This is a genomic window from Nocardioides campestrisoli (assembly GCF_013624435.2).
Classification (GTDB): domain Bacteria; phylum Actinomycetota; class Actinomycetes; order Propionibacteriales; family Nocardioidaceae; genus Nocardioides; species Nocardioides campestrisoli.
Genome location: NZ_CP061768.1, coordinates 336,163 through 787,737, shown reverse-complemented (window position 1 = coordinate 787,737; position 451,575 = coordinate 336,163). Strand labels below are relative to the sequence as shown.

General features: G+C 72.1%; 437 protein-coding genes and 5 tRNA genes (2 of these 442 cut by a window edge). 160 read left to right on the top strand and 282 right to left on the bottom strand.

Annotated features, from left to right (window positions below):
* Positions 1-676 carry the 5' portion of an ABC transporter substrate-binding protein gene (locus H8838_RS03820; protein ID WP_185995929.1) on the bottom strand. It extends 545 nt beyond the left edge of the window, so only the first 676 of its 1,221 coding nucleotides appear in the window; it begins with the start codon at positions 674-676; the stop codon falls past the left edge of the window.
* A gap of 129 nt (positions 677-805) precedes the next feature.
* Between H8838_RS03820 and H8838_RS03815 the strand changes: the two genes are divergently transcribed.
* Positions 806-1,534, top strand: coding sequence for a TetR/AcrR family transcriptional regulator (locus H8838_RS03815; RefSeq protein WP_185995928.1), 729 nt, complete (start codon positions 806-808; stop codon positions 1,532-1,534).
* Between the two features lie 84 nt (positions 1,535-1,618).
* Here the strand turns inward: H8838_RS03815 and H8838_RS03810 are convergent, their stop codons facing one another.
* On the bottom strand, positions 1,619-2,716 hold the full coding sequence (locus H8838_RS03810; protein ID WP_224766359.1) for a phosphotransferase family protein: 1,098 nt from the start codon (positions 2,714-2,716) through the stop codon (positions 1,619-1,621).
* A 2-nt stretch (positions 2,717-2,718) separates the two neighbouring features.
* Entirely contained in the window at positions 2,719-3,990 is a 1,272-nt protein-coding gene (locus H8838_RS03805; protein WP_185995927.1) for an acyl-CoA dehydrogenase family protein, read from the bottom strand.
* A gap of 142 nt (positions 3,991-4,132) precedes the next feature.
* On the opposite strand from H8838_RS03805, the gene H8838_RS03800 reads away from it, so the two are divergent.
* Positions 4,133-4,915, top strand: coding sequence for an enoyl-CoA hydratase-related protein (locus H8838_RS03800; protein WP_185995926.1), 783 nt, complete (start codon positions 4,133-4,135; stop codon positions 4,913-4,915).
* A gap of 45 nt (positions 4,916-4,960) precedes the next feature.
* On the opposite strand, the gene H8838_RS03795 is transcribed toward H8838_RS03800, so the two are convergent.
* Positions 4,961-5,740, bottom strand: a complete 780-nt coding sequence (locus H8838_RS03795; protein WP_185995925.1) for an SDR family NAD(P)-dependent oxidoreductase — start codon at positions 5,738-5,740, stop codon at positions 4,961-4,963.
* Positions 5,741-5,787: 47 nt separating this feature from the next.
* Between H8838_RS03795 and H8838_RS03790 the strand changes: the two genes are divergently transcribed.
* Entirely contained in the window at positions 5,788-6,285 is a 498-nt protein-coding gene (locus H8838_RS03790; protein WP_185995924.1) for a thioesterase family protein, read from the top strand.
* 15 nt (positions 6,286-6,300) lie between these two features.
* Here the strand turns inward: H8838_RS03790 and H8838_RS03785 are convergent, their stop codons facing one another.
* From H8838_RS03785 to H8838_RS03775, 3 genes are all read right to left on the bottom strand, one after another.
* Entirely contained in the window at positions 6,301-7,626 is a 1,326-nt protein-coding gene (locus H8838_RS03785) for an MFS transporter (protein WP_185995923.1), read from the bottom strand.
* A gap of 2 nt (positions 7,627-7,628) precedes the next feature.
* On the bottom strand, positions 7,629-8,852 hold the full coding sequence (locus H8838_RS03780) for an acyl-CoA dehydrogenase family protein (RefSeq protein WP_185995922.1): 1,224 nt from the start codon (positions 8,850-8,852) through the stop codon (positions 7,629-7,631).
* Positions 8,853-8,981: 129 nt separating this feature from the next.
* Positions 8,982-9,602, bottom strand: coding sequence for a TetR/AcrR family transcriptional regulator (locus H8838_RS03775; RefSeq protein WP_185995921.1), 621 nt, complete (start codon positions 9,600-9,602; stop codon positions 8,982-8,984).
* A 104-nt stretch (positions 9,603-9,706) separates the two neighbouring features.
* Here H8838_RS03775 and H8838_RS03770 point away from each other — a divergent pair, with 104 nt between their 5' ends.
* Positions 9,707-10,657, top strand: coding sequence for an NAD(P)H-dependent flavin oxidoreductase (locus H8838_RS03770; protein ID WP_185995920.1), 951 nt, complete (start codon positions 9,707-9,709; stop codon positions 10,655-10,657).
* A 75-nt stretch (positions 10,658-10,732) separates the two neighbouring features.
* Here the strand turns inward: H8838_RS03770 and H8838_RS03765 are convergent, their stop codons facing one another.
* From H8838_RS03765 to dctP, 5 genes are all read right to left on the bottom strand, one after another.
* Complete coding sequence (locus tag H8838_RS03765; RefSeq protein WP_185995919.1) at positions 10,733-11,713, bottom strand: NADPH:quinone oxidoreductase family protein; 981 nt, start codon at positions 11,711-11,713, stop codon at positions 10,733-10,735.
* 37 nt (positions 11,714-11,750) lie between these two features.
* Positions 11,751-13,313, bottom strand: a complete 1,563-nt coding sequence (locus H8838_RS03760; RefSeq protein WP_185995918.1) for an AMP-binding protein — start codon at positions 13,311-13,313, stop codon at positions 11,751-11,753.
* Between the two features lie 19 nt (positions 13,314-13,332).
* On the bottom strand, positions 13,333-14,706 hold the full coding sequence (locus tag H8838_RS03755) for a TRAP transporter large permease (protein ID WP_185995917.1): 1,374 nt from the start codon (positions 14,704-14,706) through the stop codon (positions 13,333-13,335).
* Positions 14,703-15,230: a TRAP transporter small permease subunit gene (locus H8838_RS03750; RefSeq protein WP_185995916.1), complete on the bottom strand. Its 528-nt coding sequence runs from the start codon at positions 15,228-15,230 to the stop codon at positions 14,703-14,705. Before H8838_RS03750 ends, H8838_RS03755 begins: the two co-directional genes overlap by 4 nt.
* Positions 15,231-15,298: 68 nt before the next feature.
* Positions 15,299-16,384 carry a TRAP transporter substrate-binding protein DctP gene (gene dctP, locus H8838_RS03745; protein ID WP_185995915.1) on the bottom strand — a complete coding sequence of 362 codons (1,086 nt, stop codon included), beginning with the start codon at positions 16,382-16,384 and terminating at the stop codon, positions 15,299-15,301.
* A 231-nt stretch (positions 16,385-16,615) separates the two neighbouring features.
* Here dctP and H8838_RS03740 point away from each other — a divergent pair, with 231 nt between their 5' ends.
* The 8 genes from H8838_RS03740 to H8838_RS03705 all read left to right on the top strand — a co-directional run bounded on the left by H8838_RS03740 (position 16,616) and on the right by H8838_RS03705 (position 25,519).
* A complete protein-coding gene (locus tag H8838_RS03740; RefSeq protein WP_224766358.1) occupies positions 16,616-18,259 on the top strand; it encodes a long-chain-fatty-acid--CoA ligase in 1,644 nt (547 codons plus the stop codon).
* Entirely contained in the window at positions 18,256-19,065 is an 810-nt protein-coding gene (locus H8838_RS03735) for an enoyl-CoA hydratase/isomerase family protein (protein ID WP_185995914.1), read from the top strand. Before H8838_RS03740 ends, H8838_RS03735 begins: the two co-directional genes overlap by 4 nt.
* Positions 19,066-19,156: 91 nt before the next feature.
* A complete protein-coding gene (locus tag H8838_RS03730; protein WP_185995913.1) occupies positions 19,157-20,347 on the top strand; it encodes a thiolase family protein in 1,191 nt (396 codons plus the stop codon).
* Between the two features lie 22 nt (positions 20,348-20,369).
* The gene (locus H8838_RS03725; RefSeq protein WP_185995912.1) at positions 20,370-21,290 is read left to right on the top strand and encodes a crotonase/enoyl-CoA hydratase family protein; all 921 of its coding nucleotides are present in this window, start codon (positions 20,370-20,372) and stop codon (positions 21,288-21,290) included.
* Entirely contained in the window at positions 21,280-22,434 is a 1,155-nt protein-coding gene (locus H8838_RS03720) for an acyl-CoA dehydrogenase family protein (protein WP_185995911.1), read from the top strand. Before H8838_RS03725 ends, H8838_RS03720 begins: the two co-directional genes overlap by 11 nt.
* 8 nt (positions 22,435-22,442) lie before the next feature.
* The gene (locus H8838_RS03715) at positions 22,443-23,477 is read left to right on the top strand and encodes a phosphotransferase family protein (protein WP_185995910.1); all 1,035 of its coding nucleotides are present in this window, start codon (positions 22,443-22,445) and stop codon (positions 23,475-23,477) included.
* A gap of 59 nt (positions 23,478-23,536) precedes the next feature.
* Positions 23,537-24,742: an acyl-CoA dehydrogenase family protein gene (locus H8838_RS03710; RefSeq protein ID WP_185995909.1), complete on the top strand. Its 1,206-nt coding sequence runs from the start codon at positions 23,537-23,539 to the stop codon at positions 24,740-24,742.
* A gap of 12 nt (positions 24,743-24,754) precedes the next feature.
* Complete coding sequence (locus H8838_RS03705) at positions 24,755-25,519, top strand: SDR family NAD(P)-dependent oxidoreductase (RefSeq protein WP_185995908.1); 765 nt, start codon at positions 24,755-24,757, stop codon at positions 25,517-25,519.
* A gap of 20 nt (positions 25,520-25,539) precedes the next feature.
* On the opposite strand, the gene H8838_RS03700 is transcribed toward H8838_RS03705, so the two are convergent.
* The 4 genes from H8838_RS03700 to H8838_RS03685 all read right to left on the bottom strand — a co-directional run bounded on the left by H8838_RS03700 (position 25,540) and on the right by H8838_RS03685 (position 29,083).
* The gene (locus H8838_RS03700; protein WP_185995907.1) at positions 25,540-25,845 is read right to left on the bottom strand and encodes a putative quinol monooxygenase; all 306 of its coding nucleotides are present in this window, start codon (positions 25,843-25,845) and stop codon (positions 25,540-25,542) included.
* Between the two features lie 117 nt (positions 25,846-25,962).
* Positions 25,963-26,739 carry an SDR family oxidoreductase gene (locus H8838_RS03695; RefSeq protein ID WP_185995906.1) on the bottom strand — a complete coding sequence of 259 codons (777 nt, stop codon included), beginning with the start codon at positions 26,737-26,739 and terminating at the stop codon, positions 25,963-25,965.
* A 57-nt stretch (positions 26,740-26,796) separates the two neighbouring features.
* Entirely contained in the window at positions 26,797-28,152 is a 1,356-nt protein-coding gene (locus H8838_RS03690) for an MFS transporter (RefSeq protein ID WP_185995905.1), read from the bottom strand.
* Between the two features lie 61 nt (positions 28,153-28,213).
* Positions 28,214-29,083, bottom strand: a complete 870-nt coding sequence (locus tag H8838_RS03685; protein WP_224766357.1) for a TetR family transcriptional regulator — start codon at positions 29,081-29,083, stop codon at positions 28,214-28,216.
* A 141-nt stretch (positions 29,084-29,224) separates the two neighbouring features.
* On the opposite strand from H8838_RS03685, the gene H8838_RS03680 reads away from it, so the two are divergent.
* Together H8838_RS03680 and H8838_RS03675 are read left to right on the top strand one after the other, a co-directional pair.
* The gene (locus H8838_RS03680; protein ID WP_185995904.1) at positions 29,225-30,481 is read left to right on the top strand and encodes an acyl-CoA dehydrogenase family protein; all 1,257 of its coding nucleotides are present in this window, start codon (positions 29,225-29,227) and stop codon (positions 30,479-30,481) included.
* A gap of 159 nt (positions 30,482-30,640) precedes the next feature.
* The gene (locus H8838_RS03675; protein ID WP_185995903.1) at positions 30,641-31,612 is read left to right on the top strand and encodes an NADPH:quinone oxidoreductase family protein; all 972 of its coding nucleotides are present in this window, start codon (positions 30,641-30,643) and stop codon (positions 31,610-31,612) included.
* Between the two features lie 90 nt (positions 31,613-31,702).
* On the opposite strand, the gene H8838_RS03670 is transcribed toward H8838_RS03675, so the two are convergent.
* Genes H8838_RS03670 through H8838_RS03650 form a run of 5 tightly spaced genes read right to left on the bottom strand, consistent with a single transcriptional unit; the run spans position 31,703 to position 36,514 of the window.
* Complete coding sequence (locus H8838_RS03670) at positions 31,703-32,830, bottom strand: branched-chain amino acid ABC transporter permease (protein ID WP_185995902.1); 1,128 nt, start codon at positions 32,828-32,830, stop codon at positions 31,703-31,705.
* Positions 32,827-33,714: a branched-chain amino acid ABC transporter permease gene (locus H8838_RS03665; protein WP_185995901.1), complete on the bottom strand. Its 888-nt coding sequence runs from the start codon at positions 33,712-33,714 to the stop codon at positions 32,827-32,829. Before H8838_RS03665 ends, H8838_RS03670 begins: the two co-directional genes overlap by 4 nt.
* Before the next feature lie 56 nt (positions 33,715-33,770).
* Positions 33,771-34,481 (bottom strand): ABC transporter ATP-binding protein, encoded by a 711-nt coding sequence (locus H8838_RS03660; protein ID WP_185995900.1) that lies wholly within the window; start codon positions 34,479-34,481, stop codon positions 33,771-33,773.
* Complete coding sequence (locus H8838_RS03655; protein WP_185995899.1) at positions 34,478-35,275, bottom strand: ABC transporter ATP-binding protein; 798 nt, start codon at positions 35,273-35,275, stop codon at positions 34,478-34,480. The genes H8838_RS03660 and H8838_RS03655 overlap by 4 nt, the downstream gene beginning before the upstream one ends.
* Positions 35,276-35,278: 3 nt before the next feature.
* A complete protein-coding gene (locus H8838_RS03650) occupies positions 35,279-36,514 on the bottom strand; it encodes an ABC transporter substrate-binding protein (protein WP_185995898.1) in 1,236 nt (411 codons plus the stop codon).
* Between the two features lie 281 nt (positions 36,515-36,795).
* Here H8838_RS03650 and H8838_RS03645 point away from each other — a divergent pair, with 281 nt between their 5' ends.
* The 3 genes from H8838_RS03645 to H8838_RS03635 are packed head-to-tail and all read left to right on the top strand — an operon-like array spanning position 36,796 to position 39,834.
* Complete coding sequence (locus H8838_RS03645) at positions 36,796-37,827, top strand: phosphotransferase family protein (RefSeq protein WP_185995897.1); 1,032 nt, start codon at positions 36,796-36,798, stop codon at positions 37,825-37,827.
* Positions 37,827-38,201, top strand: coding sequence for a DUF6285 domain-containing protein (locus H8838_RS03640; protein WP_185995896.1), 375 nt, complete (start codon positions 37,827-37,829; stop codon positions 38,199-38,201). Before H8838_RS03645 ends, H8838_RS03640 begins: the two co-directional genes overlap by 1 nt.
* A gap of 28 nt (positions 38,202-38,229) precedes the next feature.
* Positions 38,230-39,834, top strand: coding sequence for a long-chain-fatty-acid--CoA ligase (locus H8838_RS03635; protein ID WP_185995895.1), 1,605 nt, complete (start codon positions 38,230-38,232; stop codon positions 39,832-39,834).
* Positions 39,835-39,950: 116 nt separating this feature from the next.
* Here the strand turns inward: H8838_RS03635 and H8838_RS03630 are convergent, their stop codons facing one another.
* The 19 genes from H8838_RS03630 to H8838_RS03540 form a co-directional block, all read right to left on the bottom strand.
* On the bottom strand, positions 39,951-40,763 hold the full coding sequence (locus H8838_RS03630; protein ID WP_185995894.1) for an enoyl-CoA hydratase-related protein: 813 nt from the start codon (positions 40,761-40,763) through the stop codon (positions 39,951-39,953).
* A gap of 5 nt (positions 40,764-40,768) precedes the next feature.
* Entirely contained in the window at positions 40,769-42,010 is a 1,242-nt protein-coding gene (locus tag H8838_RS03625; RefSeq protein WP_185995893.1) for an acyl-CoA dehydrogenase family protein, read from the bottom strand.
* Between the two features lie 52 nt (positions 42,011-42,062).
* The gene (locus H8838_RS03620; protein WP_191465647.1) at positions 42,063-43,046 is read right to left on the bottom strand and encodes an NAD(P)H-dependent flavin oxidoreductase; all 984 of its coding nucleotides are present in this window, start codon (positions 43,044-43,046) and stop codon (positions 42,063-42,065) included.
* 26 nt (positions 43,047-43,072) lie between these two features.
* Complete coding sequence (locus tag H8838_RS03615; protein ID WP_185996697.1) at positions 43,073-43,864, bottom strand: enoyl-CoA hydratase/isomerase family protein; 792 nt, start codon at positions 43,862-43,864, stop codon at positions 43,073-43,075.
* Positions 43,861-44,988, bottom strand: coding sequence for an acyl-CoA dehydrogenase family protein (locus tag H8838_RS03610; RefSeq protein ID WP_185996696.1), 1,128 nt, complete (start codon positions 44,986-44,988; stop codon positions 43,861-43,863). The genes H8838_RS03615 and H8838_RS03610 overlap by 4 nt, the downstream gene beginning before the upstream one ends.
* A 27-nt stretch (positions 44,989-45,015) precedes the next feature.
* Positions 45,016-45,801, bottom strand: coding sequence for an enoyl-CoA hydratase (locus H8838_RS03605; protein ID WP_185996695.1), 786 nt, complete (start codon positions 45,799-45,801; stop codon positions 45,016-45,018).
* A 181-nt stretch (positions 45,802-45,982) separates the two neighbouring features.
* The gene (locus H8838_RS03600) at positions 45,983-46,750 is read right to left on the bottom strand and encodes an SDR family NAD(P)-dependent oxidoreductase (RefSeq protein ID WP_185996694.1); all 768 of its coding nucleotides are present in this window, start codon (positions 46,748-46,750) and stop codon (positions 45,983-45,985) included.
* Positions 46,751-46,855: 105 nt separating this feature from the next.
* Complete coding sequence (gene npdG, locus H8838_RS03595; protein WP_185996693.1) at positions 46,856-47,539, bottom strand: NADPH-dependent F420 reductase; 684 nt, start codon at positions 47,537-47,539, stop codon at positions 46,856-46,858.
* Positions 47,536-48,423: an LLM class F420-dependent oxidoreductase gene (locus H8838_RS03590; protein WP_185996692.1), complete on the bottom strand. Its 888-nt coding sequence runs from the start codon at positions 48,421-48,423 to the stop codon at positions 47,536-47,538. The genes npdG (H8838_RS03595) and H8838_RS03590 overlap by 4 nt, the downstream gene beginning before the upstream one ends.
* Positions 48,420-49,994: a class I adenylate-forming enzyme family protein gene (locus H8838_RS03585; protein WP_185996691.1), complete on the bottom strand. Its 1,575-nt coding sequence runs from the start codon at positions 49,992-49,994 to the stop codon at positions 48,420-48,422. Before H8838_RS03585 ends, H8838_RS03590 begins: the two co-directional genes overlap by 4 nt.
* Positions 49,991-50,956, bottom strand: a complete 966-nt coding sequence (locus tag H8838_RS03580; RefSeq protein ID WP_185996690.1) for an amidohydrolase family protein — start codon at positions 50,954-50,956, stop codon at positions 49,991-49,993. Before H8838_RS03580 ends, H8838_RS03585 begins: the two co-directional genes overlap by 4 nt.
* Entirely contained in the window at positions 50,953-52,140 is a 1,188-nt protein-coding gene (locus H8838_RS03575; protein WP_185996689.1) for a thiolase family protein, read from the bottom strand. Before H8838_RS03575 ends, H8838_RS03580 begins: the two co-directional genes overlap by 4 nt.
* Positions 52,141-52,189: 49 nt before the next feature.
* Positions 52,190-52,996, bottom strand: coding sequence for an SDR family NAD(P)-dependent oxidoreductase (locus tag H8838_RS03570; protein ID WP_185996688.1), 807 nt, complete (start codon positions 52,994-52,996; stop codon positions 52,190-52,192).
* A gap of 49 nt (positions 52,997-53,045) precedes the next feature.
* A complete protein-coding gene (locus H8838_RS03565; RefSeq protein ID WP_185996687.1) occupies positions 53,046-54,215 on the bottom strand; it encodes an acyl-CoA dehydrogenase family protein in 1,170 nt (389 codons plus the stop codon).
* Positions 54,216-54,366: 151 nt separating this feature from the next.
* Positions 54,367-55,257: an SDR family NAD(P)-dependent oxidoreductase gene (locus H8838_RS03560; RefSeq protein ID WP_185996686.1), complete on the bottom strand. Its 891-nt coding sequence runs from the start codon at positions 55,255-55,257 to the stop codon at positions 54,367-54,369.
* Between the two features lie 94 nt (positions 55,258-55,351).
* Entirely contained in the window at positions 55,352-56,056 is a 705-nt protein-coding gene (locus tag H8838_RS03555; RefSeq protein WP_185996685.1) for an ABC transporter ATP-binding protein, read from the bottom strand.
* Positions 56,001-56,864, bottom strand: a complete 864-nt coding sequence (locus tag H8838_RS03550) for an ABC transporter ATP-binding protein (RefSeq protein ID WP_185996684.1) — start codon at positions 56,862-56,864, stop codon at positions 56,001-56,003. Before H8838_RS03550 ends, H8838_RS03555 begins: the two co-directional genes overlap by 56 nt.
* Positions 56,861-57,781, bottom strand: a complete 921-nt coding sequence (locus H8838_RS03545; RefSeq protein ID WP_185996683.1) for a branched-chain amino acid ABC transporter permease — start codon at positions 57,779-57,781, stop codon at positions 56,861-56,863. The genes H8838_RS03550 and H8838_RS03545 overlap by 4 nt, the downstream gene beginning before the upstream one ends.
* A 34-nt stretch (positions 57,782-57,815) precedes the next feature.
* Positions 57,816-58,709: a branched-chain amino acid ABC transporter permease gene (locus tag H8838_RS03540; protein WP_185996682.1), complete on the bottom strand. Its 894-nt coding sequence runs from the start codon at positions 58,707-58,709 to the stop codon at positions 57,816-57,818.
* A 209-nt stretch (positions 58,710-58,918) separates the two neighbouring features.
* On the opposite strand from H8838_RS03540, the gene H8838_RS03535 reads away from it, so the two are divergent.
* The gene (locus H8838_RS03535) at positions 58,919-60,187 is read left to right on the top strand and encodes an acetyl-CoA hydrolase/transferase family protein (protein WP_185996681.1); all 1,269 of its coding nucleotides are present in this window, start codon (positions 58,919-58,921) and stop codon (positions 60,185-60,187) included.
* A complete protein-coding gene (locus H8838_RS03530) occupies positions 60,184-60,669 on the top strand; it encodes a MaoC family dehydratase (protein ID WP_185996680.1) in 486 nt (161 codons plus the stop codon). The genes H8838_RS03535 and H8838_RS03530 overlap by 4 nt, the downstream gene beginning before the upstream one ends.
* Before the next feature lie 90 nt (positions 60,670-60,759).
* Here the strand turns inward: H8838_RS03530 and H8838_RS03525 are convergent, their stop codons facing one another.
* The 18 genes from H8838_RS03525 to H8838_RS03440 all read right to left on the bottom strand — a co-directional run bounded on the left by H8838_RS03525 (position 60,760) and on the right by H8838_RS03440 (position 81,792).
* On the bottom strand, positions 60,760-62,520 hold the full coding sequence (locus tag H8838_RS03525; RefSeq protein WP_224766356.1) for a flavin-containing monooxygenase: 1,761 nt from the start codon (positions 62,518-62,520) through the stop codon (positions 60,760-60,762).
* Positions 62,521-62,595: 75 nt separating this feature from the next.
* On the bottom strand, positions 62,596-63,750 hold the full coding sequence (locus H8838_RS03520) for a thiolase C-terminal domain-containing protein (RefSeq protein WP_185996679.1): 1,155 nt from the start codon (positions 63,748-63,750) through the stop codon (positions 62,596-62,598).
* Entirely contained in the window at positions 63,747-64,184 is a 438-nt protein-coding gene (locus H8838_RS03515) for a Zn-ribbon domain-containing OB-fold protein (RefSeq protein ID WP_224766355.1), read from the bottom strand. Before H8838_RS03515 ends, H8838_RS03520 begins: the two co-directional genes overlap by 4 nt.
* Positions 64,181-65,782, bottom strand: coding sequence for an AMP-binding protein (locus tag H8838_RS03510; RefSeq protein WP_185996678.1), 1,602 nt, complete (start codon positions 65,780-65,782; stop codon positions 64,181-64,183). The genes H8838_RS03515 and H8838_RS03510 overlap by 4 nt, the downstream gene beginning before the upstream one ends.
* A complete protein-coding gene (locus tag H8838_RS03505; RefSeq protein ID WP_185996677.1) occupies positions 65,779-66,876 on the bottom strand; it encodes an acyl-CoA dehydrogenase family protein in 1,098 nt (365 codons plus the stop codon). Before H8838_RS03505 ends, H8838_RS03510 begins: the two co-directional genes overlap by 4 nt.
* Positions 66,873-68,075 (bottom strand): acyl-CoA dehydrogenase family protein, encoded by a 1,203-nt coding sequence (locus tag H8838_RS03500; protein ID WP_185996676.1) that lies wholly within the window; start codon positions 68,073-68,075, stop codon positions 66,873-66,875. Before H8838_RS03500 ends, H8838_RS03505 begins: the two co-directional genes overlap by 4 nt.
* Entirely contained in the window at positions 68,072-68,971 is a 900-nt protein-coding gene (locus H8838_RS03495; protein ID WP_185996675.1) for an LLM class flavin-dependent oxidoreductase, read from the bottom strand. The genes H8838_RS03500 and H8838_RS03495 overlap by 4 nt, the downstream gene beginning before the upstream one ends.
* A gap of 17 nt (positions 68,972-68,988) precedes the next feature.
* On the bottom strand, positions 68,989-69,828 hold the full coding sequence (locus tag H8838_RS03490; RefSeq protein ID WP_185996674.1) for an LLM class flavin-dependent oxidoreductase: 840 nt from the start codon (positions 69,826-69,828) through the stop codon (positions 68,989-68,991).
* A 3-nt stretch (positions 69,829-69,831) separates the two neighbouring features.
* Positions 69,832-70,998, bottom strand: coding sequence for an ABC transporter substrate-binding protein (locus H8838_RS03485; protein WP_185996673.1), 1,167 nt, complete (start codon positions 70,996-70,998; stop codon positions 69,832-69,834).
* A gap of 104 nt (positions 70,999-71,102) precedes the next feature.
* Complete coding sequence (locus tag H8838_RS03480; RefSeq protein ID WP_185996672.1) at positions 71,103-72,680, bottom strand: class I adenylate-forming enzyme family protein; 1,578 nt, start codon at positions 72,678-72,680, stop codon at positions 71,103-71,105.
* Between the two features lie 93 nt (positions 72,681-72,773).
* Positions 72,774-73,946: an acyl-CoA dehydrogenase family protein gene (locus H8838_RS03475; RefSeq protein ID WP_185996671.1), complete on the bottom strand. Its 1,173-nt coding sequence runs from the start codon at positions 73,944-73,946 to the stop codon at positions 72,774-72,776.
* Positions 73,947-74,093: 147 nt separating this feature from the next.
* Entirely contained in the window at positions 74,094-75,263 is a 1,170-nt protein-coding gene (locus H8838_RS03470) for an ABC transporter substrate-binding protein (RefSeq protein WP_185996670.1), read from the bottom strand.
* Between the two features lie 124 nt (positions 75,264-75,387).
* Complete coding sequence (locus H8838_RS03465; RefSeq protein ID WP_185996669.1) at positions 75,388-76,266, bottom strand: MaoC/PaaZ C-terminal domain-containing protein; 879 nt, start codon at positions 76,264-76,266, stop codon at positions 75,388-75,390.
* A 113-nt stretch (positions 76,267-76,379) separates the two neighbouring features.
* A complete protein-coding gene (locus H8838_RS03460; RefSeq protein WP_185996668.1) occupies positions 76,380-77,294 on the bottom strand; it encodes a hydroxymethylglutaryl-CoA lyase in 915 nt (304 codons plus the stop codon).
* Positions 77,294-78,394 carry an acyl-CoA dehydrogenase family protein gene (locus tag H8838_RS03455; protein ID WP_185996667.1) on the bottom strand — a complete coding sequence of 367 codons (1,101 nt, stop codon included), beginning with the start codon at positions 78,392-78,394 and terminating at the stop codon, positions 77,294-77,296. The genes H8838_RS03460 and H8838_RS03455 overlap by 1 nt, the downstream gene beginning before the upstream one ends.
* Positions 78,395-78,499: 105 nt before the next feature.
* Complete coding sequence (locus H8838_RS03450) at positions 78,500-79,108, bottom strand: TetR/AcrR family transcriptional regulator (protein WP_185996666.1); 609 nt, start codon at positions 79,106-79,108, stop codon at positions 78,500-78,502.
* 69 nt (positions 79,109-79,177) lie between these two features.
* Positions 79,178-80,371, bottom strand: coding sequence for an acetyl-CoA acetyltransferase (locus tag H8838_RS03445; RefSeq protein ID WP_185996665.1), 1,194 nt, complete (start codon positions 80,369-80,371; stop codon positions 79,178-79,180).
* On the bottom strand, positions 80,371-81,792 hold the full coding sequence (locus tag H8838_RS03440; protein WP_185996664.1) for a zinc ribbon domain-containing protein: 1,422 nt from the start codon (positions 81,790-81,792) through the stop codon (positions 80,371-80,373). The genes H8838_RS03445 and H8838_RS03440 overlap by 1 nt, the downstream gene beginning before the upstream one ends.
* 129 nt (positions 81,793-81,921) lie before the next feature.
* Between H8838_RS03440 and H8838_RS03435 the strand changes: the two genes are divergently transcribed.
* Genes H8838_RS03435 through H8838_RS03425 form a run of 3 tightly spaced genes read left to right on the top strand, consistent with a single transcriptional unit; the run spans position 81,922 to position 84,676 of the window.
* Positions 81,922-83,154, top strand: a complete 1,233-nt coding sequence (locus H8838_RS03435; RefSeq protein WP_185996663.1) for an acyl-CoA dehydrogenase family protein — start codon at positions 81,922-81,924, stop codon at positions 83,152-83,154.
* Positions 83,151-84,173, top strand: coding sequence for a TIGR03617 family F420-dependent LLM class oxidoreductase (locus H8838_RS03430; RefSeq protein WP_185996662.1), 1,023 nt, complete (start codon positions 83,151-83,153; stop codon positions 84,171-84,173). Before H8838_RS03435 ends, H8838_RS03430 begins: the two co-directional genes overlap by 4 nt.
* Positions 84,170-84,676 carry a nuclear transport factor 2 family protein gene (locus tag H8838_RS03425; protein WP_185996661.1) on the top strand — a complete coding sequence of 169 codons (507 nt, stop codon included), beginning with the start codon at positions 84,170-84,172 and terminating at the stop codon, positions 84,674-84,676. Before H8838_RS03430 ends, H8838_RS03425 begins: the two co-directional genes overlap by 4 nt.
* A 36-nt stretch (positions 84,677-84,712) precedes the next feature.
* On the opposite strand, the gene npdG (H8838_RS03420) is transcribed toward H8838_RS03425, so the two are convergent.
* Complete coding sequence (gene npdG / locus H8838_RS03420; protein ID WP_191465645.1) at positions 84,713-85,402, bottom strand: NADPH-dependent F420 reductase; 690 nt, start codon at positions 85,400-85,402, stop codon at positions 84,713-84,715.
* A gap of 270 nt (positions 85,403-85,672) precedes the next feature.
* Here npdG (H8838_RS03420) and H8838_RS03415 point away from each other — a divergent pair, with 270 nt between their 5' ends.
* Positions 85,673-87,322, top strand: a complete 1,650-nt coding sequence (locus tag H8838_RS03415; protein WP_185996605.1) for a hypothetical protein — start codon at positions 85,673-85,675, stop codon at positions 87,320-87,322.
* Positions 87,323-87,347: 25 nt separating this feature from the next.
* On the opposite strand, the gene H8838_RS03410 is transcribed toward H8838_RS03415, so the two are convergent.
* From H8838_RS03410 to H8838_RS03365, 10 genes are all read right to left on the bottom strand, one after another.
* A complete protein-coding gene (locus tag H8838_RS03410) occupies positions 87,348-88,010 on the bottom strand; it encodes a nitroreductase (protein WP_185996604.1) in 663 nt (220 codons plus the stop codon).
* 55 nt (positions 88,011-88,065) lie between these two features.
* Positions 88,066-89,073, bottom strand: coding sequence for a TIGR03557 family F420-dependent LLM class oxidoreductase (locus tag H8838_RS03405; RefSeq protein ID WP_224766354.1), 1,008 nt, complete (start codon positions 89,071-89,073; stop codon positions 88,066-88,068).
* 45 nt (positions 89,074-89,118) lie between these two features.
* Positions 89,119-89,982, bottom strand: a complete 864-nt coding sequence (locus H8838_RS03400; RefSeq protein ID WP_185996603.1) for an ABC transporter ATP-binding protein — start codon at positions 89,980-89,982, stop codon at positions 89,119-89,121.
* On the bottom strand, positions 89,979-91,082 hold the full coding sequence (locus H8838_RS03395; protein WP_224766353.1) for a putative F420-0 ABC transporter permease subunit: 1,104 nt from the start codon (positions 91,080-91,082) through the stop codon (positions 89,979-89,981). Before H8838_RS03395 ends, H8838_RS03400 begins: the two co-directional genes overlap by 4 nt.
* Positions 91,079-92,116: a putative F420-0 ABC transporter substrate-binding protein gene (locus tag H8838_RS03390; protein ID WP_185996602.1), complete on the bottom strand. Its 1,038-nt coding sequence runs from the start codon at positions 92,114-92,116 to the stop codon at positions 91,079-91,081. The genes H8838_RS03395 and H8838_RS03390 overlap by 4 nt, the downstream gene beginning before the upstream one ends.
* Positions 92,117-92,326: 210 nt before the next feature.
* Positions 92,327-93,097, bottom strand: coding sequence for an ABC transporter ATP-binding protein (locus H8838_RS03385; RefSeq protein WP_185996601.1), 771 nt, complete (start codon positions 93,095-93,097; stop codon positions 92,327-92,329).
* Complete coding sequence (locus H8838_RS03380; protein ID WP_224766352.1) at positions 93,094-94,143, bottom strand: FecCD family ABC transporter permease; 1,050 nt, start codon at positions 94,141-94,143, stop codon at positions 93,094-93,096. Before H8838_RS03380 ends, H8838_RS03385 begins: the two co-directional genes overlap by 4 nt.
* Positions 94,140-95,126, bottom strand: coding sequence for a FecCD family ABC transporter permease (locus tag H8838_RS03375; RefSeq protein ID WP_181309478.1), 987 nt, complete (start codon positions 95,124-95,126; stop codon positions 94,140-94,142). The genes H8838_RS03380 and H8838_RS03375 overlap by 4 nt, the downstream gene beginning before the upstream one ends.
* A complete protein-coding gene (locus tag H8838_RS03370; protein WP_224766351.1) occupies positions 95,119-95,949 on the bottom strand; it encodes a siderophore-interacting protein in 831 nt (276 codons plus the stop codon). Before H8838_RS03370 ends, H8838_RS03375 begins: the two co-directional genes overlap by 8 nt.
* A complete protein-coding gene (locus H8838_RS03365; protein WP_185996600.1) occupies positions 95,946-96,959 on the bottom strand; it encodes an ABC transporter substrate-binding protein in 1,014 nt (337 codons plus the stop codon). Before H8838_RS03365 ends, H8838_RS03370 begins: the two co-directional genes overlap by 4 nt.
* Before the next feature lie 76 nt (positions 96,960-97,035).
* Between H8838_RS03365 and H8838_RS03360 the strand changes: the two genes are divergently transcribed.
* The 3 genes from H8838_RS03360 to H8838_RS03350 all read left to right on the top strand — a co-directional run bounded on the left by H8838_RS03360 (position 97,036) and on the right by H8838_RS03350 (position 100,677).
* Positions 97,036-97,914, top strand: coding sequence for a helix-turn-helix transcriptional regulator (locus H8838_RS03360; RefSeq protein WP_191465644.1), 879 nt, complete (start codon positions 97,036-97,038; stop codon positions 97,912-97,914).
* On the top strand, positions 97,898-98,725 hold the full coding sequence (locus H8838_RS03355; protein ID WP_224766350.1) for a helical backbone metal receptor: 828 nt from the start codon (positions 97,898-97,900) through the stop codon (positions 98,723-98,725). The genes H8838_RS03360 and H8838_RS03355 overlap by 17 nt, the downstream gene beginning before the upstream one ends.
* Positions 98,726-98,829: 104 nt before the next feature.
* Positions 98,830-100,677, top strand: a complete 1,848-nt coding sequence (locus H8838_RS03350) for a hypothetical protein (RefSeq protein WP_185996598.1) — start codon at positions 98,830-98,832, stop codon at positions 100,675-100,677.
* A gap of 13 nt (positions 100,678-100,690) precedes the next feature.
* Here H8838_RS03350 and H8838_RS03345 read toward each other — a convergent pair whose 3' ends face one another.
* From H8838_RS03345 to H8838_RS03330, 4 genes are read right to left on the bottom strand one after another with little or no spacing between them, the layout of a single operon-like run.
* Positions 100,691-101,377 carry a dihydrofolate reductase family protein gene (locus H8838_RS03345; RefSeq protein WP_224766349.1) on the bottom strand — a complete coding sequence of 229 codons (687 nt, stop codon included), beginning with the start codon at positions 101,375-101,377 and terminating at the stop codon, positions 100,691-100,693.
* A complete protein-coding gene (locus H8838_RS03340) occupies positions 101,359-101,865 on the bottom strand; it encodes a class III extradiol ring-cleavage dioxygenase family protein (protein WP_181309482.1) in 507 nt (168 codons plus the stop codon). Before H8838_RS03340 ends, H8838_RS03345 begins: the two co-directional genes overlap by 19 nt.
* A 34-nt stretch (positions 101,866-101,899) precedes the next feature.
* Positions 101,900-102,760, bottom strand: a complete 861-nt coding sequence (gene folP / locus H8838_RS03335) for a dihydropteroate synthase (protein ID WP_185996597.1) — start codon at positions 102,758-102,760, stop codon at positions 101,900-101,902.
* Complete coding sequence (locus tag H8838_RS03330) at positions 102,760-103,707, bottom strand: glucosyl-3-phosphoglycerate synthase (protein ID WP_185996596.1); 948 nt, start codon at positions 103,705-103,707, stop codon at positions 102,760-102,762. Before H8838_RS03330 ends, folP begins: the two co-directional genes overlap by 1 nt.
* Positions 103,708-103,782: 75 nt before the next feature.
* On the opposite strand from H8838_RS03330, the gene H8838_RS03325 reads away from it, so the two are divergent.
* On the top strand, positions 103,783-103,938 hold the full coding sequence (locus H8838_RS03325; protein WP_185996595.1) for a hypothetical protein: 156 nt from the start codon (positions 103,783-103,785) through the stop codon (positions 103,936-103,938).
* Here H8838_RS03325 and H8838_RS03320 read toward each other — a convergent pair.
* Together H8838_RS03320 and H8838_RS03315 are read right to left on the bottom strand one after the other, a co-directional pair.
* Positions 103,928-104,611 (bottom strand): tyrosine-protein phosphatase, encoded by a 684-nt coding sequence (locus tag H8838_RS03320; protein WP_185996594.1) that lies wholly within the window; start codon positions 104,609-104,611, stop codon positions 103,928-103,930. The two genes, H8838_RS03325 and H8838_RS03320, sit on opposite strands and share 11 nt — an antisense overlap.
* 10 nt (positions 104,612-104,621) lie before the next feature.
* The gene (locus H8838_RS03315) at positions 104,622-105,404 is read right to left on the bottom strand and encodes an enoyl-CoA hydratase-related protein (protein WP_181309487.1); all 783 of its coding nucleotides are present in this window, start codon (positions 105,402-105,404) and stop codon (positions 104,622-104,624) included.
* Between the two features lie 266 nt (positions 105,405-105,670).
* Here H8838_RS03315 and H8838_RS03310 point away from each other — a divergent pair, with 266 nt between their 5' ends.
* The 3 genes from H8838_RS03310 to H8838_RS03300 all read left to right on the top strand — a co-directional run bounded on the left by H8838_RS03310 (position 105,671) and on the right by H8838_RS03300 (position 107,685).
* The gene (locus H8838_RS03310; protein WP_181309488.1) at positions 105,671-106,204 is read left to right on the top strand and encodes a hypothetical protein; all 534 of its coding nucleotides are present in this window, start codon (positions 105,671-105,673) and stop codon (positions 106,202-106,204) included.
* A gap of 125 nt (positions 106,205-106,329) precedes the next feature.
* Positions 106,330-107,079 carry a hypothetical protein gene (locus tag H8838_RS03305; protein WP_181309489.1) on the top strand — a complete coding sequence of 250 codons (750 nt, stop codon included), beginning with the start codon at positions 106,330-106,332 and terminating at the stop codon, positions 107,077-107,079.
* Positions 107,080-107,160: 81 nt separating this feature from the next.
* Positions 107,161-107,685, top strand: a complete 525-nt coding sequence (locus H8838_RS03300; protein ID WP_185996593.1) for a hypothetical protein — start codon at positions 107,161-107,163, stop codon at positions 107,683-107,685.
* Between the two features lie 4 nt (positions 107,686-107,689).
* On the opposite strand, the gene H8838_RS03295 is transcribed toward H8838_RS03300, so the two are convergent.
* The 5 genes from H8838_RS03295 to H8838_RS03275 all read right to left on the bottom strand — a co-directional run bounded on the left by H8838_RS03295 (position 107,690) and on the right by H8838_RS03275 (position 111,650).
* Entirely contained in the window at positions 107,690-108,001 is a 312-nt protein-coding gene (locus H8838_RS03295) for a DUF202 domain-containing protein (protein WP_185996592.1), read from the bottom strand.
* Entirely contained in the window at positions 108,002-108,376 is a 375-nt protein-coding gene (locus tag H8838_RS03290) for a YidH family protein (protein WP_185996591.1), read from the bottom strand. It abuts the gene before it with no gap.
* A 659-nt stretch (positions 108,377-109,035) separates the two neighbouring features.
* Entirely contained in the window at positions 109,036-110,040 is a 1,005-nt protein-coding gene (gene galE / locus H8838_RS03285) for a UDP-glucose 4-epimerase GalE (protein WP_185996590.1), read from the bottom strand.
* A 6-nt stretch (positions 110,041-110,046) separates the two neighbouring features.
* Positions 110,047-110,460, bottom strand: coding sequence for a hypothetical protein (locus tag H8838_RS03280; protein WP_185996589.1), 414 nt, complete (start codon positions 110,458-110,460; stop codon positions 110,047-110,049).
* Complete coding sequence (locus H8838_RS03275; RefSeq protein WP_185996588.1) at positions 110,457-111,650, bottom strand: sensor histidine kinase; 1,194 nt, start codon at positions 111,648-111,650, stop codon at positions 110,457-110,459. Before H8838_RS03275 ends, H8838_RS03280 begins: the two co-directional genes overlap by 4 nt.
* Positions 111,651-111,919: 269 nt before the next feature.
* Between H8838_RS03275 and H8838_RS03270 the strand changes: the two genes are divergently transcribed.
* Complete coding sequence (locus H8838_RS03270; protein WP_185996587.1) at positions 111,920-112,903, top strand: helix-turn-helix transcriptional regulator; 984 nt, start codon at positions 111,920-111,922, stop codon at positions 112,901-112,903.
* Here H8838_RS03270 and H8838_RS03265 read toward each other — a convergent pair.
* From H8838_RS03265 to H8838_RS03255, 3 genes are read right to left on the bottom strand one after another with little or no spacing between them, the layout of a single operon-like run.
* Complete coding sequence (locus tag H8838_RS03265; protein WP_185996586.1) at positions 112,852-113,448, bottom strand: dihydrofolate reductase family protein; 597 nt, start codon at positions 113,446-113,448, stop codon at positions 112,852-112,854. The genes H8838_RS03270 and H8838_RS03265 overlap by 52 nt on opposite strands.
* Positions 113,445-114,371 carry a helix-turn-helix domain-containing protein gene (locus H8838_RS03260; protein ID WP_185996585.1) on the bottom strand — a complete coding sequence of 309 codons (927 nt, stop codon included), beginning with the start codon at positions 114,369-114,371 and terminating at the stop codon, positions 113,445-113,447. The genes H8838_RS03265 and H8838_RS03260 overlap by 4 nt, the downstream gene beginning before the upstream one ends.
* A gap of 58 nt (positions 114,372-114,429) precedes the next feature.
* Complete coding sequence (locus H8838_RS03255; RefSeq protein ID WP_224766348.1) at positions 114,430-115,398, bottom strand: sterol desaturase family protein; 969 nt, start codon at positions 115,396-115,398, stop codon at positions 114,430-114,432.
* Positions 115,399-115,510: 112 nt separating this feature from the next.
* Between H8838_RS03255 and gmd the strand changes: the two genes are divergently transcribed.
* The 3 genes from gmd to H8838_RS03240 all read left to right on the top strand — a co-directional run bounded on the left by gmd (position 115,511) and on the right by H8838_RS03240 (position 119,271).
* Positions 115,511-116,500, top strand: coding sequence for a GDP-mannose 4,6-dehydratase (gene gmd / locus H8838_RS03250; RefSeq protein ID WP_185996583.1), 990 nt, complete (start codon positions 115,511-115,513; stop codon positions 116,498-116,500).
* 8 nt (positions 116,501-116,508) lie between these two features.
* Positions 116,509-117,489: a GDP-mannose 4,6-dehydratase gene (locus H8838_RS03245; RefSeq protein WP_185996582.1), complete on the top strand. Its 981-nt coding sequence runs from the start codon at positions 116,509-116,511 to the stop codon at positions 117,487-117,489.
* A gap of 288 nt (positions 117,490-117,777) precedes the next feature.
* Complete coding sequence (locus H8838_RS03240; RefSeq protein ID WP_191465642.1) at positions 117,778-119,271, top strand: sugar transferase; 1,494 nt, start codon at positions 117,778-117,780, stop codon at positions 119,269-119,271.
* A gap of 4 nt (positions 119,272-119,275) precedes the next feature.
* Here the strand turns inward: H8838_RS03240 and rfbA are convergent, their stop codons facing one another.
* Both rfbA and H8838_RS20170 read right to left on the bottom strand, forming a co-directional pair.
* A complete protein-coding gene (gene rfbA / locus H8838_RS03235; RefSeq protein ID WP_185996580.1) occupies positions 119,276-120,142 on the bottom strand; it encodes a glucose-1-phosphate thymidylyltransferase RfbA in 867 nt (288 codons plus the stop codon).
* Positions 120,143-120,152: 10 nt separating this feature from the next.
* A complete protein-coding gene (locus tag H8838_RS20170) occupies positions 120,153-120,617 on the bottom strand; it encodes an acyltransferase (protein WP_185996579.1) in 465 nt (154 codons plus the stop codon).
* Between the two features lie 132 nt (positions 120,618-120,749).
* On the opposite strand from H8838_RS20170, the gene rfbB reads away from it, so the two are divergent.
* Entirely contained in the window at positions 120,750-121,748 is a 999-nt protein-coding gene (rfbB, locus tag H8838_RS03225) for a dTDP-glucose 4,6-dehydratase (protein WP_185996578.1), read from the top strand.
* A gap of 88 nt (positions 121,749-121,836) precedes the next feature.
* Positions 121,837-123,228 (top strand): sugar nucleotide-binding protein, encoded by a 1,392-nt coding sequence (locus tag H8838_RS03220; RefSeq protein WP_185996577.1) that lies wholly within the window; start codon positions 121,837-121,839, stop codon positions 123,226-123,228.
* Between the two features lie 81 nt (positions 123,229-123,309).
* Here the strand turns inward: H8838_RS03220 and H8838_RS03215 are convergent, their stop codons facing one another.
* The 5 genes from H8838_RS03215 to H8838_RS03195 all read right to left on the bottom strand — a co-directional run bounded on the left by H8838_RS03215 (position 123,310) and on the right by H8838_RS03195 (position 126,200).
* Positions 123,310-123,681, bottom strand: coding sequence for a phosphomannose isomerase type II C-terminal cupin domain (locus tag H8838_RS03215; RefSeq protein ID WP_185996576.1), 372 nt, complete (start codon positions 123,679-123,681; stop codon positions 123,310-123,312).
* A gap of 79 nt (positions 123,682-123,760) precedes the next feature.
* On the bottom strand, positions 123,761-124,045 hold the full coding sequence (locus H8838_RS03210; RefSeq protein ID WP_224766347.1) for a DUF2516 family protein: 285 nt from the start codon (positions 124,043-124,045) through the stop codon (positions 123,761-123,763).
* A 125-nt stretch (positions 124,046-124,170) separates the two neighbouring features.
* A complete protein-coding gene (locus H8838_RS03205; RefSeq protein WP_185996575.1) occupies positions 124,171-124,773 on the bottom strand; it encodes a hypothetical protein in 603 nt (200 codons plus the stop codon).
* Between the two features lie 6 nt (positions 124,774-124,779).
* A complete protein-coding gene (locus tag H8838_RS03200) occupies positions 124,780-125,163 on the bottom strand; it encodes a helix-turn-helix domain-containing protein (RefSeq protein ID WP_224766346.1) in 384 nt (127 codons plus the stop codon).
* Positions 125,164-125,240: 77 nt separating this feature from the next.
* Positions 125,241-126,200 carry an asparaginase gene (locus tag H8838_RS03195; RefSeq protein WP_185996574.1) on the bottom strand — a complete coding sequence of 320 codons (960 nt, stop codon included), beginning with the start codon at positions 126,198-126,200 and terminating at the stop codon, positions 125,241-125,243.
* Between the two features lie 42 nt (positions 126,201-126,242).
* Between H8838_RS03195 and cysC the strand changes: the two genes are divergently transcribed.
* Genes cysC through H8838_RS03180 form a run of 3 tightly spaced genes read left to right on the top strand, consistent with a single transcriptional unit; the run spans position 126,243 to position 130,521 of the window.
* Positions 126,243-128,027, top strand: coding sequence for an adenylyl-sulfate kinase (gene cysC, locus H8838_RS03190; protein ID WP_224766345.1), 1,785 nt, complete (start codon positions 126,243-126,245; stop codon positions 128,025-128,027).
* Positions 128,027-129,055, top strand: a complete 1,029-nt coding sequence (locus tag H8838_RS03185; protein ID WP_185996572.1) for a sulfite exporter TauE/SafE family protein — start codon at positions 128,027-128,029, stop codon at positions 129,053-129,055. The genes cysC and H8838_RS03185 overlap by 1 nt, the downstream gene beginning before the upstream one ends.
* Before the next feature lie 56 nt (positions 129,056-129,111).
* Complete coding sequence (locus H8838_RS03180; RefSeq protein ID WP_185996571.1) at positions 129,112-130,521, top strand: polysaccharide biosynthesis tyrosine autokinase; 1,410 nt, start codon at positions 129,112-129,114, stop codon at positions 130,519-130,521.
* Between the two features lie 255 nt (positions 130,522-130,776).
* Here the strand turns inward: H8838_RS03180 and H8838_RS03175 are convergent, their stop codons facing one another.
* Both H8838_RS03175 and H8838_RS03170 read right to left on the bottom strand, forming a co-directional pair.
* Positions 130,777-132,507: a DUF4012 domain-containing protein gene (locus tag H8838_RS03175; RefSeq protein ID WP_185996570.1), complete on the bottom strand. Its 1,731-nt coding sequence runs from the start codon at positions 132,505-132,507 to the stop codon at positions 130,777-130,779.
* Positions 132,508-132,606: 99 nt separating this feature from the next.
* Positions 132,607-133,008: an Ig-like domain repeat protein gene (locus tag H8838_RS03170; protein WP_185996569.1), complete on the bottom strand. Its 402-nt coding sequence runs from the start codon at positions 133,006-133,008 to the stop codon at positions 132,607-132,609.
* A 220-nt stretch (positions 133,009-133,228) separates the two neighbouring features.
* Here H8838_RS03170 and cysD point away from each other — a divergent pair, with 220 nt between their 5' ends.
* The 7 genes from cysD to H8838_RS03140 all read left to right on the top strand — a co-directional run bounded on the left by cysD (position 133,229) and on the right by H8838_RS03140 (position 141,644).
* On the top strand, positions 133,229-134,143 hold the full coding sequence (gene cysD, locus H8838_RS03165; protein ID WP_185996568.1) for a sulfate adenylyltransferase subunit CysD: 915 nt from the start codon (positions 133,229-133,231) through the stop codon (positions 134,141-134,143).
* Positions 134,143-135,444: a sulfate adenylyltransferase subunit CysN gene (gene cysN / locus H8838_RS03160; RefSeq protein WP_224766344.1), complete on the top strand. Its 1,302-nt coding sequence runs from the start codon at positions 134,143-134,145 to the stop codon at positions 135,442-135,444. The genes cysD and cysN overlap by 1 nt, the downstream gene beginning before the upstream one ends.
* Before the next feature lie 41 nt (positions 135,445-135,485).
* Positions 135,486-136,526, top strand: a complete 1,041-nt coding sequence (locus tag H8838_RS03155; RefSeq protein WP_185996567.1) for a glycosyltransferase family 4 protein — start codon at positions 135,486-135,488, stop codon at positions 136,524-136,526.
* 29 nt (positions 136,527-136,555) lie between these two features.
* Complete coding sequence (locus H8838_RS20325) at positions 136,556-137,056, top strand: acyltransferase (RefSeq protein ID WP_397181601.1); 501 nt, start codon at positions 136,556-136,558, stop codon at positions 137,054-137,056.
* 128 nt (positions 137,057-137,184) lie between these two features.
* Positions 137,185-138,234: a hypothetical protein gene (locus H8838_RS03150; RefSeq protein WP_185996566.1), complete on the top strand. Its 1,050-nt coding sequence runs from the start codon at positions 137,185-137,187 to the stop codon at positions 138,232-138,234.
* Positions 138,235-138,278: 44 nt separating this feature from the next.
* Positions 138,279-139,589 (top strand): hypothetical protein, encoded by a 1,311-nt coding sequence (locus H8838_RS03145; RefSeq protein WP_185996565.1) that lies wholly within the window; start codon positions 138,279-138,281, stop codon positions 139,587-139,589.
* 807 nt (positions 139,590-140,396) lie between these two features.
* The gene (locus H8838_RS03140; RefSeq protein WP_191465627.1) at positions 140,397-141,644 is read left to right on the top strand and encodes an IS256 family transposase; all 1,248 of its coding nucleotides are present in this window, start codon (positions 140,397-140,399) and stop codon (positions 141,642-141,644) included.
* A 198-nt stretch (positions 141,645-141,842) separates the two neighbouring features.
* On the opposite strand, the gene H8838_RS20165 is transcribed toward H8838_RS03140, so the two are convergent.
* The 5 genes from H8838_RS20165 to H8838_RS03120 all read right to left on the bottom strand — a co-directional run bounded on the left by H8838_RS20165 (position 141,843) and on the right by H8838_RS03120 (position 147,041).
* On the bottom strand, positions 141,843-141,968 hold the full coding sequence (locus H8838_RS20165; protein ID WP_263458202.1) for a hypothetical protein: 126 nt from the start codon (positions 141,966-141,968) through the stop codon (positions 141,843-141,845).
* Positions 141,969-142,681: 713 nt separating this feature from the next.
* Positions 142,682-143,803 (bottom strand): glycosyltransferase family 4 protein, encoded by a 1,122-nt coding sequence (locus H8838_RS20320; RefSeq protein ID WP_224766554.1) that lies wholly within the window; start codon positions 143,801-143,803, stop codon positions 142,682-142,684.
* Between the two features lie 128 nt (positions 143,804-143,931).
* Positions 143,932-144,852: an NAD-dependent epimerase/dehydratase family protein gene (locus H8838_RS03130; protein WP_185995186.1), complete on the bottom strand. Its 921-nt coding sequence runs from the start codon at positions 144,850-144,852 to the stop codon at positions 143,932-143,934.
* Positions 144,853-144,859: 7 nt separating this feature from the next.
* Positions 144,860-145,876: a GDP-mannose 4,6-dehydratase gene (locus H8838_RS03125; protein ID WP_185995187.1), complete on the bottom strand. Its 1,017-nt coding sequence runs from the start codon at positions 145,874-145,876 to the stop codon at positions 144,860-144,862.
* Positions 145,863-147,041, bottom strand: a complete 1,179-nt coding sequence (locus H8838_RS03120; protein WP_185995188.1) for a glycosyltransferase — start codon at positions 147,039-147,041, stop codon at positions 145,863-145,865. The genes H8838_RS03125 and H8838_RS03120 overlap by 14 nt, the downstream gene beginning before the upstream one ends.
* 619 nt (positions 147,042-147,660) lie before the next feature.
* Between H8838_RS03120 and H8838_RS03115 the strand changes: the two genes are divergently transcribed.
* Positions 147,661-148,212, top strand: coding sequence for a Dps family protein (locus tag H8838_RS03115; RefSeq protein ID WP_185995189.1), 552 nt, complete (start codon positions 147,661-147,663; stop codon positions 148,210-148,212).
* Positions 148,213-148,293: 81 nt separating this feature from the next.
* Complete coding sequence (locus tag H8838_RS03110; protein WP_224766343.1) at positions 148,294-148,893, top strand: hypothetical protein; 600 nt, start codon at positions 148,294-148,296, stop codon at positions 148,891-148,893.
* A 3-nt stretch (positions 148,894-148,896) separates the two neighbouring features.
* Here H8838_RS03110 and H8838_RS03105 read toward each other — a convergent pair whose 3' ends face one another.
* The 4 genes from H8838_RS03105 to H8838_RS03090 form a co-directional block, all read right to left on the bottom strand.
* Entirely contained in the window at positions 148,897-149,382 is a 486-nt protein-coding gene (locus H8838_RS03105; RefSeq protein ID WP_185995190.1) for a hypothetical protein, read from the bottom strand.
* A gap of 65 nt (positions 149,383-149,447) precedes the next feature.
* Positions 149,448-151,220 (bottom strand): alpha/beta hydrolase, encoded by a 1,773-nt coding sequence (locus tag H8838_RS03100; protein WP_185995191.1) that lies wholly within the window; start codon positions 151,218-151,220, stop codon positions 149,448-149,450.
* Positions 151,217-151,522 (bottom strand): hypothetical protein, encoded by a 306-nt coding sequence (locus H8838_RS03095; protein ID WP_185995192.1) that lies wholly within the window; start codon positions 151,520-151,522, stop codon positions 151,217-151,219. The genes H8838_RS03100 and H8838_RS03095 overlap by 4 nt, the downstream gene beginning before the upstream one ends.
* Positions 151,522-152,139: a hypothetical protein gene (locus H8838_RS03090; protein ID WP_185995193.1), complete on the bottom strand. Its 618-nt coding sequence runs from the start codon at positions 152,137-152,139 to the stop codon at positions 151,522-151,524. Before H8838_RS03090 ends, H8838_RS03095 begins: the two co-directional genes overlap by 1 nt.
* 347 nt (positions 152,140-152,486) lie before the next feature.
* Between H8838_RS03090 and H8838_RS03085 the strand changes: the two genes are divergently transcribed.
* On the top strand, positions 152,487-154,046 hold the full coding sequence (locus H8838_RS03085) for a sulfatase family protein (protein ID WP_185995194.1): 1,560 nt from the start codon (positions 152,487-152,489) through the stop codon (positions 154,044-154,046).
* Between the two features lie 217 nt (positions 154,047-154,263).
* Complete coding sequence (locus tag H8838_RS19915) at positions 154,264-156,405, top strand: fibronectin type III domain-containing protein (protein WP_224766342.1); 2,142 nt, start codon at positions 154,264-154,266, stop codon at positions 156,403-156,405.
* An 83-nt stretch (positions 156,406-156,488) separates the two neighbouring features.
* Here the strand turns inward: H8838_RS19915 and H8838_RS03075 are convergent, their stop codons facing one another.
* From H8838_RS03075 to H8838_RS03065, 3 genes are all read right to left on the bottom strand, one after another.
* Complete coding sequence (locus tag H8838_RS03075; protein ID WP_185995195.1) at positions 156,489-157,343, bottom strand: hypothetical protein; 855 nt, start codon at positions 157,341-157,343, stop codon at positions 156,489-156,491.
* The gene (locus H8838_RS03070; RefSeq protein WP_185995196.1) at positions 157,340-157,747 is read right to left on the bottom strand and encodes a hypothetical protein; all 408 of its coding nucleotides are present in this window, start codon (positions 157,745-157,747) and stop codon (positions 157,340-157,342) included. The genes H8838_RS03075 and H8838_RS03070 overlap by 4 nt, the downstream gene beginning before the upstream one ends.
* 97 nt (positions 157,748-157,844) lie before the next feature.
* Entirely contained in the window at positions 157,845-159,338 is a 1,494-nt protein-coding gene (locus H8838_RS03065) for a glycerophosphodiester phosphodiesterase (protein ID WP_185995197.1), read from the bottom strand.
* Between the two features lie 308 nt (positions 159,339-159,646).
* Between H8838_RS03065 and H8838_RS03060 the strand changes: the two genes are divergently transcribed.
* Positions 159,647-160,936 carry an HNH endonuclease signature motif containing protein gene (locus tag H8838_RS03060; RefSeq protein ID WP_185995198.1) on the top strand — a complete coding sequence of 430 codons (1,290 nt, stop codon included), beginning with the start codon at positions 159,647-159,649 and terminating at the stop codon, positions 160,934-160,936.
* Between the two features lie 32 nt (positions 160,937-160,968).
* On the opposite strand, the gene metX is transcribed toward H8838_RS03060, so the two are convergent.
* The 8 genes from metX to H8838_RS03025 all read right to left on the bottom strand — a co-directional run bounded on the left by metX (position 160,969) and on the right by H8838_RS03025 (position 166,649).
* Positions 160,969-162,081 (bottom strand): homoserine O-acetyltransferase MetX, encoded by a 1,113-nt coding sequence (gene metX / locus H8838_RS03055; protein WP_185995199.1) that lies wholly within the window; start codon positions 162,079-162,081, stop codon positions 160,969-160,971.
* Positions 162,082-162,140: 59 nt separating this feature from the next.
* Positions 162,141-162,263, bottom strand: coding sequence for a hypothetical protein (locus H8838_RS20160; RefSeq protein WP_263458201.1), 123 nt, complete (start codon positions 162,261-162,263; stop codon positions 162,141-162,143).
* 125 nt (positions 162,264-162,388) lie between these two features.
* Positions 162,389-163,675: an O-acetylhomoserine aminocarboxypropyltransferase/cysteine synthase family protein gene (locus H8838_RS03050; protein WP_185995200.1), complete on the bottom strand. Its 1,287-nt coding sequence runs from the start codon at positions 163,673-163,675 to the stop codon at positions 162,389-162,391.
* 103 nt (positions 163,676-163,778) lie between these two features.
* Positions 163,779-164,075 (bottom strand): DUF1416 domain-containing protein, encoded by a 297-nt coding sequence (locus H8838_RS03045; RefSeq protein WP_181309534.1) that lies wholly within the window; start codon positions 164,073-164,075, stop codon positions 163,779-163,781.
* 1 nt (position 164,076) lies between these two features.
* On the bottom strand, positions 164,077-164,925 hold the full coding sequence (locus H8838_RS03040; protein WP_185995201.1) for a sulfurtransferase: 849 nt from the start codon (positions 164,923-164,925) through the stop codon (positions 164,077-164,079).
* Between the two features lie 31 nt (positions 164,926-164,956).
* On the bottom strand, positions 164,957-165,430 hold the full coding sequence (locus H8838_RS03035) for a DUF4395 domain-containing protein (RefSeq protein ID WP_185995202.1): 474 nt from the start codon (positions 165,428-165,430) through the stop codon (positions 164,957-164,959).
* Positions 165,431-165,761: 331 nt separating this feature from the next.
* Entirely contained in the window at positions 165,762-166,265 is a 504-nt protein-coding gene (locus tag H8838_RS03030) for a TlpA family protein disulfide reductase (RefSeq protein ID WP_185995203.1), read from the bottom strand.
* A 69-nt stretch (positions 166,266-166,334) separates the two neighbouring features.
* Positions 166,335-166,649: a MoaD/ThiS family protein gene (locus H8838_RS03025; protein WP_185995204.1), complete on the bottom strand. Its 315-nt coding sequence runs from the start codon at positions 166,647-166,649 to the stop codon at positions 166,335-166,337.
* A gap of 47 nt (positions 166,650-166,696) precedes the next feature.
* On the opposite strand from H8838_RS03025, the gene H8838_RS03020 reads away from it, so the two are divergent.
* On the top strand, positions 166,697-167,425 hold the full coding sequence (locus H8838_RS03020) for a response regulator transcription factor (RefSeq protein ID WP_181309539.1): 729 nt from the start codon (positions 166,697-166,699) through the stop codon (positions 167,423-167,425).
* Between the two features lie 106 nt (positions 167,426-167,531).
* Positions 167,532-168,353, top strand: coding sequence for a mycothiol synthase (gene mshD / locus H8838_RS03015; protein ID WP_185995205.1), 822 nt, complete (start codon positions 167,532-167,534; stop codon positions 168,351-168,353).
* 21 nt (positions 168,354-168,374) lie between these two features.
* On the opposite strand, the gene ygfZ is transcribed toward mshD, so the two are convergent.
* Genes ygfZ through H8838_RS03000 form a run of 3 tightly spaced genes read right to left on the bottom strand, consistent with a single transcriptional unit; the run spans position 168,375 to position 170,283 of the window.
* The gene (gene ygfZ, locus H8838_RS03010) at positions 168,375-169,310 is read right to left on the bottom strand and encodes a CAF17-like 4Fe-4S cluster assembly/insertion protein YgfZ (RefSeq protein WP_224766341.1); all 936 of its coding nucleotides are present in this window, start codon (positions 169,308-169,310) and stop codon (positions 168,375-168,377) included.
* Positions 169,291-169,785 carry a Fur family transcriptional regulator gene (locus tag H8838_RS03005; RefSeq protein WP_185995206.1) on the bottom strand — a complete coding sequence of 165 codons (495 nt, stop codon included), beginning with the start codon at positions 169,783-169,785 and terminating at the stop codon, positions 169,291-169,293. The genes ygfZ and H8838_RS03005 overlap by 20 nt, the downstream gene beginning before the upstream one ends.
* Before the next feature lie 3 nt (positions 169,786-169,788).
* Positions 169,789-170,283: an FABP family protein gene (locus H8838_RS03000; RefSeq protein WP_181309543.1), complete on the bottom strand. Its 495-nt coding sequence runs from the start codon at positions 170,281-170,283 to the stop codon at positions 169,789-169,791.
* Positions 170,284-170,351: 68 nt separating this feature from the next.
* Here H8838_RS03000 and H8838_RS02995 point away from each other — a divergent pair, with 68 nt between their 5' ends.
* Genes H8838_RS02995 through H8838_RS02980 form a run of 4 tightly spaced genes read left to right on the top strand, consistent with a single transcriptional unit; the run spans position 170,352 to position 173,230 of the window.
* On the top strand, positions 170,352-171,719 hold the full coding sequence (locus tag H8838_RS02995; protein WP_185995207.1) for a hypothetical protein: 1,368 nt from the start codon (positions 170,352-170,354) through the stop codon (positions 171,717-171,719).
* 27 nt (positions 171,720-171,746) lie between these two features.
* On the top strand, positions 171,747-172,397 hold the full coding sequence (locus tag H8838_RS02990) for a hypothetical protein (protein ID WP_185995208.1): 651 nt from the start codon (positions 171,747-171,749) through the stop codon (positions 172,395-172,397).
* 10 nt (positions 172,398-172,407) lie between these two features.
* Positions 172,408-172,812, top strand: a complete 405-nt coding sequence (locus H8838_RS02985) for a hypothetical protein (RefSeq protein ID WP_185995209.1) — start codon at positions 172,408-172,410, stop codon at positions 172,810-172,812.
* A 55-nt stretch (positions 172,813-172,867) separates the two neighbouring features.
* Positions 172,868-173,230 (top strand): DsrE family protein, encoded by a 363-nt coding sequence (locus H8838_RS02980; RefSeq protein WP_185995210.1) that lies wholly within the window; start codon positions 172,868-172,870, stop codon positions 173,228-173,230.
* Here H8838_RS02980 and H8838_RS02975 read toward each other — a convergent pair.
* The 3 genes from H8838_RS02975 to H8838_RS02965 form a co-directional block, all read right to left on the bottom strand.
* Positions 173,224-174,135 (bottom strand): glycosyltransferase family 87 protein, encoded by a 912-nt coding sequence (locus tag H8838_RS02975; RefSeq protein ID WP_185995211.1) that lies wholly within the window; start codon positions 174,133-174,135, stop codon positions 173,224-173,226. The two genes, H8838_RS02980 and H8838_RS02975, sit on opposite strands and share 7 nt — an antisense overlap.
* 65 nt (positions 174,136-174,200) lie before the next feature.
* Entirely contained in the window at positions 174,201-175,031 is an 831-nt protein-coding gene (locus H8838_RS02970) for a BKACE family enzyme (protein ID WP_185995212.1), read from the bottom strand.
* 30 nt (positions 175,032-175,061) lie between these two features.
* Positions 175,062-175,496, bottom strand: a complete 435-nt coding sequence (locus H8838_RS02965; protein ID WP_181309550.1) for a universal stress protein — start codon at positions 175,494-175,496, stop codon at positions 175,062-175,064.
* A 122-nt stretch (positions 175,497-175,618) separates the two neighbouring features.
* Between H8838_RS02965 and H8838_RS02960 the strand changes: the two genes are divergently transcribed.
* Positions 175,619-176,845 carry a CoA transferase gene (locus H8838_RS02960; RefSeq protein WP_181309551.1) on the top strand — a complete coding sequence of 409 codons (1,227 nt, stop codon included), beginning with the start codon at positions 175,619-175,621 and terminating at the stop codon, positions 176,843-176,845.
* Between the two features lie 90 nt (positions 176,846-176,935).
* Here H8838_RS02960 and H8838_RS02955 read toward each other — a convergent pair whose 3' ends face one another.
* The 7 genes from H8838_RS02955 to H8838_RS02925 all read right to left on the bottom strand — a co-directional run bounded on the left by H8838_RS02955 (position 176,936) and on the right by H8838_RS02925 (position 187,312).
* Entirely contained in the window at positions 176,936-178,078 is a 1,143-nt protein-coding gene (locus tag H8838_RS02955; RefSeq protein ID WP_185995213.1) for an extracellular solute-binding protein, read from the bottom strand.
* Between the two features lie 115 nt (positions 178,079-178,193).
* Positions 178,194-179,957, bottom strand: a complete 1,764-nt coding sequence (locus tag H8838_RS02950; protein WP_185995214.1) for an ABC transporter permease — start codon at positions 179,955-179,957, stop codon at positions 178,194-178,196.
* Between the two features lies 1 nt (position 179,958).
* On the bottom strand, positions 179,959-181,083 hold the full coding sequence (locus tag H8838_RS02945) for an ABC transporter ATP-binding protein (protein WP_181310156.1): 1,125 nt from the start codon (positions 181,081-181,083) through the stop codon (positions 179,959-179,961).
* A 5-nt stretch (positions 181,084-181,088) separates the two neighbouring features.
* Positions 181,089-183,284: an acetate--CoA ligase family protein gene (locus tag H8838_RS02940; RefSeq protein WP_185995215.1), complete on the bottom strand. Its 2,196-nt coding sequence runs from the start codon at positions 183,282-183,284 to the stop codon at positions 181,089-181,091.
* Positions 183,281-184,696: an MmgE/PrpD family protein gene (locus H8838_RS02935; RefSeq protein ID WP_185995216.1), complete on the bottom strand. Its 1,416-nt coding sequence runs from the start codon at positions 184,694-184,696 to the stop codon at positions 183,281-183,283. The genes H8838_RS02940 and H8838_RS02935 overlap by 4 nt, the downstream gene beginning before the upstream one ends.
* Positions 184,693-185,841: an acyl-CoA dehydrogenase family protein gene (locus tag H8838_RS02930; RefSeq protein WP_181309556.1), complete on the bottom strand. Its 1,149-nt coding sequence runs from the start codon at positions 185,839-185,841 to the stop codon at positions 184,693-184,695. The genes H8838_RS02935 and H8838_RS02930 overlap by 4 nt, the downstream gene beginning before the upstream one ends.
* Before the next feature lie 97 nt (positions 185,842-185,938).
* Positions 185,939-187,312, bottom strand: a complete 1,374-nt coding sequence (locus H8838_RS02925; protein WP_185995217.1) for an MmgE/PrpD family protein — start codon at positions 187,310-187,312, stop codon at positions 185,939-185,941.
* Positions 187,313-187,534: 222 nt separating this feature from the next.
* Here H8838_RS02925 and H8838_RS02920 point away from each other — a divergent pair, with 222 nt between their 5' ends.
* Genes H8838_RS02920 through dtd form a run of 3 tightly spaced genes read left to right on the top strand, consistent with a single transcriptional unit; the run spans position 187,535 to position 189,894 of the window.
* The gene (locus H8838_RS02920) at positions 187,535-188,233 is read left to right on the top strand and encodes a GntR family transcriptional regulator (protein ID WP_181309558.1); all 699 of its coding nucleotides are present in this window, start codon (positions 187,535-187,537) and stop codon (positions 188,231-188,233) included.
* 1 nt (position 188,234) lies between these two features.
* Positions 188,235-189,446 carry an MFS transporter gene (locus H8838_RS02915; protein WP_185995218.1) on the top strand — a complete coding sequence of 404 codons (1,212 nt, stop codon included), beginning with the start codon at positions 188,235-188,237 and terminating at the stop codon, positions 189,444-189,446.
* 22 nt (positions 189,447-189,468) lie between these two features.
* Positions 189,469-189,894, top strand: coding sequence for a D-aminoacyl-tRNA deacylase (gene dtd, locus H8838_RS02910; protein WP_185995219.1), 426 nt, complete (start codon positions 189,469-189,471; stop codon positions 189,892-189,894).
* 6 nt (positions 189,895-189,900) lie between these two features.
* Here the strand turns inward: dtd and H8838_RS02905 are convergent, their stop codons facing one another.
* Complete coding sequence (locus H8838_RS02905; protein ID WP_185995220.1) at positions 189,901-191,130, bottom strand: oxygenase MpaB family protein; 1,230 nt, start codon at positions 191,128-191,130, stop codon at positions 189,901-189,903.
* A 270-nt stretch (positions 191,131-191,400) separates the two neighbouring features.
* On the opposite strand from H8838_RS02905, the gene H8838_RS02900 reads away from it, so the two are divergent.
* From H8838_RS02900 to H8838_RS02890, 3 genes are all read left to right on the top strand, one after another.
* Positions 191,401-193,449, top strand: a complete 2,049-nt coding sequence (locus H8838_RS02900) for an RNA degradosome polyphosphate kinase (protein WP_219923912.1) — start codon at positions 191,401-191,403, stop codon at positions 193,447-193,449.
* An 87-nt stretch (positions 193,450-193,536) separates the two neighbouring features.
* Positions 193,537-194,154 (top strand): DUF47 domain-containing protein, encoded by a 618-nt coding sequence (locus tag H8838_RS02895; RefSeq protein WP_181309563.1) that lies wholly within the window; start codon positions 193,537-193,539, stop codon positions 194,152-194,154.
* Positions 194,155-194,158: 4 nt separating this feature from the next.
* Entirely contained in the window at positions 194,159-195,154 is a 996-nt protein-coding gene (locus H8838_RS02890; protein WP_181309564.1) for an inorganic phosphate transporter, read from the top strand.
* Between the two features lie 83 nt (positions 195,155-195,237).
* Here the strand turns inward: H8838_RS02890 and H8838_RS02885 are convergent, their stop codons facing one another.
* The 12 genes from H8838_RS02885 to H8838_RS02830 all read right to left on the bottom strand — a co-directional run bounded on the left by H8838_RS02885 (position 195,238) and on the right by H8838_RS02830 (position 207,764).
* Positions 195,238-196,005 (bottom strand): CDP-alcohol phosphatidyltransferase family protein, encoded by a 768-nt coding sequence (locus H8838_RS02885; RefSeq protein WP_181309565.1) that lies wholly within the window; start codon positions 196,003-196,005, stop codon positions 195,238-195,240.
* 83 nt (positions 196,006-196,088) lie between these two features.
* A complete protein-coding gene (pstB, locus tag H8838_RS02880; protein ID WP_181309566.1) occupies positions 196,089-196,868 on the bottom strand; it encodes a phosphate ABC transporter ATP-binding protein PstB in 780 nt (259 codons plus the stop codon).
* A gap of 24 nt (positions 196,869-196,892) precedes the next feature.
* Positions 196,893-198,002, bottom strand: coding sequence for a phosphate ABC transporter permease PstA (gene pstA / locus H8838_RS02875; RefSeq protein WP_185995221.1), 1,110 nt, complete (start codon positions 198,000-198,002; stop codon positions 196,893-196,895).
* A gap of 1 nt (position 198,003) precedes the next feature.
* On the bottom strand, positions 198,004-198,933 hold the full coding sequence (pstC, locus tag H8838_RS02870) for a phosphate ABC transporter permease subunit PstC (RefSeq protein WP_181309568.1): 930 nt from the start codon (positions 198,931-198,933) through the stop codon (positions 198,004-198,006).
* 80 nt (positions 198,934-199,013) lie between these two features.
* Positions 199,014-200,111, bottom strand: coding sequence for a phosphate ABC transporter substrate-binding protein PstS (locus H8838_RS02865; protein ID WP_185995222.1), 1,098 nt, complete (start codon positions 200,109-200,111; stop codon positions 199,014-199,016).
* A 168-nt stretch (positions 200,112-200,279) separates the two neighbouring features.
* Positions 200,280-201,164, bottom strand: coding sequence for an NUDIX hydrolase (locus H8838_RS02860; protein WP_181309570.1), 885 nt, complete (start codon positions 201,162-201,164; stop codon positions 200,280-200,282).
* Between the two features lie 99 nt (positions 201,165-201,263).
* Positions 201,264-202,847: an ABC transporter permease gene (locus H8838_RS02855; protein ID WP_185995223.1), complete on the bottom strand. Its 1,584-nt coding sequence runs from the start codon at positions 202,845-202,847 to the stop codon at positions 201,264-201,266.
* Positions 202,844-203,734, bottom strand: coding sequence for an ABC transporter ATP-binding protein (locus H8838_RS02850; protein WP_185995224.1), 891 nt, complete (start codon positions 203,732-203,734; stop codon positions 202,844-202,846). The genes H8838_RS02855 and H8838_RS02850 overlap by 4 nt, the downstream gene beginning before the upstream one ends.
* A 158-nt stretch (positions 203,735-203,892) precedes the next feature.
* Positions 203,893-206,163, bottom strand: coding sequence for a heavy metal translocating P-type ATPase (locus tag H8838_RS02845; RefSeq protein ID WP_185995225.1), 2,271 nt, complete (start codon positions 206,161-206,163; stop codon positions 203,893-203,895).
* Positions 206,153-207,166: a carbohydrate-binding protein gene (locus H8838_RS02840; protein WP_185995226.1), complete on the bottom strand. Its 1,014-nt coding sequence runs from the start codon at positions 207,164-207,166 to the stop codon at positions 206,153-206,155. Before H8838_RS02840 ends, H8838_RS02845 begins: the two co-directional genes overlap by 11 nt.
* 23 nt (positions 207,167-207,189) lie before the next feature.
* The gene (locus H8838_RS02835; RefSeq protein ID WP_181309575.1) at positions 207,190-207,396 is read right to left on the bottom strand and encodes a heavy-metal-associated domain-containing protein; all 207 of its coding nucleotides are present in this window, start codon (positions 207,394-207,396) and stop codon (positions 207,190-207,192) included.
* A 74-nt stretch (positions 207,397-207,470) separates the two neighbouring features.
* On the bottom strand, positions 207,471-207,764 hold the full coding sequence (locus H8838_RS02830) for a metal-sensitive transcriptional regulator (protein ID WP_185995227.1): 294 nt from the start codon (positions 207,762-207,764) through the stop codon (positions 207,471-207,473).
* A gap of 165 nt (positions 207,765-207,929) precedes the next feature.
* On the opposite strand from H8838_RS02830, the gene H8838_RS02825 reads away from it, so the two are divergent.
* A complete protein-coding gene (locus H8838_RS02825; RefSeq protein WP_185995228.1) occupies positions 207,930-210,728 on the top strand; it encodes an amidase in 2,799 nt (932 codons plus the stop codon).
* Positions 210,729-210,833: 105 nt separating this feature from the next.
* Here H8838_RS02825 and H8838_RS02820 read toward each other — a convergent pair whose 3' ends face one another.
* The 3 genes from H8838_RS02820 to H8838_RS02810 all read right to left on the bottom strand — a co-directional run bounded on the left by H8838_RS02820 (position 210,834) and on the right by H8838_RS02810 (position 212,406).
* Entirely contained in the window at positions 210,834-210,995 is a 162-nt protein-coding gene (locus tag H8838_RS02820) for a hypothetical protein (protein ID WP_181309578.1), read from the bottom strand.
* A 275-nt stretch (positions 210,996-211,270) separates the two neighbouring features.
* The gene (locus H8838_RS02815; RefSeq protein ID WP_056905888.1) at positions 211,271-211,474 is read right to left on the bottom strand and encodes a cold-shock protein; all 204 of its coding nucleotides are present in this window, start codon (positions 211,472-211,474) and stop codon (positions 211,271-211,273) included.
* A 341-nt stretch (positions 211,475-211,815) separates the two neighbouring features.
* The gene (locus H8838_RS02810) at positions 211,816-212,406 is read right to left on the bottom strand and encodes a MarR family winged helix-turn-helix transcriptional regulator (RefSeq protein WP_181309579.1); all 591 of its coding nucleotides are present in this window, start codon (positions 212,404-212,406) and stop codon (positions 211,816-211,818) included.
* Between the two features lie 72 nt (positions 212,407-212,478).
* Between H8838_RS02810 and idi the strand changes: the two genes are divergently transcribed.
* The 7 genes from idi to H8838_RS02775 are packed head-to-tail and all read left to right on the top strand — an operon-like array spanning position 212,479 to position 218,415.
* On the top strand, positions 212,479-213,120 hold the full coding sequence (gene idi, locus H8838_RS02805; RefSeq protein WP_185995229.1) for an isopentenyl-diphosphate Delta-isomerase: 642 nt from the start codon (positions 212,479-212,481) through the stop codon (positions 213,118-213,120).
* A complete protein-coding gene (locus H8838_RS02800; protein ID WP_181309581.1) occupies positions 213,117-214,232 on the top strand; it encodes a polyprenyl synthetase family protein in 1,116 nt (371 codons plus the stop codon). Before idi ends, H8838_RS02800 begins: the two co-directional genes overlap by 4 nt.
* Complete coding sequence (locus tag H8838_RS02795; protein ID WP_181309582.1) at positions 214,229-215,149, top strand: phytoene/squalene synthase family protein; 921 nt, start codon at positions 214,229-214,231, stop codon at positions 215,147-215,149. Before H8838_RS02800 ends, H8838_RS02795 begins: the two co-directional genes overlap by 4 nt.
* Complete coding sequence (gene crtI, locus H8838_RS02790) at positions 215,146-216,780, top strand: phytoene desaturase family protein (protein ID WP_185995230.1); 1,635 nt, start codon at positions 215,146-215,148, stop codon at positions 216,778-216,780. Before H8838_RS02795 ends, crtI begins: the two co-directional genes overlap by 4 nt.
* Entirely contained in the window at positions 216,777-217,103 is a 327-nt protein-coding gene (locus H8838_RS02785; protein ID WP_181309584.1) for a lycopene cyclase domain-containing protein, read from the top strand. The genes crtI and H8838_RS02785 overlap by 4 nt, the downstream gene beginning before the upstream one ends.
* The gene (locus H8838_RS02780) at positions 217,100-217,468 is read left to right on the top strand and encodes a lycopene cyclase domain-containing protein (RefSeq protein ID WP_185995231.1); all 369 of its coding nucleotides are present in this window, start codon (positions 217,100-217,102) and stop codon (positions 217,466-217,468) included. The genes H8838_RS02785 and H8838_RS02780 overlap by 4 nt, the downstream gene beginning before the upstream one ends.
* Positions 217,465-218,415 (top strand): prenyltransferase, encoded by a 951-nt coding sequence (locus H8838_RS02775; protein ID WP_224766340.1) that lies wholly within the window; start codon positions 217,465-217,467, stop codon positions 218,413-218,415. The genes H8838_RS02780 and H8838_RS02775 overlap by 4 nt, the downstream gene beginning before the upstream one ends.
* On the opposite strand, the gene H8838_RS02770 is transcribed toward H8838_RS02775, so the two are convergent.
* Entirely contained in the window at positions 218,381-219,142 is a 762-nt protein-coding gene (locus tag H8838_RS02770; protein WP_224766339.1) for a glycosyltransferase, read from the bottom strand. The two genes, H8838_RS02775 and H8838_RS02770, sit on opposite strands and share 35 nt — an antisense overlap.
* The gene (locus tag H8838_RS02765; RefSeq protein ID WP_185995233.1) at positions 219,139-219,744 is read right to left on the bottom strand and encodes a hypothetical protein; all 606 of its coding nucleotides are present in this window, start codon (positions 219,742-219,744) and stop codon (positions 219,139-219,141) included. The genes H8838_RS02770 and H8838_RS02765 overlap by 4 nt, the downstream gene beginning before the upstream one ends.
* Positions 219,745-220,016: 272 nt before the next feature.
* On the opposite strand from H8838_RS02765, the gene H8838_RS02760 reads away from it, so the two are divergent.
* Positions 220,017-220,844 (top strand): resuscitation-promoting factor, encoded by an 828-nt coding sequence (locus H8838_RS02760; RefSeq protein WP_185995234.1) that lies wholly within the window; start codon positions 220,017-220,019, stop codon positions 220,842-220,844.
* A gap of 22 nt (positions 220,845-220,866) precedes the next feature.
* On the opposite strand, the gene H8838_RS02755 is transcribed toward H8838_RS02760, so the two are convergent.
* Together H8838_RS02755 and H8838_RS02750 are read right to left on the bottom strand one after the other, a co-directional pair.
* Positions 220,867-221,211 (bottom strand): cupin domain-containing protein, encoded by a 345-nt coding sequence (locus H8838_RS02755; protein WP_185995235.1) that lies wholly within the window; start codon positions 221,209-221,211, stop codon positions 220,867-220,869.
* 63 nt (positions 221,212-221,274) lie between these two features.
* Entirely contained in the window at positions 221,275-222,669 is a 1,395-nt protein-coding gene (locus H8838_RS02750; protein ID WP_224766338.1) for an FAD/NAD(P)-binding protein, read from the bottom strand.
* A gap of 196 nt (positions 222,670-222,865) precedes the next feature.
* Between H8838_RS02750 and H8838_RS02745 the strand changes: the two genes are divergently transcribed.
* Positions 222,866-223,879 carry a hypothetical protein gene (locus H8838_RS02745; protein ID WP_185995236.1) on the top strand — a complete coding sequence of 338 codons (1,014 nt, stop codon included), beginning with the start codon at positions 222,866-222,868 and terminating at the stop codon, positions 223,877-223,879.
* 236 nt (positions 223,880-224,115) lie between these two features.
* On the opposite strand, the gene H8838_RS02740 is transcribed toward H8838_RS02745, so the two are convergent.
* Positions 224,116-224,820: a hypothetical protein gene (locus H8838_RS02740; RefSeq protein WP_191465641.1), complete on the bottom strand. Its 705-nt coding sequence runs from the start codon at positions 224,818-224,820 to the stop codon at positions 224,116-224,118.
* Between the two features lie 270 nt (positions 224,821-225,090).
* Between H8838_RS02740 and H8838_RS02735 the strand changes: the two genes are divergently transcribed.
* The 11 genes from H8838_RS02735 (at position 225,091) to H8838_RS02685 (ending at position 232,965) form a co-directional block, all read left to right on the top strand.
* Positions 225,091-225,163: transfer RNA gene (locus H8838_RS02735), tRNA-Lys, on the top strand.
* 302 nt (positions 225,164-225,465) lie between these two features.
* On the top strand, positions 225,466-225,996 hold the full coding sequence (locus H8838_RS02730; RefSeq protein WP_185995238.1) for a TasA family protein: 531 nt from the start codon (positions 225,466-225,468) through the stop codon (positions 225,994-225,996).
* Positions 225,997-226,136: 140 nt separating this feature from the next.
* Positions 226,137-226,766, top strand: a complete 630-nt coding sequence (locus H8838_RS02725) for a signal peptidase I (protein WP_224766337.1) — start codon at positions 226,137-226,139, stop codon at positions 226,764-226,766.
* 12 nt (positions 226,767-226,778) lie between these two features.
* The gene (locus H8838_RS02720) at positions 226,779-227,177 is read left to right on the top strand and encodes a hypothetical protein (RefSeq protein ID WP_181309593.1); all 399 of its coding nucleotides are present in this window, start codon (positions 226,779-226,781) and stop codon (positions 227,175-227,177) included.
* Between the two features lie 181 nt (positions 227,178-227,358).
* Positions 227,359-227,889 (top strand): TasA family protein, encoded by a 531-nt coding sequence (locus H8838_RS02715; RefSeq protein WP_185995239.1) that lies wholly within the window; start codon positions 227,359-227,361, stop codon positions 227,887-227,889.
* Between the two features lie 35 nt (positions 227,890-227,924).
* Positions 227,925-228,530, top strand: a complete 606-nt coding sequence (locus H8838_RS02710; protein ID WP_185995240.1) for a signal peptidase I — start codon at positions 227,925-227,927, stop codon at positions 228,528-228,530.
* Positions 228,531-228,681: 151 nt separating this feature from the next.
* The gene (locus H8838_RS02705) at positions 228,682-229,905 is read left to right on the top strand and encodes an Ig-like domain-containing protein (protein ID WP_181309596.1); all 1,224 of its coding nucleotides are present in this window, start codon (positions 228,682-228,684) and stop codon (positions 229,903-229,905) included.
* The gene (locus H8838_RS02700) at positions 229,905-230,303 is read left to right on the top strand and encodes a hypothetical protein (protein ID WP_181309597.1); all 399 of its coding nucleotides are present in this window, start codon (positions 229,905-229,907) and stop codon (positions 230,301-230,303) included. The genes H8838_RS02705 and H8838_RS02700 overlap by 1 nt, the downstream gene beginning before the upstream one ends.
* 2 nt (positions 230,304-230,305) lie before the next feature.
* Positions 230,306-231,007 (top strand): response regulator transcription factor, encoded by a 702-nt coding sequence (locus H8838_RS02695; RefSeq protein ID WP_181309598.1) that lies wholly within the window; start codon positions 230,306-230,308, stop codon positions 231,005-231,007.
* Positions 231,000-232,280, top strand: coding sequence for an ATP-binding protein (locus H8838_RS02690; protein WP_181309599.1), 1,281 nt, complete (start codon positions 231,000-231,002; stop codon positions 232,278-232,280). The genes H8838_RS02695 and H8838_RS02690 overlap by 8 nt, the downstream gene beginning before the upstream one ends.
* 22 nt (positions 232,281-232,302) lie before the next feature.
* Positions 232,303-232,965, top strand: coding sequence for a PaaI family thioesterase (locus tag H8838_RS02685; protein WP_185995241.1), 663 nt, complete (start codon positions 232,303-232,305; stop codon positions 232,963-232,965).
* A 15-nt stretch (positions 232,966-232,980) separates the two neighbouring features.
* Here the strand turns inward: H8838_RS02685 and H8838_RS02680 are convergent, their stop codons facing one another.
* Positions 232,981-234,483, bottom strand: a complete 1,503-nt coding sequence (locus tag H8838_RS02680; RefSeq protein ID WP_185995242.1) for an NAD(P)/FAD-dependent oxidoreductase — start codon at positions 234,481-234,483, stop codon at positions 232,981-232,983.
* 254 nt (positions 234,484-234,737) lie between these two features.
* Between H8838_RS02680 and H8838_RS02675 the strand changes: the two genes are divergently transcribed.
* Positions 234,738-235,676 (top strand): ATP-binding protein, encoded by a 939-nt coding sequence (locus H8838_RS02675; RefSeq protein WP_181309602.1) that lies wholly within the window; start codon positions 234,738-234,740, stop codon positions 235,674-235,676.
* A gap of 45 nt (positions 235,677-235,721) precedes the next feature.
* Here H8838_RS02675 and H8838_RS02670 read toward each other — a convergent pair whose 3' ends face one another.
* The 3 genes from H8838_RS02670 to H8838_RS02660 all read right to left on the bottom strand — a co-directional run bounded on the left by H8838_RS02670 (position 235,722) and on the right by H8838_RS02660 (position 236,380).
* On the bottom strand, positions 235,722-236,069 hold the full coding sequence (locus H8838_RS02670) for a metallopeptidase family protein (protein ID WP_181309603.1): 348 nt from the start codon (positions 236,067-236,069) through the stop codon (positions 235,722-235,724).
* 66 nt (positions 236,070-236,135) lie between these two features.
* Positions 236,136-236,212 (bottom strand) — tRNA-Asp (locus H8838_RS02665).
* Positions 236,213-236,307: 95 nt separating this feature from the next.
* Positions 236,308-236,380 (bottom strand) — tRNA-Glu (locus tag H8838_RS02660).
* Positions 236,381-236,525: 145 nt separating this feature from the next.
* Here H8838_RS02660 and H8838_RS02655 point away from each other — a divergent pair.
* The 3 genes from H8838_RS02655 (at position 236,526) to H8838_RS02645 (ending at position 239,290) form a co-directional block, all read left to right on the top strand.
* A tRNA-Phe gene (locus tag H8838_RS02655) sits at positions 236,526-236,599 on the top strand.
* A 76-nt stretch (positions 236,600-236,675) separates the two neighbouring features.
* The gene (locus H8838_RS02650) at positions 236,676-238,097 is read left to right on the top strand and encodes a hypothetical protein (RefSeq protein WP_224766336.1); all 1,422 of its coding nucleotides are present in this window, start codon (positions 236,676-236,678) and stop codon (positions 238,095-238,097) included.
* Between the two features lie 98 nt (positions 238,098-238,195).
* Entirely contained in the window at positions 238,196-239,290 is a 1,095-nt protein-coding gene (locus H8838_RS02645; protein ID WP_224766335.1) for a Glu/Leu/Phe/Val dehydrogenase dimerization domain-containing protein, read from the top strand.
* Between the two features lie 90 nt (positions 239,291-239,380).
* On the opposite strand, the gene H8838_RS02640 is transcribed toward H8838_RS02645, so the two are convergent.
* The 3 genes from H8838_RS02640 to purF all read right to left on the bottom strand — a co-directional run bounded on the left by H8838_RS02640 (position 239,381) and on the right by purF (position 242,554).
* Positions 239,381-239,572 (bottom strand): DUF3073 domain-containing protein, encoded by a 192-nt coding sequence (locus tag H8838_RS02640; RefSeq protein WP_181309605.1) that lies wholly within the window; start codon positions 239,570-239,572, stop codon positions 239,381-239,383.
* Positions 239,573-239,783: 211 nt separating this feature from the next.
* Positions 239,784-240,899 carry a phosphoribosylformylglycinamidine cyclo-ligase gene (gene purM, locus H8838_RS02635; protein ID WP_185995244.1) on the bottom strand — a complete coding sequence of 372 codons (1,116 nt, stop codon included), beginning with the start codon at positions 240,897-240,899 and terminating at the stop codon, positions 239,784-239,786.
* Positions 240,900-240,964: 65 nt separating this feature from the next.
* Positions 240,965-242,554, bottom strand: a complete 1,590-nt coding sequence (purF, locus tag H8838_RS02630; protein WP_185995245.1) for an amidophosphoribosyltransferase — start codon at positions 242,552-242,554, stop codon at positions 240,965-240,967.
* 232 nt (positions 242,555-242,786) lie between these two features.
* Here purF and H8838_RS02625 point away from each other — a divergent pair, with 232 nt between their 5' ends.
* Positions 242,787-244,589 carry a sensor histidine kinase gene (locus tag H8838_RS02625; RefSeq protein ID WP_181309608.1) on the top strand — a complete coding sequence of 601 codons (1,803 nt, stop codon included), beginning with the start codon at positions 242,787-242,789 and terminating at the stop codon, positions 244,587-244,589.
* Positions 244,590-244,592: 3 nt separating this feature from the next.
* On the opposite strand, the gene H8838_RS02620 is transcribed toward H8838_RS02625, so the two are convergent.
* The 3 genes from H8838_RS02620 to H8838_RS02610 are packed head-to-tail and all read right to left on the bottom strand — an operon-like array spanning position 244,593 to position 247,179.
* Positions 244,593-245,942: a dipeptidase gene (locus H8838_RS02620; RefSeq protein WP_185995246.1), complete on the bottom strand. Its 1,350-nt coding sequence runs from the start codon at positions 245,940-245,942 to the stop codon at positions 244,593-244,595.
* A 10-nt stretch (positions 245,943-245,952) separates the two neighbouring features.
* The gene (locus H8838_RS02615) at positions 245,953-246,819 is read right to left on the bottom strand and encodes a GNAT family N-acetyltransferase (protein ID WP_185995247.1); all 867 of its coding nucleotides are present in this window, start codon (positions 246,817-246,819) and stop codon (positions 245,953-245,955) included.
* Between the two features lie 3 nt (positions 246,820-246,822).
* Positions 246,823-247,179, bottom strand: a complete 357-nt coding sequence (locus tag H8838_RS02610; protein ID WP_185995248.1) for a sterol carrier family protein — start codon at positions 247,177-247,179, stop codon at positions 246,823-246,825.
* A 171-nt stretch (positions 247,180-247,350) separates the two neighbouring features.
* Here H8838_RS02610 and H8838_RS02605 point away from each other — a divergent pair, with 171 nt between their 5' ends.
* Complete coding sequence (locus H8838_RS02605; RefSeq protein WP_181309612.1) at positions 247,351-248,415, top strand: DUF2776 family protein; 1,065 nt, start codon at positions 247,351-247,353, stop codon at positions 248,413-248,415.
* On the opposite strand, the gene H8838_RS02600 is transcribed toward H8838_RS02605, so the two are convergent.
* Together H8838_RS02600 and map are read right to left on the bottom strand one after the other, a co-directional pair.
* A complete protein-coding gene (locus H8838_RS02600) occupies positions 248,412-248,828 on the bottom strand; it encodes an SRPBCC family protein (RefSeq protein WP_185995249.1) in 417 nt (138 codons plus the stop codon). The two genes, H8838_RS02605 and H8838_RS02600, sit on opposite strands and share 4 nt — an antisense overlap.
* 53 nt (positions 248,829-248,881) lie before the next feature.
* Complete coding sequence (gene map / locus H8838_RS02595; protein ID WP_181309614.1) at positions 248,882-249,655, bottom strand: type I methionyl aminopeptidase; 774 nt, start codon at positions 249,653-249,655, stop codon at positions 248,882-248,884.
* Positions 249,656-249,886: 231 nt separating this feature from the next.
* On the opposite strand from map, the gene H8838_RS02590 reads away from it, so the two are divergent.
* The gene (locus H8838_RS02590; protein WP_185995250.1) at positions 249,887-251,224 is read left to right on the top strand and encodes an amidase family protein; all 1,338 of its coding nucleotides are present in this window, start codon (positions 249,887-249,889) and stop codon (positions 251,222-251,224) included.
* Positions 251,225-251,261: 37 nt separating this feature from the next.
* Positions 251,262-252,947 carry a ribonuclease J gene (locus H8838_RS02585; protein WP_181309616.1) on the top strand — a complete coding sequence of 562 codons (1,686 nt, stop codon included), beginning with the start codon at positions 251,262-251,264 and terminating at the stop codon, positions 252,945-252,947.
* 36 nt (positions 252,948-252,983) lie between these two features.
* On the opposite strand, the gene H8838_RS02580 is transcribed toward H8838_RS02585, so the two are convergent.
* A complete protein-coding gene (locus H8838_RS02580; protein ID WP_181309617.1) occupies positions 252,984-253,454 on the bottom strand; it encodes a GNAT family N-acetyltransferase in 471 nt (156 codons plus the stop codon).
* Between the two features lie 120 nt (positions 253,455-253,574).
* Between H8838_RS02580 and H8838_RS02575 the strand changes: the two genes are divergently transcribed.
* Complete coding sequence (locus H8838_RS02575; protein ID WP_224766334.1) at positions 253,575-254,597, top strand: zinc-dependent alcohol dehydrogenase family protein; 1,023 nt, start codon at positions 253,575-253,577, stop codon at positions 254,595-254,597.
* On the opposite strand, the gene H8838_RS02570 is transcribed toward H8838_RS02575, so the two are convergent.
* The 3 genes from H8838_RS02570 to H8838_RS02560 form a co-directional block, all read right to left on the bottom strand.
* The gene (locus H8838_RS02570; RefSeq protein ID WP_185995251.1) at positions 254,587-255,153 is read right to left on the bottom strand and encodes a hypothetical protein; all 567 of its coding nucleotides are present in this window, start codon (positions 255,151-255,153) and stop codon (positions 254,587-254,589) included. The two genes, H8838_RS02575 and H8838_RS02570, sit on opposite strands and share 11 nt — an antisense overlap.
* 58 nt (positions 255,154-255,211) lie before the next feature.
* Positions 255,212-255,619 (bottom strand): hypothetical protein, encoded by a 408-nt coding sequence (locus tag H8838_RS02565; RefSeq protein WP_185995252.1) that lies wholly within the window; start codon positions 255,617-255,619, stop codon positions 255,212-255,214.
* A 73-nt stretch (positions 255,620-255,692) separates the two neighbouring features.
* Positions 255,693-257,150, bottom strand: a complete 1,458-nt coding sequence (locus tag H8838_RS02560) for an aminotransferase-like domain-containing protein (protein WP_185995253.1) — start codon at positions 257,148-257,150, stop codon at positions 255,693-255,695.
* Between the two features lie 61 nt (positions 257,151-257,211).
* Here H8838_RS02560 and H8838_RS02555 point away from each other — a divergent pair, with 61 nt between their 5' ends.
* Positions 257,212-258,138, top strand: a complete 927-nt coding sequence (locus H8838_RS02555) for a DMT family transporter (RefSeq protein ID WP_224766333.1) — start codon at positions 257,212-257,214, stop codon at positions 258,136-258,138.
* A 132-nt stretch (positions 258,139-258,270) separates the two neighbouring features.
* Positions 258,271-259,458 (top strand): HNH endonuclease signature motif containing protein, encoded by a 1,188-nt coding sequence (locus H8838_RS02550; protein WP_185995255.1) that lies wholly within the window; start codon positions 258,271-258,273, stop codon positions 259,456-259,458.
* On the opposite strand, the gene H8838_RS02545 is transcribed toward H8838_RS02550, so the two are convergent.
* Together H8838_RS02545 and H8838_RS02540 are read right to left on the bottom strand one after the other, a co-directional pair.
* Positions 259,455-260,153 (bottom strand): hypothetical protein, encoded by a 699-nt coding sequence (locus tag H8838_RS02545; protein WP_185995256.1) that lies wholly within the window; start codon positions 260,151-260,153, stop codon positions 259,455-259,457. The two genes, H8838_RS02550 and H8838_RS02545, sit on opposite strands and share 4 nt — an antisense overlap.
* A 41-nt stretch (positions 260,154-260,194) precedes the next feature.
* On the bottom strand, positions 260,195-261,148 hold the full coding sequence (locus H8838_RS02540) for a helix-turn-helix transcriptional regulator (protein ID WP_185995257.1): 954 nt from the start codon (positions 261,146-261,148) through the stop codon (positions 260,195-260,197).
* A gap of 62 nt (positions 261,149-261,210) precedes the next feature.
* On the opposite strand from H8838_RS02540, the gene H8838_RS02535 reads away from it, so the two are divergent.
* The 3 genes from H8838_RS02535 to H8838_RS02525 all read left to right on the top strand — a co-directional run bounded on the left by H8838_RS02535 (position 261,211) and on the right by H8838_RS02525 (position 264,711).
* A complete protein-coding gene (locus H8838_RS02535) occupies positions 261,211-262,251 on the top strand; it encodes an ATP-binding cassette domain-containing protein (protein ID WP_185995258.1) in 1,041 nt (346 codons plus the stop codon).
* Positions 262,248-263,057: an ABC transporter permease gene (locus tag H8838_RS02530; protein ID WP_224766332.1), complete on the top strand. Its 810-nt coding sequence runs from the start codon at positions 262,248-262,250 to the stop codon at positions 263,055-263,057. Before H8838_RS02535 ends, H8838_RS02530 begins: the two co-directional genes overlap by 4 nt.
* Positions 263,058-263,127: 70 nt before the next feature.
* Complete coding sequence (locus H8838_RS02525; protein WP_185995259.1) at positions 263,128-264,711, top strand: aspartate:alanine exchanger family transporter; 1,584 nt, start codon at positions 263,128-263,130, stop codon at positions 264,709-264,711.
* A 69-nt stretch (positions 264,712-264,780) separates the two neighbouring features.
* Here the strand turns inward: H8838_RS02525 and H8838_RS02520 are convergent, their stop codons facing one another.
* Genes H8838_RS02520 through H8838_RS02510 form a run of 3 tightly spaced genes read right to left on the bottom strand, consistent with a single transcriptional unit; the run spans position 264,781 to position 268,947 of the window.
* Positions 264,781-265,704 carry a 2-hydroxyacid dehydrogenase gene (locus tag H8838_RS02520; protein WP_185995260.1) on the bottom strand — a complete coding sequence of 308 codons (924 nt, stop codon included), beginning with the start codon at positions 265,702-265,704 and terminating at the stop codon, positions 264,781-264,783.
* Between the two features lie 4 nt (positions 265,705-265,708).
* Complete coding sequence (purL, locus tag H8838_RS02515; protein WP_185995261.1) at positions 265,709-268,000, bottom strand: phosphoribosylformylglycinamidine synthase subunit PurL; 2,292 nt, start codon at positions 267,998-268,000, stop codon at positions 265,709-265,711.
* Positions 268,001-268,029: 29 nt separating this feature from the next.
* A complete protein-coding gene (locus H8838_RS02510; RefSeq protein ID WP_185995262.1) occupies positions 268,030-268,947 on the bottom strand; it encodes a peptidoglycan-binding domain-containing protein in 918 nt (305 codons plus the stop codon).
* A 198-nt stretch (positions 268,948-269,145) separates the two neighbouring features.
* Here H8838_RS02510 and H8838_RS02505 point away from each other — a divergent pair, with 198 nt between their 5' ends.
* Entirely contained in the window at positions 269,146-270,504 is a 1,359-nt protein-coding gene (locus H8838_RS02505; RefSeq protein ID WP_185995263.1) for a glycoside hydrolase domain-containing protein, read from the top strand.
* Positions 270,505-270,617: 113 nt separating this feature from the next.
* On the opposite strand, the gene H8838_RS02500 is transcribed toward H8838_RS02505, so the two are convergent.
* The 8 genes from H8838_RS02500 to H8838_RS02465 form a co-directional block, all read right to left on the bottom strand.
* Positions 270,618-271,061, bottom strand: coding sequence for a DUF3817 domain-containing protein (locus H8838_RS02500; RefSeq protein WP_185995264.1), 444 nt, complete (start codon positions 271,059-271,061; stop codon positions 270,618-270,620).
* The gene (purQ, locus tag H8838_RS02495; RefSeq protein WP_181309633.1) at positions 271,058-271,726 is read right to left on the bottom strand and encodes a phosphoribosylformylglycinamidine synthase subunit PurQ; all 669 of its coding nucleotides are present in this window, start codon (positions 271,724-271,726) and stop codon (positions 271,058-271,060) included. Before purQ ends, H8838_RS02500 begins: the two co-directional genes overlap by 4 nt.
* Positions 271,723-272,004: a phosphoribosylformylglycinamidine synthase subunit PurS gene (gene purS, locus H8838_RS02490; protein ID WP_181309634.1), complete on the bottom strand. Its 282-nt coding sequence runs from the start codon at positions 272,002-272,004 to the stop codon at positions 271,723-271,725. The genes purQ and purS overlap by 4 nt, the downstream gene beginning before the upstream one ends.
* Positions 272,005-272,042: 38 nt before the next feature.
* On the bottom strand, positions 272,043-272,225 hold the full coding sequence (locus H8838_RS02485) for a hypothetical protein (RefSeq protein ID WP_181309635.1): 183 nt from the start codon (positions 272,223-272,225) through the stop codon (positions 272,043-272,045).
* 10 nt (positions 272,226-272,235) lie between these two features.
* Positions 272,236-273,792 carry a long-chain-fatty-acid--CoA ligase gene (locus tag H8838_RS02480; RefSeq protein WP_185995265.1) on the bottom strand — a complete coding sequence of 519 codons (1,557 nt, stop codon included), beginning with the start codon at positions 273,790-273,792 and terminating at the stop codon, positions 272,236-272,238.
* A gap of 84 nt (positions 273,793-273,876) precedes the next feature.
* On the bottom strand, positions 273,877-274,311 hold the full coding sequence (locus H8838_RS02475) for an SRPBCC family protein (protein ID WP_181309637.1): 435 nt from the start codon (positions 274,309-274,311) through the stop codon (positions 273,877-273,879).
* Positions 274,312-274,314: 3 nt separating this feature from the next.
* The gene (locus H8838_RS02470) at positions 274,315-275,259 is read right to left on the bottom strand and encodes a phosphoribosylaminoimidazolesuccinocarboxamide synthase (RefSeq protein ID WP_185995266.1); all 945 of its coding nucleotides are present in this window, start codon (positions 275,257-275,259) and stop codon (positions 274,315-274,317) included.
* 23 nt (positions 275,260-275,282) lie between these two features.
* A complete protein-coding gene (locus tag H8838_RS02465; RefSeq protein WP_185995267.1) occupies positions 275,283-276,713 on the bottom strand; it encodes a hemolysin family protein in 1,431 nt (476 codons plus the stop codon).
* Between the two features lie 41 nt (positions 276,714-276,754).
* On the opposite strand from H8838_RS02465, the gene H8838_RS02460 reads away from it, so the two are divergent.
* Entirely contained in the window at positions 276,755-277,063 is a 309-nt protein-coding gene (locus tag H8838_RS02460; RefSeq protein ID WP_185995268.1) for an antibiotic biosynthesis monooxygenase family protein, read from the top strand.
* Between the two features lie 11 nt (positions 277,064-277,074).
* Here H8838_RS02460 and H8838_RS02455 read toward each other — a convergent pair whose 3' ends face one another.
* The 4 genes from H8838_RS02455 to H8838_RS02440 are packed head-to-tail and all read right to left on the bottom strand — an operon-like array spanning position 277,075 to position 280,185.
* Positions 277,075-277,656: a DUF1707 SHOCT-like domain-containing protein gene (locus H8838_RS02455; RefSeq protein ID WP_185995269.1), complete on the bottom strand. Its 582-nt coding sequence runs from the start codon at positions 277,654-277,656 to the stop codon at positions 277,075-277,077.
* A gap of 37 nt (positions 277,657-277,693) precedes the next feature.
* Positions 277,694-278,302, bottom strand: a complete 609-nt coding sequence (locus H8838_RS02450) for an antibiotic biosynthesis monooxygenase (protein WP_219923866.1) — start codon at positions 278,300-278,302, stop codon at positions 277,694-277,696.
* Positions 278,303-278,345: 43 nt separating this feature from the next.
* Positions 278,346-278,720: a hypothetical protein gene (locus H8838_RS02445; RefSeq protein WP_185995270.1), complete on the bottom strand. Its 375-nt coding sequence runs from the start codon at positions 278,718-278,720 to the stop codon at positions 278,346-278,348.
* Between the two features lie 31 nt (positions 278,721-278,751).
* Positions 278,752-280,185, bottom strand: coding sequence for an FAD-dependent oxidoreductase (locus tag H8838_RS02440; protein WP_185995271.1), 1,434 nt, complete (start codon positions 280,183-280,185; stop codon positions 278,752-278,754).
* A 28-nt stretch (positions 280,186-280,213) separates the two neighbouring features.
* Here H8838_RS02440 and H8838_RS02435 point away from each other — a divergent pair, with 28 nt between their 5' ends.
* From H8838_RS02435 to H8838_RS02420, 4 genes are read left to right on the top strand one after another with little or no spacing between them, the layout of a single operon-like run.
* Positions 280,214-281,404, top strand: a complete 1,191-nt coding sequence (locus tag H8838_RS02435) for a CaiB/BaiF CoA transferase family protein (protein ID WP_185995272.1) — start codon at positions 280,214-280,216, stop codon at positions 281,402-281,404.
* Positions 281,405-281,433: 29 nt separating this feature from the next.
* Positions 281,434-282,309, top strand: a complete 876-nt coding sequence (locus tag H8838_RS02430) for a cyclase family protein (RefSeq protein ID WP_185995273.1) — start codon at positions 281,434-281,436, stop codon at positions 282,307-282,309.
* Positions 282,306-283,793 carry an MmgE/PrpD family protein gene (locus H8838_RS02425; protein WP_185995274.1) on the top strand — a complete coding sequence of 496 codons (1,488 nt, stop codon included), beginning with the start codon at positions 282,306-282,308 and terminating at the stop codon, positions 283,791-283,793. Before H8838_RS02430 ends, H8838_RS02425 begins: the two co-directional genes overlap by 4 nt.
* Entirely contained in the window at positions 283,790-285,262 is a 1,473-nt protein-coding gene (locus H8838_RS02420) for a dihydroorotase (RefSeq protein WP_185995275.1), read from the top strand. The genes H8838_RS02425 and H8838_RS02420 overlap by 4 nt, the downstream gene beginning before the upstream one ends.
* A 3-nt stretch (positions 285,263-285,265) precedes the next feature.
* Here H8838_RS02420 and H8838_RS02415 read toward each other — a convergent pair whose 3' ends face one another.
* Entirely contained in the window at positions 285,266-286,195 is a 930-nt protein-coding gene (locus H8838_RS02415; protein WP_181309649.1) for a hypothetical protein, read from the bottom strand.
* Positions 286,196-286,213: 18 nt separating this feature from the next.
* On the opposite strand from H8838_RS02415, the gene H8838_RS02410 reads away from it, so the two are divergent.
* On the top strand, positions 286,214-287,236 hold the full coding sequence (locus tag H8838_RS02410) for an MDR family NADP-dependent oxidoreductase (protein WP_185995276.1): 1,023 nt from the start codon (positions 286,214-286,216) through the stop codon (positions 287,234-287,236).
* Complete coding sequence (locus H8838_RS02405; RefSeq protein ID WP_185995277.1) at positions 287,233-288,036, top strand: SDR family oxidoreductase; 804 nt, start codon at positions 287,233-287,235, stop codon at positions 288,034-288,036. The genes H8838_RS02410 and H8838_RS02405 overlap by 4 nt, the downstream gene beginning before the upstream one ends.
* Before the next feature lie 85 nt (positions 288,037-288,121).
* Here H8838_RS02405 and H8838_RS02400 read toward each other — a convergent pair whose 3' ends face one another.
* From H8838_RS02400 to H8838_RS02335, 14 genes are all read right to left on the bottom strand, one after another.
* The gene (locus H8838_RS02400; RefSeq protein ID WP_185995278.1) at positions 288,122-289,006 is read right to left on the bottom strand and encodes a hypothetical protein; all 885 of its coding nucleotides are present in this window, start codon (positions 289,004-289,006) and stop codon (positions 288,122-288,124) included.
* Positions 289,007-289,162: 156 nt separating this feature from the next.
* On the bottom strand, positions 289,163-290,029 hold the full coding sequence (locus H8838_RS02395; protein ID WP_181309656.1) for an HpcH/HpaI aldolase/citrate lyase family protein: 867 nt from the start codon (positions 290,027-290,029) through the stop codon (positions 289,163-289,165).
* On the bottom strand, positions 290,019-291,179 hold the full coding sequence (locus H8838_RS02390) for an acyl-CoA dehydrogenase family protein (protein WP_185995279.1): 1,161 nt from the start codon (positions 291,177-291,179) through the stop codon (positions 290,019-290,021). The genes H8838_RS02395 and H8838_RS02390 overlap by 11 nt, the downstream gene beginning before the upstream one ends.
* A 10-nt stretch (positions 291,180-291,189) precedes the next feature.
* Complete coding sequence (locus tag H8838_RS02385) at positions 291,190-291,630, bottom strand: Zn-ribbon domain-containing OB-fold protein (RefSeq protein ID WP_181309659.1); 441 nt, start codon at positions 291,628-291,630, stop codon at positions 291,190-291,192.
* Complete coding sequence (locus H8838_RS02380) at positions 291,627-292,775, bottom strand: acetyl-CoA acetyltransferase (protein ID WP_181309660.1); 1,149 nt, start codon at positions 292,773-292,775, stop codon at positions 291,627-291,629. Before H8838_RS02380 ends, H8838_RS02385 begins: the two co-directional genes overlap by 4 nt.
* Positions 292,772-293,239, bottom strand: a complete 468-nt coding sequence (locus H8838_RS02375; protein WP_185995280.1) for a MaoC/PaaZ C-terminal domain-containing protein — start codon at positions 293,237-293,239, stop codon at positions 292,772-292,774. Before H8838_RS02375 ends, H8838_RS02380 begins: the two co-directional genes overlap by 4 nt.
* Positions 293,236-293,748, bottom strand: coding sequence for an FAS1-like dehydratase domain-containing protein (locus H8838_RS02370; protein WP_181309664.1), 513 nt, complete (start codon positions 293,746-293,748; stop codon positions 293,236-293,238). Before H8838_RS02370 ends, H8838_RS02375 begins: the two co-directional genes overlap by 4 nt.
* Positions 293,745-294,983 (bottom strand): RidA family protein, encoded by a 1,239-nt coding sequence (locus H8838_RS02365; protein WP_181309665.1) that lies wholly within the window; start codon positions 294,981-294,983, stop codon positions 293,745-293,747. The genes H8838_RS02370 and H8838_RS02365 overlap by 4 nt, the downstream gene beginning before the upstream one ends.
* Positions 294,980-296,374, bottom strand: coding sequence for an MmgE/PrpD family protein (locus H8838_RS02360; protein ID WP_185995281.1), 1,395 nt, complete (start codon positions 296,372-296,374; stop codon positions 294,980-294,982). Before H8838_RS02360 ends, H8838_RS02365 begins: the two co-directional genes overlap by 4 nt.
* 2 nt (positions 296,375-296,376) lie before the next feature.
* Complete coding sequence (locus H8838_RS02355) at positions 296,377-297,645, bottom strand: CaiB/BaiF CoA transferase family protein (RefSeq protein ID WP_185995282.1); 1,269 nt, start codon at positions 297,643-297,645, stop codon at positions 296,377-296,379.
* Positions 297,642-298,676, bottom strand: coding sequence for an LLM class flavin-dependent oxidoreductase (locus H8838_RS02350; protein WP_185995283.1), 1,035 nt, complete (start codon positions 298,674-298,676; stop codon positions 297,642-297,644). The genes H8838_RS02355 and H8838_RS02350 overlap by 4 nt, the downstream gene beginning before the upstream one ends.
* A gap of 7 nt (positions 298,677-298,683) precedes the next feature.
* Entirely contained in the window at positions 298,684-299,250 is a 567-nt protein-coding gene (locus tag H8838_RS02345; protein WP_181309672.1) for a MaoC family dehydratase, read from the bottom strand.
* Entirely contained in the window at positions 299,247-299,987 is a 741-nt protein-coding gene (locus tag H8838_RS02340; RefSeq protein ID WP_185995284.1) for an alpha/beta fold hydrolase, read from the bottom strand. Before H8838_RS02340 ends, H8838_RS02345 begins: the two co-directional genes overlap by 4 nt.
* Complete coding sequence (locus tag H8838_RS02335; protein ID WP_181309675.1) at positions 299,984-300,310, bottom strand: antibiotic biosynthesis monooxygenase family protein; 327 nt, start codon at positions 300,308-300,310, stop codon at positions 299,984-299,986. Before H8838_RS02335 ends, H8838_RS02340 begins: the two co-directional genes overlap by 4 nt.
* A 47-nt stretch (positions 300,311-300,357) precedes the next feature.
* Here H8838_RS02335 and H8838_RS02330 point away from each other — a divergent pair, with 47 nt between their 5' ends.
* Together H8838_RS02330 and H8838_RS02325 are read left to right on the top strand one after the other, a co-directional pair.
* On the top strand, positions 300,358-301,182 hold the full coding sequence (locus H8838_RS02330; protein ID WP_181309677.1) for a hypothetical protein: 825 nt from the start codon (positions 300,358-300,360) through the stop codon (positions 301,180-301,182).
* Complete coding sequence (locus H8838_RS02325) at positions 301,179-302,039, top strand: NAD-dependent epimerase/dehydratase family protein (RefSeq protein WP_185995285.1); 861 nt, start codon at positions 301,179-301,181, stop codon at positions 302,037-302,039. The genes H8838_RS02330 and H8838_RS02325 overlap by 4 nt, the downstream gene beginning before the upstream one ends.
* An 83-nt stretch (positions 302,040-302,122) precedes the next feature.
* Here the strand turns inward: H8838_RS02325 and H8838_RS02320 are convergent, their stop codons facing one another.
* The 6 genes from H8838_RS02320 to H8838_RS02295 all read right to left on the bottom strand — a co-directional run bounded on the left by H8838_RS02320 (position 302,123) and on the right by H8838_RS02295 (position 311,335).
* Positions 302,123-303,478, bottom strand: coding sequence for a hypothetical protein (locus H8838_RS02320; protein WP_185995286.1), 1,356 nt, complete (start codon positions 303,476-303,478; stop codon positions 302,123-302,125).
* Positions 303,475-304,122, bottom strand: coding sequence for a neocarzinostatin apoprotein domain-containing protein (locus H8838_RS02315; RefSeq protein ID WP_181309682.1), 648 nt, complete (start codon positions 304,120-304,122; stop codon positions 303,475-303,477). The genes H8838_RS02320 and H8838_RS02315 overlap by 4 nt, the downstream gene beginning before the upstream one ends.
* A 28-nt stretch (positions 304,123-304,150) precedes the next feature.
* On the bottom strand, positions 304,151-307,063 hold the full coding sequence (locus H8838_RS02310) for a branched-chain amino acid ABC transporter permease/ATP-binding protein (protein ID WP_185995287.1): 2,913 nt from the start codon (positions 307,061-307,063) through the stop codon (positions 304,151-304,153).
* A complete protein-coding gene (locus H8838_RS02305; RefSeq protein ID WP_185995288.1) occupies positions 307,060-307,815 on the bottom strand; it encodes an ABC transporter ATP-binding protein in 756 nt (251 codons plus the stop codon). The genes H8838_RS02310 and H8838_RS02305 overlap by 4 nt, the downstream gene beginning before the upstream one ends.
* Positions 307,793-309,160, bottom strand: coding sequence for a type 1 periplasmic-binding domain-containing protein (locus tag H8838_RS02300; protein ID WP_181309687.1), 1,368 nt, complete (start codon positions 309,158-309,160; stop codon positions 307,793-307,795). The genes H8838_RS02305 and H8838_RS02300 overlap by 23 nt, the downstream gene beginning before the upstream one ends.
* A gap of 63 nt (positions 309,161-309,223) precedes the next feature.
* Entirely contained in the window at positions 309,224-311,335 is a 2,112-nt protein-coding gene (locus H8838_RS02295) for a hypothetical protein (protein ID WP_185995289.1), read from the bottom strand.
* A gap of 73 nt (positions 311,336-311,408) precedes the next feature.
* On the opposite strand from H8838_RS02295, the gene H8838_RS02290 reads away from it, so the two are divergent.
* Complete coding sequence (locus H8838_RS02290) at positions 311,409-312,080, top strand: class E sortase (protein ID WP_185995290.1); 672 nt, start codon at positions 311,409-311,411, stop codon at positions 312,078-312,080.
* A gap of 1 nt (position 312,081) precedes the next feature.
* Positions 312,082-312,237, top strand: coding sequence for a hypothetical protein (locus tag H8838_RS02285; RefSeq protein WP_185995291.1), 156 nt, complete (start codon positions 312,082-312,084; stop codon positions 312,235-312,237).
* 40 nt (positions 312,238-312,277) lie between these two features.
* Here H8838_RS02285 and H8838_RS02280 read toward each other — a convergent pair whose 3' ends face one another.
* The 14 genes from H8838_RS02280 to H8838_RS02215 all read right to left on the bottom strand — a co-directional run bounded on the left by H8838_RS02280 (position 312,278) and on the right by H8838_RS02215 (position 327,051).
* Positions 312,278-313,030 (bottom strand): maleate cis-trans isomerase family protein, encoded by a 753-nt coding sequence (locus tag H8838_RS02280; RefSeq protein WP_185995292.1) that lies wholly within the window; start codon positions 313,028-313,030, stop codon positions 312,278-312,280.
* Positions 313,027-313,734, bottom strand: coding sequence for a hypothetical protein (locus H8838_RS02275; RefSeq protein ID WP_185995293.1), 708 nt, complete (start codon positions 313,732-313,734; stop codon positions 313,027-313,029). Before H8838_RS02275 ends, H8838_RS02280 begins: the two co-directional genes overlap by 4 nt.
* Positions 313,734-314,537 carry an SDR family NAD(P)-dependent oxidoreductase gene (locus H8838_RS02270; protein ID WP_185995294.1) on the bottom strand — a complete coding sequence of 268 codons (804 nt, stop codon included), beginning with the start codon at positions 314,535-314,537 and terminating at the stop codon, positions 313,734-313,736. The genes H8838_RS02275 and H8838_RS02270 overlap by 1 nt, the downstream gene beginning before the upstream one ends.
* Complete coding sequence (locus tag H8838_RS02265) at positions 314,534-315,487, bottom strand: hypothetical protein (protein WP_181309698.1); 954 nt, start codon at positions 315,485-315,487, stop codon at positions 314,534-314,536. Before H8838_RS02265 ends, H8838_RS02270 begins: the two co-directional genes overlap by 4 nt.
* Positions 315,484-316,224, bottom strand: coding sequence for a hypothetical protein (locus tag H8838_RS02260; protein ID WP_185995295.1), 741 nt, complete (start codon positions 316,222-316,224; stop codon positions 315,484-315,486). Before H8838_RS02260 ends, H8838_RS02265 begins: the two co-directional genes overlap by 4 nt.
* On the bottom strand, positions 316,221-317,507 hold the full coding sequence (locus H8838_RS02255) for an aromatic ring-hydroxylating dioxygenase subunit alpha (RefSeq protein ID WP_185995296.1): 1,287 nt from the start codon (positions 317,505-317,507) through the stop codon (positions 316,221-316,223). Before H8838_RS02255 ends, H8838_RS02260 begins: the two co-directional genes overlap by 4 nt.
* A gap of 11 nt (positions 317,508-317,518) precedes the next feature.
* Entirely contained in the window at positions 317,519-318,520 is a 1,002-nt protein-coding gene (locus H8838_RS02250; protein ID WP_181309703.1) for an alpha/beta hydrolase family protein, read from the bottom strand.
* Positions 318,521-318,530: 10 nt separating this feature from the next.
* Positions 318,531-319,340, bottom strand: a complete 810-nt coding sequence (locus H8838_RS02245) for an oxidoreductase (protein WP_185995297.1) — start codon at positions 319,338-319,340, stop codon at positions 318,531-318,533.
* A gap of 93 nt (positions 319,341-319,433) precedes the next feature.
* Positions 319,434-320,867, bottom strand: a complete 1,434-nt coding sequence (locus tag H8838_RS02240) for an aldehyde dehydrogenase family protein (RefSeq protein ID WP_185995298.1) — start codon at positions 320,865-320,867, stop codon at positions 319,434-319,436.
* Entirely contained in the window at positions 320,864-322,078 is a 1,215-nt protein-coding gene (locus tag H8838_RS02235) for an FAD-dependent oxidoreductase (protein ID WP_185995299.1), read from the bottom strand. The genes H8838_RS02240 and H8838_RS02235 overlap by 4 nt, the downstream gene beginning before the upstream one ends.
* Positions 322,075-322,992 (bottom strand): isocitrate lyase/PEP mutase family protein, encoded by a 918-nt coding sequence (locus tag H8838_RS02230; RefSeq protein ID WP_185995300.1) that lies wholly within the window; start codon positions 322,990-322,992, stop codon positions 322,075-322,077. Before H8838_RS02230 ends, H8838_RS02235 begins: the two co-directional genes overlap by 4 nt.
* Entirely contained in the window at positions 322,989-324,497 is a 1,509-nt protein-coding gene (locus H8838_RS02225) for an aldehyde dehydrogenase family protein (protein WP_181309711.1), read from the bottom strand. The genes H8838_RS02230 and H8838_RS02225 overlap by 4 nt, the downstream gene beginning before the upstream one ends.
* The gene (locus H8838_RS02220; protein ID WP_181309712.1) at positions 324,494-325,798 is read right to left on the bottom strand and encodes an acyl-CoA dehydrogenase family protein; all 1,305 of its coding nucleotides are present in this window, start codon (positions 325,796-325,798) and stop codon (positions 324,494-324,496) included. Before H8838_RS02220 ends, H8838_RS02225 begins: the two co-directional genes overlap by 4 nt.
* A complete protein-coding gene (locus tag H8838_RS02215; RefSeq protein ID WP_185995301.1) occupies positions 325,795-327,051 on the bottom strand; it encodes a flavin reductase in 1,257 nt (418 codons plus the stop codon). The genes H8838_RS02220 and H8838_RS02215 overlap by 4 nt, the downstream gene beginning before the upstream one ends.
* 182 nt (positions 327,052-327,233) lie before the next feature.
* On the opposite strand from H8838_RS02215, the gene H8838_RS02210 reads away from it, so the two are divergent.
* Entirely contained in the window at positions 327,234-327,941 is a 708-nt protein-coding gene (locus tag H8838_RS02210; protein ID WP_181309715.1) for a GntR family transcriptional regulator, read from the top strand.
* Between the two features lie 18 nt (positions 327,942-327,959).
* Here the strand turns inward: H8838_RS02210 and H8838_RS02205 are convergent, their stop codons facing one another.
* Positions 327,960-329,612, bottom strand: coding sequence for a nitrilase-related carbon-nitrogen hydrolase (locus tag H8838_RS02205; RefSeq protein WP_263458200.1), 1,653 nt, complete (start codon positions 329,610-329,612; stop codon positions 327,960-327,962).
* 87 nt (positions 329,613-329,699) lie between these two features.
* Here H8838_RS02205 and H8838_RS02200 point away from each other — a divergent pair, with 87 nt between their 5' ends.
* Complete coding sequence (locus H8838_RS02200) at positions 329,700-331,091, top strand: MFS transporter (protein WP_185995303.1); 1,392 nt, start codon at positions 329,700-329,702, stop codon at positions 331,089-331,091.
* A gap of 65 nt (positions 331,092-331,156) precedes the next feature.
* On the opposite strand, the gene H8838_RS02195 is transcribed toward H8838_RS02200, so the two are convergent.
* The 3 genes from H8838_RS02195 to H8838_RS02185 are packed head-to-tail and all read right to left on the bottom strand — an operon-like array spanning position 331,157 to position 333,650.
* Positions 331,157-331,750, bottom strand: coding sequence for a hypothetical protein (locus H8838_RS02195; RefSeq protein WP_185995304.1), 594 nt, complete (start codon positions 331,748-331,750; stop codon positions 331,157-331,159).
* Positions 331,747-332,430, bottom strand: a complete 684-nt coding sequence (locus H8838_RS02190) for an isochorismatase family protein (RefSeq protein ID WP_181309723.1) — start codon at positions 332,428-332,430, stop codon at positions 331,747-331,749. Before H8838_RS02190 ends, H8838_RS02195 begins: the two co-directional genes overlap by 4 nt.
* 5 nt (positions 332,431-332,435) lie before the next feature.
* Positions 332,436-333,650 carry a CaiB/BaiF CoA transferase family protein gene (locus H8838_RS02185; protein ID WP_181309724.1) on the bottom strand — a complete coding sequence of 405 codons (1,215 nt, stop codon included), beginning with the start codon at positions 333,648-333,650 and terminating at the stop codon, positions 332,436-332,438.
* Positions 333,651-333,708: 58 nt separating this feature from the next.
* On the opposite strand from H8838_RS02185, the gene H8838_RS02180 reads away from it, so the two are divergent.
* The 4 genes from H8838_RS02180 to H8838_RS02165 are packed head-to-tail and all read left to right on the top strand — an operon-like array spanning position 333,709 to position 338,308.
* Positions 333,709-334,650, top strand: a complete 942-nt coding sequence (locus H8838_RS02180) for a hydroxymethylglutaryl-CoA lyase (RefSeq protein WP_219923868.1) — start codon at positions 333,709-333,711, stop codon at positions 334,648-334,650.
* 24 nt (positions 334,651-334,674) lie between these two features.
* A complete protein-coding gene (locus H8838_RS02175) occupies positions 334,675-336,234 on the top strand; it encodes a class I adenylate-forming enzyme family protein (protein ID WP_185995305.1) in 1,560 nt (519 codons plus the stop codon).
* 48 nt (positions 336,235-336,282) lie between these two features.
* Complete coding sequence (locus tag H8838_RS02170) at positions 336,283-337,590, top strand: DUF4437 domain-containing protein (RefSeq protein WP_181309729.1); 1,308 nt, start codon at positions 336,283-336,285, stop codon at positions 337,588-337,590.
* A gap of 1 nt (position 337,591) precedes the next feature.
* Positions 337,592-338,308: a hypothetical protein gene (locus tag H8838_RS02165; protein ID WP_219923869.1), complete on the top strand. Its 717-nt coding sequence runs from the start codon at positions 337,592-337,594 to the stop codon at positions 338,306-338,308.
* Positions 338,309-338,350: 42 nt separating this feature from the next.
* Here H8838_RS02165 and H8838_RS02160 read toward each other — a convergent pair whose 3' ends face one another.
* The 9 genes from H8838_RS02160 to H8838_RS02120 all read right to left on the bottom strand — a co-directional run bounded on the left by H8838_RS02160 (position 338,351) and on the right by H8838_RS02120 (position 347,570).
* Positions 338,351-339,448, bottom strand: coding sequence for an NAD(P)H-binding protein (locus H8838_RS02160; protein WP_181309731.1), 1,098 nt, complete (start codon positions 339,446-339,448; stop codon positions 338,351-338,353).
* A 38-nt stretch (positions 339,449-339,486) separates the two neighbouring features.
* Positions 339,487-339,804 carry a Dabb family protein gene (locus tag H8838_RS02155; protein WP_181309733.1) on the bottom strand — a complete coding sequence of 106 codons (318 nt, stop codon included), beginning with the start codon at positions 339,802-339,804 and terminating at the stop codon, positions 339,487-339,489.
* Between the two features lie 64 nt (positions 339,805-339,868).
* Positions 339,869-340,642, bottom strand: coding sequence for a maleate cis-trans isomerase family protein (locus H8838_RS02150; RefSeq protein ID WP_181309735.1), 774 nt, complete (start codon positions 340,640-340,642; stop codon positions 339,869-339,871).
* Positions 340,643-340,823: 181 nt separating this feature from the next.
* Positions 340,824-341,921, bottom strand: a complete 1,098-nt coding sequence (locus tag H8838_RS02145; protein ID WP_185995306.1) for a hypothetical protein — start codon at positions 341,919-341,921, stop codon at positions 340,824-340,826.
* Complete coding sequence (locus H8838_RS02140; protein WP_185995307.1) at positions 341,918-342,484, bottom strand: RNA polymerase sigma factor; 567 nt, start codon at positions 342,482-342,484, stop codon at positions 341,918-341,920. Before H8838_RS02140 ends, H8838_RS02145 begins: the two co-directional genes overlap by 4 nt.
* Positions 342,485-342,645: 161 nt before the next feature.
* Positions 342,646-344,076 carry an adenylosuccinate lyase gene (gene purB / locus H8838_RS02135; protein ID WP_185995308.1) on the bottom strand — a complete coding sequence of 477 codons (1,431 nt, stop codon included), beginning with the start codon at positions 344,074-344,076 and terminating at the stop codon, positions 342,646-342,648.
* Positions 344,073-345,374, bottom strand: a complete 1,302-nt coding sequence (gene purD / locus H8838_RS02130; protein WP_397181514.1) for a phosphoribosylamine--glycine ligase — start codon at positions 345,372-345,374, stop codon at positions 344,073-344,075. The genes purB and purD overlap by 4 nt, the downstream gene beginning before the upstream one ends.
* Positions 345,375-345,416: 42 nt before the next feature.
* Entirely contained in the window at positions 345,417-346,235 is an 819-nt protein-coding gene (locus H8838_RS02125) for an SDR family oxidoreductase (protein ID WP_185995310.1), read from the bottom strand.
* A gap of 48 nt (positions 346,236-346,283) precedes the next feature.
* Positions 346,284-347,570, bottom strand: coding sequence for an adenylosuccinate synthase (locus H8838_RS02120; RefSeq protein ID WP_185995311.1), 1,287 nt, complete (start codon positions 347,568-347,570; stop codon positions 346,284-346,286).
* Between the two features lie 168 nt (positions 347,571-347,738).
* On the opposite strand from H8838_RS02120, the gene H8838_RS02115 reads away from it, so the two are divergent.
* Entirely contained in the window at positions 347,739-348,650 is a 912-nt protein-coding gene (locus H8838_RS02115; protein WP_224766331.1) for a diacylglycerol/lipid kinase family protein, read from the top strand.
* Between the two features lie 10 nt (positions 348,651-348,660).
* On the opposite strand, the gene H8838_RS02110 is transcribed toward H8838_RS02115, so the two are convergent.
* Positions 348,661-349,632 (bottom strand): response regulator transcription factor, encoded by a 972-nt coding sequence (locus H8838_RS02110; protein WP_181309747.1) that lies wholly within the window; start codon positions 349,630-349,632, stop codon positions 348,661-348,663.
* 233 nt (positions 349,633-349,865) lie between these two features.
* On the opposite strand from H8838_RS02110, the gene lysS reads away from it, so the two are divergent.
* The 6 genes from lysS (at position 349,866) to H8838_RS02080 (ending at position 357,885) form a co-directional block, all read left to right on the top strand.
* On the top strand, positions 349,866-351,590 hold the full coding sequence (gene lysS / locus H8838_RS02105) for a lysine--tRNA ligase (protein ID WP_224766330.1): 1,725 nt from the start codon (positions 349,866-349,868) through the stop codon (positions 351,588-351,590).
* Positions 351,591-351,789: 199 nt separating this feature from the next.
* Positions 351,790-353,088, top strand: a complete 1,299-nt coding sequence (locus H8838_RS02100) for a hypothetical protein (protein WP_185995313.1) — start codon at positions 351,790-351,792, stop codon at positions 353,086-353,088.
* 49 nt (positions 353,089-353,137) lie between these two features.
* On the top strand, positions 353,138-353,572 hold the full coding sequence (locus tag H8838_RS02095) for a DUF3151 domain-containing protein (RefSeq protein WP_181309751.1): 435 nt from the start codon (positions 353,138-353,140) through the stop codon (positions 353,570-353,572).
* A gap of 122 nt (positions 353,573-353,694) precedes the next feature.
* Positions 353,695-355,026 carry a hypothetical protein gene (locus tag H8838_RS02090; protein WP_185995314.1) on the top strand — a complete coding sequence of 444 codons (1,332 nt, stop codon included), beginning with the start codon at positions 353,695-353,697 and terminating at the stop codon, positions 355,024-355,026.
* A 112-nt stretch (positions 355,027-355,138) separates the two neighbouring features.
* On the top strand, positions 355,139-356,629 hold the full coding sequence (locus tag H8838_RS02085; protein WP_181309753.1) for a DHA2 family efflux MFS transporter permease subunit: 1,491 nt from the start codon (positions 355,139-355,141) through the stop codon (positions 356,627-356,629).
* Between the two features lie 263 nt (positions 356,630-356,892).
* Positions 356,893-357,885: a type IV toxin-antitoxin system AbiEi family antitoxin domain-containing protein gene (locus H8838_RS02080; RefSeq protein WP_185995315.1), complete on the top strand. Its 993-nt coding sequence runs from the start codon at positions 356,893-356,895 to the stop codon at positions 357,883-357,885.
* A 113-nt stretch (positions 357,886-357,998) separates the two neighbouring features.
* Here H8838_RS02080 and fbaA read toward each other — a convergent pair whose 3' ends face one another.
* Positions 357,999-359,033 carry a class II fructose-bisphosphate aldolase gene (gene fbaA, locus H8838_RS02075; protein ID WP_181309755.1) on the bottom strand — a complete coding sequence of 345 codons (1,035 nt, stop codon included), beginning with the start codon at positions 359,031-359,033 and terminating at the stop codon, positions 357,999-358,001.
* Positions 359,034-359,226: 193 nt separating this feature from the next.
* Between fbaA and H8838_RS02070 the strand changes: the two genes are divergently transcribed.
* The gene (locus H8838_RS02070) at positions 359,227-359,634 is read left to right on the top strand and encodes a hypothetical protein (protein WP_185995316.1); all 408 of its coding nucleotides are present in this window, start codon (positions 359,227-359,229) and stop codon (positions 359,632-359,634) included.
* A gap of 8 nt (positions 359,635-359,642) precedes the next feature.
* Here H8838_RS02070 and H8838_RS02065 read toward each other — a convergent pair whose 3' ends face one another.
* Positions 359,643-360,311, bottom strand: a complete 669-nt coding sequence (locus H8838_RS02065; RefSeq protein ID WP_185995317.1) for a YdeI/OmpD-associated family protein — start codon at positions 360,309-360,311, stop codon at positions 359,643-359,645.
* A 53-nt stretch (positions 360,312-360,364) separates the two neighbouring features.
* Positions 360,365-361,009: a TrmH family RNA methyltransferase gene (locus tag H8838_RS02060; protein ID WP_185995587.1), complete on the bottom strand. Its 645-nt coding sequence runs from the start codon at positions 361,007-361,009 to the stop codon at positions 360,365-360,367.
* Positions 361,010-361,181: 172 nt separating this feature from the next.
* Here H8838_RS02060 and H8838_RS02055 point away from each other — a divergent pair, with 172 nt between their 5' ends.
* Positions 361,182-361,931: a DedA family protein gene (locus H8838_RS02055; protein ID WP_224766329.1), complete on the top strand. Its 750-nt coding sequence runs from the start codon at positions 361,182-361,184 to the stop codon at positions 361,929-361,931.
* A gap of 26 nt (positions 361,932-361,957) precedes the next feature.
* Here the strand turns inward: H8838_RS02055 and H8838_RS02050 are convergent, their stop codons facing one another.
* From H8838_RS02050 to pyrE, 3 genes are all read right to left on the bottom strand, one after another.
* Positions 361,958-362,683, bottom strand: coding sequence for a hypothetical protein (locus H8838_RS02050; RefSeq protein WP_185995318.1), 726 nt, complete (start codon positions 362,681-362,683; stop codon positions 361,958-361,960).
* Positions 362,680-363,024, bottom strand: a complete 345-nt coding sequence (locus H8838_RS02045) for a PadR family transcriptional regulator (RefSeq protein ID WP_185995319.1) — start codon at positions 363,022-363,024, stop codon at positions 362,680-362,682. Before H8838_RS02045 ends, H8838_RS02050 begins: the two co-directional genes overlap by 4 nt.
* Before the next feature lie 132 nt (positions 363,025-363,156).
* Entirely contained in the window at positions 363,157-363,687 is a 531-nt protein-coding gene (pyrE, locus tag H8838_RS02040) for an orotate phosphoribosyltransferase (protein WP_181309760.1), read from the bottom strand.
* 40 nt (positions 363,688-363,727) lie between these two features.
* Between pyrE and H8838_RS02035 the strand changes: the two genes are divergently transcribed.
* On the top strand, positions 363,728-364,891 hold the full coding sequence (locus tag H8838_RS02035) for a pyridoxal phosphate-dependent aminotransferase (protein ID WP_185995320.1): 1,164 nt from the start codon (positions 363,728-363,730) through the stop codon (positions 364,889-364,891).
* Positions 364,892-364,901: 10 nt separating this feature from the next.
* On the opposite strand, the gene H8838_RS02030 is transcribed toward H8838_RS02035, so the two are convergent.
* Complete coding sequence (locus tag H8838_RS02030; RefSeq protein WP_185995321.1) at positions 364,902-365,960, bottom strand: hypothetical protein; 1,059 nt, start codon at positions 365,958-365,960, stop codon at positions 364,902-364,904.
* Between the two features lie 50 nt (positions 365,961-366,010).
* Positions 366,011-368,605 (bottom strand): ATP-dependent chaperone ClpB, encoded by a 2,595-nt coding sequence (clpB, locus tag H8838_RS02025; RefSeq protein WP_181309763.1) that lies wholly within the window; start codon positions 368,603-368,605, stop codon positions 366,011-366,013.
* 165 nt (positions 368,606-368,770) lie between these two features.
* Between clpB and H8838_RS02020 the strand changes: the two genes are divergently transcribed.
* Together H8838_RS02020 and H8838_RS02015 are read left to right on the top strand one after the other, a co-directional pair.
* Complete coding sequence (locus H8838_RS02020; protein WP_181309764.1) at positions 368,771-369,313, top strand: response regulator; 543 nt, start codon at positions 368,771-368,773, stop codon at positions 369,311-369,313.
* The gene (locus H8838_RS02015; RefSeq protein ID WP_224766328.1) at positions 369,310-370,116 is read left to right on the top strand and encodes a pentapeptide repeat-containing protein; all 807 of its coding nucleotides are present in this window, start codon (positions 369,310-369,312) and stop codon (positions 370,114-370,116) included. Before H8838_RS02020 ends, H8838_RS02015 begins: the two co-directional genes overlap by 4 nt.
* Here the strand turns inward: H8838_RS02015 and H8838_RS02010 are convergent.
* From H8838_RS02010 to H8838_RS01980, 7 genes are all read right to left on the bottom strand, one after another.
* The gene (locus tag H8838_RS02010; RefSeq protein ID WP_185995322.1) at positions 370,107-370,391 is read right to left on the bottom strand and encodes a hypothetical protein; all 285 of its coding nucleotides are present in this window, start codon (positions 370,389-370,391) and stop codon (positions 370,107-370,109) included. The two genes, H8838_RS02015 and H8838_RS02010, sit on opposite strands and share 10 nt — an antisense overlap.
* Before the next feature lie 21 nt (positions 370,392-370,412).
* Entirely contained in the window at positions 370,413-370,820 is a 408-nt protein-coding gene (locus H8838_RS02005; RefSeq protein WP_181309766.1) for an SdpI family protein, read from the bottom strand.
* 144 nt (positions 370,821-370,964) lie between these two features.
* Complete coding sequence (locus H8838_RS02000; protein WP_181309767.1) at positions 370,965-371,399, bottom strand: heat shock protein transcriptional repressor HspR; 435 nt, start codon at positions 371,397-371,399, stop codon at positions 370,965-370,967.
* 6 nt (positions 371,400-371,405) lie between these two features.
* Positions 371,406-372,587 (bottom strand): molecular chaperone DnaJ, encoded by a 1,182-nt coding sequence (gene dnaJ / locus H8838_RS01995; RefSeq protein ID WP_181310172.1) that lies wholly within the window; start codon positions 372,585-372,587, stop codon positions 371,406-371,408.
* A 59-nt stretch (positions 372,588-372,646) separates the two neighbouring features.
* Positions 372,647-373,327: a nucleotide exchange factor GrpE gene (grpE, locus tag H8838_RS01990; protein ID WP_224766327.1), complete on the bottom strand. Its 681-nt coding sequence runs from the start codon at positions 373,325-373,327 to the stop codon at positions 372,647-372,649.
* On the bottom strand, positions 373,324-375,174 hold the full coding sequence (gene dnaK, locus H8838_RS01985; RefSeq protein ID WP_185995323.1) for a molecular chaperone DnaK: 1,851 nt from the start codon (positions 375,172-375,174) through the stop codon (positions 373,324-373,326). Before dnaK ends, grpE begins: the two co-directional genes overlap by 4 nt.
* A gap of 154 nt (positions 375,175-375,328) precedes the next feature.
* Positions 375,329-377,050: an ABC1 kinase family protein gene (locus H8838_RS01980; protein ID WP_181309769.1), complete on the bottom strand. Its 1,722-nt coding sequence runs from the start codon at positions 377,048-377,050 to the stop codon at positions 375,329-375,331.
* A gap of 92 nt (positions 377,051-377,142) precedes the next feature.
* Here H8838_RS01980 and H8838_RS01975 point away from each other — a divergent pair, with 92 nt between their 5' ends.
* Positions 377,143-377,934: a hypothetical protein gene (locus tag H8838_RS01975; protein WP_185995324.1), complete on the top strand. Its 792-nt coding sequence runs from the start codon at positions 377,143-377,145 to the stop codon at positions 377,932-377,934.
* A gap of 14 nt (positions 377,935-377,948) precedes the next feature.
* Entirely contained in the window at positions 377,949-379,154 is a 1,206-nt protein-coding gene (locus H8838_RS01970) for an MFS transporter (protein WP_181309771.1), read from the top strand.
* Here the strand turns inward: H8838_RS01970 and H8838_RS01965 are convergent.
* The 11 genes from H8838_RS01965 to H8838_RS01915 all read right to left on the bottom strand — a co-directional run bounded on the left by H8838_RS01965 (position 379,135) and on the right by H8838_RS01915 (position 391,840).
* Complete coding sequence (locus tag H8838_RS01965; RefSeq protein ID WP_181309772.1) at positions 379,135-379,734, bottom strand: hypothetical protein; 600 nt, start codon at positions 379,732-379,734, stop codon at positions 379,135-379,137. The two genes, H8838_RS01970 and H8838_RS01965, sit on opposite strands and share 20 nt — an antisense overlap.
* A 73-nt stretch (positions 379,735-379,807) precedes the next feature.
* The gene (locus tag H8838_RS01960; protein ID WP_181309773.1) at positions 379,808-380,713 is read right to left on the bottom strand and encodes a sucrase ferredoxin; all 906 of its coding nucleotides are present in this window, start codon (positions 380,711-380,713) and stop codon (positions 379,808-379,810) included.
* Between the two features lie 34 nt (positions 380,714-380,747).
* A complete protein-coding gene (locus tag H8838_RS01955; RefSeq protein WP_185995325.1) occupies positions 380,748-383,687 on the bottom strand; it encodes a helix-turn-helix transcriptional regulator in 2,940 nt (979 codons plus the stop codon).
* 65 nt (positions 383,688-383,752) lie between these two features.
* On the bottom strand, positions 383,753-383,899 hold the full coding sequence (locus H8838_RS01950; RefSeq protein ID WP_181309775.1) for a hypothetical protein: 147 nt from the start codon (positions 383,897-383,899) through the stop codon (positions 383,753-383,755).
* Between the two features lie 152 nt (positions 383,900-384,051).
* Positions 384,052-385,386 (bottom strand): formimidoylglutamate deiminase, encoded by a 1,335-nt coding sequence (locus tag H8838_RS01945; RefSeq protein WP_185995326.1) that lies wholly within the window; start codon positions 385,384-385,386, stop codon positions 384,052-384,054.
* A gap of 60 nt (positions 385,387-385,446) precedes the next feature.
* Positions 385,447-385,815, bottom strand: coding sequence for a monovalent cation/H(+) antiporter subunit G (gene mnhG, locus H8838_RS01940; protein WP_181309777.1), 369 nt, complete (start codon positions 385,813-385,815; stop codon positions 385,447-385,449).
* Entirely contained in the window at positions 385,812-386,111 is a 300-nt protein-coding gene (locus H8838_RS01935) for a monovalent cation/H+ antiporter complex subunit F (protein WP_185995327.1), read from the bottom strand. Before H8838_RS01935 ends, mnhG begins: the two co-directional genes overlap by 4 nt.
* Positions 386,108-386,689: a Na+/H+ antiporter subunit E gene (locus tag H8838_RS01930; RefSeq protein ID WP_185995328.1), complete on the bottom strand. Its 582-nt coding sequence runs from the start codon at positions 386,687-386,689 to the stop codon at positions 386,108-386,110. The genes H8838_RS01935 and H8838_RS01930 overlap by 4 nt, the downstream gene beginning before the upstream one ends.
* Positions 386,686-388,386, bottom strand: coding sequence for a Na+/H+ antiporter subunit D (locus H8838_RS01925; protein WP_181309780.1), 1,701 nt, complete (start codon positions 388,384-388,386; stop codon positions 386,686-386,688). The genes H8838_RS01930 and H8838_RS01925 overlap by 4 nt, the downstream gene beginning before the upstream one ends.
* Complete coding sequence (locus H8838_RS01920; protein WP_185995329.1) at positions 388,383-388,898, bottom strand: Na(+)/H(+) antiporter subunit C; 516 nt, start codon at positions 388,896-388,898, stop codon at positions 388,383-388,385. Before H8838_RS01920 ends, H8838_RS01925 begins: the two co-directional genes overlap by 4 nt.
* Positions 388,895-391,840, bottom strand: a complete 2,946-nt coding sequence (locus H8838_RS01915; RefSeq protein ID WP_185995330.1) for a Na+/H+ antiporter subunit A — start codon at positions 391,838-391,840, stop codon at positions 388,895-388,897. The genes H8838_RS01920 and H8838_RS01915 overlap by 4 nt, the downstream gene beginning before the upstream one ends.
* A 90-nt stretch (positions 391,841-391,930) precedes the next feature.
* Here H8838_RS01915 and H8838_RS01910 point away from each other — a divergent pair, with 90 nt between their 5' ends.
* Genes H8838_RS01910 through H8838_RS01890 form a run of 5 tightly spaced genes read left to right on the top strand, consistent with a single transcriptional unit; the run spans position 391,931 to position 397,377 of the window.
* On the top strand, positions 391,931-393,259 hold the full coding sequence (locus tag H8838_RS01910; RefSeq protein ID WP_224766326.1) for a M20/M25/M40 family metallo-hydrolase: 1,329 nt from the start codon (positions 391,931-391,933) through the stop codon (positions 393,257-393,259).
* On the top strand, positions 393,259-394,731 hold the full coding sequence (locus H8838_RS01905; RefSeq protein ID WP_185995331.1) for an MFS transporter: 1,473 nt from the start codon (positions 393,259-393,261) through the stop codon (positions 394,729-394,731). The genes H8838_RS01910 and H8838_RS01905 overlap by 1 nt, the downstream gene beginning before the upstream one ends.
* A 24-nt stretch (positions 394,732-394,755) precedes the next feature.
* The gene (locus tag H8838_RS01900) at positions 394,756-395,358 is read left to right on the top strand and encodes a DnaJ family domain-containing protein (RefSeq protein WP_181309784.1); all 603 of its coding nucleotides are present in this window, start codon (positions 394,756-394,758) and stop codon (positions 395,356-395,358) included.
* A gap of 59 nt (positions 395,359-395,417) precedes the next feature.
* Positions 395,418-396,497, top strand: a complete 1,080-nt coding sequence (locus H8838_RS01895; protein ID WP_181309785.1) for an HpcH/HpaI aldolase/citrate lyase family protein — start codon at positions 395,418-395,420, stop codon at positions 396,495-396,497.
* Between the two features lies 1 nt (position 396,498).
* Entirely contained in the window at positions 396,499-397,377 is an 879-nt protein-coding gene (locus H8838_RS01890) for an HpcH/HpaI aldolase/citrate lyase family protein (RefSeq protein WP_181309786.1), read from the top strand.
* Between the two features lie 31 nt (positions 397,378-397,408).
* On the opposite strand, the gene H8838_RS01885 is transcribed toward H8838_RS01890, so the two are convergent.
* The gene (locus H8838_RS01885; RefSeq protein ID WP_185995332.1) at positions 397,409-398,128 is read right to left on the bottom strand and encodes a cupredoxin domain-containing protein; all 720 of its coding nucleotides are present in this window, start codon (positions 398,126-398,128) and stop codon (positions 397,409-397,411) included.
* A 491-nt stretch (positions 398,129-398,619) separates the two neighbouring features.
* On the opposite strand from H8838_RS01885, the gene H8838_RS01880 reads away from it, so the two are divergent.
* Entirely contained in the window at positions 398,620-398,763 is a 144-nt protein-coding gene (locus H8838_RS01880) for a hypothetical protein (protein WP_181309788.1), read from the top strand.
* A gap of 164 nt (positions 398,764-398,927) precedes the next feature.
* Positions 398,928-399,434 carry a hypothetical protein gene (locus H8838_RS01875; protein ID WP_185995333.1) on the top strand — a complete coding sequence of 169 codons (507 nt, stop codon included), beginning with the start codon at positions 398,928-398,930 and terminating at the stop codon, positions 399,432-399,434.
* A 66-nt stretch (positions 399,435-399,500) separates the two neighbouring features.
* Here H8838_RS01875 and H8838_RS01870 read toward each other — a convergent pair whose 3' ends face one another.
* The gene (locus tag H8838_RS01870; protein WP_185995334.1) at positions 399,501-401,294 is read right to left on the bottom strand and encodes a discoidin domain-containing protein; all 1,794 of its coding nucleotides are present in this window, start codon (positions 401,292-401,294) and stop codon (positions 399,501-399,503) included.
* A gap of 174 nt (positions 401,295-401,468) precedes the next feature.
* On the opposite strand from H8838_RS01870, the gene H8838_RS01865 reads away from it, so the two are divergent.
* Together H8838_RS01865 and ligD are read left to right on the top strand one after the other, a co-directional pair.
* Positions 401,469-402,209, top strand: coding sequence for a laminin G domain-containing protein (locus H8838_RS01865; protein ID WP_185995335.1), 741 nt, complete (start codon positions 401,469-401,471; stop codon positions 402,207-402,209).
* A gap of 3 nt (positions 402,210-402,212) precedes the next feature.
* Entirely contained in the window at positions 402,213-403,706 is a 1,494-nt protein-coding gene (ligD, locus tag H8838_RS01860) for a DNA polymerase domain-containing protein (protein ID WP_185995336.1), read from the top strand.
* Here ligD and H8838_RS01855 read toward each other — a convergent pair.
* A complete protein-coding gene (locus H8838_RS01855; RefSeq protein ID WP_185995337.1) occupies positions 403,700-404,242 on the bottom strand; it encodes a hypothetical protein in 543 nt (180 codons plus the stop codon). The genes ligD and H8838_RS01855 overlap by 7 nt on opposite strands.
* A 55-nt stretch (positions 404,243-404,297) precedes the next feature.
* Positions 404,298-404,465 carry a hypothetical protein gene (locus H8838_RS01850; RefSeq protein WP_181309794.1) on the bottom strand — a complete coding sequence of 56 codons (168 nt, stop codon included), beginning with the start codon at positions 404,463-404,465 and terminating at the stop codon, positions 404,298-404,300.
* Positions 404,466-404,642: 177 nt separating this feature from the next.
* Between H8838_RS01850 and H8838_RS01845 the strand changes: the two genes are divergently transcribed.
* The 5 genes from H8838_RS01845 (at position 404,643) to H8838_RS01825 (ending at position 410,177) form a co-directional block, all read left to right on the top strand.
* Positions 404,643-408,068 (top strand): (Fe-S)-binding protein, encoded by a 3,426-nt coding sequence (locus H8838_RS01845; RefSeq protein WP_185995338.1) that lies wholly within the window; start codon positions 404,643-404,645, stop codon positions 408,066-408,068.
* A 127-nt stretch (positions 408,069-408,195) separates the two neighbouring features.
* On the top strand, positions 408,196-408,738 hold the full coding sequence (locus H8838_RS01840; RefSeq protein ID WP_185995339.1) for a toxin-antitoxin system HicB family antitoxin: 543 nt from the start codon (positions 408,196-408,198) through the stop codon (positions 408,736-408,738).
* A gap of 47 nt (positions 408,739-408,785) precedes the next feature.
* Positions 408,786-409,622 carry a DUF4097 family beta strand repeat-containing protein gene (locus tag H8838_RS01835; RefSeq protein WP_185995340.1) on the top strand — a complete coding sequence of 279 codons (837 nt, stop codon included), beginning with the start codon at positions 408,786-408,788 and terminating at the stop codon, positions 409,620-409,622.
* Between the two features lie 19 nt (positions 409,623-409,641).
* Positions 409,642-409,788: a hypothetical protein gene (locus H8838_RS01830; RefSeq protein ID WP_181309798.1), complete on the top strand. Its 147-nt coding sequence runs from the start codon at positions 409,642-409,644 to the stop codon at positions 409,786-409,788.
* Positions 409,788-410,177: a TraR/DksA family transcriptional regulator gene (locus H8838_RS01825; RefSeq protein ID WP_185995341.1), complete on the top strand. Its 390-nt coding sequence runs from the start codon at positions 409,788-409,790 to the stop codon at positions 410,175-410,177. Before H8838_RS01830 ends, H8838_RS01825 begins: the two co-directional genes overlap by 1 nt.
* Here the strand turns inward: H8838_RS01825 and H8838_RS01820 are convergent.
* The 6 genes from H8838_RS01820 to dcd form a co-directional block, all read right to left on the bottom strand.
* Positions 410,137-411,087 (bottom strand): siderophore-interacting protein, encoded by a 951-nt coding sequence (locus tag H8838_RS01820; protein ID WP_181309800.1) that lies wholly within the window; start codon positions 411,085-411,087, stop codon positions 410,137-410,139. The genes H8838_RS01825 and H8838_RS01820 overlap by 41 nt on opposite strands.
* A gap of 25 nt (positions 411,088-411,112) precedes the next feature.
* On the bottom strand, positions 411,113-411,952 hold the full coding sequence (locus tag H8838_RS01815) for an ABC transporter ATP-binding protein (RefSeq protein ID WP_185995342.1): 840 nt from the start codon (positions 411,950-411,952) through the stop codon (positions 411,113-411,115).
* Positions 411,949-413,007, bottom strand: coding sequence for a FecCD family ABC transporter permease (locus tag H8838_RS01810; protein ID WP_224766325.1), 1,059 nt, complete (start codon positions 413,005-413,007; stop codon positions 411,949-411,951). The genes H8838_RS01815 and H8838_RS01810 overlap by 4 nt, the downstream gene beginning before the upstream one ends.
* Positions 413,004-414,041, bottom strand: coding sequence for a FecCD family ABC transporter permease (locus tag H8838_RS01805; protein ID WP_224766324.1), 1,038 nt, complete (start codon positions 414,039-414,041; stop codon positions 413,004-413,006). Before H8838_RS01805 ends, H8838_RS01810 begins: the two co-directional genes overlap by 4 nt.
* Positions 414,038-415,066, bottom strand: coding sequence for an iron-siderophore ABC transporter substrate-binding protein (locus H8838_RS01800; RefSeq protein WP_185995343.1), 1,029 nt, complete (start codon positions 415,064-415,066; stop codon positions 414,038-414,040). Before H8838_RS01800 ends, H8838_RS01805 begins: the two co-directional genes overlap by 4 nt.
* An 81-nt stretch (positions 415,067-415,147) precedes the next feature.
* Positions 415,148-415,723: a dCTP deaminase gene (gene dcd / locus H8838_RS01795; RefSeq protein ID WP_181309802.1), complete on the bottom strand. Its 576-nt coding sequence runs from the start codon at positions 415,721-415,723 to the stop codon at positions 415,148-415,150.
* A 51-nt stretch (positions 415,724-415,774) separates the two neighbouring features.
* On the opposite strand from dcd, the gene H8838_RS01790 reads away from it, so the two are divergent.
* From H8838_RS01790 to H8838_RS01770, 5 genes are all read left to right on the top strand, one after another.
* Positions 415,775-416,548 carry an SGNH/GDSL hydrolase family protein gene (locus tag H8838_RS01790; protein ID WP_185995344.1) on the top strand — a complete coding sequence of 258 codons (774 nt, stop codon included), beginning with the start codon at positions 415,775-415,777 and terminating at the stop codon, positions 416,546-416,548.
* A 41-nt stretch (positions 416,549-416,589) separates the two neighbouring features.
* Positions 416,590-416,662: transfer RNA gene (locus H8838_RS01785), tRNA-Gly, on the top strand.
* Between the two features lie 96 nt (positions 416,663-416,758).
* Entirely contained in the window at positions 416,759-417,745 is a 987-nt protein-coding gene (locus tag H8838_RS01780; RefSeq protein WP_185995345.1) for a cysteine peptidase family C39 domain-containing protein, read from the top strand.
* The gene (locus H8838_RS01775; RefSeq protein WP_181309805.1) at positions 417,745-418,776 is read left to right on the top strand and encodes a hypothetical protein; all 1,032 of its coding nucleotides are present in this window, start codon (positions 417,745-417,747) and stop codon (positions 418,774-418,776) included. The genes H8838_RS01780 and H8838_RS01775 overlap by 1 nt, the downstream gene beginning before the upstream one ends.
* A gap of 9 nt (positions 418,777-418,785) precedes the next feature.
* Positions 418,786-419,421 carry a DUF2461 domain-containing protein gene (locus tag H8838_RS01770; RefSeq protein ID WP_181309806.1) on the top strand — a complete coding sequence of 212 codons (636 nt, stop codon included), beginning with the start codon at positions 418,786-418,788 and terminating at the stop codon, positions 419,419-419,421.
* Between the two features lie 7 nt (positions 419,422-419,428).
* On the opposite strand, the gene H8838_RS01765 is transcribed toward H8838_RS01770, so the two are convergent.
* Both H8838_RS01765 and H8838_RS01760 read right to left on the bottom strand, forming a co-directional pair.
* Entirely contained in the window at positions 419,429-419,887 is a 459-nt protein-coding gene (locus H8838_RS01765) for an RrF2 family transcriptional regulator (RefSeq protein WP_181309807.1), read from the bottom strand.
* 47 nt (positions 419,888-419,934) lie between these two features.
* Positions 419,935-420,849 carry a sulfite exporter TauE/SafE family protein gene (locus H8838_RS01760; protein WP_181309808.1) on the bottom strand — a complete coding sequence of 305 codons (915 nt, stop codon included), beginning with the start codon at positions 420,847-420,849 and terminating at the stop codon, positions 419,935-419,937.
* Between the two features lie 243 nt (positions 420,850-421,092).
* Here H8838_RS01760 and H8838_RS01755 point away from each other — a divergent pair, with 243 nt between their 5' ends.
* Positions 421,093-422,976: an acyl-CoA dehydrogenase gene (locus H8838_RS01755; RefSeq protein ID WP_185995346.1), complete on the top strand. Its 1,884-nt coding sequence runs from the start codon at positions 421,093-421,095 to the stop codon at positions 422,974-422,976.
* An 80-nt stretch (positions 422,977-423,056) separates the two neighbouring features.
* Here H8838_RS01755 and H8838_RS01750 read toward each other — a convergent pair whose 3' ends face one another.
* Positions 423,057-424,790, bottom strand: a complete 1,734-nt coding sequence (locus H8838_RS01750) for an NHL domain-containing thioredoxin family protein (RefSeq protein ID WP_185995347.1) — start codon at positions 424,788-424,790, stop codon at positions 423,057-423,059.
* 60 nt (positions 424,791-424,850) lie between these two features.
* Between H8838_RS01750 and H8838_RS01745 the strand changes: the two genes are divergently transcribed.
* Complete coding sequence (locus H8838_RS01745) at positions 424,851-425,699, top strand: maleylpyruvate isomerase family mycothiol-dependent enzyme (protein WP_185995348.1); 849 nt, start codon at positions 424,851-424,853, stop codon at positions 425,697-425,699.
* Complete coding sequence (locus tag H8838_RS01740) at positions 425,696-426,607, top strand: oxidoreductase (protein ID WP_181309812.1); 912 nt, start codon at positions 425,696-425,698, stop codon at positions 426,605-426,607. Before H8838_RS01745 ends, H8838_RS01740 begins: the two co-directional genes overlap by 4 nt.
* Positions 426,608-426,613: 6 nt before the next feature.
* On the opposite strand, the gene H8838_RS01735 is transcribed toward H8838_RS01740, so the two are convergent.
* The 4 genes from H8838_RS01735 to H8838_RS01720 are packed head-to-tail and all read right to left on the bottom strand — an operon-like array spanning position 426,614 to position 431,349.
* The gene (locus tag H8838_RS01735) at positions 426,614-428,227 is read right to left on the bottom strand and encodes a hypothetical protein (RefSeq protein ID WP_185995349.1); all 1,614 of its coding nucleotides are present in this window, start codon (positions 428,225-428,227) and stop codon (positions 426,614-426,616) included.
* A gap of 2 nt (positions 428,228-428,229) precedes the next feature.
* A complete protein-coding gene (locus H8838_RS01730) occupies positions 428,230-428,850 on the bottom strand; it encodes a class I SAM-dependent methyltransferase (protein WP_219923873.1) in 621 nt (206 codons plus the stop codon).
* Between the two features lie 48 nt (positions 428,851-428,898).
* Positions 428,899-430,152: a fatty acid desaturase family protein gene (locus tag H8838_RS01725; RefSeq protein ID WP_181309814.1), complete on the bottom strand. Its 1,254-nt coding sequence runs from the start codon at positions 430,150-430,152 to the stop codon at positions 428,899-428,901.
* A 39-nt stretch (positions 430,153-430,191) separates the two neighbouring features.
* Entirely contained in the window at positions 430,192-431,349 is a 1,158-nt protein-coding gene (locus H8838_RS01720; protein WP_185995350.1) for a ferredoxin reductase, read from the bottom strand.
* A 113-nt stretch (positions 431,350-431,462) separates the two neighbouring features.
* Between H8838_RS01720 and H8838_RS01715 the strand changes: the two genes are divergently transcribed.
* Complete coding sequence (locus H8838_RS01715) at positions 431,463-432,617, top strand: PucR family transcriptional regulator (RefSeq protein WP_224766323.1); 1,155 nt, start codon at positions 431,463-431,465, stop codon at positions 432,615-432,617.
* Positions 432,618-433,386: 769 nt separating this feature from the next.
* Here the strand turns inward: H8838_RS01715 and H8838_RS01710 are convergent.
* The 6 genes from H8838_RS01710 to H8838_RS01685 all read right to left on the bottom strand — a co-directional run bounded on the left by H8838_RS01710 (position 433,387) and on the right by H8838_RS01685 (position 442,424).
* On the bottom strand, positions 433,387-435,786 hold the full coding sequence (locus tag H8838_RS01710; protein ID WP_185995351.1) for a GNAT family N-acetyltransferase: 2,400 nt from the start codon (positions 435,784-435,786) through the stop codon (positions 433,387-433,389).
* The gene (locus tag H8838_RS01705) at positions 435,783-437,549 is read right to left on the bottom strand and encodes an IucA/IucC family protein (protein WP_224766322.1); all 1,767 of its coding nucleotides are present in this window, start codon (positions 437,547-437,549) and stop codon (positions 435,783-435,785) included. Before H8838_RS01705 ends, H8838_RS01710 begins: the two co-directional genes overlap by 4 nt.
* Positions 437,546-438,076, bottom strand: a complete 531-nt coding sequence (locus H8838_RS01700) for a GNAT family N-acetyltransferase (RefSeq protein ID WP_185995352.1) — start codon at positions 438,074-438,076, stop codon at positions 437,546-437,548. The genes H8838_RS01705 and H8838_RS01700 overlap by 4 nt, the downstream gene beginning before the upstream one ends.
* Positions 438,073-439,371, bottom strand: a complete 1,299-nt coding sequence (locus H8838_RS01695; protein WP_185995353.1) for a lysine N(6)-hydroxylase/L-ornithine N(5)-oxygenase family protein — start codon at positions 439,369-439,371, stop codon at positions 438,073-438,075. The genes H8838_RS01700 and H8838_RS01695 overlap by 4 nt, the downstream gene beginning before the upstream one ends.
* Positions 439,368-440,834, bottom strand: coding sequence for a pyridoxal phosphate-dependent decarboxylase family protein (locus tag H8838_RS01690; RefSeq protein WP_224766321.1), 1,467 nt, complete (start codon positions 440,832-440,834; stop codon positions 439,368-439,370). The genes H8838_RS01695 and H8838_RS01690 overlap by 4 nt, the downstream gene beginning before the upstream one ends.
* Positions 440,835-440,909: 75 nt before the next feature.
* A complete protein-coding gene (locus H8838_RS01685) occupies positions 440,910-442,424 on the bottom strand; it encodes an amidohydrolase (RefSeq protein WP_181309819.1) in 1,515 nt (504 codons plus the stop codon).
* Positions 442,425-442,486: 62 nt separating this feature from the next.
* On the opposite strand from H8838_RS01685, the gene H8838_RS01680 reads away from it, so the two are divergent.
* Genes H8838_RS01680 through H8838_RS01660 form a run of 5 tightly spaced genes read left to right on the top strand, consistent with a single transcriptional unit; the run spans position 442,487 to position 446,334 of the window.
* Entirely contained in the window at positions 442,487-442,957 is a 471-nt protein-coding gene (locus H8838_RS01680; protein ID WP_181309820.1) for a PPOX class F420-dependent oxidoreductase, read from the top strand.
* Positions 442,958-443,596: a hypothetical protein gene (locus tag H8838_RS01675; RefSeq protein ID WP_185995354.1), complete on the top strand. Its 639-nt coding sequence runs from the start codon at positions 442,958-442,960 to the stop codon at positions 443,594-443,596.
* A gap of 5 nt (positions 443,597-443,601) precedes the next feature.
* The gene (locus H8838_RS19910) at positions 443,602-445,008 is read left to right on the top strand and encodes a serine/threonine-protein kinase (protein ID WP_224766320.1); all 1,407 of its coding nucleotides are present in this window, start codon (positions 443,602-443,604) and stop codon (positions 445,006-445,008) included.
* On the top strand, positions 445,005-445,811 hold the full coding sequence (locus H8838_RS01665) for an SDR family NAD(P)-dependent oxidoreductase (protein WP_181309822.1): 807 nt from the start codon (positions 445,005-445,007) through the stop codon (positions 445,809-445,811). The genes H8838_RS19910 and H8838_RS01665 overlap by 4 nt, the downstream gene beginning before the upstream one ends.
* The gene (locus H8838_RS01660; protein WP_185995355.1) at positions 445,801-446,334 is read left to right on the top strand and encodes an RNA polymerase sigma factor; all 534 of its coding nucleotides are present in this window, start codon (positions 445,801-445,803) and stop codon (positions 446,332-446,334) included. Before H8838_RS01665 ends, H8838_RS01660 begins: the two co-directional genes overlap by 11 nt.
* 3 nt (positions 446,335-446,337) lie before the next feature.
* Here the strand turns inward: H8838_RS01660 and H8838_RS01655 are convergent, their stop codons facing one another.
* A complete protein-coding gene (locus tag H8838_RS01655; protein WP_181309824.1) occupies positions 446,338-446,760 on the bottom strand; it encodes an LLM class oxidoreductase in 423 nt (140 codons plus the stop codon).
* Between the two features lie 60 nt (positions 446,761-446,820).
* Entirely contained in the window at positions 446,821-448,158 is a 1,338-nt protein-coding gene (locus H8838_RS01650; RefSeq protein WP_185995628.1) for a hypothetical protein, read from the bottom strand.
* Positions 448,159-448,351: 193 nt separating this feature from the next.
* Here H8838_RS01650 and H8838_RS01645 point away from each other — a divergent pair, with 193 nt between their 5' ends.
* The gene (locus tag H8838_RS01645) at positions 448,352-449,827 is read left to right on the top strand and encodes a carboxyl transferase domain-containing protein (protein WP_224766319.1); all 1,476 of its coding nucleotides are present in this window, start codon (positions 448,352-448,354) and stop codon (positions 449,825-449,827) included.
* An 18-nt stretch (positions 449,828-449,845) separates the two neighbouring features.
* On the opposite strand, the gene H8838_RS01640 is transcribed toward H8838_RS01645, so the two are convergent.
* The 3 genes from H8838_RS01640 to H8838_RS01630 form a co-directional block, all read right to left on the bottom strand.
* A complete protein-coding gene (locus H8838_RS01640; RefSeq protein ID WP_185995357.1) occupies positions 449,846-450,463 on the bottom strand; it encodes an HNH endonuclease in 618 nt (205 codons plus the stop codon).
* Positions 450,417-451,181 (bottom strand): hypothetical protein, encoded by a 765-nt coding sequence (locus tag H8838_RS20315; protein WP_185995358.1) that lies wholly within the window; start codon positions 451,179-451,181, stop codon positions 450,417-450,419. Before H8838_RS20315 ends, H8838_RS01640 begins: the two co-directional genes overlap by 47 nt.
* A gap of 77 nt (positions 451,182-451,258) precedes the next feature.
* A protein-coding gene (locus H8838_RS01630; protein WP_185995359.1) for a hypothetical protein crosses the window boundary here: on the bottom strand, positions 451,259-451,575 show its 3' end. The gene runs 502 nt beyond the window's last position; the window shows 317 of its 819 coding nt (coding positions 503-819); the start codon falls outside the window, past its right edge; the stop codon is at positions 451,259-451,261.

The following is a 451,575-nucleotide window of genomic DNA, read 5'->3' as shown; positions in this document are numbered from 1 at the left end:
TGATGATGGCATTCGCGTCGCTGGCGCCCGGCTGGATGGTCTCCTCCGCGGTCACCTCGTGCCCGTTCTCCTCGGCCCAGGACTTCAGGTGCTCCAGGTTGGACTGACCGAACCCGTCGGCGGAGTAGACGACTCCCACCTTCTGTCCGTCCGCCCACAGCCGCTCACCGAGAACCGCCATGATCTGCTGGTTGGTGAAGTTGGTCATGAAGCCCCAGTTGGGCTGGACGTCGTAGTTGATGATCTCGTCAGCGTTGGGTCCGGGCAGGAGCCACGGGAGCTGGCTCTTCTGCACCACGTCGGCGACCTGCAGCGAGTTGCCCGAGAGCGGCGGACCCATCAGGGCGTGGACGCCCTTCTCGTTGATGAGCCGGCTCACCGCTCGGGCCGTCTCCTCCGGCGAGGCCTGGTCGTCCTCGCTGATCACGTCGAACCGGACGCTGTACTTCTCCTCGAAGTCGTCCGAGAAGGTCTCGAAGGTCTGGTCCATGTACTTGTAGTAAAGAGACGCAGGACCGGTCTTCGGGCCGACGACACCGAGCTTGACGGTGATGACCCCGTCAGCGTCGGCAGTGCCGGAGGCGTCGTCGCTGCTGCCACCTCCGCAGGCGGACAGGACAAGGGCGGCGGCAGCCGCCACGGCGAGCCCCCTCTGAATCCGGCTGACCTTCTTCATGCGTCTCCTCCTCGGGTATGACCACGACCTGTGACTTGTGACCCTAGACACATTAAGGCAGATGCCACAAGAGCTCGTCCTACTGAATGAACTCGTGGACGAGATGCCTTATCTTGATACGGTGAGAACATGAGCGATGCCCACCCACACACCCGGGACCGCGGCTCCGCGGCGCGCACCCGCGCCGCGGAGCGGACACCCGGCGGAGACGCGCGGACCCAGATCTTGCGGGCCGCTGGCAGGCTCTTGGCCGAGAAGGGCCTCGAAGGGGTCTCGTTCCGGGAGATCACCAGGTCCGCCGGTCAGAAGAACACGACTGCCCTGCAGTACCACTTCGGCGATCGGGAGGGCCTGCTGCGCGCACACATGGACCTGCACGTGCCACGGGTCTCGGTTCGTCGTCACGCCCTCCTCGACCACCTGACCGCGCGTGGTGACGTGACCCTGCGGGAGGCTGCTGGGATCTTGGTTACCCCCCTGGTCACCGAGCTCCAGGACGAGTACGGCGCCGACTTTCTTCAGGTGGCCGCCCACCTGGTCAACCGCTCTGAGGCCCTGGTCGACCCGGACGGCGCCCTCGGGGCGCTCGTCTACGATCCGGCGGGCAGCCTGGAGCGCTGGTCCGTCATGGTCGAGCCCCTGATGCCACCGGGGACTGCCGGGCCCCCGCTGCACCGCAGGTTCGCCGCGATGCGGTTCACGCACATCGAGCTCGGGCGCCGGGCGCGGATGGCGGCGGGCCAACCGTCGGAGCTCTTCGCCAGCCAGCTCGTCGACCTGGTCACGTCGATCCTCGGAGCGGGTATCTCCCCCGAGACCTCGCGTCTGCTGGAGGAACGGAACGCCGAGCGGCACTGAGCCGCGCGACAGGTCCCTGCACGGGTGAGTACGTCCTAGGGAGCGTCCGCTCCGTAGAAAGTGGCTCGAGGGCGACTCCTACTCTCATGCCTCAGTGATCTCGCGAGCCCGCCGAAGGAGCTCCAGGCTTCCGCGGTGCAGACGCTCGCCCACCTCGCGCGGGGCCAGCCCCGCACAGGCTCGGGCGTAGGTGCCCTCGAGGACGATCGCGAGCTTGTAGCAGGCCAACGCCTCGTACCAGTCCACCCCGGAGAGATCGCGGGTGGAGTGCCGGGCGTACTCCGCGACCAGCTCGTCCCTGGTCACGGTGCCCGCCAGCGCTCGCACCCCGTCGGGGAGCACCTCGACGTGCTCCACGGACGACGGCTCGCGCGGCCACGTGGCCAGGAGCCACCCCAGGTCGAGCAGTGGGTCACCGATGGTCGTCATCTCCCAGTCGACCACCGCGATCACGGACCCGGTGTCACGGCTGCACAGCACGTTCGCCAGGTGGAAGTCCCCGTGCAGGATGCCGGGGCGCCACCTCTTCGGTCGATGCGCGTCCAGCCAGCGCCCCAGCCCGTCGACCCCCGGCAGGCCCTGGCCGGCGTAACCGTCGAGCCCGCGATAGGAGTCGAGCTCGGCGCGCCAGCGACCCACTTGCCGCTCAAGGAAGCCATCCGGCCTTCCGAGGCTCGCCAGTCCCACCGCCTCATGGTCCACGGCGGCGAGCGCCGCAGCCGCAGCCGCAGTCGAGAAGGCCAGTGACCGTCGCACGTGGGCGGAGCTGGCCGCCCGACCCTCCAGCGCGACGGCCGGATTGAACCCGTCCACTGCGTCCATCACGTAGAAGGCCGCACCACCCAGCACCGCCTCGTCCGGGCAGGCAGCCACCAGCCGTGGATGCGGCACATCAGTGCCGCGCAGCGCGTCGAGCACCTGCATCTCCCGGCGCAGCAGGTCGTTCGTGCGCGAGCGGAGGTGGCGCGGCCCCCGTCGGAGCACGAGGTCCCGCCCCTCGACCCGGAGCAGCGCAAGGATGTTCTGGGTGCCGCCGCCCAGGGTGCCGACCACCTGCACCGGCCCGTCGGTCACGCCCTGCTCGGCCAGCCACCGGCCTACCGCCCCGGCGTCGACCAGTCCCTGGAGCTCAGCCGGACCGCCGTCGCCGGACGGCCGGCCAGGGTCCGAGGCCGCACCCACGCTCACACCTCGTCGAGGTAGAGGGCGCGCGCCAGGCGCTCCTGCTCCGGACGCGAGTAGGACGGGATGTCACCGTCGGCGGGCGTGTAGTCGCGCAGCACCTGGCGGGCAACCACCATCTTGTGCACCTCGGTCGGGCCGTCAGCAAGTCCCACGTGGAACGAGTTGATGACCCACTCCGCGAAGGGCATCTCATGGGAGAGCCCGAGCGAGCCGTGCAGGTGCAGCGCCGTCGAGGCGACGTCGTGGAGCACCTTGGGCATCACGGACTTCACCGCGGAGACGTTCTTGCGCAGCGACTTCCAGTCGCGGCCTTGGTCGGCGAGCCACGCGGTCTCCAGCACCAGCAGCCGGAACTGCCGGATCTGGACCCACATGTCGGCGATCCGCTCCTGGACCATCTGCTTGTCGGCGAGCAGCTCGCCCTTCGTCGTCCGCGACAGCACCCGCTGGCAGGTCAGGTCGAACGCACGTGTGGCCTGAGCGAGGGTCCGCATGGCGTGGTGCATCCGGCCGCCGCCGAGCCGGGTCTGGGCGACCGCGAACGCCTCGCCCCGCGGGCCCAGCATCTGCGAGTCGGCGACGCGCACGTCGGTCAGCCGCAGGTGCGCGTGGGTCGGCTCGGGCTCGCCGTAGAACCCGTAGTTGCGGACGGTCTCGATGCCGGGGGTGTCGCGGTCGATGACGAACATCGAGGCCCGCTTGTAGGGGTTCTCCTGGTCGGGGTCAGTGACCACCATCATGATGAGGAACGCCGCGGTGTCGGCCTCCGAGGCGAACCACTTCTCGCCGTTGATCACCCATTCGTCGCCGTCCTGCACGGCGCCGGTCCGGAAGGCCGTCGGGTCGGCGCCGCCCTGTGGCTCTGTCATCGAGAAGCAGGACACGACCTCGTTGGCCAGCAGCGGCTCGAGGTACTTCTTCTTCTGCTCGGGGGTGCCGTAGTGCGCGAGGATCTCCGAGTTGCCCGTGTCGGGCGCCTGCGCACCGAACACGATCGGCCCGAAGCGCGACATCCCGAACTTCTCGTTCATCAGGGCCAGCTTGAGCTGGCCGTAGCCGGGCCCGCCGAGCTCGGGGCCGAGGTGACAGGCCCACAGCCCTCGTTCCTTGACCTGCCGCTGGAGCGGGCGCACGAGCTCCTCGAACCGCGGGTCGTGGATGTTCCACTGGCTGCCGAGGATGTAGTCCAGCGGCTGAACCTTCTCCCGCACGAACGTCTCGATCCAGTCCAGCTCTGCTTGGAACTCAGGATCCGTCGCGAAGCCCCACATGTGCCCTCCTTGGGTTAAGTCAGATGAATTACTTATCCCATCGAGTGCGCCATTGGCAAACGCGAGTGCCACCTTGTGGACAAGCGCAGCAGCCGAGTTAACGTACGTTCATTCCCTGTCGCCGAACCCCGGGAGCTCGACCATGCCGCACGACGCCTTGGACGCCCTGCACGTGGAACGCCGCCCGGCGGGGGTCCTCCTGATGACCATGAACCGCCCAAACCGGCGCAACGCGGTGGACCAGTCGCTGGCCGACGCGCTCGCCCGGGCCATGTCGCGGCTGGAGCACGAGGAGGGGCTGCGGGTCGGGATCCTGACCGGCGCCGAGGGCACCTTCTCGGCCGGCACGGACCTCGCCCTCGAGGCGAGCCCCAGCACAACCGACGGCGGGGAGTACGGGTTCGTCCGCCGGACCCGCACGCGCCCCCTGGTCGCGGCCGTCGAGGGGTTCGCCCTCGGCGGCGGCATGGAGATGGTGCTGGCCTGCGACCTCGTGGTGGCCGCCGAGGACGCGCAGCTCGGCCTGCCCGAGACCCTGCGCGGGGTCGTGGCCAACTGTGGCGCGCTGTTCCGCGCCCCGGAGCGGCTCGGTCCCCAGGTCGCCACCGAGCTGCTCCTCACGGGCGCCCGCCTCGACGCCCCGAGGGCCCACCAGCTCGGGCTGGTGAACCGCCTCACCCCGTCGGGGGCCGCCCTGGACGGAGCGCTGGCCCTGGCCGAGGAGGTGCTCCGGGCCGGCCCGGTGGCGGTCGGAGTGACCATGCAGGCGCTCTTCCGTTCACGTGCTCGCCGCGAGCAGGACCAGTGGGCGATCACCGAGGACGCCGCCGCGACAGTCTCCGGCTCGGAGGAGCGAGCCGAGGGGATCGCCGCATTCTTCGAGAAGCGCCCCCCGGCGTGGACGGCGGAAGCCGTTCAGGCCTGAGCATCCGACCCCCGCCGACGCGACCACAGTCGGCCTGGGCCCCCCTCAGCGGTGGGTCTGGCCGTCGTCGACGCTGATCACGGCACCGGTCACTGCGTCGGACAGCGGCGACACGAGGTAGAGCAGGGTGCTGTCCAGCTGCTCCGGGCGACCCAGACGCTTGCGCGGGAACGCGCTGGCAATGTCGCCCATCCGCTCGAGCATCCCGTCCATCATCTCGGAGGAGAAGGCCCCCGGAGCGATGGCGTTGACGTTGATCCCGTGGCCCGCCCACTCGACGGCCAGCACCTCGGTCATCCGGTGCACGGCGGCCTTGGTGACGGAGTAGAGCGCGGCCCCCTCGCCACCGTAGTGGATCCCGGTCATCGAGCCGATGTTGACCACCCGTCCGGGGACCCCGGCCTCGATCCACCGCGCCGCGAGGCCGGTGGCCAGGAGCCAGGGGCCGCGCAGGTTGGTCTCGAGCACCTGGTCCACCAGCTCCAGGGGCATCCTGTGCGCGCGCCGGGCGTCCGGGACGCCGGCATTGTTGACCAGGACGTCGGGCAGGCCGACCAGCCCCGTCGCCTCGTCCAGGGCACGCCCGATCGCCTCGACGTCCCGCACGTCGAGCGTCACCGCATGCGCCGTTCCGCCGAGCTCGGCGACGGCGGCGACGACCTCCTCGAGGCGCTCGCGTCTCCTGGCCGCGACGACCACGGTCGCCCCCGAGCGGGCCAGCGCCAGCGCGAACTGGCGACCCAGCCCGGAGCCGGCACCGGTGACGAGCGCGACCCGCCCCTGCAGGGAATTGTCGGTCGGACCGTGCACTGAAGGCTTGCTCATGCGATGATCCTAGCGTTCGTTCGTTTGGACACACTAGGAGTCATTCCGTGGGACAGACCATCGACCTCGCCGACGTCCGCCGGCTCCCCCTCCGCCTCGACGCGGTGGTCACCGAGGACTTCATCGACATCAACGGGCACATGAACATCACGCAGTACCTGCGCCTGGGCGCGGAGGCCGTGGAGCTCGTGCTGCAGGAGGCGGGGATGGACCAGCAGTACCGCGAGGGACGGCAGATGTCCTGCTTCGCGGTGGAGCACCACCTCACCTACCGGGCCGAGATGCACCTGGGCGAGAAGATCGCGGTGCACCCACAGCTGCTGGGCAGCAGCGAGCGCGCGGCGCACGTCATGGTGTACCTCGTCGACGAGACCAACGACCGGCTGGCCAACACCCTCGAGGCCGTCCTGGTCCACGTGGGGATGGACGACCGGCGGTCCCGGCCGTTCCCCGACGACGTCGCCCCCCGGCTCACCCGGCTGGCCGCCGAGATGTCGCCCGTCCTGGAGCCCCCGCTCAGCGGGGCGATGGGCCTGCGCCGCTGAGCGGAGCGGGTGGGCTCAGGCGGCCAGCCGCCGCCGGGTGAGCAGCCCCAGCCCCGCGGGGACGAGGGCCAGCAGCACCAGGCCAGCGGCCCAGCCGAGCTCGGCGCCGAGGCCGGCCACGGCCGCGCCCAGGCTGCCGCCACCGAAGAAGACGAGGGTGGCCAGCCCCAGCGCGACCCCCGAGGTGCCCCGGGAGGCACCGTCGTGCACGACGGCACCCATCGCCGGCTGGCCGAACGAGTAGCCGACGTACGCCAGGCCCAGCGCCAGCAGGTGGCCCCACGGCGAGACCCACAGCGAGGCCAGGGAGACGAGCACCGCCGCGGTGGCGAAGAACGCCGCCACGGTCACCGTGCGCCCGGCGCCGAGGGTGCGCACCACGGGCGCCACCCCGAAGGAGGCCAGCACCCCCAGGACAGCGCCCGGCAGCATCAGGAGGCCTACGCCCACCGGGCCCCAGCCCTCTCCCACCAGCACGGCGGGGACCACGACGAGCAGCCCGAAGTAGGCCACGGTCGCCGAGCTCGCCCCCACGGCGCCGGCCAGGACCTCCGGGCGTTCCAGCACCGCGCGCGGCAGGAATCCCGACGGCCGGCGACGGACCTGCCGCACCACCAACGGCAGCCCCGCGAGGACCAGTGCCAGGCCGCCGACCACCGCGGCGGGGCCCAGCACGGGCGACTGCACGAGCAGGATCGCACCGCCGGCCACCGCGGCGACCAGCACCGCACCGAGGTAGTCGAGGGCCTCGCCCGATCCGCCGCGCGGGATCACCGGCCACAACAGCGCGAGCCCGAGTAGCCCGGCGGCCGGGAAGAGCACGGTGCACTGCCAGCCGACGTGCTCGGTGAGAACGCCGCCAAGCGCCGGCCCGAGGGCGCTGACCCCCACCGACGTCCCGACCAGCACGGCGCTCGCGCGCACCCGCACCGTTGCCGGGTAGAGCACCTGCAGCGCCGCGATGGTGAGGGTGGGCGCCGCGGCCGCGCCGGCACCCTGGAGCAGCCGGGCGACGACCAGGACCCCGTACGTCGGGGCCAGCGCTGCCAGCACCCCACCCGCGGCGAGCAGCACGACGCCGAAGCCGAGCGGGCCCCGGATGCCCCGACTGTCCCCGAGACGCCCGTAGAGGGCTGTGCCGACCGCCACTGTGAGGGTGTAGGCCGCCAGCACCCACACGCCATGCCCCTCGGGGACGTCGTAGTGCGCCACGATCTGCGGCACGGCCACGGCGGCGGCGGCGCTTCCCATGCCGCTGGTTCCCATCAGGGTGCCCAGGAGCGCGGCAACCCCGATCGGGCCGAGCCGCTCGGTCAGCGCCCAGGGGCCACGCGCTCCCATCCCTACGGGCGCAGCAGGGCGTCGCCGACCGGTTCCGTCCGAGCGATCGAGCGCAGGTGGACCTCGTCCGGCCCGTCGAAGATCCGCATGGCCCGGTGCCAGCCGTACATGGCCGCCAACGGCACGTCGTCACTCACGCCCATGCCGCCGTGCACCTGGATCGCCCGGTCGATCACGTCGAGCGCGACCCGCGGGACGGACACCTTGGCCTGCGAGACCAGCGTCGCCGCGGCCTTGTTGCCGTGCGCGTCGATCACCGCGGCGGCGTGCTGGCACAGCAGCCGGGCCTGGGTGATCGCGATCCTGGACTCCGCGATGTCGCGCTGCACCATGCCCTGCTCGGCAAGAGGCTTGCCGAACGCGACGCGCGAGTGGGCACGCCCCACCATCAGCTGCATCGCGCGCTCGGCAGCACCGAGGGCCCGCATGCAGTGATGGATCCGGCCGGGCCCGAGGCGCGCCTGGGCCATGGCGAAGCCGCCCCCCTCCTCGCCCAGGAGGTTGGCCACCGGGACCCGGACGTCCTCGAACAGCACCTCGCAGTGGCCGTGCTGGTCGTGGCGGCCGAAGACCGGCACGTCGCGCACGACCGTCAGTCCCGGGGTGTCCCGCGGGACCAGCAGCATCGACTGCTGACGGTGCCGCGGGGCCTCGAGGTCGGTCTTGCCCATGACGATGAAGACGCGTGCACGCTCGTCTGCGGCGCCGCTGCTCCACCACTTGCGCCCGTTGACGACGTACTCGTCGCCGTCGCGGACGATGCTGGTCTCGATGTTGGTGGCGTCGGAGCTGGCGACGTCCTTCTCGGTCATCGCGAAGACCGAGCGGATGGTCCCCTCCATCAAGGGGTCCAGCCACTCCCGCTTCTGCTCGTCGGTCCCGAAGAGGTGCAGCAGCTCCATGTTGCCGGTGTCCGGGGCCTGCCCGTTGATCGCCTCGGGGGCGAGCTCGAGGCTCCACCCGGTGATCTCGGCCAGCCCGGCGTAGTCGAGGTTGGAGATCCCGGAGACGGCGGGAAGGAAGAGGTTCCACAGACCACGCTCGCGGGCAGACTTCTTGAGCTGCTCCACGACCGGGGGCAGCGAGTGGTCGTCAGGCCCGCCGGCGTGGCGGTGGGCGTGGTACGCCGCCTCCGCGGGGAACACCTCGTCGTTCATGAACTCGATGAGGCGCTCGCGCAGCTCCTGCGCGCGGGGCGAAGGAGTGAGGTCCAGGCCGGCACTCATGCCGGCACCCCCGTCTCGATGAAGGTGATGGGGGTCAAGGACGCCTCCTGGGTGCACGGCGTACCAACGCCTACTGAACGTTTGTTTGGTCAACGATCGCGCGCAGCACCCCGCGTGTCAAGCGCGACCTCAGGCGCGCTCAGTGGGCACGGGCCCCCGGACGGTGGCCAGCGCCAGCTCGGCATACCGGGAGGCCATCTCCTCCGGCGTCAGGGGACCCCCACGCTGGTACCAGGAGGCCACGGAGCGGCCCATGTTGATCACCGCGCGTGCCGCCTCGCGGGGGTACGGCGTGCCGAACTCCCCCAGCTCCACGCCGCGCTCGATGATGTCGCGGAAGAGCCCTTCCTGCTCGTCACGCAGGGCCACGACCAGCTTGCGGCCCGGGGACTCGAGGCTGCGGATCTCGGACGCGCCGATGAGCGCCTCTGCCTGTCGGGTCGTGTGGAAGTTGATCCACGCCCGGACCACCGCGTCGAGCTGGTCCGACGGCGCTGCCCCGGCCCCCATGAGCGCACTCCTGGTGAGGGCGATCACGTCACTGAGCGTTGCCGCCATGATCTCGGAGAGGATCTCCTGCTTGGACGGGTAGTGGTGGTAGATCGACGCGACGGTGACGTCCGCATCGCGTGCGATGTCACGCATCGAGGTGCCGTGGTAGCCCCTCTCGGTGAAGTTGGCGATCGCGGCGCGCAGCACGACCTGCTTGCCCCCGCGGACCCGCGGCTTCGTGGTGCTTCTGCTCGGCATCAGACCTCCTGGGTCGGCGGGCCTCTACGCGGACCTCCGCGCGACGCCTCCCGCCGCACTCCTGCCAGTATAGAGTGGTGAACGCTCGTTCAGTTAGGAGTGACATGACCCAGCGCGTTCCCGCGTCCGTCGCGGACCGGCTCAGGATCCCCGCGATCGCCGCCCCCATGCTCGCGGTCAGCGGACCGGAACTCGTCGCCGCCGCCTGCCGCGCCGGCGTCGTGGGCGCCTTCCCCACCGCCAACGCCCGGTCCGTCACCGAGCTCGACGACTGGTTCGGCCAGCTCGCTGGGGAGCGCGACTCCGACCGCGCCGACGGCGCAGGCGACTGGGCTCCCTGGTGCCCCAACCTGATCATCCGCCAACCCCGTCTGGCCGAGGACGTGGAGGTCCTCGTGCGCCACCGGGTCGAGATGGTCATCACCAGCGTGGGCTCGCCCGCGGCGGTGGTGCCCACCCTGCACGATGCCGGCGCCCTCGTGCTCGCAGACGTCGCGACCCTCCGGCACGCCGAGCGCGCCGTCGAGGCGGGCGTCGACGGTCTCGTCCTGCTCACCGCCGGCGCGGGCGGACAGACCGGCTGGCTCAACCCCTTCGCGTTCGCGCGTGAGGTCCGCCGGTTCTTCGACGGCGTCCTCGTGCTCGCCGGAGGCATCGGTGACGGGATCGCCCTGCGCGCGGCGACGACCCTGGGCTGCGACCTCGGCTACCTGGGCACGCGCTTCATCGCCACCCGGGAGAGCCGTGCGGCGGACGAGTACAAGCAGATGCTGGTCGGCGCCGGGATGGACGACGTGGTGCTGACCAAGGCCTTCACCGGCCTGGCCACCAGCATGCTCCGTCCGTCGATCGAGGCAGCCGGCCTGGAGGTCGACCGCCTCGACGAGCAGGTGACCCAGGAGACGGCGGCCGCCATGTTCGGGTCGGGCGCCGACGGCCCGCGTCGCTGGAGCCAGATCTGGAGCGCCGGGCACTCGGTGTCGTCGGTCGAGGACGTCCCGACGGTCGCCGAGCTGGTGGACCGGCTGGCCAAGGAGTACGCCTCGGCGGGCTGAGCCCGGGTCGCCCCCAGGTCGTCCCCAGGTCGTCACAAGTCATCGCGTGGCCCGGCCGGTCCGGGCCACGCGGGCTCAGGGCACCAGGACGTGCTTGCCCACGGCCTGCCGGGTGCCGAGCAGGCCCAGGACGCGCCCGGCATCCGCCAGCGCCGCTGGCGTCGGCGCGGGCGGGCGGAGCTCGCCGGTCGCGAATCGCTCCAGCACCGTCGTCAGCAGCGCGGCGTTGCCCTGGGGGCCGCCGACCTCGCGGGACCAGTCGCCCCAGTCGACGCCGACGACCGCCCGGTTGCGCAGCAGCACGATGTTGGCCGGCAGCCGCGGGATCTCGCCCGAGGCGAACCCCAGGACGCAGAACCGGCCGTCGGTGGCGAGCGCGCGCAGCGCGCTCTCGGCCGCCTCTCCCCCGACGGGGTCGACGACCACGTCGGCTCCGGCGCCGCCGGTGACCTCCCGGATCCGGTCCTTGAGGTCGTCGTAGCCGATCGCCGTCCACGCACCGGCGCGCAGCGCGGCCTCCTGCTTCTCCGCCGACGACGCCACTGCGACCACCTGGGCCTCCAGAGCCCGGGCGATGTCCACGGCGGCGAGGCCGATCCCGCCGCCCGCCCCGAGGACGACCACGGTCTCCCCGGGGACGATCGTCACCCGGTGCTCGGTGGCGAAGGCCATCGTCAGGTAGCTCTCGATGTTGGCGGCCACCAGCTCGGGTGCCAGGCCCTCGGGGACGGGCGCGACGCCGTCGGCGCGAGCCACGACGTGCGAGGAGTAAGCCCCGCCCAGCCCCTCGGTGACGCCCGCGACGCGACTCCCCAGCAACCCGGGGTCGGCCCCCTCCCCCACCTCCATCACGACGCCGGCGAAGCAGTTGCCCGGCGTGAAGGGCAGGGGCGGCCGCACCTGGTAGCCGCCCCGGACGACGAGCCCGTCGACGAAGCTGACCCCGCAGGCCTCGGTTCCGACCAGCACCTGGCCGGTGCCGGGCCGCGGGGTGGGGTCCTCCACCAGCCTCAGGAGCCCGGGGTCGCCGAGCTCGGTGCACACGATCCGCCGCACGTCGCCTCCTCCCGGCAGTCGCCTCCCGGCGACGGCCTCAGTGCTGCTGGCGCAGCTGCTTCTTGTCGATCTTCCCGACGGCGGTCATGGGCAGCTCAGTGAGCACGTGGACGTGTTTCGGGGCCTGCACCGACCCCTTGAGCTCCTTCACTCGGGCGACCAGGGTCGCCTCGTCGACGGTGGCGCCGGGCTTCAGCACGACAGCGGCGGTCACTGCCTCGCCCCACTTCTCGTCGGGCACGCCGTACACCGCGGCCGTGGCGACGTCCGGGTGGGAGGTGAGAGCGTCCTCGACCTCCCGCGGGAAGACGTTGAAGCCTCCGGTGACGATCATGTCCTTCTTGCGGTCCACGATCGTGAGGAAGCCGCTGTCGTCCAGGGTCCCGATGTCGCCGGTGTGCAGCCACCCCCCGGCCAGCGCCTCCTCGGTCAGCGCGGGCAGGTCGTGGTACCCCTCCATCGCTGCCTGGCCGCGGACGCAGATCTCGCCCGCCTCCCCTCGCGGCACGGGCGTGCCGTCGGAGTCCAGCAGAGCGACGGAGGTGCCGTGCACCGGGAATCCGCACGACGACAGCAGCGCCGGCAGCTCCTCGCGGCCGCGCGTGTGGTCGGCGCGAGAGAGGTAGCTGATCGGGTAGCACTCGCTCTGGCCGTATAGCTGCGCGAAGACGTCGCCCAGGCGCTCGTGGCCCTCCGCGAGCCGGCTCGGCGACATCGCGGAGGCGCCGTACAGGACCAGCTCGAGGGAGGAGAGGTCCGTGCTGTCCAACGCAGGGTCATCGAGCAGCGTGTAGATCATCGTGGGGACGAAGAGCGCCATCGTCAGGCGCTGCTCCTCGATGGCCCGCAGCGCCCCGGACGCGGTGAACCCGTCGAGCAGGTGCACGCTCCCGCCCCGCAGCAGCACGGGCAGGATCTTGGTGCCCGCGACGTGCGTGATCGGCGCGGCCGCCAGGTAGCGCGGGTCCGCAGGCAGCTCGAAGTCGGTGAGGACCGAGCGCGAGTGCCCCAGGACCGAGGCGTGCCGGTAGCGCACGCCCTTGGGCCGGCCCGTCGTCCCGCCGGTGTAGTTGAGCCAGACCAGGTCGTCCGGGTCGGCCACGTCCACTGGGGCGTGGCTGCCCACCTGCTCCCGCGCCGCGTGCAGGTCGCGGCCCACCTCGGCAGACCCGAAGGTGTAGAGGTGCTTCAGGTTCGCCTGCTCGGCCAGGGTCGCGCCCCGCTCGGCGAACTTCGCGGGGTCGACGAAGAGCGCCTCCACGCGGGCGTCGCTCAGCTGGTAGAGGTGGTCGGCCAGCGATCCGATCGGGTGGAGGTACGTGACCACCAGCCCGCTGCACCAGGCCGCCGTGGCGGTGAGCCACGAGTCCACCCGGTTGCCGGACAGGATGCCGATCCGGCTGCCCGGGCCGAGCCCGGCGTCGGCGAGCACCGCCTGGGTCCGGCCGATCGCGTCGAGCGCCTGGCCGTAGCTCAGCGAGCCGCGGTCCTTGCTGTCGCCCTCGCCCCAGGTGAAGGCGGTCTTGGACCCCGCGTGGCGGCGCAGGGACCGGAGGATCACCTCACCCGCGGTGGACTCGCGTCGGTGTGCCAGGACCATCTCGCCAGCTCCTTCCCTGTCAGTTCTGGTCGGACAGCTGTTCGGGCAGCCAGAGGGCAAGGTCCGGGACGACGAAGATCAGCGCCACGACAGCCAGCGAGACGAAGACGAACGGCGTGACCCCGCGGAACACCGACTCCAGGCGCAGGCCCGACGTCATCGAGACCACGAACGTGTTCATCCCCACCGGCGGCGTGACCAGGCCGATCTCGAGCATCATCACGAAGAGCACACCGAACCAGACACCCGAGTAGCCCAGCTCCGTGACCACGGGGTGCACCAGCGGCACCACGATGACCAGAATCGAGAGGGTCTCCAGGAACATGCCCAGCGGCACCATGACGGCGAGGATGCCGACCACGATCACCCAGGGCGGCACGTCGATCCCGACGACGGCCTCGGTGAGCCGCATCGGCACACGAGCCATGACGAGGAAGGTGGAGAGCACTCCGGCGCCGACGACGAGCGCGAAGGCCATCGACGTCACCGAGGCGGCCTCGAGGATCGCCTCCTTGCCGCGCTTCATCATCGTGCCGAGCCCGTCGCCGATGTTCTCGACGACCAGCATGACCAGCGCGATGAAGGCGCCGATGGCTGCGGACTCGATGACGGTGAAGAGACCCGTCAGCATCCCGAGGAGGATGGCGGCGAAGATGGCGGCGATCCACGCGGTGGCGCGGAAGCGCTGGAAGTTGGTGATCTCGACCTCCTCGTCGTCCTCGCCGCCGACGACCTTCCCGCCGGCGGCCGTGAGGGCCTCCTTGAGCGAGACCTTGCCCGGGACGACGTGCTTGTGGGCCCGCAGCGCGATGAATACCGAGTAGGCCAGGGCGGCGACGATGCCGGGGATGACGCCCGCCATCAGCAGGTCGGCAATGGACTCGCGGGCGATGACGCCGTACAGGACGAGCGCGACGCTCGGCGGGATGAGGATGCCGAGGGTGCCCGCGACCGCCACGATGCCGCCGGCGAACGGCGCCTTGTAGCCGTGGCGCATCATCTCGTGCACCGAGATCTTGCCGATGCTGGCGGCGGTGGCGACCGAGGAGCCGGAGACGGCGGCGAACCCTGCGCAGGCGCCCACGGTGGCGATCCCCAGGCCGCCTGGCAGCCGGCGCAGGGCGACGGTGGCGGCACTGTACACGCGAGAAGCGAGCCGCCCGTGCAGCGCGAACATGCCGAGGAGGATGTACATCGGGATGATCGCGAGGCTGTACTTGTGGGTCTCGCCGAAGGGCACGGAGCCCAGGACCGACGAGGCCAGCTCGGCGTCGCGCAGGAGCGCGATGCCGACACCGCCGGCCGCCGCGAGCGCAAAGGAGACAGGCGTCTCGGCGACCAGCAGGAAGAAGAAGATCCCGAAGACGATGAGGGTGATGAGGTCGGCGCTCACAGGTGGGCCTCCGCCGGCAGGTCGGGGTGGACGTCCTGCTCGGAGGGAGCGGTCCAGCGTCGCCACATCCCCAGCAGGCACTCGAGGGTCAGGAAGGTGAAGCCGATCGCGATGACCAGCTTGGTGGGCCATACCGGGAAGTCGACGATGCCCTGGGTGAACTCACCGCGGTCCATGGAGACCAACGCCTGGTCCCACGTCGCGCGCGCGAAGAGCGCGACCACGACGGTCGACACGATGCCTCCGACCAGGCGGACGACGCGGGCCACCGCGTGGGGCATCCTCGAGGTGGCGAGAGTGACCCGGACGTTGGTCTCGGTGCGCTCGGCGTAGCCGAACCCGAGGAAGACGATGACCACCAGCAGCATCGCGGAGAGCTCGTAGGCTCCCTTGAGCGAACCGTTGCCGAGCACCCGGTTCGCCACGTCGGCGATCATCGTCGCCATCATCGCCAGCGTGCACACGGCCGCCAGCATGGCGAGCAGGGCCGAGACCCTTCCCACCCACTCGTCGATCTTCTTCATCCCGCTCCTCCGGAGGTACGGCGCGGGGCCGGCGACGCTCTCGCCCGCCGGCCCCGTGCCAGGCTGTGTCAGGCGCCGGCGCAGATCTCGGCGGTGGTGGGAGCGTCGCCGGACGACGCCTCCTCGATGTTGGCGAGGTACGCGTCGAACATCGCGGTCGCGTCGGTGTACTCGGACGCGGCCATCTCCCAGGCCTGGCGCTGCTCGTCGCCCGCCTCGTCGGCCCACTTCTCGCCCAGGGCCTCGGGGCCGAGGCGGTCCACGGTGGTGCCCGCGTCGGCGAGCGAGCGGCAGTTCTCCTCCATGGTCGGGATGAGGTAGTCGGCCACGTAGCGGCCGGCGATCTCCTCGCTGACCTCGCGGATCGCGTCCTGGTGATCGTCGCTGAGCGACTCGAAGGCGTCGAGGTTCATCGTGTAGGCGTTCATGGCGTAGGAGCCCATGAACTCGCCCAGGTCGTAGACGTGCGGGGCGACCTCGGTGAGCCGGTAGTCGACGATGCTCTCCAGCGGGAAGGCGGCGCCCTCGACCACTCCGCGCTCCAGGGACTCGTAGATCTCGGCCGGGTCGACCGCGACCGGGTTGGCGCCGAGCGCGGCGATACCCGTGCTCATCGCGCCGGAGGCGCGCACCGACATCCCGTCGATGTCCTCCAGCGACCCGACCTCGTCGACCGAGGCCATGACCGGCATGGAGTTGTTGAACGTCCAGAGCATGGTGAGGCCGCGGTCCTCGTACTCCGCGCGGAAGTCGTCGTTCTCCTGGTAGAGCTTGTTGAGCGCGTCGCCGTTGGCCTGCAGGTCGCTGGTCACGAAGGCGTTCGAGCCGATGTTGGCCAGCGTCATGTCCGGGTTGTACGCCGGCACCGCCATGACGACGTCCGCCGTACGGTCCTCGGCGCAGGAGATGCTGTCGGGGGCACCGCACAGCGAGCCGTTGTAGAAGGTCTCGAACGTGACCGCCCCGTCGGTGCGCTCGGTGACCTCCTTCATCCATGCATCGCCGGCCACAGAGGCCGGGTGCTCTTCGGTGAGGAAGCTGGCGAACGTGAGGGTGACCTCGCCGTCCGAGCTGGACGCGCCGCCGCCCCCGCACGCGGTGAGCAGTCCGAGGGAGGTGGCGGCGAGGAGGCCCAGGGCCTTCTTGTGGTGCATGTCTGTCAGTCCTCTCGACTCCCGCTCGGGCGGGATGGGGCGGGGTGTGTCGTGTGACACATAAACGATCGTTCGGTACGCTAAGTGGTGCCGGATCGCCCGTCAAGCACTTCAGTCAGGCGGGAAGACAAGTTCCTCCCAAACTGCTAACCGATCAATCGATCAACAGGAAAACGGCCGCTTCAGCGTCGCTCGCCCACGCCGCCGACCCCGGTCCCGAGGAGACGAACCATGCCCAACCAACCCGCGCTGCCCGGCCTGATGATGGACGTGCAGCTGACCACCCAGCTCCTCCACCGTCGCCTCCTGGACGTGACGGGCGACTGCGAGCTCGTCGCGGTCCAGGACGCCTCCGGCACGGCCAGGACCCAGACGTTCCGCGAGACCGCCCTGCGGGCGGGCCGGCTCGCAGCTGCGCTGGCCAGGCTGGGCGTCCGCGAGGGCGACCGGGTCGGCACGTTCTCCTGGAACACGGCCGAACACGTCGAGGCCTACTGGGGGGTGATGGGCATGGGGGCCGTACTGCACACCATCAACCTGCGGCTGCACTCGGACCAGATCGCCTACACAGTGCAGCACGCCGACGACCGGGTCGTGCTGCTGGACGGCTCGCTCGCCGAGCAGTTCCTGCCGGTGCTGGAGCGCTGCCCCGGCGTCGAGCACGTGGTCGTCATCGGCGACCTCCCGGCCGGCGTCGAGGTGCCCGGGGCGCTGCACTACGAGGAGCTGCTGGCCGACGAGTCGCCGGACTTCCCCTGGCCCGACCTCGACGAGCGCGCCGCAGCCTCCCTCTGCTACACCTCCGGCACGACCGGGGACCCGAAAGGCGTGCTCTACTCGCACCGCTCGATCACGCTGCACGCCATCGCCATGTCGGGGACAGAGGTCTACCGCTTGGGCGCCGACGACCGGGCGCTCTCCCTGGTGCCGCTCTTCCACGCGATGGGCTGGGGCCTCCCCTTCGTCACGGCAGTGGTGGGCGCCGACCTCATCCTCCCCGGCCGGTTCCTGCAGCCGGCCCCGCTGGGCCGGATCATCACCGAGCACCGTGCCACCTGGTCCGCCGGCGTGCCGACGCTGTGGATGGACCTGCTCAGCCACCTCGACTCCCCCGAGGGCCGCGACGTCTCGCTGGAGTCACTGCGCCGGATCCTCTCGGGCGGCACGCAGGTGCCGACCGAGATGATGCGCGACTACCAGCGCCGGTTCGACGTCGAGGTGGTCCAGGGCTGGGGCATGACCGAGATCTTCCCGGGCGCCACCGTGAGCCAGGACCTCCCGGGAATCACTGAGGAGCTCCGCTGGCAGCGGCGAAGCCTCGCCGGACGGATCAGCCCGCTCTACGAGGTCCGGGTGAACGACGCCACGGCGGGGATCCAGCCGCACGACGGCGTCGCCACCGGCGAGATCGAGGTGCGCGGCCCGGCGGTCGCCGGAGGCTACTTCCGCGCTCCCGGGACGACCGAGGAGAAGGTCACCGGCGACGGCTGGCTGCGGACCGGTGACGTCGGCACCGTCGACCCCCAGGGCTGGCTGCGGATCAGCGACCGCGCCAAGGACGCCATCAAGTCCGGCGGCGAGTGGATCTCGTCGGTCGACCTGGAGAACGCCCTGATGGGACACCCCTCAGTCCGTGAGGCGGCCGTGGTCGGACGCCCCGACCCGCGCTGGAGCGAGCGCCCGCACGCCTTCGTCGTGGTCGACGGACCCGTGGACGAGGCCGAGCTCCGCACGTTCCTGGAGAAGCGCGTCGCCAAGTGGTGGATCCCGGACACCTTCGACGTCGTCGACCACATCCCGCGCACCAGCACGGGCAAGTTCAACAAGCTCGACCTGAGGGAGCGCCTGGTCGGGAGCGAGGAGGCAGCACGATGAGCGACAACGAGGTCACCCTGGGCACGCCCGCCGACGGCGTACGGCAGATCACCCTGAACCGACCCGACCGGCTGAACACCATGAACGCCGCACTGGTGGCAGGCCTGCACCGTGCGCTCGACGAGGTGGAGGTGGACCGCGACTGCCGCGTCGTCCTGCTCACGGGCGCGGGCCGCGCCTTCTGCGCCGGCCTCGACCTGGCCGGGTACGGCGATCCCGGGCGCGAGGAGGAGATGGGCGTGCCGCTCGCCACGCTGGACCGTCAGCGCGAGATCGCGCGCCTCACTCAGCGTCTGCACGACCTTCCTCACCCCGTCATCGCCGCGGTCAACGGCGCGGCTGCGGGCGGAGGGCTGGCCCTCGTGCTCGCCAGCGACATCCGGATCGCGACCCCGGAGGCCGTCTTCGCCGTCTCCTTCATCAGGGCCGGCTACTCGGCCTGCGACATCGGGGTCTCCTGGCTGCTGCCGCGGATCGTCGGCGCCGGCCGGGCGCACGAACTGATGCTCACCGGACGCCGTTTCTCGGCCGAGGAGGCCGAGCGGGCCGGGATGCTCGCCGACGTGGTCCCCGCCGAGCGCCTCCTGGCGACCGCGCTGGAGAAGGCCGAGGAGATCAAGCTCAACGCACCCGCGTCGGTCAGCCTGACGAAGCAGGGCATGTGGGCGGCACTGGAGATGCCCACCCTTGCCACCGCGATCGAGTTCGAGAACCGCCAGCAGGTGATCACCGCCCTGACCCAGGACGCCGCGGAGGCGCGGGCCGCCTTCCTCGAGAAGCGACCCCCGAGCTACCAGCACCGCTGAGACCGCCGGGTCGCCTGCCACATCCGGCCCTTGACCACGGGGCTGCGTGGCACATAACCTGACCCGAACGAACGTTTAGTAAGGAACTCACATGACTCGCGCCGTGATCGTCGACATCGTCCGCACCGCCTCCGGGAAGGGCAAGCCAGGCGGCGCGCTCTCCGGCGTGCACCCGGCGGACCTCCTCGCCACCACCATCAAGGCCCTCGTCGAACGCACCGGGGTGGACCCGGGCCTCGTCGAGGACGTCATCGCTGGCTGCGTCGGCCAGGTCGGCGACCAGACCCTCAACATCGCCCGCACCGCCGCCCTGGTCGCCGGGCTGCCGGAGCACGTCCCAGGCGTGACGGTCGACCGCCAGTGCGGCTCCAGCCAGCAGGCCGCCCACTTCGCCGCCCAAGGGGTCATCGCCGGGGCGTACGACGTCGCGATCGCCTGCGGCGTCGAGTCGATGAGCCGGGTGCCGATGTTCTCCAACCTCGCCGGCGGCGACCCGCTCGGCCCGCTCGACGCGCGCTACCCCGAGGGCCTGCCCTCTCAGGGCTACGGCGCTGAGCTCATGGCCGCCCGCTGGGGGCTCGACCGCGGTGCGCTCGACGAGTTCGCGGCGCGCTCGCACCGACTGGCCGCCGAGGCCTCCGCGAGCGGCGCCTTCGACCACGAGATCGTGCCGGTGCAGATCACCGACGCCGACGGCGCCAGCCACGCCCACCTGCAGGACGAGACCGTGCGGGCCGGCACCTCCGTCGATGGCCTCGGTGGCCTTCGCTCGGCGTTCCACGACGACGAGATGGCTGCCAAGTACCCCGAGATCCAGTGGCACATCACCCCGGGCAACTCCTCCCCGCTGACAGACGGCGCCTCCGCGGCGCTGATCATGAGCGAGGAGAAGGCCTCCGCCCTCGGCCTCACCCCGCGGGCGGCCTTCCACACCTTCTCGGTCACCGGCAGCGACCCGGTGCTCATGCTCTCGGGCGTCATCCCTGCCACCGAGAAGGCGCTCAAGCGCTCCGGCCTGCACCTGGCCGACATCGACGCCTTCGAGGTCAACGAGGCGTTCGCCCCCGTCCCCCTGGCGTGGGCCAAGGAGCTCGGCGTGGATCTCGCGAAGGTCAACCCCCGCGGCGGCGCGATCGCGCTCGGCCACCCGCTCGGCGGTTCAGGGACGCGCCTCATGGCGACCCTGGTCAACCACCTCGAGGCCACGGGCGGACGCTACGGCCTGCAGACCATGTGCGAAGGCGGCGGCATGGCCAACGCCACCATCATCGAGCGGCTCTGAGCCGGACGAGGGGATCGAGCTCGTGAGCGTCGTCCAGCTGGAGGTGTCCGAGGGCATCGCCACCATCACCCTGCACCGGCCCGAGGTGCTCAACGCCTTCACCGACGAGATGGAGGCAGGGCTGGTCGAGGCGTTCGACCGCACCGACGCGGACGACGACGTCCGGGCGGTCATCCTGACCGGATCCGGGCGCGCCTTCTGCGCCGGGATGGACGTCAGCGACGGGGCGGACGCGTTCGTCAACTGGCGGACCTCGACCACGGCACCCGAGGGCACCAGCATCGACGTGCCCGGCGAGCCGATGCCGATGCGGCGCGACGGCGGCGGACGGGTGGTGCTGCGGATCTACTCCTCGCTCAAGCCCGTCATCGCCGCGGTCAACGGCCCAGCCACCGGCGTCGGGGCGACCATGCTGCTGCCCTGCGACGTTCGGCTCGCCAGCGAGGACGCCCGCTTCGGCTTCGTCTTCAACCGCCGCGGCGTCGTCCCGGAGTCCTGCTCCTCGTGGTTCCTGCCCCGCCTCGTCGGCATGCAGACCGCGATGGAGTGGGTGCTCACCGGCCGGGTCTTTCCCGCTACCGCGGCCCTCGAGGGCGGACTGGTCCGAAGCCTGCACGCCCCCGACGACCTGCTCGCCGCCGCCCGCGGGCTCGCCCGCGAGATCGCCGACAACACCGCCCCCGTCTCCGCCTCGCTGAGCCGCCAGATGCTGTGGCGGATGCTGGGGGCCGACCACCCGATGACCGCGCACCAGGTCGAGTCCCTGGCCATCAACCTGCGCGGCGTCAGCGCCGACCTCCAGGAGGGGTTCGCGGCGTTCCTGGAGAAGCGCAGCCCCGTGTTCCCCGACCGCGTGGGCACCGAGCTGCCCGACATCTTCCGATCCGTCCCGGCGCCGGAGTTCGACCCGGCCGTCCTGAAGGAGTACCACCGTGAAGCGTGACCTGTACGACGACGACCACGAGGCCTTCCGCCAGTCCGTCAAGGCGTTCGTCGCCCGCGAGGTGACGCCCCACCTCGAGAAGTGGGACGAGCAGCGTCTCATCGACAGGGACACGTGGGTCGCTGCCGGCAAACAGGGCATCCTCGGCCTCACCGCCCCCGAGCACCTCGGCGGTGCCGGCGGCGACTACCGCTACCGGATGGTCGTGCACGAGGAGCTCGGCAAGGTCTTCGCCTCGTCGCTCGCCTCGTCGTTCTCCCTGCAGGACGACATCCTCATCCCCTACGTCGTCGAGCTGGGCAACGAGGAGCAGCAGCAGCGCTGGCTGCCCCCGATGCTCGCCGGCGAGCTCATCATGGCCGTCGCCATGACCGAGCCCGGCACGGGCTCGGACCTCCAGGGCATCCGGACGACGGGCACCAAGGTCGACGGCGGCTGGGTCGTCAACGGCGCGAAGACCTTCATCACCTCCGGCATCCAGTCCGACGTCGTCATCACCGTCTGCCGGACCGATCCCGATGGCGGCCCCCGCGGGTTCACCCTGCTCGCCGTGGAGAAGGAGTTCGAAGGCTTCAGCCGCGGCCGCAAGCTCAACAAGGTCGGGCTGCACGCGCAGGACACCGCCGAGCTCTTCTTCGAGGACGTCTTCGTCCCGGACGCCAACGTCCTCGGCGAGGTCGGCGGCGGGTTCGGGCAGCTGAAGAACATGCTGCCCCTCGAGCGGCTCTCCATCGCCGCCTGGGCTCTGGGGATCACCACCGCCGTGCTCGACGCGACGGTCGAGTACACCAAGGCCCGGACCGCGTTCGGCCAGTCGATCATCGACTTCCAGAACACTCGCTTTCAGCTCGCGGAGATGCGCACCGAGCTCGACGTGACCCGCGCCTTCGTCGACAAGGCGGTGCTCGCCTACAACGCCGGCGAGCTCACCGACGTCGACGCTGCCCAGGCGAAGTGGTGGGCCAGCGAGGTGCAGAACCGGATCGTGGACCGCTGCGTCCAGCTGCACGGCGGCTACGGCTTCATGCTGGAGTACCCGGTGGCCCGCGCCTACCAGGACTCCCGCGTGCAGAAGATCTTCGGCGGCACCAACGAGATCATGAAGCACATCATCGGCCGCAGCATCGCTGCCGGTCGGATCTGAGGGCCACGATGACCGAGACGACGATCACGGCGGACGAGCTGGTCCGCCCGGACCGCCTGGGGCCGGCCCTGGTGGAGACCACCGGGGACGAGCGCTGGGCGCAGGTGAGGGCCCAGCTGATCAGCGGGGGCAAGTCCAACCTGACCTTCATGCTCTCCAGCCCGGCCGGCGAGATGGTGCTGCGGCGCCCCCCGACCGGCGAGCTGCTGCCCAGCGCCCACGACATGCTCCGTGAGGCGCGGATCCAGTCGGCGCTGGCCGACACCCCCGTGCCGACGGCGCGCATCGTGCTCGCCGACCCGGGCGACCTGATCGGGATCCAGTGCTACGTCATGGAGCGGGTCCCCGGCCACATCGTCCGAGACCGGCTGCCCGACGGGTACGCCACCACCGAGGCGGAGCGGCGCGCCCTGGGCCTCGGCTTCATCGACATCCTCGCGGCGATCCACGACGTCGACCCGGAGGCCGTCGGGCTGAGCGACTACGGCCGCGCGTCCGGCTTCATGGAGCGTCAGGTCCGCCGGTGGACCGGGCAGTGGGAGAAGTCTGCGACCCACCCGGTGGCCGAGGTCGACGAGCTCGCCCGCCGCCTTGCGGCGCGGATCCCGGCCCAGGAGCGGTCGACCATCGCCCACGGCGACTACCGCATCGACAACGTCGTGCTCGACGCGGCCGACCCGGGCCGGATCAACGCGGTGCTGGACTGGGAGCTCTCCACCCTCGGCGACCCGCTCGCCGACCTGGGGATGCTCCTGCTCTTCTGGCGCGAGCCCGGCGAGCCCGACGTCTCCTCCCTCACCCCGGGCATCACCCACCTGCCGGGCTTCCCGACCCGGGACGAGCTGTCCCACCGCTACGCCGAGGTGACCGGGGCCGACCTCGGGAACCTGGACGTCTACACGGCGTTCGCCCACTTCAAGTTCGCCGTCATCGCCCAGGGCGTCTCCGTCCGCGCCCGTGCAGGCGCCATGGGCGGCCAGGACTTCGGCAACCTCGACGACGAGGTGCTGGCCGTCGCGTCGGCCGGCCTCGACCTGCTCTGACCCTGCTCCGACGTCGTACCGCCACACACCCAGACCCTGCTACCCCCGAGGACCCGTTCATGGACTTCGCCCTCTCCGCCAAGGCCCAGGAGGCCACCGAGAACATGTGGGACTTCATGCGGTCCCACGTCTTCCCCGCCGAGCCCGTGTGGGCCGCGCACCTGAAGGAGCACGGCCCGCACGCCTTCCCACCGGTGATGGACGAGCTGAAGGCCGAGGCGAAGCGTCGCGGCCTGTGGAATCTCTTCCTGCCGTCGCTCTCCGGCCTCTCCAACCTGGAGTACGCCGCGGTGGCCGAGATCTCCGGCTGGTCCCCCGTGATCGCACCCGAGGCGATCAACTGCCAGGCCCCGGACACCGGGAACATGGAGACCCTCGAGCTGTTCGCCACCCCCGAGCAGCGGGAGCGGTGGCTCGAGCCGCTGCTGGCAGGGCAGATCCGGTCCGCGTTCGCCATGACCGAGCCCGACGTCGCCTCCTCAGACGCCACCAACATCACCACGTCGATCACTCGGGACGGTGACGAGTACGTGATCAACGGGCGCAAGTGGTGGATCACCGGCGCCTCCGACGAGCGCTGCCAGGTCTTCATCGTCATGGGCAAGACCGACCCCGAGGCGGAGGCCCACCTCCAGCAGTCGATGGTCCTGGTCCCCCGGGACACCCCCGGGCTCACCATCGAGCGGGACCTGCCGATCTTCGGCTACAACGACCAGCACGGACACTGCGAGCTGGTCTTCGAGGACGTCCGTGTCCCGGCCACCAGCCTGCTCGGCGAGGAGGGCGACGGCTTCAAGATCGCCCAAGCCCGCCTCGGCCCCGGCCGGATCCACCACGCCATGCGCGCCATCGGCATGGCAGAGCGGGCGCTGGCCCTCATGGTCGAGCGCGCGAAGTCGCGAGAGGCCTTCGGCCACCACCTCGCCGACTACGCCAACGTGCAGGACCTCATCGCCCAGTCGCGCATCGACATCAACATGGTGCGGCTGCACGTCTACAACGCGGCGTGGCTGATCGATCAGCACGGCGCCAAGGGCGCCCGCTCGGAGATCTCGGAGATCAAGGTGTCGGCCCCGGCCATGGCGACGAAGGTCATCGACCGCGCCATCGAGGTCTTCGGCGGCATGGGCGTCTCCGACGACACCGTGCTCGCCTACTTCTACGCCTGGGCCCGGGTGCTGCGGATCGTCGACGGCCCCGATGCCGTCCACCGCCGGACGGTCGCCCGCGTCGAGATGAAGAAGACCCCGCCGCACCGCGGCTGAGAGGACGAACCGATGAACCCCCTGGACCGCTTCCGCCTCGACGAGAAGGTCGTCGTGATCACCGGCGCCAGCTCTGGCCTGGGCGCGGGCTTCGCCCGCGCCTGCGCCGCGGTCGGTGCCACTCTCGTCCTGGCCGCCCGCCGCGAGGACCGGCTCGTAGCACTGGCCGACGAGCTCCGGGCCGGCGGCGCTCGGGTGCTCACCCGACGTACCGACGTGGCCGATCGGGACGACTGCGACGCGCTCGCGAGGGCTGCGGTCGAAGAGTTCGGCCGGATCGACGTCCTGGTCAACAACGCGGGCCTGGGCCACTCCGGCGTCGCCCTGCGCGAGGACCCCGACGTCTACACGCGGGTGGTCGACGTCAACCTGAACGGCGTCTACCTGATGGCACGGGCCTGCGCCGCGCACATGCCCCCCGGCTCCTCGGTGGTCAACATCTCGAGCGTCCACGGGCTGCTCGCCTCGCGCTACCCGCAGGCCGCGTACGCCGCGAGCAAGGCCGGCGTCATCGGTCTCACCCGCGACCTGGCGCAGCAGTGGGCCGGCCGGAAGGGCATCCGCGTCAACGCACTCTGCCCGGGGTACTTCGCCTCCGAGATGACCGGGACCGACGAGGACGTGCTGCAGCAGCTGGTGGCGGACCACTCGGTCCTGGGCCGCTTCGGCCGGCAGGAGGAGCTGGACTCCGCGCTGATCTTCCTGGCCAGCGACGCCTCGACGTACGTCGTCGGGACCACCCTGGTCGTAGACGGCGGGCTCACCACCACGGTGTGAGCACCGCCGTCCGGACCCGGTCAGGCGAGCGGGACCTGCTCGCCGACCGGGTCCAGGACCAAGATCTCGGGCGCACCGGCGAGCACCTCGGCGAGCGTGCCGCCGAGCCGCTTGAACGCCTCGGAACCCGTGTGCTCCTTGAGGGCCTCGGTGCTCTCCCACGCCTCGAGCATCACGTAGTCGGTCTGGCTCCTCCGCTTCTGCTGCAGGTCGTAGCGCGAGCACCGCGGGTTCGCGAGAACGGTGGACCGCGCCTCGGCAACGGCCGCCTCGAGCGTGGCCCCCGAGCCGGGCTTGGTCGACAGGGTCGCGACGACGTTGATCATGAGGTCTCCTTGGGTCGGCCACGCCACCTCGCGGCATGGTCGCCCGATCGTAACCGAGCGCTCGCTCAGGTAGGCCACGTGTGTCACGGCCCGCGTCAGCGACCCGCCACAGCCTGGTCAGGGGACGGGCGAGAAGCCGCCGTCCACGTTGACGGACGCACCGGTCACGTAGGACGCCCGGGGCGAGAGCAGGAACGACGCGACGTCGGCGAACTCCTCGGAGCGGCCGAGGCGGCCCATCGGTATCCGGAGCCGCTGCGCGAGAGCCGCCGTGTAGGCGTCGTACGACTGGTCGGCGCGCTGTGCAGCCCGCACCCACTGGTCGCTGTCGATGTAGCCGATGAGGATCGCGTTGACCCGCACCCCGGCGGGGGCGAGCTCCTGGGCCATCGCCTTGGTCCAGGCAAGCCCGGCGGCGCGCGAGGCCGAGGTGGGGAGGCTGCCGGCGACCGGGGCCTTGGCCGACGCGGCAAGGCTGTTGAGGACCGCTCCCCCGCGTTCCTTCAGGTGCGGCAGTGCGGCGCGGGTGAGCCGCACCATCGCCATCACCTTGAGCTCGTGGTCGGCGAGGATCTCGGCGTCGTCGAGCCCCTCGAAGGCGCCTGCGGCGGCCTGGCCCGCGTTGTTCATCACCCCGTCGAGGTGACCGAAGCGGTCGAGGGTGCGGTCCACCAGGTTGTCGAGGTCGGCGACCTCGCGGACGTCCGCCTGCACACCGATCGACCCGCCGGGCAGCCCCTCCAGGACCGAGAGGGCGGCACCCAGCCGGGTCTTGTCCCGCCCACAGATCGCCACGTCGGCACCTTCGGCGGCGAGCCTGCGGGCGGTCGCCAGGCCCAGCCCGTCGGAACCACCCGTGATCACGTAGGTCCGACCCTTCAGCTCCAGGTCCATCGTTCTCTCTCCTCTTCGCCGGTGGGTCTCCATCCTGTCCCCGTCAGGCCGGCGGGGTCACCCGGGTCCGTCGCCGAGCCCGGCGTCTGCCACGTGGGGCAGGCCGTGACGCCGCACCTCAGGAAGGATGGCGACGATCCCCAGCAGGGGCAGCACAGCCAGCGACAACAGGCTCCCGCCGATGCCCAGCACCTCGCCGAGTCCGGCGACCACCGCGGAGCCGACGCTGCCGCCGACCAGGAAGACGAGAGTCGCCACTCCGAGGGCAGCGCCGCGCACCTCGCTGCCGACGGCGTCCCCGACCGCGGCGATCATGGCGGGCTGGCCCAGCCCGAAGGCGAAGGTGGTCAGCAGGACGGCGCCGCCGACGGCGACGGGCCACATCTGGGAGGTGCCCAGTGCCGACACCAGCAGCGCGCCCGCCGCCACGGACGCTGCGACGACCAGTGTCTGCGGCCCTCCGCGGTGCAGCAGCAGCCACGCGGTGGCCCGCGGCGTGAGCAGCGCGACCACGGTGCTGGGCAGCATCAGGAGACCAACCTCCCAGGCGAGCCAGCCTTCCGCGACCAGGGCGGCCGGGATGCCGACCAGCATGGCGAACCACGAGGCCGGGAGCGCGGAGGCGGCCAGCGCAGAGCGGAGCACCGTGCCGTTGCGGATCACCGAGGCCGGCAGGAACCCGTGCGGGTGGCGCCGGACCCGGCGGGCCACCAGGGGCGTCCCTGCGGCGAGCAGGACCGCCCCCACGGCGGCGACCGTGACCCCGGTCGACGGCGACTGGACGATCATGACGAGGCCGGCGGAGGTCCCCGCGACAAGGACCGCCCCGACGACGTCGAGCCGGGCGCCGGACCCACCGCCCGCGACGGCGCGCCAGATGAACGGCAGCACGAGCAGCCCCAGGACGGGCAGGGCCATGACCGCGCGCCAGCCGACCCGGTCCTGGACCACCCCGCCGAGCAGGGGGCCCGCGCAGCTCACCGCGGCCGCCACGGCCGCGAGTCGTCCGAGCGCGAGGCCGCGCACCTCGCCCTCGAAGCGGGCGCTGAGCACGGTGACGCCGAGGGTGGGGACTGCCGCCGCCCCCGCACCCTGAAGGACCCTCGCGACGAGGAGCAGCTCGAACGACGAGGCGACCGTGGCCCCGAGCGCCCCGAGGCTCATCAGGCCCACGCCCACGAGCAGTGGGATCCGTACACCGACCAGGTCGGAGACCCGGCCGTAGACCGGGGTCGCGACCGCGAGCAGCAGCACGTAGCCGCTGATCGTCCACGCCGCGACGGCGACCGAGGTGCCGAGCTCGGCAGCCACGGCCGGCAGGGCGACGGCCGCGGAGGAGGAGCCCATGCCCGCCAGCCCGAAGAGGAGGCCGAGCAGCAACGAGATCCGTCGGGCGTCCTGGGGGGCGGTCACGCCGGTCGCCGACCGGGCAGGGGCGCACCGCTTTCCCGGCGCGTCGGGCTGCGGATCGCGCTCACGGCCGCGCGCCGACCGTCCCGAGGCTGAACTCGACGTACTGCGCGGCGATCTGCTCCGGGGTGTAGAGCCCGCCGGGCCTGTACCAACGGGCGATGCCCTGGCACATCGTCACGACGGCCCGCGCTGCCCCGCGCGGCTCCGAGGTGGTGAACACCCCCTCCTCCACGCCGAGCTCGACCTCGTCGTCCACCATGTGCTGCTGCTGGCTCCGGATCTCTGCGTGCCGGCGCCGGTCGCGGGTCGGGAGGGCGCGCATCTCGCTCGTGCCGAGGAACGAGAGCTCGGGGCGGTGGGCGTGGAAGAGCGACAGCGCCTCGACGAGGTGGACGAACCGCTCGCGGGTGTCCGCGCCCTCCTCACGGGCAACCCGGCTGCGAGCCAGGAGGTCGTCCATGCCGAGGTCGAAGAGCGCGCTGAGCATCGCCTGCTTGCTCGGGTAGTAGTGGTAGAGCCCGGGGACCGAGAGCCCCGCGCGGCGCGCGATGTCGCGCACCGAGGACCCGTGGAATCCCTTCTCGGTGAAGGACTGGAGGGCGCCCCGCAACGCCACGTCCAGCTGCAACGGCGGGAAGTGCCGCCAGTCGCCCGGTCCCTCGGGAGCGGCGTCGCGCCGCCCGTCCAGCGAGAGGTCGGGGTGGAGCCGGTGCGGGTCGACATCGAGCGCGGCGGCCAGCGACTGCGCACGCTCCGCGCTCAGCGTCGTCTTGCCGGTCTCGAGCTGGCTCAGCGTCGCGGCACTCACGCCCGCCCGCTCCCCCAGCTCACGCAGACTGAGACCGCGCTCCTTGCGCGCGCGGCGCAGGGCAGCGCCTCCACCAGAGGGCAGGGAGACGCCCGGCGATTCGGACTCCGACAACGTGACCACGTTCAGACGATAACCCACCCGGGAGAGCGCCTGCTCGGGAGTTCTGAACAGCGGCGCCGCATGCATTCTGGCCCTGGACACAGCCAACTCGTTCGGCCTAATCTAGCGATCACTCAGTCACCGCTAAACAAGGGACCTCATATGGACTTCGACCTGCCTCCCGCGCTGACGGACTTCCTCGCGGAGCTCGACGCCTTCATCGAAAAGGAGATCAAGCCGCTCGAGGCGAAGCACCCCCAGTACTTCGACCACCGCCGAGAGTGGGCCCGCACCAACTGGGAGGCGGACGGCACGCCCGCACAGGAGTGGGAGGACCTGCTGGCCGAGATGAAGCGCCTGGCCGACCGGGCCGGCCTCTTCCGCTACGCCCTGCCCGAGGAGCTCGGTGGCCGCGGCGCCAGCAACCTCGAGATGGCCGTCGTCCGCGAGCACCTGGCCGCCAAGGGCCTGGGCCTCCACAACGATCTGCAGAACGAGTCCTCGATCGTGGCCAACCTGCCGTTCGCGATGATCGTGCACGAGTTCGGCACCCAGGAGCAGAAGGACGACCTGATCGAGGGGATGATCACCGGCACCCGCGGGGTCGCCTTCGCCCTCACCGAGCCCGACCACGGCAGCGACGCCACCTGGATGGAGACCCGCGCCGTGCGCGACGGTGACCACTGGGTGATCAACGGTCGCAAGAAGTGGAACTCCGGGGTGCACAGCGCCACCCACGACGTGGTCTTCGCCCGCACCAGCGGCAAGGACGGCGACGCCCGCGGCATCACCGCGTTCGTCGTCCCGATGGACACCCCCGGCCTGGAGGTGACCAGCTACGACTGGACTTTCAACATGCCCACCGACCACGCCAACGTCTCGGTGGACGACGTCCGGGTCCCGCACTCCGCCATCCTCGGCAAGGAGGACGAGGGCCTGATGATCGCTCAGCACTTCCTCCACGAGAACCGGATCCGCCAGGCCGCCTCCAGCCTGGGCGCCGCGCAGTACTGCATCGACCGCGCGGTCGAGCGGGCGCGGCAGCGCAAGACCTTCGGCGAGCCGCTGTCGCGCAAGCAGGCCGTCCAGTGGCCGCTCGTCGAGCTGCACACCGAGGCCGAGATGGTCCGCGGCCTCGTCCGCAAGGCCGCCTGGACCTTGGACCGCGCCGGCGACCCCACCGAGGTCAGCGAGTACGTCTCGATGGCCAACTACCGGGCCAACCGCCTCGTCTGCGAGGCCGCGGACCGGGCGATCCAGGTCTTCGGCGGGGAGGGCTACTCGCGCAACCAGCCCTTCGAGCACATCTACCGCCACCACAGGCGCTACCGGATCACCGAGGGCGCCGAGGAGATCCAGATCCGCAAGGTCGCGGGCACCCTCTTCGGTTTCATGGGAAGCCGCAAGAAGAACGCCTGAGGCGACCGGCTGCGTGACGGCCCCCGCCCCCTCACCCCCACGGGTGCGGGGTCGGGGGCCGAGGCGCGTCGGCCAGGAGCACGACGAAGCACGACACGCAGCACGACAAGGCACGAGACTCGGCACGACACAGGGCACGACGAAAGAGACGGAGACGAGATGCGCGCATGGCAGGTGCAGGAGCTGGGAGAGCCCGACGAGGTGATGCGGCTGGTCGCCCTCCCCGACCCGGAGCCCGGTGACGGGCAGGTGCTGGTGAGGGTCGAGGCCGCGGCCCTGAACTTCCCCGACCTGCTGCTGAGCCAGGGGAAGTACCAGGAGCGGCCCGAGCTGCCCTTCACCCCCGGCCTCGAGGCCGCCGGCACCGTCGTGACGGGTCCGCGCGCCGGTGAGCAGGTCGTGGTCGCCCCGCGCCTCCCCCACGGCACGCTCGCCGAGCTGGTGGTCGTCCCCGAGGCCGACGTGCTGCCGGTGCCGCAGGGCATGCCGCTGCCGAAGGCGGCGGCGATGGTCACGACGTACCACACCGGGTGGTCGGGGCTGCACCGCCGAGCGGCGCTCCAGGAGGGCGAGGCTCTGCTGGTCCACGCCGGTGCCGGCGGGGTCGGCAGCGCCGCGATCCAGCTCGGCAAGGCCGCGGGTGCCACGGTGGTCGCGACCGCCGGCGGGCCTGAGAAGGTCGAGGTCTGCCGTCGGCTCGGCGCCGACGTGGTCGTCGACTACCTCACCGAGGACTTCGTCGAGGTGGTCAAGGAGGCCACGGACGGCCGAGGCGCCGACGTCATCTACGACTCGGTGGGTGGCGACGTCTTCGACCGCAGCCGCAAGTGCATCGCCTTCGAGGGGCGGCTGCTGGTGATCGGCTTCGCGAGCGGCCGGATCCCCGAGGTCGGGGTCAACCACCCGCTCATCAAGAACTACAGCATCGTCGGGCTGCACCACGGGCTCTACCGCAAGCACGACCCGTCCTTCGCCCACCGGATCCAGGCGAACCTCGCCCGGCTCTGGCGCGACGGCCTGATCGACCCGCTGATCGGCGCCGAGGTCCGGATGGAGGACGCCGCCTCCGCGCTGGTGCGGCTCGGCGACCGGGGCACGGTGGGCAAGATCGTCGTGCAGGTCCACGCCTGACGCAGACCGCACGGAAGACACCGAGGGGTCGGACCAGGTCGTGGTCCGCCCCCTCGGTGCTTGTCGGCCCTTCTCGGGTGGCGCCGGGCCTCAGCTGCGGACGAGCTCCTCGGGCCCCTCGACGGGCGCCGCGGCGCCGCCGACGGTCGGGGCACTGCGGTCGCTCAGGAGGCTGCGCCTCCCCGGGACCCGGTCGACGACCGGTCGCAGAGCCGCCCGCGCCAGGCCCGCGATGCCGAACGGCATCACGAACATGAAGACGATCAGCGAGAGGCCATAGACCATGCCGGCCGCCGCCTGGTTGACGTCGGCTGTCCACTCCGGCACGTAGGTGATGAAGAAGGCGCCGAAGACCGCCCCGCTGATCGTGCCCAGGCCGCCCACCACGATGAGGGAGATGAAGGCGATCGCCATCACGAGGCCGAAGCTGTCGGGCCCGACGAACTGGACGACGTACACGTAGAGCACGCCGCCGACGCCGGTGTAGGCGGCACTCAGGGCGAAGACCGTGGTCTTGGTGCGCGAACTGCGCACGCCCAGGGTGCGGGCGACCGTCTCGTTGTCGCGTACCGCGACCAGTGAGCGGCCGACCCGTCCGCTGGCGATCCGCGTGGTCAGCAGCCAGGCCACCAGCACGCCGACCAGGCAGAGCAGGTAGACCCACTGGTCGCGCTCGAGGCCGGTCCACTCGGGCGGCTGGGCGGTGTAGAGGTTGATCCCCTCCTGGCCCTTGGTGAAGTCGTCGAGCCGCTTGATGGCGGCCGGCGTCACGATCGCGAGGGCCAGGGTCACCAGCGCCAGCTGCAGACCCTGGAGCCGCAGCGCCGGGAGGCCGAAGAGGTAGCCCAGCACGAAGGTGACGACGACGGCGACCGGAAGGACGGCGAGGTAGTGCCAGCCGTCCTGAATCATCACCGCCGCCACGTAGGCGCCGGTCGCGAAGAAGGCGCTGTGGCCCAGCGAGATCTGACCGTTGAAGCCGGTGAGCAGGTTGAGCCCCATGCCGACGATCGCATAGATCATCACCATGCTGAGGTCGAAGTTGACGTAGGGCTGCGCGTAGAGGGGCACGAGCGCCGCCACGCCTGCCACCAGGCAGAAGGTGGCGGCCCGCAGCCAGACGGGCGCGTCCAGCGGCGCGTGCGGCTCCCGGAGCCGGGTCAGCTGTCGCCGCGCGGCGGCGAGGCCGCCGCCGTGGTTGGTCCGATGCTCCCTCATACCCGTGCCACCGTCCTGCTCCCGAAGAGTCCCTCAGGCTTGAAGAGGAGGACCGCCATGATGATGATGAGGGCGACCGCCTGCTTGAAGTCGTTGCCGATGATGTCGATGTAGGTGCCGGCCATGTTCTCCAGCACGCCGACCAGCAGCCCGCCGATGAGCGCTCCCACGGGGCTGTCGAAGCCGCCGAGCGTCGCGGCCGCGAACGCATAGAGCAGCATCGAGGCCATCATGTTGGGCTGCAGGAAGAGCTGCGGCGCGGCCAGCGCGCCGACCAGGGCGCCGATGGCGCCGGCCAGTCCCCAGCCGAGCATCAGCATCCGGCCGACCGGGATGCCCGAGAGCCGGGCCGACTCCGGGTTGCTCGCAGCGGCCCGCATGTCCAGCCCCAGCCGGGTCTTCTGGAAGAGCCAGTAGAGGATGACGGACATCACCGCGACCGCGGCGATGATCCCGAGCGCCTGCCGCGACATCGCCGAGGCACCGACGTCGACGACGCCCTCGCCGAAGACCGGGGGCACCTGCTTGGTCAGGTAGCCCCAGGTCCAGCCAGCCGCGCTGGTGAGCACGAGCATGAGGCCGAGGGTGACGATGATCAGCGACAGGTGCGCCGCCGCGGTGGTGCCGAAGGGGCGGATCAGGACCCGCTCCACCCCAGCGCCGAAGACGACGGCGACGAGCATCGACAGGCCGATCGCCAGCACCAGGGGTACGCCCCAGGTGTGGGCCTGCCAAGTGAGGAACGCGGCGAACATCGCCATCTCGCCCTGGGCGAAGTTGACGATGCCGGACGCCCGGTAGACCAGGACGACGCTCAGGGCGAGCGAGCCGTACAGCGCGCCGGTGGCGATGCCGTCCAGCAGCTGTTGGAGGAAGAGCTCCACTTCATGACTCCTTCGTGGGGGCGGTCGTCGGGGCGCGGGGCGGCACCCCGACGGCCTCAGTAGCCGAGGTAGGCGCGCCGGATGTCGTCGTTGTCACGGAGCTCCTGGGCGGTGCCGGAGGAGACCAGGCGGCCCGCCTCCAGCAGCATCGCCCTGCTCCCGATCTCGAGCGCGAGGTGTGCGTTCTGCTCGACGATGAGCATCGCCGTCCCCGTCTCGACGTTGATCCGTCCCAGCGAGTCGAAGAGGTCCCGCGTCGTGTTGGGGGCCAGGCCCAGGGAGGGCTCGTCGAGCAGCAGCAGCCGCGGGCCGGGCATCAGGGCCCGCGCCACGGCGAGCATCTGCTGCTCGCCGCCGCTGAGGCTGCCGGCCTGCTGGGAGCTCCGGTCGCCGAGCCGGGGGAAGATCGCGTACCACTTGTCGATCTCCGCCCGCTCGTCCCCGCCCTGGAGCAGGTGGGCGCCGATGCGCAGGTTCTCCTCGACCGTCATGTTGGCGAACGTCCCGCGGCCCTGGGGCACGTGCGAGACCCCGAGGGAGGCGATCTTCTCGCTCGGCAGGCCGAGCAGCTGCTTGCCGTCGAGCGAGACGCGACCGCGGCCCTTGATGATGCCCGAGAGGGCACGCAGCAGGGTGGTCTTGCCGGCACCGTTGGCGCCGAGGACGACCGCCACCTGACCGTGCTCGACGGTGAGGCTGATGTCGCGCAGCACCACCACCGGCCCGTAGCCGGCGTGCAGGCCCTCGACCTCGAGCAACGCGCTCATGCGACACCTCCCAGGTATGCCTCGATGACGGCGGAGTCGGCCCGGACCACGTCTGGCTTGCCGTCGGCGATCTTGCGCCCCAGGTTCAGGACGACGACCTGGTCGGAGACGCTCATGACCATGGCCATGTGGTGTTCGACGAGGAGCACCGAGAGGCCGCGCTCGTCGCACAGCCGCCGGATCGTGCCGGCGAGCTCGAGCACCTCCTCGTGGATCAGGCCGTTGGCCGGCTCGTCGAGCATCAGCAGCTCGGGAGCCGCCATGAGCGCCCGGGCGAGCTCGACCCGCTTGAGGGTGCCGTAGGGCAGCCCCGCCGCGAGCTTGCCGGCGACCTGGGTGAGACCCAGGTCGTCCAGCAGCTCGCGGGCGGTCGCGATCTCCCTGCGCTCCTCCTTGCGGACCGGCGGCAGGCCCAGCGCGCTGGCGGCGAACCCGGACCTGGTCCGGTGGTAGCCACCGGCCAGGACGTTCTCCAGCACCGTCATGGAGCCGAAGAGGCCCAGGTTCTGGAAGGTCCGCGCGATCCCGACCGACGCGATCTGCTCGGTCCGGAGCCCGAGCAGGTCGACGCCGGACAGCGTGATCGACCCGGAGTCCGGCTGGTAGAGCCGGCTGATGCAGTTGAACAGCGTGGTCTTGCCGGCGCCGTTCGGCCCCATCAACCCGCAGATCTCGCCGCGCCGGAGGTCGAAGGAGGGACCGTCCAGCGCCGTCACCCCGCCGAACCGGAGGTGGACGTCGCGGACCGAGAGGAACGGCTCCGACGACCCCACGGAGGTCGTGGACTCAGCCATCGGTCACTCACGCTCCATGACGTCGCCGATGAGCTGCCAGGTCTCGCCGTCGAACTCCATCATCTGCACCTGGGTGGTGAAGTACGGGTAGTCCCCGGAGGTCTTGACCGTGACCTCCGGGAGGAAGAGATCGGGGGCGACGCCCTCGAGGCTCTGCGCGCTCTCGAGCATGTCCTCCCGGGTGCAGCCGTCCATGTTCTCGAGGACCGCGACCATGATCTGGGCCGTGGTGTAGCCGTTGGCGGCCGTGGAGTCGGCGGCCTCGACGTCGGACCCGTGCTTCTCGGCGAACTCCATCCACGCCTTCATGCCCTCGTCGCCCACCCAGCTCGGGTCGGAGACGTCCTTGAGCCAGGTGAACGAGACCGCGTCGTTCGCCCCGGCGCCCGCGGGCTGCATGATGTTCTTGGCGTGGTTGGTGCCGGAGGTGACCAGCGTCAGCGGCTTCCAACCGATCTCGTTGGCCTTCTTCAGCGACTGGGTCATGAAGGTGCCCGTCGCGTAGTTGAGCCAGACGTCAGCCTTCGACGAGGCGAGGTTGACCACCTGCGAGTCGGCCGAGCCGCCGGACTGCTCGTAGGCCTGGGTGCTGACGATCTCGATGTCGGAGTCCTCGAACTCCTCCTCGAAGTTGTCGACCATGCCCTTCCCGAAGCCGTCGTTCTGGTAGAGGATCCCGACCTTGGCGCCGGGAGCGTTCTCCCGCACGTAGTCGGCCATCACCTTGGCCTCGAACTCGTACTGCGGGAGGAAGGCCATCGACCAGTTCTCGTCCTGGTCGAGGAACTCGTCGGTGCCGGTCATCGAGAAGAGGTTGGGGATGCCCTCGCCCTGCATGTAGTCGCTGATCGCGAGGTTGGGGGACGTGCCGAGCACGTTCATCATCGCGAAGACGCCGTCCTCCTCGACGAGGCTCCGCGTGTTGCTGACGGTGCGCGCCGGGTCGTAGGCGTCGTCCATCGCCTTGTACTCGACCTTCCGGGTCTTGCCGTCGCCCATCTTCACGCCGCCGGCGGCGTTGATGTCGTCGAAGTAGGCGTCGCTGGCCCGGGCGATCGCGCCGTAGACGGCGGCCGCGCCCGACATCGGGAGACTCGAGCCGATCTTGATGGTGGAGTCGGTGATGCCGGTGTCGCAGCCACCGGCGCCCGAGGCGCTCGAGTCGTCACGGCCGCCGCACGCGGACGCGGACAGGACCAGGGCGCCACAAACGGCGAGGGCGGAAAGACGGCGCTTCATGATGCCTCCGGGAGAACGTCGGTCCAACACCGCTTGTCGGTGTGGAGCTCACTTCGCGTCGATCAGGTGAAGTTCACTAAATACCGATCGATCGCTCTACAGCGAACACGCTCACTCCCCCACCCGTCAAGGGTTTTGCCGGCAAAAGTGTGAGCCAGTTCACGAAAACATTCAGCATGGGGTTTAGCCTTCCGAGCGCACGCTCGCTCCATTACTGTGACAACCCTGACCCATCGGCGTCGGGAACGCCTGCAGCGCCCCGCCTGACGAGAGTTGCCCCGTTGGACACCACGGCTTCCACCTCCCTGCACGAAGGACCCGCCCTCGACCTCGTCACCCGGCTCGAGGACCGCCTCGACGCCTTGCTCGGCGTCGGTCACCGGGTGACCGGCCTACGCCGCGTCTCCGGCGGGGCGAGCCGGCAGACCTGGGCGCTCACCGTGCGCTCCGCCGACGGCGAGGAGCAGGGCCTCGTGCTCCGCCGCGACCCGCCCACCGAGCCGCGCCCTGAGGAGATGGCCCGCGAGGCGATCGCGTTGCGGGCCGCCCGGCGACACGGCGTCCCCGGCCCCGACCTCGTCGACGCGGGCACCGACACGGACGTGCTGGGTGCCCCCTACCTGCTGATGACTTTCGTGCCGGGCGAGACGATCGCCCGCAAGATCCTGCGCGACGACCGGTACGCCGTCGCCCGCTCGCGTCTTGCGGTCGACCTGGGCCGTGCCGCGGCCGCCATCCACCAGGTCCCCGCCGAGGAGGTCGCCGGGCTCCCGGCGCACGACGTCCTGGAGGAGCTGCGTGCCAGGTACGCCTCCACGGGGGTGCTGCGCCCGGTGGTCGAGCTGGCCTTCCGCTGGCTGGAGGCGCACCGGCCACCGCCCACCCTCGAGCCGGTCCTGGTCCACGGCGACTATCGGCTGGGGAACGTGATCGTCGACGAGCGGGGCCTGGCCGCCGTGCTCGACTGGGAGCTGGTGCACGTCGGAGACCCGATGGAGGATCTCGGCTACCTGTCCATCCGTGCCTGGCGCTTCGGCGGCCCCCGCCCTGTGGCCGGCGTCGGCGGCTTCGACGAGCTCTTCGACGCCTACGAAGAGGCGGGGGGCCTGCGTCCCGAGCCCGAGGTCGTCTTCTGGTGGCAGGTGGCCGGCACGCTCTCGTGGGCCATCGGCTGCCTCGTGCAGGCCAACCGGCACTTCACCGGGGCGAGCCGGTCCGTCGAGCTGGCCGCCATCGGGCGGCGGACGGCGGAGCAGGAGCACGACCTCCTGCGCATGCTGCACCCGCGCACCGCCACAACCAGGAGCCGCTGATGCTGCACACCTTCCCTGACGCCCGCGAGATCGTCACCGCGGTCTGCGAGTTCCTGCGCGACGAGGTGATGCCCTCGACCGAGGGAGCCCTCTCGTTCCACGCGCGGGTCGCCGCCAACCTCCTCGACGTGCTCGGCCGCGAGCTCGAGCAGAGCCCCGAGGGCGAGGCCCGGCTGGCCGAGTGGCTGGGGCGTCTCGACGTCGCCGACGAGCACGAGCTCGCCCTCCGCGTCCGGTCCGGCGAGCTCGGACCCGACGACCCCGACCTGGTCGCCGCCCTCTGGACGACCACCGATGACCGGCTCCTGGTCGCCAACCCCGCCTACCTCGACGACGACGTGGCCGACGACCCGCGCGCCGCCGTCACCCGCTGACCGCCGTACACCTCCGGGAGGAACACCGATGCACACGCAGTCCTCGACCCCCACGCCGCACACCAGGCTCACCTGGGTCGACCAGGTCAGCAAGCACGCCAGGAGCCGCCCCGACCAGGCCGCCCTGCGCTTCCGCGGCGAGTCCACCACCTGGGCGCAGCTCGACGAACGCACCCGCCGGCTCTCGACGGCCCTGCAGGCGCGGGGCGTGGGTGCCGGCGACCGGGTCCTGGTGCTGCTCACCAACCGGCCCGAGTTCGTCGAGTCCCTGGTGGCGATCAACCGACTGGGGGCCATCGCGGTCCCGGTGAACTTCCGCCTGGTCGCCGACGAGGTCGCCTTCCTGTCGGAGAACTCCGGCTCCTGCGCCGTGGTGGTCGAGGAGTCGCTCACCTCGCTGGTCGCCAAGGTCCGGGCGGGCAAGGAGGACTCGCTCCCCTGCCTCGTCGTCGCCGGGGACCCAGCCGGCGCCGGCCGTGGCGCCGAGGCCTACGACGACGTGCTCGCCGCTTCCGAGCCGCTCCCGGGCGACGGCCCGCAGGACCTGTCGGCCTGCGCGCTGATCATGTACACGTCCGGGACGACGGGGCTGCCCAAGGGCGCCATGCTCACCTACGAGAACCTGCTGGGCCAGACCCTCACCCTCGTCCAGGCATTCCGGCTCTTCCGGGAGGACGAGATCGGCGCCGTCACCTCGCCGATGTTCCACATCGCCGCCGTCGGCGCCCTCGTGCCGAACCTGATCCTCGGCTACACCTCGGTGATCACGCCGACCGGCTCGTTCGACGCCGAGGCCTTCCTCGACCTCATTGAGTCCGAGAAGGCCACCAACGCCTTCCTCGTCCCCACCCAGTGGCAGGCGGTGTGCGCCAGCCCGACGCTCAGGGAGCGCACGCTCCACCTGCGCAACCTGGCGTGGGGTGCCGCCCCGGCGACCCCCTCGGTCCTGCGCGCGATGGCGGAGGCGTTCCCCGGCGTGGACAACGTCTGCACCTTCGGCCAGACCGAGATGGCGCCGGTCACCACCGTGCTCACCGGGGAGGACGCGATCCGCAAGATCGGCTCCGTCGGCCGGCCCGTTCCGCTCGTGGACGTGCGCGTCGTCGACCCGATGATGGAGGACGTGAAGCCCGGCGAGATCGGCGAGATCGTCTACCGCGGTCCGCAGACGATGGTCGGCTACTGGCAGAACCCGGAGGCCACGGCGGATGCCTTCCGGGGCGGCTGGTTCCACTCGGGCGACCTGGTCCGGGTCGACGAGGACGGTTTCTACTTCGTCGTCGACCGGCTCAAGGACATGATCATCTCCGGCGGCGAGAATATCTACAGCGCCGAGGTGGAGGCGGTCGTCGCCGACCACCCGAAAGTCAAGGAGGTGGCCCTGGTCGGAGCCCCGCACCCCAAGTGGGGCGAGACCCCGGTGGCGATCGTGGTGCCCCACGACCCGGCCGACCCGCCCGTCGAGGAGGACCTGATCCGCTTCTGCGCCGAGCGCCTCGCCTCGTACAAGAAGCCGACCCAGGTCGTGGTGCTCGCCGAGCTGCCGCGCAACGCGTCGGGCAAGATCACCAAGCCCCCGCTGCGCCAGATGGTCGTCGCGCAGCGGGAGGAGGCCGGCAGCACCGCCGGCTGAGCCACGCACGCAGCAGGGCCCGGGCCGATCGGCCCGGGCCCTGCTGCGTTGTTCGGGATGTGTGGGGTGTGCTTGCGGAGTGCCGACGGGACGGCGTACGCCGTCCAGGCGGTGCGTCAGCGGGCGGAGCGCCCCAGCGACTCCATCCGCCTGGCGACGGCTGCGAGCTGCTCCTCGCCGCCCATGAGCGCACCGATGACGTCCTGCTCCGCGTGCAGGCCTTCCTCGAGCGGCCCGGAGGCGAGACCGACGAGGCGCTTGATCCCCCGGGTGGCGCCGCGACTGTGCCCGGCGACCTCAGCGGCCAGCGCGAGCGCGGCCTCGCGAGGGTCGTCCGCAAGGCGGGTGACGAGCCCGATCCGGTCGGCCTCCTCGGCCCCGAAGGTGCGGCCTGTGAGCGCCAGCTCGAGCGCCACGTCTCGACCTACGAGGCCGGGGAGCACCTGGGTTCCCATCATGTCGGGCACCAGGCCCCACAGGACCTCCGTGACGGAGAACCGGGCGTCGGGGGCGGCGAGCCGCAGGTCAGCGCCGAGGGCCACCTGGAGCCCACCTCCGAAGGCCACGCCGTGGACTGCGGCGATCACGGGCGCGCCCACCAGCGACCACACGTGGACCGCCTGCTGCCCGAGCGCCTCGGCGACCCCCACAGGGGGGCCGTCGTGGGCGAGAAGGTCCGAGGAGTCCTGCTCACTCATCTTCTCGAACTCGGCGAAGTCGAGGCCCGCGCTGAAGGCGCGGCCCTCGCCGCTGAGGACGACGGCGCCCACCTCCTCGGGCGGGGCGGCCGCTAACCGCTGCCCCACGTCGACGAGTGCCCGCATCGTCCCCGGCCCGAGCGCGTTGAGCTTCTCGGGGCGGTTGAGGCGGACGTCCGCCACGCCGTCCCTGACCTCGACGACGACGAGGTCCTTCGACTGGTCGCCCACGGCGGTCAACCCCGGGGGACCTGGCTCCAGGGCCCACGGTCCGCCCGCAGGTCGCCCGGGAGGCCGAGGAGCCGCTCGCCGATGATGTTGCGCAGCACGTCGGAGGTGCCACCCTCGATCGTGTAGGCGCGGCTGCGCAGCCACGCGCGTTGGACGTCGTCGTACGACGAGGTGACCGCCCACCGGATGACGCCGTCGCCGACGTCCTCGTGCTCACGCACCAGGTCGTAGCCGGAGTAGGTGCCGGCCTCGGGGCCCAGCAGATCCATGCAGAAGTCCATGACTGCCTGACCCAGCTCGGCCCAGACCAGCTTGGCCGCTGACCCCTCGGGACCGATCGGGGCGTGGCCGCGTTCTACTCGCTGGCGGTCGCCGGTGAGACGGGCGGCGTCTGCCCGGCGGAACAGCGCGACCAGTCGCTCCTCGAGGGCGGGGGTACGCAGGTCCGGCCGGTCGCGCCACAGTGACAGCGCCGTGCCGATCGGGCCGTCGTTGCGGACGCTCGAGCCGCCGCCGATCGCGTTGCGCTCATTCATCAGCGTGGTCATCGCCACCGACCAGCCCGCGCCGACGTCGCCGAGGCGCTGGGAGTCGGGGATCCGGACGCCCTCGAGGAAGACCTCGTTGAACTCGGCCTCCCCGGTCATCTGCCGCAGCGGGCGAACACTGACTCCGGGCGAGGTCATGTCCACGACGAAGTAGGTGAGTCCCTGGTGCTTCGCGGCCCCGGGGTCGGTCCGGGCGAGCAGCATGGCCCAGCGCGCGACGTGGCCGAGGCTGGTCCACACCTTCTGCCCGTCGACCACCCACTCGTCGCCGTCCTTGACCGCGCGGGTGGCGAGGCCGGCGAGGTCGGAGCCTGCGCCCGGCTCGCTGAAGAGCTGGCACCACAGGTGCTCGCAGGTGAACAGCGGGCGCAGCAGCGCAGTTCGTAGCTCGTCGCTTCCGTGGTGGGCGATCGTCGGGCCGGCCATGCCGTATCCCATCGGGTTGAGCTCGAAGACGTGCGGCACCCCGGCGTCGCCGAAGATCCGGTTGGCGACCTCCTGGAGGCCGGCGTCCACGCCGAGCCCGCCGTGCCCGACCGGGAAGTGCACCCAGGCGAGACCCGCGTCGAAGATCGCCCCGAGGAGCTCACGGATCCCCGTGGTAGCCACGGGATGTTCGGCGAGCACGCGCTCGGCCGTCTCGGCGACGAGCCGGCGGCCCTCCTCGTGGGTCCGCGTGGATTCTGCGAGGGCGCTCATGTGCTCTCCTTGCTTTCGTGTCGAGGGGTCGGGCGTACGTCGGCGTACGGCGTCACGAGCTCGCGTCGGCGAACAGGGGGCGCAGCCGGGCCTCGACCAGCTCGGTCGCCTCCCGGACCATGCCCTCCACCAGCTCGCCAACGGTCGGCACGTCGTGGATGAGGCCCTGCGCCTGCCCTACGCTCCAGATCCCCGCCTCCACGTCACCCTCGGTGAACACGGTGCGCCCGCGCACGCCCGCGACCAGGTCCTGCACGTCCTCGAACTGCCCGCCCTCGGCCAGGATGTCGACGACCTTGCGGGAGACGGAGTTCGAGGCCACCCGAGAGGTGTTGCGCAGCGACCGGAAGATCAGCTCGGTGCCCAGCTCGTCACCGGCGACGATCGCCTGCTTGACCCGGTCGTGGATCGGCGCCTCCTGGGTGCACATGAACCGGGTCCCCATGTTGACCCCGTCCGCACCCAACGCCAGCGCCGCGACCAGACCCTGGGCGTTCGCGATCCCACCGGACGCGACCACCGGGATGTCCAGCACCCGGGTGGCCGCCGGGATCAGCACCAGCCCGGCCACGTCGTCCTCGCCGGGGTGACCCGCGCACTCGAAGCCGTCGATGCTCACCCCGTCGACCCCGACCTTCTGCGCCTTGACCGCATGCCGGACGCTGGTGCACTTGTGCAGCACCTTGACCCCGTGCTGATGGAAGAACGGCATGTGCGGCTCCGGGTTCGAGCCCGCGGTCTCCACGACCGTGATCCCGGCATCGACGATCGCGTGCCGGTACTCGTCGTACGGGATCGGCTTGATCGACGGCAGGATCGTCAGGTTCACCCCGAACGGCTGATCGGTCATCTCCCGGGTCCGCGCGATCTCCCGGGTGAGCGCCTCCGGGGTCGGCTGGGTCAGGGCCGTGAGCATGCCCAGGGCGCCCGCCTCGGCCACAGCGGAGACGAGCTCGGCCGTGCCGACCCACTGCATCCCGCCCTGCACGATCGGGTGCCGGACGCCGAAGGTCTGGGTGAAACGGGTGCTGATCACAGGTGTTTCCTCTCGGTGGGTACGGCTCAGCGGCCGCGGAAGACGGGCTCGCGCTTGGTGCGGAATGCCTCGAACGCCTCCCGCGCGTCGTCCATGACCATGTTCACGGACTGGTTGTGCCCCTCGGCGTCGAGCGCCTGGACCAGGTCCATCTCGAACGAAGCGTTCAGCATGCGCTTGGAGAGCGAGGCGGCGATCGGCGGGTTGGCCTTCAGCCGCGCCACCAGCCCATCGACCACCTCGTCGAGCTCGACCGGGTCCACGACCCGGGTGACCAGGCCGACGCGGCGCGCCTCCTCGGCGGAGATGATGTCGCCGAGCAGGACCATTTCCTTGGCCTTCTGCAGGCCGACCAGCCGGGGCAGGGCCCAGGCCCCGCCGAAGTCCACCGACAGGCCGCGCTTGATGAAGATCTCGGAGAACCGCGCACGGTCGGAGGCGACGACGAGGTCGCACGCCAGCGCAAGGTTCATTCCGGCTCCCACCGCGACGCCGTCGACGCGGGCCACGGTAGGGACCGGGGAGCGGTGAAGCGCGAGGCAGGCCGCGTTGACGACCTGCATGTCGGCAACCGGGTGCGTGTCCCGGCTGTCGCCCGACAGGTCGGCCCCCGCGCAGAAGTCCTCGCCGGCTCCGGTGATCACGACGACACGATCTTCTCCCAGGGTCACCGTCGAAAGGTGCTCGCCCAGCAGCCGCCACGCCTCCATCGTCATCGCATTCTTGCGGCGCGGCTGGTCGAGCACGATCGTGACCACGCCGTCCTTGCGGTGCAGGGTGACCGGCTCGCGCGCCTCCTCCACCTCCGCGGCGCTCATGCCCCCACCTCTGCGCCTTTGGCGAGTACGAGCTCGGCGAGCCGGCGCGAGTGCAGCCGGTCACCGCCCAGCAAGGTGCTGTTGGCCTGGGCAGCCTTGAGGTAGCGGTGGGCGGCGTGCTCCCAGGTGAAGCCGATGCCGCCGTGCACCTGGACCGTGCCGCGGGTGACCTTGCGCGCTGCTTCGGAGGCGGTGGCGAAAGCCAGGCTGCTGGCCAGCGCGGGGTCGTCGGCGCCGTGGACGAGTGCCCACAGCGCGTGGTACGCCGCCGAGCGGGCGTGCTCGACCTCGACGTACATGTCGGCGATCCGGTGCTTCACGGCCTGGAAGGACCCGATCGCCCGGCCGAACTGCATCCGGGTGCTCGCGTGCGCGACCGACAGGTCGAGCATCGCCTGCGCGATGCCGGTCTGCTCGAGCGCCAGCAGTGTCGCGGCAGCATCGACGGCGGCCCGCACGACCTCGGCAACGGGCCGGTCGGCCACCAGGCGCGTCGCGGGGACGCCGTCGAACGCGAGACGGGCCTGGGTGCGCCCGTGGTCCAGCGCGACGACCTCGTCACGGGTCAGTCCGGAGGCGCCGGCGTCGACGAGCAGCAGCATCGGCTCCGCCCCGCCGCCGGTGGCGTGGACCAGCACGAGGTCCGCCCGGCCGCCCTCGAGCACGTAGCCCGAGACGCCGTCGACGTACCAGACCCCGTCCTCCTCGCGTGCCGCGAGCGGCGGCTTCGACGGGTCGAGGATGCCCTGCTCGTCGGCGAGCGCGGCGGTGGCCACGGCCTCGCCGGCCGCGATCCGGGTCAGGGCGTCCCGGGCGTCGGAGTCCTGGCCACAGTGGGCCAGCGCCGTGACGGCGAGCCCGACCGTGGGCACCAGCGGGGTGCGGAGCAGGGTTCGCCCGAGCTCCTCAGCCACGATCCCGGCCTCCAGCAGGGACGCGCCCGCCCCGCCCAGCTCCTCGTCGACGGTGAGCCCCGCGACCGAGAGACCTGCGGCCAGCTGGGTCCAGGTGTCCCGGTCGAAGCCCGCCTGGTCGCCCGTCGACGCGGTCCGCCGACGGCAGAAGTCGGTGACCACGCCACGCAGCGTGCGCTGTTCCTCGCTCCACTCGAACTCGGTGCTCATCTCGTTTCCTTCCGTGGCACGTGGGGGTCAGCGGGCGGTGGTCTGCGAGCGGCCACGGGAGATCACGGCATCGCGCCGCGACCCGTTCCGGGCGAAGCCGTTCTGCAGCCAGGCGGTGGAGGCGGCGGTCTCGGCGGCGAACCCTTCGCCCACCGAGGCGAGCTCGGTGGCCCGGTACGACGCCAGGTAGGCCTGCACCATCGCCGGGTCGTTGGCCGCGATGGTGGAGGCGACCTGCACGGCCGTGTCGACCAGCTCGTCGGCCGGCACGATCTCGGTGAGCAGCCCGCGTCCCAGCGCCTCCTCGGCGAACATGTAGTCGCCAGTGAGGCTCATCCGGCGCGCCACCCCTCGGCCGACCACTTGGGGCAGCAGCACGGAGAGGCCCCAGCCGGGCATCACGCCGACCCGGCTGTGGGTGTCGGCGAAGCACGCGGCCTCGGAGCCGACGAGGAAGTCGCAGGCGAGGGCGACCTCGAGACCGCCGGTCACGGCTGGGCCGTTGACCGCCCCTACCAACGGCTTGGGGAACGGGTCCCACGGCTGGTTGGGCGACCCGTCGTCGTGGCCGCCGGCGAGCTCCAGATTGGCCCCGCTGGTCTCCAGCTCGACGAGGTCGAGCCCGGCACAGAACGCCTTGCCGTTGCCGGTGAGCACCACGGCGCGGACCTCGTCGTCGACCGCGAGCTCCGCCAACGTCGCGCGCAGCGAGGTCACGAGCTCGACGTTCAGGGCGTTGCGCACCTCGGGACGGTTGAGGCGGAGCAGGGCTACCTGGCCGATCCGCTCCTGGAGCAGCACCATGCCGGTCATCGGCGTTCCCTTCATCGTGGGGCTGCGGCCCCGGAACCAGGGTGCCGCGCGAGCGCGCTCCCGACCTCAGTCCGAAGTTCACCTATGCCTACTGAGCGCTCGTTCGAACGATAAGAACGTCCTCTCGCGATGTCAAGGGTTCATGCCTGCGAGCGGCGTGCGGCTCAGGAGGGGACGTGGCTCAGAAGATCGAGTAGCCGCCATCGATCACCAGCTGGCTCCCGGTCTGAAAGCTCGAGGCGTCGCTGGCGAGGTAGACAGCGGCGCCGCCGAACTCCTCGGGGCGACCCCAGCGCCCGAGCGGGACCCGGCTGATCACATGCTTGTCGAAGAGCTCGGAGTCCTGCTGCGGCTGGCTCATCTCGGTGGCGATCCAGCCGGGGAGGATGGTGTTGACGCGGATCCCGTAGCGGGCGAGCTCGACCGCGGCCGCATTGCTGAGCGCCACCACCGCGCCCTTGGAGGCGCCGTAGGAAGAGTTGCGCCCCGCACCCTCGATGGCCGCCAGGCTGGCGATCGTGATGATCGAGCCGCCGGGGCGGCCGGCCTTCGCGCGCTCCACCATCACCTTGGCAGTCTCGCGGATCGTCCACATCACCCCGTCCACGTTGGTGGTAAGGACGCGGCGGTGCTCGTCGTCGGCCACCTCGGTGATCGGCGCGATGGCGCCACCGGTGCCCGCGCTTACCACGACCGTGTCCAGGTCACCCATCCGCTCGACGACAGTCTCGACCCCGCGCCGCACGGCGTCCGGGTCGCCCACGTCGACGGCGTCCACGTGCACCTGGGCACCGTCCCCGAAGGAGTCCCGGGCAGTCTCGAGTCGCGCCGTGTTGCGGCCCCAGAGGGTGACCTCGGCCCCGGCGCCGGCCAAGCCCTGGGCCATGGCGAGTCCGATACCAGACCCTCCCCCGGTGACCAGCGCCTTCTTGCCTTGAAGCGAGAACATCGACCTCACGAGCACCTCCGTGCCTACCGAGTGAACGTTCGGTCACTATCGCAGACGCTCCGGAGCCAGTCCAGTGCCAGGACCTGCCCAGCACCCGCCCGGCCCTCACACGTCGGTGATCCGCACCCCGGCGTGCGCCTTGTACCGCCGGTTCATCGCGATCAGGTTCGCCGTCAACGCCTCCACCTGGTGCGCATTGCGCCGCCGACCCGCGTACACCCCCCGCATCCCGGGCACCGAGTCCGCCAACGCCTGCACCAGGTCGGTCGCCTCCCGCTCATCGCCCAGCACCAGCACGTCGGTGTCGATCGAGGCGACCTCCGGGTCCTCCAACAGCACCGCCGAGACGTTGTGGAACGCACCCACCACCGTGGAGTCGGTCAGGATCGCCGCCGCCTGCTCGGTCGCCGACCCCTCCTCCACCTTCAACGCGAACGGACCCTGCTTGTCGAACCCCAACGGGTTCACGCAGTCGACCACGACCTTGCCGTCCAGGTGCGGCTTCAAGTCACGCAACAGCTCGCCGTGACCGTCCCACGGCACCACCACCAGCACCACGTCACCGGCCGCCGCGGCGTCCGCGTTCGCCGCCCCGGTCACCGCACCACCGGTCGCCTCCGCGAGCTCGGCCGCCGCGGCCTGCGCCTTCTCCGCCGCCCGGCTGCCCAGCACCACCGTCAGCCCGGCCTGCGCGAACCGACGCGCCAGACCACGCCCCTGCGGCCCGGTCCCACCCAGGATCCCGATCGTGCGACCGGACAGGTCCGGCGCCTCGGTGCCGGCGCTCACAACAGGCCCACGATCTCGGCGTAGCGGCGCATGTCGGCCTCGTAGTTCTCGTCCCCGATCCGGGGCGAGACCACGACCTCGTCGAGACCGAGCTCGGCACAGCGGCGGATGTACTCGGCGTCGTCCTCCCAGTCCTTCTCGGTCTTGCCCTTGCTGCGCCGCCCGACCTTGAGCGAGAGCTCGTCCCGGCTCCGGCCGTGGCGCTCGAGCTCGACCTCGAGCTTCTCCAGGAACTGCGCGATGTCGTCGTAGGTGCGGCTGTAGCCGGCCCAGCCGTCGCCGTACTTGGCGATCCGGCGCAGGGCGGAGTCGGAGTTGCCGCCGACGATGATCGGCAGCCGCGCCTGGGCCGGCTTGGGGAAGCAGTAGAGCGGCTCGAACTGGACGAACTCCCCGGAGAACTCCGAGACCTCCTGGTCCGCCCAGAGCTCGCGCATCGCCGCGAGGTACTCGTTCATCCGGGCACCCCGACGCTCGAACGGCACGTCCAGCGCGTCGTACTCCTCCTCGGACCAGCCGACCCCGACGCCGAACTCGAACCGTCCGCCGCTGAGCTGGTCGAGGGAGGCAACCTGGCGCGCGGTGACGATCGGGTTCCGCTGCGGAACGACGAAGACGTAGGTGCCGATCCGGACCCGCTGGGTCGCGGCGGCGATCGCCGCGCCCAGGATCAGCGGGTCGTGCACGCCGAGGGTGCGGTGCACCTCGGCCGCGCCGCCCGACTCGTAGGGGTACTCCGAGCGGTACTCGGGGAAGAAGACCACGTGCTCGGGCATCCACACCGAGCTGTAGCCCAGCTCCTCGATCAGGCGGGCCGCGTCCATGGACCACGTCCCCCCTCGGGGGCCCTGCCCCGAGAACCACTCGCTGATGCCGATCTTCATGACGCGTTCCTCTCTGCCGACCCGACGGCGTCGGTGCCGGCGAGGTTCTCCTTCAGGACGTGCTTCATCACCTTCATGCTGGCGTTGCGCGGCAGCTCGTCCACGAAGTAGACGTGGCCCGGCTTCTTGTAGCCGGCCAGCCGCGCGCGGGCGAACGACTTGAGCTCCTCGTCACCCAGCTCGGAGCCCGCCCGCCGCACGACCGCGGCCGAGACCGCCTCGCCCCAGCGCTCGTCGGGCTCGCCGAAGACCGCGACGTCGACCACGTCGTCGTGCTGGAGCAGGACCCGCTCGACCTCGGCCGGGTAGACGTTCGCCCCGCCCGAGATGATCAGCTCCTGCGAGCGACCGGTGAGGTAGAGGTAGCCCGCCGCGTCGGCGTACCCGAGGTCCCCGGTGTGGTACCACCCGTCTCGCAGCGCCTGCGCCGTCTTCTCCGGGTTGCCGTGGTAGCCGGAGAAGCAGGTGTCCGCCTCGATCAGCAGCTCGCCGACCTCGCCGGGCGGCAGGTCGTTCCCCTGGTCGTCGACCACCCGCACCGAGGCCGTCGGCAGGGGCCGACCGACCGAGGCGAAGATGTCGTCGGCGCCGCCGAGACCGGACCAGTCCGTGCGGTTGGTGATGGTGATCGGACCGATCACCTCGGTCATCCCCCAGGTCTCCACCAGCCGGTCCCCGATCACCGCGACCAGGTCCTGGGCCAGCTCGGGGGGCAGCGGGCCGCCGGAGTGCAGGACGCCCTGCAGGGTGCCCAGCGCCGCCGGGTACGCCGCCAGGGCCTGCAGCAGGCCGGGGATCAGCGGGGTCAGCCCCAGGGTGAAGGTGCTCCGGTTCTCCACCATGTGCGCCCCCCACTCCTGCGGCGTCATGCCGGCGGTGAACGAGACGGTGCCGCCGGTGTAGAAGTGCGGGAAGATCACGCCCCACAGCCCGGAGGCGAAGGACCAGCCGCCGGGGAACGCGCAGTGGCCCTGCAGGGGGAACCGGTAGGCGTAGGGCACCAGCTTGATGCAGTTGGTCACCGCTCGGTGCGAGACCAGCACGCCCTTGGGGAAGCCGGTGGTGCCGGAGGTGTAGGCGATCAGCGCGGTCGACTCCGGGTCGAGGTCGACCGGCGTCGGGGTCGGGTCGGCCGCGGCGGTGGCGGCGGCGTAGTCGAGGGCCCCGGCGGGGACCTTCTCGGAGACCGAGACCCACGCGGCGAGCCCGGGCACCTCGTCCGCGGTCGCCGCGACCGCGTCGACCCCGTCGGTGGTGACCAGCGCCCGCGCACCGGAGTCGGTCAGCACGTGGTCCAGCTCGGGCGCGGTGAGCCGGTCGTTGACGTGGACGGCGGTGTAGCCACCGAGCGCGAGACCGACGTAGACCTCCAGGGACTCCACCCGGATCCCGAGCATGGCGGCCACCTTGTCGCCGGGCACCAGCCCGGCCGAGCGCAGCACGTGCGCGAGCCGCCAGCCCTGGTCGATCACCTCGGCGAAGGTGCGGCTGCGGTCGCCGCGGGTGACCGCGACGTTGTCGGCGAACCGGGCCCCCGCGTGGGCGAAGAGCCGGTCGAGGGTGGCACTCATGCACTTACCTCCAGGTCGAAGAGTCGGACGGCGTTGCCGGTGAGGAAGAGGTCGAGCTCGTCGGCGGAGAGGACCGGCGCCTGGCCCTGCCAGGGCTCGGCCAGGCCGCGGGCGAGCTCCACCCACTGCGCCAGGTGCGCGCCGTCGGGGTCCTCCTTGGGACCGCGGATGATGTCGGAGCCGAAGACCAGCCGGTGCGGCCCGACCTGGTCGCGCATCCGGCGTACTCGGCGGCGGAACTCCGCGTAGTCGTCCAGCGCGACCCGCTGCCACAGCGACAGCTCGAGGTAGGCGTGCTGCCAGCCGGTCGCGCAGTCGAGCGCCTCGGCCCACCAGGCCTCGATCCCGGCGTGCGCGAACGAGGTGCGCAACGTGGGGTGCTGGGCCAGCAGCGCGGCGACCTCGGCGGGACGGCACCGGCGGACCTCCAGCGGGTCCCCGCCCAGCGGCGAGCAGTGGACGACGGCGGTCAGGTCGCGCTCGAGGATCCCCTCGACGAACCAGCGGTGGGCCGGGTCGGTCAGGTCCCAGCCGGCCGCGGGATAGAGCTTGAACCCGCGCAGGTGCGGGTGCTGCACCGCGGCCTCGAAGATCTCCCGGGCGTCAGGGTGACGAGGGTCCAGGGCACCGCAGAACCAGAGCCGGCCCTCGTTCGCCGCGCACACCTCCTCGTACCGCGCGTTGAGCTGCCGCACGGGAAGGTGCTGGCCGCCCGGGGCGCCGACGATGGTCCAGTCGACGACGGGGATCACCCCGGCGCTGACACCGGCGCGGTCGAAGGCGGCCATCGTCAGGGACGCGTCGGGGTCGCTCTGCCCGACGGCGACCCGGGGAAAGACCTCCTCGGGCGTCCGCTCCGGCAGCCGGCGGCCGGCGCCCTGACGGGCCCAGGCCATCCGCAGCCCCTCGGGCAGCCAGGTGGCGTCCCACACGTGCATGTGGGCGTCGACCACTCCGGTCATCGGTGCCGACCCAGGATGTGCACCGAGGAGGCGGCGGTCAGCCAGTCGACGACGCCGCCGCCGATCTGGACCAGCGCGGTGCGCGGGTCCTCGGGCAGCTGGAGGTCGCCAGCCTCCCCACGGAGCTGGGCGACGACGTCGTGCACCTGGGCCAGGCCGCTGGCTCCGAGCGCGTGGCCGCGGCCGACCAGCCCGCCGGAGCGGTTGACCGGCATGGCACCGCCGACGTCGGTCACGCCCTCCATGGCCCACCGCTGCTCCTCGCCCGGGCGGCAGAGGCCGAGGTCGGTCCAGGCCATCAGCTCGTAGGCCACCGACGCGTCGTGCACCTCGGCGAGGTCCATGTCGGCGGGGCCCAGCCCGGCCTGCTCGTAGGCCGCAATGCCGGATGCCTCGACCGCGTTGGGCGCGTCGACCGCGTCCTTCGGCGGCCGGGTCGCCATCCGCGAGGCGAGCACGTTGATCGACCGGGGGTCGGCGACCTTGTCGGGGCGGCTGGTCACGACCACTGCGGCCGCGCCGTCGCTGATCGGCGAGCTCATCAGCACGGTCAGCGGAGCGACCGCCTCGCGCGCCTCGAGCACCTCGCGCCAGGTGGCGCCGAACCGGCGGTGCGCGAACGGGTTGAGCCGGGCCGCCTCCAGCGAGCGGGCGGTCACCCGGGCGAGACCCTCGAGAGTCACGCCGCGGTCGTCGAACAGGGTGGAGGCCAGGCGGGCCTGGCGGTCGACGAAGGGGGTCCGCTTCTCCCCCGCGCCGTCCGCCGTGGCGAACCGCTCCTCCACGTCCATCCCGGCGCCGAACGCGGCGAAGGTCTTGGTCTTGTCGGGGTGGTTGGCCTTCTCCACACCGAGCGCGAGCACCGTCTCGTACATGCCGGAGGCCACCGCCATCCACGCCAGGTGCAGGGCGTTCCCGCCCGAGGCGCAGGCGTTCTCCACGTTGTGGATCGGGATGCCCGCCAGGCCCATCGGGTAGCCCACGATCTCCCCGCGGATGCACTCCTGACCGGTGATCAGGCCCGCGAGGGCGTTGGAGAAGAACATCGCCTCGATGTCCGGCACACCGACGCCGGCGTCGGCGAGCGCGGCCTCGGTGGCGACCCGGCCGAGCTCCTTCATGGAGAGGTCGAGGTGCTTGCCGAAGGCGTGCATCCCGACACCGCTGATCACGACGTCGTTCATGGTGGGGGTCCGTTCCTGCTCGGGGAGGTGGGGTGGGTGGGCCAGTGGGTCAGCCGGCGACGGGCGGCGGGCTGGGCCAGGCGGCGGAGACGCCGCCGTCGACCACCAGGCTCTGCCCGGTGACGTACGACGCGTCGTCGCTGGCGAGGAAAGCCACGGCCGCCGCCGCCTCCTCGGGGGAGCCCTCGCGGCGCATCGGCACCACGGCGCCGCGCCGGGCCGAGCCGTCGTCGCCGAACTCCCGGCGCACCAGCGCGGAGTCGATGTTGCCCAGGACGACGGCGTTGGAGCGGATGCCGCGCTCGGCGTACCGGACGGCCAGGTGCCGCATCACGCCGAGCTGTGCGGCCTTGGTGGCCTCGTACGACATCGAGCGCCGGCTGCTCCACATGCCCGCGGTGGAGCCGACGAAGACGAAGGCTCCTGCGCCCGCCTCGAGCATCGGGGCGAGCGCCGCCTGGGCGGTCAGCCAGTGCGAGCGGACGTTGACGTCGAGGGCGAGGTCCCAGTCCTCGAGCGACTGCACCTTGATCGGCTCCCGCCCGGAGATCCCGACGTTGCAGACCACGGCGTCGAGCCGGCCGGCGTCCGCCATGGCGACGGCCACGGCGGCCCGGCAGGAGTCGGGGTCCGCCGCGTCCACCTGCACGGCCGTGCCGCTGCCGCCGGGCAGGTGCGCGACGGTCTCCTCGGCCCGGCCGAGGTCGAGGTCACCCACCACGACGTGGGCGCCCTCGGCGGAGAGCCGCATCGCCATCGCCCGGCCGTTGCCCATGGGCAGGGCGTCGCCGGGCCGGAGGGGACCGTCGCTGCCCCCGCCCAGCACGTAGGCCACACGTCCGCTGAACCTGTTCACTCGCCGCTCGTTCCTCTCGGTGGGTCTCGTCTGCTCAGTACTCGTCAGCTCAGTAGCTGCGCGGCAGGCCGAGCACGTTCTGGGCCAGGAAGTTCAGCGACATCTCCTGGCTGACCGGGGCCAGGCGCATGACCCGGGCCTCGCGCCAGTAGCGCTCCACGTGGTACTCGTGGGCGTAGCCCACGCCGCCGTGGGTCTGCATCGCCCGGTCGGCGGCGGTGTAGCCGGCGTCGGCGGCGAGGTACTTCGCCGTGTTGGCCTCGGCACCGCAGGACTCACCCGCGTCGTAGCGGGCGGCGGCGATCATCGTCATCTCCCAGGCGGCAGCGACCTGGGCGTAGGAGTCGGCCAGCGGGTGGCTGAGCGCCTGGTTGGCCCCGATCGGCCGGTCGAAGACCTCGCGCACCGAGGCGTAGTCGACCGCGCGGCGCAGCGCCGCGATGCCGATGCCGACCGCCTCCGAGGCGATCAGGATCCGCTCGGGGTTCAGGCCCGAGAGGATGTGCTTGAACCCCTTGCCCTCCTCCCCGACCAACCGCCACGACTCGACGGGCAGGTTGTCGTAGAAGGTCTCGCAGCTGGCGACCGCGTTGCGCCCGACCTTCGGGATCGGCCGGATGTCGACGTGGTCGGGGTCCAGGTCGATGAAGAAGAGGCTGAGCCCCTCGAAGCGCCGGGCCGGGTCCTCGGGGGCCGGGGAGGTACGCGCGAGCATCAGCGCGTGCGAGGACTCCAGCGCCTTGGAGGTCCAGATCTTCTGCCCCGAGATGCGCCAGCCGTCGCCGTCGCGGACGGCCCGGGTCTTGATCTGCGAGGTGTCGGTGCCGGAGTCGGGCTCGGTGACCGCGAACGCCACGTGCAGCTCGCCCTCCGCGGCTCGCGGCAGGAAGGTCTCCTTCAGCCGCTCGTTGCCGAACTTGATCACCGGCTGGAGGCCGAAGATGTTCATGTGCAGCGCGGTGCAGGCGTTCATCGCACCGCCCGACGCGGCCACCTCACGGAGCAGGATCGCCGCCTCGGTGACCCCGCGGCCGCCGCCGCCGAACTCCTCGGGGATGGCCAGGCCGATCCACCCGTCGGCCGCCAGCGCGTTGAAGAAGTCCCAGGGGAACTCGTGCTCGCGGTCGCAGCGGGCCCAGTAGTCGTCGTCGAAGCCGCTGATCCGCTCGCGGATGCTGCGGGCGATCAGCTCGTGCTCGGGGTCACGAAGCTCCCACACCTCAGACCACCTCGCGGTGGTGGCAGAGCGGTTCGTTGCGGGTCATCTCAGGGCCTCCGGTGTCGGCGGTAGGGACATGCCTAATGTAAAGCAAGTGCTTGATTAAATTCAACCAGCTGCTTTACGAGAGTGCGGCTGGTGAGCAGGAGAGTCAGACGGTGCTGCCGGCGAGGAAGTCGCGAAGGATCTCCAGCTCCTCCACGAACCCGGGCACGACCTGCGCCCGGTCGAGGTCGTTGACCTCGTCCCAGCCGTCCCGCAGCACCTCCGGGGTCAGCTCGCGGGAGAAGAGGCCGGGGGTCTGCGCGGTGACGACGCGGGCCACCCGGCCGCCGCCGACGTTGTAGACCTCGCCGTTGCTGGTGCAGTCGTGGGCCGCCAGCCACACCACCAGCGGGGCCACCAGCGCCGGGTCCACGTGCTCGGCCAGGTCGCCGAGCAGGTTCTCGGTCATCCGGGTGCGCGCTCCCGGCTCGATCGCGTTCACGTGGATCCCCTTGCGCGCACCCTCGACCGCCAGCGTGCGGGTGACGCCGATGATCCCGGCCTTGGCGGCGGCGTAGTTGGTCTGGCCGAAGTTGCCGAAGATCCCGGCGGCCGAGGTGGTGTTCACCACCCGGCCGTGGCCCTGCTCCACGAAGGTCGCCCAGGCGGCCTTCGTGGTCCAGATGGTCCCACCCAGGTGCACCTTGAGCACCAGGTCGGTGTCGGCCACGGTGAGCTTGGCCATCGACATGTCCCGCAGCAGCCCGGCGTTGTTGACGAGCACGTCCAACCGGCCGAACTCCTCCGTGGCCTGGGCCACGATCTCCTCACCCGCCTCCAGCGTGCCGACCGGGGTGTGGTTGGCCACCGCGGTGCCGCCCGCCTCGCGGATCTCGGCGACCACGTCGTCGGCCGGCGAGCTCCCGTCCACCGCCATGTCGTTGACCACCACGGCGGCTCCCCGCGCCGCCAGCAGCAGGGCGTGCTCGCGGCCGAGCCCTCGGCCGGCGCCGGTGACGACGGCCACCTGGCCGTCGAGCCTGATCTCGTTGCTCATCTCTCTCCGTTCACAGGGGTCGCTCCAGCGACCCGTCTCGTCGGGGCCGCCCGGACGGCGCCTGGGCGGCATGGGTTGGGCGGGTGGCGGTCGGTCACCCGAAGAGGGCGCTCATCACCTCGGAGCGCTCGCGGACCTGCTCGGGGGTGCCGGTCGCGACGATCTGGCCGCGCTGCATCACGTAGACCCGGTCGCTGACCGCCAGGGCCAGCTCGGCGTTCTGCTCGACCAGCAGGATCGTCGCCCCGGACTCGTGCAGCGTGGTGATCGAGTCGAAGAGGATGTCGACGATCGAGGGGGCCAGGCCCATCGACGGCTCGTCGAGCAGCAGCACGGCCGGCTTGGTCATCAGCGCCCGACCGAAGGCGAGCATCTGCTGCTCGCCGCCGCTCATCAGCGCGGCGTACTGGTCCTTGCGGTCCGCGAGCCGCGGGAACAGGTCGAAGACCCGCTCCAGCTCGGCCTCGAACTCCCGCCGGTCGCTTCGCCGGCTGGCTGCGGCCAGCCGGAGGTTCTCCATCACCGTGAGCGGCGGCGCGACCCGGCGGCCCTCGGCCACCAGCGCCACCCCGCCCCGCACCACCTTGTGGCAGGGCCACCCGGTGATGTCCCGGCCGCCGACCAGCACGCTGCCCGAGGAGGGCTTGTGCAGACCGGCGATCGAGTTGAGCGTCGTCGTCTTGCCCGCGCCGTTGGAGCCGATCAGGGCGACCAGCGACCCCGCACCGACCTCCAGGTCGACGTCACGAACCGCCTGGACCGCGCCGTGCGCGGCGCAGAGTCGCGATACGTGCAGCATCGGATCGCTTGCCAAAATAGGCCTCCTTCACATCGTCCTGCTCCAGGCACCACGTGGGCGCACCCTGCGCGAGGATGGCGCCGGAGCTCATCACCGACACCTCCTCGCAGAACTCCTCGACCAAGCGCATGTTGTGCTCGATCAGGATCAGCGTCAGACCCGAGTCGCGCAGGCTCAGCATCAGCTGGCCCACCGCCTCGGACTCGACGTCGTTCATCCCGGCCGTCGGCTCGTCGAGCAGCAGCACCCGGGGGTTCGTGGCCAGCGCGCGGGCGATCTCAACCCGCCGCTGGTCGCCGTAGGAGAGCGTCTCGGCCAGCGTGCCGTGGTCGGCGGTGACGCCGACCCGCTCCAGCAGCTCCGCGGCCCGGTCGCGGCACTCGCGCCGCTCGCGGCGCTCCGCCGGGCTCAGCAGGAGCGAGCCCAGCAGGGTGCTCGAGCGCTGCCCGTAGGCCCCGGCGACCACCGTCTCCAGGACGGTGAGCCCCGGGAAGAGCCGGATGTTCTGGTAGGTCCGGGCAACGCCCTCGCGGGCGATCCGGTACGGCGCCAGGCTGGTGACGTCCTTGCCGTGCACGGTGATGGACCCCGAGTCGGGCCGGATGAACCCGCTGACCATGTTGAGCACGGTGGTCTTGCCCGCGCCGTTGGGGCCGAGGATCCCGTAGATGCTGGCCTCGGGGACCCGCATGCTCACGTCGGCCACCGCGGCCAGCCCACCGAACGACTTGTCCAGGTGGACGATCTCGACCGCGGCCGGGCGCTCCGGCGCCACCACGACTCCCTGCTCCTGCGGCTGGCTGCTCATCGCACTCCCTCCGGCTCCGCGCCTGCGGGGACCGTCCCCGCCGGGGTGCTGGCACCTGGACCGTCGGCGTCCGCCCCACGGGGGCCACGTCGCAGCAGGCGCAGGCGACGCAGGTCGACCAGGCCGCGCGGGACGTAGATGATGATGACGACGAGAAGGATCCCGGTGACCAGCGAGTCGTACTCGCCCATCGGCTGGCGCAGCAGCTCGGGCAGGATCGTGAAGACCACCGCGCCCACGATCGGTCCGGCCCAGTGGAAGGCGCCGCCGAGGACCACGGCGGCCAGGGTGACGAAGCCGAGGTGGGTGTAGAAGGTGTCCGGCCCGATGTACTGCAGGAAGCTGGCCTGCATCACGCCGGCCACGCCCGCCAGGGCGCCGGAGATGACGAAGCCGACCAGCTGGATCCGGCGCGGGTTGATCGCCAGGGTCTGGGCCACCGCCTCGTCCTCGCGGACCGCGTCGGCGGCCAGCCCGAACCGGGAGCCGGCGAGCCTGGCCACCACCCAGGCCGAGAGGCCCAGGGTGACGGCCAGCCAGACCCAGGTGCCGAGCTCGCCCGGCACCAGGGTGCCGGCCGCGCCGCCGGTGTAGTCGGGGAGGTTGAGGATCAGCACCCGGCCGATGAGCACCATCGCGATGGTGGCCATGGCCAGGTAGTGGCTGTCGAGCCGCAGCACCAGGCCAGCCGTGACGACGCCCAGGGCGGCGCCCACCGCCAGGCCGATCAGCAGCCCGACGACGGGCGAGAAGCCGAAGACGCCGGCCAGGTAGCCCATGGTGAAGGCGCTCACGGCGCCGAAGAAGACCGGTGCCAGGCTGAGCACCCCGGTCCACAGGGACGCGTAGATGCTGAGCGCGAAGATGGCGTTCACCCCGGCGAACTGCAGGGTGGTGATCCAAGCGGTGGTGCTCACAGGTGTGCCTCTCGTTCCTGAGGTCGGGGGGAGCTCATGCCCGGACGAGCTGTCGCTCGCCGAACAGCCCCTGGGGGCGGACGACCAGGACGGCCAGGAGCACGCCGAACGTGATCGCGTCGCGGAAGCCCGAGGAGATGTACTGGGAGCTCAGGACCTCCAGCACGCCGATGGCCACGCCGCACAGCGCCGCGCCCCGGATGTCGCCGTACCCGCCGACCACGACGGCGGCGAAGCCCTTGAGCAGCAGCCCCTCGCCGAGGTTGAAGGAGACGTTGTTGTCGGCCAGCGCGGCGAGCACGCCGGCGAGCCCGGCGATCGCCGCCGCCAGGAAGGCGACCACCAGCAGGGTGGTGCGGGCGTTGACCCCGACGATCGCGGCGGACCGCGCATCGGCGGAGACCGCGCGCACCGCGGAGCCGAACCGGGTCCGGTTGAGCAGGTGGTGCACTCCCCAGACCACGACCACCAGGGCGACGACCGCCATCAGGTGGGCCGGCAGGACCAGCAGGCCGCCGATCTCCAGCGGGGTCGAGGGCACCTCGTCGGCCGGGTAGCTCACCGCGGACGGACCGCTGAAGCCCTCGGCCAGGGTGAGCAGGCAGATCCAGATGCCGATGCTCGCGATGATCGGGGCGTAGTGCCCGGCGTTGCGCTTGCGCAGCGGCCCGAAGGCCACCAGGTCGGCGGTCACGCCGATCAGGCCCGCGAACAGGATGCCGAGCAGGGCGGCCGCCCAGAAGCCCAGGCCGGACTCCGTGATCAGCCAGTACGACGCGAGCACACCCCACGTGGCGAAGGTGCCGTGGGCCACGTTCAGGATGCCCATGCGCGCCAGGATCAGCGCGAAGCCGACGGCGAAGAGGGCGTACACCGCCCCCAGGGCCACGCCGTTGACCAGCTGCTGTGCCAACAGTTCCACAGTCACCTCACAGATCTTCGAGCGATCAATCAAGCGCTCGCTTGATTCTGGAAGTTAGCCGGGTCACAATGGGTCCGTCAAGCCGATCGGGCGAAATCCTGCCGAGAACGTCACCGCCCCAGCCCTCCCCGCGGCGGTGATCCGTCACGCCCTCGTCCGGTCCCGAGAACCATCCCGAGAACCTCCCGAGACACCTGGAGAGACCAGTGCGACCCATGCTGCGGACGCTGCCGATCGAGGCCGCGATGGACCTTCTCCCGCCGGGGGCCCGGATCGTCGCCGCCCCCGGGTGCGGCACGCCCGAGACCCTGCTGACGGCGCTCGCCGACCGTGCCGACCTGCTGGGCTCCCCCACGCTCTACTCCGGCCTCCAGCTGGGCACCTACCCGTTCCTGGCGGCCGCCGCCGAGGGGCACCTGCGGCACGTGACCTGGCACCCCTACGGGCCGGCGCGCAAGGCGCTGGCGCCCGGACAGGTCGAGTACGTGCCGGCCCGCGCCTCCGCGGTGCCCGGCCTGCTGGACACCTGGCGCACCGACGCGGCCTTCGTCCGGGTCTCCCCGCCGGACCGCCACGGCTACTGCTCGCTCGGCCCGTCGGCCAGCTACGTGCGGCACGCCGTACGGCGCGCCTCCGTGGTCCTGGCCGAGGTCGACCCCCTGGTGCCCCGGACGACCGGCGACTCGATGCTGCACGTCAGCCAGCTCGACGCCCTGGTGGACGCCACGACGCCCCCCTGCACCTTCCCCAGCGCCGTGCGCGACGAGCAGAGCGACCGGGTGGCCGCCCACATCCTCCCGCTGCTCCCCGACCGCCCGGTGCTCCAGCTCGGCATCGGCTCGGTGCCCGAGTCCGTGACCGCCGCGCTCGGGGACAGCGGTCTGCGTGGCGTGCGGATCGTCGGGATGGCCAACGACGCCATGGTCGACCTGTTCGACCGCGGCGTGCTCTCGGTGACCGACCTGGACCCGGCCCCGGCCGTGCTCGCCGCCGAGCTGATGGGCACCCGGCTGCTGATGGAGCGGGCGCACGACAACCCGGCCATCGTGCTCCGGGAGAGCACGGTCTCGCACTCGCCCCGCTCGCTCGGCTCGCTGGACCGACTGGTCTCGATCAACGGCGCGGTCGAGGTCGACCTGCTCGGCCAGGTGAACTCCGAGATGGTCGGCCCCCGCCAAATCTCGGGGGTCGGCGGCAGCATGGACTTCGTCGAGTCCGGCTTCGCCTCCGTGGGCGGCCTGACCGTGGTCGCCGTGGCCGCGGCCGGACCGGACGGGCGGCACAGCCGGATCGTCCGGCGCCTGGGCGCCGACGTGGTCACGCTGCCCCGGCACACCGTCGACGTCGTCGTCACCGAGTACGGCGTCGCGGACCTGCGGGGCCTCTCCGAGCCCGAGCGCGCCGAGGCGCTCGTCGAGATCGCCCACCCCGACCACCGGGCCGCGCTCCGCGAGCCCGGACACACCCACAAGGAGATCGCATGACCGTCCACGTCCCCCGCGGCCGCTACTACGAGGAGATGGTGCCCGGAGACGTCTTCAAGCACGAGCCCGGGCGCACCATCGGCGAGTCCGACAACTCGCTGTTCTGCCTGATGGTCCAGAACCAGCAGTCCCTGCACCTGGACGCGGTCCGGTCGGCGGAGTCGGAGTTCGGCCAGCGCCTGGTCAACAGCCTGCTCACGATGAGCATCGTCTGCTCGATCGGCGTGCCGGACCTGACCCAGAAGACGACGATCGCCAACCTCGGCTTCGAGGAGATCGCCTTCCCCGCTCCGGTCTTCATCGGGGACACCCTCTACTGCGAGACCGAGATCATCGCCCGCCGGGAGTCCGCGTCGCGGCCGCGCCAGGGCATCGTCACCCTCGAGCACCGCGGACTGAACCAGGACGGCGTGCTGGTCTGCCGCGCCCGCCGTACCGCCCTGGTCCACATGCTGCCCGAGGGCGAGACCGCGCGGGCCTGAGGCCGGCACTCCGGCACTCCTGCGGGCAGCGACGAGAAAGGGCCCCTGGCCCCGCGTGAGCGGAGGCCAGGGGCCCTTCGTCATGGCCGCTCAGGCGGTCGGCCGCCCGGCGAGGCACGCCTCGGTCACGGTCCTTGCCACCGTCTCGGGCGCCTCGTCGTAGGTGCTGAGCACGAAGCTCGGCAGCCCGGCCTCGAACTCCGCGGTGAGCCGGCGCCGGTAGAGCGGGCCGCCTCCGAGGTAGACCATCGCTCGCGGGGAGTCGTCCCGGTCGAGGTTGATGTTGTGCCCGTTGAACCACGACTTGGTCCGCGACATCAGCATCCGGGAGTTGACCTCCCACACGTGCTCGACCCACTCCTTCTCCGCCTCGGGACGCGCCTCGACCCGGCCGATGCCACGCTCGGAGGTGAAGCGGGCGACGTCGCACATCCAGTTGACGGCGTCCTCGATCCCCCGGGGGAAGTTCGCCGACGCCGATCCCGACTGCGGCCCCACCAGGATGTAGAAGTTGGGGAACCCGACCGTCTGCACGCCGATCGTGGTGGTCGGCCCCTCGGCCCAGTGCTCGCGCAGGCTCCGGCCGTCCACGCCGGTGATGTCGATCCGGTCGAAGGCGCCCGTGACCGCGTCGAAACCGGTGGCGTAGATGACCACGTCGACCTCGAGGTCGCGCGGCCCCTCGGGCCCACCCAGCCGGACGGCGTCCTCGGTGAGCTCGGTGATCGGGGTGGTCATCAGGTCGACGAGCTCGACGTTGTCGCGGTTGAACGCCTCGTAGAAGCCCGACTCGCCGGCCACCCGCTTGGTCCCGAAGCCGTGGTCCTTGGGGATCAGCAGCTCGGCCACCTCGGGGTCCTTGACCCGCTCGCGGATCTTGCCCGCCACGAACTCGGTGAGCTCGGCGTTCGCCTCCTCCTCCATCACGCAGTCACGGAAGTTGCCCAGGTAGAGGCCGCCGCCGGGCGCCCAGTAGAGCTTCTCCCAGTGCGCCAGCCGCTCCTCGCGGGTCAGCTCGGTGCTGCGCCGGCGGTCCGGCCGGTGGATGAAGCCGGCCGGGGTCTGGCTGCACCACTCGAAGATCTCGTCGTAGCGCGACCGGAGCTCCTCCATCTCCTCCTTGTCGATGGGCCCGTTGGCCAGGGGGGTGCACCAGTTGGCGTCGCGCTGCAGCACGTAGAGCTGCTCCACCTTGTCGGCCACGTCGGCCACCACCTGGACGCCGCTCGCGCCGGTCCCGACCACGGCGACCCGCTTGCCGGTCAGGTCGAGGTCCTCGGGGTAGTCGAAGGTGTGCACCGCGACGCCCTTGAACCGCTCGGCGCCGGGCAGCCTCGGCGTGGTCGGCTGGGAGAGCAGGCCCATCGCGCCGAGCACGAAGCGCGCGGTGATCTCGCGGCCGTCGGCCAGGACGACGCGCCACTGCCAGCGCGCCTCGTCCCAGGTCATCGAGGAGACACGGGCGTCGAAGAGCATCTGCGGGCGCAGGTCGAACCGGTCGGCGACGTGCTGCAGGTAGCTCAGCGTCTCGGGCTGCGGCGCGAACCGCTCCTTCCAGTCCCACTCGGCCAGCAGCTCCGGGGAGAAGGAGTACTGGTAGGTGTAGGACTCGGAGTCGAACCGGCAGCCCGGGTAGCGGTTCTTGAACCAGGTGCCCCCGACGTCGGAGTTCGCGTCGACGACCAGGGTGCGCAGGCCGAGCTCGCGGAGCCGGTAGAGCTGGTAGATCCCGCAGACGCCGGCCCCGATGATCAGGTACTCGACCATCGGGCCGGGCCCCGTCGGGGTCCCGAACTCCTCGAGGCCGCCCTCAAGGGTGACGCGGGGCAGGGGGGGCAGTTCGGTCGACATCGGACCTCCTATAGATCAAGCGCTTGCTACCAATTAGTCATGAAGGTGCCGGCCCGGATCGCGGGCCGGCACCGGTCAGAGGGTGGCCTCGCTGCCGAGGACCAGCGTGCCGGAGCTCATGAACATCCCACCGACCCCGGTGCAGACGCTCACGTCGACGCCGTCGACCTGCGCCGGCGCCTGGCCGCGCACCTGGCGCACCGACTCCTGGATCGCGAACATGCCGTACATGCCGGTGTGGGTGTAGGCCAGCCCGCCGCCGTTCGTGTTCAGCGGCAGCCGTCCGCCCGGCGCGGTGTTGCCGTCGGCCACGAACGCCGGGGCCTCGCCGCGGCCGACGAACCCCAGGTCCTCGAGGCCGTAGAGCGGCACGTGCGCGAACGCGTCGTAGATCATCAGGTGGTCCACCTCGCCGTGCCCGACGCCCGCCTGGGCGAAGGCGCGCTCGCCGCCGAGCCGGATGGCCCGCGACGAGGTGAGGCTCTCCAGGCCCTGCACCACCGACGACTCGCTCGACTCCCCCGCGCCCAGCACGTAGACCGGCGGGGCGGCCAGGTCCATCGACCGGGCGCGCTCGGCGGAGGTCAGCACCAGCGCGCCGCCGCCGTCGGTGACCAGGCAGCAGTGCAGCAGGTGCACGGGGTCGGCGATCACCGGCGAGGCCAGCACGTCGGCCACCGTGATCGGGTCGCGCAGCTTGGCCCGCGGGTTCATCGCCGCCCACTGGCGCTGCACCACCGGGACCATCGCGAGCTGCTCCGCGGTCATGCCGTACTCGGCCATGTAGCGGCGCACCCCGATCGGGAAGAGGGCCGGGGCGCCGATCGGGCCGTAGGGCATCTCCAACTGCGCCATCGCCGACTGCGGGGCGGGGCGCCAGGTGGTCATCCCGACCCGAGAGCGACCAGACTCGCCGTGCGTGACCAGCACGGTCTCGCAGAGCCCGGCGCTGATCGCCGCCATCGCGTGCCGCACGTGCAGCATGTACGAGGATCCCCCGACGTTGGTGCCGTCGAGGTACTCCGGGACGATCCCCAGGTAGTCGGCGACGTCCACCGGGGACTCGCCGGCGCAGGCCACGCCGTCCACCTCCGAGGGCGAGATCCCGGCGTCCGCCAGCGCGTTCAGCGCGGCGTCCACGTGCAGCTGGAGCGCCGACATGTGCGGGACCTTGCCGAGCTCGGTGCTCTCCGCGGCACCGACGATCGCGACTGCTCCGCGCAGGCTCATGACGACTCCTCCTGGCCGTTACCGACCACCTCGAACTGGACCACCCGGCGCTCGCCGCGTGGCTCGAAGACCGCGCGCACCGGCAGGTCGACGGTGACCTCGGCGGGGTCGACCCCGCGCACCTGCGCCATCATCCGCGGCCCCTCCTCGAGGTCGACCAGGGCGATCGCGTACGGCGTCTGCCCCTCGAAGCCGGGCGGCGGCCGGTTGTTGAGCACGAACGAGGCGATCGTGCCGCGGCCGCTGGCCGGCACCAGGGCGACCTCGCGGGAGCCGCAGCGCGGGCAGCACATCCGCGGGTAGAGGAAGTGGTGGCCGCAGGTGCCGCAGCGCGGCACGGTCAGCTCCTCGCGGTCGATCCGCTCGAACCACTCGGCGGTGTCGGGGGTGGGACGGCTGACCGGCATGGCCGGCTCAGGGCTGGACTGGCTCATCGAGTTCCTCCGGGGGACGGGCTGGCGGCGTCCTCGCGCGTGCGGCGCACGGCGGTCTCGCCCTCCAGCAGGCTGGGCAGCAGGTGCTTGCGGAGCTTGCCGTTGGCCCCGCGCGGCAGCTCGTCGACGAACCGGAACACCCGGGGGACCTTGAATCGGGCCACCCGCTCGCGCAGGTGCTCGACCAGGACGGCCGCGGCCGCGGCCGGGTCGTCGGCCAGCGGCGAGCCCTCGCTGAGCTGCACCACGGCGGCGACGGCCTCGCCCCACTCGTGGTCCTCGGCGGCGACCACCCCGACGTCCGAGACTTCCGGGTGCTCCAGCAGCGCCGACTCGATCTCGGCCGGGTAGACGTTGACCCCGCCCGAGACGATCACCTCGGCGGTACGGCCCAGCAGGTAGAGGTAGCCGTCGGCGTCGAGCTGACCGAGGTCGCCGACGGTGACGAAGTCACCGATCCGCGAGCCGCGGGTCTTGTCCGCGTCGCCGCGGTACTCGAAGGCGTGCGCACCCATCCGGAGGAAGACCAGGCCGGGAGAGTCCGGCTCCAGGTCGCTGCCGTCGGCGCGCAGGATCCGGACCTCGGCACCCGGCTGGGCCCTGCCCACGCTCCCGGGTCGCTCCAGCCACTCGTGCGAGCTGATCACCGTGCCTGCGGCCTCGGTGGCGCCGTAGTACTCCCAGACCACCGGCCCGAACCAGTCGATGACGTCGCGCTTGACCTGCTCGGGGCACGGACCCGCGCCGTGGACCAGGTTGCGCATGCTGGAGACGTCGTAGCGCTCGCGCACCTCCTGCGGCAGCCGCAGCAGCCGGTGCAGCTGGGTGGGCACCATGTGGGTGGTGGTCACCTGCTGACTCTCGATCACCCGCAGCGTCTCCTCGGGGTCGAACCGGGTGGTGAGCACCACCGCGTGCCCGAAGTGCAGGGACGTGACGGCCAGCCCGCTGACCGCGGTGTGGCTCAGGGGTGAGGTGACCAGGTGCACCCCGCCCTCCTCCGGGACGATCCCGAACATCCCCAGCTGCCACTGCGCGGCGGCGGCGAAGACGTCGTCGGGATCCCCCTCGGGGAGGTGTCGCAGGACGCCCTTGGGCCGACCCGTGGTGCCGGAGGTGTAGCCCATCGACGCCCCGGGCGAACGGTTCTCGAGCGGCTCGGCGGAGTGCTCGGCCAGCTCGCCGAGCAGGTCGCGGAACCCGTCCGCCTCGCCGAAGGCGAACCGCGCCCCCGGGAAGTCGGCGGCCTCGCACGCGTCGTGGAGCAGTGCGGCGTGCTGCACCGAGGTGACCACCACCACCGGCGCCGCGTCCTGGACGATGTAGGCGACCTCCGCCGGCGCCAGCTGGGTGTTGACCGGCACGTAGTACGCGCCGGCCTGCTGGCAGGCGAGCACGAGGGCCAGCGTGGGCGACTCGTTGGAGACCACGCCCAGGACCCGGTCCCCGCGGCGCAGACCCTGGGCACGCAGCAGGCGCGCGGTGCGGTTGGCCATGGCCAGCAGCTCTCCGCGGGTCCGGGTGGAGCCGTCCGGGTCGACGGTCGCCAGGGCGTCCGGCTCGCGGGCCGCCAACCGCCAGAAGCCGAGGGCGCTCATCGGCCCGCCCCCGCGGTGCCGGTGCGGACCTGGGCGAGCAGCTCGGCGGCCAGCACCCGACGGTGCTCGACCGGCGTGCCGTGGCTGGCCGTCAGGCTCATCGCCCGCTTCAGCCAGATGTGCAGCTGGTACTCCCAGGTGAAGCCGATGCCCCCGTGCAGCTGCAGGGCCTCGACGTTGGCCAGCTCCGCGGCCTCGCCGGCGTACGCCTTGGCGGACCGGGCGCGGCGGTCGACGTCGCCGCTGGTCAGGCCGGCGACGCCCGCCTGGTCGGCGACCTCGAAGGCGGACAGCGCGGCTGCCTCGGCCATGTCGACCTTGACCGCGACGTTCGCGACCTTGTGCTTGACCCCCTGGAAGGAGCCGACCGGGCGGCCGAACTGGTGCCGGATGCCCACGTAGTCGACGGTCAGGCTCAGCAGGCGGCGGGCGGCCCCCGCCTGCAGGCAGGCGGACCCGGCCACGGCCAGGGCCCGCACCCGCGCCGCGCGCCCGGGGTCGGTGGTCAGCAGGGTCCCCTCGCCGCGAGGCACGACCCGGGCGAGCGGACGCAGCGGGTCGAGCACCTCGACGGGCTGCACCTCCAGGTCGTCGGCGGCGTGCAGAAGCACGGCGCCGTCGATCCGCACGGTGAGCAGGAGGTCGGCGTCCGCCGCGAAGGCGACGAACGGCGACTGCACGCCGGGAATCTCCACGTCCACCGCGGCCAGCGCCTGGCCCGAGACGACCCGGTCCAGCCACTGCCCCGCCTCCCGCGCGGCCTCGCCGTCGGTGGCGGCGACCGTCGCCAGCACGGGCGCGGCCAGGACCGCGGTCTCCAGGTAGGGCTCGGCCACGGCGTACTCGCCGAAGGCGTGCAGCACCCCGCCCAGGTGGGCCGGGGTCAGCCCGGCACCGCCGAGCTCGTCGGGCACCAGGGCGCCGACCAGGCCCGTGTCGCACAGCCGCGCCCACAGGGCGGCGTCGTGCGCCTGGCCGGCCTCGAGGCGGGCGCGCAGGTGCTCCTCGCCGGACTGCTCGGAGAGCAGGACTCGGGTGACCTCGAGCAGCTCGCGCCGCTCCTCGGCCAGGGTCTCGTCTGTCGTGGTCGTCATGCGGGTCGCGGCTCCATCGGAAGTCCCAGAACTCGTTCGCTGATGATGTTGCGCTGGATCTCCGAGGTCCCCCCGAAGATCATCGCCGCGCGGGCGTACCAGTAGCGGTGGTGCCACCGGTCCCAGGCGTGCCGCACGGAGGCGGGTGCCCCCTCGGTCACCGGAGCCGGGTCGAGCACCGCGGCGTCGGGGCCCATGAGCCGCAGGCCGCTGGCGAAGATGTCGTGCTGCATCTCGGTCCAGAAGAGCTTGTTGACCGAGGCGTGCGAGTCCACGTCGCCGCCGGCCGCGGCCAGGCCCGCGAGCCGGTAGACGTTGGCCCGGTAGACCTCGGTCTCGACCAGCGCCCGGCCCACCTCGTCGAGGGTGAGGCTGTCCTCCTCCAGGCCCCGCGCCACCGCGAGTCCGGCCAGCGCCTGCACGTCGAGGGTGAACTTCGCGTGGTCGCCGAAGACGGCGCCCCGCTCGAAGCCCAGCGTCGACATCGCGACCTTCCAGCCCTTGCCGACCTCGCCGACCACGTTCTCGACCGGCACGCGCACGTCGGTGAAGAAGACCTCGGCGAAGCCCTTGGTCCCGTCGACCATGGTGAGCGGGCGGACCTCCACGCCGGGGCTGCGCAGGTCGATGCAGAGGAAGGTGATCCCGTCGTGCTTGCGGCGCTTGCCCGCCTCGGGGTCGGTGCGCACCAGCGCGAAGATCCAGTCGGCGTACCCGCCCATGGAGGTCCAGATCTTCTGACCGTTCACCACGTACTCGTCGCCGTCACGGTCCGCACGGGTCCGCAGCGAGGCGAGGTCGGAGCCGGAGCCGGGCTCGGAGAACCCCTGGCACCAGATGGTCTCGCAGGAGAGCAGGTCCGGGATCCACCGGCGGCACTGCTCCTCGGTGCCGTACTGCATCAGCACCGGGCCGAGCAGGTAGAGCCCGCCCATGTTGATCCGGTCCGGTGCGCCGGCCCGGTAGTACTCCTCGGCGAACGCGATCGTGTGCTGCAGGTCGGCGCCCCGGCCGCCGTACTCCTCGGGCCAGTCGACCGCCGCCCAGCCGCCTGCGAACAGGGTCCGCTCCCACTCCCGGTGCTGGGCGAACCCCTCGGGGTAGGCCCAGTCGACCAGCGGCTCGGACGGGACGTTGGCCTCCAGCCAGCCCCGCACCTCGCTCCGGAAGGCGTCCAGCCCGGTCTCGGCGGTGCTCATGCGACCAGCCCCAGGGCGTCCGAGATGCTCTGCATCGTCTCCACGTAGTTCTCCGTCGTCATGCGTAGTGAGAGGTTGACGCCGTCGGCGCCGTGGGCCGCGTAGCGGTCCACCAGGTCGGGAAGCTGGTCCCAGGCCCCCAGGAACCGGAAGCCCGCGACCGCGTGCAGCGCGTCGACGTCCTTGCCGGCCTCGGCGGCCTGGTCGCGGAAGCTTGCGTGGTGCTCGCCGAACTGGCTGGGCGTGAGGTTCCACGGGTACCAGCCGCCGGCCACCGTCGCGGCCCGCCTGATCGCGGCCGGCGAGTGTCCGCCGACCAGGATCCGCGGCCTCGCCGGCCTGGGGTCGGGCAGCACCAGACCCTCGTCGTCGGCGGCCCAGAGCCGGTCGAGCTCGCCGAGGTTCTGCTCCGAGCGCATGCCCCGGATCCGGAAGGGACTGCCGGCAGCCTGGAACTCCTCGGCCGCCCACCCGACCCCGACACCCAGGTCGAAGCGGTCCCCGGTGAGGGCGCTGAGGGTCATCAGCTCGCGGGCGAAGAGCCGGACGTTGCGCGTGGGCAGGAGCAGCACCGAGGAGCCGATCCGCAGCCGCTCGGTGAAGCCGAGCACCGTGGCCGCGGCCATCGCCACGTCGAGCAGCCCCTGGTCCTGCGCCGCCTCGACCCGTGCCTTGCCGTCCTCGACCTTGTTGTGCACCTCGGTGCGCTCGGGGTCGGAGGCCGACGGGGCGGCCGGGTAGGGGTAGACCGAGTCGTACTGCTCGAAGAAGACGAGGTGCTCGGGGAGCCAGATCCCGGTGAACCCGAGCTCCTCGGCGGTCTGGGAGAAGTCCCGCATGAACGCCAGGTCGCGCTCGGCACTGCCGTCGAAGAGGTCGACGAGTCCGATCTCCATCGTGGTTCCTCCAGCGCTCAGACCGCCGCGGCCACCAGGGCCGCGAGGTCGTCGGGGGTGGACAGGTGGTCGAGGACGGCGACGAGCTCGTCGACCCCGGTGCCGAGCTCGGCGCAGCGCGCCCGGGCCTGCGGCAGCTCGTCAGCGGGGACGAACCAGGTCAGCCGGGGCCGGGTGCCGTGCACCGGCGCGGCGAGCTCGCCCGCGCGGGCGGCCAGCTCGTCGGCCGGGGTGAGCCAGGCCAGCCACCCGTCGACGCGCCCTCCCCCGGCGACGTACGCCGCCAGGGTCTGCGGGTCGGCGAGCCGGACGTGCACGGGCGGCACGGCACCCGCGCCCGACCCCTGGGCGCGCGGCTTGGGCTTGGCGATGGCGCCCTCGAACGCGATCGAGGCGCCCTCGTGCGCGGCCCGGTCCTGGGTCCACAGCGCCGTCATCACCGCCAGGTGCTCGAGGCTGGTGGCGAGCGCCTGCGCGGCGTCGCCGCCGGGCTGCTCCTCCCCCGCCGGGGCGAGGAAGGGGTCGACCAACGCGGTCGGAGGTGTCCCCGGGTCGAGGCTGTAGTCGAGCCGACCGGCGCTCAGCCAGTCCAGCGTCGCCACCTGCTTGGCGCGGACCGCGGGCGAGCGCAGGCCGAGCAGGTCGCCGGTGGAGGCGAGCCGCAGCCGGCTGGTCCGCCGGGCGGCCGCCTGGAGGACCAGCATCGCGTCCCACGAGCCGTCCGTGGCACTGTCCCGGTCGCCCGGCACCCACCAGGAGGCGAGGCCGAGCTCCTCGGCGGCCGCGGCTGCGGCACCGACCGCCTCGGCCAGCCCCGGCCCCGGCTCACGGACCCGGCAGGCGACACCCAGCTCCACGGCTCAGCCCTGCCACTGCTCGAGCGAGCCCTCGGCGGACCACTCGAGGTAGAGGCCGGGCTCGGACAGGTAGGCCTGGCCGCCCTCGTAGCTGATCGGCCCGTAGACCGAGTCCTGCGAAGTGATCTCGGCGAGCGCCTCGCCGAGCGCGGCGGGGTCGGTCTCACCCGACTCCTTGAGCCCCTGGGCGACGAACCACACCGAGGTGTATCCCTGCGCGGCGTAGATGTCGGGGTCCTTCCCGTGCTCCTCGCGGAACGATGCGACGAACGACTTCGCCGTGTCGTTGGTGGAGAACTCCGCCGAGAACGGGACGGGGAAGAGCACGCCCTCCATGCCGCCGGCGGCGGAGTCGAAGAGCTGCTTGCTGTCCGCGCCGTAGCTGGTGAGGATCCGCTTGTCGTAGCCGCGCTCGCGCAGCGCGCGCGCGAGCATCGAGGTCGGGGTGCCGAGGGTGCTCGCCACGACCGTGTCCGGGTCGAGGGCGGCCACCTGGGTGGCCGGGCCGGTGTAGTTGGTGTCGGCGGCGCTGGTGCTGATCTCCTTGAGCACCTCCACCCCGTTGCGCTCCAGGGCGGCGCGCCAGACCTTCGCGTCGGCGACCATTCCGTCGTTGTCGTTGTTGACGACCAGCACGGCGGTCTTGTGCCCCTCGGCGGGGACGACGGCGTCGACGAACTGGTCGAAGAGGCCGCCCTCGTCGGAGGGGAGCAGGTGCGAGCGGTAGAGGTGCGGCGGGTCCGCGAGGTCGGCGAGGATGGCGGAGGTCACCACGCCGGGCACCCCGCTCTGCTGGATGATCGGCGCGAGTGCGCCCGCCTCGGAGGAGAGGCCGCAGCACAGGACGGCGGAGGCGCCGTCGGCGGCGAACTGCTTGTAGAGCGCGATCGCCTTGGCCGGGTCGCCGGCGGCGTCCTCCACGTCGAGGTCGATTTCGACCCCGTCGCCGAGGAAGCCCGACTCGTTGATCTCCTTGGCGGCCAGCTCGGCACCCTCGACGATCGGCACGCCGGCGAAGGCCGCCGGGCCGGACTCGATGGCGGTGAACCCGACCAGGATCGAGTCCTCCGAGGCGCCGGCCTCACCGGAGCACGAGGAGAGCAGCAGGGCGCCGGCGGCCGCGGCCGCGAGCACCAGGCGGGGGCGGGAGCGACGGGTCGAGCGGGTCATGCGGGGCTCCTTCTGTGAACGGCTGCAATGTGAAGCAAGCACTTGATTCTTGCATGGGCCGAGAGAGCGCGCAACCGTCTTGCGGCTGCGCGCTCTCGGGGGAACTAGGACCGCAGCTGGTGCTTGCGGATCTTGCCGGTGGCGTTCTTGGGCAACGCACCGGCGAACGTCACGCCGACCGGGACCTTGAACGGCGCGAGGTTCGCCCGGCAGTGCGCGAGGACCGCCTCCTCCGTCAGCTCCACGCCCTCGGCGTGCACGACGAAGGCGTACGGCGACTCGCCCCAGCGGTCCGACGCGATGCCGACCACGGCGGACTCCAGCACCCCCGGCACCATGGCCAGGACGCGCTCGACCTCCGCCGGGTAGACGTTCTCCCCGCCGCTGATGATCATGTCCTTGATCCGGTCCCGGATGGTCAGGTAGCCGTCGTCGTCGAAGCACCCGACGTCGCCGGTGCGGAACCAGCCGGTGGGCGTCATCGCCCGTTCGGTCGCCTGCGGGTTGCGCCAGTAGCCCTTCATCACCTGGTGGCCGGCGACGAGGATCTCCCCGTCCTGCCCGGCGGGCAGCTCCTCGAGCGTGATCGGGTCGACGACCGCGACCGCGCTGCCCGGGATCGCCCGGCCGACCGTGGCCAGCCGCCACGGGTGCAGCTCACCCTGGTCGTGGTCCTCGGGCGAGAGCATCGAGACCCCGCCGGTGGTCTCGGTCAGGCCGTAGCCCTGCAGGAAGCGGCAGCCGAAGACCTTCCTGGCCTCCTGCAGCAGCTCGACCGTCATCGCCGAGGCCCCGTAGGTCAGGTACGCCAGGTGCGGCCAGCTCCGGGCCCGGACCGCCGGGTCGCGGACCAGCATCTGCAGCAGGGCGGGCACGACGACCGCGTGGGTCACCGAGAACTCCTCCCACAGGTCGGCGATCCCTTGGCCGGGGCCTGGCTGGACCATCACCAGCTCGGCGCCGCGGAGCGTGGCCAGCACCGCGTAGCCGAGCCCGGCGATGTGGAAGAACGGCAGGGGCGCCATCGCCACCGACCCTTCGCCCATGTCGTTGGCCAGCAGGATCGCGCTGTACTGCGCCGACAGGTTGTGGCCGGTCAGCTCGATCCCCTTCGGCAGGCCGGTGGTGCCGGAGGTGTAGAGCATCAGCGCCGTCTCCTCGGCCGGCAGGGCGTGTCCCGGGTCCTCGGCGGGGAACCGCTGGGCCCACACGGGCACCGGCACCCGCTCGCCGCCCTCGGCGCGCCCCACGACGAGGCGGACCGAGGCCGGCAGCTCGAGCCGGTCGAGCGCGGACTGGTCGTGCCCGCCGAGCAGCACCGCGGCGGGCTCGCAGTCGACCAGCACCTCGGCCAGCTCGCGGCCGACCAGCAGGTGGTTGACCACCACCGGCACCGCGCCGCTGCGGGCCACGCCGTGCACCGTGACCAGGGTCTCGGGGTCGTTGGGGCCCAGCACTGCGACCCGGCTCCCCGGACCGACCCCGGCCGCGGCGAGCCCCTGGGCGATCCGGGAGGCCGTCACGTCGAGCTCTCCGAAGGTGGTCACGCCCTCGTCGGTGCGCACCGCCACCAGGTCGGGGGTCAGCGCCGCGCGGCCGCGCAGCACGTCGGCGAGGGTGGCCATCTCCCCTCCCCCGGGCAGCGGGCAGGGGACGAAGGGAAGGTCGACGCGAGGGATCATGGGGGCTCCTCGGGGGATGCTGAGATGGTGCGGCCGGGGGGGCCGTTGGGGGGGTGGGGGGCGGGACCTTGGTCCCGGGGACCATCGTCCTCGTCAGGCGAGGTGGGCGCCGACGCGGGTGTAGCCCCTGAGCAGGTCGCGGGAGATGATCAGCCGCTGCATCTCGTCGGTGCCCTCGAAGATGCGGAACAGGCGCACCTGGCGGTACCACTTCTCGATCGGCAGCTCCTTGGTGTATCCGAGCCCGCCATGGATCTGCATCACCCGGTCCACGACCCGGTTGACCATCAGCGAGCCGGTCAGCTTGGCCAGCGACGAGGCGTGGGCGACGTCCAGGTCGTGGTCGACGGCCCAGGCCGCCCGCAGGGTCAGCCAGCGCGCAGCCTCGAGGTCGGCCTCGCAGTCGGCGATCATCCAGGCGATCGCCTGGTTGTCGCCGATCGGCCGGCCGAAGGTGTGCCGGGTGGTGGCCTGGCCGATCGCCATCTGCAGCGCCCGCTCGGCCACCCCGGTGGCGAACGAGGGGATGATGTAGCGACCGCGACCGATCCACTGCATCCCCAGCGCGAAGCCCTGGCCGACCTCGCCGAGCACCTTGTCCGCCGGCACCCGCACGTCCTCGAAGACCAGCGTGGCCGGGGACGCCTCGCCCATCGTGGCGATCGGGCTGGAGGTCCAGCCCAGCTCGCGGTCGACCAGGAAGGCGGTGGCCCCGCCCCGGCGTACGTCCTGCTCGGGGTCGGTGACCGCGACCACGATCGCGAAGTCGGCCTCGTGCCCGCCGGTGATGAACGTCTTCTCGCCGTTGAGCACCCAGGAGTCGCCGTCCCGGACCGCTCGCATCCGGATGTTGGCCGCGTCCGAGCCGGCCCCCGGCTCGGTGATCGCGAAGCAGGAGCGGCGGGTCCCCTCGATGGTGGGGATCAGGTACTCCGCCTGCTGGGCCGCGTCGGCGTGGAACAGGATGTTGTCGGCCTCGCCGCCGAAGGAGAACGGCACGAACGTCTTGCCGAGCTCGGTCCAGACCAGCGACTGGGTGACAGCGTCCAGGCCCATCCCGCCGTGCTCGACGGGCGTGCCCAGCCCCCAGAACCCGAAGGTCCGCGCCTTCTCCCGCAGCTCGACCAGCTCGTCGTGGCGCAGGCCGGTCTCGCCGTGGCGCTCCCGGTGCAGCACCTCCCCCTCCAGGGGAAGCACCTCGCGGGCCAGGAAGCGGCGCACGGTGTCGCGGACGGCGATCTGCTCGTCGCTGAGGGAGAAGTCCATCGGAGTTCCTTCGTCGGTCGAGGACCGGACCCGTCTCGGGGCCGGCGGCAGGGGCGGCCCGCCCGCCTGGGCGGGCCGCCTGCTGCGGTGCGGGTGTGGTGCTGCTGTGTGGTGCTGCGCGGCGGTGCCGGGCGCGCCCGAAGAGGGTCAGCCGAGGTCGAGCTGGGCCAGCTCGCCCTGGGCGGTCCACTCCAGGTAGGTGCCGGCCTGGTCGAAGGTGGCCTGGCCGTCGACGAAGGTGAGGTCGCCGTAGACGGACTCCATGCCCGAGACCTTCGCGAGGGCGGCGCTGACCTTCGCCGGGTCCGGGTCACCGGCGTCCTTGAGGCCCTGCGCCATCATCCACATCGCGGTGTAGCCCTGGGCGGCGAACAGGTCCGGCGCCTCGTCGTACTCCTTCTCGTAGGCGGCCACGAACTCCTCGGCGAGCTCGTTGCCCGGGTAGCCGGCGGCGAACGGCGTGGTGAACGCGACCCCGGCCATCGCTGCTCCGGCGGTCTCGAAGAGGGCGTCGCCGGAGGCGCCGTAGGAGGTGAGGATGCGCTGGTCGTAGCCGCGGTCGCGGAGCGCCCGGGCCAGCTGGGCGGTGGAGCCGCCGAGCATGCTGGAGACGACCACGTCGGCCTTGGTGCCGGCGATCTTGGTGGCGGGGCCGGTGTAGTTGGTGTCGGCCATCGCGATGTTGACCCGCTCGAGCACCTCGACGCCGTTGCGCTCCAGGGCCGCCTCCCAGACGTCACCGTCGATGGTCATCGCGTCGCTGTCGCCGTTGACCGCCAGGACCGCGGTCTCGTAGCCCTCGGCAGCGACCATGTCGTCCACGAAGGTGTCGTACATCCCACCCTCGGCCGCGGGCAGCAGCACGGTGCTGAAGACCTTCGGCACCTGCACCGCCTCGGCGCGGTTGGCCGAGGTGACGATGCCCGGGACCTCGCTGTCGGCGATCAGGGGGGCCAGGGCGCCGGTCTCGGCGGCACCGCAGCACAGGACGCCCGAGGCCCCGTCGGCCACGTACTGCCGGTAGAGGCTGATCGCGACAGCCGGGTCGTTCTTCAGGTCGTCGACCTTGAGGTCGACCTCGACCCCGTCTCCGAGGAAGCCGGTCTCGTTGATCTCTGCGGCCGCGAGCTTGGCCCCCTGCGCCAGCGGCTCGCCGGCGAAGGCAGCCGGGCCGGAGAGCAGGGCGGGGAAGCCGACCAGGTAGCCGTCCTCACCGGCGGCCGCGTCCGACGAGCACGCGCTGAGAGCGGCGCCGGCGAGGAGGAGGGCAGCGCCGGACGCGGCGGCCCGGCGACGGGGGGAAAGAACGTGGATCACGGGGTTGCTCCTTGGGGATCGATCGCCTGCCTTGTGTTAAGCAAGCGATTGATCTTTGCATGTGAGGAGCATCACGTGAGGCAGAACACGCAAAGAGTCTCGCGCCTCGATACGCCTGTGCCTCTCAGGCGGTCTGAGCCGCCGTCACCGTCGCCACGCCGCGGTCGAGGACGACCTCGCCGGACTCGTCCTGCACCTGGAACAGCACCTGACGCGTTCCGTCCCCGGCCGTCTCCCCCTGCCAGGCCCGCACGACCAGGGCAGTAGCGGGCAGCACCGGACGGGAGAACCGGGCGCTCATCGCCCGCAGCCGCGCCGGGTCTCCCCCGCAGACCTCGGCCAGCAGCACCCGGGTGGTGATGCCGTAGGTGCACATGCCGTGCAGGATCGGTCGCGCGAACCCGGCCCGACCGGCGAAGGTGGGGTCGGAGTGCAGGGGGTTCCGGTCACCGGTCAGCCGGTAGAGCAGCGCCTGGTCGGGACGGGTCGCCACCACCCGCTCCACGTCCGGCGTCCGCTCGGGGCGGAGCCACTCCCGGGTGGTGCCACGCTCGCCGCCGAATCCCCCGCCGCCGCCGAGGAAGGCACCGGTGCGGCACACCGCCACCGTGCCGCCGTCCGCCGGGTCGGTCAGCCGGGTCTCGGTCCACAAGATCGCGTCGCGACCCTTGTCCCACATCTCGGTGACCTCGGTCTGCACCCGCACCTCGCCCTCCGGGGCGATCGGGCGCAGCACCTCGAGCTCCTGCTCGGCGTGCACCGCACGAGCCGGGTCGTAGGTGCCCACCTCGGGCAGCCCGCCCTCGAAGCCCAGCACCACCGCGAAGCTCGGGACCACCACCTGCTGGACCTCGTGGCTGTTCTCGGTGGTCAGCTCGAGCTCGTCCAGCGGGTCCTCCTGACCGGCGCCGACCGCGAGGGCGTAGAGCAGGCTGTCGGTGGTGGTCCAGCGGCGGGTCGTCGGCTCGGAGCGGGTGCCGATCCGGGAGGGGTCGAGAGGCATGGAGATCTCCTGGGGGTCGTGGGCGCGCGGCCCGACGGGACACGGGAACGGGAACGGGAACGGTCAGAGGCAGGCAGGGTCAGGCAGGTTCAGGCAGGGTCGGGGGCGCCGGGTCAGGCCGGCGTGAGACGGGTCCGGGGTCCGGAGCGGACCAGCCGCGAGGGCAGCCGGCGGTCGACGATCCGCTCGGCGAGCTCGGCCACCTCGAGCAGCGCGTCGAGGTCGACGCCGGTCTCCACGCCCAGCTCGTGGAGCAGGTAGACCACCTCCTCGGTGGCCACGTTGCCCGCGGCGCCAGGGGCGTAGGGGCACCCGCCCAGACCTCCGACGCTGGCGTCGAAGCGATCCACCCCGACCTGGAGGCCGGCCACCAGGTTGGGCAGCCCGGTCCCCCGGGTGTCGTGCAGGTGGAGAGCCACGGGGACGTCGGGGTGGCGCTCGCGGAAGCCGCCCAGGACCCGGGTGACCCGCGGCGGGCTGCCCATCCCGGTCGTGTCGCCGAAGCAGACGCTGTCGGCGCCGTGCGCAACCGCCCGGTCGGCGACGGCGAGCACCCCGGACTCCTCCAGCTCGCCCTCGTAGGGGCAGCCGAAGGCGGTCGCCACGATGACCTGACAGCGAGCACCGGCCTGGTGCACCACGTCGATCACCTCCGCGATCGCGTCCAGCGACTCCTCGGGGGTCCGGTTGAGGTTGCGCAGGTTGTGCGTGCGGGAGGCGGAGACCACCACCTCGAGCTCGGTGAAGCCCGACTCCAGCGCCCGGCGGGTGCCGACCAGGTTGGGCACCAGCGCCGAGTAGCTGATCTGCTCGCGCGGGGAGACCTGGGCCCAGACCTCGGCGGCATCGGCCATCTGCGGGATCGCCCGCGGATGGACGTAGGAGACCGCCTCGATCTCGGCGAGCCCGGTGCCGCCGAGCGCGTCGATCAGCTCGACCTTGGCGGGGGTGGGCACGGGTGGCTCGTTCTGCAGGCCGTCACGAGGACCGACCTCACGCAGCACCACGCGGCTCGGGACGTCGCTCATCAGATCCCCTCCAGGTCGGCGATCCGCGACCGGTGCGCGGTCGGGGTGCCGTAGAGCTGTCGGGCCGCGGTGGCGCGGCGGAAGTGGTGGGAGACCTCGTGCTCCCAGGTGAAGCCGATCCCCCCGTGCACCTGGACCCCCTGACGCACGACCACCATCGCGGCGTCGCACGCCCGCGCCTTGGCCGCGGAGGCGGAGAAGTGCCGGCGCTCGGCCTCGACGGCCAGGTCGGCCACCGCGGCCTCGACCGCGCTGTTGGCCGTCTCCAGCTCGGCGTACATGTCGACCAGCACGTGCTTGACCGCCTGGAACGAGGCGATCGTCCGTCCGAACTGGGTGCGGGTGCGCGCATACCCGACCGAGAGGTCGAGGACCCGGGCGGCGAGCCCGACCACGTCCGCGGCGGTCAGCACCGCTCCGAGCATCCAGCTCTCCGCGAGAGCCTCCCGGACTCGGTCGGGGCCGGTCCCCTCCTCGACCACCGAGACCCCCTGGGCGCCGTCGAGGACGACCTCGGCCAGCCCCCGGGCCGGGTCCACGGCGTCGACGGGACGCACGGTCACCCCGGGGGCGTCCGGCGCGACCAGGTGGACGGCCGGGCCGTCGGGGCCCTGGCTCACCACCAGGAGCTGCTCGGCGAAGGCCGCGCCGTCGACGAAGAGCTTGGTGCCGGCGATCCGGCCGGAGGCGTCGCTGACGGTGGCACAGGTCTCGAGGTCGGCGGCGTCGCTCGTCTCGAGGGCGGCCACGGCCACGCGCAGCCCGTCCTCGGCGATCCGGCGGCGCAGGCCGCTGGCGTCCGCGGGGTCGACGCGCGCGAGCAGTCGCACGGTGACTCCGGCGACGCTGGCCAACGGTCCGGCCCAGCCGACCCGGCCTGCCTCGAGGACGGCGGCCGCGAGCTCGGGCACGCCGGCTCCCTGGCCACCGTGCTCCTCCTCGACCAGCAGCCCCAGGACGCCGACGTCCTCGACCAGCTCGCGCCACAGGAGCGGCACGCCGTCGGCCGGCGCGACCCGCTGCTCGTCCAGGTCGGCGTGGCCTCCCCAGAACCTGGCGAGGACGGGCTGGAGGTCGGGACTCAGTACGAGGGACTTCATGGTCGCTCCAATCAAGCAAGCGCTAGATAAGTTGGACAGATGAGAAAGCGGCGCAGCCCGCCGCCGGTCGACGACGGGTCGTCGCGCCGGCCGACGGAGCCGCCGTCAGCGCGGGGCGCGCAGCCCGTCGAGCATCAGGGTGGTCTGCAGCTTGGTGATCTGCTCGATCGAGGACGGTCCCGACGGGTCGAACCACCGGATGACCGACTCCAGCGCGCCCATCATCGTCCGGTACACCAGACGTGGCGGGAACTCGTCACGCAGGTCGCCGGCGTTCATCCCCTCCTGGATCGCGTTCATCCAGAGCTGGTCGACCTGCGCCTGCAGCTCGACGATGCCGGGCATGGAGCGCACGTGGGCCCACTCGTTGTGGAGGATCATCAGCTCCTCACGGTTCCCGACCAGGCTGTTGAGCGCGACCCCGACCAGCGCCTCGAGCTGGTCGACCGGGCCGCCGGCCGCGTCGCGGGCCGCGTGGTACGCGCTGACCAGCGGCTTGAGGTAGCCGACGACGATCTCCTCGATGATCGACTCCTTGGAGTCGAAGTAGTAGTAGAGGCTGCCCGAGAGCATCTCTGCCTCGTCGGCGATGTCGCGCACGGTCGCCGCGGCGAAGCCCTTCTCGGCGAACACCCGGGTCGCGGAGCGCAGGATCGCCTCCTTGCGGGCGACACCCGCCTTCGACCCGGTCGAGCGTCGGCGGTTGGTCGTCACGCGTGTGCCTTCCCCCTTGGCGGCCTTCTTCGTGCCCGACACCCTACTCGCGCTCCCCCCGGCCATGCCTCAGACCCCGGGCGCTCGGTCGGAGACGATGGTGACCGCACTGACCAGGTCGCCAGGGCTGCCGCCCTGGTTCTGCACCAGCCCGTAGACCGGGTCGGCCACCTGGCGCTCCCCCGCCTCGCCGCCGAACTGCAGCCACATCTCGAAGAGCATCCGCAGGCCGCTGGCGCCGATCGGGTGGCCGAAGCTCTTCAGCCCGCCATCGATGTTGACCGGCAGCGCGCCGTCGCGGTCGAACTTGCCCGCCAGCACGTCCTCCCAGGAGCGACCCCGCTCGGAGAAGCCGAGCTCCTCCATCAGCACCATCTCGGTGGGGGTGAAGCAGTCGTGCACCTCGGCCAGCGAGATCTGCGCCGCCGGGTCGGTGATCCCCGCCTGGGCGTACGCCGCCTGGGCGGAGTCGTACGCCTCGGTCAGGTCGCTGTAGTCGTAGTCGCTGTCGTTGCGGCCGGTTCCCGAGCCGGCCGAGAGGGCCAGCGCGTGCACGTAGAGCGGCCGGTCGGTGTAGCGGTGCGCATCCTCGGCCCGGACCACGATCGCCGCAGCGCCGCCGTCCGCGACCCCGGAGCAGTCGAAGACGCTGAGCCGGCCGGCCAGCGGGGTCGCCGCGGCGATCGTCTCCTTGCTCACCACCTTGCGGAACTGGGCGCGCGGGTTGATCGCACCGTTCGCGTGGTTCTTCCAGGCGATGTGGGTCATCGCCTCCTTGATCTTCTCCTCCGGCACGCCGTACCGACGGGCGTAGGCGGGGACGATCATCGAGTACATGGCGGGCGCGCTGAGCACCGGCGGGGTGCCGTCGTTGGGCACGCTGGGCATCTCCAGCCCGGAGTAGCCGGCGTCCTTCAGCTTCTCCCCGCCGATCGCCATGGCCACGTCGTAGGCGCCCGAGGAGACCGCGAAGCACGCGTTGCGGAACGCCTCGGAGCCGGTGGCGCACATCTGCTCCACCCGGGTGACCGGCTTGTTGCGGAGGTTGAGCGGCCGGGTGAGGGTCAGGCCCGAGACGCCGGAGATCATCGATCCCAGCCAGAAGGCGTCCACGTCGTCGAGCTCGAGGCCCTTGGTGCTGCCGACCGCGTCGTGCGCCGCCTCGACGAGCAGGTCGTCGACGTTGCGGTCCCAGTGCTCGCCGAACGTGGTGCAGGACATCCCGACGATGGCCACCGGGTTCTTCAAGGCGTGGATCGCCATCAGTTCTCCTCCTCCTGGGCCGACGCGGCACCCGAGGGCCGCACCTTCCACACGTAGTTGCGCACCTTGTTCCCGGCGACACTGGCCACCCGGAAGGTCGGCTCGACGCCGTCCCCGATCGCCGGGCTCACACCCACGGCGTCGGTCATCTCGAACTCGAACCGACCGCCGCCCTCGAAGTCGACCGAGACCACGGTCGCGGGCAGCTGCACCGACTCCGAGAGCCAGTCGGTGGTGAAGGTGGCGATGCTCGCCGGCACCTCCACCATCGGCACCGGCTCGAAGGTGTCCCGGGACGAGCACTTCAGGCAGACCCGCCGCGGCGGCATGTTCCGGTAGCCGCACGCGGTGCAGCCGGCGGCGACGAAGCCGAACTTCCACTCCGAGGAGCGGCGCGAGGCGGGCGGCACCGGGGGCTTCACGTCCGGGCGACGGGCCGGCTCACGGGGCAGCAGCCCGCGCCACAGCAGGTAGTCGCCATAGCTGACCGGGGTCCCGTGCGCAGCCTCCGCCAGGCCCGAGGCCAGGTGGTCGGCGAGCCGCTCGGTGGCCCGGAAGAGGAAGGCGTCCGCACCGTCGACCACGGAGACCACGAGCACGAGGTCGCCGGGGACGGCGGCGTCGAGGGCCGCGACCAGCTGGAGACCCGGGTCCGCGACGCCGGCGTACCCGAGACCGGTGAAGCCGCCCAGTGCGACCTGCTCGGGCTCGAACTTTCCGCGCAGCGCGCCGATCGCCCGGGTGTGCGGGCCGCTCAGCACGACGTGGGCCACGCTCTCGCGGTCGGCGCCGGCCTGCTCGAGGACCCGGGTGATCGCCTCCTCGGCGACCGGGACGTGCTCCTCCTGGCCGAAGCGCTCCTCCCAGGTGTAGGTGCGCACGTCGCCGGGCTCACGCCACCGGTCGAGGAACTCGCTGCTCACCGAGGCACTCGCGACCAGCTCGGCCACCGGGTCCTCGCCGGTGACCAGCGCGGCCGCGACATCGGCGCCGCCGAGCTCGTCCGGGGAGGCGGAGAGACCGATGCGCATGTCGGAGAGCACGGCGACCGAGTCGCCGTGCGCCAGCGCGGCGGCCAGCGCCCCGGCGCCGCAGCGCAGGGCGCCCGAGACGTCGTACGCCGGAGTGCTGGCGGGCAGACCGGAGGCGGCGAGCACGGTGGTCGCGTTGGACTTCTCCAGGTAGGCCGGGCGCGAGGTGGCGAACCAGAGCGCACCCGCCGGGCCCGCCTCGCCGTGCAGGGCACGCACGTTCCCCAGGGCGCGCCGCACCGCGGCGACTCCCAGGGTGGTGGTGTCCTCGTCGTAGGAGGCGACGGGGCGTTCCCCCCGCGCCGCGCGGATGCCGAGGACGGCTCCGACCTGCTTGCGGTCCAGTCGATGCACAGGCACGTAGACGCCGTAGCCGCGGATGCCGACCATGGGCCCTCCGATCTTCGAGGTGATCCGTCGACTTCTCGTCGACGTATTTCAATCAAGCACTTGCTTTGCTAACTTAAGCACCTCCTTTCCGCCCCCGCAACCGGACACGACCGTCCCGCCAGGAGGACCATGAGCACCCAGGCCGCCCCCGCCGTCCCAGGCACCGCACTGCCCGAGGGCGTCCCCGCCACCCTGCTCGGCGAGCTCACCGAGGTCATCGCCCGGCACGCTGCACCCCGCGCCGACGAGGGCCCCACCCGCTGGGGCCACGGCGACGACCGCGTCTCGGTGGTCGCCGAGCGCTCGGAGGGCGAGGCGGAAGAGATCGCCGCCCTGCGCGCGTACCGCGGCGACCTCGCGGCGGCCGGGCTCTCCTGGCTCGACGGGCCCGCACGCTGGGGTGGACGCGAGCTGCCCGCCGCGGCGGCGGGCTGGGCCCGGGACGTCGAGGCCGGCTACGAGCTGCCCGACGACGGCTACCTGCGCTTCAGCCTCTCCATCCTCTGCCGCACCCTGCTCGAGCACGGCACCGACGAGCTCCAGGAGCGCTACCTGCGGGGGCTGCGCTCCGCCGAGCTGATCGCCTGCCAGCTCTACTCCGAGCCGGGCGCGGGCTCCGACCTGGCCGGCCTGTCGACCACCGCGGTCCGCGACGGCGACGGCTGGCGGCTGGACGGTCAGAAGGTGTGGAGCTCAGGCGCCCACTTCGCCGACCTCGGCCTCTGCATCGCCCGCACCGACCCCGCCGCCCCCAAGCACGCCGGGCTCACCACGTTCCTGGTCGACATGCGCGCCCCCGGCGTCGAGGTCCGGCCGATCCGCCAGCTCACCGGCGGCGCCTCCTTCGACGAGGTCTTCCTGACCGGGGTGCACGTGCCCGACGACCACCGGATCGGACCGGTCGACGGCGGCTGGCCCGTGGTGGTCACCTCGCTGCTGCACGAGCGGAGTGCGATCGGCCGTGAGGTCGGGGTGGACGACACCCTGGTCCAGCGGCTCGTCGACCTGGCCCGGCACGTGGGCGACCCCGGCGACAGCCGCGTCCGCGACCGGGTCGCCGACGTCGCGATCCGCGCCTGGGCGGCCCGGCTGACCACGGACCGGATGCTGGCCGACGGAGTCCCCGGGCCCGAGATGGCGCTCGGCAAGCTGCTCACCACCGACCTGCTCCGCGACGTCAGCGACGTCGCGGCCGACCTGCTCGGCGCCGCCCACGTGGCCGACACCGGCGAGTGGGGCACCTACGCCTGGTCCGAGCTCACCCTCGGACTCCCCGGCCTGCGGGTCGGCGGGGGCACCGACGAGATCCTCAAGAACGCGGTCGGCGAGCGCGTTCTCAACCTCCCGAAGGACGCACGATGAAGATCGACAAGGGCATGATCGGATCCTCCGCCGCCGCGTGCGGCCCGCTGGCCGCGCAGGCCGAGGGGCTCGGGTACGACGGGGTGTGGGCCAGCGAGTCCGTCACCGACGCCTTCCTGCAGTCGCAGGCGGCGCTGCTGTCCACGGAGCGGGTCAGCGTCGGCACCGCGATCGCGGTCGCGTTCGCGCGCAACCCGATGTCGGTGGCCTACCAGGCCTGGGACCTGGCCGGCGCCTCGGACGGACGCTTCGTGCTCGGTCTGGGCAGCCAGGTCCAGGCGCACGTGGAGCGCCGGTTCTCCATGCCGTGGGGCGGTCGTCCGGTGGCCCGGATGCGCGACTTCCTGCTGGCCCTGGACGCCATCTTCGAGGCGTGGCGCACCGGCGGCCGGCTGTCCTACGAGGGCGAGTACTACTCCCACACCCTGATGACGCCGGTCTTCACCCCGCACCACCACGAGCACCGGGTGCCGACGATGATCGCCGCCGTCGGGGCGAAGATGACCGAGCTCGGCGGCGAGCTCTGCGACGGGCTGCTGCTGCACGGCATGACCACCCAGGCCTACCTCGACGAGGTCACCCTCCCGGCCGTCGAGCGCGGGCTGGCGGCGTCGGGGCGCGAGCGCTCGGCCCTCGAGCTCTACTGCCCGATCTTCATGGCGATGGGCGACACCGAGGAGGAGATCGCCACCGCGAGCCGCACGACCAAGGAGCAGATCGCCTTCTACGCCTCCACTCCCGCCTACCGCAAGGTGCTCGAGACGGTCGGGTACGGCGACCTCCAGCCGGAGCTGCAGACGATGTCGCGCGAGGGCCGCTGGGCGGAGATGGGCGAGCGGATCGACGACGCGCTGCTGCACCACATCGCCCTGGTCGGCACCCCCGAGGAGATGCCTCGGCTGGCGCACGAGCGGTTCGGCGGCCGCCTGGACCGGATCTCCTCCTACTACGAGTGGCCGGTCCAGGACCCGGACCGGCTCGGCGAGATCCTCGCCGCCTTCGGCAAGGAGCAGGCATGACCACCCCGGAGCAGGCCCCGGGCGACCTCGACCTGGCCGTCGCGGTGCAGACGCTGCTGGCCCGTCAACAGGTCACCGACACGCTCCACGAGTACAGCCGCCACGTCGACACCTGCGACGTCGACGCGCTGGTCGGCATCTTCACCGAGGACGCGGTCTTCGACTACGGCCACGGCCGGGTCTTCACCGGCCGGAAGACCTTGGACGGCCTCTTCCGCGAGGTGCTGGCGAAGTACGCCGCGACGAACCACCACTGCTCGACCACCACCTTCCTCGCACTCGACGCGGAGACCGCGGAGACGATCACCTACGTCTACGCCTTCCACGACTCCGGCCCGGGCGGTCAGCACGTGCACGTCTGGGGTCGCTACGAGGACCGGCTCGTCCGCGAGGCCGACCGGTGGCGGATCGCGCAGCGCCGGGTCCGGGTCGCCGGGGTCGAGACAGGCGACTCCCAGCCGGTCCCCGAGCGGTTCGAGCGCTACCAGCGGGCCGTTCTCTGATCCACGGTGAGCCTCACCGAGGTGCTCCGGTGAGGCTCACACGTCGGTGATCCGCACCCCGGCGTGCGCCTTGTACCGACGGTTCATCGCGATCAGGTTCGCCGTCAACGCCTCCACCTGGTGCGCATTGCGCCGCCGACCCGCGTACACCCCGCGCATCCCGGGCACCGAGTCCGCCAACGCCTGCACCAGGTCGGTCGCCTCCCGCTCATCGCCCAGCACCAGCACGTCGGTGTCGATCGAGGCGACCTCCGGGTCCTCCAACAGCACCGCCGAGACGTTGTGGAACGCACCCACCACCGTGGAGTCGGTCAGGATCGCCGCCGCCTGCTCGGTCGCCGACCCCTCCTCCACCTTCAACGCGAACGGACCCTGCTTGTCGAACCCCAACGGGTTCACGCAGTCGACCACGACCTTGCCGTCCAGGTGCGGCTTCAAGTCACGCAACAGCTCGCCGTGACCGTCCCACGGCACCACCACCAGCACCACGTCACCGGCCGCCGCGGCGTCCGCGTTCGCCGCCCCGGTCACCGCACCACCGGTCGCCTCCGCGAGCTCGGCCGCCGCGGCCTGCGCCTTCTCCGCCGCCCGGCTGCCCAGCACCACCGTCAGCCCGGCCTGCGCGAACCGACGCGCCAGACCACGCCCCTGCGGCCCGGTCCCACCCAGGATCGCGATCGTCAGGTCGGACAGGCTGCTGCTGGGGGTGGCCGCGTTCTCGGTCAAGGCGCCTCGCTCGGTAGGTGCGCGCGCCACGACGCGCGTCTGGGTCAGGGGGCTTTCATCCTCGCACCCGGTCCGCCCACGAGGGCGGGAGGGTGAGGTCGGACACACCCCCACGCGACTCCCAGGCGGACAGGCCCGGACCAGCCGAGTCCGCCGACTGGTCTGTGGACGGGGCGTCCCCGTTCCCGGCCGATCCCGCTAGCGTCCGGGTCGCGGCCCCAGGGCCGCGTGCTCGTCCACGGGGGACTCACGAGAGGGATCGACCACGTCATGCGACTGCTGCTTCGCGCTGCTGTGTTCCTGTTCGGCTCACTGCTGCTGATCGGCGGCGTGCTCGCCGCCGTCCTGGTCGGGCCGGACGACACCCTGGCCCTGGAGGCCGACGACGCGGCGGGTCCCGTGGTCACGCACCCCAGGCTCACCGCCTTCACCGACGTGACCCTGGTCGCCGAGGCCGAGGCACCGGGCGGGGTCTTCGTCGGCGCCGGGCACCGGGTGGACGTCGACGACCTGGTCTCCGACGTGGCGCGCACCGAGATCACCGGGGTCCGGTCGAACACGCTGCTCACCCGCCGGGCCGAGGGCTCCGACGAGCCCCTGCCCGACCCGGTCGCCCTGGACCTGTGGACCGAGTCGACCCACGGCGACGGCCCGCAGCTGCTGGCGCTGCCGCTCACCGGGGACCCGGTGGCGGTGGTGGCCACCCCGCTCGACCCCGAGGCGGCGATGACGCTCTCCCTGGGCGCCCGGGTGGACGGCCTCTTCGCGGGCAGCCTGGCGGCCGCGACCTCGGGCCTGGCGCTCCTCGTGGTCCTGCTCCTGCTCCGCCGCCGGCGTCGTCGGCGTCCGGCAGGTCCGGGGGCACCGGCCGAGCAGCACTCCCCGGGACCCGACCGGCCGGTGGTGTCCGCGGGCCGTGCCAGCCCTCCGGGTACGACGCTGCGCGTCCGGACCTCCGCGCGACCCCGTCCGACGCTGCGTCTGGTGGCGCCGCTCCTGGGCCTGGGGCTGCTCGCCTCGGGCTGCACCCTCCCCGCGGCAGTCTCGGTCGGGACGGCCGAGAGGCCGGCGCTGACCCCCGAGCAGCTCCCCGACCTGATGGCCGACCTCGACCGCCGGCTCGCGCGGGCGAACAAGAAGGTCCGCCCGCCGAAGTACGACGACTCCGGCTTCCGGAAGGTCTTCACCGGCCCCCACCTGCGGGTCGCCCAGCGCAACGTCGCTTCGGCGGCGATCGAGAAGCACGGCTGGAAGGGATCGACCGACCCGACCGTGCCCGGCGACCGGCTGTTCGCTCCGGCTTTCGAGACCTACCCGATGTGGGCCGCGCTGGACCTCCTGCCCCCCGACGACACGACCGACGACGTCAAGGGCGCCAAGGAGCGCCGCAGCCTGCTGCTGGTGACCCGTGAGTCCGTCGTCGAACCGTGGATGGTCGCTGGCGTCGGGGCCTTCGCCGACCTGCCGGAGCCCACCGAAGCACCTGGACCGGTGCCGACTCGGGTGATCCGCGCTGCCCAGCTGGCCGCCGACCACCTGGACGGATGGTGGCGCACCGGCCAGGTAAAGGGTATTCGGGTCGACCGGGAGACCAAGCAGACCCGGGCTGCGTACCTCAAGACCTCCCCCGCTGACAAGGGTGCGCTGTCCCTGGAGGCCCGGCCTTATCTCGACCCCAACCAGCGGCTGCGGGTGGTGGAGACAGCGGACGGCTACCTCGCGATCGCGATCTCCGACCTCCGCCAGACCACCACTCCTCCGCTCGGCATCACGCTGACGTGGAACGACGGCTACGCCGACCTCAACGGCACCGACGGCGACGCCGTCTACCAGACGTTCGTCGTCACCGCCGCGATCCACCTGCCTACCGACGGCCGGCCGCGGCTGCTCGGCACCATGGTGGGTCCCCGGGCCAGCTGAGCACCGGCACCGGCACCGGGTCCGGTCAGTCGCGCACGTGCACGACGACGTCGTCGACCTGCGCCCGCGAGGTGCGGAACCCGTTCGCCGGGTGCTCGGGATCGACGTACCCGAGGGAGACCGCGCAGACCACCAGTCGGTCCTCGGGCAGGTGGAGGAAGTCGCGCACCTTGTCGGAGTACATCGCGATCGCGGCCTGGGCGATCGACCCGAGACCCAGCGACGTCGCCGCGTGGGTCAGGGTGGCGACGTAGCCGCCGCAGTCGATCGCGCCGTACGTCCCCTGCTCCCGGTCGGTGGTGATCACCGCGACGTGCGGGGCGCCGAAGAAGGTGTAGTTGAGCAGCGCCTGCGCGCCACGGGCGAGCTTGTCGTCGCGGGCCACGCCGACGGCCTCGTAGAGCCCGTAGCCGGACTCCCGGCGCCGCTCGGCGTAGACCCCGGTGTAGCCGGACGGCATCTCCAGGTCGGCGCTCTGCGGGTGGGCCAGCACGTGCTCGGTCAGCTCGGTGGAGAACCGCTTGATCGCCGGGCCCGAGACCAGGTGCACCTGCCAGGGCTGGGTGTTGCACCACGAGGGGGTCCGCTGGGCCAGGGCGAAGAGCTGCGCGAGGGTCTCGTCCGGCACCTCCTCGGCGCGGAAGCCGCGGCAGCTGAAGCGGGCGTCGAGGGCGTCGGAGAACTCCATGCCGCCGATCCTCTCAGGCACCGGGGCATCGCGCCCGCGTACCCGTGAGGAGACCTCACCCGTCCCGCAGCGACGGCAGCACGTCCCGGCCGAAGGCCTGCAGGAACGCCGCGTGGTCGGGCCCCACGGCGTGCAGGAAGACCCGGTCGTAGCCGAGCTCCAGGTAGGCGCGGATCTCGGCCAGGTGCACGGCCGGGTCGGCGCTGACCGGGAGCCGGCCGGCGAAGTCCTCGGCGCGCACCAGCCGGGCGATCTGCTCCACCACCTGCGGGGAGCGCAGGTCGCCGCGGGCGAACCGCATCGCGGCCATCGGGTAGCGCTCGGCGACCTGGCGCATCGCCTGCTCCTCGGTGGGCGCCCAGCTCAGGTTGAGGTGCAGCCAGGCGGGCATCCGGGCCGGGTCCTTGCCCGCCTCCCGGGCACCCTCGCGGAACCGGTCCAGCAGCAGCTCGGCCTGCGCGGGCCGGACCGCCACGGCCAGCAGCCCGTCGGCGCTGCGCCCGGCGCGGCGCGCGGTGTGCGGGCCGCTGGTGGCGACCAGGACCGACGGCGGCCGGTCGGGCAGCGTCCACAGCCGGGTCGACTCCATCCGGAAGTGCGTGCCGTCGTGGCGGACCTCGCGCCCCGCGGCCGAGCCGGCGTAGAGCCGCTTGACCAGGTCGACCGCCTCGAACAGCCGCGCCACCCGCTGCGGCGGCTCGGGCCAGTAGTCGCCGGTCACGTGCTCGTGCAGCGCCTCGCCGACCCCCAGCGAGACCCAGTGCCGTCCGGGGTGCAGGGCGCCGAGGGTGGCAGAGGCCTGGGCCAGCGCGGCCGGGTGCATCCGCCCGCCGGCCGCGGCCATCCCGACCCCGAAGTCGCCGGTGGTGTGCTCGGCGAGCGCCCCCAGCAGCGACCACACGTGCGGCGCCTGGCCGAGGCTGGGCAGCCACGGCTGGAAGGTGTCGGCGGCCATGGTGCCGGAGAAGCCCGCGTGCTCGGCGAGCACCGCGAGGTCCACCGCCTCCCGCGGGGTCACCGCGTCGACCGGTACGACGTACCCGACCCGTCCCTGCACCGCCACGCTGCGACCTCCCTGACCCGCGCCCGCTCCCACGCTGCGGTCAGTCTAGGTTCGGCTCAGGTCCGCGCCTCGAGCAGGCGCGTCCGGCGTCGTGGTGGCGGCTCCCGGCTCGCGGGAGAAGGCGATCAGCGGACGGCCGGTGCGCGGGTGCGTCACCACGTCGGCCACCACCCCGTAGGTCTGCGAGATCAGCCCGGGGGTCAGCACCTCGGCCACCTCCCCCACCGCGCGCACCCGGCCGCCCGCCAGGACGACGACGTGGTCGCAGTGCGCGGCGGCGAGGTTGAGGTCGTGCAGGGCGGCGACCACGGTGATCCCGGTGGAGGCGATCTCGCGGAGCAGGGCGAGGGTGTCGAGCTGGGCCCGGACGTCGAGGTGGTTGGTCGGCTCGTCGAGCAGCAGCAGCCGCGGCTCCTGCGCCAGCGCGCGGGCCAGCTGGACCCGTTGCTGCTCCCCGCCCGAGAGCGTGGCGAGCGAGCGGTCGGCCAGCTCGGTGAGCCCGGTGCGCGCCAGCGCGGCGTCCACCAGCGCCGGGTCGCCGCCGGCGACGGCCCACGGCGACTCGTGCGGGATCCGGCCCAGCGCCACGACCTGCCGCACGCTCAGGGAGAACTCGGCGCGCGCGTCCTGCTCGACCATCGCCACCACCCGGGCGCGCTCGCGGCGGCGCATCGAGAGCAGCTCGACGCCGTCGAGGACCACCCGGGCGGGAGAGCCCGGTCCGACATCGGCCGGTAGGCGGTCCGGGGAGGCCACCCCCGCGACCAGCCGCAGCAGGCTCGACTTGCCCGCCCCGTTGGGCCCGACCAGGGCGACCACCCCGCCGGCGGGCACGGTGAAGGCGGCGTCGTGGAGCAGCACCGCGCGTCCCTCCACCCGGGAGAGGCCCTGCACCTCGAGCGTGCTCATGCCCGACCCCGGTGCCGGAGCAGGACGAGCACGAAGACCGGCGCGCCGACCAGCACGGTGATGATGCCGACCGGCACCTCGCGCGGGTCGAAGAGGGTGCGGGCGACGGTGTCGACCCAGACCATGAAGATGGCGCCGGCGAGCACGGTCAGCGGCAGCAGCCGCCGGTGCCGGGAGCCGACGACGAGGCGTACGGCGTTGGGCAGCACCAGCCCGACGAACCCGATCGCCCCGCTCACCGAGACCATCGCGCCGGTGAGCAGCGCGGTCCCGGCCAGCAGCAGCCAGCGGGTGCGGCCGACGTCGATCCCGAGCGAGGCGGCCGCGGAGTCGCCGAAGGCGAACGCGTCGAGCACCCGGCCGTGCAGGACCACGGGCAGGCCGACGACGAGCAGCGTCGCCCAGGAGATCACCACGGCGGTCCAGTCGGCCCCGGCCAAGGAGCCGAGCATCCAGTTGAGGACCTCGCGGAAGGAGTCGCCGTCGGCGTTCCAGAAGACCAGCATCGAGGTGACGGCCCCGGCGAAGGAGGAGACCGCAAGCCCGGCAAGCACGGTGCGGCTGGGCGTGATCTCCCCGAGCGAGCGGGCGAGCAGCAGGGTCGCGGCGAGCGCGGCCAGCGCCCCGACGAACGCGGCGAGCGGCAGCACCACCGAGAGCCCGAGGAGGAGCACCAGGACGGCCCCGGTGGAGGCGCCGGACGAGAGCCCGAGCAGGAAGGGGTCGGCGAGCGGGTTGCGGGTCAGCGCCTGCATCACCGCTCCGCTCAGCGCGAGCCCGGCGCCGACGGCCGCGGCGGTCAGCACGCGCGGCAGCCGCAACTCCCAGACGATCCCGGCACGCAGGGTGGTCACCCCGCTGTCGCCGAGCAGCCCACCCAGGCCGAGGCGCTCGCCGATCACGCTCCACACCTCCCGCACCGACAGGTCGGCCGCGCCCAGGGTGACCGCCCAGCTCATGGAGAGCAGCAGCACCACGCTCAGCGCCGGCAGCCACAGCACCCAGGGCTCGACGCGCCCGCGGCGCGCCGCCGGCGCGTCCGGCCCGCCCGCCCCGGGAGTCGGGGACGGGTCGACGGCGCTGCGCTGCAGGAGGCTCACGAGCCGGCTCCCGCCTCCTCGAGCAGGCCGAGCTCACCCAGCTGGCGGGCCAGGTCGAGCACCGCCGGGACAGAGCGGACCCCGGCCTCGGCGGCGGGCATCGGCACGGTCAGGTAGCGGCCCTCGCGGACCGCGGTCAGCTCGGCGGTGGCCGGGTTGGACTCCAGGAACTCGATCTTGGTCGCCGCCTGGTTCCAGTCGGCGTCGACGAGCACGAGCACGTCCGGGTCCTCCTCGATCACCGACTCCCAGCCCAGCGACGACCAGGCCTGGTCCACGTCGCCGGCGATGTTCTCCAGGCCGACGGCCTCCATCATCATCTGCGGGGCGCCGGCCCCGCCACCGACGAACGGGGTGTCGGTGCCCGAGGACCACCACAGGGCGGTGGTGCCCTCGGGGGCGCGCTCGAGGTCCTCGAGCGCGGCACGCTGCTCGGCGACCAGCTCGGCCGCGGCGTCCGGCGCGCCCAGGACCTGGCCGGCCTCCTCGAACTGGGAGAAGAGCAGGTCGAAGGTCATCGGGTCGGGCGCGTACGGCGACTCCTGGCAGGCCGACGGGGAGACGTAGCTGTTCACGCCGAGCGCGGCCAGGTCGTCGCGCTCCCCCGCGGTGTCGGCGACCAGGTTGCTCTCCCAGCCGGCGAGGACGAGGTCGGGCTCCTGCTCGAGCACCACCTCCTGGCTGGGTGCCTTCTCCGAGAGCAGGGTGACGCCGGCGACCTCGTCGGCCCACTCCTCGGGGACCGGGCCGTCGGCGAACGCGTGCGCCACGAGCCGGTCACCCAGGCCGAGGGCGAGCATGAGCTCGGTGGAGGTGGACTTGATCGCCACCACCCGTTCGGGCGCCTGCTCGAACGTCACCTCGGTGCCGCAGTTGTCGACGGTGACCGGGTAGCCCGCCGTGGTGGCGCCGGTGCCGGCGTCCGCGTCGGCGCCCGCGTCGGACTCCCCACAACCGGCGAGGCCGAGTGCGAGCACGGCGAGGCCGGCGGGGACGGTGCGGCGCAGCGAGGTGCGGGACGGGACGAGCGGCATGAGGGACCTCCGGAGGGCAGGCGTGCAGGGATGGCCGCGGTCAGTCGCCGCGTCGATCCGTCGCCCCAATCCGGGTCCGACTCGCTCCGGGCAGTGGCGCACCGGAGTGATCGAGGCCACTCTAAACGACCTCGGCGTCACGCCGGCGCGTGGGTCGTCCGGCTCGCCGGGTCGGTACTGGCTCGCCAGGCCGCCCGTGTCCTCGTGCGGTCAGTGCGGGACCACCATCGGCGTCCCGGCCACCGGGTCCGGCACGACGGTGCAGGGCAGCCCGAAGACCTCCTGGATCAGCGCGGCGTCGACCACGTCCCGGGGCGGCCCCTGGGCGACCACGCGCCCGGCCTTCATCGCCACCACGTGGTCGGCGAACCGGCAGGCCTGGTTGATGTCGTGCAGCACCGCCACCACCGTCCGCCCCTCGTCGCGCAGCCGCGCCAGCAGGGCGAGCAGCTCGTACTGGTGGGCGATGTCGAGGAACGTGGTCGGCTCGTCGAGCAACAGGTACGGCGTCTCCTGGGCCAGCACCATGGCGATCCACACCCGCTGGGCCTGGCCGCCGGAGAGCTCCTCGACCTGCCGGCCGGCGAGCTCGTCCACCCCGGCGGCGAGCATCGCGGTCTCCACCGCGACCTGGTCCTCCGGCGTCCACGCGGAGAGCAGCGACTGGTGCGGGTAGCGGCCGCGCCGGACCAGCGCCTCGACCCGGATCCCCTCGGGCGCGACCAGCCCCTGCGGCAGGAACCCGACCTCGCGGGCCACCGCACGGGGCCGCATCCGGCGTACGTCGGTGCCGTCGAGCTCGACCCGGCCCGCCCGCGGCTCCAGCAGCCGCACCAGCGAGCGCAGCAGCGTCGACTTGCCGCAGGCGTTGGCGCCGACGATGGCGGTGAACGCGCGGTCCGGCACGGCCAGCGAGAGCCCCGTGGAGACGGTCCGCTCGCCGTAGGCGAGGGTGAGGTCGTGGGCCTGCAGACGGGTCATCGTCTCACTTCCTTGACGAGCAGCCAGATCAGGTAGATGCCGCCGAGGGCGGTGGTGACCACGCCCACCGGCAGCGGCACGGGCCGGGTCAGCACCTGCGCGAGCAGGTCGGCGGTGACCAGCAGCAGCGCCCCGGTCAGGGCCGCGGGGAGCAGCGGGACGCCGGCGCTGCCGGTGACCCGCCGGCCGATCTGCGGGGCGGCGAGGGCGACGAAGACGATGGGCCCGGCGACCGCGGTGACGGTCGCGGTGCAGGCCACGCCCAGCACCACCAGCGTCAACCGGTGCGTCCCGAGCCGCACCCCGGTGGTCACCGCCACCTCGTCGCCCAGGGCGGCCTGGTGCATGGTGCGGCTCTGGGTGGCCAGCAGCAGCGCCACTCCCGCGACCACGGCGAACGGCACCGTCACCTCGTCCCAGCCCGTCCCGTTGAGCGAGCCGGCGCTCCAGGCGGTGGCGGCGATCGCGACGTCCAGGTCGGCGCGGAGCACGATCCACGAGTTCACCGCGGTGAGCATCGCGTTGACCGCGATCCCGATCACCACCAGGCGCAAGCCGCTGAACCCCTCCTTGAGCGAGAGCAGGTAGACCACCAGGGCGGTCGCCGTGCCGGCCAGCACCGCGCCGCCCGCCAGCTGGGCCGAGGTGCCGCCGAGCAGCGCCACGACGACCAGCGCGCCGGTCCAGGCGCCGGCGTCCAGACCGATCACGTCCGGGCTGCCCAGCGGGTTGCGGGTGAGGTTCTGGAAGACGGCGCCGGCCAGCCCCAGGGCGGCGCCGAAGACGAGCCCGGCGGTCACCTGCGGCAGCCGCCACTGGGTGATCACGAACGACTGGTCCCCGCGGCCGAGCAGCCCCTGGAGGGTCTGCGCGGGACTGGTCCAGGTCGCCCCCTGGCACAGCGCCACGAACGCGACCCCCAGCGCGGCCAGGCCCAGCAGGAGGCAGCCCAGCCGGACGCGCCGGGTGACGGCGTCGATCCCGCCGACCACGCTGCTCCCGGCGGCGCTCCCCGCGGCGCTCCGGGTGGTTCCAGTGGTGCTCACAGCGCCACCGCGCCGTACCGGCGGACGACCCAGATCAGCACGGGTCCGCCGAGGAACGCCGTCACGATCGCCACCGGCACCTCCCCGGTCGGCAGCAGCACCCGGGCCAGCACGTCGGCGGCCAGCACCAGCGCGGGCCCGAGCAGCAGGGAGAGCCCCAGGAGCCAGCCGATCGCGCCGCCGGCCGCCCGCCGCGCCAGGTGCGGCACGATCAGGCCGACGAAGGCGATGGGGCCGGCCACCGCGGTGGCGGCGCCGGCCAGGACCGTGACCAGGACGATCGTCAGCACCCGGGTCCGGACCACGTGCGCCCCCAGCGTGTGCGCCACGTGCTCGCCGAGCGCCACCGCGGCCAGCGACCGGGTCAGCAGCAACGCCCCGCCGAGCCCGGCGGCGATCACCAGCACCGGCAGCCCCAGGGAGACCTGCTCCCGGCCGGCCAGCGAGCCGACCGACCAGAACCGGTAGCTGTCGAAGACCTCCGGCATCGCCAGCCGCAGGCCCAGGGTGAGCCCCGCGAGCACCGCGGAGAGCGCCACCCCGGCCAGCACCAGCCGCAACGGCGAGGAGCCGCCCACGGCGTAGACCAGCACGGTGGCCGCGGCCGCGCCGACGAAGGCGGCGGCCAGCATCGCGGCCTGGGAGTCCGTTCGCCACAGGGCGACGGCGACGACGATCGCGAACGAGGCGCCCGCGGTCACGCCGAGGATCCCGGGCTCGGCGAGCGGGTTCCGGGTCAGCGTCTGCACCAGCGCGCCCGCCACCGCCAGCGCGGCGCCGACCGCCAGGGCGAGCAGCGTCCGGGGCAGCCGGACGTCGCGCACCACCACGTGGTCGTCGGTGCCTGCGTAGTCGGTGAACGCGGCCAGCACCTCCGGCAGCGGCACCGTGCGGGCGCCGACGCACAGGCTCAGCGCGCCCAGGACGGCGAGCAGCAGCACGGCGCCGAGCAGCGCCGGCAGCCGGCGGGTCAGCTCAGTCATCCAGCCCTGCGACCCCGCGCTTCCAGTAGCCGGTGACCAGGGCGTCGTCCGCGCCGACCCGCTCGCGCGCCCAGGACCGCAGCGGCTTCACGTCGCCCGCCTCGCCAGCGGCGAAGAGGAAGGTCCGGGCCGGCGGCAGGGCGAGCGATGCGACCGCCTCGGCGAGCCGGGAGCCGTCGCTACGGTCCAGCCACTGCACCCGGAGGCCGTCGCGGACGGCCAGCGGGTAGTCGCGCTCGTGCGCGTGGTCGACGTCGACCAGCACGTCGGCCGAGACGTCGGCCGGCGCCTCCTCCAGCCAGCGGGCCACGGCCGGCAGCGCCGTGGTGTCGACCGCGAGGACGTAGTGGTCGTAGGTGTGGGCGAACGCCTTCGCGCCGGGCGGCCCGGCCACCACGACGTCGTCCCCGGGAGCGGCCGTCCTGGCCCAGTCGGAGGCGAGCCCGCCGTCGTGCAGCACCACGTCGAGGTCGAGCTCGAGGTCGGCGGCGTCCCAGCGCCGCACCGTGTACTTGCGGGTCGGCGGGAGCGGGCGCGGCCAGTCGAGGGTCTGCTCGTCGTTGGCGACCGGGTCGTTGCGGGTGCCGTCGGGCATCGCGAAGACCAGCTTGACGTGGTCGTCGGCCTGGTAGCTGTGGAAGCCCCGCAGCCCCTCACCGCCCAGGGTGATCCGGCGCATCGACGGCGTCACCTGGGCGACCCGGACGACCTGCACGGTCCTGACCCCGATCGGGTAGCCGATCCGGGTGACCCCGGTGCCGGTGGTGTGGTGGGCGGCGACCCGCTCGGCGGGGCGGTCCCGCTCCATCTCGACGCGGCTCACGGGAGCAGCGGCTCGAGCGCGGCGTCCAGCGAGTCCAGCGTCTTGATCGCGGAGGCGAACGTGGCGGCCTCGGTGTAGCGGACCCCGAAGGCACGGTCGGCCTTGACCGCGGGCAGGTTCTGCCACAGCTTGTGGTCGAGCACGTACTGCACGGCGTCGTCGGGCTTGCCGTCCGGACCCACGGTGTAGGTGATCACGTCCGCCTCGCCCAGCTTCTCCGGCAGCTCCTCGATCGACGGGTACTCGGTGACCGCCTCGGCGCCCTCGCCGGGCTCGCTCGGCTCGCCGTAGTACTGCACGCCCAGGTCGCCGGCGATGTTGGTGCCCCAGGAGCCGGCGTACTCGCGGTGGAAGGTGCCTGCGGAGACGTCGCCGTAGGCGCCGACGTGGCCGAAGTCGAGGTCGGCGAGGACCTCGCCGTACTTCTCCGACAGCTCGGCCGCGCGCTCCTCGTACGCCGCCTTGGTGGCCTCGAAGCCCTCGGTGGCGCCGGCCGCGTCGGCCTGCCGCTCGGCCAGCTCGCGCCAGCCGTCCGGGGCGGCCGGGCCGAGGACCACCACGGGGGCGATGTCCTCGAGCCGGTCCATGTCGACGTCGACCAGGGCGGGCGCGGGGACGCCGATCACGATCAGGTCGGGGCGGAGCCCGGCGATCGCCTCGTAGTTGGTCTCGGCGGCGCTCTCGCCCGCGACCTTCTCCAGCTCCTCGTACGTGGCGAGGTCGTCGGCGTCCATCAGCGCGGTCCCCCGGGACCACTGCGAGATGCCGACCAGGTCGGCGCCGGACTCGATCAGGACGGGCACGGCGTAGCCGGTGGCGACGACGCGCTCGGGCGAGGCCGGGATCTCGATCTCGCCGTTGTCCGCCTCGAAGGTGCGGGTCTGCGACTCCGTGCCCTTGCTCTCCTCCTCGGAGTCCCCGCAGGCGGCCAGCCCGAGGGCGAGGAGCCCGGTGAGGGCGGCGACGGTCGAGGTCCGCGTCAGGGCGCGACGGAGTGCAGGGGCATTCATGGGGTCTAAGGTAAGCCTTACCTACTGGCCTGGAATGTCGCGGAGAGGACACCTGATGTCGCTGACAAGACACTCCGTGGACCACTGGTCCGCCCAGGGGACCGATCACGGGACCGATCACGGGGCCGATCACGGGGCCGATCTCTGGGTCGAGGAGTTCGGCCACGGCCTGGGCCCGCCGACCGGAGTGCTCGTGCTGCGCTACCCCGCAGGTCGGGGGATCCCGCACTTCCCCGAGGAGCGGGAGGACCACCTGCACCGGGTCTTCTGGTCGCCCGACGGCCCGCTGGCGGTGCGCCGCGGCGCCGGTCTCGCCTACCTGCCGCCCGAGCGGGCCTTCTGGGCCCGCCGCGGCTCCACCCTCGAGGTCAGCGGCTGCGAGCGCCAGACGGTGTACGTCGTCTGCCTGCGCCAGGCGCCCGCGCACCTGGCCGCCGTCCCGGCGGGAGTGGTCGCGATCGATGCGGAAGCCGCCGCCGCCGTGCTGGCCCTGTGCCGCACCGAGCTCGACCACGGACCCGCCATGGAGCTCAAGGACCAGGTGCTCGCCGGGCTTCGCACCCCCGAGCCGCTGGAGCACACCGCCGCCGGCAACGGGCTGGCCCGCCAGGTCGCGGCCGCCCTGCTCAGCGACCCCGGCGACCCCACCGACCTCGTCGGCTGGGCAGCCCGGCTGCACACCACCGCCAAGACCCTGCAGCGCGACTTCCTCCGTGAGTACGGCGTCCCGTGGTCGACGTGGCGGACCCGGACCCGGCTGCAGGCCTCGCTCGCCCTGCTCGGGCGGCGGCCGGTCGGCGAGGTGGCGCACCGGGTGGGCTACTCGAGCGCCTCGGCGTACGTCAGTGCCTTCCGCCGGGCCTACGGCACGACGCCGGGCCAACGGGCCCGGAGTGTCGGATCAGGCGGCGGCGCCCCGCTCGGGGAGGGTGGGTCGGGTGCCCCCGGAGACTGACGACGCGCCTGACGGGCTGCCCAGTAGCGACCTGCCCCGTGACGACCTGGGCACGCCCGTGCCGGTCCCTGCCCGGGCCGCCCGGGTGGTCAGCCTGGTGCCGTCGCTGACCGAGGCGCTGGCGAGCGTGGACGCGGACGCGCTGGTCGGGGCCACCGACTGGTGCACCCACCCGGCCGACCTGGCGGTCACCCGGGTCCGCGGCACGAAGAACCCCGACACCAAGGCGATCGCGGCGTTGGCCCCCGACCTGGTGATCGCCAACAAGGAGGAGAACCGCGAGCTCGACGTACGCCGTCTCCGGGAGGCCGGCGTCCCGGTCTGGGTGACCGACATCGAGACCGTGCCGCAGGCGATCGAGTCGATGGAGCGGCTCTTCGACGTCGCGCTCGGCTGGCCGCGCCCGGACTGGCTGGCCGAGGCCCGTGCCCTGTGGTGCGGCGCCCCCGCCTCGCCGCGTGCCCGTACGGCGACCGCGATCTGGCGCGACCCGTGGATGGTCGTCGGGCGCGACACCTTCACCGGCGACCTGCTGGCCCGCGCCGGGCTGCCCGGGGTCTTCGCCGACCACGCCGAGCGCTACCCCGCGCTGCCGGTCGAGGAGATCGACGGCGCCGGGGCCGACCTGGTGCTGCTGCCCGACGAGCCGTACGTGTTCACCGCCGAGGACGGTCCCGAGGCGTTCGACCGCACCCCGACGCGGTTGGTCGAGGGGCGCCTGATCACCTGGTACGGCCCCTCGCTGGTGGAGGCGCACGCCGTGCTCACGCAGATCGTGACCGAGGGTGCCGCCGGGGAGCCCGGGGCCTGACCTGCCTCGCCACCGGGTGCGGCCCCGGACCGCTAGCGTGGCCCCCACGGTCGGTCCGGGGGCGGTCCCGAGGACGCCGACCGGTCCACGGGGGGAGAAGAGAGATGGCGCGACTGTCGCTGCGGCGGCCACGCCTGAGCAGCCTGCGGCGACGCGGGGTCCTCGCGCTCGGCATCGCGCTCACCGTCGGCGGCGGGCTGACCGCGCTCGCGCACGGTCCCGACGACACGGTGATGATCGCCACCGAGCGGCAGAGCATCCCGGACGCCGGCCTGCCCACCGTGGTCCGGCCGTTCTCGATCCCGTTCCGCGGCGCGGAGCTGGTCGTCCGGGCTGAGGCCCGCGAGGGGGTCTTCCTCGCCTCCGCGCACCGGATCGACATGACCGACCTGCTCGACGGGGTGAGCGGGCAGAGCCTGGAATCCCTCGGCGTCACCGAGGGGACCTTCCTGAGCGGCTTCCCGGTGCGGGTCGACCCGCGGCGCATCGTGGGCTGGCGGGAGCGCTCGGCCGGACCGGGGCCGCAGGAGGTCCGCGTCGACCTGCACGGCGACCCCCTCGACGTCCTCGCCGTCTCGCTCTCCCCCGACGCCACGCTGAAGGTCTCGTACGGCGTGCACGTCGCCTCGGTCTTCGCCGGCTCCCTGGGGTTCGCGGGGGCGGGCCTGCTCCTGGTCCTCGCCTGGTCCGCCGCGGGCCGCGGACGGCGACGTCCCGAGGAGGCGGAGCCCGCGCCGGAGTCGCTCGAGTTGCGTGAGTCGCTGGACCCTGCAGACCCGGCACTCGGGTCGCCCGTCACCCGGCGCCTCCACGGGCCGCTGCCGCCGCCCGTGATCCAGCCCGTGACCGCGCCGGTCACCCGGCCCCTCGCCCAGCCTGCGCCCACTCCGGCCACGCCGACCACGCCGCCCGTCGAGCGACCGGTCGAGGACGCGGCCGGGCACCCGGCCGAGGACCGGGCGGAGGACCCCGTCGACGACCGGGACGACCCGGACGACCCGGACGACTCCGAGAGCCAGGACACCCCCGACGACCGGGACGAGCCGCCGTCGCGCCCACCCACCGGGACCCGTCCGCTGCGGTCGGGCGCCGCGGCGCTGGCCGCCACCCTGGCCGTCGGCTGGTGGGCCCGGCGCCGGCGGCGGGGCACCACCGCCCTGCTGCTCGGCGCGCTGCTGCTGGGCGGCTGCGGATTCACCGACGAGCGTGACCCGGTGGACCTGAAGCCGGGGTTGGAGCAGGGCGCTAGCGAGGAGATGCTCGCCGACTACGCGCGCCGGTTGACCCGGGCAGTCCGCTGGTCCACCGGCCCGAAGGACGACGACTCGCGGTGGGAGCGCGCGCAGGCCGGCCCCGCGCTGGCGGCCTCCCAGTGGCGGGTCGCGACCGACGCGCAACCACCCCGCAGGCGCGCCGCCCGACCCCGGCTGCGCACGGCCGGCGTGCACACGCCGATGTTCCGCGGCTACCCGATGTGGGCCGCGGTCGAGGTCGAGGAGGGGTCCGACCGGTCGCTGGTGGTCTTCACCCGGGCCGGGTTCGCCGACCCCTGGCTGGCCGCGGTCTCGATCGGCCTCGACGACGTGACCGTCCCGGCCCCGGCCCCCGAGCCCGGTGCCACCGACAGCGTGGTGACCCAAGCCGCCGAGACGGTGAGCGAGCTCGTCGCCCAGTGGTGGGAGGAGGACGCGGTCTCAGGGCTGGTCGTCGACGAGAAGACCCGGGCCCTGCGCGCCGGCTCGCTGCCCACCGGCGGGCGCCCGACCGTGGAGGCCTGGCCCGACCCGGCCCAGCGCTACTTCCCGGTCGAGGCCGACGGCAGCACCCGGCTGGTCGTCACCGTGCACCGGGTCGAGGACGCAGCGGGGGCGCACGCCCTGAGCACGCTGGTGCTGCTGCGTGCCGTTGGCCGGCCCACGGTGCTGGCCAGCTCCCTCTCGCCGATCGCCTAGGGTCCGCCAGCCGTCAGCGCACGCGCCAGCGGCCGAGCAGCGTCCCCTCGTGCTCGAGCAGCAGCGTGGGCTCGAGCCGTACGTCGACCGGCTCACCCGCGGTGATCCGCGGGCCGGTCCCGGCGAGCAGCCGCGGCACGGTGGTCAGGCACAGCTCGTCGACCACGCCGGCGGCGAGCAGGTCGCGCAGCAGACCCGGCCCGCCCTCGGAGAGCAGCTCGCGCCACCCCTGCGCGGCCAACCGGTCGCGGAGCGCGACCAGGTCGACCGTCTCGGTCCCCAGCACCCAGACGTGCTCGGCGCCCAGCACGTCGCGTGCCTCGGCCAGCCCCGGGGAGGTGGCGGTCGTGGCCAGCCGCACCCGGCCGGGCTCCGCCCCGCGGAGCAGTTCGGGCACCTCACCGGAGCGGCTGACCAGGACCAGCGGCGCCCGCGCCGGCCGGTAACCCTCGGCCCGGGCCGTCCCGGCGCCGACGACGATGCAGTCCGCGAGCCGCCGCAGGGTGTCGAAGACCCGGTGGTCGGCGTCGTCGTTGATGCCGCCGCTGCGCCCGTCGCTCCCGGTCGCCGCGCCGTCCAGGGTGGAGACCATGTTGACCCGCAGCCACGGGGTGCGCGGGGCGGCGTAGAGCCGCGCGAGGTCGTCGTCGGTGAGGTCCCGAGACGAGCCCTCCGGGCCGATCAGGGCACGCACTGCCACCTCACCACCCAGTACTGCACCCCGTACGGCGCGGCGTCGTGGTCGACCTGCACCTCCCCGATCGTCACCCCGCGCTCGTCGAGCTGCTTGGCCAGCACCGCCAGGGAGCGCAGGCCGGTGGCCAGCAGCTCCTCGCCCTCGTCGATGTCGAGCGCGGCCAGGCCGCCGAGGTCGCCGAGCCGGAGCAGCTGCTCGAGCCAGTCGTCGTACCCGGCGGCGCGCGGGTCCAGGTGGCCCGGCGCCTTCTCCGACCGGCGGGCCGACCCGTTGGCCATCACCAGCAGGTCGCGGCCGTCGAAGTCCGAGCGACGGCCGAGCAGCGACTCCCCGATCGTCAAGGCACGGGAGTCGTCGGCGAGCACCCGCACCGAGGGCCCGAGCCAGGCGATCGCCCGGGCGCAGGCGGCCCGCAGGTCGGCGACCGGGTCGTTCAGCGAGGCGTACGCCGGCAGCAGCGCCGGCACCGGCGGCGCGATCACGATCCTCATGCCACGTCCTCCGCCGGTCGAGCCTGTCGAGACCTCATGCCAGCCCCCGGATCGCCCGCGCGGGCGGACGGCGGCCCGCGATCGTCCACACCATGTCGACGGTCTGCCGGGTCTCGACCACCTCGTGCACCCGGTAGATCCGCGCTCCGGCCAGCGCGCAGACGGAGGTCGCGGCGAGGGTGCCGACCAGCCGCTGCCCCACGGGGAGGTCGAGGCTCTCGCCGACGAAGTCCTTGTTGGACAGCGAGACCAGCACCGGCCAGCCGGTGGCGACCATCTCCTCGAGGCGGCGGGTGATCTCCAGGGAATGGAAGGTGTTCTTGCCGAAGTCGTGGGCCGGGTCGATCACCAGCGACGCCGCGTCGACGCCGGCGGCCAGCGCCCGCTCGGCGTAGGCGAGGGTGTCGGCGATCGCGGCGGCGACCACGTCGTCGTACTCGATCCGGTGCGGGCGGGTGCGGACCCGGATCCCGCCGGTGTGGGTGCAGACCAGCGCGACCCCGTGCGCGGCGGCCACGTCGACCAGCTCGGGGTCAGCACCGCCCCAGGCGTCGTTGAGCAGGTCGGCGCCCGCCTCACAGACTGCGTCGCCGACCGAGGCACGCCAGGTGTCGACCGAGATCACCAGGTCGGGGAACGACTCACGGACCCGGGCAACGAAGTCGACCACCCGCGCCTTCTCCTCGGCCTCGGAGATCTCCACTCCGGGCGCGGCCTTGATCCCGCCGATGTCGACGATCTCCGCGCCCTGGTCGGCCACCAGCCGCACCCGCTCGAAGGCGGCGTCCTCGGCCCAGGTGGCGCCCTTGTCGTAGAAGGAGTCCGGGGTGCGGTTGACGATCGCCATCATCAAGGTGGCGTCGTCGGGAAAGGTGCGGGAGCCCAGGCGCAGCATCAGCGCTCCTCCCCCGTCGTGGACAGCAGCGGTCCGGCCGGGGGCCGCGAGTCGACGGGGATCCGGCTGACCGAGGGGGTGACGCCCTCCGGTCCGGCGGGCAGGAACTGGGTCAGGGCGATCTCCTCGGCGTGGTGGCTGTGGGTGGAGCGGGCCCAGGCGGCGGTGAGGATCTGGGTGGCCATCGCCCCCAGGTCGAGCAGCGGTTGCTGGTGGTGGGCGCGGCGTCCCAGGTCGACCTGGGCGATCGCGTCCAGCCCGGCGCCGCGCCAGGTGTCGATCAGGGCGGCCAGCTCGACGGCGTACCCGGTGGGCACCTCGAGGCCGGCGAAGTGCTCGCGGCGCACCGCCCACTCCCCGGCGAGCGGCTGCACGACCCCGCCCAGCGGCGGGAAGAGCAGGGCGACCAGCGGACGGGCGACCAGCTCGGTGACGCGGCCGCCCTCGAACGGTCGCGGCTCGCCGTCGTGCTCACCGCCGGGGCGCTGGTAGAACCCCTTGACCAGCTGCACGGTGGGGTCGGTCAGCAGCGGCCCGAGCAGGCCCGGCACGAAGTGGGTGTCCCAGTCGGTGAGGTCGGCGTCGATGAAGACGAGCACGTCGCCGGTGGTGACGAAGAGCGACTTCCACATCGCCTCGCCCTTGCCGGGGCGGGTGCCCAGGTCGGGGCGGATCTCCGCGGACCGGTGCACGACCGCGCCCGCGTCCGTGGCCACCTCGTACGTCGCGTCGGTGGAGTCGGAGTCGACGACCACGATCTCGTCGACCAGCGCTGAGGTCTCCAGCAGCGCCTCCCGGCACCGGGTGACCACGTCGCCCACGGTGGCCGCCTCGTTGCGGGCCGGGACGACCAGGCTCACCCTGGTCTCGCCCTTGGCGGCCTGCAGGTCGGCCAGGGACCAGTCCTGCCAGCGGTGCGTGCGCCGCGCGAACCAGTCCTCGATCACGGAGCCAGCCTACGCAGGACGACTCGTCGGGCCGCGGGCGGCGACACGGACGGCCGAGTTGGGCAACACTGAGGAATGCCCTCGAAGCGCTCGCCGTGGCCCGGCTGGGTCTACCGCTCAGGCGAGGACCGGGAGGGCGTCGAGCAGGCGAGCGGAGTGCCGACCTTCCTGATCGCGGGGGCCGTCGCCCTGATCGCGGGCATCGAGGTGGTCTACCTGCTCAGGCGGTGAAGCGCCCCACCCAGTCGTCGAGCGCCGCCTCCGGCGTCCCGTGCTCGACGAGCCAGCCCCGGGCACCGCCGTGGCCCGGGTCGTCGAGCACCTCGACGACCTCGGTCATCGACTCGGCCGGGGTGAGCAGCCACAGCGGGTTGATCGGCTTCTTGGAGCGCGACGGGAAGCGCATGATCCGCTCCACGACGGCGTCCATGTTGTCGCCGGTCCGGGCGTAGTCGGCCACCACGTCGTCCGGCGCCACCCCGGCGCTGAGCAGCAGGGAGGCGACCACGATGCCGGTCCGGTCCTTGCCGGCAGTGCAGTGCACCAGCGCGGGGGCGGGCCGGGTGACCACGTGGGTGACAGCGCCGGCGACCCGGTCGGCGGCGGTCTCGAGGATGTGCCGGTAGAGCTCGCCGAGGTCGGCGTCACGGATGTTCTCCGGGGCGGCGGCCTCGTGCAGCGGGTGGACGATCCGCTCGGCGCCGGGCAGCTCGTAGGGGACGCGCTGCGCCTCCCGCTCCATCCGCAGGTCGACCACGGTGGCCGGCGGCCAGTGCGGCACGTGCTCGGGGTCGGCGTCGTCCGGGTGCGGGGCGTCGCTGCGGTAGAGCATCCCGTGCGCGGTCAGCCCTCCCCCGGTGACCGGGAGGCCGCCGAGGTCTCGGAGGTTGACCAGCGAGTTCATGGGCGGCTCGTCACTCCTCGTCGCGGACGACGGTGGCGAACTTGGGCTTCTCCTTGGCCAGGAACGCGCGCACGCCCTCGGCGAAGTCGTCGCCGGTGTAGACCTCGCGGAGCATCTGCTCGTCGAAGGCGGGGGCCTTCTCCTGCTCGGCGGCCCGTGCGGTGAGCTGGCGCTTGGTGGCCCGCTGGGTGGTCGCGGAGCCGGCCATCACGTCGTCCACCAGCTCGTCGAGGGTGGCGTTGAGCTCCTCGGTGATCTCGGTGAGGGCGCCCACGGAGTAGGCGCGCTCGGCGTCGACCAGCCGGCCGGTGAGCAGCATCTTCCGCGTGAGCGACTCGCCGAAGACGGCGGCGCAGCGGTGCACGACCGGGGCGGCGAGCGCGTTGCCGAGGGTCTTGGCGATCGGGTAGCCGAAGCGGGACTCCGGGGTGGCGATCCGGATGTCGCAGTGGGTGGCGACCGCGAGGCCGCCGCCGACGCAGAACCCGTCGATCGCCGCGATCGTCACCTGCGGCAGCGCCAGCAGCAGCGCCAGCAGCTCCCGGATCCACTCCTCGTAGGCGACCGCGTCGGCCTCGAGGAAGTCGGAGATCTCGTTGCCCGCCGCGAAGGCCCGGCCGCCGGCGCCGCGCAGCACCAGGACCCGGACGTCGTCGCGTCCCTGCAGGTCCTCGCAGAGGGCGCGCATCTCGGTGTACATCGCCTTCGTGAAGGCGTTGTGCCGCTGCGGACGGTTGAAGACCACCGTCACGACGCCGTCCGCCTTGGTCACCAACAGCTCAGGATCGCTCACGAACGACAGCCTAGGGATGCGGCTGTCTCGCCCGGCACCGGGTCCGGGATCGGCCGCCCTCTCGTGGCCTCCTCCTTTCCTGCGCGCTCCCTCTCGGCTGTCTCCTGCCGCCCCCTGCCCGGCGCCGCAGGGCCGCGGGCTACCTCAGATTGGGGGAATCCGGCCGGCGTGGGCCCTGAAGGGCCTGCCTGCTGTGGACACCCGCGGCCGCACGCTTGGCAGCCCCTAATGTCGACCCGGCAGGCTCTTTCGGGGGAGGAACTCCAATGTCGGTACGACGACCACGCACCGCCGCGCGCGCCTCACTGGCTCTGCTCGCCAGTGTTGCTCTCTCACTGGGCGGCTGCGGTCAGGACGCCCCGGAGCCCAAGGTCGCGGACCCGACCCCAGTCAGCCAGACCCCGAGCGAGACTGCGTCAACGACCACAGACGGCGAGACCCCTGAGGCGTTCATCCAGCGGTGGATGAACGCCTCGACCGACATGCAGAACTCTGGTGACGCCACCGAATATCGGTCGATCACACGATCGTGTGACCCGTGCTCGAAGCTCGCAGACAAGATCGAGGCCTACTACGCCGCTGGGGGTTACGTGCAGTTCGGCGGAACCGAGGTGCTCCAGACCCGCGAACTGGCGGACCTCGTGTTCAAGGTGGTCGTCAAGGACAAGCCGACCAAGTACAAGTCCAGCGCCGATGCGGCGGTCGCGAACTTCGCCGGAGGTAGGAACTCTTACGAGGTGACGTTGACGCGCGATGCCGATGGATATCTCCTCGATGACTTCTGGGTGCTTCCCCAATGAAGTCGATCACCGTCGCCTGTCTTGGCGCGCTACTAGTGACTGTCCCCGCTGCGACGGCGAGAGCGGAGCCAGGCGGGTGCATCACTTCGAGCATGAACCAAACCGTTGGCAACTGCAGACTCACGGTGACCGTTGCGCAGAACCAGATCAACCAGACGGTCGATCTCTACCGATACAAGACGAAACGACTGTGCTACTCCCCCGTGGACGGTGTCCACACGTCCGAGGACGACGGCCAGGCTCCCTGCGAGCGCCCGCAGTACTGCTCTGAACCTCAAGACGGTTCCCTTTACGAGCTTTGGCGCCAACTTCGCACTGGTGGTTCCTGGGAAGACCTCGGCGCCGTATGTATTGGCACTCGGGAGGGCCTGGACGTCGAAGGCGGGCGCGTGACGACCGAGATGGTCGCGCGCGCATACGCGACGCTCGACTGGCCCGCGGCCACCCTGACGATCCAACCCACCGGCGGCGAGACGCTCGTCAACCTCCGCACCCTCTTCTCCACCACCTCCACCGAACCCGTCACCCAGACCATCACCCTCCTCGGCCAACCCGTGACCATCGAAGCCACCCCCACCTCCTTCACCTGGACCTGGGACACCAGCGCCCGCGCCCACCCAGAAGACGCCCGCCCAACCACCACCAAGCACGGCGGCACCCCCTACCCCAAGAGCGGCGGCACAGTCCCGGACGACGCCATCACCCACCGCTACACCCGAGCCGACACCACCGTCCGACCACGACTCGACGTCACCTACAGCGGCCGATTCCGCGTCGGCGACGGCGCGTGGCAAGACATCCCCGAGACCCGCACCATCACCGGCGCACCCCAGCAGCTCACCGTCCTCGAAGCACGCCCCACCCTCGTCCGCTGATCCGGGCAGCCAGACAGCCACCGAGGTCACACTTCTGGCCCTACGCTCGCACCCAGCCGGCTCTTTCGGGGAGGAACTCCAGTGCGCCGATCAGCCACGACACCGCACGCCACTCTGGCGCTGCTCGCCATCCTCGGATTGAGCGGCTGCACCCAGGAGGACCCGGAGCCCGCGGCAGCAGAGCCCTCCCCCACCGCGACCCCCAGTGAGGCCGAGGCGACGCCGGACCAAACCCCCGACGAGACGCCGGAGCGCTTCATCCACCGCTGGGTCCACACCGAGACCGCGATGCGCAACACCGGCGACACCACGGCGTACGACGCGATCACCGGGCCCTGCGCGCCCTGCGACGAGCTCTCGGACCAGGTCGCTTCCTACTACGCGGCGGGCGGCTACGAGCGCTGGCAGGGCTACACGATCCGCAGCTTCCGGGAGGTCGGCGACGGGTTGTACGAGATCGCTACGACCTTCCCCCCGTCCGAGTACAAGGCCTCGGCCGAGAGTGCTGTGCAGAAGGTCAAGGGCGGCAGCGCCCTCTTCCACCTGAGCGTGTCGATCGACGGAGGGCGCTTCGTCCTCCAGGACGTCGAGAAGGTGGGCCGCTGAGGACTCAGCGCACGACCTGCGCCCCCAGCGCTGCCATCTCCACGAGGAAGAGCAGGGCAACGGAAGCGCAGAGCACGAGCGGCGCGATCCCACCCCTGACGCGGGCGCCGGCACCGGTCCGCTGCCGGTACCGCACGCGGCTCTCGACGAAGAGCCACCCGCTCAAGACCAGCGCGAGGCCGAGGAAGACCAAGGCCGGGAGACCGAGCCGGTCATAGGTGAGCCGGGCCATCACCGCGGAGCCGGCGGTGGTCGCCAGCGCCGTACGCTGCCACGCGAGCGCGGTCCGTTCGGTGGCCAGCCCCTGGTCGTCCACTCAGAGCGCCCGCCCGAGCGCCACCGCGACGGCGACCGCGACGATCACCAGTCCGAAGGTCACCGGCAGGGCCAGGCCGAACGACGGCAGTGGCCGTCGACCACGCATGGCCCGCTCGGCGAAGGCCCAGCGAAGCCAGGCCGCGGCCGTGCAGAAGAGCCCGAGGACGATCAGCGCCAGCGCCAGCCCGGTCTGCAGGTTGTCGCCCAGGGGCAGGTCGACGACGTCGAGCGCCACCCCCGCGGCGAGCAGCGCGAGCGCCGTACGGATCCAGGCCAGGAAGGTGCGCTCGTTGGCGAAGCTGAACCGGTAGTCCGGCTCCTCCCCCTCGGCGTAGACGAACGCCGGCCACCGCTTCCTGGTCTCCTCGCTCACCCTCCGATGCTCTCACTGGCCGCCCGCACCCCACGTTCGCGAAGACGAATCCGGCACCGACTACCTCAGATTGGGGGATCTTTGGGTCCAGCACCGGATTCCACGTTCCCGCTGTGGACAGTCCCCGCCATGCCCAGCCCAGCCCCCTACGGTCGTGCCACTGCTCTCTCGGGGGAGGAACTCCACGGCCGTTCGTCGACCAGTCAGCACCGCGCCGATCCGCTCCTGCTCACGGGACTCCTGGCTCTCGGCGGTCGCGGCGAGGATGACCCTGAGCCGAAGGTTGCCGACCCGACGCAGGCCGCTGCCTCGCCTTCGGAGACTCCGGCCGGCGCGCCCCAACGACTCACCGTCCGCGAAGCCCGCCCCACCCTCGTCCGCTAACTCGGGCAGTCCGGCGCACTGGGCAGCTCAGCCTCGGTGCAGGCCAGGCCGAAACACACGGTCGCTCGAGGAAGGGGTCGAAGCGAGGCAGCGGGGAGGCGGACCGGCCGACGTTCCGGGCTTCCCCCGCAGCGTGGGCAGACGCCGCGAAGGCACTTATCGACACTCATGCCGGGGGCCCGACTTCTCGACAAGAACTCGCACTTCTTGACCGTTGCAACGGTCAAGAACTGCCAGTTTCACCGGGTACCCGGTGAAACCACCACCGGCACACCTCACTCGTAGCCGAGGATCTCCTTGCGCTTCTCCCCCCACGCCAGCGCGGAGGCGATGGCGTCGTCGAGGCTCAGCTCGGTCTTCCACCCCAGCAGCCGGGAGGACTTGTCGACATTGGCGAACGCACCGACCGCGTCGCCGGGCCGCGGCGGCGCCTCGCGCACCGGCACGGGCTGGCCGAAGACCCGCTCGAAGGAGGCGACGAGCTCGCGGACGGTGGTGCCCTGGCCCATCCCGACGTTGATCACGGTGCTGGGCGCGTCCTCGGCCGCGAGCACGTCGTCGAACCGCTCGACGGCCCGCACGTGGGCGCGCGCCAGGTCCCAGACGTGGATGTAGTCGCGGATCCCGGTGCCGTCGCGGGTGGGGTGCTCGACGCCGGTGATGGTGAAGGCGTCCTTCATCCCGCGGGCCGCCATCACCAACTGGCCGAGCACGTGGGAGGGCTCGCGCACGTAGATGCCGGACTCCAGGTCCGGGTCGGAGCCGACGGGGTTGAAGTAGCGCAGGATGATCGCGCGCAGCGAGGTGGCCCGTGCCATGTCCTCGAGCACCTGCTCCATCATCCGCTTGGTCCGGGCGTACGGCGAGGCCGGCGCGAGCGGGTCGACCTCAGTCACCTCGAAGTCGTCCTTCTCCGCATACAAGGAGGCCGAGGAGGAGAACAGCACGCGCGGCTTGCCCAGCGCGACCAGCTCGTCGAAGAGCTCGAGCGACTTCGCGACGTTGTCGCGGTAGTACTCGTACGGCAGCTCCATCGACTCCGGCACGACGATCCGCGCAGCCATGTGGATGGTGGCGTCGATGTCGGGGTGCTCCTCGACGATCCTGCGCAGCAGCGCCCGGTCGGCGATGTCGCCCTCGTAGAAGATCCGGTCCCCCACGAAGACCCGTGGGCCGCTCAGCAGCGAGTCGAGGACGACGGGGGTGTGGCCGGCCTGCTCGAGCGCCTTGCAGGTGATCGTTCCGATGTACCCGGCGCCGCCGGTGACGAGGATCTTCATGGTCGTTCACCCTAGCGGCGCCCGACGAAGCCGGGCGCGGCCGTCGGCCACCAGGGCGAGCGCCACGCCGGCACACAGGCCGAGGATGAGCAGGTGGGCAGGGAGCAGGCCGCGTCCGCGTGAGCCTGGCATCCCGGCAGTGGCGGCGAGCAGCGTCCCGCCCGCGATGACGACGAGGGCAAAGCCGACGAGGACGCGGGACTCGAAGGAGTTGTGCCACCACAGCAGCGTCGCTCCGAGCACGGCGACGATGAGGGCGGAGAGCTGAAGGATGAGCGCGACGGTGCTGGGTGCCTGGGTCGCGCGGACGGCGATGACCAGCGCGATCAGTCCGGTGCCGACCGCGGCCAGCCGCGAGGCACGGGTATGCCGACGCGGCCGCACGCCTGCCGCCTGGATGCGGCGCTCCGCCGCGCTCATCGGGCCGGCTGCCGAGGGACCCGGACGGTCACCACGGTCCCGCGGTCCGGCGTGCTGGAGAGGCTGACGTCGCCGCCGTGGGCGTCGATCAGCTGGCGGGTGATCGAGAGCCCGACGCCGAGTCCCTGGATCGCCCGGTCCCGCGCCGCCGTACTGCGGTAGAAGCGCTCGAACGCGCGGTCCCGCTCGGCGCGCGACATCCCGATGCCGGTGTCGGCGACGCACAGGGTGAAAGCGTCACCGCACTCCTCGAGCACGACCTCGACACGACCGCCTTCGGGCGTGTACTTGAGGGCGTTGGAGACGACGTTGTCGACCACCTGCGCCCACGCGTCCGGGTCCACGTGCGCCTTGACCGGGCTCGCGACCTTGCTGATCAGCTCGATCCCGGCCTCCGACGCGCGGGCGGCATGCTCGACCAGGGCGGCGCTCAGCAGGCTGGAGACGTCCACGCAGCGGGGTCGGATCGACGGCGCGTCCACCTCGGAGACCTGCAGCAGCTGGCAGACCCGGGAGAGCAGGACCTGGGCGTTGCGCTGGGCGATCTCGAGCATGGCGGCGATCCGGTCGTCCGGGTCGAGCTCGTCGGCGATGAGCTCGTGGTAGCCGATGATCGAGGTGAGCGGCGTACGCAGCTCGTGGGAGACGGTGCTGAGGAACTCGTCGCGCACCCGGACCGCCTCGACGATGTCGGTGACGTCCCAGCCCACCACCACGGCGCCGAGCCGGGCGCCGTCGCGCCGGTGCATCTGACGCGCGGAGGTCATCACGGCCACCTGGTCCTCCGCGGGTCCCAACCAGTAGGTCTGCGGGGCCACCGCCTCGCCCCGCTGGGCCCGGACCGTCACCCGCTGGTCCGCGGGGATCGGCGTCACCCGGTCCTCGTAGTAGAAGTGCGCACGTCCCCCCTGCCCGGGCTGCGCCAGCTGCACTCCCGCCCGGGCGGCGAGCGCGTGGGCGGTGGCGTTCTCCAGGATCACCTCCCCGTCCTGGTCGTACCCGACGATGGCGGCGTCGACCGAGTCGAGGATGGCCTGGATGAGCAGCAGCCGGTCGTATGCGAGTTCCAGGGTGCTCTCGACCAGGGCTTCCTGCTCCTCCTTGACCTGGCGCTGACGCAGCAGACCCGCGGCCCAGGTCACCACCGACGCCAGCGGGCGCGGTAGCCGAGCAGGGCGTCGTCGCGTCATCCGCATGACGGTCGCAGCCTCCCCTCGCCGAGTCGATGGACGCGCACGCCCATGCTCGAAGACCTCCGGTCCTGGTCCGCACGCTGACCCGGACGTTACGTCCGGCGTTACCAGTCGCTCCGTGCCGCACTACTCCGCCGGCCCGGCGCCGCGCTCCTGGCACAGGAAGCTGCGCCAATCGGATAGCCCGGGTCGGTGCCTCACTGCCTCTGGACGGACCTGCCGGTTCGTACGCCGTCCCGCCGCGCGCCGGTTTAGGGTTTCTCGCGATGGACGGACATCTCAGGGACGACGTCGCGCACCGCTCGACGTTCCGGACCACTGATCCCGCGAAGGCCGAGGCGGCCGTGGGCTCGACGTACGAGGTCTCCACCCGGTTGGTGCTGCCCGCCCGGGACCAGCGAGCCTTCGACATGAACCTGACCGAGGTGCGGATGGCCTCCTCGATGGTCGGCGTCCTGTCGTTCGGCGCCCCCGCTCGCGTGGTCACCGACGCCACCAGCGGCTACCACGTCAACCTGACGCTGCGAGGCCGGGCCGCCGGGGCGAGCAACGGCGCCGAGGCGACGTCGACGGTGGCTGGCGAGGGCCTCGTCTACGAGCCCGGTGCGGTGACGGACGCCGTCTGGTTCCGCGGCTGCCGGGTGCTCACGCTGTTCCTGTCCCAGCGGGCCGTCGAGGAGCAGCTCGAGAAGCTGTTGGGCCGCAGCCTGACCGGGCCGCTGCGCCCGGCACCGAAGGCCGAGGGTCTGGCGCGGGCGCTCGGACCCGCGGTCCAGCTGGCGCTGATGCAGCTGGACCGGGACACCCCGGCGAGCGCCGCGCTGCAGAACCACGTGGAGGCGCTCCTGGTCGACAGCTTCCTGCTCTCGCACCGGCACGCCTACAGCGAGGCGCTGGAGCGACCGGGCCCCGCGGCGCCCAGGACGCCGGTCGAGCGCGCGGCCCGGCTGCTGGAGGAGCGACCCGAGCATCCGTGGACGACGGTGAGCCTGGCGACCGAGGTGCACCTGAGCACCCGCGCGCTGCAGGACGGCTTCAAGCGCCACTTCCACTGTCCGCCGATGGCCTACCTGCGCGGCGTCCGGCTCCGCGGAGCTCATGCGGCGCTGACGGCGGCGCAGCCCGGGGAGACGACCGTGCAGGAGGTGGCGCTGCGGCACGGGATCATGCACCCGGGACGTTTCTCGGTCTCCTACCGTCAGGAGTTCGGGGAGAGCCCCTCGGTGACGCTGGCACGTCCCGCCCCGTGACCGTTCCGCCGCGGCCCGACCACCTCGTACCGCGCGCAGAGGAAGGCACCGTTGCGGTCGTGCTCGACCAGCCGCAGGTCGAAGGGGCGAGGGAAGAGCGGGCGGCCGGCGCCGAGGGTGACCGGGGCGATGGAGACCACGACGTCGTCGAGCAGTCCCTGCTCGGCGAACTGGGCGGCCAGGTCTCCCCCGCCGACCACCCACAGGTCACGCCCGTCGGCGGCCTCGACCATCTGGGCGTGCACGTCGGCGACCGGGTCGGCGGTGAAGGTGATCCGCTCCGCCACGGGCGCAAGGTCGCGGTGGGTGAAGACCCAGCTGGGCTCCTGGTAGGCCCACTTCTCCCCCGTGCTCGCCATGTGGTCGACGATCCACTCGTACGTCGTCGCCCCCATCGCCAGCGCCCCGATGCGGGCGTAGAAGTCGTCGTAGTTCATCGGCCCCTTCTCGTCGATCTCCTGGGTGAAGAGCCAGTCGAGCGAGTCGTGCTCGTCGGCGAGGAACCCGTCGAGGGTGGTGGCGGTGTAGTAGGTCGTGCGGGTCATGCGATCCCTCCGGTACGTCGTCGCAGCCAGGTGATGGGGTCGCCCTCGGGCCAGCGCGGCACGGCGTCGCCGAGCATCCAGCGGGCGAGCTGGCGCCGGTGGGCGGAGTAGGTCAGGACGTGGGCGAGCACGCTGCCGAGCACGAAGCTCTCGGGCGGCTCGCAGAGCGCGTCGACCAGCCGGTCGCCCCAGGCGCCGCGCCGCTCCAGGTCGCGCATGGTGGCGAGCCAGCGCGGCGCCACCTCCTCGTGCCGGGCCGTCAGGCTGGGCACGTCGTCGGGACCGGCGGGCGGGTGCTCGGCTCCCTCGATCGAGGCGAGCCACACCTCCTTGGCGCGCACCAGGTGGTGGAGCACGTCGCGCAGCGTCTCGTCGGTCTGGTCGAAGGGCAGGGGTTCGTGCCCGGGCAGCCGCGCCCTCCCCAGCCCGGCCTCGTCCACTCCCTTGGCCGCCTCGAGCAGGTCGCGGGTGTCGTCCAGGTCGTGCTCGACGAGCATCAGCGTCACCACCCCGGCCGAAGGCGTTGCCGGCTGCTCCACCCACAGCGAGGTGGGCGGGTGGAAGTGGATCCCGTTGGGCGCGGGCAGCCAGTGGGTGCCGGACCCGGTCGGCACGGTGCTGGGCGGCTGCCCGAACGCCCGGGCGAAGGCGCGGCTGAACCCCTCGACGGAGTCGTAGCCGGCCGCGAACGCCGTGTCGGTGACGGAGTGGCCTTGTCGCAACTGCCAGGCGGCGCGCTCGAGCATGACCCGGCGCCGCATCGCCACCGGCGGCTCGCCGGCGCCCCGGGAGAGCTGCCGGGTGAAGTGGTACGGCGAGGCGTAGGCGTCCGCGGCCATCTCGCCGAGCGTCGCGTTCTCCTCGTCGAGGACGGCGTCGAGCAGCTCGCGGAGCCGGTCACGTCCGGGGGTGGTCTCGCCCATGCCTCTCAGTGTGGCCGGGGCAGGCGACAGTCCGCCTGACCGAACTTGCTCACCCGGGTCAGACCGGTGCCGCCGGCTCCGGCGCGGGCTCCGGGCTCGCCGCCGGCGCCACGGACTCCGGCCGCCACCCCGGAGGCCCGAAGACGTAGCCGAGTTTGTCGCGCCAGGTCGGGGCACGGCGTACGTCGCGGACGATCGCCGCGTACTCATGCGTCTGCAGCTTGAGGATGTGGTTGGTCCCCACCGGCGTGGTCAGCCCGTACGTCGGCCGGTGCAGCTCGGGCTGGAACGAGCCGAAGAGCCGGTCCCAGACGATGACAATGCCGCCGTAGTTGCGGTCCAGGTACTCCGGGTCGCTGCCGTGGTGCACCCGGTGGTGCGAGGGCGTGTTGAAGACCAGCTCGATCGGCCGCCAGAGCCGGTCGACCCGCTCGGTGTGCACGAAGAACTGGTAGACCAGGCTGACGGAGAAGCCGAAGAAGACCAGCGCCGGCGGCACGCCGAGCAGCGGCAGCGGGAGCCAGAAGACGAGCTCGGCGGAGTTGTTCCACTTCTGCCGCAGGGCGGTGGCGAAGTTGAAGTACTCACTCGAGTGGTGCGCCTGGTGGGTGGCCCACACGAGCCGCACCCGGTGGGCGACCCGGTGCGCCCAGTAGAAGAAGAAGTCGACGCCGAGGATCGCCAGCGCCCAGGTCCACCACGCGTCCATCGGCAGCTGCCAGGGGGCGACGTAGGCGAAGAGCACCGAGTAGACGACGAGCCCGAGCGTCTTCCACAAGGTCATGGTGACCACGGAGACCGCGCCCATCGACACGCTGGCGACGGCGTCGCCCCGGTCGTAGCCGCCGGGCAGCGGCAGCGCGCGTCCGTCCGGCCCCCGCCGGGCCTCCTCGGGGCGCTCGTCCTCCAGCAGGTACGCCGCGAAGCCTTCGACGAGGACGAAGACCACGAAGAACGGCACCGCCAGGGCGACGGGGTCGCGGAGCGGTTCCGGGAGGGCGTGCCAGAGATCTTGCAGGAACTCCACCGTTCCTCCTTCTCGCGAGTGGCGTGAGGCTAATCCACCACTCTTGCGGGCGGAAGGGGTGCGATTCACCGCAACTGCTCGCGCCGGCTGAGCGACTGCGACACTTCTCCCCATGACGCAGCCCCGCGCCCTCATCACCGGCATCACCGGCCAGGACGGCCTCTACCTCGCCGAGCTCCTGCTGGCCAAGGGCTACGAGGTGCACGGGGTGATCCGCGGCCAGAACAACCCGCGCCGCGAGCTGGTCGAGCAGCTGGTCCCCGACGTGCGCCTGCACAACGGCGACCTGACCGACATGTCCAGCCTGATGCGCGCCCTGGGCCAGTCGCAGCCCGACGAGGTCTACAACCTGGGCGCGATCTCCTTCGTCGCCTACTCCTGGGAGAACGCCGCACTCACCACCGACGTCACCGCCAAGGGCGTGCTGACGATGCTGGAGGCGCTGCGGCTGCACACCGGCGACGACCCGCGTGCGGTGCGGTTCTACCAGGCGTCGAGCTCGGAGATGTTCGGCAAGGTGCAGGAGACCCCGCAGCGGGAGACCACGCTGCTGTGGCCCCGCTCGCCGTACGGCGTGAGCAAGGTCTTCGGCCACTACATGACGATCAACTACCGCGAGTCCTACGGGATGCACGCCTCCTCGGGGATCCTGTTCAACCACGAGTCGCCGCGCCGGGGCGAGGAGTTCGTGACCCGCAAGGTCTCCAAGGCGGTCGCCGCGATCCACCTCGGCCTCCAGGACGAGCTGGTGCTGGGCAACCTCGACGCGCGTCGCGACTGGGGCTTCGCCGGCGACTACGTCGAGGCGATGTGGCTGATGCTCCAGCAGGACGAGCCGGACGACTACGTGATCGCCACCGGCGTCTCCCACACGATCCGCGACCTGGTCGACATCGCCTTCCAGCACGTCGGCATAGACGACTGGAGCCGGTTCGTCCGCCAGGACGAGCGGTTCCGCCGACCCGCCGAGGTCGACACCCTGGTCGGCGACGCGACCAAGGCCCGCGAGGTGCTGGGCTGGGAGCCCCGGATGTCCTTCTCCGAGCTGGTCACCACGATGGTCGACGCCGACGTGGAGGCGCTCAAGGCCGGCTGGAAGTGACGTCCTCGGTGGTTGAGGAGCGAGCGCAGCGAGCGTCTCGAAACCATCGCGCCTTCGTCACCGGCATCTCCGGCCAGGACGGCGGTTACCTCGCCGAGCGCCTGCTCGCCGACGGGTACGAGGTGCACGCCCTGGTCCGTACGCCCTCCCGCCCGGGGTACTGCCCCGCCGAGGTGGTGCTGCACCCCGGCGACGTGACCGACCACGACGCCACCCGGCGGCTGCTCCTCGACGTGGCGCCCAACGAGGTCTACAACCTGGCGGCGATCAGCTCGGTCTTCCGCTCCTGGCAGGAGCCCGATCTGACCCGCGCGGTCAACGGTGACGCGGCGATCGCCCTGCTCGACTCCGCCCTCGCCGTCCAAGTGGCCACCGGTCGCGCTGTCCGCTTCGTGCAGGCCTCCAGCGCGGAGATCTTCGGCTCCCCCGTCGACTCCCCGCAGGACGAGTCGACGCCGGTCGCCCCGACCAACCCGTACGGCGAGGCGAAGGCCGCCGCCCATCTCGCGGTCGCCGACGCGCGGTCCCGGGGCCTGCACGCGGTGAGCGCGATCCTCTACAACCACGAGTCCCCGCGCCGCCCAGACACCTTCGTCTCCCGCAAGATCACCCGCGGGGTCGCGGCGATCGCCCGCGGCGAGGCCGACGAGCTGGTGCTCGGCAACCTCGACGCCCGCCGCGACTGGGGCTGGGCCCCGGACCACGTCGACGCGATGGTGCGCGCCGCCCGGTACCAGACCGCTCAGGACTATGTGGTGGCCACCGGCGAGAGCCACTCGGTCCGTGAGTTCGTGGCCGCCGCGTTCGCCGCGGCGGGCGTGGCCGACTGGGAACAGTACGTGCGGGTCGACCCGGCCTTCGTGCGCCCGACCGACGCCGCCGAGCTGGTCGGCGACGCCGGCCGGGCCCGGCGCGAGCTGGGCTGGGCGCCGGCGAAGGGCTTTCCCGAGATCGTCGCGGAGATGGTCGCCGCCGACCTCGGCCCCTGAGCCACCGCACCGCGAGGTTTGCACGCCCTGGCTCCCCGCCCGAATGACCCTGCTTCGGCCAAGAGCGCGCTTTGCTGAGGCTTTCTCGACTGTGAAGTTCGTCACAGTAACAACTGAACTGAGGCGGCCTCGCCACGGGCCGGCACCCAATCGTCGGAAAGCGTCCACGGCTACCGATCGGTAGTGCTCTCATGTGGAAGGAATGGGTTCGTTTATCGGCGACAATTTCGGCAAAGGACTAGACATTCTCGGGAGTCTGCGGTGGGGGTTCACATGGGAGAGATACAGGTGTCGCCGGTCGGCGAGACGCACGATCGGGTTCCTCATGCACGCATGCCACCAGAGCGGCCGCGCCGCTGGCGGGTGGGGAGTCAGAGCCAGCTGATCCGGGGGATCCCGTACCTGGTCTTCCTGGTCGACGCGCTGATCCTGACGGCGGTCCTCCTCTCTGCCGCCTATCTGCGCGACTACGTCGAGTGGGGGATCAACAGCGACATCACCGCCGACGTGCGCTGGTTGGCACCGCTGATCGCCATCGGCTGGCTGGGCGGGATCCTCTTCCTCGGTGGCTACCAGCCCCAGGTGTTCGACACCGGAGTCGATGAGTACAAGCGGGTCTTCCGCGGCACGTTGCTGGCGGCAGGCGCGGTCGGCATCGGGTGCTACCTCTTCAAGTACGACCTGTCTCGAGGATTCTTCGTCCTGGCCTTCTGCTGGGGAGTGGTCATCCTCCTGCTCGGCCGCTACGCGATGCGACACATCGCCTACGTGCTGCGCCGCCGCGGGCATCTCCTGCACAAGGTGGTCATCGCCGGTTCACGTTCGCACGCCGACGAGCTCGCTCAGAACCTCACGCGGGAAAGACGCCTCGGCTACCGGGTGATCGGCGCGGTCACCCCGGCCTACGACATGAGTGAGAAGACCGCGAGCGGGATCACGGTCTTCGGTGACATCGAAGACCTGGCGCAGATCGCGATCGAGTCAGGCGCGAACGTCGTGCTCATCGCCGGTGGCGCATTCGGGGCCGCCGGACAGCTCAAGGAACTCACCTGGGCACTGGAGAACCATGACATCCAGCTGATCGTCGCTCCCAGCCTCACCGACGTGTCGGGGGACCGGATCCGGTTCCGCCCGGTGGCCGGCCTTCCCTTGATTCATGTCGACGGGCCCCGCGGTTACCTCGCCTCCCGGTGGGGCAAGCGATCGTTCGACATCCTCGGCTCGTGCTGTCTCATCCTCGCCCTGAGCCCGCTCCTGGCCGCGATCGCACTCCGGATCAAGCTGCACGACGGAGGCCCCGTGCTCTTCCGACAGACTCGAACAGGTCGGGAGAACGAGGAGTTCGGCTGCCTCAAGTTCCGCACCATGGTCGTGGACGCCGAGAGCCAGCTGGCGCGCCTGCGCGACCGCCCGGAGCAGGAGGGGGTGCTCTTCAAGATGAAGGAGGACCCCCGGATCACCCGGCCGGGAAAGCTGCTGCGGCGCCTCTCCCTCGACGAGCTCCCCCAGCTCTTCAACGTGCTGCGTGGAGACATGAGCTTGGTAGGCCCTCGTCCCCCTCTTCCGACCGAGGTCGCGCAATACAGTTCGGCCGCTCGCCGTCGCCTGCACGTCCGACCCGGAATGACGGGTCTCTGGCAGGTCTCCGGACGCAGCGACCTGACCTGGGACGAGACAGTTCGCCTCGACCTCTACTACGTCGACAACTGGTCGATGCTGCAGGATCTGGTCATCCTGTGGCGGACGGTCGGCGCGGTCCTGAGCTCACGCGGCGCCTACTGACCGCTCAGCGGTCGTCGAGCAACCCGGCCAGGTAGGCGCCGTACCCGCTCTTGCGCAGCGGCGCGGCGCGCTCCATCAGCTCCTCGTCGCTGAGCCAGCCCATCCGCCAGGCGACCTCCTCGGGCGCACCGACCTTGAAGCCCTGCCGGCTCTCGATGGTGCGCACGAAGTTGGAGGCGTCGTTGAGCGAGTCGAACGTGCCGGTGTCGAGCCACGCGGTGCCGCGGGGCAGCACGGAGACCTGGAGCCGACCCTCGTCGAGGTAGCGGCGGTTGAGGTCGGTGATCTCGAGCTCGCCACGCGGCGAGGGCTCGAGCTCCTTGGCGTAGGCGACCACGTCGTTGTCGTAGAAGTAGAGCCCCGGCACGGCATACGAGCTCTTCGGCTCGGTCGGCTTCTCCTCCAGGGAGATGGCACGACCCTGGTCGTCGAACTCCACCACGCCGTATGCCGTGGGGTCGGCGACGTGGTAGCCGAAGACGGCGGCGCCCTTGATGTCGGCGAACTCGGAGAGCTGGTTGCCCACGCCGGTGCCGTAGAAGATGTTGTCGCCGAGCACCAGCCCGGCGGTGTCGGAGCCGATGTGCTCCTCGCCGATCAGGAAGGCCTGCGCCAGGCCGTCGGGGCTGGCCTGCACCGCGAAGCTGATGTTGATGCCGAACTGGGAGCCGTCGCCGAGCAGCCGCTCGAACGCCGCAGCCTCGTGCGGGGTGGTGATCACCAGCACGTCGCGGATCCCCGCCAGCATCAGCGTGGTGAGCGGGTAGTAGATCATCGGCTTGTCGTAGACCGGCACCAGCTGCTTGCTGATCCCCTGAGTGATCGGGTGCAGTCGCGAACCGGTCCCCCCGGCCAGGATGATTCCTCGCATGGCGGTCATGCTAGGCCAGCCGCGCCGGCACTCCCACGACGGTGGCCCCGTCGGGCACGTCGTGGGTGACCACCGCGCCGGCCCCGACGACCGCGTCCCGACCGATCGTCACCCCACCCAGGATGGTGGCGTTGCTCCCGATCGCGGCACCCTGGCGGACCAGGACGGGGCTGAGCTCCCAGGTGTCCCGGTGCGCCGGCCGACCGGACGGGGCGTTGTCGTTGACGAACATCACCCCGTGCCCGACGAAGACCTCGTCCTCGAGCACGACGCCCTCGCAGAGGAAGCTGTGCGACGAGACCCGGCACTGGCGACCGATCCGCACTCCACTCTGCAGCTCGACGAACGTGCCGATCATCGAGTCGTCGCCGATCTCGCAGTTGTAGGCGTTGACCCAGTTCCAGATGGTGACCCGCTCCCCCACGCGCACGTTGCGCAGGACCCGGCGGGGCTCGGTCACGTCGAGCAGCTCCATGCCCGGAGCATGGCAGTGAAGCGCTGCTCAAGGAACAGGTGAGCGCCAGCTGGGCGTCGTTCGCACGGGCAGACGTTCGCTCCCGTAGAGAATGTGAGGCCTTCCGGGCGACTCCCCCTAGACTGCCTGCCCATGGAACGCCTTCTCGTCACCGGTGGCGCCGGCTTCATCGGCTCCAACTTCGTCCACTACCTGCTCGAGCACACCGACGCCCGGGTCACGGTGCTGGACAAGCTGACCTACGCCGCCAGCCGCGAGGCGCTCGACGGGCTCCCCGCCGACCGAGTCGAGCTGGTCGTGGGTGACATCGCGGACGCCGAGGTGCTCGACCCGCTGGTCGCCGAGCACGACGCGGTGGTCCACTACGCGGCCGAGTCGCACAACGACAACTCGCTGCACGACCCGAGCCCGTTCATCCAGACCAACATCATCGGGACGTTCACGATCCTCGAAGCGGTGCGCAAGCACGGCGTCCGGCTGCACCACATCTCCACCGACGAGGTGTACGGCGACCTCGAGCTCGACGACCCCGAGCGGTTCACCGAGGCGACCGCCTACAACCCGAGCAGCCCCTACTCGGCCTCCAAGGCCGCCTCCGACCACCTGGTCCGGGCCTGGGTCCGCAGCTTCGGCGTGCAGGCGACGCTGTCCAACTGCTCCAACAACTACGGGCCGTGGCAGCACATCGAGAAGTTCATCCCCCGCCAGATCACCGAGGTGATCGACGGCCGCCGCCCGAAGCTCTACGGCTCGGGTGAGAACGTCCGCGACTGGATCCACGCCGACGACCACTCCTCTGCTGTCTGGACGATCCTCAACAAGGGTCAGATCGGCGAGACCTACCTGATCGGCGCCGACGGGGAGAAGAACAACCTCGACGTCGTGCGGATGATCCTCAAGCACTTCGGCCGCGCGGAGGACGACTTCGAGCACGTCACCGACCGTGCCGGGCACGACCTGCGCTACGCCATCGACTCCAGCCGGCTGCGCACCGAGCTGGGCTGGCAGCCCCGGTTCTCCGACTTCGAGGACGGACTGGGCCGCACCATCGAGTGGTACCAGGAGCACCAGGACTGGTGGCGCCCCGCGAAGCAGGCGACCGAGGCCGCGTACGCCGCCAAGGGCCAGTAGCCCCTCCCCGGTGGTTGAGGAGGGCCGCCAGGCCCGTCTCGAAACCACCGGTCATCGCCGGTTGAGCCTGTCGAACCCAAGGATCCCCATGACCCTCCCCTCCCTCGAGACCACCCCGATCCCCGGCCTCGTCGTCGTCCGCCTCGACCTGCGCGAGGACGCCCGCGGGTTCTTCAAGGAGAACTGGCAGCGGAAGAAGATGGTGGCGATCGGGCTGCCCGACTTCGGCCCGGTGCAGAACAACGTCTCCTTCAACTCCGACCGGGGCGTGACCCGCGGCATCCACACCGAGCCGTGGGACAAGTTCATCTCGCTGGCCACCGGGCGGATCTTCGGCGCCTGGGTGGACATGCGCGAAGGCGACACCTTCGGCGCCACGTTCACCCTGGAGATGGACCCGTCGGTCGCGATCTTCGTCCCGCGCGGCGTGGGCAACAGCTACCAGACGCTCGAGGACAACACGGCCTACACCTACCTGGTCAACCAGCACTGGCGGCCCGGCATCACCTACCCGGCGCTGGCGCTCGACGACCCGACCGTGGCGATCCCGTGGCCGATCCCGCTCTCGGAGGCGATCATCTCCGAGAAGGACCAGAACAACCCCCAGCTCGACCCCAGCACCGCGATCATCCGGCAGAAGACGCTGATCATCGGGGCCAACGGCCAGCTCGGCCGGGCGCTCCAGGCCGACTTCCCCGGCGCCGACCTGGTCGACCTCGACGAGCTCGACGTCACCGATGACGAGCAGGTGGCCGCCTGGCCCTGGCGCGACTACGACCTGGTGCTCAACGCCGCGGCGTACACCGCGGTCGACGCGGCCGAGACCCCCGAGGGCCGGGTCACCGCCTGGGCGGCCAACGCCTCCGCGCCGGCCACCTTGGCGTCGCTGGCCCGCGAGCACGGCTTCACCCTGGTGCACTACTCCTCGGAGTACGTCTTCGACGGCACCGCCCCGCTCGACCCCGGCCACACCGAGGACGAGCCCCTCTCCCCGCTCGGGGTCTACGCCCAGTCGAAGGCTGCGGGCGACCTCGCCGTCGGCCTGGCCCCGAAGCACTACCTGCTGCGGACCTCATGGGTGATCGGCGAGGGCAACAACTTCGTCCGGACGATGCGCTCGCTGGCCGAGCGCGGGATCTCCCCGGGCGTGGTCGACGACCAGATCGGCCGGCTCACCTTCACCACCGAGCTCTCCCGGGCCACCAAGCACCTGCTGGAGAGCGGCGCCGACTACGGCACCTACAACCTCTCCAACGCCGGCCCGGCGCGCTCGTGGTGCGAGATCGCCCGCGACGTCTTCGAGCTCAGCGGGCGCAGCCGTGACGACGTCTCCGCGGTCTCCACCGAGGAGTACTACGCGGGCAAGGACGGCATCGCCCCCCGTCCGCTGCACAGCGCGATGGACCTGAGCAAGATCCGCGCCACCGGCTTCGAGCCCGAGGACGCCACCCAGGCCCTCCGCAGTTACCTCGCCGACTGAGCACGCTCCAGGTCCACCCTCGGATGGAGGACAACGAAAGGCCCCGGGTGCCAAGCACCCGGGGCCTTTGTCGATTCAACGTCAGGCCTCGGCGGCCAGAACCTCGTCGTGACGGCCGTAGTCGTCCTCGAGCCGGCAGATGTCGTCCTCGCCGGTGTAGGCGCCGTGCTGCACCTCGATGATGATCAGCTCTTCGGCGTGCATGTTGGTGATCCGGTGCGCTGCTCCGGTCGGCACGTCGACGGACTCACCCGGGCCCGCCACGATCGTCTCGCCGTCGATCACGCAGGTCGCCTTGCCGAAGATGACCACCCAGTGCTCCGAGCGGTGCTCGTGGGTCTGGTAGGAGAGCCGCTGGCCCGGGTTCACGTGGATGCGCTTCACCTTGTAGCCCTGGCCGTCGTCGATGACGTGCCAGGAGCCCCAGGGGCGCTCCTCCGATGCCATGCTCATGTGTCCTGCCTCCCAGATCGCGAGGCCTCAGGGTATCGCGATCCTGGCGGTCTAGCCCGCAAGTCCAACGGACGCGCAGTCAGCGGCGCGTCAGGCCCTTGAGCGCCGGCCGCACGTCGGCGAGGTAGACGAACGCGGCGATGGTGAAGGCCAGGTTGAGGATGCCCAGCGGTCCCGGGAGGATCAGCTGGGTGGCGAACCCGAGCCCGAGGATCGCGCACCAGGCCACCTTGGTCAGCTTGCCGGCCGCCTCGTAGGCCTCGGCGGAGAACATCAGGGCGGTCACGAAGGCGAAGCCCTTGACCAGCAGCAGGCCGAAGAAGACGAACAGCATCAGGCCGCTCTGGAAGGCGAAGAAGTCCACCCACCCAGGATACGGGTGATCGACACGCAAAGACCCCGGACGCGAGTGCGTCCGGGGTCTCTGCGTGCCAGCCGGGCCTCAGGCCCGGCTCAGAAGAGCGTCAGCTGCTCCTCGTCGTCGTTCCTTCAGTCGCCGACCTTCTTGGCGGCGTCGGTGACGGCCTGCGTCGCCGAGGAGGCGGTCTTGGTCGCGGTGGTGGCGGTGGCCTTGGCCGACGACTTCGTGGTGGCGGCCTTCTTGCGGGCCGGGCTGGTCTTGGTCGCCTTCTTGGCCGCGCTCTTGGCGGTGGTCTTGGCCGCCGAGCCGGTCTTCTTCGCCTGGGTGGTGGTGGTCTTCGCCTTGGCGCTGGTGGACTTGGCCTGGGTCACGGTCGCCTTGGTGGACTGCTGGCGCCGGATCCGGCCGACCAGGGTCTCGCCGCGCTTGACCAGGTCGCCGTAGAGGGCGGTGGCGGTGTCGACGTTGTCGTCGACCAGCGCCTGCACCTTGCCGGGGTAGGTCTTCGCACCGGCCTGCAGCTCGGCGACCCGGGCCTCGATCCGGGCACGCAGCGCCTTCGGGTCGATCTCGAGGCTGGACACCTCCTGCTGTGCCTTGGCCACGCGGGCCTGCACGTCCGCGACATAGCTGCGGACCTTCTCGACGGCCAGGTCGTTGACGCCGACGCCGGCGTAGAAGACCTTCGCGGCCCCGGTCCGTACGTCGAACTTCGTGGTGGTGTTGGCCATGATCGTTCACTCCCTTTCGGTGGATGGAGCCTCGGTGGGTCGTGCTGCACCTTCCCCGGAGTTGAGAGCGAGAAAGGAGGTGTAGACGTCGAGCAGCGACTGCTTCTGTCGCTCGGTGAGCCGGGGGTCGCCCAGGATGGCGGTCTCGGTCGCCCCCTCCAGCCCTTCACGCGGGTCGAGGATGCCGGCCTGCACGTAGAGCTGTTCGGACGAGATCCTCAGTGCCTTCGCGATCTGCTGGAGCACGTCGGCCGAGGGCTTGCGCAGCCCTCGCTCGATCTGGCTGAGGTAAGGGTTCGAGACCCCTGCGAGGTCCGCGAGCTGGCGAAGCGACAGCTTCGACGCGAGCCGCTGCTCCCGTAGGTACTCTCCCACCTTCCCTTTGGCCACACCCCCACAGTGCTAGCAATTGTTAGCACTTGCAAGCACAACCCGCGTGATGCCCGACACGCCCACATCGGGTACGTCTACACGCAGGCCCGCACCTCACCCACGACCCGTCCCCCACCGAGCAGCGCATGCCGCCCGGTGGCCAGCACCGCCTCGCCATCCACCCCCGGCAGCTCCAGCACCCCCGACCGCTCCAGCGCCGCGGCCATCACCACCGGCCGCGCCCGCGACCCACCGTCGTCGATCTTCAGCGCGACCGCGCGACCGTCGGGCAGCGCCACGACGTAGCAGGCCTCAGCACCCGCCTTGCCGATCGCGCCCGGAACGGCGGTGAGCAGGGCGCGCTCGTCCCGGGTCGTCCCGGAGACGTAGGCCGGATGCGCCCGGATCGCCTCGGCGATCTCGCGCTCGGGCCCGGAGTCCGCCACGGCCAGTGTCCGGAACGCGCGCGCCAGGCCGGTCAGTGAGACCGAGAGCAGCGGCGCCCCGCACCCGTCGACCGCGTGCACCTTGATCGACTTCCCGGTCAGCTCCGCGATCGTCTCGGCGATCGCGACCTGCAGCGGGTGCTCGGGCGCCAGGTACGTCGCGGTGTCCCAGCCGCGCAGCACACAGGTGGCGAGCATGGCGGCGTGCTTGCCCGAGCAGTTCATCAGGATCGACGACCGCTCACCGCCCGCTCGAAGCACCTGCTCCTTCGCCGCGTCGTCCAGCGGCCAGTCGGCGGGCGTCTGCAACGCGGACTCGTCCAGGCCGGCGCCGGCCAGGATGCGGCGTACGCCGTCGACGTGGAACGGCTCCCCGGAGTGTGACGCGCAGGCCAGGGCGAGCAGGTCGGACGGCAGGTCCAGACCGACCCGGACCATGGCCAGCGCCTGGACCGGCTTGCTGCACGAACGAGGCAGAATCGGCGCGTCCACCGACCCCACCGACCAGTCGAGGGACCCGTCGGGAGCGAGGGCGACGACGGACCCGTGGTGCCGCCCTTCCACGAATCCGGAACGCACGATCTCGGCCACGACGTCAGGGCTACGCATGGCGGTCAGGTTAGTTGGCGGGTCTTTGAGAGGATGTGCCGCGTGTCAGACTCCCCCGTGCTTCCGCCCGCGCCCCAGCACTGCCCGACGCCTGTCGAGCTCGACGACCTCGAGCTCCTGGTCTCGGGGGCGTTCGCTCCGACGACGGCGTTCGACGAGCCGGGCAGCCCGATCACGCTGAGCCTGCCCGAGGCGCTGCGCGACGCGCCGACCGTCGAATTGGTCGACCCCGAGGGGCTGCCGCTCGCACGCGTCAGCGGAGGCCGGATCGAGCCGCTGACGCACGCCCAGTTCGGCCCGTTCCGGGACCACTACCTCTCCCCCGCCACCACCCGGGAGCAGTACGCCGGCCGCACCTTCGTGCCGGTCACCGACGCGCTGACGACCGCTCAGCTCGACGAGCTCCGCGAGCTCGGCCCCCTGGTGCTGCTCGCCCTCGCCGGGACCGGCACCCCCTCGCTCTCCCCCGTCGGACTGGTCCGCGCCACCCTGGCCGCGGCGCGCGCCCTGCCGGACGCCGCGGTGGTCGTCGTACCGTTCGCCTCCCACGGCGACGCCGACCTCGACCACGAGCTCGGCGTCCGGGTGGTCGACAACTACGCCCAGGGCGACCCCGTCCACGGGCTCGCCGACCCCGGAGACGACGACCTGTCCCCCGAGATCGGCGCCATCGTCGACTTCGACCGCCCCGCCCCCGGCGAGCAGGGCCTCGTCCTCTTCTTCACCGGCCTCTCCGGCAGCGGCAAGTCGACCCTGGCCCGCGCGCTGACCGACCGGATCCTGGAGCAGGGCGAGCGCACGGTCACCAGCCTCGACGGTGACGTGGTCCGCAGGAACCTCTCGGCCGGGCTCACATTCTCCAAGGCCGACCGGGAGACCAACATCCGCCGGATCGGCTGGGTCGCCGCCGAGATCGCCCGGCACGGTGGCGTCGCGGTCTGCAGCCCTATCGCCCCCTTCGACGAGACCCGTCAGCAGGTGCGGGAGATGGTCGAGGACGCCGGCGGTCACTTCTTCCTCATCCACGTCGCCACCCCGTTGGAGGAGTGCGAGCGGCGCGACCGCAAGGGCCTCTACGCCAAGGCCCGGCGCGGGGAGATCCCCGAGTTCACCGGCATCTCCTCGCCGTACGAGGAGCCGGAGGACGCGGCGGTGCGGGTCGACACCACCGGGCGGACGATCGAGGACGCGCTCGGCGACGTGCTGCAGGAGCTGTCCGCGTCGGGGCACCTGGTGCTGGACGAGCCGAGAGCTGAGGCGGCCACCCCCGGCCCGTCTCGGCGGCCCCTCAGGGTCCTCTTCGTCTGCACGGCCAACATCTGCCGGTCGGCCTTCGCGGAGGTCACCGCGCGGCACCTGGCGGGCGACGGCGCAGACCTCGAGTTCATCAGCGCGGGCACGCACGGCCACGACCGCGAGCCCCTGGACGCCGAGATGACCGCCGCCCTCTCCCCGGGGGTCGAGCCCGGCGAGTTCGCCAGCCGACCGCTCACCGCCGAGCTGGTGGAGCAGGCCGACGTGGTGCTGACCGCGGAGACCCGGCACCGCACGTTCGTGCTCGAGGAGCACCCGCAGGCGTTCCGCAAGGTCTTCACCCTCGGGCAGTTCGCCGCCGCGGCTGAGGCGAGCGACCTGACGGGCCGCGCCCTGCTCGACGAGCTCGCACGCCGGCGCAGCGTCCCCGATCCCGCACTGGACGTGGCCGACCCGTACCGGCGCGGTCCGGAAGCCGCCCGCGCCGCGGCCGACCAGATCACCGGCCACCTCGAGGTCGTCATCCCCGCTCTCACCGACACCGTTCCTACCCACGACGCGAAGGACCGCTGATGGACTGGCTCACCCTGGACTGGCTGACCACGGCCTTCCTCGCGATCCTCGCGGCCGGCTTCTTCGTCGGCATCGTCGTCGGCCTGACCGGCATGGGAGGCGGCGCGCTGATGACGCCCGCACTGATCTTCCTGGGCGTCGGGGACACCGCCACCGTGGTGACCGCCGACCTGACGGCGGCCGCGGTCTACAAGACCGGCGGGGCGATCGTGCACAAGCGCGAGGGCTCCCCCAACATGCGGCTCGCGATGTGGCTGGTGATCGGCTCGGTGCCGACCGCCCTGCTCGGGCCCTACCTCGTCTCGTGGTTCACCGACAGCCCCGAGCAGCTCGACCGGACGCTCAAGCTCTGCATCGGCTTCGCGCTGCTGCTGGCCGCGCTCACCTACGCCGCGCGCCTCTACATCAACCTGCTGCGGGTCCGCGCCGGCAACCACGAGGTCAACGACAACCCGGTGATCCGGCCGATCCCCACCCTGCTGGTCGGCATGGCCGGGGGCCTGCTCGTCGGCGTCACGAGCGTCGGCTCCGGCTCGGTCATCATGATCTCGCTGCTGATGCTCTACCCCGGGCTCTCCGCGGTGAAGCTGGTGGGCACCGACCTCGTCCAGGCCGTGCCGTTGGTGCTGGCCGCCGCCATCTCCAACATCGCCATCCACGGGCTCGACTGGGGCATCCTGGTGCCGCTGGTTCTCGGCTCGGTGCCGGGCACGATCCTCGGCAGCAAGCTGGCGCCGCGGGTGCCGCAGTCGCTGATCCGCCGAGCCATTGTCGTGGTGCTCACCATGTCGGGCGTCGCGCTGCTTGACAAGGCCGGCTGGGCCCCGCTCGGCGCGGGTGAGGACGAGACCTCGCCGATGCTGGTGGCCGTGGTCGGCCTGGTCATGGTGGTGCTGGTGCCGTTGGTCTGGGGCCTCATCCGCCGGACGACGGGGCTGCCGATGTTCGGCTCACCGACGGTGGCTCAGCTGGAGGACCCGGCATACGGTTCCCGCGCGGTGGGAATGAAGAACCACGCTGACAGTTAGGCTGACGCGCACACAACGGCTGGTCCGGCGCTGCCCGGGCACGACGAAGGGGAACCGTGGAGCTCCGCGACTACTGGCGCATCATTCAGCGCCGCTGGATGTTCATCCTGGCAACGATCGCGGTCTGTCTGGGGGTTGCAGCGCTCCTGACGTTCAACGCCACTCCGCAGTACTCATCGTCTGCGCGGCTCTTCGTCTCGACCAGCCAGTCGGACACCGCCCAGGCCTACCAGGGGAACCTCTTCGCCACCCAGCGGGTCAGCTCCTACGCCGACCTCGTCGGCGGTCGCGAACTCGCCGAGGTCGTGGGGCAGCGACTCGACCTGGACGAGGACGAGATCTCCAGCCTCCCGGGCCGCGTGCAGGCCAGCGTGGTCCCGGAGACGGTGATCCTGTCGATCACCGCAACCGACCCGGATGCGCGAGCCGCTCAGACGCTGGCCCAGGCCTACGTCGAGGAGCTCCAGGACCTGATCCGCGAGCTCGAGACCCCGTCGGGTGAGGAGCGAGCCCCGATCAAGGCCACCGTGGTCGACGACGCCTCCTTCGAGGACTCCCCGGTCTCCCCCCAGCCGGTGCGCAACTTCGGCCTGGCCGGCGTGCTGGGCCTGCTGCTGGGTCTCGGGATCGCCGTGCTCCGCGAGGTCATGGACAACACGGTCAAGACCGGTGAGCAGGCCACGGAATCGGGTGGCGCCCCGGTGCTGGGGTCGATCGCCTTCGACAGCTCGGCACCCAAGCGGCCGCTGATCAGTTCCCTGGAGCCGCACGCTCCCCGGGTCGAGGCGTTCCGGGTGCTGCGCACCAACATGCAGTTCGTCGACGTCGACCGAGCCGGCGGCCGCGCCTATGTGGTCTCCAGCTCGATCCCCGGGGAGGGAAAGACCACCACGTCGGTCAATCTCGCGCTCGCCACCGCTCAGGCAGGCACCAAGGTGGTCGTGGTCGAGGCCGACCTGCGCCGGCCGCGGCTCAGCCACGCCCTCGGCATCGACAACACCATCGGCCTCACCACCGCCCTGGTCGGCAAGGTCTCTCTCGACGACGCACTCCAGGAACAGGAGTCGGGGCTCACCGTCCTGCCGAGCGGTGCGATCCCCCCCAACCCGTCGGAGCTGCTCCAGTCGCACGCCATGCAGGAACTGCTCGCGGAGCTGCGCAGCCGGTTCGACCTGGTCATCCTGGACGCTCCGCCGCTCCTGCCGGTCACCGATGCTGCGCTGATCGCCTCCCAGGCGGACGGCGCACTCCTGGTGGCTCGGTATGGCAAGACCACCAAGGACCAGCTGACCCACGCGGTCGAGCGCCTTGATGCGGTCGGCGCGCGAACGGTCGGCATCGTGCTCAACATGGTGCCGCACCGGCGAGGCATGAGCGGCTACGGCTACGGCTATGGCTACGGCTACGCCCCGGATGTGGAGGCGGTGCCGCTCAAGGGCAGGGCTGCCCGCAAGGCTCGCGCCTAGTTGTATCCGGCCAGGACGTCGATAACGGCGGGCCTGCTTGGACGAACGAGAACCTCCGAATGGGATGTGGCTTGTGCAGGGCCACTCCCACCCGGAGGTTCTCGTGTCCCGGGGTAGTGCGCGCTTGAGAGTTGAGTGTCGTCCACTGCAGAAGCTCGGCCACATCCCTGAGGGCGGCTGGCGCGCCACTTCGCTCTGCGCGCCCCTTTCGGGCAGGCTCTCGAAACTAGGCCAGAGCTCCCCCCAGCCTGCCGCTCAGCAGTCGCTGGCGAACGTCGAGTCAGCATCCCCCGAGACGATGCTGGGAGTCACGCCTACGCGTCCGTCGCCGGTCTGTCCCTCGCCTGTGGTCATCCGCCAGGTCACGTCGACATTCTGGGTCGGACTCAGCTGCGCGACCAGCGTCGCCACCGGCCGTCCGTCCAGCTCAACCGTCTCCACCTCGACCGGCTCCCCGTCGAACCGCACGTCGGTCACCTCCCCATCGATCGGGCCGTAGATCCTGGCCACCACGAGCTGGGAACCTGGCTCGGTGCCGTAGATCCCCCCGCCCGAGATGTACTCGGGCAGGTCGTCCACCTCGCCGTGAGCGATCGTCGAGCCCAGACGCATCGACCCCGCCAGCCGCTGATCTCCGCCGCCGCAAGCCTCGGCGCGCACCCGGACGTCATAGCGAAGGTAGTAGGACATCTTGGACCCGGTGGCGTCGTCGAAGGTCACGTCGACCGTCGGACGCTTCGAGGGCTCCGACAGCAGCTCCCCCGCCACGGTCGTGCCGGTCAGGCGCTCCTGAACCTCGGATCGGAACGAGTGCATCAGGAAGCGCCCCTCGCGTCCGGCCCGCCCGAAGCCCGCGGCCAGGTCCATCGGAGAGTCCACCTCGCCGGTCACTGCGTCGAAGACCGCTAGCGCCATCGCCTGGAACCGGGCGTCCTGGGCAGCCGGGTCCGTCAGATCCCGGTAGGTCTGGTGCAGCAGCTGGTCTACTGCGTTGCCGGCGTCGATGGTCACGCCGCCCGCCGAGACTGGGCCGGTCCCCTTCAGCAGGTAGGAGAGTGCCACCGTGTCGAGGCTCAGGACCCCATCGAGCTCGACCGGGCGGGACTCCTCGAAGTGCGCGGCCCAGAGCGCAGCCGCGCGCGGGAAGTCCGGGGTGAAGTTGGCGTCGTGCCAATAGGTCCCAAGCTGCGCTCCATAGAGCTCACGCTCCACCGCGGAGAGCGGGAGCACCGGTCGTCGGCGCTCCGGGAAGTCGGCGGTCGACCCCTGCTCCACCAGGACGATCCGCCCGCCCTCGGTACGTACGTGCGCCCAGGCCCCCGGGAGACCGCCGGAGGCCCGGACCTCGGCGTTGTTCTGGAAGACGATCAGGTAGTCACGCGGGTCAGATCCACCCAGCATGTCCGGCAGGAGCTCCACCGCGGTCGTGGCAGCACCGAAGCCACGGTCTGCCGCCGCCACGAGCTCGACGTACTCCTCGAAGGGGTCTCGAAACGGCGCCACGAAACCAGCGCTGTGGACGCCCGCAACGTCACGCCTGGCCGATTCTAGGGCGGACGCGGCCGAAGCGACCGGCTCGGTCAGGGAGCGGATGGTGGGGAGATGTACCCCCTGTCCGCGGCTTACCCCCTCGAGCAGGCTGGAGGTCTCAAGCAACGGCGGAACTGCCTGGGCGGAGAAGGTCTCCATCGAGCGGGCGAGCGCCCGCACGCCCTGGGCGTCGTCGCCGACGACCGGCAGGCGTCCGAGTGCGCTCCACAGGGCGCCGTCGGTCCGCTTCCGCGCCGAAGCACTCGCTCGCTGCAGCCGATCTGAAGCCTCCTCGGCGGCGACGCGATCGTCGGCGCGAAGCGCGGCCTCCAAGGCGCGGCCGTGAGTTTCGGCGGACTCGAGGTCGTCCTTCACCTGCCAACCAACCCAAGCAGCGTAGGCACCCGCCCCCACGATCACGGCGAGCAGCAGTCCCAGGGCACGGCGGAGAGTCAAAACGTGATTCCTTCGTCAAGGGCGGAGGCGTGGCGACGGTAGCGCACGAAGGCCCCGTCTCCGGGAGGAGACGGGGCCTTGCGACGCGTGGGCGTCAGGTCAGCGGCCGACCTTGAAACGCACAGAGTTCTTGGAGTTCTTGAAGACCGAGTTCTTGCCGGTCTTGAACTTCACCTGGACCTTGTAGTTACCGCGGGGCAGCTTGCCCACGGAGAAGTTCTTGGCGCTGTTGTACTTGCGGGTGACGGTCTTGACCTTCTTGCCGTTGGGCTTGCGCACCACGAAGGTCACCTTGCCCTTGGGCTTGGCGTTGCCCGCAGCGGCGATGTTGACGCGGATCTTCACCGGCGTGCCGGGCGCCACGGCGTTGAGCGGACCCTGCACCTTGGGATTGGTCTCCACGGTGGGCGGGTAGGGCGCGGCCTGCGCGGTCCCGGCGGCGCCGATCAGGCCGGCGGACAGGAGGCCAGCGGCGGCGGTAGCGGCGATGAGCTTCTTCATGTGTACGTCTCCCCCAAAGAAAGGCGTGGTGGTGGTCTGGTTCCCCGATGTTTGGCTTGACCCTAACCCGGGTGACCGCTATGCGCACACCGAGTGCGCGTTCTGGACACATCGTCACCAAGAGTTAACACGCCGCACACTCCAGACCCGGGATGCGGAGGCACCAGCGGACCGGGGCTAGCATGTGGGCTGCTGTTCCGACGAGAGGCCCTAGTCAGTCATGACCCACACCCACGCCGACTACCAGCTGAGTCAGCTCGACCAGCTCGAGGCGGAGTCGATCCACATCTTCCGCGAGGTCGCCGCGGAGTTCGAGAAGCCGGTGCTGATGTTCTCCGGCGGCAAGGACTCCATCGTGATGATGCGTCTGGCGGAGAAGGCGTTCTTCCCCGCGAAGATCCCCTTCCCCGTGCTCCAGGTCGACACCGGCCTGGACTTCGACGAGGTGCTTGCCACCCGGGACAATTGGGTCAACCGACTGGGCGTGCGGATGATCGTCGCGAGTGTCGACGACGCCATCGCACGCGGCGTGATCGTCGACGATGGCAAGACCTCCCGCAACCGCCTGCAGATCGGCACCCTGCTCAACGCCATCGAGGAGGAGGGCTTCACCGCCGCCTTCGGTGGCGGCCGCCGCGACGAGGAGAAGGCCCGGGCCAAGGAGCGCGTCTACTCCCACCGTGACGAGTTCGGTCAGTGGGACCCCAAGATGCAGCGCCCCGAGCTGTGGAGCCTCTACAACGGGCGCATCCACCCGGGCGAGCACATGCGGATCTTCCCGATCTCGAACTGGACCGAGCTCGACGTCTGGCACTACATCGACCGCGAGGGCATCGAGATCCCGTCGATCTACTTCGCGCACGAGCGCCAGGTGATCAAGCGCGACGGCATGTGGCTGAGCCTCTCCGACGCCGTGCAGCCGAAGGAAGGCGAGACCGTCGAGACCAAGATGGTCCGGTTCCGCACCGTCGGCGACAAGTCGCAGACCGGGTGCGTGGAGTCCGAGGCCAAGACGACCCAAGAGATCATCGACGAGATCGCGATCGCCCGGGTGACCGAGCGCGGAGCGACTCGCGGTGACGACCGATTCTCCGAGGCGGCCATGGAAGACCGCAAGAAGGAAGGCTACTTCTGATGAGCCCCGAGATCTCGCCCGTCGCTGAGAAGCACCAGGGACGGGCCCCGATGGACCTGCTCCGCTTCGCCACCGCCGGTTCCGTGGACGACGGCAAGTCGACCCTGATCGGCCGACTGCTGCTCGACTCCAAGTCGATCTTCGAGGACCAGCTCGAGTCGGTCGAGTCGACGTCGAAGTCCAAGGGCTACGACTACACCGACCTGGCGCTGCTGACCGACGGTCTGCGCTCCGAGCGCGAGCAGGGCATCACCATCGACGTGGCCTACCGCTACTTCGCGACCCCGAGCCGCAAGTTCATCATCGCGGACACCCCCGGCCACATCCAGTACACCCGGAACATGGTCACCGGCGCCTCGACCGCCGACCTGGGCCTGGTGCTGGTCGATGCTCGTCAGGGCCTGACCGAGCAGTCGCGCCGTCACGCGGTGCTGCTTTCGTTGCTCCGCGTCCCGCACCTGGTGCTGGCCGTGAACAAGATGGACCTGGTCGACTGGGACGAGGCCGTCTACGAGCGGATCCACGCCGAGTTCACCGCTTTCGCGACCAAGCTGAACATCCCCGACCTCGAGGTCATCCCGATCTCGGCGCTCAACGGCGACAACGTGGTCAACCGCAGCGAGAACACGCCGTGGTACCACGGGCCCACGCTGATGCACCACCTCGAGCACGTGCACGTGGCCTCGGACCGCGACCTGGTCGACGTCCGCTTCCCCGTGCAGTACGTCGTGCGCCCCAAGTCGGACGCGCACCACGACTACCGCGGGTACGCCGGTCAGGTGGCCGGCGGCATCTTGAAGCCGGGCGACGAGGTCGTCGTGCTGCCGAGCGGCATGACCTCCAAGATCGCGGGGATCGACCTCTTCGACAAGGAGATCGACCAGGCGTTCCCGCCGATGTCGGTCACCGTGCGCCTCGAGGACGACGTCGACGTGAGCCGCGGCGACATGATCGCCCGGATCAACAACGCGCCCAAGCCCAGCCAGGACATCGACGCGATGATCTGCTGGATGACCACCGAGCCGCTCAAGCCGCGCCAGAAGCTGGCGATCAAGCACACGACCCGTTCGGCTCGCGCGCTGGTGAAGGACATCCAGTACCGGTTGGACGTCAACACGCTGCACCGCGACCAGGACACCAAGGAGCTTGGGCTCAACGAGATCGGGCGGGTTCAACTCCGGACGACGGTGCCCCTGCTGTGCGACCCGTACTCGAAGAACCGGACGACGGGGTCGTTCATCCTCATTGACGAGGCGACGGGCGTGACAGTTGGAGCCGGAATGATCAACCAGGGATCTTGAAGCGCCCCACGAAATACAATCCTGACCCATAGGATCTTTCCGTGCACCAGTCTCTCGTAGTCCTTGCATCGCCAGCCACCGTGGGCGCCGGGGTCTACATTTACTGGCAGCGGATGGCACCTGCCCTTACGGAACTGGGATGGCAGGTCACAATCCTCACCCCTGGCAGTCCAGGGAGCTCCACGCCCGAGCTGAATTTGAGACCTGCGGCGATTCGCTGGATCAGAACTGATCTGCGCAAACACTTGGAGCAAACGCAGGCGACGCACCTCATTACTTCAATCCCTCAGAGCGATATCCTCGTCCATTACGGCCTTGGACGTCCAACTATTCCATGGTTCACCTTTGCCCATGGCCAACCGTTCCCAGTCATGGGTCAGGCAAACCCGGTGAAAAGTCGCCTCTGGCGCGAAGCCTGGATCAATTCGGCTCGCGCATCGGACGGGATCCTCGCAGTCTCCCGGGAACTCGCTACCCAGGTAGGAGCATGGACCAGGATTCCCGTTCAGGTCGTGGGGCCATGCTTAAAAGAAGCAACGCCACAATTCGGGAAGACGATTGAGCCTCCCCTGCATGTCGCCTTTGTAGGCAGACTGAGTTACGAGAAAGACCCTCTTCTGTTCGGGGCCATCGCTCAGGCATCCAGAGACCTACCTGCCACCTTCCACGTCTACGGCGACGGCCCTCTGGGCACAGAACTCCGAAGAGAGTTCCCGTTCATGACATTCCATGGCCACACTCAAGATATGCTGAGTGCATATAAAAAGATGCATGTCCTGTTGATGACGTCTCGGAGTGAGGGACTCGGCATGGTCTCCCTAGAGGCATCACAAAGTGCGGTCGCACCTCTAGTCGCCGGGGTCGGCGGCGCAGGGGAAACGATACACCCGGACTTGCATTCACGCTTGATAGTGCCTAACAAGCAAAGGGGTAACGTGATTCAGTGGCGCGAGCGGATTCAGTGGCTCGCTGAAGCGGAAAACTGGTCTCGAGTCACGGCAATGCAGGCGCAATACGTCGCCACCACGTTCGACCCGAGCTCGGCAGCAACGCGTCTATCTCAGGCATTACTAAACGCCTGAGACCATAAAGGGGAAACAGATTGAAATTCATGGCGCGATGCCTGACGCTATTCGACCGCGAAGTCCTAAGGCATCTCCCGCCGCGAATCGGACTCAAACTCAGACTTGCAACCCTTCGACGTCTCGGCGCCATAATCGGTACCGGCGTGCAACTGGGGTCGGGCGTACGGATTTTGCATCCGCCGGGCCTCGTGCTCGAGGACGGGGCAAGTGTGGCCCGTGACGTGACTTTGGACGCTCGAGGCGGACTGACCCTCAAAAGGGATTGCCTCATCGGTTTCGAATCGATCCTCCTGACCTCAACGCATAACAGTGCCGAAGTGGGGATCCCGATCCAAGCGCAGGGAATGTATTTAGCGCCGGTCCTAATAGAAGAGCGCGCTTGGCTGGGCGCACGCACCGTAATGCTTCCCGGGACGACGGCAGGCACCGATTCAGTCGTCGGCACAGCGTCGGTCGTAACGAGAGACGTACCATGCGAGGCAATTGTCGTGGGAATCCCCGCGAAGGTGCTGCGCCAGCGCACATGATCCCTTTCCATCAGAAAGTAAGGCCGTATGCGGCGCAACTGATATCCGTTGGCGGGAGCGCCCTTCTGACGTTGGGATCCGCGTGGCTCCTCTCGACCGAGGATCGTGGACGACTAGCGACGGCGGTCATGATCACGGCCATTGGCGCCTACATTCTGGGCATGGGCCTCTCCTCACAATTGTTGTCGCTCTCTGCGCAGGGGCAAACCGCCAGGGCCGTCCGCTACGCGGACCGATATATTCCGCTTGGAACAGGTCTAGGCTGCACCGCATTCTTCTTGCTCTTGACGTTCAACGTTTTCCCCTCGCTATCGCCAGTCGACCTTGGACTTGCTGTCACTTCAGCATTGATCGGGGCCCTCCTGACTTTCTATTCCTGGATCGATTACGGAACGGGACGTTTTGCGCGGAGTACTATCCTGCGCGGGATCATTCCACTGACCGCATTTGTCTCGATTGGGCTAATTTCGGTCATTGAGAGCGAATATTCACTTTCAACAGGGCTCGGGGTCTACGCCGTCGCCAGCCTTACTGCGACGATCTGGTTGCGAGAGAAACTTCGCGGCGGCACATCAATGACGAAGCTCCGACTTACGGACATCATCGGCCGTTCGGCCGCGTTCTTCCTTGCACAGACACTCATGCTCTTTTGGCTGCGCGCACCGGTACTCGCTTCTTCGCTTCATCACTCACCCGCTATCACAGCCGTGGTCGGAATAGCGCTCAGTGTCGCGGAGTTGCAAAATTACCTCCCCCAAATGCGGGCCGCAATTACCTTCCAAGAAACCGCGGCCAGCAAAAGTCGGGGCTTGTCGATACCGCAATTGCGGTCAGCCCTCATAACCATGATTCCTGGAACAATTGCGGTGCTTCTCACTGCTTTGTGCATGAGTGTGCTCCTACCTCCCGACTACGCAGACCTGCCATACCTCGTACTCGCGGCCACCCCGGGAGTTGCTGCCCTTGCGGTCGGAGGCTCGGCAGCAAGCGTTCTCGCAGCGAGTCACCGAAGCGGGGTACAGGCATGCGTTCTCGTCATCACGCTGCTGCCCACCGTCGCGTGGCTGGCGTTCTCTTGGCCAGTGCCGCCAATCCAGCTCCTCAGCGCATGGAGCGTCGGCGCGCTATGCACAGGGGGCATCCTTGTAGGGTTAACAGTGACTCGGAGCGCAAAGTGATAGCCCTACGCCTTCGTGGCTCCGGCGCGTGTTTAGCAGTGCTCATGATTTCGCTGAGCCGACTGACCGGTGGGATTCTTGAGCGGTTGCTCGGCTCCAACCTTTGGCCCCTCGTCGCCCTCGCAACGGACGCCGTAGCTTTGGCGCTAATCCTCTGGGGTCTGTTAAGGCCGAACCCCGGGTTTGCATGGAGTACAGCGGGCAAACTTGGTTGGTCTATCGTCCTTCTGTTCGCGATCGGTTCTCTCCATCCAAACGTGCTTGGCACGTCGCTCAGCGTCTACTCTCTGCGCTCGATGATCCTGCCATTGGCTCTGGGGCTTGCGATGAGCCGAATGGAGATCTCCGCCGCCGCCGCCAAAAGGACCATCGGCGGGATTCTCCTAATCGCGACATTCGGACTCATGGTGGGGATGAGGCAGGCGATATGGGGACTTACGCCCGGCGAGACGTCCATGCTCATTGCCAACGGTTCCACATACCTTGCACACGGCGAGTCTCGCGTTCCAGGGCTCTTCACGTCTGGCCAAGAGTTCAGTCTATTCGCGGGGTTCATCGCGACATGGACGACAACCCGTATCCTCGTGCAAGGGGCCCGTGGCGAGAAGTTTACATACATCGCGTGGGCAGCCTCGCTGGCAGCGCTCAGTTTATCTCTTCAACGAGCGCCATTGTTCGCCTGCGCGGCCGCGATTAGCATTCTTCTATTAACAAAGTATTTACGCGGGAAGGCGCATTCGAGGATTGCGGTGCGGGTCACTGCTCTGATTGCCTTCTCAACTGGTGCCTTCTCGCTCCTGAGCGCCACGCAACCCGACCGCACAGCGGCGGTCCTCAAATCGATCGGTTCCGTGACGCAGTTGTCCGAAGACGACTCGTTCCAGACCCGCAGCATCGAAACCGTTCCGGTCGCCCTCCGCTTGATACTCCATCGCCCTGAGGGTTACGGGACCGGGTCTTCTGGACCGAATGCCAGCGCCGATCCCACGGCTTCCCCGCTATACCCTCACATTCTCGGAGGGATCGTGGCGGACAATGGTTATCTCATGTTCGCACTGCAGATTGGCATACTGGGAGCTCTGCTCTGCCTGCTATTTTTCTGCTTCACGATTCGACGCGGTGGTTTTGCCAGGAGCAGCGGCCCGACGGAGCTGGTTACCGCTTTGGTGACCTTCCTCGGCTTGGTCATGCTCCTCGGGGGATACTGGGGACTGGTTGGGGCTATGTCGACCTTCTGGATCTTGCTCGCGCTCAGTTCTGACTTGATCAGGCCGGAGGTTCCCGGCACGGTGCAGAGCACCGATGGGCTGAGTCCAAGGATCCGCTCAAGTCCGCACCAGAGTCGAGCACAATAGAGGCCTCCCATGTTGCTTCGCGCAAATCATTGCGCGAACTGGGCACCTGGGGCCGTTGAACGCTTTGGCCTCAGGCGGTCAGTAGGGGCTTTTGGGAGATGAGGGGGCAGGAGTCGCTCCAGAGCGGTGGCTGTCGGCTTCGTAGTTGGCTGCCAATGTCTTGAGTCTGACACTCACTGTGCCGTGCTGGCGTGCCGGAGTCTTGGAGCATAGCCCATTTGATGATGGCGGACTAGCGAGATCCGATCGCGTGCAACCGCCGCCGGGTTGAACGTGTTAAGCGAGTCATTGAGTGCCCGTAGGTCGTGCTGGTCGACACATTATCTACCGAGGTCTGCTGTACGAATGGATGACGGCATGACCTGCCCCGCCGTTTGCGTTCCAGTCTCGGTGACTAACTGGCGGCGGGGATGGTGTCGGCTTCCGAGAGCAGTTCGTACTCGATCGGGGTGCGAAGCCGAGTGCGGAGTAGCGGCACTTGTGGATCTCGATGTACTCGAAGATCGCGTTCGCCGAATCGCTCGCCCCGCGTCGTTCATCGGCGGCGGTTGAGGAGCTCGAACTGCATCGAGGATGCATACTGTGCCGCGATCCTCGACGCCTGCAGCCGCCGCTTCGTCCGCTGATCCATCGACTCCAAACAAGACGCCACCCCTCTGGTCAACGCCATAGGCATGAGTTGAGTCCCCGATAGTGGTGTAGCGCGGCCGCCGAGATCGTCACCGGCGTGTACGGAAGACGTAGATGCGGCCACCGCGTGATCCTTCGAGTGAACCTCTCACAGAACCCTCGAACGGAGTCATCACGATGACCGCACCACACATTCTCGACCCTGCCGGCCTGCTGGGTGAAGCCCTGGCCGAGGCGAGTCCGGATCTGATGCGTTCGCTGCTGCAGACGATCATCAACGCCCTGCTGTCCGCGGATGCCGACGCCGTCGTGGGCGCCGAGTACGGGCAGCCCACGCCGGGCCGCACGGCGCAGCGCAACGGCTACCGCCGTCGCCCGTTGGACACCCGGGTCGGCACGATCGACGTGGCGATCCCGAAGCTGCGGAAGGGCACCTACTTCCCGGAGTGGCTCCTGGAGCGCCGCAAGCGCTCGGAGTCCGCGCTGATCACGGTGGTGGCCGACTGCTATCTCGCCGGCGTCAGCACCCGGCGGATGGACAAGCTGGTCAAGACCCTGGGAATCGACTCCCTGTCGAAGTCGCAGGTCTCCCGGATGGCCGCCGAGCTGGATGAGCACGTCGAGCAGTTCCGCCACCGCCCCCTCGATGCTGCGGGCCCGTTCACCTTCGTCGCTGCTGACGCGCTCACGATGAAGGTCCGAGAGGGCGGCCGAGTGATCAACGCGGTGGTCCTGCTGGCCACCGGCGTCAACGGTGATGGGCACCGCGAGGTCCTCGGCATGCGCGTGGCCACGAGTGAGACCGGGGCGGCGTGGAACGAGTTCTTCGCCGACCTCGTCGCCCGCGGCCTGACCGGTGTCCGTCTGGTCACCAGTGACGCCCACCAGGGCCTGGTCGAAGCGGTCGCAGCGAACCTGCCCGGAGCCGCCTGGCAACGCTGCCGCACCCACTACGCCGCGAACCTCATGAGCGTGACCCCGAAAGCGATGTGGCCGGCGGTCAAGGCGATGCTGCACTCGGTCTACGACCAGCCCGACCGTCCCGCGGTGCACGCCCAGTTCGACCGGCTCCTGGACTACGTCCACGGCAAGCTGCCCGAGGTCCACGACCACCTCGACGCCGCCCGCGGCGACATCCTCGCCTTCACCGAGTTCCCCAAGGACGTATGGACCCAGATCTGGTCCAACAACCCCGCCGAGCGGCTCAACCGCGAGATCCGGCGCCGCACCGACGCCGTAGGCATCTTCCCCACCCGCGCAGCCATCGTCCGCCTGGTCGGAGCCGTCCTGGCCGAGCAGACCGACGAATGGGCCGAAGGCCGCCGCTACCTCGGACTCGACCTCCTGGCCCGCTGCCGCGTCAACCTCGTCCCCGACATCGACACCGAGATCGGAGCTGATCAACTGCCCGCCCTGACCGCCTAGACCCAAGAGAAGGAACGCAGCGCTACACCACTACCCGGGACTTGACCTAGGCATGTCATCCGCAACCGTCGCCCGAATCCAGAGGATCGACGAAGGACATGTTTGAGCGCCGCAACGAGCTCGTCCACGTCGACCCACGGAACCCAGTTCACCTCCTGAGATCACCCTCCCCGTGTTCGGCACTGGGTGAGTCGTGACCTAGCACTCGCTGGCACGGAGCCGGTGGTGCTTCCAGTTGATCACGTCGTCGGCGGTGACCACGCCGCGCAGCCGCTTGACCCTGGTGCGGGTCCTGGTAGGCCGTGGAGGCCGCCCCTGGCTCATGAGCAGCCTGACGGTGCGTTCGCAGACGTGATGCTCATCCCCATGGCTAGTTTCGGCGTGCATGCCCCCGTATCCGTAGGTGCCTCGGGAGGCGACGTAGACCTCGCGAATCACCCCGGTGAGCCATTGGCGGCGCAACTGCGGGAGGTCGTGGTCGTGGAAGTCCGCTTCTGCTTCTAGTAGTTGTGCCGTGCCACTCCCAGGACCCGACAGCAGCGATCGGCCGGGCCCCGGCGTCGACGAGATCGATCACTGGGTGGAGCCTTTGGGGCGGGGCTCGTCCTCACCCAGGAACTTCGCCGCCTGACGGACGACACCAGCTCGGTCTCGAGCTCGCGGATGCGCCGGCGAGCTGCCTGGAGCTCTGCTGATTCGGTGGTGGTGGTCCCGGGGATCTCGCCACGATCGTTGCCCTCCTGCTTGACGCACTTGGACAGCGTGACGGGGCAAGTATCGAGCTCGTGGGCGGTCCGCTTCTTAGGTTCGCCCGCACGGAGCGCGGCGGTCAGGCGCGGAACGCGGGCGGGTGGGGACAAGGCGCGATGCCCAACCTTCCAAGAGAGCCCGCGACTCATCATCCAATCGGGTAACCAACCCGTGGGGCAACTCACGGTGTGACCTGCCGTGCCGTGCTCCCGACTTAGTCATCCTTGGACCTAGTCAGAAGCGCAGGTACGCACCCAGAGCCATAAGCGTCTAACTGGACACCTGAGCTACAGCTCGCGACTGACTCCGAGAGCGATCATCGCGAAGAAGCGCGCATACCGCGACGAGAGTTCTTGGTCGCTCGCGCCCCGCATGCTCGCAAGGGCGCCAGACGCAAGAGACCGTCTCAGAGAACTTGTCTCAACCAATGCTCGGAGGGAGTCGGCCAGGGATTGTGGCTGCCTACTGGCGAACAAGCTTCCACTGACGCCTTCCGTCACGAGCTCGCGCGGGCCACCCTCATCAGCAACGACAATCGGACGGCCGCGAGCCAAGTACTGCAGTACGTTCTGACCGAGAGGTTCGGGCCGGGTGGAACATTGAACACATATGTCGAACTGATCGATGTGCTGGACAACATCCTCGACATGGCCGGTGAACTCTACAATGTCTGCCACTCCAAGTTCCGAACTAAGCTTGCGTAGCTCACCCTCGAAACCGGCGTGGCCGAAGGAAGTTCCTCCGACGAGGACGACCGCGATCTTTCTCCTGATGTCGCTCGGAAGCAGAGATACAGCCCTCAGGAGGACCTCTTGACCCTTCCAGGGGTCGAGCCGCGCAACCATGCCCACCGTGATCCGCGACCCCGCTTCAAGTCTGCGGAGATCCGCAACCGTTGGGTACGCGTCATCAGCGATAGCCGTTCCGGTATGACTCCAGATCGTTTCGCATGCAGCCGGTCGCCGAATATGCCGTTCCGCCGTCCTTAATGTGGCGTCAGAGTTCGCAATCACACCCTCAGCCCTATGTTTGAGAATCCATGACAGGGCGCGTTCACCAAACGAACCCAGCGACTCTCGGTCTACTCGATCCCGAAGATGTACAACCAGTGGCTTGCGGGTGAGCCAAGCAGCGACGGCACCGTAAACGGCTGACCGCGAAGTGTTCGCATGCACGACATCAGCCCGTCTAAACTCGCGGGACGCGCATAACAGAACGGCCGAAAGCACAATCTTCGCCCCCATCGCGAGAGGTTCGATGACCCGCGGCAGGTTAGTAAGCGACCTCGCTTGGTGCCTAGGTCCGCTGGCGCGCAGACATCCCTTCTCGGCCTCTTGAGCGAAGACCCCGGGGACACCCACACCGCGGGGTACAAAGACCACGGGCTCCCATGATGCGTCTCTAACCATTCGACGCAACGCGAGCTCGGCTCCGCCAGGCTCCACGGAATGATCGAGATGGGCCACCCGAAGGCGTCTATCGATGGGCGTTTTCATACTGCGCTCCAGACTGGCTGCTCCACGTGCCTATTCACCGACTAATCCTTCGCGCCGCGCCGGAACTCCACGAAATCCCGGACGGTTTGATTGAGGGAAATAGTCGGCTCCCAGCCAGTTAGATGCCTAAGCTTATCGGGAGATCCAAAGAGTTGCTTGGGGTCATTGGGGCGCACCCTAGCCTCATCAAGAACGGTCTCAACTGTACGGCCGACCTCGCAACTTCGCAGAACCGCCAGGAGTTCCTCCCCAGTCGTGGCGGTCCCAGAACAGACGTTCACGGTGGTTAGATTCTGCAGGTCACTTTCGAGCAGCAATCGATAGGCGCGGACTACGTCGCGAACGTCTGTGTAGTCGCGACTCGTCGTCAGGTCGCCGGTCATGAAGCGATCGCCATTAGTACGCTCGGCCTGCGTGAGGCCATCGTAGAGGTCAGGGAGCAAAAAGCCAGAGGCTTGGCCTGGACCGAAGTGATTAAACGGTCTTGCAACCATCCACCTTCCGCCACGGCCCGCGTAGTACGCAGCCTGATGCTCCGTCAATATCTTGCTGACTACGTAAGGTGACCCGTGCCCGAGAACTCCGTCCTCCCTGATTGGCATCGCGGCTGAACTGGAGTATACGGCCCCGCTACTGATTAAGAGGACCAATGTCTGCGGAGACTTCTTCAGGAGGTATTCCCCCAAGTTTGTCACCATTGAACTATTAGTGTTTATATACTGCTGCGGCGAGCCAAACGAGGGGCCAACGGCGGCCAAAGCTGCGAGATGAACAACTGCGTCAACGGCAGGAAGATCCGGAAGTGGCTTCGTCATGTCGTGGGCCCTGTAGTAGTCGACACTCAGCTCCTCACCGGCTGACCCTCCTGATCCGAGACCGAGCACGACATGTCCTGCCTGCTTGAGTTCTCGCACCAGGTGGCGTCCAACGAATCCCTGCACGCCCGTAACAAGCACGTCCATGGTGCTCCTAATGCTCAGTGATGGCGGGGGCAATCTCACCTGAGCGAAGTTGGATATCGTGGGCCACCATTCTGCTCACAAGTCCCCTGAAATCGACTTCCCTCTTCCAACCTAGAACCCGCTCCGCCTTACTCGGATCACCCAGAAGAATATCAACTTCTGCAGGTCTCATGAACTGCGGGTCCTGCCGAACATATGGGCGCCAGTCCACGATTCCTATCTCCGCGAAGGCCAGGGTCAAGAAGTCCTCAATTGAGTGCGTTTCGCCAGTTGCCAAGACAAAGTCGTCCGGTTCCGAATGCTGGAGGATCTGCCACATTCCGCGGACATAGTCGCCCGCATACCCCCAATCCCGCTTAGGCCAGAGATCTCCCAGAACGATCTCCTTCTGAAGACCCAAGTGGATACCCGCCACAGCGTTCGTTATTTTCCGGGTGACGAACTCAAGGCCTCTCCGCTCTCCTTCATGATTGAACAAGATCCCCGTCGACACGAACATCCCATAGCTCTCACGATAGTTGCGTGCGATCCAATGGGCATACAGTTTCGCCACCCCATAAGGACTTCTCGGGTGAAAAAGGGAGTCTTCGTTATATCCTGGTCCAGGCCGATTGTAGTCAAGTCCGCCGAACATTTCCGAAGTGGATGCTTGGTAGAATCTAACCTGCTCGGCGAGGCCAGTGATGCGAACCGCTTCAAGCAGGTTCAGCACCCCCTTGGCCGTGATGTCACTGGTCAACTGAGGGTTCCGGAACGAATATCCGACGTGCGAAACCGCGCCCAAGTTGTAGACCTCGTGCGGATCTGCAACCGTTAGTGCATTTATTAGCGACGTCTGATCTGTTAGATCCGCCTCGATCAGATTCAGAAACGGAAACTCGCGCTCTACCGCCTCCCGCCGCGCGTTGCGCTGGCCGCGGATCAAGCCGTAGATCTGGTAACCCTCCGAGTGGAGTAGCTCTACTAGGTGGCCACCATCTTGCCCAGTTATCCCAGTAACAAAAGCACGCTTAGGGTTTGTCATAGGAAACATTCCGTCCTGTATCGATTGAAGCTGGATGCGTTTGCAACTCTTCGACAACTCGGTTCAAGCGACGTCCGAACGCCTCTTCGCCGAACTCAGAAGCTCGCGCCTTGATTCGTTCGGGGTCCCAGGCCCGGCGCTTGAGCCTCTCAATTGCATCTACGATGAACTTCGGTGTTGGCTCATCGAAGAACACGCCTGTCTCGTTCTCAATCACGGTGTCCAAGAACCCGCCCCAGCGCAGCACGGCGGACGGCACTCCGTGGGCCGCAGCCTCCAGGGGAGTCAAGCCAAAGTCTTCATGACTGGCGGCGATCAAGCCAGCCGCTCGGGCGTAGGCAACCTGCATCTCCGCGTCCGACAAGCCCTGAACAAATTTCACGTTCTTTCCGGCAGTGCGTATCAGTTCATCCTGCTCCGGACCGCTACCGATCACAAGGAGACGTTGATGCGGAAGCGACCTAAAGGCCTCCACGATTGGCCGCACGTTCTTGTACGGTAAAAGCCTTGACACGACTAGGAAGTAGCCCTCCTGGGGCAGCCTGTCTGTGCCCCCGGAGTTGCCAGGAATATTTGTCGGCAATGTCAACGGCGCTGGGAGAATGGCCGATTCGCGACCGTATGTGCGCGCAATGCGATCCTGCGTGACCGTGGATATTGCAAGGTAAACGTCCGCGGAACTGGCCGCCCTACGGTCCCACCTCTTGAGCAGTGGGGACAGAAGCCTCTGGCTAACTCGAGCGAGCGTCCCCGCCGTTTCGCCCAGGTATCTGTCAGGTTCATAGAGCCATCGCGCAGGCGCATAACAGTAGACGATCTTTTTTCCCCGAGTGCGGAACCCGTGCGCCCAGCCGCTGCTACTAGCTATTACAAGATCGGCTTCGACTTTGACGGATCGACTAGCCAACGCCAAGAAGGGAAATGCGAGCCGATGATGCTTGCGGAATACGGGTATGCGGTTGAGCCAAGAGGTCCGAACCTCTAGTTTTTGAAACTCTGGATATGTACCTGCCGGGTCATACAGCGTTGTGTAGATCGGCGCGTCTGGGTACAGCCGACTTAGCGCTAAGACTACGCGCTCAGCGCCACCACGCTGGGTCAGGTAGTCATGCGCGATAGCTATTCGAGGCGGACGAGCCACGTCCGCCGCCTTTGTGTCCTTCATGTGACGCACCTCACTATCAAGACATTCCCTTCCTGCGCTTCGCGCAAGCATCGCACGACCCGTGAAGTTCTATCGGATAGGGGCGCTCGCGGAACGAAGCGCGGCACCCATTCGTAACTGACGACGCAAGCACTCAGCCCGCGCGAACCACCTTGGGTTCCCTGAACGGACTCGGGCTCTCTGCCTTGATCCTCGGGCTGCAGCTGTGGTGGCGGCGAGGGTCCGTCGTAGCTTCTTGTCCCTTGAACGGCGTCGCATTCGAGCTGGGCTCGTAGCCCTGGCCTCCGAGGGCTGATCCGAGGGGACCTGAATGCTTCAAGGCGCCACCCAGCGTGTTTCCGTCGGGCTGCCAGTCGGCACCGCACGGGAGAGCTCGCGGCGCCCCTTGGATTGGTGTCTCGCGTGTGTCTTGGGTTGGCGAGCTCTGTGGTCACCGCGTGGGCACTATGAACCCAACGCGGGCTACTTGGTCGCGCGTCGATGAGGTTTCACTGAAGGAGTGATCACTGCCGCTTTGAGTGCAGTGGACGCCACGGACCCTTATCCGGTCATCAGTGAGGTGCTCTAAGCGCCGCTTCTGGGTACGGACGATCCAGAACCGACCCACAGGAGGATCGAGATGGCCACCGGCTACAACGTGCCCGGCATGACCGCGAAGGACAGCAAGACCGTCATCGAGGCGCTGCAGGACAGGCTCTACGCCTACAACGACCTGCACCTGACCCTCAAGCACGTGCACTGGAACGTCGTCGGGCCCAACTTCATCGGCGTCCACGAGATGATCGACCCGCAGGTCGAGGCCGTGCGCGGGTTCGCCGACGACACCGCGGAGCGGATCGCCACCATGGGCGGCGTCCCGATCGGCACCCCCGGCGCCCTGGTCAAGGGCCGCTCGTGGGACGAGTACTCCCTCGGCCGTGACACCGTCCAGGCCCACCTCGGCGCCCTCGACCTGGTCTACACCGGGATCATCGAGAGCAACCGCAAGGCGATCGAGGAGGCCGGCGAGCTCGACCCGATCACCGAGGACCTGCTGATCTCCCAGACCTCCGAGCTCGAGCAGTTCCACTGGTTCGTCCGCGCCCACCTGGAGAACTCGTCCGGCCAGTTGAGCACCAGCGGTGCCGCGACCGAGACGCAGGCGGCGAAGAAGGCCAAGAACAAGAAGTAAGACCCCAGCACGGAAGCACCCTCCGTGGCCCTGCCCGCATGTGATCACCACCGTGCGGGTTGGGCCGCGGAGGGTGTCTTCATGTGTGAGGGCAAGAGCGGTCACCCGGCGTTCATGCTCGGTTCACCGACGCCGGAGATCGTCCCCCGCATGAAGCAGAAGATCGCCGTCCTCGCCCTCCCCCTCCTCGCCGCCGCCACGGTCACCGGCGCCGCCCTGGTCGCCGCCCCGGCGTACGCCGACGAGCTGCGTTGCGCCGGCAGCCTCGGCGCCACGACCGTGGACGACGACCTGGTGGTCGCCTCAGGCACCACCTGTCGGCTCAACGGCACCCGGGTCGAGGGCAACATCGAGGTCAAGTCCGGCGCCACGCTGATCGCCAGCGGCGTCCGCGTCGACGGCAACATCCAGGGCGAGAACTTCACGCGCGTCGTGGTGAAGCCGCGCAAGGGCGACCGCTCCCGCGTGGACGGCAACATCCAGCTCGAGGACGGCGGCAAGGGCCGCATCGTCCGCAGCGTCGTCGACGGCGACATCCAGCTCGAGGACAACGCCGGCCGGTTCGTCGTGCGGCGCAACGTCGTCGACGGGAACCTGCAGTGCGAGGACAACAGCGTCCGTCCCGTGGGCAACCGCAACCGGGTGGCGGGTGACAAGGAAGGGCAGTGCCGGCGGATGTGAGGGTCAGAGGAGGGTGAACTTCTGGCCCATGCGCTCGTTGGAGTCCTCGGTCGCTGACTCGATGCACGCGCCGCCGACCTGGAGCCCGATCCGTCCAGGGGTGCGCCGCGACTCGGTGACGCTGAGCTGGACCCGCTCCGCCCCCTCGCCGTCGGCCAGCACGGCGTAGGGGCGGGGGGTCTCCCCCGCGTTCTCCACGTTCCAGCCGGCCGACTCCAGCGCGTCGGCGGCCGCGGCGACCCGGGCCGCGACGTCGCCGTCCCCACCTGTCAGCGTGCCACCGCCCAGCACCTGCATCGACTGCTGCGGGTCCACGCCGCACATCCGCCACTCCGCGTCGGCGTCGGTGACCTCGAAGCCCGCACCCGCGAGCACGTCGACGGCGTCGCGGAACCGGCTCTCCACCCGCTCCTTCGCCGACGACAGCGCCGACGAGGACTTCGCGGGATCGGGGTCGTCCCCGCACGCACCCAGCATGAGCACCAGCATGGCACCCGATGCCAGTGCCCGCGCCAGGCCGCCTCTCACTCCGCGCCCCGTCACCCCAGGCCCCGTCACTCCATGCCCCGCGTCTGCGATCGGCCCGGGACCCCGCTGGTCGGCTCGCGGTCGATCTCCGGGTCCCGCGGCAGGTCGTACCAGGGGTCGTAGGAGTGCTCGGCGCGGTTGACCTCGTCGCCGTGGCCGTCGACGATCAGCCCGATGTTGTAGAGCGACTCCGTGTCCACCGAGAGGTAGTTGGAGTGGGCAGCGTCCCAGTTGCGGATGTCCTCCCGGTCCACCCGCTCGGCCTCGAAGCGGACGGCACCGAAGTCGTCGGACGACGGGTCCCGGCCCAGGCCGATGCCGCCCTTGCCCATCCAGCCCTCGTCGCCCAGGACCGCGACGATGTCGCGGCTGTCGCGCCCCACGAAGACGTGGTCGCGCCCCACGCTGAAGTCACCGGCGTCGTCGGCCGGGCCGGCCCCCGGGCTGCCGACCAACACCACGTCGTCGGCGGCCAGGTCGAACTCGCCGGTCGCGTACGAGGTCGTGGTCGAGCCGTAGCTGTGGCCGATCGCGGTCAGGTGCGCCGGGTCGTCGCCGCGGCTGGCGCGCAACCCGTCGACCGCGTCGGCCAGCCGGCGACCGCCGTCCTCGGCCCGGCCCTCGGTCGCGGTCGCCGGGTCGATCGGACCGTCCGGGGCGTCGTACCCCAGCCAGAACATCGCCGCCACGCTCGACCCGTCGCCGTTGTAGCGCGTGGACTCGTAGAGGTTGTACATCTGCCCCGTGTAGCCGCCGACCTTGCTCATGTCGGTGGTGATGCCCGGGGTGAAGACCGCGACGTCCTTCGCGGTGTCCAGGTCGCCCACCGTGACCGCCACCCGGCCGTCCCCGTCGAACGCGGTCGGGTCGTAGAGCCACAGCTGCGCCCCGGGCTTGCCGTCGCCCAGGGGGTCCTCGTACTCCTCGGCGTTGCGCAGCGCCGTGTCGGTCTGCCGGGCGTTCTCCAGGGCCTTGCGCTCGGCCGGGTCGATCGTCCCGTCCTCCTCCTTCGCGCCCAGCCTGGCCAGGTCGCCGTCGAGCAGCACCCGGTTGGCGTCGTCGCGAGCCCCCGCGGGCAGCCCGTCGGCGCTGCCGATCACCGACGGGTACGCCGCGGTGACCGCCTCCCGCGCGGCGTCGTCGAGGTCGGCCCACCAGTCGGCGACCTGCTCGGGCGAGGAGTCCGGGCCCGGCGCCCCCGGCTTGGCCATCGCGTCCCGCGCGGTGTCGCTGACCCCGCCCAGGTCGGAGAGCGCGTCGCCCAGGTCGGTGGCGGACTCGAAGGTGCGGCGCACCAGGTCCTCCGCGGCCTGCACCTGGGAGAGCCAGGCGTCCCGGTCGGTGACCCAGTCGTCCATCCGGGCGGCCAGGTGGGTGGCCCGGCTGCGCAGCGCGGCGAGGATCTGCGGGGTCGGGTCGAGCGTCGACTCGATGTCGGAGATCAGGTCGTCGCGCTGCCCGTGGAGCGCCGTACGCCGGTCGCGCAGCTGCTCGTAGCTGCGCAGCAGGTCGCGCAGCGTGTCGGCGTACGCCGTGACGCCGTGGGCGACGCGCTTGACCGTTGCGGCCATCGACGCATGCTCCCCCGAGGCCCGGCTCGCCGCGCCGCGGTAGGCCTCGAACGCCTGGCCGAACCAGACGCCGGCGCCGTCCTTGGCGCTCGCGGCGGTGTCGCCGAACTCCTCGAACCGGGAGGCCGTGGTGTAGAGCCGCTCGGCGAGCGAGTCGGCCGCGCCGGGCTCGCCCTCGGGGCGGGTCACCGGCGGCAGCGGCGCCGGGACGGGGATCGTGACCGTCACCGCTCCGGCCCCAGCCGGCCGTCGAGGTTGCTGAAGTCCTGCGCCTGGCCCTGGTCGGTGCCGGAGAAGTCGGTGGCCGTGGCCTGCAGGGCGGTGACGAACCCGGCGGCGATCTCCCGGCTCTCCCCCGCGTAGCCGGACCACGCGGTGAGGAACGACCGAGCCGCACCCCGGGCGCTGGAGCCCAGGCCGCCGACCGGCGCGCCCGACAGCTCCTGGCCGGCGTCCTTCATCAGCGCCTCGAGCTCCTCCCAGCGCCCCGGCAGGCCCGCCCCGCCGTTCTCCCACTGGATCTGCGACATCAGGCCACCCCCCGCCCGTCGAGCCCCGCCACCAGCTCCCGGGCGACGTCTGCGCCCACCGCGTGCTCGACGCCACGGAACCGCAGCACCAGCCGGAGGCTCGCCTCCACGGCGACCAGCTGGAGCTCCTCGCGGCCCTGCCAGGCCTCGGCCTCGACGCCCGCCCGGTCACCGGCGCGCCCGGCCAGCACCCGCGGCAGGCCCCGGGGCGGGAGCGTCACGTGCCACCCCTGATCGCGCAACGCATCCGCGGCCGCCAGCAGCCGCTCCCGCAACGGGCGACCCACCAGCTCCTCGGGCAGCTGGTCGGCGGTCTGGGTCACCTCGCGGCGCACCCGGTCCGGCTCGCCGCCGGGGATCCACCGCGCCTCCCAGCGGGCGGGCACCGGGCCCAGGTCACCGACGAGGCGGACCCACAGACGTCGTACGCCGGACTCCTCGCGGGCGGCGACCATCGCCGGGTCGGGCGCGACCGGCGTGCCCGGGGGCGTCGGCACCGCTCGGCCGGCCTCGGCCGGCAGGATCACCACGTCGACCTGGGGGTGCCGTCGGCGGACCACCGACCAGAAGGGGTCGTCCGCGACCAGCCGGGTCGCGTCGTCGAGAGGATGGCTCACGACCGGACCTTGCCCCGTCCGGAACTGGTCCAAACCAGCTCATTCCCGGGTCTCTGCCTCACGCCGGGGACGCGTGGAGTGCCGCTCCAGGTGCGGGCACCTGTCGCCATACTTTCGGCGACATCGCCACGTACGGCGCCACCTGCGGATCGTCCTCATGTCCTGCTCCCTCCCCCGTCCCGAGGCTGCTGAGCGCCCCGGGAGGTTGACCGTAGGGAGCAGGCGAGCACCACCGCATACCGCAGACACGGGAAGCGTCCTGTGACCTGGGTCACAGGTCTGCGCGATCGGCGGATCGGCCATCGCGGTTTGCGGCCCGCGACCGGTGCGGTGAGAGGATCGCGAGCATGCAACACGTGGCTCGGGGACTGACCGCACTCCTCTGCACCGGGATCCTGGTCGCCGGCACCGGAGGGTGCGCCGGAGCCGACTCGGGCGACCAGCCCAGCCGCCCCAGCCCCGGCGCTGCCGCCGTCGCGATGGACGGCGGGAGCAAGGTCGCCACCGCCGACACCTCCGGCCTGGTGGCCGGCGACGGCAGCGACAAGCGTCCGAACATCGTCATGGTGCTGACCGACGACATGCGCGCCGACGAGCTCGAGCAGATGCCGAAGACGCAGGCGCTGATGCGCGAGCGCGGCCTGGACTTCACCGACGCCGTCTCCCCGCACCCGCTGTGCTGCCCGGCCCGCGCCGAGCTGCTCACCGGGCAGTACGCCCAGAACAACGGCGTACGGCACAACGAGTCGAAGTACGGCGGCTACTCGCGGATCAAGACCGCCAACACGATCGGCACCTGGTTCGCCAGGCAGGGCTACAACACCGGCTTCATCGGCAAGCACGCCAACGGCTACGAGCACGACAGCCCCCGCGACCCCGGGTGGCACGTGTGGGAGCCGATCACCGGCAACCCCACCGACTACTACCGGTTCCGCTTCTTCGGCAACGAGGAGTGGCGCGACGACTACGTGACCGACCGGATCACCGAGAAGACCAACAGCGCGGTGCGCGCGATGGCCGCCGCCGACCGGCCCTTCCTGCTCTTCTCCAACCACATCGCCCCGCACGAGCGCCAGCAGTACGGCCCCCAGGGCCTCACCGAGGCGCCGCCGGCCAAGCGGCACGCCGGCTTCAAGATCGACCAGGTCGCGCCCCCGATCAAGGCCAAGTCCTACAAGCGCGCGGTCGTCGGCGGCCTGCCCCGCAAGACCCCGGTCAAGAAGCGGATCAAGACCAGCAAGGTGCAGAAGAAGTGGGAGGCGCGGGTGCGCTCCCTGCAGTCCGTCGACGACGGCGTGGCCAGCCTCTTCGCCGAGCTCGACGACGCCGGCGAGGCGGAGAACACCTACGTCGTCTTCACCTCCGACAACGGGTTCAGCCTCGGCGAGCGGCGGCTGTTCAAGAAGAACAACCTGGTCCAGGAGTCGCTGCGGGTGCCGATGATCTTCACCGGTCCGCGCGTGCCTGCCGGGAAGACCTCCGACCTGCCGGTGACCCTCGTCGACCTGGTCGCCACCATCGCCGACCTCGGCGGGGTCAAGCCGCGGCTCGACGTCGACGGCGCCTCCTTCAAGCGCACCCTGCTCGGCGGCAAGCAGCCCTGGCGCGACACCACGCTGATCCAGACCGGCGACAAGTACCAGCCGCGCAAGCACCGCAACCTGCGCTGGAAGGGCTGGGCGCTGCGCGGCGTGCGCACCGAGCGCTACACCTACGCCCGCGACGTCAACAACGGCGACCGGATGCTCTTCGACCGCGCCCGCGACCCGTGGGAGATGCGCAACGTCGCCCGCGCGCCGAAGTACCGGCGTACGGCGGCCGAGCTCGACCGCCGGACGAACAAGCTGATGCGGTGCGCCGGCGACAACTGCAACCGGACCTTCGGCAAGGTGCCCGGCCCGCGCTGAGCCTCCCCCGGCCTGGGGCGGCGTCTCCTGCCGGATCGTCCCCGGCCGCGGAGTTGGCGATTTCCCGATCACCGCCGCATCGGTGGCATTACCGTGCTGACGCGGCATGTCGTGGTGCGCCTGGGCACCCGCGTCCTTCCCCCGGACGCCCGTCGTACTCCCTCACCCCCCCGCGCACGCCAGGACGCAGTGGTGCGCCCTCCCCAAGGACAGCACCATGCCCCTGCATGCCCTCAGGAGGACGGCGGCCGCACTGGCCGGCCTCGCCCTCACCGCCTCCGCGCTCGGCGCGGTCACCACGGGTACGGCTGTTGCCGACCCCGCGGACCCGGCCCCCGCCACCAGCATCGTCCTCAACCCGAACGGCGGCGCCCAGGCCGACGGGAGCGACGGGCTCCGGTTCGTCGTCAACAACGTCTCCGATCTGACCCAGACGGGAACGGACGGCCAGGACGACCCGTGGTTCGCCCGCACCCGGCAGTGGTGCTGCACCGCCGGTGCGCCCATGCTCAACATCGGCGGCCTGCTCGTCGGCTCGGGCGCCGGGCCGTCCGCTATGAACGACGACCGCTGGACTTCCGTGCAGGTGACCGCCCACCGCGGCGACACCGCGGCACTGGCGCCTCTGACCGACGGCTCGGTCGCGCCCGCCGGCGGCGACAGCTCGGCGACGGTGCGCTACACCGCTTCGGTCGGCGGCCTCGAGTACGTCGTCGTCCGGACGCTCTCCTACACCTACCCCAACTCCTTCATCACCGACTCCTACGAGTTCACCATCCCGGAGGGCAACGCCGCGCCGGTGAAGTTCTACCTGGGTGGTGACGCGGCCCCGGGCGGGTCGGACCTCGGGTACGGGATCATGCTCACCGAGCCGGTCCGGACGGCCATCTCGCTGAACCCGAGCTCCGGCATCTTCATCGGCTACCGCGAGGTCCCCGGCTCCAAGCCGTTCGACGGCGCCCGGGCCGCGAGCTTCTCCGCGCCGTACCAGACGGTCGTCGCGGGCGGGGACATCGGCTTCGCTGCGGAGGCCGGGCGGCACGACGCCGGCCTGATGATGCAGTGGAACCTCGGCACCGCGCCCGGCACCCAGCGGGCCGCCCTGCAGCACGTGGTCGCCTTCCAGGGCACCAACCTCGACGCCCGCTTCGACCGCTCCGAGGCCACTCCGGACGAGGACGCCGCGATCAACCTGTCGATCGAGAACACGCTGCTCACCAGCGCCGACGACCTCGGTCTCACCCTCGACCTGCCCGCCGGGCTGCGCACCACCGGTGACGCCACGAACGCCTGCGGCGGCACCGTGACGACCACCGGCTCCCGCGTGGTCCTCACCGGGGGCTCGGCGCCCGCAGCGGCCAACTGTGTGGTCACCGTCCCGGTGCGCGGCGAGGTCGGCACCCACGAGCTGAACGCCGCCGCGGTGACCACCGCGGGCGCCTTGAAGAACCGGGTCGGGACCTCGCGCCTCGTCGTGACCGCACCCGCGACCCCGACCCCGACCCCGACCCCGACGCCGACTCCGACGCCGACCGCGAGCCCGACCCCGACGGCTCCGGCGCCCGTCGCTGCCCCCACGGTCACCCTGACCAGCGCGAAGCCCAAGGCTCGCGTCGGCGGCAGGGTGAAGCTGTCCTGGACCAGCACCGGGGTCGACATCCTCGCCCGCGAGGGCGCCTGGAGCGGTCCCGTGGCGGCCACCGGCTCCCGCACCGTGCGGGTCACCGAGATCGGCGCGACGACCTTCACCCTCCGGGCGGCCAACGGCGGTGGCGAGGCCACCGAGAGCGTCACCGTGCAGGTGCTGCCCCGTCGGACCATCGCGGTCCGCACCCCGCAGAAGATCGTGGCGCCGGGCTCCAAGCCCGTCGTCACCGCCCGCGGACTCCGCCCCGGGGAGCGCTACACCGTGCGGATCGCCGGCAAGGTCGTCGCCCGCGGCTACGCCAGCAAGAACGGCAAGATCCGCACCCAGGTCGCCGTGCCCGCCGCGCGCGGGGAGAAGGTCACCGTGAAGATCCGCGGCCGGGTCGTCGGTCGGATCGGCGCCACCACCCTGCACGTCGCGGTTCCCAAGCGGCTGCCGGTCCGGGTCTCGGCGGAGCGCGTGCGCGCCTCCGACGAGGTCACCGTCAGCAGCCGGCTGCTGCCGGGTGAGCGCGCCACCGTCCGCTACCGCGGGAAGGTCGTGGCCCGCGGCTTCGCGAACGGCAAGGGTCGCTTCCAGACGACCTTCCAGGTCGGCCAGACCTGGGGCCCGCGCACCGTGACCGTGACCGGCGCGACCGCGCGTCGCGCAGGCAAGGCTGCGTTCACCGTGGTCCAGCGGTGCACCTCGGGCGGCACCACCTGCGCCTGACCACCGGACCGTCCAGGTCCTGACCACACCGCCCCCGGCTGCCCTCGGCACCCGGGGGCGGTGTGCGTCCGGGAACCGGGCGCCTACGCCCGGGCGAGCCGGTCGGTCTCCCGCCGGGTGATCGTGCCGTCGGCGCGCTTGGCCCCCAGCCGGGTGGCGACCTCCTCGTCCCTGATCCTCTCCGCCCGCTCCCGCACCTCCGGCGGGACGCCCTCGGCCTCGGCGACCACCGTCGAGTACGACGCCACGACCGCACGCCGCTCGTCGGCGGACAGGCCCCGCCACCACTGCCGCACCTCGGCCGGCGAGCTCCCCCCACCCAGCGGGGAGCCCGGGTGCTGCATCGCCCGCTGGGCGATCTCGGGACGGCCACCGTCGGTCGCGGTCACGTCGTCGCGCGAGGTGGCCGAGTCGAGCGTGTCGGCCAGCAGCTCCTCGTTGCTGTGGACCCGCTCGGCCAGCGCCCGGTCGTCGTCGACCAGGATCGCGTAGGCCCGGGTCAGCTCGGCGGCCCGCTGCCGGAGCGCGTCGACCTGCGCCGGCGTCAGGTCCGTCGCGGCGTCGAGCTCCGTCCGCAGCGCCTCGAGGTCTCGGTCGAGACCCTGCTTGCGCTCCACGTGCTCCTCGTAGCGACGCTGGTGGTGGCGCAGCCGGTCGGCGCCCGCGACCAGCACCCGGCCGGTGCGCTTGAGCGTGTTGCGCATCCGGCCGGCCATCACCGCCGTACGCCGTGCCCGCTCGACGTACTGCTCGTTGCTCTGCCCGGTCCAGCCGCGCATCCGGTGGAACTGCTGGGACTCGTCGGAGTACTCGTCGAAGCGCCCCGCGGCCTCCAGCACCACCGCGGCCAGCGCGTCGATGCCCACCGGGTCGCCCTCGGGCTTGAACAGGACCGCGGGCTCGGAGGCCGGCAGGGTGATCGTCACGGTCTCGCTCACGGCAGCGGCCCCAGTCGGGAGGCCAGGCCCGATCCGGTCGAGGACCTGGCCTCGGGGCCGGGGACCGGCTGCGGGTCGACGGCGCACGCGACCATGAAGCCGCCGAGCTGCTCGGCGGCGCGGCCGTCGGTGACGTCGAAGTCGCGCAGCGTCTCCTCGTGGGCCCCGACGACCTCACCCGCCCGGGCCGCCGACTCGCTGGCGTAGCGCGCCCACGCCACGGCGAAGGCGCTGCCCTTGGGCTGGACGGCGGTCGGCAGGACCGCCGCCCTCACCCGCTCGAAGTCGCGTTCGGTGTCGGCCATCAGCTCGACCACACGCTGCCAGTCGCGCAGCTCACCGACGACCGCGTCCTGACTCACCACGACGCCGGCCGGCCCGTCTGCACTCCCCCGAGTCCCCATGGGAGATGTCTAGCGGCTCATGCCCTCCGCAGCGGCGCGTCATCCACAGGCTCGCGGACCTTCACGAGTCCGCGAGCCTGTGCGCGAGCTCCGGGCCTCAGGAGGGACGGGGCGGGTCGAGCACCTCCGCCAGCCGGGCCGGGAAGTCGGTGATGATCCGGTCCGGGCCGAGCGCCACGGCGGCGCGGAACTGCGCGACCGTGTTGACCGTCCACACGCTGCTGGTCAGCCCGCGGTTGCGCGCGTCGGCGAGCTGCGCGCGCTGGGAGAGCGCGAAGTTCGGATGGATCTGCTCGGCCCATCCCCGCCACACGTCGAGCTGGGCGGCCGAGGGCGCGCCGAAGCTCAGGACCCCGACCGGCACGTCCGGGTGGGCGACGGCGAAGCTCTCCAGCCAGCCGGCGTTGAAGGACGACACCGTCAGCTTGCCGGCGGCCGCGACCTGACCCAGCTGGCTGGTGGCGAGCTGCTCGGCCAGCACCTCGTCGACCTGGTCGTTGCCGGGCAGCTCGGGCGCCTTCACCTCGAGCACCAGGTGGGCGCGCCCGCCGATCGCGGTGAGCAGCTCGTCGAGGGTGGGGACCCGCTGCCCGGTGAACCCGGGACCGAACCACGACCCGGCGTCCAGCGTCCGCACCTCGGCCAGGGTGAAGTCGGCGAGGTTCCACGGCGCCCGGTCCGGGAAGACCTCCTCGACGTTGGTGGTCCGCGCCAGGGTCGCGTCGTGCAGGATCACCGGCTGACGGTCCTTGGTCAGCTGGACGTCGACCTCCATCGACGGGACGCCGGCGGCGAGCGCCTGGCGGACCGCGGCGAGCGTCTGCTCCGGCGCGGTACCGGCGCCGGCGCGGTGCGCGATCAGGCCCGGCACCTTGTCGAGCGTGGTCCGCACCGGCTCGGTGGCCATCGCGGGAGCGCCGTTGAACTCGGCGGCGCTCACCCGGTACCAGGCCGGGTAGCCCTCGGCCTGGCCGCCCAGCGCGGCGTTCCCGGCGGAGTCGGCGGCACCCGAGACGAGCGGCGCCCAGGCGCCGTCCTTGTAGACCTGCACGCTCAGCTCACGGCTCGTGCGGGCCGGGGTGAGCGAGGTCGCGAACTCCAGCGGTGCACTGGTGACCAGCGCGCCGGTCGCGGCGGTGAGCTGCTGGGCGACCACCGGCACCTTGAGCTTGGCCACCTTGACCTGGCGCTTGCCGGCCTTGACCACGGTGCGCATCCGGATCGTGTCCGACGCGTCGGTGGGCGCGGTGTAGGAGAACGAGACCTTCTTCTTCAGCGCCCGCTTGAGCTTGGCGGTGCCCACCTTGCGCCACGCCTTGCCGGCCCGGCGCTGCAGGACGACCTTGGCCTTGCGGCGCTCCTTGGGGCTCAGCCGCTTGACCGACTTCTTCTTCACCTTCGCGCTCAGCGAGACCTGCTCGCCGGGGATCACGTTGCGCTCAGAGGCGCGCAGCAGCGCGGAGCCCGCACCCCGGGCAGCGGCACCGGCCGGGGCCGCAGTCGGCTGGGCGGCCGAGGGCGCGTCGGGCTGGGCGGCGGCGGGGACGCCGTACGCGACCGGGGCCAGGAGCAGGACGGAGACGGCACCCACGAGTGGCGTACGACGGGACAACGGGACCTCCAGGGGACGATGTGGGACCCCGGCAGTCTGGCAGCCGGGAGGCCGGAGCGGCAGGCGAATGCGCCGACTCGTTCCCTCTTTTGTTCCTCCTCCCGCTCTTGTGGTGTCGTTCGAACGTATGTACGATTGATTGCAGAGCGTCGGGATGCCGGCGCCGGACGAGGCCCCTCCCCGGAGACCCTCGACAGATCCTGACCCTCGGATGATGCGCGGCCCCTGGTTGCCGTTGCTGCCGACGGGGCCTTTGTCGTGGTGTCGGACGTGCAGGGAGGGTGGCGATGGATCCGTCGGAGCCGACCCTGCCCGCGCACCCCGTGCTGGACTGTGCCGCGCAGATCGACGCCGCCCTGTCCGAGGTGGCCGTCGTAGACCCCGTCTTCATGACCACGGCGCAGAAGCGCCGGGCGCTGCTCGCCCTGCACGGGCTCGAGTCGCGAGTCGCCGCGCTGCGGCTGCGGGTGGTCGCCGCCTCCGCCGACGTCGCGGCCGACGAGGGGCACCGCGACGTCGCCGCGTGGCTCGCGCACCGCACCCACAGCGACCGAGCGGGCGCCCGTCGGCACCAGCGATTGGCGACCGCCCTGGACCAGCGCTGGCACGCCTTGGGGCACGCCCTCACCACCGGGGCGGTCAACCTCGACCAGGCCCACGCGATCGCGCGGACTCTCGACGACCTGCCCACCGACCCGCGCCACGGGGTGACCGCGCAGGTCCGGGCCGACGCCGAGGCGCACCTGATCACCCTGGCCGCGACGTGGGGCCCGGCCGAGCTGGCCCGCCTCGGCGCGAAGGTGCTCGAGGTCGTCGCCCCCGAGGTGGCGGAGGACGCCGAGCGCCGCAGGCTGCTCGCCGAGGAGCGTCGCGCCCGCCGCGGGACCACCCTGAGCGTGCGCGACCTCGGGGACGGCACCGCACTGATCAAGGCGCGCGTGCCGGTGGCCACGGCGCAGCGACTCACCACCTACCTCGAGGCCTTCACCAACCCGCGGCAGCCCGCCAACCAGGCCGCTCGGGGCCGGCAGGACGACGCCTCAGCGAGCGCTCTCGGCGAGCCCGTGCCCTACCAGGTACGCCTCGGGAAGGCGTTCTGCTCGCTGCTTGAGGTGCTCGACCCACGTCGCCTGCCGCTGCACGGCGGCGACGCCACCACCGTGGTGATCTCGATCGACCTCGAGGACCTGATGTCGGGCCTCGGCACCGCCGCGCTCGAGTCCGGCGACCGGATCACCGCCGGCGAGGCGCGCCGGCTCGCGTGCACCGCCAAGCTCATCCCGGCGGTCCTCGGGACCGGGTCCCACCCCCTCGACCTCGGACTCAGCGCGCGCCTCTTCTCCCCGACTCAGCGACGGGCGCTCGCGATCCGCGACAAGCGCTGTCGCGCCGACGGGTGCTCGATCCCCGCGGCCTGGTGCGAGGCACATCACCTCGTGCCCTGGTCCCTGGACGGCCCGACGGACCTGGCGAACGGCATCCTGCTGTGCAGCCATCACCACCAGCGCATCCACGACGACCGCTACCTGCACTCCCGCATGCCCGACGGCGACGTCCGGTTCAGCAGGAGGAGGTAGGCGTGCGCCCCGAACCCCTTCTGCCGTCCTGGTCAGCCCTTCAGGAAAGAGGCGACGCGCTCGTGGTAGCCCGGCGGCTCCAGCAGGAACGAGTCGTGCCCGTGCGGGGAGGTCAGCTCGGCGAAGTCGACGTCGACCCCGCAGGCGCTCAGCCGCTCGACCATCCGCACCGACTGACCGGTGTCGAAGCGCCAGTCGGAGTCGAACGAGGTCACCTGGAACCGGGTGACCGCCTCGGCCAGCCGCTCCGCCGTCCACGGGTCGCCGAACGGGTCGAAGTAGTCCAGCAGGCGGGTGAGGTAGAGATAACTGAGCGCGTCGAAGCGGTCCAGGAACGTCTCCCCCTGGTGCTGGAGGTAGTGCTCGACGGCGTAGTCGGGCTCCAGGGTCCAGTCGTCACCCTGACGGTCGCGACGGTGCCCGAACTTCGTCTGCAGCGACTGGGGCGACACGTAGGTGATGTGGGCCATCATCCGTGCCACCTTCTGCCCGTGCCGCGGGGTGACGCCCTTCTCGGCGTAACGGCCGTCGTGGAAGTCCGGGTCGTTCATGATCGCCTCCCGCGCCACCGCGGAGAACGCGATGTTCTCCGGCGTCAGCCGGGACGAGGCCGCCACCACCACCGCCCGCTCCACCTCCTGCGGCGCGTCGATCGCCCACTGGAGGATCTGCATCCCGCCCAGCGAACCGCCCACCCCGGCGTAGAGCCGCTCGATGCCCAGGTGGCGCATCAGCCGTCGGTGCACCGCGACCAGGTCGGTCATGTGCAGGATCGGGAAGTCCAGGAAGTACGGCGACCCGGTCGCCGGGTCGACCGACAGCGGGCCGGTGGTGCCCGAGCAGCCGCCCAGCAGGTTGGGGCTGACCACGAAGAACCGGTCGGTGTCCACGGGCTTGCCCGGTCCGATCATGTTGTCCCACCAGCCGCGCTTCTTCGCGCCCATGTGCATCCCGGCCGCGTGCGCGTTGCCGGTCAGCGCGTGGCAGACGAAGACGACGTTGTCGCGTGCCGGCGAGAGCTCGCCGTACGTCTCGAAGGCGACCTCGACGTGGTCGAGCCGGCCACCGCCGCGCAGCACCAGCGGGTCCGTCTGCGTCGCCACCACGGCCCGCTGGGTCTCGACATAGCCAAGGGGACCGCTCACACGGCGACCCTACTTCGTCAGCGGATGCGGCTCCCGTGCCTGGTCAGGACCGCGGCCCGTCAAGCCGAGCGGGTCCGCTCCCCGGTGGGGGTGGTCGCCACCCCGGTCCCGGACTGCAGGACCAGGGCGGCGAGGGGCAGCGCCGGAAACGCTGCCACCACCCCGCGCGCGCTCGTTCCCATGCGGGGCCCTCCCCTGATCGACGTACCGTCCCCCCTCCAGAGGCGGCACGCCCGGAACACCCTAGGGACGCACGACAGCCCGGAGAATCCCCTGTTCAGGGGATTCTCCGGGCTGCGGCTGCCGGTTACTTGGCGGCGTTCAGCGCCTGCTCGAGGTCGGCGACCAGGTCCTCGACGTTCTCGATGCCGATCGAGAGCCGCACCATGTCCTCCGGCACGCCGGCCGCCTCCAGCTCCTCGGTCGTGAGCTGGCTGTGGGTGGTGGTGGCGTTGTGGATCGCCAGCGACTTCGCGTCGCCGATGTTGGCCAGGTGGCTGAACAGGCCGAGCGACTCGATGAACCGCTTGCCGCCCTCGCGCCCCGACTTGAGACCGAAGCTCAGGATGCCGCCGTACCCCTTGCCGGTGAAGGTGCGGTCCGCGACCTCCTTGTAGGCGCTGGACTCCAGGCCCGGGTAGCTCACCCAGGAGACCGCGTCGTGACCCTCGAGGTACTGCGCGATCGCGAGCGCGTTCTCGCTGTGCCGCTCCATCCGCAGGTGCAGCGTCTCCAGGCCCTGCAGGAACAGCCACGAGTTCATCGGGGTGATCGCGGCGCCGGTGTTGCGCAGCAGCACCGTGCGGGCTCGGATGATGTACGCCGCCGGTCCGGCCGCCTCGGTCCAGACCGCGCCGTGGTACGCCGGGTCGGGCTGGGTGAGCCCCGGGAAGCGGTCGGAGTGCGCCGCCCAGTCGAACTTGCCGGAGTCGACGATGACGCCGCCGATCGAGGTGCCGTGGCCGCCGATGTACTTGGTGGCCGAGTGCACCACCACGTCGGCGCCCTGCTCGAGCGCGCGCACCAGGTAGGGCGAGGGAGCGGTGTTGTCGATGATCAGCGGCAGGCCCGCGGCGTGCGCCGCCTCGGACCAGGCGGGGATGTCGATCACGTTGATCTTCGGGTTGCCGACGGTCTCGCCGAAGACCAGCTTGGTCTTCTCGTCGACGTGCTTGGCCAGGTCCTCGGGCTTCTCCGGGTCGACGAACCGGACCTCGATGCCGAACTGCGGCAGCGTGTGGGCGAAGAGCGCGTAGGTGCCGCCGTACAGGGTGGAGAGCGCGACGATGTTGTCGCCGGCGTAGGTCAGGTTGAGCACGGCGTACGTCGTGGCGGCGGAGCCGCTGGCGGTGGCGAGCGCGCCGACCCCGCCCTCGAGCTGGTTGATCCGGTCCTCGAAGACCGACTGGGTCGGGTTCATGATCCGGGTGTAGATGTTGCCCGGCTCGGCCAGGGAGAACAGGTTGGCCGCGTGCTCGGTGTCGTTGAAGACGTAGGAGGTCGTCTGGTAGATCGGCACGGCCCGCGAGTTCGTCGTCGGGTCCGCCTCCTCCTGTCCGGCGTGCACGGCGAGGGTCTCGGGGCGGTAGGTCATCTGGGCTCCTGCTCGGGATGTGGATCGGGGTGCTGGGAACGGCTGGCGATGTGCGCCGAAGCCCCGGTCTCCCCCTGAGGGGGAGCCGGGGCCTCGGGAGACCTCAGACGGCGATGGCCACCTCGGCCACCGAGCCGATCTGCGCGCGGACCGTGCGGTCCACCGGGTCGGCCTTGGGCGCCAGCGTGCGCAGCGTCCACTCGCCGTCCTTGGCGAAGAACCGGAAGTGGCCACTGGCCGAGGTGGGCACCTCGGCGGTGAACTCGCCGGTGCGGTCGAGCAGACGCACGTACGCCGACCCGACGGGCTCGCCGTCGCGGGTCACCTGGCCCTGGATCACGGCCTCCTTGGCGACGTTGACGCCGTCCAGCGGGAGCCCACCCTCAGTCGCGCCGCACATCTCAGGCCTCCCCGGGCTCGTCGCCGAGCGCCACCGGGACGCCGACCAGGGAGCCGTACTCGGTCCAGGAGCCGTCGTAGTTCTTGACGTTCTTGAAGCCGAGCAGCTCCTGCAGCACGAACCAGGTCAGCGAGGAACGCTCACCGATGCGGCACAGCGCGATGGTGTCCTTGGAGTCGTCGATGCCGACCTCGTCGTAGAGCTTGCGCAGGTCCTCGTCGGACTTGAAGGTGCCGTCGTCGTTGCAGTTCTTGCTCCACGGCACGTTGAGGCTGGTGGGGATGTGGCCGGCGCGCTGGGCCTGCTCCTGCGGGAGGTGGGCCGGGGCGAGCAGCCGGCCGGCGTACTCGTCGGGGCTGCGCACGTCGATCAGGTTCTGCACGCCGATCGCGGCGACGGCGTCGTCCCGGAAGGCGCGGATGGAGCGGTCCTGCTCGGTCGCGGTGTAGGTGGTCTGCTCCCGGGTCGGGACCTCCTGGACCAGCTCGCGGGAGTCGAGCTCCCACTTCTTGCGGCCGCCGTCCATCAGCTTGACGTCGCGGTGGCCGTAGAGCTTGAAGTACCAGTACGCGTAGGCGGCGAACCAGTTGTTGTTGCCGCCGTAGAGCACCACCGTGTCGTCGTTGCTGACGCCGCGCTCGGAGAGCAGCTTCTCGAAGCCCGCCTTGTCGACGAAGTCGCGACGTACCTGGTCCTGCAGGTCGGTGGTCCAGTCGAGCTTGATCGCGTTGCGGATGTGGCCCTTGTCGTAGGCCTTGGTGTCCTCGTCGACCTCGATCAGGACGATGCCGGGGGTGTCGAGGTTGTCCTCGACCCACTGGGCAGTGACGAGCGAGTCTTCGCGGCTCATGGGGTTTCTCTCTTTCGGTGGGTGGTGGTGCTCAGCGAGTGGGGGTGATGCTGGTGCGGCGCAGCCCGGCGCGGGCGCCGAGCAGGTAGAGCTCGCAACCCAGGCAGAAGCCGAAGGCGGCGTTGAGCAGGGCGGCGGCCAGGGCGAACCCGACGGCGACCAGGCCGAGGACGGTCAGTCCCGAGACCAGGCCGGCCAGACCGACGAGCGCGAAGCCCAGCCCGACGACCTGGGCGAACCGCGGCGGCGCCGCGTCCTCCAGCTCGGTGGGCGGGGCCAGCCGCGGGCGGACCAGGGTGCGGAAGAGCCAGGCGTACGGCGTGTGCTGCACCCCGACCGCCCCGCCGACCGCGAAGAACACGGCCTGGACCGCGAGCAGGGCGATGGCCACCGCGCTCGGCGCGGTGAGGAGCACCGTCGCCAGCAGCACCGTGGTCAGCGCCGCCGCGAACTGCGGCCCCCTCGGGTCGATCTGCGGATCGATCTGGTCGATCTGCGCGCCCATGCCTCTACCTCGTCCGTCGTGGTCTCGTCCTGTGCTCGCGCCGCTCCCCGGACGGGGAGGCGCGATGCCGGGCGCGGAAGCGCTCGGCGCGGTGGAGCGACGGGCCTGCAGCCGGGCCGTCCGGCACTCAGGCCGGAGGCGGGCAGGGTGGGACGTCGCCCCTCAGGACATTCGACACAGGGACGAGCGCATGCGGCAGTGGTCCACTGCGCGCCGCTTCGTCAACCAGGTCGAGGTCATGGCCAGAACCCTACGGGCGCCAGGGGTCGGGCCAGAAATGCGCGTCTCATTAGTCGGATACCTGTACCGAATAATGAGACGGTCCATCAGGTCAGCCCGCCTCGACCAGCGCCAGGGCGCCCAGCACCTGCTGCTTGGTGGGCGCGCCCGCGGCGCGGGTGACCTCTCGGCCGTGCGCGTCCAGCACCAGGGTGGTCGGGGTGCGGGTCACCTGGAGCCGGCGGACCAGCTCCAGCTGCGACTCGGCGTCCACCTCCACGTGGGCCACCCCCTCCACGAGCGCACTGACCTCCTCCAGCGTCCGCCGGGTCACCCGGCAGGGCGCGCAGAAAGCGCTGGAGAACTGCAGCAGCGTCGCCCGCTCGCCCAGCTGCTCGGCGTACGGCGTCCCGGAGAGCAGGGACGGGGCTGCGGTCTCGGGCTCGGGGGTCCCAGAGGTGGGCGCAGAGGTAGGCGCAGAGGTAGGCGTGGTCGCGAGGGTGGGCGCCGGAGCCGCGGCACTCCGCCGGAAACGGCCGTCGCTCGCTGCACGCCACGCGCCGAACGCGAGGGCAGCCAGCACGGCGAGCAGAAGCACCCACTGTCCGGTCGTCACGGAGGGGGAACGCCGGCCTCGCGGCACCCATTCCCCCCACCCGCACTGCGGGCCCCGAGCGGGCGGGGCCTATCCCCCGGCGAACGGTGGCAGGAACTCCACGGTCGACCCGGGACTGACCAGCACGCCGCCCGGGTCGGCGGTCCCGACCGGGCGGTCGTCGACCAGCGCGGAGCAGACACCGAGCACCTGCGGCAGGCGCGGCGCGTCGGGGTGGAGGGCGACCGCGTGCGCCACCAGCGCCTGCAGGGAGAGGGGGGCGGGAGTGCTCACGACGTCGCTCGGGACCCCCGCCGCGTGCCGCGCACCGGCCCAGTAGCGCAGCGTGATCTGGGACTCGTGGTGCCCAGGGGGTGGACTGTTCACGACTTCGGGACCCTCCATGGCCTATATCCTCCCCCCAACACCGCACGGGGCAAAGGAGGTGAGCGATGAGCACTCTGCTGCTGCTCACCAGCGCCCTGCAACCGTCGGCCGAGGTGCTGCCCGGCCTGGCGCTGCTGGGTCACTCGGTCAAGATCCTGCCCGCCGAGGGCAGCGCACTGCTCGAGGCGCCCGAGGCGGACCTGGTGCTCGTCGACGGCCGCCAGGACCTGGCCCACGCCCGCGACCTGTGCCGGCTGATCCGCACCACCGGCGCCGACGTCCCGGTGCTGCTCGTGGTCACCGAGGGCGGGCTCGCCGTCGTCGCCCACGACTGGGGCATGGACGACGTGGTGCTGCACACCTGCGGCCCCGCCGAGCTCGAGGCCCGGATCCGGCTGGCCATCGGCCGGCTCACCGCGGCCCGCGCCGCCGCCGACCCCGACGCGCACGTGATCCGCACCGGCGAGGTGGTGGTCGACGACGCCTCGTACACCGCGCGGATCGGCGGCCGTCCGCTCGACCTGACGTTCAAGGAGTTCGAGCTGCTCAAGTACCTCGCCCAGCACCCGGGCCGGGTCTTCAGCCGCCAGCAGCTGCTCCAGGAGGTGTGGGGCTACGACTACTTCGGTGGCACCCGGACCGTGGACGTGCACGTACGCCGTCTGCGCGCCAAGCTCGGTCCCGAGCACGAGACCCTGATCGGGACGGTGCGCAACGTCGGCTACCGGTTCGTGCTGCCCAGCCGCAGCGAGTCCCTCCCCGCCGACTCGGGCGCCGAGTCCGCCGACGCCTGAGCCCCGGCACCGGTCCGACACCGGTCCGACAGCGCCCGGGACTCACCTCTGTCCCGAACGCCTCCCCTGTCACATCCGTGTCAAGCTCTCGCCTAGGCTCGAGCACATGCCATTCCTCGACGCCCTCGTCTCCCGGGCCGAGGCCGCGGACGGGGTCGCCCCCTTCGACGAGGCGACCCTGATGGACCTGCGCGCCGGCCGGGTGACCACCCTGCAGCACGACGGCTGCGTCGCCCTGGTCCGCGGCGAGGAGCTCTCGCTCCTCGTCGACCCGCCCGTGCGCGGGCGTGGGCTCGGCGGGGCGATGGCCGAGCAGGTGCTCGCCGAGCACCCCGAGGTCTCCCGGGCGTGGAGCCACGGCAACCACCCGGCCGCGGCCGCGCTGGCGGCCCGCCTCGGCTGGCGCCGGGTGCGGGACCTGTGGGTGATGCGCCTCCCCGGTGGCGCTGCCGGCTCGGTGGCCCCGGTCGACCCGCCCGCCGGGATCGTCGTACGCAGCTGGCGCCCCGAGGACCGCGACGAGCTGCTCCGGGTCAACGCCGCCGCCTTCGCCTCGCACCCGGAGCAGGGCGCGATGGACGCCGACAACCTGGCCGCGCGGATGAGCGAGCCGTGGTTCGACCCCGCTGGGCTGATCGTCGCCATCAGCCAGGACGAGGGCGACGACGGCCGGATGCTCGGCTTCCACTGGACCAAGCGGCACTCCGCCGAGCTGGGCGAGGTGTACGTCGTGGCGGTCGACCCCGCCGCCCAGGGCCGCGGGCTGGGCAAGCTGCTCACCCGGGCCGGCCTGGCGCACCTGGCCGAGGGCGGCGTGCGCGAGACGATCCTCTACGTGGAGGCCGACAACACCGCGGCGGTGGCGACGTACACCGGACTGGGGTTCACCCACGCCGACGCCGACACGCACGTGATGTACGCCCGCTGAGCCAGCTGGCTCAGACCTGACTCAGCGCAGCTTCGGCCGCACGTGCAGCCCGACCTCCGGGTCGACCACGACCTCCTGGGTCGCCGGCATCTCCTCTACGTCGAGCTGGGCGTCGAGCGGCACGTTGCGCTTGAGCAGCGCCAGCCCGATCGGGCCCAGCTCGTGGTGCCGGGCGCTGGAGCCGACGAACCCGACGACCTTGTCGGCGTGGCGGACCTCGGCGCCCGCGGTCGGCAGCCGGTTCTCGGAGCCGTCCAGGTGGAGCAGGGTGAGCCGCCGCGGCGGCCGGCCCAGGGTGTGCACCCGGGCGACGGTCTCCTGCCCGCGGTAGCAGCCCTTGTCCAGGTGCACCGCCGAGCCGATCCAGCCGACCTCGTTGGGGATGGTCCGGTGGTCGGTGTCGATGCCGAACCGGGGCTCACCCCGCTCGATCCGCAGCGCCTCGTAGGCCCAGGTGCCGCAGGCAGGGCCGGCCGCCTCGGCGTACGCCGTGAGCCGGTCGCGCGGCACCAGGTCGAAGGTGCCCCCGCCGACCGGGCGCCACATCACCGCCAGGTCGTCGGCCGCGGTCACCTCGACCCGCATCATGAAGCGCATCCGGTCCAGCCACTGCACCAGCGCCTCGCCGTACCCGGGCTCGGTGTGCGCGGTGAACGTCTCGCCGTCGTCGATCCCGTGGAAGTGGTGCTCCACGTGCCCCTGCGGGCTGAGCACCAGCGCCTGGGTGGGCACGCCGGGCGCCAGGGACTCCAGGTGCTGGGTGGTCAGCGAGTGCAGCCAGGTCAGCCGGTCCGGGCCGGTGATCCGCAGGACGTCGCGGTGCGAGAGGTCGACGAACCCGTCCCCGCCGGCCAGCGTCCGCTGCTCGAGGTTGAAGGAGCCGTAGTGCGCCGCGACCGGGGCGTCGACGCCGTCGCCGGCCACCGCCCCGGGCAGGTCACGCAGAGGGCTGGTCACGCTCGTGCTGCTCGTGCTCGTGCTGGTCGTGCTCGTGCTGGTCGTGCTGGTGCTCGTGCTCGGGGTCTCGGGTGTCATCACAGTCCTCACATCGTCCGAAGATCGCCAGGTGACCGACGTCGGTGACGAACCCGTGCTCGGCGCGCAGCCGGCTGAGCAGTGGCTCGGCCCTGTCAGGGTCAACAGAGGTCACCTTCTGGCAATTCCGGCACACCAGGTGGAAGTGCGCCGGCTCGCTGGTGGAGTGGTACGTCGGGGCGCGGTCGACCAGGTGCGCGTGCCGGACCAGGCCGAGCTGCTCCAGCACCTCCAGGGCGCGGTAGACCGTGGAGAGGTTGGCGCCGTCGCCGACGTGGTCGCGCACCTCCTCCGGAGTGGCGTGCCCGAGCTCGGTGACCGCCGCCAGCACCAGCCGCCGCTGCGGCGTGAGCCGGTAGCCGCTGCTGCGCAGCGCCTCGGCGAGCTCGTCGGTCACGCCTCAGGCCCGCTTCAACCGGGCCCACAGGTGCGGCTGGAGCGCCTGGCCCACCGCGGCCATGTCGTAGGCGTAGAGCAGGTCGCCCTCGACGTTGCCGTACATCCGGCTGCCCGCGGTGACCTCCTTGGCCGTCTCGGTCCGCACCACCGCGTCGGTGGCGACCTGGAGCTTGCCGCCCTCGGCCTCGCCGTACCAGACCTCGACGAAGCCGGTGTTGTGGGCGAGCAGCAGCTCGACCTTGCCCGGCTCGGGGCAGCGCAGGAACCCGGTCTCGATCGCGGCGTCGCGGACCTTCTCGCCCTGCTCGTCGATGATCTCGGCGCGCGCCATGTAGTGGAAGAAGGGGCGGCCGTCGTGGGTGAAGATCAGCTCCTGCCGGAACTGGAAGGCATCGATCGTCGGGTAGTCACCGTGGCCGTTGCCGCGCCAGGTGCCGAGCAGCCAGGCGACCGGGCCGCAGTTGGGGTGCAGGTTGTCGGGGAGCTCGAACGGCATGCGGCCACTGTAGTGCGGTCTCACCCGTACCTGGTTTAGCAGATGCCGGGCGGGGGCATACGGCGCGCATGGGGGGAACACTGAACGTCAACTGGCCCAACGCGACCACGCTGCTGCAGTCGATGGTGGACGTCGGGATGCAGGCCGGCGAGATCGACACCTACTTCAACGAGCACGTCGTGGTCACCACGGGGCTGGACTACCCCTCGTGCGCGCTGAAGCCGATCGGCGACCAGCTCCCCGCGCTCGGCGAGGCATTCACCTGGACCCGCAACCGCTACCAGAAGCGGTGGGTCAAGGTGATCGAGTCGTTCGCGGTCTCCATGCGCGACGTGGAGCGGACCGACGGCGAGCTCAGCATCGACTTCGGCCAGTACCTCGGCGGGCTGGGCAACATGCCGCAGATCCCCGACCTCTACCTCAACGTGGAGTTCCTCGACGTGAAGTCGCTCGAGGAGAAGCTCACTCCGCCCGGCGAGGGCGGCCCGACGATGAAGCACGACGCGAAGTGGGAGACAGCGGCCTCGGGCTACGACGCCACCCGGGACGCGATCAACGAGGCGATCGGCCACATCAACTCGCTCGGAGTCAACCTGCCCAAGCTCCCCGAGAAGTCGCTCGAGGAATACATCATCTATCCGCTGGCCGGAAACTACGCCCAGCTGCAGGGAAACGCCGAGGCGTGCGGCCACTGCTCCGGCGCCTTCACCGAGTGGGCCGGCAACTTCGGCCGGCTGGCGCTCAAGGCACCCGCCGCGATCGAGGGTCAGACCGGTGTCGCGGTCGCGGGCCACCTGGGCCTCTACGGCACGGTGATGCTCGCGGTCGGACAGGCGGTCAAGCAGGGCGAGAACGTGTTCGACGCGATCGCGAAGATGTCCGAGAAGATCGCCGTCCAGGTCGAGAAGGCCCTGGTCAAGCTGACCACCAAGCTGACCAAGCTGCTGAGCAAGCTGAGCAGCAAGCTCAGCCCCCTGGGCTGGATCTGGTTCGCTGCCGAGGTGCTCGAGAAGGGCTGGCAGGCGGTCACCGACATCTACGACGACATCATGGACTGCAAGGAGATCATCCAGGCCTGCTTCGGGCTGGCCGAGGAGATCGAGGCGTGGGCCCAGGTGATGGCCGAGTCGCTCGAGGAGATGCGCAAGATGAAGGAGATGGTCGAGCAGCTGCCGAGGGCCGACTCCGACGGCGGCCTCCCCGCCCTCCCGCCGATCGACCTGCCCAAGGTGGAGAAGGAGCTGGGAGGGATCACCTACACCTTCGACGACGAGCCGAGCGAGGAGGAGGACGAGCTGCAGGACCGGCTCGACAAGCTCGGCGGCGAGACCGACACGGACGACCCCTTCGAGGACGTCCCCGAGGACGCCGTCATCCTGGCGCCCGGGCCGCTGGGCGTCCCCTCGACGTCGACGCCCACCACCGTCAACCTCTGAGCATCCCAGCGCCTGAAACGGAGCCCCATGCGTCCCGCCTCTCCTCCGGTCCGCCGTACGCCGGTCCGCCGTACGCCGGTCCGCCGTACGTCGGTCCGCCGACCCCGGGCGTACCTCGGCTCCGCCGGCGCGGTGCTGGTCGCCGCGTCGTTGCTGCTGACGGGCTGCCAGGGAGACCAGGGCGACGCCGGGGTGGCGAAGCCCGCCACACCGGCGCCCGAGGCGACGACGGGGCAGGCCGCCGGACCGTGCCTGCTGACCGCCGACCAGCTGACGGAGATCACCGGGGTGGCCCAGGAGCTGGGCGAGCCGCGCCAGGTGGAGGACACGGTCGTGTGCGAGACCGCCCTGGGCGAGCGGGCGGCCGGCTACTTCTGGGACATCGAGGCGCGGAGCTCCACCCCGGAGCTCGAGGAGCTGCGTGACGAGGTCCAGATCCCCGGCGGGCGCGTGCAGCGCACCTCGCTCGACGACGGCACCGAGGCCTGGCTGGTGCAGGGCGGGGCCCGGCCGCAGCCCGCCGTGGAGGTGCTCGTGGGCGTGGACGAGACGGTGCTGCGGGTCTACGCCTCGACGATGCCCGCGACCGACGACCCCTACCCGCGGGACCGGCTGACCGAGGAGACGGTCGCCATCGCCTCCGCGCTCGTCTCGGCCCTCAGCTCGTCCGGAAACTGAAGGAGCAGCAGTGACAGGTTTCGACCCCTTCGCGGCCGCGGCGGCCGGGAACGACGCGACCGACCCGTGGGACCTCCTGGCCGACCTGAGCAGGCGTTCGGCGGGCACCTCGCTGGACCGCGCGCTCGACGAGCTCGGCGAGCTGGTGGACCGGATCGACGCCGAGGAGCGGGCCGAGGGCACCGACGGGGCGCCGGCCGAGGTGGTGCCGGTCCTCGAGGTGCTGACCGGCGCCGACGACGCCCCCCTCACCTACCGGTCGCTGCACCGACGGGTCCGGGAGGGGTACACCAGCTGGGACGCGTTCTGGCGGGCCCCGCACCAGGAGGCCGACGGGCTCCGGCTGCTCCAGGACGTGATGCGGGTCGGTCGCGAGGGCATCGCCGACGGGATCGCCCGCCTGCCCGAGGAATGACGGTCGGCCCAGGAATGACGGTCGGCCAGGAGACGGGTCCGCCTAAGGTGTGGGCATGACGCGAGCCCTGGTCGTGAAGGTCACCTGCGGTCCCGAGGACGCCGAACGGCTCAACCAGGCGTTCACCGTCGCCGCAGCCGCCGCCGCGGCGGGCGCCCCCGTCTCGCTGTGGCTGACCGGCGAGGCCGCCTGGTACGGCGTACCGGGCCGGGCCGAGGCGTTCGACCTCCCGCTGGCCACTCCCCTGGCCACCCTGCGCGACACCGTGCTGGCGATGGGCACGCTGACCGTCTGCACCCAGTGCGCCGCGCGCCGGGAGATCGGGGAGGCCGACCTCGTGCCAGGGGCACGGATCGCCGGCGCCGCGGTCTTCGCCGAGGAGGTCCTGGCCGACGGGGCGCAGGCGCTCGTCTACTGAGCGGTCCCGCCCGAGCGGTCCTGTGCCTGCGCCGAGGGCACGGCAGGCACGGAGAGGTTCGGCGCCTCCCCGACCCCATTCCGGTCCCTGCGGCCGAGGGCCCACAGGCGCGGGATCGCCGCCAGCAGCACCCACGAACCGGTGCCCGTCACCGGGGTGACCAGCAGCATGGCCACCGGCACGAGCCACGGCCAGAAGCGGCGCGCCGCCAGCACCGTGAGCAGGACGCCCAGCACCAGGCGCAGCGGCCACGGTCCCAGGTCGAACATCCCGGGCTCGGAGCCCTGGTGCGCCAGCAGGAAGTGCACCCACTCGTGCCACAGGTGCGGTGCGGCCGCGTAGGAGACCAGGCAGGGCCCGGCCAGCGCGCCGACGAAGACGGCCAGCGCACGCCACTCGCCACGGGCCAGGAGCCACACGGGTCCCAGGCAGGACACGATCTTGGTGATCGCCGGGAACACCCAGGGGGCCCCGCGGCCCAGGCCGAGCACCACAATGAGCGCGTACAGCCAGTCGATGTTGGCCGACAGCACCTGGACCGAGCAGATCGACCCCAGCAGCAGCGCCGGGCCCCGGGGCAGGGGCCGGACCAGCCACACCACGGTGGCTGCCGCGCCGCCGACGAGGAGTGCGCAGAAGACCGGCCAGGGCAGCCAGGTGAGCGGCCACACGATCTGGGCGAAGAGGGGGCTGTAGAGGTAGGCGTCCAGGTAGCCCGGGGCCGCCTCGTACAGGCCTCCGTCCCAGGCCACGTAGTAGGCGTGGCCGTCCCAGCCCACGCCCCAGAAGTAGACCATCCGCACGGCGTGCATCACGTTGACCAGGGCGAGGACGCCCAGCCCCACCATCATCAGCCGGCGCAGCTGCCGCTGCGCGACCGGCGAGGCGGGGGGACGGATGGGCACGGTAGGACCTTAGGGCGGACCCACCGCCCCGGGCGGGCCTTTCACGGAAGCCGTACGCCAGCCGGCTACCGGGGCGTGACCCCCAGCAGCTCGCGCGCCTGCGCCGGGGACATCGGCTCACGCTGGGCGACCGTGCCGGCCTCGACGGCACGGCGTACCAGCTGGGCGTTGGACTCCACCGGGACGCCGCGGCTGATCGTCAGCACGTCCTCCATCCCCACCCGCAGGTGGCCGCCCATGCTGAGCGACCCCAGCATCACCGGCAGGGTGGTGCGGCCGATGCCGGTCGCGGACCACGAGGTGACCTCGGCCGGCAGGTCCCGCACGGCGGCGACCATGGCGGACGCGGTGCCGTCCATGCCGCCGGGCACCCCCATCACCAGGTCGACGTGCACCCGGCCGCCCGCGGGCAGGCCGTAGCGGTCCAGCAACCGGGTCAGGGCGTGCACCTGCCCGAGGTCGAAGAGCTCGAACTCCGGCGCCACCGCCCGCTCCTGGGCGAGCTGGTAGAGCTCGACCACGAACGGCCAGGGGTTCATGAACACGTCGTCGCCGAAGTTCGTGGTGCCCATGGTCAGGCTGCACGAGTCGGGCTCGGCGTCGAGCACCTTGAGCCGCTGCTCCAGCGGGTCGTGCACCGATCCGCCGGTGGAGAGCTGGACGACCAGGTCAGTGCTCTCCCGCAGCGCCGCCACGGTCTCCTTGAGCAGGCCACCGTCCAGGGTGGGCCGGTGGTCGCCGTCGCGGACGTGCACGTGGATCATCGCCGCACCGGCCGCCTCACAGTCCCGGGCGGTGGCGACCAGCTCGTCCAGGGTCGTCGGCAGCTGCGGGCAGTCGGCCTTGTCGGTCTCGGCGCCGGTGGGCGCGACGGTGATCAGCAACGGAGCGGGCATGGGTCATTGAAGCACCCCGCCCGGGTCTGGTCAGCGCGCGTGGGTGTGCGCCACGTAGACGTCGCACGGAGCCTGTGCGGCCACGTCGCGGGCGATGCTGCCGAGCACCCGGCCCAGCCCCTGGACCCGCTTGTTGCCGACCACGATCAAGTCGGCGTCCAGCTCCTCGGCGACCGCCACCAGCGCGTCGCCCGGCTTCCCCTCCGCGGCTCGCGGGCGCACGGTCAGCTCCTGGTACGCCCGCTGGATCCGGCGGGCCGCTTCGGTCGCCGTACGGCGCGCGTCGTCCTCGCGGGAGAGGACGAGCTCCTCGCTGCCCTGCCGGATGCGCTCCACCTCGAGCCCGGTGAAGGCACAGACGACGTGCAGCTCGGCTCCCGACGCGAGGGCCACCTTCCCGGCCGTCGCTGCGGCGCGGTGCGCCGTCTCGCTGCCGTCGACCCCGACCACGATCCTCTTCGCCATGCTCGCGCTCTCTCCTTCGCCGTTCGACAGACCGAACTAGGTACTCTATTTTCTATAGAGTATGGCCTCCGCGCCCCGTTCGGTCCGGCAGGCCCCCTCGATCGACGGGAGCCCCACGTCTCATGACCACCACCCCCCTGGCCCACCTCAAGGTCGTCGAGTGCGCCACCTTCGTCGCCGGCCCGTCCTGCGGGATGAACCTGGCGCAGCTGGGCGCCGAGGTCACCCGGGTCGACCTGCCCGGCGGCGGCAGCGACCACCTGCGCTGGCCGCTGGCCGGCTCCGGCGCCAGCCTCTACTGGGCCAACCTGAACAAGGGCAAGCGCTCGGTCCTCCTCGACTACCGCACGCCCGAGGGCCGCGAGCTGCTGCTCGCCCTGAGCACCCGCCCGGGACCCGGCGCGGGGATCCTGGTCGACAACCTGGTCGGTCGGCACCGGGTCACCCACGCCGACCTGACCGCCCGTCGCCCCGACGCGATCTCGATGCACGTGCTCGGCTTCCCCGACGGCCGTCCCGCGGTGGACTACACGGTCAACGCCGCCGTAGGCGTGCCGAGCATGACCGGCCCGGTCAGCTCGCACGAGCCGGTCAACCATGTCCTCCCCGCCTGGGACCTGCTCACCGGCTCGGCCGCCGCGCTCGGCGTGCTGGCCGCGGTCAACCGGCGCGAGCAGACCGGCGAGGGCTCCCGGATCGACCTCGCCCTCGCCGACGTCGCCCTGTCAGCAGTCGGGGCGGTCGGCTGGTTGGCCGAGGCCGAGCAGGTCGGCAGCCGGGCTCCGCACGGCAACCACGTCTTCGGCAGCTTCGGCACCGACTTCGCCACCGCGGACGGCCAGCGGGTGATGGTCGTCGCCCTCACCGAGGGCCAGTGGCGGGCGCTCTGCGAGGTCACCAGCACGACTCCGGTCTTCTCCGCCCTGGAGACCGCGCTCGACACCGACCTGCGCCTGGAGTCCAACCGCTACGAGCTGCGCGAGACGATCGCCTCGATCCTGCGCCCCTGGTTCGCCGCGCGCCCGCTGGACGAGCTGACCTCCGTGCTCGACCGCGCCCGCGTGCTGTGGGGGCCCTACCGCACGATGGACGAGGCGGCCGAGATCGCTCGGCGCGACGCCGGCTCCGTGGCCCGGCCCATCACCCAGCCAGGCATCGGCGAGATGCTGGCCACCGGCAATCCCCTGCGCTGGGACGAGGAGCTCGCCGCCCCCGTGCCCGCTCCCGTGCTCGGCGCGGACACCGAGCGGGTGCTCGCCGAGGACCTCGGGCTCTCGAGCGCCGAGATCGGCAGGCTCCACGACGGCTCCGTGGTCGGCAGCTCCGTGGACGGCGACCGGCTCCGCTGACCCGGGGGCGACTGGCGCCTGCCCGAGGAACGACGAACGCGCCCCCGGCCGGAGCCGGGGGCGCGTCCTGTGTGCCGGGGGGCGCGGTCGTCAGCCGCTGAAGTCGAACGCCTCGTTCCAGCGGGCCACGATGTCGGCGCCCCGCTCGCGGGCGTCCTCGGGGGTGTAGAGGACGAACGACTCGTCGTCGGCCTTGGGCAGCTGGTAGTGGCCGCTCTCGACCTGGTCGAAGTCGGTACGCGACCCGACGAAGCCCTGGGCAGCCGCGAACTCCTGGGCGGACTTCGACATCGTCCAGTTCATGAAGAGCTGGGCAGCCGGGCTGTCCTTGCCGGCGGTGGTCAGGCCCTGCATGTTGAAGGTGCCGGAGATGCCCTCCTCGGGAATCACCAGCTCGATCGGGGCACCCGCCTCCTCCGCGCCGTACGTGCTGTTGAAGCCCGCGGTGATGACCTCGATCTCGCCGCGGGCCAGCGCCTCGAGCTGCACCGAGGTGGTGTCGAAGATGCGGGGCTCCTGCGCTGCCAGCTTGGCCCAGTAGTCCTTGCCCAGCGCGCGCTCCTGGAAGTCGGCGAGCCCCTGGACGGTCCCGCCGGCGCCGGCGTTGACGATCCCGAGCTTGCCCTTCCACCTGGGGTCCAGCAGGTCGTTCCAGCTCTTCGGTGCGTCCGCCTCGTCGACGGCCTGGTCGTTGTAGGCGAACGCGTAGGCGGAGTAGTACGCGGTGTAGTACTCACCGTCGTTCCACACGACGTTGCCCTCCTTCACCAGGTCGTCGTAGGTGGGCGTCTGGTGGGGCACGAAGACGCCCTCGTCCGCGAACCCCTCCGCGAGCACCGGGTCGGTGATCGTGATCACCCCCGCCGAGAGACGACCCGCGCCGGCCTCGCTCAGCACGCGCTCGTTGAGCTTGCCCGCAGGCAGCCGGGTCATCTTGACGTCGACGCCCGTCTCGGCCTCGAACCGCGCGGCGGTGAGCTCCGCGCTCTCCGCGCCCGAGGCGGTGTACCAGTTCAGCGACTCCTCGCGGGCCGCCTCCAGGAGCGCCTGGTCGGCGACCTGCTCGCTGCGGATGACCAGGCCGTCGGAGTCGTCCACCTCGGGCATGGCGAGCATCTTCTCGGTGAGCGCGACGTTCTTGTCGCCCTCCGAGCCCTCGCTGCTCCCGCAGGCGGCGAGCGAGGTGGTGAGCAGGGCCGCGGTGACCGCGGCGCCCCATCGGTTGAGCCTCATCTGAACAACTCCTTGCGTGACGGAAGGGTGGGGGGAACGAGTGCGGGGGAACGAGTGCGGGCGGAACGAGCCGGATGGCGGCCCCGGGTCCGGGACCCGGGGCCACCCGCCGGCGTCACTGACGGGCGAGCCGCCGCGGGATGTAGGACAGGACGAACATGAACGCCGTGTAGATGACGCTCATCGCAGCGGCCTCGCGCAGCGCGCCGCCGTTCTCGAAGGCGTCGTAGATGGCGATCGAGAGGATCTCGGTGTCGCTGGTGTAGAGGAAGAGCGGCACCGTGAGCTCGCGCATGCTGAGCATGAGCAGCAGCAGGAAGGTCGAGAGCAGTCCCACCTTCATCAGCGGCACGGTGACCCGGGTGATCGCCGTGGCCCGGTTGGCGCCGAGCATCACCGCGCTGTCCTCCAGGTCGCGATCCGTGGCCAGGATCGAGGAGGCGACCCCGCGGAAACCCTGTGGCGACTGCACCGCCAGGAACGCCACCACCAGCACTGCGAGCGTGCCGTAGAGCGGGATCGGCATCACCAGCCAGGTCCAGAGCAGACCCATGCCGAGCACTACCGCGGGGATCGCCAACGGCACCATCGAGACCGTCTCGACCAGGCCTCGGCCCGAAGCCTTGGACCGGTAGACGACGTAGCCGCACAGGAAGGCGAGCAGGGTGCCGGCGACCGCGGCGAAGACGCTGACCACCGCGCTGTTGAACGCGGCCTCCCGGAACCCCGACGAGCCGAGCACGTCGTTGAAGGAGCTGAAGTCCAGCCCGCCCGGGGCGGTCAGCTGGCTCAGCGAGGTCATGTACGGCGACGTCTGGCCGGCGGTCACCACCAGCGCGGCGATCGGCAGCACGATCGAGAGACAGAAGAAGACCAGGGTCAGCAGCAGCACCGGGATCCGGGCGCGGCCCAGGGTGACCTTCTTCTGTCGCACCCCCTTGCCGGTGACGGTGGTGAAGGAGCGCTTGCGCAGCGCCCGGTTCTGCAGCCAGGTCACCAGCACCACGATGGCTACCAGCACCACCGCGATGGCGGCGCTCTCGTTGCCGCGCGAGGGGGTGGCGTTGAGCAGCCGGAAGATGAACGTCGGCAGCGTGTCGACGCCGCCCGGCGTACCCAGCACCTGGGCGACCGGGAAGTTCTCGAAGATCAGGGTGAAGGTGAGGATCGCCGAGCCGATCAGCGCCGGCAGGGCGAGCGGGAACGAGACCAGGCGCAGCATGCCGCGCGAGGACGCACCGTGCACCCGCGCTGCCTCTTCCAGGTCCGGGCTCATCAGCGACATGGCGCCGTGCACGAGCAGGAAGGTGTACGGCGAGTAGTACATCGCGAAGACGAAGATCATCCCCGGCATCGAGTAGATGTCCAGCGGCACCGAGGTGCCGAGGTCCCGCTGGGCGATGTTGAGCAGCCCGGCGTTGGGGCTGCCCAGGATCGACCACGCCAGCGCCCCGACGTAGGAGGGCAGGAAGAGCGGCATCAGCCCGATCAGGTAGACGAACTTCGGCACCGGGATGTCCGAGCGGGCGGCGAGGAAGGCCAGCGAGGCGCCGATGAAGCACGCCAGGGCGGTCGAGCAGACCGCGACCACCAGGGAGTTGACGAAGGCGTCCTGGACCTGGGGCGCGCTGAAGATCCGGAAGTTGTCCAGGGTCAGGTCGAAGTTGATGTTGCCCGGCCGGGGCACCCCCGCGCTGAAGGCGGCCAGCAGCACCAGCGCCGCGGGCAACAGGATCAGCACCGCGAGCACCACGAGCAGGACGCCCGAGGTGAGCCACCGCTTGCGCCACGGGACCGCGGAGCGGCGCGGCGGCTTGGGGGTGTCGGCGAGCGGGACCTGCGACTGGGGCGGAGGGGCGGAGGGGGTCAGGGTCGCCATCTCAGGACTCCTCCCCCGAGTCCGGGTACACCTCGCCGGGAAGGACCCGGACGTGCTTGGGGTCGACCTCGACCAGGACCCGCTCGTCCTTGCGGAGCATCCCCGCCGACTCCTCGTGGCTCTGCACCTCGATCAGCGGCCCCGAGTCGAGGCGCACCGAGCAGCGCGCGTAGGCGCCCTGGAAGACGCTCACCTCGACCTTGCCCGGCCACACGTTGGCACCGGTGCGAGCACCGGTGCCGGTGCCGAGCGAGTCGATCCGCACGTGCTCGGGGCGGATGCAGACGCTCAGGTCGCTGGTGTCCTGCGGCAGCTCGGTGTCGAAGGCGACCTCGAGCTCGTGCTCGCGCAGCCGCAGCTGCGCGGCGTTCCCGGCGGGGGGCCGGGCCGCGAAGATGTTCGCCACGCCGAGGAACTCCGCGATCGACGCGGAGGCCGGAGCCCGGTACGTCGCGTAGGGGTCGGCCAGCTGGGAGATCCGGCCGCGCTGCATGATCGCGATCCGGTCCGCCAGCGCCAGCGCCTCGCCCTGGTCGTGGGTGACGTAGATGCAGGTCAGGCCGAGCTCGAGCTGGAGGCGGCGCAGCTCGACCCGGAGGTCCTCGCGCAGCCGTGCGTCCAGGTTGGAGAGCGGCTCGTCGAGCAGCATCACGTTCGGTTCCATGGCCAGGCTGCGGGCCAGCGCGACCCGCTGCATCTGCCCACCGGAGAGCATGCTCGCCCCGCGGTCGGCCAGGTGGGCGAGACCCACGCGCTCCAGGGTCTCCATGGCCTTGACCTTGGTGTCCTTCTTGGAGCGCTTCTTCATCTTCAGCGGGAAGGAGACGTTCTCCAGCACCGTCATGTGCGGCCACACCGCGTAGGACTGGAAGACCAGGCCCACGTTGCGCTTGTTGGGGTTGAGGTTGATCCGCTTCCCGGCGTCGAAGACGGTGGTGCCGCCGATGCTGATCGACCCACCGCTGGGGTCCTCCAGCCCGGCGACGCACCGCATGGTGCTGGTCTTGCCGCACCCGGACTGACCGAGGAGCACGAGCGACTCGCCGTTCTCGATGTCGAGGCTCAGGTGCTTGACGGCGGTGAAGTCGCCGAAGGTCAGCGACAGGTCGTCGATGCGCACGTCCATGGTGATCACTGGCTCCTGGTGGGTCGGGTCGGGGAAGGGGTGGCCAGACGGACCAGCGCATCGAGGGCGACGACGCCCTCACCGACACGCTGGACCGCGACCGGGTTGATCTCGGCCTCGACCACGTCGGCACGCGTCACCGCGAGCTGCGAGACGGCCACGACCGTCTCGACCAGCGCCTCGAGGTCTCCCTCTGGACCGCCGCGGAAGCCTCGGGCGATCTGCATCGCCTTGACCTCGGCGACCATCTCACGGGCCTGGTCGACGGTGACCGGGGCCAGTCGCAGCGAGGAGTCCTGGTAGAGCTCGGTGTGGACACCACCGGCGGCCAGCAGGACCAGCGGTCCGACGGTGGGGCTGACCCGGTAGCCGACCAGTGCCTCCAGGACGGTGTCCTGGACCATCTCCTGGACCAGGAAGCGGTCCAGCTCGACGGAGCCGTCGTAGTCGGCGACGTTCGACACGATGGCGTCGACCGCCTTTCCGAGGCCCTCGGTGTCCGTCACGCCGAGGATCACCGCGCCGGCCTCCGACTTGTGCGGCAGCTGCTCGGAGAGCGCCTTGACCACGGCGGGGAACCGCGGCTCCTCCTCGGGCACCGCGTCGGTGCCGCAGGTCGTGGCCACCGGGAACCGGACGCCTTGGGCTGCCAGTACGTCGGCCGAGCCGCGCTCGTCCAGCGTGTGGGTCTGCTCCGGCACGGTGAGGCCGGTCCGGCCGGCGAAGACCTCCGGGTCGAGCGGACGACGACCCACGGTCGCGGCCACTGCCTGGGCGCAGGCCTCCGCGGTGCGGAAGGCAGGCACCCCTGCCTGGTGCAGGAGCTCGACCGACGCGAGGGCGTCGGGCAGCGCCCAGGCTGCCACCGGCACCGGGCCGGAGGCGGACTCGGCGATGGCGCTGACCGCGAGCTCGGGGTTGAGCCGGGCCGAGGAGCCGATCACGAAGAGCACCAGGTCGAACTCACCGCTGCCGCGCAGCACCTCGAGCGCACCCTTGACCAGCTCGTGCTTGGTGCCGGCCAGGGTGAGGTCGATGATCAGGTTCTCCTCGATGTCCAGGCCGAGCGACTCGAGCTGGTCGAAGACCGCCCGGCTGGGCCGCGCGACCGAGACCCCGAGGGTCTCCAGCTGGTCGACCAGGATCGCCGCGCCACCCCCGGTGGAGGTGATGACCGCGACCCGGTCACCGCCGGCGGCCACCGGCGGACCGACGCGGCGCTGCAGCGCCTCGGCCTCGATCAGGGCCTCGAAGTTGTCGACCCGGGCGAAGCCGCAGGCACGGAAGAACGCGTCCGCCTCGTCGTCCTCGCCGGACAGCGCGCCGGTGTGGGAGACGGTGAGGGCGGCGGCCGCGTCGCTTCGGCCGAGCTTGTAGACGGTCACCGGCTTGCGCCGGGCGGCCGCCTCCACCGCGAACTGGCCGAGCTCCTCGGCGTTCTCCAGGGACTCCATGAACAGGGTGTAGGAGCCCACCTCGGGGTCGTCCAGCGTGGACTGGCAGATCTCGCCGAGGGTCAGGTCGACCTCCGACCCGGTGGAGACGAAGCCCGAGAAGCCGAGGCCGCGAGCCTTGGCCCGGGTCATCAGGGCGCCGATGACGCTGCCCGACTGCGAGGCCACGAAGGACGACCCGACCGGGATGCCCTCCTCGGCGAAGGCGGCGTTGGCGGTGAGCATCAGGCCGTTGCGGGGGTTGACCACGCCGATGCTGTTGGGGCCGACGATCCGGACCCCGTGCTCGGCGGCCACCGCGAGCAGCTCGGCGAGCCGCTCGGCGCCCTCGCCGGTCTCCCCGAAGCCGCCGGAGAGCACGGTCACCAACGGGACGCCGGCGCGGCCGCACTCGTGGACCGCGTCGACGACCAGCGGGGTGTTGGCCACGACGAAGACGTGGTCCGGCACCTCGGGCAGCGAGGCGATGTCGGGCCAGGCGCGCTCCCCCAGCACCGTCTCCCGGCGCGGGTTGACCGGGTAGACGGTGCCGGTGAAGCCCTGCTGGCGCAGGAACCGCAGCGGTCGCGCGGTGGTCTTGCGGGCGTCGTCGGAGGCACCGATGATCGCCACGGAACGAGGGTTGAGCAGTGCCTGACCCAGCCGGGCCCGGGACTCCGCGTCGGGCGTCCCGCCTGTGCTCCGGGCGGCGTCCCGGACAGCCCCCTGGACAGGGCTCTGGACGGGCGTGTCGGTCAGCTGGGTCATCGGGCGTTCCTCCGGGCGGCGTCGGTACGGGCGATCACGTCGAGGGACTCGAAGGCCCACAGATCGGCCACGAGCTCGGTGGCCGCGGCCTCGCCGATCACCGGGCCGGCGAGCCGGATGAACTTGGCGGTCATCTCCTCGTCCGAGACCGGGTTGCCGGGCTCCCCGTAGGGCAGACCCACCCGGTTGCTCAGGGTCCGGCCGTCCTTGAGCGTGAGCTCGACGGTGGCGGGCCGCAGGCGCGGGTACTCGGCGTCGGACTGCTCGTCGACCACCACGCTGACCCGGCCGAGCAGGTCGCGGATCGCGCCGTTGTCGCGCGCCTCCTGGCCGAACTCGGTGAGCCCGACCTCGTCGTGGGCCAGCGTCGTGGCGACGGCGAACGGGATGCTCATCTGGGCGTCGAGCAGCGAGTCGACGTCGGTGGCGGCGTGGTGCGAGGCCACCGTGTAGGTGCGCACGGTCACCTCGGCGACGTCGTCGAGACCGACACCGTGCTCGGCGCGCAGGGCCAGCACCGCGTCGATCGGACCGTGCAGGTGGCGGCACGAGGGGTAGGGCTTCACGTAGGAGTCCAGGGCGACCCACGTGCGGCCCAGCCCGCCGAGCAGGACCTCGACGTCGAAGCCCTCGGCGGCGAACGCCTCGACGTAGCCGTGCTGGGTCTCGAGGATCGACCGCGGTCCGGTGACACCGGCCGCGGCCAGCTCGACGCTGACGATGGCGTCCCGGGCGGCCTTGCCCGGGTGCACCCGCTTGACCTCCGCGGACTTGCCGAGGAAGGCGAAGAGCCCGCCGGCGTGCGACGCGGCGACGCCCAGGGCGTCGTGCACCTGGTCGGCGTTCAGCCCCCGCAGCACCGAGACGCCGCAGGTGGCACCGATCACGCCGGCCAGCGGGGTGTTGTGGAAGTGGTTGCGCCAGGTCGCCGGGTGACCGGCCGCGGCGAGCCGCGAGGTCGCCTCCAGGGCCACGGCCAGTCCGCGCATGGTGGTGACCGTGTCGGAGCCGAGCGCCTCCGCGGCCGCGAGCACCGCCGGGAAGGCCACGCTGCTCGGGTGGACCGAGCCGGGGGTGTACCCGTCGTCGATCTCCAGGCTGTGGCAGCTGGTTCCGTTGAGGAAGGCGGCGCCGGGCGCCGAGACGCGGCCCAGGCCGACCGCGGTGGCCTGGTCGCCCCCGTAGGTGACCTTGACGTGGCTGGCCACCGCACGCGCGACGTCGGTGGTCGAGCCCGGCACCACCGCCGCCATGTAGTCGACCAGGAGCCGGCGCACGTGGTGCTCGACGGCCGCGGGCAGCGGGGCGGTGGTCGACTCGACGACCCACGACACCAGGGCGTCGGTGGCGCCGTCGAGCGCGCGCGCGGTGCTGGTGGCCGGGGTGTCGGCCCGGGCCCCGGGAGCGCTCATCGGGCGGCCCCCGCCCGCTGGTCGAAACGACGGCCGAAGATGTTCGAGGCGATGGTGTTCTTCAGGATCTCCACCGAGCCGCCGGCGATCATCCAGCCGCGGGTGCGACGCACGATGTACTCCAGGGGGAACTCCTGGGAGTAGCCGCTGGCGCCGAAGACCTGCATCGACTCGTTGGCCACCGAGAAGGCGGTCCGGTTGGCGTGCAGCTTGGCGATCGCGGCCTCGGTCGAGTCCGGGGTGCCCGCGTCGGCGTTGGCGACCGCACGCAGGAGCAGCATCTTGGCGGCGTCCAGCTCGACCTTCATGTCGGCGAACTTCCACTGCAGGCCCTGGAACTCGCACAGGTTCTTCCCGAACTGGGTGCGGGTCGAGGCGTGCTCGACCGCCATGTCGTACGCCTTCTCCGCCAGCGCGAGGGCGCGCGAGGCGTTGCCCATCCGCTCGACGCCGAAGACCGAGAGCATCTTCTTCAGCGCACCCGAGTCGGCCAGCACGTACTCGACCGGCACCTTGCACTCGTCGAAGAAGAGCTGGCAGTGGGACTCGCCGGACATGTGCAGCTCGCGCTTGCCGCGGGTGAAGCCCGGGGAGTCGAACGGGACCAGCACCGCGCCGATGTCGCTGGCCTTGGGGCCGAACCGGCACCAGACGACCGAGTGGGTGGCGTCGGGACCGTGGGAGTTCCAGATCTTCTGGCCGTTGAGGATGACGTGGTCGCCCTCGATCCGGGCGGAGGTGCGCAGGTCGGTGAGCGCGCTGCCGGCCTCGGGCTCGCTCATGCCGGCGGTGACGAGTGCCTCACCGGCGAGGAACTTCGGCAACACCTCCGCCTTGACGAAGTCGGACCCGAAGTTGGCAACCTGGCGGATGGCGCCGAAGTTGGAGGCCTGGAGGGCGTCGGCGCTGTGCGGGCACACCTTGGTGATCGCCATCATCACCAGGACGGCGTCCAGCAGCGAGGCGCCCTGGCCGCCGATCTCGGTGGGCAGCGTCAGCCCGGTCAGACCGTTGTCGGCCAGCACCTTGAGGCTGTCCCAGGCGAACTCGGTGTGAGTGAAGGCGCGCTCGCCGAACTCGCGCTCGGCGAGCTTGGTCACCGACTCCACGAGGGCGGTCTGTTCGGCGGTCAGGCTGAAGTCCATCTGAGGGTTCCTGTTCGTCTCGTTGCTTGGTGTGGCTGTCTGGCTGGAGTGGTGCGGCTGTCTGGCCGGAGTGGTGCGGCTGTCTGGCTGGAGTGGTTCAGGGGGACGCCGGTGCCGGCGCCGCGAGGGATTGGGAGGTGCACCGGGCGAGCGCTGCCTGGAGGGCGTCCGCGTCCAGGTCGGGGAGCTCGTCGGCGAAGGACCAGAGAGCCGCCGCGGCGGCAGCCGGGTCCTCGACCTCGCCGACCTGCAGGCACGAGGCGACCTTGCGACCCAGGTCCCGGCGGGTGACCCGCTGGCCCGGCCCGCCCGGCATCGCGGCCTGCGCGGAGGCGGTCGTGCCGTCGGTGCGGAGCAGGTCGACGCGAGCCCCGGACATCACCGCGCTCGGGGGCAGGTCCTGGACGACGGTGATCCGGTCGGTCGCCCGGGCGATGTCGTCGCGACCCAGGTCCCCTCCGTGCAGCGTGGTGAGGTCGTAGCGCCCGGTCACCCACAGCGCCGCGAGCTGCCAGGGCAGGGAGAACTGTGCGTCGACCAGGGGGGCGCCCCGGTCAGCGTAGGGACGGGCCACCAGCGCGTACGCCGGCCCCTGGGGCAGGTGCGCGGTGACCTGCTGCACCCCCGCCCAGTCCGGGTCGGCGGCCTGGACCTGCTCCGCCGCGGCCAGGGCCGCGTGGGTGTAGCGGCACGCGGGGAAAGGCTTGAGGGCGAGGAAACGCCCCTCGAAGTCGCCGAGGAAGAGGTCCTCGCACCGGGCGGAGGAGCCGGGGGCGAGGCCGAACTCCCCGCAGAGCCAGCCACTCGGTCCCTCGACCCCCTGGGCGGCGAGCGCGGCGGCGCTGAGGCCGACCTGCGCGGCCAGGCCGGGCTGGATGCGCTTGGCCACCGACCCGTCGACCACGGCCTGGCGGGTGCCCGGCGCGAGGGCGGAGGTCAGCGAGAGCGCCATCGCGTGCTCCACCTGGGCGTCGGTCAGCCCCCACACGGCGGCGGCGGTGGCCGCGGCGGCCGGCGCGCCCAGCCCGGCGGTGCGGATCACCCCGGGGCGGGGACCGGTCAGCCGGGCCAGACGGGAGAGGACCTGGACGCCCGTGACGATGCCGTCCGCGACTCCGGTCCCGCCCACCCGGCCGATCGCGGCCGCGGCCAGCGCGGTCGGCACCACGACGCTGGCGGTGTGCACGACCGCCTCGTCGTGGGTGTCGTCGAAGTCCCAGGCGTGGATCAGGGTGGAGAGGGCGGCGACGGCCTGCGGAGCGCCGAGCCGCAGCCCGGTCCACGGAACCGGGACCTCCCCCGTCCCAAGCGCGGCGAGCCCCCCGAGGACGCGCGCCGCGTCCGTGGAGGCCGTGCCGGCCGACGCGAGGGCCAATGCGTCGACGAACAGCTGCCTGAGCTGCTCGCGATCACCTTCGGCCAAGGATGCCCAGCGGCGGTGGGGGGCCGCGGGCGGCTGCGGGGCGGTCACGGTCGTTCTCCTGACGAGGCTCGTGGGTGCGGTCCGTCACGTGGACCTGTGCCACGTGACCTGGGGCACACCAGATCATCAGCCCCTGCGGCTCGTCAAGAGATTCTATAGAATCTTTTCTGTAACCCATTGAAAGTTGATTCCTGCTAGGGTCACGGCCACCCTGGACGGAGGGCCGCCCTCCCGGCCTGGATCCCACCCCTCAGAGCGAAGGGCACGCCCGTGAGCCACTCGGACGCAGCACTGCCAGTGAGCCGTACCGCGTACGTCCTCTCGCGGCTCAAGGCCGACCTCGAGGAGGGGGTGATCAGCCCGGGGGAGCAGATCCGCCAGACGGCACTGGCCAAGCGCTACGGCGTCAGCCCGACCCCGGTCCGCGAGGCGCTCCGGATCCTGGCCGCCGACGGCACGATCGACTACACCAGCCACCGCGGCGCCACGGTGCGGGACTTCACCCCGGTGATGGCCCACGACCTCTACCGGATGCGGGCCGAGCTGGAGGGCCTGGCCTGCGAGATCGCCACCGAACGGATGACCGACGAGGACTTCGCCCGGGTGCTCGAGGCCAACGAGACGCTGGTCCGCGCCACCGAGGCCGGCGAGGACCCCGCCCGGCTCTCCCTGCTCAACCGCGAGTTCCACTTCTCCATCTACGCCAGCACCTCCTCCGTGGTCGAGGACTCCGTGCGACACCTGTGGGAGCGGTTCAAGCCCTCCGTCACCCTCTGGGGGGTGACGTCGTTCAGCGCGGCACTCGACCACGACCACGACGGGATCATCGAGGCGCTCGAACGTCGGGACGGCCCCGCCGCGCGGCTGGCGATGCGGGCCCACGTGCTGCACGCCTGGGAGCTGCGCCAGACCAACGACGACCTGCGAGCGAAGGGCGGCGACCCGGTGGCCCCCGACGCCGACTCCTGACTTGCCGTTCCTGAGACGGCCCTCCTGGTTCCTGGCCGTCGTCCTCGCCTCGGTCCTCTCGCACGCCGTGCTCAGCGGCGTCCGGACCCTGATCTCCTACCGGGCGCTCGACCTGGGCGGCGACGGGTTCTCCGTCGGGCTGATCACCGCCGCCTTCGCCGTGCTCCCGCTGATGGTCGCGCTGCGCATCGGCAGGGCCGTCGACCGCGGCCTGGGGGTCCTCGCCCTGCGCCTGGGCCTGGGTCTGACCGTGGTCGCGGTGCTGATCGCGGCGACGAGCGGCAACCTGCTGGTGCTCGGCCTGGCCAGCGCCCTGCTCGGCCTCGCCCAGATGCTGCACACCGTCGCCTGCCAGAGCGTGATCGCCCTCTGGTCGCCGCCCGGCCGGATGGACGGGCGGTTTGGCCAGCTCACGCTGGGGGTCTCGGTCGGCCAGATGCTCGGCTTCCCGATCGCGGGCGGGGTCGCCACGCTGACCAGCACCTCGACCGACTCCGTGGCCACCGGTCCGGCGCTCCTGGTGCTCGGCGCCCTCGCCCTGCTCGCGGTCCCGCTCGCCTTCGTGTTCACGCCCGGGGACACCCGGGTGGTCAGCCGCACCGACGCCGCCGACGGACAGCAGTCCACCCTGGGGATCCTCGGCACCCCCGGCATGAAGCCCGCCATCTACTCCAGCCTCACCGTGCTGACCGGGATGGACCTGCTGATGGCCTACCTCCCCGTGCTGGGCGAGCACCTCGGCCTGAGCGTCGGCACGGTCACCGCGCTGCTGACCGCGCGGACGGTCGCCTCGGTGGCCTCCCGCGCCTGCCTGCCCCTCCTGCTGCGCCGGATCCCGCGACGCTGGCTGCTGGTCTCGGCGACGCTGGCCTCCGGCATCCCGATGGCCCTGCTCCCGCTGACCTCGGCGGTCGTGCCGCTGGCCGTTGCCATGGTCCTCATGGGCTTCTTCTGGGGCATCGGCCAGCCACTGACCATGTCCTGGGTGACCCTGGTGGCCGACTCCCGCAACCGCGCGGCGGCCCTCTCGGTCCGGCTGGCCGGCAACCGCGCCGGGCAGGTCGCCGTTCCCCTGGTGGCCGGCGCGCTGTCCGGGCTGGTGGGGGTCGGGGGCATCTTCCACGCCAGCGGGCTGCTGCTGCTCTCCTCCGCCGCCATCACCTTCTCTGCCACCCGGGGCCTGCCCGGCTCGGGGGCCGCTCCGCAGGGTTGAGCCGGGGTGTTTCACTGAGGCCGTGCGCGCAGTGGTCCAACGTGTCAGCTCGGCCTCGGTGACCGTCGACGGGAAGGTCGTCGGCCGGCTCTCCCGACCCGGGCTGCTGGTCTACCTCGGCGTCACCCACGACGACGGCCCCGCCGAGGTCTCCTGGATGGCCCGGAAGATCTGGGGCCTGCGGATCCTCCCCGAGGAGCGCTCCGCCTCCGAGCTGGACGCGCCCGTCCTGGTGGTCAGCCAGTTCACCCTGTACGGCGACGCGAGCAAGGGCCGCCGGCCCACCTGGGCGGCGGCCGCGCCCGGTCCGGTCAGCGAGCCGGTGTACGACGAGCTCTGCGGCGAGCTGGTCGCGCTCGGCGCGCACGTGGAGAAGGGTGTCTTCGGGGCCGACATGCTGGTGGAGTCGGTCAACGACGGACCGTTCACGGTGCTGCTCGAACGCTGAGCCGCGCTAGACCGCGGAGGCGTCCTGGCCCAGTCGGGCCAGCTCGCGACGGATCGAGGCGTTGCCGCGGCGCAGCAGCAGGCCGCCGGTGCCGGGGACCCGACCGAGCCCGTGGGTGAGCGGCACGTTGACCGCCGTCCGCCACAGGGTGAACCACGGCGGGCGCACCGGCAGCCCCAGGTCGCGCATGGCGCCCGGACCGAGCAGCCCGGTCGCGTTGCTCAGCACCCGCTCACGCTCCCACCGGGCGGCCAGCGGTCCTCGCTCGGGGGTGTCGAAGGAGTCGATGAGGGCCCGCGCGAGGTCCAGGGTGTTCTGGTCCGGTGGCGGGTCGCCGGCGAGGAACCGGTAGAGCAGGCGGCGGCCGATCCGCTCGGTCCGCGGCAGCCACTCCTCCTCGACCCCCATCAGCCAGCCGACGTAGGACCACAGGTGCATCACCGCGTCCCCGTCGCGCCGGGAGACCCGGTGGCCCATGAGCCGGGCGTGCAGCAGGAAGCTGGTGCTGAAGACGCCGAGCGTGCTGGCCTGGTCGTACTGGTTGATCGGGGTGCCGCGCAGCTCCCAGTCCCAGTCGTCGGCGCGCTCGAGCTGGTCGTTGACCATCGCGTGCATCACCCGCACGTGGACCGACAGGCGCCACCCCTCGGCTCCCGGGGCCAGGCCGCCGGGGGCGGTCACCGCCAGCCACCACGCGCTGGTCTCGGCGATCCGCCGGTCCGCGTCCGGGCCGCCGAGCCGGCCGGTGCGCACGAGCGGCTCGAGCGCGGCCGCCGTCCGGTAGCCGCCGAGCAGCGACCCCACGCCCAGCACCCGCAGCCCGTCGACGCCGAAGCGCCGGCAGGCCCGGGCCCCGCGGTCGAGCAGGTCGTCGTCCACCCACGCCGGCCGCGGGTCCAGGACGCGGAGGAAGTCCCGCAGCGGCTCCGGAGTCCGCTCCGGGGCCTCGGCGTCCGTCCCGCCCCGCCCCGCGTCCGCCAGCGCCTCGGAGACCTGCCGCATCGTGACGCTCCGCTCCTGGCGGATCGCCTCCACCAGCGCCGCGCCCGGCTCGTCGCGGCGCCACAACCCCTCCTGGAGCCGGACGACGTCCCGCGGCGAGGGCTTGGCCCCCGGCCCGGCGACCAGCCGCAGCGGGGCGGCGACCTTCTCGGACCACCGCGGGTCCTGCCGGTAGCGCCTGGGGACGAGCGGACGTGCACGGTCGGACGCGGGACTCGCCGGCGGTGCAGTCATGGCGGCCAGGCTAGGGACCGCGCCCGCTCGTGTCACGGGGCGTGGGCCGCAGATGGACTCACCCCGGGCCGGCCGCGCGGCCACCTGAGGGACACCCGGTGTTCACCGGGCGGTGCCACACTGGCCGACATGTCCGGAACCTCATCGAGCTCGGCGCTTCCCAGCGTCGTCGGGGCGCCCAAGGACGAGGGTCCCAGCGGCCTCGACCCGCTCGCCCACCCGTCCGACACCTTCGACGTGGAGCCGCCGTACACGCCCGACGAGGCGATCATGGAGGCGGTGGCGGCCCATCCCGACCGGTTCCTGGACCGCGAGCTCTCCTGGCTGCGCTTCAACCAGCGGGTGCTCGAGCTGGCCGAGGACCCCTCGGTCCCGCTGCTGGAGCGGGCCCGGTTCCTGGCGATCTTCACCAGCAACCTCGACGAGTTCTTCATGGTCCGGGTCGCCGGGCTCAAGCGGCGGATCGCCGCCGGCGTCGCGGTCCGCGCCGCCTCGGGGCTGCTGCCCCGCGAGGTGCTCGAGCTGGTCTCGCGCGAGGCCGGGGAGCTGATGCAGCGCCAGGCGCGGGTCTTCCTCGACGAGCTCATCCCCGCCCTGCGCGAGGAGGGGATCGAGCTGGTCCGCTGGTCCAGCCTGACCCGCGACGAGCAGCGCTACTGCAAGCGGATCTTCAAGGAGCGCATCTTCCCGGTGCTCACCCCGCTCGCGGTGGACCCCGCCCACCCGTTCCCCTACATCTCCGGGCTCTCCCTCAACCTCGCGGTGATCGTGCGCAACCCGGTGACCGGCTCCGAGCACTTCGCCCGGGTCAAGGTGCCGCCGATCTTCCACCGGTTCGTGCCGCTGGGAAACCAGCGCTTCGTGCCGTTGGAGGACGTGATCCGCGAACACCTCAAACGGCTCTTCCCCGGCATGGAGGTCGTCGGCTCGCACCTGTTCCGGGTGACCCGCAACGAGGACCTCGAGGTCGAGGAGGACGACGCGGAGAACCTGCTCAAGGCGCTGGAGAAGGAGCTGCTGCGCCGCAAGTTCGGCCCGCCGGTGCGCCTCGAGGTCGAGGAGACGATGGACGCGCGGATGCGCGACCTGCTGATCACCGAGCTCGGCATCGACCCCCGGGAGGTCTTCCGGCTGCCCAGCCCGCTCGACCTGCGCGGGCTGCAGGACATCGCCGACCTGCCGCGCGAGGACCTGCAGTACCCCGCGTTCGTGCCCACCACCCACCCGCTCCTGGCCGAGGTCGAGTCCTCGCACCCGGTGGACGTCTTCGACGCCGTACGCCGGCACCAGGTGCTGCTCCACCACCCGTACGACTCCTTCGCCACCTCGGTGCAGCGGTTCCTCGAGCAGGCCGCGGCCGACCCGCACGTGCTGGCGATCAAGCAGACGCTCTACCGCACGTCGGGGGACTCCCCCATCATCGACGCCCTGGTCGACGCCGCCGAGGCGGGCAAGCAGGTGCTGGTGATCGTGGAGATCAAGGCGCGCTTCGACGAGCAGGCCAACATCCGGTGGGCGCGCAAGCTGGAGCAGGCCGGCTGCCACGTGGTCTACGGCGTGCTGGGCCTGAAGACCCACGCCAAGCTGGCGATGGTGGTCCGCGAGGAGCCGGAGGGGATCCGCCGCTACACGCACGTCGGCACGGGCAACTACAACCCCAAGACCGCGCGGAGCTACGAGGACCTCGGGCTGCTGACCCGCGACGACGCGATCGGCGAGGACGTCGCCAACCTGTTCAACAACCTCTCCGGGATCTCCCGCAACGCCACCTACGAGACCCTCCTGGTCGCCCCGCTCTCGGTGCGGGAGGGACTGATCGCGCAGATCCACGCCGAGATCGCCCAGCACCGGGCCGGGCTGCCGGCGCGGATCCGGTTCAAGGCCAACTCGGTGGTCGACGAGGCGGTGATCGACGCCCTCTACCTGGCCTCGCAGGAGGGGGTGCCGGTCCAGCTGCTGGTCCGCGGCATCTGTGCGTTGCGGCCCGGGGTGCCCGGCCTGTCCGAGACGATCGAGGTGCGCTCGGTGCTGGGGCGGTTCCTGGAGCACAGCCGGGTCTTCTGGTTCGACAACGGCGGCGACCCCAAGGTCTGGATCGGCTCGGCGGACATGATGCACCGCAACCTCGACCGACGGGTCGAGGTCCTGGTCCGGGTGCCGGACCAGGCCAACGTGGACCGGCTCGGCGCGGTGCTCGACCTGGCCTTCGACCCGGGCACCCGCGCCTGGGAGCTCGGCCCGGACGGGACGTGGCGGCACCACGAGGGTGACGTGGATCTCCAAGCAGCCCTGATCGAGCGCCAGCGCCGCCGTCGCTGACCTCCGAGGGCACCCCCGGAGTTGCGTCCGCGGGACACCGTGGTCGTAGCATGACGGCGTTCCCGTCCTGCTCACCAGGAGTTGTCCGTGGGTTTCAGGTTTCGCCCCGTCGAATCTTCCTTCTATGACCTGTTCAGCGAGATGGGCTCCCATCTCGTGAGCGGTGCCGACATCCTGGCAGAGATGCTGTCCGACGGTTCCGACCGTGAGGACGTGGCCCGGCGCATGCGCGAGGCCGAGCACGGTGCCGACGAGACGACCCACGCGATCATCCGCCGGGTCAACTCGACGTTCATCACCCCGTTCGACCGCGAGGACATCTACGACCTCGCCTCCGGCCTCGACGACATCATGGACATGATGGACGAGGCGGTCGACCTGATCCTGCTCTACGAGGTCACTCACCTGCCCTCGGAGCTCTCGAAGCAGGTCGAGGTCATCCAGCGCTGCGCCGAGCTGACCGCCAAGGCGATGCCGCGGCTGAAGTCGATGGCCGACCTCGACGACTACTGGATCGAGATCAACCGCCTGGAGAACACCGGCGACAAGAGCTACCGGCGCATCCTGGCCAGCCTGTTCAGCGGCCAGTACGAGGCGCTCGACGTGCTCAAGCTCAAGGACGTCGTGGAGTCCCTCGAGGGCGCCATCGACGCGTTCGAGAAGGTGGCCAACACGGTGGAGCAGATCGCCGTCAAGGAGTCCTGACCCGATGGAGCTCGCGATCGTCATCGCGGTAGTCGTCGTCGCCCTCGTCTTCGACTACACCAACGGTTTCCACGACGCCGCCAACGCCATCGCCACCTCGGTCTCGACCCGCGCCCTGACGCCGCGGGTCGCGCTCGGGATGGCCGCGGTGATGAACTTCGTCGGCGCGTTCCTCGGCCAGAAGGTCGCCCAGACCGTCTCCGACGTGATCGATCCGGGGCTGGGCAGCCATGCCCTGACCATCGTGATGGCCGGCCTCCTGGGCGCCATCGCGTGGAACATGATCACCTGGTACTTCGGCCTGCCCTCCTCCTCCTCGCACGCCCTGATCGGCGGCCTGGTGGGCGCGGCGCTGGCCGCGGGTGCCTTCGTCAAGTGGGACACCGTGGTCGCCAAGGTCGCGATCCCGATGATCCTCTCCCCCCTGGTCGCCTTCACCCTCGGCTTCGTGGTGATGCTCGGGATCATGTGGGCCGCCCGCAAGGCCAACCCCGCCAGGGCCAACCGGGGCTTCAAGATCGCCCAGACCGTCTCCGCCGCCGCGATGGCCCTGGGCCACGGGCTCCAGGACGCGCAGAAGACGATGGGTGTCATCTTCCTGGCGCTGCTGGCCGGCGGCTATGTCTCCGAGGGCGACGGCCTCCCCCTGTGGGTCATCGTCGCCGCCGCCGGCGCGATCTCGCTGGGCACCTGGTCGGGCGGCTGGCGGATCATGCGCACCCTGGGCCGCCGGATCATCCACCTCGACCCGCCGCGCGGCTTCGCCGCCGAGTCGGTGGCCGCCTCGGTGCTCTACACCACGGCGTACGTCTGGGAGGCCCCGATCTCCACGACCCACACGATCACCTCCGCGGTGATGGGCGTGGGCGCGACCAAGCGGCTCTCCGCGGTGCGCTGGGGCGTGGCCAAGTCGATCCTCGCCGCGTGGGTGCTCACCTTCCCGGCGGCCGGGCTGGTCGCCGCGATCTGCTACTGGATCGCCCACCTCTTCCTGCCCTGAGGCTGAGCGTCCCGTCCGGCAGGGCCGGGGGACGATCCGGGTCAGGTCCGTGCCGCACCCGGTGGACGACCGGAGGGGGCTCCTCAGACGGGAGCGACCTCGCGCGCCTCGGCGCTCCGCTCGACATGGGTACGCCGCGCGGTCCGCGCGGTGAGCCAGAGGCTGGCGACGACGTAGTAGGCGACGTAGACCAGCGAGAGCCCGATCAGCCAGGCGGACGGGTCGGGCAGCGCGGCGACCACGACGCCGTACAGCCCCAACCAGAGCGTCGCCAGGGTCATGTTGACCGCCCACAGGAACGGGGTGCGGGAGGGGTAGACGTACTTGATCGGCACGAAGACCAGCACCGCCAGCACCCCGAGCAGCACCGCCGTCGTGGTCGTCGACAGCTCGAGCACGACGACGTAGAAGGCGACGATGTTCCAGTAGCTGGGGAAGCCGAGGAAGAAGTGGTCGTCGGTCTTCGCGTCGGTGCGGCAGAACTGGTAGCAGGAGGCCATCAGCGGCACCGCCGCGCTCAGCCCGCCCAGCCAGCCGTCGGGCAGGTAGCCGCACGACCAGAGCAGCACCATCGGCGCGAAGACGTAGGTGATGAAGTCGACGATGTTGTCGAGCAGCGCCCCGTCGAAGCCGGGCAGCACCTCCTTGACCCGCAGCCAGCGCGCCAGCATCCCGTCGGTGCCGTCGATGACCATCGCGGCCAGGAAGAGCCAGAGGACGATCTCGACCTCGGCCTGGTAGGCGTAGTGCACCATCAGCAGCGCCAGGACCGTGCCGAACGCGGTCCACGTGTGCACCAGGGTGGCTGCCAGCCGCTGCGCGTGGGTGGGCAGGTCGGGCTGGGTGTGCATGGGTCAACCCTAGGCGGACGAGGTGCCGCGCTGACGCGCGACTCGGCGACGGTGGTGGCTGTGAGGGCCGAGTGGGCGGTGGGTCAGCCGAAGCGCCCCGAGATGTAGGCCTCCGTGGAGGGGTTGTCGGGGTTGGCGAACATCTTCTGGGTCGAGTTGAACTCGACCAGCCGGCCGGGCTCCCCGGTGGCCTTGAGGTTGAAGAAGCCCGTCTCGTCGGAGACCCGCGCGGCCTGCTGCATGTTGTGGGTCACGATCACGATCGTGTAGTCGGTCTTGAGCTCGTGGATCAGGTCCTCGATCGCCGAGGTCGAGATCGGGTCGAGCGCCGAGCACGGCTCGTCCATCAGCAGCACCTGGGGCTCCACCGCGATCGCCCGGGCGATGCACAGCCGCTGCTGCTGGCCGCCGGAGAGGCCCATGCCGGGCTTGCCGAGCCGGTCCTTGACCTCGTTCCACAGGTTCGCCCCGCGCAGCGAGCGCTCGACGATCTCGTCGGCCTCGGCCTTCTTCATCTTCCGCGCGTTGAGCCGGTTGCCGGCCAGCACGTTCTCGTAGATCGACATCGTCGGGAACGGGTTGGGGCGCTGGAAGACCATGCCGATCTGGCGGCGTACCTCGACCGGGTCGACGCCGGGGTCGTAGAGCGACTGGCCGTCGACGACGACCTTGCCCTCGACGCGGGCGCCGGGGATCACCTCGTGCATCCGGTTGAGCGAGCGCAGGAAGGTCGACTTGCCGCACCCCGACGGACCGATGAACGCCGTGACGGCCCGCGCGCGGATCGTCATGCTGACGCCCTCCACGGCGAGGAAGTCGCCGTAGTAGATGTTCAGGTCGGAGACGTCGATGCTCTTGGCCATGAGTGGTTGTTCTCTCTTCTTCGGTCAGCGACCGGTCTTGGGGGCGAAGTACTTGCCGACGGCGCGGGCGATCAGGTTGAGGCCCATCACCAGCGCGATGAGCACCAGCGCGGCGCCCCAGGCGCGCTCACGGCCGAACTCCGGGGGGATCCCGGGCTGCATGTAGGAGTAGTAGATGTAGACCGGCAGGGTCGCCATCCGCTCGGAGAAGGCGTTGAAGTTCACCGAGTCGGTGTCGCCGGCGATGATCAGCAGCGGCGCGGTCTCCCCCGCCACCCGGGCCACTGCGAGCATCACGCCGGTGACGATGCCGCCCATCGCGGTGGGCAGCACGACCTTGGTCACGGTGCGCCACTTCGCCACGCCCAGGGCGTACGACGCCTCGCGCAGCTCGTCGGGCACCAGCTTGAGCATCTCCTCGGTCGAGCGGACCACGATCGGGGTCATCAGCACCGCGAGCGCCACCGAGCCGCCGAAGCCCATCCGCACGCCGGGCCCGAAGAAGAGCACGAAGAGCGCGTAGGCGAACAGGCCGGCCACGATCGAGGGGATGCCCGTCATCACGTCGACCAGGAAGGTGATCACCCGCGCCATCCGGGTGCCCCGGCCGTACTCGACCAGGTAGATCGCGGCCATCACGCCCACCGGCACCGAGATCGCCGCGGCCCAGCCGGTGACGATCAGCGTGCCCACCAGGGCGTGGTAGATACCGCCGCCCTCCCCCACGACGTTGCGCATGGAGTAGGTGAAGAACTCCGTGGACAGCGCCGGGACGCCGTTCCCGATCACCTGCCACAGCAGGCTGACCAGGGGCACCATGGCGACCCCGAAGGCGGTCCACATCAGCGAGGTCGCCAGCCGGTCCTTCGCCCTGCGCGGTCCCTCCACCGCGCCGGACCAGACGGGCAGGGCGACGAGCTGGACGATGACGGCGACCAGCACGCCGGCCACCAGGCCCCAGCCGAGCACCACCATCGGCAGCGCGCCCACGGCGACCGCGAGGACGCCGGTCAGCAGGGGCGCCTGCGTGGGCAGCTGCGGGCGGGCCAGCGGGACCGACGACGAGGCGGCCTCCGGTCCGGCGGCCGGGGTCGCCGGGTCCCGGCGCTCGCGCACCTGCGTGGATCGCGCCATCTCAGCGACCTCCCTTGACGGTGCCTCGCGTGGCGATCAGCCGGGCGAGGAAGTTGACGACGAAGGTCACCACGAAGAGCACCAGCCCGGAGAAGATCAGCACGTTGACCCGCAGGCCGGAGGCCTCGGGGAAGCCGAGGGCGATGTTGGCCGCGATGGTCGAGGGGTTCACCGAGGAGATCAGGTTGATGGTGATCACCCCGGTCGCGGAGAGCACCATGGCCACCGCCATGGTCTCCCCCAGCGCCCGGCCCAGGCCGAGCATGATCGCGGAGATCATCCCCGAGCGGGCGTAGGGGAAGACCGTCATCCGGATCATCTCCCAGCGGGTGGCGCCCAGCGCCAGCGCGGCCTCCTGGTGGAGGGTGGGCGTCTGGGCGAAGATCTCGCGGCAGATCGCGGTGATGATCGGCAACGCCATGATGGCCAGCACGAGGCTGGCCGTGAGGATGGAGCGCCCGTTGGCCGGGCCCTCGAAGAATGGCAGCCACCCGAGGTGCTCGGCCAGCCACTCGTAGACCGGGAGGATCCGCGGGGCCAGGAACTGGATCCCCCAGAGCCCGTAGACCACCGAGGGCACGGCGGCGAGCAGGTCGATCAGGTAGCCGATCGGCCGGGCCAGCCGCCGCGGCGCGTAGTGGGAGATGACCAGCGCCAGGGCGATGCTCAGCGGGGCCGCGACCAGGATCGCGAGCGTGGCGGCCAGCAGCGTGCCGTAGAGCAACGGCCAGACGTAGACGACGATGTTGTCGGCGCCGATCCGGTTCGCCGGCGCGGTGATCGCGGGCACGCCTTCGAGCGTGAGGAAGATCGCCACGCCCGCGAGGGCGACCAGGATGAGGATCCCGGCCGCCCTGGCGAGCCCCGCGAAGACCAGATCGCCCGTACGCCGCACCCGGGCGGGAGCGACTGAGGCGGGAGAGACGGACACGGGGTTCCTTCCTGGTGCTGCGTCTGTTGCGGGTGCTGCGTCTGTTGCGCGTCGTGCGGGTGCTGCGGTGGCGCGGAGCCTCAGCCGGCGGTGATCTCGTCGACGTAGCCCTGGGCCTCCTCGGCCAGCGCCGGGGCCAGCGGCGCGGAACCGGCGTTCTCCTGGGCGGTGGCCTGGCCCTCGTCGCTGAGGATGTAGGTCAGGTAGCCCTTGACCAGCTCGGCGGTCTCGGCGTCCTCGTAGGTGCCGCAGGCCATCAGGTACGAGGTCAGCACGATCGGGTAGACCCCGGCCTCGTCGGTCTCGTAGTCGAGGTCGAAGACCATCGAGTGCGGGTCGCGGTCCTTCACCCGCGGGGAGACCTCGAGGATCTTCGCGGCCGCCTCAGCTGTCGGGCCGACGAAGTCGTCGCCCACCTGCACCTTGGCCCGGCCCAGGTCGCCGGCCTGGCTGGCGTCGGCGTACCCGATGCTGTTGCGGCCGTTGCCCACCGCCGTGACCACGCCGGAGGTCTGGTTGGCCGCCTCGCCGGCCTTGAGCGGCCACTCCTCGACCTCGCCGTGCGGCCAGGCGTCGGGGGCCACGACCGAGAGGTAGTGGGTGAAGTTGCCGGTGGTGCCGGACTCGTCGGAGCGGTGCACCGCGCTGATCGCCGCGTCCGGGAGGTCGGCGTCGGGGTTGGTCTCCGCGATCGCCGGGTCGTCCCACCGGGTGATCTCGTTGTTGAAGATCCCGGCGATCGTCTCGGGCGTCAGGTTGAGCTCGTCGACGCCGTCGACGTTGAAGATCACCGCGATCGGGGAGACGTAGTCGGGGATCTCGATCGGCGGCGTAGTGCAGCGCTCGGTCGCCGCGGTGAGCTCGCCGTCGTCGTCGTTGAGGTAGGAGTCGGAGCCGGCGAACGCGAAGCCGCCGGAGACGAAGCCCTCCCGGCCACCGCCGGAACCGGTCGGGTCGTAGTTGACGGTCACGTTGGGGTTGTCCTGCTGGAAGCCGGCGCGCCAGGCGTTCTGGGCCGCTTCCTGCGAGCTGGCACCGCCGCCGTTGAGGGTGCCGGAGAGTCCGCCGCCCTCGCCGTCGGCGGTGGCCTGCTCGTTGGCCGCGCCGCAGGCGGAGAGCGCCAGGGCCAGGGCCGCGATGCCGGGAACGGCCGCGCGGCGCAGAGAAGTGCTGATCACTTCGTGTCTCCTGAGAGTTCTTTGGACTGTGCTGACTCTCGAAGTGAAGCCCGCCCAGATGACCAGACTCCCCGGCGTCGGTGAACGCCGGGTGAACGTCCCTCATCGGTTGCGCAGCACCTGCCGCCGCCGGCCCGGAAGCCGCCCGGAGACAGCCCGGAGGACGGTTCAGGGCGCGTCGTACGCCTCGACCGCGACGACCCGGCGCCCGGCGTGGTGCACCACCTGGAAACCCGCCTTCTCCAGCCGGGTCTCCGGCAGCTCGAGCGCGTCCTGCACGCTCGGCAGCACCGGACGGTGGGTGCAGAGCGCGGCACCCTCGTCAGCCTCGAGCAGGTCGTCGACCACGGCCAGCACGGACCGGTCGGTCGCCTCCTCCTCGGTCAGCCCGTCGGTGAGCTCGAGGGCGAGCCGGTCTGCGGCGTACGGGACCACGGTGTCCACGCACCGGGTCGCGCTGGAGGTGACCACCCGGGTCACGTCGTAGGCCGCCAGCACCGGGACCAGCCGCTTGGCCTCCTCGATGCCCTCGGGGCTCAGCGGGCGCCGGCGGTCGTCGCCGGTCCACGCCTTGCGGGGGTGGGCCTGGGCGTGCCGGAGCACCACCAGCGCCCGGGTACGCCGCTTCTGCTCGCGGGCGTGCGCCAGGACCTCGCGGTCCCGGTCGTAGCTGAGCCGGCGCTCGGCCTCGCGCCAGGAGACCCAGGCCGCCTCGTCGATCTCGTCGGCGCGGCGGTGTCCCTCGACCGAGTCGTCGCCCACCACCCGCCCGCACCAGTAGTGCACGACCTTCTCCCGGCCACCGGTGCGGTAGCGCAGGACCGGGAGCGGCACCCCCAGCCGGACCCGCAGCCCGGTCTCCTCCTCCACCTCGCGCACCGCGCAGCCGGTGACGTGCTCGCCCGGGTCCAGCTTCCCCTTGGGGAAGGACCAGTCGTCGTAGCGCGGGCGGTGCACCAGCAGCACCTCGCCGCCGCGCCTGGTGACCACGGCGCCCGCCGCCACCACCACGTCGGCGGTGTCGTCGCGCTTCCCGGGGCCGTGGGTCGCCATGCCCGCAGTCTCACACACGCGGGTGGACGGGGCCCGGGTCCGTCGGCGCCGATCTCAGGACGCTGCGTACGGCCGTCCCAGGACGCTGTGCATGCCGTCTCAGGACGCCAGGTCGCGGCGGCGCAGCCCCACCAGGCCCACGGCCGCGAGCAGCACCGCGAGGACGCCGACCACCAGCGCGGGGACCGGGTCCCAGTCGTCCACCGGCAGCATCGACAGGTGCCAGAACGGGGAGAGCGAGGAGACGGCGTCGGGCAGGTCGAGCAGGTCCCCCAGGTAGGACTGGAGCAGGGCGAAGGCGAAGACCGCCCAGGCCAGGGCCACCCAGCGCGGACGCCACCCGTGCAGCAGCACCACGGTGGCCGCGACCAGCAGCACCGCCGGGGCGGTGGCCAGGCACCCGCCCAGCACCGGCCAGAACAGGCTGCCGTCCCCCGAGACCAGCGCGTGGGTCCCGGCCATCCCCAGCCCCACCAGCGTGAGCACCACCAGCGAGCCGACCGTCGTGACCAGCACATGGGCCAGCGCCCACCGGGTGCGGGAGACGCCGGTGGCCAGCGCCATCTCGGCGCGGCCCTGGCTCTCCTCGTGCGGCAGCCGCATCGCCGAGGCGACGGCGTACGCGGAGACGATCACGCCGAGGAACGAGATCACGAAGGCGAAGTAGCCCCGCACCACGTCGTCGAGCCGGGCACCGAAGACCCTGGCGATGTCCGGGTTGGACTCCACCAGGGTGACCACCTCCCGGCCCACCGCGCCGAAGAGACAGCCCACGGCGAACAGGCCGACAGCCCAGCCCAGCGTCATCGCGCGCTGGACCCGCTCGGCCAGGCCCAGCGGTCCGCCGAGCCACGCCCCGGCACGCGGACGGCCGCTCCGGGCCTGCACCAGGCCGGCGCCGAAGTCGCGGTGGGCGGTGAGCCGCCCGGCGAGCGCGAGCAGCACGCCGGTGCAGGCGAGCAGCAGGAGCAGCGGCCACCACCGGTCACCCGCGTAGGCCCGCACCCCCTCCTGCCAGCCGAACGGGGAGAGCCAGACCAGGGCGTCCTTGCGCACCGCACCCACCCCGCGGACCACGAACAGCACGGCGCCCACGGCGATGGCCAGCCCCAGCGCGCCCCGGGCCGAGGAGGCCACCTGGGCCGCCACCGCAGCCACGGCGGTGAAGACCAGCCCGACCCCGGCCACGGCCGCCCCGTGCAGGAGCGACCCGCCCGTCGGCAGGTCGTCGGCGACCAGCACCGCGGCGTCCAGCAGGCCGACCAGGAGGGAGGCCGCCGCCGCGACCAGCAGCGCCGCCGCGGTGGCCGCGTGCCGGCCCAGCACCGTGCTGCGCAACAGCTCGGCCGCGCCGGACTCCTCCTCCGCCCGGGTGTGGCGGACCACCAGGAAGATGGCCATCAGCGCCACCAGCGCCCCGGAGAGTGCGGTCACCTCGTAGGCGGTGATGCCGGCGATCGTGTCCACGCCGTACGGCGTGCCGTTGAGGAGTCGGCTCGCGGCGCTGTCCTCGACCGTGACGCCGTAGCCGGCCACCTTCACCGGAGTGTCGTAGAGCCCGGCCACCGACCTGGCCGAGACGGCGGTGATGGCGGTCAGCCCGACCACCCACAGCGGCAGCCGGACCCGGTCGCGGCGCAGCACCAGCCACACCAGGTGGCGGGTGCCGGTCAGGGCGCTCACGGCTCCAGCCGCTCGCCGTACTGCTGGAGGAAGAGCTCCTCCAGCGTCGGGGGGTGGGCCTGCAGCGCGGTGAGGCCCAGCGCGGTGAGGTGCGCCATCGCGTCGCCGACCCGGTCGGAGTCGACCTCGAAGGTGATCTGGTCGCCCACCCGGCGTACGTGGTGGACACCGGCCAGCCCGTCGAGCGCGGTGGCCGGCTCGCGGGTCTGCGCGACCACGGTGGTGCGGGTCAGGTGACGCAGGTCCTCCAGCGTGCCGGTGAGCGCGGTGGCCCCGGCCCGGATGATGCTGACCCGGTCGCAGAGCGCCTCCACCTCGGCCAGGACGTGGCTGGAGAGCAGCACGGTGGCCCCCTCGGCCCGGAGCTCGTGCACGGCCCGCTGGAACTCCGCCTCCATCAGCGGGTCCAGCCCCGAGGTGGGCTCGTCGAGCAGGTAGAGCTCGACCCGCGAGGCCAGCGCCGCGACCAGGGCGACCTTCTGCCGGTTGCCCTTGGAGTAGGTGCGCGCCTTCCGCGTCGGGTCCAGCGCGAACCGCTCGAGCAGGTCGGCGCGGCGCTGCTCGTCGAGCCCGCCCCGCATCCGGCCCAGCAGGTCGATCACCTCGCCGCCGGTCAGGTTGGGCCACAGCGTGACGTCGCCGGGCACGTAGGCGAGCCGGCGGTGCAGCGTGGCGGCCTCGCTCCACGGGTCACCGCCGAGCAGCCGGACCCGCCCGGCGTCGATCCGCAGCAGCCCCAGCAGCACCCGCATCGTGGTCGACTTGCCGGACCCGTTGGGCCCGAGGAAGCCGTGCACCTCCCCGGTCCGCACCTCCAGGTCGAACCCGTCGAGCGCCCGCACCGCGCCGAACGTCTTGACCACCGCGTCGAGCTCGATCGCCGTCACGCGTCCACTCTGGCACCTCCGCGCCCCCACCCGCCCCGAGACTCACTGGCCCCACGAATCCCCGCACAGCCGGGGATCGCTGAACTTTGTGGGTGTTGCGATGCCCGCCAAGTGTGGGAATCCCCGGCTGTGCGGGGATTCCTGTGGACGGCCCGACCTCAGCGGAAGCGGCGCAGCCGGAGGCTGTTGGTGACCACGAAGACCGAGGAGAAGGCCATCGCGGCGCCGGCCAGCATCGGGTTGAGCAGGCCGGCTGCGGCCAGGGGCAGGGCGGCGACGTTGTAGGCGAAGGCCCAGAACAGGTTGCCCTTGATCGTGCTCAGAGTGCGGCGGGACAGGCGTACGGCGTCCGCGGCGGCGCCGAGGTCGTCGCGCACGAGCGTCAGGTCGCTCGCCTCGATCGCCACGTCGGTGCCCGCTCCCATCGCCAGGCCGAGGTCGGCCTGGGCCAGCGCGGGGGCGTCGTTGACGCCGTCGCCGACCATGGCGACGACCCGGCCCTGCTCCTGCAGCCGGCGTACGACGTCGACCTTGCCGGCCGGGAGCACGCCCGCGACCACCTCGTCGATCCCCACCTGGGCGGCGACCGCCCGGGCGGCGCCCTCGTTGTCGCCGGTCACCAGGAGCGGGCGCAGGCCCAGCCGGCGCAGCTCGGCGACCGCGGCGGCGGAGCCGTCCTTGACCGTGTCGGAGACGACCAGGACACCTCGGGCCTCGCCGTCCCAGCCGACCACGACCGCGGTGCTCCCCCGTGACTCGGCGGAGGTCACGGCCTGCTCGAGGGCGGGCGGCAGCCCGGCCTCGGCGACCAGGGAGGCCCGGCCGACGCTCACCTGACGGGAGCCGTCCGGCTCGGTGACGGTCGCCCGCGCCCCGAGGCCGGGCAGGGTGTCGAACCCCTCGGCCTGCGGGTGGTCCGGTGTGGCCTGGACGACGGCCCGGGCGATGGGGTGCTCCGAGCCGGCCTCGACCGCGGCGGCCAGGCGCTGGACCCGGTCGCGGTCCTCGCCCTCGGCGACCACGACGTCGACCAGGGTCATCTGCCCGGTGGTGACGGTGCCGGTCTTGTCCAGCACCACGGTGTCCACCCGGCGGGTGGACTCCAGCACCTCGGGGCCCTTGATCAGCACGCCCATCTGCGCGCCGCGGCCGGTGCCGACGAGCAGGGCGGTGGGGGTGGCCAGCCCGAGCGCGCAGGGGCAGGCGACGATCAGCACGGCCACCGCGGCGGTGAAGGCGGCCGTGGTGGTGGCACCGGTGCCGAGCCAGAAGCCGAGCGTGCCGGCGGCCAGCAGCAGCACCAGCGGCACGAAGATCCCGGAGATCCGGTCGGCGAGCCGCTGCACCTGCGCCTTGCCGGACTGGGCGTCCTCGACCAGCTTGGCCATCTGCGCCAGCTGGGTGTCGCCGCCGACCCGGGTCGCCCGGACGACCAACCGGCCGCCGGCGTTGACGGTGGCGCCGATGACCTCGCTGCCCGGCCCGACCTCGGCCGGGACGGACTCGCCGGTGACCATCGAGGTGTCGATCGCCGACGTGCCCGAGACGACCACCCCGTCGGTGGCGACCTTCTCCCCCGGCCGGACCACGAACTCCTCGCCGACGGCGAGGCTCTCCACCGGCACCCGGGTCTCGACGCCGCCGCGGAGCACCGCCACGTCACGGACACCGAGGTCGAGCAGGGCCCGCAGGGCTGCGCCGCTGGCCCGCTTGGCGCGCTTCTCGAAGTACCGGCCCGCGAGCAGGAAGGTGGTGACGCCGGCGGCCGCCTCGAGGTAGATGTTCATCGTGCCGTCGGTGCGCTCGATGGTCAGCTCGAACGGGTGCGTCATCCCGGGCTCCCCGGCGGTGCCGAGGAAGAGCGCGTAGAGGGACCAGCCGAACGCGGCCAGCACCCCCATCGAGACCAGCGTGTCCATGGTGGCCGCGCCGTGGCGCAGGTTGGTGAAGGCGGCGCGGTGGAACGGCCAAGCGCCCCAGAGGGCGACCGGGGCGGCCAGGGTCAGCGAGGCCCACTGCCAGTACTCGAACTGCCAGGCCGGGACCATCGCCATCGCGATCACCGGGACGGAGAGGACGGCGGACCAGAGCAGGCGGGTACGCAGCGCCGCGACCTCCGCGTCCCGGCGGTCCGGAGCCGGTCCCCCGTCGGCGGGGTCGCCGGTCGGGGGCGGCGCCGGCAGGGTCGCGGTGTAGCCGGCGGCGGCGACGGTCTCGAGCAGCAGCTCGGGGCTGACCGTCTCGGGCACGCGCACGTCAGCCTTCTCGGTGGCGTAGTTGACCGTGGCCGTGACGCCGTCGAGCTTGTTGAGCTTGCGCTCGATCCGGTTCGCGCAGGAGGCGCAGGTCATCCCGCTGATGTCGAGCTCGAGGTGGGTCAGGCCAGGGGTGCCGGTGGCCTGCGCGAGACCGCGCTGGTCAGTGGTCATGGGAGTCCTCCTGGTGCTCGTCGGGCGAGCCGGTCTCGTCGGAGGTGCCGGAGCCGGCGGGCGCGCCGTCCGCGGTCACGGTGAAGTCCGCGGTGTGCACGGTGTTCCCGACGCGGAAGTCGAGGAAGAGCCGGTAGGTGCCTGCGGTGGGGAACTCGGTGGCGAACCGGATCTGGGGGCCGCCGCCCTCGCCGGCCGTGCCGACCTGTCCTTCCGGGTGGACGTGCAGGTAGCCCAGATCGCCGGCCCGCAGCGCGACCAGGTGGCCGTAGGCCCCGAGGTAGGGCTGGAGGTCCCGTACGCCGACGCCGTCCCGCTCGATCCGCGCGGTCAGCTCGGTGGGCGCGCCGGGCGCGGTGTCCCCGGCCAGGGTGACCCGGTAGCCGTCGACGACGTCGGTGAGCCGCTCCTGCCCGGGCGGGGCCGGCTGGAACCGGCCGGAGACCGCCAGGTCCTCGGCGAGCGTCACCTGCTGCCAGCCCTCGGGCACGAAGTCGGCGATCACCCGCCACGTGCCCGGCGTCAGGTCGACCTCGACCGACCAGGTGCCGGTACGGCGGTCGAGCACGGGGTGCACGTGCTGGAACCCGACCAGGTCGCGGCGGACCACGATCAGGTGCAGCTCCTTCTCGTGCGCCACGTCGTAGTCGAGCAGCGGCCGCCCGCTGGAGGTGCGGATGGTGAGCTCCAGGGTGGCCGGGCCGGCGGGCAGGGTGGGGTCGGCCAGCTCGAGGGTGAACCCGTCCGCCCGGGCGGTCAGCCCCGCCACGTCGACCGCCTTGTCGGCTGCCTTGTCGGCTGCCCCGTCGGCGGCACCGTCGGCTGGGGAGTCACTCCACGCGTCGGCGTCATGCCCGTGGTCCGGCTCCGCCCCCGCCTCGGAGGCGAGCGGCACACCGTCCACGGGGCCGACCGCGCGACCCACGCCGAGCGCCGCTGCGCCGACCGCGAGCAGCGCGGCCACGAAGGCCACCACCCGCAGCACCGTGCTCGTCCCGGTCATCTCAGGCCACCCGTCTCATGTGCTCAGACCAGCGCGTAGCCGGCCTCTTCGACGGCGGCCTTGACGGCCTCGGCGTCGACGGGCTCGGCACTGGTCACGGTGAGGGCGCCGGACTCGAGGACGACGTCGACCGACTCGACGCCGGGCACCTCGCTGACCTCCTCGGTGACCGAGGCGACGCAGTGGCCGCAGGTCATGCCGGTGACAGTGAAGGTGGCGGTCTGGGACATGGGCTTCTCCTCGCTGGGTAGTCGACTGGGACGTCGACTGGGAATTCGACTGGTGGTGGGTGCTGGGTGGGGCGTCAGGACTTCACGAGCCGGCTGATGGCCGCCATGGCCTCCTGGACCTTCTCCTCGGCCTCGGCGTCCCCGGCCCGGGCCGCGTCGACGACGCAGTGCCCGAGGTGGTCGGCCAGCAGGCCGAGGGAGACCGCCTGCAGCGCCTTCGTCATGGCGCTGACCTGGGTGAGGATGTCGATGCAGTACTTCTCCTCCTCGACCATCCGCTGGAGACCGCGGGCCTGACCCTCGATCCGGCGCAGACGGGCCAGGTAGTCGTCCTTGCCCTGGATGTAGCCGTGGTGGTGCTCGCTCATGCTTCCAAGGTACCCCTAGGGGGTAGTCGTATCAAGGGCTACGTCCGCTGGGCGAATTAACCGCGAGGCAATCAACGGGAAACCGCCCCGAGACGGCCGACGCGTCCACTGGGGGAGCCCTTAGTGACGAGGAGGGCTTCCCCCGCAAGTAGGCAGGTATCTCCCATGTTCCTCTCCCCACCCCCCGACCGGCCGGGCCGGGCCCGCCGGGCCGCGCTCGCGACCGCCGGGCTCTCCCTGACCGCCGCCTCCCTGGCCGTCCCGCTCACCGGAGCCCACGCGTTCACCTACGTGACCGACGCTGACGGCACCGCCTGGGGCATCCAGGACGCCGCCTCCCCGGGCGCCGACACCGGCTCCATCCGCGCCACCCAGGAGGGCACCGGCGTCCAGGCGCCGTACTCCACGATGCTCAACGGGTACGGCGGCATCCGCGTGCAGGTCGACACCGAGCAGCCGCACCGGTTCGACGGCGCGCTGATGCGCGGCTTCGGCCTCACCGAGCGCGCCACCGGCCGCTTCGAGTCCACCCGGTCGGTCGACCTCTCCGGCGTCCGGATGACCCGCAAGGTCGACGTGGTGCAGGAGGACGGCTACGGCCGCTGGCTCGACACCCTGACCAACACCACCGACGAGCCCCTCACGGTCGAGGTGGCCTTCGGCGGCCAGACCGGCTACGGCACCACCGGGACCAACGCCAGCTCCGTGGTCGCCTCCTCCTCCGGCGACGCCGCCCTGGACGCCGACGACGTCTGGACCGTCTCGGAGTCCGGCGCCGGCACCGGCACCTGGCAGGGGCCGACCGGCACCGTCGTCGGCGACTTCGACCGCAGCGGCAACTGGCTGCGCGACACCTTCGAGCGCGGCTACTCCGCCACCGGTCACGACCGCAACTACCCGGCGTACGTCAACACGCTCACCCTCGCGCCCGGCAAGAGCGCCTCCCTGCTGCGCTACGTCGTCGTCGGCAGCCGGGTCACCGCGGCCACGGCGGCGGACGAGCGCGCCGACGTCACCGACCTGGCCGCCCGGCTCGCCGAGGAGCCCGACCTGGCCGGCCTGAGTCGGCTCGAGGTGGCCTCGATCGTCAACTTCGACGTGCCCGGGACCGCCCAGCCGATCCGGGTGCCCCAGCCCGCGCCCGCGTCCGAGCCGGCGCAGGTGACGAGCGTGGCCTACGACGTGGTCGACAAGACCATCGCCGAGCTCCAGGCCGACATGAGCGCAGGCATCACCACCTCCGTGGAGATCACCCAGGCCTACCTGGACCGGATCGCGGCGTACGACGAGGGCCCGTTCGCCTTCAACGCCTTCACCACCGTGGCCGCCGACGCCTTGGCGCGGGCGGCCGAGGCGGACGCCGCCCGTGCGGCCGGGCGCACCGGGGCGCTGCTCGGCATCCCGATCGCGGCCAAGGACCTCTACGACACCCACGACATGCCGACCACGAACGGGTCGCTGACCTTCAAGGACTTCCGTCCCGCCCAGGACGCCTACCAGATCGCGAAGCTGCGCGAGGCCGGGGCGATCATCATCGGCAAGGCCAGCATGGAGGAGTACGCCACCTCGGGCTCCTACTCCGACAACGCCTACGGCACCGTGTGGAACGCCTTCGACCCGTCCCGCTCCGCGCTGGCCTCCTCGGGCGGCTCCGCGGTCGCCACCGCGGTCAGCATGGTCCCCGCGGCGCTGGGGTCCCAGACCGGTGACTCGCTCTACGCGCCCGCCGCCGCAGCCAGCCTGGTGACCCTGCGCGGCACCGACGGCATGCAGTCCGACCGTGGCGTCATGCCGCTCTCCTGGCTCCAGGACTATGCCGGTGCGATGACCAGGTCGGTCTCCGACCTGGCCGACATCCTCAACGTCGTCTCCGGCACCGACCCGCTCAACCCGGAGACCGCCGAGGCCGACGCGCACCGGCCCGCCGACTGGCGCACGGTGCTGGACGCCTCCGCCCTGCGGGGCAAGCGGATCGGCTACGTCCCGAGCACCTGGGTGGACCCGTACGGCACCAGCACGGTGATCGACGCCTCCGTGGCCGCGCGCACCCGGGTGCAGGAGACCGGGGCCACCCTGGTCGAGGTCGCCGACGGGCCGATCGCCCCCACGCGACCCAACGTCAACCTCAACTGGGAGGGCTGGGCCCGCTACCTGGGGAGCCACCCCGAGCTCGGCATGTCCTCGCCCGCCGAGGTCATCTGCTCCCCGCTGAAGATGCCGTACACGACGTACGACCCGTCGTTCTGCGAGTCGCCCACGAGCCGGCGGATGACCCCCGCGGAGGAGAAGGCGTGGCGGGACTACCGCACGGCCTACCAGGAGAACATCGACGCCTGGATGGACGCGCACGACCTCGACGCGGTGGTCTACCCGGCCCTGCTCTCGGAGATCTCACTCAACGACGGTGGCGGCAACCGGTCGAGCTTCGGCCGTCGCGACACCCCGTCCGGCTCCTCGGGCGTGCCGACCGTGGCCTTCCCGGTGGGCACCGACGCGAACGGCGCACCCGTCAGCCTCCAGTTCATGGGCCGTGCCTGGGACGACGCCGAGATCGTCGGCTACGCCTACGCGATGGAGCAGCTGGTCGACGGGCACGTCGCCCCCGGCACCGCACCGGCGCTGAAGGTGCGGAAGTCGCCGACCCCCGCGCCGACCCCCGCGCCGACCCCCACGCCGGCTCCCGCGCCGGTCCCGGGCCAGCCGAAGGTCAAGGCCAAGGTGTGGACGCCGAAGAAGGTCCTGGGCGGGAAGAAGCTCCGGATCACGGTCCGGAACGCCACCCCGGGCAAGAAGGTCACCGTGACCTTCCAGGGCAAGCGGCTCACCCGGAAGGTCCGCCAGAGCGGCGTGGTCAAGCTCAAGCTGCGCACCGCCGAGGTCCGTCGCAGCAAGCGGCTGACGGTGCGGATCACCGGGCCCGGTGTCCGGCCGTCCCTGGCGCGGAAGGTGTGGGTCAGGGCCTGACCTGACGACCCTCACACGCACCAGTGCCCGCCCCGACGTCTCGGGGCGGGCACTGGTGTCTTGTACGTGGGTCACGGCGCTCAGCGCCGTGGGACACTCGGGCGCTCAGCGCTGATGGGGCACGGGGGCGACGCCGAGGATCCGGTCGATCTCCTCGGTGGAGAGGTGGCTGTCCGACTCACTGGCGGCGATGATGAGCGTCGTGGTCAGCTCGACCTCACCGATGAGGTCGCCGTCCTCGAGAGTCACATCAAACGGGTCGTACACGAAGTGAGCCTCCTCCCGAGATTCGGGTGATCGATCCGGAGCTACGCAGCACCAGGGGCGGTGTCCGCAGAACTAGAACTAGCGTGCCCCCCATTTCATCCCGTAAACAGGCGTTCTTCCAAACATCCCTCGTATGGGGGAGTCGGCGAACTACCCGTCCGGGGCCTTGACAGGGCGCCCGGAACGCCGTCCATGTCCGGAGACGGACCGAGGCCCCGTCCTTGCGGACGGGGCCTCGGCTCCGAAGTCGTGGAACAGGTGCTCCACGTCCGGCGTCAGACCGGGCGGACGTTCTCCGCCTGCGGGCCCTTCGGGCCCTGGGTGACGTCGAACTCGACCTTCTGGTTCTCGTCGAGGGACTTGTAGCCCTGCGACTGAATCGCCGAGTAGTGCACGAAGACGTCGTCGCCGCCGTCCTCCTGCGCGATGAAGCCGAAACCCTTCTCGGCGTTGAACCACTTCACGGTGCCCTGAGCCATTGCTCTGATACTCCTTCGTCGGGGCGAGAGATCGTCACCTCGACGATCCCGCACCAGATGCGGTGACACGTCGCTCCGACTTGCGGACACTGCCGAAGAAGAAACGCCGTTGGATCACAAACTCCGCGGGCGTCTACCTGCTGGAACTTGCACCTGCTGCGCTGGCAACACTACCAAGAAAGCGCCTCTTGGCCAGATGCCAGGAGCGAGGAAATCCCACGTGCTGAGTGAACTTCTCGTTACGCGCACGTTCGGGGACGCCGGGACGCGATCGGACACCAGGCGATTGCGTCCCCAGTTCCACCTGGTGAGACTCCGAGGTCAGCGCAGCTGAGCGCCTCTCAGCCGCCCACGTCGACGCGACCCTGCTCCATCTCCTCGGTCAACGAGCGGAGGAAGGTGACCAGCGCCGGACGAGCCTCGGCGGGCACGGCGGCCGCGATCTCCTTCATCCGGGTGTGCATGTCCGCCAGGTGGTCGTGCATCTCCTCGCGGGCCCGCGAGGTGGGGATCAGCAGGATCGAGCGGCGGTCCTGGGGGTGTGGCACCCGCTGCAGGTGCCCGGAGCCGACGAGGCGGTCTATGAGCGCCGTGGTCGCTGCCGTGGTGATGCCCAGGTGGTCGGCCAACCGGCGCGGCGTGACGCCGACCAGCACCGGCGAGTCGTCGGCCCACTCCTCGGGCAGGTCGGCGAGGCGACGTGCATCCCGGGAGTCCTGCGCCTCCTCCGCCCCCTGCACGGCCCGGATCACGTACCGCAGCGCCTGCAGGTCGGTCAGGTTGACGGCCATCGAGCTGCCCAGCCGGCGACGCATCTCCCGATCCGCCTTCACCAGCGCGCGTACCGACTGCAGCAGCTCGCGCTCGTCCGCGGTGTAGGCGGAGGTCATCCGGGTACGTCCTTCACCCGGCGTCTCAGGAATGTTCGGCACGAAAAGTATCTTACTAGGTTGATATCTAATCCGTCTAGCAATACGCTCGTGGGACCGACACGGAGGCAACCGATGACGCACACGCTCGCTGCACACCCTCGCCGGGGGGACGACCGGTTGCCGGCCGGTGACCCCCGTGACCTGGTCGTGCTCCTCGACGCGGAGCACCGGCCGATCGGCACTGCCGCGCGCGAGAGCGTGCACGGGCGCGAGACCCCGCTGCACCTCGCCTTCTCCTGCTGGCTGCTCGACGACCGGGGCCGGGTCCTGATGACGCGGCGAGCGCTGACCAAGCGCTCGTGGCCGGGCGTGTGGACCAACTCCTTCTGCGGGCACCCGCGCCCCGACGAGCCCCTGATCGACGCCGTACGCCGCCACGGCCGCGGCGAGCTCGGCCTCGAGGTCGACTCGATCACCCCGCTGCTGCCCGACTTCGACTACCGCGCCGTCGACGCCTCGGGGATCGTCGAGCACGAGTTCTGCCCGGTCTTCGTCGCCCGCGCCACCGACGCGCCCGACCCACACCCTGACGAGGTGGTCGAGCACGCCTGGGTGGAGGTCGACGACCTGCGCACCGCCCTGACCGCCGCCCCCTGGGCCCTCAGCCCCTGGCTGCGCGACCAGGCTGCCGCCCTCGACGCGGCCGACGCCTGGCCCCAGCTCGCAGCCCCCTTCGACCGGGTCGACCCCGCCCCCGAGGAGAATCGACGATGAGCGTCCAGAGTGAGATCGACCGGCTCCTGCGGCCGGCCACCGAGGTGGGCGGCCTGGCCCGCGACCGGGCCGCACTGGCCTCGGCGCTCGCGCTGGGCACCGAGGGCGGCAAGCGGTTCCGCCCGTGGCTGCTGACCACGGTGCACGACGCCGTGGCCCACCCGCCGGCTCCCGACGAGGTCGTCGACCGGGTCGCCGCCGCCGTGGAGCTGCTGCACACGGCGTTCGTGATCCACGACGACGTGATCGACCACGACGACACCCGCCGGGGCAAGCCCAGCGTGCCGGGCTGGTTCCGCGCGGACGCGCGCTCCCTGGCCCGCCCCGACGGCCCTGACGGGGCCGGGTCCCACGGTCGCGGCGCCACGGAGGACGAGGAGGTCTACACCCGCGCCGGCGCCCTGCTGGCCGGAGACCTCGCGCTGGCCGCCGCGGTGCGCGCGGTCGCCACCTGCGGGGCCGGGCCCGACGTGGTCGGCCGGCTGCTCGACCTGCTCGACACCACCCTGCACGTCTCGGCCGCCGGCGAGCTGGCCGACGTCCGGCTCACCCTCGGCGACGGGCTCCCGACCCGCGAGGAGTCGCTGGAGATGGCCGAGTGCAAGACGGCCGCCTACTCGTTCGTGCTGCCGATGCAGGCCGGCGCGGTGCTGGCCGGCGCCGAGGAGCACGCGGTGCGGGCGCTCGGTGAGATCGGCCGGCGCCTGGGCATCGCCTTCCAGCTGCACGACGACCTCCAGGGCGTCTTCGGCGACGCCCAGACCACCGGGAAGGACCCGCTGGGCGACCTGCGGGAGGGCAAGCGGACGCTGCTGGTGGTGCACGCCTCCGGCACCGCGCAGTGGTCCCGGATCGCCGGGCACCTGGGCGACCCGGAGCTGACCGAGGCCCAGGCCGTCGACGTCCGCGCGGCGTTGGTCGACTCGGGCTCGCGGGCGTACGTAGAGGAGCTGGCCGCGCGGCACCTGCGGGCCGCGCGCGACCAGGCGAGCGTCTTCGACCTCGACACCTCGCTCGTCGACCCCCTCGCCTCCACCTGGCAGCCGCGCCGTCCCCAGTCCCCCGAGGCCGCACTGGCGGGCTCGGGACTGGCCGAGGCTGGTGCGGCATGAGCGCCGCGACCACCCCTCCCGGTACTCCAGCCGGCCGGCCCGAGGAAGCCGCGACCGGCCAGCTGGCGCCGTACCAGCTCTACGACCAGGTCGCCGAAGCCGCTGCCGCGCTGGTGATAAAGCGTTACTCCAGCTCCTTCGGGATGGCCTCGCGGTTGCTCGCCGAGCCGGTCCGCACCCACGTCTGCAACGTCTACGCACTGGTCCGGGTGGCCGACGAGATCGTCGACGCGCCCCGGCCCGACGGTCGACGTGCGCACCAGTCCCGGCTGCTCGACGGGCTCCAGGACGACGTGCACGCCGCGCTCCGCACCGGGCACAGCGCCAACCTCGTGGTGCACGCCTTCGCCCGCACCGCGCGCACCTGCGGCATCGGCGCTGAGCTGATCGACCCGTTCTTCGCCTCGATGCGCACCGACCTGTTCCGCGAGGAGCACGACGAGGAGAGCTTCGCCGAGTACGTCTACGGCTCGGCCGAGGTCGTGGGGCTGATGTGCCTGCGCGCGTTCCTGGTCGGCCGTCCGCACGCCGCCCGCGAGTACGTCGAGCTGCGGGCCGGCGCCCGCCGCCTCGGCGCCGCCTTCCAGAAGGTCAACTTCCTGCGCGACCTGGCCGCCGACTCAGACGACCTGGGCCGCAGCTACTTCCCGGGCCTGGACGTCGCCCGGTTCGACGCGCACGACCGGGACCGGCTGCTCGACGACATCGACGCCGACCTGGCGGCCGCGGCCGCGGTGGTGCACCGGCTCCCGGCCGGGAGCCGGCGGGCCGTCTCCGCGGCCCACGCCCTGTTCGCCGAGCTCTCCCGCCGGCTGCGCCACACTTCCCCCGACGAGATCCGCCGCAACCGGATCCGGGTGCCGGGTCCGCGCAAGGCGCAGGTGATCGCCCGCGCGGTGACCCGGGGGGTCTCGTGAGCCGGCCGGGCAGCGTCGCCGTCATCGGCGGCGGGATCTCCGGACTGGCGACCGCCGCACTGCTCGCCGCCGACGGCTGGAGCGTCGACCTGCTCGAGCAGCGCGACCAGGTGGGTGGGCGAGCCGGCAGCTGGGACCAGGACGGCTTCCGGTTCGACACCGGCCCGTCGTGGTACCTGATGCCCGAGGTCTTCGACCACTTCTTCCGGCTGCTCGGCTCCAGCGCCGCCGACGAGCTCGACCTCGAGGTGCTCGACCCCGGCTACCGGGTCTTCTTCGAGGGGTACGACGAGCCGCTGCAGGTGCGCCGCGACCGGGCCGCCAACGTGGCGCTCTTCGACTCCGTCGAGCCCGGCGCCGGCCAGGCGCTGGCGGACTACCTCGACTCTGCGGCGGACACCTACCGGATGGCCGTCGACCACTTCCTCTACACCAGCTTCGAGTCGCCCCGCAGCCTGCTCAACCCCGACGTGGCGCGCCGCGCCCCGAGCCTGCTGCGACTGCTGGGCCGCTCCCTGGAGTCGCACGTCGCCGCCCGGTTCACCGACCCGCGGTTGCGCCAGGTGCTGGGGTACCCGGCGGTCTTCCTCGGCTCGTCGCCGGCGCGCACGCCCTCGATGTACCACCTGATGAGCTCGATGGACCTGGCCGACGGGGTGCTCTACCCCCAGGGCGGCTTCAGCCGGCTGATCGAGGCGATCGCCGACCTCGCCGTGGAGCGCGGGGTGCGGATCCGTACCGGCGCGACGGTCACCTCGATCGACACCGCGTCCACCGATCCCGCGCCGACGAGGTCAGGCCGGGTGCGTCGCGCCCTCCCCGGGGCGGCCAAGGCCCGGGTCACCGGGGTCGGCTACCGCGACGCCGACGGGGTCGAGCAGCACCTGCGGGCCGACGTGGTCGTCGGCGCCGCCGACCTGCACCACCTGGAGACCGAGCTGCTCCCGCCCGAGCTGCAGACCTACCCCGAGTCCTGGTGGCGCCGACGCGACCCCGGACCCGGCGCCGTCCTGGTCTACCTCGGCGTCGAGGGGGCCCTCCCCCAGCTCGAGCACCACACCATGTTCTTCACCAGCGACTGGGGCAGGAACTTCGGCGACGTCCTGGGCCGCCCCGGGCGGGTGCCGGACCCCGCGTCGTCCTACGTGTGCCGCCCCTCGGCCACCGACCCGTCGGTGGCTCCGGCAGGCAACGAGAACCTGTTCGTGCTGGTGCCCGTGCCGGCCGACACCGGGCTCGGCCGCGGCGGGGTGGACGGCGGTGGCGATCCCGAGGTGGAGAAGGTCGCCGACGCCGCGATCGCGCAGATCGCCGACTGGGCGCAGGTGCCTGACTTGGCCGAGCGGATCGTCGTACGCCGTACCGTCGGCCCGGGTGACTTCGCCGCCGACCTCAATGCCTGGTCCGGCGGGATGCTCGGCCCCGGCCACACCCTGCGACAGAGCGCGTTCCTGCGCGCCCGCAACGCCTCGCGCCGGGTCGAGGGCCTGCTCTACGCCGGGTCCAGCACGATCCCGGGCATCGGCCTGCCGATGTGCCTGATCAGCGCCGAGCTGGTGCTCAAGCGGCTGCGCGGAGACCGGAGCTCCGGGCGCACCGCCGAGCCGCGACCGGGGCGGGCGGCCGGGTGAGCCTGCTCTACCTCGGCTTCGTCCTGGTCTCCACGCTCTGCATGGGACTGGTCGACCACCGCTGGAAGCTCTTCCTCTTCGACCGGCCCAAGGTCGCGCTGGCCGCCGTGGGGGTCGGGTTCGTGCTCTTCGTGGTCTGGGACCTGGTGGCGATCGAGCTCGCGCACTACAGCAAGGGCGACTCGCCGGCGATGACGGGCATCGAGGTGGCCCCCGAGCTGCCGGTCGAGGAGCTCTTCTTCATCGTCTTCCTCAGCTATCTCACCGGAGTGCTGCACGGGCTGTTCCGGCTGCTCCTGGACCGTGACCGGAGGACCGCATGACCTACCTGGCGCTCGCCGCCCTCTTCCTGCTCGGCTCGGTCGTGCTCCTGGTGGCCGCCACCGTCCTGCGCCGGCCCGACCGGCGGTGGTGGGCCGCCACCGGGCTGACCGCCCTGTCGCTGGTCGCGCTCACCGCGGTCTTCGACTCGGTGATGATCGCCGCCGACCTCTTCCGGTTCGACGAGAGCGCCCTGGCCGGGGTGCACGTCGGGCTGGCCCCGATCGAGGACTTCGCCTGGCCGCTGGCCGCGGTCGCCGTGGTGCCGTCGGTGGTCCTGCTGCTGACCGGCCGGTCCCGGCGCGCCGACGCCCCGGAGGGCGTGGCGCCGGACACCGTCGACCCGGTCGAGCGGGAGATCCGGTGAGCGCCGGCATGAGCCCGGACCTGAGCCCTGGCGTGGGCACCGGCGCCGAGAGCGGCCGGTCGCCCGGCGTCGTAGGCCGGGCCGGCCAGCTCCTCGCCTCCTCCCGCCCGCTCTCCTGGGTCAACACGGCGTTCCCCTTCGGGGCGGCGTACCTGCTGGCCGGCGGGAGCCTGGACGCGGCGTTCTGGGTCGGCGTCGCCTACTTCCTGGTGCCCTACAACCTGCTGATGTACGGCGTGAACGACGTCTTCGACTACGAGTCCGACCTGCGCAACCCGCGCAAGGGCGGCGTCGAGGGCGTGGTGCTCGACCGCGGCCTGCACGGGGCGACCCTGTGGGCGGCCGGGCTCTCCAACGTGCCGTTCCTGGTGGCGCTGCTGCTCTGGGGCTCCCCGACCTCGGCGCTGGTGCTCGGGGTGAGCGTCTTCGCGGTGGTCGCCTACTCCGCCCCTCGGCTGCGGTTCAAGGAGCGGCCGTTCCTGGACTCGCTGACCTCCAGCACCCACTTCGTCAGCCCGGCCGCGTTCGGCCTGGCGCTGGCGGCGGCCCGCGGTGCGGAGGTCTCGCTGGACCGCACCGTGCTCGCCGCCCTGGCCGGGTTCTTCGCCTGGGGGGTCGCCTCGCACGCCTTCGGCGCGGTGCAGGACGTGACCGCGGACCGGGCCGGCGGCATCGGCTCGATCGGCACCGTGATGGGCGCCCGGACCACCACCTGGTTCGCTCTCGGCGCCTACCTGCTGGGCGGGGCGCTGCTGCTCTTCCTGCCCTGGCCCGGCACGCTGGCCGCGGCCCTGGTGCTGCCGTACGTCGCCAACGTGGCGCCGTACCTGTCGATCACCGACGAGGACTGCGAGCGGGCCAACGCCGGCTGGCGGCGGTTCCTCTGGCTCAACTTCCTCACCGGCTTCCTGGTCACCCAGCTGATGATCTGGATCGCCCTGCGCTGAGGCGTGCCTGCCAGCGCTCCCAGGGAGGACTGACGGCCCAGTTGAGGCGCAGGGTGGTGACCGCCCGCGCCATCCGGCGACGCAGCTGGCCCAGCCCGCGCACCGACCGGCCGGAGACCCGTACCCGCAGCGCGGGCACCACCCGGATCACCGAGGTCGGGCCCAGGACGAACGCAAGGTCGAGGTCGTCGTGCACGTCGGCGGTGGTGTGCACCTGGTCGCGGACCCGCTCCCAGCTGCTGCGCCGCACCGCCATGCTCGACCCCCACAGCGGCGGGTGGCCGAGCGCCAGGTGGGTAAGCGCGAAGTACGCGCCGAGGTAGACCCAGGTCGCCAGCTGGCGCACTCCCGGTGGCAGGTCGTGGAAGGAGCCGGTGCCGGTGACCGCGTCGACCCGCGGGTCGGTGGTGGCTCGAGCCACCTGGGCGACCCAGTCCGGGTCCGGCCGGGAGTCGGCGTCCAGGCGGGCGATCACCTCGCCGCGCGCCGCGTCGTACCCGGTCGCGGCGGCCGTGGGGATGCCGACCCGCGGCTCGGGCACCACCCGGGCCCCGGCGGCCCGGGCCACCGCCGCCGAGTCGTCGCAGGAGCCGTTGTCGACCACCACCACCTCCAGCGGCGGGACCTCCTGCGCGGCGAGCAGACGCAGGCAGACGGCGAGCTCGACCGCGTCGTCGCGGACCGGGATCACCACCGAGACGGTGGGCACCGGGGACGTCTCGATCACCTGCGCTCCTCCCGGACCGGCGTGGCGGCGTCGGCCCGGCCGGGTCGCGGCAGGGTACGGGCGACCAGCAGGCCGGCGATCACCGCGCCGAGCACGCCGGCGGCCAGGTCGCCGACGGTGTCGTCGTACCCGACCTGGATCCTCGGGTCGATCCACGCGTGGCCGACCCACTCCCCGATCTCCCACAGGCCGGCCAGCGCGGCAGCCAGCGCCGAGGTGACCACCACCGCGCCCAGCCGGGGGCGCGCCACCGTCGCCGGAGCGGGGCCGTCGTCGTCCAGTGCGGGGCCGGGCAGCGCGCCCACCCGGACCAGCGTCTGCCAGCACAGCACCCCGATCAGGCCGGTGGCCACGGCGTGCACCACGAGGTCGAGCCAGGGCACGGTGACGTACCAGTCCAGCTGCGCGGCCCAGGCGCCGAAGAGCAGCACCCCGCCGTACAGGACGTCCAGCCACTGCGGCGTGCCGATCGCCCGGGGCAGCATCACCCCGCCCAGGACGAGGGAGAAGAGGGCGAAGCCGAGCCACCCGTAGGAGACGGTCCCGGCCACCAGGCTGACCGCGGCTGCGACCCGGACGAGGTCGGCGGCGATCAACGGCATGGTCCGAGCCTACGCAGCGTGAAGTCGCTCACGATCCTCCGGCTCTCCGTGCGTATCGCGCGTGTTGACGATTCGACATCAGCCCCGGTCTGTGTTCGTGTGGTGGGGCTGCGGCGGTGCAGCCGGGCCCAGAGCGGCCGGCTTGCGACGACGTGCTTCCGCCTCCTCCGTAACGAGGCGCCACGCCCCCCCCAGCCTCGACGCCCAGGTACGGCGGCGTCGCGTCCGACCGTCCCCTCCCAGGGGACGCACCATCGTGAAGGAGCACGCAGTTGCGCGCACTCACCCCGGCCATCCTCCCGCGCACCCTGCGTGGCACCGCCTCGCTCGGCGTGGCGGCGCTGGCCCTCACTCTCACCTCCGGCCTCGTCCCCGGGGCCGCCGCGGCGCCCAGCGGTCCGGCCCTGGCAGACGGCGAGGTCGCCGTGACCGTCGACGTCCCGCGGAAGAAGAACTTCCAGGTCGCCGCAGGCTCGCGGAGCTGGCCCGCCCGGGTGCTGGAGAGCACCGGCGTCGACGTCGACGGCAACGACCTGGTCAAGGTCGTCCGGAACGGCCGCTTCGTCCAGGGCGACAAGCGCAAGGTCCGCCAGGGCGACCGGGTCAAGCTGATCGACGTCCGCAAGCGCACCCAGGTCAAGCGGGTGAAGGTACAGCCGCGCACCGTGGAGGTCGGCACCACCAAGCTCAAGCCCGGCAAGCGCAAGGTCGTCCAGCAGGGCAAGGCCGGCGTGCAGCGGGTCAAGGCCCGGCGTACGACGCACAACGGCACGCTGGTCAAGTACCAGGTCGTCCAGCGCAAGACCCTGAAGAAGGCGACCCCGCGGCGGGTGCTGGTGGGCCGCAAGGCCGCGACCGTGCCCGGCACCGGTGGTCTCAACTGGGCCGGGCTGGCCAACTGCGAGTCCGGCGGCAACCCGCGCGCGGTCAACGCGGCCGGCTACTACGGGCTCTACCAGTTCAACGTGGCCACCTGGAACAGCGTCGGTGGCTCCGGGATGCCGCACCACGCGTCCCCGGCCGAGCAGACGCTGCGCGCCAAGCTGCTCTACAAGTCGCGCGGCGCCCAGCCGTGGCCGTACTGCGGCCGCTTCCTCTGAGGCACGGCTCGAGCGTGTGACCTCAGGCGCCTGGGACGCCGTGCACCGAGACGGTGAGCAGCACGGCGGCGTCCTCCAGGGCCTCGAGGTCGTGGCGGGTCGGCGGGACCTGCAACAGGTCCCCCGGCCCGCCGTCCCATGTCTGGTCCCCGGCGTGCAGCCGCACCCGGCCGTGGAGCACCTGGAGCGTCGCCTCGCCGGGGCTCTCGTGCTCCCCGAGGCGGCGGCCGCCCACCAGCGCGATCAGCGTCTGGCGCAGCGCGTGCTCGTGACCGCCGTACAGCGTGTGCGCGCTGCGTCCTGGTCCGGCCTCCCGGGCCGCGGCGAGCTGCTGGTCGACGAGCTGCGGCAGTGACGTGCTCTCCATGGGACCCTCCGAGGCCGGGGTGCTGTCCCGATCATTCTGCACCCGCCGAGCCCGCGGCGCGGCTCAGTCGGCGAGCAGCGCTGCCGCCACCTCGCCGGCCTGCACCCGGATCTCCGGGATGGCGGTCGACTCCCACAGCTCACCGCGCCGCAGCGCGCCCAGGGTCCACAGCGGCAGCGGGTCGCCGTCGGCGCCCAGGACCTGACCGTCCCGGGTGACCAGGCCCAGGCCGAGGCCGTCGGTGACCGCGACCGGGGTCCGGTCGCCGACGCCGAGCAGGCCGTCGAGCACCGGGTTGCCCAGCGTGCGGACGTCGGAGCGCGGGCCGGTGCAGTTGACCACCCAGCCGAAGCGCAGCTGGTCGCCGTCGGCGGTCGCCACCTCGACGCCACCCTCGGTCCCCTCGACCGCGGTGATCTTGCCGGCGCGCACCTCGAGGCGGCCGGCGGCCTGGTGCTCCTCCAGGGCGGCCTGGCTGGCCGGCGGGATCCGGTGGCGACGTACGCCCCACTCCCCGGCGACGTCGCGGAGGAAGGCCTCGCGGTCGCTCTCCGAGAGCCGCTTCCACAGCTCGGCCACGCGGTAGCGGATGCCGTCGATCGCCGGTCGCCAGTCGCCGTTGAGCTGCTCAACTGCACCGACGTGGGCGTGCACGGCGGCGCGGACCTCGGGCAGGGTGCTGCCCCAGGCGCGTACGTCGGGCACGACCTCGCCCAGGTAGGCCGGGGCGTGCGGCTGCGGCAGCCGCCCGTTGCGGGACAGGGCGACCACCCGGCGTCCCGAGCCGGCCTCGCCCAGCGCGCTGAGGGCGACGTCGACCATGGTCAGCCCGGTGCCGACGACCAGCACGTCCTCGTCATCGGCCAGCAGCGCCTCGAGGGCACCCGGCCTCCAGGGGTCGGCGACGTAGCGAGGCTCCCCGGCGAGGTCGCGCGGCGCCCAGGAGTCGCCGACGCTCGGCAGGCCGGTGGCCAGCACCGCACGGTCGGCCTGCAGGGGCTCGTCGCCCTCCACGGTCACCGTGATGCCGGTGCCGTCCGGGACCAGCCCGGTGGCGCGGCGGCGCACGTGCGTGACGGTGACCCGGTCGCAGGCTGCGGCGAGGGTCTCCTGCCAGCGCTGCCGCAGGTAGCGCGCCCACTCCCGTCGCGGCGCGAACCAGTAGCTCGCCTCGTCCGCGTCGACCATGCCCTGGTCGGAGCACCAGGTGGCGAAGTCGAAGCGGTCCTCGGGGTCGAAGGACATGCCGGCGGCAGGGACGTTGAGCAGGTGCCGCGGGTCGGTCGTGGAGAACGCGGCACCGACCACGAGGTCCTCGGCCGGGTCGACGAAGGTGAGGGCCAGGGTCGTGCCCGGCTCCGAGCGGCGCACCACGTTGAGTGCCACCAGGGTGCCGGCCGCGCCGGCACCCACGATCGCGATCCGCAGCGGGGCGGCGGCGTTGGCCACGTCCTTCATTCTTCACTCCTCAGCACGGACGACCGAAAGACGCACGGCACCGCTCGGATTACTAGAGATTGTTGCTCGACTTTAGCGACTGAGCGGGGGATCGTCCAAAGCCACGCCGACGTGCGCTCCGTCACCGCGGACCCCACGACCGGGCGCCGGCCGCTACCGTTCACCTGCCGTCCCGCCCCACGTCTCTGGAGCCCCGATGAAGAAGTTCGTCCCGATCCTGACCACCGCCGCGGTGGCCGTCTCGGTCAGCCTGGTCGCCGCCCCCGCCCACGCCGACGACTACGCCGCCGGTCTGGCGAGGGATGTCGCCCTCGTGCTCTCGCCTGCCGCGGCCAACGGGGTCACGGTCACCAGGACCACCCTCGACGCCGCCGGCGCGGAGACGGGCCGTTCCACGATCGCCTTCAACAGCGACCTGTCCGTGGTCGCGGCCGACGGGACCACCTACCAGAACGGGGTGGCCTACACCGCCGGCAGCCCGGCCGGAGCCCAGGTCGCCAAGAAGGCCAGCGCCTGGCTGGGCACCACGTTCGTCGGCGTCTCCCGCCCGGACACCACCACCGCCGCCTCCCTCGCCGCCTCGAACCACCCGGTGAGGACATTGCGGGCCCTCGAGACGGCCACGGCCACCGACCCCAGCTACGAGGGCAACCTGGTCAGCGGCGGTGGGGGCAGTCTCGGCCCGTTGGTCGTCGCCCTGTCCCACCTCCCCGCGACAGGGCAGGTCACCACCCACGAGCTGACCGCGACGACCACCAGCGTCAGCCCCCCCGCGGGCACCCTCGACCGGTACGTCGTCTCGGGTCCTGCCGCGGCCGGGCAGCCCGCCGCCAAGACGGTCTACACCTACGCCTACGGCCCGAGCGCGCCGGCGGTGGACCCGGTCGGCTACGTCTCCGCCGACACGTACAACCAGGTCGCCGAGACGGTCGCGGCCGCGCAGGGCTTCAAGAAGTTCGCGAAGAAGACGGCCAAGAAGGCCACCAAGCGCCTGGGCAAGAAGAAGGGCCTGAAGAAGGCCAAGACGCTCGTGCGCAAGAAGTCCGCAGCCTGGGCCGCCGACAGTGCGCTGCGTACCGCGAAGACCAAGGGCCGCAAGACGACGCTGCGGGTGAGCAACGGCTTCACCGGCCGGACCCAGGTGGTCACGATCCGCATCGTCGGCAAGTCGGTCAAGGTCTCCAAGGTCAAGACCCGCAAGGCCTCCTGACCTCGTCGGCGCGCCTGGGCGATCGGCACTCCGCACGCGGGGCGCCAGACGCCGGACGCTCAGCTCACGCCGGGGCCCGCCCGGCACGCAGGGCAGCGAGAGGCACGCCGAAGGCGAGGACCGCGAGGTCTCCGGTCAGGGTCCGCGCGCTCCTCGCCGACGGGCTGTCCATTTCCACCAACCCGGGGGGTGGTCTCGACGTAGGAGGCGTGAGCGGCGGGACGGGTGAACCTTCCTCATTGCGGGAGGCGGCGCCAGCCGGTGCCTTCGAGCTCGTTGAGCACGTCGCGAGGCTTCTCTATGCCGCCGCCCATGCTGTCGGGGCCGCCGTAGCCGATGACCTGCCACCGGTCCCCTTCTCGGACCACGTCGACACGCATGCGGATCACCGCGAGTGAGTCGTTCCAGTCGTTGCCGGCCGCGGCGATGAGTTCGACGTTCACCCGCGTCGGTGCCTCCGCGGTACCGGCGAACTCAGACCGCACCAGGGCCGGGTACGAGGAGTCGATGTGACGTCCGGCCCCTGACTCGTGCATGTGCCGGTAGTTGGAGAGTAGGAAGTCCCGCACCTGAGTGGGCAGCTGATCGCTGGTCAGGTCGTCGACCAGAGCCTCCTGGTCACGGTCTTCTCGTGTGTCGACCATCAGTTGGGCGAACGAGACCGCGAAGTTCTCCGCGTCGATGCGTCCCTCTTCGGACTGCGAGAGGTCGGTGGTCCGGTCCAGAGAGGCCTCTTCGAGCAGGCCGTCTGGAGTCTCGTCGGAGGTCTCCGGCGACTTCACCGGCGAGGCCACGGGCTCCGGGGGTGATGTCCGGTCCTGCGATGACTCGCCAGGCCCCTGAGCGCCGAAACCTTGTCCGTTGTCGACTCCGCAACCGGTCAACGCCAAAATCATCAGCGTCGCCGCGGCCGCACTCGATACCCGCATCCCGTGCCTCATCCGCCGTAGTAGTTGCACATCTGGTTGAACGGGTAGACGTACCATGCCTGTCCAGCGTCATCAGGGTGGAACGACTTGGCGTATCGCCCGCGAGATCGTCGAGGATCTCACCGCTGCGCTTGCCGAGTTCGAGGCAGTCGCGGCCGTTCTTGAGTCGGCGGCCTTTGATGGCGGGTCGGAGACGCCAGGAGCCGCTGACTAGGCTGCCTTCCGTATGAGTTGTTCCCTGGGTTGCTACCTAGGTTGCTCCCAGGGTTCTTTCCATACGCCGGGCCTCTAGCTCAATTGGCAGAGCAGCGGACTTTTAATCCGTTAGTTGTGGGTTCGAGTCCCACGGGGCCCACCGCTTCGACCAGGGCAGCGCCCGATGAAGTGGTCACTCGAGGAGGCCGTGGCCCCTCCCGCACCTCTCCCCCTGAGCACTTCCGGTCCCGTCCCGCCGCGCCCCTCCGACACGGCCGCCCGCGGCTCTTCCACACCCGGACACCGCCGCCGTGGAATCCGGTGACCGAACAGTTCCGAAGTGCGGCAGTAGCAGGGCAATCGCGTGGCCCTCGCGTGGAACGACGTTCCGTAGCGTTTCTTCCATCAACCCGGCCACTCAGCAACAGGCTGATCGGCGCAGACACCAGGAGCTAGAAGATCATGCGGAACACCAAGAAGGTCCTCGTCCCCCTCGCCACCCTGCTCGCCGCCGGCGCCATCGCCGTGGGCTCCGGGGCGACCTTCACCTCGACCAGCTCCAACACCATCAGCGCCGTCACCTCCGGCACCCTGTCCCAGAGCAACTCCAAGGCGGGCCAGGCGATCTTCAACCTCACCGACATCAAGCCCGGCGACGTCGTGAACGGCTCGCTCGCCATCACCAACACCGGCTCGCTGCCCGCGAACTTCTCCCTCACCGAGGTCTCCTCGACCAACGGCTTCTCCGCCGAGAACCTCAAGCTCGTCATCACCAACACCACCACCGGCAGCGAGGTCTTCAAGGGCACCTTCGGCGCCCTCGAGGACGGCAAGAAGAACGTGCTGGGCACCTTCGCCAAGGGTGCGACGAACACCTTCACGTTCAAGGTCAGCCTCGACCAGGACGCCGACAACAGCCAGCAGGGCAAGGCCGCCGGCGCCACCTACGCCTGGGACGCCGTCCAGCTCACCGGCGAGACCACCGACCAGTGAGCACCGGCCAGTAGCCACAGTTCCTGGGATCCAGGGTTGATACGGCGGGGCGCCTCCCGGGCGCCCCGCCCACCCCCTGCCAGAACCTGTCAGAACCTCCCAGGCCCACCCATCCACCTCCAGACCTCCAGGAGCACCACGTGAAGCGAGTCGTCCAGGCCCTCCGCCGGCCCGTCCGCGCGCTCAACACCCTGCTCCTGCTCGCCGTCATGGCGGGGTGCGCGGCGTACATCGCCCCCTCGCTCTTCGGCTACGAGCGCTACATCATCACCGGCGGCTCGATGTCCGGGACCATCGAGAAGGGCTCGATCGTCTTCGAGAAGCAGGTCCCCGTGGACGACCTGGCCGTGGGCGACGTGATCACCTACGTCCCGCCGGCCGACAGCGGCGTCAGCACGCTGGTCACCCACCGGATCACCTCGATCAAGCCCGGGGAGGACGGCGTCCCAGTCCTCCGCACCCAAGGGGACGCCAACGCCGACGTCGACCCGTGGAAGTTCAGCCTCCAGGCCGACACCCAGCCCGTGGTCAGCTACGACGTCCCGCTCCTCGGCTACGCCTTCATCTTCCTCGCCGACCCGGCCAACCGGATGTTCGTGATCGGCATCCCCGCCGCAGGGATCGCCCTGATGGCGCTGCGCGACCTGCTGCTCGCCCTGGTCCGCCGGGACGAGTCCTCGAGCCAGGTCCCCGACCCGAGCCGGGTCCCCGACCCGAGCCCGGTCCCCGACCAGGCGCGCGAGCTCGTTCGCGACCTCGTCCCCGCATAAGGCGCTGCCCCCATGTGCCGCCCGCACTGCACCGTGTTCTCCCACCTCGCCGCCGGCGCGACCCTCCTGATGGCGGCAGCGCTCGTCCCGGTCCTCGCCTCGACCGGGGACCCGGCGTACCAGGTGATCGAGGCGACGGCCCTCCTCGCCGCCCTCGGCACCGCCACCGGCATCCGCCGCACGGACGCGTTCGAGCCCCGGTTCATGGCCGGTCTGGTCTCGGCAACCCTGGTCACCGGCACCGCCCTCTGCCTGCTGGTCGGGCCGCCCGGGTCCGCGCGGGTGGTCGAGCCGGACCCGTCCGGGGCGCTGCTCCTCGGCCTCGGTCTGGCCACCCCGGTGCTCCTGGCCCTCGACTCCCGCGCCCGCCGCACCCGCCGCCGCTCCGCTCGCCGCACCTACGCCCTCTGACGTGATCCCGCGCCCGACCCTGGAGGCACGTGTCGGACTGGCGTCGAAGAGTTCTGAGTCGTGGAGACCGGGGGGTTCTCGCGTGGAGATCCCGTGGATCGCGGCTCCGTAGCGTTTCTTCCATCAACCCGGCAGTCCGACTGAACGGCTGAGGGCCACAGAAACCAGGAGCGGAAGAACCATGCAGAACACCACGAAGGTCCTCGTCCCCCTCGCCACCCTGCTCGCGGCCGGCGCCATCGCCGTGGGCTCCGGGGCGACCTTCACCTCGACCAGCTCCAACACCATCAGCGCCGTCACCTCCGGCACCCTGACGCACAGCAACTCCAAGGCCGACAAGGCCGTGTTCAACCTGACCGACCTCAAGCCCGGTGACACCCTCAACGGCTCGCTCACGCTGACCAACACCGGCTCCCTCGACGCCGGCTTCGGCCTCACTGAGGTCTCCTCGACCAACGGCTTCTCCGCCGAGAACCTCAAGCTCGTGATCACCGACATCGCCGGCGGCACCCCCGTCTACTCCGGCACGTTCGGCGGCCTCGAGGACGGCAAGCGCCAGGCCCTGGGCACCATCACCGCCGGCGCCGCCAGGACCTACCGCTTCCAGGTCACCCTCGCCCAGGCCACCGGCAACGAGGACCAGGGCAAGACCGCCACCGCCACCTACGTCTGGGACTCCGCGCAGCTCACCGGGACCACCACCAACCAGTGACCCCCCGCCCGAGCCGCACGGACCAGGAGTGAGAGATGAGGAAGATCGCCCAGGCCCTGCGACGGCCGGTGCGCGCGCTCAACACCCTGCTGCTGCTGGCCGTGATGGCAGGGTCGGCGGCCTACATCGCCCCCTCGTTCTTCGGCTACGAGCGCTACATCATCACCGGCGGCTCGATGTCGGGGACCATCGAGAAGGGCTCGATCGTCTTCGAGAAGCAGGTCCGGGTGGGCGAGCTCGAGGTCGGCGACGTGATCACCTACCTCCCGCCCACCGACAGCGGCGTCACCACGCTGGTCACGCACCGGATCACCTCGATCAAGAGCGACGAGAACGGCGTCCCGGTCTACCGGACCAAGGGTGATGCCAACGCCGACGTCGACCCGTGGAAGTTCAGCCTGCTCGCCGACACCCAGCCGGTGGTGGCCTACGACGTCCCGCTCCTCGGCTACGCCTTCATCTTCCTCGCCGACCCGGGCAACCGGATGCTCGTGATCGGCGTCCCCGCCGCAGGGATCGCCCTGATGGCGCTGCGCGACCTGGTGAAGGCCCTGCGTCGACACGACGGCCGCCCGACGAACCCGGTGCACCCGCTCCCCGTCCACCCGGAGTCCGAGAAGCAGCGTCGCCTGTCGGCGTGAGCGCAGGGTCACCTGGCACACCGCGCCGCGTAGCAAACCGGGGAAATCCTGGGGTGCTCCTGTGGAACAGCCCAGGCCCTCTCCCCACTAGCGTTGCTCCTGGCTCGCAACCCCGCCGCCGACCACCCGCACCGAGAGGAGGACGCCCCCGATGAAGGTCCCCCGGATCCTGAACGCCGCCGGCGTCGTCCTGCTCGCCGGCACCGTCACGGTGGCCTTCCCCGGCCTCTCCTCCGCGGTCTTCTCCGCGACCACCAAGAACACCGCCACGGTCACCGCCGCGGCCGACTGGACCCCCCCGATCGTGGCGGTCGAGGCGCCCGGCACCTGGGTGCGCGGCACCGTCCAGGTCAACGCGACGGCCCGCGACGAGCGCTCCTCGGTGGCCCGGGTGGCCCTCCAGACCCAGGCCACCCAGCCGGCCCAGACCGGCTGGACCGCGCTGTGCACCCGCACGGTCGCGCCGTACGCGTGCGCCTGGGACACCACCAAGGTCGCCGACGGGTCGTACGCCGTGCGCGCCACCGCCGAGGACACCGCCGGCTACAGCGCCACCGCCGTGGCGACCACCCAGGTGGACAACACCCCGCCGACCGTCGCGCTCACCGCCCCCGCGGGCACGGTCTCCGGCACCGTCACCTTCACCGGGACCGCCGGGGACGCCGGCTCAGGTCTGCGCACCGTGGTGCTGCAGCGTGCCGCCGCCGGCGCAGGCGCCTGGACCGACGTCTGCACGGCCACCACCGCGCCCACGACGTCGGCCTGGAGCTGCACCGTCGACACCCGTCCGCTCGCCGACGGCCGCTACGACCTCCGGGCCGTGGCCACCGACCGGGCCGGCAACACCACCACCTCGGCGGTGGTCGCCAACCGCACGCTGGACAACGCTCCCGCGCTGGCCGGACTCGACGTCCAGAGCGTCAACGGCGGCCGCGCCGCCGAGCGACTGGACGGCGGCGACACCCTGGTCTACACGTTCACCCGCGAGGTGAACCTGGGCAGCATCCTCGCCGGTTGGAACGGCGCCGAGCGCAACGTGCAGGTGCGGGTCGCCGGCGGGTTCTTCGGCGGCGACGTGCTGGAGGTCTCCGGAGTCAACCTCGGCAGCCTCGAGCTCAGGGGCAACTACGTGCTGACCATCTTCGGACGCACCCTCCCAGCGACGATGACCGCCGAGACCGAGACGGTCGGGGGGCGGACCCGCACCAAGGTCGTCGTGCGGTTCCAGGAGATCCCGTCCGGGATCAGCACCCCGACCCCCTCCTCGCCCGCCGACATGACCTGGACGCCCTCGGGGTCCGTGACCGACCTGCTCGGCAACCGGTCGTCGACCTCGACGGTCACCGAGTCCGGCCCGCTCGACAAGGAGTTCTGATGGCCGCCGAACACCCCACCCTCGCCTCTCGGGCGGCCTCGGTGTCCACCCTGGCCGTGGGTCTGGTGCTCGTGCTGACGATGGTGGAGGGCCAGCAGAGCGCCGTCCTGGTGCTGACGGGCGTCGGGGTGGTGGTCTCCGTGGCCGTCGGCGTCGCGCTGTGGCTCGCCAACACCTTCGAGGCACGACTGCTCGCGACCGTGCTGTCCGCGGTGGTGGTGCTGATCACGGTGCTGGGACTGACCGTGGGCCTGCCGGGCGAGCAGGCCAGGGACGACCTCACCGCCAGCAGCGTGCTGCTGCTCGGCTCCTGCGCGCTCACCTGGATCCTGGTGGCCGTCGACGCGCGCACGCGTGCGCGTCGGAGGGAGTCGGCGCGCCGTCCGTATGCTCTGTGACCATGCCCACCTCCGTGCTCGTCGTCGAGGACGACGACAAGATCGCCGCTCCACTCGTCCGGACCCTGGAGCGTGAGGGGTACGAGGTGGAACGGCTCCCGGAGGGGCTGCCCGCGCTCCCCCGGCTCGCGGCTGGTGGGGTCGACCTGCTCCTGCTCGACCTGGGCCTGCCCGACGTCGACGGCCTCGACCTGTGCCGACGGGCCCGCGAGGACGGCTTCACCGGCGGGATCATCATCCTGACCGCCCGCGACGGCGAGCTGGACCGCGTGGTCGGGCTCGACGTCGGCGCCGACGACTACCTGGCCAAGCCCTTCGGCCTGGCCGAGCTGCTGGCCCGGGCCCGCGCCCTGCTGCGGCGCAGCGCGCCCGCCCCGGTCGCGACGCCGGTACGGACCAACGGGTCCACGCCGCGGTTCCGGGTCGACGTCCAGGCCCGGCGTACCTGGGTCGGCGACCGGGAGCTCCAGGCCACCACCAAGGAGTTCGACGTGCTCGCCCTGCTCGACGCGACCCGCGGCGCGGTGGTGGCCCGGGACCAGCTGATCAGCGAGGTCTGGGACGAGAACTGGTACGGCTCCACCAAGACCCTGGACGCCACGATCGGGCGGCTGCGGCAGAAGCTGGAGGAGGCGGGAGCCTCGGTGGAGATCACCACCGTGCGCGGTGTCGGCTTCCGGCTCGAGGACCGGCCACATGCGTGAACGGCTGATCGCCGCCTTCATCGGGCTGGCGGTCGCCGTCGTCCTGCTCTACGGCATCCCGAGGGCCTACCTGCTGGCCAACATGATCACCGAGCAGGAGACGACGAAGGCCGGGCGCGCCGCCGAGCTCTTCGCGCTGGTCGTCGAGGAGCGCTCGGCGCGCGACGAGCCCACCACCCAGGAGTTCCTCGAGCGCCACCTCTCCCCGGGCTCCAACCTGGAGTACGTCGATCCCTCCGGTGACGTCGTGCGCGCCGGGCCGGCGCGGGCCGACGACGACCTGGTCGCCTCCCGACCGGTGGCGGGCGGCGGCACGGTGACCCTCTCGCGCTCCTCCGAGGTGGTCGACCAGCGGATCTCCGAGGCGCTGCTGCCCCTGGTGCTGATCGGATTGGGGCTGCTGGTGGTGGCCGGGACCGTCGGCTACCTGATGGCACGCCGGCTCTCGCGGCCCTTCGGCGAGCTCGCCCAGGCCGCGGAGCACCTGGGTCGCGGCCGCTTCGACGTGCACTTCCCCCACTACCGCGTCCCCGAGGCCGAGGCGATCGGGGAGGCCCTGCGCCGTGCCTCGAGCCAGCTCGACGAACTGGTGCAGCGCGAGCGCGAGTTCGCCTCCAACGCCTCCCACCAGCTGCGCACGCCGATCACCGCGCTGCGCCTCCAGCTGGAGGACCTGTCGATGTGGTCGCAGACGCCGCCCGAGGTGGCCGAGGAGCTGCAGAGCTACCTCTCCGAGCTGGACCGGCTCAGCGGCTCGATCACCGAGATCCTCGAGCTGGCGCGCGGACGCCGGCTGGGCGACGCGGTCGAGGTCGACCTCGACGAGCTGCTGGGCGACGTGGCCGAGCGCTGGCGTCGCCAGGCCGAGGCCGCGGGACGCGTCCTGGTGCACCAGGAGGGCCGGACCGCGCCGGTCCACGTGGTGCCGGGACCCGTCATCCAGGTGCTGGACGTGCTGATCGAGAACGCCTGCAGCCACGGACGTGGACGTATCACCCTGGCCACCAGGGAACGGGCAGACCTGGTGGCGATCCTGGTGGGCGACGAGGGACCGAGGACCATCGACGACGGGGTCTTCCGGCGCGGGCACAGCACGCCCGGCGGCGACGGCCACGGCCTGGGCCTGGCGATCGCCTCCGACCTGGCGGCCTCGATGGGCGGGCGGCTCTCCCTCCTGGACGAGCCGACCACCACCTTCGCCCTGGCGCTGCCGCGAGCCGACGCGGGTCGCCGCCCGGCCACGCAGGCGGCCTCGGGCGACGGAACCGACTAAGCACGCGCTTAGACTCCGCTCCATGCACGGCTACCACCACGAAGAGCTGACCTCTGACGAGCTCGCTCGGCTCGAGGACCTCTACGGTCCCTTCACCCAGAGCGTGCGCGAGCTCGCCGACGCGACCGTGCGCACCACGGTCGACGAGGACGAGCTGCGCAAGGTGCAGGCCGAGATCGAGGCGCTCACCGCGCGGCTGCGCAGCAGCCAGATCGACGGCACGTACGGCGTCCGGTTCAGCTCCGACGGGACCACCCGCCCGTGGGGCAACGCGATCGTGGGCCTGCGCAACCCGGTGGCCCCGCCGCTCACGGTGCGCCCCGACCCCGCGGGCCGGGCGGAGGCCGACTTCGTCCTCGGCGCCGGCTACGAAGGTCCGCCCGGTCTGGTGCACGGCGGGATCAGCGCCGCCATCCTCGACCAGCTGCTCGGCGAGGCCGCCGGGGCCGGCGGCAAGCCCGGCATGACGGGCAGCCTCACCATCCGCTACCGCCGCCCCACCCCGCTCGACACGCCGCTGACGGCCTCGGCGTGGATCGACCGCACCGAGGGGTGGAAGACCTACTGCCTGGGGACCATCCACCACGGCGACGAGCTGTGCGTGGAGGCCGAGGGCCTCTTCATCGTGCCGAAGTGGGCCCGCAGCCTGGTCTCGCCGGACGAGCGCCCGCCCCGGTTCGACTGAGCCGGGGCGCCTGCCTCAGGCCTTGACCCGGCTGGGAGCGGCAGTGCCGCGCTGCCGGTCGTCGGTCAACCGCGTCTCCTCCAGCGCCTGCTCCTCGAGCTCGCGCCGGCGCGCCTCCTCGGCCTCGCGCAGCGCGGCGTCGTACTCGCCGGGCTCGGAGACCAGGCCGGCGACACCGCCGTCGAGCCGCGAGAGCGCAGTCCGGGCGAAGATCTGCTGCTCGGTGGTGGTGCGCTCCTGGCGACCACGGCCGAGGAAGGAGATCGCCCAGTGCAGCAGCGCGGTGATCCGGTTCTTGAAGCCGGTGATGTAGATCAGGTGGACGAAGAGCCACATCAGCCAGGCCAGCACGCCCGTGAGCCGCAGCCGGCCGACCATCGCCACCGCGTTGAAGCGGCTGATGATCGCCATCGAGCCCTTGTCGAAGTAGGTGAACGGGCCCTGCGGCGCCTTGCCCCGCAGCCGGCCGTCGATCTCCTTCGCCGCGTGCTTGGCGCCCTGGATCGCCACCTGAGCCACGCCGGGCAGGTTGTCGAGCGCGATCATGTCGCCGACGACGAAGACCTCGGGGTGGCCGGGCAGGGTGAGGTCGGGGTTGACCTGGATCCGGCCGGCGCGGTCCAGACCGGCGCCGGTCTGCTCCGCGAGGGTCCTGCCGAGCGGCGAGGCCTGCACGCCGGCGGCCCAGATCTTGGTGACCGAGTCGATCCGCTGGGTCTGGCCGTTCTTGTACTTCAGCACCAGGCCGCGCTCGTCCACGTCGGTGACCATCGCGCCGAGCATCACCTCCACGCCGAGCTTCTCCAGCTCGCGGCGGGTGTTCTCGCCCAGCTTGGCCCCGAACGGCGGCAGCACCTGCGGAGCGGCGTCGACCAGGATCACCCGGGCGTGCCGGGTGTTGATGGAGCGGAAGTCCTTGCGCAGGGTGCGGTGCGCCAGCTCGGCGATCTGACCGGCCATCTCGACGCCGGTCGGGCCCGCACCCACGACCACGAAGTTGAGCAGGTGGTCGACCGACTCGCCGCGCTTGGCGCCCAGCTCGGCGAGCTCGAAGGCGCCGAAGATGCGGCCGCGCAGCTCGAGCGCGTCGTCGATGCTCTTCATGCCTGGGGCGTGCTCGGCGAAGTGGTCGTTGCCGAAGTAGGACTGAGCGGCGCCGGCGGCGACGATCAGCGAGTCGTAGGAGGTCACCGAGGACCGGCCGAGGACCTGCGAGGTCACCGTCTTGGCGGTCAGGTCGATGTCGGTCACCTCGCCGAGCAGCACCTGGGCGTTGCGCTGGCTGGAGAGCACCTCACGGGTCGGCGGCGCGATCTCGCCCTCGGAGAGGATCCCGGTCGCCACCTGGTAGAGCAGCGGCTGGAAGAGGTGGTGGGTCGTCTTGGCGATCAGTGTCACGTCCACGTCGGCCCGGCGCAGCGCCTTGGTCCCGAACAGGCCTCCGAATCCCGAACCGATCACCACGACGTGGTGACGTCGCTCCGGCGTGGTCGCGGGGGCAGGACTCTGGGAGGACATGTGACGCCGCCTTCCTGGCGAGGATCGGTGAGAGACGTAAGTACCCATTCTCCCGCGCCGACGCGTCAGAGCACGCATGGTGGGACGCGTCGCGTTGGTCACACCGTCAGCGCGGCCGTCGAGATAGTGTCGAGACGAAGATGAATCCTTCACTATGTTTGGCCGGCGGGCTTCCCGGGTAAGCGCGCCGTGTCTGGCTCCACCTATTGCCACCCCCCACGAGGACCCACCACTTGCCGCTCAACAAGGAAGCGTTGCCCCTTGACTCGGCACCGAGCGCCGTCGCTGACGCTCGGCGCTGGGTCCTCGGCCTGTGCCGTGAGCTGGGCCGCGACGACCTCCTGGACTGCGCCGAGCTGGGCGTCTCCGAGCTGGTGACCAACGCGATCCTGCACGGCCAGGCGCCGATCAACGTGCGAGTGCGCGGCACCCGCGAGCATCCCCGCATCGAGGTGTACGACGCCTCCCGCCGCCCCCCGGTGATCGGCGGGGGCCCGGTGGAGAACACCCCGGACGACGACGACCTCGACGAGTTCCTCACCACGTTCGGCCGCGGCCTCTCGATGGTCTCCATGGCCTCGGTGGCGTGGGGCGCCACCATCGAGCGCGGGGGCAAGATCGTCTGGTTCGAGCCTGCCGGCAGCCTCCAGGAGGACGGGTACCGCGAGGGGGTCATCGACGTCCTCCACGACGACAGCCAGAAGTGGGAGCCCTCCCCCGACTCGGTCACCGTCCGGCTCCTCGACGTCGACCTCAAGCTCTTCCTCAGCGTGCTCACGCAGTACAACAACCTGCGCCGCGAGCTGCGCCTGCTCGCGCTCGCCCACGAGGCCGACTACCCGCTGGCCCGCGACCTCTCGCACATGTTCTCCACCTTCGAGCGGCAGTTCCCCCCGGCGATGCTCGAGGGGGTGGCGGCCACGCTGCGCCAGGGCAAGGCCACCTCCGACCTGTGCTTCGAGGCGGCCCCCGAGTCGGCGCAGATCTTCAGCACCATGCTGGAGATGTTCGACCTCGCCGACGCCTTCTGCCGCGCCCAGCGGCTGCTCTCCCTGGCTCGCTCCCCGGAGCAGCGGATGCTCCAGGTCTGGCTCCTGGACCAGTTCACCCGGCAGGTCCGCGGCGAGGAGCCCGTGCCGTGGACGGCGTACGACGTGCACGAGACGCTTTCCGCCGACAGCCACGTCTCCTGACCCGACGTCCACCACGGCCGTCGTCCCCGACGGGACGGGAGGGGCTCAGGCGTAGCCCAGCTCGTGCAACCGGGCGTCGTCGATCCCGAAGTGGTGCGCCACCTCGTGCACGACGGTGATCCGGATCTCCTCCACCAGCTCGCCCTCGTCGACGCAGATGTCCTCCAACGGCCCACGGAACAGCACGATGCGGTCCGGAAGACCGCCGGCGTGGTTCGCCGGCCGCTCGGTGAGGGCGACCCCGTCGTAGTAGCCCAGGAGGTCCGGGTCGTCGTCGGGCGGCTCGTCCTCGACGAGCACCACCACGTTGTCGATCAGGGAGCTGAGCTCGCCGGGGATCTCGTCGAGGGCCCGCTCGACCAGCGAGTCGAACACGTCGCGGGAGACCTGCATGGCCTCAGCGTACGTGGGGGCGCCCCGGAAATGCGTGATGCCCCGGCCATTGACCGGGGCATCTGCTGGCGACCCTGACGAGACTCGAACTCGCGACCTCCGCCGTGACAGGGCGGCGCGCTAACCAACTGCGCTACAGGGCCATGCTTTTGAAGTTGTGCTCCTTGCGAAGCGGGGAAACCTTAACCCATCATCGGCGAGGACTCCCAATCGAGGTGGTCACCACGCTCGGGAACCGCACCCCCAACGGGATTCGAACCCGTGCTACCGCCGTGAAAGGGCGACGTCCTAGGCCGCTAGACGATGGGGGCCCAGCGCGCAGCCGACCAGGTCGGCGACGCGTGCGTGCCTAGCATAGGGGGCGCCCCGGCAGAGACCCAGCACAGCCCCGTGCCGAGCCCGGCACGCGGTCGCTTTTCCTCGACCGGGCACGCTGATGTAAGGTTTCCCCCGCTTGGGCAGGTAGCTCAGTTGGTACGAGCGTCCGCCTGAAAAGTGGAAGGTCGGCGGTTCGACCCCGCCCCTGCCCACAAGCAGTCGAAGCGCCTGGTTCGTCCACACGAACCGGGCGCTTCGTCGTTCCCGCCCATGGGCCAGAATGTGCCCGTGCTGCCGCCCCTGGAGATCGTCGCGCGGGAACGGCCGCTGGCGCTGGTCTCCCCCGCCACCTCGGTCCGCCACCCGGTGAGCGGCACCTCGTCGCGGTACGCCGCGGCCCGGCCGGCGCCGTACGTCGCCGTGGTCGCCGACCTCGCCTCCGAGGCGCTGCGCCATGACGCCGAGGGCGGCAAGGGCGGCGAGGACGCTCCCGCCGGCCGGGTCGAGCTGTTCCTCGCCTCGGGGGGCACCCGGCTGGCCGGCTGGTACGAGCCCGCGCGCGGCGCCGTGGGACTCACCGTCACCGACCCGGCCGGGCGCCGCACCAGCCACCGCAGCCGCCGGTTCGGCACCGCCACGGACCGGCCGGACGCCTTCGCCCTGACCCTCACCGGGATGCACCTGACCGTGCTGTGCCTCGACGGCGAGGAGTGGACCGCCCGCGGCCGGGTCGACCTGACCGGACGGGTCGACCCGCACGACGAGGGGTGGCTGACCGGTCTCACGCTCGGGCACCAGGCCGCCGAGGGCCAGGTGGCGGGGCTCACCAGCGGCGGCTTCGGGCACCTGGGGCTGCGCGACCTCCGGCTGGTCACCGAGGCCGACGGGACGCCCGTGCGCGACGGCGGCGACTGGCTGCTCACCGCGACGTCCGCCGGACCCGGGTTCTTCGACACCGCGCACACCAGCGTGTGGCGGCTCGCGGCCGAAGCCGACCGGCTCACCCACTGCGCCGACCTCTACTTCCGCCGGCCCGACGTCCCCGGCGTCTTCGGCGACCACGCGGTCCACCTGCTCCGCGACGGCGGCCGCTGGCTGGTGGCCACCAGCACCTGGGGCGACTTCGACCGGCGTCGCGTCCCCGGCGTGCGGTGCACCCTGGCCGAGAGCGGGGCGGACCTGCTCCGCGGCGAGCACGTGGTGGACACCCGCGAGCTCCCCCTGCCCACCGACGGGCTCACCTCCGTCGGCGTCTGGGACCCGCACCTGCTGCGCGACGGCGACACCTGGCTGGTCGGCTACGCCAGCGCCAGCCGGTTCTTCCGGTTCCATCCGTGCGTGGCCTCGGGCCCGACCCTGGACGACCTGACGCTGCGCGCCGCCGCCCCCGAGCGGCGCGCCACCGAGGGCGTCACCCTGCTCCGGCTCGACGGGCCGACGAGCCCGGTCCGGGTGCTGGCCAGCGACGGCCGGGACAGCCGCCGCGAGCTGCGCGCGCGCTACCCCGTGCTCGACCTGGACCTGCGCGAGCTCGGCACCCTGGACGCGCCGTACCCGACGAACCTGCCCTGGCCCACGCTGCTGCCCGACGAGCACGGCTGGCGGATGGTGACCTTCAACGGGCGGGCGGCCGGTGGCGAGCTGCTCGGCTACGGCACCCACGGCGACGTGGTGCACCTGCGGGAGCGCGACCGGCCCGCACTAGGGTGAGGTGATCCGGACCACACCACCCCGCGGTCCGGCTGACCAGCGCCACACCACCCCCGTGGCCACGACACCGCGGTCCGGACCGACGTCGGACCGAGAAAGTGAGCAGCACCGTGGAGAGCACTCCCACCATCGACCTGTTCGCCAGCACCGACCACGAGCAGGTGGTCTTCTGCCACGACCAGGCGAGCGGCCTGCGCGCGGTGATCGCGCTGCACTCCACTGCCCTGGGACCAGGCCTCGGCGGAACCCGGTTCCACCCGTACGCGAGCACCGACGAGGCGGTCCGCGACGTGCTCGCGCTCTCCCGCGGCATGTCGTACAAGAACGCGCTGGCCGGGCTCGACCTCGGGGGCGGCAAGGCGGTGATCATCGGCGACCCGCGCGCCGACAAGTCCGAGGCGCTGCTGCGCGCCTACGGCCGCTTCGTCCAGTCGCTGCACGGGCGCTACCTGACCGCCTGCGACGTCGGGACGTTCTCCGAGGACATGGACGTGGTGGCGCGCGAGTGCGACTTCGTCACCGGCCGCACCGTCGCCCACGGCGGCGCCGGCGACTCCTCGGTGCTCACGGCGTACGGCGTCTTCCAGGGGATGCGGGCCAGCGCGGCGCACCAGTGGGGCAGCGACTCCCTGGCCGGCCGCACGGTCGGGATCTCCGGCGTCGGCAAGGTCGGCCGGCACCTGGTCGGGCACCTGCTCGAGGACGGCGCGGACGTCGTGGTCACCGACGTGTGGGCGCCCGCGGTCGACCGGATCCGCGCCGAGCACCCCACGGTCCGGGTGGTCGACTCCACCGAGGCGCTGGTCGCCGAGCAGCTCGACGTCTACGCGCCGTGCGCCCTCGGCGGAGCGCTGGACGACGAGGTGGTCGAGGTCCTCTCGGCCCGGATCGTCTGCGGTGCCGCCAACAACCAGGTGGCGCACGCCGGGGTGGAGAAGACGATGCAGGAGCGCGGCATCCTCTACGCCCCCGACTACTGCGTGAACGCCGGCGGCGTCATCCAGGTGGCCGACGAGCTCGAAGGGTTCTCCTTCGAGCGTGCCAAGCACCGCGCCGCCGGGATCTACGACACGACCCGGTCGGTGCTCGAGCTCGCCGCGCGCGACGACGTCACTCCCTCGCTCGCCGCCGACCGGCTGGCGGAACGACGGATGCGAGACGTCGGGCGACTGCGCGACATCCACCTGTCCTGAGCATGCCCTGAGCACTGTGCGCCGAGGCGAAGGTGCGCTGAGGCAACCGACCCTGAGGGCCCGCTCGCGCGGGCCCTCAGGGTTCAGTCGTCAATCGCGACGAGGCGGGTCCGCGTAATCGGACCAGTCGTCGAAGTACTCCGCCTCATCAGGTGAGGTGGTACTGCTGTCCGGTTCGCCATGCAGCTCCTTCGCCAGCGCTCCGAAGTCCGTCTCGTGAGTCCGGTACTTCAGGTCGCGGGCGACCTTCGTCTGCTTGGCCTTCGCTCGGCCGCGCCCCATAGGGTCCGACCCCCTCGCACGCTTGGCCGGGGCTCTTGGCGCGCACGCCGCGGCGCCCGGTCTCTTGACTGGATACTCGTGGGTGCAACGCTACCCGCTGGGAGTAATTCCCGCACACCCAGCCCACCGTGTCGAGGCTCTCCCCCGCTCAATCACGCGGGGCCGGAGCGGAAAGTTCGCTCCCAGCGCAACGCCGGGGCCCTCCGCGGCGTCACCAGCCGGGGTGCTGGCCCTCGAGCCGGACCCGGCCGCCGTCGGCGGACTCGCGCGCCTCGGCCACCTCGCCGGCCACCCACGCACGCACGCCGTACCCGGCCAGGGTGCCGATCGCCGCGTCGACGTCCTCGGGGTGGACCAGGGCGACCATCCCCACGCCGCAGTTGAGGGTGGCCTCCAGGTCCTCCTGGGGCACCAGCCCGACCTGGCGCACCAGGTCGAAGACCGGCTGGGGGGTCCACGTCCCGCGGTTGATCGTGGCCGTCAGCTCCTCGGGCATCACCCGCTCCAGGTTGGCCGCCAGACCACCGCCGGTGACGTGCGACATCGCGTGGGTCCGGGTGCTGCGGGCCAGGTCCAGGCAGGCCTTGGCGTAGATCCTGGTGGGGGTCAGCAGCTCCTCCCCCAGCGTCCTGCCCAGCTCGGGCACCTCGCGGTCCAGCAGCCAGCCCGCGCCGCCGTCGGCAGGGTCGCCGAGGAGCACGTGCCGGACCAGGGAGTAGCCGTTGGAGTGCAGGCCCGAGGCCTCCATCGCGACCACCACGTCACCGGGGCGGACCCGGCCCGGGCCGAGCAGCTGGTCGGCCTCCACCACCCCGGTGGTCGCGCCGGCCACGTCGTACTCGTCGGGGGCCAGCAGGCCGGGGTGCTCGGCGGTCTCGCCACCCACCAGCGCGCAGCCGGCCTCCACGCAGGCCTCCGCGATGCCCTTGACGATCGCCGCGATCCGCTCGGGCACCACCCGCCCGGTGGCGATGTAGTCGGTCATGAACAGCGGCTCGGCGCCGCAGACCACCAGGTCGTCGACGACCATCCCGACCAGGTCGAAGCCGATCGTGTCGTGGATGTCCATCGCCTGGGCGATCGCCACCTTGGTGCCGACGCCGTCGGTGGAGGTGGCCAGCAGGGGCCGGGTGTAGCGGGTCAGCGCGGAGGCGTCGAAGAGCCCGGCGAAGCCGCCCAGGCCGCCGATCACCTCGGGGCGGCGCGACTTCTCGACCCACCCCTTCATCAGGTCGATCGCGCGGTCGGCGGCCTCGATGGAGACGCCGGCGGCGGCGTAGGCGTTGCGCCCGGTGCCGGACTGGGGGGAGGACTGGGGGTCGGTCACGGCATGCTCCTGCGTGGGCTGGTTCTGGGGAGTCGGCTGGTCTGGGACAGGGCGGGCGTACGCCGCTACGGGCGCTCGAGCGAGTCGGCCGCACCGCTGCCCGAGAGCGAGGCGGCGAGGCCGTCGACGTCCCGCGGGCCGGCGGTCGAGAAGCCGCCGCAGTCGTCGACCTTCACCCCCTCCAGCACGCCCTTGCCGCGCAGCGTGGGGTCCGGCAGCGGGATCGGGTAGTGGCCGTCGAAGCAGGCCCGGCACAGGTCGTCCTTGGGCACCGTGGTCGCCTGGACCAGGGCGTCGAGCCCGATGTAGGCCAGCGAGTCGGCGTCGATGGAGCGCTGGATCTCGTCGGTGGTCAGGCCGTTGGCGATCAGCTCGGCGCGGGTGGCGAAGTCGATGCCGTAGAAGCACGGCCACTTCACCGGCGGCGAGGAGATCCGCACGTGCACCTCGCGCGCGCCCGCCTCGCGGAGCATCCGGACCAGGGCGCGCTGGGTGTTGCCGCGCACGATCGAGTCGTCGACGACGACCAGGCGCTTGCCCTCGATCACGTCGCGCAGCGGGTTGAGCTTGAGCCGGATGCCGAGCTGGCGGATGGTCTGCGAGGGCTGGATGAAGGTGCGCCCCACGTAGGAGTTCTTCACCAGGCCGGTGCCGTAGGGGATGCCGGACTCCTCGGCGTACCCGATGGCCGCCGGGGTGCCGGACTCCGGCACCGGGATCACCAGGTCGGCGTCCGCGGGGAAGTCCCGGGCCAGCTGGCGGCCGATCTCGACGCGGACGCTGTGCACCCGCTGGTCGTTCATCAAGGTGTCGGGGCGGGCCAGGTAGACGAACTCGAAGAGGCAGTGCTTGGGGGCCGCCTCGGCGAACCGGCGGGTGCGCAGCCCCGCCTCGTCGACCGCGATCAGCTCGCCGGGCTCGATCTCGCGGATGAACGAGGCGCCGACGATGTCCAGCGCCGCGGTCTCCGAGGCGACCACCCAGCCCCGCTCCAGCCGGCCCAGGACCAGCGGGCGCACGCCCTGCGGGTCGCGAGCGGCGTACAGCGTGTGCTCGTCCATCCAGACGAACGAGTAGGCGCCCTTGACCTGGGGCAGCAGCTCCATCGCCCGCTCCTCGACCGTGGAGTCGGGGTGGTGGGCGAGCAGTGCGGTGACCACGCTGGTGTCGTTGGTCGAGACCGGCACCCGCAGGTCGAGCTGGCCGTCGAGCTCGCCCTCGGTCACCATCTGCGCCAGCTCGGCGGTGTTGATCAGGTTGCCGTTGTGGGCCAGTGCGATCGAGCCCGACTCGGTGGGGTGGAACGTCGGCTGGGCGTTGTGCCACGTGCTCGCGCCGGTGGTGGAGTACCGGGCGTGGCCGATCGCCACGTGCCCGCGCAGCGACTCCAGCGTCGACTCGTCGAAGACCTGGGAGACGAGCCCCATGTCCTTGTAGACGAGGATCTGCCGGCCGTTGCTGACCGCGATGCCGGCCGACTCCTGGCCCCGGTGCTGCAGGGCGTAGATGCCGAAGTAGGTGAGCTTGGCGACGTCCTCGCCCGGCGCCCAGACCCCGAAGACGCCACACGCGTCCTGGGGTCCCAGCTCCTGCGGGTCGAGTGCCTGGGACAGACGGCCGTCGCCGCCCTTGCGGGTGCTGCTGGACTGGGCCACGGCGCCAGTGTACGGCGGTCGGGACGTCGTCCGCGGACACGCCCGCGAGCGCGGTCAGGGCCGGTCTCCACGGACCGGTCTAGCGCGCTGGCCCCTCGCGCCGCGCCCACCCCTCCAATAACCTGAATCGACCGCCGGGCGCAGAAACCGGCCCTTACTATGCAGTACGCCTGCGGCGCAACAGCCGTTCGGTCGTCGAAAGACTCGGGCAGGACACGGGGAGAACCACAGGATGGGTGAGACGCGCGCCGAGGACGTGTTCGTCGACGCTCTCCAGAACATCGCCCGGGGAGTCACCGAGCTCGTCGGCTACGAGGTCGCGGCGATCAGTGTCGCCCGCGACGACCGGGCGCTGGAGATGGTGGCCGTCGCGGGCAGCGTCGAAGCCCGCGAACAGCTGCTGGGGCACCGCACGCCGATCGACGAGATCGAGCTGGAGATCGCCACCGCCGAGCACTGGGGCGACCTGCGCTTCGTCCCGCACGAGCGGATGAACCTCGACATCGAGACCCTCGGCTGGGTGCCCGACCTCGAGGTCAGCAACGACCCCGACATGTGGCACCCGCTGGACCTGCTGCTCGCCCCCATCTACGACGACGAGGGCACCCTGCGGGGGATGCTCTCGGTCGACCTCCCGCTCGACCGCCGCCGACCCGGGCCGCAGAAGCGTCAGGAGCTCCAGCGGTACGCCGAGCAGACCCGGCGCGCCGTCCTGACCGCGGTCGAACGGGCCGAGCTGGCCGAGCAGGTACGGCTGGCGGACGCGGCGCGGATGATCGTGCGCGAGGTCAGCTCCGAGCTCTCCCTGGACCGGATCATCGAGGTTGCCCAGCCGGCGCTGACCAGCGCCTTCAACTCCTTCGGGATGTGGATCGAGACCTTCGACGAGGACGGCGAGGGCAGCGGGGCGGTCTACGCCTCCAACGGCGCCGAGATCCACCTGGCCGAGGAGCTCAAGCAGATCGCCCGGCTCTCGGCGCAGATGCTCTGGAAGATCCAGGACGTGGTGGTGCTCAACGACGTCATCCCGGCGTTCGGGGTGATGACACCCGAGCAGGAGGAGGAGATCACCTCCTTCATGCAGGCCATCGACGTCACCTCGATGCTCTTCGTGCCGCTGGGCGCCGGCCCCGAGTGCCTGGGCAACCTGGTGCTGACCCGCCGCGGCGGCAAGCTCGACTGGTCCCCGATCGAGAAGCAGGCGGCGCTCGACATCGGCCACGACCTGGGCCGCGCCCTGCTCAACGCCCGCACCTTCGAGCGGGAGCGGCGGCTGATCGACGAGCTGCGCGAGCTCAACGGCTACAAGAGCCGGCTGATCGCGACCATCGCCCACGAGCTGAAGAACCCGCTCACCTCGATCCTCGGCCACGTGGAGATGCTGGAGTCGGTGCCGGAGCTGACCGGCACCGTGCGCAGCTCGATCTCCTCGATGGAGCGCGGCGCGGTGCGCATGCAGCGGCTGATCGACGACCTGCTCGTCCTGGCCCGGGTCGGCGACCCGCACGTGGAGTTCCGGCCCACCGCGGTCAACATGACCGACGTCGTGCACGACGTGCTCGACCTGGTCCGGGTCACCCTCGAGCGCAAGCAGCTCAAGGTCGTGGTGGACGCGCCCGAGCACCCCGTGCTGGCGCTGGCCGAGGAGAGCGGTCTCGACCGGATCTGCGCCAACCTGCTCAGCAACGCCGCGAAGTACACCCCCGAGGGCGGCACCATCACGATCACCTTGGAGAGCAAGCGCCGGGTCGCCGAGCTGCGGGTCAGCGACACCGGCCTGGGCATCTCCGAGGCCGACCAGGGGCGGCTCTTCCAGGAGTTCTTCCGCTCCACCAACCCGGCCGCGGTGGCCCAGCCGGGCACCGGGCTGGGGCTCACGATCGTGCAGCGGATCGTGGAGCGGCACCGCGGCCGGATCACCTTCGAGTCCACCCTGGGCGAGGGGACGACGTTCGCCGTCACCCTCCCCCTGGCCCGTGAGGGCGCGGCCGAGGACCAGCCCGTCGAGCCCCCGAGCCTGCCCGAGCCTGCCTGAGGCTCAGCGCGCGAGCTTGGCGAGCATCAGCGCCTCGGCGAGCACGACCTTCTCGAACTCGGCCAGGTGCAGGCCCTCGTTGGCGCCGTGCGCCCGGGTGTCGGGGTCCTCGACGCCGGTGACCAGCACGCTGGCGTCCGGGAAGGTCTCCAGGAACTCCGCGATGAAGGGGATCGAGCCGCCGACTCCCATGTCGACGGGCGCGGTGCCGTCCCACGCCTCGGTGAACGCCTCGCGGGCGGCGTCGTACGCCGGACCGGTCGCGTCGATCTGGGTGGCCTCGCCGGTGTCCACGACGGTGAAGGTGAGCTCCGCTCCCCACGGCACGTTCTTCTCCACGTGCTCGCGGAGCCGCTCGACCGCGTTGGCCGCGGTGTCGCCGGGCGCGATGCGCAGGCTGATCTTGGCCCGGGCGGAGGGCACCAGGGTGTTGCTGGCGCCGTCGACCTGCGGGGCGTCGAGGCCGGTGATGCTGAGCGCCGGCTTGGTCCACAGCCGCTCCACGGCCGACCCGGAGCCGATCCACTCCAGGCCGGGGATCGCGCCGGACTCGGCCCGGAGCCGCTCCTCGGGGTAGTCGACGTCGGCAGCCGGGCCCGAGTGCAGGCCCTCGATCGCCACGTTGCCCTCGTCGTCGTGGAGGCTGGCGATCACCCGCGACAGCGCGATCAGGGCGTCGGGGGCCAGCCCGCCCCACATGCCGGAGTGGACCGCGTGGGTCAGTGTGCGGACCTCGATGTCGGCGCGAACCAGGCCGCGCAGGCTGGTGGTCAGCGCGGGGACACCGATGTCCCAGTTGCCGGAGTCGGCGATCACGATCACGTCGGCACGGAGCTCGGCCTCGTGCTGCTTCAGCAGGTCGACCAGGGAGTCGGAGCCGACCTCCTCCTCGCCCTCGATGAAGACCACCACGTTGACCGGCAGGTCGTCGCCGAAGGCGCGCAGCGCGCCCAGGTGGGTGACGATCCCGGCCTTGTCGTCGGCGGCGCCACGGCCGTACAGCCGGCCGTCGCGCTCCGTCGGCTCCCACGGCGGGGAGTCCCACTCGGCGTGGTCGTTCTCCGGCTGGACGTCGTGGTGGGCGTAGAGCAGCACGGTGGGCGCGCCTTCGGGCCCGGCCTTGTGAGCGATCACCGCGGGGGCGCCGTCGTCGCCGTACCGGGTCACCCTGGCCTCGCAGCCCTCGGCCGCGAACAGGTCGCGCACCGCCTCGGCACTGCGCTCGACCTCGGCCGAACGGGCCGGGTCGGCGCTCACCGACTCGATCCGGACCAGGTCCTCCAGGTCTCGCCGGAGGCCTGGCAGCACCTCGTGGATCTTGCCCCTCAGCTGGTCGTCGCGCGCGTCACTCATGCCGGCAACCCTACGCGTGGTCACCCCGACGGGGCAGGGCGAGCAGCTCGGTGACCCGCTCGACGGGCTCGAAGCCCAGGCCCCGGTAGAGGCCCTCGGCGGGCGCGCCCTCCTCGGCCAGGATCACCAGGGTGCTCACGCCGAGCTCGCTCAGCCCGTAGGCGCCGACCCGGTGCACCAGGGTGGTGGCGAGTCCCTGCCGCTGGAGCTCGGGATGGGTGACCACCGACTGGTAGCGCGCCAGCTCGGCGTCGACCCGGAAGAGCGCCGCGGTGCTGACCAGCCGACCGTCGAGGAACGCCCCCCACCGCTGGCCCAGGCCCTGGTCCACCCGCGCCCGCTCGGCCGCGACCCGCTTGCGGGCGTAGGTCTCCAGGGCGGCCGACGCGGTCTGGGCGTCGGCCGCGATGGTGAGAGCCACCTGCTGCTCCCAGTCGTCCTCGCCCGCGAGCGGCCGCAGCTCCGCCTCCTGGTGCGGGCGCGCCGGCGGGGTCAGGGAGCTCGTCGTCAGGGTCACCGTCGTGCTGGCGGTCATCCCCGCCTCGAGGAACTCGAGCAGGACGGGGTGGTCGGTGAGCGGCTCGGTCAGGTCGAAGGCGATCGCCCGGTGGTCGGAGGTGGGGAACTCGGTCCAGCACGCGGCCATCACCTCGCGCGCTCCACCTGGGAGCGGCAGCTCGCGCAGGAGCAGGAAGTTGCCCCAGTAGAAGTCGGGGTTGTCGAGGGTGCGCACCACCAGGTGGGTGCCGCGGTCCTCGACGGTGCTGCCCGCGCGCTCGAGCAGGGCCAGGTCGGTGCGGTAGCCCAGGGAACGCGCGGACCGGGCCGCGGCGGACAGGTCGGGCAGCGGCAGGTCGGGCGTCGCGATGTCGGGCATGGCTCAATCCTCCACGAGCGGCAGGTACGGGGTGAGGTCGGCGCGCTGACCACTGGCGCGCAGTGCGCCACGCGCCTCGGCGTCGGACCAGGACAGGCATCCGGTCGCGAGCTCGATCCAGGTCTCGGCGTCCATCTCCACCACGGCCGGCGGCGTGCCGCGGGTGTGCCGGACCCCCGGGACTACCTGCACCGCGGCGTACGGCGGCACCCGGACCTCGACGCTCGCCCCCGGCGCGCGCTCGTCGAGCACCGCCATGAAGTGCTTGGTGAGCAGCTTGAGCTGGGCCGGGGTGGGCTCGTCGGCGGCCAGCGCCTCGGCGAGCGCGGCAGGGTCGGCGCGACGGAGTCGGGCGGGCATGGCTCCGAGGCTAACGCCGCTCCCGCACACGCGGTCGGGCCGGTCCCGGTGCCCGGGGCCGAAGGACCTTTGACGCCCTCGCCGTCCCTGCGCACGCTGGGGAGCAGGAAGACGGGTTCCGCAGGGCGGAGCAGCACCGGGAGTCGTCGACGATCTCAGGACGTGGTGAGGATGAACTACTGGGTCAGCGTCACCTTCCGGGCGATCCCGCTGGTGATGGCCGCGCTCTGCCTCGGCTTCGGGATCGAGGTGTGGACCGCGGCCGACCAGCCCGGCAACCTCGTCGCCGGTCGCGTGGTCACCTTCCTGGCCGCCATCTGCGTGTGCCTGTTCTGCACCGCCGCGGTGATCATCCGCCAGCTCATCCACCGGTTCAACGCGGTGGACAAGGTCGTCTACCCGACGCTGGGCTACCTGACCGCGCTCGGGACCGCGACGTACGGCGTGGTGCTGGCCTCCCAGGGCAGCTCCTCCGGCACCGACCCGGACTACATCGCCGGGCACGTGGTGCTCGGGCTCGGGCTGATCAGCGGCTGCGTCGCCACGGTGGCCACCGCCTCGCTGAAGTTCAGCCTGATCCCGGTCAACTCGGCCAAGCCAAAGGAGAACCACGAGCCTCCGGACGAGGCCTACCCGCGGGGCCTCGGTCTGGGCCTGGTCGCCGTCCCGGTGGTGCTCGCGCTCACCGCGTGGACGATCGCAGCGGTCAACCTGGCACTGGCCGGCACTCCGTCGCGGTTCACGGTCGGCCACGTGGTGGCGGGCCTGGCGATGATCTGCACCAGCCTGATCGCGCTGGTGGTCAGCATCGTGCGGCAGGTCCGCAACTCCTACCTGCCCCGGCACCGGGTGATGTGGCCGTGGGTGGTGATCGCCATGGGCACGCTCAACATCGTCTGGGGGATCGTGCTGCTCGTCCTCGACCGGTCGCCCGCCTACCAGACCCCGGGCCTGGTGATGATCGGCCTGGGCCTGGTCTGCTTCAGCATCCTGAGCAAGGTGGGGCTGCTGGCCCTGGTCTGGCGGCGCACCTTCCCCCTGGCCAACCGGGTGCCGCTGATCCCGGTGCTGACCGCCCTGACCTGCCTCTACCTGGCCGCCTTCACCTTCCAGGCGGCGGTCACGGACCCGAACGTCTTCGTCGCCGCCCGGGTGCTGACGGGCCTGGGCGCGATCTGCTTCTCGCTCTACTCGATCGTCTCGATCCTGGAGAGCGGCACCTCGGGGTCGGGCTAGACGTCGGGCCGGTCGTCGGGCCGGTCGCCCTCGGCGAGCCGCCTGATCCGCACCAGCGCCAGTCCGGTCACCGCCAGGTAGGGGGTCGCCCACCACGGCACGCCCATCTCCACCCGGCACCGCTCGGGTCCGCGGTCGAGGACGGTGTGCTCGGTGGCGGGCACGCCCGCCACCGTCCACGACCAGGTCCGCCGCGGCGGGTCCGGCTGCCAGCGGTCGACGCGGAAACCGAGCCAGGCCCCGACCGGGGTGCGGACCGACCCCCTGGCGCCGGCCGACAGCGTGGAGGTGCGGTCGTCCAGACGGGCACCGCCGACCGTCGGTCCCCAGCGCGACCAGCACGAGACGTCCGTGAGCAGCTCCCAGACGAGGTCACCGGGGGCGGCCACGTCGACTCCGAGGCGAGGTCCCATGTCACGACGCTACGCGGTGCAGCCCGATCGGGGCCTTCCCGTCAGGCGCCGGCTCAGCCTCGACGGCGGGTCAGCACCTCGTTCCCGTCGTCGGTGATCACCACCGTGTGCTCGCTGTGCGCGGTCCGGCACCCGGTCGAGCTGCGCAGCGTCCAGCCGTCGGGGTCGACCGTCAGCTCGTCGGTGTCGGCCATCACCCACGGCTCGAGGGCGAGCATCAGGCCGGGGCGGAGCTTGAAGCCCCGGCCCGGGCGCCCCTGGTTGGCCACGTGCGGGTCCTGGTGCATCGTCGAGCCGATGCCGTGCCCGCCGAACTCGGTGTTGACCGAGTAGCCGGCCTCGGTCAGCACCGTGCCGATCGCGTGCGAGATGTCGCCGAGTCGGGCGTCCGGCCGGGCGGCCTCGATCGCGGCCTCCAGCGCCCGCTCGGTCGCCTCGATCAGCGCCACGCTCTCCGGGGGGCGCGACTTCCCCACCACGAAGCTGAGCGCGGAGTCGGCGGCGATCCCGTCCTTGACGACCGCGAGGTCGAGGGAGAGCAGGTCACCGTCGGCGAGCCGGTAGTCGTGCGGCAGTCCGTGCAGCACGGCGTCGTTGACGCCGGTGCAGATGTAGTGGCCGAAGGGTCCGCTCCCGAAGGACGGCGCGTAGTCGACGTAGCAGGACTCCGCGCCCGCCGCCTCGATCATCTCCTTGGTCCAGGCGTCGATCTCCAGGAGGTTGGTGCCGACGACCGCCCGCTCCTTCATCGTCTGCAGGATCTCGGCGACGAGCGCACCGGTGACCCGCGCCCGGGCGACCTTGGCGGGGTTCAGGATCTCGATCATGAGCCTCAGGGTGTCACCCGGGCGCGGGCGGGTCGAGCGCGGGCGCAGTGTTGCAGGGCCGAGAATCTTCCGGGTCAGGCGTGAACACCCTGTGAACGGAACCTCCGGACGCGCTGCTCACCCTCTACTCTCTCGCCACCGGCTCCTCCTCCCGGCGCGGTCCCCCGCCGCGCCATCACCTCCCGGCCGGCCAGGACGTGTGTCGATGACTCCCCAGCCCAGGCGGTGCGCGTGCCGACGGGTGCGGTGAGACGGCTCTCCGCACGCGCCCGCACCTCCACCGTCCCCGAGCCCAGGCCCTGGACGGCCGACCGGCGTGACCACCTGGACGAGACGGCTCGGCTGCTCGCCGCCGTGGAGCGGTGGGTGCACGCCTTCAGCCACCTCGACCCGGCCTCGTTGCGCGCGGGCATCGACCCCGCCCAGGGACCGCTGGCCGGCATGCCGTTCGCGGTCAGCCAGACGATCGACGTCGCGGGCATGCCCGGTCCGGACGGCCGGGCGGCCAGCCGGGACGCCGAGGCCGTCGCCCGGCTCCGCGCCGCCGGCGCCCGGGTGCTGGGTCTGACCACCAGCACGCCGTACGGGTGCGGGACCGCGACCCGGACCGACAACCCCCGCGGCAGCGGCTACACACCGGGCGGGAGCGCGGCCGGCGCCGGTGCTGCGGTCGGGGCGGGCATCGTGCCGGTCGCCCTCGCCACGCAGAGCCAGGCGGCGACGCTGCGGGCGGCGTCGTACTGCGGGGCCTGGGGCTTCAAGCCCAGCCACCTGCGGCTCCCCCGGGAGGGGGCGCTGGTCCTCTCCGACACCCTGACGGACCTCGGCCTGGTCGCCGCGTCCCTGGAGGACCTGGCCCGGGTGCTCCCGGTGCTCACCCGGTGGCGGGAGGCGGACCCGGAGCCGACCGACGAGGAGGGCCGGCGCCGCCCGCTGCGCGTGGGCCGGGTGATGCTCGACGACGGGGCGCTCCCCCGGCCGAGGACGCTCGCGCACTTCGACACCCTGCTGCACGAGCTCGGCACCCGCACGGCGCAGGCAGGTCCGACCGGACCGGCGATCGAGGTCGTGGAGAACACCACCGAGCTGCTCGCCCTGGACCGCGCGGTGCGGCACTCCACCCGGGTCTGCCTGGACATCCTGGCCGCGCAGAGCGGCCCGCAGCTCACCGCCGCCCTCGCCGCGGGCGAGTCGGACCCGCGGCTCCACGAGCTCGTCGAACGGGCCGCCGTGGTCGGCCCGAGCGGGCTGGTCGAGGCGCTGGACCAGCGCCGCGCCCTGACCCGGGCGTACGCCGCGCTGGCCGACCACGTCGACGTGCTGATCACCCTGAGCACCACCAACCCGGCCCCCGAGCAGCGCGAGGGCACCGGCTGCCGACGGATGCCGACCACGGCGTCGCTGCTCGGCGTCCCGGCCCTCTCGGCCCCCTGGCTCGTGGTCGACGGGCTCCCACAGGGCGTGCAGGTGCTGGGCTTCGCCGGGCGCGACGAGGAGCTCCTGGCCGCCGTCCGCCTCCTCGCCGCCGCCGTGCCGGGACCTTCGACCCGCCGTGCTTCGCCGCCCTGACTGGGAAGAGGGGCGGCACCTCGGTTAGCGTGAGGCCGTGAGCCATCCCCACCCCGAACTGCAGCGTCCCCCCAAGCTCCCGACCGGCGGGCTTCGGATCGTCGGACTCGGCGGTCTCGGCGAGATCGGCCGCAACATGACGGTCTTCGAGCACAAGGGCAAGCTGCTCATCGTCGACTGCGGCGTGCTCTTCCCCGAGGAGCACCAGCCCGGCATCGACGTCATCCTCCCCGACTTCACCTGGATCCGGGACCGCCTCGACTCGGTGGTCGGCGTGGTGCTCACCCACGGTCACGAGGACCACATCGGCGGTGTCCCCTACCTGCTCCGTGAGCGGCGCGACATCCCCGTGATCGGCTCGACCCTGACGCTGGCGCTGATCGAGGCCAAGCTCAAGGAGCACCAGATCAAGCCGGTGACCGAGCACGTCAAGGAGGGCGACCGGATCTCCTTCGGCCCGTTCGACCTGGAGTTCCTCGCGGTCAACCACTCCATCCCGGACGGTCTCGCCGTCGCCATCCGCACCCAGGCCGGCCTGGTCCTGCACACCGGCGACTTCAAGATGGACCAGTTCCCGCTGGACGACCGGATCACCGACCTGCGCGGCTTCGCCCGTCTCGGCGAGGAGGGGGTCGACCTGTTCATGACCGACTCCACCAACGCCGAGGTCCCCGGCTTCACCATGTCCGAGCGCGAGCTCACCCCGGCGATCGAGACCGTCTTCCGCACCGCCCCGCGCCGGGTGATCGTCTCCAGCTTCGCCAGCCACGTGCACCGGATCCAGCAGGTGCTCGACGCCGCGCAGGAGCACGGCCGCAAGGTGGCCTTCGTGGGCCGCTCGATGGTGCGCAACATGGGCGTCGCCCGCGACCTGGGCTACCTGAAGTACCCCGAGAACCTGGTCGTCCCGTTCGAGCAGCTGGAGCGGATGTCGCCGAAGAAGGTCGCCATCGTCTGCACCGGCTCCCAGGGCGAGCCGATGGCCGCGCTCTCCCGGATGGCCAACCGGGAGCACAAGATCCGGATCGGTGAGGGCGACACCGTGCTGATGGCCAGCTCGGTCATCCCCGGCAACGAGAACGCGATCTCCAACGTGATCAACGGCCTGACCCGGTGGGGCGCGAAGGTCGTGCACAAGGGCAACGCCAAGGTGCACGTCTCCGGCCACGCCAGCGCAGGCGAGCTGGTCTACTGCTACAACATCGTCCGCCCGACCAACGTGATGCCGATCCACGGCGAGTGGCGCCACCTCCAGGCCAACGCCGACCTGGCGGTCCGCACCGGTGTCCCGGCCGACCAGGTGGTCATCGCCGAGGACGGCGTGGTCGTCGACCTGGTCAAGGGCAAGGCCAAGATCACCGGGAAGGTGCCGGCCGGCAACGTCTACGTCGACGCGCAGGTCGTCGGCGGCTCCACCGAGACCACGCTGCGCGACCGGCGCACGCTGGCCGAGGAGGGCGTGGTCACCGTGCTCGCCCTGGTCGACGCCGAGACCGGCGAGCTGGCCGAGGAGCCGGACTTCCTGGCGCGCGGCTTCGTGCACGACGCGGAGACCTTCCGCAGCGCCGTCCCGGTGGTCGAGAAGACCCTGGCCCGCGCTGCCGCCGAGGGGATCGGCGACGTGCACCAGCTCGAGCAGATGATCACCCGCGAGGTCGGCCGGTGGGCGAACAAGAAGTTCCGCCGCAGCCCGCTGATCATCGCGATCGTGGTCGACGCCTGAGGCTCGACTCCTGACGCTGCCTCGCGTCGGCCGGTCTCAGAGCGGGCGCAGGTAGCAGAGCATCCGGTAGTCGGTGCCGGGCTCGACGTTGACGAACCCGTGCCGCTCGTAGAAGCGCCGGGTGTCGAGGTCGATCTCGTCGACGTTGATGTGCATCTCCCCCGCGTCCAGCTCGCGCACCGTGTCCAGCGCGGTGGTGAGCAGGGCCGTGCCGATGCCCTGGTCGCGCAGGTGCGGGACGACGTACAGCTCCTCGAGCTGCGCGAGCGGTCCGTCGAAGTACGGCGTGTGCCGCAGCGTGACCAGGGCGAACCCGGTCGGGTCGGCCTGCCCGGAGAGCAGGGCGAAGACCTCGCCGTCGCGTGCGAGCAGCCCCTCGAACCGGGACGCGAACTCGTCCGCCTCGTCGGTGGGTGCCTCGAACTCCACGTTGAAGTCGAAGAGCATCTGCCCCAGGACGCCGGCGTCCTCGGGGGTGGCGAGCCGGACCGGGACCGTCGTCGACATGCCCCCACCGTAGGGCGCACGCCGGACGGCGGCCACCCCCTCGACCCGTGGACCCGGCGCCCGGTCGGGCGTACCGTCGAACATGGCCACCACACGACGAGTGCCCCGGACGGAGACGTCGTGCGCGGCGTCGTGATGCACGCGCCGGGTGACGTGCGCGTGGAGGAGCGCCCCGACCCGCGCATCGAGCGACCTACCGACGCGGTGATCCGGCTCAGCGCGACCTGCATCTGCGGGTCGGACCTGTGGCCCTACCGCGGGGTGGAGCCGGCCGACCACATGCTGATGGGCCACGAGTACGTCGGCGTGGTCGAGGAGGTCGGCGCCGAGGTGCGCACGCTCCGGCCCGGGGACTTCGTGGTCGGGTCCTTCGTCCTGTCCGACAACACCTGCGAGATCTGCCGATCAGGCTTCCCCTCCAAGTGCGTCAACGCCGAGTTCGTCACCGGGACGATCGGCACCCAGGCCGAGCGCGCCCGGATCCCGCTGGCCGACGGGACCCTGGTGGCCACCCCGGGCAGCCCGCCACCCGACCTGATCCCCTCGCTGCTGGCCGCCTCCGACGTGCTGGGCACCGGCTGGTTCGCCGCAGACGCCGCCCAGGCCGGGCCCGGCAGGACGGTGGCCGTGGTCGGCGACGGCGCGGTCGGGCTGATGGCCGTCCTGGCGGCGCACGAGCTCGGCGCCGAGCGGATCATCGCCATGTCGCGGCACCCCCAGCGCCAGGAGCTGGCCCGCTCCTACGGGGCCACCGACATCGTCGAGGAGCGCGGCGAGGCCGGGATCGCCCGGATCCGCGAGCTCACCGGCGGGCTCGGTGCCCACTCCGTGTGCGAGGCGGTGGGCACCCAGGAGTCGTTCATGCAGGCGATCGGGTGCACCCGCAGCGGCGGCCACCTCGGGTTCGTCGGGGTCGACCACGACGTGCAGGTCTCCGGGGCCCGGCTCTTCTTCGCCGAGATCCACACCCTGGGCGGCCCCGCGCCCGTACGCCGGTTCCTGCCCGACCTCATCCGGCGCGTCTGGGACCGCACCATCGACCCGGGCCGGGTCTTCGACCTCACCCTCCCCCTCGAGGAGGCCGCCGAGGGGTACGCCGCGATGGACGAGCGACGGGCGACCAAGGTGCTGCTCACGGTCTGAGGGACCCCTGTGCGCGCGCATGGCGCCGGTTCCACCACCCCGGGCGGCGGGCTGCCTGGGCACGGAGGGACTCGTACTCCCGGGGCTGGGCCCACCGCATCACCGGGGCGACCACCGCCACGGTGCCCAGCGCCCAGCGCCGCGAGTCGCCGACCTCGCGCAGACCACCCAGGGCGGTGACCGCGGAGGCGTGCAGGATCAGGTTGTAGGCGGGCATCAGCCGGCCGGACATTCCTTCGCACTCCGTCAGCCAGGGCAGCCCGGCCCGGGTCGCACGCGGCCAGGCGGTGAAGTGCCCGAGGACCGCGGCGGCCATGAACCCGTCGAGCACCGCGAAGGCTCGGTCGCCCCGTCCGGGCGGGACCCGTGCCGCGGCCTGGTACGCCGCGAGCGCTCCCCCGCCGTGCAGGGCGCAGGCCGCGACCGGGCCGATCCGGCCCGCCAGGGGGACCGCCACCCCGGCTGCCAGCTCGTAGCCGACGTGGGCGGCGAAGGCGACGACGCCCGCCCGGATCCACGGACGGGGGTGAGGTGACGCGGGTCGTCTGCTGGGCACGCGAGTCGGTACCCGGTGCCGCGTCGGCGGACTCGCCTGCACCGGGGCGTCCCTTCGCTCAGCCGGCGGAGGCGAGCGGGAAGCCGGCGCGGACCAGCATCCGCTCCACCCGCTCCCGCTCCAGGTCGCGCACCGGCCCCGGGGCCAGCTGCACCAGCCGTTGCTCGATCCCGAGGCGTTCGCAGGCGCTGACCAGCACGTCGTCGTACGCCGCCAGCCAGCCGCGCATCCGTGCCACCGGGGCCCCGGGCGGCGCCTGCTTGATCTCGGCGCGGATCCGTCGGGCGTCCGCCGCAATCCGCTCGATGGGCGGTCCGACCGGAGTCGGCGGCGTCGGGGCGACCAGGTGAAGTCCCTCACCCGCCCGTCGGAAGCGAGCCCGATAGCGACCCCAGTCCGAGAGCACCCAGACCAGGGCGAGGAAGGCGACGATGACGCCTCCCCTGACCAGCAGGTCGGACTCCATGCCTCGATGATCGGACGTCGTCGCGCCAGGGACAACCCCGGCGGACCGGATGGTCCGCACGACGCCCCTGTGGTCAGCTTCCCAGGGCGTCGATTCCCGGGGCGTCGATTCCCAGGGCGTCGATTCCCAGGGCGTCGAGCTCGCGGCCGAGGATCCGAGAACCGTCGGTGAAGCCGGCCGTGTGCGCCGCCGCGAAGTTGAGCCTGACGTAGGGCGCCGCGGGTTCCGCCGGGAACCACTCGTCGCCGGGAGCGATCAGGAGCCCCGCTGCCTCGCAGGCGCGGGCCAGCTCCCGCGGGTCGGTGCCGTCCGGAAGCCGTGCCCACAGGTTGAGCCCACCTGCCGGCACGTGCTCGACGGTGACCTGGGGGGCGTGCTCGGCCAGCGTGCCGAGCAGCAGGTCCCGTCTGGCGCGCAGCTGCTGACGCAGCCCGCGGAGGTGGCTACGCCAGGCCGGCTGTGTCACCACGTCGAGGGCGGCTGCCTGCAGCACCCCGCTGACGTACATCGACTCGGCGGCCCGGTCGGCCAGCAGTCGCTCCCGGGAGGGTCCGCGCGCGACCACCCCCGCCACCCGGAGTGCCGGCGAGGTGCTCTTGGTGAGCGAACGGAGGTGGATGACGTGGCCGCTGTCGTCGAGTGCGGCGAGGGGCTCGGGGTCCGAGGTGATCGCGAAGTCGTGCGCCCAGTCGTCCTCGACCAGGAACGCCCCGTGCCCGCGCACCACGTCGAGCACCTGCGCCGAGCGCTCCGGCGTCCACTGGGCGCCGGTCGGGTTGGCGTAGGTCGGCTGAGCGTAGAAGACCCGGGCGCCGGTCTCGGCGAAGGCGCGGTCCAGCTCGTCCGGGTCCGGGCCGTGAGGGCCGCTCGACACCGGCACCACCTGCACCCCCGCCTGCTGGGCCGCGAAGATCGCCCCCCAATAGGTCGGTGACTCCATCAGCAGCGGTTGTCCCGTGGTGACCAGCGCACGGAACACGGAGCTGAGGCCGCTCTGGCTCCCGGGTAGGACGACGACGTCGCTGGCGGCCGGCGGCGCGACACCTGCGGGGCAGTCGCGACGCAACTCTTGGGCGAACCACGCCTGGAGCTCCGGCAACCCGGCGGCCGGGGCCCGGGTGAGCGCCACGTCGCCGCGCGCAGCCCGAGCCAGCGCCCCGCGGACAAGACGCTCGGGGAGCAGCTCGCGATCGGGGTAGGCGGAGTGCAGGGCGATGGACTCGGGTCCCGCGTTGCGCAGGGCGGACGGCACCCCGAGGCGGCGGGCGTTCGGTGCCCCGAGTGCCGCGGTCTGCCACCCGTAGTCGATCGGTCGGGCGGTGCGCACCTCTCGGACGAAGGTGCCCACCCCCGGGCGAGTCTCCACCAGCCCCTGCCCGACGAGGGTCCGCAGCGCTCGCTGCACCGTCACCGGACTCACCCGGTGCTCGGCCACGAGCGTCCGGGTGGTCGGGAGCCGGGCAGCGGGCGCGGCGCTCTCGACCCACGTCTTGAGAGTCGCGAGCAGCCGAGCGGTGCTATCGTCATCCATGACAGATCAGAGTAGCGCTACTCCCTCAGCGCGGCAGGCGCTACTGACGCCTGGCGCGACCTTGACTGCCGAGCCACCCGCGACAGAGACATCCAGCCCACCCGCTTCGGGACTCCGGTGGGGCCTGCTCGGCGTCCTCGCCTTCTCCTTCACCCTGCCGCTGACCCGGGTCGCGGTGGCCGACCTCCCCTGGCTCTTCATCGGCGCCGGGCGCGCGGTGGTGGCGGCCGCGCTCGCCGCAATCGTCCTGGTGGCGACCCGGCAACGCCTGCCCCGGGGGTCGCAGTGGGCGCGGCTCGCCCTCGTCGGCGGTGGGGTGGTGATCGGCTTCCCACTGCTGACCTCGTGGGCGCTCACCAGCACTCCGGCGAGTCACGGCGCCATGGTGGTCGCTGCCCTTCCGGCGGCGACAGCCGTCGCCGCCGTCCTGCGCGAGCGCACACGCCCGGCGCGGGTCTTCTGGGTCGCGGCCGCAGCCGGCGGCACGGCGGCCGCGTTCTTCGCCTCCGCCCAGGGGGGAAGCGTGGGGACCCTGCACCGGGCCGACCTCCTGCTTCTGCTGGCCGTGCTGGTGGGGGCGGTGGGGTACGCCGAGGGCGGGCTGCTTGCTCGGGAGCTGGGCGCCTGGCAGACCATCTCGTGGGCACTGGTGCTGTGGGCGCCGGTGATGCTCGGCCTGACCCTCGTCTCGGTCGAGCGCGGTGTCCCGAGTGGCGGTGCGGCCTCGTGGGCCGCCTTCTGCTACCTCGGGGGCGTCAGCATGTTCCTAGGGTTCTTCGCCTGGTACCGCGGCTTGGCGATCGGGCCGATGGCACAGGTCAGCCAGGTGCAGCTGACGCAACCGGTGCTGAGCATCGGCTGGGCCGCGCTGCTCCTCGGTGAGCCGGTGGGGGTGGTCACCGTGACGGGCGGACTCGTGGTGCTGGCATGCACGGGGTGGGCGGTTCGGGTCCGGGCCCACTCGACCCCATCACCCACCGACCAGTGACTTTTTTCGAATGTATGTCCACGACGTGGACGAGAGCACGTTGTCACGCTCGGTCTGTCGGTGGTCCCCGGTTGACTGGGGTCATCGGGAGGCCATCGGGGGCTCCCGGGCACGACGGGACGGGGGTCCGGGATGTCACAGGACGTCGGCAGCGCGCATCCGATCAGCCGGGCGATCGGGCTGATGGAGCAGGCGCTGGACCTGACTCGGGACGTCGACCCGGCCTATCTCTCCGAGCGGGCGCACCGCGACGCGCTGCTCGACCTGAGCCGACTGGTCGACCGGGCCGAGGCCCTGCGGATGCGCCTCCTGCGCGCGGCCGACGGTCCGGGCGGGCTGGCGCAGAGCGACGGCGCCCGGTCGCCGGCCACCTGGCTCGCGGCCCGGACCCGGTGCGGGTTCGGGGCCGCGCGGGCGGCCGAGCGACTCGGCGAGGCGCTCGACGAGCGGTGGCAGCGGGTCGGCACGGCCCTGGCCGACGGCTGCGTCAGCCTGCCGCAGGCCCGGGTGATCGTGAAGGCCCTGGACGCCCTGGTCATCGACCCCCTGCCCGGCGAGGAGGTGCCCGCCGAGGTGCTCGAGCTGGCCGAGGAGCGCCTGCTCGAGCTGGCCGGGCGGCACGACCCGCGCCAGCTCGAGGCCCTCGGCGAGAAGATCCTCCAGGTGGTGGCGCCGGAGACCTGCGACGACCGGGAGCGGAGGCTCCTGGAGCGGGCCGAGGCCCGCGCGAGCGCCGCTACCCGGCTGACCTTCCGCCGGCGTGGCGACGGCGCCACCGACGTCCACGCGCGCATCCCCGACGGGGTGGCGGCCAGGCTCCGGACGATGCTCGGCGCTTGGACCGCACCGGCCCAGGACGCCTCCCGCGACGGCGGGGCCGCGACCCGGCTGGTGGTCACGGTGGGCCTGGAGACGCTCATCACCGGGCTGGGATCGGCGACGATCACCAGCAACGGCGACGACCTGACGCGGATCAGTGCCGGCGAGGCGCGCCGGCTGGCCTGTCACGCCGACCTGATCCCGATGGTGCTCGGCGGCAAGTCCCAGGTCCTGGACCAGGGCCGGGCGAGCCGCTTCTTCACCGACGGCCAGCGGCTCGCTAAGTCACAGAGCCAGCGCACTTGCTGTGCCGAGGGCTGCACGATCCCGTGGACCTGGTGCGACGCCCACCACGGGGGCGACCCCTGGGGTCGGGGCGGACGCTCGGACCTGGCGGACCTGACCTTCCTGTGCCCGTGGCACCACCAGCGGGCCCACGACCCGGGGTTCACCACCGAGCGACTGCCCGACGGGGGCGTCCGCTACCGCCGCAGGCGCTAGCGGGGATCTGCGCGGTACCACTGCTCGCCCCGGAGGCGGTCTGGACCGCTGTCCGGGTCGTCCGGGTGTTCCTCCTGCACTGGGGCCGGAGACAGGGTCGCGGTGATCGCTGCCAGGGCGTCAGCGCGCTCGGTCGCCGCGGGCGCCCGGTCCCGGGGGTCGGCGTCCACCAGGAGCTGGGCGACGCGGGCGGTCAGCGCCTTGAACGCGACGTACTTCCTCGCCCCGAGGTGGTGCTCGGGGGTCGCGGGGTCGTCGGTGCGCCACCAGCCGAGCGGAGCGTCCTCCCGGATCGCCGTCCGCAGCTCCTTGAGCCCGAACCGCAGCGCCCACAGCGCCGTACGGTCCGTCACGGCGAGCCGGTGCTCGAGCGCGGTCCGCACCACGAGGGACTCGTACCGACCCTCGACCTCGGCGGCCTGCTCCAGCAGCTCCTGGCGCAGCTCGGCGGGCACGCGGTCGACCTCGGCCCGGTCCCTCCCCCGGGCGAACTCCCACGCCTTCCAGGTCGCGAAGAACCCGCCGTACACTGCGTACAGCTCCTCGGCGGCCGCGAGGCTTCGCTCGTGCCGGGCCCGGGCCGCCTCCTGCCGGCGGGCGAACCGGTCGGTCCCGAACCAGGCGATCGCGGCGACGACGAGAGCCACCGCGGAGCCCGCGACGATGTCGCCGAGCACGTCGAGCAGACGGTCCATGCCGTTCATCGTGGCGTCGCGGACGCGCCTGCGCCAGAGGCTCAGCCCGAGCGGCGGCTCAACCTGGCCCCCACCGCGGCGAGCGCCTCGTCCAGCTCGGGCGGCGACTCGACCACGAACTCCGCGTCCAGGGTCGCCAGCAGCATCACCGGCCACTCCAGGGAGTCCGCGTTCATCTGCAGGAGGCACCCGCCGTCGACCGCGACGACGTCGGCCCAGTGGTCACCGACGTGAGCCGCGACCAGCTCGGGCGGCGCGTGCACCCGCACCCGGACCGCGTACCGCTGGGGCATCCGGCGGATGCCGGCCTGCACGAACGAGACCGCGTCGGCCGCGTTCAGCTCCCGCGGCCGGAACTGCTGTCCGCCGACGACGGGCGCGGTGATCCGGTCCACCCGGAAGCTGCGCCAGTCCTGGCGCTCCCGGTCGTAGGCGACGAGGTACCACCGGCGGCCCAGGGAGACGAGCCGGTGCGGCTCGACCCGGCGGTGCGTGCTGCCGCCGTCCGCGGCGGTGTAGTCGAACTCCGCCGGCTCGTGGTCCCGGCTGGCCTGGGCCAGCGCGGTGAGCACCGCGGGATCGGTCACCGGGCCGCCCCGCCACGGCCCGGGGGCCTCCGTCTGGGAGGTGAGGGCGTCCATCCGCCGGCGCAGCCGAGGCGGCATCAGCGCGGTCACCTTCGTCAGCGCCTGCACCGACCACTCCTCGACCCCGCCCATCGCGCCGGCCGCCGCCGTACGCAGCCCCACCGCGATGGCGACCGCCTCCTCGTCCTCGAGCAGCAGCGGCGGCAGCGAGCCCCCCGCCCGGAGCTGGTAGCCGCCCGCGACCCCGCGCACGGCGTCCACCTGGTAGCCGAGGTCGCGCAGCCGCTCCACGTCGCGCCGCAGAGTGCGCTCGCTGACCTCGAGCCGCTCGGCCAGCTCGGTCCCCGGCCAGTGCCGGTGGGTCTGGAGGAGGCTGAGCAGCCTCAGCATCCGCGACGACGTACTCATGCTGCGAGCCTAGATCTGATTGCGGACAGAAACTGGCCTGAAGCGTTCCTAGCGTGGTGGGCATGACACCTCACACTCGCTCCTCATCGTCCGCGCCGGCGATCCTCACCCGAGGACTGACCCGGCACTTCACCGCGCACAGGAAGACCGTCGAGGCGGTCTCCGGTCTCGACCTGGAGATCGCGCCCGGCGAGCTCGTCGCCTTCCTCGGTCCCAACGGCGCCGGGAAGTCCACCACGCTCCGGATGCTCACCACCCTGCTCGCCCCGACCTCCGGCACCGCCTCGGTCGCCGGGCACGACGTGGTCAGCGCGCAGCACCACGTACGCCGGTCCCTCGGCTACGTCGGGCAGGGCAACGGCGCCGGGCACCAGCAGCTCGGGCGCGACGAGCTGGTCAGCCAGGGCCGCGCCTACGGGCTGACCCGGGCCCGGTCCCGCGAGCGCGCCGACGAGCTGATCACCGCGCTCGACCTGGAGGCCGCGGCCGGCCAGAAGGTGGCCACGCTCTCGGGCGGACAGCGCCGCCGTCTCGACATCGCCATGGGGCTGGTCCACCTGCCGCAGGTGCTCTTCCTCGACGAGCCGTCGACCGGCCTGGACCCGCAGAACCGGGCGAACCTGCAGGACCTGGTGCGCAGGCTGCACGCCGAGACCGGGAGCACCATCGTGCTCACCACGCACTACCTGGAGGAGGCCGACGCGCTGGCCCAGCGGGTGCTGGTGATCGACCACGGCCGGCTGATCGCCGACGACACGGCCGCGGCGCTCAAGGCCGGCCTGGGCGACCGGCTGACCCTCTCCTTCGCCGACCCCGACTCCGCGCGGGCGGCCGCGACCCGCGCGGACCGGCTCGGGGACGACACCCGGGTCGAGGTCACCGGCAGCACGCTCACCCTCCGCGCCGTCCGCGGGCACGAGCAGGCGCCGGGACTGCTGGTCGACCTGCACGCCTCCGGCTGCCCGGCCGCCGGGCTCGAGGTGGCCCGGCCCACCCTGGACGACGTCTTCCTCCACCTCACCGGGCGGAGCCTGCGGGAGTCCCACGACGGGGCCGGGACCGATGCCCTCAGCACCGCGTCCGAGGGCGAGGTGGCGGCATGAGCACCCGGACGCCCGACACCACCGCCGGCATGACCGTCTCGGCCCGCCCCGTGCGGGGCGCTCGGTTCCTCACCGACGTCGCGACCGTGACGACCCGCGAGCTCAAGCCGGTGTGGCGCGAGCCGGCGTCGGTCCTCTTCGCGATGGTGCAGCCGCTGGTCTTCCTCGCCCTGTTCAGCCCGCTGCTGCCGAAGACCGCGGACGGCGGCTCCGCGCTGCAGTGGTTCGTGCCGGGGATCATCGCCATGACGTGCCTGATGGGGGCCTCCTTCACCGGCGCCAACCTGCTGGAGGAGATGCAGACCGGCTCGCACGAGCGTCAGCTGGTCTCGCCGCTCGGGCGCTCCGCCCTGCTGGTCGGACGGGCGCTCAAGGAGGTGGTGCCGATGCTGATGCAGACCGCGGTGATCCTGGTCGTGGTCACCCCGTTCAGCTTCGAGCTGCACCTGCCCGGCGTCCTGGTCAGCCTCGGCGTGCTGGCGCTGTTCAGCGTGGGCGTGGGCGCCTTGTCCTTCGCGCTCGCACTCGCGGCCAAGGGAGCGGACTGGATGTTCTGGACCGTCCAGCAGACCGTGCTCTTCCCGGTGCTGCTGCTGGCGGGGGTGCTGCTGCCGATCGACGGCGCTCCGCGCTGGCTGCAGGTCGCCTCGGACCTCAACCCGATGACGTACGTCGTGGAGGCCGTCCGGGCACTGTTCGCCGGGACGTTCCCGGTCGAGACGGTCGCGGCGGGGTACGCCGGCGCCGCCGTCGTCGCCGCCCTCGGCCTCGTGGTGGGCGTGCGGGCGATGCGGCGCTCGAGCTGAGCGGAGGACCCGGGAGGGACAGGGACCCGGGCCCCTGTCCCTCCCGACCCGTGGACGTGATCATGGCCGGATGGACCCGGTACTGGAGTTCCTCGACGACGAAGAGATCCTGCTCCTGACCACGCTGCTCGCCCTGGGGGCGCTGCTGGGTCGGGTGCGCCTGCTGGGCGTGCCGGTCGGTCCGGCCGCCGTGCTCTTCGCGGCGCTGGGCGTCTCGGCCCTGGGCGCCGCGAACGACGTCTCGCTGGAGCTGAACCACCTGCTGGGCACGCTCGGTCTGGTCCTGTTCACCTTCACGGTCGGGGTGATCGGCGGCCCGACCTTCTTCTCCTCGCTGCGCACCGGGTGGCGGCTGATCGTGGGGACCGTCGTGGTGCTCTGCCTGGCCGCCGTGACCGCCGTGCTCGTCGGCAACCTGCTCGGCCTCCGGCCGCCGATCGTCGCCGGGACGTTCGCCGGGGCGCTGACCAACACCCCGGCCCTGGCGGCCGCCACCGAGCAGGTCGGGGGCTCGCGGCCGACCGTGGGGTACTCGCTCAGCTACCTGTTCGGCGTGGTCGGGATGATGCTGGCCGCCGCCTGGGTGCTGCGCCGCCCTTCGGAGGCCGCTGCCGCACCGCTGGTGCACCAGACCATCCGGGTGGACCGACCCGAGCGGATCAGCGTGGCCGACCTGATGGCGCGGTACGACGACCACGTCACCTTCAGCCGGCTCAAGCACGAGCACGCCGCCAACCCGACCGAGGTCGCGGAGGAGGGCCAGACGATCGGACCGCGCGACCTGGTCACCGTCGTCGGACCGGCGGAGGTGGTCGACCGGGTCACCGCAGACCTCGGCCACCCCTCCTCCCACGACATCGTCGGCGAGCGCTGGGAGCTGGACTACCGGCGGATCACCCTGTCCAACGCCTCCCTGGCGGGGCTGACCGTCAGCGAGCTCGGGCTGGACCAGTTCGGTGCGGTGCCGAGCCGGGTGCGCCGGGGAGACGTCGACATGGTCGCGCAGCCCGAGCTGGTGGTGCAGATGGGCGACCGGCTTCGGGTGATCGCGCCGCTGGACCGGATGGACGAGGTGAACCGCTACCTCGGAGACTCCGAGCGCGGCCTCTCCGACATCAACCCCATCGGCCTGGCGCTCGGCATCTCCCTGGGGATCCTGCTCGGGCTGGTGCCGGTGCCGCTCCCCGGGGGTGGCGAGTTCAGCCTCGGGGCGGCCGCCGGCACGCTGATCCTCGGGCTCATCTTCGGGCGGGTCGGCCGGATCGGGCCGCTGGTGACCTCCATGCCGCACGGCGCCGCCAGCACGATCTCCAGCCTGGGGATGATCACCTTCCTCGCCTACGCCGGGACCACCGCCGGCGGTGCGCTGGTCGAGACGATCACCTCCCCGGTCGGGTGGAAGGTGATCCTGCTCGGCATCGCGATCACCACGGTCGCCGCCGTGCTGCTGCTGGTCGCCGCCGCCCTCGCCCGGAGCCCCAGCCGACAGACCGCGGGCGTCCTCGGCGGGGCGCAGACCCAGCCCGCGGTGCTCGCGTACGCCGACGAGCGGACGGGCTCCGACCCGCGGGTCGCGGTCGGCTACGCCCTGGTCTACCCGGCGGCGATGATCACCAAGATCCTGCTCGCCCAGCTGCTGGCGGGGCTGAGCTGACCGGGCTGAGCTGAACCGGGCTGGGCTGAACCGGGCTGGCTGAACCGGGCTTCACGCCGAGAGCCCCAGCTACCCCTGCCCGCCGTCAGGCGCGTGCACCACGTTGCGCAGCGGCTCCCCCGCGACGTACGCCTCGATCTGGGCGCGGGCCAAGGCCGCCATCCGGGGCAGCATCGCGGTCGTGCCGCCGGCGACGTGCGGGGTGATCAGCACCCCGGGCGCCTGCCAGAGCGGGTGCTCGGGCGGCAGCGGCTCGGGGTCGGTCACGTCCAGGGCGAAGCGCAGCCGGCCTGCGTGGGCCAGCACGGCGTCGGTGTCGAGCAGCGGTCCGCGCCCCACGTTGACCACCAGCGCCCCGTCGGGCAGCTGGGCGAGGAACGCGTCGTCCACCACGTGCCGGGTGGCCTCGCTCAGCGGCAGCACCACCACCAGCACGTCGGTCTCCGGGAGCAGCCGCGGCAGGTCGTCGGGCCCGTGCACGGAGTCCAGCAGGTCGTCGGGGCGCGGCCGGCTGGCCACACCGGTGACGACGGCCTTGCAGGCGAGCATCCGCTCGACCACCGCACGCCCGATCGATCCGTAGCCGAGCACCAGGACCCGGCTGTCGGCGAGCGAGCGGCGGCTCAGGTCCCGGATCCACCGGCCCTGGTTGCGGACCGCGTCGTCGATGCCCCGCAGGCTGGCCAGGGTGATGCCGAGTGCGAGCTCGGCGGTCGCGTCGTCGTGCACACCGGTCGCGTTGGCCAGGGCGACGCCCGGAGGCAGCTGCTCGACCATCCCGTCGTACCCGGCCGACTGCACCTGGACCACCCGCAGCCGCGGGAAGCCGCTCAGGTCGGGCAGGCCCGCGGTGTTGTACGGGGCCACCACGAGCTCGACCTCGGCGGCCCGGTCCGGCAGCTCGCGGCCGTCCCAGAGCACCGTCTCGACGCCTGGCACCTCCCCCACCGCCTCGATCAGCGCAGGGGTGGCCAGGGCGACGACGGTCGACATGGGGTCAGCCTAGGACCGCCGGCATGGTGGCCGACCACGCCTCACGCAGCGTGGCCACCGGCACCGAGAACTCACCCTCGACGGCGATCGCGTCACCGCCGGTGGTCCCGATCGCGGTGACCGGCACCCCGTGCCGTGCCGCGAGCGCGGTGAGCGCCTCGGCCTGCTCGTCGGTCGCGGTGACCAGCGCCCGAGCGGTGGACTCGGAGAAGAGCGCGACGAACGCGTCGCCCCCGGCCACCTCGGCGAGCGAGACCTCGACACCGACACCGTGCTTGAACGACGCCTCGGCGAGCGCCTGCGCCAGGCCGCCGTCGGAGAGGTCGTGCGCGCTGGTGACCACCCCGGCACCGCTCGCCTCGACCAGCAGCTCGGCCAGGGCCCGCTCGGCGGCCAGGTCGACCCGCGGCGGGGTGCCGCCGAGGTGGTCGTGCACCACGTGCGCCCACTCCGAGCCCGAGAGCTCCTCGCGGGTCTCGCCGAGCAGGAAGAGCCGCTCGCCGGCGGCCGGGAAGTGGCTCGGGGTGCGCCGGGTGACGTCCTGGATCACGCCGAGCACCGCCACCACCGGCGTGGGCAGGATCGCCGTCTCGCCGGTCTGGTTGTAGAGGCTGACGTTGCCGCCGGTGACCGGGACGCCGAGCTCGGCGCAGGCGTCCTTGAGTCCGCGGCAGGCCTCGGCGAACTGCCACATCACGGCCGGGTCCTCGGGGCTGCCGAAGTTGAGGCAGTCCGAGACCGCCAGGGGCTGCGCCCCGCCGGTGGCGACGTTGCGGTAGCTCTCGGCCAGCGCCAGCTGCGCGCCGGCGTACGGGTCGAGCTTGGCGAACCGGCCGTTGCAGTCGGTGGAGACCGAGACACCGAGGTTGGTCTCGTCGTCGATCCGGACCATGCCGGAGTCCGACGGCTGCGCCAGCACGGTGTTGCCGCGCACGTAGCGGTCGTACTGGTCGGTGATCCACGACTTGTCGCACAGGTTCGGGCTGGCCACCAGGCGCAGCACCGTCTCCCGCAGCTCGTCGCCGCCCGCCGGGCGGGGCAGCGCCTCGGCGGCGTCGGCCTGGAGCGCGTCCTGCCAGTCGGGGCGGGCGAACGGGCGGTGGTACGTCGGACCGTCGTGAGCGACGCTGCGCGGCGGCACGTCGACCACACGCTCGCCGTGCCAGTCGATCTCCAGCCGGCCGGTGTCGGTGACCTCGCCGACCACGACCGCCTCGACGTCCCACTTGGCGCAGATCGCCATGAAGGCCTCGACGTCGCCGGGCTCGACGACGGCCATCATCCGCTCCTGCGACTCGCTCATCAGGATCTCCTCGGGCGCGAGCGTGGAGTCGCGCAGCGGGACCCGGTCGAGCTCGACATGCATCCCGCCGTCGCCGGCGCTGGCCAGCTCGGAGGTGGCGCAGGAGAGACCGGCGCCGCCGAGGTCCTGGATGCCCGCGACCAGGCCGGCCGCGAAGATCTCCAGGGTGCACTCGATCAGCAGCTTCTCCATGAACGGGTCGCCGACCTGCACGCTGGGCCGCTTGGCCGGCCCGCTGCTGCCGTCGTCGTGCGCGTCGAACGTCTCGCTGGCCAGCACGCTCACCCCGCCGATGCCGTCGCCGCCGGTGCGCGCGCCGTACAGGATCACCTGGTTGCCGACTCCCGAGGCCTTGGCCAGGTGCAGGTCCTCGTGCCGGAGCACGCCGACGCACAGGGCGTTGACCAGCGGGTTGCCCGCGTAGGTGGCGTCGAAGACGGCCTCGCCGCCGATGTTGGGCAGGCCGAGGCAGTTGCCGTAGCCGCCGACCCCGGCGACGATCCCGGGCAGCACCCGCTGGGTGTCGTCGGCGTCGAGCGGGCCGAAGCGCAGCGGGTCCATCACGGCGACCGGGCGGGCGCCCATCGCCAGGATGTCGCGGACGATACCGCCGATGCCGGTGGCGGCGCCCTGGTAGGGCTCGACGAACGAGGGGTGGTTGTGGCTCTCCACCTTGAAGGTCACGGCGTAGCCCTGGCCGACGTCGATCACGCCGGCGTTCTCGCCGATGCCGGCGAGCATCTTGCCGACCGGGGTCTCCTGCGGGATCTCGGAGAACTGCTTGAGGTGCACCTTGGTGGACTTGTAGGAGCAGTGCTCGCTCCACATCACCGAGTACATCGCCAGCTCGCTGCTGGTGGGGCGGCGACCCAGGATCTCCCGGATCCGGTCGTACTCGTCTGCCTTCAGGCCCAGATCGGCCCAGGGCTGGGACCGCTCGGGGTCCTGCGCGGCGACGGAGACGGTGTCGAGGTTCTGCGGAGCGGCGGCCACGACCCCCAGCCTAGGCGACCCCGGCCGCCTCACCCGCACGTGCCCAGGAGCACCTTCCAGGTGTCCCGGTCGACCCGCCCGGTGACCTCCAGGCCGGCGTCGGCCTGGAGCTCGCGCACCCAGTCGACGGTCCGCGACCCGAAGGAGCCGCCGACCAACAGGTCGGGGTTGTAGCCGGCCGCGTGCAGCAGCACCTGGGCGTCCGAGACCGGCCCGCCGCGGCCCACGCCCGCCCCCTCGACGCCCACCGGTGCGAGGTCGGGCAGCTTGCGGGGAGCGACCAGGCAGCTGCAGGCGAACCGGGGTCCGGCATCCTCAGCCAGCTCGCGCACGTGCACCTCGCTGCCCCCGACTTCGCCACGCCGGCGGCAGGCCGCGCGGGCACTGCGCAGCGGTCCCTCGTACGACGCCGGGCTGGCCGCGACGGCCGCGGCGAGATCGGCGCACGCCGCCTGGCCGTCACCTCCGGCACCCGACGGGAGCCGGGTCCGAGCCGCTCCGGGCAGCACCACGACGTACTCGCCGGAGCAGGCTCCCGCGCCCGGCGCGGGGTCAGCGCCGGTGCCTCCGGCTTCCGGGCCGCCCGGAGCAGTGGCCGGGGCGGCCTGCTCGGCCTGCCGGTCCAGGAACCACCACCCGCCCAGCACGGTGGCGGCGAGCAGGGAGAAGACGGCGGCCGTGGCGACCACCCGGGCGCTGCGGCCCTCGACCGGTTCGGCGCTGCCACCGGTGCCCGCTCCCGGCGCGGGCGCGGCGGCAGCCGGCCTGGTGCCGGTCCCGGAGAGCGCGGAGATCGCGGCCAGGCCCACGTAGACCCGCTCGTCGGTGTCCGCGACGTCGTCGGGGACGGGCTGCTGGAACCACAGCAGGGCACCGCAGGTGACGCAGCTCGGTGCGATCTGCTCCGGCCCGCCGCAGTGCGGGCACACGGTCGATCCCTGCCCCATCGTTCTTCCTCTCCCCCGAGGGGGACAAGCGTAGGGCGGCGCGTCCAGACCGCCGGGGTCCGGTCCAGCGGTCGGCGCGTCCGTGCGAGCGTGCGACCGAGACGAACTACCCCGTGGTAGTTCACTGTGAACCCTGGGACCGGTGTGACTTCTGAGGTTAAGGTGCCTGCGACTTCCCCCGTTTTCTGGAGATCCGCCATGCGCCGCACCCGTCCCCTCGCCTCCCTCACGGCCGCCCTGGCGACCCTCCTGCTGGCCTCCGGCCTGCTGGTGGCCACGACCTCCTCGGCGGGGGCCGCCGAAGCCTCCGAGCGGCGACGGCAGAACATCGCCACCCCCGGCGACTTCACCGGCTACGGATTCGACCAGTGCGTGGCGCCGACCCAGAAGACGATGGACGCCTGGCTGGAGAGCTCGCCCTTCCTGGCTGTCGGGATCTACATCTCCGGTGACTCACGCGCCTGCCGCACACAGCCCAACCTGAGCCCCACCTGGATCAGCACGCAGCTGGCGAAGGGCTGGCGGCTGCTCCCGATCGCGCTCGGCCCGCAGGCCTCCTGCCAGCCGCGGTTCCCGCGCTACTCCGACGACTTCACCATCTCGCCCGCCCCCGGGGACGGCAGCTACCCGGCGGCCCGCAAGCAGGGCGCCACGGAGGCGAACAAGAACGCCGACGACGCCCTGGCCTACGGCCTCGCTCCCGGCAGCACCCTCTGGTACGACCTCGAGGGGTTCGACCTGGCCAACACCCACTGCCGGGAGTCCGCCCTGCGGTTCATCCACGCCTGGGTCGACCAGATCGAGGCCCGCGGGTTCGTCTCCGGGGTCTACTCCAGCGCGGGCTCGGGCATCAAGATGCTCGACGACGCCCGGCTCAAGCGCCCCGGCCAGTTCCGGCTCCCCCAGCAGATCTGGATCGCCCGCTGGGACGGCGTCGCCAACACCTCCACCAGCTACATCGCGGAGGACGGCTGGCGTCCCGGCGGCCGGGTCAAGCAGTACCGCGGCGACCACAAGGAGACCTGGGGCGGGGTCACCATCAACATCGACAGCAACTACCTCGAGCTCGGACGCGGCAGCGTCGCGGCGCCCGAGACGCGCTGCTCGGGCATGCGGACGACGTACCCGCGTTACCACCTGCTGAAGCCGAGCAAGGCCAACCCCAAGCGGGTCAAGATCCTCCAGTGCACGCTCGCCGAGCAGGGCTACTACTCGCACGGGATCAGCGGCAAGTACAACAAGCGCACCCGGGCCGCGGCACGCGCCTTCCAGGCGGCGCACAAGATGACGCCCGGGCCCAAGTTCCGCAAGCGGCACTGGGTCGCCCTGCACGCGACCGGCGAGACGGCCGTGCTCAAGGTCGGCTCGGCCGGTCCGGTGGTCTACCGCCTGCAGCGGGCCCTGAACGCCGCGGGCGCCGGCAGGCTCGCCGGCACCGGGGTCTACGACCTGGCCACCGAAGCCGCGGTCAAGACCTACCAGTCCCGGCGCGGGCTCGCGGCGAGCGGGATCACCAACGCCGCCACCTGGGCGCAGCTGCAGAACGGCCGGTTCTGACGCACGACTCTGCGCCGCCCGACGCCGGCTGATGCCGCCCGACGCCGACTGATGCGGAGGGCGGCGCGCAGCTCGATCAGACTGCCAGCTCGATCAGACCGCGGCTGCTTGGATCAGACCGGCGGACCGGCGACCATCGCGCCGGCGAAGAGCACCGCGACCGCGGCGACCCCGACGACGACGCCCTGCAGGGGCTTGCGCACCAGCCAGGCGGCGAGCTTCTCCAGCAGGCCGGCGGGCTCCTCGGTGCGGAGCCGCCAGCCGGCACCGAGCAGGCCCTGCTTCTCGGCATGCATCTCGAACGGGATGGTGACGAACGGCGGCACGGCAGCCAGCAGCCCGAGCACCAGCTGCCGCAGCGACCACCGCTGGTCGATCCAGAGCAGCACGGTGGTCAGGCAGTAGGCGATGAAGACCGCCCCGTGCAGCATCCCGCCGATCCGCACGCCCAGCTCGGTGGTGTCGGTGACGTACTTGAGGAACATCCCGGTCAGCAGCAGCGCCCAGGTGACGGCCTCGGCGCGGGCCACCGCACGGTAGAGGGTGGTGGGGCTCATGCGAAGACGCTTTCCGCGAGACTGGTGAAGAAGCCGAGCCCGTCGGTGCCGGGACCGCACAGGTCCTCCACCGCGTGCTCGGGGTGGGGCATCAGGCCGACCACGTTGCCGGCCTCGTTGGTGACCCCGGCGATGTCGTGGACCGAGCCGTTGGGGTTGCGGCCCAGGTAGCGGGCGACCACGCGCCCCTCGCCCTCGAGCCGCTCCACGGTGGCGGCGTCGGCGACGTAGTTGCCCTCGCCGTTCTTGAGGGCGATCGTCACCTCCTGGCCCTCGGCGTACGACGCGGTCCAGGGGGTGCGGTTGTTCTCGATCCGCAGCCGCTGGTCACGGCAGACGAAGCGCTGGGCCTCGTTGCGGATCAGCGCACCGGGCAGCAGGTGGGACTCGCAGAGGATCTGGAAGCCGTTGCAGATGCCGAGCACCGGCATCCCGCGCCCGGCGGCGGCGACGACCTCGGTCATCACCGGGGAGAACCGCGAGATGGCGCCGCAGCGCAGGTAGTCGCCGTACGAGAAGCCGCCGGGGAGCACGACCGCGTCGACCCCGCGCAGGTCCTCGTCACCGTGCCACAGCGCGACGGCCTCGTGGCCGCCGAGCCGCACGGCGCGCTGGGCGTCGACGTCGTCCAGCGAACCCGGGAAGGTGACGACCCCGACCTTCACCGGCCCTCCCCTGCGGCGACCTCGGCCACCGAGCGGCTCTCGACGTGGACCTCGAAGTCCTCGATCACCGGGTTGGAGAGGATCGTCTCGGCCATCTTGCGGACCTCGGCGAGCACCTCGTCGGTGATCTCGCCCTCGACGGTCAGCTCGAAGCGCTTGCCCTGCCGCACGTCGGTGACGCCGTCGAACCCGAGCCGCGGGAGTGCGCCGAGGACGGCCTTCCCCTGCGGGTCGAGGATCTCGGGCTTGGGCATGACGTCGACGACGACTGTGGCCACGGGGCAGCTCCTGGTAGCGGGGGAAGTCCGCTCGAAGTCTATCGCTGGCCGCGCACGGCGACGTAGACGAGGGCGACGCCGAGACCCGCCAGCGCGGGGCCGAGGGTGGCCCTGACGTCACCCTCGGCCATCGTCCCGAGCCAGCCGAACGACTGGAAGGTCCACAGGCCGCCCGCGACCACCATCAGCAGTCCGAGCGAGACCCCCAGCACGCGACCCATCGCCGGTGCCTCAGTCGAGCTCGCGCTTGAGGATCTTGCCGGTCGCCGTCATCGGCAGGGAGTCGCGGAACTCCACGATGCGCGGGTACTTGTAGGCCGCCATCTGCTCCTTGGCCCACGCCACCAACTCCTCCTCGGTGACGCTCGCGCCGGCGTTGCGGATCACCACGGCCTTGATCTCCTCGCCGTGGCTGGGGTGCGGGACACCGATCACCGCGGCGAGCGAGACGTCGGGGTGGGTGAGCAGGACCTCCTCGATCTCGCGCGGGTACACGTTGAAGCCGCCGCGGATGATCATGTCCTTGGACCGGTCGACGATGTAGTACCAGCCGTCCTCGTCCACCCGCGCCAGGTCCCCGGTGCGGAACCAGCCGTCACGGACCGCCTCCTCGGTGGCCTCGGGGCGCCCGTAGTAGCCCTTCATCACGTTCGGGCCCTTGATCGCGATCTCGCCGATGTCGCCCTCGGCGTCGCGCCACTGCGCCGGGTCGGGGTCGATCAGGCGCATCTGGACGCCGGGGATGGCCGGGCCGATGGAGCCGACGCGGGCCGGCTCGCCGAAGACCGAGAAGGACGCGACCGGGGAGGTCTCCGAGAGGCCGTAGCCCTCCATGATGGTGATGCCGAAGCGACGCTCGAACTCGCGGTGCACCTCGGCGGGCAGCGCCGCGCCGCCCGAGATCGCGACCCGCAGGTTGGCGGCGAGCTCCTTGACGTCCACCCCGGCGTCGTCGAGCGAGCCGAGCATCCCCCAGAACATCGTCGGCACGCCGGCGAAGAAGGTGACCTTCTCCTTGGCCATCAGCTGCAGCGCGGCCACCGGCTCGAAGCGCGGCAGCATCACCACGGTGCCGCCGTTGGCGAAGGCACCGTTCTGGATCACGGTCTGGCCGAAGGAGTGGAAGAGCGGGAGCACGCACAGGTACGTGTCGGGGCGCTCGGGGTCGGCGCCGAAGAGGACTTCGCCGGCCAGCGCGTTGGAGAGCATGTTGCGGTGGCGCAGCTCGGCGCCCTTGGGCTGACCCGTGGTGCCGGAGGTGTAGAGGATCACCGCGGTGTCGTCGTCCTCGACGTCGACGGCGCGGAACTCCGCCGACTGGCTGCCCATCGCCTGGGCCATCGTCTCGTAGCCCTCGACCGGCGAGGCCGCGCCCAGGTCGGCGGTGATGACGAAGAAGTGCTCACAGTCCTCGGCGGCCTCGAAGCCCTCGTGGCCGGCCTGCGCCATCGGCAGCTCGGGGGTGCCCTCGAAGCAGAAGTACGCCTTCGCGTCGGAGTCCTGCAGGTGGTAGGCCACCTCGCGGCCGCGCAGCAGCACGTTCAGCGGGACGACGGTCGCGCCGGCCTTGAGGATGCCGTAGTAGACGATCGAGAAGTACGGCAGGTTCGGGCAGGAGAGCGCCACCTTGTCGCCGGGCTTGATGCCGCGGGAGACGAGCAGGTTGGCGCACATGTTGGCGAACTGGTCGACCTGCGCGTAGGTCAGGCGGGTGTCGCCGAGGACGACCGCGTCACGGTCGGGGTAGCTGGCGGCCGAGCCCTCGAGGAGGGACGCAAGATTCGTCATGCGCACACGGTATGCGCCCGGTCACAACGGCGCGCAGGAGGTCCGTGGTGGACGCGCCGTGCCCAGTCCGTGCCCAGTCCGTGCTCAGTCCGTGCCGAGCCGCTGCACCCGGCGGGCCGCCCGCCGCAGGTCCGCCCGGGCCGCGGCGGGGCCCGCCAGGTCGAGCACCAGGCCCGGCGCGCGTCGCCAGCCGGGGGCGTGGGTGACGGTGGTCGCCCGCACCCGGGTCAGGGACTCCTCGAGCGGGGTGAAGACGAGGTCGAGGGTGACCGCCAGGCCGCGCCAGCGGCCGTGCTCGACCCATCGCACGTTCTTCTCCCAGCCGGTGATCTCCATCAGCGGGCGCGGTCCGGGCCAGGTCACGTCGTACCAGGTGGTCCCGAGGCCGGGCTCCCCCAGGCTGAGCATGTCGACGCGGCGCAGGCTCGACTGCCACTGCGGCCGGTTCCGCGGGTCGGCGAGGTAGTCGAAGACGGGTCCGACGGGTCTCGCGAAGTCCTGGCTGACCGTGAACCCCACGACTCAGAACCGTTCGCCGGTGAGTCGCTCGTAGGCCTCGACGTACCTCGCGCGGGTGTGCTCGACCACCTCGGCGGGCAGCGGCGGCGGCGCCTCGCCGGAGGCGCGGTCCCAGCCCGAGTCCGGGCCGGTGAGCCAGTTGCGGACGATCTGCTTGTCGTACGACGGCTGCGTGCGGCCGGGCTGCCACTCGTCGGCCGGCCAGAACCGGGAGGAGTCCGGGGTCAGCACCTCGTCGCCGAGCACGATCTCCCCGGTCGAGCCGGTCGAGCCGGTCGAGCCGGTCGTGACCCGTCGCCCGAGCTCCAGCTTCGTGTCGGCCAGGATGATCCCGCGCTCGCGGGCGATGCCCTCCGCGCGGGCGTAGACCGCCATGGTCAGCCGGCGCAGCTGCGCCGCGTCCTGGTCGCCGATGGTCGCGACCACGGCCTCGTAGGAGACGTTCTCGTCGTGGTCGCCGAGCTCTGCCTTGGTGGCGGGGGTGAAGATCGGCTCCGGCAGCCGCGAGCCGTCCTCCAGGCCCGCCGGCAGCGGGACCCCGCAGACCTCGCCCGAGGCCCGGTAGTCGATGAGCCCCGAGCCGGTGAGGTAGCCGCGCGCCACGCACTCGACGGGGAACATGTCCAGCGGCTCGCAGATCACCGCCCGGCCCGCGACCGCCGCGGGCACGTCGGTGGAGACGACGTGGTGGGGCACCAGGTCGGCCAGCTGGCCGAACCACCACAGCGACATCCGGGTGAGGATCTCGCCCTTGTCGGGGATGGTGGTGCCGAGGACGAAGTCGTAGGCCGAGATCCGGTCGCTGGCCACCATCAGCAGCCGGCCGGCGTGCTCCCCGGCGTCGATCCGGTAGAGGTCGCGCACCTTGCCGCTGTGCAGGTGCGTCGTCCCCTCGATCGCCGGCGCGACGGGGATGCCCAGGGACTCGGAGTGCTGAGGATCGGCCACCTGCGAAGCGTAACGGCGCTCGGTCAGGCGTCGCCGCCACGCCCGCCGTCCGTGCCCTCGCCCGTGTTCTCCGCATGGTTCTCGCCTGGACTGTCAGGGCTGTCCGGGCTGTCGGGGCTGTCAGGCCTGTCGCCGGGCCGCCCGTCGTCCGCCCGGGGCCGCTGGCGACCGTCGTCGCGGCTGACCCGCACCCGCAGGATCCGGGTCTCGCTCGCCTCGACCACCTCCAGCACCAGCCCGGAGGCCTCGACCCGGTCGCCGACGACCCCGATCCGGCCCAGTCGCTCGACGACGAACCCGCCGACGGTGTCGAAGCCGCCCTCCGGCGGCTCCATCCCGGTGAGGTCGCAGAACTCCTCGATGTTGAGCGAGCCGTCGACCGTCATCTCGGTGCCCTGCTCGAGCACCGTGTCCTCGGGGTCGAACCCGATGTCGTACTCGTCGTAGATCTCCCCCACCAGCTCCTCGACGAGGTCCTCCAGGGTCACGATCCCCTCGGTGCCGCCGTACTCGTCGACGACCAGCGCCAGATGCTGCTGCTCACGGCGCAGCTGCGCCAGCGAGGAGAGCACCTGGTTGGTGCCGGGCAGCACCACCAGGGTGCGGGCGAGGCTGCTCACCGGCTGCTGCGCCCGCTCCGACGGGACGGTGAGCAGGTCGCGCAGGTGCACGAACCCGAGCACGTCGTCGACGTCCTCGCCCAGCACCGGGAAGCGCGAGTACGTCGACTCCGCCACCTCCGCCTGCGCCTCGGCGATCGTCATGCTGCCGTCGAGGAAGGAGACGTCCGGCCGCGGGGTCATCACCGCGGTCAGCCGGCGCTCCGCCGAGCGGAAGACGTCGGTGAGGATCCGCCGGTGGTAGGGGCGCAGCCCGCCGTGGGTCTCCACGGTGTCGCGCAGCTCGTCGGCGGTCATCTCCTCCTCGATCGCGTCCGGGTTGCCACCGAGCAGCCGCACCACCACGTTGGTCGAGCGGGACAGCAGCCAGATCACCGGCCGGACCAGGGTGGCGAAGACGTTGAGCGGCGGGGCCAGCACCGTGGTGAAGCCGACCGCGCGCTGCATCGCCAGCCGCTTGGGCACCAGCTCGCCGAGGACCAGCGAGAGGTAGGCGATCAGCAGCGTCATCAGCACCAGCGCGACCGTGTCCGCCGCACCTTCGGGCAGGCCCCAGCCGACCAGCACCGGGGCGACGTCGGGCGCGATCGTGGCGCCGCCGTACGCCGAGGAGAAGAACCCGGCGACGGTCACGCCGATCTGCACCGCGGAGAGGAACCGGTTCGGGTCCTCCACCAGGTCGGCCGTGCGGGCGCCTCGCGGCCCGCTCTGCCGGATCCGTCGCACCTGCCCGGCCCGGAGCGAGACGATCGCCATCTCCGTGCCGGCGAAGACCCCGCCGATCAGCACGAAGACCAGGACGAGCGCGAGATTGATGAGTGTGTCGACGTCCACGCCCCTGACGTTAGCGAGCCGATGGTTTGTAGGCTCGGAACATGTCCGTCGTGAAGATCAACGCCATCACCGTCCCCGAGGGTTCCGGCGAGGAGCTTGAGCGGCGCTTCGCCGCCCGCGCCGGCTCGGTCGAGAAGTCCCCCGGCTTCCTGGGGTTCAAGCTGCTCCGCCCCACCGCCGGCGACCAGCGCTACTTCGTCCTGACCGAGTGGGCGGACGAGGACTCCTTCATCGCCTGGCGCGACGGGGACTCCCGCACCGCCCACGCCGGGGAGCGCGCCAAGCCGGTCGCCACCGGCGCGGACCTGCTCGAGTTCGAGGTCGTGCTGGACGTCACGCCAGGGAGCTGACGCCCCCTCGCTCAGGCGTCCTCGTCCGGGCTCTGCTCGGGGCCCGGGCCGAGCTTCCTGGCCTCGCGCCTGCGCGCCTTGCGCTCCAGGCGACGTACCTCCTCGGCCACCATGTCCTCGCGATCGAAGACCGTGCGCCCGTAGTTCAGCCCGGTGCCCAGCAGCACGAACAACGGCCACGGGAAGGCCGGGTCGAAGCTCCAGTCTGACCCCATGCCGCCGGCCACCCAGATCACGGTGCAGATCAGGGTGGCCGTGAGCATCGACCACCAGGCCCTGCGCCGCTCGTGCTCGTACTTCTCCACGGCCCGGACTCGGGCCGTGTCGGGCGAACGGGCGCCGGTCCGCGCGAGTCCGGTACCGGCAGACGGGGCCACGAGGTCGGAGACCAGCGGCGGCAGCTCTCCCAGGGTGCGGGCGCCGGCCAGCGCCTCCGCCCGCTGGTCCAGCTCGTCGCGGTCCATCCGGCCCTCGGCGTACGCGTCGGCCAGCACCTGCGCGACCGCGTCACGGTCACGATCCCCGGCGCGCAGGTGGGCGTGCTCGGGCAGGGTCGGGTCCACGGGCAGCCCTGCCCAGGGGTCCTGGCTCATCTCGACTCCCCCATCCGGCCATGCTATGTGGCGCAGGTCACCTCTGGGAGTCTCGCTCCGGCTGCAGGAACCACTGCATCTTCCGGGTCGCCCACGGCATGAAGACGTAGGTCATCAACGGGGTCATCACGCTGATGATCACCAGCACCCGCGGCACCAGCGGCCAGTCGGGGATCAGGTGCGAGGCCGCCCAGTTGGTGCAGAGGCTGAGCGGGAAGAAGACCAGGAAGATCACCACCATCTGCTTCCACCGGGGCGGGGCCGGGGGCGGCGGCTGCTCCCCCGCGACCTCGGTGGAGGCGGGCTCGTCGAACCACCCCTCGATCCCCGTACGCCGCTCCACCCGGCTCTGCTCCACCTTGCCGGCCGCGGCGTCCAGCCACCACCGGCGCTGCGGCGAGCTCTCCCACGCCTCCAGGGACGCGGCGTCGGCGAACCGGTAGAGCATGTGCCACTCGGTCGACCCGGGCGACGGGCGGACCCAGCCGCTGCCCAGGAACCCGGGGAACCGCTGGGCCAGCGAGTCGCCGGCCTGCAGCCAGGCGTGCATCTCGGCCTCGTGGTCGGGCGCGACGTGCCGGGTGACGGCGACGGTGACGGGTCCGGCGACGGGGCCGGTCACGGGAGCGGCGCTGGGAGTGGACATGCGGCCCATTCTCGGGTGCCGGCCGCTGAGGCCAAACTCCGTGTCACGGGCGCGAGCCCGCCCAGAGCAGCCCCTCAGGCTCCGTCGCCTCCTGCAGCCCGACCAGCAGGGCAGCCGCGGCCCCCGTGCCGACCAGCGCGGTCACCGCCGCCACCCGTCGCTGGGCGCGCAGGGTCAACCCCCGGTGGCCGACCAGGCAGAGCACCACGCCCAGCACCAGCCCCAGCGCAGCCCCGACAGGAGCACCGATCGCCCCGCCGACGACTGCCACCCCCAGGCCGGTCTCCCAGTCGGTCGGGTCCTCGACCAGGAAGAAGGGGACCAGGAACACCGTCGGGAAGAGGGCACCCGCGATCAGTCCGACAGCCAGCCCTGCGGGGATCCACCACGGCTCCGGCCGCCACCCGGTGCGCGTCATGGAGGGAGCGTCCCACCGAGGGGGCAACCTGTCACCCCGGTCTCGCGCGGGCCAGCCGTGCGCCGAGCAGACGGCCCAGGGTCAGGGCCGGGGTGAGCAGCATCCCCGAGCAGAAGCTGTTGCCGCAGGTGGCGCCCGCGCCGATCACTTCCCCCACGGCGTAGAGGTCCCCGATCACCGCGCCGGAGCCGTCGCGCACCGCACAGTCGGAGTCGATGTCGAGGCCCTGGAAGGTGACCAGGGTGATGGCGTGGTTGCGCAGGGCGTAGAACGGACCGCGGGCGATCGGCGCCGGCAGGTGCGTGCGGCCGTGCTCGGGGTCCTTCCCCGCGGCGACGGCCTCGTTGTAGGCGCGCACCGTCGAGCAGAGGCCGTCCGGGTCGATGCCGGCGAGGTCGGCCAGCTCGCGCAGGTCGGAGGCGGCGTGCACCCCCGGCCGGGTGTTGGCCATCGCGCGCACCTCGGACGGCTCCTTGCCCACCACGATCTGGAGGCTGCCGGTGGCAGCCTCGAGGGCGACGTCGTCGAAGACGGTCCAGAAGGTCTGCTCGGGCACCCGGGCCAGCGCCCGCTCCTTCTCGTCGATGGACGGCTCGTCCTCGGCCACCCAGCGCCGGCCCGAGCGGTCGACGTAGATCTCCCACGGCGGGCGCTCGCTGGTCAGCCGCTGCCGGTCGTGCCAGTTCGCCCGGCCCGGGGAGACCGGGTCCGGCAGGCCGCCGAAGGTGGGCAGGTAGGTGCCGGCTCCCTGCAGCGCCGCCCCCACGGCGAGGCCGAGGTGCAGCCCGTCCCCGGTCGAGGTTCGCGCCGCCGCGGAGACGAGGGGGGCACCCTCGAGCTCGGCGAAGAGCTCCGGGTCGGCGCCGTACCCCCCGGTGGCGAGCACCACGGCCCCGGCGAGCACCTCGGTCTCCTCGCCGCCGTGCTGCACGTGCGCTCCGGTGACGGCGTCCTGCCCGTCAGCGGCGCCGACCAGCAGCTCGGTCACCATCGCCCCGGTCCAGACCTCGAGGTCGCTCTCAGCGCGCGCCCGCGCGAGCTCGTCCTGCAGGACGGTCAGGATGGAGAGCCCCTCGTCGACCCCGTAGACGGTCCGGGGGATCTCGTAGGGCTCGTGCCCGTAGACGATCCGCGGCGTCTCGGCGGCGAAGTCGAAGCCCCGGCCGGCAAGCCACTCCACGGTCGCAGGCGCGTGCTCGGTGACGATCTCGACGAGGTCGGCGCGGGCGGTTCCGCCGCTGATCCGGAGCACGTCGGCGCGGTGGGCGGCCGGCGAGTCCTCGATGCCGCGCTCGGCTTGCCGCGCCGTCCCGCCGGCGGCGAGGTGACCCCCGCTGAGGTGCAGGGTGCCGCCGAGACGGGTGTCCTTCTCCACGAGCAGCACGCTCGCGCCACCACGAGCGGCCTCGATGCTGCAGGAGAGCCCGGCAGCCCCGGCTCCGACGACGAGCACATCAACCCTCATGGTCGTAGATGATATATGATCCCTCGCCATGGGACCCCTCACCGGAGTGCGCGTGCTGGACGCGTCGACCATCCTCGCCGGCCCGCTGGCCTGCCAGGTCCTGGGCGACTTCGGGGCCGACGTGATCAAGGTCGAGCATCCCGTCGCCGGCGACGGGATGCGCGGGCACGGACCTTCCAAGGACGGGGTCCCGATCTGGTGGAAGGAGGTCTCGCGCAACAAGCGCACGATCGGCCTGAGCCTCAAGGACCCGGACGGCGCCGACATCTTCCGCGCCCTGGCGGCCCAGGCCGACGTGGTCGTGGAGAACTTCCGTCCCGGGACCCTGGAACGGTGGGGACTGGGGCCGGACGTGCTGCGCGAGCTCAACCCCGGGCTCGTCCTGCTCCGCATCACCGGCTTCGGCCAGGTCGGCCCCTACGCCTCGCGCGCCGGCTTCGGCACCCTGGCCGAGGCGATGAGCGGCTTCGCCCACCTCACCGGTCCCGCGGACGGCCCCCCGACCCTGCCGGCGTTCGGACTCGCCGACTCGATCGCCGGCATCGCCGCCTCCTCCGCCGTCTCGATGGCCCTCTTCGCCCGCGAGCGCAACGGGGGCCAGGGCCAGGTCATCGACCTCAACCTGCTCGACCCGATCATGACCGCCGTCGGTCCGGGCCCCTCGGTCTACCAGCAGACCGGCGAGGTCGGGATGCGGCACGGCAACCGCTCCACCAACAACGCCCCGCGCAACGCCTACCGCACCGAGGACGACCACTGGGTGGCGATCTCCACCAGCGCCCAGGCCATCGCCGAGCGGGTGATGCACCTGGTCGGGCACCCCGAGGTGATCGCCGAGCCGTGGTTCGCCACCGGCCACTCGCGCGCGGCGCACGCGGACGAGCTCGACGAGATGGTCGGCTCCTGGATCGCCGCCCGGAGCCGCGAGGAGGTGGTGGCGACCTTCACCGAGGCCGGAGCGGCGATCGCACCTATCTACTCCGCCCGCGACCTGGTCGAGGACCCGCACGTCCGCGAGACGCAGATGCTCGTCGAGGTCGAGGACGACGACCTCGGGCCGGTCCTGCAGCACAACGTCATGTGGCGGATGTCCGGCACGCCGGGAGGTATCCGGTTTCCCGGGCGAGCGCTCGGCCAGGACACCGACGAGGTGCTTGGCGCCCTCGGGCTCCAGGAGGAGGAGCTGGCGCACCTCCGCGACCGCCACGTGATCGCGTGACCCCACCACCCAGACGAGGACCCAGAACGATGACATCCAGGATCCCCACGACCACCAGGACTGCGGCCGGCCCGGAGGACCACCCGACCACCGCGCTGCTGCTCGACGCCGTGCGCGCCGGGCTGGAGGTGCACGACCTGGGCCGCACCCTCACCGTCGGGATGCCCCAGTCCCCCAACCACCCGGCGTACTGGCACGCGATGCCGCGCCGGCACGGCGACATGGTGCGGGCCGACGGCGGGTCCGCCGCCAACGACATGATCTCCATGGGCACCCACGTCGGCACCCACGTCGACGCGCTGGCGCACGTCTCGCAGGACGGCAGGCTCTACGGCGACGTCGACGCGGCCTCCGCCCAGGTGGGTGGCCGGTTCGTCGACCACGGCGCCCACACCATCGCCCCGATGGTGCGTCGGGGCCTGCTGCTCGACGTGCCCGAAGCACTCGGGGTCGAGCGGCTCGACCCCGGCCAGGAGATCACCGTCGAGGACCTGGAGCGGACCCTGGAGCGACAGCGCACCGAGATCCGGACCGGCGACGTGGTGCTGGTGCGCTCGGGCTGGGGCCAGCACTTCGACCGCGGCGACGGCGACGCCTACCGCGGGCTGTCGACCGGCGTCCCGGGTGTCTCGGAGGCCGGTGCCACCTTCCTGGCCGAGTTCGGCATCCACGCCACCGGCGCGGACACCATCGCCTACGAGCAGCTCGCCCCCGGCGCCGGCCACGGACTGCTCCCCGCCCACCGCGTGCTGCTGGTGGAGAGCGGGATCTACATCATCGAGGCCCTCGACCTCGAGGGCCTCGCCGCCGCAGGCGTCCACGAGTTCCTCTTCGTCATGTCGCCGCTGAAGTTCTTCGGCGCCACCGGCTCCCCGGTCCGCCCACTCGCCGTGGTCGGCGGATGAGCGTCTGGACGCCGGCCGCCGGGGCCCGGCCGGCAGGCAACCCGACCGGCGAGGCGCAGGCGGGTCCCACGTTGGCCCAACAGCTGGCCGCGTTCGCCGCGCACACCGCACGCCACGGCGTCCCGGACGCCGTGGCCGTCTCGGTCGGTCAGCGCACGCTCGACGTCCTGGGGCTCTGCGTGGCCGCCCACCGGCTGCCCACCTCGGCCGCCGCCCTCGACCACGTGCTCGACCAGGGCGGCCACCCGGTCGCCACCGTGGTGGGCGAGCCCACCCGGGTCTCGGCCGCGCAGGCTGCGTTCGCCAACGGCGTGCTCGCGCACTCCCTGGACTACGACGACACCCACCTGCCCTCCGTGCTGCACCCGAGCGCCTCGGTGGTCCCCGCCGCGCTCGCCGCTGCCGAGCACGCCGGCGTCCCGGGCGAGGTGGCGGTCCGCGCGATCGCGGTCGGCATCGAGGTGGCGGTCCGGCTCGGGATGGCCGGCTACGACGCCGACCTGGGCAACTCCGTCTACTTCGAGCACGGCCAGCACGCGACCTCGATCACCGGGGCGATGGGCTCCGCGGTCGCCGCGGCGATCGCCTACGGCCTCGACGAGCAGGGGATCACCGACGTCCTCGGGCTCACCGCCTCGATGGCGTCGGGCGTGATCGAGGCGAACCGCACCGGCGGCACCGTCAAGCGGCTCCACTGCGGGCTCGCGGCCCAGGCCGGGGTCACCGCCGCCCAGCTGGTCCGCCGGGGGTTCACCGGTCCGCCGACCGTGCTGGAGGGCCGCTTCGGCTTCTTCGAGGCCTGGCTGCACGGACAGTTCTTCCCGGAGGCGGTGACCGAGGGCCTCGGCACCGACTGGTCGGTGCCCGGCATCTTCTTCAAGCCCTACCCCGCCAACCACTTCACCCACACCACCGTCGACGCCGGCCGCGCCTTCGCCGGGCGAGGGATCACCCCGGCGCGCGTGGCGACGGTGGTGGTCGGCGTGGCCGGGGCGACCGTGCGGACCATCGGCGAGCCGATCGAGGTCAAGCGGGCGCCGGAGACCGGCTACCAGGCGCAGTTCTCCGGTCCGTACGCCTTCGCGGCGGGGCTGCTCGGTGGCGGCGGCCTCGGCACGAGTCTCGACGACTACTCCGACGCGCTGGCCCAGGACCCGGCCCGCCGGGCCCTGATGGCGAAGGTCGAGGTGGTCCCCGACGCGCGGTGCGACGAGATCTACCCCTTCCAGTTCCCCGCGGTGGTCACCCTGACCACCACGGACGGCGAGGTCCTCGTCGAGGAGGTGCTCACCAACCGCGGTGGGCCCGCCCGTCCGCTCTCCGACGACGAGCTCGCCACCAAGTTCCGCGACAACGTCGCGGGACGCCTGTCCCCCGAGGCCGCCGACTCCGTCCGCGACGACGTCCTCTCCCTGCACACCGCGACCGGCCTGGCCGCCGTGCTGAAGCCCCTGTCCACCTTCACCCCAGGAGAGTCCCCGTGACCGAGTTCGACGTCCTCCTCACCCATGTCGCCGCGGTGCTGCCCGGCCACGACGAGCCGCAGCAGGTCGACCTCGCCGTCAAGGACGGCAGGTTCGCCCGGATCGAGGCCGGCATCGACCCGTCGCTGGCCGCGACCGTGGTCGACTGCGGCGGCAAGATCGCGTTCCCGGGCGTGGTCGACGCCCACCAGCACTGGGGCATCTACAACCCGCTCCCCGACGACGTGACCAGCGAGTCCCGCGCCTGCGCCCAGGGCGGCGTCACCACGTCGCTCTCCTACATGCGCACCGGGCAGTACTACCTCAACAAGGGCGGGTCGTACGCCGACTTCTTCCCCGAGGTGCTCGCCCTGACGGAGGGCCGGGCGCTGGTCGACTACGCCTACCACCTGGCGCCGATGAGCCGCGAGCACATCGACGAGATCGGGTCGCTGGTCGCCGACCACGGGGTGACGTCGTTCAAGGTCTTCATGTTCTACGGCAGCCACGGGCTGCACGGGCGCAGCACCGACCAGTCGCAGTTCCTGATGACGCCCGAGGGCGAGCGGTACGACTACGCGCACTTCGAGTTCGTGATGCGCGGCATCCAGAAGGCGCGTGTGGAGAACCCGGAGATCGCGGACCAGATCTCGCTCTCGCTGCACTGCGAGACCGCCGAGATCATGTCCGCCTACACCAAGATGGTCGAGGAGGACGGGGCGCTGACCGGGCTCCCGGCCTACAGCGCCTCGCGGCCGCCGCACTCGGAGGGACTGGCGGTCACCATCGCCTCCTACCTCGCGCACGAGACCGAGCTGCCGACGATCAACCTGCTGCACCTGACATCGCGCAAGGCCGTCGAGGCAGCGCTGACGATGGCGGCGGCGTTCCCGCACATCGACTTCCGCCGCGAGGTCACCGTCGGCCACCTCCTCGCCGACTGCGACACCGCGCACGGGGTGGGCGGCAAGGTCAACCCGCCGCTGCGCCCCCGGGAGGACGTGGAGGCGCTGTGGGGCTACCTGCTCGACGGGAAGATCGACTGGGTGGTCTCCGACCACGCCTGCTGCAAGGAGGAGCTCAAGTTCGGCGAGCCGAAGGACGACGTCTTCCTGGCCAAGTCCGGCTTCGGCGGCGCCGAGTACCTGCTGGCCGGCATGGTCAGCGAGGGCGGTCGGCGCGGGCTCTCCTACGGCCGGATCGCCGAGCTCACCGCCACCAACCCCGCCCAGCGCTACGGCCTGGGCTCACGCAAGGGCGCCATCCGGGTCGGGCTGGACGCCGACCTCGCCCTGGTCGACCCGGACTCCGCCTGGACGGTGCGCGCCGAGGAGTCCCTCTCCACCCAGGAGTACACGCCCTTCGAGGGCGCCAAGCTCACCGCCCGGGTGACCGACACGTTCCTGCGCGGCACCCCGATCATGACCGACGGCACCGTGACCACGGCCGCTCCCACCGGCAGGTTCCTCTCCCGCCCGACGGCGGACTGAGAGTCAGCCGCGCTCGACGACCAGGTGCGGCGCCGAGAAGGGCGGGATCAGCACGCAGGCGCGGACGACGCCGAACGGGGCCAGGTCGAGGGTGACGACCTGGGCCCCGTCCCCGGCGCGGGCGTGCAGCGCGTCCAGCTCGTCGGTGAGCACCACGAGGCCGAGCAGGCCGCGCCGCGGGGCCACCGAGCAGCCGAGCAGCGAGCCGCCCTGCGCGGCGTGGCCGTAGTCGACGATGTTGACGTAGGTCTGCCGGCGGCTCGGACCCACGGTGCGGGACCGGACCCGCAGCTCGGCGTCCACGCCGACGAGCTCGGAGAAGGACGCGTCCACGAAGTCGTACTCGTAGACCACTCCCCAGCCGAAGACGCGTTCGTACCAGGCGAGGGTGGGGCCGGCGTCGCTGAGCGGCAGCGAGATGCTGACCGGCTCGCTGGAGACCCGGTCGCGAACCTCGGCGAAGTCGGTGAAGAAGTCCGCGGGACCGTGCAGGAACGCGGTCACCACGTGGTCGGCGCCGAGGTGGTGCGCCTCCCGGAACCCGCCGTCGCCGGTCTCGTACGACGCCTCCTTGCCGATCATCGGGAAGCCCGCGTCCCGAGCATGGGCCAGCGAGGTCTCGAAGTCCCGGGCGTAGAAGTCGATCACCCGGAAGGCGTCGCGGTAGAGCCGGGTCCGCCCGTCGCGGATGGTCTCCGCGGCCTCCGGCAGCTCGGACTCGAAACGGCAGAGCACGGCGCCGGCCTCCACGCCGGGCGTACGCAGCACCACGACCTCGGTCGTGCACTCCGTGGCGAAGAGCGCGGCCGTGGCGTCGGCCGGGAGCCGGGCGCCCGACTCCACCCGCATCCCGAAGACCTCGGTCAGCAGCGGCACGTGGTCGCCCACGGAGTGGGCGGAGATCAGCGGACCGTAGATCCTGGAGGAGGACATCCGTATATTATATCTATTATGCCCTCCGTGGTCCCGGACACCACCCGTGTCGTCGTCGTCGCCTCGTCACCTCGAGGCCTCCCGATCGCCGAGGACTTCGCGGTCCGCGAGGAGCCACTCCCTCCGCGTGCGTCCGACCAGCTCCTGGTGCGGGTCGACGTGCTGTCGCTCGATCCCTACCTGCGCTCCCTCCTCAGACAGGGCCACCTCGACGACCCGGCGCTGGGCCCGGGACAGGTGATGCCCGGGCGCGCCGTCGCCACGGTGCTGGAGTCCGACGACCCGTCCCTGCCGGTGGGCTCGCTCGTGCTGGGTGAGACCGGCTGGCGCGAGCACGCCGTGCTCCCGGTCGCCCTGGCCTCCCCGGTACGTGTCCCGGAGCGCGTGCCGGCCTCCGCAGCCCTCGGCCTCCTCGGCATGCCGGGGCTGACCGCCTACGCCGCCCACGTGCGCCACCTCGCACCCCGGCCCGGCGAGACGGTGGTCGTCTCGTCCGCCACGGGCGGCGTGGGTTCGCTCGCCGGCCAGCTGGCCGCCCGCAGCGGCGCTCGCACCGTCGGCATCGTCGGCAGTCGCGAGAAGGTCGCGCTGGCGCACACGCTCGGCTACGACCAGGTCGTGGTCCGGACCGAGTCGGACTGGATCGACCAGCTGCACGCCGCCTGCCCCGACAAGGTCGACGCCTACCTGCACATGGGCGACCAGGCCACCCTGGACGGCGTCGTGGAGCACCTCGCCCTCGGCGCCCGGGTCTCGCTCTGCGGCCTGATCGACCAGTCCAACGGGGCGCCGCCCACCCGGTTCCGCGCGGGCGCGGTGATGCTCGCCCGGGCGACGGTGCGCGGGCTCGTCGTCCACGACCACGCCGACCTCGCAGCCGAGCACGCCGAGCGCGTGGGCGCTCTGCTCGCCACCGGGGCCCTCGGCCTGGTCGAGGACACCTGGAACGGGCTCGAACAGGCCGGCGCCGCGTTCGAGGCACTGATGTCCGGCCGCAACCGCGGCAAGGTCGTGGTCCAACTTCACCGGGAGGGTGAATGACGAAGAACGTCGTAGTCACAGGGAGCACCAAGGGGATCGGACGGGCCATGGCCCGGGAGCTGCACCGCCGCGGGCACCACGTGGTGGTCAGCGGACGCGACGAGGAAGCCCTGCGCTCCCTGGTCGCAGAGCTCGAGGGGACCGAGGGAGGCACGGTGGTCGGACAGCTCGTCGACGTCAGCGACCCGGACTCCGTCGAAGAGCTGTGGGCCGGCGCCGTCGGCAAGCTCGGCACCGTGGACCTGTGGGTCAACAACGCGGGGGTCGCCCACACCACGCAGACCATCGTGGACACGACCCCCGCGGCCGTGCGGAGCATGGTGGAGACCAACATGCTCGGCACGATCTTCGGCTCCCGGACCGCGGTGCGGGGCATGACGGCACAAGGGGGCGGCCAGCTCTTCAACGTGCTGGGCGGGGGCAGCGACGGCAGGATCCGCCCCGGCATGGGTGTCTACGGCGCGACCAAGCGAGGGCTCGACATGTTCACCCGTGCCCTGGTCAAGGAGGTCGACGGGACCGGGGTGCGGGTGGGACAGGTGCGCCCGGGCATCCTGGTCACGGACGGCTGGCTGCGCGAGGCTGCCGCCGCACCCGAGCAGGTGGCCCAGCAGCGACGGATGCTCAACATCCTCGTCGACCACGTCGACGAGGTGGCACCCGAGCTGGTCGCCCGGATGCTGGCCAGCACCCGGAACGGCGAGGAGATCGCGTGGCTCACCTCCGCCAGGCTCGCCAGGCGGTTCATGAGCCCCGGCTACGCCAGGAAGAACGACAAGCTGGCTCGCTACGGCCTCTGAGCCCGACGACGAGCACTGGTCCCTCAACGAGCACTGGCCCCGACGGAGATCCGTCGGGGCCAGTGTCCTTTGGGGGGTACGGGGGTCAGATCCGGAAGGAGCCCTTGCCCTTCGAGGCCAGGTGAGCGGCGTCGCCGCCGTAGCTCGTGGTGACCTTGTAGGCGCCCTTCGCGAGCTTCTTGAGGGTGACCTTGCCCTTGCCGTTCTTGACCGTCACCGTGACGGTCTTGAACTTCTTCTTGCCCTTCTTGACCACGATCGTGGCCTTGCCGGTCGCCTTCACGTCAGCGCCCTTGACCGCCACCGTGAGGACGGCCTTCTTCTTCTTCTTGTCGGCCTTGATCTTGACCGTCGTCTTGGACGACACGGCCGCCGGCGTCGGAGTCGGCGTCGGGGTGGGCGTCGGCGTCGGGGTGGGCGTCGGCGTCGGCGTCGGCGTCGGAGTCGGCGTCGGCGTCGGCGTCGGGGTGGGGGTGGGCGTCGGCGGCGGAGAGACGACCTTGACGCACGGGATGGGGTTGTCGCTGCCCATGGCGTTCATGGTCAGGGCCAACGTGTCGATGGAGAGCGCCGACGGAGCGGCGGTGCCGACCCGAGTCCCGGCGACGGTGGGCATCTGGAACGCGCTGCTGCCCGGCAGGGGCGGGGCGTAGGCCTTCGAACCCTTGAGCGTGACCGCCTCGGCATCGAGCTTGATGCCGAGGTTCACGTCCATGCGGCTGACGGTGACGAACGCGGGCATGCCCGGCACGAAGTTGTTCTCGAGCGAGGCACTGACGCCCGTGCCGTCGACCGCCACCTCCGTCTTGACCACGTAGGGCAGCTTCCACGACTGGAAGGTGCACTCGAACGCCTGGCTGCCGGTCAGGACGACCGGGGCTGCGGACGCGGTGGTGGACAGGGCAGGCACTGCCAGCACACCCAGCACCAGGGCTCCGGACGCTGCACCAGCGATTCTTCGAAAACGCATGGGTTCCTCCTCGTTGGGCCGCGCCCTCGGGTGGCGTGACCTGGGTCTCAATCCGATAAGATATATGATCGCGTCGTTGAGGAACAGGGGTGCGACCAGATTTCTGTGATCTGTCACACGCCGGAAACACGCCGGCTTCTCGAGGCGGACCGCGGGTCATCGCCTCCGTGCAAGCACCAGCCGAGCGTGCCGGGCCACGGCCTCGTCGATCATCCGGCCGCGGGCGTCCAGCGCGACGCCGGAGCCAGCGGCTGACAGAGCCGCGAGGAGCGACTCCGCCTCGGCCACAGCCTCGGCGGTCGGCGTGAAGACGTCGTTGACGGTGGCCACCTGCGCCGGGTGGATGCAGGCCCGCCCCATGAAGCCCAGCCGGGCCAGCGCCTCGGTCGAGGCGCGGAGCGCGTCCAGGTCCCGGAAGTCGGTGGAGACGGGCGCGATGGGCGGAGCGATGCCCGCGGCTGCGGAGACCAGCACCACCTGGGAGCGCACCCAGAGGAGCTCACGCTCGTCGGGCCCGAGCGTGACCCCCAGGTCGGCGCGCAGGTCGGCCTCCCCCACCTGGAGCCGGTGCACCCGGGGCGCGGCCGCGATCTCCGCAGCCCGCAGCACGCCGGCGGCGCTCTCCAGCAGCGGCACGATCCGGGCGGGTGACCCCAGCTCCTCGAGCAGCGCGGCCGCCGCCACCACCTGCTCGGGCGACTCGACCTTGGCCAGGGTCACCCCGGCCAGGCCGGCGGCCGCCGCGACGGCACGGATGTCGTCCAGCGCAGGCGGGCCGGCGTTCACCCGCACCCAGACCTCGACGTCGGTGGGCGGCAGCCCGTCGAGCCAGGTGGCCACCAGGTCGCGCGCCAACGCCTTGCGGCCCGGCGCCACCGCGTCCTCCAGGTCGACGATCAGCTCGTCGGCACCCCGGCCCAGGGCGCTGCGGAGCTTCTCCGGCGAGTCCCCGGGCACGTAGAGCGCGGAGCGCGAGAGCCTGGCGCCGTGCGCGAGAGCCTCTCCGGCGACCTCAGCCGACACGGGTCTCCCCCTTGATCAGCGACTTCGCGACGACCGTGCGCAGGATGTCGTTGGTGCCCTCGCCGATGCTCATCAGGATCGAGTCGCGGTAGAGCCGCTCCACCTCGAACTCCGTGGAGTAGCCGTAGCCCCCGTGAACCTTCATCGAGTCGATCGCCGCCTGCAACGCCACCTCGGAGCAGAAGATCTTGGCCATCCCGGTGGCGCCGTCGGCCCGCCCGCGGCGCACCGCGTCGGCCGCCCAGTAGGCCATCAACCGGGCAGCCTGCACCTGGGTGCCGAGCTCACCCAGCTTCAGTTGGATCGCCTGGAACTCCGCGATCGGCTGGCCGAACGCCTTGCGCTGCTGGGCGTAGGCGAGCGCCTCGTCGTGGGCCCGCTGGGCGATGCCCACCGAGCGGGCGGCGATGTTGACCCGGCCCCACTCCAGGGCCGAGAGCACCTGCTGCATGCCGCGCCCCTCGACCCCGCCGACGAGCTGGCTCGCCGGCACCCGGACGTCGTCGAGCACGACCTCGCAGGACTCGGTGCCCTTGTAGCCGAGCTTGCCGATGTCCTTGGTCACCTCGAACCCCGGGGTGCCTGCCTCGACCAGGAGCACGCTCATCCCCCGGTGCGCCGGCGAGGCGGCCGGGTCGGTCTTGACCAGGACCGGCAGCGGGTCGGCGTACCTCGCGTTGGTGATCCAGGTCTTGGACCCGTTGACCACGTAGTGGTCGCCCTCCAGCCGGGCGGTGGTGCGGATCCCCTGGAGGTCGGTGCCCGCGTCGGGCTCGGTGAGGCCGATGGCGGTACGGCGCCTGCCGGTGGCCAGGTCCGGGAGGTACTTCTCCTTCTGCTCCGGCGTCCCGTGCATGTGGATCAGCCGGCAGGCCAGCGAGTGGCTGCCCAGGATGCCGGCGATGCCCATCCAGCCGCGGGCCAGCTCCTCGAAGACCAGGGCGAAGGAGATCGGGTCCAGGTCGAGGCCGCCGTACTCCTCCGGGACGGTGATGCCGAACAGACCCATGTCGGCCATCCCGGCGACGATCTCGGTGGGGTAGCGACCACTCTGCTCCCACTCCCGGGCGACCGGCACGATCTCCCGGTCCACGAACTGGCGGAGCAGGGCCTTGAACTCCGCCTGGTCCTCGTTGAGCGTGAAGTCCATCTGGTGCCTCTCAGGTCTCGGTGCGAGGGATGAAGTAGGGCAGGGCGCGGCCGTCGTCCAGATCGGCCCAGGCCACGACGACGGGGTCGTCGATCCGCCAGCCGCCTCCGGGCTCCGCCGGCTCCAGGCGGGCGAGCACGACCGGGCCCTCGGCGAGGCGGACGCGCGCCACGGTGTACGGCACCTCGAGCTCCGGCCGGGGGGCCCGGTGCACCACGGTGAAGGTGTCCACGACGCCGGTCCCGGCGGCGTCGGCCTGCGCCAGGTGGTCCATCGAGCCGCAGCCGGTGCAGAGCGCCCGCGGGGGGTGCTGCACGTGCCGGCAGGCTGAGCACTCCTGCACCGTGAGCCGGTGCCGCTCGGTGGCCGCCCAGTAGTCGGCCGTGTTCTCGTCTGCGGGCGGGACGTCGCCCGGGACCCAGCCGCCGGAGACCTGCTCGGGAAGGCTCATCGGTCCACCCCCAGGACGACCGTCGCGTGCGTCGAGAGGATGCCGCCGGTGCCGTGCGCCACGGCGACCTCGGCGCCCTGGACCTGGCGGGCGCCGCACTCGCCGCGCAGCTGGCGCACCGCCTCGACGAGCAGCAGGACCCCGAGCTGGCCGGGGTGGCAGTAGGAGAGCCCACCCCCGGAGGTGTTGAGCGGGAGATCGCCTCCGGGACGGATCCGGCCGCCCTGGACGAACGCCAGGGCCTCGCCCTCCCCGCACAGGCCGAGCGCCTCGAGGCTGAGCACGGTGGTGATCGTGAACGAGTCGTAGACCTGCGCCACGTCGACGTCGGTGGCGCTGACACCGGCGCGCGCATAGGCGTCCCGGACGGCACCTCGCGCCCCCGGGACGGCCAGGTCGCTCACGGCGGTGAACGAGGTGTTGGTGGTCCGCTCGCCGTAGCCGAGCACCTCGACCGGCCGCCGCGCCAGGTCGCGGGCCCGCTCCAGGGAGGTCACCACGACTGCTCCCCCGCCGTCGGTGACCAGGCAGCAGTCCGCCGCCGTCAGGGGCGAGGAGATCATCGGCGAGTCGACCACGTCGGAGACGCTCAGCGAGCCCTTGCCGTGCCGGAACGCCTTCGGGTTGAGCAGCGCCCACTCCCGGGCAGCGACCGCGACCTCGGCCAGCTGCTCGCGGGTGCCGCCGTAGCGGTGCAGGTAGGCCTGCGCCGCCATGGCGTAGTACGACAACGGGAACAGCGGGTCGTAGGGCTCCTCGAAGGCCGCCTCCGGAACCCAGGGCTCATGGACGCCGCCGAGCCGGCGCGAGCGGGCCGAGCGCTGGTCGGAGGCATAGGAGATCACCACCACGCTGGCCTGGCCGGCCTGGATCGCCTGGGTGGCGCGGGCGAGGTACATCTCGAAGGCGCTGCCGCCCGCGAAGGTCGAGTCGGTCCAGGTGGGCACCACGCCGAGGTAGTCGGCGAGCTGGGTCGCGGAGAAGCGCGAGATGCCGTTGGTGGCGAGACCGTCGACGTCGGCCAAGGTGAGCCCCGCGTCGGCCAGTGCCCGGGTCACCGCCTGGGCCTGCAGGGTCAGGATCGACTTCCCGGTGACGCCCAGGTCGCACTCCGCCGCCCCGGCGACCGCGACGCCGGTGCTCATCCGGCACCCGGACCGTCGGGCGTGCCGAGCAGCACCACCGCACGCGCCGGAGCGGCGGCCGCCCGCCCGTCGGCCCCGTCCTCGGCCACCGCGACGACCTTCAGCTCCACGGTGAGGCGGTCCGAGCCCACCTCGGTGACCGTGCCGGTGCAGCGCAGTCGCTCGCCGGCGAAGACCAGGTTGCGGAAGCTGAGCTCGAGCCGGTGCACGAACGACTGCGGGCCGAGCCAGTCCTGGAGCATCTCGACCAGGAGCGCTCCGTAGACCTGCCCGTCCACGATCGGACCGGGCAGGCCCTTCTCGGCGACGTACGCCGTGTCGTAGTGCAGGCGGTGCCAGTCCCAGGTGGCGCCGGCGTAGGCGACCATGTCGGGCAGCCCGATCGTGCGCTCCAGCGGGGGGACGGGGTCGCCGACCGCGAGGCTCGCGTGGTCGGCGAAGACCGTGGGGAAGGGCTCGCTCATGCCTGCTCCGTCCCGCTGCGCGCGAGCTCGACGAAGATGATCGTCTCCGCGTTCTCCGCCAGCAGCTCGTCGTCCTGGTTGGTGTAGGTCGCGGTCGAGGCGACGACCAGCATCGCGCTGCCCGAGCCGGTGACCTTCTCGCTGACCGAGGTGATCCGCCAGGTCGCGGTGACCACGTCCTCGGGACGGATGCGGCGGTGGAAGGTGTAGGCGTTGCCGCCGCGGACCTGGCGGGTGTGCGGGATGTCGAGGTCCCAGGTGTGACCCGCGTAGCCCTCGTGGTCCGCCGGCAGAGCGGCGTACTGGTTGGTCTCGCAGACCAGCGTCAGCGGCGCGGTCACGCCGTCCAGGCCCTGGGCCCGGGCGTAGTCGGGATCGGAGTACAACGGGTTGGCGTCGCCGATGGCGAGCCCGAAGTAGCGCCCCGCGGCGGCGCCGAACGGCTCGGGCGCGGTGTAGACCTTGGTGCGACCCTCGAGGGCACGCACCTCGTCGGTGAGCAGGCTCATCGGTGTGCCTCCCCGGTGCCGGTCTCGACGGCGGGGTAGAGGGCGGTCGGGAAGACCTCGAGCAGGAACTCGGGACGCAGCAGGCTGTGGCACAGCGCGCCGGTCGAGGCCGGCCAAGGCGGTCCGAGGAGTCGCTCGCGGACCTCGGCCACCGCCTTGTAGTCGCCGACGGCCGACTCCACGCAGTACTCCGTGGTCTCCAGGAGGTCCGCGGGCCCGAGACCGGCGTGCTCGAGCAGGTGCAGGACCGCGCCGTACGTCGCCTCCGCCTGCCGGCCCAGGTCGCCGGCGTGCAGCGCCTGCTGGGACTCCATGTCGAGGGCCGCGAAGCCGGACATGAACAGGGTGCGCCCGGCCTTGACCCCCGGCGCGTAGGTGAGCGTGTCGTAGCGCGACCAGCCGGGGTTGACCAGCTCGAGCGGGTGCCGCGAGGCGGTCACGTCGATCGCCACCAGCGCGCCGGGGGCGTGCAGCCGGCTCATCAGGATCCCCCCGGCACCCGGGTAGACCGAGCCTTCGTTGTCGCCCAGCAGCTCCTTGCGGACCCTGTGGGTGCCGCGGTAGACCGCGCGGGTCTCCGGGGTCGAGTAGTCGTAGGTGGTCACCGCGTGGCCGAGCGTCAGACCGACCGACTCGAGCATCGCGCCGGCCCGCTCCAGCACGTAGCGGTACTGGGAGACGAAGTCGCCCTCGAAGACCACGTCACCGTGCTCGTCGACGGGGGTGACCGTCGGCAGGTAGACCACGCCGTCCTCGCCCTCGGTGATCGAGGACGCCTGCCACGTCCCCGCCTCGCGGGCCTCGGAGGCCACCCGGAGCTGCCGCCCGCCGCCGCGCACCGCGTGCAGCTCGACCTCGAGCCAGGCGGCCCGTCGCACCAGGCGCTCGACCACCACGGTCCGCACCGTCGGCCGGTCCCCCAGCAGCTCGCGCCGCACCCCGGCCGCGTCCTCGTAGGCGGGCAGCCCGGCGACCGTGACGTTCTCGCTGACCCGGGTGACGTCCTCGGGGCCGAAGCCCGCACCCTCGAGGATCGCCAGGCACTTGGCGTAGGCGATCCGGGCCTGCTGCTCCATGGTGCCCTCGACCGTCATCCTGCCGAGGGCAGGGTCGTGGCGCGCCGAGGTGTGCCCGGAGGTCCAGGCGGAGTCGCCCTCGGTGAGACCGAGGGAGAAGGTGAAGCCCTGGTAGGGGAACCAGCCGAACTCGTCGGGCTCGATGGCGGACAGGGTCATGCAGGGACCTCCAGGGGTGCGTCGGCCGCCGCAGCGGCACGGTTGAGAAGCGTGGTCAGGTCGGCGGCACCGGGCAGGGAGAGGACCGCCTCGGCCAACGGGTCGGCCAGCGGTCCGGCGTTCCCGGCGAGCTTGGCGCGCAGGTCGGCGTCGGTCAGCGGGGCCGACCCTCCGCCGGGGCTCCGGTCGACGTGGCCGGTGACGGTGCGCCCGTCGGCCAGCGTCAGGACGACGTCGCCGGCGGCATCGGCGGCGACTCCGTGGCCGGGGGTCTCCTCCCAGGTGATCCGTGCGGCGAGCGCGCCGATCTCGGGCCGCGCGAGCTGGGCGGGTGCGTAGGTCTCCACGCCGACGTGGCCGTCGACGAGCAGGGCGGCGACGCTCCACGGCAGGCTGAACTTGGCGGCGTACGGGCCGACCGGCTGGACCAGGTCGCGGTCGGCGACGCAGACCACCGACGCGGAGTCCGGATGCACGCGCGCGTGCACCGCGACGACCGCGTCGACGTCGGCGCCGGCGCTCGCCAAGCCGGCCGCGGCCGCGGCCATGGTGGCGTGGGCCAGCTGGCAGGTCGGCCACGGCTTGATGCCGATCCGGGTGGTCTCCCACACCGAGCCGAGGTCGCGCAGCACCACCGAGACGTCGACCGGACCGGTGGCGAGCGCGTCGTAGACCCCGTGCGGGCCGTCGAAGACGGTCTCCGGCCCCGTCGCCCCCGCCGCCGCGAGGCGCGCCGACAGGATGCCCGACTGGGAGGCGAAGCCGGGGTGCAGCTGCTTGGTGCTGGCGCCGGTGGCCAGGAAGGCCAGCAGGCCGCCGGCCTGGCTGCCGGCGATCCCGAGGGCGTGGGTGGTGGTCGCGGCGTCCAGCCCGAGCAGCCTGGCCGCCACCGCGGCGGAGGAGAAGACCCCGGCCACCATCGTCGCGTGCAGGCCCGCCGCGTGGAAGCCGTGCGGTGCGGCGGAGGCGACCCGGCAGGCGACCTCGTAGCCCACGACCGCGGCGTCGAGGACCGCGCGGCCGTCGGCTCCCACCTGCTCCCCCACCGCGAACGCCGCGGGCAGGACCACGGCGGTGGCGTGCACCAGACCGCCCGCGTGGGTGTCGTCGAAGTCGAGCGCGTGCACGAGCGTGCCGTTGGCCAGGGCCGCCGCGGGCGCCGAGATCCTGGTCGAGGTGCCCAGCACCGTGGCCTCCGCCGGGCCGCCGAGTCCGGTGGCGACGGCGAGCGCCGGCCCGGCCGCGTCCGCCCGCACGGCGGCGACCGCGTTGCCCAGGCCGTCGAGCAGGTGGCGCAGCGCAGCGGCCTCGACCTCGACCGGCACCGCCAGGTCGGCGGTGATCCAGCGGGCCAGCTCGGCGGCCGTGCTCGGGGAGTGGTCGGCGGACATGCTCAGGCCTCCGCCGCCCCGGACGCCTGGGCCACGTCCACCTGCTCCTGGGCCCGGGGCGCAGCGCCGAAGGCACCCGCTGCGGCGAGCTCGGCGATCCTGGCCTCGTCGTACCCGGCGACCTCGGTGAGCACCTCGAGGGCGTGCTCGTTGCGCTGCGGGGCACGGCGGTAGTCGGGCACCCCCGCGCCCACCCGCACCGGCGAGGCCACCTGGGTGACGGTGCCGTAGCGGGGGTGCTCGGTGGTGACCAGCATGTTGCGGGCGACCAGGTGCTCGTCCTTGAGGGCGGCCTCCACGTCGTTGATCGGGCCGCACGGGATCGCGGCCGGGTAGCACAGCGAGAGCCAGTGGTCCACGGTCTCGGTGGCGAAGATCGCCTCCAGCGCGGCGGTCAGCTCGGCCTGGTTCTGCTGACGCAGCGTGAAGCTCGCGTACGGCGACCCCTCCTGCGCCCACTCCGGGTGGCCGATGACCTCGGCCAGGCGGACCCAGAACTTCTCCTTGGCGCACCCCACCACGAACCACCCGTCGAGCGCCTCGAAGGCCTGGAAGGGGACGAGCGAGGGGTGGGCCGAGTGGCTGATCCGCCTCGGCGTGTAGCCGGCGTTCAGGTGCCAGGTGGCGGGGTAGGTCAGCATCGCCATCGCGGTGTCGTACAGCGAGACGTCGCAGTCCATGCCGACGCCGTCGCGCCGGGCGGCGTGCAGGCCGGCCATCAGCGACAGCGCGGCCACGTAGCCACCGGAGAAGTCCACCAACGACAGACCCGACTTCGTCGGCGGGCCGTCCGGCTCGCCGGTGAGCTCCATCCAGCCGGCCAGGCCCTGGAGCACGTAGTCGTAGCCCGGCTCCTTCTGCCGCGGCCCGGTCATCCCGAAGCCGGTCAGCGAGCAGCACACGATCGCGGGGTTGAGGTGCTTGAGCTGGTCGTAGGTGATCCCGATCTTCTCCGGCACGTCACCGCGCAGGTTGGAGTAGACCGCGTCGGCGTTGCGGACCAGGTCCTCGAAGACCTCCCGCCCCTCGGGCGCCTTGATGTCCAGCGAGATGGACCTCTTGTTGCGGTTGAAGGTCTCGAAGAAGAGCGAGTCCTCCCCCTCGAAGTACGGCGGCACGTACCGGCCGACGTCGCCGCCCACCCGGGGGTCCTCGATCTTGATCACGTCGGCCCCGAGGTCGGCGAGGTGCACGCTGCCGAAGGGCCCGGCGCCGTACTGCTCGAGGGAGATGATCCTGACGTCCTGGAGCGGCTTGCGGGGCGTGGTCACTGGAGTCCTCCTGAGGTGGCCGAGATGAGGTCGATGACCTGGTTCTGGGCAGTGCGGATCTGCGCCGGGGAGAGCCCGTGCGTCGGGGCGGAGAGCTTGACCGCGTCGGCCAGGCCGACGTAGCCCGCGAGCTGCTCGGCCACCCGGTCGCGGTCGCCGTTGAGGGTCAGCGCGTCCACCATCTCCGGGGTCACCGCCTCGGCCAGGTGCTCGGCGCCCCGGCCGCTGCGGAAGGCCTCGACCACCTGATGCTGGGCCTCGCCGAGGCCGTGGAAGGCGAAGAAGTCGGCATAGCTGCGCACGCTGGCGTAGAAGCCCACGTGGCCCCGGACCCGGTCGACGGCGAGCCACGGGTCCGCGTCGACCGAGCAGCAGGCGGAGACCACGAGCTCGAGGTCCTCGCGGCGACGGCCCTCGACGGCGTCCAGGCCGGCCTGGATCTCCGGCAGGATCCGTTCGGCCAGGTAACGCGGTGAGCAGAGCTCGTGGCTGATCCAGCCGTCGGCGATCCGCCCCGCCAGGCGGGTCATGGCGGGGCCCATCGCGGCCAGGTAGACGGGGATCTCGGGGCGCGCCGTCGGGTAGGGACGCTGGTAGCCGCGGATCCGCATCGGCTCGAACTCGCCCTCCAGGTCGATCTCCTCACCGAGGGTGGCGCCGGCGACGAAGCGCCGGACGTTGCGGACCACCTCGCGCAGGTGCGGGACGGGCTTGCCCCAGCGGGCGTGGTGCCAGTCCTCGTTGAGGCGCTGCACGCCGGTGCCGAGGCCGAGGATGAACCGGCCGCCCGAGAGCTCGTCGAGGTCGAGCGCCTCCAGCGCGGTCACCATGGGGCTGCGGGTGAACGCCAGCTGGATGGCGGTGCCGACCTGGGCCGACGTGGTCGCCTGGGCGACCGCCGCGGCGGTGACGCTGGCGCTGCGGTGCAGCTCGGGCACCCAGATCACCTCGGCGCCGGCCTCCTCCGCGCGGCGCGCCGCGTCCGCCAGCTCCGTCAGGGTCTCGCCCCACGGGGCGAAGGTGATGCGCATCCGGCCCTCAGTCCTCGGCGAGGTCGGTGCCGGCGAGCAGGGAGCGCTTGCCCTCGGGGAAGATCCCCTCGAGCTGCTCGGCGCCCTGCTTGTAGACGTAGAACATGCGCTTGAACGAGCACACCTCGTCACCGTGCTGGTTCAGGGTGCGGGTCTTGACCGTGACGATGCCGGCGTGCGGGCGCTTGGCCGACTCGCGCTTCTCCAGGACCACGGACTCGCTGAAGAGGGTGTCCCCGGCGAAGACCGGGTGGGTCATCCGGATGTCGTCCCAGCCGAGGTTGGCGAAGGCGTTCTGGGTGAGGTCGGTGACGGACTGACCCACCGCGATGGCCACCGTCAGCGTCGAGACGACCAGCGGCTTCTCGAACTCCGAGCGCCTCGCGTACTCGCTGTTGAAGTGCATCTGGTTGGTGTTCATCGTGAGCAGCGAGAAGGAGATGTTGTCGTGCTCGGTGAGGGTCCGGCCGAGCGGGTGCTGGTAGATGTCGCCGACCTCGAAGTCCTCGAAGAACCTGCCCTGCCACCCGGGCTTCAGGCTGGCTGCGGCGGGTCCGTGCTCGGAGATGGTCATCGGAGACCTTTCATGGTCGGGCGCGGCCTGCTGGTCGCGTGCGGGTCGGGCTGGGTGGGCACCTGCGCCAGGAGCAGGGCGGCGACGAGCGAGGGCGCGCTCAGGGGCGCGTCGTGGCCGGCGTCCAGGACGGTGAACGGGCGCCCCTGCGCCTCGAGCCGTGCCCGGGTGTGGGTCGAGGGGTAGCCGGCGGGGGTGCGCGCGCAGAACGCGAAGACCTCGCGGACCTCGGCCGGCACCGCGGGCACCGCGTCCAGCGCCGGACCCACCGGGCTGGCGCTCAGGCGCGCGTCCACCCAACGGGCGGTCTCCTCGTCGTACTCCCCGGAGTCTTTGGGGACCGGGGTCGCCCGGACGGCGGTGCCGCGCTCGGGAAGCCGGGAGGGCGTCGGGCCCAGGTCGACGGCGCGCTCGCCGGCGGCGGGCACGGCCGCGTCGAGATGGACCACGCAGGCGATCCGGTCCGGGATCCGGGCCGCCACCGACGACGTCACGAGACCGCCCTGGCTGTGCCCGACCAGGACCACCTCGCGCAGGTCCTCCAGCAGGATCAGCCGGCTGACCTGGTCCGACCACGTCTTGAGCCCGGTGACCTCCCGGACCCGCTCGTGGTGCTCGCCGGCGCCGATCAGGCTGGGGGCGTGCACGTCGTGCCCGGCGGCGACGAGGTGCGGCCGGACCTGGCGCCACGCCCAGCCGCCGCGGAACGCTCCGTGCACCAGGACGAACGCCGTCATGCCCGTACCTGCGGATCGGCCTCGTCGAGGACGACCTCGAGGTACTCGCGCGGGTAGGAGTCGTAGGGCTCGAGGTGCTCGTACATGAGCTCGGTGTGCTCGACGTAGCCCTCGGCCCGGGTGCACGCCTCGTAGTGCTCGACGGAGTCGAACCAGCGCAGGTGGGTGAAGTGCTGGGGGTCCTCAACGCCGCGTACCAGACGCCGTCCGCGGAAGCCGGGCTGTCCGGTGAAGAACCTCCCGAACTCGCCGCTGAGCGCGACGTATGCGCTCGCGTGCTCCTCGCCCGGCTTGGTGCGGGCCTGACTCACCACCACGATCATCGCTCCACCTCCTGACAGAATAGATCATATATCTATACTCTGGGTTCGTGAGCAGCAGCGCGCAGACCAAGACCATCCACGAGTTCCTCGCGGAGAGCCCGGACGTCGACAGCTCGGAGCTGTGGGCAGAGTTCTGGCAGATCCTCAGCGAGGCCAAGGAACGCATCGTCGCCGAGCTCCCGGTGCAGCCGCACCCGGCGAGCGAGGGCCTCGACTACTGGGCCACCGAGGACGGCAGCTACGAGGGGTCGATGCACACCTTCTCCGGCGACCAGTCCGTCGAAGGTGCGGCCGCGGAGTGGCTCGTCCACTCCTGGATCGGCAATCGGAAGAGCTCGATCCTGGACATGAACCTTCAGGTCTGGCTGGGGCCGCAGGTCGACGTGCCCCACCTGATCCTGGTCTTCGGCACCATCCCGCAGGTGTTCTTCTACTCCGAGTGCGTGGCGCGGCGAGACCTGATGGTCGACGCCGACCACCTCGCGCGCTACTACGAGCCGGAGAACGAGAAGTTCCTGGCGCTGCGCGGCGACGACCGGTTCACCTGGTCGGTCAGCCACGGCACCTACATGCGGGCCTTCCTCTCCCCCATCGCCCACTCCTACGTGGCCGAGCGGACCGACGACGTCGTCGAGACCCTGCGCCGCGTGGTGACCGACCGGGTGGACACCTGGCTGGGATGGGTCCGCGACGCCGTCGCGACGCCGGTGGAGGATCGACCCGCGCTGCATGCGCGCGACCACCGGGTCCGCACCCTCGGCTACACCCTCGACCCGATGAACGAGCTGTCCAAGAAGTTCCTCGGGGCAGAGCGGGTCGACGAGCTGGTCGCGGTCCGCGCCGGCTTCACCCAGATGAAGGAGAACTCATGAAGGTCCTTGTCATCGGCGCAGGCTTCGTCGGCTCAGCCGCCGCACGGCAGCTGGTCGACCTCGGCCACGACGTGACGGTCACCGCCACCAGCGCCGAGAAGGTGGAGACGCTCCGGGAGAGCTTCCCCCGCGCCGTGGTGCTGCGAGGCTCCGAGGAGGAGACGGTCCGCGAGGCCGTGGCCGGTCAGGACGTGGTGGTCGTCACCGCGGGGCCGTCCGCCCAGGGTTCCATGACCCCGGAGGGCCGGGCGAAGACCTACCGCGACGTGCTGGTCCGCACCGCCGAGAACGTGGTGGCGGCTGCCGGGCCCCAGACCCGTCTGGTCGCACTCTCCTCGCTCTCGGTCTACGGCGACGCCGCCAACCACCTCGAGGTGATCGACGAGTCCGCACCCGTGACCACCTCGGCCGACCCCAGCCCCAGCAACTTCCTCGCCATGGAGCAGGTCTACGCCAGCACGGGTGACCGGGCGACGATCTTCCGGTGCGGCGACATCTTCGGCCCCGGCGACCCGCCGATCGCGGAGAAGGTCGCGATGGCCCACCAGTACCTCGGCGGGTCCGTGCCGTTCTCGGGCGACGCCCTGCTCTACCGGCTGCACGTCGACGACGCGGCGGAGGCAGTGGTGCACGCGGTGCACCACGACATCAGCGGCATCTTCAACCTGACCCACGCGCAGGTGCCCCCGACCAACGCCAAGCTCTTCGACCGCCTCTCCGCCGAGCAGGGTCTTCCTGCCCTGCAGTACCGCGACGAGATCGCCTCGCCGTCCGCGCCCATCTCGGTGGAGAAGCTCCGCACGAGCGGGTTCGAGGCGGTCCGGTCGTTCGACCCGGCGCTGGCCCAGCCGGCCTGAGCCGTCCTTCCGGCCCGCGCGGGCCCACGGACGAGAAGACCACCGGGGCGGGCCTGCACCCGCCGCGGTGGTCTTCTCGTCGGTCAGGCTTCCTGACGGCGTCGCGGGAGGTGGAGGAAGAGCGCCACCCCCGCCAGCACGAGCGCGCTGGACCACAGGCCGAGCATCGCCAGCGGCGCCCCCGACCCGGTCTGCGGCAGGGTGCTGGTGCTGGGAGTGCCGCCGGTCGGCGTGCCACCGCCCGGAGAACCGCCGCCCGGCGCCGTGCCCGGGTCGGACTCGGGCATCTCGCCGACGCCGAAGCTGGCCGCACCCAGGGCGCCGCCGCCCTTCACCGTGCACTGGGCGCTGATCGCCACGCCGGACATCTCGCCGAAGGCGAACGAGAAGCCGGTCACCTCGACGTCCGCCTCGTCTGCCGAGCTGCTCATCTCGGCGGTCAGCGTCGGCACGGGCACGGTGCCGTACGGCGCGGCGTTGACCGTCGACCTCCCCTTCAACGCCACGGCCGTGCCGCCCATCTTGGCGTTCATCGTGACGTTCATGGTGCCGTTCTCGATCGGCACCGGGGCCAGGCCCGGGATCTCGCTCATGCTCGCCGCGAGGGAGACCTTCTGGTCGCCCGTCTTGGCCCGCGAACCCGCCAGCCGGACGTCGGGGGTGTAGTCGAAGTCGCTGCCGAACGGCTGCAGCAGGCAGGCGTAGGTCACCTTCCCGGTGGCCGGGCTCCCCTTGCTGTTCGAGTCCTCAGGGTCCTTGCCCGGGCCGGGCTTCTTGGTGGGCTTCGGGCTCTTGGTGGGCTTCGGCTTCGTCGTCGGCGTCGGCGACGGGGATGCGGTCAACGTCGGGACCGGAGTGGCGGTCGGCAACGGACCTGCCGCGCCGTCCACCCCGATGTCACCGATCGCCCAGCTGAGCGCGGTGCCCGCGATCGGGCAGTAGGTGGGCAGCACGTAGCCGAGAGCCGCCGCGTCGATCTGGATGTTCGTGACCACCACGGAGATCGGGGTCGCCGCGCCCGGGATCGTCGCCGACACCTTCGGCACCGGCACCGGCGCATTGGCAGGGACGTCGACGGGTCCGCCCGCACCCTCCAGCGTGACCGGCGTGCCGTTGACCGTGGCGGTGATCTTGGCGACGGTCTTGGCGTCCTTGAGTGCGATCGGCACGATCCCGACCCCCCCGGGCTTCGCCAGGTCGTTGGCCTGGATCTCGAGGTGGGTGTTGGTCCCGTCGGTCTGCGCGGTCACCGTGAGCGAGGCCGCCCAGTCGAACGTCGGGAAGTAGGGCACCTCCGGCGTCGGCGCCAGGTGCGCGGTCTGGCACGCGACCGTCTGGGAGGAGGTCACGGGCGCGGCCGAGGCAGGCGTGCCGAGGCCCAGGGTGACGGCGACCAGCGAGGCGGCGGCAGCGCCGACCGACAGCCGACGCGCCCTCATGCGACACCGCCCAGGCGGCGAGCGCCGAGGCCGAGTCCGGCCCCGGCCAGGAGCAGCACGACCGCCCCCAGCACGGAGAACGCCACGGCCTCACCGGCGCCGGTCTTGGGCAGGCTGTCGTCGCCGCCCGCGGCCACGTCGTTCCCGTCCGCGCTCTCATCCTCGCCCCCGGTGTCCTCGCCGTCCTCGGCGACCGGCTCGGCACTGCCCGAACCGAAGGTGATCGGGATGACCACCTGGTTGGCCGCCACCGTCGCCGCGTCCTCGGCGGTGGGCAGCGGCGCCGCGGCGATCACGCACTGGACCTTGGTGCAGTCGTAGGACCCGAACTTCTCCTTGACCACGATCGTGAAGGTCCCGATCGAACCGGCGCCGTCGGCGTTGCGGAACGTCGCACCCCCCTGGAGGTTGCAGTGGCTGGGGCCGGTGTAGCCCTCGATGCACTGGCCGGCCGCGATCTGTCCCATGCCGGGAGCGAAGCCCTTGCCGGAGAGCGTCACCTCCTGACCGTCGGAGAGACCGTCCTTCGCGCTCACCTCGAGCGAAGGACCGGCCGCGAAGCCCGGCGGCGCCCCGACGAGAGCGACCACGAACAGCGCGATCGTGGTCGCCAGGACCTTGGCGAGTGTGGTGGTGCTTCGCATGGTGGTTCTCCTCGGGTCGGACCTTGGCTCAGGGGTGGTACTGCGGGGCTGCGGGCAGGGGGTCGAGGGGTGTCTGCGCGACCGACGGGAGGCCGCCGGCGCGGACGGCGGAACGGGCGATCGCGCTCTCGTCGGTGCCGAGGTAGGACCGGACCACCTCGGGGTGCTCGCGGACCTCGTCGGGGGTGCCGACCGCGACGACCCGACCGAGGTTCATCGCCACCATCCGGTCGCAGAGGTGGGAGAGCAGCGGGAGGTCGTGCTCGATCACGATCATCGTGGTGCCGAGCTCGCGGCGGATCCCGTGCAGCAGCTCGCCGAGCGACTCGCTCTCGCTCTGCGCGATGCCGGCCGAGGGCTCGTCGAGCAACAGCACCCGGGGCTCCAGGGCGAGCAGGCTGGCCAGCTCCACCACCCGGCGCGTGCCGGTCGACAGCTCGGAGATCTGCCGGCGGGCGAAGGGGGTCAGAGCCATCCGCTCGAGGAGCTCGGCGGCCTTCTCCTCCTTGCGCTGCTCGGCCTCCCGGGCACCCATCATCGCGGTCCAGAGCCGGGAGGGCTCGAGCCGCTCCTGGGCGAGCATCAGGGTCTCCTGCACGGTCAGCGTGCCGAAGAGGGCCGCGTCCTGGAACGACCTGACCAGCCCGAGGCGGGCCCGCTGCTCGGGCGTGCGCCCGGTGACGTCGCGGCCGGCGTAGCCGACCTGGCCCCCGTCGGGGGCGGTGAAGCCGGCGATGATCTCGAAGAGCGTGGTCTTGCCGGCCCCGTTGGGCCCGATGATGCCGACGATCTCGCCCTGGACGGCGTCCAGGCTGACGCCGTCCACCGCCACCACCCCGCCGAAGCGACGGGAGACGCCGTCCACCGAGAGCACGGGGAGCCCGTCGGGCTCGGGCTCGTGACGACCCTCGTGGCGCAACCCCTCCAGCCGGAGCGTGGAGGAGAGCGGCGAGACCGGCTTGTCGTCCGAGCCGTGCCTGGCGTGGCGCACGTCGATGCCGGCGCGCCGGGCCACACCGTCGGCCCACCAGTCGCGAGCCCGGGCGATCAGGCCGCCCAGTCCGTCGGGCAGCAGCACGACCACCAGGAGCCAGCCGATCGACAGCGCGGCGCTCCCGGCCAGGCCCAGGGTGAACATGCTGGGGATGCCGATCAGGATGATCGCACCGAGGATCGGGCCACCGGTCAGCACGAGGCCGCCCACGACCGCGATCGCCACCACGTCGATGCTCGCCGAGGCCGGGAACGAGTTGACCGTCAGCTGCGTCTGGCCGTGCCCGATCACGGCCCCGCCGAGCCCGGCCACCGCACCCGAGACCGCGAAGACCTGCATCTTGCGCATCCGCGCGCCGACGGTGAAGGCCCGCGCCGCGTCCTCGTTGTCCCGGATCGCCTGCAGGGTGCGGCCGAAGCCGCTGTGCCGCACGTTGCCCACCAGCCAGGTGGCCACGACCAGCATCAGCAGGGCGAAGAGGTAGTAGTCCACACCCATCGTGAGTGCGTAGCCGAAGACCGTGGGCTTGGCCGGCTGGACGCCGAAGCCCAGGAAGCTGTCGAGGCGCAGCAGCCAGCTCGTGGTGGCCAGCGCCAGGGCCAGCGTGGAGACGGCGAGCGCCAGACCCTGCAGCCGCATGGCCGGGATCCCGACGAGCGCCGAGGCCGCCGCCGCGGCTGCGATGCCGGCTGCGAGGCCGAGGACGAAGCTGCCGGTGTTCTCCACCGCGTGCACCGAGACGGCGGCGCCGATGCCGGCGTAGGCGAACTGGCCCAGCGAGAGCTGGCCGGAGACCCCGGTGAGCAGCCCGACGGAGAGCCCGACCAGCGCGAAGCCGACCACGTTGGTCATCGCCGAGGCCGTGGAGTTGGAGACGACGTAGGCGAGGCCCACCGCGCCCCCGACCAGGGTGGTGCCCATGACCCGGGGGAACCAGCGGACTGCCCAGAGCCGGCGGTACTCCACCGGCAGCGGGGTCATCACGATCCGCTGCCAACCGACCCGCTCGCGGGCGGCGCGGCCCAGCGCGGGCTGGCGGAGCAGGGCGACGACGATCACCAGACCCAGCGCCAGCGGCACGGCGTTGCGCGTGTCCGGGTTGGAGAGCAGCAGCTGCTCGAGCACGCCGACGCCCAGCGAGGCCACCACCGCGATCGGGATCGAGGACATCCGGGCGATCACTGCACCGGCCAGGCCCTTGAGCAGGATGTCCGGGCCGAGGGTGTCGATCGACTGGCCCGCGGTGGTCGGCGTGACCAGCATGGCGGAGAAGGCCGCGACGGCCCCGGCGATCGCCCAGGCCAGCGTGGCCATCCGACGCGCGGGGATGCCTTCCAGCAGCGCGGCGTCCTCGTCGTCGGCGGCCGCGCGGATGGCGACCCCGACCCGGTGCTCGCGCAGGAACCAGGCCAGGGCGACGAGCAGGACCGGGCCGAGGACGACCATCGCGACGTACGGCGTGCTGATGGTGGTGGAGCCGAGCTCGAACTGCGGCAGGCCGGGGGGGCGCGGGAAGGTGAAGCCGCTGACCCCGTCGGCGTTGATGATCAGCGCGAAGATCAGGATGAACTGGGAGAGCCCCAGGGTGGCGATCATCCCGATCATCGTGGGTCGCCCGGTCAGGCGGCGGACCACCAACCACTCGATGCCGGCCGCGAGACCCGCGGCCACCGCCATGGCCAGCACGAAGGAGAGCCAGTAGGGCACCCCCCAGTCCGCGGCGAGCAGACCCAGCACGGAGGCGCCGAAGACGCCGATCGAGCCGTGGGCGAAGTTGACGAACCGGCTCGACCGGTAGACCAGCACCAGGCCGATCGCCAGCAGTCCGTAGGTGAGACCGGCGAACAGGCCCAGCACCAGCCGGTCGACACCGAAGTCGAAACCGGCCAGCGAGAATCGCAGGTCGGTCAGGGCCATCACGTGGGGCAGCTCCAGCACGGGGCTCATACCGCCTCCGCCACGTGGCCGCCGAGCATCAGGGCGCGGATCCGGTCGGGGTCGGCCGCCAGGGCCTCGGCGGTGTCCTCGGCGATGACCTCGCCCTTCTCCATCACGTACGCCCGGTGGACCAGCGAGAGCGCGACGTTGACCGACTGCTCGACGACGAGGACCGACGCGCCGCGCTCGTTGAGCCGGCGGACCAGCTCGCACAGCCCGCCGACCACGACGGGCGCCAGGCCGAGCGAGAACTCGTCGATGACCAGCAGCTCGGGATCGTTGACGATCGCCTTGGCCAGCGCGAGCATCTGTCGCTCACCGCCCGAGAGCGTGGAGGCGGCCTGGTTCCGACGGGCGTCGAGCCGCGGGAAGATCACCAGGGCGGCCTCGACCGCCTCTTTGACCCACTTCTTGTCCTTGGCCGCATAGCCGTGCATCGTCAGGTTGTCGACCACGCTGAGCGAGCCGAAGGTGGACTGCCCGACGACCTGGCTCAGGCCGGCCTGCACCCGCTTGCGCGGCGACCAGGCGGTGACGTCGAGACCACCGAGGTGGACCGATCCCGAGGTGGGCGTCAGAAGCCCGCCGATCACCCGCAAGGTGGTGGACTTGCCCACCCCGTTGGGACCGAGCAGGGCGACCATCTCGCCGCGCTCCACCCGCAGCGAGGCGCCGAAGAGCACCTGTACCGGACCGTAGGAAGCGTTGATCCCCTCGCACCTCAGCGCGGGGGTCGCGTCACTTCGTGTCGAAAGGGACATCGTCGCCCTCGTAGACGAAGCAGTCGCAGTCTTCGGCGAACCTCATCACCCGGTAGGCCCCGGCCGCGGCACGGGTGCCGTCGCCCATCGCGTTGCCGAAGCCCGAGGCGGTCTGGAAGTCGCCGCCGTCCCTGTCGACGGCCTCGCCCCACGCCGCAGCGTTGAGCGGGCCCTCGACGCCGTCCGCGCCCAGCTTGAGCAGCTTGACGGCGTCGCAGTAGGGCAGCGCCACGCGCGCCGCCTCACGGGTCTCGAAGGTCTCCCCGGCCTCGGCGTAGATGTCGAGGCACTCCTGCTCCGCGCCCTCGGCCGGGAACGACATCTGGTCGTCCGCGACGTCCTGGGGCGGGTGGAAGCCGACACCGACCATGCCCTTCATCGTGTCGCTGGGCACGGTGCCCGGGTTGTTGACGAAGAACGAGGGGTTGTCGTAGCTGGAGATGGCGTACGTGGCGTCGAACTCCTTCGAGCCGGCGATGGTCGCGAACATCGAGGCCAGCCGCGAACCGCCCAGGAACATCACGCGGTCGATGTCGGCGGTGGCGAAGGTGATCGCGCCCTGCTCCAGGCCCATGTACAAGGTGCCGATGTCGGTGGTGTCGACCCACGCCACCTCGGCGTCGATCCCGAGCTCGTCGAGCTGCGGCACCGCCAGGTTCTTCACGGTCCGGTCGTTGACCGGGGAGTCGGCCGCCACGATCGCGACCTTGTCCCGGCCCTCGAAGAAGCCCTCCTTGTCGAGCGCCTTGATGTAGGAGGAGACGAAGGCGTCGTACTCGGGGAAGCTCGGCGCCCACAGGTACGGGGCCAGCTCGTCGTAGAGCACGCGGTCGTTGGCCACCAGCGAGATGTCGAGCATCAGCGTCTTCCGCTGGGCGTAGCACGGACGGGCGTTCGACTGGTACTGACCGGTGAGCACCACCGCGAACGCCTGCTCGTCCTGCGTGACCTCGTTGCAGAGCTGCTCCTCGGTGGCCGGCGAGTCGGTCTCCGCGTTGTACCAGCGGAAGACCGCGTCCAGCTTGCGTCCGCCCAGGCCGCCGTTGTCGTTGACCCACTCCTCCAGGGCCTGCACCTGCTTCTCGGGATCACCGATCGAGGCGGTCGTGAACCCGGTCGTCTCCTTGACCTTGTCGAGGTCGACCCCGACGAAGACGACCTTCACCGACTCGTCGGTGGTCCCGGGACCCGCCGTGGCAGTGTCCACCTCGCCCCCGCCGCCGCCTGGCAGCAGGGCGCCGCAGCCGACCAGGGCCAGGCAGAGGGCGGCGCAGGTCAGACCGGAGCGCAGCAGCAGTGACCGGTCCGTGCGCCGTGACGAACGGCGTTCCCTTGCGTGAGCCATGGCTCCCTCTCGATCGGGCGTGGCCGAAACTATATACGATATCTCTTTTTCCGCCAGGGGGTCTCAGGCCCGCTCTGCCGGCGAGAGCTCCCGGGTCGCCATCCACCGGTCCAGCGCGGCGAGGTCGATCACCGCGTCGTCCGAGGCAGCGGTGACCGTCGCGCCCTCGACGCCCGCCCCACCGGCACGTACCGCCTGCAGCTCCCACCAGCGCGCCAGGGTGGCCAGGTCGATGACCGCCTCGCCGTCCCGCACGGACGGCCGCCCGGCGGCGACAGGCGGTGCCAGTGCCGCGACCACGTCGGGGCGGACCTGCCGGCTGCGGCGCCGCACGGCCCACGCGATCAGCAGCACCCCGAGCAGGTTGGCCGCGAGCAGCCCCCAGGGGTAGGTCTGCCAGGTCACGGCGAAGCCACCGATCGCGCCGTCGCCCACCTGACCGGAGACCACGTAGGTCCCGAAGGCGCCGGTGGGCAGCGAGACGGGGACCTCGACGACGCGGGTCTCCCCGGGCGCGAGGGTGCCGACGCCGTCACTGCGGTAGACGGGCCCGGCGTCCTCGTCCTTGCCCACGGCGACGGTCAGCCCCGGAGCCCGCGCAGGATTCCGGCCGACGTTCTCCAGCGACAGCCGGAGCACCCGCGACGGCGCTCCACCGAACAGGTCGCCCAGGTCCGTCGAGCCGACGAGCACCGCCTCGGTGACCGCGACCTCCCCGCCCCGGGCCACCGGCGCCAGCTGCTCCCGCGGGTCGTCGCCCTCCCCCTCGACCTCGCCGTCGACGACGTCGACGTCCAGGTCGAGCGGCTCGGGGATCTCGACCGGCGTCACCACCACCGGGACCCCTGAGCGCGGCACGCTGGAGGGAGGTGTCGGCCGGGGCTCGGGCGAGCCCTCGCCCCCGCCCCCGTTCCTCCGGGGCTCGGTCTCGCGTCCTGGCCGGGAGCCGGTCAACCCCGCCTCGTCCAGGTCGAGGGTGACCGAGAGTGCCCCGCCCGAGCGCTGCACGGCCCGGACCTCGACGACCTCGCGCCGCGAGGGCACCGGGAGCCTGGCCCGGATCCGCCCGCGCGGGCCGGCCTCGACGACCACTCGGGGACCCATCTGCTTCCCGTCCGCGTCGCGCAGGCTCAGCCGGACGGGCTTGCCCGGGTCCCACTGGTCCCCGATCAGGCGCCACTTCCGCGGGCCTGCCTTCTCGTGCGGCGACACGGTCGGCTCACCGAGGATCTGGAGGGGCGTCTCGACCACCAGCGGGACGTCCCCCACCACCGAGGCGCGCAGGAGGCCGTCGCCGGGAGCGACCTCCTCCGGCACGGGGACCCAGGCGACGGCCGAGCCGTCGGCCGCCGCGGGCACGCCGACCGGGGTGCCGCAGGCGTACGGCGTCGCCGGATCCTCGCCGGCGGCACAGAGGGTGAGCTCGACAGCACGCCCGGAGGGGAACCCGCCGAGGGTCAGGCCGAGCGTGTCGCCCGCACGGGCGGCGGTGGTGACCCGCTGCCCCCCGACCTCGGAGACCACCAGCGAGGTGCCGGGTGCGACGACGTAGGTGGTGGCCACGCCGGGGTCCAGGGGGGTGGTCGCCGGGTTGACACCTCCGGGCATCCCCTCGGCCTGCCCGTTGCAGACGATCCGCTGTCCGAGCGCGGGCAGGTCGTAGACCACGCCGCGCAGGACCAGGGTGGTGGAGCCCGCCACCGTCAGGGGCAGGACGCCGGTGGCCGTGGTCGCCGGGATCGCCGTCATCCCGGCGGCGAGGGTGAAGCCCGCGGCCACCGACGGCAGGGCGGCGCGGACCCCGGTGGGGCCCACGGCGTCGAGCAGGTACGTCACCGTGCCGGTCGTCTCGGCCGGCTGGGGGGCGACGGCCGGCCCGCCCGAGAGGCCTACCGACAGCCCACGGGCACCGCCCACCGCGGTCGCCCCGCTGGTCGCGAGACCGACCTCCGGCAGCACCGGCGCGACCGTCCAGGGCTCCAGCGTCGTGCTCACGTCGGCGTGACCCGCGAGCTCCTCGACGCCTGTCATCGGCGCCGGCACGTAGGTCCAGCATCCACCCGAGGGCGCGATCCCGGGCACGTCGGCCGCGGCGCTGGTGGTCGCGAGACCGGGCAGGACCGATCCGACGAGGACCGCGAGCGCGAGCAAGCCGCGGACACGTCTGTTCGGCATGCGCACTCCTGAGCGACTGGGCCGCGGGACTGGATCACCTGGGGCAGCCGACTCTAGATGATATATTCATGTGGTGTCGAGCACATGGAGAGCCGCAGGCGCCACGGCCGTGCGGGGCCTGGCCGAGCTGATGCTCACGACCGGGGCGCTCCTCGCGGCGTTCGCCTTCTACCTCCTGGTCTGGACCAACGTGCAGACCCACTACGCCCAGGCGGACCATCTCGAGGAGTTCCGGGCCGAGCAGCGCCAGCACCCCCAGGGGCGCACGCTCGAGCCCCGCACCGGGGACGGCCTCAACGTGCTGCACATCCCCCGGCTCGGCGTCGACTGGGAGTGGGTGGTGGTCGAGGGGGTCGACCTCGAGACCCTCAACGACGGGCCCGGGCACTTCCCGGGCACCGCGCTCCCGGGCAAGGTCGGCAACTACGCCGTCGCCGGCCACCGCGCCACCCACGGGGAGCCGTTCGCCGCCCTCGACCAGCTGGTCGAGGGCGACGAGGTCCACGTCGAGGCGGCGGACGGCTGGTACACCTACCAGGTGACCTGGTCCCGGATCATCGCCCCGACGCAGGTCGACGTGGTCGCACCGGTCCCGGGTCAGCCCGGCCGCAGGCCCACCGCCAGGACCATGACGCTGGTGACCTGCCACCCACGGTGGGGATCGACGGAACGGCTGGTGGTCGGCGCACAGCTGGTGGAGCGGAGATCACCCGCGGCTGGTCCCCCCGACGGGCTGGAGGTCTGAGGTGTACGCGTGGATCTGGCGGAGGCTGCCGGGCTCGATCCCGGTCAAGGTCGTCCAGTCCGTGCTGCTGGTGCTGCTCGTGCTGGTCGTCCTGATCACGTGGGTCTTCCCCGCCGTGGAGCCGCACGTGCCGATCGACCAGGTCGTCGTGGGCTGAGCCCAGGTCGTCGTGGGGTGAGCCCGGGTCGGCGTCCGGCTCAGAAGTCCCGCAGCAGCGACCCGTAGCCGTGCAGGCGGTCCTCGATGCCGTTCTCGCGCAGCGCCATCCACCAGGTGGCGGCGTTGATCGCGATCACCGGCTTGCCGAGCCAGCGCTCCGCCTCGTCGGCGAGCTCGGCCATGCAGAGGTTGGTGCCGCACTGGACGATCGCGTCCACGTCGTCGTCGTCGACCTCGCGCAACGCCTCGCGCAGGGTCTGCTCGCTCACCTGGGCGATCGAGACCGCGTCGGGGCAGCTCAGCCCCTCGATCCGGCCAACCTCGAAGCCGAGCTCGGTGAAGAACCTGCGCACGTTCGCGTCGCCGAGCGGGGTGTACGGCGTGACCACGGCGATCTTGCGGGCGCCGTAGAGGTGCAGCGCGCGCTCGCACGCCTCCGCGCCGGTGGCCACTCCCAGGCCGCCCGAGAGCTCCTTGATCTGCTGCACGAACTGACGGTTGCCCTCCACGCCGTCCCAGAAGGTCTCGGCGCTCATGCCCATCACCAGGTAGTCGGGCTCCATGGTCATGATGCCCTCGACGCAGTCGGCCATCGAGGCCCGGATCTGCTCGAGCAGGGCCTCCATCCCCTCGTCGTCGCCGATCCGTCCGTCCCGGATCAGGATCCGCCCGTAGTGGGAGGTCACGCCCGGCACCCGCATCATGTCGAACTCGGGCTGCACGATGGTGTTGGTGCTGGGCGCGATGACGCCGAACTTGCGGCGCCAGCCCAACCGGTCGGTCCCGCTCATGCGGGCACCTCCTCCTGCTCCTCGGCGGCGGCCGAGGCGGGAGGCCTGCTCATCTGCTCGTGCAGCCACAGCGCACCCAGCAGGAAGCAGAGCTGCACCGCCGAGTTGGTCAGCTGCTCGGCCCACTGCAGCTCGGCGGACTGATTGGGCTGCGCGGCCAGCGGCGGGAGCACGTTCGTGCCCACCACGTAGACGACGAAGAGCACACCCACCGATCTCTTGCCCTGGCGGAAGGCGTAGGTCGCGGCCGTCAGCCCGAGGAAGGTGGCCCCCACCGCCGCCGCGATCAGCAGCGGCCAGGTGTCCCCCATCCACACGGCGCCCACCGCCGCCGCGACAGGGAAGCCGGCGAACGGCCACGGCGTGACGGTGCTGCCGCGGACCGCGCTGAGCAACGCCCACGACAGCGCCGCGAACCCGAAGGAGAGACAGGGGAAGAGGAGGTTCTCCAGGATCGGGTACTCCCAGCACCCGGTGGCCACCAGGAGCTTCCAGGTGGCCTTCCCCAGACCGCCCAGGGTCACCACCAGGGCCCCGACGAGGGCGACCGGGAAGGCGCTGGGCACCCGTCCCCGCACCGCCCGGGCCACGAAGACCAGCGCGGCTCCCGCGAGCACGACCGGGACGAAGTCCTCGAGTGCGAGCGCGAGACCGTACTCGGCGCAGACGTCCACCCCGCGTGCCGACGACATCACCGTCGACATCAAGGGGCCTCGGAGAAGATGTCGCGCTTGGTGAAGCGGGCGGTCGCAAAGCGGCTCGCCGCCTTGCCCCGGGTCAGCCAGGCGACCCGGACGCCGTGCTTGGTCGCAGCCAGGACCTGGTCGGCCAGCCAGGGGGTCACCGTCTCCACCCGGTCGCCCAGGATGTTGAAGATCTTCTTGACCTTCTCGAAGCCGGCCGGGTCGTCCGCGTAGTCCCCCACCAGCAGGTCGGTCGCGACGATGCCGGGTGAGAGGAAGCCGACGTTGACCGGCGTGCCCTTCGCCTGCCGCACCAGCGCCTCGGTGAGGTACTGCACGGCTCGCTTGGAGGCGCCGTAGACCGCCATGCCGTCCTGGTGCTCCCCGCGGGAGCCGAAGCCCTCCATGTTCCAGATCCAGCCGCCCTCCGGCTGCGCGGCCATCCCCTCGGAGGCCACGGCACAGCCGTTGACCACCCCCAGGACGTTGACCGCCAGCACAGCCTCGACCTCGTCGGGGTCGATGGCGTGCAGCGAGCCCCGACCGGTGGAGAGCCCGGCGTTGTTGATCCAGAAGTCGACCTGGCCGAAGGTGGCCGTCGCGTGGCCCCAGAGCAGGCGCACGGCCTCCCGGTCGGAGACGTCGGCCTCCAGACCGGTGGCACGGTCCCCCGCGCCGAGCTCGGCGAGCGCCTTGGCGACCGCCTCCGGCGTACGCCCGCAGATGACCACCCGGCACCCGCGCGCCAGCAGCTCGCGGGCCAGGCCGAGGCCGATGCCACGGGTGCCGCCGGTGACGACGACCACCCGCCCCTCGCCGCTCATCGGGGCTCCCAGACGAGCGAGCCGTGCACGAAGTGGGTGCTGGTGTCCCCGCGGAACAGCTGCCACACGACGGCGAGCTCCCGGGTGTCGGGGTCGATGAGGAACTCCCGCCCCTTGATCTTCTCCACCCCCGTGGCGTCCGGTCCGACCAGGTGCTGGCTCGTGAAGAGCGCCCGGCCGTAGGCGGTCGCGTTGCCGTAGACCTCGGGGCCCTCGTACATCGTGCGTGCCCCGTCGCGGTGGCGGTCGAAGGTGTACTGCCGGTCCAGGTCGCCGACCCAGGTCACCCGCTGGCGCGCGGAGCGCAGCGACGTCGGGTCGTGCTCGATCGTCACCTCGACCTTGCCCTCGCCCACCTGGTCGGCGCCGTTGACGAAGAGCGTCCCCACCCAGGCGCCCGCCTGCTTGGTGGGCAGCACCTGGGGCCGGGAGCCCCGCTGCTGCTCCAGCTCACGCCACTGGTCGACGAACCGCTGCGTCTCGGGGTTGGTCTCCCGGTCCAGGGTCCGCTTGTAGACGCCGTTGAAGACTGCGCACACCGACCAACCGTCGTGCAGGACCGAGGAGTAGACCTGGGTCTCCCCGTCTGCCAGCACCTGGTTCCAGGTGCGCAGGTCGGCCTGCCAGCCCGGGGAGTAGTAGTGGGCGTCGACGAAGAGGCCGTAGGGCTGTCCGGTCCCGTAGAAGTCGGGCCCGGTGTAGACCCGGTTCTCGTCCGAGTCGACGACGCCGAAGTCGAACTGGGCGCCCAGCTCGAAGCGGCTGCGCAGCGGGCCGGAGCCCGAGAGCTTGGAGTCCATCCAGTAGCGGGTCCCCTGCGCGGTGACCTCGCTGGCGCGGGCGATGTACTCGAAGCCGACGTGGTTGCCCTGTGCGTCGAAGAGGCCGGGGATCCCGTGCCACTCCCCCTCGATCCGCTTCTGCCACTCGCTCGGCTGGGCCTCACTCATGCCGGGAGCTCGTTGCTCACCAGCTGCGCCCGGATCCCCTCGGCCACGGGCTCGGTGATCAGGCGGGAGATCTGCGCCCACACCTTGTCCACCTCGGGGCTGAAGAGCAGGGCGCGGTTGCGGGCGTCGCGCTCGGCCAGGTCGGTGTCGGCCAGGTCGGCCTGCACCTCGGCCGGCACGTCGCCCTCGACCAGCGAGAACCAGTGCTCCAGGTAGGCGGCGACCGGCTTGTCGAGCTGTCCGAAGGCCTCCGGGGTGGCGCGGCTCGCCAGCATCCAGGCGGACATCACCGTGAGCTGACGGTTGTCCAGCTCGGCCCGCGACAGACCCTCCAGTGCGAGGACCTCCTTGTAGGTGTCGGTCAGCGGGGTGTGCGCCCAGTCGTTGTAGACCATGTGGGTGCCCGCATCGGCGCGCTGGATCAGGTCGAGGTGGAAGGCCAGGTGCCCGCCCGCCGCCACCGAGTCCAGGGTGAAGTGCGGGACCGGGCTGTCCTCGGGCATGAAGGCGAAGACCATGTGGCTGTCGAGCCCGATCTGCGGCACCACGATCCCCACGTAGACGGCCTTGGCGATCCGCTCGCCGGAGTAGATGCGCACCGACCCCACCGGGTCAGGACCCATCGCGGAGTGCAGGACCTGGTAGGCCCCGCCGTCCGCGCCGGTGATCTCGGTCAGCCCGCCCCGGGCGACCAGGGTCTCGAGGGTGTTGGTGCAGAGGGCTTCGGGGAGGCTCATGCCTTCACTTCCTTGTCCTGGGTGGAGTCCTGGGTGGAGTCCTGGGTGGTTGCTGCCTGGGTCGGCTCGGCCGCGCTCGGCGGCTCGGGGTCGTCCATCACGAGCCGGCGCTCGGTGCGGACCGGCACCTCGGACTCCCCCCGGCCCATCCGCAGCTCGCGGCTGCGGACCTCCTTGTAGTTCCAGGCGCTGGCGAGCTCGGGGACCTCCTTGCGCACCGGCGACGGGATGACCCGCGCCTCGACCCGGGCGGGCCCCTCACCCACGATCGTGTTGTCCTCCACCCCCCAGCCGGCCTCGATCAGCTCCTGGCGGCGGCGGCGGTACTTGATCGCGTTGTAGTCGCTCTTGACGTGCAGCTCGGCGGAGAGGTCGAACGGCAGCAGCTCGGGCCGGACGGCGTCGACGATGGCCTGGTCCTCGTAGAGGACCTTGAAGATCCGACGACGGGCGTCACGGTCGGCCCAGGCCCCCTTGAAGAAGGACCGGAGCGCGACGAACTTGACGAGGGTGGTCTCCTCGTCGATCGGGATGTTGACGTCGAAGATCTTCAGCGCCCCCATCGGGGTGCCGATCTCGAGCAGGATCATGTTGGGCAGCCACCAGGTGGTGGAGACCGGCACGGGAGGCCGGTCGGCCAGGGCCTGCCTGTTCGGGTTGATCATCCCCCACAGGCCCTTGGAGCGCGGCGGGTTGAGCTCGATCGACACCTTGCAGTGCCACTCGGACTCCTCGATCTGGAACTCGGGGACCTCGGGCTTCTCCTTGTTGCCGAAGACGCCGCCGTGCACGAACGGGGTGTGCGCGACGTCCACGCCGTTCTCGAGGATCCGCTCGTAGTTCGACTTCCACAGGAACTCGCCGGTGACGGCGCGGTAGTTGACGTCGTCGTCGATGACCGACCAGTCGGGGAGCGGCGGGCGCTCCTCCTCGGGCAGGTCGCCCATGTAGACCCAGACGAACTTGTACTTCTCCTGCGTCGGGTAGGAGTCGACCCGCGCCTTGCGCGGGATGCCCTTGTCGGGGTGGGCCGGAATCTTCTCCACGACGCCCCCGGGGTTGTACTCCCAGCCGTGGTAGGGGCAGACCACGCAGTCGCCCTTGAGCTCGCCGTCGGAGAGCGCCGCGCCACGGTGCACACACAGGTCCGAGAGCGCCACGACGGAGTTGTCGCTGTGCTTGCGGTACAGCACCAGCTGCTGACCCAGGAGCTTGACCTTCATCGGCTTCCCGGGCTTCACGTCGGAGCTGAACTCCACCGCGTACCAGAAGTTCTTGAACATGACGGTTCCTCCTAGCGACGACTGACGTCGACGATCTCGGGTCTGCGATGGTCGTGCCATCGATCCAGCGCGGCCTTGGACTCGGCGTCACCGATGAGCCTGGCAGCGAAGAAGGTGGTCACCAGCTCGGCGAGCACGCCGCGCAGGTGATCCTGGTCGGCGTCGGTGGGCTCCTCCAGGAAGCCGCGCGCCGATGTTGCGTCCTCCGGAGCCGCCGGCAGCATGTGGCCGGCTCCGGCGAGCCGGACCAGCCACGCCTCGGCAGCCAGGGGCAGCGCCTCGAGCCAGGTCCGCTCCACCGGGTCGTGCCCGGGCGCGCCTGCCTCCTCCCCGTAGCGGACGGCACTGGCGGCGACCACGCCGTCGGCCGTGCCGGCGACCAGCATCACGGCGGCTTCGACCGGGGACGCCAGCAGCGTGCCCGCCTCGAAGCCGAGCTGCTGGGAGGCCATGGTGTGGGCGCCGTAGGTGGCCACCGCGCGGACCTGGGGGAACCAGGCCGCTCGAGCCGACTGGAGCGCCACCGTGCCGCCCGCGGAGTGCCCGAAGATGCCGACCCGGTCCAGGTCCAGGAGACCGGCCAGCGGGCCCGCCCCCTGCGCCCCTGACAACGCGGCCAGCACGGCGCCGAGCGCGGGCGTGGTCGGGCGCGACCCGTAGGTCTGCGGCGAGACCGCGTCGAGGTCGACGCCGGGGGTGAGCCCGTGCTGGCCCGGGAAGAGCTCGCCGACCCAGTCGAAGGTCACGCAGACCATGCCGGCCCGGGCCAGCGTGACGGCCAGCCCCAGGTAGCCGGAGGAGGCCACGTTGATCCCGGGCAGCACGACGACGACCGGGTAGGGAGCGCCGGCCGGGTCGGCGGGCAGCACGCCGCTCATCCGCTCGAGCTCGGTGCGCGCCGCGAGCGCCGGATAGCGCACCGTGACGTGCATCGTGTCGAACGGCGCCGCCGTACCCGGCACGCGCACGGCCGTGCGGTGGCTGCGCACCAGTCCCGGGTCGGCGACGTCCATGCGGCTGCCCTCAGCGCTGGTGCGGCCGGGGAAGCTGACGGTCTCCACCCCAGAGCGCACGCACCAGCTGCTGGGTCATCTCCGGTCCGAAGAACCGGTCTCCCATCTCGTTGGCGGGGTCACGCTCGGCGATGTTGCGGCGCACCAGCTCGTCCTGCGCGGCGAGCGCGGCCTGCTCCTCGACCGGGACGGGCTGCGCCTCGTCCACCCACCCGAGCCAGCGGTCGAGGTGGCGCTCCGCCAGGTCGGTGACCAGGTCGGTGGTCCGGCGGTCGCCCGGCCCCATCATGCAGTAGGCGGTGGGCGAGAGACTGGCGCGCACGAACGCGCTGCGGCTCACGAAGGGCTGCAGCCAGTCGTTCTCCGCCTGGATCCGCTCCCACTCGTCGTTGAGCGGTGCGTAGTAGGCGTCGAACGACTCGGTGTCGACGAGCAGGTTGGACCGCGGCACGGAGTCGAGGAAGAGCCACCCCTGCGGGAAGGCACCCAGCGCCATGCCGAAGTGCGGCACCCGCACCTGCGGGCCGAGCCAGATGGTCAGGTGCACGTTGACGAAGCCGGCGGCGGCGTTCTCCATGTGCGAGTGGATCATCCAGTCGATCTCGGGGCCGGAGTATCCGCGCACGCTGCCCGAAGGGCCGTTCTCGCTGGTGAACGCCTCCAGCTCCAGGGTCGAGGGGTCACGCTCGAGCTCGAACCGCTGCTGCACCTTGGCACTGAGCCGGTCGACCAGCGCCTTCCAGTCGGCGAAGAGCGCCGTCACGTCGGTGGGACCCGCGTCGTCGAAGTACTCCTGCACCGACTTGAGGTTCTGGGTCATGCGTCTCCCTCTCGTGAACGACTTCTCCAGAGAAAATATATCCTATCAACGCACCGCTGGGGAGGGACGACCTCGAGAAGTCGCCCCTCCGTCTCAGGTGCTCGGGTACGCCGAGGCGGAGAGTCCGGCAGCACCGGCCCGGAAGGCGCCCGGCAGGTGGGTCACGCACGGCTGGACGTACTCCAGCAGCCCGTCGTCGCCGTACTCGCGGCCCCAGCCGGAGCGCTTGACCCCGCCGAACGGCGCGTGCAGGGCCATCCCGGTGCGGTTGTGGGTGTTGACGAAGGTGAATCCCGCCTCGAGCCGCGCGGCCACCTCGAAGGCCAGCTCCTCGTCGGCCGACCAGACCGACGCCCCCAGGCCGAGCTCTCCGGAGTTGGCGCGGGCCACGGCCTCCTCGACCGAGTCGTAGGAGAGCACCGGCAACGTGGGACCGAACTGCTCCTCGGCGACCACGGGGCTCTCGTCGTGCGCCCCGAGCACCAGCGTGGGCCGGACGTAGTGCCCGTGGGACAGGTCACCGACCACGGTGCCGATCTCGACCACCTCGGCGCCCTCCTCGGCAGCCCGGGCGACCAGCCCGCGGACCCGGGCGGCCGACTCCGCGCTGACCACCGGCCCCATGGTGACTCCGGTGGTCAGCGGATCGCCGACGTGCAGCACCCGGTCGGCCGCCCGCACCAGGCCGGCGACCACCTCCTCGAGCCGCGACGCCGGAACGTAGAGGCGCTTCAGCGCCATGCAGACCTGTCCACTGGTGGCGAACGCCGCCATCACCAGCCGCTCGTACGCCGCGTCGTCCAGGTCGGCGTCCGGCAGCAGCAGCGCGGGATCGTTGCCCCCGAGCTCGAGCACGCTGGGGGTCAGGCTGCGCCCGGCCAGCGACGCGATCGCCCGCCCGGCGACGTCGCCCCCGGTGAAGGCCACCCGGGAGACCATCTCGTGCCCGACCAGCGCGGTGGCCGTCTCGACCTCGCCGTGCACCACGCCGAGCAGGTGCTCGGGCAGCACCGCCGCGACCGCCGCCAGGAACCGGCCGGCGGCGAACGGCGCCAGCGGCGACGGCTTCACCACGACGGCGTTGCCGGCCACCAGCGCGGGCGCCACCTTGAGCGCAGTGAGGACCAGGGGCGCGTTCCACGGGGTGATCGCGGCGACCACGCCGAACGGGCGGTGCCTGGTCCGCAGGCGTCCTCGGTCGGCGTCCTCGTGCCGGTCGGCCATCACCTCGGCCGCCCGGCCGGCGTACCAGCGCAGCACGGCGACGGCGAACCCCGCCTCGCCGCGCGCGTCGGCCAGCACCTTGCCGGTCTCGCGGGAGGCCAGCTCGGCGATCTCGTCGAGCAGCGGGTCGAGCGCGTCCGCGGCCCGCAGGAGGAGGGCGGCCCGCTCGGCCACCGGCGTCCTGGCCCACGGGACCTGCGCGAGCGCGGCCGCCCGGACCTGGGCGTCGACCTGCGCGGGGGTGGTGACCTCGACCGTCCCGACCACCTCGTCGGGACGTGCCGGGTTGTGGCGGGTGATCACTGAGGGACCCCGCCGACCGTCGCCACGGGACGTCCCCCGCGCAGCGAGTTGATCATCGAGGTGTTGAGCAGGTGGGCGCGCATCCTCGCCGGGTCGGCGGCCAGGGCGCGCAGCTCGTCGTGGTAGGCCCGCTGCGCCTCCGGGTCGGTCTGGCGCAGCCGCTCCCAGTTGTCGTGGGTGATGGTCTTGACGTAGGAGAGGGCCACCTGCCGCCGCGCCTCGCAGACCTCGTCCAGCTCGGCCTCGGTGCCGGTGCCGGTCAGCACCCGCACCAGCGCCGCGGCCTGGAGGACGGCGTCGTGCAGGCCGCTGTTCATGCCCATGCCCCCGAGGGGGTTGTTGATGTGGGCCGCGTCGCCGACCAGGACCAGCCGTCCCTTGCGGAAGGTGTCGGCCACCCGCTGGTGCACCCGGTAGAGCGTCGTGTGCAGGACGTCCCAGTCCCGACCGAGGTCGACGACGCCGGCCAGGCGCGCCTGGATCCGCGCGGGGTCGATCTCCACCTCGTCGGCGGTCTCGGGGTCCGTCGGGAAGAGGATCCGCCAGTGCTCCGGGGTGCGGAGCAGCACCAGCCACTCCTCGGGGTCGAAGACGTAGTTGACCGCCGCGACGCCGGGCAGGATCGTGGCCAGGTCCTCGGTGGTGGAGGCCACCAGGAAGCGCTCGGGATAGGTCATCCCCTCGAACTCGAAGCCGGCGCTCTGCCGCACCAGGGAGCTGGCGCCGTCCGCACCCACCACCCAGTCGGCGGTGAGCACGTCGCCGGACGCGGTGCCGACCCACGCGCGCTGGCCGACCGTCTCGGCCTGCACCACCCGCTGGGAGAACTCCACCCGCACGTGCGGCAGCTCGCCCAGGGCCGCCAGCAGGATCGGGGTCAGCTTGCTCTGCTCGCACTGGACCCGGAACGGGAACCGGGTGTCCTCGGCCAGGACGCCGAGGTCGAGGTCGGCGATCGGCCCGGTACGGCGGTCGCGGTACTGGAAGCCGGTGGAGACCAGGCCACGCTCCATCAGCGGCTCGAGCACCCCGAGATCGTCGAGCATCTCCAGGCTCGGCGGGTGGTAGGTGGAGGCACGTGACTCCGCCGCCAGGCCCTCGCCGGCCTCCAGGACGCGGACGCTGATCCCCGCCCGGGCGAGGACGAGCGCCGCGGTCAGGCCGACCGGTCCCGCGCCCACCACGATCACCGTCTGCTGGTCGTCGCTCATCTGCTTCGCTCCTCCAACCGGGCCGCCGAAGGGGCGGCGTAGCGCTGTTCGTCATCGAGCAGTCCGGGCAGCCCGACGAGGTCGGTCAGCTCGGGCCAGGCCAGGCGGTCCACGCTCCCGGCGTGGCCGCTGGTCAGGATCTCGTTCATCGCGCGGCGGACGGCGTACGCCGCGGCCAGCAGCGCGGAGACCGGGTGGATCACCAGTCGCACCCCGACCTGGTAGAGCTCCTCGTCGCCGGGGCCGGAGTCGATCGCGCCACCTGCCTCGGAGCGGTTGTAGACCTGGGGGGTCCGGTGGCCGCGGGCGGCCAGGGCGGCGGCGACCTCCTCCAGCTCGGCGAGCCCGGCACCCTCCACGAAGACCGCGTCGGCGCCGGCGTCGGCGAAGGCCAGGCAGCGCTCCACCACCGAGCTCAGCCCCCGCACCGACAGGGCGTCGGTACGAGCCACGACGACCAGACCGGTGCCGGCCTCGACCGCCGCCCGGACCCGTCCGGCAGCCTCGGCCGCGTCCACCACCGACTTGCCCGCCAGGTGCCCGCACCGCTTGGGCGACTCCTGGTCCTCCAGGTGCAGTCCGGCTATCCCGGCGGCTGCGTACGACCTGGCGGTCTGCCGGGCCTGGAGCGCATGCCCGTAGCCGGTGTCGGCGTCGGCGAGCAGCGGCACCCCGTCCAGGGACGGCACCAGGGAGGCCGCCCGCCGGGCGATGTCCGTGCCGTGCACGAAGCCGAGGTCGGGCACCCCCAGATCGACGGCGGAGACGGTGGCCCCGGACAGACACACGGCCGAGGCGCCGGCCTGCGCGGCGAGGGCCGACGAGGGGGCGTCGAAGACGCCTGGCAGGCGCACCACGGCCGGCCCGTCGAGCAGCTCCCGCAGCCGCTGGGCAGACGCGGTCGCGCTCGTCATCCTCCGTGCAGCGCGAAGCCGCCCTCGACGCCGACCACCCGGGCGCAGGTGAAGACGCGGATCGTCTCGATGCTCCCCTCCTCGCCCATGCCGGAGAGCCCCCAGGCGGGGCGGGGCGTCATCAGGTGCAGGCTCATGATCGTCGAGCCGTTCACCTTGACCTCGCCGGCGCGGACCCGACGGGCCACCGCGAGCGCCGCCTCGGTGTCGGCGCCCACGACGTAGCCCTCGAGACCGAACGGCGTGCCGTTGGCCAGGGCCACGGCCTCGTCGAGGTCGGCGTAGGGGTGGACCGTGGCGACGGGCCCGAACATCTCGTCCTCGGACGCCTCGTCAGGCACGCCGGTGAGCAGGGTGGGAGCCAGGAAGCTGCCGCCCGACTCGGGGAGCGGCGTGAAGGAGTGCTCCGTTCCGCCCGCGGCGACCCGGGTCTCGATCTCGGCGCGCAGCCGGGCGAGGTGGCCCGGGTGCACGATCGGCCCCAGCTCGGTGGTCGGGTCCAGCGGGTCGCCGACCTTCAGGTCGGCCAGCCGGGCGCCGATCCGCTTGAGCAGGTCGTCGGCCATCTCCTCCGGCACGACGAGGCGGCCCAACGCCCGGCACCACTGGCCGTTGAGGGTGGTCAGCAGCTCGGCCGCGGCACGGGCCGCATCCTCGATCTCGGCGTCAGGCATGACCACGAGCGGGTTGTTGCCGCCGAGCTCGAGCTGGAGGGCGGTGAAGTTGGCGGCGCAGGCCGCGGCGATGGCGCGGCCAGCGGCCAGCCCGCCGGTGAAGGAGACCGCGCGCACCCGTCGGTCGTTGACCATCCGTCCGCCGACCGACGCGCCGCCCTGGAGCAGCTGGAACGTGCCGGGGGCCACCTGCTGCTCGCCGAGCACCCGGTCCACCACGCGAGCCAGCTCGGTGGTGCCCCACGGCGCGTACTCGCTCGGCTTGAGCAGGGTCGGCGCGCCGGCGGCGAGGGATGAGGCGATCTTGTGTGCGGCCATCGGCGCCGGGGCGTTCCACGGCACCAGGCACAGCGCCGGCCCCTGGGACAGCCGGTGCACCTCGACCTGGTGGCCGGACTCTCCGACCCGGGTCTCCAGCAGCACGCCCGCGCGCAGCATCTCGGCGGCCAGGTGGAAGGCGCCGGGAACGATCACCGCGACGATGCTGGTCTGGGTGATCGGCACGCCCGTGGCGAGCGACTCGAGTGCCGCCAGCCTCGGCAGCTCGGCCGCGAGGGCCTCCCCCACGGCGTCGAGGATCTCGGCTCGCCGCTCGACCGGGACGTCGCTCCACGCGGCGGTGGCGTGCACCCGGTGCGCTGCTGCGAGCGCGGTCTCGACGTCGCTCTCGGTGCTGGCGACGGCCTCGCCCAGAGCCTCGCCGGTGAACGGATCGATCAGGCCGAGCCCCAGCAGGTCACCGGGCGTCGACCAGACGCCGTCGACGAGCTGCTCCACGGCCGGGACCACGAGGTCGGCTCGTGGCACCGAGACCGCCGACGACTCGCTCATGATCGCGCCCCGGCCGGCTTCTGGAAGCTGTCGGTCGTGGTGAGACCCGCCCAGCCCTCGTTCTCCACGATCATCTTGGCCAGGTCCAGCTTGCCCCGCTCCGCCGGGAACGCCTGGACCAGTCCCATGGCGGTGTCGCGCACGGCTCGGCCGGTCACGTTGCCCATCAGGGCCCCGGAGGTGCCGCACATCTTCAGGGCCGAGAGGGCCACCTCGTGGGCGTGCTCGCAGATGGCGCCCTTCGCGAGCTTCCAGGACTGCACGACCTCGTTCTTCGGCAGCAGCGGCGGGTCGCTCGCCTCCAGGTCGACCTGGCGGCGCAGCCACAGGTGCGCCTCGGCCAGGTGCCGCTCGCCCTCCCCGATGATGACCTGGTGCATCGGGCTGGACGCGATCGGCTTGCCGGTGTCGGCGAAGGTGGCCCGCATCGTGCGGTCGAGGGCGAAGGCCCAGGCGCCCTGCGCGATCCCGGCATAGATGGAGGCGATGGCGATCTGGTTGCCGACCCACGAGCCGCGCGACATCTGGGTGGCCCGGGTGAAGGCGCCCGGCACTGCCAGCGACAGCTCGTCGGGGACGAAGCAGTCCTCCAGCACCAGGCCGTGGTTGTCCGAGGCGCGCATCCCCAGCCCGGTCCACGGCGCCCGCGGGCGAGCCCCTGCGCTGGTCCGGGGCACCAGGAACAGCGTCAGGGCATCCAGGCCCTCGACGTCGTCGCGGCGAGCCGTCACGAGGTAGTAGTCGGCGGACCCGGAGAGGCAGCCGAAGGACTTCTCGCCGTTGAGCAGCCAGCCGCCGTCCGTGCGGGTCGCGGTGGTGCGGATCAGCACGTTGGCGTTGGAGGCCTTGACGGCCTCGCTGGCGAAGTTGCCGATGGCCTTCTTGTCCCTGCCCATCAGGTGCAGCACCTTGTGCGCGAAGGCCCTGACGTCCGGCGCCTCCTCCTCGCTGTACAGACCGGCCTCCAACGCAGCCAGCGGCAGCATGCCCCGCGAGGAGGAGGAGCAGTGGAAGAAGAAGGCGAGGGCGGTGGAGCCGCAGACCGTGCCGAGCGCGTAGGTCGTGGCGGCCAGGTCGCGCAGGCCGCCACCCAGACCGCCGAACTCCTCAGGCACCACCAGGCCCAGCAGCCCGGCGTCGCCGAGCAGCTTGAGGTGCCCCTCGGGCAAGGCACCGTGCTCGTCGGCAGACTCGGCGGCCGCGGCGATCGTCGGCAGCACGGACTCGACCCGCCTGGCCCGCTCCCGCTCCGCCTCGGTGAGGTCCGGGAACACGAGCTCTGCGGTGGTCTTCGACGTCATCCTGCTGCTCCTACGATCTGGGGTCCGCTGGGTTCGACCAGCGAGGACGGGGTCAGTGGGGTGGGTGCACCGGCGCGGAGCTCCCGGGCCAGTGCCGCCAGGGCGGCGGAGTCGACAGGGGTGTGCACGTCGACCTCCTCGAGCAGTCGGACCAGGTCCTCGGTCGCCACCGCTCCGTCGATGCCGGCCAGAGTGGTGTCGAAGTGACGCACACCACTCTTGAGGGCGATGATCGCCTTGACCAGGCCCAGGCGGTCGCGGTCGTGCAGACCCATCCGCAGCGGCACCGGTCGCGCCAGCGCCACCGCCTCCTGGAGGAAGGCGCGCACTCGCAACGGGGTCGCCGACCCCGCCGTGTCCGGCACGCCGATCTCGAGCACCCGGGCTGCCGCGAGCTGCTCGATCGCATCGAGGACGACGTCCAGGCGCTCGGGTGCGAACGGGTCCTGGATCCGCACGGCGCTCCGGAACTCGATCCCGCCCAGGGCCGCGAGAAGCTCCTCGGTCCGCCCCGGCTTCCCGGGATCCAGGCAGATCTCCACGACACTGACGCCCGCGGCCAGGACGAGGTCGGCCTGGGCCCGGTCGGCGACCAGCACACTGGCGGTCTCCAGCGGCAGCGTGCGGGGGACCATGGCGCCGGCCTCCTCGAGGCTGACTGCACCCGTCAGGTCGGCCACCCGGACCCGGGCGCCGGCACCGGCCACGCCCGCGGCGACGTGAGCGACCTCCTGGTCCCGCGCGGCGACGGCCAGTCCCCCGACCACACCGGGGTCCGACAGCGCGGCCACGTCGGGCAGCACGTCGGCGAACTGGCCCCAGCCCCGGGCGTGGAAGAGCAGGGGCGCGGAACGACGAGCCGCGCGGGCGCCGACGACCTCACCGACGAAGATGGTGTGGTCCCCGCCGGGGTAGGCGTGCACGACCCGGCAGTCGAACCAGCCCAGCGCCGAGTCGAGCAAAGGCACGCCCGTCTGGTCGGTCGACCAGGTCTCGCCGGCGAACCGGTCGGCACTGGCGTCCATGCCCGCGAACCGCCGACCGACGTCGGTCTGGTCCTTGGCCAGCACGTTGACCCCGAAGATCCCGCTCGCCGCGATCAGCTCGTGGGAGTAGAGCGTCTTGGTGAGACAGATCGAGACCAGCGGCGGCTCCAGGCTGACGCTGGAGAACGAGCTGGCCGTCATGCCGTGCCACGCCCCGTCACCCGCCAGCGTCGTCACCACGGTGACCCCGCTGGGCCACTGGCTCATGACGTCTCGGAACGTCGTCGTGTCGACCACTCGGCACCTCCTGATAGGAGAATATACGATATCTGTTTTGGGAGCGAGGGGATGCCGGGTGGATGATGGAGGAGTTCCGGGGCCGCGGAATATATGATCGTTGTCCGGTGGCTGCAGCAGTACCACCGCCAACATGTCCTTGGGAGCACCAGATGAGTCCACGCGCAAGTGCTGCCAACGGCGTCCGCCCCATCGCGCACCACTCGCTCGTCGACCGCGTGACGGACGAGCTGCACCGCGCGATCCTCAACGGCGACCTCGCGCCCGGCTCCACCGTGTCGATCGTCGACCTCTGCCAGCGCTTCGACATCAGCCACATCCCGGTGCGCGAGGCCCTGCGCCGCCTGGAGAGTGAGGGCGTGATCAGTCTGCGCCCCGGGCGCTCGGCGCTGGTCGCCACGCTGACCAGCGAAGAGCTGGCCAACATCTACGCGCTGCGCAAGCTGATCGAGGGCGACCTGATCTCCCGGGCCGCCAAGCGGTTCTCCGACGAGAGGCTGGCCGAGGCCGAGGAGGCGCTGGCCGAGTACATCGGCATCGAGCGCGAGCCCGCCTCCCTGGCCGCGAAGCACCACGCCTTCCACGAGGCCGTCCTGCACGACGCGATCGGGCCGGCCGACGCCAACGTGCTCAGCCTGCTGTGGAAGGCCTCCGACCGCTACCTGCACCTGCTGATGCAGGACCTCGACCACCACCCCGAGACCCAGCAGCGACGTATCGACGAGCACCGCGAGCTGCTCGACCTCGCCCGGACAGGCAAGGCCAAGCAGCTGAAGGCCGCCTGGATCGCCCACCTCGAGAGCACCGAGGCCGCGCTGCTCGAGGCCCTGGCCGCTCGCGAGGCCGCCTCCGCCGGCTGACCCCGCGCGCGGCGTCCGCTACCGGACCAGCGCGTCGAGCAGCTGCCAGGGACGGCCGTCCACGACGTCGGTACCCCTGCTCACGAACCGGTTGGTGGCACACGCAGGCCTCAGCGTGCCCACGACGAGGGGGCCCTGTGCCGTGAGCAGCTCGGGGCGGCTGATCACCCCGGCGAACGGGTTGCGCCAGGCGCCCCACAAGGTGAAGTCGGCCGAGAGCGGGATCAGAGCCGCCCCGCCGAGCCGGCCGGCACGCGCGGAGACGGCGAGGTTCAACCGGTTCTCCGCAGCCCGCTCCAGCAGCAGCAGGTCCAGGTCGTGCGGCTCGGCCACGGTGAAGGGGACGGCGACCACGTCGGCGTCGGAGAGCGCGGCGAGCCGGAACGTCTCGGGGTAGAGGGCGTCGTCCCCGACCACGACGGCCAACCGGCCCCAGGGCGCCTCATGCACCGCGATGGCGGGTTCGGGGAGCGCCGCCACCGTCAGCTCGCCGTGGCGACGACTGCGGTGCAGCTGCGGCTGGGCCAGCTCGACGCCGGCGGCCGAGACGACGACACCCACATGAGCGCCGTCGGCGTCCAGCGCGCTGGAGACGACCAGGGTGCTGGTTCCGGCCAGCGCCCGGCACAGCGCTTCAGGGGCCAGGGCCGGGTCCGCGGGAGCCCCCGCCAGGCCGTCGGGGTGGGCGGCCAGCTCGGGCAGCACCACCAGGTCGGCGCCTCCGGCGATCGCGGCGGCCACCAGAGCCGGGACGTCGTCGCGGGCGGTCGGCGCGAGGGCGCAGGCCCGGATCTCCTCGGCTCCCGCCGGCGCCCGACGACCCCGCGGCTCGGCGGCCAGGGGCGCGTACACCTGCGGGCGTCGTGCGGCCATCACGTCCGTGCCGTCCGGCCGGGTCTTGTCGTCGGCCAGGGACAGATCGATGTCCGCCAGGACGACCGCCTCCCCGGTACGCGGCCCGATCGCCACCACGGTGCCGTCGGGGGCGACCACCTGGCTCTCCCCCGCGCCGTGCAGCCGGTCGACCGGGACGCCGACCTGGGACGCCACCTTCTCGATGCTGTGCTCTGGGACCAGCGGCCCGACCTTGTTGGCCGCCACCACCCAGACCTTGTTCTCCGCGGCACGCACCGGCACGTGCAGGGAGGCCTCGTCGAGGGCGAAGGAGTTGAGGCTGTTGAGCAGCAGCTGGGCGCCCTCGACGGCGAGCGTGCGCGGCGTCTCGAAGATCACCCCGTCCATGCAGGAGTAGAGCCCCACGCGGCCGATCGCGGTCTCGACGACACCGGCCCGGTCGACGGCTCCGTCGAGGTGGTCGCGCTCGGACCCCATCAGCACCTGTTTGTCGCTCACCGCCAGGATCGCGCCGTCCGGCCCGAAGAGGAGGTTGCTGCCCGCGACCCGGCCGTCCTTGCGAGCCAGGGTCACGTTGGCCATCAGGTGGATCGCGTGCTTCTCCGCCCGGCCCGCCAGGGCCGCGACGAACTCGCCGTCCAGGGTCTCGGCGTGCCGGTGAGCGTGCTCGCGGTCTGCGTACCAGGAGACGTGGTTGCCGAACTCCGGCAGCACCACCACCTCGGCGCCCTGCGCGACCGCGCTGTCGATCATCCGCAGGGCGGTCTCGAGGTTGGCCCCGACGTCCTCACCCACGGCGTACTGCACGGCGGCCACACGCACCATCCTCAGCACCCCAATCCTGTATATCTTGTACGATCCAGGCATCCTAGCGCCGTCCGGCGCTGAGCAGAGGAGATCGTCATGACGGACATCCAGCCAGACGAGCCCCTGCTCCACCAGGGGGGCTCGGCCCGGCTGCGGGTGCACGCCCGCGGCGACGAGCAGGAGGTCGACCTCGACCGGGACGCGCCGTTCGGCTGGTGGCCGGCGATCGCGATCGCCCTGGTCGCCTTCATCGACCGGGTCGAGATCAACCTGATCGCCGGCGCCCTGCCCGTCATCCAGGACCACTTCGGGTTCAGCGACACGGTGGGCGGCCTGATCCCGACCGCGGCCAGCATCGCCGCGGCAGTGCTGCTGCTCCCTGCCGGCCGCCTCGCAGACCGGGCCCCACGGGTGGGGACGATCGTGATCGTCGTCCTGGTCTGGTCGCTCTGCTCGGTGCTCAGCGGGCTCGCGACCACGTTCCTGATGTTCTTCATGGTCCGGATCGCCATCGGAGCCGCGGGTCAGCTCTACAACCCGCCCGCCTCCAGCCTGCTGGCCGACTACTACCCCAACCGCAGCCGGGGTAAGGCGTACGGCTTCGAGCGGGCCGGCTACTACATGGGGCTCCCCGCGGGCGTGATCATCGGCGGCGCCGTGGCCGAGGCCCTGGACTGGCGGGCGGTCTTCTTCATCGCGGCCGTCCCCGGCCTGTTCATCGCCGCCCTGATGCTGACGGTGAAGGAGCCCGTCCGCGGGCTCGGCGACACCATCGACCGGCTGCGCGCCCAGCGGACCGGCGTCGCCCCGCCCGAGTCCGAGGCGCACGTGGACCTCTCGGTCTCCAGCGCCAGTCTCTGGGCGGACGCGAAGGAGCTGCTCCGGATCCGCACCCTGCGCGGGGTGATCCTGGCGCAGGCGATGCTCGCCCTCGGGGTGGCCGGGCTCTTCTACTGGCTGCCCACCTTCCTCGAGCGGCTCGAGGACCTCGACACCGACACCGCCTCCGGGCTGGCCGGCGGGGTGGGAGGCACCGGCATCGTGATCGGCATCATCATCGGGTCCCGGCTCGGGGACCGGCACGAGTCGGAGGGGTGGCGGATCAGGCTCTCCACCGTCTGCCTGCTGGTGGGCGCGATCGGCCTGAGCCTGGCGGTGCTGCTCCCGGGGGTCGGGCTCCGGATGGCGATGGTCGCCCTCGCCTGCGCCGGCTTCGCCGGGGCCATGCCCAACCTCACCGCGGCCGCTGCCAACGTCGTCCCGGCGGCGAGCCGCGGCATGGGGTTCGCCCTGCTCCAGTTCCTGACCACCCTGGGCGGCGCCTTCGGCCCGCTGCTGGTCGGCGCGATGTCGGACGTGACGGGCTGGATCGGGTACGGGATGCTCTTCCTGATCCCGCCGCTCTTCCTCTCCGTGGTCCTCCTCTGGCTGGTGCGCGGCTCCTACGACGCCGACGCCGCGCGGGCCTCGGCGTCGTCCTCCCACTGAGCCTTTGCCGAACCCTCGATGAGTCCCCGGTGGGGTCCGGCCGCGGGTGCAGTCAGCGGGTGCAGTCAGCGGGTGTGCACGATCGCCGGCCCCGCGACGTCGGGCACCGGCGTACCGGCCGGGACGTCGGCCCAGCGTCGGGCCTGAGGCCACAGCACGTCCACGTCGGTGTCGAAGACCAGCCCGGCCGCCGAGGCCAGCCCGCGCAGGGTGCCGACGAGGCCGGCACGGGGCCCGCGGTCCAGGGTCTCGTCGGCCGCGAGGACCTCGGCGGCGCCCGCCTGCTCGGCCTCACCGTCGGCCCAGCCGCCACCCGGACCGGAGAACCACACCACGGCGCGCGTGCCGTCGGTGGTGGAGGTGGCCGACCGGGTGGCGTGCGGCTCGACCACGAGCGACTGGCCGACGCCGCACGTCAGTCCGCTGATCGTCAGCGCGCCGGAGAGCACCACCATCTCCTCGCCGGCAGGCTGATGACCGGTGGCCTCACGGCTCCAGCCGTCGGGGAACTCCACCAGCACGGTGCGGGTCCCCGCCGAAGGGTCGGCGCCCAGCATCACGATGGCGGCCGGCTGCGCCGCTCCCGCGATCGCGTGCTGACCGCGTACCAGCTCCTCGGAGTCGAGGTCGACGACGGTGACGGTGACGTGCTGGGTCATGCGGGCTCCTGGAAGGTCGAGAGGTAGTCGAGGGCGTCAGACTCGGAGACGACGTCGGCGTACTTGGCGTCGAGGTCGAAGAGGTTCTGGTCGTGCGCGGCGGCGTCCCGGTCGCCGCAGGCCTCACGGACGACGAGCGGGCGGAACCCGTGCTGCAGCGCGTCCAGGGCGGTGGCGCGCACGCAGCCGCTGGTGGAGAAGCCGACCACGATCGTGGTGTCGACGCCCGAGGCCCGCAGGGTGCTGGCCAGGCTGGTGCCGAAGAACGCGGAGGCGTACTGCTTGGTCACCATCGTCTCGCCGGGCAGCGGGGCCGGGTCGGGCGGACACGCGATCCACTCCGAGCCCTCCTCGAAGGCCTCCAGCCCCGGGACCTTGACCGCGAACCAGCCGGCATCGTGCAGGCCGGGCGCGAGCACCACCCGGGTGAAGACGACGGGCCGCCCGGCGGAGCGGGCCGCGGCGACGACGCGGGCCGCGCTGGCCCGGGCCGCCTCGAACCGGCCCTGGCCGTCGCTGAACGGCCCCCCGGCCAGGTAGGCGCGGCAGACGTCGACGACCACCACCGCGGGGGCAGCGCCGGGTCCGATCCTGCTCGCGAAGCCGACCGAGGCGTAGTCCTCGGCGCGCCCGTCATCGGCGCCGTCGCCTGCGCCTGCTTGTGACCCGCTCGGCTCCATCGGGGTCAGATCACTCCGCGCTCGGCGAGGCCGGCCCGCTGCTCGGCACTGAGTCCGAGCAGGCCGCCGTACACCTCGTCGTTGTGCGCCCCGAGCGCCGGCCCGGTCCACCGGATCGAGCCCGGGGTCGCCGACATCTTGGGCACGACGTTCTGCATCCGCAGCTGGCCGAACGTGTCGTCGGGGACCTGGACGATGGCCTCCCGCGCCTGGAAGTGCGGGTCGCTGATCATGTCCTCGGCCTTGTAGATCCGACCGGCCGGCACCCCGCCCTCGTGCAGCAGCTTGAGCAGCGTGTCGGCGTCGTACCGGCCGGTCCACTGCGAGATGTGGTCGTCCAGCTCCTGCTGACGGTCCCCCCGCCCGACGTGGTCGGCGTAGACGCTGCCAGGAGCGGAGAGCTCGGGCTCGCCCATCAGCGCGGCGAGGCGGCCGAAGACGGAGTCCTGGTTGGCCGCGATCAGGATCAGCTGCCCGTCGGAGGTCGGGTAGACGTTGGACGGCGCGACGTTGGGCAGGATCGCACCGGTGCGCTCGCGCTGGTACTTCTGCACGTCCCACTCGGTGACGGTCGACTCCATCATCGCCAGCACCGCCTCGTAGATGGCACTGTCGACCACCTGGCCCTCGCCGGTGACGTCGCGGTGCCGCAGCGCCGCGAGGGCGCCGATGCAGGCGTGCATCGCGGCGAGCGAGTCGCCGATGGAGATGCCGGTGCGCGAGGGCTGCCGGTCGGGCTCGCCGGTGATGTAGCGCAGGCCGCCCATCGCCTCGCCGATCGATCCGTAGCCGGCCCGTCGGGAGTAGGGACCGGTCTGTCCGTAGCCGGAGACGCGGACCAGGATGATCCGCGGGTTGACCTCACGCAGCCGCTCGTAGTCCAGGTTCCACTTCTCCAACGTGCCCGCGCGGAAGTTCTCCACCACGATGTCGGCGGTCGCGACCAGCTGGAGGAAGAGCTCCTGCCCCTCCTGCTCGCGCAGGTTGAGGGTGACCGAGCGCTTGTTGCGGCCGACCACGGGCCACCACAGGTAGGCCCCGTCGACGCTCTCCCGGCCCCACGTGCGCATCGGGTCGCCCGTTCCAGGCGACTCGACCTTGATCACGTCGGCTCCCTGGTCGCCCATGAGCGTGGCTGCGAACGGCCCCGCCAAGAGCTGACCCGCCTCGATCACCCGGACGCCGGACAGGGACCCCATTGCTTGCACCGCACTCTCCATGGGTGGATCATATATCCGATATCTTCTAGTCGACAGGTCTCTTCGAAGGGTGGGCAACGTGCCGGCACAGCAGCAGAGCGAGGCGCCTCAAGTCGAGGTCGTCGAGGTGTCACCTCGCGACGGCCTGCAGAACGAGCGTCGGGTGCTGCCGACCGGCACCAAGGCCGAGTTGGTCCGCCGCAGCCTCGCGGCCGGGATCCGCCGGGTCGAGGTCACGGCCTTCGCCAGGCCGGACCGGGTGCCCCAGATGGCAGACGCGGAGGCGCTGCTGGCCGAGCTGCGCGACGAGCCGGGGCTCAGCCGGATCGGGCTGGTGCTCAACCCCCGCGGCCTGGACCGCGCGGTCGCGGCGGGCTGCGACGAGGTCACCGCCGTGGTCGTCGCCTCGGACGGCCTCGCGCTGCGCAACCAGGGCGTCGACACCGCAGCCCAGCTGGACTCCTGGCGCGCGATCGCGGCGGACGCCCGGTCGGCCGGCCTGCGTGTCAGCGTGATCATCGCTGCAGCCTTCGGCTGCCCCTTCGACGGCGAGGTTCCCGTCGAGCGGGTCCTGGAGGTGGCGGGTGGCTGCCTCGAGGCCGGTCCCGACGAGCTCGCGATCGCGGACACCATCGGCGTCGGGGTCCCGGCGCAGGTCACCGAGATCGTCACCGGGCTGCGCACCCTCGACCCCGACGTCACGCTGCGGGCGCACTTCCACAACACCCGCAACACCGGGTACGCCAACGCCGTCGCGGCGGTCGCCGCCGGCGTCACGGTGCTCGACGCCTCGGCGGGCGGCATCGGCGGCTGCCCCTTCGCCCCGGGCGCCACCGGCAACATCGCCACCGAGGACCTCCTCTACCTGCTTGCCCGCAGCGGCATCGGCGTGCGCTCGGACCTTTCCGGCGGCCCCGACGCAGCACAGGTCGCCGCGACCGGCACCTGGATCGCCGAGGAGCTCGGCCTCCCGCAGGCGCCGGCGATGCTCGGCCGCGCCGGCTGGTTCCCCTCCGCCTGACCCCACCCACCCCAGGAGACTCACATGGCCATCCAGTCCGGCGGATCAGCGCTCTCCATCGTCAGCGGCCTGCGTGAGTACGCCGCGGCGACGCCGCACGCGACGGCGGTCATCGACGGCGAGCAACGGCTGACCTACGCCGAGGTCCACGACCGCTCGAGCCGGCTCGGCCAGCACCTCCTGGCCCAGGACCTCTCCCCCGGCGACCGGGTCGCCGTGCTGCTGGGCAACCGGTTGGAGTATCCCGAGGTGGCCGCCGGGATCGCCAAGGCCGGTCTGGTGATGGTGCCGCTCAACCCCCGGCTCACCGCGGTCGAGGCGAGCTACGTCCTCGAGCACAGCGGGAGCCGGATGATCGTGCTGGATGCGGCTCTGGCGCCGATCGTCGACGCCCACGCCGACTCCCACGGCCTCCCCCTGCTCCGCCTGGGGGGCTCCGCGACGGGTGACGCGTACGAGTCTGCCCTGGCGGAGGCGGCACCGGCCGACCCGGCCGTGGAGGTCGAGGAGCGCGACCCGTTCTGCATCGCCTACACCTCGGGCACGACCGGCCGGCCCAAGGGCGTGGTGATCTCGCACCGCAGCCGCGCGCTGACCTTCATGGTGAGCGCGCTGGAGTGGGGCCTCGACAACGGCCGGGTCTCCGCGGCCGTGGCCCCCATGTACCACGGCGCCGGGTTCGCCTTCGGCTACGCACCGGTGCACACCGGCGGGACGGTCAGCATGCTGGGCCGCTGGGATCCCGCGGCGTTCCTCGACCTGGTCGAGCGGGACCGCGTGCAGTCGGCGTTCCTCATCCCGACCCATGCCCAGGGGCTCCGAGCCCTGGGCGACGAGGCGTTCGCGAGCCGCGACCTGTCCAGCCTGGACACCCTCTACTTCAACGCCGCGGCGCTGCCCTGGGAGCTGAAGGAGTGGGTGATGGAGCGCTTCCCCCGCTGCGGGGTGCACGAGCTCTACGGCTCCACCGAGTCGGGCATCATCACCAACCTGCGCCCCGTCCACATGCGCGAGCGCCCCGGCTCGGTCGGCCACCCGTGGTACCTGACCCAGGTGCGGATCGTCGACGCGGCCGGACGAGAGGTCGACCCCGGCGAGCCCGGCGAGCTGTTCAGCCGCTCGCCGTACCTGATGAACGGCTACCTGGACGACGACGAGGCGACCGCGGCCTGCACCACCGAGGACGGCTTCGTGACCTGCGGGGACATCGCGGTGCGCGACCAGGACGGCTTCATCTCCGTCGTGGACCGGAAGAAGGACCTGATCATCTCCGGCGGCACCAACGTCTACCCCCGGGAGATCGAGGAGGTGCTGGCCACCCACCCGAGCGTGGTGGAGAGCGCCGTGGTCGGCGAGCCGGACGAGCACTGGGGCGAGACGGTGGTGGCCCACGTGGTGCTGCAGGGCGGGGCCGACCTCGACGGGGAGGCCCTCGCGCAGCACTGCCGCGCCCAGCTGGCGGGCTACAAGATCCCGCGCCGCTGGTACCCGATCGAGGTCCTGCCACGCAACGCGGGCGGCAAGGTGCTCAAGCGCGACCTGGTGGCCCCGACCTCCGTGGTCGGCACCCAGACCCATGGTTAGATATCATATATTTTCATTCGAGCGACGGAGGCTTACGTGCGACCCCACGTGGAACTGATCCAGGAAGACGACTACGTCTGGCATGGCGCTGAGCTGCCCGGCGGCGAGGGGCGCGCCAGCGAGCGCCGCCTCTCGGTGGACGAGGAGGACGGCTCCTCGTCGCTGCGCGTGGACTTCCACACCGACTGGGGCCGAGGCCCGGGCATCCACCACGCCAACACCGAGTACTACGTGCTCGAGGGCGAGATCGACTACGGCGGCCGCACGATCGGCAAGGGCGGCTACGTGTACGCCCCGAAGGGTGTCCCGAACGACTACCTGCGGATCGCCGAGGGGACCAAGATCCTGCACTACCGCGAGTACGGCGACGCGGGCTTCGACCCGGTCGACTCGCCGGCCGCGGCGTCCGCCTGGGAGGACGCGCGCGAGGAGGTCATCGTCATCGACTCCGAGGCGATGAGCTGGGACGCCGTGCCCAACCCGGGGCCGATGCCGGGCCTCTTCATCAAGTACCTCCACGTGGACCCGACCACCGGCTTCTACACCCGGCTGGTGCATGCGCAGGAGGGCTGGGCGGACCACCGGCTCGCCCACCACCCCTGCTACGAGGAGGCGTACACCACCCAGGGCCACATGGAGTACAACTTCGGCACCCTGGACCTCGGGACCTACTTCTTCCGGCCGGCGCGGGTCAAGCACGGGCACTTCACCACCATGGAGGGCGGCGCGACCTGGCTGCTGCGCTCCGACGGCGAGCTGGCCAACTGGTACACCCAGAACGAGTGGGTGCGCTGGGGCGGCGAGGGTGTCAACTACGGACCCGAGGGACTCGACGACAGCCCGCACCCCGCCCTCCGGTGGTCGAGCTCCACCCACGACCTGGCGCAGCCGTGGCGCACCGACGAGGACATGCGCCAGCTGACCGCCTCGTGGCAGTTCCAGAAGGACCAGGACCGCTACGACGCTCCCGTCAGGCATCACGGCTCCGGCGCCGACCGGTCCGCGATCGCGATCGCCAAGGCGCTCGACGCCTTCAACCTCCAGGGTGGGCACGGCGGCCACGAGGGTCACTCGCACGACCACGACCACGACCACTCGCACGACCATGCGGACGAGGGGCACACCCACTCCGACGAGGAGCACACCCACGAGCCGCAGGCGCGCGAGATGATCGACCTCGACTGGGGCTGGAGCGGCCGGGAGACCGAGCACGCCGACGAGCGCACCGACGCCGGCGCCCACAACTGGGGCCAGGGCCGGCCCTGGAAGAAGGGCGACCCGATCCCCGCGCCGATCATCTCCAGCCTCCCGGTGCGCAGCCGCTCCCGCGGGCGCTGGGACGGCGACGGGATGTGAGGTGGAGGTAGCCCACGGCCTCAACGGCCACACCCTGGCGATCCTGCTGCACATCCTGCTCTTCGTGTACTGGCTCGGGGGCGACCTCGGCGTCTACTACTCCAGCCGGTTCATCATCAAACCCGAGCTGCAGCCGGAGACCCGGGCGGTGGCCGCCAAGATCATGGTCGGCTGCGACCTGGCACCTCGGGTGTCGCTGATCCTCTTCGGCGCCAGCGGCCTGACCCTGATGTACTACGGCCCGCTCGGGGACGAGTTCTTCCTGACCGGGTGGATGCTGGCGCTGGCCTGGGTCGGCACGCTGACCTGGCTGACCGTCTCGCTGCTCGAGGCCCGCGGCGGTGACAGCCGCCGCGGGCACGTCTACCACCAGGCAGACCTCTACGTGCGCTGGGCGCTCTCGGCGGCGCTGGTCGTCGTGGGCGGCTACGCCCTGCTGGCCTCGGAGCCGTTCGGGGTCGACACCAACCCCAGGTGGCTCGGCGCCAAGGTGCTCGCCTACGGCCTGTGCATCCTCTGCGGCGTGATGATCCGCCGGGCGCTGCGCCCGTTCGGGCCGGCCTTCGGAGCACTGATGACGACCGGCTCGACTCCCGAGGTCGAGCGGGGCATCGTCGGCTCCATCCGCCGCAGCGAGCCCTGGGTGTACGGCATCTGGGCGATGGTGGTGCTGGCGGCGGTGCTCGGCGTGATCAAGCCAGGCACCACCGCCTTCTGATGCCCCCTTCCGGCACCGGCGTCTGAGGGTCCGCCAGGTCCCTCAGACGTCGGTGGGCATCAGGTTCGTGCCGCTCTTCATCCGCTCCCGGAAGCTTCCGGTGGGGAACTCGCGGTCCTTGAGCTTCTCCATGAACCCGCGCAGCGTGCGCTCGCCGTACGCCGGGGCGACGTGGTCGACCACCGACCAGTACTTGGCGGCCTCGAGGTAGTAGGCCACCGGCTCCAGCTTCTTGACCACCTTGCCCATCCGGGTGAGCCGGGCGATCTTCTTGTCCCACGCGGCCATCGGGACGACGTCCCAGTCGGGCTCGCGCCCGGTCACGTCGAACATCATCTGGCCTGCGGCCTTGAGGGTGACCACGTTGTCCGGCGCCCAGGGGCCGCCCACGGGCAGGACCCGGCCCAGCGCGTCCGGGTCGAGGACCTGGTTGACGATGAACTCGGCCAGGTCCTCGCGGGCGATCGGGTTGACCACGTTGTACTCGCCGTGGTCGAAGATGCGGTACTTCTCGCCGTTCTTGACGTCGCCGAACGTCATCGAGAGGTACGGGTAGTACGCGGTCGGCCGGATGATCGTCCAGGGCAGCGGGCCGTGGTGCTGCCCGATCAGCTCACCCTCGACCTGCAGCTTGTAGACCTGCGGGATGAGCTCGGGGCGGTAGGCGCCGAAGTCGCTGACGTGGATGAACTGCTCCACCCGGTGCTCGACCGCGGCCCTGATCCCGTTGACCACGGCCTCGTGGTCGACCAGGCGGCACTCCTCCGCGTCGTTGGGGCGACGGCCGCTGAGTAGCGAGACGACCACCGACGTCGGGGCGGAGGCCACCGCGTCCAGCACGTCCTGCGCGCGCGTGGGATCGCCCACCACGACCTCGACGTCGGCGAACTCGGGCTCGTCCTTCACCCCGGCAGAGCGGGCAAGCACGGCCGGGGCATAGCCCCGGCGAGCGAGCTCCGGCAGCAGGGCGCGGCCGATGTAGCCGGTGCCGCCGAGCACCAGGACCCGCTGCCCCGCCCCGGTGCCGCGCGGCCCGGTGACGTAGGTCTGCGAGTCGGTGCTGAGCAGCCGGTCGAGCAGCTCACGACTGCGCTGCTGGGCGGAGGCGACGTCAAGGTCGGTGATCGTAGAGAAGGCCATTCATAGATCATATATTGTCTGACTCTGGGTGCGGGATCTCAGATGGACGACGTGCGGACCTCGGCGTCGTCGTACTGCACGAAGGCCTTGCCCGCCAGCGCCGGCGCGATCCGCTCCTTGACCACCGACACGTGCTCGGGGTGCATCCGGTAGCCCTCCCAGTCCTCCCGGGAGTCGAAGCGCATGTGGAAGCGCAGGTGCGCGTTGCCCGCCCCCAGTCCGGCGTCGCGGACGACCTCGGCGGCCACCAGTCCCGGGATCCGACCGGGCAGGGCGAGCAAGCCGTCGACGATCCCCTCGACCTGGGCGTCGGTGACGTCCTCGGACAGGGTCAGGTGGCCCACGTGGTTGAACATGTGCGTCCTCTTCTCTCGGTGCGGCCGCCAGGTCGGCGACCGGCGTCCTTGCCGCTCAGTCAGCTCAGTGCAGCTCGAGCAGCGAGCCGTGGCCGTGGATCTTGTCGGCGATCCCGTTGACCCGGAACGCGTGCCACGCGGTGGCGACGTTGATCGCGATCACCGGCTTGCCCAGCTCGCGCTCCAGCTCGGCGGCCACCGCGACGCACTCCAGGTTGGTGCCGCACTGGATCAGCGCGTCGACGTCCGGCCCGTCCACGGACAGGAAGGCCTCGCGCAGGGTCTCCGGGGTCTCGTCGGCGATCGAGGTGGCCGACTCCGAGCAGAGGCCGGTGATCGCGGCGACCTCGTAGCCCAGCTCGGTGAAGTAGGCGACGACCTGCTCGTCCCCGACCGGCTGGTAGGGCGTGACCACACCGATCCGCCGCGCACCGAACGCCTTGAGCGCCTCGCCGGCGGCAGTGGCGCCCGTCGTCACCTCGAGGCCGGTCATCTCCCGGACCCCCTGCTCGAACGCCGCATTGCCGGCCACCCCGCCCCAGAAGGTCTCCGCCGACATCCCCATCACCACGTAGTCGGGCTTGCAGGTCATCACCACGGTCAGCGCGTCCGGCAGCGCCTCGTTGAGGCACTCACGGAAGGCGCCGAACGCGTCGGAGGAGTCGAGCGCCGGCGCCTTGATCATGATCCGCCCGGTGTGCCACGAGCAGTCCTGCGGCCGCAGGTGGTGCAGCTCGCGCTCCACGGAGGTGTTGGTGGAGGGCAGGACCAGGGCGAACCGGACCCCCTTGCTCTCCCGGGTGGCGATCCTCGCCCCGTCCGCCTCGGCGACTGTCATGACGAGCTCTCCTGTGGTCGACGGGAGCCGACCTCCCGCGGATGCGTTCGTAGATCATATATGCATGACCTCGATCGCGGCTCCGCCCGGACTGGCGATCCCCGCACAGCCGGGGTTCCTTGGGGTTGGCACGCGTCGTAAGCCGTGCCAACCCGCGCGATCCCCGGCTGTGCGGGGATCCCTAGCGGGGCCCCTCGCAGTGCAGACCCTCCCGGTACCCCGCCGGCACCCGACCGCGCTGCACCTCGTCGGCGTAGTCCCAGACCACCTCTGGGTAGTCCCCCTCCGCCCTCATCTCCTCGAGGACCGGCCAGTCACGGCTGGTCGCCAACGCCTCGCGGGCCTCCTCAGCGGCCCCCTGGTCGCCGGACTCCTCCGCCGCAGCGAAGCGTTCGATCCACGCACAGGCCACCGCCCCCACGACGTCGACACCCGTGCCATAGCGACTGATCGCCCCGCTGTCGATCGAGCGGACCGGGTCGTTCGGGAGCATCATCGGGTCCAGGTCGTCGGGCAGCGGGATGCCGCCCAGCATCTCCTTGACCACGGCGGACCGGGACTCCTCGTCGACGTACCCCTCGTCCGGCAGCAGCGCCTGGAAGGTCTCGTCATCAACCCAGACCAGGTCGTCGAGGAGTGCCAGGAAGGCGGCGCGGCTCATCCGCGAGCCACGCACCTCTGGGTAGTGATCGCCCTCGACCTGGCCGATCATCGTGTGGTCGCGCGACGAGTAGGGCCACATCAGCCCCTCGCCGCCGAGGACCTGCACGCTGGTGCCGGGGTCGCGCCGCGGGTAGTCGAGGTAGCTGCGGTCCTCGACGTAGGAGTCGCGATCCGCGGCGGGAGACAGCGAGACGGTGAACCGCTGTCGGCCCTTCGCGAACGACACCTCGCTCCACTCGTAGTCCGAGACGGACGTGACCCTCCAGCCCCCGGTGGCCGGCACCACCCACTCCCGACTGCCGACGGGAGCCGGCGTCAGGAGTGGAGCCGCGGGGGCGCTCGGGGCGCTGCTCAGGCTGCTCGTGGCGGACGAGGGCTCGGCGGCCGGACCGGGTTGTCCCCCGCCGTCCCTGCCCGCCCCCGGGAACAGGAGCGTCCCGGTCGCCACCGCGGCGACGGCGGCCGCCGACCCCAGGACGGCTCCCCATCCCCGCACCCTGGACCGGACCGTCTCGTCGCGCGCCGCGTCCTGCTCCATGATCGCCTCCATCAGCTCGGCCCGAGCCGCGGCGAGGGGCAGCCGGGAGACCTGCTCGTCGGTCAGCCTGCGTGTCATCGCTCCTCCTTCGCGTGCGGGACCTGGGTCATGACTGGGAGATGTCCGACCGGGGGCGGTTCGTTGCCGAGCAGGTCCCGCAGCCTGGCGCGGGCCCGGGAGAGACGCGGGCGCACCACGGTCACGGGGAGCCCGAGCACCTCGGCGATCTCGCGGGACTCCAGTCGTTCCCACAGGTGCAGTCGCAGCACCTCCTGGTCGCGACCGCTCAGCCACGCCATGGCGGCGTCCACCGCGTCGTGCACGACCACCGCGTCGCTGAGGTCGGGGACGGCGAGGGCGAGGTCACGGCGCAGCCGCTCACCGAGCCGAGTACGACGCCGGTCGCCGCGGCGCTGGTTGGCCAGCACCCGGCGGGCGGTGCCGTACAGCCACGGCCTGGCCGCAGGGTCGTCCGGCACGTGGCGCAACCGGCGCCAGGCGACCAGGAAGGTCTCGGCGACCACGTCGGCGGCGTCCTCGGCGCGGTCGGTGCGCCGCAGCGCGTAGCCGAGCACGGCGTCGAAGTGGTCGCCGTACAGCCTGGCGAAGCGTTCGCCGTCCGGCGGCGGTCCGTCTCCCATCCCCATGCTCCCCACGTGTCCGGCACCGTGGGGATCGTTGCACCGTCCGTCAGTTCACGCTCGGACCTGGCACGGTTTCCTGCGGGTTGGCACGTGTCGTAACCCGCGCCAACCACGGGGATCCCCGGCTGTGCGGGGATCCCTCGCCGCCGCGCCGGCGCCTAGAGGATCGCGCCGGGGCTGTACGCCGCGGCAGCGGGGTGCTGCTGCGCCAGCGCGGCCACCCGCCGGCAGACCTCCTGGGTCTGCGCGACCGCGGCGCCGGTGAACTCGATCGGCTCCGCGACCAGCCCGTCGATCTGCTCGCGGCTCAGGCCCAGCCGGGAGTCGGCGGCCAGCCGGTCGAAGACGTCGTTCTCCACCTGCCCCTGGCGCATGTCCAGCGCCACCCCGACCGCGGCCTCCTTGATCGCCTCGTGGGCCACCTCGCGGCCGACACCGGCCCGGACCGCGGCCATCAGCACCTTGGTGGTGGCCAGGAACGGCAGGTAGCGGTCCAGCTCGCGCTGGATCACCGCGGGGAAGGCGCCGAACTCGTCGAGCACGGTGAGGAAGGTCTGGAAGAGGCCGTCGGCGGCGAAGAAGGCGTCGGGCAGCGCGACCCGGCGGACCACGGAGCAGGAGACGTCGCCCTCGTTCCACTGGTCGCCGGCCAGCTCGCCGACCATCGACAGGTAGCCGCGGGTGATCACCGCGAGCCCGTTGACCCGCTCGCACGAGCGGGTGTTCATCTTGTGCGGCATCGCCGAGGAGCCGACCTGGCCCTCCTTGAACCCCTCGGTGACCAGCTCGATGCCGGCCATCAGCCGGATCGTGGTCGCCAGGTTGGAGGGGCCGGCGACCAGCTGGACCACCGCGGAGAGGACGTCGAAGTCCAGCGAGCGCGGGTAGACCTGGCCGACGCTGGTCAGCACCTGGTCGAAGCCGAGGTGCGCGGCGACCCGCTCCTCGAGCTGCTGGAGCTTGCCGGCGTCGCCGTCGAGCAGGTCCAGCATGTCCTGGGCGGTGCCCATCGGGCCCTTGATCCCGCGCAGCGGGTAGCGGGCGAGCAGCTCGGTGACCCGCTGCACGCCGATCAGCATCTCGTCGGCGACGGTGGCGAACCGCTTGCCCAGCGTGGTCGCCTGCGCGGCGACGTTGTGGGAGCGGCCGGCCATCACGGTGGTCTCGTGCTCGGCGGCCAGCCGCGCGAGGCGCGCGAGGGTGGCGACCGCCCGGTCGCGCAGCAGCGCCAGGGACTGCTTGACCTGCAGCTGCTCGACGTTCTCGGTCAGGTCGCGCGAGGTCATCCCCTTGTGGATGTGCTCGTGGCCGGCGAGCGCGCAGAACTCCTCGATCCGGGCCTTCACGTCGTGCCGGGTGCCCCGCTCGCGCTCGGCGATCGAGGCCAGGTCGACGGCCTCCTCGCCCCGGGCCGCGACCGCCTCGTAGGCCTCGACCACGCCGTCGGGGACGGCGATCCCCAGGTCGCGCTGGGCCTTGAGGACGGCGACCCACAGCTGCCGCTCGAGCACGATCTTGTGCTCGGGCGACCAGATCGCCACCAGGTCGGCGCCGGCGTAGCGGGTGGCCAGGACGTTCGGGACGGTCATCGGTTCTCCTCGTCGGTGGGGGCGAGGGCGGCGGCGCCCTCGACGACCCCCAGGGGTTCTGCGGCGATGTCGCGGCGCCACTGCGCGCCGGGGAAGGAGATCGCGGAGATCCCCTCGAAGGCCTTGGCCCGGGCGTCGGCCACGTCGGCGCCCACGGCCCGCACGGCCAGCACCCGGCCGCCGGCGGTGACCAGCTCACCGGACTCGCTGCGCGCGGTGCCGGCGTGGACGACGTCCACGTCGGGGTCGGCGTCCAGGGTCTCGGTGCCGACGATCACGTCGCCGCTCGACGACGACTCGGGGTAGCCCGCGGAGGCCATCACCACGCTCACCGAGGCGCCCTCGCGGAACCGCGGGGCCGGCACCCGGTCGAGCTCGCCCCGCGCGGCGGCGAGCAGCAGCTCGCCGAGGCCGGAGTCCAGCAGCGCCAGCACGGGCTGTACGTCGGGGTCGCCGAACCGGCAGTTGAACTCGATCACCCGAGGCCCGGCGCTGGTCAGCGCGAGGCCGACGTAGAGGCATCCGCGGAACGGCGTGCCGCGACGGGCCATCTCGTCCAGGGTCGGCTGCACCACCTCGGCCATCACCGTCGGCACCAGGTCGGCGGGCGCCCAGGGCAGCGGGGAGTAGGCGCCCATGCCGCCGGTGTTGGGACCCAGCCCGCCGTCGAAGATCCGCTTGAAGTCCTGGGCCGGCTGCAGCGGCTGCGCGATCCCGCCGTCGCAGACCGCGAAGAGCGAGACCTCCGGGCCGTCGAGGAACTCCTCGACCACCACCCGGCCGCAGGCGGCCGCGTGCGCCAGGGCCTCGACCCGGTCGTTGGTGACCACGACGCCCTTGCCGGCCGCGAGCGCGTCGTCCTTGACGACGTACGGCGCTCCGAGCTCGTCCAGCGCGGCGGCGGCCTCCTCGGGGGACTCGCAGACCCGCGAGCGCGCGGTGGGCACCTCGGCGGCGGCCATCACCTCCTTGGAGAAGGCCTTGGAGCCCTCGAGCCGGGCGGCCTCGCGGCTCGGCCCGAAGCAGGCGATCCCGCGTTCGGTGACGGCGTCGGCGACCCCGGCGACCAGCGGCGCCTCCGGCCCGACGACGACCAGGTCGATGCCCAGCCGCTCGGCCAGGTCGGCGACCGCCTCGCCGTCCATCGGGGCGACGGGGTGCAGGGTGGCCACCCCGGCGATGCCCGGGTTGCCGGGCGCGGCGTGCACCTCGGTGACCAGGGGGTCACGGGAGAGGGCGAGCGCCAGCGCGTGCTCGCGGCCGCCGGTGCCGATCACGAGGGTCTTCACGTGCAGCAACCCTAGTCGCGGAGACGACCCGTGCGGCACGCCGCCCGCTGGTCAGGCCCGACGGGCCTCCGCCTCGTACGCCGCCCGGACGCCGGGGTCGGCGTGGGTGAGCACGTTGTCGGCGCCCATCAGCCGGCGGGCCAGGTTCTGGAACCCGCGCGGCAGCGCCTGGGAGACCTTGGTGACCGGCTGGCCCCACCGCGGCGCCCACGCCTCGGGCACCGGGCGGCGGATCACGTCGACGATGACCTCGGCCACCTGCTCGGCGCTCATCGTGGGCACGCCCCGGGTGCGGGCCACTCCGGCGCCGAGCGCGGTGTTGACGATCACCGGCAGCACCATGCCCACCTCGACCCCGGCGGGGGCGAGCTCGGCGCGCATCGCCTCGGTGAAGCCGACCACGGCGTGCTTGGAGGCCGAGTACGACGCTCCGTTGGGCAGCGCGACCCGGCCCACCGCGGAGGCGATGTTGACGATCTGCCCGCGACCCCGCTCGACCATCTGCGGGGCCACGGCGCGGGTGCCGTGGATGACGCCGAACGTGTTGACCTCGAAGATCTGCCGGCTGACCGCCGGGTCCTCGGCCAGGAACTCCCCCACCGGCATGATCCCGGCGTTGTTGACCAGCACGTCGATCGGGCCGGCGGCGGCGACGAAGTCGGCCCACTGCTCGGGCGAGGTGACGTCGAGCGGGTGGTGCCGCACCCCCAGCTCGGCGGCCGCCTCGGCGAGGTGGGCGACGTCCCGGTCGCCGATGATCACGTCCGCGCCGGCGTCGCGCAGGATGCGCGCGGTGGCCGCCCCGATCCCCCGGGCCCCTCCGGTGATCGCGACGGTACGGCGGGACAGGGCGGCATCATGGCGTGACATGGGCCACATACTGTCGGTACGTGGCCGGCCCGGCAAGGGCCCAGACCGTCAGGGGTTGACGACCACCGTCTGCTCGCGGCCGGGGCCGACGCCGACGGCCCAGATCCGGGTGCCGCTCATCTCCTGCACCGCCTCGACGTAGGCCTGGGCGTTCTTCGGCAGCTCCTCGAAGGTGCGGCAGCCGGAGATGTCCTCGGCCCAGCCGTCGAGGTACTCGTAGACCGGGGTGGCGTGGTGGAACTCGGTCTGGGTCATCGGCATCTCGTCGTGCCGGACCCCGTCGATCTCGTAGGCCACGCAGACCGGGATGCGCTCCCAGCCCGAGAGCACGTCGAGCTTGGTGAGGAAGAGGTCGGTGAGGCCGTTGACGCGGGTGGCGTACCGGGCGATCACCGCGTCGTACCAGCCGCAGCGGCGGTCGCGACCGGTGGAGACGCCGACCTCGCCGCCGACCCGCCAGAGCTTCTCGCCGTCCTCGTCGAAGAGCTCGGTCGGGAACGGACCCGAGCCGACCCGGGTGGTGTAGGCCTTGATCACGCCGATGATCCGGTCGATCCGCGTCGGCCCCACGCCCGCGCCCACGCAGACGCCGCCGGCGACCGGGTTGGAGGAGGTGACGAAGGGGTAGGTGCCGTGGTCGACGTCGAGCATCGTCGCCTGCGCACCCTCGAAGAGCACGGTCTTGCCGTCGTCGAGCGCGCGGTTGAGCAGCAGGGACGTGTCGGCGACCATCGGCCGCAGCCGCTCGACGTACGACGTCAGCTCCTCGACGACCGCCTCGACCTCGATGGCGCGCCGGTTGTAGACCTTGGTGAGCAGCTGGTTGCGCACGTCGAGGGCGCCCTCGACCTTCTCGGTGAGGATCTTCTCGTCGAACAGGTCGGCGATCCGGATGCCGAGGCGGTTGACCTTGTCGGCGTACGCCGGCCCGATCCCGCGGCCGGTCGTGCCGATCTTGTTCTTGCCCAGGAACCGCTCGGTGACCTTGTCGATCGTCGAGTGGTAGGAGGCGATCACGTGGGCGTTGGCGCTGACCACCAGCGGCGCCGGCTCGACGCCGCGCTCGAGGAGGGCGTCGAGCTCGCGGAAGAGCGCCTCGGGGGAGACCACCACGCCGTTGCCGATCACGCAGGTGGCGCCGGGGGTGAGGATGCCGCTGGGCAGCAGGTGGGTGGCGAACTTCTCGCCGTTGACCACGATCGTGTGGCCGGCGTTGTGACCGCCGCTGGTGCGGACCACGAAGTCGATGTTGTCGGTCGAGGCGGCGAGCAGGTCGGTCGCCTTGCCCTTGCCCTCGTCGCCCCACTGGGCACCCAGAATGATGATCGCGGGCATCTCAGCCCTCCCTGACGTCGGTGGTGGCACGGGGCAACCCGCGCGCCACATGAAAACAGCTCCGGCGCAAGTGCGCACCGGAGCTCTTGCGACAAGACCTTACCAAACCCGGCCAGGCCGCCCCGATCCGTTGAATCGGGGTGGGCCTGCTCCGCTACTGTCCGGCGCATGGACTCGTTCCTCGTGATCACCAACTCCGACGCCGGCACCGCCGACCAGGAGGCGCTCGACGCCGCCCTGTCCGTGCTCGCCGGCAGGGTGTCGGTCGAGGTGGCCGCCACCGCCAACCCGGGCGAGCTCGACGGCGTGCTGCACCGCGCCGGCTCCCGCCCGGTGGTGGTGGCCGGGGGCGACGGCAGCCTGCACGCGGTGGCGTCGGTGCTGCACCGGCGCAACGAGCTCAAGGACAAGGTGCTGGGCCTGCTGCCGCTCGGCACCGGCAACGACTTCGCCCGCGCCATGAACATCCCGCTGGACCCGGCCGAGGCCGCCGACCTGCTGGTCACCGGCAAGGCCCGTCCGGTCGACCTGCTGGTCGACGAGGTCGGCGGGATCGTGGTCAACAGCGTCCACCTGGGGGCGAGCGCGCAGGCCAGCCGCCGCGGCGCGCTGTGGAAGAGCCGGCTCGGCTCGATCGGCGCCGGCAAGGTCAACCTGGGCAAGCTGGGCTACCCGATCGGCGCCCTCCAGGCGGCGGTCAAGCCGCCGCAGCTGCGGTTGCGGGTCGAGGTCGACGGCCGGGTGGTCAACGACTTCGACCGCCCCGTGCTGATGGTCGCGGTCGGCAACGGCACCTCGGTCGGCGGCGGCACCGAGCTCACCCCGGACGCCGATGCCCGCGACGGGCTGATCGACGTGATGATCTCGGGGTCCGTCGGGCTCCTGGAGAAGCTGGGGTACGTCGTCCAGCTGGCGCGCGGCAAGCACCGGCAGCGCGACGACGTGACCTACCTGCGCGGACAGAGTGTCACCGTCTCCGGGGAGCCGTTCTACGCCTCGGCCGACGGGGAGATCTACGGGCCCGAGCGCTCGCGCACGTGGCGGCTGGAGCCCGCGGCGTACTCCATGTTCCTGCCCTGAGCCTCCGCCCTCAGAGCCAACCGCGCCGCGCGGCCTCGACCCCGGCCTGGAAGCGGGTGTCCACGCCGAGCTCGATCATCAGGTCGGCGATCCGGCGCCGGACCGTGCGCAGGCTCAGACCCAGGGTGCGGGCGATCTGCTCGTCCCGGGAGCCGGAGGCCAGCTCGGCCAGCAGCAGCCGGCGCTCGGCGTACAGGTGGGCGCCCGCCCCGCGCTCGGGGAGCGCGACCGCGCGGTCCCACAAGGCGTCGAAGTAGCCGGTGAGCAGGGCCACCACCCCGGGGTGACGGACCATCACGCTGCGCTCGCCGAAGTGCCCCGGCGGGTCGGGGAAGATCGCCCGGTCGGAGCCGACCACCGCCATCCGGGTCGGCACCTCCGGCAGCACCCGCACCTGCTCACCGGCGGCGGCGCGGGCCAGCAGCACCTGCGGCGCCTCCTTGATCGCGCGCACCGGGTAGATCGCGCGGATCCGCCTGCCCGCGTGGATCGCCCGGGCGATCACGGCGAACATCTCCGGCTCGCTCGGCAGCAGCCACTGGTCCGGGCGGAGGATCAGCACGTCCCCCCTCCCCTGCTCCACCCACGAGACGACGGTCGCCTCGACGTCCGAGCCGCCGACCACCTCGGCGTCGACCCGCGTCCCGGGCTCGGAGTACTCGGGCTGCATCGTCGCGGCCTTCGGGATCACCTGGGTGATCTGGGTGAGTCGACCCAGCGCGTCGCTCAGCACCCGGCTCTCGTGCAGCAGCAGCCGCCCCAGCGCCTCCTGCGGGCCGCGCACCCGGATCCTGCCGTCCACCACCGCGACGATGTCCTGCTCGACCAGCGGCGCCATCGCCTCGGTCAGCTCGCCGAGCGTGTGGTTGAGGCTGTTGGCCGCCTGCTCGAGGCTCGACCCGTCCACGGTGAGCAGGCGCTCGTAGAGCCGCAGGGTCGCGGGGGTCACCTGCAGCGCGCCGGCCAGGGCTCGATCCACCATGCTTGGCACTTTAATGCCAGCGGCACTTTTTGTCCGCTGGATCACGTCCCGCATTGACAGAATGCCGGAACGCGCGGCTCATGGGGATTAGCTCGCGGAGGTCCGGCTCCGGGGGGGAGCCGGACCGTCAAATCGTCGGGGGAGCGTCGGAATCGAGGCAGGGGACGATTCCGGCGCCGAGCCCTGCGCCCGGTAGCGTGAGCGACCCAGCCGCACACAGCAGGAGTAGTCCCGTGTCAGGTCGCGTTCCCCAGGCAGAAGCGCAAGCCGGTCCCGTCGACTGGGTCAGCCGAGCCGCCGACCAGGCCCTGCGCCACGCCCAGGACGCGGACGGCCAGGTCCGCCTGGTCACCTGCGCCTCGGGCGCCTCCCCGTCGGGGCCGGTGCACCTGGGCAACCTGCGCGAGTTCCTCACCGTGCACTTCGTGGCCGACGAGCTGCGCCGTCGCGGCGTCCCCGTCCGCCACCTGCACTCCTGGGACGACTACGACCGGTTCCGCAAGGTGCCGGCCGGGGTCGACGCCTCGTGGGCCGAGCACATCGGCCGCCCGCTGTCGGCCGTCCCCGACCCGTGGGAGTGCCACGCCTCCTGGGCCGAGCACTTCAAGGCCCCGCTGCGTGCGGCCCTGGCCGAGCTCGGCGTGGAGATGGAGGAGATCTCCCAGACCGAGATGTACAAGGCCGGCACCTACCGCGAGCAGATCCTCCTCGCCGTCCGCGAGCGGAACCGGATCGATGAGATCCTGGGCCGCTACCGGACCAAGGCGAAGTCCCCCGAGCCGTCCTCCGAGCAGGAGGCGGAGTCGCTGGAGGAGTCCGTCGCCGACGACGACGAGGCGCCCGCCGCGCCGGGCGACGACCTGGCCCGCTTCCCGTTCAAGCCCTACTGCCGCGAGTGCGGCCGCGACACCACCACCGCCACGGCGTACGACGACGAGTCCACCGACCTGGCGTACACCTGCTCCTCCTGCGGCTTCTCCGGCGTGACCAACCTGGCCACCCAGGACGAGGGCAAGCTGGTGTGGAAGGTCGACTGGCCGATGCGCTGGACCTTCGAGGGCGTCGACTTCGAGCCCGCCGGCCTGGACCACGCGACCCCCGGATCCTCGTTCACCGTCGGCCAGGAGGTGGCCCCGCTCTTCGGCGGGCGCGCGCCGTCGTTCTTCGGCTACGGCTTCGTCGGCTTCGCCGGGATGCAGAAGATGTCCTCCTCGGCGGGCGGCGTCCCCACCGCCACCGACGCCCTGCGGGTGCTGGAGGCGCCGATCCTGCGCTGGCTCTACGTACGCCGGGCGCCCAAGCAGACCTTCAACATCGACTTCGGTCCCGAGGTGGTCCGGCTCTACGACGAGTGGGACGCGCTGGGCCGCAAGGCCGCCGACCCGGCCAAGCGCGACGCCGCCGTGCTCGCCCACGAGCGCGCCGTCGGTCCCGCGGCGGGCCCGCTGCCGACCTCCCGGGTGAGCGTGCCGTTCCGCACCCTCTCCTCGGTCGCCGACGTGACCGCCGGCTCGGCCGAGCTGATCAGCCAGGTCATCGGCCAGGTCGGGTACGCCCACGAGTCGGTGGCCGACCTGGAGCCGCGGCTGAGCAAGGCGATGCAGTGGACGGCCGAGTTCGTGCCGGCCGAGGACCGGACCATCGTCCGCGAGACCCCGGACGCCGAGCGTCTGGCCGCCCTGGAGCCGCGGGAGCGGCAGTGGCTGGACCTGCTGCTGGCCAACCTGCCCACCGAACTCGAGCTGGAGGCGGTCACCACGGTGGTCTACGGGGTGCCCAAGCTCGCCCACGGGCTGGCGGTCGACGACGCACCCACCGACGAGGTCAAGACGGACCAGAAGGCGTTCTTCCGGCTGCTCTACAACCTGCTGGTCGGCAAGGACCGCGGGCCGCGCCTGCCCACCCTGATCGTGGCGCTGGGGGCAGACAAGGTGCGGGAGCTCCTGGCTGCGTCCTGACAGGATGCGGCCATGCGGCCACGGCCCCTGCACCCGGACGAGATCCCGGAGGACGCGGACGGCAAGCAGCTCGCCGCGTACCTGGGCGAGGACCGTGGACCGGCGAGAATCCACCACAACTTCTCGGGCCCGGCTCGCGTCCCACCCGTGACGACCCACCCTCCTGCACGGCGGAGGGCAGACGACTGGGGGGACCCCGATGTTCACGACGACCTCGCCCGCCGGGCTCCGCGTCCCGAACGGCCGTGCCAAGACGGTCAGGAGCATGCTCCTCGGCCTGGTCGCCGGGCTGGCCGTGACGACGGTCCCGGCGACCGCGGCGGCTGCTCCGGGCGACCGGGAGTGGCAGAGCGTCCCCTTGGGCCAGTACGCCGGCGTGTTCACCGTCGACGAGGCGTCGGGCGACGTGGTGATGACGGCGGAGTCTTTCGACGCCGACGGACTGCTCACGCGTGTCGACGGCGCCACGGGTGCCGTCGAGTGGGCGCAGCCGCTCCCCGAGAACACCTACGTCCAGCGCATCGTGGCGGACGGCGCACGCGACCGGCTGGTCACCGTCGGGGTCGAGCTCGACTACCCCCAGAGCCGATACTTCGCCGAGTCCCAGGACGCGGCGGGCCGCGTCGTGTGGCGCCACGACCTCAGCGAGTGGGCCATCGACGACGCCTTCGAGGACCTGACGGTCGACGAGGGAACCGGCCAGGCCTGCGCCCTGATCTCCGGCAAGGGCGACGGCCCGAAGCGGTGGTCGCGGACCGACTCCGTCACCTGTCTCGACGTCGACGGGCGGGTGACCTTCACCCGGGAGCACGCGAGCAGCCGGGGCTCCGAGGGGCGCCGCTCGTTGGCGGTCGACCCGCACAGCCACCGCATCCTCCACTCCACCTACGGACGGGGCAAGCGCCCGCACCACGTCCTGGTCGCGTACTCGGCCCAGGGCGAGATCCTGTGGCAGCGCCACGGCGGCAAGGGCGCCGAGGCGCACGACCTCCTGGTCGACCCGCGACGCAGGCTGGCCCACGTCGTCACCACCCACCCCCGCTCGAACCAGGTCTCCCTGCTCACCCACGACCTGACCGGGCGACTCCGGTCGACGACCCGGTGGGCCTCCCCCACCGACTTCCGGCTCGAGCCCGAGACTGCGGCCGTCCTGCCGCGCACCGGTCGGGTGGTGGTCGCCTCGCTGGCCGGTAACCGGCTGGTCGTGCGGACCGTCACGCACACGGGTCGCAAGGTGGCGGCGATGCAGGCGCGCAAGGCGCGGAGGAATCCGCACGTCGCGGTCGACGTCCGGTCGGGAGGCGTGGTGATGACCGCGAACTACCGCAGCAGGCTGGACACCACGGCGTTCACCCGGCACGGGAAGGTGCGGTGGAGCCGCACCACCAAGGAGCGCGGCGGGCTCGTCCCCCACGCGGGCTTCGTCCAGGACGGTCGACGCTACGTGATGGCGGCCGACGGGCGCAGGACCACGAGGCTGGTCGCTTTCCAGAACTGACCGGGCACGAGGCATGAGGCTGTCGGGCGGGCGTGGCAGGCTGGGGCGCATGAACGCTGATCTCCCCCGCCAGGACCTGATGGCCGGTCCCCCCGCCACCCGCCTGCCCGAGGACCCCGCCGCCGCCGAGCTCGCCGCCGGCGAGTCGCCCGCCACCGCGGTGCGCCACCACCCCGCCTCCCCGTTCGCCTGGGCTGCGATGGCCGAGCAGGCTCGGGACGCCGGCGCCGACGACGTGACGGTCTACGCCTACTCCCGGGTGGGCTACCACCGCTCGCTGGACATGCTGCGTCGCAACGGGTGGAAGGGCCACGGCCCGGTGCCGTGGGAGCACGAGCCCAACCGCGGCTTCCTGCGCTCGCTCGCCCTGCTCGCGCTCTCCGCGCGAGCGATCGGTGAGACCGAGGAGTGGGAGCGGTGCTCGGAGTTCCTGCGCGACTCCAGCCCCGCGGCGTACGACGCCCTGCTCGGCCAGGCGGGCTGACCCGGTCGGCAGAAGCACCGCGCTCGAAGAACCCAGAAGACCAGCAACAAACTGGGGGCGGGGCGCGTCTCACCTCTGACAGCACCCGATCCGCGGACCGCGGACCGATCCAGAGGGACGCCATGAGACGCACCCGCCCGAGCACCCGCACCGCCCTCGCCGCCACGGCGGTGCTGGCCACGACCCTGACCACCGTGCTCGCCGGAGCCCCGACCGGCACGGCCGCGTCGCCAGCGCTCCCGGCTCCGGCCTGGCAGTCCTCCTGGACGGCGCAGGGCGATCCCTGGGACGCGGACGTCCACCTGGTGGATTCCGTGCTGGATCCCGTCTCCGGGGACCTCTTCGCCGTCGCCCGCAACAGCGAGGTCTCCGACGACCACCTCGTACGCCGGGTCGACGGTCTGACCGGCGCGACCGAGTGGGAGGTGCCGATGGAGCTCTCGCAGTACTCGCAGCTCACGATCGACGCGGAGGCCCGACAGCTGGTGATCTCCCACCCGGTTCCCGGTCAACGGAAGCAGCGGGTGCGTCTGAGCGCCTTCGGCCTCGACGGCGAGCCGAGGTGGACCCGCGACCTGGGGAGCTTCGGGCACGTGCGCCAGCAGGTGACCGACCCCGTCCGGGGCACCACCTGCATCCTGAGCGCGACGAAGGGCGCCGGGACCGGCGACCAGGGCGGGCTCGGGCAGCGCTGGGAGCTCGGGTGCGCGACGCGTGCGGGCGGGCTCCAGTTCCGGCGCGACTGGCGCCGCAGCGGCGTGACGGCGCAGGACAGGGTGGGACTGGCCATCGACCCGCGTCGGGGCCGCTGGTACGTCGCGGTCGGCCGCGTCGTGCGCAACCGGAGCAGCGCGGTCGAGCTCCAGGCTCTCGGCCTGCAGGGGGGCACCCGGTGGCACCGCACCCTCTCCTGGGGGCCCCGCTCGATCGGCAGCGTCGGCGCTCTCACGGTCGACCCGAAGCGGGGCCGCGTAGTGCTGGGCACCGCGGTGGACGGAGACCGGGTGCAACCGCGCACGACGCTCACGGTCTGGAACGCGGATGGGCGCCGCCACGCCCAGCGCACCTGGCGCCCCCGCCTGATCAGCACGATCGACGACCTGGCGGTCTCACCCGACGGCAAGCACTACGTCGTGGCGTCCCTGCTCAGGACCTCGGGGGGCACCCTCCGTGGTCTCAGGCCGGACCTGAGCCACCGGTGGACGACCCGGCACACCCGCAAGGGCGTCGAAGGCATCGACCTGGTGATCGACGAGGCGAAGCGGCGGGTGCTGGTCGCCGGCGGTGAGCTGTCGGCGTACCGCTGGAGGAACGGGTCGCGGCTCTGGCGCGGCGTCCCGGGGCGCGACTACGTCGGCGCCGGCCTCCACTTCGACCCCGAGCGCCGCCGTCTGGTGGCGTCCTGGTGGGAGGGCGACTGGCCGGTCGCCCACCTGACCGCGTGGCAGGTGTGAGCGGTCCTTCGTGATCCTGCCGGCCCAGCGGGGCGGTGTGGACGTGCACGAGGGGACACGTCCACACCGGCCCAGGTCGTCCAGCTCAGGGGGTGGGAGGGATGATCGACAGGTGACCCAGACCGCACCCCAGCGGAGCGCCGCTCCCGCTCTCCCCGAGAACCCCTGGCCCGCCCTCTGGGCGCTCTGCCTGGGCTTCTTCATGATCCTGGTCGACACCACGATCGTCACGGTGGCGACGCCGGCGATCATGGAGGACCTGGACGCCGACGTGAACGCCGTGGTCTGGGTGACCAGCGCCTACCTGCTCGCGTACGCCGTCCCGGTGCTGATCACCGGTCGGCTCGGTGACCGCTACGGGCCGAAGCGGCTCTACCTGATCGGACTGGTGCTCTTCACCCTCGCGTCGCTCTGGTGCGGGCTCACCGGCTCCATCACCGGCCTGGTGCTGGCCCGGGTCGCCCAGGGGCTGGGTGCGTCGATGATGACGCCGCAGACGATGGCGGTGATCACCCGCATCTTCCCGGCCAGCCGACGCGGCAGCGCGATGGCGCTCTGGGGGGCGACCGCGGGCGTGGCCACCCTCGTCGGCCCGATCCTCGGCGGCGTTCTGGTCGACCTCGCCGGGTGGGAGTGGATCTTCTTCATCAACGTGCCGGTCGGGATCGTGGCGTTCGTCCTGGCCTGGCGGCTGGTCCCGCGGCTCGACACCCACCCGCACCGGTTCGACTGGCTGGGCGTCGCGCTCAGCGGCGTCGGCATGTTCCTGCTGGTCTTCGGGCTCCAGGAGGGGCAGACCTACGACTGGGGCACGATCACCGGACCGATCTCCGTCTGGAGCCTGATCGTCACCGGCCTGGTGGTGCTCGCGCTCTTCGTCTGGTGGCAGGCCCGCAACCGGGCAGAGCCGCTGGTCCCGTTGAGCCTCTTCACCGACCGCAACTTCTCCCTGGCCAACCTGGCGATCGCCACCGTCAGCTTCGGCTTCACCGCGATGGGCTTCCCGCTGATGCTCTACGCCCAGCTGGTGCGGGGCTGGTCCCCCACCCAGTCCGGGCTGCTCCTGGTGCCGCTCGCCGTCGGCTCGATCCTGCTGGCCCGCCCCGTCGGGCGGCTCAGCGACCGGGTGCACCCGCGGATCCTCACCTCGTTCGGCTTCGTGGCGATGGGCGGCGCGCTGGTCTGGATCGCGATGATCCTGGCCCCGCGCACCCCTGTGTGGGAGCTGCTGGTGCCGCTGGGCCTGCTGGGGGTGGGCAGCGCCTTCCTGTGGTCGGTGCTCAGCACCACCGCCAACCGCAACCTTCCGGTCCAGCAGGCCGGCGCGGGCGCCGGGGTCTACAACGCCACCCGGCAGGTCGGCGCCGTCCTGGGCTCCGCCGGCATCGCCGTCCTGATGCAGTCCCGGCTCGCGGCCAACGGGCTCGGCGGCGCGCACGGCGGCGGGTCGCCCGAGACCGCCATGGCCTCCGGCGGTCTGCCCGAGCAGGCGTGGCCGGCCTTCAGCCAGGCGATGGGCGAGGCGATGCTGCTGATCCCCGCGGTGCTGCTGCTCGGCCTGCTCGCCGTGCTCGCCTTCGAGGGAATGAAGCACGAGCGCTGACCGCCGCACTCCGGCCCTCCCCTCCCCGGACGACACTTGTAACGCGCTGTTCAACAGGGTTCACCACCCCACCAGTGGCACCGTTGAGCGTGCCTAACAGCGCGTTACAGGGGGCGAGCTAGGGATCCAGCGGGCCGGTCAGCAAGGGCGGGGTTGGCGGAGCGGCCCGCTCACCCTCCCCAGTACGGCGGCGAGCACCGTCCCTCCACAGACCGGGGAGGTGCGGGCCGCCGAACCGGCGGCGGTCCTCCAGGGTCCGAGGCATGGACCTGAGGAGCTATGACCCGGCCTCCCGGCAGCACGGGCTGCTCACCAGCCGACAGGCGCAGGCCGCCGGGCTGACCCCGCCGATGGTCGCGCAGCTGGTGCGCTCCGGCGCCTGGGTCCGGCTGCGCCGCGGTGTCTACCTGGACGCCGGGCAGTGGCAGCAGGCGCACCCGTACGACGTCCAGCCGCTGCTGCGTGTCCGCGCGGCGGGCCTGGTGCTCCAGACCGCGCACGTGTTCAGCCACGACTCCGCCTCCCTCGCGCACGGCCTGGGAGCCCCGGACCCGCGCGCGAGCTGGGTCCACGTCACCCGGGAGGGAGTGAGAGGCACCCGCAAGATCGCCGGTGTGAAGCACCACGGAGCGCCGTACCACTCATCCCAGGTGCAGCACGTCGACGGACTGGTCGTGCTCGACCTGGCTCGGACGGCGCTCGACATGGTGCGCGAGCACGGCCTCCGCGGCGGCCTCCCCGCCTGCGACGCGGCTCTCCGACGCGGGGTCACGCGGTCCCAGCTCCGGCAGGCCGCGTCGGTGATGGCGTGCTGGCCGGGGCGCCGGGCGATCACCCGGGCGATCGAGCTCGCCGACCCCGGCGCCGAGAGCTGGCTCGAGTCGACGGCGCGTCTGCTGGTCACCGAGCTGGGGGTAGGGACGCCCGAGACCCAGTTCGGGTTGAGCGACGGCCACCGCACCGCCTGGTGCGACCTGCGCGTGGGCAGGCACGTCATCGAGGTGGACGGGCGGGTCAAGTACGACGGCACCCTCGACCCGCGATCGGCCGAGCAGGTCGTGTGGGCGGAGAAGCGCCGCCAGGACTTCATCACGGGGTTCAAGCTGGGGATGTCACGGCTCACCCACCACGACCTGACCTCCGGGTGGGACCAGGCGCGGCGCCGTGTGCACCGGGAGTACGCCGCCACCGTGGCGCGGTACGGCACCGACCTCGGCGACCTGGCGCCGTACATCATCCGTCGCCCCCGCTTGTAACGCGCTGTTGGTCACGCTCTACGCCCCCATGGGCGGGGTGTTGAGCGGGTTGAACAGCGCGTTACAAGCGGCGGAGCGCGCGGGTCGGGCGGACAGGCGCGACTGGGTGCGGGTCAGGCGCCGAGCGTGTGACCCGAGGCGCGCAGGTTCTCGCAGGCCTCGACCACGCGGGCGGCCATCCCGGCCTCGGCAGCCTTGCCCCACGAGCGCGGGTCGTACTGCTTCTTGTTGCCGACCTCGCCGTCGACCTTGAGCACGCCGTCGTAGTGGTTGAACATGTGCGCCGCGACGGGGCGGGTGAACGCGTACTGGGTGTCGGTGTCGACGTTCATCTTCACCACGCCGTAGTCGACCGCCGCGGCGATCTCCTCAGCGGTCGAGCCGGAGCCGCCGTGGAAGACCAGGTCGAACGGCTTGGCGCCAGCGTCCAGGCCGAGCTCGGCGACGACAGCCTCCTGGGCGGACTTGAGGATCTCCGGGCGGAGCTTGACGTTGCCGGGCTTGTAGACCCCGTGCACGTTGCCGAAGGTCAGCGCGGTGAGGTAGCGGCCCTTCTCGCCGGTGCCGAGCGCCCGCACGGTGGCCAGCGCGTCCTCGGGCGTGGTGTAGAGCTTGTCGTCGATCGCACCCACGATCCCGTCCTCCTCGCCGCCGACGACGCCCACCTCGATCTCGAGGATGATGTGCGCGGCCGCGCACTTGGCGAGCAGCTCCTCGGCGATCTGCAGGTTCTCCTCCAGCGGCACCGCGGAGCCGTCCCACATGTGCGACTGGAAGAGCGGGGCCTCGCCGCGGGCGACCCGCTCGGCGGAGATGTCGATCAGCGGGCGGACGAAGCCGTCGAGCTTGTCCTTGGGGCAGTGGTCGGTGTGCAGCGCGACGTTGACCGGGTAGTTCTTCGCCACCTCGGCGGCGTACGCGGCGAAGGCGACCGAGCCGGTGACCATGTTCTTGACCGAGGGGCCGGACAGGTAGTCCGCGCCGCCGGTGGAGATCTGGATGATGCCGTCGGAGCCGGCGTCGGCGAAGCCCTTGAGGGCGGCGTTCAGCGTCTGCGACGACGACACGTTGATGGCGGGGAAGGCGAATCCCTTGGACTTGGCGGCGTCGAGCATCTCGGCGTAGCGCTCAGGGGTGGCGATGGGCATGAAGGACTCCTCGGACGGTCTGGGGCACTATGCGGACGACTACTTCCAGCCTAGTCGCCGCCCTGAGCCCGCGGCACCCTGGCTGTGTGGGCACTCTCGTGCCCCCGATCCCTGTACTCGCGGTGAAACCTGTGCTGGCCGCCCGCCCGTCGCTAGGCTCGCCGGATCCCGTGCCCGAGACCGAGGAGTCGCCATGACCGCCCAGCCCCCGTCCGACTCGTACGGCGCGAGCGCGGCGCCCGCCCACGACCCGGGCAGCGACCACCTCACCGACGTGCGCTCACGCGGGGCGATCGCCCTCGTCCTCGGCCTGGTCGGCGCGCTCGGCACCGGCGCCCTGAGCACCGGCCTGACGACGCTGATCTGGTCGATCGACAGCGGCTGGCTCAGCTCGCCGACGAGCCAGTGGATCGTGCTGGGTGTGATGACTGCGGCCTTCGGGGCGGGATCGTGGGTCCTCGCCCTCGAGCCGGCTCGCTCGCGGGACCAGGTGGCAGTGCCGCTCGCCCGGGCCGCTCAGGTGGCAGCGGCCATCGCGGTGCTGGCCGGGGTGCTCACGGTGATCGGCGCGCTCATCACCGAGCTGTCGACCGGGCGCTGACGCCGGGCTCAGTCGGCGGCCTCCTCCCCCAGGCCCAGCTCCGCACGCATCCGCCGCGCCCACGCCGGCTCGTCGCCGTACCGCTGGAAGCCGACGAGGACGCCGCGCGAGCAGCAGTCGACCAGCTCGGCGAGCCGCTTCTCCCGGGTCGCCTCCCGCTTGGCCGAGACCACCCAGTGCACCACCGCCCGCCGGTACGACGCCGTGGCACCCGCCCAGAACGCCGCAGCGCCCGGGTGCTCGGCGAGCCGGGCATGGAGCTCGTCGGGGAGCTCGTCCTCCCGGCCGCCCTCGAACGAGTAGGTCCCGGTGCGGTCGGCCTGGCGCGCCTCGTACGCCGCGATCCCGGCCGGGTGCATCCGCCCCTCGGCGAGGAGCCGCTCGACGTGCGCGACGTTGACCTCGCTCCAGTTGCTCCCGCTGCGTCGTGGCGTCCAGCGCTGGCGGCGGGCGTCGTCGTCGATGCGCTGGGAGACCGAGTCGATCCAGCCGAAGCAGAGCGCCTCCGGGACCGCGTCCTTCCAGGTCAGCCCGCGGTCCGGGACGTGGCTCTTCCACAGCCCCATCCACAGCTCGTCCGCGGTCTGGTGGTGCTCCTCCAGCCAGGCGCGGAACTCGTCGGGCCCGGTGAAGAAGAGGGCCGGCTTCTCAGGCGTACCGCCCGGTGTCCCGATCATGGGCCCACGCTAGGCCCGGACGCCGACAGCCGTCACCCGCTACCCGCTACCCGCTACCCGCGCCAGGCGGCCTCGTCGGAGAGGTCGGCGTACTCCCGGATCCAGCCGTGCATCGCGATCGCGGCCGCAGCGCTGGCGTTGATCGACCGGGTGGAGCCGAACTGGGCGATCGAGAAGGTCCCGTCGCACGCCTCCCGTGCCCCGGCGGAGAGACCGGGGCCCTCCTGCCCGAACAGGAAGCAGACGCGGCGAGGCATCTGCATCGTCTCCAGGTGCGCCGAGCCGGGCAGGTTGTCGATCCCCAGCAGCCGCACCGGCTCGTCGAGGGAGTGCAGGTAGGCGGCGAGCGCGGCAGCGTCCGCGTGGTGGCGCACGTGCTGGTAGCGGTCGGTCACCATCGCCCCGCGGCGGTTCCACCGCTTGCGGCCCACGATGTGCACCTCGGCGGCCAGGAAGGCGTTGGCCGTGCGGACGACGGTGCCGATGTTGAAGTCGTGCTGCCAGTTCTCGATCGCCACGTGGAAGTCGTGGCGGCGGGTGTCGAGGTCGGCGACGATCGCGTCGACGGTCCAGTACCGGTAGCGGTCGACCACGTTGCGCCGGTCGCCCTCGGCGAGCAGCTGCGCGTCGTACTGCTCGCCGGTCGGCCACGGACCCTCCCAGGGCCCCACGCCGACCTCGTCGGGACCGTGCGGCATCGGGTCGTACGGCGCGCGCTCGCTCTCTGCGTCCACGCCCCCGACGGTAGGCGCTGGGTCTGCACCTCGGACGAGGGGGCCGCCCGTTCGGTCTCCGGGACCGCCTGGCTCCCGGCGCCCGCTCCTCGTCGAGCATGCCGGAGGATGCCCCCGGCCACGTTACGGTGGCGCGGTGAACGTGCTCTTCGACCTCCAGCAGCTGCTCACCCCCCTGCTGCTGGGGATGGACTGGATGGATCCCGACTGGCTGCTGGACCGCTTCGGCGAGGAGCTGTTCTGGCTCAGCCTGGTGATCATCTTCGTCGAGTGCGGGCTCTTCTTCCCGTTCCTGCCCGGCGACAGCCTGCTCTTCGCGATGGGGCTCTTCATCGCCGGCGGGAAGATCGACATCTTCCCCGGCAACGCCTCGGTCGAGCTGCTGGTGGCGCTCGGACTCTTCGCCGCCGCGGGCTTCCTGGGCAACGTCGCCGGATACGAGATCGGTCGGGCGATCGGGACACCGCTCTACAACCGGCCGGACGGCCGGATCCTCAAGCGCAAGTACTTCGACCAGACGCAGGCCTTCTTCGACAAGCACGGCAACAAGGCGCTGGTGATCGGCCGGTTCGTGCCGTTCGTCCGGACCTACATCACCGTGGTCGCGGGTGTCACCAAGATGGACCGGCGCCGGTTCTTCACCTGGAGCGCCGTCGGCGCCGTGCTGTGGGTCTTCAGCATCACCCTGCTCGGCTACTTCCTCGGTACGGCGTTCCCGGCGCTCGGCGAGAACATCGACAAGGCGATCATCGCGATCATCGCCTTCTCCGTGGTCCCGATCGCCTGGGAGTGGTGGCGACACAAGCGGGTCAACGCGCCCGGCGCCGAGATCGGCCCGCAGGACGGCGGCCCCGACCGCGACATCATGGGCCAGGAAGTCGACTGACCCGCTGACGCCGTGACCCGGGCGGCTCAGCCGCCGGTTGCCACGTCGAGCAGCACGAACCCCCAGGCAGCCACCAGGCTGACGACCTGGGGAAGCACCACCAGCACCCGGTCGTGCCGGGCCACCCAGCCTCGATCGGGTGCCTCCGTGCCCAGCGGCTCGACCACCGGGTCCGCGAGCTCGTCGCGAGCGAACCACGCGCGCAGCACCGCGCCGACCAGCACCGCGAGCCCCAGCGCGGCCACCGGCCAGGCCGGCGCGGCCGCCAGCACGACGTCCCCCAGCGCGAAGAGCGCGGCCAGCTGGGCGAGGAAGAGTCCGCTCGCGCCGAGGGCGACCTGCCACGGGGCGGCCCGCAGCACCGTCGGCAGCATCCGGGGCGTCAGCAGCACCAGCGCGAGCGTGCCCGCGGTGAGCACCACGATGCCGAGGTCCAGGTCGAACCGCTCCCCGCGCCAGGCGGCCCCGCCCGTGAACGTGAAGGCGAGGAAGCCCAGCACTCCCACCGCGGCGAAGGCGACGGTCCGGTGCAGCTCCTCGACGGTGTCCGGGGTCGGCTGCAGGGCGAGCGTCTCGGCGTACTCTCCCGCCGGGCCGAACGCCTCCTGCGCGGGCACGCCGGCGTCGGCCAGGAACTCCCGCGCGCTGGCCACGGCGTCCCCGATCTGGCGCCCGTTCGCGTCGCGGAGGCGCAGCTCGAGCACGAGCTCCTCGAGCCACCGGCGGTGGTCCTGCTGCAGGTCGGCGGTCATCGATCTCCCCTTTGCTCGTCGAGCTGGTCGTCCACCATCCGGGTGAAGGCGCGCCACTGTCCGCGCTGGGCCGCCAGCTCGGCGCGGCCGGCGTCGCTGAGCGCGAAGTACTTGCGCCCCGGTCCGCCCTCGCCGGCGCGCCACTCGACGCTCACCAGCCCGGCGGTCTCCAGCCGCCCGAGCAGCGGATAGAGCGTCCCGCCCTTGACCGTGCCGAAGCCGGCGTCCTCCAGCGCGCTCGCCAGGGCGTAGCCGTACGTCGGTCCCTGCGCGAGCGCCTGGAGCACGCAGAGCCCCAGCGCGGCGCGGACCCAGTCACTGGGCCAGGGGGAGGCGGGCATGGCTAGATCGTGCCACTAACTAGTCAGCCTGTCTACTGCCTCATGAATCCCCGCCTGGCCGGGGATCCACGTGGTTGGCACGTGTTGCAACACCCGCCAACCACGCACATCCCCGGCTGTGCGGGGATCGCGTCAGACCGACGAGACCGCGTCCAGCTGCGCCTTCGTCAGCACCGGACGCACCTCGAGCCCCACGTCGGCCAGCGGGTTCTCCCCCTCCGGGGACCTATCGATGGCGCAGACCACCACCTCGACGAGCGCGCCGGCGGCCCGCAGCTCGCGCGTCGCGTCGCGGACGGCGCCACCGGTGGTGATGACGTCCTCGATCAGGGTGACCCGGCGGCCGGCCACGTCGGGCCCCTCGGCGAGCTTGCAGGTGCCGTACTCCTTGGCCTTCTTCCGGACGAAGAGGGCGGGCAGGCCGGTGCGGGCGCTGACCATGGTGGCGATCGGTACGCCGCCCAGCTCCAGGCCGCCGAGCAGCTCGGTGTCGTCGGGCAGCAGGCCTACCATCTGCTCGGCCACCCGGGCAAGCAGCGCCGGCTGCGCCTCGAAGAGGTACTTGTCGAAGTACTCGGTCGCCTGCTGGCCCGATCGCAGCGTGAAGGAGCCGGTCAGGCGGCAGGTGGCGTCGATGTCGGCAGCCAGGTGGTCGTCGCTCATGGCGGCATCCTCCCATCCGCCGGGGGCTACGCTCGCGGGCATGCGCACCCAGGCGAGACGACTGGACGGCATCCCCCCGACGGTCTTCACCCAGATGTCGGCCCTGGCCGCGCGCACGGGCGCGCTCAACCTGGGCCAGGGGTTCCCCGACGAGGACGGTCCGGCGTCGGTGGTCCAGGCTGCCCGGCGCGCGCTCGCGGAGGGCCGCAACCAGTACGCGCCCGGTCCCGGCGTCCCCGAGCTGCGCGCGGCGATCAGCCGCCACCAGCAGCGCCACTACGGCCTGGAGCCCGACCCGGAGCGCGAGGTGGTGGTCACCACCGGCGCCACCGAGGGGATCGCCGCCGCCCTGCTCGCGCTGGTCGACCCGGGCGACGAGGTGGCGGTGCTGGAGCCCTACTACGACTCCTACCTGGCGATGATCCAGATGGCCGGGGGCGTACGCCGTCCGGTCACCCTGCGCGCCCCCGACTTCCGGCTGGACGCCGACGCGCTGCGCGCCGCGGTCACGCCGCGCACCAAGGTGCTGCTGCTCAACACCCCGCACAACCCGACCGGCACGGTGCTCACCCGCGCCGAGCTGGAGGCGGTCGCGCAGGTGGCGGTCGAGCACGACCTGGTGGTGATCACCGACGAGGTCTACGAGCACCTGGTCTACCCCGGCCACGAGCACGTCCCGCTGGCGACGCTGCCGGGCATGTGGGAGCGCACGCTGACGCTCTCCAGCGTGGGCAAGTCCTGGTCGTTCACCGGCTGGAAGGTCGGCTGGGCGACCGGTCCGGCCGAGCTGGTCGGCGCGCTGCTCTCGGCCAAGCAGTGGCTGACCTTCACCTCCGGCTCCCCGCTCCAGCCCGCGGTCGCCGAGGCGCTGGACGCCGAGGCGCAGTGGCCGGGCGAGCTGTGCCGCTCCCTGGCCGGGCGACGCGACCTGCTGGTCGCCGGACTCGCCGACGCCGGGTTGTCGGCGTACACCCCGGAGGGCACCTACTTCGCGCTCACCGACATCTCCGCGCTCGGGTGGCCCGACGGCCGCGCCTTCTGCGAGGCGCTGCCCGAGCGGGCCGGCGTGGTGGCGATCCCGGCGCAGGCGTTCTACGACGACGTCGAGGAGGGTCGCCACCTGGTCCGGTGGGCGTTCTGCAAGACCGCCGAGGTGATCGGCGAGGGGGTACGCCGCCTCGCGGCCGCGGACCTGCGGGCGTGAGCCGCGCGGCTCAGCGCTGGCGCAGCCAGGCGCGGACGTCGGGCCGCTGCAGCATCAGCACGACCGCGCCAGCGGCGAGCGTCGGCAGCAGCATCAGCGGGGTCGAGAGGGCCATCATGAACCCGACCAGCGCCGTGATCACGGCCAGCACGATCAGCAGCGTGCGCGACCAGGCGACCCGGCGCACCAGCAGGACCGCCGCGACCACTGCCGCCAGCGACCAGAGCACGGCCACCCCGCCGACGACATAGGTGCTGGAGACCAGCATCGCCTCGGTGACGCCCTGCTCCATCAGCTCCGGCTGCTGGCGCCGCGCCTCCTCCAGCACCAGGTCGGGGTCGCCGACGGTGATCAGGATGCCGAGCGCGGAGAAGAGCAGCGCGATGCCGGCGGAGACCCAGGTGACCACGGCGGCGGCGACCACGGCCCCGGGACGAGCACGCCGAGCGCCCGCGCCGCCTGCCTGGACCGGGGCGTAGGGGTGCTCGCCGTACCCCGGCACCGGACGCGCCTCGGTCTGCGGCGACTGCGGCTGCTGCGACTGCTCCGTGCCCGGGTACGCCGGGAAGGCGGCCGCCGTCGGCCCCGCGGCGTCCTCGTCGGCCGGTCGCTCCTTGCGCTCGCGGGTGGGCGGCACCCACTCCTTGCCGTTGAACCAGTCGCGGGCCGGCTGGAGCCAGAGCATCAGCGACGCGGCGGCCACGAACGAGGACATGAAGCCCCCGGTCACCACGCCGGCGAAGAAGAGCGGCACGGCCAGCACGGTGAGACCGACCCGCGCCCCGCGGTGCCGGCGCAGCACGTGCCAGCCGAGGACGGCGGCCGCGGTGGCGCAGCCAGCGGTGATCATCGAGGCCACCCGCAGCGCCTCGGTGACCGCCTCGGGGCCCCAGCCGAGCGTCTCGCCGGCGGGCTGGGAGAGGAAGGAGTCGATCGCCTCGCGGGTCTCCAGCGACCGCAGCCCGCCCATCATCTCGAAGACGCTCACCACGACCAGCAACGAGCCGATGATGATCATCCACCCGGCGAGGGTGACTTGCGGGGGACGGGCAGGAGCTGGGGCGGTCACGGGCCCATGATCCCAGACCGACCCCAACCCCGGCCCCGGCGGCGTCCGGTTCAGGCCCGCAGCACCAGTCCGTCGTCGCCGCGCTCGACCTGGACCGTTCCCCCGTCGCTCACCTGGCCGCCGATCAGCATCCGCGCCAGCGGGTCGCCGATCGCGGTCTGGATCAGCCGGCGCAGCGGCCGGGCGCCGTACGCCGGGTCGTAGCCGGTCTCGGCCAGCCAGGCGCGGGCGTCGTCGCTGACGTGCACCGTGATCCGGCGCTGGGCCAGCCGCCTCTCCAGCAGTGCGAGCTGCAGGTCGACGATCCGGGTCAGCTCCTCCTTGGTGAGGGCGTCGAAGACGACGATCTCGTCGAGGCGGTTGAGGAACTCCGGCTTGAAGCTGGAGCGCACCACCGCCATCACCGACTCCTTCTGCTTCTCCGGCTCGAGCAACGGGTCGACCAGGAACTGGGAGCCGAGGTTGGAGGTGAGGATCAGCAGGGTGTTGCGGAAGTCGACCGTGCGCCCCTGGCCGTCGGTGAGCCGGCCGTCGTCGAGCACCTGCAGCAGGATGTCGAAGACCTCCGGGTGCGCCTTCTCCACCTCGTCGAGCAGCACCACGCTGTACGGCCGGCGGCGCACCGCCTCGGTCAGCTGGCCGCCCTCGTCGTAGCCGACGTACCCGGGGGGCGCGCCGACCAGCCGGGCCACCGAGTGCTTCTCGGAGTACTCGCTCATGTCGATGCGGACGATCGCCCGCTCGTCGTCGAAGAGGAAGTCGGCCAGCGACTTGGCCAGCTCGGTCTTGCCGGTGCCGGTGGGGCCGAGGAAGAGGAAGGAGCCGGTGGGCCGGTTGGGGTCGGCGATCCCGGCGCGCGAGCGGCGTACGGCGTCGCTCACCGCCTCGACCGCGGTCCGCTGGCCGATCAGCCGACGCCCGATGACGTCCTCCATCTCCAGCAGCTTGGCGGTCTCACCCTGCAGCAGCCGGCCCGTGGGGATGCCGGTCCAGGCCTCGACCACCTCGGCGATCTGCTCCGCGCCGACCTCCTCGCCGACCAGCGGCTCCAGCGGCGACCCCTCGGCCTCGACCGACTCCGAGAGCGCGGCCTCCAGCTGCGGGATCTGCACGTAGAGGATCTCCGAGGCCTTGCGCAGGTTCTCCTCGCCGCCCTCGCGCTGCAGCTTCTCGGCCTGCACCCGGACGGCGTCCAGGCGCCGGCGCAGCTCGCCCTCGCCCTCCAGCGAGGACTTCTCCCGCTCCCAGCGGGCCTCGAGCGCGCGCAGCTCCTCCTCGACGTCGGCGAGCTCGACGCGCAGCGCCTCGAGCCGCTCGACGGAGGCCTCGTCGGTCTCCCGCGCGAGCGCGAACTCCTCCATCTTCATCCGCTCCATCCGGCGGCGGAGCTCGTCGATCTCCTCGGGCGAGGACTCGATCTCCATCCGCAGCCGGCTGGAGGCCTCGTCGATCAGGTCGATCGCCTTGTCCGGCAGCTGCCGGCCGGTGATGTAGCGGTCCGAGAGGGTGGCGGCGGCGACCAGCGCGGCGTCGGTGATCCGGACGCCGTGGTGCGCCTCGTACTTCTCCTGGATGCCGCGCAGGATCTGGATGGTGTCCTCGACGCTGGGCTCGCCGACGAAGACCTGCTGGAACCGGCGCTCCAGCGCGGGGTCCTTCTCGATCCGCTCGCGGTACTCGTCGAGGGTGGTGGCGCCGATCATGTGCAGCTCACCGCGCGCCAGCATCGGCTTGAGCATGTTGCCGGCGTCCATCGCGGAGTCGCCGCCGGCGCCCGCGCCGACGACCGTGTGCAGCTCGTCGATGAAGGTGATGATCTGGCCGCCGGCGTCCTTGATCTCCTCCAGCACCGCCTTGAGCCGCTCCTCGAACTCGCCGCGGTACTTCGCGCCGGCCACCATCGCGGCCAGGTCGAGGCTGAGCACGCGCCGACCCTTGAGCGAGTCCGGCACGTCGCCGGCGACGATCCGCTGGGCCAGGCCCTCGACCACGGCGGTCTTGCCGACGCCGGGGTCACCGATCAGCACCGGGTTGTTCTTGGTACGCCGGCTGAGCACCTGGACCACCCGGCGGATCTCGGAGTCGCGGCCGATGACCGGGTCGAGCCGGCCCTCGTCGGCGGCGGCGGTGAGGTCCACGGAGTACTTGTCCAGCGCCTCGTACGTCGACTCCGCGTCCTGGCTGGTCACCCGGCGGTTGCCGCGCACGGCGGTGATCTGCTCGCGCAGCGCGTCGGCGTTGAGCCCGGCGTCGAGCAGCACCTTCTGCGCGGACGACTCGACCGTGGCCAGGGCGATCATCAGGTGCTCGGTGGCGACGTAGTCGTCCTTGAGCGAGCCGGCCAGGTCGATCGCGGAGGCCAGCACGCGGGTCAGCGCCGGCGAGGCCGTGGGCTGCTGGACCGTCGACCCGGAGGCGCGCGGCAGGGCCGCCTCGGCCTCCTGGGCGCGGGCGAGCAGGAGCACCGGGTCGACGCCCGCCTTGGCCACCAGGGTCCGGGCGATCCCGTCCTCCTGCCGCAGCAGGGGCACGAGCAGGTGCACGGGCTCGATCTGGCTGTTGCCGCCGGTGGTGGCGGCGAGCTGCGCGGCCTCGATGGCCTCGCGGCTGCGGGTGGTGAACTTGTCGGCTCCGAACTGGCTCACTGCTGGCCTCCTGCTTCCCCTCACGACGAGTGTGGCTGACACTCATTCCAACGCACCAGAAGTTGAGTCTGTTCCACTCAACTTTCCGATTTCGCACAATTGGCGACGGGCCGAGGGGGCGCGTGTCACCATGTGTCCGCTGACCCACGACATGTGGAGGATTTGGTGAAGCTGTTTCGTGGCAACTCCGGCTCGTCGCCGGAGCCGGGGGACGCCGTCGTGCCGAGCGCCGTCGATGAGACGTCCGCGCCCGAGCCGGAGCGTGGCCCCATCCGCGTCGTGATCGTCGACGACGACGAGGAGGTCCGGTTCGTCCTGCGGATCGCGCTCGACTCGTCAGGTTTCGAGGTCACCGGCGACGCCGGCGACGCCGAGACCGCGATGGCCATGATCGCCAGCGAGAAGCCCGACATCGTGCTCCTCGACCTGCACATGCCCGAGATCGGCGGCCTGGAGATCATCCCCCTGATCGCCGAGGACTCCCCGCTCACCCGGGTGGTGGTCTGCTCCGCGATCAGCGCGACGTACATGACCGAGGCGGCCCTCAAGGGCGGCGCCTGGGGCTACATCGTCAAGGGCGTCTCGGCCAAGACCATCACCGAGCACCTGCTGCGGGTCTACGAGGCCGGAGCGGTCCGGCCGATCCGGCCCTACCCGCTGGGCCGTGACTTCGAGCACCGCGACACCGGCGTCCGCGTCGGCCGTTGATCCCGCTCGAGCTCGCCGCCGACTGTGGTCGGTGCGCGGGCTTGTGCTGCGTCCTGGCGCCCTTCCGCGCCGCTGACGGGTTCGGCGTCGACAAGCCGAGCGGTACGCCGTGCTCCCACCTCGACGACGCGAACCGGTGCTCGATCCACGACCGGCTGCGCACCTCGGGGTGGCCGGGCTGCACCGTCTTCGACTGCTTCGGGGCGGGCCAGCACGTCACGCAGTCGACGTACGCCGGCACCAGCTGGCGCGACCCCGGCGTCGACCGCAGCGAGATGGCCGCGGTGCTCTCGGTGATGCGGCAGCTGCACGAGGCGGTCCGGCACCTCGACGAGGCGCAGCGCCGCGCTCCGGATCCCGCGACCGATGCCCTGCTCGCCCGGGTGGTCGCGCTCACCGACGGCACGCCGACGGAGCTGCTCACGCTCGACCTCGGCGCGGTGATGGCCGACGTCGGGGCGGCCCTGCGGGTGGCCTCCGCCGCGGTGCGTGGGAGCCGGCCGACAGACCTGGCGCGGGCCGACCTGGCCGGTCGTGACCTGCGCGGTCGTGACCTGCGTGGCGCCGACCTGCACGGGGCACTGCTGCTCCGCGCCGACCTGCGCGACTGCGACCTTGCCGAGGCCGACCTGCTGGGAGCCGACGTCCGGGACGCGGACCTGCGCGGTGCGGACCTGAGCACTGCCCTCTTCCTCACCCAGCCGCAGGTGAACGGCGCCGTCGGGGACGGCCGCACGCTCCTGCCGGTCGGGCTGGAGCGCCCCGGGCACTGGTCGACCCAGGAGCAGTCGACTCAGGAGTAGCGGTGGCTCTTGGCCGCGTGGCCCTTCTCGCGGGTGCACGACTTGCCGCCCATGTTGCGGTGGCCGCACAGCTCCTCGGTGCCGGCGTCCGTCGCCGTCTCGGCGGGGGCGGCCGCCTTCTTGGCGGCGGGCTTGGCCCGCTTCGCCGGGGCGGCTGCGCCGTCCGGGGCCACGGCCGGTCGGGTGGCCGGCTTCGCACCGCCGGCGGCTGCGCGCTTCATCGCCTCGGCGTACCGCGCCTCGCGCATCGCCCGCAGGTTGTCCATCTTGCTCATCGGCTGATCACGGACGCGACCCTACGGGACGTCACCGACATCGGTCCTACTCGTGCGGGTCAGCGAGCGAACGGCCCTGTTGCCCGAGACGGTGGCCGTCGTCATCAAGACCAGCAGGCCGGCGTACCCCGCCAGCATGACGACGACCGGCGCCGCGCGACTGGAGCCGACCGTGTTGGCCATGACCACGGCGACCACGCTGATCACGGCGCACACGAGGGCCAGCAGGCAGGCGACCAGCGTGAACGGCAGCGCCGCACGATGAGCGGCCTCCCATGCCTGCTGTGACGACTTGGTCAGCCTGGTCCTGATGCCGATCGCGGCGTTGACCTCGATCCCACCACGACTGGCGGACCGGGTCACGAAGTAGACGGCCAGACCGGCTGCCACCAGCCCCACCGAGCCGATGACGATCGCTGTCGGATCCATCAGAGCCGCACCCCCGCGTTGTCTCCACGTGCCCCAGGACCATATCTGGCCGACAGACCTGGCACGGGTTCCTGCGGGTTTGTGCCCGATACGACGCGTGCCAACCCGCGGAATCCCCGGCTGTGCGGGGATCCGTGCGCAGCCTCAGCGGGAGCGGCGCCAGACCACCAGCGACGCGGTCGGCTCCGGCTGGCGGAGCACGGGGAGCCGGTTGACCGGCTGGGCGAACGGGGTGGCGGCCGAGCGGGCCGAGGCGCGCTGCAGCGCCTGCCGGGTCGCGGCGAGCTCGGCGCGCAGCTCCTCGTTACGGGCGCGCAGGGCGGCCACCTCGTCGTCGAGGTCGAGGATGCGGCGTACGCCCTCCAGGCCGATGCCGGCGCTGGTGAGGTCGGCGATCCGGCGCAGGAGCTCGAGGTCGCGGTGGGAGTAGCGACGACCTCCTCCCCCGGTCCGCCCCGGCGTGATCAGCCCCATCCGCTCGTAGGTGCGCAGCGTCTGGGGGTGCAGGCCGGTGAGCTCGGCGGCCACGGAGATGACGTAGACCGCGGCGTCCGGCGACGGGGCCCCGAACTGGGTCATCGGCGATCAGCTCCGCTCGAACAGGTTCGTCCGGAGCGGCCGGCCCTCCGTCGCCTTCCGGTAGGCCTCGACCGCCTCGCGGGCGGGCTGGTCCAGGGTGGCCGGCACGTGCACCTGCACGGTGGCCAGCAGGTCGCCCTTGGTGCCGTCGCGCCGAGTCACGCCCTTGCCCCGTACCCGGAAGGTGCGGCCGTTCGGAGTGCCTGCGGGGACCTTGAGCGTGACCGGCGCGCCACCGAGCGTGGGGATCTTGATCTCGGCGCCGAGTGCCGCCTCGTCGAAGGAGACCGGGACGTCGATCGTGAGGTTGTCGCCGGTGCGGCCGAAGACCCGGTCCTTGCCGACCTTGACGGTCACGTAGAGGTCGCCGGCGGGGCCGCCGTTCTCGCCCGGCGCGCCCTTGCCCTTGAGCCGGATCCGCTGACCGTCCTTGACCCCGGCCGGGATGCGGGCCTGGATGGAGCGCGCCGAGGTGCCGCGGCCGCTGCCGTGACAGGTCGGGCACGACTCGTCGTAGATCAGCTGGCGACCGTGGCAGACCGGGCACGGCTCGTTCATCGAGAACGCCCCGCCGACCGAGGCCACCACGAAGCCGGTGCCCTCGCACTCGGGGCAGACGTGCGGCTTGGTGCCCGGCTTGCCGCCGGTGCCGTGGCAGGTGGGACAGGCGCCGTCCGAGGTGAGCCGCAGCGAGATCGTCACACCGTCGATCGCGTCGGTGAAGCCGATGGTGGCCGTGGTCTCCACGTCCTGGCCCTTGCGGGCCCGGCTCTGGGTACGCGTCCGCCCACCGCCCCCGAAGAGGTCGCTGAAGACGTCGCCGAACCCGCCCCCGCTGGTCCCGCCGCCGGCCGGGCCGCTGCGGGCCCGGTCGCCGAAGAGGTCGTTGAGGTCGAAGCCGCCACCGAAGCCGCCGCTGCCTCCGGGGGCGCCGCCGCCGAAGCCCACGCCGGAGCCGTAGAGCGAGCGCATCTCGTCGTACTTCTTGCGCTTCTCCGCGTCTCCGAGCACGTCGTAGGCCTCGGCGACGGCCTTGAAGGTGTCGTGCTTCTTCTGGTCGTCGGGGTTGGAGTCCGGGTGGTTCTCCCGGGCGAGCTTGCGGTAGGCCTTCTTGATCTCTGACTGATCGGCGTCCTTCTTGACGCCGAGCACCTTGTAGAAGTCCTTGCTCGCCCAGTCGGCACGCATGCCGTCGTTGCTCACCTGCTCACCCTCCTTCCGTCGTCACATCCCCTGACCAGTGCCGCTCAGGCGTCGGGCTGGTCGCTGCCCGCGGCGTCGTCCGCGGGGGTCTCCGCGGCGGGCGCCGCTCCCCCGGCGGGCGGGTCGACCACCAGCACCTGGGCGGCGCGGACGACCCGCTCACCCATCCGGTAGCCGGCCTTGGCGAGCAGCTTGACCGTGGTCCGGTCGACCTCCGCGTCCTCGCCGAGGTGGCTCAGCGCCTCGTGCAGGTTGGGGTCGAAGGCGTCCCCGGGCTCGCCGAAGCGGACCAGGCCCGACTGCGACACCGCACGCTGCAGGTGGTCGGCGACCATCGCGAACCCGCCCTCGACCTCGCCGGCCTCACGGGCCCGGTCGATGCCGTCGAGCACGTCGATGATCGGCACCAGCGCCTTGTACGCCGCGTTCTCGGCGATCAGCTGACGGTCCCGCTCGACCCGGCGCTTGTAGTTGAGGAACTCGGCCTGCAGCCGCTGCAGGTCGGCGGTCAGCGCCGCCGCCTCCTCGGCCGCCTTGGACCCGTCGTCCACGGTGTCGTCCGAGTCGACAGCGTCGACGGCGTCGAAGGGGGACTCCTCCGCGCCCTCGGGACCGGCCCCGGCCGGGGCCCCCTCCTCGGAGGGGACCCCGGCGCCGGACCCGTCGACCTGCCCCGCGGCTTCCTGGCGCTCGTCGCGCTTCTGCTCGTCGGAGGGCTGGGTCACTTGTTCTCCCCCTCGCCGGGCTCGTCGACGATCTCGGCGTCGACGACGTCCTCGTCGGCCTCGCCCGTGGAGCCGTCGCTGCCACCCGCGGCGGCCTGGTCGGCCTCGGCGGCGGCGTACATCGCGGCGCCCATCTTCTGGCTGGACTCACCCAGCTTGTTGATGCCCGCCTGGATTGTCTCGGCGTCCGACTCCTCGTTCTCCAGCGTCGCCTTCAGCGAGTCGACGTCGGCCTGCACCTCGGTCTTCACGTCCTCGGGCAGCTTGTCGGTGTTGTCGGCGAGGAACTTCTCGGTGGTGTAGACGAGGCTGTCGGCCTGGTTGCGGGCGTCCACGGTGGCGCGACGCTTGGCGTCCTCCTCCGCGTACTGCTCGGCCTCCTTGACCATCCGGTCGATCTCGTCCTTGCCCAGCGCCGAGCCACCGGAGATGGTCATCGACTGCTCGCGGCCGGACGCGTGGTCCTTCGCCGAGACGTGCACGATGCCGTTGGCGTCGATGTCGAAGGTGACCTCGATCTTCGGCACGCCACGGGGAGCCGGCGGCAGACCGGTGAGCTCGAAGTTGCCGAGCGGCTGGTTCTGCGCCCACATCTGACGCTCGCCCTGGGCGACCTTGATCTCCACCGACGGCTGGTTGTCGTCGGCGGTGGTGAAGATCTCCGAGCGCTTGGTCGGGATGGTGGTGTTGCGCTCGATCAGCGTGGTCATCACGCCGCCCTTGGTCTCGATGCCGAGGCTGAGCGGGGTGACGTCGAGGAGCAGCACGTCCTTGACCTCGCCCTTGAGCACGCCCGCCTGGAGCGCGGCGCCCAGCGCCACGACCTCGTCGGGGTTGACGCCCTTGTTGGGCTCCTTGCCGCCGAGCAGGTCCTTGACCAGGTCGGCGACGGCCGGCATCCGGGTGGAGCCACCGACGAGGACCACGTGGTCGATGTCCTTGACCGCGACGCCGCCGTCCTTGAGCACCGACTCGAAGGGCTTCCGGGTCCGGTCGAGCAGGTCGGAGGTCATCTTCTGGAACTCCGAGCGGGTCAGCTTCTCCTCGAAGTGGAGGGGGCCGGACTCGCCGTGGGTGATGTAGGGCAGGTGGATCGTGGTCTCGCTGGAGCTGGAGAGCTCGATCTTCGCCTTCTCCGCAGCCTCCTGGAGGCGCTGCTTGGCGATCTTGTCGGCGCCCAGGTCGACACCGTTGTTGTTCTTGAACCGCTCGACCATCCACTCGACGACGCGGTTGTCCCAGTCGTCGCCACCGAGGTGGTTGTCACCGGAGGTCGCCTTGACCTCGACGACGCCCTCGCCGATCTCCAGCAGGGAGACGTCGAACGTTCCGCCACCGAGGTCGAAGACCAGGATGGTCTGGTCGTCGCCCTTGTCCAGGCCGTAGGCCAGGGCGGCCGCGGTCGGCTCGTTGACGATCCGGGAGACGTTGAGGCCGGCGATCTCGCCCGCCTCCTTGGTCGCCTGGCGCTGGGCGTCGGAGAAGTACGCCGGGACGGTGATCACCGCGTCGGTGACCGGCTCGCCCAGGTAGGCCTCGGCGTCGCGCTTGAGCTTCTGCAGCACGAAGGCGCTGATCTGCTGAGGGGTGAACTTCTTGTCGTCGATCTGGGTGGTCCAGTCGGTGCCCATGTGGCGCTTGACGGACCGGATCGTCCGGTCGACGTTGGTGACGGCCTGGCGCTTGGCGACCTCGCCGACCAGCACCTCACCGGACTTGGCGAAGGCGACCACCGACGGGGTGGTCCGACCGCCCTCGGCGTTGGCGATGACGGTGGGCTCGCCACCCTCCAGGACGGCGACGACGCTGTTCGTCGTACCGAGGTCGATGCCGACAGCACGTGCCATGTTGAGTTACCTCCGTTGTCGCGTACTTCCCGGGTCCCAGGAAGTGGGTGGTGACGTTGTGTGGAGCCAGCGTGCGCCGGCGACGGCGATTCTGGCAAACAAGTTGAGTCGACTCAACTCAACTTCGTTCACCTGCTTCAACGCAGGAGGGACGTCACGTGTTCCCGACCCGCGAGCGCGACCGGGTCGCCACCTTGCGGTCGGTGCTGACGATCCACAGGGTCAGCGCGACCCCGGCCAGCACGGCCAGGGTGAAGAAGGTCAGCGCCACGGCGGGTACGCCGAAGAGCCGCGGCCCCTCGTCGACCCGCATCATCAGCGCCGCGCCGACCAGCATGGCCGCGATCACCAGCCCGAGGGTGAGCCGGTTGGCGACGCGCTGCAGCACGGTGTGCAGCTGCTCCTCGTCGATCGCGTCGACCCGGATCACGAACTCCCCGTCGGCCAGGTTGTCCAGGATCCGGTTGGCCCGCTTGGGCAGCAGCTTGGCGAACTCCTTGGCCTCGATCGCCGAGGCCATGATCCCGCCGGCGCTGACCTTCATCCCGCTGGCCAGGATGCTGCTGACGTTGTCGCGCAGCGCCTCGGCCGGGGAGAAGTCGGGGTCGAGCCGCAGCGTGGCGGTGTCGAGGTTGAGCAGCGCCTTGCCGATCATCGACATCTCGGCGGGCGGGCGCAGCCCGTGCATCCCGGAGACCCGGCTCAGCTCGACCAGCACGGAGCCGGCCTGCAGCTCGGGCCCGGCGTTCACCGCCTCGGAGACCAGGTGGGAGACGTCGTGGCGGAAGGCGCCCGCGTCGTAGTCGGCGAGCGGGTGGCCCAGCTCGGCGAGCACGGTCGCGGCCTCCTCGCCGTCGCCGTCGGTGATCGCCAGGAGCAGGCGCACGACCTTCTCCTGCAGGCGCGGGGAGACGGTGCTGACCATGCCGAGGTCCAGCAGCGCCAGCCGGCCGTCGTCGGTGAGCAGCAGGTTGCCCGGGTGCGGGTCCGCGTGCAGCACCCCCTCGCCCAGCATCAGCGAGAGGTAGCAGGCGAAGAGCTGCTCCACGATCGGGCGCGCGTCCAGCTCGACCCAGGCGAGCTTGCCGAGATCGGTGACCTTGCGGCCGTCGATCCGGTCCATGGTCAGCACCCGGCCCGAGCAGTGGGTCGGCACGGGCTGCGGCACCACCAGCAGGTCGTAGCCGGCGGTCAGCTCCCCGAAGCGGACCAGGTTGCGCGCCTCGCGGCGGTAGTCGAGCTCCCCCGCCAGGGTCTTGCGGAACTCGGTCACCAGGCCCTCGAAGCCGTAGCGGCGTCCCAGGTCGGTGCGCTTGTCGGCGAGGTGGGCGAGCCTGGTGAGGGTCTGCATGTCCCCGCGGACCACCTCGCGGGCCTCGGGCCGCTGCACCTTGACCACCACCCGACGGCCGTTGCGCAGGGTCGCGGCGTGCACCTGCCCCAACGACGCGGCAGCCAGCGGCTCTTCCTCGAAGCTGCCGTAGAGGTCCTCGATCCGCCCGCCGAGCTGGTGCTCGACGATCTCGCGCACCCGGTCGAAGCCGAACGGCTCCACGTCGTCCTGGAGCCTGGCCAGCGCCTGGGTGTACGCCGCCGGCAGCAGGTCGGAGCGGGTGGAGAGCAGCTGACCGAGCTTGACGTACGTCGGCCCCATCGCCTCCAGGTCGCGGACGAACGCCTCGGCCCGCCGGCCGACCTCGTCCGGCACCGGGTCGCCGGCGCCCGGCGCCGCCTCGTCGTCGTCGACCGCGAACTCGTCCAGGCCCAGCCCCTGGACCAGGTCGGAGCGGCCGTGCCGGTAGGCCAGCCGCGCCAGGCGGGCGTAGCGCCGCGTCGCGGAGTCGGGCTTGTCACCGGTCGTCGTCCCCAGGGTCATGGGCGTCGAGGATGCCAGGTCGCGGCCGCCCTGGCACGGTGGCGTGAGGGAATCCACTCCCTGGACCGGACCCCGGCGGTAGCGTGCCGCGCATGAGCACCGACGGGCCGGCGCGCCGCGGCCTGGTGCTGGTCGCCCTGGTCGCGCTGGCCGCGCTGGTCCTGGGGGTCGGGGTGCTGGTGGTGCGCACGGCGTACGACGCGCGGGAGCGGTCGGTGCCGGCCGCCGAGCCGACGCCTCAGGTGCCGCCCGACCTGCGCCTGGTGGCCCGGTTCGAGCTGGACGAGGCGCCGGGGGCGACCGTGCTGGTCGACCGCGTCGGCGGTCTGAGGGGACGGATCGGCGCCGACGTGGTCACCGACGGGCGCCGGCACACCCACCCCTGGGTCGAGCCGCACTCCGGGGTCTTCCCCGAGCACACCAGCGTGGTGCCCGCCGGGCGCCGACTGCACCGGCTGCTCAACCCCGGCCGCGGGAGCTTCTCGGTCACCATCCGCTACCGGACCCGGCACCGGTTCGGGAACATCGCGCAGAAGGGACAGGGCGAGGCCCGGGGCGGCTACTGGAAGCTGGAGAACCCCGAGCGGGCGCCGCGCTGCATGTTCCGCGGCGCGGACGGGCGGACCCGCACCGGCTACCTCGAGGGCTTCGAGGCGGGTGCCCGGCTCTCCCCCGGCTGGCACACCCTGACCTGCGTCCGCACCCCGGAGTGGGTGCAGATGTGGGTGGACGGGCAGCCGCAGCCGCGGGCGTACGGTCCGACGGGCGTGATCCGCAACCGGGAGCCGCTCTCCTTCGCCGGCAAGAGCTCCTGCGACGCGGTCCGGGTCACCTGCGACTACTTCTCGGGGCGCATCGCCTGGATCGAGTTCCGCCGGGACTGAGGCAGACTTCGCGGGTGCCCTCCGACCAGCCGCCGTTCCGCCTGCGGGACGTGGCGCTCACGGCCTACGGCCCGACGATCGTCAACTCGATCGGCCACGGCGCCGTCCTGCCGGTGCTGGCGCTGCAGGCCCGCGACCTCGGTGCGGACGTCTCCACCGCCGCCCTGGTGGTCGCCCTGGTCGGGCTGGGCAGCCTGGCCACCGCCCTGCCGGTCGGTGCGCTGATCGCCCGGATCGGGGAGCGCCGGGCGCTGGTGCTGTCGGGGTTGCTGGACGCCGCGGCGATGGTCGCGGCGGCGCTGGCCACCTCCTGGCCTGCGCTGGCCGTCGCGGTCACGGTCAGCGGGATGGCCTGGACCACCTTCCTCGTGGCCCGGCAGGGCTACCTGATCGACGTGGTGCCGCAGCCCTACCGGGCCCGGGCGATGTCGGGGCTCGGCGGCAGCCACCGGATCGGGTTGCTCGTCGGGCCGCTGCTCGGCGCCGGGCTGATCCACCTGACCGACCTGCGCGCCGTCTTCGTGCTCGCCGCCGTCGCCTCGCTGGCCAGCGCGGCGCTGGCCCGGTTGATGCCCGACCTGGGCGGCGAGGAGCGGGCCCGCGCCAAGGAGACCGGTCACCTCTCGGTGCTCGGCGTCGTACGCCGGCACCGGCGGGTGCTGGCCACCGTGGGCGTGGCGGTCGTGGTGATCAGCGCCAGCCGCGCGCTGCGCACCGCGCTGCTGCCGCTGTGGGCCGAGCACGTCGGGATGAGCGCCAGCACCACCTCGTTGGTCTTCGCCGTCGCCGCCGCGGTCGACGTCGCCTTCTTCCTGCCCGGCGGCTGGCTGATGGACACCCGGGGGCGCACGGCGGTCGCGGTGCCGGTGGTGGGGGCGGTCGCGGTGGCCTGCTTCCTGCTCCCCCTGGCGACCGAGACCTGGTCGGTCACCGCGGTGATGGTGCTGATCGCGATCGGCAACGGGCTCGGCTCCGGGATCGTGATGACCCTCGGCGCGGACACGGCACCGACCGCCGGGCGTTCGCAGTTCCTCGGCGCCTGGCGGCTCTGCGGCGACCTGGGTGTCAGCGGCGGCCCGCTGCTGGTCGGCGCGGCCGCAGCCCTGCTCCCGCTGGCCGGGGTCAGCCTGGCGCTCGGCGCGCTGATGGCCGCCGGCACGGTGTGGGTCGGCTACTGGACCTCCCGGGTCGACGCCCGGCTCAGCCGACCTGGACGATGACCTCGTTGGACTCCAGGCCGGTCTCGGAGTCGACCACCCGGAACTTGTTCTCCCCGGTCTGGCCGGTCATCACGTAGGTGCCGAAGCTCTCCCCGTCGAGGGAGACCGTGACGGGGAAGTTGTTCCAGGCGCCGTTCTCGAACCGCTGCACCTGGAGGATCGCGCCCGAGCCCTGGGTGTAGGTGCCGCTCAGGTCGATCTGCTGCATCGCCCCCACCGCACTCTGGCCAGCGGTCAGGTTGATCGCCTTCTCCGCGGGTTCCTCGGTCGGGGTCTCGGAGGGCTCCGCGTCGTCCGGGCTCGGCACGGCCGTCCCTCCGGTCGGCGTGGGGCCGTTGGGGTCCAGGGTGATCAGCGGGCCGCTGGGCTCGACCGTCTCGGAGAACTCCGGCAGCACCAGCGTCTCGCCCGACGTCGCCCGGCTGTCGGCCTGGGCGTCGCCGCCCCCGCCGATGCCCAGCACCTTGGTGCCGATCAGGACGGTGGCACCGGCCAGGAGGCCCACCACCAGGGCCACACCGGCCAGGGCGAGCAGTCCGGCGAGCACGGGACGCTCCTCGTGCGGGGGGCGGTCGCTCACGGCGCTGCTCCTGGGTCGGTGGGTCGGGCCTGGATCTGGATCTGCGTCATTCTTCCACCTCGCGGGGCGCCGGTCACATGCTTGCCGGACCGGTGTCCGTCCCGGGACCCGCGGCGACCACCTCGTGGACCTCGCCGGGCTTGGCCGTCTCGTCGCCGCAGCTGGCCCGGCGGGGCGGCCCCTGCCGGCTGAGCACCCCCACCTGCCAGGGGGAACCGTCGGCCAGCAGCCGCACCACCCCGTCCCGCTCGCCGACGACGACCACGTCGCCGAGCTCGTCGTACCCGGTCTGCTCGACCACGTGCAGCTGCGCGACCTGCGCCGCCGCGGAGACCCCGGCCCGGCCCCGGGAGAAGCCGACCGGGTGCCGCCCGGCCTGCAGCTCCTCGACCGCGAGCACCGCCGACTCCGGGTCCAGCCTGCCCAGGGTCACTGCGCTGGGCAGGGCCAGCAGGGTGGCCGAGAACCGGTGGCCGCCCAGGTGGGTGGTCTCCCAGGTCGCCTCCGGCCAGCGGGCCGACAGGGCCGCGGTGACCGGCCGGCCGAGCTCGGCGCAGCACAGGTCCCGGCGGCCGTTGGTGCAGACCAGCAGCAGCTCCCCGGCGTACGGCGTCAGGCCGGGGCTCCGGCCGGCCGCCAGGGCCGCGAGGTCGAGGTCGAGCAGGCCGGTCGCCTCGTCGAGCACGGTGGTCTCGATCTCGACGCGGTCGGGGCCGACGAGCGCGGTGAAGACCCGGATCCCCGGACCCGAGGTGCCTCCGTGCCGACGGATCAGCTGGACCCGGACGCCGTGGAGGCCGGCCAGCGCGGTCCGGACCTCCTCGGGCAGCCGGCTCTCCGCCACCGCCTTGCGGCCCCAGGCGCCGGCGTACTCGACCAGGAGGTACGCCGACTCGGTCGGCGCGGTGCCGGCGAGCGGCTCACCGACGAGCCGGCTGCTCGCGGTGCAGCGCAGGGTCTGGTCTGGGGAGGACGGCACGTCGCCGATTGTGCCCGACGGGACCACGCGAGGTTCAGGGGAGCATGCCGCGACGCCGGGCCACCGCGACCGCCTCGGTGCGCGAGGCGGCATCGAGCTTGGCGAGCATGTTGGAGACGTGCACGCTCACCGTCTTGGTCGCGATGAAGAGCTGCTTGCCGATCTCGCCGTTGCTGCGCCCCTCGGCGACGAGCCCGAGGATCTGGAGCTCGCGCGGGGTGAGCGCCTCGGCCCGGGCGGTCGGCGCCGCGGGCCGGCCGACCAGGGCGTCGAGCTCGACCAGCAGCCGGGGCGCGCCGAGCGCGCCGGCGGCGTCCCGCACCTGCTCGGCCACCGGGCGGGCAGCCTCCAGGTCGCCGTCCTGGACGAGCAGCTCGACCAGCCGCAGCCGGGTCCGGGCCAGCTCGTGCACGTGACCGAACTCGACGAACTCGCGCTCCGCGTCCCGCCACGCCTCCACCAGTGCGGAGCAGGTGGGCGGGTCGACCTGGGCGAGCCAGCGCCAGCGCAGGTGCTCGGCCTCCAGGCGCACCCGCCAGGCCCGGGTCTCGGGGCCGTAGGCCAGCTCCTCGTCGTGCAGGTAGTCCACCACCCGGTGGCCGTCGTCGAGGAGCCGGTCGACCACCGGGCGCAGCGCGTCCCGCTCCGCGGCCGACTGGCGGACCGCGGCGGTGCCGAGCACCCCGAGCGTCTGCGCAGCCAGGCGCAGCCGTGCCTGGAAGAGCTCGCGCCACATCCGGGAGAGCACCGCCACCACCCGGTCGTAGGTGGCCAGCGCGCCGTCCGCGTTGCCGGCCTGCTCGGCCAGCTCGAGCTCTGCCCCGGCCGCGTGCAGCGCGACCATCCCCTCCTCGCCCCAGTGCTCGCGGAGCCCGGCCAGCAGGTCGGCGGTGCCCGCGGTGCCGCGCGCCGCCCCGATCACGGCGCCGAACGCCCGCAGCACCGCCTCGATGATCGGCGAGGGCGCCTGGTCGGCCTGGGCGGTCGCCGGCGCCGTCTCGTCCCACCGACCGAGGACGTGCCGTGCAGCGGTGGCCATCACCAGCGCGTCGAACGAGTGCGGCGCCCACCGCAGCCCGGCCTGGACGCCGCGGGCCAGCCCGGTCTCGAAGAGCGCGATCGCCTCCTCGAGCTCGCCGCGGTCCTGGTGGAAGCGGCCGAGCGTGTAGAGCCCGCGCATCTCCGCCTTGACCGCGCCGCTCGCGCGCGCCTGGCCGATCACGGTCGCCAGGGCCTCGACGACGTCGTCGCCGAGGTGGTGCTGCTGGAGTCCGGCGAGGGTGGTGAGGATGTCGGCGCTCAGCCGGGGCATGTCCAGCCCCTGGCTCATCGCCAGCGCGGTGGTGGCGACCTCCCGCGCCTCCTCCTCGTGGCGGTGCCCCGCCAGGATCCGCGCCTGGATCGCCAGCACCCGCACCTGCTGCGCCTCGGTGCCCCCGGCGACCAGCTCGGCCGCCTCCCGGGCCAGCGCCAGCTCGTCCTCCAGCTCCTGGTCGCCCTGGTAGAGGCTGAGCGCCAGCTGGGCCAGCACCCGGGCCCGGTCGACGGCACCGGTGTCCTCGGGCAGGCCGGCGAGCGCGTCGCGCAGCAGCGCGATCCCTCGGAGGGCGTGGCCGGCCGCGCTGAGCGCGTCGGCCGCCCGCAGCACCAGGTCGACGTGGCCCACCCCCGTCTCCTCGGCCAGCGCGACCACGAGCGCGGAGTCGCTGGCCAGCTCGAGGGCCTCGAGGTAGTGCCCGGCCGCCTCGTCGGGGCCGCCCACCTGCATCGCCGCCGTGCCCGCCTCCACGCTGGCCCGCAGCGCGGTGCGCAGGTCCTGGCCGAGCCGGGCGTGCCGGGCCAGCTCCGCCGAGGTGCCGACCACCTTCCCCGAGGCCAGCACCCGCGCGTACGCCGCGTGCCGGCGTACCCGCTCGCCGGGCAGCAGGTCGTCGTAGACGGCCTCGGCCAGCAGCGCGTGCCGGAAGGAGTAGGTGTCGCCGCGACCCGCCTCGAGCACGTGCCGCTCCACGGCGGCGCGCAGCGCCTCCTCCAGGGCGCGCGGGTCGAGCCCGGAGACCGCGGCGAGCAGGTCGTGGCCGACCCGGCGCCCGGCCACCGCGGCGGTGCGCACCACCTCCTGGGTGTCGGGCTCCAGCCGGTCGAGGCGGACCAGCAGCAGGTCGGCGAGGTCGGCCGGCACCCCGCCGGTCGCCCAGGCGGCGCCCACCAGCTCCTCGACGAAGAACGCGTTGCCCTCGGCGCGGGCCACGATGTCGTCCACGTCGGCCTCGCGGAGCGGGTCGGGGTGCAGCGCCTGCACCAGCCGGCGCACGGCCGCGGCGTCCAGCGGCTCCAGCAGCATCCGGTCGACCCGGAGCCGGGACCACTCAGCCACCTGGCGGCGCAGCGGGTGCCGCCGGTGCAGGTCGTCGACCCGGTAGGAGACGACGATCGCGACGCGGCGCGCGAACGACCGGGCGAAGAGGAAGCTGAGCAGGTCGCGGGTGGACTGGTCGGCCCAGTGGGCGTCCTCCACCACGACCAGCAGGGGCTGCTCGTCCGCGGCCCGGTCGAGCAGCAGGTGCATCGCCTCGTAGAGGTCGCCGCGCTCCATCGCGCCCTCGGCTCCGGTGCCGCCGCCGGAGCGGACCCGCCGGCCCGGCTGGAGCCGGCGCAGCACCGGCCGCTCGCCGGTGGTCTCCTCGACCACCTCGGGCAGGTCGACCGACAGCCGGCCGAGCACCTCGGAGAAGGGCAGGTAGGGGAGCGTGGAGTCGGAGAGGTCGAGACAGTGCCCCGCCACCACCCGCCACCCCGCGGTCACCGCCCGGTCGCGCAGCTCGGTCAGCAGCCGGGTCTTGCCCACCCCGGCGTCCCCGCCGAGGAGGACCGCTGCGGCGGGGGCGGGATCGTCGGCCACGATGCCGAGCCGGGAGCACAGCTCCTCCAGCTCGGCCTCGCGTCCGACGAGTTCCAGGCTGCGGGCGGGCACGTCGTCCATTGTGGCCTGTGCCACCGACAGCCGTGGAACCCTCTCCGCGGTCCGGCCGCTCACGCTCAGCGCATCTCGCCGGCGCCGCGCAGCGGGCCCTGCCAGCGCCGGGTGCGCGTCCGGGCTCCGCGGCGCCGCCGTCCCCAGGCGCGGCGCACCTGCTCGGTGCGGTAGTCGGTCTCGCTGCGGATGAAGTAGTCGTCGCCGTACATGGTGTGTCCCCTTCCTCGGTGTTCTCTCGAGGACGACACTCGTCGGCTGAGGTAGGGCCGCACATCGGCGGCGTTCCCTATCCCGCCGGAGACTCGCGAGGGCCGGCTACCTCAGAGCAGGCCACCTCAGGGGTGGGGCTACCTCAGGCCGGTCAGCGCAGCAGCCGGGCGACCACGGCGTCGAGGTCGGCGCCGACGTGCTCGGCCTCCCGGGCGAGCACCCACCCGTCGACCACCACGTGGGTGACGTCGGCGGCCGTGGCGGCGAAGACGACCGTCTGCTCGTCGCCGCCGGTGCCCGCGGTCCGCACGCTGCGTGCGGTCAGCGTGACCAGGTCCGCGCGCCGGCCCACCGCGATCTGCCCGGCGTCCGGCCAGCCGAGGGCGTCGTGCCCCTCGCGGGTCGCGGCGGTGAGGAGCTCGGCGGCCGACCAGTGCCCCCGGCGGCGGGAGACCAGGCGGGCGTGCAGCTCGGCGGCCCGCATCTCCTCGAACGGGTCGATCACCGCGTGGCTGCCCGAGCCGAGGGTGAGCCGGGCGCCCGCCTCGTGCAGCCGGCGGGCCGGGCCGACGCCGTGCCCGAGGTCGCGGTCGGTGGTCGGGCACAGGGCGACCCGGGTCCCGGTGCTGCCGAGCAGCGCGACGTCCCAGTCGTCGAGGTGGGTGGCGTGCACCGCCGCGGTGCGCGGGCCGAGCAGGCCGGCGTCGGCGAGCAGCCGGGCCGCGGAGACGCCGTACCGGGCCCGGCACTCGGTGTCCTCGTCCTGGGTGGCGCACAGGTGCACCTGCAGCGCGCGGTCCTCGGCGGCGCGGGCGAAGACCGGCAGCTGGTCGCGCGGCATCGCCCGGACCGTGGGCAGCGCGGCGCCGACCCGGGCGTGCTCGGAGCCCGCGAGGGTCTTCTCCAGCGCGCCCACCCGCAGCGCCCAGCGCTCGGGGTCCGCGTCGGTGGAGCGCAGCGCCTGCGCGGGGAGCTCCTCGTCCCCGGTGCCCAGCCGGCAGGCGTCCAGCAGGGTCAGCCGGATCCCGGCGTCGGCGGCGGCCTCGGCCAGCACCACGCCCATCAGGTTCGGGTCCTCGTACGGCGTGCCACCCGCCTGGTGGTGCAGGTCGTGGAACTCCCCCACCGTGGTGAACCCGGCCGCGGCCATCTCCCGGTAGGTGGCCCGCGCGAGCTCGAACATCGAGTCGGGGTCGAGCCGCTCCACCACCTGGTCCAGCCGCCACCGCCAGGCCTGCCGGTCGCCGTGCTGGAGCCCGCGCAACGCCCGGTGCGGGACGTGGCTGTGCACGTTGGCCAGGCCCGGCACCGTCAGCCCGGCCAGCCGGGTCGCCGGGACGGCCGACACGCCGCCCGTCTCGACCCGGGAGAACCGCCCGCTCAGGACCTCGACCAGCACCTCGTCGCGGAACTCGCCGTCCACCCAGGCGCGCTCGAGCACGTACGCCGTGTCCGGGCTGACGCGGGCCGGCTCCTGGTGGGTCACGGGCACAGTCCAGCGGTCCGCGCCCCCGCGGTCAATGGACCCGACCGGGTGAACCGCACGTCAGGGTGCGCCGCGACCCTTCTCCCAGTCGTGGCTGGACTCGCTCAGCTCGTCGACGACCAGCAGGTCCTCACGGACCTGACCGGCCCGGAACGAGGCGCGCCCGACCATGTGGCTGGAGACCACGCTGGTGGCCATCTGGAGGATCACCACCAGGGCGAGCAGCCCGAGGACCGACGGCTCGCGCAGCCGGAGCCCCAGCCCCAGCACCACGAAGCCCAGGCCGATGACCTGCGGCTTGGTCGCCGCGTGCATCCGGCTCGGCAGGTCGGGCAGCCGGACCACCCCGATCGCGGCGATCAGCGCGAAGCCGGCGCCGACCAGCAGGGAGACCGCGGACAGCACGTCGAGGACCGACTCGATGCTCATGCCTGCTCATCCTCCTGCTGCTCGGCCTCGGCGGCCACGTCGTCGATCCCGCTGGCGTAGCGGGCGATCGCGATCGAGCCCACGAAGCCGACGGCGGCCACCGCGAGGATCGCGGGCAGCGCGACCGAGCTGTCCTGCTGGACCGACCAGAGCGCCATCGCGCAGACCGTCACCGACATCAGGACGTCCAGGGCCATGCTGCGGTCCAGGATGGTCGGACCCACCGTCGTGCGGAAGAGCAGCAGGCCGGCGGCCACCACCAGCATCGCCGCCGCGATCCCGATCACCACGCTCATCGCGACACCCCCCGCTCGCTCGTGCCCTGCACGACCGGGTCGATCGGCTCGAAGGCGGCCAGGAAGCGGTCCTCCACGGCGAGGGCGTCGCGGCGGAACCGCTCCGCCCCTTCCACGTCGTCCACGTCGAGCACGTGCAGGTAGAGGGTGTGGGTGGAGCGCCGCACCTCGACCACGATCGAGCCCGGGACCAGGCTCAGCATCGAGGCCACCCCGGTGAGCACGAAGTCCGAGGAGCTGCGCAGGTCGACCGCGACCACCGCGTTGCGGACCGGGCGGCGGCGCAGCACCACCGAGGAGACCTCCAGGCTGGCCCGGACCACGTCCACGACGAAGCGCAGCAGGAGCAGCAGCAGGCGCCAGGGGCGGATCCGGGACTCCAGCCGGACCGGGGGCAGGGGGAACGCCCACTGGGCGGCCACGCCCACCAGCACGCCGGAGACCACCAGCAGCGGGGTCACGTCGCCCCACAGCGCGAGCCAGACCAGGGTCAGCCACAGCAGCGCGAACGGCTGCACCGCGCGGTACCGGACGGGCCGCACGGCGCCGCTGCGGGTGGTGCGCATCTTCGGGCTCACGGCGCCTCACCCCCGAGCACGGCCGAGACGTACGGCGTGCGCGCGACCAGGTCGGCCGCGGCGCGGTCGGTGAACTCGAAGAGCGGGCCGGCCACCACCGTCAGCAGCACGGTGAGGACGACCAGGGCGGCCGCCGGGACGACCATGCTGGCCGGCGTGGAGCGGATGTCCTGCTCGGACTGGATCAGCTGGTAGAAGTCCTGGTCCGGGTCGTCGTCGTCGGCCACCCGCCGCGACTCCGAGATCGTCTGCGCGGAGAGCACGCCGGTGGAGGTGTGCACGTGGCCGCGGTGCTCGGTCCGGGGCCGGGTGTCGTGGCCGGGCAGCGGGTCCGCCCCGACCTCCTCGACCGCGGCCAGCGCCTCGTGGGCCTCCAGCGGGGTCCGCCAGAAGGCGACCGCCCAGGTCTTCGCCACGGCGTACAGGGTGAGCAGGCTGGTCAGCACGCTCGCCACCACCAGGGTCCAGGCCAGTCCGGTGCCCAGCTCCTGGGCCGCCTGCATCAGCCCGACCTTCCCGATGAAGCCGGAGAACGGCGGGATCCCGGCGAGGTTCATCGCGGGGATGAAGAAGAGCACGCCCAGCAGCGGGGCGATCCGGGCCAGCCCACCGATCCGGACCAGCGAGGTGCTGCCGGCCCGGCGTTCGACCAGGCCGACCACCAGGAAGAGCGCCGTCTGCACGGTGATGTGGTGGACGACGTAGAACATCGTCGCCGACGCCCCGGCGACCCCGGCCACGGCGACGCCGAGCACCAGGAAGCCGATGTGGCTGACCAGGGTGAAGGAGAGCATGCGCTTGATGTCGGACTGGGCGATCGCGCCCAGGATGCCGACGAGCATGGTGAACAGCGCCACCCACAGCAGCAGGTCGGTCAGCGGGCTGTGCGGGAAGAGCAGCATCTGCATCCGCAGGATCGCGTAGATGCCGACCTTGGTCAGCAGGCCCGCGAAGACGGCGGTGACCGGCGCCGGGGCGGTGGGATAGCTGTCGGGCAGCCAGAACGAGAGCGGGAAGATCGCCGCCTTGATCGCGAACGTGGTCAGCAGCAACAGCTGGAGCATCAGCGAGACGTGCGGGGGCAGGTCGGCGATCCGCTCCGCCAGGTGCGCCAGGGTGAGCGTGCCGGTGGCGGCGTACGTCGCGGCCAGCGAGATCAGGAACAGCGAGGAGGAGAGCAGCGCCACCAGGACGTAGATCGTGCCGGCCCGGATCCGCGGGCCGGTGCCGCCCAGGGTGAGCAGCACGTAGCTGGCGAAGAGCAGCATCTCGAAGCTGACGAACAGGTTGAACAGGTCGCCGGCGAGGAACGCGTTGGCCACGCCGGCCACCAGCACCAGGAAGGTCGGGTGGTAGACCGAGAGCGGCGCGGACTCCTCGTCCTCGACCATGCCCTGGCCGACCGAGTAGCCGAGGACCGCGAGGGTCACCAGCGAGCTCACCAGCACCATCAGCGCGGCCAGCCGGTCGGCGACCAGCACGATGCCGATCGTCTCGGGCCACTCGCCCATCCACATCACCTGCGGGCCGGACCGGTCGGCCTCGACCAGCAGCACCGCCGCGATCGCGGCGTTCGCCAGCAGCACCACCAGGCTCAGCCAGCGCTGGAGCCGGGGCCGGTGGGTGATCACCAGGCTGATGCCGGCGCCCAGCAGCGGCAGCAGCACCGGCAGCGGGACCAGGATGCTCGTCGTCATCGGCTCGTCCCCTCGTCGTCGTTCTCCTCGCGCCTGGCCACCTGGGCCACGTCGTCCTCGGCAGCGAGCTCGCCCTCGACGAAGTCGCTGGACTCGTCGACCTGGTCGGGGTCGTCGCTGGCGGCCGAGTAGGCCTGCGACGTGACGTCGGAGGCGGCCAGCCGGCGGATCATCGCGTCCTCCACGTCGTCCTGCACGTCGTCGTGGCCGTTGAGCTGCCAGCTGCGGTAGGCCATCGCCAGCACGAAGGCGGTGGTCGCCAGGGTGATGACGATCGCGGTGAGCACCATGGCCTGCGGGAGCGGGTCGGAGATCGCCTCGGTGACGCCGTCCTCCACGATCGGAGGCGCCGCCCCCTCGCCGCCGGCGACCAGGAAGGCCAGGCTCACGCCGTTGCCCATCAGCAGGAAGCCGACCAGCACCCGGGAGAGGCTGCGCTCGAGCAGCAGGTAGACCCCGCAGCCGATCAGCGCGGCGGAGGTGATCACCAGGGTCAGGTTCACGTCGTTCATCGGGCCCCGCTCTCGGCGGTCTCGGCGGTGCCGCCGGTCTTGGCGGTGCCCGCGGAGCCGACGGGCGCGGCGTCGGCGTCGTCCTCAGCAGCGCGCCGGTCGCGGATGATCTGCCGGTCGATCTGCGAGCCGAGCGCGCGGAGCAGGTCCAGGACCAGGCCGACCACGACCAGGTAGACCCCGATGTCGAAGAAGACCGAGGTGACCAGGTGGAGCTTGCCCAGCAGCGGCAGCGGGATGTCGATGATCGCGCTCTGCAGCACCGCGGCACCGAAGAGCAGCGGCACGACCGCGGCCAGCGCGGCGACCGCGAGGCCGCCGCCGATCAGCTTGCCCGCGTCGACGGGCGCGGCCTCGTCGAGCTCGTAGCGTCCGCCCGCGAGGTAGCGGACCACCAGCGCCAGGCCGGCCACCATGCCCGCCGCGAAGCCGCCGCCGGGGTCGTTGTGCCCGGCCAGCAGGAGGTAGAGCGAGATCATGATGACGCTGTGGAAGATCATCCGGGTGAGCACCTCGAAGATGATCGACCGGTTCTCCGGGGCCAGGGTCCTCGGCGCCGGCAGCCAGGCCCGACGGCCCGCGACCTTCGGCTCCTTGCGGACGCCCGCCGGGTAGGGGATCTCGTGGACGCGGCGGATGCCGGTGCCGCGGGTGTCGAGGAAGATCAGGCTGGCCACCCCCGTGGCGGCCGCGACCAGCACGGAGATCTCACCCAGGGTGTCCCAGGCGCGGACGTCGACCAGGATGACGTTGACGATGTTGTGGCCGCCGCCGTACTCCACGGCCAGCTCGGGCAGCGTCGCCGAGACCGGCTCGGCGGTCCGCGCCGAGGCGCTGAGCAGCAGGAACCCGGCCACCGAGATGCCGACACCCAGGCCCAGGGCCATCCGCAGGTACCGGCGACGGGTCAGCGGCCGGTCGGTGAAGTACTCCGGCAGCCGGCGCAGCGCGAGCACCGCGACCACGACCGTGAGGGTCTCGACCAGCACCTGGGTCAGCGCCAGGTCGGGGGCGCCCTGGATCAGGAAGAGCAGCGCGGTGCCGAAGCCGGTCACACCGGCCAGCAGGACCGCGCGGAGCCGGCGCCGGGAGCGGGCCGCCATCACCGCCGCGACCACGATCACCACGCCGATCGCCGGCTGCACCGGGGTCTGCCAGGGGGTGACGTCGATGTCCCCGCCCTGGATCACGGCCGAGCCGGGCACCGCGACGACGACCAGCAGGATGAGGCCGAGGTACGCCGCGGCGGAGCCGCGCTGGACCACACCGGTGACCTCGACGGCGCTGCGGTCGAGCGCGCGCATGGTCCACCGGTAGGCACGCTCGAGGGAGAGGTCGTTGCTGAAGGAGAGCTGCCAGCGCAGCACCGGCGCGCGGGCGACGAAGAGCAGGGCGCCGAGCAGCAGGGCGAGCACGGTGGCGCCGAGCGGCAGGCCGACGCCGTGCCACAGGGAGAGCTCGGCCTCGTGCACGCCGGGCGGGAAGAGGTCGGCCTGGAGACCGAGCAGCGAGGTGAGCTGGTGTCCGGCGAAGCCGAGCACCACGGTGAGCGCGGCCAGCAGCACCGGGCCGGCGGCGAAGCCGACGGGGACGGGGCGGACGGTGAGCTCCTCCTCGACCTCGCGGTTGCCGAAGGCGCCCCAGACGAACCGGGCGGAGTAGGCGACGGTGAGCACCGACCCCAGGACGACGCCGGCCAGGACCAGCCAACCGACGAACGAGGGCACCCCGGTGCCGTCGCCGTCGCGGGCGACGTCGACCAGGGCGACGAAGACGCTCTCCTTGGCGACGTACCCCAGCAGCGGCGGCACGCCGGCCATCGAGGCGGCCGCCACCGTGGCCGCGACCGCGACGACGGGCATCCGCCGGCCCAGGCCGGTGAGCCGGCGCAGGTCACGGGTGCCGGTGGTGCGGTCGACCAGGCCGACGACCAGGAAGAGGCAGGCCTTGAAGAGCGCGTGCGCCAGGAGCAGGCCGAGCCCGGCCAGGGCGGCGGCCCGGGTGCCGACGCCGAGCACCAGGATCATGAAGCCGAGCTGGCTCACGGTGCCGTAGGCGAGGAGCAGCTTGAGGTCGTGCTGGACCAGCGCCCGGATCCCGCCGAGCAGCATGGTGGCCAGGCCGAGCACCAGCAGGGTCGAGCGCCAGCCCGGCACGTCGGCGAAGGCCGGGGCGAGCAGCGCGACCAGGAAGACGCCGGCCTTGACCATCGAGGCCGCGTGCAGGTAGGCGCTGACCGGGGTCGGGGCGGCCATCGCCGCCGGCAGCCAGAAGTGGAACGGGACCAGCGCGGACTTGCTGATCGCGCCCACCAGGAGCAGCAGGACGGCCACGGTGACCGCGGTGCCGCCGGGCGGGTCGGCGAGGATCTCGCTGATCGTCATGGTGCCCGCGTGGTAGCCCAGGACGATCGCGCCGACGAGCATCGCGAGACCGCCCAGGGTGGTCACCAGGAGCGCCTGGATCGCGGCCGTCCGGCTGCTGCGGCGGGCCGGGTCGTGCCCGATCAGCAGGAACGAGAAGACGGTGGTGAGCTCCCAGAAGACGTAGGTCAGCAGGAGGTCGTCGGAGAGGACCAGGCCGAGCATGGCGGCGACGAAGGCGGTCAGCACGCCCGCGAAGCGCGGCACCCCGGCGCTGTCGTCATGGAAGTACCAGGTGCAGTAGGCCAGCACCACGGCCCCGATGCCGAGCACGATCATCGCCAGCAGCCACTGCAGGGCGCCCATCGTGAACGAGAGCCCGAGCCCGATGCTGGGCACCCAGGACCACTGCTCGCTCAGCACCTCCCCGTCCAGCACGGCCGGCCCCTGGGCGGCGACCCAGACGGTGCCGGCGAGCACGGCGGTGGCCACCGGGAGGAACGCGCGGCGCCCCCACCGGAGAACCATGAGCGGGCATGCCAACGAGAGGAAAAAGAGTCCGGCGATGAGAATCAGCAACAGGGTTGCCCGTCGGTCGTGGGATGGCGCGTGCAGTCGGGGTCCACCAGATTCTACGGAAGCGTGGTCGTCGGGCCCTAGGGTCGGGGGGTGACCACCCCCGCTCCCTCCGTGGTAGGCAAGCTCCAGGCCCTCGTCCGCATCCCCACCGTCTCGGACCGCGACCGCGACCGGGTGGACCACGAGGCCTTCGACCGGTTGCTGGTCGAGCTCGCCCGGCAGTTCCCGCGTCTGCACGCCGAGCTGGAGCTCACCCGGGTCGGCTCGCACGGCCTGCTGTTCCGCTGGGCGGGCGCCGATGACTCCCGCCCGGTGGTGCTGATGGCCCACCTCGACGTGGTCCCGGTCGAGGACGGCTGGACCCGCCCGGCGTTCGATGCCGTGGTCGCCGACGGCTTCGTGTGGGGACGCGGCACGCTCGACGACAAGGGCTGCGTGGTCGGTATCTGCGAAGCGGTCGAGACCCTGCTGGCCCGCGGCTTCACCCCGGCGCAGGACGTCTGGCTCTCCTTCGGCTGCGACGAGGAGGTGATGGGGACCAGCGCGCAGGAGGCCGTCGAGGTGCTGCGCGCCCGCGGGGTCTCCCCCTGGTTCGTCCTCGACGAGGGCGGGGCCGTCGCGCACGGCGCCTTCCCGGGGGTGAGCACCCCGATCGCGGTGATCGGGGTGACCGAGAAGGGCGTCACCTCGGTCGAGCTGCGCGCCGAGGGGCACGGCGGCCACGCGTCCACCCCCGCGCGGATGGGTCCCACCGCGCGGATCGCCCGCGCGGTGATGCGGCTGGAGCGCTCGCCGTTCCGATCGTCGCTGCCCGCGCCCACGGTCGAGCTGATGCGGCGGATGGCTCCGCACGCGCCGCCGGCCCTGCGCCCGCTGATGGCCAACGCCGCCCGGATCTCGCCGGTGCTGGCCCGGGCGCTGGTCCTGGCCGGCCCCGAGTCGGCGGCGATGACCCGCACCACCGCCGCGGTCACCACGCTGTCGGGCTCGCCGGCGCTCAACGTGATCGCTGCCACCGCCAAGGCCGGCGTCAACATCCGGATCATGGTGGGCGACTCCGTGGCCGGGGTGCTGGCGCACGTGCGCAAGGCCGTCGGCGACGAGCACGTCCACCTCGACGTGATCGAGTCCGGCGAGCCGAGCCCGATCTCCCCGTTCCGCGAGGACGCGGCCTTCTCGCTGCTCGAGGGGACGATCGGCGAGGTCTTCGCCGACGCCGTGGCGTCGCCGTACGTGATGATGGCGGCCACCGACAGCCGCCACTTCACCGCGATCTGCGAGCGGGTCTACCGGTTCGCGCCGTTCCGGATGACCAAGGCGCAGCGCGAGTCGATCCACGCCGCCGACGAGCGGATCGGCGTGGACGACCTCGCCGACGGCGTCCGCTGGTACGCCACCCTGATCGAGAGGATCCGCTGATGACGACCACCCGGCCGCCCAGGTCCCGGCCCCGACCGGCGCACTCGCTGGTCACCGTCGTCGGCTTCCTGGTCGCGGTGGAGTTCGCCAGCGGCGTGCTGCAGGGGTTCTACACCCCGATCTTCAGCCAGATCGCCGACCACCTGTCGATCACCGACGCCGACGTCAACTGGTTCGAGGCGGCCCAGCTGATCGTCTCCGCGCTCTGCGTGCCGCTGCTGGCTCGGCTGGCCGACCTGGTGGGGCACAAGAAGGTGCTGCTGATCTCCACGGCGGTCACCGCGCTCGGCTCGTGGATCCTGGTCCTCGCCCCGTCGTTCACCACCTTCCTGATCGGCTGGGCGCTCCAGGGCGCGTACGTCGTGTGGCTGCCGATCGAGGTCGCGATCATCTACCGACGTACCGCCGGGACCGGGCGCCAGGGCGTGCTCACCCGCCGCGCCGCCGGGGTGCTGGTCGGCGCCCTGGAGCTCAGCGTGATCATCGGCGCGGTGACCAGCGGCGCGCTGGTCGAGTCGTGGTCCATGCCGGCGCTGCTCTCGCTGCCGGCGATCGTGGTGACCGCCTGCCTGCTGCTGATCTGGTGGGGCATCGAGGACCTGCCCGGCACCTCGACCGGCGGGATCGACTGGCGGGGCTACGCCCTGATCACCGCCTCGCTGGGCCTGGTGATGACCGGGCTGATCGCGGTCCGTCTCGACGGGCCGGGATCGCCGGTCCCGTGGCTCTTCATCACCGCGGGGCTGCTGGTGCTGGTGCCGTTCGTGCGGCACTCGGCGAGCATCGAGGACCCGGTGGTCGACGTCCGGCTGCTCGCCACGCCGGCGCAGTGGCCGGTGCAGCTGACCGCCTTCCTGTTCGGGATGTCGGTGCTGGGCGCCCAGATCCCGTTGTCCACCTTCGCCCAGACCGAGCCGTCCGAGGTCGGCTACGGCCTGGGCGCGGAGGCGTCGTTCGTCTCCCTGCTGGTCGCCGGCTACGTCATCGCGATGGCGGTCGGCGCCTTCACGCTGCCGCTGACCTCGCGCTGGTTCGGGGCCCGGGGCGCGCTGATCCTCGGCTGCCTGCTGGTGGCGCTCGGCTACGGCCTCTTCCTCCCGTTCCACGACAGCACCGCCCAGACCCTGGCCAACATGATGGTCGCCGGGATCGGCTCGGGTGCCCTGGTCGCCGCGCTCCCTGCCGCGGCCGCCTCGGCGGCCCCGCCGGAGCGGACCGGCTTCGCCACCGGGATGACCAACGCGATCAAGACCGTCGGCGGCGCCATCGCCTCCTCGATCTTCGCCATCGCGCTGGCCTCGACCGGCTCGCTGGGAGAGCCGGACGCCGGCCACGCGCCGCTGTCGGGCTACCTCACCGTGTGGGCGGTCTGCTCGGTCTCCGCCCTGGTCGCGGCCGCCTGCCTGCTGCTGGCGCCCAAGCACGTCTTCGAGCGGGCCGACGAGGTCGAGGACGTGCTCCCGGCGGTGTGACCCCGGCGGGTACCGTCGACGGCGATGGCCGAGCAGAGCCCCGATCGCAGACCTCGCGAGCCGGAGCGCGACCAGCGCACCGGTGACTCGGCAGCGGCTGCCCGGATCCGGCACCAGACCCACTGGGTCGAGCAGCAGGTGCAACGCGCGATGGAGCGTGGCGACTTCGACGACCTGCCCGGCTACGGCAAGCCGATCGAGGGGCTGGGCACCGAGCACGACCCCGACTGGTGGCTGAAGAAGCTCGTCGAGCGCGAGCAGGTCACCGGGGTCCTCCCGCCGGCCCTGCAGCTGCGCAAGGACGATGCCGCCCTCGACGGGCGGCTCGACCGGATCGCCGACGAGAAGCAGGTGCGCGCGGAGGTCGAGGAGTTCAACGCCGCGGTCCGCAAGGCGATCTACACCCCGCCCGTGGGCAACCAGCCCGCGCCGCCGGTGATCACGTCGCGACGCGACGTGGAGACCGAGGTGGAGCGCTGGCGCGAGCGTCGTACGGCCCGGGTCGAGGCCCAGCGCGCGGCGCTGGCCGCGCGGGCGGAGCAGGAGCGCCGGGAACGCGAGGAGTCCGCGGGCAGCCGCCGGTCTCCCCTGCGCTGGTTCCGCGGCCACCCCGGCAAGGAGCACTGACGTCCCACCGTGCGCTCCGCCATACCGGCGCGCCCGAGCCCGCTGTTATGTTCCCGCGCATGCGCTCAGCCAAGGACTTCTTCGCCCCCCTCGCCGTCGGCGCCCCCGCGCCGGTGCGCGAGATCCCGGCCCGGCCCAGCCGCGCCATCCACTTCTTCGACCCCGGCAACCCCAAGATGGCGGCCAAGGTCCCGGACATGGTCGGCACCGTCGACGTGCTGCTGGGCAACCTCGAGGACGCGGTCAAGGCCGAGAACAAGGAGGTCTCCCGCGAGGGCCTGGTCAAGATCGGCCAGTCCGTCGACTTCGGGCCGACCCAGTTCTGGACCCGGATCAACTCCCTGGACAGCCCCTGGGTGCTCGACGACCTCACCACCCTGGTGCCGGCGATCGGCGACAAGCTCGACGTGATCATGGTGCCGAAGGTGCAGGGCGCCGAGGACATCCACTACGTCGACCGGCTGCTCGCCCAGCTCGAGGCGAAGGCCGGCATCAAGAAGCCGATCCTGATCCACGCGATCCTCGAGACCGCGCGCGGCGTGGCCAACATCGAGGAGATCTGCGCGGCCTCCCCGCGGATGCAGGGGCTCTCCCTCGGCCCGGCCGACCTGGCCGCCGACAGGCGGATGAAGACCACCCGGGTGGGCGGCGGCCACCCGGGCTACCTGGTCCGCGCGGACGCGCCGAAGAACGACGCCGGCGAGACGCAGTACGACGCCGACCGGACGAAGTACCAGCAGGACCTGTGGCACTACACGATCGCCCGGATGGTCGACGCGTGCGCGATGCACGGGATCTACCCCTACTACGGCCCGTTCGGCGACATCAAGGACACCGTCGCCTGCGAGGACCAGTTCCGCAACGCCTTCCTGCTCGGCTGCGTCGGCGCGTGGTCGCTGCACCCGGTGCAGATCAAGATCGCCAACCGGGTCTTCTCCCCCAGCGTCGAGGACGTCGCGCACGCGCGGCGGGTGATCGCGGCGATGGGCGACGGCACCGGCGCGGTGATGATCGACGGCAAGATGGAGGACGACGCCTCGGTCAAGCAGTGCCAGGTCATGGTGCGGCTGGCCGAGGAGCTGGCCGCCATCGACCCCGACCTGAAGAAGCAGTACGACGCGATCGAGATCGAGGCCTGAGATGAGCGAGTCCACCCAGCAGTTCACCCCCCTGCGCTCCGTCCTCTACATGCCCAGCTCCAACGAGCGGGCGCTGGAGAAGGCGAAGTCGATCCCGTGTGACGGCCTGATCCTCGACCTCGAGGACGCCGTCGCACCCGAGGCCAAGCCGGCGGCGCGCGAGGCCGCCTGCGCCGCGGTCGCCTCCGGCGAGTACGGCCGCCGTACCGTGACCATCCGGGTCAACGGGATCGGCACCGAGTGGCACGACGCCGACATCGCCGCGGCCAGCAAGGCCGGACCGGCGGCGATCGTGGTACCCAAGGTGAACAGCGCCGCCGAGGTCGAGCAGCTCGTCGCCGCGATGGAGGCCGCCGGCGCGCCGGCGCACACCAAGCTGTGGGCGATGATCGAGACCCCGGTCGCGATCCTCGACTGCCTGGCCATCGCCCGGGCCTCGGAGCGGCTCACCGCGTTCGTGCTCGGCACCAACGACCTGGTCAAGGAGCTGTACGCCGAGCACGTGCCCGGCCGCGCCCCGATCCTGCCGAGCCTGCACACCGCCCTGCTGGCCGGCCGCGCCGCCGGCATCGCGGTGATCGACGGCGTCTACAACAACGTCAAGGACGCCGAGGGGTTCCTCGCCGAGTGCGAGCAGGGCCGCCAGATGGGCTTCGACGGCAAGACGCTGATCCACCCGGGTCAGGTGGAGGGCGCCAACGAGGCGTTCGCCCCCTCGGAGCAGGCGGTGGCGGACGCCCGCGGCCTGATCCAGGCGTGGGAGGACGGCAAGGGCACCGGCGTCGTCACCTACAACGGCCGGATGGTGGAGAACCTCCACGTCGAGTCGGCCCGCCGCACGCTCAGCATCGCCGAGTCGATCGCCGCCCTCCAGGGCTGAGCCGCAGCGACACCGACTCAGGAGCCCCGGGTCACCGCCGGGTCAGCCACCGCTGGCCGCCCCGGTGGGACCGGGGCTCCTTCGGCTTCTCGGTCGCGCGCCTGCCGCCCTGCGGCGCCCGCTGGCTGGGCACGTTGAAGGCTGCCTCCTGCGCGGACTCCTCCCGGTCGGCGGAGAAGCGGTGGATGGTCGCCAGGGCCTGTGCCTCCACCTCGGGACCGGCCAGCGGTGAGCCGGCCTCGTCATCGTCCTGGTCGAGCACCCAGCGGGTGCGCAGGGCGACGCCGGCGAGCAGGGCCACCACGCCCAGCCCGTAGAGCCCCCACGGCGCCACCGTGGCGCTCTCCTGGAGGGCGGTCTCGTCGTCCCCGACCCGCACCACCCCGCGGACGATGTGCTCGCCCTGGGCGAACGCGCCCCACTGCACGGGCACCTCGAGCGTGGTGGAGTCTCCCGGGGCGATCTCCCCCACCTCGGGGACGACCACCGCGGTGGCCGGCCCGTCCCCGTCGCGCCACTCCAGCTGGACGGTCGGGGTGACCGGCAGCTCGCCGCCGTTGCGCAGGGTGACAGCGAACGTGGGCTCGGGTGCCGCACCGAACCAGCTCATCAGCGAGCTCGTCCCGACCAGGCCGGTCGACTGGACGAACACCCTCGTGTCGTCCTCGGCCGCGACCGCGACCGCGCCGAGCAGCGCGGGCGCGGACAGCGCCGCGGTGGTCGCCACCAAGGCGGCACGCACGTGTCTCACAGACTTCTCCCTCGTCTCCCCGGGCGGAGGCTCGCAGCGATTCGTCGAGCCCGTCAACAGGCTGGGCGCCCACTTCAACGGAGGCACCCCCCAGTTACCGAGTTTCGGGTAGAGGGGGTGTGGCGCGGAGCGAGCGGGGGTCTCGCCCCGCGCCACGTCGGGGGCGGCCTCACGACAGGGGACGTGAAGGCCGTGCGGTGCCTGACATGCGTTCCTCCCTGGTGCCGGAGCGTCTCGGACGCCCGGGCCCGCTCCCGGCAGGAAACATGGCAGCGAAGTCGTTCACGCGTCAACAGGACTGAGGCGCAACTTACCCAAAGGGAGGTAGTACCCCCCGCACGACGGTCATCGCTGAGACGGGAGGACCTGAAGGCCTTCAGCACCAGGGCAGAAAGAACTTCTGAAATCGGGACGTTTGCCCCTTCGAAGGCCGGGTACAGCGGTGTCACCTGCGGCCGTAACCCGGCCGCCCAACCCAAGGAGGAACAGATATGGTCGTCCTCGGCCTGATTCTGCTCATCGTCGGCCTCGTGGCCAACATTTCGATCCTGACCACCATTGGAGCGATTCTCCTCGTGGTCGGCCTGATCCTGAACTTCGTCCCGATCGGCGGCAACGCCCGTCGGGTCTGGTAGCCAAGGACCGCTGACCTCCTGGTCACGGATTGACACGAGAAGCCCCCGCGTACGCCGCGGGGGCTTCTCGGCGTCCTGAGGAGGGTGGCGGACGAGGTGATGTGACCAGCTTCGGGTGCGGTTGGTTGACATGGAGTCCACGCCTCGTGGGTACCGCCCGGGACATGGACACCCAAGAGATCGTCTGGCTGGTCGTCGCCGTCGTCGTGCTGCTCGCGCTCGTCGGGCTGGCCGTCTGGCTGATGAACAAGAAGAAGCACGAGCGGGCCGAGGCCGAGCGGGCCGAGCGCGCTCACAAGGCCGCCGAGCTCCGGCAGGAGGCGGACCAGCACGCCCAGGTCCTGCCCGACGCCGAGCTGCGGGCCAAGGAGGAGGAGGTCCGTGCCGAGCGGCTGCGGCGCGAGGCCGCCCAGGCCGACGAGCGCGCGAAGGAGGCGCAGGTCGGCTACCAGCAGCAGGCCGCCCTGCACGAGGACCGGCTCCGCGAGGCCGACCGGCTCGACCCGGGCCACTCCGCCACGACCGGCACCGACACCGTGAACGGCACCGCGGTCGACTCCACGCCCGACGCCACGCCGGATGCCTACGAGCAGGGCTACCAGGACGGCCGGCGCGAGGAGACCCCGGGCACGAACCCGGACGAGTCCGCCGGCGGCAACCACCGCGCCTGACGCGTACCGCACGTCCCGGCCCTCGCAGTCCGAGGGCCGGGACGTCGGTGTCTCAGCAGCGGCCCCTCAGCAGCGGCCCCAGTGGCCGCGTCGGGAGCTCTTGGCCACCTTCTGCACCTTCTTGTACGCCTTCTTCCGGGTGAAGGTCCCCTTGGCCACCCGCAGCTGGCCGCGGCGTACGAGCTGCTTGCCCAGGTCCTTGCGCTTGACCATCACGTAGCGGCCCGGCACCCGCTTGTCGACCTTCGTCCGGCGGTCCCGCACCAGCGTCACCGTGCGACCCGGCCGCAGCTGCTTGGCCATCACCCGGCGCGCAGCCGGGCGGCAGGCGGCACGCGGCTGGCGCACCCCCATCAGGCGGACCACCGCCGTGCTGCCGTCGCGCAGCCGCACCCGGACCCGGTCCACCCGTCCCTTCGAGCCCTGACCGCCGGACAGCACCGTGGCCTGGACCCGCGCCGGCTCCAGGCCGGGGCTCAGGGTGCCGGAAGCAGGATTCTCAGGATCGCTCGGGGGCGCCGGGGAGGTCGGGGGCGCGGGGTCCACCGGCCGGTCCGGGCCGTAGACCTCGAGGTCGAAGAGCGAGATCCCGTAGCGGGTCGCCCGCTTCTCCGCCGTGAGCCGCACGTAGCGGGCCGGGGTCGCCTCGAAGCTCGCGGTGTCGTGCCCGCCGTCGCTGTTGATCGTCGTCCAGACCGGCCGCCAGGCCTCGCCGTCGTCGGAGACCTCCAGCCGGTACCCCTGCGGATAGGCCTTCTCCCAGTTCAGCGCCACCCGGTCGACCCAGCGCCGCTGCCCGAGGTCGACCTGGATCCAGGCGCCGTCCGCCCACTCCCCGCTCGCCCAGCGGGTCGAGCTGTCGTGGTCCACGGCGTACGACGGGGCGAAGCGGTGCTCGGTGCCGGAGGCCTGCACGGCCTGGCCGCGCGCCAGGTCGGTGCCGAACAGGGTCTCGTAGACCAGCCTCGCGGTGGCGTCCATGCCGGAGGCGAACGGGTGGTACTCCATCGCCTTCAGCACGTCGATCCACTTGCCCTGCACCCAGGCGTCCTCGCCGGCGCAGGCGTCGTGCCCGCGGGAGGGGCCGTAGGTGTCGACGAACCGCGCGCCGCGCTCGGCTGCCGCCTCGGCGAGCGCGGTGTTGAGCTGGCGCTGCAGGCCGTCGGCCCACAGCATGTCCTGCCGGGTCATCGGCACGGCGCCGTTGGTGCACGAGCCGTTCTCCGGCATCAGCCTCAGGTAGCCGACCACCGCGACGGTGGCGTACGGGGAGCGGGCCCGGATGCCGTCGAGCACGCCGAGCACGTCGCTCTTGGTCTGCGCGATCTTGGCGGCCATCGTGTCGACGCCGTCCTGGGTGAACTCGTCGCGGCACGGAGCACCGTCGGGGTCCGTCGGGGCCACCTCGGGGCAGCGCGAGATCAGCGTGCCGAACAGGCCGCCGTCGTTGCCGCCGATGCCCAGGGTGACCAGGTCGGTGTCGGGTCGCAGCGCCTCGAACTGCGGGCGTGCGGTGCCGAGGATGCCGGCCTGCGGGTTGGCCATGTGCTCGGTCCGGGCCGAGGAGCAGGAGACGTCGGTCAGGTCGAGCCCGAGCCGGTCGGCCAGCATCCGCGGGTAGTTGGTGGTCGACCTGGCGCACGGAGCGAGCGCGGTCGGCGGGATCAGCGGACCCGCGGTGAACGAGTCGCCGAGGGCGACGTAGGAGTCGAACGGCTCGGTCGGCACCTCCGCGGCCTGCGCGGCGGTGGGGGCGGAGACGACGGCCGCGAGGGAGCCGACGAGGCCGAGCGCCAGGGTGGCGCCGAGCCGGGAGCGGAGGGATGGAGGGGCAGAGCGTGGCGGAGCTGGGCGTCGCAAGACAGGGGCCTTCCCGAGAAGAGCGAGCCGAGAGGCCGGGATGTGACACCTCGGCACCGACTGTCACGCCGGCGTCAGCACCGTAAGCGAGGTGGGACGTGGATCACCACCTGGTCCAGACCACGGGACACGGGACGCAGACCGCAGGAGGGCGTGGCAGGCCACACTGTGCCCATGCGCTCCCGTGCCTCCCGCCTCCGGCCTGTCGTGGGCGCCCTCCTGACGACCGCCGTGCTGGTCACCGGCGCGGTCACCGCGGGCTCCTCCGTCGCCGCGGCGGCGCCCCGACCCGACGGCACCCGGCTCTCGTTCGCCTTCGACACCGGCCCCGCCCTGCGCCACGGCGACGAGGTCCGCGGTGATCCCCGGCGCAGCTCCGGGACCGTGCGCACCGACGGACCGGCGCTGAAGCGGGCCAAGGGCGTCAGCGGCCGGGCGCTGCGCTTCCCCTGCCTGAGCTGCGGCCGGGCGATCATCGAGGTGCCCGACCGCAGCTCGCTGGACCCGCGGCTGGACGCCTTCTCCTTCGGGGCGGCCGTGCGGTTCTCCGCCCGGCAGGCGGCGGGCTCGATGAACGTCGTCCAGAAGGGCTGGCACGACGAGCCCGGCGGGCAGTACAAGCTCCAGGTCGACGCCGGGGTGCCCGGCTGCGTGGTCCACGGCTCCGCCGCTCGGGTGGTCGTGCTCGGCCCCGCGTCGGTCGCGGACGGCGCCTGGCACACGCTGGCCTGCCGGCGCGCCGGCGCCGAGGTCAGCCTGCTGGTGGACGGCGCCGTGGTGGCCACGACCCCGGCCGAGAGCGGTCACCTCGCCAACGCGGCCCCCGTCTGGGTCGGCGGCAAGGAGATCGGCACCGGCGACCCCGACCAGTTCCGGGGACGGATGGACGACGTCTTCGTCCGGATCCTGCGGTAACCCGTGGGCCGCGGCAGCGACACCCCGCGGTTCGTGGTGCAGCGGCACCGGGCCAGCCGGCTCCACTACGACCTGCGCTTCGAGATCGGCGGGGTGCTGGTCAGCTGGGCCGTCCCGAAGGGTCCGACGCTCGACCCGGACGCCCGCCGGCTCGCCGTGCACGTCGAGGACCACCCGTTGGAGTACCTGTTCTTCGAGGGAGTCATCCCGTCGAAGGAGTACGGCGGCGGTGACGTGATCGTCTGGGACACCGGCACCTGGGAGCCGGTGCACACCGACGATCCCGGGGCCACCGTCGAGGCCGGCGAGCTGCACGTCGAGGTGCGAGGCGAGAAGCTGCGCGGCCGGCTCGTGCTGGTCCGGCGCGGCGGGAAGGACGCCACCCAGTGGATGCTGCTGCACAAGCACGACGAGCACGCCGTCGTCGGCTGGGACCCCGAGGACCATCCCCGCTCGACGCTCAGCGGCCGCACCAACGACGAGGTCCTGGCCGACCCCGACCGGCTCTGGCACTCGGGGCTCCCCGCGTCCGAGGCTGCGGAGTCGCTGGTCCCCGAGGCGCTGCCCGAGGAGGCGATCGACGCGCTCGCTGACCTGGTTTCCGGGGGCACCTGGGAGGTCTTCGGCCGACGGCTCAAGGTGACCAACCTGGACAAGGTGCTCTTCCCCGGCGACCCGCCGGTGACCAAGCGCGAGCTGCTGGCCTACGCGGCCCGGATCGCTCCGGTCTCCCTGCCCTACCTGCGCGGGCGGCCGGTCAACCTGCACCGCTACCCCAGCGGCGCCGGGACGAAGGGGTTCTGGCACAAGCAGCGGCCCGACCACGCGCCCGACTGGCTGGGCTCCTGGGACAACCCGGACGCCGACGAGGGCGAGACCAGCACGTACGTCGTCGCCGACGAGCCCGCCGCGCTCGTCTGGCTCGCCAACTTCGGCGCCCTGGAGTGGCATCCGTGGACGTCGACGACCGGGGCGCCGCACGAGCCGTCGTACGCACTCTTCGACCTCGACCCGGGCGAGCGCACCTCCTGGGAGGAGCTGCTGGTGCTGGCCCGGCTGCACCGCACCGCGCTCGACCATCTCGGGGTGGTGTCGCGGGCGAAGGTCACCGGACGCCGGGGCATCCAGATCTGGGTGCCGGTGGTCGGCGGCTACACCTTCGAGCAGACCCGGGCCTGGGTCGAGGGCGTCTCGCGCACGGTCGGCCAGGTGGTGCCGGAGCTGGTCAGCTGGCGGTGGGAGGTCAAGGCGCGCGGCGGGCTCGCGCGCCTCGACTACACCCAGAACGCCGTCAACAAGACCCTGGTCGCGCCCTACTCACCGCGGCCCGCCGCGGGCGCACCGGTCTCGGTGCCGATCGAGTGGGACGAGCTCGAGGACCCCGACCTGCGGCCGGACCGCTGGACCGTCCGCACGGTGCTGGACCGGCTGGAGTCGCTCGGCGACCCGTTCCGCGCCCTGATCGGCGCCGCCCAGGAGCTGCCGGAGCTTCAGTAGACCATCCGGCTGCGGGTGACGGCCTCGTAGTACTGCGTCGACTCCCGCTTCCACAGCAGCACCAGGATCACGACCGCCAGGGCCACGGTCAGCAGGTTGAAGATCGTGGAGACGGCGGTGCTGCCGGGCTGGCCCAGCGAGAGCAGGGTGATCAGCACGTTGAGCACACCCAGGACGGTGGCGACCACGCGGGCCCACGACCGGCCCTGGCCGTTCTTCCACGCCATCCAGACCCAGAGCAGGACGCCGAGCAGGCCGATCACGAAGATCATCGCCAGCGAGGTCGTGTACGCCACGTCGATGGTCGACTGGGAGACGTTCGGGTCGGCGTCGCGCATCGACTCGGTGATGTCGTCCTTGAGGCCGCCCAGGGTGACCAGCCCGAGGACCAGGGAGAGCAGCGACAGGCCGGCGCCGACGTACATCAGCTTCACCGCGTTGTCGATGCTGCTGGGCCGCACCGGTGCGGGGGCGCCGCCGCCGTACGGCTGCTTCGGGTCGTTCGGGTACGAGGGGTACTGCGGGTAGTCAGACATGGGGAAGAGCCTCCCACGTCCCGACCGCGGTCCGCATCAGCCGTTCAGCCTGCGCTCACGCGGACGGGGCGTCCTCCCGGTCGGAGCGCCGGGTGGGGCAGTCCGGGTTGGTGCAGACCCGGTCGTCGACCGTGCTGTCCGGCTCGTTGCGGACGGTCCGGGTGTGCTCGCGCACGCGCACCTCGGCGCCGCAGACCCGGCACGGCTGGTGATCGAAGTACATGGCGCCTCCTATGTGGTGAGCAACTGCACCCCGGTTCGGGGGACCACTCAAGTTACCGGACGGTAGGCTGTCGCAGCAGGACTGTGCCTGACGCTCGTGGTAGGTCACGACATAGGCTCCGCCCTGACGTGCCGCTGCAGGGCGCACGTGCACACAGCCACGAGGAGCTCTCCTTCCATGTTGCAGACCATCGCGATCGTCGTGTCGTTCGCCCTGACCCTCGCGGCCCTCGCGATGCTGGTCCCGGCGGTACGGAAGATGCTGGGCGTGATCCGGTTGGGTCAATCCGCCCCCGGCCGTTCCGGCAACCCCGCCGGCCGGACGGTCACCATGCTCAAGGAGACGTTCCTCCACACGCGGATGCTCCAGTGGACCTGGGTCGGCATCATGCACTGGTTCGTCTTCGCGGCGTTCCTGTTCCTGTCCACCGCGGTGCTCGCGGCGTACTTCCAGCTCTTCAAGCCGGACTTCGCCTGGCCGGTCGTCGGCCACTGGTACCCGTACGAGTGGTTCAGCGAGCTGATCGGCCTGCTGAGCACCATCGGCGTCGTCTGGCTGATCATCTACCGCCAGAAGCACCACCCGCGCACCGAGGGCCGCAAGAGCCGCTTCTTCGGCTCCACCATGTGGCAGGCGTACTTCGTGGAGTTCCTGGCGCTCTTCGAGGGCTCCGCGATCCTCTTCGTCCGCGCCGCCGAGTGGAAGCTCGACGAGGAGGCAGGCCGCGCGCACTACCCGATCTCCTCGTGGATGGGCGACGTCCTCTACCCGACGTCGAACCTGGGGACGATCGAGAACATCATCTTCTTCATCGCGATGTTCAAGATCGCGCTGGCGATGGTCTGGCTGATGGTGATCGCCCGCAACATCACCATGGGCGTGGCCTGGCACCGGTTCACCGCCTGGGTGAACATCTGGTTCAAGCGCGAGGACGACGGCAGCGTCGCGCTCGGCGCGATGAAGCCGCTGACGTCGGACGGCAAGGTGATCACCCTCGACGACATCGACGACCTGGACGAGGACTCCGCGCTGGGTGTCGGCAAGCTCGAGGACTTCTCCTGGAAGGGCATCCTCGACTTCACCACCTGCACCGAGTGCGGCCGCTGCCAGTCGCAGTGCCCCGCCTGGAACACCGAGAAGCCGCTCTCCCCCAAGCTGCTGGTCCTCGGCCTGCGCGACCACGCCTACGCCAAGGCCGCCGACACCGAGTCGCACCGGGACCGGGCGCTGGTCGGCAGCGGCTCCAAGGGTGACTCCGCCGGCGCCGGCACCGACGTCCTGGACTACTTCTACAACCCCGCCGACGGCGACTTCGTCATCGACGAGGACGTCCTGTGGTCCTGCACCTCGTGCGGCGCCTGCGTCCAGCAGTGCCCGGTCGACATCGAGCACGTCGACCACATCATGGACATGCGGCGCTACCAGCTGCTGGTGGAGGCCAACTTCCCGGCCGAGCTCAACCAGCTCTTCAAGGGCCTGGAGAACAAGGGCAACCCCTGGAACATGTCGCCGAACGCGCGCATGGACTGGGCCAAGGACCTGCCCTTCGACGTCCAGGTGGTCGGCGAGACCATCGAGTCGCTCGACGAGGTCGACTGGCTGTTCTGGGTCGGCTGCGCCGGCGCCTACGAGGACCGCGCCAAGAAGACCACCCGCGCGGTCGCCGAGCTGCTCGACATCGCCGGCGTGAGCTTCGGCGTGCTGGGCAACGGCGAGACCTGCTCCGGCGACCCGGCCCGTCGCGCCGGCAACGAGTTCGTCTTCCAGGGCCTGGCCCAGCAGAACGTGGAGACCTTCAAGGAGTACAAGGTCAAGAAGGTCGTCTCGACCTGTGCGCACTGCTTCAACACCCTGAAGAACGAGTACAAGGACTTCGGCATCGAGCTCGAGGTCGTCCACCACACCCAGCTGCTCAACCGCCTGGTGCGCGAGGGCAAGCTGACTCCGGTCAAGGACGGCGCGGGCGCGGCGAAGCGCTCGATCACCTACCACGACCCGTGCTACCTGGGTCGCCACAACAAGGTCTACGAGCCGCCGCGCGAGCTGCTGCAGATCCTGCCCGGCGCCGAGTACGTCGAGATGGAGCGCAGCAACGAGCGGTCCTTCTGCTGCGGCGCCGGTGGCGCCCGGATGTGGATGGAGGAGAACCTCGGCGAGCGGATCAACGTCAACCGCACGCAGGAGGCCGTCTCCACCGGGGCCGACCAGATCGCGGTCGGCTGCCCCTTCTGCCGGGTGATGCTGGCCGACGGCCTGACCTCCGAGCAGGCCAAGGGCAACGCCCGCGAGGAGGTCGAGGTCCTCGACGTCGCGCAGATGCTGCTGGCCTCGGTCAAGGGCGAGCAGGCGACCAAGGCCGCCCCCGGCTCCTCGAAGAAGGCCGCGACCGTGGGCGCCTCGGCGAAGGCCGGGACCGGTGCGGGCGACGTCGCGACCAAGGACGAGCCCGAGGCCGGTGACGTCACCCAGACCGAGGAGACCGTCACCGAGACCGCCGACGTGGGCCCGCTGGCCAAGGCCAGCGGCGGGTCGTCGCTCTTCGACACCCCGGCGTCGGACGAGAAGCCTGCCGCCAAGCAGCAGTCGGGTGGCTCGCTCTTCGACACTCCCACGCCCGAGGAGAAGCCCGCCGAGAAGCCCGGCGCCAAGCAGGAGACGGGTGGGTCGCTCTTCGACACCCCCGCGCCCGCCGAGCAGCCGGCGGAGAAGCCCGCCGCCAAGCAGGAGGCGGGCGGGTCGCTCTTCGACCTGGCAGCTCCGGCGGAGAAGGCCGAGCCGGAGGCGAAGGCCGAGCCCAAGGCCGAGTCCAAGCCTGAGGCGAAGCCCGCGGCAGACCTCGGCTCGGGCGGGTCGCTCTTCGACCTCGCCGCGCCGGCGGAGCCGAAGACCGAGTCGAAGCCTGAGGCGAAGGCCGAGCCCAAGGCCGAGTCCAAGCCTGAGGCGAAGCCCGCGGCAGACCTCGGCTCGGGCGGGTCGCTCTTCGACCTCGCCGCGCCGGCGGAGCCGAAGACCGAGTCGAAGCCTGAGGCGAAGGCCGAGTCGGCCGAGGCCAAGGCAGAGCCGAAGGCCGCGCCCGCCGAGACGAAGCCCGAAGCCGAGACTGAGCCCGAGGCGGAGCCCGCTCCGGCCGAGGCAGCTCCCCAGCCGAAGGCTGCCGCGCCCGCGGCACCGCCGGCGCAGTCGATCCCGGAGGGCGGTTCGCTCTTCGACATCGTCGCCCCGGAGCCGGCCGCGGCTGCTCCCGCCGCCACGTCGTCGCCCTCCCCGGTGGACGAGCAGGTGGACGAGCAGGTGGAGCAGCCCGAGGAGCAGGTGGAGGAGCCCGAGGAGCAGGTCGAGGAGCCGCAGGCGAGCGAGTCGGAGACGACCGCGCCGTCCGTAGCCCCCGACGGCGCCGCGCTCAGCCAGGCCGCCACCGAGGCCGCGTCCGACGCCGACACCGAGGCCAAGGCCGAGGCCGAGGCGACTCCGGCCGAGGAGCCCCAGACCGAGGAGCAGGCCGAGGAGCCGAAGTCCGACCCGAAGCCGGCGGCCAACGGCAAGGCGCACTCGCCGAAGACCGACGTCGACATCCACGGATCGGGCTCGCTCTTCGATCTCTGAGCCGACAGGCACTGCCAGGACGGCCGCACCCTCCAGGGGGTGCGGCCGTTCCGCATTTCCGGACCGACACCTGCGAGACGTCATCACCCCTTGACCGTGACGTCACGGTGACGTCATAGTGGTGCTCATGGACATCACGCCGTACGTCGACCACCTCCGCCGGGATCTCGTCTCGGCCGCCGAGGCCGGCGGGGACGAGCTGAAGTCGGCGGCCGAGCGCCTCGCCTTCGCGCTCGACCCGGCCGCGCGGCTGGCGCTGATGGAGGCGATCAGCCAGGCCGCCGCGGAGATCACCACCGAGATGGCCTCGGGCAGCGTGGACGTCCGGCTCAACGGCCGCGAGCTCGACTTCGTGGTCGAGGTCGCTCCTCCGGTCCAGGCGGCCGCCGCCACGACCCGCCCGCCGGAGCCGGAGGACCCCGACGAGGGTCTGGCCCGGGTCACCCTGCGGATCCCGGAGTCGCTGAAGGCGAAGGCCGAGGAGAAGGCGGCCGAGTCCGGCCAGAGCCTCAACACCTGGCTGGTCACCCTCGTCCGGCACGCCACCAACGACAACGCGATCAACATCGACATCGACCTGTCCAGCATCCCGTTCCTCGGCGGCCACGATCCCTTCGGTCGGCCCGCCCGGCAGGCCCGCGGCAGCCAGCGCATGACCGGCTGGGTCTGACCCGCTCGTCCCACCACTCCCCCGGTCCCACACACCCTGGAGACGTCATGGAGCAGAGCTTCACCACCCCCGACCCGATCCACCTCAACGTGGAGGTCGACCGCGGCACCGTCACCCTCGACGCCACCGACGCCGCCCGTGACCGGGGCGAGACTCTCGTCTCCGTGCAGGGACGTCAGGCCGACGCCGTGGAGGTCACCCAGGACGACGGCGTCGTCTCGGTGACCGCCCCGCGTCCCCGGATCGGCTTCCTGTCCGGCACGGAGCAGAGCGTCCACGTGCACGTCGAGCTGCCCACCGGCAGCGTCGCGGTGGTCCGCGCGGGCAGCGCGGGAACCACCGTCACCGGCGCGCTGGCCACCCTGGCGGTGAAGAGCGGGTCGGGGAGCCTCACCGTGGCCCGGCTGGCCGGGCAGGGACTCGTGCAGACCGGCTCGGGCGACGTCGCCATCGACGTGGTCGCCGGCGAGCTCCAGGTCACCAGCGGGTCCGGCGACGTCTCGCTCGGCCTGGTCGAGGCAGCAACGACCGTCTCGACCGGCTCGGGCGACATCCGGGTGGAGACGCTCGAGGCCGACCTGTCGGTCAAGACCGGCTCCGGCGACCTCGACGTCGTCCGCTCCCGGGCCGACGTCGCGATGACCACGGGCAGCGGGGACACCAGGCTGCGGACCGTGCACCGCGGCCGGGTCGGCGTACGAGGCGCCTCGGGCGACGTGCACCTGTCGATCCCCCGCGGAGTGCCGGTGTGGACCGACGTCACCACCGCGAGCGGCGGCATCCGCTCCAGCCTCTCCCCCGTGGGCGAGCCCGCCGACGGCCAGGACCACGTCGAGCTCCGGATGAAGACCTCGTCCGGCGACATCGTGCTCACCGAGCTCTGATCACACCCAGGAGAACGTCATGGACTACACCCCCGCCGACATCGAGATGATCGTGCACAACCGGCTGCCGGGGCGCACCCGTCAGCACCCCAAGCCGCAGCCCGTACGCCGTCGCGCCCAGCTCGCCAAGCAGCTGCGGCGGGTCGCCGACCGGCTCGACACCTGATGGCCCCTGACCAGGCCCGCGCCCTGCTCGAGGAGGAACGGCGTACGACGCTGGCGCGGCTCGGCATGCTGACCGACGACTTCAAGGCGATCGTCGCCGCCTCGCTGGACACCAACGCCGACGACGAGCACGACCCGGAGGGCGCCACGATCGCCTTCGAGCGCTCCCAGGTCGACGCCCTGGTCACCCAGACCCGGCGCCGGCTGGCGGAGATCGACGACGCCCTGGCGCGGGTCGACTCGGGGAGCTACGGCACCTGCGAGGTGTGCGGCCGGCCGATCCCCGACGAGCGGCTCGAGGCGCGCCCCACCGCCACGACCTGCGTGGCCTGCGCGGGCCGGGAGCCCGTCAGGAGCGCATCGCCACGCCCCGGCGCCAGTAGCCCATGAAGGCGACCTGGCGCCGGCCGACGCCGAGCCCCTTGACCAGGTGGCGGCGCAGCCCGGTGACCATCCCCGACTCCCCGGCGATCCAGGCGTAGAGCCCCTCGTGCGGCAGCGGGTCCGCAGCGACGTCCTCCCCGGAGGAGGAGTAGCTGGGGGTCTCCCACAGGTCCGGGTCGATCTCGTCGGGCTCGACGGCCAGGGCAGCCGCAGAGACCCCGTCGACGCCCAGGTGCTCGATCACCGCCGCGTGCAGGCGCTCCCCCAGCGGCGCGTCCCCGCGGGCGATCCAGGTGAGCTCGACCCCGTCGGGCGCCACCACGTCGGGCAGGAAGTCCGCCTCGAGCGGCACCTCCAGGAACGCCGCACCGCGGGCATCCGACGGGAGGTCACGCAAGATCCCGGCCACCGCCGGCACCGCCGTCTCGTCCCCGACCAGCAGCAGCTCGGTGGCGGCACCCGGCAGGAACTCCACGCCGCCGAAGGCCTGGCCGCGACGCGGCGCCAGGCCGATCACCCGGTCGCCCGGCTTGGCCTGCGCCGCCCAGTCCGAGCCCGGCCCGTGCTCGCCGTCGCCGACGTGCAGCACGATGTCGACCACCAGGCGGGTCTCCGCGCCCGAGCCGCGCACCTCGCGGATCGTGTAGGTGCGCATGTGGCCCCGCTCCTCGGCGGGGATGGCCAGCCAGCTGGCGAACCAGGACTCGTCGGCGCCGGAGAAGTCCGGGAGCTCGCCCGAGGGCAGCGGGAAGACCAGCTTGAACCGCTGGTCGCGCAGCGGCCCGTCGGTGCCGAAGTCGGCCAGGGACTCACCGCCGAGCTCGAGCCGGACGAAGGAGGGCGAGAGTCGCTGGACGGCGACCACCTCGAACGCGTCGAGGATCAGCGGCAGGGCCGCGGCGGCGGTCGAGGTCATGGTGGTGCTCCGTTCGGAGAGGGGATCAGCGGTGGTGGCGGCCCACCGGGACCACCAGGGGGGTGTGCGAGACCGGGTCGTCGATCACCCGGCACTCCAGGCCGAAGACCTGGCGCACCACCTCGGGGGTCACCACCTGGGCGGGCGTGCCCGCGGCCACCACCCGGCCGTCCTGCATGGCGACCAGGTGGTCGGCGTACCGGGCGGCCAGGGCGAGCTCGTGCAGCACCATCACGATGGTCGTGCCGCGGGCGGAGTTGAGGTCGCGCAGGACGTCGAGCAGCTCGACCTGGTGGGCCAGGTCCAGGTACGTCGTCGGCTCGTCGAGGAGCAGCAGGTCGGTGCGCTGCGCCAGCGCCATCGCCACCCACACCCGCTGCCGCTGGCCGCCGGAGAGCTCGTCGACCGACCGCTCGGCCAGGTCGAGGGTCCCGGTGAGCTCGAGCGCGTCGGCCACCGCCTCGTCGTCCTCGCGGCTCCAGCGGCGCAGCAGCCCGCTGTGCGGGTGCCGGCCCCGGGAGACCAGGTCGGTGACGGTGAGCCCCTCGGGCGCGACCGCGCTCTGCGGCAGCAGGCCGAGCGTGCGGGCGACCTGCCGCGACGGCAGCCGGTGGATCGCCTCGCCGTCCAGCAGCACGCTGCCGCCGGTGGGCTTGAGCAGCCGCGCCATCCCGCGCAGCAGCGTGGACTTGCCGCAGGCGTTGGCGCCGACGATCACGCTGACGCGAGAGTCGGGCACGGCCAGGGAGAGCTCGTGGACCACCGGACGGTCCCCGTAGCCGAGCGAGACGTCCTGGGCGACCAGGCGCGAGGTGGGCAGCGGATCCACCAGGACCTCCTCGGGTCGTGCGTGGGTGAGCGTCATGCGACTCTCCTTCCGGTGCGGCCGCTCGCGAGCAGCCAGAGCAGGAACGGGGCCCCGAAGGCGCCGGTGACGACCCCGGTCGGGAAGTTGATGTCGGACAGGAGGTAGTCGGCGACGTAGTCGGCCCCCACCACGATGGTGGCGCCGACGAGCGCGGCGCCGAGCAGCGTCGTCCGGCCGCGCAGCAGGATCCGGGCGATCGGCCCGGCGAGGAAGGCCACGAAGGAGATCGGGCCGGCCGCCGCGACCCCGACCGCGGTCAGCACCACCGCGACCAGCAGCACGGCGTCGACCGACCACCGGCCGGCCCCCAGACCAGTGGCGGTGTCCTCGCCCAGCTCGAGCAGCGGCAGGGTCCGGGTCACCCAGAGGATCAGCGGCAGCAGGACCAGGAGGGCGAGGGCGAGCAGCCGGATGGTCGGCCAGTCCGCCGCGCCCACGCTGCCGGTGAGCCAGCGCAGCACCAGCTGCGCGTCCCACACGTCGGCGCGGGTGAAGAGGTAGTGCACCACCGAGAGCAGGGCCGCGGCCATGCCGATCCCGGCCAGCACCAGGTGGTGGGTGCCGCCGGGGCCGGCGACCACGCGCACCAGCACCGCGGCGCCCAGGGCTCCGAGGATCGCCGCTCCGGAGACCGGCGCCCCCTCGAGCCCGAGCAGCACGATCGCGGTCACCGCCGCGGCGCTCGCGCCCAGCGACACCCCGATCACGTCCGGGCTGGCCAGCGGGTTGCGCAGGGTCGCCTGGAACATCGCTCCGGCGACGCCGAAGCAGCCGCCCACCAGGACGCCGAGCACGGCGCGGGGCAGCTTGGACTCCATCAGGATGAACGAGGCGCCGGGGATCTCGGTCCCGGAGAGGATGCGGAAGAAGTCCGGGACGGTGATGGTGAAGTCGCCCAGCAGCACCCGGGCCCAGAAGACCGCGAAGAGCAGCAGTGCCAGCCCGGAGAGCACCAGCGTACGGCGCCGGCGGGGGACGCGACGGGCCCGGCGTACGACGTCCGCGCCGTCGGGGCCCAGGGTCTCGGGCCGGACCCGGACCGCGGTGCTCACAGCGTGCCCATCCGGCCGCGGCGGACCAGGACCAGGAAGAACGGGACGCCGAGGACGGCGGCCATGATGCCGACCTGGACCTCGGCGGGCGGCAGCACCACGCGGCCCACGGTGTCCGCGGCCACGACCAGGATCGCGCCGACCAGGGCGGCCAGCGGCAGCACCCGGGTGTGGCCGGGGCCGACCACGGCACGGACCGCGTGCGGGACCACCAGCCCGACGAAGGCGATCGGCCCGGCCAGCGCGGTCGCGGTGCCGGCGAGCAGGACGATCGCCAGTCCGACCACCACCCGGTCCCGTCCGGCCCGGCGGCCCAGGCCGCGGGCCACGTCGTCGCCGAGCGCCAGCGCGTCCAGCAGCCGGGCGCCGACGGCGGCCAGCAGCGCGCCGGCCAACAGGAAGGGCAGCCCGGTGAGCAGCACGTCGAGGCCGCGGCCGCCGACGGTGCCGACCTGCCAGAGCCGGAAGGACTCCATGGTGGCGCGGTCGACCATCAGCACGCCGGTGCTCCAGCTGGTCACCGCGGCGGTGACGGCGGCGCCGGCGACGGCGAGCTTGACCGGGGTGGCGCCCCCACGGCCCATCGAGGCGATCGCGTGCACCAGCAGGGCGGCGGCCGCGGCCCCGGCGAAGGCGAACCACAGGTAGGAGCTCAGCTCGGAGACGCCGAGCAGGGAGATCGCCAGCACCATCGCGAGCGAGGCGCCGGCGTTGATGCCCAGGATCCCGGGGTCGGCCAGCGGGTTGCGGGTCAGGCCCTGCATGAGCGCGCCGGCCAGGCCCAGCGCGGCCCCGACCGCGGCGGCGAGCAGGGTGCGCTCGAACCGGGCTTCGACGATCGGGTGGAGCGGGTGGCCGGGGTCGAGCGCCACCGCGGGGGACAGCGCCCGGGAGCCGATCAGGAGGGAGGCGACTCCAGCCAGGACCAGCACCACGACCGCCACCGCGCCGAAGCGCAGGGCGGTCGCGGTGCGGGGGCGGGACGGACCGGCGTCAGCGAGCCGGTCCGTCCCCCTGGACTGGAGCAGGGTCACGACCCGTCAGCTGCCTCGGCCACCTTGGGCAGGAAGTTCTCCACGATGAACGGGATGGAGATCGGCGTCGGGTTGGTGATGGAGAGACCCACGTGCTTGTCCAGCTCGCCGTAGGCGTGGCCGGAGGCGAGCGCGGGGATCTGGCCGAGCAGCTTGTCCTTGCGGAACGTCTCGAGGTCGTCCTCGGACTCCACGTAGGTCAGCAGCAGGTCGGAGTCGACCGTCTCGGCGCGCTCGGCGGAGACCGTGCCGTAGAACTGCCCGTCCTTGACGGCCGTCTCGGTGATCTCGGGGCTGACCAGGCCGAAGTCCTCCAGCACCGCGACCCGCGGGTCCTGGCGGCCGTAGACGCCGACGGTCGACAGGTCGGTGGCGCTCAGGTAGGCGAAGACGAACGAGGTGCCCTCGAGGTCGGAGTACTCCTCCTTGGCGTCCTCGATCACGCCCTCGGTCTCCTCCAGCACCTCGGCGGCCAGCTCGCTGCGACCCAGCGCCTTGCCGGCGGTCTCCAGCGAGGTCTCCCACGGGGTCACCCAGGGGGCGTCCGGGTAGGCCACGACGGGGGCGATCTTGCTGAGCTTCTTGTACTCCGCCTCGGTGATGCCGGAGTTGGTGGCCAGGATCAGGTCCGGCGCGAGCTCGGCGACCTCCTGCACAGGGATGCCGTCGGAGTCGTCGTACCGCTCGGGGGCCTCGCCGCCGACCTCGGCCAGCTCGGCGTCGAACCAGTCCGAGGAGCCCTCCTCGTTGCCGCCCCAGGTGAGCTTGGTGGCGCCCACGGGGACGACGCCGAGGGCCAGCGCGTTGTCCTGGTCGGTCCAGCCGAGGGTGGCCACCCGCTTGGGCTCCGACTCGATCGTCGTCTCGCCGAAGGCGTGCTCGATGGTGACCGGGAAGGCCCCCTCCTCGACCGACGTGGTGCTGCCGGAGGACTCCTCGGCGGTCTCGGTGGAACCGGTGCTGCAGGCGGTGAGCAGGCTCAGTCCGGCCAGGGCCGTGACGAGCGTGGTGGCGGTACGACGCATGCTGATCCTCGAGTTAGGGAAGCCTTACCGAAATAAGGTAGCCCTTAGCGCGCGTCGTGGCTAGCGGGGGTGACCGGGACCTCAGATCTGCGTGCGGTGGAAGTTCGCGTACGACTTCGACGGCGTGGGCCCGCGCTGGCCCTGGTAGCGCGACCCGTACTTGGCCGAGCCGTAAGGGTGCTCGGCGGGCGAGGAGAGCCGGAAGAAGCAGAGCTGGCCGATCTTCATCCCCGGGTAGAGCTTGATCGGGAGCGTGGCCACGTTGGCCAGCTCCAGCGTCACGTGACCGGAGAAGCCGGGGTCCACGAAGCCGGCGGTCGCGTGGGTCAGCAGCCCCAGGCGGCCCAGGGAGGACTTGCCCTCGACCCGCGCAGCCACGTCGTCGGGCAGCGAGCAGACCTCGTACGTCGAGCCGAGGACGAACTCCCCCGGGTGCAGGATGAAGGGCTCGTCACCGTCGGGCTCGACCATCCGGGTCAGGTCGCTCTGGTCGGCCGCGGGGTCGATGTGGGGGTACCGGTGGTTCTCGAAGACCCGGAAGAACCGGTCGAGCCGGATGTCCACGCTGGAGGGCTGGAGCATCTCCTCGTCCCAGGGGGTGAGGCCGATGCGGCCGGCGTCGATCTCGGCCAGGATGTCGCGGTCGGAGAGCAGCACGCCCGCACCCTACCGTCGTGGCCGCTTGTCCCGGTGCCCGAGAATGGCACCATGCCCAGCGACCAGACCTTCACCCGCTACGTGGCCCTCGGCGACTCCTTCACCGAGGGCGTCGGCGACCCCGACCCCGACCGTCCGAACGGGCTGCGCGGCTGGGCCGACCGGGTCGCCGAGCACCTCGCGGCCCTCGACCCCGACTTCGGCTACGCCAACCTCGCCATCCGCGGTCGCAAGCTGCCCGCGATCATCGACGAGCAGCTGGCCCCGGCGCTGGCCCTGGAGCCCGACCTGGTCACCATCCACGGGGGCGGCAACGACGTGCTGCGACCCAAGGTCGACCTGGACGCGCTGGCCGCGGCGTACGACGACGCGATCGGGCAGCTGACCGCGACCGGTGCGCGGGTGGTGATGTTCACGATCTTCGACCCCGGCTCGACCGGGATCTACGCCGCCGTGCGCGGGCGGATGGCGATCTTCAACGAGTGGGTCCGCGAGATCGCCGACAAGCACGACGCCACCCTGGTCGACATGTGGCGGATGCGCGACGTCGACCTGGTCACCCACATGGACACCGACCGGATGCACCTCAACGCCGCCGGCCACCACTACATGGCGCTGCAGGTGCTCGACGCCCTCGGGGTGGAGCACGGCCTCACCCCGATGGAGGTGCCCGCGGCCCCGCTGCTCAGCCGCCGCGAGCAGCTGCGGGAGAACGCCCGGTGGACCCGGGAGTTCCTCGGGCCGTGGGTGCACCGCCGGGTCACCGGGCGCTCGTCGGGCGACGGCCTGACGCCCAAGCACCCGACCTTCCGCCGGATCGGGTAGCATCCACCGTCGTCGGGCGCTGCACCATCGCGGCCGGCCGTGCGGATGTAGCTCAGTTGGTAGAGCGCGACCTTCCCAAGGTCGATGTCGCGAGTTCGAGTCTCGTCATCCGCTCCGCACCAGCAGCCCCGGGCCCTCGGCCCGGGGCTGCTGTCGTCTTCGGTGCTGGCATCTTGCGACTCCTGTGACTGTCGGGGACAGTGAGACGTCATGAACACCCGGTCCCTCCGCCGTACGCCGCTCCACGCCGCCTGCGGGCTGGCCCTCCTGCTCGTGCTCCCGCTGACCGCGGCACCAGCCGGCAGCGCAGCACCGAAGACGGACACGACCCGGTGCGCCACCTTCGACGGCGAGCGCTACTGCGTCGGCCTCGGCTGGACCACGCAGAGCGAGGCGCAGGTGCAGGCCCGCCTGGCCTCCGCCGCCGACGCCGCAGCCGAGGCCGCCGACCAGCCCGCCCGCGAGCACACCGGCGACCTGGACACCGCCACTCTGCTGGAGCGCCGCGCCGCGATGTCGCCCGCCGACCGGGCCCGCGCCGACCGGCGCGAGCTGGCCGCCGCCGCCCGCGCGGCCGGCAAGGTCCGGCGGCTGCGGGCCGAGGCCGACGGGAGCAGGAGCGCCGCCGACTACCCGAGGCGCCGGTCGATCATGAAGGCGAAGCGCTCGCGCGAGCAGAACCGCTGGTACTGGTGCGGCCCGGCCACCGCGCAGGCGATCACCTGGGGGTGGCGCAAGCGCCGCCAGTCGCAGAAGCACTGGGCCGGCAAGCTCGGCACCACCCGCGCCGGCACCTCGATCACCGAGCTCGTCCGCGTGGTCAACGACCACACCGGCTACGACCGCAAGAAGCACGCCGGCGACTACGTGGTGCTCGACGTGGGTGACTGGTCCTTCGAGGAGTGGTACCTGTTGATGATGCGCCACCTGGAGGACTACCGGGCGCCGGTCGTGCTGCACCCGGTGCTGGAGAAGCGGTTCTACCCCTACCTCGACGACGACGCCTCGGGGCACTTCCAGGTGGGCCGCGGCTTCGACCAGAACCCGGGCGGGGAGCCCCTCCTGGGCTACTTCGAGCCCTGGAACCAGCAGCGCTTCGACCCCAGCGAGCCGTTCATCGCCCGCAATCAGTGGCAGTCGGCGTACCAGCAGTACCGCGCCAACCTCGCGCACCCCCAGCAGAACGTGGGGGTCTGATGCGCCGCGTCGTCGCGACCCTGGCGCTGGCGCTGGCGCTGGCACTGGCACTGGCCGGCTGCACGGACTCCGCCGACCCGGAGCCGGATGACGCGGAGAGCGCCGAGCCGCTGTCCTGGCGGTCGACCGGCGAGTCGCCGGACGCGACCGTGGTGGTGGGGCGGGACTGGCGGGCGGTGGCACCGCCGAACGGACGCACCGCGCTGATCTCCCGCGACGGCAGCCGGGCCGAGCTCGCCGCGGGCCCGGGCCGACGGATCAGCCAGGTGCTGATGAGCGACTCCTACGCCGTCGTCGTGGCCACCGACCGCCGGGAGCGCCGCCCCGCACTGGGGCTGGTCGTGCAGCTCGCCGACGGCTCGACCGCCGACCTCCCCGGGCCGCGCCCGGCCCCCGGCGGCACCTGGTCGCTGCACGGCGAGGAGCTGCGCTACCCCACCTACGGGCCGAAGCGCGCCTACTGCCTGGCCGCCGTCCACCTGCCCAGCGGGGAGTCGCAGCTCGAGCACTGCGCGCCGCGGGGCGAGGGGTTCTCCCAGGTGACCACCTCGGACGCGGGCGTGGCGGTGCTGACGTTCGACGACGCCCGCCCGGTCTCCTGCCGGACGCTGGTCACGCTCGAGGAGTCCGGGCCGGTGCCGGTCGACGGCGTCGCCGACTGCGTCGGCTGGGACGTGGTGGCCACCGACGGCGGCGCGGTCTGGTCCGAGGTGCGCGACGAGAAGGCCGTGGGCTCCGGCACCTTCGTCGGGACCGAGGACGGGACCCGCACCGAGCTCGGGCCCGGTGCCACCGGCAGCCTGGTGCCGTGCGGGGACGCGGTCTTCTTCGCCCGCGGCCCCCAGGACGGCGAGTCCGCCCGGCTGCTGAGCTGGTCAGGCGACCCCGACGGCCCCGACGTGGTGTGGAGCGGCCCTGCGGGGGACACCGGCTTCCTCGCCCCGCCCGCCTGCGCGGACGACGTGCTGACGCTGACCTACCTGGGCGAGTCCGGGGACCAGCAGCTCTGGGCGCGGGTCCCGTCTGCCTAGGCTGAGGCCGTGCAGTTCACCGGTTTCCCCGTCGCGGCCCTCGACTTCTACGACGACCTCGAGGTCGACAACACCAGAGCGTTCTGGGAGGCGCACAAGCACGTCTACGCCGAGGCCGTCCGCAAGCCGATGGAGGCGCTGGTCGCCGCGCTGGAGCCGGAGTTCGGGTCCGCCAAGGTGTTCCGCCCCTACCGCGACGTGCGCTTCGCCAAGGACAAGACGCCGTACAAGACCCACCAGGGCGCCTTCGTCGCGGTCGGCGAGGCGACCGGCTGGTACGTCGAGATCTCCCCGCGCGGCACCCGGGTGGGGGCCGGCTTCTACGACGCCAGCGGGCCGCGGCTGGCCGCGATCCGCGAGGCGATGGCCGCCGAGCTGACTGGGGTGCCGCTGGAGAAGATGCTCGCCCGCTACGCGAAGCGGGGCTGGGAGGTCGGCGGGGACAAGCTCAAGACCTCCCCGCGCGGCTACCCCGCCGACCACCCGCGGATCGAGCTGCTGCGGCACAAGCAGATCTTCGTCGGCCGGTCCTACGGCTTCGAGGCCGACGCCCTGGGCCCCGAGCTGCTCGACCGGGTGCGTACCGACTGGCGGGAGCTCCGACCCCTGGTGGAGTGGATCGCCACGCACGCCCGGGGGGCTTGAGCCTCGCTCAGTGCGGCTGCCAGGCGTCCTCGTCAGCGGTACGCGAGGTGACCGCCTCCGGGAGCTCCTGGCTGGCCAGCTGCGCGATCGAGACCTGCTCGAAGACGTCGCGCAGGGAGTGCCGGGCGGCGATCCACACGTGCTGGAGCACCTCGGCGGAGGCGTTGTAGGAGACCGCCTCCGGGCGCAGGCCGTAGACCGAGACCAGCGGCCCGTCGACGGCGCGGATCACGTCGGCCACCGAGACCTCCCCCGGGTCGCGGGCCAGCCGCCAGCCGCCGGACTGGCCACGCTGGGAGACCACCACGCCCGCCTTGCGGAGGTCGGCGAGGATGGCCTGGAGGAACCCGTGGGGGATGTCCTGGGACTTGCCCAGCTCCTCGGCGCTGACCGGCTTCGCGTCGGCGCGCGCCGCCATCTCGATGAGGGCCCGGAGGGCGTAGTCGGACTTCGCGGAGACGCGCATGGCCCCAGTTTGTCAGATGCCGGGTCCCGCAGGGCCCAGACGCCCGCTCAGGCGAGTTCGAGCTCGTCCGCGGCACGCCCGTCCTGCTCGGCCAGCTCGGCTCGACGGGCCGCGCGCTCGTGCTTGACCGCCCAGGCGATGGCGACGATCCAGACGACCGCCAGGGCGCCGACGATGGCGGCGACCTGGGCGCCCGAGGCGCCGAACGAGTCGGCCAGGGTGCGGCTGTTGGTGACGATGATCAGGCCGCCGGCCGCGACGCCGAGCACCCGGCCGGGCAGGTGCCGGACCAGCCAGGCTGCGATCGGGGCCGCGAGCACGCCACCGGCCAGCAGCGCGCCGGCGTACCCCCAGTCGATGCCGGAGTGCCCCAGCGCCAGGATGAACCCGATCGAGCCGCCGACGGCGACCACGAACTCGGAGGTGTCGATCGACCCGATCACCTTGCGCGGCTCGAGCCGGCCCGAGGAGAGGAGGGTGGTGGTGCCCACCGGGCCCCAGCCGCCGCCGCCGATCGCGTCCAGCGCGCCGCCGAAGAGGCCGATCGGCGCCAGGAAGGTCGCCGACGGACGTCCCTTGAAGGTGGGCCGGCGGCCGCCGAGCACCAGGAACCGCCAGATCACGTAGACACCCAGGGTGAGCAGGATGCCGGCGACGATCGGCTTGGCCATCTCGCCGTCGATGTTGACCAGGATGGTCGCGCCGGCGAACGCGCCGACGAAGCCGGGGCCGGCCAGGATCATCACCGTGCGCCAGTCGACGTTGCCGAGCTTGTGGTGGGAGATGCCGGAGACCAGCGAGGTGCCGATCTCGGAGAAGTGCACCGCCGCCGAGGCGGCGGCCGGCGCGACGCCGGCGGCGAGCAGCAGCGTCGTGGAGGTGACGCCGTACGCCATCCCCAGGGACCCGTCGATGAGCTGAGCCAGGAATCCGACGAATCCCAGGACGATGAGTTGTCGCATGTTGCGCCTTCTCGAGTGGTGAACGTATGTCTCTTTTTATAGTAGACATTACCTATCACCTGGAGGTCAATTCCCCCGCGAGTGACCGAGGTCGTCAGGAAGATCACAGCGTTCCACTTGCGGGAGCGTGCGCCTCGTTGCACAATCAAGTTACTGACTGGTAGGACTCGTGTGTCCACTCGTCGGGCGCCAAGGCCGGGCCGCAAGGCCGGTGACCCCATCAGACTGGATAAGGGTGGATCCGTGAGCCACTACAAGAGCAACCTCCGTGACATCGAGTTCAACCTCTTCGAGGTGTTCGGACGCGACGAGATCCTGGGCACGGGCCCGTTCGCGGAGGTCGACGTCGACACCGCGCGTGAGGTGCTGGCCGAGGTCGACCGTCTCGCCCGCGAGGACATCGCCGCCTCCTACGAGGACAGCGACCGCAACCCGCCGGTCTTCGACCCGAAGACCCACTCGGCCCCGCTGCCGGAGTCGTTCAAGAAGAGCTACCGCGCCTGGATGGACGCCGAGTTCTGGCGCCTGCAGATCCGCGAGGAGCTCGGCGGCACCCCCGCCCCGTCCAGCCTCAACTGGGCGATCGGCGAGATGGTGCTGGGCGCCAACGCCCCGATCCACATGTACGCCGCGGGCGCGCCGTTCGCCGGCGTGCTCTACAACAACGCCAACGGCGTGGAGCGCGACATGCGCGTCGCCCAGATCATGGTCGAGCGCGAGTGGGGCTGCACGATGGTGCTGACCGAGCCCGACGCCGGCTCCGACGTGGGCGCCGGCCGCGCCAAGGCCACCCCGAACGAGGACGGCTCGTGGAACGTCACGGGCGTCAAGCGCTTCATCACCTCGGCCACCAACGACATGACCGAGAACGTCATGCACCTGGTGCTGGCCCGCCCCGAGGGCGTCGAGGGCGCCGGCGGCCCGGGCACCAAGGGCCTCTCGCTCTTCTGGATGCCCGAGCACCACTTCGACCACGAGACCGGCGAGCTGACCGGCGAGCGCAACGGCATCTACGTCACCAACGTCGAGCACAAGATGGGCATCAAGGTCTCCAACACCTGCGAGGTCACCTTCGGCGACCCGCAGGTCGGCGGCGGCGAGCCCGCCAAGGGCTGGCTGGTCGGCGAGGTGCACAACGGCATCGCGCAGATGTTCGACGTGATCGAGAACGCCCGGATGATGGTCGGCACCAAGGCGATCGCCACCCTCTCCACCGGCTACCTCAACGCGCTGGAGTACGCCAAGGAGCGGATCCAGGGCGCCGACCTCACCCAGTCGGCGGACAAGACCGCCCCGCGCGTCACGATCACCCACCACCCCGACGTCCGTCGCTCGCTGATGGTGCAGAAGTCGTTCGCCGAGGCCATGCGAGCCCTGGTGCTCTACACCGCCACCTGGCAGGACAAGGTGATGCTCGCCGAGCACGCCGGCGAGCACGACAAGCTGGCCGAGGCGGTCAACGACCTGCTGCTCCCGATCGTCAAGGGCTACGGCTCCGAGCGCTCCTGGGTGCTCCTGGGCACCGAGTCGCTGCAGACCTTCGGTGGCTCCGGCTTCCTGCAGGAGTACCCGATCGAGCAGTACGTCCGCGACGCCAAGATCGACACCCTCTACGAGGGCACCACGGCGATCCAGGGCCAGGACTTCTTCTTCCGCAAGATCGTCAAGGACCAGGGCCGCGCCCTGGGCCACCTGGCCGGCGAGATCGAGGGCTTCATCAAGTCCGAGGCGGGCAACGGTCGCCTGAAGAACGAGCGGGCCCTGCTGGCCACCGCGCTCCAGGACGCCAACGCCATCGTCGGTCACATGATCAACGACCTGATGTCGGCCGACGCCTCCGCCGAGGGCGGCGACCTGCGCAACATCTACAAGGTGGGGCTGAACACCACCCGCCTGCTGATGGTGCTGGGCGACGTGGTCTGCGCCTGGCTGCTGCTGCGCCAGGCGGAGGTCGCGCTGGCCAAGCTGGGCGGCGAGGTCTCCGCCAAGGACAAGGCGTTCTACGAGGGCAAGGTCGCGGCCGCGCAGTTCTTCGCCGCCACCAACCTCCCCCGCCTGACCGCGGAGCGAAACATCGCCGAGCAGATCGACCTCTCGCTGATGGACCTCGACGAGGCGGCGTTCTGATCCAATCTCGACAGTGAAGGGCCGCACCCCGGCTGGGTGCGGCCCTTCGTCGTTCGTGGGCAGAGTCTGGGGGGAGCGGGTCAGGCGGTCCCGCCCAGCGGCAGGGTCAGCACGGCCTCGCCGGCGGCGCTGACCCGGACCGGGACGCCCCAGTCCTGCTGGTGCACGTGGCAGGCGGCACCCTCCCCCAGATCGGCGTCGCAGGAGGCTGCGCGGGCGGCGACGTGCAGCACCCCCTCCCCGACCGTCGGGTCGAGCTCGAGGGTGCGTCGCAGGTCGGTCGAGCGCCCCTCGCCGGTACGCAGCAGCGCGGCCGGCGTCGCGGTCACCATCAGCTGGGTCGCCGGGCCGTAGCGGTCGTCGACCTTCTGTCCCGGCGGCGGCGTGAAGACCGCCTCCAGCAGCACCGAGGCGGCCACGTCGGTGACCGGGCGCTGGGTGCGGTGGCTGAAGTCGGCCGCCTGGGCCGAGGCGCCCAGCGGCACCCGGGTCAGCCGGTGGGCGGTCGACTCCACCACCACCAGGTGCTCGCCGTCGACGTAGGCCCCGCTCGGCTCGGAGAGCCCGGTCGCCAGCGTGCCGAGCGTCCCGTCGACCGGGTCGAAGCGGCGCACGGCGCCGTTGTAGGTGTCGCAGACGGCCACCGAGCCGTCGGGCAGCGCGGTCACCCCGAGCGGGTGCTGCAGCAGCGCCTCGTCGGCCTTGCCGTCACGGAACCCGAAGTCGAACAACCCGGTGCCCACCGCGGTGCCCACCTCGCCGCCGGAGACCCAGCGCAGCGCGGAGACCTCGCTGTCGGCCAGCCAGAGCCGGTCGCCGGCCGCGGCCAGTCCGCTGGTCTGCGCCAGCCACGCCTGGTCGATCGGCCCGTCGCGCAGTCCTTCGTTCGTGGTGCCGACCAGGACCTCGACGTCGCCGGTGCGCGGGTCGAAGGTCCACAGCTGGTGGATGCCGGCCATCGCCACCCAGACCCGGTCGCCCCACCAGGCGACGTCCCACGGGCTGGAGAGCCGCTCGTGGCCGTCGCCGGGCATCCACTGCTCGCCGTCGCCGGCGAGCACCCGCACCTCGCCGGTGGCCAGCGTCAGCCCGCGGAGCTGGTGGTGCACGGTGTCGGCGACCACCACGTCGTACCCGGCCTCGGCGGCCACCTCCTCGGGCAGCAGGCAGAGCCCGTTGGGCTCGGCGAACCCCCCGAACCGGCGCAGCACAGGGCCGTCGGCCGACGCCAGCTCGACCACCTCGTCGTGGCCGGCGTCGGCGACCAGCACCCGCCCGTCGGGCAGCGGCACGGCCTTGGCCGGGAAGCGCAGGTCGGTCGGCTCGACGGTCGGCGGCACGTACGGCGAGTCGCCCGGCTGCAGGGTGCCGCGCTCGCGGTGCTCGGCGACCAGCTCGGCGAGCAGCCGGTCCAGGGCGTGCACGTGCCCCTCGCCGGCGTACTGGGCGACCACGTAGCCCTCGGGGTCGACCAGCACCAGCGTGGGCCAGGCCCGCGCGGTGTAGGCCGACCAGGTGGTCAGCTCGGGGTCGTCGAGCACCGGGTGGTGCACGCCGTACCGCTCGACGGCCGCGACCAGCGCGTCCGGGTCGGCCTCGTGCACGAACTTCGGCGAGTGCACGCCGACGACGACCAGCTCCTCGGCGTACGTCGCCTCCAGCGGCCGCAGCTCGTCGAGGACGTGCAGGCAGTTGACGCAGCAGAAGGTCCAGAAGTCCAGCAGGACGAAGCGCCCACGCAGGTCGGAGAGGGACAGGGGGCCGGGGGTGTTGAGCCAGCCGCGGCCGGTGAGCTCGGGGGCACGCACGCGCATGCGCCCATTCTCCTGGTCGCTCCTATTCTCCCGTCACGACCTGCGCCCTAGGCTGCGCGCATGACCGAGCAGCAGGCGAGCCAGCCCAGCACGAGCACCGGACACCCCGAGCTGGTCGGGTACGTCGACGCCTGGTGGCAGGCCATCGACGACCTGACCGGGCTGCTGGAGGAGCTGCCGTCCGAGGCCTGGGCCGCCCCGACGGACCTGCCGGGGTGGGACGTGCACGCCGTGGTCGCCCACACCGCGCACCTGGAGTCGCTGCTGGCCGGCACCGCGCACGACGACGTCGAGGTCGGCGAGCTCGAGCACGTGCGCAGCCCGATGCAGGTCTTCACCGAGCAGGGCGTGGCGGCCCGCCGCGAGCGCGACGCCGACGACCTGCTGCAGGAGATCCGCCAGTCGGCGACCAGCCGGCGCACCGCCCTGCTGGAGGACCCGCCGAGCGACCCGGACGCGCCGGCCCCCGGTGCCTTCGGTGCCCTGGGCTGGACGCAGCGCACCCTGCTGCGCAACCGCCCGCTCGACGTGTGGATGCACGAGCAGGACGTACGCCGCGCGGTCGGCCGCCCGGGCAACCTCCGCTCCCCCGCGGCCACCCACACGATCGGCTACCTGAGCGACAGCCTCGGGCTGGTGCTGGCCAAGCGGGTCGGTGCAGCGCCCGGCACCACGCTGGTGCTGACCGTCGACGACCTGGCGCCGCGCTCCTTCGAGGTCGGCGAGGACGGCCGCGGCCGGAGTCTGCCGGAGCCCCCCGCCGAGCCCACCGCGACGATCGAGCTGGACCGCGAGGCGTTCACGGTGCTGGCCGGCGGCCGGCAGGCCCCGCATCCCGCGGGCGTCCGGGTCGCCGGCGACCAGGAGCTGGCCGCCCGGGTGCTGGCCGCGATGGCGGTCACCCCGTGATCGCGATCCCCGACCAGACCGGGCGCACCGTGGTGGTCACCGGGGCCAGCCCCGGCGGTCTGGGGCAGTTCGTCGCCCTGGAGCTGGCCCGCCACGGCGCCCGGGTGGTGCTGGCCGGGCGCAACCCGGAGAAGCTCACCGGCACCCGCGAGGCCGTGCTGGCGCAGGTGCCGGGCGCGAGCACGGAGGAGCTGGTCGTCGACCTCGCCTCGCTGGACTCGGTCCGCTCGGCTGCCGAGCGGGCCAAGGAGCTCGGCGCGATCGACGTGCTGGTCAACAACGCGGGCGTGATGGCGCCGCCCTACCAACGCACCGGCGACGGGTTCGAGCTGCAGATGGCCACCAACCACCTCGGGCCGTTCCTGCTCACCGGGATGCTGCTCCCCCAGCTGGTCGAGAGCGGCGACGGACGCGTGGTGGCCGTGAGCTCGCAGATGCACCGGGTCGCCCGGACCGCTCCCCTGGAGGACCCCCGCCTGCAGACCACCCGCTACCGCCGCTGGCCGCAGTACGGCGCGACCAAGCTCGCGAACCTGCTCTTCACCTTCGAGCTGGAGCGCCGGCTGCGCGAGCGAGCCCTCCCGGTGCGGGCACTGGCGGCCCACCCCGGGTACGCCGGCACCCACCTGGTCGCCAACGGGCAGCTCGGCCGCTCCTCCGGCGTCCTGGCCGGCATCCTGGGTGCGGCCAACCGGGCGGTGGCCCAGCCGGCCGCGCACGGGGCGTGGCCGCTGTTGATGGCCGCGACCGCCGACCTGCCGGGCGGCACCTACTGCGGCCCGGGCGGCGCCGGCGAGGCCCGCGGCGCACCCCAGGTCGTCGGCACCTCGGCGGTGGCCCGCGACGAGGACGCCCAGCGTCGCCTGTGGCAGCTCAGCGAGGAGGCCGTGGGCCTGCGCTGGCCCTGACCTCGCTCAGTCGTCCTTGGGCTTGCGGACCACGTCGCGCACCTTGACCAGCCCGCCGATCGTGCCGACGTACGCCGCACCCTCCGGGCCCAGGGTCACCGCCGCGTAGTGGTTGTTGAACAGCGGGCCGGTGCCGCCGCGGACCGAGAACGCGGTCTGGCCGGTGTGGGCGTCGATCGCGGTCAGGTACCAGCCCGAGACGCCCCACAGCGAGGGCCGCTTGGTCCAGGCGTAGATCAGGCCGGTCTGCCAGGAGACGGTCGGCACCGCCGAGGGGACCACCTCGTCGTTGGTCCAGGCGACCTGGCACTCGCCGTCGACGTGGTCGACGCGGGCCAGCCCCGGCGAGCTGCTGAAGCCCAGCAGCGTCGAGGTCGGCGTGGAGTAGCCGTGGTTGTTCTCCACGACCACGCCCGAGCCCACGGAGGTCAGGGAGGTCTCGGTGGCGGACTCGCCGCCGTCGAAGACCGCCGAGCGGCAGACCTCGGCGCCCGAGGAGCGGTCGAGGAAGACCACGTGCAGCCGCGGCTCGGCGTTGTCGGCGATCGCCACCAGGCCCTGGTCGACCAGCGTCGGGGAGGTGCCGCTGCCCTGGACGAGCTGGCCGTCCTTGCGCTCCACGCCGCGGTCGTACTCGGTGCGCCAGGTGATCCCGGGGGCCCCGGAGGCGTCTGCGGTGAACCGGTAGAGCGCGGTGTCGCTGACCACGAAGACCCCGCCGTTCTCGTCGACGGCGATGGAGTTGGTCACCTTCTCCCCCAGCTCCAGGCCGTGGACGGCCCCGCTGACCGGGTCGACCAGCCCGACCCGGCCGTCCCGGCTGGCCCACCAGATGCGTCCCGACCAGTCCGGTTTCACCGTGACCAGGCAGTCGCTCTCGGGCACCAGGGACTCCAGGCTCCAGGACTCCTCGATGGTCAGGTCGGGGCGGCCCTCGGCGTCGGCGGTGCCGACCGCCTGGATCCGGCGCTCGGTGGTGGTGACCACCGCGCGGTCGCCGTTGTCGAGGTAGAACTGCGAGCCGTGGCACAGGTCCTGCCAGGGCGAGGCCTCGGTCTCCCGCCGGTCGGGCAGGCGCTTGCTGCTCAACGGGCGCAGCGAGTCCGGGTCGATCACCCGCAGCACGGCGCCACGGTGGTCGTGGCACAGCGCGACGATCCGCCCGGCGGAGTCGAAGGCCATCCGTCCGCACTTCTCCAGGCCGTACCAGGCGCTGTCGGTCTGCGGCCGGTCACCGAGCGGGCCCGGACCGAGCTGGGCGCCGCTGGACCAGGCGTCGTTGTTGACCGCGTCCGAGCCCATCCGGGCCAGCCACGGGTGGGCCGGGGGCTGCTCGGCCTCGATCGGTGTCGCGGAGACCTGCCGGCCGTCGTACGCCGGGGCGACGAGCAGGCCGCCGGCGTGCGGGATCGGCAGCCGGCCGTCGGGGACCGCCCAGACCAGGGCGCCGCCGGCGAGCACCACGGCCGCGCCGACCGCGACGCCCTTGCGGGTGAAGGTGGGTCGCGGCACGCGCGCGCGGACCCGCGGCACCGCGAGCAGCGCCGCGGTCAGCAGCAGGGTCGACGGACCCAGGGCGAGGTAGAACAAGGCCCAGAGGGCCAGGAGGAGCCAACCCACCCTTAACGAACCCTGCCCACGGCGTAGAACTCGTTGTAGATGAAGGCCTTGCCCAGGAAACGCGGGAACGGGAAGGACTGGGTGCGCTCGACGACGAGGCCGTGGCGCTCGAGGTGGGCGCGGAGCGTCGACAGGTCGCACCAGCGGATGTGCGTCGGGTCGGAGGCGTACCCGCGCTCCTGGGGACAGATGAGCACCACCTGGCCGCCGGAGCGCACGGCCGGGAGGTACTCAGCGAGGATCTCGTCGGCGACTGCCTCGGAGACGTGCTCGAGCAGGTGCGAAGCCAGCAACGAGTCGAAGGCGCCGGGCCGCCCGAGCTCGCTTGCCCGGAACTCCTCGGTGGTCATCGCCCGCAGGCCACGCTCACGCGCGATCTGCACCGACGCCGCGTTGTGGTCGACGCCGACGCTCTCGGGCGAGAGGTTGGCCAGGTTGCGGCCGATGCCGCAACCCACGTCGAGGGTGCGTCCCAGGCCGAGCCGGGAGAGGTTCCACCGGTACGGGCGCTGGACGTCCAGCACCTGCTTCCAACGGGCGTTCTGCTTCTTCACCAGACGCGCCGCGTAGTCCTCGCCGCGCGTCGACGCGCCCTGCTCGGAGTCGGTCCCCTCACTGCCCACGCCCAGCACCCTAGCCGGGCGACGACCCGCGCGAGCGGAACTTCCCGCTCACGCGGCGAGCCGGGCGTCCTTGGCCGCCTCGGCGCGACGCGCCTCCTGCGTCAGGCGGGCCTGCAGCGCGCGCCGGGTCTTGCGGTCGGCGGTGGCCATCTTGAACAGACGGACCAGCTGCTTCGGCGCGTTCTTCGGCGTGGTGGTGGCCAGCCAGCCGTTGGGCAGGCTCAGCCGGACGACCTTGTGCCAGGCGCTGTAGACCTGCTGCGGCAGCGGGCGCTCCAGGTAGGTCAGGCCGTACTTGTCGAAGAGCGCCTTCACCTGCGGGGCGACCTCCTTGTAGCGGTTGCTGGGCAGGTCGGGGAACAGGTGGTGCTCGATCTGGTGGGAGAGGTTGCCGGTCATGATGTGCATCGCCTCGGAGCCGGAGATGTTGGCCGAGCCCAGCATCTGGCGCAGGTACCACTCGCCCCGGGTCTCCTTCTCCGGGATGGAGGCCTTCTCGAAGGTCTCGACACCCTCGGGGAAGTGGCCGCACATGATCACCGAGTGCGACCACAGGTTGCGGACCAGGTTGGCGGTGAAGTTGGCCGCCAGCGTGGGCAGGAACGAGCCGGTCGGGATCGACAGCGCCGGGTGGACGACGTAGTCCTTGGTCATCTGCTTGCGGATCTTCTTCACGGTGTTGGCCGCACGCCGCTTGAACTCGGGGCTGCGCTTCTCCTTCGGGATGGAGAGGTTCTTGCCGAGCTCGAGGTCGTAGGCGGCGATCCCGTACTCGAAGAAGCAGGCGTTGATGAAGTTCCACAGCGGCTGGCCGAGGTGCATCGGGTGCCAGCGCTGGTCCTCGTCGACGCGCATGATGCCGTAGCCGAGGTCGTTGTCCTTGCCGACGATGTTCGTGTAGGTGTGGTGCACCTCGTTGTGGCTGTGCTTCCAGCCCTCGGCGGTCGAGGCGTTGTCCCACTCCCAGGTGCTGGAGTGGATCTTCGGGTCACGCATCCAGTCCCACTGGCCGTGCATGACGTTGTGGCCGATCTCCATGTTCTCCAGGATCTTGGCCACGCTCAGGCCGGCGGTGCCGACCACCCAGGCGGGCGGCAGGGCGGAGAACAGGAGTACGGCGCGGCTGCCGAGCTCGAGGTAGCGCTGGGTCTTCACCATGCCGCGGATGTACGCCGCGTCGCTGCCGCCGCGAGCGTCGATCACGCTCTGCCGGATCCGGTCGAGCTCACGCCCGATGTCCTCGACGTCCTCGGGGGTGAGGTGGGCGATCGGGTTGTCGGCCTTCTTCGTGATCGTGGTCATGTCGACTCCTTCAGTCAGCGGTCGAGTGCGTCGGGCGGGTCAGTGGGTGATCTGGCAGGCGCCGGCGGCGGCGCTGATGCAGGTCTGGATCTTGATGCCGCCGGGGTCGGTCTCCCCCGGGATGGCGGTGATGACGCGGCCGTCGCGCAGGTCCCGGACGGAGCCCTCGGTCATCGGCAGCACGCAGCCCATGCAGATGCCCATCCGGCAGCCGCTGGGCATCAGGACGCCCACCTCCTCGGCGGCGTCCAGGATCGGGGTGGCGCCGTCGGCCTCGAGCTCGACGCCGTTCTTGGTGAAGGTGACGGTGCCGCCCTCACCGGCCTCGACCCGGGCGACGCGGAACTGCTCGACGAGCAGCTCCAGGCCGCGGGCGCCGTGGTGGGCCTCGAGCGCGTCGAGCAGGCCGGCGGGGCCGCACGCCAGGGTCGTGCGGGCGTCCAGGTCGGGCACCAGCTCGTCGAGCGCGTCGACGTCGAGGACGCCGTGCACGTCGTCGTAGCGCGGGACCAGCCGGATCAGCCCGGCCCGGTCGAGCGCCTGCAGGTCGCGGAGGAAGATCGAGTCGGGCTCGCTGGGCGCCACGTGGACCACGGTGATGTCGAAGCCCGCGCTGCGCTCGAGCCGGACCACGCCGGAGTCGGCGACCGGGAAGAGGTTGCGCAGCATCCCGACCACGGGGGTGACCCCGGAGCCGGCGGTGACCATGAGGAACTTGCCGCCGTCGGGGGGCAGCACGAACTCGCCGGCCGCCTGCTCGAGGTGGACCAGGGTGCCGGGCTTCGCCTCGCGGACCAGGTGGGTGCTGACCAGGCCGTCGGGAACGGCCTTGACGGTCACCGAGATGTTGCCGTCGGCGCGGGGGCCGTGGGTCAGCGAGTACGCCCGCCAGTGCCGGACGCCGTCGACGTCGATCCCGATCCGGGTGTACTGGCCCGGGACGTGCCCGGCCCAGTCGGCACCCGGCTGGATGACGATGGTCGCGGCGTCCGCGGTCTCGGGCTGCACCGAGACGATCCGGCCGCGCAGGTCGGCGCCGGAGCGGAGCGGGGCGAAGAGGTCGAGGTAGTCGGCCGGCATCAACGGCGTGGTGGCGGCCTCGACGAGGCGGACGACCCGGTCGCGCAGCCGGAGCGGAGCGCGGTCGCGGTGACGTCCGCGGCGCGGGTCCGCGCCGTCGGTCTCAGTCAGGAGCATGGCCATGAGTCCATCATGACTGGTCACTGGGGGTAGATTCCTGACCGAGAGACGTGAACTTCTACGTCACAATTGTTCGCAAAGGACAAAAAAGTGACAGAACGGGGGGACCTGTGCCCGCTCACTCCTCCGATTGGACCACGCACCACGGCCTGGACCTCTCGGCCCAGGACGTGGAGATCATGCGGAACCGGCTCCCGCTGGTCGCCGACGCGGCCGTCAGCGCCATCATCGCCGAGGTCCCGACGTACGCCAACGCGCTCTCGGGGGCGATGGGCGAGACCATCCGCAACGCGGTGCAGCTCGCGCTCGGCGGCTTCATCCAGCTCGCGGCCCGGCGCTCGGGGGGCGCGCGTCCCACGGCGCCGTCGATGGAGACCGCCTACCAGCTGGGGCGCGGCGAGGCGCGTTCCGGCCGGAGCATGGAGTCGCTGCTGGCGGCGTACCGGGTGGGCGCCCGGGTCTCCTGGAGCGAGATGTCCGCGGGCCTGCTCGCCGACGGCGTGGATGCCGAGACGCTGGCCAAGTTCGCCGGCCTGGTCTTCGCCTACATCGACCAGCTCTCCGCCTCCAGCGTCGCCGGGCACAGCGACGAGTCGGCGACCACCGGCCGGATGCGCGCCCAGCTGCGCGAGGCGCTCGGCAACGCCCTGCTCCGCGGCGACGCCTCGGACCTGCTGCTGCGCGCCGCCGCCCGGGCCGAGTGGGAGCCGCCGGAGAGCCTGACCGCCGTCGTGCTCGCCGAGGCGCACGTGCGCTCGGCGCTCGGCTCCGTGGCGCCGGAGACGGTGGCCGTCGCCGACCCCACCGCCGAGGAGCACGTGGTGCTGCTGGTGCCGGACGCCACCCGGGCGGTCCTGCTGCGCGCGCTCTCCGGGGTGCCCGCGGTCGTCGGCCCGGCCCGGCCCTGGCAGCAGGCACGCGCGTCCTGGCAGCGTGCACGTCGCGCGGTCGACCTCGACATCGCGGTCACCGACACCGAGCAGCACCTGGCCGAGCTGGTGGTGCACGCCGACCCCGAGGCGCTGGCCGACCTGCGGGAGCAGGTGCTGGCACCCCTGGCCGACCTGGGACCGGCCGCCCGGGACAAGCTCACCGACACGCTGCGCACCTGGCTGCTGCACCAGGGTCGGCGCGAGGCGGTCGCGGAGGCGCTGGTGGTGCACCCGCAGACCGTGCGCTACCGGGTCGGGCAGCTCCGCGAGGCGTACGGCGACCGGCTCGACGATCCCGAGTTCGTCCGGGCCGCGACCATCGCCCTGGGCTGAACGCCCGCATGCGGGCCGCGACGATCGGGCACGGCGCGGTCATGGAGAGCACCCGCACCCGGCAGGTCGGCCGTCCCGTCACCGCGACCGGCACCGACCGCGCCCGCCAGGTCACGGTCACGATCAGCGAGGTGCTCTGCGTGCTGGGCACCCTCGTGGGCACCGGCGTGATCGGGACGCCGGTCGCCGAGAGCGCCGGAGGCGCGCTGTCGGACCAGGCCACCCTGCTGGCGCCGGCCGGCCCGGCGTTCTCCATCTGGTCGGTGATCTACGTCGGCCTCTTCGCCTACACGATCTGGCAGTGGCTGCCCGGCCGTGCCACCGACCCGCGGCTGCGTGCCACCGGTTGGCTGGCCGCGCTCTCGATGCTGCTCAACGCCGCCTGGCTGCTGGTCACCCAGACCGGCTCGGTCTGGGCCAGCGTGGCGGTGATCCTGGCGCTCGCGCTGGTGCTCGGCCTGCTGGCCCAGCGACTGGTCCTCGTCTCCTCGGACGCCTCGGGCGGGCCGGGAACCGTCGACCGGATCGTGGTCGAGGGCACCTTCGGGCTCTACCTCGGCTGGGTCTCGGTCGCCACCTGCGCCAACATCGCCGCCGCCCTGGCCGACAGCGGCTACACCCCCACCTCCCCCACCGCGGACGTGCTGGCCGCGGTGGTGCTCACCGTCGTGGCGGCCCTGGCCGTCTTCTACGCCTGGCGGCTCGGCGGTCGCACGGTGCTGGTCCTCGGCATCGCGGCCGCGATGGCGTGGGGGCTCGGCTGGATCGCCTACGGCCGGTCCTCGGAGGCGCCGGAGTCCCTGACCACCACCGTCGTCGCGGTGGTTGCGGCGCTGGTCACCGTCGCCGCCGCGCTGGTGCGGGTCGGCCGGAACGAGGACGCCGCGCGCGGCTGACGCACCAGGAACGCGAGCTGGGCGGTCTTGCCCGGGAGCTCGGTCACCGGTCCGAAGGTCGCGCCGAGCCGACGCAGCAGTCCCACCGACTTCTCGTTGCGGACGTCGGGCTCCATCACCAGGCGTTCGACCCGCGGGTCGGCGAAGGCGCGAGCGGTCAGGTAGGCCATCAGCGCCGTGGTGTGGCCCGCGCGAGCCGGCACGTCGGCCAGGAACAGGTGCAGCCCCACGTCGCCCGGCCGCCGGTCGTAGTGCTCGCCGATCTCGTCGACGAACGGGTCGTAGCTCTGCACCAGACCCACCGGCGCGCCGTCGTCGAGCACCAGCTGGGCGGTCAGGTGCTCCTGCTCGACGATCCAGGCGTAGATCGCCTCGACCTCCGCGAGCGGCTTGCCCCGCATCCCCCAGAACTCCGCGCGCGGCTGGTCGACCCAGGAGTGGATCAGCGCAGCGTCGCGCGGCGGATCGACCGGGCGCAGCGCGAACTGCTCCACCGGCACCAGCGCGCCGGTGGCCCAGGCCTCGACCTGGCTCCCCTCCGGGACCGCCCACCGGCTCCGTCCCCGGTCGGCCAGGTCCCAGACGTAGCGCGCGACCGGGCCGCGGACCACCAGGTCGGACCCGGGGAGCCACCCCGTGGCCGCGACGCAGTCGCTGTCCCCGCCCAGCGGCGTCCCGTCGTGCACGAGCCGGTGCCGCTCCCCCCAGACGCCGGTCGGCGGGTCCGCCGCCACGTCGGCCACCACCTGGGCCAGCAGCGCGGCAAGGTCCACGCCGAGCACCCGGCGTACGTCGTCGGACTGCTCCAGCAGGTGCGGCAGCGCGGTGGCGACCCGGCCGGGCAGGTCGAACCAGGGCGCGTGCAGGGCGCCGTACGGGCAGGAGCCCCGCAGCGGCTCCAGCGCGGGAGCCTCGCAGACCAGCCCGACCAGCCGGGCGCGCACCGCGGCGAAGAGGGCCGCCTCCTCGCTGTCGGCGGCCATCCGCCCGTCCCACGTCCGCAGCCGGTCGGTGACCCAGCTCCCTGACGGCAGCGCCTGCAGCAGCGAGCGGCCGGCCACCTGCAGGTCGTCGGTGAGCACCGCCGCCGCCGTGGCCGCGTCCCATCCGTCGCCGGGGTCCTGGCCCAGCAGCTCGCCGATCCGGTCCCGGCGGAACGGCGGCGCGAAGTCGTTCCCGAGCACCGCGAACGAGTCGTCGCGGCGGTCGTTGGCGGTGACCAGGACGTCATCGGGGCCGCCCTCGACCCGCGGGAGGGCGTCGGCGCCCGGCACCTGGCCGGCGACCCGGTGCAGGAGCCGCCCCGCCGTGTCGGCGACGACCCAGTTGTTGACCGGCTCGACCCAGGCGTCCAGCGCCGCGTCGACGTCGGCGACCGAGCGGGCCCGCAGCAGCGGCAGCAGCGCGCCGAAGCCCACGTCGCCGTCGGTCGTCGACGGCGTCCGCAGCGCCCAGGCGTCGCCGTCCGCGCCGGTCACCACCACCGGGCCGTACCGGGTCGTCGCCACCTCGACGGTCACCGGCTCCGCACTCGCGACCTCCACGACCTCGGTACGCCGGGAGAGCACGTCCGCCTCCGTCACCGGCGTGAGCTCCTGGTGGTCGGCCATCGCGTTGGTCACCGCCCAGGCGACGTCGCCCGCGTGCCCGAAGTGCTGCACGCCGGGCACGCCGGGGAAGGTCAGCCCGACGACGTCGAGCTCGTCGCAGGTCAGCCGCACCTGCAGGTAGACGTTCGGCGACTCCAGGATCCGGTGCGGGTCGCCGCCGACCAGGGGCAGGCCGGAGGCGGTCCGGCCCCCGCCGACCACGAAGGCGTTGCTGCCGTGCGGCCGCCCCTCGCGGCGCAGCAGTCCCACCGCCTCCTCCCCCAGGTGACGCCGCACGTGGTGACGCCACAGGGCGTGCGGGTAGTTGGCGAAGTGCACGTGCTCGACCAGGAAGACCCCGAGCGGGGTCCACGGCCGCCAGCCGTCGAGGCCCGCGGCCCGGACCCCGTCGACGTACGCCGTGACGAAGGCGGCGGTCTCCGGGTCGAGCCGCTCGAACCCGCGGCGGGCGACCTCGGCGATCCCGAGCCGGCGGGCGAAGGTGTCCCACTCCACGCCGGACGGACCGTCGAGCGCGGCGATCCGTCCCTCGGCGTAGCGCCGCTGCCGTTCCAGCTGGTCGCCGCGCAGCTCGACCGTGACCCGGCCCTGCTCGTGCGCGAGCCCGAGCACGTCGCGGGCGCGGACGTGCGGCACCCCCCAGAGGTCGACCGTGGTGCTCATGCGACCGGGTTGGCGAGCGTGCCGGCGAAGATCAGCGACTGCGCCTGGTCGGTCAGGTCCACCATCTGCAGAGTGTTGCGCAGCTGGAGCCGGTTGAGGCAGCTGTGCCGGAACCGCGGACGCGTGAGGTCGTGGCGCGCGACCGCGTCGGCGAGCTCGGGGTGGTCGGCCGCGTGCTCGTCGAGGCAGCGGCGCACCTCCGCCCAGAACTCCTCGGCGGGCAGCACGCCCTCCTCGTCGAGCAGCCCGGCGACGTGTCTCAGCACCCCGTCGAAGACGTCGGTGTGGATCGCCAGCGACTGCTCGTCGACCGGCACCTGTGCCCGGATCCGCTCCACCTCGGCCGGCAGCTCGGCGTCGCCGAGCACGGCGACCTCCTCGCCGACGTCCTTCATGACCGCCCGGACCACCACGTGGTCGCGGAGCACCAGCACCAGGTTCTCCCCGTGCGGCATGAAGACCAGGTCGTGGGCGAGCAGGCAGTGCACCAGCGGGCGCAGGTAGGCCCGCAGCCAGGACCGCACCCAGACGGCCGGGTCGAGCCCGGAGGCGCGCACCAGCGCGGCGGCGTACGACCCACCGCCCTCGTCGACCGGGTCGCGGTGCAGCAGCGAGGCCATCGTGGCCAGCCGCTCGCCGGGCGCGAGCGCCGGGACCGGGCTCTCCCGCCACAGCGCGGCCACCATCTTGCGGTGCGCCGACGGCACCTCCAGCCGGTGGAACGCGTCGCCGGTCCAGCCGATCGCGGCGTGCTCGCGCAGCATCGTGAAGCTGCACCCGGCCAGGGTCCGGTCACCCGCCACGAGGTCGCCCACCCAGTCGTTGATCGCCGGGGTCGGCCCCATGTACGCCGGGGAGAGGCCGCGCAGGAAGCCCATGTTCTGGATCGCCAGCGCGGTCTTCACGTACGACCGCTCGGGGTGGTGGGACGGGAAGAAGGTGCGGATCGACTGCTGGGCCCGGAACGCGCCCGGCCCCTCCCCGAGCAGCACCACGTCGCGCCGCGCCACCGACGGCGCGAAGCTGATCGCCACCTTGTTGACCCACTGCCACGGGTGCAGCGGGAGGAACCGGTAGGCGTCGGGCTCCAGGCCGAGCGCGCGGAGCCGCTCGCGCCAGCCGGCGAGCGTCTCCTCCCCCAGCTCTCGCCGGTAGTGGGTCTCCTCGTCGAGCCCGGCGGCCAGGGAGAGCCGTGACTGGTCCTTGCGCACGGCGAGCCAGAGCAGCCGCACGTCGCTGCCGGCCTCCGGCGCGTACGCCGCGTAGTCGTCGGCCCCGAACCCGATCCGGCCGTTGTTGGCGACGAACCCGGGGTGCCCCTCGGTCATCGCCGCCTCGATCTCCTGGTAGCCGGCGTCCAGCAGCTCCTCGACGGTGGGCCGTGGCCGGGCCAGCTTCCACGCGGCCGCGGCCAGGGTGGCGGCGAGCTCCTCGGAGTAGAGCGGCAGCAGCCGGTCCGGGATGCCGAGCAGCGGCGCCATCTCGGCGACGAAGTCCTGGGCGTCGAGCTCGGCAGGTGCGCCGTCGACCGTCCGGGTCAGCGACGCCTCGTCGACCACCCAGTGCTCCAGCGGGAGCACCCGGGCGGTGAAGGAGTAGCAGGTCCGCCCGTCGGGGCTGGCGAGCGCGAAGCGGCCGGCCTCCTCGGCCGACGGGGCGGGAGAGAGCATCCGCTCGTGGCTGAACTCGGCGATCGCCTTGGTCACCAGGTGCCGCTGCGCCCGGGCCATCAGCTCGGGGGTCAGGTGCTCGTCGTACGTCACGGGGTCCCTCCCAGGTCGGAGCCGGCGAAGTCGTCGCGGGTGCACACGCTCAGGGCCGCGGTCTTGGTGGCCAGCGGCACGTGCCGCAGGACGCGGAAGCCGGCGGCGGCGTTGAGGGCGGCGATCCGGTGGTTGCGCACGTCCGGCTCCACCACCACCCGCGGCCCGCGAGCGAGGCAGAAGGAGACCGCCTCGCGCATCACCGCGGCGGTGAAGCCGGGCACCGGCCGCTCGGTCGGCGCGACCAGCAGGTGCATCCCCACGTCGCCCGGCTCCAGCTCCGGCAGGTCCCGCAGCTCCGGGTGCCGGGCGGGGTCGTAGGTCTCGACCAGGAACTGCCGCGTCCCGTCGGCCCGGCCCAGCCAGGCGTCGTGGTGCGGGTCGTCGGCGATCGCGGCGTACTCGCGGGCGACCTCGTCGAGCGAGGCCTCCTGCATCTGCCAGTAGACCGACCGCGGGTGCGTCACCCAGGCGTGCAGCAGCGCGAGGTCCCGCCCGAGGTCGAGCGGCTCGAGGGTGAGCCTCATCGGGCCACCGCCTCGGCGCCGACGCGGAGCCGGTCGGGCACCCCGAACTCCTGGAACGCGATCCGCTTCTCCACCGGGTAGACCTCCCGGCCGAGGACGGCGGCCAGGATCACCGAGCTGCGCATCGCCCCCATCCCCAGGTCGGGGGCGACGAAGCCGTGCGTGTGCTCCTCGCCGTTCTGCACGAAGAGCGTCGCCTCGTCGTCCAGGGCGAACCGCTCGTCGGCCTGGAAGCGGCCCTGCTCGTCCCAGCGGATCCGGTCCCGCACCGGGGCCAGGAACTCCGGCACCCGGGCGGCGTAGCCGGTGGCCAGGACCACCGCCCCGGTGGTCAGCGCGAACGACTCCTCGGTCTCGGTGTGCCGCAGGGCCAGCCGCCAGCCGTCGCCGACGCGCTCGGCGCCGGTCACCTCGGTGGCGCTGAGCAGCGTGGTCTCGGGGGCACCCTCGACCGAGCGGGCGTAGAGCGCGTCGTAGATCTCGTCGATCGTGGTCGAGCTGATCCCCTTCGACAGCGCGGCCTGGCCGGCCTGGACCCGGGCCCGGGTCTCCGGCGGGAGCTCCTGGAAGTGCCGGCTCCACTCGGGCGAGGTCATCTCCAGGGTGAGCTTGGTGTACTCCATCGGGAAGAACCTCGGGCTCCGGGTCACCCAGTGCAAGGCGTAGCCGAAGGCGGGTTGGTCGGCGAGCAGGTCGGCGTACACCTCGGCGGCGGACTGCCCCGAGCCGACCACGGTGATCGAGCCGGCGCGCTGCAGCTCGACCTTGCGCGGCAGGTAGTCGGCCGTGTGCACGCCACCGTCCGCCAGCACCTCCTCCAGGCCGGCCGGCACCCGGGGCGCCGTGCCGGTGCCGAGCACCAGCCGGCGCCCGCGGAACGTCTCCCCGGTGGCGGCGCGGACGACGTACGCCTCGCCGTCGTGGGTCACCTCGGTGACCTCGCGTCCCCAGCGCAGCCGGTGCGCCAGCCGGTCGGCGGCCCACCGGCAGTAGAGGTTGTACTCCCGGCGCAGCGGATAGAAGCTCTCCCGGATGTAGAAGGGGTAGAGCCGCCCCGTCTCCTTGAGGAACTGGAGCCAGGAGAAGCGGGACGTCGGGTCGGCCAGGGTCACCAGGTCGGCCAGGAACGGCACCTGGAGGGTGGCGTCGTCGAGCAGCATCCCGCCGTGCCAGTCGAAGCCGGGCCGGGCGTCGAGGAAGACCGCGTCCAGGTCGGGCACCGGCTCGGCGAGCGCGGCCAGGCCGAGGTTGAAGGGGCCGATCCCGATCCCGACGAGGTCGTGGACGCGGCTCATCGGGCCACCCCCACCAGGTCCGCGGCGCGCACCGGACGGGTCAGCGCTCGCCCGTGCTCGCGGACCAGGTCGACGAGGCCGACCAGCTGCTCGGTCGTGGCCACCGGGTTGAGCAGGGTGAGCTTGAGGAAGGTGCGGCCGTCGACCTTGGTGGCGGCCACCATCCCCCGACCCGAGTCGTAGAGCGCCTCGCGGACCCGGGTGTTCAGCGCGTCCACCGCCTCGTCGTCCAGGCCGTCGGGGCGGTAGCGGAAGACCACCGTGGAGAGCGAGGGGCGGGCGGCGAGCTCGACGTCCGGCAGCGTCTCCAGGTGGTCGGCGACCTCGGCGGCCAGCTCGATCACCGTGTCGAACCAGTCGCCGAGGGCGTCGGCGCCCATCGTGCGCAGGGTCATCCACAGCTTGAGCGCGTCGAAGCGCCGGGTGGTCTGCAACGACTTGTCGACCTGGTTGGGGTGCGCGGCGTCCTTGGGGTTGAGGTAGTCGGCGTGCCAGGTGACGTGGCGCAGGGTGGCGCCGTTCCGGACCAGGAGCGCGCTCGCGGAGACCGGCTGGAACCAGGTCTTGTGGTAGTCGACGGTGACCGAGTCGGCGTGCTCGATCCCGGCCAGCAGGTGCCGCCGGGTGCGCGAGGCGAGCAGGCCACCGCCGTACGCCGCGTCGACGTGCAGCCAGGCGTCGTGCGCGCGGGCCAGCGCCGCGACCTCGGCCAGGGGATCGATCGCGCCGAAGTCGGTGGTGCCGGCGGTGGCGACCACCGCCATCGCCACGTCGCCCGCGTCCGCCACGCGGGCGAGCCTCCGGGACAGCGCGACCGGGTCCATCCGGCGCTCAGCGTCGGCGCCGACCGGCAGCACCGCGGCGTCCCCCAGGCCGAGCAGCCGGGCCGCCTTCTGCACGCTGAAGTGCGCCTCGGCGGAGGCGAGGATCCGCAGCCGGGAGGCCTCGGCCCCGCCGGCCAGAGCGTGGTCGCGAGCCAGCAGGAGGCCCTGGAGGTTCGACTGGGTGCCGCCGCTGGTGAAGATCCCGTCGGCCGCGGGGGCGGAGTCGCCGTAGACGCGGCCGGCCGTCCAGTCGACCAGGTGACGCTCGATGAACGTGGCGCCGACCGACTGGTCGAAGGTGTCGAGGGAGGCGTTGACGGCGCTGATCAGCACCTCCGCCTGGAGCGCGGGGATCGCCACCGGACAGTTGAGGTGGGCGGCGTAGGCCGGCTCGTGGAACCAGACGGTGTCCTGGAGCCAGAGCCGGGAGAGCTCGGCCAGGGCCCGGTCGCCGTCGCCGAGCGGGCGGTCGAGGTCGACCGCGGCCACGGCTCGCGCGGCCTCCCGCGGGCCTCGGCCGGTGGCCGGGCGGCCACGGCGCTCCAGGTGGCCCGCGACGGCGGCGGCCCCCGCGCCGACGGCCTCGAGGTAGTCCTGGACGCGACTGGAGTGGAACAGATGGACAGGAACGGACGTCACCGAGAATCGACCTTCCGAGAGGAACTTAGGTAAGGCTTACCTTAATCATTTCTCCGGAGGGTCGCGCAAGGGCGCTCAGGACTCGCGCGCGAAGACCTGCTCCCCGGCCACCCAGGTCCCGAAGACCCCGGCCCCCGTCTCGCGCAGGTGCGCCGCGACGGCGGCGGTGTCGCCGGAGCCGGCGAGCGGGTCGGCGTCCAGCAGCACCAGGTCGGCCGGGTGCCCGGGCGCCACCGTGCCCCAGCCGTCGGTCGAGGCGGCGAGCGCCTCCTGCGCGGTGACCGCCTGCTCCGGGTGCCACGGCGCCCGGTCGTCCGCGCTGCGGTGCACGGCGGCCGCCATCGCCAGCCACGGGTCGAGCACCGCCACCGGCGCGTCCGAGCCCATGACCGTGCGCACCCCGTCGTCGAGCATCCAGCGCAGCGCGAAGCACCGCTCGCCGCGCCCGGGCCACAGCCGCTCGCTCACGTCGCGGTCGTCGAGCAGGTGGGCCGGCTGGACGCTGGCGGTCAGGCCCAGCCGGGCCATCCGGCGTACGTCGTCGCGCAGGACCAGCTGGGCGTGCTCGATGCTGCCGCGCGCCCCGGTGGCCTCGAAGGCGTCCAGGGCGACGGTGACCGCCCGGTCGCCGATCGCGTGCACCGCCGACTCCAGGCCCGCCCCGACCGCGCGGGCCAGCAGCTCCTGCAGCTCCTCGGGCGTCTGGTTGGGGTTGCCGAGCGGGAAGCCGAGCGGCGAGGGGCCGGCGTACGGGTCGCAGCACCAGGCGGTCCTGGTGTTGAGCGAGCCGTCGCTGATGATCTTCAGCGGGCCCATCCGGGCCTTGTCGTCGCAGCCCGGCAGCACGTCGCCGGTGCGCAGCCCGGCCGCCACGACGGCGTCCAGGTCGGGGGCGTAGGTGGCCATCCGGAGCCGGAGCAGGTCGGCGCCCTGGGCCCACCGCTGCGCCCAGTCCTCGTGGCCGCCGCTGAACTCGAAGTCGGTCACCCCGACGACGCCGAGCGCAGCCGCCTGCTCCAGGGTGCGCCGGTAGGCGTCGGGGCCGGTGCCGTCGTCGCCGATCACCGCCGAGAGCCGGCCGTAGGCGCCGAACCACTCCCCCTCGGAGACCACGCCCTCACGCATCGGCAGGGCCAGCGTCGTGAGCGCCACGGTGTTGAGCCAGCCGTGGTGGCAGTCGCCGGCGATCAGCACGATCGGCTGGTCGGTGCCCAGCGCGTCAAGCATCGAGACCACCGGGTCCTCGGGCCACGCGGTCGGCCGGTGGCCCCACCCGATCACCGGCTGGTCGGGCTGCTCGCGGAGCCGCTCGGCGACCAGCTGCACCGCCTCGGCGGCCGACCGGGCGTGCGAGAGGTCGAGCCGGGCGCTGGTCAGCGTCCACTGGCCGAGGTGGACGTGCTGGTCCCAGAGGCCGGGAATCACCCACCGGCCCTCGGCCCGGATCTCCTCGGCGCCGTCACGCTCGAGGCCGGGCCCGACCTCCCTCACCCGGCCGCCGCGGACCCGCAGGTCGACGGGAGAGTCCGGCGCGACGTCACCGGGGGTCACGGGCACGAGTCGTGCGCCGCGGATGAGCAGGTGGTCCATGCTCAAAGCGTAAGTCGGCCGGCGTCCCCTGGGCCGCCGGTCCGAGCCACTAGCCTCGACCCATGTCTCGCTCCATCGCCACCAGCACCCGGGTCGACCTCGACGGGCTCCTGGAGTTCGTCCGGCCCCGCCACCGGTTCCTGCTGATCACCCGCAAGGCCGACGGCAGCCCGCAGGCCTCCCCGGTCACCGGCGGCGTCGACGACGCCGGACGGCTGGTGGTCGCGACCTACCCGGAGCGGGCGAAGACCCGCAACGCCCGGCGTACCCCGGAGGTGGACGTCGTGGTGGTCTCCGACGACTGGAACGGCGCCTGGGTGCAGGTGACCGGGAGCTGCGAGGTGCTGGACGCGACCGACGGGGGCGAGGCGCTGGACGCGTTCGTGGAGTACTTCCGCAACATCTCCGGCGAGCACTCCGACTGGGCGGAGTACCGCGCCGCGATGGTCGAGCAGGGCAAGTCGCTGCTGCGGATCACCCCGACGTCGTGGGGCCCGGTCGCGACCGGCGGCTTCCCCGCGCGCCTGGCCTGAGTGGTGCCCTGGCGCGTCGGCGCGGCGACGGCCGCGCTGCTGCTGCTCGGCGCGGTGGTGGGGTGGGCTGCGGTGACGGTCGCGACCCGGCCCTCCCCCTCGTCCGGTGCCGCCGTCCCCGCTCCGGCGGCTGACCCACGGTTCCCGGTGCCGGTCGCCGAGGACCTCACCGAGGACCTCCCGCAGCCGGCGCTGGCCACGGGCCTGGCGTTGACGCCCACGTCGTTCGGCGACGGGGAGGCCCGGCTCTCCTTCCCCGTGCCGGCCGGCTGGAAGCGGCTCACCAACGCGCCCAACGAGTACCGGTGGAAGGTGCCGGGGCAGCCCCTGGACACCTACGTGCTCCGGGTCTCGCACGTGGGCAGCCAGAAGCGCACGGTCACCGAGCACCGGGCCGCCCGGATCGAGGCGGTCCGCGCGCGGGAGCACAGCGTCCGGATCCTGGAGACCGCCGGCGACGGCCTGGAGTACACCTACGTCGACGACCACGGCCGGCTGCGCCACCTGCACGCGCGGTGGCTCGACCTGACCGGCAACCCGCACGCCGAGGCCGAGATCAACCTGTCCGGGCGCAGCCGGGACGCCGCCGGCGCCCGCGAGCTGCTGGACCGGGTCGCGGCCGAGATGCGGCAGGGCTGACCGCGATGTCCCATCCCACCCGCCTCGGTCGCTACCAGGTACGCCGCCGCCTCGGCGCCGGCGCGTTCGCCACCGTCTGGCTCGCGGTCGACGACCAGCTGGACAGCGAGGTCGCGATCAAGGTGCTCGCCGACAACTGGGCCGGCGACGCCCACGTGCGGCGCCGGTTCGTCGAGGAGGGCCGTTTCCTGCGCAAGGTCGACTCGCCGTACGTCGTGCCGGTCTACGACGCGGGCGAGCTCGACGACGGCCGGCCCTACCTGGTGATGGCCTACGCGGACCGCGGCACGCTGGCCGACCGGCTCGCCCTCGGCCCGGTCCCCGCGCCGGAGGCCCTGCGGATCCTCGTCGAGCTCGGCACCGGCCTCCAGGCCCTGCACGACCGCGACGTCCTGCACCGCGACGTGAAGCCCGGCAACGTGCTGCTGCGCGGGCACGACGACGGCGAGCGGGCGATGCTCGCAGACCTGGGACTGGGCAAGGCGCTCGACGTCTCCTCGCGGCTCACGGTGATCGCCGGGACCCCGGCGTACGTCGCTCCCGAGCAGGCGCGCGGCGAGGGGCTGGACGCGCGCGCCGACCTCTACTCGCTGGCCGCTCTGGCCCACCTGCTGCTCACCGGCAGGCCCGCTCGCGCCCCCGAGTCGCTCGCGGTCGCCGGGTCGCCGCCGCCGGTGCCGCCGATGGGTGCGGCCGTCCCGCCGGCCGTGGAGGCGGCGGTGCTGCGCGCGCTCTGCGTCGACCGGGAGGACCGGCAGGCCTCGGTGGCGGAGTTCGTCGCCGAGCTCACGCAGGCGGGGCGGGCCGACGGCACCCTGATCGAGCCGGCTCGGAGCACTCCCGCCCGGACCGCTCCTGCGCGGGACCGGGGGCTGCCCGCACTCTTCGCCGCGACGGCGCTCGTGCTGGCCGGGGCGGGCCTGGGCGCCTGGGCGGCGGACTCGGCCCGGGGCGAGCACCGGGTCAGCGACACCACGGGCACGCTCGCCGTGACCGTGCCCGCCGCGTGGACGTCGTCCGTGCAGGGTGACGGGTGGACCCCGCCGGACTCCGACCAGGTGCTCCCGGCGCTGGCGCTCGGCACCGACCGGACGTGGCGGACCGAGGGCCAGGGCGTCTTCGCCGGCCTCGCCGAGGGGGACGACCTGCCGGCCCGGACGCCCGGCCACCCCGAGTGCGCCGACGAACGGCCCGGCCCCGACGCCCCGGAGGGAGTGGACGCCCTCACGGTCGTGCACACGGGCTGCCCCGCGCCCGCTCCGGTGGTGGTCGAGCGGGTGGCGCGCGTCGCCGAGGACCGGCTGCTCTGGGTGCAGGTACGCAGCAGCGACCTCGCCGCCGCCGAACGGGCGCTGGCCGGGGTGGAGCTCGACGGAATGGCCCAGGCGCGGTCGGGTACGGACCGCAGATGAGCGAGCCCACCAGCACCGCCTCCGTCCCTCCCCTCGCGCTGGTCACCGGCGCCAGCAGCGGCATCGGCCTCGACCTGGCCCGGCAGTTCGCCGAGCACGGCTTCGACCTGGTGGTCAACGCCGAGGACCCGGCCCTCGCCTCGGCGGCGCAGGAGCTGCGGCTCGGCGGCGCCCAGGTGGTCGAGGTGCAGGCGGACCTGCGCCGACCCGACGGTGTCTCCCAGGTGTGGGAGGCCGTGCGCGCCGACGGCCGACCGTTGGCCGCCGCGGCGCTGAATGCCGGCGTCGGGCACGGCGGCCGGTTCGTCGACACCGACCTGGCCCACGACCTGGGGATCATCCAGCTCAACATCGTCTCCACCGTCCAGCTGGCCAAGCTGGTGCTGGGCGAGATGGTCCGCGCCGGCGAGGGCCGGGTCCTGGTCACCTCCTCGATCGCCTCGGAGATGCCGGGCGCCTTCCAGGCGACCTACAACGCGTCGAAGTCGTTCCTCCAGTCCTTCACCGAGGGGCTGCAGGAGGAGCTGACCGACACCGGCGTCACGCTCACCCTGCTGATGCCCGGCCCCACCGAGACCGAGTTCTTCGAGCGCGCCGACATGGAGGACACCCAGGTCGGCCGCGGCCGCAAGGACGACCCGGCGCTGGTCGCCAGGCAGGGGTACGACGCGCTGATGGCCGGGGAGGCCCGGGTCGTCGGCGGGCGGCTCGTCACCCGGGTGCAGGAGGCGGCCAGCAAGGTGCTGCCGGACAAGGTGAAGGCCAAGATGCACCGGAGGATGGCGGAACCGGATGACGCCTGACGAGCTCGCCCGACGCGCCCAGGGCGGCGACGGGGAGGCGATGGATCGGCTGCTGGGTGAGCTGCGCCCGCGGGTGCTGCGGATCTGCCAGGGCGTGCTGCCCTACTCCGACGACGCCGAGGACGCCTGCCAGGAGGCGCTCATCTCCGTGGCCGGGAAGATCGGCCAGTGGCACGGGCGGGGGCGATTCACCACCTGGCTGCACGTGGTGGCGCTGAACAGCGCGCGATCGACGTACCGGCGACTGAAGAACCAGGCCGTCCCGAGCGACGTGCTGCCGACCGAGCGGCCCGACCCGCGCACCACCAGCGTGATCGCCGGGACCCGGCTCGACCTGCTGGAGGCGCTTGAGACGATCGAGGCCGAGCACCCCGCGTTCGTGCAGCCGCTGATGCTGCGCGACGTCTACGGGCTGGCCTACGACGAGATCGCCGAGACGCTGGGCGTGCCGCTGGGCACGGTCAAGGCGCAGATCCACCACGGGCGCCGACTGGCCCGTCCGCTGCTGCGCGAACAGGTCTGAGGCTCACCCGGCCCGCGACCACCGCGCGAGGTGGGCGAGCAGGGGCGGGACCGACTCCGCGAACGGGGCCAGGCCGTGCGGCGTCGGCGGCGGGATCAGGTGGTAGCCGTCGACCGCGCCTGCGGCGTACCAGCAGACGAGCTCCTCGGCGACCTGGTCGGCGGTGCCGATGACCAGCCGGTGCCGCAGGGCCACCCCAGGCCACCAGGGGGCTCGCGCCTCGTTCGCCTCCCGTTCCACCGCCCAGGCAGCCGCCTCGGTCGGCGCGACGAACGGGACCACCCCCGGCAGGAAGGGGTTGGGCACGTGGGTCCGGACCAGGCGGGCCTCCTCCAGTGTGCGCGCCGCGGGCACCTCCGCCAGCGGCGTCATGCCCGCAGCGGTCGCCGAGATCGGCAGCCGCACGGACCGGAGGAGAAGACCCATGGCAGCACCATACTCCCCATTGTCAATTGTCTTACATGACAATGGGGAGTATGGCCGGGCTCAGCGGCGGATCTTCCGGGCCCTCCCCGAGACCACCTTCTTCTCCGAGCCCCGGAGATAGGTGATCTTGACCCGGAGCTTCTTGCCCCGGTCCTTGGCCGTGACCTTGTACGACGCCTTGGTCGCCTTCTTGATCTTCTTGCCGTTGCGGAACCACTGGATCTTGACCGTCACCCCGGGCAGGGAAGCGATGGTGACCTTGAGCTTCTTGCCCACCCTCGGCTTGCCCTTGACCGCCGGCGCCTTGGTCGGCAGCGGCGCGGGAGGCGTGGCCGTCGGGGTCGGGGTCGGGGTCGGCGTGGGCGTCGGCTCCGGCGTGGCCGTCGGCGTGGGCTCAGGCGTCGGCGTCGGCTCAGGCGCCGGCGTGGCGTTGGGATCCGGGACCACGCGCTCAGTGTCCCTCGAGCCGCTCAACCCGGAGAGGTAGCCGTCGCGGAACACCCTGACCTCCAGCCGGAGCCGGGCGCCGACGTCGGCGTCGGTGACGCGGTAGGTCGACGAGGTCGCACCCGGGATCGTGTCGCCGTTGCGCACCCACTGGTAGGTGACCCGCTCCGGGGCGGGCGACCAGGTGCCGGCGGTCCCGGTCAGCTCCTGGCCCACCTGAGCCGTGCCGGTGACCACCGGCGGGTCGATGTCTTGGATGCGCGGAGGGGCGACGCCTTCGACGTCGACCACCAGGTCGTGGGGCAGGGTCTGGGTGACGCCTCGCTGCACGGGGACCCGCACCGCGTCGGTGAACTCGTAGCTCATCTGCCCCCCGCCCACGTAGTAGACGGGCTGGTCGACACACCCGAACACCTCGACGACGTAGTCGGCGGTGGTCAGGCCTCCCAGCGTGACGGCACCCGCGTCCGAGGTCACCTTCTCCCGGGTGCTGACGTAGGTCCGGCCGCCCACGGCGCGCACCCCGCAGTTCGAGACCGGCGTGCCGTCGACGTTGCGCACCGTGGTCTCGATGCTGCCGCCCACCTGGAGCTCGGCGTCGATCCCGCTCACCGTCTGTCCGGGCGCCACGGTGAAGGTCACCGCCGACTCCCACCCGAGATACTCGGGGGCACCGCCACTGAACTGGCCCTCGGCCACCTCCGCGGAGAGCCAGGTCCGGGCGAACTCGGCCCGGTAGGTGCCCGGAGGCACGTCGATCTCGTAGCCCGGCGAGGATGAGCCGATCTCGGCCCGACCGACGACCTGGAACTCGTCCACGTCGACGATGTAGACACTCGTGTCCCAGTCGGACTGGCCAGGGAAGGTCACCTGCCCGGTCACCGTCCCAGCGGCTTCGTCCGCGGCCTGGACCGGCAGGGCGACCAGCCCGAGCAGCGAGCCCACCAGCATGGTGAGGAGGAGAGCGGACCGGACACGCAACAGCAATGGACACCCCCGTGACGGCGCCGAGCCCGTCCCGGCGCGATTGGCCGCGATGATAGGTCGCGGCCCGCTCCCGGCCTCCGCCCCTTGCGCATATCGGATCATCCGGTCCAGACCTCCGTGGCAGGACGTCGGTCCCCGCTGGCATAGCCTTCGTGCCGTGACCGCTCGCCTCTCCGCCCACGACCTGATCGACCTGGTGCTGGACGAGGGGTCGTGGTCCTCGTGGGACACCGAGCCCGACCACACCGCGGCGGACGAGGCGTACGCCGACCAGCTGGTCGCCGCGCGGGAGAAATCGGGCGTCGACGAGGCGGTCGTCACCGGCGAGGGGCTGCTCGACGGGCACCGGGTCGCGGTCGTGCTGGGCGAGTTCTCCTTCCTGGCCGGCTCGATCGGCCGCGCGACCGCCGACCGGCTGGTCACCGCCATCCGCCGGGCGACCGCCGAGGGACTCCCGCTGCTCGGCGCGCCCGCCAGCGGCGGCACCCGGATGCAAGAGGGGACCGCCGCGTTCGTGCAGATGGTCCGTATCTCCGAGGCGATCGCGGCGCACAAGGCCGCCGGGCTGCCCTACCTGGTCTACCTGCGGCACCCCACCACCGGCGGGGTGATGGCGAGCTGGGGCTCGACCGGGCACCTCACGGTCGCCGAGCCCGGGGCGCTGGTGGGCTTCCTGGGTCCGCGGGTCTACGAGGCGCTCTACGGCAAGCCGTTCCCCGAGGGGGTGCAGACCTCGGAGAACCTCTACGAGCGCGGCATCGTCGACGGCGTGATCGCGCCCGGGGCGGTGCGCAACATCCTCGGCCGGACCCTCGACATCCTCGAGCGGCCCCGCGCCCCGCTGCCCGAGGTCGCCGACCCGGGCGAGGAGGAGGTCGGCGACGTCGACGCCTGGGACGCGGTCACCCGCTCGCGGCGTCCCGACCGTCCCGGCGTACGCCGGCTGCTGCGCTACGGCGCGACCAACGTGATCCCACTGAACGGCACCGGGCAGGGCGAGTCCGACCCGGGGCTGCTCTTCGCGCTGGCGCGGTTCGGCGAGGCCCCGTGCGTCTTCCTCGGCCAGGACCGTCGCGGGCAGACCACGGACCGACCCATGGGGCCCGGCGCGCTGCGCGAGGCCCGGCGCGGGATGCGGCTCGCCGGCGAGCTGGGGCTGCCGCTGGTGACGGTGATCGACACCCAGGGCGCGGCGCTCTCCGCGGAGGCGGAGAACGGCGGGCTGGCCGGCGAGATCGCCCGGTCGCTGGAGGACCTGGTCACCCTGCCCGCCCCCACCCTGTGCCTGATGCTCGGCGAGGGCAACGGCGGCGGCGCACTGGCCCTGCTGCCCGCCGACCGGGTGATCGCCGCCCAGCACGCGTGGCTCTCGCCGCTGCCGCCGGAGGGAGCGAGCGCGATCGTGCACCGCGACACCGAGCACGCGCCGGAGATGGCGCGCGCCCAGGGCGTGCGGGCTCTCGACCTCAAGCGCCTGGGCATCGTCGACCGGATCGTCGCCGAGCACCCGGACGCCGCCGACGAGCCCGCCGCCTTCTGCCGTCGTGTGGGCGCGGTGCTGGAGCACGAGCTGATCGGGCTGCTCGCGCGCGGCCCGGGGACGCCGCAGGAACGGGCGCAGCGGATCCGCTGACCGCTGCCCCGCCCCGGCTCAGACGGGGAGCGGTGGCGGCTTGCCGTAGTAGGCGCGGCCGCTGCTGGTGAAGGCGCCGATCTCCGGACCACCCCCGGCGAACCCGACCCAGCTCGTCCACCCGGGCGCCTCCTTGACCTGGTTGCAGGTCTCGCAGAGCCCCTGACCGTTCTCGAAGCTGGTGGGCCCGTGCTCCCGACGCGGCACCACGTGGTCGAGCTGGCGGATCGGCGCGTCGCACCACGGGGTCCGGCAGGTCTCGCCGTCACGCAGGCGGATCATCTCGGCCAGCAGCCCGTCGAAGCACCGGCCGGGCCGCTCCATCGCAACCAGCTGCCCGTCGTCGGGCAGCGCGAAGAGGCGGCGCACGGTCACGGCGTGCTGCTCGAACGCCTCGCCGAGCAGCTGGCGACAGACCTCGACGGGCAGGTGGCCCGACCCCGGCACCCAGCCGGGGTCCTCGCACTCACCCCAGAGGCTGGCCAGGCTCAGCACCAGCCGCAGGTCGATCCGGCGCGGCACCTGGGGATCGAGACCGGTCACACGCTCGACCAGGACGTCGGCGCGCACCTGGTCGGCGGTCCGCGGGTCACCGGCGAGCCGGGCGGCAGAGGCGGCCTCCTGGAGCGCCTTCATCACCGGCCCGTAGCGCTCGGAGCGAACCACCGCGGTGATCCGGCCGGTGCCGTCGCCGAGCAACCGGCCGGCCACGTGACGGCGGGCCCGGGCGCGGGACGCCCGCCGGGTCGCCGCCTCGGAGTCCGCAGCGGTGACCAGGCGGCGGACCAGCTCGCGCAGCTGATCGGTGCCGAGAGCGGCCGCACAGCCGGCACCGGTCCCGGACCACCAGGTCGTCGTCGACCCGGGTCCGGTCCTCGCGAGCCAGGTCGTCGGTCTCGCGCACGATCAGCAGCGCGCGCTCCTCGGTGAGCTCGCCGCGCGTCAGGGCGGCAAGAGTCTGCGGGAGGTCCTCGACCAGCGCGGTGGAGGCACCGACCAGGAACCGGCCACGGGCCGGTGACTCCCGGCGGGCCAGCCCGAGCTGGCAGCCGATCACCGGCTCGGGCGCGGGACCTCGACGGCCCCCAGCGTCAGTGGAGCGGAGTCCTTCCAGCCGAGCTCGCTCCCGGACCGCGTACGCGGCGGTGACCCTGGCCTGCGCGGCGGCCGCGGCCGCCTTGAGCGCCTCCAACGCCTCGACCTGCGCCAGGCAGTCCGCGGTGCGGGAGGGGGCGGGGCCGACGTCGGCCAGGCTCGCCGCCAACGCCGACAGCTCTGGGGTCGTCCAGGCACCCTGGGGCGCTGCGGGCTCCGAGGGAGCGGCGTCCCAGCACCGCACCTGCGTCTCGATCATGCGTTCGAGAATAGTCCTGCCCGCCGACAGTCGCTGGCCCTCTCCACAGGCAGGTCAGCCAGCCCGAGCGCCCGTCCTCAGCGGTAGGTGAGCTCGCAGATCCGGCCGTCCTGGTTGAAGAGGTCCCAGCCCCACGGCCGGCCGCGCAGTTCCCAGTAGGCCTTGGCGACCTCATAGCTGTGGCCGGCGTTCTTCAGCGAGAGGCAGGTCTGCCACCGCGACAAGGACGCCGCGATCTCCGCCGGCGTGCGGGTGGCCGGCGGCTCCGGGGTCGGCGCCGCGGTGGGCGGCTGCGGGGTCGGCGCCGCGGTGGGCGGCTGCGGAGTCGGGGTGGGCGCCGGGGGCGTGGGGGTCGGCACCGGAGTGGGCACCGAGGTCGGCGGGGTCGCGGAGG

Bases quoted from the DNA above. Each gene is read 5' to 3' on its own strand.
- H8838_RS02380 (WP_181309660.1), bottom strand. From the start codon at position 292,775: ATGAGCACCGGCGTCGCGGTCGCCGGGGCGGCGGAGTGCGACCTGGGC.
- mnhG (WP_181309777.1), bottom strand. From the start codon at position 385,815: ATGAGCATCGAGTCGGTCCTCGACGTGCTGTCCGCGGTCTCCCTGCTG.
- H8838_RS01865 (WP_185995335.1), top strand. From the start codon at position 401,469: ATGCGCTCCCGTGCCTCCCGCCTCCGGCCTGTCGTGGGCGCCCTCCTG.
- H8838_RS01950 (WP_181309775.1), bottom strand. From the start codon at position 383,899: ATGTACGGCGACGACTACTTCATCCGCAGCGAGACCGACTACCGCACC.
- H8838_RS01875 (WP_185995333.1), top strand. From the start codon at position 398,928: ATGGACACCCAAGAGATCGTCTGGCTGGTCGTCGCCGTCGTCGTGCTG.
- H8838_RS02900 (WP_219923912.1), top strand. From the start codon at position 191,401: ATGGAGGCGGTGGCGGCCCATCCCGACCGGTTCCTGGACCGCGAGCTC.
- H8838_RS02800 (WP_181309581.1), top strand. From the start codon at position 213,117: ATGAGCGTCCAGAGTGAGATCGACCGGCTCCTGCGGCCGGCCACCGAG.
- H8838_RS02540 (WP_185995257.1), bottom strand. From the start codon at position 261,148: ATGAGTACGTCGTCGCGGATGCTGAGGCTGCTCAGCCTCCTCCAGACC.
- H8838_RS01780 (WP_185995345.1), top strand. From the start codon at position 416,759: ATGAACACCCGGTCCCTCCGCCGTACGCCGCTCCACGCCGCCTGCGGG.
- H8838_RS03735 (WP_185995914.1), top strand. From the start codon at position 18,256: ATGAGCGACAACGAGGTCACCCTGGGCACGCCCGCCGACGGCGTACGG.
- H8838_RS02315 (WP_181309682.1), bottom strand. From the start codon at position 304,122: ATGCGAAGCACCACCACACTCGCCAAGGTCCTGGCGACCACGATCGCG.
- H8838_RS02505 (WP_185995263.1), top strand. From the start codon at position 269,146: ATGCGCCGCACCCGTCCCCTCGCCTCCCTCACGGCCGCCCTGGCGACC.
- H8838_RS03045 (WP_181309534.1), bottom strand. From the start codon at position 164,075: ATGTGCGGCGCGACTGAGGGTGGGCTCCCGCTGGACGGCGTCAACGTC.
- H8838_RS03785 (WP_185995923.1), bottom strand. From the start codon at position 7,626: ATGGGAGCGCGTGGCCCCTGGGCGCTGACCGAGCGGCTCGGCCCGATC.
- H8838_RS02410 (WP_185995276.1), top strand. From the start codon at position 286,214: ATGCCCTCCGTGGTCCCGGACACCACCCGTGTCGTCGTCGTCGCCTCG.
- H8838_RS03590 (WP_185996692.1), bottom strand. From the start codon at position 48,423: ATGAAGATCGGCATCAGCGAGTGGTTCTCGGGGCAGGGCCCCCGAGGG.
- H8838_RS03130 (WP_185995186.1), bottom strand. From the start codon at position 144,852: ATGGACGTGCTTGTTACGGGCGTGCAGGGATTCGTTGGACGCCACCTG.
- H8838_RS03710 (WP_185995909.1), top strand. From the start codon at position 23,537: ATGGACTTCGCCCTCTCCGCCAAGGCCCAGGAGGCCACCGAGAACATG.
- H8838_RS02365 (WP_181309665.1), bottom strand. From the start codon at position 294,983: ATGACCCTGTCCGCCATCGAGCCCGACGAGTTCGGCTGGTTCCCCTAC.
- H8838_RS03110 (WP_224766343.1), top strand. From the start codon at position 148,294: ATGTGTGAGGGCAAGAGCGGTCACCCGGCGTTCATGCTCGGTTCACCG.
- dnaJ (WP_181310172.1), bottom strand. From the start codon at position 372,587: ATGCGTGCCGACTGGGCGAGCAAGGACTTCTACAAGGTGCTCGGCGTC.
- H8838_RS02265 (WP_181309698.1), bottom strand. From the start codon at position 315,487: ATGAGTGAGGCCCAGCCGAGCGAGTGGCAGAAGCGGATCGAGGGGGAG.
- H8838_RS03310 (WP_181309488.1), top strand. From the start codon at position 105,671: ATGTCGGTACGACGACCACGCACCGCCGCGCGCGCCTCACTGGCTCTG.
- H8838_RS02000 (WP_181309767.1), bottom strand. From the start codon at position 371,399: ATGACCCAGTTCGGGGCCCCGTCGCCGGACGCCGCGGTCTACGTCATC.
- H8838_RS02445 (WP_185995270.1), bottom strand. From the start codon at position 278,720: ATGACGCGCACCGGGTGGCGGCCGGAGCCGTGGTGGATCCCCGCAGGG.
- H8838_RS01840 (WP_185995339.1), top strand. From the start codon at position 408,196: ATGGACATCACGCCGTACGTCGACCACCTCCGCCGGGATCTCGTCTCG.
- cysD (WP_185996568.1), top strand. From the start codon at position 133,229: ATGACCCACACCCACGCCGACTACCAGCTGAGTCAGCTCGACCAGCTC.
- H8838_RS03020 (WP_181309539.1), top strand. From the start codon at position 166,697: ATGAGCACTCTGCTGCTGCTCACCAGCGCCCTGCAACCGTCGGCCGAG.
- H8838_RS02440 (WP_185995271.1), bottom strand. From the start codon at position 280,185: ATGAGGGTTGATGTGCTCGTCGTCGGAGCCGGGGCTGCCGGGCTCTCC.
- H8838_RS01700 (WP_185995352.1), bottom strand. From the start codon at position 438,076: ATGAGGCTCACCCTCGAGCCGCTCGACCTCGGGCGGGACCTCGCGCTG.
- H8838_RS02210 (WP_181309715.1), top strand. From the start codon at position 327,234: ATGAGTCCACGCGCAAGTGCTGCCAACGGCGTCCGCCCCATCGCGCAC.
- H8838_RS02680 (WP_185995242.1), bottom strand. From the start codon at position 234,483: ATGTCCTCCCAGAGTCCTGCCCCCGCGACCACGCCGGAGCGACGTCAC.
- H8838_RS02225 (WP_181309711.1), bottom strand. From the start codon at position 324,497: ATGAGCGAGTCGTCGGCGGTCTCGGTGCCACGAGCCGACCTCGTGGTC.
- H8838_RS03375 (WP_181309478.1), bottom strand. From the start codon at position 95,126: ATGACTGAGCTGACCCGCCGGCTGCCGGCGCTGCTCGGCGCCGTGCTG.
- H8838_RS02545 (WP_185995256.1), bottom strand. From the start codon at position 260,153: ATGGACCGTCTGCTCGACGTGCTCGGCGACATCGTCGCGGGCTCCGCG.
- H8838_RS01980 (WP_181309769.1), bottom strand. From the start codon at position 377,050: ATGACCCTGGGGACGACGACCGGTGACAAGCCCGACTCCGCGACGCGG.
- H8838_RS03580 (WP_185996690.1), bottom strand. From the start codon at position 50,956: ATGACCGGAGTGGTCGACGCCCACATGCACGTGTGGGACGCCACCTGG.
- H8838_RS02625 (WP_181309608.1), top strand. From the start codon at position 242,787: ATGGGTGAGACGCGCGCCGAGGACGTGTTCGTCGACGCTCTCCAGAAC.
- H8838_RS03145 (WP_185996565.1), top strand. From the start codon at position 138,279: ATGATTTCGCTGAGCCGACTGACCGGTGGGATTCTTGAGCGGTTGCTC.
- H8838_RS02755 (WP_185995235.1), bottom strand. From the start codon at position 221,211: ATGGAGAGCACGTCACTGCCGCAGCTCGTCGACCAGCAGCTCGCCGCG.
- H8838_RS02270 (WP_185995294.1), bottom strand. From the start codon at position 314,537: ATGAGCGGCGAGGGGCGGGTGGTCGTCGTCACCGGCGGCACCCGTGGC.
- rfbA (WP_185996580.1), bottom strand. From the start codon at position 120,142: ATGCGAGGAATCATCCTGGCCGGGGGGACCGGTTCGCGACTGCACCCG.
- H8838_RS02430 (WP_185995273.1), top strand. From the start codon at position 281,434: ATGACATCCAGGATCCCCACGACCACCAGGACTGCGGCCGGCCCGGAG.
- H8838_RS03615 (WP_185996697.1), bottom strand. From the start codon at position 43,864: ATGAGCGCCGCGGAGGTGGAGGAGGCGCGCGAGCCGGTCACCCTGCAC.
- H8838_RS02935 (WP_185995216.1), bottom strand. From the start codon at position 184,696: ATGAGCGCTCCCGGGGCCCGGGCCGACACCCCGGCCACCAGCACCGCG.
- H8838_RS02010 (WP_185995322.1), bottom strand. From the start codon at position 370,391: ATGAGCAAGATGGACAACCTGCGGGCGATGCGCGAGGCGCGGTACGCC.
- H8838_RS02230 (WP_185995300.1), bottom strand. From the start codon at position 322,992: ATGACGAGCGCGACCGCGTCTGCCCAGCGGCTGCGGGAGCTGCTCGAC.
- pstB (WP_181309566.1), bottom strand. From the start codon at position 196,868: ATGGCCAAGAGCATCGACGTCTCCGACCTGAACATCTACTACGGCGAC.
- H8838_RS03730 (WP_185995913.1), top strand. From the start codon at position 19,157: ATGACTCGCGCCGTGATCGTCGACATCGTCCGCACCGCCTCCGGGAAG.
- H8838_RS02115 (WP_224766331.1), top strand. From the start codon at position 347,739: ATGGACTCGTTCCTCGTGATCACCAACTCCGACGCCGGCACCGCCGAC.
- H8838_RS02685 (WP_185995241.1), top strand. From the start codon at position 232,303: ATGCACGGCTACCACCACGAAGAGCTGACCTCTGACGAGCTCGCTCGG.
- H8838_RS03415 (WP_185996605.1), top strand. From the start codon at position 85,673: ATGCGACTGCTGCTTCGCGCTGCTGTGTTCCTGTTCGGCTCACTGCTG.
- H8838_RS02300 (WP_181309687.1), bottom strand. From the start codon at position 309,160: ATGGCTCACGCAAGGGAACGCCGTTCGTCACGGCGCACGGACCGGTCA.
- H8838_RS02890 (WP_181309564.1), top strand. From the start codon at position 194,159: ATGGAGCTCGCGATCGTCATCGCGGTAGTCGTCGTCGCCCTCGTCTTC.
- H8838_RS03260 (WP_185996585.1), bottom strand. From the start codon at position 114,371: ATGGGCGAGACCACCCCCGGACGTGACCGGCTCCGCGAGCTGCTCGAC.
- H8838_RS03585 (WP_185996691.1), bottom strand. From the start codon at position 49,994: ATGAGTGCCACCCTCGACCGGCTCTTCGCCCACGCGGGGGCCCGGTTC.
- H8838_RS02485 (WP_181309635.1), bottom strand. From the start codon at position 272,225: ATGGGTCGCGTGCTGGGGGTCTCGCTCGGACTGCTGATGGTGGTCGCG.
- dnaK (WP_185995323.1), bottom strand. From the start codon at position 375,174: ATGGCACGTGCTGTCGGCATCGACCTCGGTACGACGAACAGCGTCGTC.
- H8838_RS01920 (WP_185995329.1), bottom strand. From the start codon at position 388,898: ATGAACGACGTGAACCTGACCCTGGTGATCACCTCCGCCGCGCTGATC.
- H8838_RS03610 (WP_185996696.1), bottom strand. From the start codon at position 44,988: ATGAGCACCGAGTTCGAGTGGAGCGAGGAACAGCGCACGCTGCGTGGC.
- H8838_RS03530 (WP_185996680.1), top strand. From the start codon at position 60,184: ATGACCGTCCACGTCCCCCGCGGCCGCTACTACGAGGAGATGGTGCCC.
- H8838_RS01710 (WP_185995351.1), bottom strand. From the start codon at position 435,786: ATGAGCACCACGGTCGACCTCTGGGGGGTGCCGCACGTCCGCGCCCGC.
- H8838_RS03475 (WP_185996671.1), bottom strand. From the start codon at position 73,946: ATGGACTTCTCCCTCAGCGACGAGCAGATCGCCGTCCGCGACACCGTG.
- H8838_RS02990 (WP_185995208.1), top strand. From the start codon at position 171,747: ATGCGTCCCGCCTCTCCTCCGGTCCGCCGTACGCCGGTCCGCCGTACG.
- H8838_RS02715 (WP_185995239.1), top strand. From the start codon at position 227,359: ATGCAGAACACCACGAAGGTCCTCGTCCCCCTCGCCACCCTGCTCGCG.
- H8838_RS03705 (WP_185995908.1), top strand. From the start codon at position 24,755: ATGAACCCCCTGGACCGCTTCCGCCTCGACGAGAAGGTCGTCGTGATC.
- H8838_RS02780 (WP_185995231.1), top strand. From the start codon at position 217,100: ATGACCTACCTGGCGCTCGCCGCCCTCTTCCTGCTCGGCTCGGTCGTG.
- H8838_RS03205 (WP_185996575.1), bottom strand. From the start codon at position 124,773: ATGGCCAACACCACCACGAAGTTCGACGTACGGACCGGGGCCGCGAAG.
- H8838_RS03575 (WP_185996689.1), bottom strand. From the start codon at position 52,140: ATGAACGACGTCGTGATCAGCGGTGTCGGGATGCACGCCTTCGGCAAG.
- H8838_RS02215 (WP_185995301.1), bottom strand. From the start codon at position 327,051: ATGAGCCAGTGGCCCAGCGGGGTCACCGTGGTGACGACGCTGGCGGGT.
- H8838_RS03485 (WP_185996673.1), bottom strand. From the start codon at position 70,998: ATGACCCGCTCGACCCGTCGCTCCCGCCCCCGCCTGGTGCTCGCGGCC.
- H8838_RS01835 (WP_185995340.1), top strand. From the start codon at position 408,786: ATGGAGCAGAGCTTCACCACCCCCGACCCGATCCACCTCAACGTGGAG.
- H8838_RS02795 (WP_181309582.1), top strand. From the start codon at position 214,229: ATGAGCGCCGCGACCACCCCTCCCGGTACTCCAGCCGGCCGGCCCGAG.
- H8838_RS03350 (WP_185996598.1), top strand. From the start codon at position 98,830: ATGGCGCGACTGTCGCTGCGGCGGCCACGCCTGAGCAGCCTGCGGCGA.
- H8838_RS03385 (WP_185996601.1), bottom strand. From the start codon at position 93,097: ATGACCCGTCTGCAGGCCCACGACCTCACCCTCGCCTACGGCGAGCGG.
- H8838_RS02845 (WP_185995225.1), bottom strand. From the start codon at position 206,163: ATGACCACTGACCAGCGCGGTCTCGCGCAGGCCACCGGCACCCCTGGC.
- H8838_RS03670 (WP_185995902.1), bottom strand. From the start codon at position 32,830: ATGAGGGAGCATCGGACCAACCACGGCGGCGGCCTCGCCGCCGCGCGG.
- H8838_RS03695 (WP_185995906.1), bottom strand. From the start codon at position 26,739: ATGGACCTGGAGCTGAAGGGTCGGACCTACGTGATCACGGGTGGTTCC.
- H8838_RS02175 (WP_185995305.1), top strand. From the start codon at position 334,675: ATGGCCATCCAGTCCGGCGGATCAGCGCTCTCCATCGTCAGCGGCCTG.
- H8838_RS02860 (WP_181309570.1), bottom strand. From the start codon at position 201,164: ATGGCGACCCACGGCCCCGGGAAGCGCGACGACACCGCCGACGTGGTG.
- H8838_RS02535 (WP_185995258.1), top strand. From the start codon at position 261,211: ATGACACCTCACACTCGCTCCTCATCGTCCGCGCCGGCGATCCTCACC.
- fbaA (WP_181309755.1), bottom strand. From the start codon at position 359,033: ATGCCCATCGCCACCCCTGAGCGCTACGCCGAGATGCTCGACGCCGCC.
- H8838_RS02510 (WP_185995262.1), bottom strand. From the start codon at position 268,947: ATGGGGCAGGGATCGACCGTGTGCCCGCACTGCGGCGGGCCGGAGCAG.
- H8838_RS03220 (WP_185996577.1), top strand. From the start codon at position 121,837: ATGACCCTCCCCTCCCTCGAGACCACCCCGATCCCCGGCCTCGTCGTC.
- H8838_RS03675 (WP_185995903.1), top strand. From the start codon at position 30,641: ATGCGCGCATGGCAGGTGCAGGAGCTGGGAGAGCCCGACGAGGTGATG.
- H8838_RS02520 (WP_185995260.1), bottom strand. From the start codon at position 265,704: ATGTCGACCGTCGTCGCCCTGGCCACCCCTGCGCTGATCGAGGCGGTG.
- H8838_RS02320 (WP_185995286.1), bottom strand. From the start codon at position 303,478: ATGAGGGCGCGTCGGCTGTCGGTCGGCGCTGCCGCCGCCTCGCTGGTC.
- H8838_RS02350 (WP_185995283.1), bottom strand. From the start codon at position 298,676: ATGCGCATCACCTTCGCCCCGTGGGGCGAGACCCTGACGGAGCTGGCG.
- H8838_RS03465 (WP_185996669.1), bottom strand. From the start codon at position 76,266: ATGCCTCTCGACCCCTCCCGGATCGGCACCCGCTCCGAGCCGACGACC.
- H8838_RS02160 (WP_181309731.1), bottom strand. From the start codon at position 339,448: ATGGCCTTCTCTACGATCACCGACCTTGACGTCGCCTCCGCCCAGCAG.
- H8838_RS02080 (WP_185995315.1), top strand. From the start codon at position 356,893: ATGGACCTGAGGAGCTATGACCCGGCCTCCCGGCAGCACGGGCTGCTC.
- H8838_RS01830 (WP_181309798.1), top strand. From the start codon at position 409,642: ATGGACTACACCCCCGCCGACATCGAGATGATCGTGCACAACCGGCTG.
- H8838_RS01660 (WP_185995355.1), top strand. From the start codon at position 445,801: ATGACGCCTGACGAGCTCGCCCGACGCGCCCAGGGCGGCGACGGGGAG.
- H8838_RS03775 (WP_185995921.1), bottom strand. From the start codon at position 9,602: ATGCCGAGCAGAAGCACCACGAAGCCGCGGGTCCGCGGGGGCAAGCAG.
- H8838_RS02995 (WP_185995207.1), top strand. From the start codon at position 170,352: ATGGGGGGAACACTGAACGTCAACTGGCCCAACGCGACCACGCTGCTG.
- map (WP_181309614.1), bottom strand. From the start codon at position 249,655: ATGATCGAGATCCTGAACCCCGCCAAGGTCGCCCGGGCGCGGGTCACC.
- H8838_RS03640 (WP_185995896.1), top strand. From the start codon at position 37,827: ATGCTGCACACCTTCCCTGACGCCCGCGAGATCGTCACCGCGGTCTGC.
- H8838_RS03740 (WP_224766358.1), top strand. From the start codon at position 16,616: ATGCCCAACCAACCCGCGCTGCCCGGCCTGATGATGGACGTGCAGCTG.
- H8838_RS02830 (WP_185995227.1), bottom strand. From the start codon at position 207,764: ATGAGCGAGCACCACCACGGCTACATCCAGGGCAAGGACGACTACCTG.
- H8838_RS03770 (WP_185995920.1), top strand. From the start codon at position 9,707: ATGACCCAGCGCGTTCCCGCGTCCGTCGCGGACCGGCTCAGGATCCCC.
- H8838_RS03150 (WP_185996566.1), top strand. From the start codon at position 137,185: ATGATCACGGCCATTGGCGCCTACATTCTGGGCATGGGCCTCTCCTCA.
- H8838_RS02455 (WP_185995269.1), bottom strand. From the start codon at position 277,656: ATGAGCCAGGACCCCTGGGCAGGGCTGCCCGTGGACCCGACCCTGCCC.
- H8838_RS02070 (WP_185995316.1), top strand. From the start codon at position 359,227: ATGACCGCCCAGCCCCCGTCCGACTCGTACGGCGCGAGCGCGGCGCCC.
- H8838_RS03215 (WP_185996576.1), bottom strand. From the start codon at position 123,681: ATGAGCATGGCATCGGAGGAGCGCCCCTGGGGCTCCTGGCACGTCATC.
- H8838_RS02035 (WP_185995320.1), top strand. From the start codon at position 363,728: ATGCGCACCCAGGCGAGACGACTGGACGGCATCCCCCCGACGGTCTTC.
- H8838_RS03140 (WP_191465627.1), top strand. From the start codon at position 140,397: ATGACCGCACCACACATTCTCGACCCTGCCGGCCTGCTGGGTGAAGCC.
- H8838_RS01720 (WP_185995350.1), bottom strand. From the start codon at position 431,349: ATGCTCCTGACTGAGACCGACGGCGCGGACCCGCGCCGCGGACGTCAC.
- H8838_RS01825 (WP_185995341.1), top strand. From the start codon at position 409,788: ATGGCCCCTGACCAGGCCCGCGCCCTGCTCGAGGAGGAACGGCGTACG.
- H8838_RS02825 (WP_185995228.1), top strand. From the start codon at position 207,930: ATGTTCCTCTCCCCACCCCCCGACCGGCCGGGCCGGGCCCGCCGGGCC.
- H8838_RS02435 (WP_185995272.1), top strand. From the start codon at position 280,214: ATGGGACCCCTCACCGGAGTGCGCGTGCTGGACGCGTCGACCATCCTC.
- H8838_RS03780 (WP_185995922.1), bottom strand. From the start codon at position 8,852: ATGAGTGCCGGCCTGGACCTCACTCCTTCGCCCCGCGCGCAGGAGCTG.
- H8838_RS02140 (WP_185995307.1), bottom strand. From the start codon at position 342,484: ATGGGAGACGGACCGCCGCCGGACGGCGAACGCTTCGCCAGGCTGTAC.
- folP (WP_185996597.1), bottom strand. From the start codon at position 102,760: ATGCTGCGCCTGGGCTCCCGCACCTTTCCCGACGACGCCACCTTGATG.
- H8838_RS03095 (WP_185995192.1), bottom strand. From the start codon at position 151,522: ATGTCGCAGATCCAGTGGGAGAACGGCGGGGCGGGCCTGCCGGGGCGC.
- H8838_RS01745 (WP_185995348.1), top strand. From the start codon at position 424,851: ATGACCGAGCAGCAGGCGAGCCAGCCCAGCACGAGCACCGGACACCCC.
- H8838_RS01845 (WP_185995338.1), top strand. From the start codon at position 404,643: ATGTTGCAGACCATCGCGATCGTCGTGTCGTTCGCCCTGACCCTCGCG.
- H8838_RS02480 (WP_185995265.1), bottom strand. From the start codon at position 273,792: ATGACGAATCTTGCGTCCCTCCTCGAGGGCTCGGCCGCCAGCTACCCC.
- H8838_RS02605 (WP_181309612.1), top strand. From the start codon at position 247,351: ATGAACTACTGGGTCAGCGTCACCTTCCGGGCGATCCCGCTGGTGATG.
- H8838_RS02955 (WP_185995213.1), bottom strand. From the start codon at position 178,078: ATGAGGCTCAACCGATGGGGCGCCGCGGTCACCGCGGCCCTGCTCACC.
- H8838_RS02885 (WP_181309565.1), bottom strand. From the start codon at position 196,005: ATGCACACCCAGCCCGACCTGCCCACCCACGCGCAGCGGCTGGCAGCC.
- H8838_RS02500 (WP_185995264.1), bottom strand. From the start codon at position 271,061: ATGAGCCCCACCACCCTCTACCGTGCGGTGGCCCGCGCCGAGGCCGTC.
- H8838_RS20170 (WP_185996579.1), bottom strand. From the start codon at position 120,617: ATGGAGCTGCTCGACGTGACCGAGCCCCGCCGGGTCCTGCGCAACGTG.
- H8838_RS03560 (WP_185996686.1), bottom strand. From the start codon at position 55,257: ATGAGCAACGAGATCAGGCTCGACGGCCAGGTGGCCGTCGTCACCGGC.
- H8838_RS01725 (WP_181309814.1), bottom strand. From the start codon at position 430,152: ATGACCACGATCACGAAGAAGGCCGACAACCCGATCGCCCACCTCACC.
- H8838_RS03320 (WP_185996594.1), bottom strand. From the start codon at position 104,611: ATGAACTCGCTGGTCAACCTCCGAGACCTCGGCGGCCTCCCGGTCACC.
- H8838_RS03815 (WP_185995928.1), top strand. From the start codon at position 806: ATGAGCGATGCCCACCCACACACCCGGGACCGCGGCTCCGCGGCGCGC.
- H8838_RS02965 (WP_181309550.1), bottom strand. From the start codon at position 175,496: ATGGCGAAGAGGATCGTGGTCGGGGTCGACGGCAGCGAGACGGCGCAC.
- H8838_RS02335 (WP_181309675.1), bottom strand. From the start codon at position 300,310: ATGATCGTGGTGGTGAGTCAGGCCCGCACCAAGCCGGGCGAGGAGCAC.
- H8838_RS01680 (WP_181309820.1), top strand. From the start codon at position 442,487: ATGTCTCGCTCCATCGCCACCAGCACCCGGGTCGACCTCGACGGGCTC.
- H8838_RS02275 (WP_185995293.1), bottom strand. From the start codon at position 313,734: ATGTCGACGGTGATGTCGTCGGCACGCGGGGTGGACGTCTGCGCCGAG.
- H8838_RS03460 (WP_185996668.1), bottom strand. From the start codon at position 77,294: ATGAGCGACGTCCCGAGCCGCGTGGTGCTGCGTGAGGTCGGTCCTCGT.
- H8838_RS03625 (WP_185995893.1), bottom strand. From the start codon at position 42,010: ATGAGCGCCCTCGCAGAATCCACGCGGACCCACGAGGAGGGCCGCCGG.
- H8838_RS03700 (WP_185995907.1), bottom strand. From the start codon at position 25,845: ATGATCAACGTCGTCGCGACCCTGTCGACCAAGCCCGGCTCGGGGGCC.
- pstA (WP_185995221.1), bottom strand. From the start codon at position 198,002: ATGGCGCGATCCACGCAGGTGCGCGAGCGCCGGGACCCGGCGACCCCG.
- H8838_RS03805 (WP_185995927.1), bottom strand. From the start codon at position 3,990: ATGTGGGGCTTCGCGACGGATCCTGAGTTCCAAGCAGAGCTGGACTGG.
- H8838_RS03390 (WP_185996602.1), bottom strand. From the start codon at position 92,116: ATGCCGCTCGTCCCGTCCCGCACCTCGCTGCGCCGCACCGTCCCCGCC.
- H8838_RS02145 (WP_185995306.1), bottom strand. From the start codon at position 341,921: ATGACACGCAGGCTGACCGACGAGCAGGTCTCCCGGCTGCCCCTCGCC.
- H8838_RS03515 (WP_224766355.1), bottom strand. From the start codon at position 64,184: ATGAGCCAGTCCAGCCCTGAGCCGGCCATGCCGGTCAGCCGTCCCACC.
- mshD (WP_185995205.1), top strand. From the start codon at position 167,532: ATGCCATTCCTCGACGCCCTCGTCTCCCGGGCCGAGGCCGCGGACGGG.
- H8838_RS02945 (WP_181310156.1), bottom strand. From the start codon at position 181,083: ATGGACGTGCGCATCGACGACCTGTCGCTGACCTTCGGCGACTTCACC.
- H8838_RS02185 (WP_181309724.1), bottom strand. From the start codon at position 333,650: ATGGAGAGTGCGGTGCAAGCAATGGGGTCCCTGTCCGGCGTCCGGGTG.
- H8838_RS03480 (WP_185996672.1), bottom strand. From the start codon at position 72,680: ATGATCCCTCGCGTCGACCTTCCCTTCGTCCCCTGCCCGCTGCCCGGG.
- H8838_RS03505 (WP_185996677.1), bottom strand. From the start codon at position 66,876: ATGACGACCACGACAGACGAGACCCTGGCCGAGGAGCGGCGCGAGCTG.
- H8838_RS01655 (WP_181309824.1), bottom strand. From the start codon at position 446,760: ATGGGTCTTCTCCTCCGGTCCGTGCGGCTGCCGATCTCGGCGACCGCT.
- H8838_RS01880 (WP_181309788.1), top strand. From the start codon at position 398,620: ATGGTCGTCCTCGGCCTGATTCTGCTCATCGTCGGCCTCGTGGCCAAC.
- H8838_RS02415 (WP_181309649.1), bottom strand. From the start codon at position 286,195: ATGTCCTCCTCCAGGATCTACGGTCCGCTGATCTCCGCCCACTCCGTG.
- H8838_RS02640 (WP_181309605.1), bottom strand. From the start codon at position 239,572: ATGGGGCGCGGCCGAGCGAAGGCCAAGCAGACGAAGGTCGCCCGCGAC.
- H8838_RS01790 (WP_185995344.1), top strand. From the start codon at position 415,775: ATGCCCAGCGACCAGACCTTCACCCGCTACGTGGCCCTCGGCGACTCC.
- H8838_RS01765 (WP_181309807.1), bottom strand. From the start codon at position 419,887: ATGCGCGTCTCCGCGAAGTCCGACTACGCCCTCCGGGCCCTCATCGAG.
- H8838_RS02255 (WP_185995296.1), bottom strand. From the start codon at position 317,507: ATGTTCAAGAACTTCTGGTACGCGGTGGAGTTCAGCTCCGACGTGAAG.
- H8838_RS02090 (WP_185995314.1), top strand. From the start codon at position 353,695: ATGAGACGCACCCGCCCGAGCACCCGCACCGCCCTCGCCGCCACGGCG.
- H8838_RS02705 (WP_181309596.1), top strand. From the start codon at position 228,682: ATGAAGGTCCCCCGGATCCTGAACGCCGCCGGCGTCGTCCTGCTCGCC.
- H8838_RS01665 (WP_181309822.1), top strand. From the start codon at position 445,005: ATGAGCGAGCCCACCAGCACCGCCTCCGTCCCTCCCCTCGCGCTGGTC.
- H8838_RS20325 (WP_397181601.1), top strand. From the start codon at position 136,556: ATGGCGCGATGCCTGACGCTATTCGACCGCGAAGTCCTAAGGCATCTC.
- H8838_RS01850 (WP_181309794.1), bottom strand. From the start codon at position 404,465: ATGTACTTCGATCACCAGCCGTGCCGGGTCTGCGGCGCCGAGGTGCGC.
- H8838_RS02360 (WP_185995281.1), bottom strand. From the start codon at position 296,374: ATGTCCGCCGACCACTCCCCGAGCACGGCCGCCGAGCTGGCCCGCTGG.
- H8838_RS03170 (WP_185996569.1), bottom strand. From the start codon at position 133,008: ATGAAGAAGCTCATCGCCGCTACCGCCGCCGCTGGCCTCCTGTCCGCC.
- H8838_RS03365 (WP_185996600.1), bottom strand. From the start codon at position 96,959: ATGAATGCCCCTGCACTCCGTCGCGCCCTGACGCGGACCTCGACCGTC.
- H8838_RS02195 (WP_185995304.1), bottom strand. From the start codon at position 331,750: ATGACCCAGCACGTCACCGTCACCGTCGTCGACCTCGACTCCGAGGAG.
- H8838_RS02835 (WP_181309575.1), bottom strand. From the start codon at position 207,396: ATGTCCCAGACCGCCACCTTCACTGTCACCGGCATGACCTGCGGCCAC.
- H8838_RS03435 (WP_185996663.1), top strand. From the start codon at position 81,922: ATGAGCACCCAGGCCGCCCCCGCCGTCCCAGGCACCGCACTGCCCGAG.
- H8838_RS03325 (WP_185996595.1), top strand. From the start codon at position 103,783: ATGCCCTCGAAGCGCTCGCCGTGGCCCGGCTGGGTCTACCGCTCAGGC.
- H8838_RS03520 (WP_185996679.1), bottom strand. From the start codon at position 63,750: ATGAGCCTGCGCGGAGCAGTCGCGATCGTCGGTGCCGCGGAGAGCACC.
- H8838_RS03430 (WP_185996662.1), top strand. From the start codon at position 83,151: ATGAAGATCGACAAGGGCATGATCGGATCCTCCGCCGCCGCGTGCGGC.
- H8838_RS02720 (WP_181309593.1), top strand. From the start codon at position 226,779: ATGTGCCGCCCGCACTGCACCGTGTTCTCCCACCTCGCCGCCGGCGCG.
- H8838_RS01775 (WP_181309805.1), top strand. From the start codon at position 417,745: ATGCGCCGCGTCGTCGCGACCCTGGCGCTGGCGCTGGCGCTGGCACTG.
- H8838_RS02390 (WP_185995279.1), bottom strand. From the start codon at position 291,179: ATGGACTTCACGCTCAACGAGGACCAGGCGGAGTTCAAGGCCCTGCTC.
- H8838_RS02980 (WP_185995210.1), top strand. From the start codon at position 172,868: ATGACGCGAGCCCTGGTCGTGAAGGTCACCTGCGGTCCCGAGGACGCC.
- H8838_RS02385 (WP_181309659.1), bottom strand. From the start codon at position 291,630: ATGAGCCTTCCCGAGCAGGTCTCCGGCGGCTGGGTCCCGGGCGACGTC.
- H8838_RS03120 (WP_185995188.1), bottom strand. From the start codon at position 147,041: ATGAAGGACACAAAGGCGGCGGACGTGGCTCGTCCGCCTCGAATAGCT.
- H8838_RS03635 (WP_185995895.1), top strand. From the start codon at position 38,230: ATGCACACGCAGTCCTCGACCCCCACGCCGCACACCAGGCTCACCTGG.
- H8838_RS19915 (WP_224766342.1), top strand. From the start codon at position 154,264: ATGCCCCTGCATGCCCTCAGGAGGACGGCGGCCGCACTGGCCGGCCTC.
- H8838_RS03275 (WP_185996588.1), bottom strand. From the start codon at position 111,650: ATGACGCGACGACGCCCTGCTCGGCTACCGCGCCCGCTGGCGTCGGTG.
- H8838_RS03050 (WP_185995200.1), bottom strand. From the start codon at position 163,675: ATGACCTACCGCCCCGAGACCCTCGCCGTGCACGCCGGACAGGAGGAG.
- rfbB (WP_185996578.1), top strand. From the start codon at position 120,750: ATGGAACGCCTTCTCGTCACCGGTGGCGCCGGCTTCATCGGCTCCAAC.
- H8838_RS02710 (WP_185995240.1), top strand. From the start codon at position 227,925: ATGAGGAAGATCGCCCAGGCCCTGCGACGGCCGGTGCGCGCGCTCAAC.
- H8838_RS02280 (WP_185995292.1), bottom strand. From the start codon at position 313,030: ATGAGCGGGACCGACCGGTTGGGCTGGCGCCGCAAGTTCGGCGTCATC.
- H8838_RS02405 (WP_185995277.1), top strand. From the start codon at position 287,233: ATGACGAAGAACGTCGTAGTCACAGGGAGCACCAAGGGGATCGGACGG.
- H8838_RS02530 (WP_224766332.1), top strand. From the start codon at position 262,248: ATGAGCACCCGGACGCCCGACACCACCGCCGGCATGACCGTCTCGGCC.
- H8838_RS02095 (WP_181309751.1), top strand. From the start codon at position 353,138: ATGAACGCTGATCTCCCCCGCCAGGACCTGATGGCCGGTCCCCCCGCC.
- H8838_RS02190 (WP_181309723.1), bottom strand. From the start codon at position 332,430: ATGGAGCCGAGCGGGTCACAAGCAGGCGCAGGCGACGGCGCCGATGAC.
- H8838_RS02305 (WP_185995288.1), bottom strand. From the start codon at position 307,815: ATGTCCCTTTCGACACGAAGTGACGCGACCCCCGCGCTGAGGTGCGAG.
- H8838_RS01695 (WP_185995353.1), bottom strand. From the start codon at position 439,371: ATGAGCCGCGTCCACGACCTCGTCGGGATCGGGATCGGCCCCTTCAAC.
- H8838_RS01895 (WP_181309785.1), top strand. From the start codon at position 395,418: ATGCGCTCAGCCAAGGACTTCTTCGCCCCCCTCGCCGTCGGCGCCCCC.
- H8838_RS03085 (WP_185995194.1), top strand. From the start codon at position 152,487: ATGCAACACGTGGCTCGGGGACTGACCGCACTCCTCTGCACCGGGATC.
- H8838_RS03410 (WP_185996604.1), bottom strand. From the start codon at position 88,010: ATGGAGTTCTCCGACGCCCTCGACGCCCGCTTCAGCTGCCGCGGCTTC.
- H8838_RS02550 (WP_185995255.1), top strand. From the start codon at position 258,271: ATGTCACAGGACGTCGGCAGCGCGCATCCGATCAGCCGGGCGATCGGG.
- H8838_RS03270 (WP_185996587.1), top strand. From the start codon at position 111,920: ATGGACGGACATCTCAGGGACGACGTCGCGCACCGCTCGACGTTCCGG.
- H8838_RS02740 (WP_191465641.1), bottom strand. From the start codon at position 224,820: ATGAGGCACGGGATGCGGGTATCGAGTGCGGCCGCGGCGACGCTGATG.
- H8838_RS02960 (WP_181309551.1), top strand. From the start codon at position 175,619: ATGACCACCACCCCCCTGGCCCACCTCAAGGTCGTCGAGTGCGCCACC.
- H8838_RS03125 (WP_185995187.1), bottom strand. From the start codon at position 145,876: ATGACAAACCCTAAGCGTGCTTTTGTTACTGGGATAACTGGGCAAGAT.
- H8838_RS03655 (WP_185995899.1), bottom strand. From the start codon at position 35,275: ATGGCTGAGTCCACGACCTCCGTGGGGTCGTCGGAGCCGTTCCTCTCG.
- H8838_RS01640 (WP_185995357.1), bottom strand. From the start codon at position 450,463: ATGAAGGCGCTCCAGGAGGCCGCCTCTGCCGCCCGGCTCGCCGGTGAC.
- H8838_RS02750 (WP_224766338.1), bottom strand. From the start codon at position 222,669: ATGAAGGACGTGGCCAACGCCGCCGCCCCGCTGCGGATCGCGATCGTG.
- H8838_RS02620 (WP_185995246.1), bottom strand. From the start codon at position 245,942: ATGAGTGACGCGCGCGACGACCAGCTGAGGGGCAAGATCCACGAGGTG.
- H8838_RS03060 (WP_185995198.1), top strand. From the start codon at position 159,647: ATGGATCCGTCGGAGCCGACCCTGCCCGCGCACCCCGTGCTGGACTGT.
- H8838_RS20165 (WP_263458202.1), bottom strand. From the start codon at position 141,968: ATGAGCCAGGGGCGGCCTCCACGGCCTACCAGGACCCGCACCAGGGTC.
- H8838_RS02060 (WP_185995587.1), bottom strand. From the start codon at position 361,009: ATGCCGCACGGTCCCGACGAGGTCGGCGTGGGGCCCTGGGAGGGTCCG.
- H8838_RS03510 (WP_185996678.1), bottom strand. From the start codon at position 65,782: ATGAGCGCCCTCGGCTTCTGGCGGTTGGCGGCCCGCGAGCCGGACGCC.
- H8838_RS03425 (WP_185996661.1), top strand. From the start codon at position 84,170: ATGACCACCCCGGAGCAGGCCCCGGGCGACCTCGACCTGGCCGTCGCG.
- H8838_RS03550 (WP_185996684.1), bottom strand. From the start codon at position 56,864: ATGAGCAGCCAGCCGCAGGAGCAGGGAGTCGTGGTGGCGCCGGAGCGC.
- H8838_RS02580 (WP_181309617.1), bottom strand. From the start codon at position 253,454: ATGTCGACGACGGTCCCGGTCCGGCTCGCCACCCCCGAGGACGCCGGC.
- H8838_RS03535 (WP_185996681.1), top strand. From the start codon at position 58,919: ATGCTGCGGACGCTGCCGATCGAGGCCGCGATGGACCTTCTCCCGCCG.
- H8838_RS02120 (WP_185995311.1), bottom strand. From the start codon at position 347,570: ATGCCCGCGATCATCATTCTGGGTGCCCAGTGGGGCGACGAGGGCAAG.
- H8838_RS02970 (WP_185995212.1), bottom strand. From the start codon at position 175,031: ATGCCCGCTCCGTTGCTGATCACCGTCGCGCCCACCGGCGCCGAGACC.
- H8838_RS20320 (WP_224766554.1), bottom strand. From the start codon at position 143,803: ATGGTTAGAGACGCATCATGGGAGCCCGTGGTCTTTGTACCCCGCGGT.
- H8838_RS03750 (WP_185995916.1), bottom strand. From the start codon at position 15,230: ATGAAGAAGATCGACGAGTGGGTGGGAAGGGTCTCGGCCCTGCTCGCC.
- H8838_RS02340 (WP_185995284.1), bottom strand. From the start codon at position 299,987: ATGACGGCGTTCGTCCTGGTGCACGGAGCGTTCCGCGGCGGCTGGGCG.
- H8838_RS02840 (WP_185995226.1), bottom strand. From the start codon at position 207,166: ATGACCGGGACGAGCACGGTGCTGCGGGTGGTGGCCTTCGTGGCCGCG.
- H8838_RS02460 (WP_185995268.1), top strand. From the start codon at position 276,755: ATGTCCGTCGTGAAGATCAACGCCATCACCGTCCCCGAGGGTTCCGGC.
- H8838_RS02765 (WP_185995233.1), bottom strand. From the start codon at position 219,744: ATGCCGTTGATCGCCGCCGACCTCGTCCGGGTCGCAGCCGCGGTCAGC.
- H8838_RS03500 (WP_185996676.1), bottom strand. From the start codon at position 68,075: ATGAGCACCGCCGAGACCGGGCTGGACGCCTTCCGGAGCGAGGTGCGG.
- H8838_RS02370 (WP_181309664.1), bottom strand. From the start codon at position 293,748: ATGAGCCTGCTCACCGACGAGGTGCGTGCCCTCGAGGGTCGCACCAAG.
- H8838_RS01905 (WP_185995331.1), top strand. From the start codon at position 393,259: ATGACGACCACCCGGCCGCCCAGGTCCCGGCCCCGACCGGCGCACTCG.
- H8838_RS01935 (WP_185995327.1), bottom strand. From the start codon at position 386,111: ATGAGCGTGGTGATCGGGATCGCGGCGGCGATGCTGGTGGTGGCCGCC.
- H8838_RS02700 (WP_181309597.1), top strand. From the start codon at position 229,905: ATGGCCGCCGAACACCCCACCCTCGCCTCTCGGGCGGCCTCGGTGTCC.
- H8838_RS20315 (WP_185995358.1), bottom strand. From the start codon at position 451,181: ATGATCGAGACGCAGGTGCGGTGCTGGGACGCCGCTCCCTCGGAGCCC.
- H8838_RS03525 (WP_224766356.1), bottom strand. From the start codon at position 62,520: ATGTCGACCGAACTGCCCCCCCTGCCCCGCGTCACCCTTGAGGGCGGC.
- H8838_RS03115 (WP_185995189.1), top strand. From the start codon at position 147,661: ATGGCCACCGGCTACAACGTGCCCGGCATGACCGCGAAGGACAGCAAG.
- H8838_RS03400 (WP_185996603.1), bottom strand. From the start codon at position 89,982: ATGAGCACGCTCGAGGTGCAGGGCCTCTCCCGGGTGGAGGGACGCGCG.
- H8838_RS02615 (WP_185995247.1), bottom strand. From the start codon at position 246,819: ATGCCCGACATCGCGACGCCCGACCTGCCGCTGCCCGACCTGTCCGCC.
- H8838_RS02745 (WP_185995236.1), top strand. From the start codon at position 222,866: ATGAAGAAGTTCGTCCCGATCCTGACCACCGCCGCGGTGGCCGTCTCG.
- H8838_RS02950 (WP_185995214.1), bottom strand. From the start codon at position 179,957: ATGGCGACCCTGACCCCCTCCGCCCCTCCGCCCCAGTCGCAGGTCCCG.
- H8838_RS03680 (WP_185995904.1), top strand. From the start codon at position 29,225: ATGGACTTCGACCTGCCTCCCGCGCTGACGGACTTCCTCGCGGAGCTC.
- H8838_RS02525 (WP_185995259.1), top strand. From the start codon at position 263,128: ATGGACCCGGTACTGGAGTTCCTCGACGACGAAGAGATCCTGCTCCTG.
- H8838_RS01760 (WP_181309808.1), bottom strand. From the start codon at position 420,849: ATGCGACAACTCATCGTCCTGGGATTCGTCGGATTCCTGGCTCAGCTC.
- H8838_RS02220 (WP_181309712.1), bottom strand. From the start codon at position 325,798: ATGACGTCGAAGACCACCGCAGAGCTCGTGTTCCCGGACCTCACCGAG.
- H8838_RS03495 (WP_185996675.1), bottom strand. From the start codon at position 68,971: ATGGAGATCGGACTCGTCGACCTCTTCGACGGCAGTGCCGAGCGCGAC.
- idi (WP_185995229.1), top strand. From the start codon at position 212,479: ATGACGCACACGCTCGCTGCACACCCTCGCCGGGGGGACGACCGGTTG.
- H8838_RS02815 (WP_056905888.1), bottom strand. From the start codon at position 211,474: ATGGCTCAGGGCACCGTGAAGTGGTTCAACGCCGAGAAGGGTTTCGGC.
- H8838_RS02345 (WP_181309672.1), bottom strand. From the start codon at position 299,250: ATGACCATCTCCGAGCACGGACCCGCCGCAGCCAGCCTGAAGCCCGGG.
- H8838_RS03795 (WP_185995925.1), bottom strand. From the start codon at position 5,740: ATGAGCAAGCCTTCAGTGCACGGTCCGACCGACAATTCCCTGCAGGGG.
- H8838_RS01815 (WP_185995342.1), bottom strand. From the start codon at position 411,952: ATGACGCTCACCCACGCACGACCCGAGGAGGTCCTGGTGGATCCGCTG.
- H8838_RS02450 (WP_219923866.1), bottom strand. From the start codon at position 278,302: ATGTCCACTCCCAGCGCCGCTCCCGTGACCGGCCCCGTCGCCGGACCC.
- H8838_RS02375 (WP_185995280.1), bottom strand. From the start codon at position 293,239: ATGAGCGAGCCCTTCCCCACGGTCTTCGCCGACCACGCGAGCCTCGCG.
- H8838_RS03340 (WP_181309482.1), bottom strand. From the start codon at position 101,865: ATGAGGATCGTGATCGCGCCGCCGGTGCCGGCGCTGCTGCCGGCGTAC.
- H8838_RS02565 (WP_185995252.1), bottom strand. From the start codon at position 255,619: ATGGAGTCCGACCTGCTGGTCAGGGGAGGCGTCATCGTCGCCTTCCTC.
- H8838_RS01900 (WP_181309784.1), top strand. From the start codon at position 394,756: ATGGCCGAGCAGAGCCCCGATCGCAGACCTCGCGAGCCGGAGCGCGAC.
- H8838_RS03800 (WP_185995926.1), top strand. From the start codon at position 4,133: ATGCCGCACGACGCCTTGGACGCCCTGCACGTGGAACGCCGCCCGGCG.
- galE (WP_185996590.1), bottom strand. From the start codon at position 110,040: ATGAAGATCCTCGTCACCGGCGGCGCCGGGTACATCGGAACGATCACC.
- H8838_RS01890 (WP_181309786.1), top strand. From the start codon at position 396,499: ATGAGCGAGTCCACCCAGCAGTTCACCCCCCTGCGCTCCGTCCTCTAC.
- H8838_RS03445 (WP_185996665.1), bottom strand. From the start codon at position 80,371: ATGGCGATCCACGCCTTGAAGAACCCGGTGGCCATCGTCGGGATGTCC.
- H8838_RS01650 (WP_185995628.1), bottom strand. From the start codon at position 448,158: ATGCTGGTGGGCTCGCTGCTCGGGCTGGTCGCCCTGCCGGTCCAGGCC.
- dctP (WP_185995915.1), bottom strand. From the start codon at position 16,384: ATGCACCACAAGAAGGCCCTGGGCCTCCTCGCCGCCACCTCCCTCGGA.
- H8838_RS02905 (WP_185995220.1), bottom strand. From the start codon at position 191,130: ATGACTGCACCGCCGGCGAGTCCCGCGTCCGACCGTGCACGTCCGCTC.
- H8838_RS02150 (WP_181309735.1), bottom strand. From the start codon at position 340,642: ATGACAGTCGCCGAGGCGGACGGGGCGAGGATCGCCACCCGGGAGAGC.
- H8838_RS02250 (WP_181309703.1), bottom strand. From the start codon at position 318,520: ATGGACGTCGCCGACCCGGGACTGGTGCGCAGCCACCGCACGGCCGTG.
- H8838_RS03280 (WP_185996589.1), bottom strand. From the start codon at position 110,460: ATGAGCGCGGCGGAGCGCCGCATCCAGGCGGCAGGCGTGCGGCCGCGT.
- H8838_RS02050 (WP_185995318.1), bottom strand. From the start codon at position 362,683: ATGACCGCCGACCTGCAGCAGGACCACCGCCGGTGGCTCGAGGAGCTC.
- purB (WP_185995308.1), bottom strand. From the start codon at position 344,076: ATGACCGTCCCGAACGTCCTGGCCACCCGCTACGCCGGCGCCGACCTG.
- H8838_RS03440 (WP_185996664.1), bottom strand. From the start codon at position 81,792: ATGGTCGGCATCCGCGGCTACGGCGTCTACGTGCCTGTGCATCGACTG.
- H8838_RS01820 (WP_181309800.1), bottom strand. From the start codon at position 411,087: ATGACCTCGACCGCCGCCGCGGCCCTGCCGCTGATCCTCGACGCGTTC.
- H8838_RS03605 (WP_185996695.1), bottom strand. From the start codon at position 45,801: ATGACCGGCATGGTGCTGCTCCAGGAGCGGATCGGCCAGGTAGCCCTG.
- H8838_RS02695 (WP_181309598.1), top strand. From the start codon at position 230,306: ATGCCCACCTCCGTGCTCGTCGTCGAGGACGACGACAAGATCGCCGCT.
- cysN (WP_224766344.1), top strand. From the start codon at position 134,143: ATGAGCCCCGAGATCTCGCCCGTCGCTGAGAAGCACCAGGGACGGGCC.
- H8838_RS03025 (WP_185995204.1), bottom strand. From the start codon at position 166,649: ATGGAGGGTCCCGAAGTCGTGAACAGTCCACCCCCTGGGCACCACGAG.
- H8838_RS03265 (WP_185996586.1), bottom strand. From the start codon at position 113,448: ATGACCCGCACGACCTACTACACCGCCACCACCCTCGACGGGTTCCTC.
- H8838_RS01750 (WP_185995347.1), bottom strand. From the start codon at position 424,790: ATGCGCGTGCGTGCCCCCGAGCTCACCGGCCGCGGCTGGCTCAACACC.
- H8838_RS02110 (WP_181309747.1), bottom strand. From the start codon at position 349,632: ATGGTGGATCGAGCCCTGGCCGGCGCGCTGCAGGTGACCCCCGCGACC.
- H8838_RS02560 (WP_185995253.1), bottom strand. From the start codon at position 257,150: ATGGATGACGATAGCACCGCTCGGCTGCTCGCGACTCTCAAGACGTGG.
- H8838_RS03600 (WP_185996694.1), bottom strand. From the start codon at position 46,750: ATGTTCTCGCTTCAAGGCAAGAAGGCGCTGGTCACCGGGGGAGGGTCT.
- H8838_RS01685 (WP_181309819.1), bottom strand. From the start codon at position 442,424: ATGGACCACCTGCTCATCCGCGGCGCACGACTCGTGCCCGTGACCCCC.
- H8838_RS03555 (WP_185996685.1), bottom strand. From the start codon at position 56,056: ATGCTGCACGTATCGCGACTCTGCGCCGCGCACGGCGCGGTCCAGGCG.
- H8838_RS02690 (WP_181309599.1), top strand. From the start codon at position 231,000: ATGCGTGAACGGCTGATCGCCGCCTTCATCGGGCTGGCGGTCGCCGTC.
- H8838_RS02200 (WP_185995303.1), top strand. From the start codon at position 329,700: ATGACGGACATCCAGCCAGACGAGCCCCTGCTCCACCAGGGGGGCTCG.
- H8838_RS03660 (WP_185995900.1), bottom strand. From the start codon at position 34,481: ATGAGCGCGTTGCTCGAGGTCGAGGGCCTGCACGCCGGCTACGGGCCG.
- H8838_RS01975 (WP_185995324.1), top strand. From the start codon at position 377,143: ATGAGCACCGACGGGCCGGCGCGCCGCGGCCTGGTGCTGGTCGCCCTG.
- H8838_RS02730 (WP_185995238.1), top strand. From the start codon at position 225,466: ATGCGGAACACCAAGAAGGTCCTCGTCCCCCTCGCCACCCTGCTCGCC.
- H8838_RS02125 (WP_185995310.1), bottom strand. From the start codon at position 346,235: ATGTCACGCCATGATGCCGCCCTGTCCCGCCGTACCGTCGCGATCACC.
- H8838_RS03185 (WP_185996572.1), top strand. From the start codon at position 128,027: ATGGACTGGCTCACCCTGGACTGGCTGACCACGGCCTTCCTCGCGATC.
- H8838_RS02930 (WP_181309556.1), bottom strand. From the start codon at position 185,841: ATGGACTTCAGCCTGACCGCCGAACAGACCGCCCTCGTGGAGTCGGTG.
- H8838_RS02005 (WP_181309766.1), bottom strand. From the start codon at position 370,820: ATGGATCCGACAGCGATCGTCATCGGCTCGGTGGGGCTGGTGGCAGCC.
- H8838_RS03000 (WP_181309543.1), bottom strand. From the start codon at position 170,283: ATGCCGTTCGAGCTCCCCGACAACCTGCACCCCAACTGCGGCCCGGTC.
- H8838_RS03070 (WP_185995196.1), bottom strand. From the start codon at position 157,747: ATGGGGACTCGGGGGAGTGCAGACGGGCCGGCCGGCGTCGTGGTGAGT.
- H8838_RS03040 (WP_185995201.1), bottom strand. From the start codon at position 164,925: ATGAGCCGCGAAGACTCGCTCGTCACTGCCCAGTGGGTCGAGGACAAC.
- H8838_RS03650 (WP_185995898.1), bottom strand. From the start codon at position 36,514: ATGAAGCGCCGTCTTTCCGCCCTCGCCGTTTGTGGCGCCCTGGTCCTG.
- H8838_RS02325 (WP_185995285.1), top strand. From the start codon at position 301,179: ATGAAGGTCCTTGTCATCGGCGCAGGCTTCGTCGGCTCAGCCGCCGCA.
- pyrE (WP_181309760.1), bottom strand. From the start codon at position 363,687: ATGAGCGACGACCACCTGGCTGCCGACATCGACGCCACCTGCCGCCTG.
- H8838_RS02295 (WP_185995289.1), bottom strand. From the start codon at position 311,335: ATGCCGAACAGACGTGTCCGCGGCTTGCTCGCGCTCGCGGTCCTCGTC.
- H8838_RS03105 (WP_185995190.1), bottom strand. From the start codon at position 149,382: ATGCTGGTGCTCATGCTGGGTGCGTGCGGGGACGACCCCGATCCCGCG.
- gmd (WP_185996583.1), top strand. From the start codon at position 115,511: ATGACGCAGCCCCGCGCCCTCATCACCGGCATCACCGGCCAGGACGGC.
- H8838_RS02065 (WP_185995317.1), bottom strand. From the start codon at position 360,311: ATGATCGGGACACCGGGCGGTACGCCTGAGAAGCCGGCCCTCTTCTTC.
- H8838_RS20160 (WP_263458201.1), bottom strand. From the start codon at position 162,263: ATGGGAACGAGCGCGCGCGGGGTGGTGGCAGCGTTTCCGGCGCTGCCC.
- H8838_RS01800 (WP_185995343.1), bottom strand. From the start codon at position 415,066: ATGCGTCGTACCGCCACCACGCTCGTCACGGCCCTGGCCGGACTGAGC.
- H8838_RS02940 (WP_185995215.1), bottom strand. From the start codon at position 183,284: ATGACCCAGCTGACCGACACGCCCGTCCAGAGCCCTGTCCAGGGGGCT.
- H8838_RS02260 (WP_185995295.1), bottom strand. From the start codon at position 316,224: ATGAGCCTCCCCGAAGCCCTCTGCACCAACACCCTCGAGACCCTGGTC.
- H8838_RS02155 (WP_181309733.1), bottom strand. From the start codon at position 339,804: ATGTTCAACCACGTGGGCCACCTGACCCTGTCCGAGGACGTCACCGAC.
- H8838_RS03035 (WP_185995202.1), bottom strand. From the start codon at position 165,430: ATGGGCGCGCAGATCGACCAGATCGATCCGCAGATCGACCCGAGGGGG.
- H8838_RS01855 (WP_185995337.1), bottom strand. From the start codon at position 404,242: ATGTCTGACTACCCGCAGTACCCCTCGTACCCGAACGACCCGAAGCAG.
- H8838_RS02400 (WP_185995278.1), bottom strand. From the start codon at position 289,006: ATGCGTTTTCGAAGAATCGCTGGTGCAGCGTCCGGAGCCCTGGTGCTG.
- H8838_RS02100 (WP_185995313.1), top strand. From the start codon at position 351,790: ATGTTCACGACGACCTCGCCCGCCGGGCTCCGCGTCCCGAACGGCCGT.
- H8838_RS02045 (WP_185995319.1), bottom strand. From the start codon at position 363,024: ATGCCCGCCTCCCCCTGGCCCAGTGACTGGGTCCGCGCCGCGCTGGGG.
- H8838_RS02610 (WP_185995248.1), bottom strand. From the start codon at position 247,179: ATGCCCGCCCGACTCCGTCGCGCCGACCCTGCCGCGCTCGCCGAGGCG.
- H8838_RS02425 (WP_185995274.1), top strand. From the start codon at position 282,306: ATGAGCGTCTGGACGCCGGCCGCCGGGGCCCGGCCGGCAGGCAACCCG.
- H8838_RS02670 (WP_181309603.1), bottom strand. From the start codon at position 236,069: ATGCAGGTCTCCCGCGACGTGTTCGACTCGCTGGTCGAGCGGGCCCTC.
- H8838_RS01925 (WP_181309780.1), bottom strand. From the start codon at position 388,386: ATGACGACGAGCATCCTGGTCCCGCTGCCGGTGCTGCTGCCGCTGCTG.
- H8838_RS02600 (WP_185995249.1), bottom strand. From the start codon at position 248,828: ATGGGACCTCGCCTCGGAGTCGACGTGGCCGCCCCCGGTGACCTCGTC.
- H8838_RS03715 (WP_185995910.1), top strand. From the start codon at position 22,443: ATGACCGAGACGACGATCACGGCGGACGAGCTGGTCCGCCCGGACCGC.
- H8838_RS19910 (WP_224766320.1), top strand. From the start codon at position 443,602: ATGTCCCATCCCACCCGCCTCGGTCGCTACCAGGTACGCCGCCGCCTC.
- H8838_RS03195 (WP_185996574.1), bottom strand. From the start codon at position 126,200: ATGCGTAGCCCTGACGTCGTGGCCGAGATCGTGCGTTCCGGATTCGTG.
- H8838_RS02245 (WP_185995297.1), bottom strand. From the start codon at position 319,340: ATGACCCAGAACCTCAAGTCGGTGCAGGAGTACTTCGACGACGCGGGT.
- H8838_RS02235 (WP_185995299.1), bottom strand. From the start codon at position 322,078: ATGAGCGACGACCAGCAGACGGTGATCGTGGTGGGCGCGGGACCGGTC.
- H8838_RS03760 (WP_185995918.1), bottom strand. From the start codon at position 13,313: ATGGTCCTGGCACACCGACGCGAGTCCACCGCGGGTGAGGTGATCCTC.
- H8838_RS03455 (WP_185996667.1), bottom strand. From the start codon at position 78,394: ATGAAGTCCCTCGTACTGAGTCCCGACCTCCAGCCCGTCCTCGCCAGG.
- H8838_RS02310 (WP_185995287.1), bottom strand. From the start codon at position 307,063: ATGAGCCCCGTGCTGGAGCTGCCCCACGTGATGGCCCTGACCGACCTG.